396 protein-coding genes, 2 tRNA genes, 6 pseudogenes and 1 riboswitch (2 of these 405 cut by a window edge) are annotated in these 461,373 nt (G+C 61.1%); of the genes and pseudogenes, 205 read left to right on the forward strand and 199 right to left on the reverse strand.

Going from position 1 to position 461,373, the window contains the following annotated elements; genetic code table 11:
• Both GDV60_RS10675 and GDV60_RS10680 read right to left on the reverse strand, forming a co-directional pair.
• Window positions 1-1,903: the 5' portion of a MacB family efflux pump subunit gene (locus GDV60_RS10675; RefSeq protein ID WP_029293127.1), read on the reverse strand. The gene continues 71 nt to the left of window position 1, outside the view; 1,903 of the gene's 1,974 nt are visible here — the first part of the coding sequence; the start codon lies at window positions 1,901-1,903; its stop codon lies off the left edge, out of view.
• On the reverse strand, window positions 1,904-3,076 hold the full coding sequence (locus GDV60_RS10680; RefSeq protein WP_159907098.1) for an efflux RND transporter periplasmic adaptor subunit: 1,173 nt from the start codon (window positions 3,074-3,076) through the stop codon (window positions 1,904-1,906).
• 386 nt (window positions 3,077-3,462) lie between these two features.
• On the opposite strand from GDV60_RS10680, the gene GDV60_RS10685 reads away from it, so the two are divergent.
• The 5 genes from GDV60_RS10685 to GDV60_RS10705 all read left to right on the forward strand — a co-directional run bounded on the left by GDV60_RS10685 (window position 3,463) and on the right by GDV60_RS10705 (window position 11,278).
• Window positions 3,463-4,800, forward strand: a complete 1,338-nt coding sequence (locus tag GDV60_RS10685) for a lysine N(6)-hydroxylase/L-ornithine N(5)-oxygenase family protein (protein WP_159907100.1) — start codon at window positions 3,463-3,465, stop codon at window positions 4,798-4,800.
• Between the two features lie 323 nt (window positions 4,801-5,123).
• The gene (locus GDV60_RS10690; protein ID WP_029293117.1) at window positions 5,124-5,840 is read left to right on the forward strand and encodes an MgtC/SapB family protein; all 717 of its coding nucleotides are present in this window, start codon (window positions 5,124-5,126) and stop codon (window positions 5,838-5,840) included.
• Between the two features lie 617 nt (window positions 5,841-6,457).
• A complete protein-coding gene (locus tag GDV60_RS10695; protein WP_104912069.1) occupies window positions 6,458-7,084 on the forward strand; it encodes a response regulator transcription factor in 627 nt (208 codons plus the stop codon).
• Window position 7,085: 1 nt separating this feature from the next.
• A complete protein-coding gene (locus GDV60_RS10700; protein WP_159907102.1) occupies window positions 7,086-10,724 on the forward strand; it encodes a transporter substrate-binding domain-containing protein in 3,639 nt (1,212 codons plus the stop codon).
• A 119-nt stretch (window positions 10,725-10,843) separates the two neighbouring features.
• Window positions 10,844-11,278 carry a chemotaxis protein CheY gene (locus GDV60_RS10705; protein WP_092235494.1) on the forward strand — a complete coding sequence of 145 codons (435 nt, stop codon included), beginning with the start codon at window positions 10,844-10,846 and terminating at the stop codon, window positions 11,276-11,278.
• Between the two features lies 1 nt (window position 11,279).
• Here GDV60_RS10705 and dkgB read toward each other — a convergent pair whose 3' ends face one another.
• From dkgB to GDV60_RS10725, 4 genes are all read right to left on the reverse strand, one after another.
• Entirely contained in the window at window positions 11,280-12,083 is an 804-nt protein-coding gene (gene dkgB / locus GDV60_RS10710) for a 2,5-didehydrogluconate reductase DkgB (protein WP_029293109.1), read from the reverse strand.
• A 310-nt stretch (window positions 12,084-12,393) separates the two neighbouring features.
• Window positions 12,394-13,308, reverse strand: a complete 915-nt coding sequence (locus GDV60_RS10715) for an ABC transporter substrate-binding protein (RefSeq protein WP_159907104.1) — start codon at window positions 13,306-13,308, stop codon at window positions 12,394-12,396.
• Window positions 13,305-13,664 (reverse strand): ferredoxin, encoded by a 360-nt coding sequence (locus GDV60_RS10720; RefSeq protein ID WP_029293105.1) that lies wholly within the window; start codon window positions 13,662-13,664, stop codon window positions 13,305-13,307. The genes GDV60_RS10715 and GDV60_RS10720 overlap by 4 nt, the downstream gene beginning before the upstream one ends.
• A complete protein-coding gene (locus GDV60_RS10725; RefSeq protein ID WP_159907106.1) occupies window positions 13,664-15,604 on the reverse strand; it encodes a TonB-dependent siderophore receptor in 1,941 nt (646 codons plus the stop codon). Before GDV60_RS10725 ends, GDV60_RS10720 begins: the two co-directional genes overlap by 1 nt.
• 91 nt (window positions 15,605-15,695) lie before the next feature.
• Window positions 15,696-15,901, reverse strand: a riboswitch (cobalamin riboswitch).
• 102 nt (window positions 15,902-16,003) lie between these two features.
• Between GDV60_RS10725 and GDV60_RS10730 the strand changes: the two genes are divergently transcribed.
• Both GDV60_RS10730 and cobF read left to right on the forward strand, forming a co-directional pair.
• Window positions 16,004-16,555 (forward strand): histidine phosphatase family protein, encoded by a 552-nt coding sequence (locus GDV60_RS10730; RefSeq protein WP_159909201.1) that lies wholly within the window; start codon window positions 16,004-16,006, stop codon window positions 16,553-16,555.
• A gap of 47 nt (window positions 16,556-16,602) precedes the next feature.
• Window positions 16,603-17,361 carry a precorrin-6A synthase (deacetylating) gene (cobF, locus tag GDV60_RS10735; RefSeq protein ID WP_029293099.1) on the forward strand — a complete coding sequence of 253 codons (759 nt, stop codon included), beginning with the start codon at window positions 16,603-16,605 and terminating at the stop codon, window positions 17,359-17,361.
• A gap of 134 nt (window positions 17,362-17,495) precedes the next feature.
• On the opposite strand, the gene GDV60_RS10740 is transcribed toward cobF, so the two are convergent.
• Window positions 17,496-18,080 (reverse strand): hypothetical protein, encoded by a 585-nt coding sequence (locus GDV60_RS10740; protein ID WP_092235507.1) that lies wholly within the window; start codon window positions 18,078-18,080, stop codon window positions 17,496-17,498.
• 73 nt (window positions 18,081-18,153) lie between these two features.
• The gene (locus tag GDV60_RS10745) at window positions 18,154-19,962 is read right to left on the reverse strand and encodes a monovalent cation:proton antiporter-2 (CPA2) family protein (RefSeq protein WP_159907108.1); all 1,809 of its coding nucleotides are present in this window, start codon (window positions 19,960-19,962) and stop codon (window positions 18,154-18,156) included.
• Window positions 19,963-20,157: 195 nt separating this feature from the next.
• On the opposite strand from GDV60_RS10745, the gene GDV60_RS10750 reads away from it, so the two are divergent.
• Both GDV60_RS10750 and GDV60_RS10755 read left to right on the forward strand, forming a co-directional pair.
• A complete protein-coding gene (locus GDV60_RS10750; RefSeq protein WP_050492765.1) occupies window positions 20,158-21,732 on the forward strand; it encodes a DUF726 domain-containing protein in 1,575 nt (524 codons plus the stop codon).
• A 102-nt stretch (window positions 21,733-21,834) separates the two neighbouring features.
• Window positions 21,835-23,154 carry an Nramp family divalent metal transporter gene (locus GDV60_RS10755; RefSeq protein WP_159907110.1) on the forward strand — a complete coding sequence of 440 codons (1,320 nt, stop codon included), beginning with the start codon at window positions 21,835-21,837 and terminating at the stop codon, window positions 23,152-23,154.
• A gap of 1 nt (window position 23,155) precedes the next feature.
• Here the strand turns inward: GDV60_RS10755 and GDV60_RS10760 are convergent, their stop codons facing one another.
• Entirely contained in the window at window positions 23,156-24,088 is a 933-nt protein-coding gene (locus GDV60_RS10760; RefSeq protein WP_029293089.1) for a LysR family transcriptional regulator, read from the reverse strand.
• Between the two features lie 116 nt (window positions 24,089-24,204).
• Between GDV60_RS10760 and GDV60_RS10765 the strand changes: the two genes are divergently transcribed.
• From GDV60_RS10765 to GDV60_RS10780, 4 genes are all read left to right on the forward strand, one after another.
• Window positions 24,205-24,696: a DMT family transporter gene (locus GDV60_RS10765; RefSeq protein ID WP_178121282.1), complete on the forward strand. Its 492-nt coding sequence runs from the start codon at window positions 24,205-24,207 to the stop codon at window positions 24,694-24,696.
• Window positions 24,697-24,700: 4 nt separating this feature from the next.
• Window positions 24,701-25,156, forward strand: coding sequence for a DMT family transporter (locus GDV60_RS10770; RefSeq protein ID WP_070995228.1), 456 nt, complete (start codon window positions 24,701-24,703; stop codon window positions 25,154-25,156).
• A gap of 90 nt (window positions 25,157-25,246) precedes the next feature.
• Window positions 25,247-25,417: a metallothionein gene (locus GDV60_RS10775; protein ID WP_029293082.1), complete on the forward strand. Its 171-nt coding sequence runs from the start codon at window positions 25,247-25,249 to the stop codon at window positions 25,415-25,417.
• A gap of 71 nt (window positions 25,418-25,488) precedes the next feature.
• Window positions 25,489-25,905 carry an SRPBCC family protein gene (locus GDV60_RS10780; RefSeq protein WP_159907112.1) on the forward strand — a complete coding sequence of 139 codons (417 nt, stop codon included), beginning with the start codon at window positions 25,489-25,491 and terminating at the stop codon, window positions 25,903-25,905.
• Window positions 25,906-26,061: 156 nt separating this feature from the next.
• Here the strand turns inward: GDV60_RS10780 and GDV60_RS10785 are convergent, their stop codons facing one another.
• A complete protein-coding gene (locus GDV60_RS10785; protein WP_159907114.1) occupies window positions 26,062-27,450 on the reverse strand; it encodes a HAMP domain-containing sensor histidine kinase in 1,389 nt (462 codons plus the stop codon).
• Window positions 27,428-28,111 (reverse strand): response regulator transcription factor, encoded by a 684-nt coding sequence (locus GDV60_RS10790; protein ID WP_029293076.1) that lies wholly within the window; start codon window positions 28,109-28,111, stop codon window positions 27,428-27,430. Before GDV60_RS10790 ends, GDV60_RS10785 begins: the two co-directional genes overlap by 23 nt.
• Before the next feature lie 395 nt (window positions 28,112-28,506).
• On the opposite strand from GDV60_RS10790, the gene GDV60_RS10795 reads away from it, so the two are divergent.
• Window positions 28,507-29,394 carry a hypothetical protein gene (locus GDV60_RS10795; protein ID WP_092235530.1) on the forward strand — a complete coding sequence of 296 codons (888 nt, stop codon included), beginning with the start codon at window positions 28,507-28,509 and terminating at the stop codon, window positions 29,392-29,394.
• Window positions 29,395-29,538: 144 nt separating this feature from the next.
• On the opposite strand, the gene GDV60_RS10800 is transcribed toward GDV60_RS10795, so the two are convergent.
• Window positions 29,539-30,444: a MurR/RpiR family transcriptional regulator gene (locus GDV60_RS10800; protein ID WP_159907116.1), complete on the reverse strand. Its 906-nt coding sequence runs from the start codon at window positions 30,442-30,444 to the stop codon at window positions 29,539-29,541.
• A 241-nt stretch (window positions 30,445-30,685) separates the two neighbouring features.
• On the opposite strand from GDV60_RS10800, the gene iolC reads away from it, so the two are divergent.
• The 13 genes from iolC (at window position 30,686) to GDV60_RS10860 (ending at window position 45,632) form a co-directional block, all read left to right on the forward strand.
• Window positions 30,686-32,623 carry a 5-dehydro-2-deoxygluconokinase gene (gene iolC, locus GDV60_RS10805; protein WP_159907118.1) on the forward strand — a complete coding sequence of 646 codons (1,938 nt, stop codon included), beginning with the start codon at window positions 30,686-30,688 and terminating at the stop codon, window positions 32,621-32,623.
• An 87-nt stretch (window positions 32,624-32,710) separates the two neighbouring features.
• Window positions 32,711-33,604 (forward strand): myo-inosose-2 dehydratase, encoded by an 894-nt coding sequence (iolE, locus tag GDV60_RS10810; protein ID WP_159907120.1) that lies wholly within the window; start codon window positions 32,711-32,713, stop codon window positions 33,602-33,604.
• Window positions 33,601-34,395 carry a 5-deoxy-glucuronate isomerase gene (iolB, locus tag GDV60_RS10815; protein ID WP_092235538.1) on the forward strand — a complete coding sequence of 265 codons (795 nt, stop codon included), beginning with the start codon at window positions 33,601-33,603 and terminating at the stop codon, window positions 34,393-34,395. Before iolE ends, iolB begins: the two co-directional genes overlap by 4 nt.
• A gap of 33 nt (window positions 34,396-34,428) precedes the next feature.
• Window positions 34,429-36,360, forward strand: coding sequence for a 3D-(3,5/4)-trihydroxycyclohexane-1,2-dione acylhydrolase (decyclizing) (iolD, locus tag GDV60_RS10820; protein WP_159907122.1), 1,932 nt, complete (start codon window positions 34,429-34,431; stop codon window positions 36,358-36,360).
• 19 nt (window positions 36,361-36,379) lie between these two features.
• Window positions 36,380-37,390: a Gfo/Idh/MocA family protein gene (locus tag GDV60_RS10825; protein ID WP_159907124.1), complete on the forward strand. Its 1,011-nt coding sequence runs from the start codon at window positions 36,380-36,382 to the stop codon at window positions 37,388-37,390.
• A gap of 136 nt (window positions 37,391-37,526) precedes the next feature.
• Window positions 37,527-38,561, forward strand: coding sequence for a Gfo/Idh/MocA family oxidoreductase (locus GDV60_RS10830; RefSeq protein WP_159907126.1), 1,035 nt, complete (start codon window positions 37,527-37,529; stop codon window positions 38,559-38,561).
• Window positions 38,562-38,717: 156 nt separating this feature from the next.
• A complete protein-coding gene (locus GDV60_RS26550; protein ID WP_166647900.1) occupies window positions 38,718-38,891 on the forward strand; it encodes a hypothetical protein in 174 nt (57 codons plus the stop codon).
• Between the two features lie 48 nt (window positions 38,892-38,939).
• Window positions 38,940-39,875: a sugar ABC transporter substrate-binding protein gene (locus tag GDV60_RS10835; protein ID WP_029293060.1), complete on the forward strand. Its 936-nt coding sequence runs from the start codon at window positions 38,940-38,942 to the stop codon at window positions 39,873-39,875.
• Between the two features lie 62 nt (window positions 39,876-39,937).
• Window positions 39,938-41,476, forward strand: coding sequence for a sugar ABC transporter ATP-binding protein (locus tag GDV60_RS10840; protein ID WP_159907128.1), 1,539 nt, complete (start codon window positions 39,938-39,940; stop codon window positions 41,474-41,476).
• Between the two features lie 21 nt (window positions 41,477-41,497).
• Window positions 41,498-42,535 (forward strand): ABC transporter permease, encoded by a 1,038-nt coding sequence (locus GDV60_RS10845; protein WP_029293056.1) that lies wholly within the window; start codon window positions 41,498-41,500, stop codon window positions 42,533-42,535.
• A 512-nt stretch (window positions 42,536-43,047) separates the two neighbouring features.
• Complete coding sequence (locus GDV60_RS10850; RefSeq protein ID WP_010173153.1) at window positions 43,048-43,452, forward strand: TraR/DksA C4-type zinc finger protein; 405 nt, start codon at window positions 43,048-43,050, stop codon at window positions 43,450-43,452.
• 630 nt (window positions 43,453-44,082) lie between these two features.
• Window positions 44,083-45,303, forward strand: a complete 1,221-nt coding sequence (locus tag GDV60_RS10855; RefSeq protein WP_371128919.1) for a methyl-accepting chemotaxis protein — start codon at window positions 44,083-44,085, stop codon at window positions 45,301-45,303.
• A gap of 125 nt (window positions 45,304-45,428) precedes the next feature.
• Window positions 45,429-45,632, forward strand: coding sequence for a hypothetical protein (locus GDV60_RS10860; protein WP_159907132.1), 204 nt, complete (start codon window positions 45,429-45,431; stop codon window positions 45,630-45,632).
• Window positions 45,633-45,639: 7 nt separating this feature from the next.
• Here GDV60_RS10860 and GDV60_RS10865 read toward each other — a convergent pair whose 3' ends face one another.
• Together GDV60_RS10865 and GDV60_RS10870 are read right to left on the reverse strand one after the other, a co-directional pair.
• A complete protein-coding gene (locus GDV60_RS10865) occupies window positions 45,640-45,876 on the reverse strand; it encodes a DUF2789 domain-containing protein (protein ID WP_159907134.1) in 237 nt (78 codons plus the stop codon).
• Window positions 45,877-45,943: 67 nt separating this feature from the next.
• Window positions 45,944-46,210: a hypothetical protein gene (locus tag GDV60_RS10870; RefSeq protein ID WP_133715746.1), complete on the reverse strand. Its 267-nt coding sequence runs from the start codon at window positions 46,208-46,210 to the stop codon at window positions 45,944-45,946.
• Between the two features lie 388 nt (window positions 46,211-46,598).
• Here GDV60_RS10870 and GDV60_RS10875 point away from each other — a divergent pair, with 388 nt between their 5' ends.
• From GDV60_RS10875 to GDV60_RS10885, 3 genes are all read left to right on the forward strand, one after another.
• A complete protein-coding gene (locus GDV60_RS10875; protein WP_029293046.1) occupies window positions 46,599-47,048 on the forward strand; it encodes a hypothetical protein in 450 nt (149 codons plus the stop codon).
• Window positions 47,048-47,245: a hypothetical protein gene (locus GDV60_RS10880; protein ID WP_029293044.1), complete on the forward strand. Its 198-nt coding sequence runs from the start codon at window positions 47,048-47,050 to the stop codon at window positions 47,243-47,245. Before GDV60_RS10875 ends, GDV60_RS10880 begins: the two co-directional genes overlap by 1 nt.
• A gap of 115 nt (window positions 47,246-47,360) precedes the next feature.
• On the forward strand, window positions 47,361-48,377 hold the full coding sequence (locus tag GDV60_RS10885; protein WP_159907136.1) for an ABC transporter substrate-binding protein: 1,017 nt from the start codon (window positions 47,361-47,363) through the stop codon (window positions 48,375-48,377).
• 131 nt (window positions 48,378-48,508) lie between these two features.
• Here GDV60_RS10885 and GDV60_RS10890 read toward each other — a convergent pair whose 3' ends face one another.
• Together GDV60_RS10890 and GDV60_RS10895 are read right to left on the reverse strand one after the other, a co-directional pair.
• Complete coding sequence (locus tag GDV60_RS10890; RefSeq protein ID WP_159907138.1) at window positions 48,509-50,623, reverse strand: TonB-dependent siderophore receptor; 2,115 nt, start codon at window positions 50,621-50,623, stop codon at window positions 48,509-48,511.
• Window positions 50,624-50,718: 95 nt separating this feature from the next.
• Complete coding sequence (locus tag GDV60_RS10895; RefSeq protein ID WP_070995238.1) at window positions 50,719-51,108, reverse strand: DUF2946 family protein; 390 nt, start codon at window positions 51,106-51,108, stop codon at window positions 50,719-50,721.
• A gap of 90 nt (window positions 51,109-51,198) precedes the next feature.
• Between GDV60_RS10895 and GDV60_RS10900 the strand changes: the two genes are divergently transcribed.
• Window positions 51,199-51,636 carry a DUF3995 domain-containing protein gene (locus tag GDV60_RS10900; RefSeq protein WP_070995239.1) on the forward strand — a complete coding sequence of 146 codons (438 nt, stop codon included), beginning with the start codon at window positions 51,199-51,201 and terminating at the stop codon, window positions 51,634-51,636.
• A gap of 138 nt (window positions 51,637-51,774) precedes the next feature.
• Here the strand turns inward: GDV60_RS10900 and GDV60_RS10905 are convergent, their stop codons facing one another.
• From GDV60_RS10905 to GDV60_RS10935, 7 genes are all read right to left on the reverse strand, one after another.
• Window positions 51,775-52,143, reverse strand: a complete 369-nt coding sequence (locus GDV60_RS10905; protein ID WP_029293034.1) for a Na+/H+ antiporter subunit G — start codon at window positions 52,141-52,143, stop codon at window positions 51,775-51,777.
• On the reverse strand, window positions 52,140-52,418 hold the full coding sequence (locus tag GDV60_RS10910) for a K+/H+ antiporter subunit F (protein ID WP_003211751.1): 279 nt from the start codon (window positions 52,416-52,418) through the stop codon (window positions 52,140-52,142). The genes GDV60_RS10905 and GDV60_RS10910 overlap by 4 nt, the downstream gene beginning before the upstream one ends.
• On the reverse strand, window positions 52,415-52,903 hold the full coding sequence (locus GDV60_RS10915; protein ID WP_070995240.1) for a Na+/H+ antiporter subunit E: 489 nt from the start codon (window positions 52,901-52,903) through the stop codon (window positions 52,415-52,417). The genes GDV60_RS10910 and GDV60_RS10915 overlap by 4 nt, the downstream gene beginning before the upstream one ends.
• Window positions 52,900-54,582: a monovalent cation/H+ antiporter subunit D gene (locus GDV60_RS10920; RefSeq protein WP_029293029.1), complete on the reverse strand. Its 1,683-nt coding sequence runs from the start codon at window positions 54,580-54,582 to the stop codon at window positions 52,900-52,902. The genes GDV60_RS10915 and GDV60_RS10920 overlap by 4 nt, the downstream gene beginning before the upstream one ends.
• The gene (locus tag GDV60_RS10925) at window positions 54,579-54,923 is read right to left on the reverse strand and encodes a Na+/H+ antiporter subunit C (protein ID WP_003202835.1); all 345 of its coding nucleotides are present in this window, start codon (window positions 54,921-54,923) and stop codon (window positions 54,579-54,581) included. The genes GDV60_RS10920 and GDV60_RS10925 overlap by 4 nt, the downstream gene beginning before the upstream one ends.
• On the reverse strand, window positions 54,923-57,850 hold the full coding sequence (locus GDV60_RS10930) for a monovalent cation/H+ antiporter subunit A (RefSeq protein WP_159907140.1): 2,928 nt from the start codon (window positions 57,848-57,850) through the stop codon (window positions 54,923-54,925). Before GDV60_RS10930 ends, GDV60_RS10925 begins: the two co-directional genes overlap by 1 nt.
• 180 nt (window positions 57,851-58,030) lie before the next feature.
• On the reverse strand, window positions 58,031-58,954 hold the full coding sequence (locus GDV60_RS10935) for a DMT family transporter (protein WP_104912094.1): 924 nt from the start codon (window positions 58,952-58,954) through the stop codon (window positions 58,031-58,033).
• A gap of 92 nt (window positions 58,955-59,046) precedes the next feature.
• Here GDV60_RS10935 and GDV60_RS10940 point away from each other — a divergent pair, with 92 nt between their 5' ends.
• Window positions 59,047-59,610 (forward strand): helix-turn-helix domain-containing protein, encoded by a 564-nt coding sequence (locus GDV60_RS10940; protein ID WP_029293015.1) that lies wholly within the window; start codon window positions 59,047-59,049, stop codon window positions 59,608-59,610.
• On the opposite strand, the gene GDV60_RS10945 is transcribed toward GDV60_RS10940, so the two are convergent.
• Entirely contained in the window at window positions 59,607-59,975 is a 369-nt protein-coding gene (locus GDV60_RS10945; RefSeq protein WP_159907142.1) for a cupin domain-containing protein, read from the reverse strand. The genes GDV60_RS10940 and GDV60_RS10945 overlap by 4 nt on opposite strands.
• 179 nt (window positions 59,976-60,154) lie before the next feature.
• Here GDV60_RS10945 and GDV60_RS10950 point away from each other — a divergent pair, with 179 nt between their 5' ends.
• From GDV60_RS10950 to GDV60_RS10985, 8 genes are all read left to right on the forward strand, one after another.
• Complete coding sequence (locus GDV60_RS10950; RefSeq protein WP_081041736.1) at window positions 60,155-62,314, forward strand: TonB-dependent siderophore receptor; 2,160 nt, start codon at window positions 60,155-60,157, stop codon at window positions 62,312-62,314.
• A 4-nt stretch (window positions 62,315-62,318) separates the two neighbouring features.
• Entirely contained in the window at window positions 62,319-63,665 is a 1,347-nt protein-coding gene (locus GDV60_RS10955; RefSeq protein ID WP_029293010.1) for an alanine racemase, read from the forward strand.
• Between the two features lie 30 nt (window positions 63,666-63,695).
• Entirely contained in the window at window positions 63,696-64,700 is a 1,005-nt protein-coding gene (locus GDV60_RS10960; protein ID WP_217695067.1) for a hypothetical protein, read from the forward strand.
• Window positions 64,688-66,079, forward strand: a complete 1,392-nt coding sequence (locus tag GDV60_RS10965; protein WP_159907144.1) for an MATE family efflux transporter — start codon at window positions 64,688-64,690, stop codon at window positions 66,077-66,079. The genes GDV60_RS10960 and GDV60_RS10965 overlap by 13 nt, the downstream gene beginning before the upstream one ends.
• A 14-nt stretch (window positions 66,080-66,093) precedes the next feature.
• Window positions 66,094-67,215 carry a histidinol-phosphate transaminase gene (gene hisC / locus GDV60_RS10970; protein ID WP_159907146.1) on the forward strand — a complete coding sequence of 374 codons (1,122 nt, stop codon included), beginning with the start codon at window positions 66,094-66,096 and terminating at the stop codon, window positions 67,213-67,215.
• A 37-nt stretch (window positions 67,216-67,252) separates the two neighbouring features.
• Entirely contained in the window at window positions 67,253-68,263 is a 1,011-nt protein-coding gene (locus GDV60_RS10975; RefSeq protein ID WP_159907148.1) for a PLP-dependent cysteine synthase family protein, read from the forward strand.
• A 59-nt stretch (window positions 68,264-68,322) separates the two neighbouring features.
• Window positions 68,323-68,829: a GNAT family N-acetyltransferase gene (locus GDV60_RS10980; protein WP_057959217.1), complete on the forward strand. Its 507-nt coding sequence runs from the start codon at window positions 68,323-68,325 to the stop codon at window positions 68,827-68,829.
• A 135-nt stretch (window positions 68,830-68,964) separates the two neighbouring features.
• Entirely contained in the window at window positions 68,965-70,032 is a 1,068-nt protein-coding gene (locus GDV60_RS10985; protein WP_159907150.1) for an NAD(P)-dependent alcohol dehydrogenase, read from the forward strand.
• A gap of 206 nt (window positions 70,033-70,238) precedes the next feature.
• On the opposite strand, the gene GDV60_RS10990 is transcribed toward GDV60_RS10985, so the two are convergent.
• The 9 genes from GDV60_RS10990 to GDV60_RS11030 all read right to left on the reverse strand — a co-directional run bounded on the left by GDV60_RS10990 (window position 70,239) and on the right by GDV60_RS11030 (window position 80,895).
• Window positions 70,239-70,508, reverse strand: coding sequence for a DUF3325 domain-containing protein (locus GDV60_RS10990; RefSeq protein ID WP_104912100.1), 270 nt, complete (start codon window positions 70,506-70,508; stop codon window positions 70,239-70,241).
• Window position 70,509: 1 nt separating this feature from the next.
• Window positions 70,510-72,048, reverse strand: coding sequence for a PepSY domain-containing protein (locus GDV60_RS10995; RefSeq protein ID WP_159907152.1), 1,539 nt, complete (start codon window positions 72,046-72,048; stop codon window positions 70,510-70,512).
• Window positions 72,045-72,332, reverse strand: coding sequence for a DUF3649 domain-containing protein (locus GDV60_RS11000; protein ID WP_070995928.1), 288 nt, complete (start codon window positions 72,330-72,332; stop codon window positions 72,045-72,047). Before GDV60_RS11000 ends, GDV60_RS10995 begins: the two co-directional genes overlap by 4 nt.
• Before the next feature lie 195 nt (window positions 72,333-72,527).
• Window positions 72,528-73,868, reverse strand: coding sequence for a sensor histidine kinase (locus GDV60_RS11005; protein ID WP_159907154.1), 1,341 nt, complete (start codon window positions 73,866-73,868; stop codon window positions 72,528-72,530).
• Complete coding sequence (locus tag GDV60_RS11010) at window positions 73,865-74,584, reverse strand: response regulator transcription factor (RefSeq protein WP_159907156.1); 720 nt, start codon at window positions 74,582-74,584, stop codon at window positions 73,865-73,867. Before GDV60_RS11010 ends, GDV60_RS11005 begins: the two co-directional genes overlap by 4 nt.
• 180 nt (window positions 74,585-74,764) lie before the next feature.
• Entirely contained in the window at window positions 74,765-75,586 is an 822-nt protein-coding gene (locus GDV60_RS11015; RefSeq protein ID WP_159907158.1) for a hypothetical protein, read from the reverse strand.
• Complete coding sequence (locus tag GDV60_RS11020) at window positions 75,583-77,181, reverse strand: hypothetical protein (RefSeq protein ID WP_159907160.1); 1,599 nt, start codon at window positions 77,179-77,181, stop codon at window positions 75,583-75,585. The genes GDV60_RS11015 and GDV60_RS11020 overlap by 4 nt, the downstream gene beginning before the upstream one ends.
• Before the next feature lie 157 nt (window positions 77,182-77,338).
• Window positions 77,339-79,084: a hypothetical protein gene (locus GDV60_RS11025; protein ID WP_159907162.1), complete on the reverse strand. Its 1,746-nt coding sequence runs from the start codon at window positions 79,082-79,084 to the stop codon at window positions 77,339-77,341.
• A complete protein-coding gene (locus GDV60_RS11030; RefSeq protein ID WP_159907164.1) occupies window positions 79,081-80,895 on the reverse strand; it encodes a tyrosinase family protein in 1,815 nt (604 codons plus the stop codon). Before GDV60_RS11030 ends, GDV60_RS11025 begins: the two co-directional genes overlap by 4 nt.
• Window positions 80,896-81,056: 161 nt before the next feature.
• On the opposite strand from GDV60_RS11030, the gene GDV60_RS11035 reads away from it, so the two are divergent.
• Window positions 81,057-81,536, forward strand: coding sequence for an Lrp/AsnC family transcriptional regulator (locus GDV60_RS11035; protein ID WP_029292979.1), 480 nt, complete (start codon window positions 81,057-81,059; stop codon window positions 81,534-81,536).
• Between the two features lie 136 nt (window positions 81,537-81,672).
• Here GDV60_RS11035 and GDV60_RS11040 read toward each other — a convergent pair whose 3' ends face one another.
• The 3 genes from GDV60_RS11040 to GDV60_RS11050 form a co-directional block, all read right to left on the reverse strand.
• Window positions 81,673-82,101, reverse strand: coding sequence for a hypothetical protein (locus tag GDV60_RS11040; protein ID WP_133715760.1), 429 nt, complete (start codon window positions 82,099-82,101; stop codon window positions 81,673-81,675).
• A 96-nt stretch (window positions 82,102-82,197) separates the two neighbouring features.
• Window positions 82,198-82,989, reverse strand: coding sequence for a hypothetical protein (locus tag GDV60_RS11045; RefSeq protein ID WP_104912110.1), 792 nt, complete (start codon window positions 82,987-82,989; stop codon window positions 82,198-82,200).
• 149 nt (window positions 82,990-83,138) lie between these two features.
• On the reverse strand, window positions 83,139-84,038 hold the full coding sequence (locus tag GDV60_RS11050; protein WP_092235633.1) for a LysR substrate-binding domain-containing protein: 900 nt from the start codon (window positions 84,036-84,038) through the stop codon (window positions 83,139-83,141).
• A 206-nt stretch (window positions 84,039-84,244) separates the two neighbouring features.
• On the opposite strand from GDV60_RS11050, the gene GDV60_RS11055 reads away from it, so the two are divergent.
• From GDV60_RS11055 to GDV60_RS11085, 7 genes are all read left to right on the forward strand, one after another.
• The gene (locus GDV60_RS11055) at window positions 84,245-85,192 is read left to right on the forward strand and encodes a branched-chain amino acid ABC transporter permease (RefSeq protein ID WP_029292973.1); all 948 of its coding nucleotides are present in this window, start codon (window positions 84,245-84,247) and stop codon (window positions 85,190-85,192) included.
• Window positions 85,189-86,289: an ABC transporter ATP-binding protein gene (locus GDV60_RS11060; RefSeq protein WP_029292972.1), complete on the forward strand. Its 1,101-nt coding sequence runs from the start codon at window positions 85,189-85,191 to the stop codon at window positions 86,287-86,289. The genes GDV60_RS11055 and GDV60_RS11060 overlap by 4 nt, the downstream gene beginning before the upstream one ends.
• Window positions 86,286-87,059, forward strand: a complete 774-nt coding sequence (locus tag GDV60_RS11065; RefSeq protein ID WP_029292970.1) for an ABC transporter ATP-binding protein — start codon at window positions 86,286-86,288, stop codon at window positions 87,057-87,059. The genes GDV60_RS11060 and GDV60_RS11065 overlap by 4 nt, the downstream gene beginning before the upstream one ends.
• Window positions 87,052-87,768: an ABC transporter ATP-binding protein gene (locus GDV60_RS11070; RefSeq protein WP_029292968.1), complete on the forward strand. Its 717-nt coding sequence runs from the start codon at window positions 87,052-87,054 to the stop codon at window positions 87,766-87,768. The genes GDV60_RS11065 and GDV60_RS11070 overlap by 8 nt, the downstream gene beginning before the upstream one ends.
• A gap of 84 nt (window positions 87,769-87,852) precedes the next feature.
• Complete coding sequence (locus GDV60_RS11075; RefSeq protein ID WP_029292965.1) at window positions 87,853-88,992, forward strand: branched-chain amino acid ABC transporter substrate-binding protein; 1,140 nt, start codon at window positions 87,853-87,855, stop codon at window positions 88,990-88,992.
• A gap of 185 nt (window positions 88,993-89,177) precedes the next feature.
• Window positions 89,178-89,669: an L-2-amino-thiazoline-4-carboxylic acid hydrolase gene (locus GDV60_RS11080; RefSeq protein WP_029292963.1), complete on the forward strand. Its 492-nt coding sequence runs from the start codon at window positions 89,178-89,180 to the stop codon at window positions 89,667-89,669.
• A complete protein-coding gene (locus GDV60_RS11085; RefSeq protein WP_159907166.1) occupies window positions 89,666-90,901 on the forward strand; it encodes a Zn-dependent hydrolase in 1,236 nt (411 codons plus the stop codon). The genes GDV60_RS11080 and GDV60_RS11085 overlap by 4 nt, the downstream gene beginning before the upstream one ends.
• A gap of 271 nt (window positions 90,902-91,172) precedes the next feature.
• Here the strand turns inward: GDV60_RS11085 and GDV60_RS11090 are convergent, their stop codons facing one another.
• Both GDV60_RS11090 and GDV60_RS11095 read right to left on the reverse strand, forming a co-directional pair.
• On the reverse strand, window positions 91,173-92,540 hold the full coding sequence (locus GDV60_RS11090; protein WP_159907168.1) for an amidase: 1,368 nt from the start codon (window positions 92,538-92,540) through the stop codon (window positions 91,173-91,175).
• Window positions 92,541-92,553: 13 nt separating this feature from the next.
• Window positions 92,554-93,885 carry an MFS transporter gene (locus GDV60_RS11095; RefSeq protein ID WP_029292957.1) on the reverse strand — a complete coding sequence of 444 codons (1,332 nt, stop codon included), beginning with the start codon at window positions 93,883-93,885 and terminating at the stop codon, window positions 92,554-92,556.
• 212 nt (window positions 93,886-94,097) lie between these two features.
• Here GDV60_RS11095 and GDV60_RS11100 point away from each other — a divergent pair, with 212 nt between their 5' ends.
• Window positions 94,098-95,126 (forward strand): LacI family DNA-binding transcriptional regulator, encoded by a 1,029-nt coding sequence (locus tag GDV60_RS11100; protein ID WP_159907170.1) that lies wholly within the window; start codon window positions 94,098-94,100, stop codon window positions 95,124-95,126.
• Between the two features lie 154 nt (window positions 95,127-95,280).
• Here the strand turns inward: GDV60_RS11100 and GDV60_RS11105 are convergent, their stop codons facing one another.
• Complete coding sequence (locus tag GDV60_RS11105) at window positions 95,281-96,069, reverse strand: helix-turn-helix domain-containing protein (RefSeq protein WP_029292952.1); 789 nt, start codon at window positions 96,067-96,069, stop codon at window positions 95,281-95,283.
• Between the two features lie 85 nt (window positions 96,070-96,154).
• On the opposite strand from GDV60_RS11105, the gene GDV60_RS11110 reads away from it, so the two are divergent.
• The 3 genes from GDV60_RS11110 to GDV60_RS11120 all read left to right on the forward strand — a co-directional run bounded on the left by GDV60_RS11110 (window position 96,155) and on the right by GDV60_RS11120 (window position 99,852).
• Entirely contained in the window at window positions 96,155-97,153 is a 999-nt protein-coding gene (locus GDV60_RS11110; RefSeq protein ID WP_159907172.1) for a bile acid:sodium symporter family protein, read from the forward strand.
• Window positions 97,154-97,240: 87 nt separating this feature from the next.
• Window positions 97,241-98,422, forward strand: a complete 1,182-nt coding sequence (locus GDV60_RS11115; protein WP_092235649.1) for a sugar transporter — start codon at window positions 97,241-97,243, stop codon at window positions 98,420-98,422.
• Between the two features lie 209 nt (window positions 98,423-98,631).
• Window positions 98,632-99,852, forward strand: coding sequence for a hypothetical protein (locus GDV60_RS11120; protein WP_256679369.1), 1,221 nt, complete (start codon window positions 98,632-98,634; stop codon window positions 99,850-99,852).
• A 440-nt stretch (window positions 99,853-100,292) separates the two neighbouring features.
• Here GDV60_RS11120 and GDV60_RS11125 read toward each other — a convergent pair whose 3' ends face one another.
• The 3 genes from GDV60_RS11125 to GDV60_RS11135 all read right to left on the reverse strand — a co-directional run bounded on the left by GDV60_RS11125 (window position 100,293) and on the right by GDV60_RS11135 (window position 104,301).
• On the reverse strand, window positions 100,293-102,737 hold the full coding sequence (locus GDV60_RS11125; protein ID WP_133715768.1) for a TonB-dependent receptor: 2,445 nt from the start codon (window positions 102,735-102,737) through the stop codon (window positions 100,293-100,295).
• Window positions 102,738-102,838: 101 nt separating this feature from the next.
• On the reverse strand, window positions 102,839-103,798 hold the full coding sequence (locus GDV60_RS11130) for a FecR domain-containing protein (RefSeq protein WP_092235661.1): 960 nt from the start codon (window positions 103,796-103,798) through the stop codon (window positions 102,839-102,841).
• On the reverse strand, window positions 103,795-104,301 hold the full coding sequence (locus GDV60_RS11135) for a sigma-70 family RNA polymerase sigma factor (RefSeq protein ID WP_029292941.1): 507 nt from the start codon (window positions 104,299-104,301) through the stop codon (window positions 103,795-103,797). Before GDV60_RS11135 ends, GDV60_RS11130 begins: the two co-directional genes overlap by 4 nt.
• A gap of 275 nt (window positions 104,302-104,576) precedes the next feature.
• Here GDV60_RS11135 and GDV60_RS11140 point away from each other — a divergent pair, with 275 nt between their 5' ends.
• On the forward strand, window positions 104,577-107,558 hold the full coding sequence (locus GDV60_RS11140; protein ID WP_159907176.1) for an amino acid adenylation domain-containing protein: 2,982 nt from the start codon (window positions 104,577-104,579) through the stop codon (window positions 107,556-107,558).
• Window positions 107,559-107,653: 95 nt separating this feature from the next.
• On the opposite strand, the gene GDV60_RS11145 is transcribed toward GDV60_RS11140, so the two are convergent.
• Together GDV60_RS11145 and GDV60_RS11150 are read right to left on the reverse strand one after the other, a co-directional pair.
• The gene (locus tag GDV60_RS11145) at window positions 107,654-108,898 is read right to left on the reverse strand and encodes a saccharopine dehydrogenase family protein (RefSeq protein WP_029292938.1); all 1,245 of its coding nucleotides are present in this window, start codon (window positions 108,896-108,898) and stop codon (window positions 107,654-107,656) included.
• Between the two features lie 29 nt (window positions 108,899-108,927).
• Entirely contained in the window at window positions 108,928-110,025 is a 1,098-nt protein-coding gene (locus tag GDV60_RS11150) for a carboxynorspermidine decarboxylase (protein WP_070995917.1), read from the reverse strand.
• Between the two features lie 205 nt (window positions 110,026-110,230).
• On the opposite strand from GDV60_RS11150, the gene GDV60_RS11155 reads away from it, so the two are divergent.
• Together GDV60_RS11155 and metE are read left to right on the forward strand one after the other, a co-directional pair.
• Window positions 110,231-111,139 carry a DUF4238 domain-containing protein gene (locus GDV60_RS11155; protein ID WP_159907179.1) on the forward strand — a complete coding sequence of 303 codons (909 nt, stop codon included), beginning with the start codon at window positions 110,231-110,233 and terminating at the stop codon, window positions 111,137-111,139.
• Window positions 111,140-111,260: 121 nt separating this feature from the next.
• Window positions 111,261-113,549, forward strand: a complete 2,289-nt coding sequence (metE, locus tag GDV60_RS11160; protein ID WP_092235679.1) for a 5-methyltetrahydropteroyltriglutamate--homocysteine S-methyltransferase — start codon at window positions 111,261-111,263, stop codon at window positions 113,547-113,549.
• Window positions 113,550-115,383: 1,834 nt separating this feature from the next.
• Here the strand turns inward: metE and GDV60_RS11165 are convergent.
• Window positions 115,384-116,547, reverse strand: coding sequence for a DUF1624 domain-containing protein (locus GDV60_RS11165; RefSeq protein ID WP_133715772.1), 1,164 nt, complete (start codon window positions 116,545-116,547; stop codon window positions 115,384-115,386).
• A 135-nt stretch (window positions 116,548-116,682) separates the two neighbouring features.
• Between GDV60_RS11165 and GDV60_RS11170 the strand changes: the two genes are divergently transcribed.
• Both GDV60_RS11170 and yfcF read left to right on the forward strand, forming a co-directional pair.
• Complete coding sequence (locus tag GDV60_RS11170; RefSeq protein ID WP_159907181.1) at window positions 116,683-117,228, forward strand: DUF924 family protein; 546 nt, start codon at window positions 116,683-116,685, stop codon at window positions 117,226-117,228.
• 124 nt (window positions 117,229-117,352) lie between these two features.
• Window positions 117,353-117,970 carry a glutathione transferase gene (yfcF, locus tag GDV60_RS11175; protein WP_371923823.1) on the forward strand — a complete coding sequence of 206 codons (618 nt, stop codon included), beginning with the start codon at window positions 117,353-117,355 and terminating at the stop codon, window positions 117,968-117,970.
• Here yfcF and GDV60_RS11180 read toward each other — a convergent pair.
• Genes GDV60_RS11180 through GDV60_RS11190 form a run of 3 tightly spaced genes read right to left on the reverse strand, consistent with a single transcriptional unit; the run spans window position 117,945 to window position 119,771 of the window.
• Window positions 117,945-118,220: a hypothetical protein gene (locus tag GDV60_RS11180; RefSeq protein WP_070996374.1), complete on the reverse strand. Its 276-nt coding sequence runs from the start codon at window positions 118,218-118,220 to the stop codon at window positions 117,945-117,947. The two genes, yfcF and GDV60_RS11180, sit on opposite strands and share 26 nt — an antisense overlap.
• A 58-nt stretch (window positions 118,221-118,278) precedes the next feature.
• On the reverse strand, window positions 118,279-119,028 hold the full coding sequence (locus tag GDV60_RS11185; protein ID WP_029292922.1) for a creatininase family protein: 750 nt from the start codon (window positions 119,026-119,028) through the stop codon (window positions 118,279-118,281).
• 44 nt (window positions 119,029-119,072) lie between these two features.
• Window positions 119,073-119,771: a murein L,D-transpeptidase catalytic domain family protein gene (locus GDV60_RS11190; protein WP_029292921.1), complete on the reverse strand. Its 699-nt coding sequence runs from the start codon at window positions 119,769-119,771 to the stop codon at window positions 119,073-119,075.
• A 37-nt stretch (window positions 119,772-119,808) separates the two neighbouring features.
• On the opposite strand from GDV60_RS11190, the gene GDV60_RS11195 reads away from it, so the two are divergent.
• Both GDV60_RS11195 and GDV60_RS11200 read left to right on the forward strand, forming a co-directional pair.
• Entirely contained in the window at window positions 119,809-121,374 is a 1,566-nt protein-coding gene (locus GDV60_RS11195; RefSeq protein WP_133715775.1) for a murein L,D-transpeptidase, read from the forward strand.
• A 147-nt stretch (window positions 121,375-121,521) separates the two neighbouring features.
• Window positions 121,522-121,905 carry a hypothetical protein gene (locus GDV60_RS11200; RefSeq protein ID WP_092235692.1) on the forward strand — a complete coding sequence of 128 codons (384 nt, stop codon included), beginning with the start codon at window positions 121,522-121,524 and terminating at the stop codon, window positions 121,903-121,905.
• Between the two features lie 46 nt (window positions 121,906-121,951).
• Here GDV60_RS11200 and GDV60_RS11205 read toward each other — a convergent pair whose 3' ends face one another.
• From GDV60_RS11205 to GDV60_RS11220, 4 genes are all read right to left on the reverse strand, one after another.
• Window positions 121,952-123,070, reverse strand: coding sequence for an acyl-CoA dehydrogenase family protein (locus GDV60_RS11205; RefSeq protein WP_133715776.1), 1,119 nt, complete (start codon window positions 123,068-123,070; stop codon window positions 121,952-121,954).
• 21 nt (window positions 123,071-123,091) lie between these two features.
• Window positions 123,092-123,880, reverse strand: coding sequence for a GNAT family N-acetyltransferase (locus GDV60_RS11210; RefSeq protein WP_104912125.1), 789 nt, complete (start codon window positions 123,878-123,880; stop codon window positions 123,092-123,094).
• A gap of 221 nt (window positions 123,881-124,101) precedes the next feature.
• Window positions 124,102-125,268: a PAS domain-containing sensor histidine kinase gene (locus GDV60_RS11215; RefSeq protein WP_159907185.1), complete on the reverse strand. Its 1,167-nt coding sequence runs from the start codon at window positions 125,266-125,268 to the stop codon at window positions 124,102-124,104.
• A complete protein-coding gene (locus GDV60_RS11220) occupies window positions 125,258-126,073 on the reverse strand; it encodes an alpha/beta fold hydrolase (protein WP_029292912.1) in 816 nt (271 codons plus the stop codon). The genes GDV60_RS11215 and GDV60_RS11220 overlap by 11 nt, the downstream gene beginning before the upstream one ends.
• A 131-nt stretch (window positions 126,074-126,204) precedes the next feature.
• On the opposite strand from GDV60_RS11220, the gene GDV60_RS11225 reads away from it, so the two are divergent.
• Complete coding sequence (locus GDV60_RS11225; protein ID WP_159907187.1) at window positions 126,205-127,410, forward strand: YgcG family protein; 1,206 nt, start codon at window positions 126,205-126,207, stop codon at window positions 127,408-127,410.
• Window positions 127,411-127,424: 14 nt separating this feature from the next.
• Here the strand turns inward: GDV60_RS11225 and GDV60_RS11230 are convergent, their stop codons facing one another.
• Both GDV60_RS11230 and GDV60_RS11235 read right to left on the reverse strand, forming a co-directional pair.
• Window positions 127,425-127,916, reverse strand: a complete 492-nt coding sequence (locus tag GDV60_RS11230; RefSeq protein WP_159907189.1) for a GNAT family N-acetyltransferase — start codon at window positions 127,914-127,916, stop codon at window positions 127,425-127,427.
• A 217-nt stretch (window positions 127,917-128,133) separates the two neighbouring features.
• Complete coding sequence (locus GDV60_RS11235) at window positions 128,134-128,736, reverse strand: response regulator transcription factor (protein ID WP_029292902.1); 603 nt, start codon at window positions 128,734-128,736, stop codon at window positions 128,134-128,136.
• A gap of 113 nt (window positions 128,737-128,849) precedes the next feature.
• On the opposite strand from GDV60_RS11235, the gene GDV60_RS11240 reads away from it, so the two are divergent.
• The gene (locus tag GDV60_RS11240) at window positions 128,850-130,463 is read left to right on the forward strand and encodes a hybrid sensor histidine kinase/response regulator (RefSeq protein ID WP_159907191.1); all 1,614 of its coding nucleotides are present in this window, start codon (window positions 128,850-128,852) and stop codon (window positions 130,461-130,463) included.
• Here the strand turns inward: GDV60_RS11240 and GDV60_RS11245 are convergent.
• Window positions 130,453-130,788 carry a hypothetical protein gene (locus tag GDV60_RS11245; RefSeq protein WP_029292897.1) on the reverse strand — a complete coding sequence of 112 codons (336 nt, stop codon included), beginning with the start codon at window positions 130,786-130,788 and terminating at the stop codon, window positions 130,453-130,455. The two genes, GDV60_RS11240 and GDV60_RS11245, sit on opposite strands and share 11 nt — an antisense overlap.
• Before the next feature lie 192 nt (window positions 130,789-130,980).
• On the opposite strand from GDV60_RS11245, the gene GDV60_RS11250 reads away from it, so the two are divergent.
• On the forward strand, window positions 130,981-131,451 hold the full coding sequence (locus GDV60_RS11250; RefSeq protein ID WP_159907193.1) for a GNAT family N-acetyltransferase: 471 nt from the start codon (window positions 130,981-130,983) through the stop codon (window positions 131,449-131,451).
• Here the strand turns inward: GDV60_RS11250 and GDV60_RS11255 are convergent.
• The 3 genes from GDV60_RS11255 to GDV60_RS11265 form a co-directional block, all read right to left on the reverse strand.
• Window positions 131,432-131,926, reverse strand: a complete 495-nt coding sequence (locus GDV60_RS11255) for an HIT family protein (protein ID WP_159907195.1) — start codon at window positions 131,924-131,926, stop codon at window positions 131,432-131,434. The two genes, GDV60_RS11250 and GDV60_RS11255, sit on opposite strands and share 20 nt — an antisense overlap.
• A 617-nt stretch (window positions 131,927-132,543) precedes the next feature.
• Entirely contained in the window at window positions 132,544-133,014 is a 471-nt protein-coding gene (locus tag GDV60_RS11260) for a copper chaperone PCu(A)C (RefSeq protein ID WP_029292891.1), read from the reverse strand.
• A complete protein-coding gene (locus GDV60_RS11265) occupies window positions 133,014-133,619 on the reverse strand; it encodes an SCO family protein (RefSeq protein ID WP_029292889.1) in 606 nt (201 codons plus the stop codon). The genes GDV60_RS11260 and GDV60_RS11265 overlap by 1 nt, the downstream gene beginning before the upstream one ends.
• Window positions 133,620-133,939: 320 nt before the next feature.
• On the opposite strand from GDV60_RS11265, the gene GDV60_RS11270 reads away from it, so the two are divergent.
• From GDV60_RS11270 to hemN, 3 genes are all read left to right on the forward strand, one after another.
• Entirely contained in the window at window positions 133,940-134,383 is a 444-nt protein-coding gene (locus GDV60_RS11270; protein ID WP_029292887.1) for a CopD family copper resistance protein, read from the forward strand.
• A gap of 82 nt (window positions 134,384-134,465) precedes the next feature.
• Window positions 134,466-135,791, forward strand: a complete 1,326-nt coding sequence (locus GDV60_RS11275) for a coproporphyrinogen III oxidase (protein WP_139273572.1) — start codon at window positions 134,466-134,468, stop codon at window positions 135,789-135,791.
• Entirely contained in the window at window positions 135,778-137,163 is a 1,386-nt protein-coding gene (gene hemN / locus GDV60_RS11280; RefSeq protein WP_256679370.1) for an oxygen-independent coproporphyrinogen III oxidase, read from the forward strand. The genes GDV60_RS11275 and hemN overlap by 14 nt, the downstream gene beginning before the upstream one ends.
• 368 nt (window positions 137,164-137,531) lie before the next feature.
• On the opposite strand, the gene GDV60_RS11285 is transcribed toward hemN, so the two are convergent.
• Genes GDV60_RS11285 through GDV60_RS11295 form a run of 3 tightly spaced genes read right to left on the reverse strand, consistent with a single transcriptional unit; the run spans window position 137,532 to window position 140,817 of the window.
• Entirely contained in the window at window positions 137,532-138,368 is an 837-nt protein-coding gene (locus tag GDV60_RS11285) for a metal-dependent hydrolase (protein WP_159907199.1), read from the reverse strand.
• Window positions 138,368-139,264, reverse strand: a complete 897-nt coding sequence (locus tag GDV60_RS11290) for an SDR family oxidoreductase (protein WP_159907201.1) — start codon at window positions 139,262-139,264, stop codon at window positions 138,368-138,370. Before GDV60_RS11290 ends, GDV60_RS11285 begins: the two co-directional genes overlap by 1 nt.
• Window positions 139,261-140,817, reverse strand: coding sequence for an NAD(P)/FAD-dependent oxidoreductase (locus tag GDV60_RS11295; protein WP_029292878.1), 1,557 nt, complete (start codon window positions 140,815-140,817; stop codon window positions 139,261-139,263). The genes GDV60_RS11290 and GDV60_RS11295 overlap by 4 nt, the downstream gene beginning before the upstream one ends.
• A gap of 299 nt (window positions 140,818-141,116) precedes the next feature.
• Between GDV60_RS11295 and GDV60_RS11300 the strand changes: the two genes are divergently transcribed.
• From GDV60_RS11300 to GDV60_RS11345, 10 genes are all read left to right on the forward strand, one after another.
• Entirely contained in the window at window positions 141,117-142,115 is a 999-nt protein-coding gene (locus GDV60_RS11300; RefSeq protein ID WP_238353674.1) for an alpha/beta fold hydrolase, read from the forward strand.
• Between the two features lie 326 nt (window positions 142,116-142,441).
• The gene (locus GDV60_RS11305) at window positions 142,442-143,719 is read left to right on the forward strand and encodes an alkane 1-monooxygenase (protein ID WP_070995962.1); all 1,278 of its coding nucleotides are present in this window, start codon (window positions 142,442-142,444) and stop codon (window positions 143,717-143,719) included.
• A gap of 146 nt (window positions 143,720-143,865) precedes the next feature.
• The gene (praA, locus tag GDV60_RS11310) at window positions 143,866-144,360 is read left to right on the forward strand and encodes an alkane oxidation protein activator PraA (protein WP_159907203.1); all 495 of its coding nucleotides are present in this window, start codon (window positions 143,866-143,868) and stop codon (window positions 144,358-144,360) included.
• 129 nt (window positions 144,361-144,489) lie between these two features.
• On the forward strand, window positions 144,490-145,014 hold the full coding sequence (gene praB, locus GDV60_RS11315; RefSeq protein WP_092235723.1) for an alkane oxidation protein activator PraB: 525 nt from the start codon (window positions 144,490-144,492) through the stop codon (window positions 145,012-145,014).
• Window positions 145,015-145,139: 125 nt separating this feature from the next.
• Entirely contained in the window at window positions 145,140-146,579 is a 1,440-nt protein-coding gene (locus GDV60_RS11320; RefSeq protein ID WP_092235726.1) for an outer membrane protein transport protein, read from the forward strand.
• Window positions 146,580-146,876: 297 nt separating this feature from the next.
• A complete protein-coding gene (locus tag GDV60_RS11325; RefSeq protein ID WP_029292868.1) occupies window positions 146,877-149,402 on the forward strand; it encodes an acyl-CoA dehydrogenase in 2,526 nt (841 codons plus the stop codon).
• An 82-nt stretch (window positions 149,403-149,484) separates the two neighbouring features.
• A complete protein-coding gene (locus tag GDV60_RS11330; protein WP_159907205.1) occupies window positions 149,485-150,828 on the forward strand; it encodes a 3-oxoacyl-ACP reductase in 1,344 nt (447 codons plus the stop codon).
• Between the two features lie 2 nt (window positions 150,829-150,830).
• Complete coding sequence (locus GDV60_RS11335) at window positions 150,831-151,733, forward strand: MaoC/PaaZ C-terminal domain-containing protein (RefSeq protein WP_029292860.1); 903 nt, start codon at window positions 150,831-150,833, stop codon at window positions 151,731-151,733.
• Window positions 151,730-153,028, forward strand: coding sequence for an acetyl-CoA C-acetyltransferase (locus GDV60_RS11340; RefSeq protein WP_159907207.1), 1,299 nt, complete (start codon window positions 151,730-151,732; stop codon window positions 153,026-153,028). The genes GDV60_RS11335 and GDV60_RS11340 overlap by 4 nt, the downstream gene beginning before the upstream one ends.
• 30 nt (window positions 153,029-153,058) lie before the next feature.
• The gene (locus GDV60_RS11345) at window positions 153,059-154,762 is read left to right on the forward strand and encodes an AMP-binding protein (RefSeq protein ID WP_154907401.1); all 1,704 of its coding nucleotides are present in this window, start codon (window positions 153,059-153,061) and stop codon (window positions 154,760-154,762) included.
• A 351-nt stretch (window positions 154,763-155,113) separates the two neighbouring features.
• Here the strand turns inward: GDV60_RS11345 and GDV60_RS11350 are convergent, their stop codons facing one another.
• Window positions 155,114-156,229, reverse strand: a complete 1,116-nt coding sequence (locus GDV60_RS11350; protein WP_159907209.1) for a Gfo/Idh/MocA family protein — start codon at window positions 156,227-156,229, stop codon at window positions 155,114-155,116.
• A 430-nt stretch (window positions 156,230-156,659) separates the two neighbouring features.
• On the opposite strand from GDV60_RS11350, the gene GDV60_RS11355 reads away from it, so the two are divergent.
• The gene (locus GDV60_RS11355) at window positions 156,660-157,700 is read left to right on the forward strand and encodes a YCF48-related protein (RefSeq protein ID WP_169877999.1); all 1,041 of its coding nucleotides are present in this window, start codon (window positions 156,660-156,662) and stop codon (window positions 157,698-157,700) included.
• Window positions 157,701-157,715: 15 nt separating this feature from the next.
• Window positions 157,716-160,091, forward strand: coding sequence for an RND family transporter (locus GDV60_RS11360; protein WP_029292848.1), 2,376 nt, complete (start codon window positions 157,716-157,718; stop codon window positions 160,089-160,091).
• Window positions 160,092-160,842: 751 nt separating this feature from the next.
• On the opposite strand, the gene GDV60_RS11365 is transcribed toward GDV60_RS11360, so the two are convergent.
• Window positions 160,843-165,492 carry a hypothetical protein gene (locus tag GDV60_RS11365; protein WP_159907213.1) on the reverse strand — a complete coding sequence of 1,550 codons (4,650 nt, stop codon included), beginning with the start codon at window positions 165,490-165,492 and terminating at the stop codon, window positions 160,843-160,845.
• A 153-nt stretch (window positions 165,493-165,645) separates the two neighbouring features.
• On the opposite strand from GDV60_RS11365, the gene GDV60_RS11370 reads away from it, so the two are divergent.
• From GDV60_RS11370 to GDV60_RS11380, 3 genes are all read left to right on the forward strand, one after another.
• Window positions 165,646-165,933: a DUF5629 family protein gene (locus tag GDV60_RS11370; RefSeq protein ID WP_092235756.1), complete on the forward strand. Its 288-nt coding sequence runs from the start codon at window positions 165,646-165,648 to the stop codon at window positions 165,931-165,933.
• On the forward strand, window positions 165,920-167,083 hold the full coding sequence (locus GDV60_RS11375; RefSeq protein WP_159907215.1) for a lactonase family protein: 1,164 nt from the start codon (window positions 165,920-165,922) through the stop codon (window positions 167,081-167,083). The genes GDV60_RS11370 and GDV60_RS11375 overlap by 14 nt, the downstream gene beginning before the upstream one ends.
• 162 nt (window positions 167,084-167,245) lie before the next feature.
• Window positions 167,246-167,425: a hypothetical protein gene (locus GDV60_RS11380; RefSeq protein ID WP_092235762.1), complete on the forward strand. Its 180-nt coding sequence runs from the start codon at window positions 167,246-167,248 to the stop codon at window positions 167,423-167,425.
• 195 nt (window positions 167,426-167,620) lie between these two features.
• Here GDV60_RS11380 and GDV60_RS11385 read toward each other — a convergent pair whose 3' ends face one another.
• The 4 genes from GDV60_RS11385 to GDV60_RS11400 all read right to left on the reverse strand — a co-directional run bounded on the left by GDV60_RS11385 (window position 167,621) and on the right by GDV60_RS11400 (window position 173,634).
• Window positions 167,621-168,226, reverse strand: a complete 606-nt coding sequence (locus GDV60_RS11385) for a glutathione S-transferase (protein ID WP_133714519.1) — start codon at window positions 168,224-168,226, stop codon at window positions 167,621-167,623.
• Window positions 168,223-171,861, reverse strand: a complete 3,639-nt coding sequence (locus GDV60_RS11390) for an AAA family ATPase (RefSeq protein WP_133714518.1) — start codon at window positions 171,859-171,861, stop codon at window positions 168,223-168,225. The genes GDV60_RS11385 and GDV60_RS11390 overlap by 4 nt, the downstream gene beginning before the upstream one ends.
• Window positions 171,858-173,099 carry an exonuclease SbcCD subunit D C-terminal domain-containing protein gene (locus GDV60_RS11395; RefSeq protein ID WP_159907217.1) on the reverse strand — a complete coding sequence of 414 codons (1,242 nt, stop codon included), beginning with the start codon at window positions 173,097-173,099 and terminating at the stop codon, window positions 171,858-171,860. Before GDV60_RS11395 ends, GDV60_RS11390 begins: the two co-directional genes overlap by 4 nt.
• A 250-nt stretch (window positions 173,100-173,349) precedes the next feature.
• Window positions 173,350-173,634 (reverse strand): hypothetical protein, encoded by a 285-nt coding sequence (locus GDV60_RS11400; protein WP_104912147.1) that lies wholly within the window; start codon window positions 173,632-173,634, stop codon window positions 173,350-173,352.
• A gap of 238 nt (window positions 173,635-173,872) precedes the next feature.
• Here GDV60_RS11400 and GDV60_RS11405 point away from each other — a divergent pair, with 238 nt between their 5' ends.
• Window positions 173,873-175,819 carry a hypothetical protein gene (locus tag GDV60_RS11405; RefSeq protein WP_159907219.1) on the forward strand — a complete coding sequence of 649 codons (1,947 nt, stop codon included), beginning with the start codon at window positions 173,873-173,875 and terminating at the stop codon, window positions 175,817-175,819.
• Between the two features lie 99 nt (window positions 175,820-175,918).
• The gene (locus tag GDV60_RS11410) at window positions 175,919-177,832 is read left to right on the forward strand and encodes a hypothetical protein (RefSeq protein ID WP_159907221.1); all 1,914 of its coding nucleotides are present in this window, start codon (window positions 175,919-175,921) and stop codon (window positions 177,830-177,832) included.
• Between the two features lie 79 nt (window positions 177,833-177,911).
• Here GDV60_RS11410 and GDV60_RS11415 read toward each other — a convergent pair whose 3' ends face one another.
• The 8 genes from GDV60_RS11415 to GDV60_RS11450 all read right to left on the reverse strand — a co-directional run bounded on the left by GDV60_RS11415 (window position 177,912) and on the right by GDV60_RS11450 (window position 189,009).
• Entirely contained in the window at window positions 177,912-180,971 is a 3,060-nt protein-coding gene (locus GDV60_RS11415) for a hypothetical protein (protein ID WP_159907223.1), read from the reverse strand.
• A 594-nt stretch (window positions 180,972-181,565) separates the two neighbouring features.
• A complete protein-coding gene (locus tag GDV60_RS11420) occupies window positions 181,566-183,206 on the reverse strand; it encodes a BatD family protein (protein WP_092235780.1) in 1,641 nt (546 codons plus the stop codon).
• Window positions 183,203-184,939, reverse strand: coding sequence for a VWA domain-containing protein (locus tag GDV60_RS11425; protein ID WP_092235783.1), 1,737 nt, complete (start codon window positions 184,937-184,939; stop codon window positions 183,203-183,205). Before GDV60_RS11425 ends, GDV60_RS11420 begins: the two co-directional genes overlap by 4 nt.
• Window positions 184,936-186,024 carry a VWA domain-containing protein gene (locus tag GDV60_RS11430; RefSeq protein WP_029294785.1) on the reverse strand — a complete coding sequence of 363 codons (1,089 nt, stop codon included), beginning with the start codon at window positions 186,022-186,024 and terminating at the stop codon, window positions 184,936-184,938. Before GDV60_RS11430 ends, GDV60_RS11425 begins: the two co-directional genes overlap by 4 nt.
• On the reverse strand, window positions 186,017-186,511 hold the full coding sequence (locus GDV60_RS11435; RefSeq protein ID WP_029294787.1) for a DUF4381 domain-containing protein: 495 nt from the start codon (window positions 186,509-186,511) through the stop codon (window positions 186,017-186,019). Before GDV60_RS11435 ends, GDV60_RS11430 begins: the two co-directional genes overlap by 8 nt.
• Window positions 186,508-187,440, reverse strand: coding sequence for a DUF58 domain-containing protein (locus GDV60_RS11440; protein ID WP_029294789.1), 933 nt, complete (start codon window positions 187,438-187,440; stop codon window positions 186,508-186,510). Before GDV60_RS11440 ends, GDV60_RS11435 begins: the two co-directional genes overlap by 4 nt.
• A gap of 5 nt (window positions 187,441-187,445) precedes the next feature.
• Window positions 187,446-188,405, reverse strand: coding sequence for a MoxR family ATPase (locus tag GDV60_RS11445; protein WP_003218556.1), 960 nt, complete (start codon window positions 188,403-188,405; stop codon window positions 187,446-187,448).
• A gap of 250 nt (window positions 188,406-188,655) precedes the next feature.
• The gene (locus tag GDV60_RS11450; protein WP_092235787.1) at window positions 188,656-189,009 is read right to left on the reverse strand and encodes a hypothetical protein; all 354 of its coding nucleotides are present in this window, start codon (window positions 189,007-189,009) and stop codon (window positions 188,656-188,658) included.
• A 447-nt stretch (window positions 189,010-189,456) separates the two neighbouring features.
• On the opposite strand from GDV60_RS11450, the gene GDV60_RS11455 reads away from it, so the two are divergent.
• The gene (locus GDV60_RS11455; RefSeq protein ID WP_029294799.1) at window positions 189,457-194,316 is read left to right on the forward strand and encodes an NAD-glutamate dehydrogenase; all 4,860 of its coding nucleotides are present in this window, start codon (window positions 189,457-189,459) and stop codon (window positions 194,314-194,316) included.
• Between the two features lie 609 nt (window positions 194,317-194,925).
• Here the strand turns inward: GDV60_RS11455 and GDV60_RS11460 are convergent.
• The 3 genes from GDV60_RS11460 to GDV60_RS11470 all read right to left on the reverse strand — a co-directional run bounded on the left by GDV60_RS11460 (window position 194,926) and on the right by GDV60_RS11470 (window position 197,781).
• The gene (locus tag GDV60_RS11460; RefSeq protein WP_159907225.1) at window positions 194,926-195,603 is read right to left on the reverse strand and encodes a GntR family transcriptional regulator; all 678 of its coding nucleotides are present in this window, start codon (window positions 195,601-195,603) and stop codon (window positions 194,926-194,928) included.
• 15 nt (window positions 195,604-195,618) lie between these two features.
• Entirely contained in the window at window positions 195,619-196,320 is a 702-nt protein-coding gene (locus tag GDV60_RS11465; protein ID WP_029294803.1) for a FadR/GntR family transcriptional regulator, read from the reverse strand.
• Window positions 196,321-196,470: 150 nt separating this feature from the next.
• On the reverse strand, window positions 196,471-197,781 hold the full coding sequence (locus GDV60_RS11470; protein ID WP_159907227.1) for a C4-dicarboxylate transporter DctA: 1,311 nt from the start codon (window positions 197,779-197,781) through the stop codon (window positions 196,471-196,473).
• Between the two features lie 232 nt (window positions 197,782-198,013).
• On the opposite strand from GDV60_RS11470, the gene GDV60_RS11475 reads away from it, so the two are divergent.
• Window positions 198,014-198,643 (forward strand): DNA-3-methyladenine glycosylase I, encoded by a 630-nt coding sequence (locus tag GDV60_RS11475; RefSeq protein WP_159907229.1) that lies wholly within the window; start codon window positions 198,014-198,016, stop codon window positions 198,641-198,643.
• Window positions 198,644-198,805: 162 nt separating this feature from the next.
• Here GDV60_RS11475 and GDV60_RS11480 read toward each other — a convergent pair whose 3' ends face one another.
• Together GDV60_RS11480 and GDV60_RS11485 are read right to left on the reverse strand one after the other, a co-directional pair.
• Complete coding sequence (locus GDV60_RS11480; protein ID WP_029294808.1) at window positions 198,806-199,213, reverse strand: cupin domain-containing protein; 408 nt, start codon at window positions 199,211-199,213, stop codon at window positions 198,806-198,808.
• Window positions 199,214-199,295: 82 nt separating this feature from the next.
• A complete protein-coding gene (locus tag GDV60_RS11485; protein WP_159907231.1) occupies window positions 199,296-200,729 on the reverse strand; it encodes a PLP-dependent aminotransferase family protein in 1,434 nt (477 codons plus the stop codon).
• A gap of 162 nt (window positions 200,730-200,891) precedes the next feature.
• On the opposite strand from GDV60_RS11485, the gene GDV60_RS11490 reads away from it, so the two are divergent.
• From GDV60_RS11490 to GDV60_RS11500, 3 genes are all read left to right on the forward strand, one after another.
• Entirely contained in the window at window positions 200,892-201,332 is a 441-nt protein-coding gene (locus GDV60_RS11490; RefSeq protein ID WP_159907233.1) for a carboxymuconolactone decarboxylase family protein, read from the forward strand.
• Window positions 201,333-201,450: 118 nt separating this feature from the next.
• Entirely contained in the window at window positions 201,451-204,816 is a 3,366-nt protein-coding gene (locus GDV60_RS11495) for a calcium-binding protein (RefSeq protein ID WP_159907235.1), read from the forward strand.
• 18 nt (window positions 204,817-204,834) lie between these two features.
• On the forward strand, window positions 204,835-206,580 hold the full coding sequence (locus tag GDV60_RS11500; protein ID WP_178121286.1) for a hypothetical protein: 1,746 nt from the start codon (window positions 204,835-204,837) through the stop codon (window positions 206,578-206,580).
• Window positions 206,581-206,812: 232 nt separating this feature from the next.
• Here the strand turns inward: GDV60_RS11500 and GDV60_RS11505 are convergent, their stop codons facing one another.
• From GDV60_RS11505 to GDV60_RS11530, 6 genes are all read right to left on the reverse strand, one after another.
• A complete protein-coding gene (locus GDV60_RS11505; protein WP_104912158.1) occupies window positions 206,813-207,580 on the reverse strand; it encodes an SDR family oxidoreductase in 768 nt (255 codons plus the stop codon).
• A 16-nt stretch (window positions 207,581-207,596) separates the two neighbouring features.
• Complete coding sequence (locus GDV60_RS11510) at window positions 207,597-208,664, reverse strand: phosphotransferase family protein (RefSeq protein ID WP_029294820.1); 1,068 nt, start codon at window positions 208,662-208,664, stop codon at window positions 207,597-207,599.
• 129 nt (window positions 208,665-208,793) lie between these two features.
• On the reverse strand, window positions 208,794-209,747 hold the full coding sequence (locus GDV60_RS11515; protein WP_159907237.1) for a 2-hydroxyacid dehydrogenase: 954 nt from the start codon (window positions 209,745-209,747) through the stop codon (window positions 208,794-208,796).
• Between the two features lie 147 nt (window positions 209,748-209,894).
• Window positions 209,895-210,326 carry a hypothetical protein gene (locus tag GDV60_RS11520; protein ID WP_159907239.1) on the reverse strand — a complete coding sequence of 144 codons (432 nt, stop codon included), beginning with the start codon at window positions 210,324-210,326 and terminating at the stop codon, window positions 209,895-209,897.
• 63 nt (window positions 210,327-210,389) lie between these two features.
• Entirely contained in the window at window positions 210,390-210,884 is a 495-nt protein-coding gene (locus GDV60_RS11525; RefSeq protein WP_133714506.1) for a DUF4822 domain-containing protein, read from the reverse strand.
• A 285-nt stretch (window positions 210,885-211,169) separates the two neighbouring features.
• On the reverse strand, window positions 211,170-211,382 hold the full coding sequence (locus GDV60_RS11530; RefSeq protein WP_159907241.1) for a hypothetical protein: 213 nt from the start codon (window positions 211,380-211,382) through the stop codon (window positions 211,170-211,172).
• A gap of 342 nt (window positions 211,383-211,724) precedes the next feature.
• Between GDV60_RS11530 and GDV60_RS11535 the strand changes: the two genes are divergently transcribed.
• Window positions 211,725-213,002, forward strand: coding sequence for an HAAAP family serine/threonine permease (locus GDV60_RS11535; protein ID WP_029294830.1), 1,278 nt, complete (start codon window positions 211,725-211,727; stop codon window positions 213,000-213,002).
• Between the two features lie 416 nt (window positions 213,003-213,418).
• Here GDV60_RS11535 and acnB read toward each other — a convergent pair whose 3' ends face one another.
• Window positions 213,419-216,028 carry a bifunctional aconitate hydratase 2/2-methylisocitrate dehydratase gene (gene acnB / locus GDV60_RS11540; RefSeq protein ID WP_029294832.1) on the reverse strand — a complete coding sequence of 870 codons (2,610 nt, stop codon included), beginning with the start codon at window positions 216,026-216,028 and terminating at the stop codon, window positions 213,419-213,421.
• A gap of 395 nt (window positions 216,029-216,423) precedes the next feature.
• On the opposite strand from acnB, the gene GDV60_RS11545 reads away from it, so the two are divergent.
• Complete coding sequence (locus GDV60_RS11545; RefSeq protein ID WP_029294834.1) at window positions 216,424-216,894, forward strand: DUF1289 domain-containing protein; 471 nt, start codon at window positions 216,424-216,426, stop codon at window positions 216,892-216,894.
• Window positions 216,895-217,173: 279 nt separating this feature from the next.
• Here GDV60_RS11545 and GDV60_RS11550 read toward each other — a convergent pair whose 3' ends face one another.
• The gene (locus tag GDV60_RS11550; protein WP_133714504.1) at window positions 217,174-218,037 is read right to left on the reverse strand and encodes a universal stress protein; all 864 of its coding nucleotides are present in this window, start codon (window positions 218,035-218,037) and stop codon (window positions 217,174-217,176) included.
• Window positions 218,038-218,194: 157 nt separating this feature from the next.
• Between GDV60_RS11550 and GDV60_RS11555 the strand changes: the two genes are divergently transcribed.
• From GDV60_RS11555 to GDV60_RS11565, 3 genes are all read left to right on the forward strand, one after another.
• Window positions 218,195-218,797 (forward strand): tRNA-(ms[2]io[6]A)-hydroxylase, encoded by a 603-nt coding sequence (locus GDV60_RS11555; protein WP_029294839.1) that lies wholly within the window; start codon window positions 218,195-218,197, stop codon window positions 218,795-218,797.
• A 149-nt stretch (window positions 218,798-218,946) separates the two neighbouring features.
• Window positions 218,947-219,654, forward strand: a complete 708-nt coding sequence (locus tag GDV60_RS11560; RefSeq protein WP_159907243.1) for a winged helix-turn-helix domain-containing protein — start codon at window positions 218,947-218,949, stop codon at window positions 219,652-219,654.
• A 4-nt stretch (window positions 219,655-219,658) separates the two neighbouring features.
• Window positions 219,659-220,942, forward strand: a complete 1,284-nt coding sequence (locus tag GDV60_RS11565) for an ATP-binding protein (RefSeq protein ID WP_159907245.1) — start codon at window positions 219,659-219,661, stop codon at window positions 220,940-220,942.
• Between the two features lie 237 nt (window positions 220,943-221,179).
• Here GDV60_RS11565 and GDV60_RS11570 read toward each other — a convergent pair whose 3' ends face one another.
• Window positions 221,180-221,971 carry a MipA/OmpV family protein gene (locus tag GDV60_RS11570; protein ID WP_133714502.1) on the reverse strand — a complete coding sequence of 264 codons (792 nt, stop codon included), beginning with the start codon at window positions 221,969-221,971 and terminating at the stop codon, window positions 221,180-221,182.
• A gap of 223 nt (window positions 221,972-222,194) precedes the next feature.
• Here GDV60_RS11570 and nosR point away from each other — a divergent pair, with 223 nt between their 5' ends.
• The 6 genes from nosR (at window position 222,195) to GDV60_RS11600 (ending at window position 230,041) form a co-directional block, all read left to right on the forward strand.
• Complete coding sequence (gene nosR / locus GDV60_RS11575; RefSeq protein ID WP_159907247.1) at window positions 222,195-224,375, forward strand: transcriptional regulator NosR; 2,181 nt, start codon at window positions 222,195-222,197, stop codon at window positions 224,373-224,375.
• A gap of 38 nt (window positions 224,376-224,413) precedes the next feature.
• Window positions 224,414-226,336 (forward strand): TAT-dependent nitrous-oxide reductase, encoded by a 1,923-nt coding sequence (nosZ, locus tag GDV60_RS11580; RefSeq protein ID WP_029294848.1) that lies wholly within the window; start codon window positions 224,414-224,416, stop codon window positions 226,334-226,336.
• Window positions 226,337-226,514: 178 nt separating this feature from the next.
• A complete protein-coding gene (locus GDV60_RS11585; RefSeq protein WP_371923824.1) occupies window positions 226,515-227,774 on the forward strand; it encodes a nitrous oxide reductase family maturation protein NosD in 1,260 nt (419 codons plus the stop codon).
• Window positions 227,774-228,685, forward strand: a complete 912-nt coding sequence (locus GDV60_RS11590; protein ID WP_159909207.1) for an ABC transporter ATP-binding protein — start codon at window positions 227,774-227,776, stop codon at window positions 228,683-228,685. The genes GDV60_RS11585 and GDV60_RS11590 overlap by 1 nt, the downstream gene beginning before the upstream one ends.
• The gene (locus tag GDV60_RS11595) at window positions 228,682-229,512 is read left to right on the forward strand and encodes an ABC transporter permease (RefSeq protein WP_159907249.1); all 831 of its coding nucleotides are present in this window, start codon (window positions 228,682-228,684) and stop codon (window positions 229,510-229,512) included. The genes GDV60_RS11590 and GDV60_RS11595 overlap by 4 nt, the downstream gene beginning before the upstream one ends.
• A 25-nt stretch (window positions 229,513-229,537) precedes the next feature.
• Complete coding sequence (locus GDV60_RS11600; RefSeq protein ID WP_240160348.1) at window positions 229,538-230,041, forward strand: nitrous oxide reductase accessory protein NosL; 504 nt, start codon at window positions 229,538-229,540, stop codon at window positions 230,039-230,041.
• A gap of 458 nt (window positions 230,042-230,499) precedes the next feature.
• On the opposite strand, the gene GDV60_RS11605 is transcribed toward GDV60_RS11600, so the two are convergent.
• Window positions 230,500-231,786, reverse strand: coding sequence for an MFS transporter (locus GDV60_RS11605; RefSeq protein WP_029294857.1), 1,287 nt, complete (start codon window positions 231,784-231,786; stop codon window positions 230,500-230,502).
• Between the two features lie 145 nt (window positions 231,787-231,931).
• Between GDV60_RS11605 and ggt the strand changes: the two genes are divergently transcribed.
• The 5 genes and pseudogenes from ggt (at window position 231,932) to GDV60_RS11630 (ending at window position 238,883) form a co-directional block, all read left to right on the forward strand.
• Window positions 231,932-233,656, forward strand: a complete 1,725-nt coding sequence (gene ggt / locus GDV60_RS11610) for a gamma-glutamyltransferase (RefSeq protein WP_104912168.1) — start codon at window positions 231,932-231,934, stop codon at window positions 233,654-233,656.
• Between the two features lie 229 nt (window positions 233,657-233,885).
• Window positions 233,886-233,959 (forward strand) — tRNA-Cys (locus GDV60_RS11615).
• A gap of 442 nt (window positions 233,960-234,401) precedes the next feature.
• Window positions 234,402-236,063 (forward strand): annotated as a pseudogene (locus tag GDV60_RS11620) (ATP-dependent endonuclease).
• Window positions 236,056-237,213 carry a UvrD-helicase domain-containing protein gene (locus GDV60_RS11625; protein ID WP_159907251.1) on the forward strand — a complete coding sequence of 386 codons (1,158 nt, stop codon included), beginning with the start codon at window positions 236,056-236,058 and terminating at the stop codon, window positions 237,211-237,213. The pseudogene GDV60_RS11620 and the gene GDV60_RS11625 overlap by 8 nt, the downstream one beginning before the upstream one ends.
• A gap of 200 nt (window positions 237,214-237,413) precedes the next feature.
• Complete coding sequence (locus GDV60_RS11630; protein ID WP_159907253.1) at window positions 237,414-238,883, forward strand: RNA-binding domain-containing protein; 1,470 nt, start codon at window positions 237,414-237,416, stop codon at window positions 238,881-238,883.
• Between the two features lie 121 nt (window positions 238,884-239,004).
• Here GDV60_RS11630 and GDV60_RS27075 read toward each other — a convergent pair.
• The 3 genes and pseudogenes from GDV60_RS27075 to GDV60_RS11640 form a co-directional block, all read right to left on the reverse strand.
• Window positions 239,005-239,288 (reverse strand): annotated as a pseudogene (locus GDV60_RS27075) (integrase); the annotation flags it as partial.
• A gap of 90 nt (window positions 239,289-239,378) precedes the next feature.
• On the reverse strand, window positions 239,379-239,621 hold the full coding sequence (locus tag GDV60_RS11635; protein WP_029294865.1) for a hypothetical protein: 243 nt from the start codon (window positions 239,619-239,621) through the stop codon (window positions 239,379-239,381).
• Window positions 239,622-239,633: 12 nt separating this feature from the next.
• A pseudogene (locus GDV60_RS11640) lies at window positions 239,634-239,958 on the reverse strand (hypothetical protein).
• Window positions 239,959-240,408: 450 nt separating this feature from the next.
• On the opposite strand from GDV60_RS11640, the gene GDV60_RS11645 reads away from it, so the two are divergent.
• A complete protein-coding gene (locus GDV60_RS11645) occupies window positions 240,409-240,771 on the forward strand; it encodes a DUF2388 domain-containing protein (RefSeq protein ID WP_243733206.1) in 363 nt (120 codons plus the stop codon).
• A 77-nt stretch (window positions 240,772-240,848) separates the two neighbouring features.
• Here GDV60_RS11645 and GDV60_RS27080 read toward each other — a convergent pair whose 3' ends face one another.
• The 6 genes and pseudogenes from GDV60_RS27080 to GDV60_RS11670 form a co-directional block, all read right to left on the reverse strand.
• Entirely contained in the window at window positions 240,849-241,670 is an 822-nt protein-coding gene (locus GDV60_RS27080; RefSeq protein WP_371923825.1) for a methyl-accepting chemotaxis protein, read from the reverse strand.
• A 42-nt stretch (window positions 241,671-241,712) separates the two neighbouring features.
• A pseudogene (locus GDV60_RS27085) lies at window positions 241,713-242,519 on the reverse strand (cache domain-containing protein); the annotation flags it as partial.
• A 59-nt stretch (window positions 242,520-242,578) separates the two neighbouring features.
• Window positions 242,579-243,823 carry an OprD family porin gene (locus tag GDV60_RS11655; RefSeq protein ID WP_159909209.1) on the reverse strand — a complete coding sequence of 415 codons (1,245 nt, stop codon included), beginning with the start codon at window positions 243,821-243,823 and terminating at the stop codon, window positions 242,579-242,581.
• Between the two features lie 95 nt (window positions 243,824-243,918).
• Complete coding sequence (locus tag GDV60_RS11660) at window positions 243,919-245,223, reverse strand: CitMHS family transporter (protein ID WP_104912172.1); 1,305 nt, start codon at window positions 245,221-245,223, stop codon at window positions 243,919-243,921.
• Between the two features lie 133 nt (window positions 245,224-245,356).
• Window positions 245,357-246,670, reverse strand: a complete 1,314-nt coding sequence (locus GDV60_RS11665; RefSeq protein WP_029294877.1) for a dicarboxylate/amino acid:cation symporter — start codon at window positions 246,668-246,670, stop codon at window positions 245,357-245,359.
• Between the two features lie 43 nt (window positions 246,671-246,713).
• Window positions 246,714-247,796 carry a 4-oxalomesaconate tautomerase gene (locus GDV60_RS11670; RefSeq protein ID WP_159907257.1) on the reverse strand — a complete coding sequence of 361 codons (1,083 nt, stop codon included), beginning with the start codon at window positions 247,794-247,796 and terminating at the stop codon, window positions 246,714-246,716.
• Between the two features lie 165 nt (window positions 247,797-247,961).
• Between GDV60_RS11670 and GDV60_RS11675 the strand changes: the two genes are divergently transcribed.
• Entirely contained in the window at window positions 247,962-248,852 is an 891-nt protein-coding gene (locus GDV60_RS11675; protein WP_029294881.1) for a LysR family transcriptional regulator, read from the forward strand.
• Window positions 248,853-248,895: 43 nt separating this feature from the next.
• On the opposite strand, the gene GDV60_RS11680 is transcribed toward GDV60_RS11675, so the two are convergent.
• Together GDV60_RS11680 and GDV60_RS11685 are read right to left on the reverse strand one after the other, a co-directional pair.
• Entirely contained in the window at window positions 248,896-249,414 is a 519-nt protein-coding gene (locus tag GDV60_RS11680) for an AAA family ATPase (RefSeq protein WP_159907259.1), read from the reverse strand.
• Between the two features lie 81 nt (window positions 249,415-249,495).
• Entirely contained in the window at window positions 249,496-250,413 is a 918-nt protein-coding gene (locus GDV60_RS11685; protein WP_159907261.1) for a LysR family transcriptional regulator, read from the reverse strand.
• Window positions 250,414-250,478: 65 nt separating this feature from the next.
• Here GDV60_RS11685 and GDV60_RS11690 point away from each other — a divergent pair, with 65 nt between their 5' ends.
• The 3 genes from GDV60_RS11690 (at window position 250,479) to GDV60_RS11700 (ending at window position 252,474) form a co-directional block, all read left to right on the forward strand.
• Complete coding sequence (locus GDV60_RS11690; protein ID WP_159907263.1) at window positions 250,479-251,096, forward strand: LysE family translocator; 618 nt, start codon at window positions 250,479-250,481, stop codon at window positions 251,094-251,096.
• A 165-nt stretch (window positions 251,097-251,261) separates the two neighbouring features.
• Complete coding sequence (locus GDV60_RS11695) at window positions 251,262-251,927, forward strand: TIGR02466 family protein (RefSeq protein ID WP_159907265.1); 666 nt, start codon at window positions 251,262-251,264, stop codon at window positions 251,925-251,927.
• 145 nt (window positions 251,928-252,072) lie between these two features.
• A complete protein-coding gene (locus GDV60_RS11700; RefSeq protein ID WP_159907267.1) occupies window positions 252,073-252,474 on the forward strand; it encodes a hypothetical protein in 402 nt (133 codons plus the stop codon).
• Between the two features lie 8 nt (window positions 252,475-252,482).
• On the opposite strand, the gene GDV60_RS11705 is transcribed toward GDV60_RS11700, so the two are convergent.
• The gene (locus tag GDV60_RS11705; RefSeq protein ID WP_159907269.1) at window positions 252,483-252,881 is read right to left on the reverse strand and encodes a VOC family protein; all 399 of its coding nucleotides are present in this window, start codon (window positions 252,879-252,881) and stop codon (window positions 252,483-252,485) included.
• Between the two features lie 220 nt (window positions 252,882-253,101).
• Here GDV60_RS11705 and GDV60_RS11710 point away from each other — a divergent pair, with 220 nt between their 5' ends.
• The 3 genes from GDV60_RS11710 (at window position 253,102) to GDV60_RS11720 (ending at window position 255,978) form a co-directional block, all read left to right on the forward strand.
• Window positions 253,102-253,506: a hypothetical protein gene (locus GDV60_RS11710; RefSeq protein ID WP_159907271.1), complete on the forward strand. Its 405-nt coding sequence runs from the start codon at window positions 253,102-253,104 to the stop codon at window positions 253,504-253,506.
• Between the two features lie 279 nt (window positions 253,507-253,785).
• Window positions 253,786-254,379: a hypothetical protein gene (locus tag GDV60_RS11715; RefSeq protein WP_104912179.1), complete on the forward strand. Its 594-nt coding sequence runs from the start codon at window positions 253,786-253,788 to the stop codon at window positions 254,377-254,379.
• A gap of 504 nt (window positions 254,380-254,883) precedes the next feature.
• Window positions 254,884-255,978, forward strand: a complete 1,095-nt coding sequence (locus GDV60_RS11720) for an alkene reductase (protein WP_159907273.1) — start codon at window positions 254,884-254,886, stop codon at window positions 255,976-255,978.
• A gap of 47 nt (window positions 255,979-256,025) precedes the next feature.
• On the opposite strand, the gene GDV60_RS11725 is transcribed toward GDV60_RS11720, so the two are convergent.
• Window positions 256,026-256,910, reverse strand: coding sequence for a LysR family transcriptional regulator (locus GDV60_RS11725; RefSeq protein WP_104912181.1), 885 nt, complete (start codon window positions 256,908-256,910; stop codon window positions 256,026-256,028).
• 73 nt (window positions 256,911-256,983) lie between these two features.
• The gene (locus tag GDV60_RS11730; protein ID WP_159907275.1) at window positions 256,984-258,060 is read right to left on the reverse strand and encodes an SDR family oxidoreductase; all 1,077 of its coding nucleotides are present in this window, start codon (window positions 258,058-258,060) and stop codon (window positions 256,984-256,986) included.
• Window positions 258,061-258,133: 73 nt separating this feature from the next.
• Between GDV60_RS11730 and GDV60_RS11735 the strand changes: the two genes are divergently transcribed.
• The 3 genes from GDV60_RS11735 (at window position 258,134) to GDV60_RS11745 (ending at window position 259,921) form a co-directional block, all read left to right on the forward strand.
• Window positions 258,134-258,529: a MerR family transcriptional regulator gene (locus GDV60_RS11735; RefSeq protein WP_159907277.1), complete on the forward strand. Its 396-nt coding sequence runs from the start codon at window positions 258,134-258,136 to the stop codon at window positions 258,527-258,529.
• 144 nt (window positions 258,530-258,673) lie between these two features.
• Window positions 258,674-259,282, forward strand: a complete 609-nt coding sequence (locus GDV60_RS11740; protein ID WP_104912184.1) for a LysE family translocator — start codon at window positions 258,674-258,676, stop codon at window positions 259,280-259,282.
• A gap of 189 nt (window positions 259,283-259,471) precedes the next feature.
• Entirely contained in the window at window positions 259,472-259,921 is a 450-nt protein-coding gene (locus GDV60_RS11745) for a hypothetical protein (RefSeq protein WP_029294908.1), read from the forward strand.
• A gap of 337 nt (window positions 259,922-260,258) precedes the next feature.
• Here GDV60_RS11745 and GDV60_RS11750 read toward each other — a convergent pair whose 3' ends face one another.
• Both GDV60_RS11750 and GDV60_RS26555 read right to left on the reverse strand, forming a co-directional pair.
• Complete coding sequence (locus tag GDV60_RS11750) at window positions 260,259-260,618, reverse strand: hypothetical protein (RefSeq protein ID WP_224791183.1); 360 nt, start codon at window positions 260,616-260,618, stop codon at window positions 260,259-260,261.
• Entirely contained in the window at window positions 260,605-260,781 is a 177-nt protein-coding gene (locus GDV60_RS26555; RefSeq protein WP_166647853.1) for a hypothetical protein, read from the reverse strand. The genes GDV60_RS11750 and GDV60_RS26555 overlap by 14 nt, the downstream gene beginning before the upstream one ends.
• A gap of 137 nt (window positions 260,782-260,918) precedes the next feature.
• Here GDV60_RS26555 and GDV60_RS11755 point away from each other — a divergent pair, with 137 nt between their 5' ends.
• Together GDV60_RS11755 and GDV60_RS11760 are read left to right on the forward strand one after the other, a co-directional pair.
• On the forward strand, window positions 260,919-261,593 hold the full coding sequence (locus GDV60_RS11755) for a response regulator transcription factor (protein ID WP_029294912.1): 675 nt from the start codon (window positions 260,919-260,921) through the stop codon (window positions 261,591-261,593).
• The gene (locus GDV60_RS11760) at window positions 261,586-262,917 is read left to right on the forward strand and encodes a HAMP domain-containing sensor histidine kinase (protein WP_029294913.1); all 1,332 of its coding nucleotides are present in this window, start codon (window positions 261,586-261,588) and stop codon (window positions 262,915-262,917) included. The genes GDV60_RS11755 and GDV60_RS11760 overlap by 8 nt, the downstream gene beginning before the upstream one ends.
• A 180-nt stretch (window positions 262,918-263,097) precedes the next feature.
• Here the strand turns inward: GDV60_RS11760 and GDV60_RS11765 are convergent, their stop codons facing one another.
• From GDV60_RS11765 to GDV60_RS11770, 3 genes and pseudogenes are all read right to left on the reverse strand, one after another.
• Window positions 263,098-263,877, reverse strand: a complete 780-nt coding sequence (locus GDV60_RS11765; RefSeq protein WP_154907440.1) for a hypothetical protein — start codon at window positions 263,875-263,877, stop codon at window positions 263,098-263,100.
• Between the two features lie 179 nt (window positions 263,878-264,056).
• Window positions 264,057-264,158 (reverse strand): annotated as a pseudogene (locus GDV60_RS26800) (DUF159 family protein); the annotation flags it as partial.
• A 96-nt stretch (window positions 264,159-264,254) separates the two neighbouring features.
• Window positions 264,255-264,341, reverse strand: a tRNA-Leu gene (locus GDV60_RS11770).
• 303 nt (window positions 264,342-264,644) lie between these two features.
• Between GDV60_RS11770 and GDV60_RS11775 the strand changes: the two genes are divergently transcribed.
• Window positions 264,645-264,998: a hypothetical protein gene (locus GDV60_RS11775; RefSeq protein ID WP_029295077.1), complete on the forward strand. Its 354-nt coding sequence runs from the start codon at window positions 264,645-264,647 to the stop codon at window positions 264,996-264,998.
• A gap of 185 nt (window positions 264,999-265,183) precedes the next feature.
• On the opposite strand, the gene GDV60_RS11780 is transcribed toward GDV60_RS11775, so the two are convergent.
• Complete coding sequence (locus tag GDV60_RS11780; protein ID WP_104912186.1) at window positions 265,184-265,795, reverse strand: TetR/AcrR family transcriptional regulator; 612 nt, start codon at window positions 265,793-265,795, stop codon at window positions 265,184-265,186.
• 15 nt (window positions 265,796-265,810) lie between these two features.
• Entirely contained in the window at window positions 265,811-267,031 is a 1,221-nt protein-coding gene (locus tag GDV60_RS11785) for a multidrug effflux MFS transporter (protein ID WP_159907279.1), read from the reverse strand.
• 250 nt (window positions 267,032-267,281) lie between these two features.
• Between GDV60_RS11785 and GDV60_RS11790 the strand changes: the two genes are divergently transcribed.
• The 3 genes from GDV60_RS11790 (at window position 267,282) to GDV60_RS11800 (ending at window position 271,340) form a co-directional block, all read left to right on the forward strand.
• Window positions 267,282-269,342 carry a TonB-dependent receptor gene (locus tag GDV60_RS11790; protein ID WP_159907281.1) on the forward strand — a complete coding sequence of 687 codons (2,061 nt, stop codon included), beginning with the start codon at window positions 267,282-267,284 and terminating at the stop codon, window positions 269,340-269,342.
• A gap of 251 nt (window positions 269,343-269,593) precedes the next feature.
• A complete protein-coding gene (locus tag GDV60_RS11795) occupies window positions 269,594-270,805 on the forward strand; it encodes an EAL domain-containing protein (protein ID WP_159907283.1) in 1,212 nt (403 codons plus the stop codon).
• Between the two features lie 55 nt (window positions 270,806-270,860).
• On the forward strand, window positions 270,861-271,340 hold the full coding sequence (locus GDV60_RS11800; RefSeq protein WP_029295087.1) for a VOC family protein: 480 nt from the start codon (window positions 270,861-270,863) through the stop codon (window positions 271,338-271,340).
• A 157-nt stretch (window positions 271,341-271,497) separates the two neighbouring features.
• Here the strand turns inward: GDV60_RS11800 and GDV60_RS11805 are convergent, their stop codons facing one another.
• Window positions 271,498-271,998: an Lrp/AsnC family transcriptional regulator gene (locus GDV60_RS11805; protein WP_070994957.1), complete on the reverse strand. Its 501-nt coding sequence runs from the start codon at window positions 271,996-271,998 to the stop codon at window positions 271,498-271,500.
• Window positions 271,999-272,118: 120 nt separating this feature from the next.
• Here GDV60_RS11805 and GDV60_RS11810 point away from each other — a divergent pair, with 120 nt between their 5' ends.
• The 3 genes from GDV60_RS11810 (at window position 272,119) to GDV60_RS11820 (ending at window position 275,941) form a co-directional block, all read left to right on the forward strand.
• Window positions 272,119-273,153, forward strand: coding sequence for a histone deacetylase family protein (locus GDV60_RS11810; RefSeq protein WP_092236172.1), 1,035 nt, complete (start codon window positions 272,119-272,121; stop codon window positions 273,151-273,153).
• A 101-nt stretch (window positions 273,154-273,254) separates the two neighbouring features.
• On the forward strand, window positions 273,255-274,655 hold the full coding sequence (locus GDV60_RS11815) for an amino acid permease (protein WP_159907285.1): 1,401 nt from the start codon (window positions 273,255-273,257) through the stop codon (window positions 274,653-274,655).
• A 158-nt stretch (window positions 274,656-274,813) separates the two neighbouring features.
• On the forward strand, window positions 274,814-275,941 hold the full coding sequence (locus GDV60_RS11820; RefSeq protein ID WP_070994955.1) for a diguanylate cyclase: 1,128 nt from the start codon (window positions 274,814-274,816) through the stop codon (window positions 275,939-275,941).
• A 2-nt stretch (window positions 275,942-275,943) separates the two neighbouring features.
• Here GDV60_RS11820 and GDV60_RS11825 read toward each other — a convergent pair whose 3' ends face one another.
• The 6 genes from GDV60_RS11825 to GDV60_RS11850 all read right to left on the reverse strand — a co-directional run bounded on the left by GDV60_RS11825 (window position 275,944) and on the right by GDV60_RS11850 (window position 283,937).
• Window positions 275,944-278,130, reverse strand: coding sequence for a response regulator (locus GDV60_RS11825; RefSeq protein WP_159907287.1), 2,187 nt, complete (start codon window positions 278,128-278,130; stop codon window positions 275,944-275,946).
• A gap of 85 nt (window positions 278,131-278,215) precedes the next feature.
• On the reverse strand, window positions 278,216-279,067 hold the full coding sequence (locus GDV60_RS11830) for a CAP domain-containing protein (protein ID WP_133714469.1): 852 nt from the start codon (window positions 279,065-279,067) through the stop codon (window positions 278,216-278,218).
• A gap of 80 nt (window positions 279,068-279,147) precedes the next feature.
• Window positions 279,148-280,476, reverse strand: coding sequence for an MFS transporter (locus GDV60_RS11835; protein WP_029295104.1), 1,329 nt, complete (start codon window positions 280,474-280,476; stop codon window positions 279,148-279,150).
• A 171-nt stretch (window positions 280,477-280,647) separates the two neighbouring features.
• A complete protein-coding gene (gene lhgO, locus GDV60_RS11840; RefSeq protein ID WP_159907289.1) occupies window positions 280,648-281,841 on the reverse strand; it encodes an L-2-hydroxyglutarate oxidase in 1,194 nt (397 codons plus the stop codon).
• A gap of 110 nt (window positions 281,842-281,951) precedes the next feature.
• The gene (locus GDV60_RS11845) at window positions 281,952-282,662 is read right to left on the reverse strand and encodes a FadR/GntR family transcriptional regulator (protein WP_029295107.1); all 711 of its coding nucleotides are present in this window, start codon (window positions 282,660-282,662) and stop codon (window positions 281,952-281,954) included.
• A gap of 54 nt (window positions 282,663-282,716) precedes the next feature.
• Complete coding sequence (locus GDV60_RS11850; RefSeq protein ID WP_159907291.1) at window positions 282,717-283,937, reverse strand: MFS transporter; 1,221 nt, start codon at window positions 283,935-283,937, stop codon at window positions 282,717-282,719.
• Between the two features lie 119 nt (window positions 283,938-284,056).
• On the opposite strand from GDV60_RS11850, the gene GDV60_RS11855 reads away from it, so the two are divergent.
• Both GDV60_RS11855 and GDV60_RS11860 read left to right on the forward strand, forming a co-directional pair.
• Window positions 284,057-284,962 carry a LysR family transcriptional regulator gene (locus GDV60_RS11855; protein ID WP_159907293.1) on the forward strand — a complete coding sequence of 302 codons (906 nt, stop codon included), beginning with the start codon at window positions 284,057-284,059 and terminating at the stop codon, window positions 284,960-284,962.
• Between the two features lie 28 nt (window positions 284,963-284,990).
• Complete coding sequence (locus GDV60_RS11860) at window positions 284,991-285,671, forward strand: GNAT family N-acetyltransferase (protein WP_104912198.1); 681 nt, start codon at window positions 284,991-284,993, stop codon at window positions 285,669-285,671.
• 964 nt (window positions 285,672-286,635) lie between these two features.
• Here GDV60_RS11860 and GDV60_RS11865 read toward each other — a convergent pair.
• From GDV60_RS11865 to GDV60_RS11890, 6 genes are all read right to left on the reverse strand, one after another.
• Window positions 286,636-287,037 carry a hypothetical protein gene (locus GDV60_RS11865; RefSeq protein WP_092236192.1) on the reverse strand — a complete coding sequence of 134 codons (402 nt, stop codon included), beginning with the start codon at window positions 287,035-287,037 and terminating at the stop codon, window positions 286,636-286,638.
• A 32-nt stretch (window positions 287,038-287,069) separates the two neighbouring features.
• Window positions 287,070-288,326, reverse strand: a complete 1,257-nt coding sequence (gene aroA, locus GDV60_RS11870; protein ID WP_159907295.1) for a 3-phosphoshikimate 1-carboxyvinyltransferase — start codon at window positions 288,324-288,326, stop codon at window positions 287,070-287,072.
• Between the two features lie 102 nt (window positions 288,327-288,428).
• A complete protein-coding gene (locus GDV60_RS11875) occupies window positions 288,429-288,986 on the reverse strand; it encodes a UPF0149 family protein (protein WP_092236199.1) in 558 nt (185 codons plus the stop codon).
• Window positions 288,987-289,070: 84 nt separating this feature from the next.
• Window positions 289,071-289,763, reverse strand: coding sequence for an anti-sigma factor domain-containing protein (locus GDV60_RS11880; RefSeq protein WP_159907297.1), 693 nt, complete (start codon window positions 289,761-289,763; stop codon window positions 289,071-289,073).
• Entirely contained in the window at window positions 289,760-290,299 is a 540-nt protein-coding gene (locus GDV60_RS11885; RefSeq protein WP_159907299.1) for a sigma-70 family RNA polymerase sigma factor, read from the reverse strand. The genes GDV60_RS11880 and GDV60_RS11885 overlap by 4 nt, the downstream gene beginning before the upstream one ends.
• Before the next feature lie 90 nt (window positions 290,300-290,389).
• Complete coding sequence (locus tag GDV60_RS11890) at window positions 290,390-290,911, reverse strand: DUF3455 domain-containing protein (RefSeq protein ID WP_159907301.1); 522 nt, start codon at window positions 290,909-290,911, stop codon at window positions 290,390-290,392.
• Window positions 290,912-291,114: 203 nt separating this feature from the next.
• Between GDV60_RS11890 and GDV60_RS11895 the strand changes: the two genes are divergently transcribed.
• Complete coding sequence (locus GDV60_RS11895) at window positions 291,115-291,900, forward strand: sulfite exporter TauE/SafE family protein (RefSeq protein WP_029295128.1); 786 nt, start codon at window positions 291,115-291,117, stop codon at window positions 291,898-291,900.
• A gap of 124 nt (window positions 291,901-292,024) precedes the next feature.
• Here GDV60_RS11895 and pcsA read toward each other — a convergent pair whose 3' ends face one another.
• Together pcsA and GDV60_RS11905 are read right to left on the reverse strand one after the other, a co-directional pair.
• Window positions 292,025-292,747 (reverse strand): phosphatidylcholine synthase, encoded by a 723-nt coding sequence (pcsA, locus tag GDV60_RS11900; RefSeq protein WP_029295130.1) that lies wholly within the window; start codon window positions 292,745-292,747, stop codon window positions 292,025-292,027.
• Between the two features lie 150 nt (window positions 292,748-292,897).
• Window positions 292,898-293,836, reverse strand: a complete 939-nt coding sequence (locus GDV60_RS11905; RefSeq protein ID WP_159907303.1) for a class I SAM-dependent methyltransferase — start codon at window positions 293,834-293,836, stop codon at window positions 292,898-292,900.
• Window positions 293,837-294,028: 192 nt separating this feature from the next.
• Here GDV60_RS11905 and mdeB point away from each other — a divergent pair, with 192 nt between their 5' ends.
• On the forward strand, window positions 294,029-296,707 hold the full coding sequence (mdeB, locus tag GDV60_RS11910) for an alpha-ketoglutarate dehydrogenase (RefSeq protein WP_159907305.1): 2,679 nt from the start codon (window positions 294,029-294,031) through the stop codon (window positions 296,705-296,707).
• 88 nt (window positions 296,708-296,795) lie between these two features.
• On the opposite strand, the gene GDV60_RS11915 is transcribed toward mdeB, so the two are convergent.
• A complete protein-coding gene (locus GDV60_RS11915) occupies window positions 296,796-297,284 on the reverse strand; it encodes a DUF1289 domain-containing protein (RefSeq protein WP_029295134.1) in 489 nt (162 codons plus the stop codon).
• A 36-nt stretch (window positions 297,285-297,320) separates the two neighbouring features.
• Window positions 297,321-298,211, reverse strand: a complete 891-nt coding sequence (locus tag GDV60_RS11920; protein WP_159907307.1) for a LysR family transcriptional regulator — start codon at window positions 298,209-298,211, stop codon at window positions 297,321-297,323.
• A 112-nt stretch (window positions 298,212-298,323) separates the two neighbouring features.
• On the opposite strand from GDV60_RS11920, the gene GDV60_RS11925 reads away from it, so the two are divergent.
• On the forward strand, window positions 298,324-299,334 hold the full coding sequence (locus GDV60_RS11925; RefSeq protein ID WP_029295136.1) for a zinc-binding alcohol dehydrogenase family protein: 1,011 nt from the start codon (window positions 298,324-298,326) through the stop codon (window positions 299,332-299,334).
• A gap of 83 nt (window positions 299,335-299,417) precedes the next feature.
• On the forward strand, window positions 299,418-299,717 hold the full coding sequence (locus GDV60_RS11930; protein WP_057441906.1) for a putative quinol monooxygenase: 300 nt from the start codon (window positions 299,418-299,420) through the stop codon (window positions 299,715-299,717).
• Window positions 299,718-299,852: 135 nt separating this feature from the next.
• Here GDV60_RS11930 and GDV60_RS11935 read toward each other — a convergent pair whose 3' ends face one another.
• On the reverse strand, window positions 299,853-301,103 hold the full coding sequence (locus GDV60_RS11935; RefSeq protein WP_159907309.1) for a ribonucleotide-diphosphate reductase subunit beta: 1,251 nt from the start codon (window positions 301,101-301,103) through the stop codon (window positions 299,853-299,855).
• 466 nt (window positions 301,104-301,569) lie between these two features.
• Between GDV60_RS11935 and GDV60_RS11940 the strand changes: the two genes are divergently transcribed.
• The 3 genes from GDV60_RS11940 to GDV60_RS11950 all read left to right on the forward strand — a co-directional run bounded on the left by GDV60_RS11940 (window position 301,570) and on the right by GDV60_RS11950 (window position 305,350).
• Window positions 301,570-302,010, forward strand: coding sequence for a cytochrome c (locus GDV60_RS11940; RefSeq protein ID WP_029294425.1), 441 nt, complete (start codon window positions 301,570-301,572; stop codon window positions 302,008-302,010).
• A gap of 3 nt (window positions 302,011-302,013) precedes the next feature.
• On the forward strand, window positions 302,014-303,435 hold the full coding sequence (locus tag GDV60_RS11945) for a cbb3-type cytochrome c oxidase subunit I (RefSeq protein ID WP_070996340.1): 1,422 nt from the start codon (window positions 302,014-302,016) through the stop codon (window positions 303,433-303,435).
• Between the two features lie 73 nt (window positions 303,436-303,508).
• The gene (locus GDV60_RS11950) at window positions 303,509-305,350 is read left to right on the forward strand and encodes a nitric oxide reductase activation protein NorD (protein ID WP_159907311.1); all 1,842 of its coding nucleotides are present in this window, start codon (window positions 303,509-303,511) and stop codon (window positions 305,348-305,350) included.
• Here the strand turns inward: GDV60_RS11950 and GDV60_RS11955 are convergent.
• Window positions 305,344-305,544: a protein DnrP gene (locus tag GDV60_RS11955; protein ID WP_092236226.1), complete on the reverse strand. Its 201-nt coding sequence runs from the start codon at window positions 305,542-305,544 to the stop codon at window positions 305,344-305,346. The genes GDV60_RS11950 and GDV60_RS11955 overlap by 7 nt on opposite strands.
• On the reverse strand, window positions 305,541-306,242 hold the full coding sequence (locus GDV60_RS11960) for a Crp/Fnr family transcriptional regulator (RefSeq protein ID WP_029294499.1): 702 nt from the start codon (window positions 306,240-306,242) through the stop codon (window positions 305,541-305,543). The genes GDV60_RS11955 and GDV60_RS11960 overlap by 4 nt, the downstream gene beginning before the upstream one ends.
• A gap of 514 nt (window positions 306,243-306,756) precedes the next feature.
• Between GDV60_RS11960 and GDV60_RS11965 the strand changes: the two genes are divergently transcribed.
• Window positions 306,757-307,944: an NnrS family protein gene (locus GDV60_RS11965; RefSeq protein WP_133714456.1), complete on the forward strand. Its 1,188-nt coding sequence runs from the start codon at window positions 306,757-306,759 to the stop codon at window positions 307,942-307,944.
• Between the two features lie 10 nt (window positions 307,945-307,954).
• Window positions 307,955-308,386, forward strand: coding sequence for a hypothetical protein (locus GDV60_RS11970; RefSeq protein ID WP_159907313.1), 432 nt, complete (start codon window positions 307,955-307,957; stop codon window positions 308,384-308,386).
• A gap of 52 nt (window positions 308,387-308,438) precedes the next feature.
• On the opposite strand, the pseudogene GDV60_RS11975 reads toward GDV60_RS11970, so the two are convergent.
• Window positions 308,439-308,888: pseudogene (locus GDV60_RS11975) on the reverse strand (hemerythrin domain-containing protein); the annotation flags it as partial.
• Window positions 308,889-309,066: 178 nt separating this feature from the next.
• On the opposite strand from GDV60_RS11975, the gene norR reads away from it, so the two are divergent.
• The 7 genes from norR to GDV60_RS12010 all read left to right on the forward strand — a co-directional run bounded on the left by norR (window position 309,067) and on the right by GDV60_RS12010 (window position 315,626).
• Window positions 309,067-310,584 carry a nitric oxide reductase transcriptional regulator NorR gene (gene norR, locus GDV60_RS11980; RefSeq protein ID WP_159907317.1) on the forward strand — a complete coding sequence of 506 codons (1,518 nt, stop codon included), beginning with the start codon at window positions 309,067-309,069 and terminating at the stop codon, window positions 310,582-310,584.
• Between the two features lie 100 nt (window positions 310,585-310,684).
• On the forward strand, window positions 310,685-311,332 hold the full coding sequence (pdxH, locus tag GDV60_RS11985; protein WP_159907319.1) for a pyridoxamine 5'-phosphate oxidase: 648 nt from the start codon (window positions 310,685-310,687) through the stop codon (window positions 311,330-311,332).
• 92 nt (window positions 311,333-311,424) lie between these two features.
• Window positions 311,425-311,979, forward strand: coding sequence for a molybdenum cofactor biosynthesis protein B (gene moaB / locus GDV60_RS11990; RefSeq protein WP_029294511.1), 555 nt, complete (start codon window positions 311,425-311,427; stop codon window positions 311,977-311,979).
• A complete protein-coding gene (glp, locus tag GDV60_RS11995) occupies window positions 311,976-313,211 on the forward strand; it encodes a gephyrin-like molybdotransferase Glp (RefSeq protein WP_092236240.1) in 1,236 nt (411 codons plus the stop codon). Before moaB ends, glp begins: the two co-directional genes overlap by 4 nt.
• 48 nt (window positions 313,212-313,259) lie before the next feature.
• Window positions 313,260-314,255, forward strand: a complete 996-nt coding sequence (locus GDV60_RS12000; protein WP_029294516.1) for a peptidase U32 family protein — start codon at window positions 313,260-313,262, stop codon at window positions 314,253-314,255.
• Between the two features lie 10 nt (window positions 314,256-314,265).
• Window positions 314,266-315,156, forward strand: coding sequence for a U32 family peptidase (locus GDV60_RS12005; protein ID WP_070996333.1), 891 nt, complete (start codon window positions 314,266-314,268; stop codon window positions 315,154-315,156).
• The gene (locus GDV60_RS12010; protein ID WP_029294520.1) at window positions 315,150-315,626 is read left to right on the forward strand and encodes an SCP2 domain-containing protein; all 477 of its coding nucleotides are present in this window, start codon (window positions 315,150-315,152) and stop codon (window positions 315,624-315,626) included. Before GDV60_RS12005 ends, GDV60_RS12010 begins: the two co-directional genes overlap by 7 nt.
• Before the next feature lie 252 nt (window positions 315,627-315,878).
• Here GDV60_RS12010 and ampC read toward each other — a convergent pair whose 3' ends face one another.
• Window positions 315,879-317,021, reverse strand: coding sequence for a class C beta-lactamase (gene ampC / locus GDV60_RS12015; protein ID WP_159907321.1), 1,143 nt, complete (start codon window positions 317,019-317,021; stop codon window positions 315,879-315,881).
• Window positions 317,022-317,153: 132 nt separating this feature from the next.
• Between ampC and GDV60_RS12020 the strand changes: the two genes are divergently transcribed.
• The gene (locus GDV60_RS12020) at window positions 317,154-318,038 is read left to right on the forward strand and encodes a LysR family transcriptional regulator (RefSeq protein ID WP_029294524.1); all 885 of its coding nucleotides are present in this window, start codon (window positions 317,154-317,156) and stop codon (window positions 318,036-318,038) included.
• Between the two features lie 213 nt (window positions 318,039-318,251).
• On the opposite strand, the gene yghX is transcribed toward GDV60_RS12020, so the two are convergent.
• The 3 genes from yghX to GDV60_RS12035 are packed head-to-tail and all read right to left on the reverse strand — an operon-like array spanning window position 318,252 to window position 320,622.
• A complete protein-coding gene (gene yghX / locus GDV60_RS12025) occupies window positions 318,252-319,139 on the reverse strand; it encodes a YghX family hydrolase (RefSeq protein WP_159907323.1) in 888 nt (295 codons plus the stop codon).
• Window positions 319,140-319,184: 45 nt separating this feature from the next.
• Complete coding sequence (locus GDV60_RS12030) at window positions 319,185-319,679, reverse strand: PaaI family thioesterase (protein WP_029294528.1); 495 nt, start codon at window positions 319,677-319,679, stop codon at window positions 319,185-319,187.
• 52 nt (window positions 319,680-319,731) lie between these two features.
• Window positions 319,732-320,622: a DMT family transporter gene (locus tag GDV60_RS12035; RefSeq protein ID WP_092236252.1), complete on the reverse strand. Its 891-nt coding sequence runs from the start codon at window positions 320,620-320,622 to the stop codon at window positions 319,732-319,734.
• 91 nt (window positions 320,623-320,713) lie between these two features.
• On the opposite strand from GDV60_RS12035, the gene GDV60_RS12040 reads away from it, so the two are divergent.
• Window positions 320,714-322,042, forward strand: coding sequence for a PLP-dependent aminotransferase family protein (locus GDV60_RS12040; RefSeq protein ID WP_159907325.1), 1,329 nt, complete (start codon window positions 320,714-320,716; stop codon window positions 322,040-322,042).
• Window positions 322,043-322,117: 75 nt separating this feature from the next.
• Here the strand turns inward: GDV60_RS12040 and GDV60_RS12045 are convergent, their stop codons facing one another.
• The 4 genes from GDV60_RS12045 to GDV60_RS12060 all read right to left on the reverse strand — a co-directional run bounded on the left by GDV60_RS12045 (window position 322,118) and on the right by GDV60_RS12060 (window position 331,254).
• Window positions 322,118-327,112, reverse strand: a complete 4,995-nt coding sequence (locus tag GDV60_RS12045; protein WP_159907327.1) for a glycosyltransferase family 32 protein — start codon at window positions 327,110-327,112, stop codon at window positions 322,118-322,120.
• Between the two features lie 217 nt (window positions 327,113-327,329).
• Window positions 327,330-329,741, reverse strand: a complete 2,412-nt coding sequence (locus GDV60_RS12050) for a TonB-dependent siderophore receptor (protein ID WP_159907329.1) — start codon at window positions 329,739-329,741, stop codon at window positions 327,330-327,332.
• A gap of 65 nt (window positions 329,742-329,806) precedes the next feature.
• Window positions 329,807-330,754: a FecR domain-containing protein gene (locus GDV60_RS12055; protein WP_256679375.1), complete on the reverse strand. Its 948-nt coding sequence runs from the start codon at window positions 330,752-330,754 to the stop codon at window positions 329,807-329,809.
• Complete coding sequence (locus GDV60_RS12060; protein WP_092236264.1) at window positions 330,739-331,254, reverse strand: sigma-70 family RNA polymerase sigma factor; 516 nt, start codon at window positions 331,252-331,254, stop codon at window positions 330,739-330,741. The genes GDV60_RS12055 and GDV60_RS12060 overlap by 16 nt, the downstream gene beginning before the upstream one ends.
• Window positions 331,255-331,879: 625 nt before the next feature.
• On the opposite strand from GDV60_RS12060, the gene GDV60_RS12065 reads away from it, so the two are divergent.
• Genes GDV60_RS12065 through GDV60_RS12075 form a run of 3 tightly spaced genes read left to right on the forward strand, consistent with a single transcriptional unit; the run spans window position 331,880 to window position 335,955 of the window.
• On the forward strand, window positions 331,880-333,289 hold the full coding sequence (locus GDV60_RS12065; protein ID WP_070996323.1) for an NAD(P)/FAD-dependent oxidoreductase: 1,410 nt from the start codon (window positions 331,880-331,882) through the stop codon (window positions 333,287-333,289).
• Window positions 333,276-334,514, forward strand: a complete 1,239-nt coding sequence (locus GDV60_RS12070) for an NAD(P)/FAD-dependent oxidoreductase (protein ID WP_159907331.1) — start codon at window positions 333,276-333,278, stop codon at window positions 334,512-334,514. The genes GDV60_RS12065 and GDV60_RS12070 overlap by 14 nt, the downstream gene beginning before the upstream one ends.
• Window positions 334,515-334,539: 25 nt before the next feature.
• Entirely contained in the window at window positions 334,540-335,955 is a 1,416-nt protein-coding gene (locus GDV60_RS12075; protein ID WP_104912215.1) for an FGGY family carbohydrate kinase, read from the forward strand.
• A gap of 4 nt (window positions 335,956-335,959) precedes the next feature.
• Here GDV60_RS12075 and GDV60_RS12080 read toward each other — a convergent pair whose 3' ends face one another.
• Window positions 335,960-336,739 (reverse strand): DeoR/GlpR family DNA-binding transcription regulator, encoded by a 780-nt coding sequence (locus GDV60_RS12080; RefSeq protein ID WP_159907333.1) that lies wholly within the window; start codon window positions 336,737-336,739, stop codon window positions 335,960-335,962.
• A gap of 387 nt (window positions 336,740-337,126) precedes the next feature.
• Here GDV60_RS12080 and eutH point away from each other — a divergent pair, with 387 nt between their 5' ends.
• The 8 genes from eutH (at window position 337,127) to GDV60_RS12120 (ending at window position 346,209) form a co-directional block, all read left to right on the forward strand.
• Entirely contained in the window at window positions 337,127-338,371 is a 1,245-nt protein-coding gene (gene eutH, locus GDV60_RS12085) for an ethanolamine utilization protein EutH (protein WP_029294550.1), read from the forward strand.
• A 56-nt stretch (window positions 338,372-338,427) separates the two neighbouring features.
• Entirely contained in the window at window positions 338,428-338,784 is a 357-nt protein-coding gene (locus tag GDV60_RS12090) for a DUF1937 family protein (RefSeq protein WP_104912217.1), read from the forward strand.
• Window positions 338,785-338,964: 180 nt separating this feature from the next.
• A complete protein-coding gene (locus tag GDV60_RS12095) occupies window positions 338,965-339,816 on the forward strand; it encodes a DUF1989 domain-containing protein (RefSeq protein WP_070996318.1) in 852 nt (283 codons plus the stop codon).
• Window positions 339,817-340,045: 229 nt separating this feature from the next.
• The gene (locus tag GDV60_RS12100; protein ID WP_104912218.1) at window positions 340,046-340,681 is read left to right on the forward strand and encodes a glutathione S-transferase family protein; all 636 of its coding nucleotides are present in this window, start codon (window positions 340,046-340,048) and stop codon (window positions 340,679-340,681) included.
• A gap of 23 nt (window positions 340,682-340,704) precedes the next feature.
• Window positions 340,705-341,730 carry an LLM class oxidoreductase gene (locus GDV60_RS12105; protein WP_159907335.1) on the forward strand — a complete coding sequence of 342 codons (1,026 nt, stop codon included), beginning with the start codon at window positions 340,705-340,707 and terminating at the stop codon, window positions 341,728-341,730.
• A 75-nt stretch (window positions 341,731-341,805) separates the two neighbouring features.
• Complete coding sequence (locus GDV60_RS12110) at window positions 341,806-342,312, forward strand: sigma-70 family RNA polymerase sigma factor (protein ID WP_070996315.1); 507 nt, start codon at window positions 341,806-341,808, stop codon at window positions 342,310-342,312.
• The gene (locus GDV60_RS12115; RefSeq protein ID WP_159907337.1) at window positions 342,309-343,274 is read left to right on the forward strand and encodes a FecR domain-containing protein; all 966 of its coding nucleotides are present in this window, start codon (window positions 342,309-342,311) and stop codon (window positions 343,272-343,274) included. The genes GDV60_RS12110 and GDV60_RS12115 overlap by 4 nt, the downstream gene beginning before the upstream one ends.
• A 97-nt stretch (window positions 343,275-343,371) precedes the next feature.
• On the forward strand, window positions 343,372-346,209 hold the full coding sequence (locus tag GDV60_RS12120) for a TonB-dependent receptor (RefSeq protein WP_159907339.1): 2,838 nt from the start codon (window positions 343,372-343,374) through the stop codon (window positions 346,207-346,209).
• Window positions 346,210-346,312: 103 nt separating this feature from the next.
• On the opposite strand, the gene GDV60_RS12125 is transcribed toward GDV60_RS12120, so the two are convergent.
• Window positions 346,313-347,122 (reverse strand): helix-turn-helix domain-containing protein, encoded by an 810-nt coding sequence (locus GDV60_RS12125; RefSeq protein ID WP_159907341.1) that lies wholly within the window; start codon window positions 347,120-347,122, stop codon window positions 346,313-346,315.
• A 295-nt stretch (window positions 347,123-347,417) separates the two neighbouring features.
• Between GDV60_RS12125 and GDV60_RS12130 the strand changes: the two genes are divergently transcribed.
• On the forward strand, window positions 347,418-347,729 hold the full coding sequence (locus GDV60_RS12130; RefSeq protein ID WP_159907343.1) for a DUF2834 domain-containing protein: 312 nt from the start codon (window positions 347,418-347,420) through the stop codon (window positions 347,727-347,729).
• Window positions 347,726-348,157: an MAPEG family protein gene (locus GDV60_RS12135; protein WP_159907345.1), complete on the forward strand. Its 432-nt coding sequence runs from the start codon at window positions 347,726-347,728 to the stop codon at window positions 348,155-348,157. Before GDV60_RS12130 ends, GDV60_RS12135 begins: the two co-directional genes overlap by 4 nt.
• On the opposite strand, the gene GDV60_RS12140 is transcribed toward GDV60_RS12135, so the two are convergent.
• The gene (locus GDV60_RS12140; RefSeq protein ID WP_159907347.1) at window positions 348,147-348,749 is read right to left on the reverse strand and encodes a glutathione S-transferase family protein; all 603 of its coding nucleotides are present in this window, start codon (window positions 348,747-348,749) and stop codon (window positions 348,147-348,149) included. The two genes, GDV60_RS12135 and GDV60_RS12140, sit on opposite strands and share 11 nt — an antisense overlap.
• 107 nt (window positions 348,750-348,856) lie before the next feature.
• On the opposite strand from GDV60_RS12140, the gene GDV60_RS12145 reads away from it, so the two are divergent.
• Window positions 348,857-349,759, forward strand: coding sequence for a LysR substrate-binding domain-containing protein (locus GDV60_RS12145; RefSeq protein WP_159907349.1), 903 nt, complete (start codon window positions 348,857-348,859; stop codon window positions 349,757-349,759).
• 135 nt (window positions 349,760-349,894) lie between these two features.
• Window positions 349,895-350,071: a DUF2188 domain-containing protein gene (locus GDV60_RS12150; RefSeq protein ID WP_081041758.1), complete on the forward strand. Its 177-nt coding sequence runs from the start codon at window positions 349,895-349,897 to the stop codon at window positions 350,069-350,071.
• 97 nt (window positions 350,072-350,168) lie between these two features.
• Here GDV60_RS12150 and GDV60_RS12155 read toward each other — a convergent pair whose 3' ends face one another.
• A complete protein-coding gene (locus GDV60_RS12155) occupies window positions 350,169-350,453 on the reverse strand; it encodes a hypothetical protein (RefSeq protein WP_159907351.1) in 285 nt (94 codons plus the stop codon).
• Window positions 350,454-350,748: 295 nt separating this feature from the next.
• Between GDV60_RS12155 and GDV60_RS12160 the strand changes: the two genes are divergently transcribed.
• The gene (locus GDV60_RS12160; protein ID WP_159907353.1) at window positions 350,749-351,483 is read left to right on the forward strand and encodes a tellurite resistance TerB family protein; all 735 of its coding nucleotides are present in this window, start codon (window positions 350,749-350,751) and stop codon (window positions 351,481-351,483) included.
• Window positions 351,484-351,541: 58 nt separating this feature from the next.
• Here GDV60_RS12160 and GDV60_RS12165 read toward each other — a convergent pair whose 3' ends face one another.
• The 6 genes from GDV60_RS12165 to GDV60_RS12190 all read right to left on the reverse strand — a co-directional run bounded on the left by GDV60_RS12165 (window position 351,542) and on the right by GDV60_RS12190 (window position 358,866).
• Window positions 351,542-352,270, reverse strand: a complete 729-nt coding sequence (locus tag GDV60_RS12165; protein ID WP_159907355.1) for a hypothetical protein — start codon at window positions 352,268-352,270, stop codon at window positions 351,542-351,544.
• Window positions 352,271-352,539: 269 nt separating this feature from the next.
• A complete protein-coding gene (gene mgtA, locus GDV60_RS12170; RefSeq protein WP_159907357.1) occupies window positions 352,540-355,251 on the reverse strand; it encodes a magnesium-translocating P-type ATPase in 2,712 nt (903 codons plus the stop codon).
• A 204-nt stretch (window positions 355,252-355,455) separates the two neighbouring features.
• Window positions 355,456-355,740 carry a hypothetical protein gene (locus tag GDV60_RS12175; RefSeq protein ID WP_159907359.1) on the reverse strand — a complete coding sequence of 95 codons (285 nt, stop codon included), beginning with the start codon at window positions 355,738-355,740 and terminating at the stop codon, window positions 355,456-355,458.
• Window positions 355,741-356,049: 309 nt separating this feature from the next.
• On the reverse strand, window positions 356,050-356,661 hold the full coding sequence (locus GDV60_RS12180; protein WP_159907361.1) for a LysE family translocator: 612 nt from the start codon (window positions 356,659-356,661) through the stop codon (window positions 356,050-356,052).
• Between the two features lie 52 nt (window positions 356,662-356,713).
• On the reverse strand, window positions 356,714-357,541 hold the full coding sequence (locus GDV60_RS12185) for an AraC family transcriptional regulator (RefSeq protein ID WP_070996303.1): 828 nt from the start codon (window positions 357,539-357,541) through the stop codon (window positions 356,714-356,716).
• A 41-nt stretch (window positions 357,542-357,582) separates the two neighbouring features.
• Window positions 357,583-358,866 (reverse strand): arsenic transporter, encoded by a 1,284-nt coding sequence (locus GDV60_RS12190; RefSeq protein ID WP_070996302.1) that lies wholly within the window; start codon window positions 358,864-358,866, stop codon window positions 357,583-357,585.
• Window positions 358,867-359,008: 142 nt separating this feature from the next.
• On the opposite strand from GDV60_RS12190, the gene GDV60_RS12195 reads away from it, so the two are divergent.
• The 4 genes from GDV60_RS12195 (at window position 359,009) to GDV60_RS12210 (ending at window position 360,842) form a co-directional block, all read left to right on the forward strand.
• A complete protein-coding gene (locus GDV60_RS12195; protein WP_003212603.1) occupies window positions 359,009-359,224 on the forward strand; it encodes a hypothetical protein in 216 nt (71 codons plus the stop codon).
• Between the two features lie 191 nt (window positions 359,225-359,415).
• Window positions 359,416-360,111, forward strand: coding sequence for an AzlC family ABC transporter permease (locus GDV60_RS12200; protein WP_070996350.1), 696 nt, complete (start codon window positions 359,416-359,418; stop codon window positions 360,109-360,111).
• Window positions 360,108-360,419, forward strand: coding sequence for an AzlD domain-containing protein (locus GDV60_RS12205; protein WP_029294610.1), 312 nt, complete (start codon window positions 360,108-360,110; stop codon window positions 360,417-360,419). Before GDV60_RS12200 ends, GDV60_RS12205 begins: the two co-directional genes overlap by 4 nt.
• 69 nt (window positions 360,420-360,488) lie before the next feature.
• Window positions 360,489-360,842 carry a hypothetical protein gene (locus tag GDV60_RS12210; RefSeq protein WP_029294612.1) on the forward strand — a complete coding sequence of 118 codons (354 nt, stop codon included), beginning with the start codon at window positions 360,489-360,491 and terminating at the stop codon, window positions 360,840-360,842.
• Between the two features lie 137 nt (window positions 360,843-360,979).
• On the opposite strand, the gene GDV60_RS12215 is transcribed toward GDV60_RS12210, so the two are convergent.
• The 11 genes from GDV60_RS12215 to GDV60_RS12260 all read right to left on the reverse strand — a co-directional run bounded on the left by GDV60_RS12215 (window position 360,980) and on the right by GDV60_RS12260 (window position 371,368).
• On the reverse strand, window positions 360,980-361,684 hold the full coding sequence (locus GDV60_RS12215; protein ID WP_029294615.1) for a YoaK family protein: 705 nt from the start codon (window positions 361,682-361,684) through the stop codon (window positions 360,980-360,982).
• Window positions 361,685-361,764: 80 nt separating this feature from the next.
• A complete protein-coding gene (locus tag GDV60_RS12220; protein WP_159907363.1) occupies window positions 361,765-363,399 on the reverse strand; it encodes an ABC-F family ATP-binding cassette domain-containing protein in 1,635 nt (544 codons plus the stop codon).
• Window positions 363,400-363,688: 289 nt separating this feature from the next.
• A complete protein-coding gene (locus tag GDV60_RS12225; protein WP_070996300.1) occupies window positions 363,689-364,705 on the reverse strand; it encodes a DNA topoisomerase IB in 1,017 nt (338 codons plus the stop codon).
• 66 nt (window positions 364,706-364,771) lie between these two features.
• A complete protein-coding gene (modC, locus tag GDV60_RS12230; RefSeq protein ID WP_256588009.1) occupies window positions 364,772-365,857 on the reverse strand; it encodes a molybdenum ABC transporter ATP-binding protein in 1,086 nt (361 codons plus the stop codon).
• Window positions 365,857-366,537, reverse strand: a complete 681-nt coding sequence (gene modB / locus GDV60_RS12235) for a molybdate ABC transporter permease subunit (protein ID WP_070996299.1) — start codon at window positions 366,535-366,537, stop codon at window positions 365,857-365,859. The genes modC and modB overlap by 1 nt, the downstream gene beginning before the upstream one ends.
• On the reverse strand, window positions 366,538-367,293 hold the full coding sequence (modA, locus tag GDV60_RS12240) for a molybdate ABC transporter substrate-binding protein (protein ID WP_371923826.1): 756 nt from the start codon (window positions 367,291-367,293) through the stop codon (window positions 366,538-366,540).
• Window positions 367,294-367,406: 113 nt separating this feature from the next.
• Window positions 367,407-368,471 carry a nitronate monooxygenase family protein gene (locus GDV60_RS12245; RefSeq protein ID WP_159907365.1) on the reverse strand — a complete coding sequence of 355 codons (1,065 nt, stop codon included), beginning with the start codon at window positions 368,469-368,471 and terminating at the stop codon, window positions 367,407-367,409.
• A gap of 70 nt (window positions 368,472-368,541) precedes the next feature.
• Window positions 368,542-369,618, reverse strand: a complete 1,077-nt coding sequence (gene ada, locus GDV60_RS12250; protein ID WP_159907367.1) for a bifunctional DNA-binding transcriptional regulator/O6-methylguanine-DNA methyltransferase Ada — start codon at window positions 369,616-369,618, stop codon at window positions 368,542-368,544.
• A gap of 552 nt (window positions 369,619-370,170) precedes the next feature.
• Window positions 370,171-370,839: a DNA oxidative demethylase AlkB gene (gene alkB / locus GDV60_RS12255; protein WP_104912233.1), complete on the reverse strand. Its 669-nt coding sequence runs from the start codon at window positions 370,837-370,839 to the stop codon at window positions 370,171-370,173.
• A 32-nt stretch (window positions 370,840-370,871) separates the two neighbouring features.
• Window positions 370,872-371,039, reverse strand: coding sequence for a hypothetical protein (locus GDV60_RS26560; RefSeq protein ID WP_169876211.1), 168 nt, complete (start codon window positions 371,037-371,039; stop codon window positions 370,872-370,874).
• A 26-nt stretch (window positions 371,040-371,065) separates the two neighbouring features.
• Window positions 371,066-371,368 carry a DUF1883 domain-containing protein gene (locus GDV60_RS12260; protein WP_003173824.1) on the reverse strand — a complete coding sequence of 101 codons (303 nt, stop codon included), beginning with the start codon at window positions 371,366-371,368 and terminating at the stop codon, window positions 371,066-371,068.
• A 213-nt stretch (window positions 371,369-371,581) separates the two neighbouring features.
• Here GDV60_RS12260 and GDV60_RS12265 point away from each other — a divergent pair, with 213 nt between their 5' ends.
• The 4 genes from GDV60_RS12265 (at window position 371,582) to GDV60_RS12280 (ending at window position 373,990) form a co-directional block, all read left to right on the forward strand.
• Window positions 371,582-371,932: a hypothetical protein gene (locus GDV60_RS12265; RefSeq protein WP_029294633.1), complete on the forward strand. Its 351-nt coding sequence runs from the start codon at window positions 371,582-371,584 to the stop codon at window positions 371,930-371,932.
• A 182-nt stretch (window positions 371,933-372,114) separates the two neighbouring features.
• Complete coding sequence (locus GDV60_RS12270) at window positions 372,115-372,765, forward strand: cytochrome c (protein ID WP_159907369.1); 651 nt, start codon at window positions 372,115-372,117, stop codon at window positions 372,763-372,765.
• Window positions 372,762-373,685, forward strand: a complete 924-nt coding sequence (locus GDV60_RS12275) for a c-type cytochrome (protein ID WP_159907371.1) — start codon at window positions 372,762-372,764, stop codon at window positions 373,683-373,685. Before GDV60_RS12270 ends, GDV60_RS12275 begins: the two co-directional genes overlap by 4 nt.
• Before the next feature lie 74 nt (window positions 373,686-373,759).
• Window positions 373,760-373,990: a hypothetical protein gene (locus tag GDV60_RS12280; RefSeq protein WP_029294639.1), complete on the forward strand. Its 231-nt coding sequence runs from the start codon at window positions 373,760-373,762 to the stop codon at window positions 373,988-373,990.
• 9 nt (window positions 373,991-373,999) lie between these two features.
• Here the strand turns inward: GDV60_RS12280 and GDV60_RS12285 are convergent, their stop codons facing one another.
• Window positions 374,000-374,281: a hypothetical protein gene (locus GDV60_RS12285; RefSeq protein WP_029294641.1), complete on the reverse strand. Its 282-nt coding sequence runs from the start codon at window positions 374,279-374,281 to the stop codon at window positions 374,000-374,002.
• 145 nt (window positions 374,282-374,426) lie between these two features.
• Window positions 374,427-374,612, reverse strand: coding sequence for a hypothetical protein (locus GDV60_RS12290; RefSeq protein ID WP_029294643.1), 186 nt, complete (start codon window positions 374,610-374,612; stop codon window positions 374,427-374,429).
• A 309-nt stretch (window positions 374,613-374,921) separates the two neighbouring features.
• Here GDV60_RS12290 and galU point away from each other — a divergent pair, with 309 nt between their 5' ends.
• Together galU and gorA are read left to right on the forward strand one after the other, a co-directional pair.
• Window positions 374,922-375,761 (forward strand): UTP--glucose-1-phosphate uridylyltransferase GalU, encoded by an 840-nt coding sequence (galU, locus tag GDV60_RS12295; protein WP_029294645.1) that lies wholly within the window; start codon window positions 374,922-374,924, stop codon window positions 375,759-375,761.
• Window positions 375,762-375,862: 101 nt separating this feature from the next.
• Entirely contained in the window at window positions 375,863-377,221 is a 1,359-nt protein-coding gene (gorA, locus tag GDV60_RS12300) for a glutathione-disulfide reductase (protein WP_159907373.1), read from the forward strand.
• Here the strand turns inward: gorA and GDV60_RS12305 are convergent, their stop codons facing one another.
• Entirely contained in the window at window positions 377,222-378,229 is a 1,008-nt protein-coding gene (locus GDV60_RS12305; protein WP_159907375.1) for a DNA-binding protein, read from the reverse strand. It lies immediately after the preceding gene.
• A gap of 196 nt (window positions 378,230-378,425) precedes the next feature.
• Between GDV60_RS12305 and GDV60_RS12310 the strand changes: the two genes are divergently transcribed.
• The 3 genes from GDV60_RS12310 to ahpF all read left to right on the forward strand — a co-directional run bounded on the left by GDV60_RS12310 (window position 378,426) and on the right by ahpF (window position 381,735).
• Window positions 378,426-379,358: a site-specific integrase gene (locus GDV60_RS12310; RefSeq protein ID WP_159907377.1), complete on the forward strand. Its 933-nt coding sequence runs from the start codon at window positions 378,426-378,428 to the stop codon at window positions 379,356-379,358.
• A 132-nt stretch (window positions 379,359-379,490) separates the two neighbouring features.
• Window positions 379,491-380,054: an alkyl hydroperoxide reductase subunit C gene (gene ahpC, locus GDV60_RS12315; RefSeq protein ID WP_010210361.1), complete on the forward strand. Its 564-nt coding sequence runs from the start codon at window positions 379,491-379,493 to the stop codon at window positions 380,052-380,054.
• A gap of 127 nt (window positions 380,055-380,181) precedes the next feature.
• Window positions 380,182-381,735: an alkyl hydroperoxide reductase subunit F gene (ahpF, locus tag GDV60_RS12320; protein ID WP_070996290.1), complete on the forward strand. Its 1,554-nt coding sequence runs from the start codon at window positions 380,182-380,184 to the stop codon at window positions 381,733-381,735.
• Window positions 381,736-381,855: 120 nt separating this feature from the next.
• Here ahpF and gloA read toward each other — a convergent pair whose 3' ends face one another.
• A complete protein-coding gene (gloA, locus tag GDV60_RS12325; protein ID WP_092236355.1) occupies window positions 381,856-382,377 on the reverse strand; it encodes a lactoylglutathione lyase in 522 nt (173 codons plus the stop codon).
• Window positions 382,378-382,569: 192 nt separating this feature from the next.
• On the opposite strand from gloA, the gene GDV60_RS12330 reads away from it, so the two are divergent.
• Window positions 382,570-383,106, forward strand: coding sequence for a DUF4946 domain-containing protein (locus GDV60_RS12330; protein ID WP_070996288.1), 537 nt, complete (start codon window positions 382,570-382,572; stop codon window positions 383,104-383,106).
• A gap of 198 nt (window positions 383,107-383,304) precedes the next feature.
• Here the strand turns inward: GDV60_RS12330 and GDV60_RS12335 are convergent, their stop codons facing one another.
• The 3 genes from GDV60_RS12335 to GDV60_RS12345 all read right to left on the reverse strand — a co-directional run bounded on the left by GDV60_RS12335 (window position 383,305) and on the right by GDV60_RS12345 (window position 386,512).
• Complete coding sequence (locus tag GDV60_RS12335; RefSeq protein WP_029294664.1) at window positions 383,305-383,670, reverse strand: histone-like nucleoid-structuring protein, MvaT/MvaU family; 366 nt, start codon at window positions 383,668-383,670, stop codon at window positions 383,305-383,307.
• A 198-nt stretch (window positions 383,671-383,868) separates the two neighbouring features.
• Window positions 383,869-385,410 (reverse strand): EAL domain-containing protein, encoded by a 1,542-nt coding sequence (locus tag GDV60_RS12340; protein ID WP_159907379.1) that lies wholly within the window; start codon window positions 385,408-385,410, stop codon window positions 383,869-383,871.
• 214 nt (window positions 385,411-385,624) lie between these two features.
• Window positions 385,625-386,512: a LysR family transcriptional regulator gene (locus tag GDV60_RS12345; protein ID WP_159907381.1), complete on the reverse strand. Its 888-nt coding sequence runs from the start codon at window positions 386,510-386,512 to the stop codon at window positions 385,625-385,627.
• Window positions 386,513-386,590: 78 nt separating this feature from the next.
• Here GDV60_RS12345 and GDV60_RS12350 point away from each other — a divergent pair, with 78 nt between their 5' ends.
• Both GDV60_RS12350 and hppD read left to right on the forward strand, forming a co-directional pair.
• Window positions 386,591-387,520 carry a DMT family transporter gene (locus GDV60_RS12350; RefSeq protein ID WP_159907383.1) on the forward strand — a complete coding sequence of 310 codons (930 nt, stop codon included), beginning with the start codon at window positions 386,591-386,593 and terminating at the stop codon, window positions 387,518-387,520.
• 269 nt (window positions 387,521-387,789) lie between these two features.
• A complete protein-coding gene (hppD, locus tag GDV60_RS12355; RefSeq protein ID WP_029294672.1) occupies window positions 387,790-388,866 on the forward strand; it encodes a 4-hydroxyphenylpyruvate dioxygenase in 1,077 nt (358 codons plus the stop codon).
• A gap of 47 nt (window positions 388,867-388,913) precedes the next feature.
• On the opposite strand, the gene rarD is transcribed toward hppD, so the two are convergent.
• Complete coding sequence (gene rarD / locus GDV60_RS12360) at window positions 388,914-389,795, reverse strand: EamA family transporter RarD (protein WP_029294674.1); 882 nt, start codon at window positions 389,793-389,795, stop codon at window positions 388,914-388,916.
• Between the two features lie 133 nt (window positions 389,796-389,928).
• On the opposite strand from rarD, the gene GDV60_RS12365 reads away from it, so the two are divergent.
• Both GDV60_RS12365 and GDV60_RS12370 read left to right on the forward strand, forming a co-directional pair.
• On the forward strand, window positions 389,929-390,405 hold the full coding sequence (locus GDV60_RS12365) for an Lrp/AsnC family transcriptional regulator (protein ID WP_133714419.1): 477 nt from the start codon (window positions 389,929-389,931) through the stop codon (window positions 390,403-390,405).
• A 146-nt stretch (window positions 390,406-390,551) separates the two neighbouring features.
• Complete coding sequence (locus tag GDV60_RS12370; protein WP_159907385.1) at window positions 390,552-393,326, forward strand: hypothetical protein; 2,775 nt, start codon at window positions 390,552-390,554, stop codon at window positions 393,324-393,326.
• Between the two features lie 64 nt (window positions 393,327-393,390).
• Here GDV60_RS12370 and GDV60_RS12375 read toward each other — a convergent pair whose 3' ends face one another.
• From GDV60_RS12375 to GDV60_RS12420, 10 genes are all read right to left on the reverse strand, one after another.
• Entirely contained in the window at window positions 393,391-394,401 is a 1,011-nt protein-coding gene (locus tag GDV60_RS12375; RefSeq protein ID WP_092236378.1) for an aldo/keto reductase, read from the reverse strand.
• Between the two features lie 54 nt (window positions 394,402-394,455).
• Window positions 394,456-395,628 carry an acyl-CoA dehydrogenase family protein gene (locus GDV60_RS12380; protein ID WP_133714417.1) on the reverse strand — a complete coding sequence of 391 codons (1,173 nt, stop codon included), beginning with the start codon at window positions 395,626-395,628 and terminating at the stop codon, window positions 394,456-394,458.
• A gap of 8 nt (window positions 395,629-395,636) precedes the next feature.
• Window positions 395,637-397,277, reverse strand: coding sequence for an ABC transporter ATP-binding protein (locus tag GDV60_RS12385; RefSeq protein ID WP_029294685.1), 1,641 nt, complete (start codon window positions 397,275-397,277; stop codon window positions 395,637-395,639).
• Window positions 397,274-398,041 (reverse strand): ABC transporter permease, encoded by a 768-nt coding sequence (locus tag GDV60_RS12390; protein ID WP_240160289.1) that lies wholly within the window; start codon window positions 398,039-398,041, stop codon window positions 397,274-397,276. The genes GDV60_RS12385 and GDV60_RS12390 overlap by 4 nt, the downstream gene beginning before the upstream one ends.
• Window positions 398,042-398,216: 175 nt before the next feature.
• Window positions 398,217-399,554 (reverse strand): LLM class flavin-dependent oxidoreductase, encoded by a 1,338-nt coding sequence (locus GDV60_RS12395; RefSeq protein ID WP_159907387.1) that lies wholly within the window; start codon window positions 399,552-399,554, stop codon window positions 398,217-398,219.
• A gap of 14 nt (window positions 399,555-399,568) precedes the next feature.
• Window positions 399,569-400,810, reverse strand: coding sequence for an acyl-CoA dehydrogenase family protein (locus tag GDV60_RS12400; RefSeq protein ID WP_159907389.1), 1,242 nt, complete (start codon window positions 400,808-400,810; stop codon window positions 399,569-399,571).
• Window positions 400,811-400,994: 184 nt separating this feature from the next.
• A complete protein-coding gene (locus tag GDV60_RS12405) occupies window positions 400,995-401,918 on the reverse strand; it encodes an ABC transporter permease (RefSeq protein WP_029294693.1) in 924 nt (307 codons plus the stop codon).
• Window positions 401,915-403,627 (reverse strand): ABC transporter substrate-binding protein, encoded by a 1,713-nt coding sequence (locus GDV60_RS12410; RefSeq protein WP_029294696.1) that lies wholly within the window; start codon window positions 403,625-403,627, stop codon window positions 401,915-401,917. The genes GDV60_RS12405 and GDV60_RS12410 overlap by 4 nt, the downstream gene beginning before the upstream one ends.
• Window positions 403,628-403,643: 16 nt before the next feature.
• A complete protein-coding gene (locus GDV60_RS12415) occupies window positions 403,644-405,773 on the reverse strand; it encodes a TonB-dependent receptor domain-containing protein (RefSeq protein ID WP_238353709.1) in 2,130 nt (709 codons plus the stop codon).
• 426 nt (window positions 405,774-406,199) lie between these two features.
• The gene (locus GDV60_RS12420; RefSeq protein ID WP_029294704.1) at window positions 406,200-407,510 is read right to left on the reverse strand and encodes an MFS transporter; all 1,311 of its coding nucleotides are present in this window, start codon (window positions 407,508-407,510) and stop codon (window positions 406,200-406,202) included.
• A 170-nt stretch (window positions 407,511-407,680) separates the two neighbouring features.
• Here GDV60_RS12420 and GDV60_RS12425 point away from each other — a divergent pair, with 170 nt between their 5' ends.
• The 3 genes from GDV60_RS12425 (at window position 407,681) to GDV60_RS12435 (ending at window position 410,857) form a co-directional block, all read left to right on the forward strand.
• Window positions 407,681-408,787 (forward strand): sugar diacid recognition domain-containing protein, encoded by a 1,107-nt coding sequence (locus GDV60_RS12425; RefSeq protein WP_159907391.1) that lies wholly within the window; start codon window positions 407,681-407,683, stop codon window positions 408,785-408,787.
• Window positions 408,788-409,135: 348 nt separating this feature from the next.
• Window positions 409,136-410,284, forward strand: coding sequence for a glycerate kinase (locus GDV60_RS12430; RefSeq protein WP_159907393.1), 1,149 nt, complete (start codon window positions 409,136-409,138; stop codon window positions 410,282-410,284).
• Window positions 410,285-410,344: 60 nt separating this feature from the next.
• Complete coding sequence (locus tag GDV60_RS12435) at window positions 410,345-410,857, forward strand: GNAT family N-acetyltransferase (protein WP_159907395.1); 513 nt, start codon at window positions 410,345-410,347, stop codon at window positions 410,855-410,857.
• On the opposite strand, the gene GDV60_RS12440 is transcribed toward GDV60_RS12435, so the two are convergent.
• Window positions 410,845-411,546, reverse strand: a complete 702-nt coding sequence (locus GDV60_RS12440) for an aspartate/glutamate racemase family protein (protein ID WP_159907397.1) — start codon at window positions 411,544-411,546, stop codon at window positions 410,845-410,847. The two genes, GDV60_RS12435 and GDV60_RS12440, sit on opposite strands and share 13 nt — an antisense overlap.
• A gap of 119 nt (window positions 411,547-411,665) precedes the next feature.
• Between GDV60_RS12440 and GDV60_RS12445 the strand changes: the two genes are divergently transcribed.
• Entirely contained in the window at window positions 411,666-412,160 is a 495-nt protein-coding gene (locus tag GDV60_RS12445; protein WP_029294714.1) for a hypothetical protein, read from the forward strand.
• Window positions 412,161-412,325: 165 nt separating this feature from the next.
• On the opposite strand, the gene GDV60_RS12450 is transcribed toward GDV60_RS12445, so the two are convergent.
• Window positions 412,326-412,547 (reverse strand): hypothetical protein, encoded by a 222-nt coding sequence (locus GDV60_RS12450; protein ID WP_029294716.1) that lies wholly within the window; start codon window positions 412,545-412,547, stop codon window positions 412,326-412,328.
• Complete coding sequence (ccoN, locus tag GDV60_RS12455) at window positions 412,547-413,974, reverse strand: cytochrome-c oxidase, cbb3-type subunit I (protein ID WP_029294717.1); 1,428 nt, start codon at window positions 413,972-413,974, stop codon at window positions 412,547-412,549. The genes GDV60_RS12450 and ccoN overlap by 1 nt, the downstream gene beginning before the upstream one ends.
• A 239-nt stretch (window positions 413,975-414,213) precedes the next feature.
• Between ccoN and GDV60_RS12460 the strand changes: the two genes are divergently transcribed.
• From GDV60_RS12460 to GDV60_RS12470, 3 genes are all read left to right on the forward strand, one after another.
• Window positions 414,214-415,884 carry a nitrite/sulfite reductase gene (locus tag GDV60_RS12460; protein ID WP_029294719.1) on the forward strand — a complete coding sequence of 557 codons (1,671 nt, stop codon included), beginning with the start codon at window positions 414,214-414,216 and terminating at the stop codon, window positions 415,882-415,884.
• On the forward strand, window positions 415,881-416,375 hold the full coding sequence (locus tag GDV60_RS12465; protein WP_104912251.1) for a DUF934 domain-containing protein: 495 nt from the start codon (window positions 415,881-415,883) through the stop codon (window positions 416,373-416,375). The genes GDV60_RS12460 and GDV60_RS12465 overlap by 4 nt, the downstream gene beginning before the upstream one ends.
• A 141-nt stretch (window positions 416,376-416,516) precedes the next feature.
• Window positions 416,517-417,188 (forward strand): DUF3313 domain-containing protein, encoded by a 672-nt coding sequence (locus tag GDV60_RS12470; protein WP_104912252.1) that lies wholly within the window; start codon window positions 416,517-416,519, stop codon window positions 417,186-417,188.
• 34 nt (window positions 417,189-417,222) lie between these two features.
• Here GDV60_RS12470 and GDV60_RS12475 read toward each other — a convergent pair whose 3' ends face one another.
• The gene (locus GDV60_RS12475; RefSeq protein ID WP_070996270.1) at window positions 417,223-417,588 is read right to left on the reverse strand and encodes a response regulator; all 366 of its coding nucleotides are present in this window, start codon (window positions 417,586-417,588) and stop codon (window positions 417,223-417,225) included.
• Window positions 417,589-417,811: 223 nt separating this feature from the next.
• On the opposite strand from GDV60_RS12475, the gene GDV60_RS12480 reads away from it, so the two are divergent.
• From GDV60_RS12480 to GDV60_RS12500, 5 genes are all read left to right on the forward strand, one after another.
• Window positions 417,812-421,312 carry a response regulator gene (locus tag GDV60_RS12480; RefSeq protein ID WP_159907399.1) on the forward strand — a complete coding sequence of 1,167 codons (3,501 nt, stop codon included), beginning with the start codon at window positions 417,812-417,814 and terminating at the stop codon, window positions 421,310-421,312.
• Entirely contained in the window at window positions 421,313-422,128 is an 816-nt protein-coding gene (locus GDV60_RS12485; RefSeq protein ID WP_029290490.1) for a protein-glutamate O-methyltransferase CheR, read from the forward strand. It abuts the gene before it with no gap.
• Window positions 422,125-422,730: a chemotaxis protein CheB gene (locus GDV60_RS12490; RefSeq protein WP_029290492.1), complete on the forward strand. Its 606-nt coding sequence runs from the start codon at window positions 422,125-422,127 to the stop codon at window positions 422,728-422,730. Before GDV60_RS12485 ends, GDV60_RS12490 begins: the two co-directional genes overlap by 4 nt.
• Window positions 422,724-423,917: a hybrid sensor histidine kinase/response regulator gene (locus GDV60_RS12495; RefSeq protein ID WP_029290494.1), complete on the forward strand. Its 1,194-nt coding sequence runs from the start codon at window positions 422,724-422,726 to the stop codon at window positions 423,915-423,917. Before GDV60_RS12490 ends, GDV60_RS12495 begins: the two co-directional genes overlap by 7 nt.
• 78 nt (window positions 423,918-423,995) lie before the next feature.
• Entirely contained in the window at window positions 423,996-424,373 is a 378-nt protein-coding gene (locus GDV60_RS12500; RefSeq protein WP_029290496.1) for a response regulator, read from the forward strand.
• 57 nt (window positions 424,374-424,430) lie between these two features.
• On the opposite strand, the gene GDV60_RS12505 is transcribed toward GDV60_RS12500, so the two are convergent.
• From GDV60_RS12505 to GDV60_RS12520, 4 genes are all read right to left on the reverse strand, one after another.
• Window positions 424,431-426,104 (reverse strand): response regulator, encoded by a 1,674-nt coding sequence (locus GDV60_RS12505; RefSeq protein ID WP_256679376.1) that lies wholly within the window; start codon window positions 426,102-426,104, stop codon window positions 424,431-424,433.
• Window positions 426,101-427,603: an ATPase domain-containing protein gene (locus tag GDV60_RS12510; RefSeq protein ID WP_104912256.1), complete on the reverse strand. Its 1,503-nt coding sequence runs from the start codon at window positions 427,601-427,603 to the stop codon at window positions 426,101-426,103. The genes GDV60_RS12505 and GDV60_RS12510 overlap by 4 nt, the downstream gene beginning before the upstream one ends.
• Before the next feature lie 133 nt (window positions 427,604-427,736).
• Window positions 427,737-428,795 (reverse strand): tetratricopeptide repeat protein, encoded by a 1,059-nt coding sequence (locus tag GDV60_RS12515; protein ID WP_029290502.1) that lies wholly within the window; start codon window positions 428,793-428,795, stop codon window positions 427,737-427,739.
• Window positions 428,796-428,870: 75 nt separating this feature from the next.
• A complete protein-coding gene (locus GDV60_RS12520; protein WP_133714407.1) occupies window positions 428,871-429,764 on the reverse strand; it encodes a bestrophin family protein in 894 nt (297 codons plus the stop codon).
• Between the two features lie 415 nt (window positions 429,765-430,179).
• Between GDV60_RS12520 and GDV60_RS12525 the strand changes: the two genes are divergently transcribed.
• The 6 genes from GDV60_RS12525 to GDV60_RS12550 all read left to right on the forward strand — a co-directional run bounded on the left by GDV60_RS12525 (window position 430,180) and on the right by GDV60_RS12550 (window position 436,236).
• A complete protein-coding gene (locus GDV60_RS12525; RefSeq protein WP_070996347.1) occupies window positions 430,180-431,832 on the forward strand; it encodes an AMP-binding protein in 1,653 nt (550 codons plus the stop codon).
• A gap of 21 nt (window positions 431,833-431,853) precedes the next feature.
• The gene (locus tag GDV60_RS12530; protein ID WP_029290508.1) at window positions 431,854-432,621 is read left to right on the forward strand and encodes an SDR family NAD(P)-dependent oxidoreductase; all 768 of its coding nucleotides are present in this window, start codon (window positions 431,854-431,856) and stop codon (window positions 432,619-432,621) included.
• A gap of 12 nt (window positions 432,622-432,633) precedes the next feature.
• The gene (locus GDV60_RS12535) at window positions 432,634-433,827 is read left to right on the forward strand and encodes an acetyl-CoA C-acyltransferase (protein WP_159907401.1); all 1,194 of its coding nucleotides are present in this window, start codon (window positions 432,634-432,636) and stop codon (window positions 433,825-433,827) included.
• 9 nt (window positions 433,828-433,836) lie between these two features.
• Window positions 433,837-434,964 carry an acyl-CoA dehydrogenase gene (locus tag GDV60_RS12540; RefSeq protein WP_092236434.1) on the forward strand — a complete coding sequence of 376 codons (1,128 nt, stop codon included), beginning with the start codon at window positions 433,837-433,839 and terminating at the stop codon, window positions 434,962-434,964.
• A gap of 14 nt (window positions 434,965-434,978) precedes the next feature.
• Entirely contained in the window at window positions 434,979-435,752 is a 774-nt protein-coding gene (locus GDV60_RS12545) for an enoyl-CoA hydratase (RefSeq protein ID WP_029290513.1), read from the forward strand.
• Window positions 435,753-436,041: 289 nt separating this feature from the next.
• Window positions 436,042-436,236 (forward strand): hypothetical protein, encoded by a 195-nt coding sequence (locus tag GDV60_RS12550; RefSeq protein WP_029290515.1) that lies wholly within the window; start codon window positions 436,042-436,044, stop codon window positions 436,234-436,236.
• On the opposite strand, the gene GDV60_RS12555 is transcribed toward GDV60_RS12550, so the two are convergent.
• Window positions 436,226-436,618 (reverse strand): fe2+ zn2+ uptake regulation protein, encoded by a 393-nt coding sequence (locus GDV60_RS12555; protein ID WP_029290517.1) that lies wholly within the window; start codon window positions 436,616-436,618, stop codon window positions 436,226-436,228. The genes GDV60_RS12550 and GDV60_RS12555 overlap by 11 nt on opposite strands.
• A gap of 252 nt (window positions 436,619-436,870) precedes the next feature.
• Between GDV60_RS12555 and GDV60_RS12560 the strand changes: the two genes are divergently transcribed.
• Window positions 436,871-439,177: an acylase gene (locus GDV60_RS12560; RefSeq protein ID WP_159907403.1), complete on the forward strand. Its 2,307-nt coding sequence runs from the start codon at window positions 436,871-436,873 to the stop codon at window positions 439,175-439,177.
• Between the two features lie 37 nt (window positions 439,178-439,214).
• On the opposite strand, the gene GDV60_RS12565 is transcribed toward GDV60_RS12560, so the two are convergent.
• The 3 genes from GDV60_RS12565 to GDV60_RS12575 all read right to left on the reverse strand — a co-directional run bounded on the left by GDV60_RS12565 (window position 439,215) and on the right by GDV60_RS12575 (window position 442,316).
• Window positions 439,215-439,742, reverse strand: coding sequence for an AAA family ATPase (locus GDV60_RS12565; RefSeq protein WP_070996260.1), 528 nt, complete (start codon window positions 439,740-439,742; stop codon window positions 439,215-439,217).
• Window positions 439,739-440,302, reverse strand: coding sequence for a nicotinamide riboside transporter PnuC (pnuC, locus tag GDV60_RS12570; protein WP_029290523.1), 564 nt, complete (start codon window positions 440,300-440,302; stop codon window positions 439,739-439,741). Before pnuC ends, GDV60_RS12565 begins: the two co-directional genes overlap by 4 nt.
• A 379-nt stretch (window positions 440,303-440,681) precedes the next feature.
• Window positions 440,682-442,316 (reverse strand): methyl-accepting chemotaxis protein, encoded by a 1,635-nt coding sequence (locus tag GDV60_RS12575; RefSeq protein ID WP_029290525.1) that lies wholly within the window; start codon window positions 442,314-442,316, stop codon window positions 440,682-440,684.
• 250 nt (window positions 442,317-442,566) lie between these two features.
• Between GDV60_RS12575 and GDV60_RS12580 the strand changes: the two genes are divergently transcribed.
• Entirely contained in the window at window positions 442,567-443,397 is an 831-nt protein-coding gene (locus GDV60_RS12580) for an undecaprenyl-diphosphate phosphatase (RefSeq protein WP_029290527.1), read from the forward strand.
• Entirely contained in the window at window positions 443,397-443,780 is a 384-nt protein-coding gene (locus tag GDV60_RS12585) for a DUF1294 domain-containing protein (protein ID WP_154905836.1), read from the forward strand. The genes GDV60_RS12580 and GDV60_RS12585 overlap by 1 nt, the downstream gene beginning before the upstream one ends.
• A gap of 315 nt (window positions 443,781-444,095) precedes the next feature.
• Here GDV60_RS12585 and GDV60_RS12590 read toward each other — a convergent pair whose 3' ends face one another.
• Both GDV60_RS12590 and GDV60_RS12595 read right to left on the reverse strand, forming a co-directional pair.
• Window positions 444,096-444,443, reverse strand: a complete 348-nt coding sequence (locus tag GDV60_RS12590) for an MmcQ/YjbR family DNA-binding protein (RefSeq protein ID WP_032866318.1) — start codon at window positions 444,441-444,443, stop codon at window positions 444,096-444,098.
• Window positions 444,444-444,454: 11 nt separating this feature from the next.
• Window positions 444,455-445,363 carry a LysR substrate-binding domain-containing protein gene (locus GDV60_RS12595; RefSeq protein WP_029290534.1) on the reverse strand — a complete coding sequence of 303 codons (909 nt, stop codon included), beginning with the start codon at window positions 445,361-445,363 and terminating at the stop codon, window positions 444,455-444,457.
• A 126-nt stretch (window positions 445,364-445,489) separates the two neighbouring features.
• On the opposite strand from GDV60_RS12595, the gene GDV60_RS12600 reads away from it, so the two are divergent.
• Window positions 445,490-446,101, forward strand: coding sequence for an FMN-dependent NADH-azoreductase (locus GDV60_RS12600; RefSeq protein ID WP_159907405.1), 612 nt, complete (start codon window positions 445,490-445,492; stop codon window positions 446,099-446,101).
• Between the two features lie 201 nt (window positions 446,102-446,302).
• Entirely contained in the window at window positions 446,303-447,340 is a 1,038-nt protein-coding gene (locus GDV60_RS12605; RefSeq protein WP_159907407.1) for a dienelactone hydrolase, read from the forward strand.
• Here GDV60_RS12605 and GDV60_RS12610 read toward each other — a convergent pair.
• Together GDV60_RS12610 and GDV60_RS12615 are read right to left on the reverse strand one after the other, a co-directional pair.
• The gene (locus GDV60_RS12610; RefSeq protein WP_029290538.1) at window positions 447,334-448,506 is read right to left on the reverse strand and encodes an MFS transporter; all 1,173 of its coding nucleotides are present in this window, start codon (window positions 448,504-448,506) and stop codon (window positions 447,334-447,336) included. The two genes, GDV60_RS12605 and GDV60_RS12610, sit on opposite strands and share 7 nt — an antisense overlap.
• Before the next feature lie 355 nt (window positions 448,507-448,861).
• On the reverse strand, window positions 448,862-450,448 hold the full coding sequence (locus tag GDV60_RS12615) for an ABC-F family ATPase (RefSeq protein ID WP_071610063.1): 1,587 nt from the start codon (window positions 450,446-450,448) through the stop codon (window positions 448,862-448,864).
• Window positions 450,449-450,915: 467 nt separating this feature from the next.
• Here GDV60_RS12615 and GDV60_RS12620 point away from each other — a divergent pair, with 467 nt between their 5' ends.
• Window positions 450,916-451,728 (forward strand): bifunctional 2-polyprenyl-6-hydroxyphenol methylase/3-demethylubiquinol 3-O-methyltransferase UbiG, encoded by an 813-nt coding sequence (locus GDV60_RS12620; RefSeq protein ID WP_133714404.1) that lies wholly within the window; start codon window positions 450,916-450,918, stop codon window positions 451,726-451,728.
• Between the two features lie 126 nt (window positions 451,729-451,854).
• On the opposite strand, the gene GDV60_RS12625 is transcribed toward GDV60_RS12620, so the two are convergent.
• The gene (locus tag GDV60_RS12625) at window positions 451,855-452,265 is read right to left on the reverse strand and encodes a TIGR03067 domain-containing protein (RefSeq protein WP_159907409.1); all 411 of its coding nucleotides are present in this window, start codon (window positions 452,263-452,265) and stop codon (window positions 451,855-451,857) included.
• 400 nt (window positions 452,266-452,665) lie between these two features.
• On the opposite strand from GDV60_RS12625, the gene GDV60_RS12630 reads away from it, so the two are divergent.
• Entirely contained in the window at window positions 452,666-454,009 is a 1,344-nt protein-coding gene (locus tag GDV60_RS12630; RefSeq protein WP_070996256.1) for a Wzz/FepE/Etk N-terminal domain-containing protein, read from the forward strand.
• Window positions 454,010-454,288: 279 nt separating this feature from the next.
• Window positions 454,289-455,188 carry a lipid A hydroxylase LpxO gene (gene lpxO / locus GDV60_RS12635; protein ID WP_029290547.1) on the forward strand — a complete coding sequence of 300 codons (900 nt, stop codon included), beginning with the start codon at window positions 454,289-454,291 and terminating at the stop codon, window positions 455,186-455,188.
• A gap of 1,172 nt (window positions 455,189-456,360) precedes the next feature.
• On the opposite strand, the gene ligD is transcribed toward lpxO, so the two are convergent.
• Together ligD and GDV60_RS12645 are read right to left on the reverse strand one after the other, a co-directional pair.
• Window positions 456,361-458,778 carry a DNA ligase D gene (gene ligD / locus GDV60_RS12640; protein WP_159907411.1) on the reverse strand — a complete coding sequence of 806 codons (2,418 nt, stop codon included), beginning with the start codon at window positions 458,776-458,778 and terminating at the stop codon, window positions 456,361-456,363.
• A gap of 24 nt (window positions 458,779-458,802) precedes the next feature.
• Window positions 458,803-459,627, reverse strand: a complete 825-nt coding sequence (locus GDV60_RS12645) for a Ku protein (RefSeq protein ID WP_029290551.1) — start codon at window positions 459,625-459,627, stop codon at window positions 458,803-458,805.
• A 197-nt stretch (window positions 459,628-459,824) separates the two neighbouring features.
• Between GDV60_RS12645 and GDV60_RS12650 the strand changes: the two genes are divergently transcribed.
• Together GDV60_RS12650 and GDV60_RS12655 are read left to right on the forward strand one after the other, a co-directional pair.
• Complete coding sequence (locus tag GDV60_RS12650; protein ID WP_029290554.1) at window positions 459,825-460,142, forward strand: hypothetical protein; 318 nt, start codon at window positions 459,825-459,827, stop codon at window positions 460,140-460,142.
• Window positions 460,143-460,161: 19 nt separating this feature from the next.
• Window positions 460,162-461,319, forward strand: coding sequence for a PQQ-dependent sugar dehydrogenase (locus GDV60_RS12655; protein WP_070996252.1), 1,158 nt, complete (start codon window positions 460,162-460,164; stop codon window positions 461,317-461,319).
• Window positions 461,320-461,349: 30 nt separating this feature from the next.
• Here the strand turns inward: GDV60_RS12655 and GDV60_RS12660 are convergent, their stop codons facing one another.
• On the reverse strand, window positions 461,350-461,373 hold the end of the coding sequence (locus GDV60_RS12660) for a nuclear transport factor 2 family protein (protein WP_070996251.1). Its footprint extends 456 nt past the window's final position; the window shows 24 of its 480 coding nt (coding positions 457-480); the start codon falls outside the window, past its right edge; the stop codon is at window positions 461,350-461,352.

Consider the following 461,373-nt stretch of genomic DNA (forward strand, 5'->3'; position numbering starts at 1 on the left):
CGCCGGTGACCAGGGCGCAGGCGAAGGCGCCCAAGGCGGCAGGCAGCGAGAAGGCGACGGCCACGCTGCTGAGGATCAGCGCGCCACCCACCAGCAGGGCCAGGCCGATCCCGGCCACCCCGCCAACCACCGTGAGCATCACCGCTTCGGTGAGGAACTGGCGCAGGATGTCCCGCTGACGGGCGCCGGTGGCCATGCGGATACCGATTTCCCGGGTACGCTCGCGGACGGTCATCAGCATGATGTTCATCACCCCGATGCCGCCCACCAGCAGCGAGATGGCGGCAATCGAGCCGAGCATCAGCGACAGGGTGTTCTGGGTCCGGGCCTCGGCCTGGATCATCGCGGCGTTGTTGGTCAGTTCGAAATCGCGCTTGCCGTTGTGCAGGCGCAGCAGCAACTGGTCGATGGCTTTTTCTGCCTCATGCACTTTGCGCGCGTCGGCGGCGGCAATCACCACGTATTCCGGGTTGTAGCTGCCGAACAGGCGGATACTCGCGGCGGAGTAGGGGATGGCGATACGATCGTCGCTGTCCTTGTCGCCGGAACTGGCGCCTTTTTCGGCGAGCACGCCGATCACCTGGAACGGCACGTTTTCGATCAGGATGTATTGGCCGATAGGGCTGGGCAGGTCCTTGAACAGCTTGTCGCGTACCCGCTTGCCAATGACCGCAACGGTCGCGGCGGCGCGTTCGTCAGCCTCGGTGAAGTAGCTGCCCTCGACCACCGGCCAGTTGAAGATCGCCGGGAAGTTGGTGTCGTTGCCACCCACGTAGGCCATGTGGTCGACGTTGCCGAAACGCACTCCGGCCTCCGCGCCATTGACCGGCATGATGCGCTTGACCTGCGGAAGCGCGGCCATCGCGGCGACGTCGTTCATGGTGATGATGCCGGGCGGTGTGCGCGGGTTGGGCGCCGAGCCGCTGACATAAAGGATATTGGAGCCAAAGGCGCCCATTTGCGCCATGACCTGGCGTTTGCTGCCTTCACCCACCGCAAGCATCACCACCACCGAGGCTACGCCGATAATAATCCCCAATAGGGTCAGGGCCGTGCGGAAGCGGTTGATCCACATCACCCGCCAGGCCGCCTGCACCGCATCCAGCAGTTCGGCTTTCCACGCACCGTTGTGCTCGGCGCCATCGGCCAGGCGTTGGCGCAGGTCCACCGCTTGCAGGGCCTTGGGGTTGGGCTCGGCGGCAGGTTGGTCGTGGGTGTTGGGGGTGTCGCTGATGATCAGGCCGTCGCGGATTTCGATGATGCGCTTGGCCCGGGCCGCCACTTCGCGGTCATGGGTAATCAGGATCACCACGTGACCCTGGCTGGCCAGCTCGTCGAGCAGGGTCATGACCTCGGCGCCACTATGGCTGTCGAGGGCGCCGGTGGGTTCGTCGGCGAGGATGATATGGCCGCCGTTCATCAAGGCCCGGGCAATCGACACCCGTTGCTGCTGGCCGCCGGACAGTTGGTGCGGGCGGTTGCCGGTGCGCCCGGCCAGCCCCAGGCGGGTCAGCAGGGCGGCGGCGCGGGCGTGGCGCTCGGCGGCGGGCGTGCCGGCATAGATCGCCGGCATCTCGACGTTTTCCTGGGCTGAGCCGGAGGGGATCAGGTGGTAGCCCTGGAATACAAAGCCAAAGGCCTCGCGGCGCAGCCAGGCCAGTTCGTCGGTGTCTAGTTGAGCAACATTTTCCCCGGCGAACAGGTACTGGCCGACGGTGGGGCGGTCGAGGCAGCCGAGGATGTTCATCAAGGTGGACTTGCCGGAGCCCGAGGCACCGACAATCGCCACGAATTCCCCGGCATGGATCGACAGGTCGATCCCGCGCAGCACGTCGACCTGAGGCGCATCACCGCCACCGTAGGATTTGCGGATGTCCCGAAGTTCGATCAGCGGCGTCAACATTCAGCCTCCGCTGCTTTGGGCGGGGTCGATCAGCAGGTGATCGCCTTCGTTGAGGCCATCGAGGATCTGGATGCGCAGGCGATCACTGATACCGACCCGCACCTCGCGGTCTTCGATGCTGCCGTCCTTGGCCACCACGCGGGCCAGTTGCATGTCGGGGCGGGTGCCGCCTTGCAGGGCTGCAACCGGCGCAGTCAGCGCATTGGTGACGCGGCTGGCGACGAAAAACACCTGGGCGGTCATTTCCGCCATCAAAGCGTTATCGGCATTGTCGACATCCAGCAGCACGGTATAGAGCACCACGCGGCCGCTGCCACTTTTGCTTGAACTGCTGGGGCTGCCACCGCCCTGGCTGGTTTCGTTCAGGGGCTTGGGGGGGACCGGCAGGATCTGGCGCACGGTGCTGGTCCAGCGCCGGTTGCCACCGCTCAGGGTTGTGAAATAGGCCTGCATGCCAGGTTTGACATGGCCGATATCAGCTTCCGAAACTTCCGCCCAGACGGTCATGGGCGACAGGTTGGCGATCCGCAGGATCAGCGGCGTCTGCTGCTGGCTGTTGAGGGTCTGGCCTTCGCGGGCATCCACGGCGACTACCGTGCCGGAGATCGGCGCGTAGATGCGCGTGTAGCCCAGCTCGGCCTGGTCGACCCGCAGCGTGGCCTGGGCCTGGCTGATCTGGGCCTTGAACATGTTGATGCGTGCCTGGGTGGCGTCCAGTTCGGCCTGGGCAGTCTGCACGTCTTCATCGCGGGTGGCGCCACCTGCGGCCAGACGTTGCTGTCGCTGGAACTTCTGCTGCGCCAGGCGGTTTTGCGCGTGCTGCTCCTGCAGTTGGGCTTGCAGATTGGCGATGGAGTAGCGAGTGGCGTCGAGCTTGGCTTGTTGGGTGGCGGGATCGATCTCGACCAGCAGGTCGCCTTCCTTGACCTGGGCGCCGGCTTCGACGTGAATCCGGCGGATCTGCCCCGACGCCTGCGCGCCGACATCGACGTAGCGCCGCGGCTGCAGGGTGCCGAGGGCGGTCACGCTGCTTTCGATATCGCCCCGGTGTACTTGCAGGGTGGCAAATTTATCCCGACCGGGCGGGATCAGTTGCCAGGCGGCGAAGGCGGCCACGGGGATCAGGCAAAGTGCTGCCAGCAGAGCGCGCCGGGTGTGTCGGGGACGGTTCATGCACGGGTTCCAGCCAGGAAAGTTCGGACCGCAACTCAATCGCCCGCAAGGGCAGAGACAGGCGCGGGAAGCTGTCAGGTAAACGAGGTATTTGCTCTGAAATTTAACTGCTTACATACGCCGTTACAGCTGGGCGAAACGCCAGTATTGGACGGCGAGGGTGAGGCAATTCAAATCTAGATGAGAATTACTATAAATTAGAAGAGCCCAAACTGCCATCACTGTGCGGCCACGGCAGCTACCTTCGTGGCTGCTGGAGTGAATCAGGTGCGGGCCTTAAATTTTTTTTCATTGTCCTCGTTTCCTATCAACACATGGCCTGTTGTTCAGCAGGTCGCCCAGGCTTTCCGCCCCACCGCCACGGGGCTTATCCAGAGGACACTGGAATGACACAGGCAATTGCATCGCCCGCGGTTCACGACCTGATCGGTATTGGTTTCGGTCCTTCGAACCTGGCGCTGGCCATCGCCCTGCAAGAGCGCGAGAAAGCCCAGGGCAAGCTCGATGTACTGTTTCTCGACAAGCAGGCCGACTACCGCTGGCACGGCAACACCCTGGTGAGCCAGAGCGAGTTGCAGATTTCCTTCCTCAAGGACCTGGTGACCCTGCGCAACCCCACCAGCCCCTATTCCTTCGTCAATTACCTCAAGGCCCACGGGCGCCTGGTGGACTTTATCAACCTGGGCACGTTCTACCCGTGCCGCATGGAGTACAACGACTATCTGCGCTGGGTCGCCGGGCAATTTACCGAGCAGAGCCGCTATGGCGAAGAAGTGCTGGCCATCGAGCCGATCCTGCATCAGCAGCAGGTCGAGGCGCTGCGGGTGATCTCCCGCGATGCTCACGGCGAGCAACTGGTGCGCACCGCGCGCTCGGTGGTGGTCAGTGCCGGTGGCACGCCACGTATCCCCGAGGCGTTCAAGGCGCTCAAGGATGACGGGCGGGTGTTCCACCATTCCCAGTACCTGGCGCGCATGGCCCAGCAGCCCTGTGTCGAGGGCAAGCCAATGCGCATTGCGATCATCGGCGGCGGGCAGAGCGCGGCGGAGGCGTTTATCGATCTGAACGACAGCTTCCCTTCGGTGCAGGTGGATGTCATCCTGCGCGGCTCGGCCCTCAAGCCTGCCGATGACAGCCCGTTCGTCAACGAAGTGTTCTCCCCGGAGTTCACCGACCTGGTGTTCCAGCAGCCCAGCAGCGAGCGCGAACGCCTGGTCAACGAGTACCACAACACCAACTATTCGGTGGTGGACCTGGACCTGATCGAGCGCATCTACGGGATTTTCTATCGGCAGAAAGTCTCGGGCATCGCCCGTCACGCCTTCCGTACCCTGACCACCGTGGAAAAAGCCAGTGCCGGGCCACTGGGCATCGAGTTGGTGGTGCGTCACAACGCTACCGGCGAGACCGTGATCAATCACTACGATGCGGTGGTCCTGGCCACAGGTTATGAGCGGCAGATGCATCGCCAGTTGCTGGCGCCGCTCGAAGCCTACATGGGTGAGTTTGAAGTGAGCCGCGACTACCGCGTGGTCACCGACGAGCGCTGCAAGGCCGGTATCTACATGCAGGGTTTCAGCCAGGCCAGCCATGGCTTGAGCGATACCTTGCTGTCGATCCTGCCGATTCGTGCCGATGAGATTGCCGCGTCGCTGCATCAACATGATCGGCACCTGGGCCAGGGGCGTTCGGTGCGTGACGTGCTGCTGGCCACCGCGAGCTGACAGCCTGGAGGGTCGTTCCGGTGCCCGCGGGAGCGACCCTTGCCTGAACCCTTGCTGAAGAACCCGCCGATTCGCCGCACTGTCACTTTGCTCGCGCAGACTGCAGGCGTAAGCTGCGCCGGTTTTCAACCATAGCGCAGACTTTCGTGAACAGACTTTCGAGTGACAGTTGTCGACCAGGCTTGGCCAGCTGACGCGCATCTTCGTGCCGTTGCCTCGCCGTTAAAGCGAGAAGCGGTATTTCGGTGGCGAACCTCCCTGGTTCCTGCCTTATCCCCCTTTTTTCGACGCTGATTCTGCGGGCAATCAAAGGGAGATTCATCATGCAAGCCCTCAACAACATCAATCTGGATTCCCTGATCGACACCGTGGTCAGCCTTAGTGCCGCCTTTATTCTGGGCGGGCTGATCGGCTTTGAGCGCCAGTTCCGCCAGCGCACGGCGGGGCTGCGCACCAACGTACTGGTGGCGGTGGGGGCGGCAATCTTTGTCGACATGGCCAACCGCCTGGCCGGGGCCGAAGGCGCCGTGCGAGTGGTGGCGTATGTGGTGTCGGGTATTGGCTTTCTTGGCGCCGGGGTGATCATGCGCGAGGAGGGCAACGTGCGCGGGCTCAATACCGCAGCCACGCTGTGGACGTCCGCCGCCGTGGGCGCCTGCGCCGGTGCAGACCTGATCCTCGAGGCGTTCCTGGGCACGATGTTTGTGCTGGCGGCCAACACGCTGCTGCGCCCGATCGTCAATAACATCAACCGCCAGCCGCTGGACGTGGTGTCTGCCGAGGTCACCAACATCCTCTACGTGATCGCCCGGCGTACCCAGCAGCAAGCGGTGATGGCGTTGCTGGAGTCGGAACTGGCGCGCTGTAACTACCCGGCCAGTGATGTTGACGTAAGGCCCTTTGGCAGTGATGAGGTAGAGATCGAGGCCACCCTGGCGGCCAACTCGGTGGATGGCGACGAACTGGATGCCCTGGTCACGCGGATCTCACAGTCGACCCTGGTGGTGCAAGCGTTCTGGAGCCCCAGCACCACGGACTGACGGCAAAGGCTTACAGCGCCTGCCTGGGGCTGTGGCGAGTGGGCTTGTTGTGGCGAGCGGGCTTGCCCCGCGCTGGGCTGCGTAGCAGCCCCAATAAGGCCCATCCATTTTTATCAGATACACCGAGGTGGCTGGTTTTGGGGCTGCTGCGCAGCCCAGCGCGGGGCAAGCCCGCTCGCCACAACAAGCCCGCCTTCCACAATAAGCCTGCTCTCCACAACAAGCCCGTCCTCCACAACAAGCCCGCTCCCCACAACTCGGCGGTTGCCCCCAACTGATCGGAACTAGTCAAAACCGGTTTCTCAAACACCTTGAAAGGGATGCTCCTTAGAGGGGGGAGGCGGCTTTTTGCGTATATTTGACTACGCTTTAGTGAGGATTAGTCCTACATGTCGGTCGGATTTTCCCTTCGGCTAAGGCATCGTTGCGTTGTTAATGTTGCGCCGTTGCACCTAGCCAGGTTCCGTTGAAACGTTCTGTGTAGACAGTGCCGCTGGTCGGAACTGGTACTTTTCACAGGTACAGGGGTTTCGTGTGATGTGTAAGGGTATTGGCGCCGCAAGAATGGCAAGGCGCCAGTAATGCAACTAATCGATGGTGTCTTCCCAGGGAGTCGCATGAGCAAAGCATTAATCGTGGATGATCATCCGTTCATTCGTGCAACCGTCAAGTACCTGTTGCGCCAGGAAGGCTTTGACAAGATTTTCGAGGCTGGCAACGGCGCTGATGCCTTACAGATTGCCAGGGAGCAGCGGCCTGACCTGCTTATTCTGGACTTGGCGATGCCCAAGTTGGGCGGGCTGGAGGTGATAAGCCGGGTCAAGACCTTGGGCCTGCCCTGCAAGATTCTGGTACTGACCTCGTATCTGGCGGTATTTTTCTCGGCTCGTTGCATGCGCGCCGGGGCGATGGGATTTGTCGCGAAAACCGGTGAATTGGATGAGTTGCAAAAGGCCATCAAGGCGGTCATGTCCAACTACAGCTGTTTCCCCAGCCTGCCGACCAGTTCCGTGCGCAAGGACGACTTGCAGACCACGGAACTGCAACTGGTAAAAGGGCTTTCTGACCGGGAGCTGACGGTCCTGCAGAAACTGGCGTTGGGCCTGGGCAACAAGGAGATCGCCGAAGACATGCTGTTGAGTCACAAGACCATCAGCACTTACAAAACACGGTTGAAGGAGAAATTGCGCATGTCTTCGGTGGTTCATCTGTCCAAGTTCGCTCAGCGTAACCACCTGATCTGACATGTCGACGTCTCTTGGCAAGTGGCTCGCGGTACTCTGGCTGGCGAGCCTGTCACTCATTATCAACGTGGCGCTGGGCGCGCCACAGCAACTGCACCTGTTGGGGCACTCGAGTTTCGACGCCCCGCAGCTGCACCTCAAAGAGCCGGACTGGCGTTGGCTGCGCGAGCGCCGCACGCTGGTCATGGGGGTGTCCGCCCCGGACTATGCGCCTTTCGATCTGACGAACAACAACGACGAACTGGAGGGGATCACCGCCGATTACGCGGCATTGATCGCGCAGATGTTGAACGTGACCATCCAGGTCCAGCGCTACGAGCAGCGGGACGACGTCATCGCGGCTCTCAAGCGTGGTGAGGTGGACTTCCTGGGCACAGCCAATGGCTACGAGGCGGCGGATCGGCAATTGAAGCTTTCGCGCTCGTACGCCAACGACCAGCCGACCCTGGTGACGCGTGTCGGTGACAGCCAGGCCCTGAGCGCCGAGCTTGAGGGCAAGCGCCTGGCCATGCTCTATCACTACATGCAGCCTGAGGTAGTGGCCGCCTATTACGCCAACGCCTCCCTGCAGCTTTACCCCTCGACCTTCGAGGCCATTGGTGCCGTCGCCTTCGGCCAGGCGGACGTTTATCTGGGCGATGCCATCAGCACCAATTATCTGATCAACAAAAACCATCTCAATAACGTGCGCATGGCTGATTTTTCCAGCCTGGAGGTCAACCCCTTCGCGTTCGCGGTCGACGGCGACAATCTGCGTCTGCTGCGCATCGTCAATGCGGCGCTGGAGATGATTCCGGTCAGTGAGCAGATGGAAATCCTGCGGCGCTGGAGCTCTGGCAACCTGGGGGTGGTTGGCCGCGAGCGCCTGCGCCTGAGCGCCAGTGAGCAGCGTTGGTTGGACAAGCACCCACGGGTCAAGGTGACGGCGCTCGACAAGTTCCAGCCGTTGTCTTTTTTCAATGAACACGGGCAACTGCAAGGCTTGAGCGCCGAAGTGCTGGCCCAGATCAGCTTGCGCACCGGCCTGAAGTTCGATGTGGTGCGTGGTGATTCACTGCCCCGTCAAGTCAGCCAAGTCAGCGAGGGCAGCGCGGACATGATCGCGTTCATCACCCCGAGCATGGCCCGTGAGGACCTGATCCGCTTTACTCGCCCGTACCTGAGCAACCCGTTTGTGCTGATCTCGCGCGACGATGGCAGCCGTCCGATCACCATCGAGGACATGGCGGGCAAGCGCCTGGCGGTCATCCGCGGCAGCGTCCAGCGCGAGATCATCAGCCGCGAATATCCCGATATCCACTTGGTGGACGCCGAGGATTCCGCGCAGGCCATGGAGTTGGTCGTCAGTGGCACGGCGGACGCGACGGTCAACGCGCTGATCATTGCGCGCTACATCATCGCCCAGCACTACCGTGATCGCCTGCGCATCACCAGCACGGTCGGCTCGCAGCCCGCGCGAGTGGCCTTTGGTGTGGGGCGCGGCCAGTTGGAGTTGTACTCGATCCTGGACAAGGCGCTCTTGAGTATCACGCCCCAGGAGATGGATGAGCTGACCAATCATTGGCGTAGCGAAGTGGTGATTGATGACAGTTACTGGCTACGTCACCGCAACACGATTATCCAGGGGTTCGCAGTGGCCGCGCTGCTGTTGACCATCACCCTCGGTTGGGCGATTTACCTGCGCAGCCTGATTCGCAAGCGCGGCCAGGCCGAGCGCGCGCTGAGCGACCAGATGCGTTTTATGAGCGTGCTGATCGACGGCACGCCGCACCCGATTTATGTGCGTGACCGCCTGGGCCGGTTGATGGCGTGCAACAGTGCCTACCTCAATGTGTTCGGCTTCCGGCTCGAAGATGTGATCGGCAAGACCGTGGTCGAGACTGACACCGGCAACCACCCCCAGGCCCAGTCCTACCACGAAGACTACTTGCGCCTGATGGAGCGCGGAGAGCCGCAGATCCACGACCGTGTGCTCAAGGTACCGGGCGGGGCGACCCTGACCATTTATCACTGGATGCTGCCTTACCGCGACGGTGACGAAAAGGTCGTGGGCATGATTGCCGGCTGGGTGGACGTCAGTGAGCGCCAGCGTTTGCTGGGGCAACTGCAGGAGGCCAAGGAGGGGGCAGACGCCGCCAATCGGGCCAAGACCACGTTCTTGGCGACCATGAGCCACGAGATCCGCACGCCGATGAACGCGGTGATCGGCATGATCGAGTTGGCGCTGAAAAACGCCGAGCAGGGCCGTATCGACCACGATGCCCTGGCAGTGGCCTCTGATGCTTCGCGGGGCATGCTGGAGTTGATCGGCGACATTCTCGACATTGCCCGGATCGAGTCCGGCCACTTGTCCCTGACCCTGGAACCGTCGAACCCGCGCGAACTGCTGGCCTCGGTGGCCCGCATCTTCGAAGGGCTGGCACGGACCAAGGGCCTGATGCTCAAGGTTGATTTGGACCCGCTGGTGGACCGTTACGTGATGATCGATCCGTTGCGCTTCAAGCAGGTGGTCTCCAATTTGTTGAGCAATGCCATCAAGTTTACTGCCAAGGGCCATGTGCATCTGTGCGCCAGAGGCTCGCCGGCAGTCGCCAATGGCTACGTGAGCCTGCGGCTGGTGGTGGAAGACAGCGGGGTAGGTATCAGCGTCGAGGACCAGGCGCGGCTGTTCAATCCGTTTGTCCAGGGGCGCAACACCGACCAGTCGGCGCGCAGTGGCTCCGGCCTGGGCCTGGTGATTAGCCGCAGCCTGTGTGAAATGATGGGCGGCCAACTGAAATTGAGCAGCCGGCTGGGGCAGGGGACCCGCGTAGAAGTCACGCTGTCCCTGGCGGTGGCGTCCAGCACCAGCGCCGAGCATGAGTCGGTTGCACTGGACGCGTCGCCAGCGCACATGTTGAACATCCTGGTGGTGGATGATTACCCCGCCAACCGCCAATTGCTGACCCGGCAACTGAGCTTCCTGGGGCACCGCATCACCACCGCCAACGATGGTGTACAAGGCCTGGAGCGCTGGCAGGCCGAGCGTTTCGACGGGGTGATCACGGACTGCAATATGCCGCTGAAAAATGGCTATGACCTGGCGCGGGAAATCCGTGCCGATGAGCGAGCCCGGGGATTGGCGCCTTGCCTGTTGCTGGGGTTTACCGCCAATGCCCAGCCCGAAGAAACCGAGCGTTGCCTGGCGGCAGGGATGGATGGTTGCCTGTTCAAACCCACGGGGCTGGAGGACTTGCATGCCGCGCTTGCGTCACGTACCGCCAAGCCGTCGGTCCAGGCCGAAGTGCAGGCTGATGTCATGCCGGATATGGATTTGAGTCGGTTGCTGGCGTTGACCGGCTCCGACGTGGACGCCGTCAAGGAGTTGCTGGCCCCCCTGCTCGACAGCCTTGCCGCCGACCGTACGCTACTGCAGGCGTTGGCCAATAAACACGACTATGCCCAGTTGCATGACCTGGCTCATCGCACCAAGGGCGGGGCGCGCCTGGTCTCGGCCCAGGTATTGGTCAGCCACTGTGAGGCGCTGGAAGCCGCCTGTGAACAGCGCGACCCTCAGGCATTGGCCGCTGCGGTGGCGGGCGTGCAGCAAGCCATTGACCAGTTGCATCAGGCCCTGACGGACTACTGCGATCATGCTTAAAGGTAGGATTTGGGAGAAATCCTACGCTCTGGGGGAACTCCGCTGATTTTGTAGACCATTTATGTCTGGAACAGTAGCGCTCCTTCCGGCCACGAGCGCGACCTGCTCAGGGACTTGCCATGCCCACCAAAGCACTGACCATCCTGATCGCTGATGAACAGCACCTGCAACGGCTGCACATCGAAAAAATGCTTAACCAGTTGGGCTATTACCGGATCGTCCCGGTGCAGACTGTCGAGGAAGTACTGATCCTCACCGACATCCCGGCCGAGCCCTTCGATGTGCTGGTCATCCATGCGGGCCTGGCCGCCAGCGCCGGCGGGGAGTGGGTGCTGCGCCAGCAACATCCGCAGGTGCGCCATGTGCTGGTCTATGCCGACCAGGACCTGGAGCCAGCGGTCTCTCTTGCGCCCCTGGTCCTGATGCGTTTGCCAGGCGCGCTCGACAGTGTCGCCCTGGAACACTTCATGGGCATCATCGACCCGCCGTCACCGGTCAGCGGCTTGCGGGTCTTGCCATGGCTGCGGGAACTGGCGCGCAGCCCGGCGGTTTAGCTCAGTCCCATTGCGGCGCAATGCCCTTGGGGCTGGTCAGGCGATGGCCACGCTCAAGGCCGTTGATCTGCGCCATGTCGGCTTCGCTCAAGGTCAGTTGCACGGCCTTGAGGTTGCTCTGCAGGTTGGCGCGTTGGGTCGAGGACGGAATCACCGCATACCCCGACTGCATGGCCCAGGCCAGGGTGACCTGTGCGGGCGTGGCCTGGTTGCGCTGGGCAATCGCCTGGATCAGCGGGTCTTTGAGCACTTCGCCGTAGGCCAGGGTCATGTACGACGTAATCTGGATACCGTGGCGCGTGGCGAAATCCACCACGGTGCGGTTTTGCAAGTACGGGTGCAGTTCGATCTGGTTGGTGGCGATGTTCTCGGCACCGACGGCGGCGATGGCTTCTTTCATCAGCGCCACGGTGAAGTTGGAAACACCGATCTGCCGGGTCAGGCCCAGGCGCTTGGCTTCCAGCAACTGCCCCATGAACTCGGCGACGGGCACCTGGTTTTGCGGTGATGGCCAATGGATCAGAGTCAGGTCCAGATAGTCGGTCTTGAGCTTGCGCAGACTTTCCTTGAGGCTGGGTATCAGTTGGCCTTCGGCAAAATTGGCGATCCAGATCTTGCTGGTAATAAACAATTCATCGCGGGGGATACCCTTGTCGGCGATCGCTTGGCCGACATCGGCCTCGTTCTCATAGATCTGTGCGGTATCGATGGCCCGGTAGCCCAAGTCCAGGCCGGTACTGACCGAATCGATGACCACCTGGCCTTGCAGGCGGAAAGTGCCAAGACCGAATGCGGGAATAGACATGAATGACTCCTGTTGTGGCATGAACAATGGCGTTGAGTATCAGCCGCACGCTCCAGCGCAAACACCCACGATTGTTCAAATCACTCTTGACCAGAAGTCATGAGTCCCATTGCGGTGATAAGACGAGCTTGCAGGGACAGAGGGCTACCCACCACTGGCCTTTCTTGTGGCGAGTGGGCTTGCCCCGCGCTGGGCGGCAAAGCCGCCCCAACAGCCTCACCACGTTCTACCAGATACACCGAGGTGGCTGGTTTTGGGGCTGCTGCGCAGCCCAGCGGGGCACAAGCCCCCTCGCCACAACTGTCGGTTTCTACAGAGCTTTGAGTTGGCGGGCCAGGTCCAGCACCACTTTGCCGCTGCCGACATTGGGCACCAGGTGGGTAAACGGGATATCGATCATGCGGTTTTCCCGCACGGCCCGCAGGCGCGACAGCACCGGGTCGCGGGTCAGCAGCTGGCGTTTACGGCTGGCCGGGGACCATACGGCATCGGCCAGCAGAATCACGTCCGGGTCGCTCATCAATAACGTCTCACTGCTGACCGTGACCCGGTATTGATTGATTCCGGCCAACAGGTTGCGAGCCCCGGCCGCAGCCAGCAGGGCGCTGACGAAACCTTGCCGGCCCTCGCTGTCCAGGCCGTTGACTTCACTGTCGAGATAAAACACCGACAAGGGTTTTGCCGGCTTGGCCAGTGCCTGGGCGCTGGCCAGGTCGGCGTCCAGGGCCTCGATCAGGTCGCGGGCCCGCTGCGGTTTGTGCAGCAAGTTGCCCAGGGTCTGCAGGTCGGTGCGAATGTGGCCGAAGTAATCCAGGGAGCGCCCGGCACACGCCGACTCCAGCAGATACGAGCCCACGCCATTACCGGCCAGCCCGGTACGCGAGGTGATGCCGTTGCCAAAGGCCGTGGCAAAACCGCCCACCACCAGGTCCGGCCGTTGCCCATATAACACCTCGCTGGCCGGATAGCGCGGGGCAATCACCGGCACACCGAAGTACCTGCCCTGTTTATGCGCGGCACCGTTGTCATCCAGGTACGCCACGCTTACCAGCGCCGGGCCGGCGCCCAGGGCCAGCAGCATATCGGCGGCGTGCTGGTTCAGGGCGACGATGCGCGACGGCGGCGCATGGGGCAGTTGCCAATCCTGCTGGCAATTGCGATAGCCGTCCGCCAGGGCCGATGCACTGCACAACAGGGCGATGGCCAACCCGCCCAGGCGTCTCATGGGCGCTCCCGGATCAACAGCTCTTCGACCACTTCACCGCCCACCAGGTGCATATCCACCAGGCGCACGGCGTCGGCCTTGCTGTGTATCCCATACCAGCAGCGCTCCGGGTATACCGTGAGCACCGGCCCCAGGTTGCACGGGAACTGGCAATGGGTCCGCGTGAGCAGTACACCACCGGGCACTTCGATGCGCTGGTGTTCCAAGAGGCGCCGACGCAGGGTTTTCCATAGTTGCAAGGCGCCCCGCTGGGTGCAGCGCGGGCCGGTGCACAGCAGCACATGGCGGGCATGCTCGGGGATGCGGGACCAGTCGGGGTGGGTGTCCACCCCGTCGATTTGGGTGATCTCAGTCATCAGAAGCGATACGTGTAACGCACCTCAGAGGTGAATGGCCGGCCCAGGTTGTCGACATTGCTGGAGCGGCTGGTGACGTAGTCGCGGTCGAACAGGTTTTCTACCAGCAGGCTCACGCGGTGCTGGTGGGCGTTGTCGAGGTAGCGATAGGCGTCGGCGTCCACCACCGAATAGTGGCCGTATTCGACTCTTTTCGAGCTGGTCACATCGTGGATATAGCGGATGGCCGCGCCGACGCCCCACAGGCGATTCTGCGATTCGAACCCCACCCGCGAGCGGGCGAAGAAGCTCGGCACATCGTTGATGGTGACCCCGGTGCGCGACTCGGTCAGGTTGCGGGTCATGTCCGCCTGCAGGCTCCACTGATCGTTGAGCGCCAACTTGGCATCGGCTTCGAAGCCGCGCACCTGGATCTGGCCCTGGCCGTTGACCCACTGGATGTCGTCGAGGGTGATCAGGTCGGTGATCTTGCGCTTGAACAGGGTCACGCTGGTGCTGAACTCGCGGTCGGCCAGCAGGCCCTTGTAGTCCAGGCCCAGCTCGGCGTTGCGGCTTTTCTCCGGCTTGAGGTTGCGGTTGCCGATCTCGTCGCCGGGTTCGTTGACGAACAGTTGCTCGGCATTCGGCAGCTTGTAGGCCGTACCGTACTGGCCGCGCAGGGCCCAGTTGGCGTTGAGGTCGTAGAGCGAGGTGAGCATGCCGACCGTGGCGCTGTCGCCGCCGCTCATGGTTTCGTGGCGCACGCCGAGGCTCGGATGCCAGTCGGGCAGGGCGTCGATCTGCGGGCGCAACTGGGTGTAAACGGCGTGGGCTTCGGCCTTGTTATTGTCGATGACCAGCACATCGTCCTGGCCCTTGAACCACTGGTTATCGGTACCGAATACCAGCATATGGCCGCCTGCAAGCTCGGCCTTGCCCTCGGCCTGCACGCCCCAGTCGGTAAAACCCCAGTAGTCGTTGTGATTGCGCATCACGGTGCCGCCGTTGGCGGTGTTGTTGACCCGTGAGTAGCGGGTATCCCAGTCGTTGATATGGCCCTTGACGAAGTAGCTCAGCCGCTCGTTGATGCTCTGTTCGAAGGTCGCCGTGGCAATCTGCTGCACGCGGTCGTTGGTGGTCTTGCGGTTGTTGGTGGCGCCGGCGAAGTCCAGGTTGGCATCGGTGTACTGGTAAAACAGCTCCAGGCGCGAGTCATCGCCAAAAGACTGGATGGCCTTGGCGCCGAGTGTGGTGACTTCGTAGGAGCGTTTCTTGTCGGTGACGTTGCTCATGTCGCGGTTACGAAAGGGCTGGTAGCCCTCGGACACGTTATGGCTGACATAGGCCAGCAAACCCAGGTCGCCCAGGCCATTGCTGAAAATCCGCTCGGCCCGGGCATCGCCGGTGGTGCCGCCAAAGGTATCGACGCCCAGGTTGGTTTCGCCGGATACGTCGCGCGTCTGCGGGCTGCGGGTGACGATGTTGATGACCCCCGCCACGGCCTGGGTGCCGAACAACAGGCTCTGGCCGCCCTTGAGCACTTCGATGCGTTCCACGGCGTTGGCCGGCAAGGTATCCAGGTACAGGCCACCGTACAGGCGGTTGTTCAGGCGTACGCCGTCGAGCAGGATCAGGGTGTCGTCATTGCGCCCGCCCAACAGGGAATAGGTGCCGTAGTCGAACGGGCCGTTTTTCGGGGCCACGTAGAAACCGGGGATGAACATCTGCATCGCCCGCGTGATATCTGCGCTGGGGCCGGCGCGTTCGATCTGTTGGCGGGTGACAATTTCGACCTTGCTGCCGTACTGGGCCATGTCGGCCACGGTGGTGGATTCCACCGATGGCGCGGAAACGGTCTGTGCCTTGAGTTCCAGGGCACTATTGTCAGCGAGTAGCAGGGGACTGAACAGACAACCCAACAGCAAGGTTGGGCCAGAAGTGACGCCGCGTTGAAAAATCATAGTCTTCTCGAAAAGTATCTTCGCAGAAGCACGCAGGAGAAGGTATCGAGCACACGCCAATACCGGCCCATGCCCGCCCACCGCAGGATTTTGCCAAACAGAAATTCCAGGCCGGTCTCCGGGCTCACGCGTATCGAACCCTTCACCTTCCCATGGCGTTCTGGCCACAGTGGTGTGTCGAAGGGGTCACGCGTATACCGTTGCGGGGGCAGCACCGGACTTGCTCGATCGAGCGTACCGGTTTCCCGTTTCACCCCATGCACGGCGGCATGAGGCACCTGAAACAGGCCGGCATCTGAACATTCCCGCGACCGTTGGTCAACTTATCCAGTGGTCGAACCGGTGGGTCTGGATCGTTGTAATATGTTTGCTTCGCTTGATCACCAGAGCCGCACGTCCATGCAGAGCACCCGATTGACGCTGATTTGCCATGGTGCGACCCGCGCGCAAAAGCTTGGGCATTTCGCCCTTGATGAAGCCCTGGAAACGCCGCCGTCGCCCTTGAGGCTGGCCGCACGTTTCAAAAAAGCGCCACGCCTGTTATGCGGGCCTGAGACCAGGGCCCGGCAAACGGCGACGCTGTTCGGTCAGCACGCCACGATTGATGACGGGTTGCGCGATATGGACGTGGGCCATTGGCGCGGTCGGGATATCAATGACATCGACCGCGACGAACTGACGACCTGGCTGACCGACAGCACCAGCGCGCCTCACCGTGGTGAGTCCGTGACGCAGTTGTGCGAGCGCGTCAGCCAGTGGCTGCAACGCGTCGCAGAGCAGCCCGGCCATGTGATGGCGGTTACGCATCCGGCGGTGGTTCGTGCCGCTTTGCTTCATGTCATGCAGGCACCCATCGCTATGTTTTACCTGATTGATGTGGAGCCGCTGTCTTCTACCGAGCTGCGTTTCAACAACGTCTGGCGTCTGCGCCTGGAAACGCACGAGACCTGAGTGGCGCGAACATGGCAAAATCCCGGCCCCGCACTGAGAACACCTTCATGAAAAAGATCCTGATCATCGGCATTGGCGCCGGCAACCCCGACTACATCACGATGCAGGCGGTGAAGGCGCTTAACCGTACCGACGTGTTTTTCCTGATGGACAAGGGCCAGAGCAAGGACAAACTGATCGACCTGCGCCGGGAGATCTGCCAGACCTACATCGACGCCGGGCATGCCTACCGCTTTGTCGAAGCCGACTGCCCCGAGCGTGTGCGTGGCGAGATCGACTACACCACGGCTGTGCAGGATCTGAACCGCGACAAGCAACAGACCTTCGAGCGGATGATCAACGAACAAATGGCCGACGGCGAAGTGGGGGCCTTCCTGGCCTGGGGCGACCCGGCGTTGTACGACAGCACCATCCGCATCCTGCAGGCGATTCTGGCCAGTGGCAGCTGTACGTTTGAGTTCGAGGTCATCCCCGGGATCACCAGCGTCCAGGCCCTGGCGGCCCAGCATAAAGTGCCGCTGAACCGCATCGGCCGTTCCATCGAGATCACCACCGGGCGTCGGCTTGCGGCGGGGCAGGTCGGTGATGCCGATACGCTGGTGGTGATGCTGGACGCCGAGGACTCCTACCGGAGCGTCGCGGATCAGCAAATGGACATCTACTGGGGCGCGTACCTGGGCACCCCGGATGAAATCCTGATCAGCGGCAAGGTGGCCGAAGTGGCCGACGAAATCGAGCGCGTGCGCAAGGCGGCGCGCCAGGCCAATGGCTGGATCATGGATACCTACCTGCTGCGCAAGCCGTAGGGAGGAATGCAGTCAAACCTGTGGGAGCGGGCTTGCCCGCGATAGCGGTGTGTCAGTAGACATCTAACTAACTGACCCACCGCAATCGCGGGCAAGCCCGCTCCCACATTGGATTTGTGGTGCTTAGGAGGATGTCACTTGCCGCTGGTAATCTGCCTGACCAGCAACTCATGCCCCGTCACATCTTCAGCCCGGGAGATGGCCTGGATCACCAGCAACCGGTTGCCAGAACCCGCGAGAAACATCGAGTTCAAGGTCTTGCCGCCGCCCATGCTGGCGGTGCCATCAACCTGGCGCAGGCCCACGCCCTTGACCAGCAGTTTCTTCTGCGCCAGTTTCTTGTAGTCCGGCAGGCTGGTGCCTATCTCCTTGAGGAAACCTTTAACCGCGCTATCGAGAAACAGCGGTTCGTCGTCCTTCAGGTCGATGCCATCGTTGCGCAGGGTCTGGGCCACGACCACCACGCTTTTTGACGCCTTGTTGATATACATCGTGCTGTTGGCGCCCGCAGTGCCTTGGGCTTGTACGCCGGCGGGCAAGGCCTCGGCGACGTAGCCCTTGGGCAGGGTGAAGGTGAACTTGCCGTCCAGGGTCGAGACGATCTGGAATTCATCCGGCGGCACCGGGGCCGGCTTGGCGGCCGCGAACAGTGGGCTGGCGCCCAGGCTGACGGTCAGCGCCAGGGCCAGGCGGGCTGCGGTTTTGCTGAGGCTGAGCATGAGGTCTTCCAATGGATGAACGAAATTGCGTCATATTCTGTCAGAAAATTCGCAACTTCGTTCTGATCCATCCTCAGACCTTCCCGGACTCTTCCTCAAGGCGGTCCATTTCAAACAAACGGGCCAACTCCGCACGGGACTCCTGGGCCGACTGCATCACCTTGGCCGCATCGTCATACACCGCGTGCTGGGCGGTCAGCAGTTGCAGGTCGTGGTGCTTGAAGCGGTTGATCCGCGCATCGGCCTGGGTCTCGCTCAGTCCCAGGCCGACCAGGGTGCGGCGGCTCATTTCCAGGCTGGAATAGAAGGTTTCGCGCACCGGAGACGCATCCAGGTCCACCAGGCGATGCACGTGCTGACGGTTGCGGGCACGGGCGATGATTTTCATGTGCGGGTAGAGGTTGCGCACCAGTTCGGCGGTCTTGATGTTGATTTGTGGATCATCCATCGCGATCACAAAGTACTCGGCCTGGTCGACCTTCGCTGCATGCAGGATTTCCGGGCGCTGGGGGTCACCGTAAAACACCGGCATGCCACCGAAACTGCGGGTCAGCTCGATGGTTTCCACTGAGGTGTCGAGGGCGATAAACGAAATGTTCTGCGCCCGCAGGATCCGCGCCACGATCTGCCCCATACGGCCCATGCCCGCGATCACCACCCGTGGCGCGTCGCTCTCGATGGCGCGGTACTCTTCTGGCACTTCCACCGGTTTGGTCTTGGGTCGAAACAGCTTGGGGCACAGCAGCAACAGCAGCGGGGTGAGGGCCATCGACAGGGTGATGGTCAGGACTAACACGTCGTACAGATGCGGAGCGAACAGGCCCTGGTCGCGACCGATCTTGAACACCACGAAGGCAAACTCACCACCGGCCGCCAGCACCACACCCAGGCGCACTGCGCTCTCGCGGTTGAGTTCGCCGACCATCTGCCCGACCGCGTACAGCAGCGGCAACTTGATAGCGATCAGCAGCAGGGTCAGCCCCAGCACCACAAAGGGCGTGCTGAACAACAGGCCGATATTGGCGCCCATGCCCACGCTGATAAAGAACAGCCCCAGCAACAGGCCTTTGAACGGCTCGATTTGCGACTCCAACTCGTGGCGGTATTCCGAGTCGGCCAGCAGCAGGCCGGCGAGGAATGCGCCGAGGGCCATGGACACGCCCACCAACTCCATCAGCCAGGCGGTGCCGATCACTACCAGCAGCGCGGTGGCGGTGGACACTTCGCGCAGGCCGGTCTTGGCGACGATGCGAAACACCGGGCGCAGCAAGTAGCGACCGCCGATGATCACCACGGCGATGCTGCCCAATACCTGCAAACCGTGGTTCAGGTCCTGGGCGGCGGTGGTGGTGTGGTCACTGCCGGCCAGCAGCGGCACCATAGCGATCAGCGGGATCGCCGCGATGTCCTGGAACAGCAGGATCGCAAAGGCCAGGCGCCCGTGGGGGCTGTTCAGCTCCTTGCGTTCGGCCAGGCTTTGCAGGCCGAAGGCCGTGGAGGACAGCGCCAGCCCCAGGCCCAGCACAATCGCGCTGTTCCATGACTGGCCAAACGCCCAGAGCGCCACTGCGCCCATCACCATGGCAGTCAACAACACTTGCGCCAGACCCACGCCAAACACCGCCTTGCGCATCACCCACAGGCGTTTGGGTGACAGTTCCAGGCCGATGATGAACAGCAATAACACCACCCCCAGTTCGGAGAACTGCGCGACGCTTTGCGGGTTGCCCACCAGGCCCAGTACCGAGGGGCCGATAATCACACCGGCGAACAGATAGCCCAGCACCGCCCCCAGTTTCAGGTGCTTGGCCAGGGGCACGGTGAGCACCGCGGCCAACAGGAACACCACGGCCGCTTGTAACAGGTTGCCTTCATGGGGCATCGCTTACTCCAGGATCTTTGAGGCGAATCGACAGGGCGCTATTAGAACGCGGTTTGGCGTTTTTGAATCTGAATTTTTACTAAAACCTTGGCCACGCGAGTGGCTCTGTCATCAGTAGATTGCTGTCTATCGCCATCCATGCAGGGCGGGTTCTTGCTACTATCGCCCTCCGTCGTCACCAGGAGCCAGCGCCTCATGCAACACCAGTGGGATGAAATGCACCGCACCCGCAAGCCTTCGTTCGTGCTGTGCGGCGAGCCCCAGGGGCAGGTGCTCAATCTCTATGTCCATGGCTATTCTGCGTTTTTCAACCAGCAACAGTTGGCCAGTTTCCAGGCGCAACTGGCGGGGATCGAGGGCTCGACCAACCTGATGCTGTTCTGGCCCGCCGGGCATTTCCTGGAAAACCTGTTCGCGCCCTTCAAGGACATCATCACCTCGATGCTCGGCGGCGGCACCCTGGGTGCGGCCACCGTGGGCCTGGGCAAGGCGGTGGGCTATTTTCTCGATCACTACAAAAGTGTCGAGGCGCGGGTGGACGAAGTGGCCAGGACGCTGTTGGAGGAACTGGCCAACTACCTGCACGCCGAGTCGATCGACGTGCGCCAGATCAACCTGATCGGCCATTCCCTGGGCGCTCGCCTGCTGGTCAAGAGCCTGCTGGCCAACCCGGAACTGGCCCGGGAGCTGCCGCTCAATCACCTGTTGTTGATGGGCGGCGCGATTTGCACGTCCAGCCCCTGGGAACAGGTGTCGGCGCCGCTCAAGGGGCGGGTGATCAACTGCCATTCCAGCAAGGACTGGGCCCTGGCGCTCAAACCGGATGCCGAGCGCTGCATTGGCCGTTACGCCATCCCCCTGACGCCATCCCTCAAGGGCAAAGTGACCAATGTGCATCTGGTCACCTTCGACCACGCTGCCTACTGGCCGCAGTTGAAAACCGTGGTGCAGTACACCGACTTGCTGCACGAGCGCCGCGGCATGATCCGTGCGGACCAGCGCAGTGCCGAGGTGCGTTTTGCCGAGGAAGACGTGGACCTGTTGCCGGTGCTGCGTCAGGCACGGGCGCCAGAGCTGCAGTTTCTCGCCGAGCTGATGGCCGCCAAGCGCAGCGCGACCATCGATGCCCAGGTGCGCGACCCATTGCAACTGGCCATCGAGTTGCAGCGCATGGGCGGTGACAGCTTTATGAACCTGGCCCGTGGGCATGGGGTGAGTTATCGCCAATTGGCCCAGGACGTGGCCCTGCGCGTTGGGCTCAAGTTTGACCAGCCCCTCGACAGTGTGGCCCTGGTGAGCCTGGAAGAGCGGGTCGCCGAGACTCTGATCGAGCAGTACAAAGACAAACTCAGCCTGGCCGACCGCGCGGTGTTCGAGGCCGAACTCCGGGCGGCGGCGCAAAAGGAGCAGGGTTTTTTCAACCGATTCGATGTCGGCCGTTCGGCCACCACTGCCTTGAGCGGCACGGCGCTGGCCGGGCTGACCGGGTTTATCCTGCGCCGAGGTGCGGCCACGGCGATTCCGGTGGTGGGGCAGGCGCTGGCGGCGGCTATGCTGCTGGTGAGCGGGGTGCGGGCGTTTTCCGGGCCGGCGTATTCCATCACTACCCTGGCGGTGTTGGTGCTGGGGGTGATTCGCCAGCGTATGGAACGTGAGGCGCTGAATCAGGAAATGGACCTGGTAGCGCAGGTAGTCGAGGCGCTTGATCTCCGTGGCGAGGGGGCTTGTCCCCCGTTGGGCTGCGCAGCAGCCCCAGTAAGCCTCACCTAGATACCGGGATAGCCGGTTTTGGGGCTGCTGCGCAGCCCAGCGGGGGACAAGCCCCCTCGCCACCGGTAACACCGATACCCATATATTTGTCTGGTACCCAACGTGAAATTCAGCCTGCCGAAAATTGCCACTGCCCCGTTCTGCCCCCCGGAAGTGGCGGGCACCATCCCCGTTGATCCGCGCGCGTCGTTTTTCAAACGGGTGCTGCAGTTTGCCGGCCCTGGCCTGCTGATCTCCATCGGCTACATGGACCCCGGCAACTGGGCCACGGCCATCGAGGCCGGCTCGCGCTACGGCTACAACCTGCTGTTCGTGGTTTTGCTCGCGAGCCTGGCGGGGATGGCGGTGCAGTGCCTGTGTTCGCGGCTGGGCATCGCCACTGGCAAGGACCTGGCGCAATTGTGCCGCGAACGCTACAGCCAGCGTTCAGCGCGCACGCAATGGGTGCTGGCGGAAATCTCGATCATCGCCACCGACCTGGCCGAGGTCCTTGGCTGCGCCCTGGCGTTTCACCTGCTGCTGGGGGTTTCGCTGACGACCGGCATTGTCATCACGGCCTTTGACACGCTGCTGATCCTGGCCCTGCAAAACCGTGGCTTCCGGCGCCTGGAGGCGATCATGCTGGCGCTGGTGGCGACCATCGGCGTGTGTTTCTTCGTCGAACTGGTGTTGATCAAGCCTTATTGGCCGGACGTCATGCGCGGTTTCACGCCGTCCCTCTCGGCGATCAGTGACGCCGCGCCGCTGTACCTGGCCATCGGTATCCTCGGGGCTACGGTGATGCCCCATAACCTGTACCTGCACACGTCCATCGTGCAAACCCGCCTGTTCGGCAAGGACCTGGCCAGCCGCCAGGACGCGGTCAAGCTGGCGCGCATCGATACCATCGGCTCCCTGGCCCTGGCCCTGCTGGTCAACTCGGCGATCCTGGTGCTGGCGGCTGCGGCGTTCCACCAGACCGGCCATACCGAGGTGGTAGAAATCCAGGACGCCTACCACCTGCTGGACCCGCTGGTGGGCGGTGCCTTTGCCAGTATCCTGTTCGGCATTGCCTTGCTGGCGTCCGGGCAAAGCTCGACCTTCACGGGCACCATCGCCGGCCAGGTGATCATGGAGGGCTACCTCAACCTGCGGATTCCCTGCTGGCAACGCCGCCTGATCACCCGTGGCCTGGCGCTGATCCCGGCGTTCCTCGGGGTGTGGTTGATGGGCGACGATGCCATCGGCAAGTTGCTGGTCCTCAGCCAGGTGGTCCTCAGCCTGCAGTTGCCCTTTGCCTTGTACCCGCTGATCCGCATGACCAGCGACCGCCAATTGATGGGGCCGTTCGTCAATCGCCTGCCCACCCGGATCCTGGCCTGGAGCCTGTTCAGCGTGATCAGTGGCGCCAACGCCTGGTTGATCGGCCAGTGGCTGTTCTGATTCAGCGGTCCCAGTAGGGCACGCTGCCGAAGCGTTCGACAAAAAAGTCGATGACCGTGCGGACCTTCACCGACAACCGCCGGCTGCCGGGCCACAGGGCGGCAATCTGCTGCGGCTCCAGGGTGGTTGCCACTTCGTAGTCGGTCAGTACCGCCTGCAAGCGCCCGGCGCGCAGGCTGTCGCCGATCAGCCAGGAAGGAAACACCACGAACCCCAGGCCTTGTTCGGCAGCGCGTGCCAGAGTGTCGGCGTGGTTGCCGGTGATCGGGCCCTTGACCGTGTAGGGCGTCCAGTCGCCCTGTTCGCGGCGAAAGTACCAACGCTGCTGGCCGTTCACGCCCTTGTACGCCAGGCATTGGTGATTGATCAGCTCATCGGGATGGCGCGGCGTGCCGCAGCGCGCCAGGTACTCGGGGCTGGCGGCGATGCGGTAGCGCTGGGGCGCAAAAATGCGCGCCTGCATCCCGGAGTCGTTGAGCACACCGATTCGGAACAACAGGTCGGCGCCTTCCTGCAAGGGGTCGACGTAGGTGTCGGTCTGCTGGATATCCAGTTGCAGCTTGGGGTATCGCTGGCACAACTCGGCCAGCCAGGGCGACAGGTGCCGTTGGCCGAAGACCATGGGCGCATTGATCCGCACCAGGCCGCTGGGTTCGCTTTCCTGTTCTTGCAGGGCCTGCCCGGCCTCTTCCAGCTGTTGCAGCATCAGGCGCGCATGATGCCCGAGCAAGCGCCCGGCTTCCGTGGGGCTGACCGCACGGGTATGCCGATAGAGCAATTGCTGGCTCAGGGCCTGTTCCATCAACTGGATCTGCCGGGAAATGGAGGAGGGCGCCAGGCCTTCGCGGCGTGCGACTTCGGAGAAGCTGCCGTGGTCCAGCACCGCCACAAACAGGCGCAGCGCCTTGAAACTCAACTCGTTGAAGCCCTGCATGGTCACTCCGTTCTGTGCGTGCTGCGCAAAGGTGTTGTCTGCATGCTCCCATTTATCGCACAGCAGGGCCACCGGATAATGCGCGCCATTGTTCTTCTCTGACGTGTAGGTGGTGTATGCAAACTTCTTCTCTCGAGGCCGCGACCCAGACGCCGGCCCGCCCCAAGCACCGGCTGGGCCTGCTGCTATTGCCGCTGGTGATCCTGGCGGGCATGGGCCTGTCGGTGGAAGCTGGCCTGTTGGGCCCGTTGGGCGCCCAGGTGGGGCACCTATGGGCGACCTTGAGCATCTTCGGGGTGGGCACGGCAATCCTGCTGCTGCTCCTGCTGTTCAGCGGCCCGCAAAAAGGCCCGGCCCTCAATGAACTGCCGCGCTGGCAACTGATCGGTGGCTTTCTGGGGCCGATGTATGTGGTGGTGCTGACCCTGGCCACGCCCCATATCGGGATTGCCATGACCATGATTGCGATCCTCTCCGGCCAGGTCGGCAAGAGCGTGCTGATCGACCACTTTGGCTGGTTTGGCACCGCCCGCAAGCGGGTCAATGGCGAACGCTGGATTGCGCTGCTGTTGATTGTGATAGCGCTTGTTTTGATTGCACGGGGTTAAGGCGATGAATCTGATTCTATTGTTGGTGCTGGTGGTTGCCGCAGGCGCGGTGTTGAGTGTGCAAGCGGCGATCAATGGGCGCCTGGGGCAAACCGTCGGCGTGCTGCGCAGCAGCCTGGTGACGTTCTCGGTGGGCACGCTGGTGACCGGCCTGTTGATTCTGTTCTTCGAACCGGCCCAGGCGGTGAGCCTGCTCGAGGTGCCCAAGTGGCAATTGACCGGGGCGTTGTTCGGCGTGGTGTACATGATGGTGATGGTCGGCGCGGTACCCATCGTGGGCACGGCGGTGGCGACGGTGGCGGTCATCGTCGGCCAATTGGCCATGGGCATGCTGATCGACAACTTCGGCTGGATGGGCAACACGGCCATCGAACTGTCCACTAGCCGGGTGTTGGCGATGCTGTGCCTGGCATTGGCGTTGGTGTTCATGTATCGCAGCAGTACACGCCAGGCTGATTAACGGCGCTGAACCTTGGGTGTCGGCCGGCAGTCACTGCTTAAGGTGCCGGCATTCGCTGCACCGGGACGACCATGAAAAAGGAGTCTGATCATGCCAGATCCAACCTGTGCCTGCCCTCATTGCAAATGTGTACTGGGGCAGAACGCTGTGACCAAAGACGGTAAGGGCTATTGCTGCCAGGGTTGTGCCGAGCATCATGCCCATGGTGAGCCGTGCGAGTCGGCCACCGGGTGCGAGTGTGCCAAGTCGGCCCACGGCTGACCGGCCAATAGCGCCAACACCGCCAGGCAGCGTAAGCTGCCTGACTTTTCCCCCTATCGTGGAGTCTTATCGTGGCCAAAGCAGCTGCTGTCATTGAAATCCCGGTCTCGGCCGATCAAGTCTGGCAACTGGTGGGCGGGTTCAACTCGTTGCCCGATTGGTTGCCGCTGATTGCCAAGAGCGAGCCGGGCGAAGGCGGGCGTGTGCGTCACTTGAAGACCGTGGATGGCGCTGTGGTGGTCGAGCATTTGCAGACCTTTGATAACGCGGCGCGCACCTATAGCTACACCATCAGTGAGTCGCCGTTCCCGGTCAGTGCGTATCTGGCGACATTGCAGGTTCAAGCGCTGGGCGAGCACTCGGCCAAAGTCACCTGGTCGGGTGTGTTCACCCCGATTGCCGGTGTGACCGATGCAGAGGTTGAAGAGCTGTTCAGCGGCGTTTACACCGGCGGCGTTGAGGCGCTGCGCAAAAACTTCCCGGCCTGATTGCCGTGGCGAGGGGGCTCGTCCCCCGTTGGGCTGCGCAGCAGCCCCAAAACCGGCGCCCTCGAATGAACAGACACACCTCGGCGGTCTTATTGGGGCTGCTGCGCAGCCCAACGGGGGACTAGCCCCCTCACCACAGGGGGGGCTCTAGGGCTTCTACAGAGGGGTTTGTGCGCGGCAGTGCAGGGTCAATCGCGCGCCGCCGCGCTCGCTGCTGCCGACTTCCAGCCCAAAGTCATGCAGGTTGACGATCGCCGCCACAATCGACAGGCCCAGGCCAAAGCTGCCCTGTTGCTGACCGTCACCAACCCGGTAGAAACGCTGGAACACGGCCACCCGTTCCGCTTCGGGAATCCCTGGGCCGGTGTCCATTACCTCGATGCATGTGCTGCCGGCATCATTGATGCCGCGCAGCAGCACCTCGCCGCCCGGCGGGGTGAACTTGATTGAATTGCTCAGCAGGTTGGCCAGGGCCTCGAACAGCAGCGCCCGGTCGCCGGTAACCGAGGGCAATGCTTCGGGGGCTTGCAACAGCAGTTCCAGCTGACCTTCTTCCGCCAACGGCAGGTAGAAGTCATGGAGTTCCTGGAGCAAGGGCAAAGGATCGAACACCTGGAAGCCGGAGCGGCGTTGACGGTCTTCCAATTCGGAGATGCGCAGCAAACCGCGAAAGCGCGCCATCAACGTGTCGGTCTCGCTGATCACCTCATCGAGCTGCAAAGCCTGGGGCGAGCCGTCGGCGGTCTGCTGCTTGATCCGATACAACTGCGCACGCAAGCGGGTCAGTGGGGTGCGCAGGTCGTGGGCAATGTTGTCGCATACGCCCTTGACCTCGTTCATCAGCTTTTCGATGCGCTCAAGCATGGCGTTGACGATGGCCGCCAGCATGTCCAGTTCGTCGCGGCGGTTGGACAGCGGCAGGCGATGGGTCAGGTCGCCGGCGACGATGGCTTCGGCGCTGGCCTGGATCCCGCGAATCCGCCGCAAGGGGCGCCGGCGTAGCAGGTGCCAGCCGGCGACGCCGGGGATGATGGTCAGCGAGATTGCCCAGAGCAGAGCCTGCAGAATGATCCGGGTCACGCCCAGCAACGAGCCGTTATCGCGCACCAGCACCAGCCAGCGGCCATCCTGGGTGTGGGTCGCCACCGCATCGCAACTGCCCCGGGGCAGTTTCGGGTCGTCCGATTCGGTGCAGTTGGCCAGGGCATGGATGTGCCCGTCGAGGGGCAAGTCTGCCGGGATCTGCTGGATCGGGCCGCTAAGGGGCCGTTGTTGCCCATCGAACAGGCCATAGGCGTCAATGCCCTTCATATCGAAGGTCATGCTGGTGGCCAGGGCTTCATCCAGTTGCGCGCCCTCGAAGCGCTGGAACAGGTGTTGGCGTTGCATCAGCGAATGGCGCGAGAGGTCGCCCAGGTAACCCGAGACTTCGTAATAGAGCACCCCCATGAGGATGCAACTCCAGGCCACGAACAGCGAGCTGTACAGGGCCAGCAAGCGGCTGCTGGAGGAGCGCCAGCCGTTAGACGGGTTCAGCAATGACATAGCCCGAACCTCGTACCGTGCGGATCAGCGGCGTCAGGCCCGGCGGGTCGATTTTCTTGCGCAGGCGGCCAATGTGCACGTCGATCAGGTTGGTGCCCGGGTCGAAGTGATAGCCCCAGACTTCCTCGAAGATCATCATCCGCGAGAGGATCTGCCCGGTGTTGCGCATCAGGAATTCCAGCAATTTGTACTCGGTGGGCAGCAGGCTCAGTGGCTGGTCGGCGCGACTGGCTTCGCGGCTGATCAGGTTCAGTTCCAGGTCGGCCACGCGCAATGCGGTTTGCGCGGTCTTGAGCGCATTGTTGCGCCGCAGCAGCACCTCGACCCGGGCCGCCATCTCGTCGGAGGCAAAGGGTTTGGTCAGGTAGTCATCGCCCCCGGCGCGCAGCCCGCGCACCCGCTCATCCACGTCGGAGAGGGCGCTGATCATCAGGATCGGCGTCGCCACCCCGAGGGTGCGCAAGGTGGTGACGATGGCCAGGCCATCGAGCTCCGGGAGCATGCGGTCGAGGGTGATCAGGTCGTAATCGCCACTCACCGCCCGCGACAGGCCCTCGCGGCCGTTGTCGACCCAATCCACGTCCAGTCCATGACTGCTCAACTCGGCGACGATCTCGCGGGCCGTCACGGCGTCGTCTTCGATGGTCAAAATGCGCGTCATAAGGGTTACCTGGTCACACGGGAATGGGGGGCATTTTGCCAAGAAATGATCGCGAGGTTTCTAAAAGAAAATTCATGTAGGCAGTTCTTAAGGCTACCTCGGTCAACAGGTGGGAGCGGGCTTGCTCGCGAAAGCGGTGTATCAGTACATGCACCCGGTGCTGATACACCGCTTTCGCGAGCAAGCCCGCTCCCACAGGGGTTGGCGGATGGCTTGGGAATGCATAACGCCCGCCACTTACGCGGCGTTCTTGCAAGTTGCATGATCCTAGGAAGTTCAACTTACTTATCTCATTGAAATTAAAAGGTTTTTATTTTTGTGGCTACTGGCACGGCGCCTGCACTGTCCCTTTTGACAGATGTAACACCATTTTTCATGCCTGGAGCACAACAACAATGATGACATCCTCATCCACTTTGCAAGAGTCGAGCACGCTCTCCGGGGTCTCCTGGGGGGCGATCTTTGCCGGGGCCGCAGCTGCCGCTGCATTGTCCCTGGTCCTGGTGTTGCTGGGCTTCGGCCTGGGCTTTTCGGCGGTGTCGCCGTGGGCCGACAGCGGCATCAGCGCCAAGGGCCTGGGCATTTCCACGATTGTCTGGCTGGCCTTCACCCAGATTGTCGCGGCGGGGCTGGGCGGTTATATCGCCGGCCGGCTGCGGGTCAAGTGGGCCAATATGCATGGCGATGAGGTGTACTTTCGCGACACCGCCCACGGCTTTCTCGCCTGGGCCGTGGCCACGCTGGTGACCGCAACCCTGGTGGTCGGCTCGGTCAGCAGTATTGTCGGTGGTGGTGTACAGGCAGGTGCCAGCGTGGCCTCGGGCGCCGCCAGCGGCTTGACCCAGGCGGCCGGCAACGCGGCCAATGGCGATGACTTCGGCTATTACGTCGACAGCCTGTTCCGCGATGATCGCCCGGCAGCGGCCAGCGATGACGCAGTGCATGGCGTGGTGGCGCGGATCTTCGCCCGCACCCTGGGCAACGATGGCCAACTGGCCCCGCAAGACCGCGCCTACCTGGCGCAGTTGATCAGCCAGCGCACCAACCTCAGCCAGGCCGATGCCGAACGGCGTGTCGACCAGGTCTACGGTGATGCCCGCAAAGCCCTGGAAGATGCCAAGTTGAAGGCCAAGCAGGCCGCCGATACCGCCAGCAAGATCGCCGCCGTGACCTCGCTGTGGACCTTCGTCGCGCTGTTGCTCGGTGCCTTCTTTGCCAGCTTCGCCGCAACCTTCGGCGGTCGCCGCCGGGATGCCGTGGTGTACCTGGAAACCATTCGTTAATTAAAGGAGAACGTCATGCGCTCATTACTGCTGTGGTTCCTCGGTGTGCCTATCCCGGTCATTATCCTGATCGCGATCTTTATGCACTGATCCACTGAGGTGCTTGATCAAGGCCGCTCCTGTATCGCAGGGGCGGCCTTTTTTTTAATCGTCAAACCCCACCTGCTCGTGAATCTCATCGACCTTCAGCTCCAGCCGGTACGCCACGGCAATAAACAGCGCCTGGCACAGGCACAGCGTGGCACTCAGCGAGCGGAACGCAAACGACGACCCTTCATTGACCAGCAACACCGTGTTGGCACGCTTGGCCAACGGTGACAGGTTGCTGTCGGTGATGATCAGCGTCTTGGCCTGGTGATGCTGGGCGATGCGCAGGCAGTGCTGGGTTTCCTTGCCGTAGGGGGTAAAGCTGATGGCGATCACCAGGTCATTGGCACGCACGCTGCGCATCTGTTCGCGGTAGCTGCCGCCCAGCCCCGAGACCAGGTGGATGCGCTTGTTGGTGTGTTGCAGGTTGTAGACCAGGTAGTCGGCCACTGCAAAAGACCGGCGCACCCCGACCACGTAGATATTGTCGGCGTTGACCACCAGGTCCACGGCTTTCTCGAAGGCGGCGTCGTCCAACTCCAGGCCCAGGCGCTCGATACCAGACAGCGTGGCATTCACGCATTCACGGGCCAGATCGCCGCCGCTGGCTTTCTGCGACTTGTTGGCGATCATGCTGCGAATGCGCTGCTGGTAGTTCTGCACCGGCGTGGTCTTGTGGGTATACGCCTCGCGAAACAGCGCCTGCATTTCACTGAAACCGCTGAAACCAAAGCGCTGGGAAAAGCGCACGATGGCCGATGGGTGGACTTCGCACTCCCGGGCGATATCGCTGATGCGATCGACCATGATCCGATCGCTCTGCTGGCTCATGTAGCTGGCGATGCGCTTGAGCTGGCGGGGCAGGCTTTCGTATTCATCGGTGATCAGCTGCAACAGACGCTCGGCATTGATCGGAGGGCTGGCGAGCGTCTCGGTGGGAGCCTGCTGATCGGTGCGGGACATGGGCAATCCTTTTGGCTTGTTCTTACAGGGCAGGTGAGCGGCACCTTGCCCCTGACAATAGGTCGATGGGCGCAAGTCTACAGGGAAGGCGGCAAAAAATATCTTAATGGAATATATATTCCACATAAAATATTTATGGAATAAATATTGATTGATGGCGTGGGACGTCCTAGTCTGCATCCACCAAGAGCGTCGCCATCACGATGGCCGGCGCGGGCTGATAAAAATAACAGGAGCCAGCATGGGCCAGACTCGTTTTGCCAGTGGGCGTCAATTGGATCTGATTTGTCTTGGGCGCCTGGGCGTCGATCTGTATGCGCAGCAAGTCGGAGCGCGGCTGGAAGATGTCACCAGTTTCGCCAAATACCTGGGCGGTTCCTCCGCCAACATCGCTTTTGGCACCGCGCGGTTGGGGCTCAAGTCGGCGATGTTGAGCCGGGTCGGCGACGATCATATGGGGCGCTTCCTGGTGGAGTCGTTGGTGCGTGAGGGCTGCGATGTCAGCGGTATCACCGTCGACCCGCAGCGCCTGACGGCCATGGTCCTGCTGGGCCTCAAGGACCGCGAAACCTTCCCCCTGGTGTTCTACCGCGAAAACTGCGCCGACATGGCCCTGTGCGCCGCGGATATCCGCGAACCCTTGATTGCCAGCAGCAAGGCGCTGTTGATCACCGGCACCCATTTTTCTACCGATGGCGTGTACCAGGCCAGCCTCCAGGCCCTGGACTACGCCGAGCGGCACGGCGTCAAGCGCGTGCTGGATATCGACTACCGCCCGGTGCTCTGGGGCCTGGCGGGCAAGGCTGACGGCGAGACGCGTTTTGTTGCCGACCAGAACGTCAGCCAGCACCTGCAAGGCATCCTGCCGCGCTTTGACCTGATTGTCGGCACCGAGGAAGAGTTCCTGATTGCCGGCGCCAGCCAAGACCTGCTCAGCGCCTTGCGCACGGTGCGTCAACTGACGACCGCCACGCTGGTGGTCAAGCTCGGCCCGCAAGGCTGCACGGTGATCCATGGGCCCATCCCGGCGCGCCTGGAAGACGGCGCGATCTACCCCGGTGTGCGGGTCGAAGTGCTTAACGTGCTGGGTGCCGGCGATGCGTTTATGGCGGGCTTTCTCAGCGGCTGGTTGAACGACGCCGATGACGCGCGCTGCTGCCAACTGGCCAATGCCTGCGGTGGGTTGGTGGTGTCACGCCATGCCTGCGCGCCGGCGATGCCGACCCCGGCCGAGCTTGAGTACCTGTTCAGCAGCCCGGTGCCGATCACCCGGCCGGACCAGGACCCGGTGTTGCAGCGCCTGCATCAGGTCAGTGTGCCGCGCAAGGCCTGGAAGCAGCTGTTTGTGTTCGCTTTCGATCATCGCTGGCAACTGCTGGAGCTGGCGCAAAAAGGCGGCCAGGACCCGGCGCGGATCACTGCGATCAAGCAGCTGTTTATCCAGGCGGTCGAACGCGTGGAGGGCAAGCTGCGTGAGCAGGGCGTCGAGGCCGATGTGGGCATTTTGGCCGACCAGCGTTTTGGCCAGGATGCGCTGAACGCCGCCAGTGGCCGTGGCTGGTGGGTCGCGCGCCCGGTGGAGGTCCAGGGCTCGCGGCCGCTGGCGTTCGAACACGGCCGCTCGATCGGCAGCAACCTGATCGCCTGGCCCCAGGAGCAAATCATCAAGTGCCTGGTGCAGTTTCACCCCGACGACGAGCCGCTGCTGCGCCTGGAGCAGGAAGCGCAGCTCAAGGCCCTGTATCAAGCGGCGCAAACCAGTGGCCATGAACTGCTGTTGGAAGTAGTGCCACCCAAGGATCATCCCTCGACCTACCCGGATGTGCTCTATCGCAGCCTCAAGCGTTTGTACAACCTGGGCATCTACCCGGCGTGGTGGAAGATCGAGGCGCAGACGGCCGAGCAGTGGCGCAAGCTCGATGAGCTGATCGAAGAGCGCGATCCCTATTGCCGGGGCGTGGTATTGCTGGGCCTCAATGCCCCGGCAGATTCTTTGGCCGAGGGCTTCCAGCAGGCCAGCCAGAGCCGGACCTGCCGTGGGTTTGCCGTGGGCCGGACGATCTTCCAGGAGCCGAGCAGGGCATGGATGGCGGGTGAAATTGACGACGAAACGCTGATCCAGCAGGTGCAGCAGACCTTCGAACAACTGATCCAGGCCTGGCGCAGCGCGAGAACTTAAACACGCTCAACTGTAGGCGCTGGCAAGCCAGTTCCCACAGAAGCAGATTTCAGCAGCCTCAAGGTTAAAACAATAAAAGGTGCAGCCATGCCCGCAATCCGTATTGGCATCAACCCCATCTCGTGGAGCAACGACGACCTGCCGGCCCTGGGCGGCGAGACGCCCTTGAGCACCGCGCTCAGCGAAGGCAAGGCCATTGGCTACGCAGGTTTCGAGCTCAACGGCAAATTCCCCAAGGACGCCAAGGGCGTGGGTGATGTGTTGCGTCCCTACGACCTGGCGCTGGTCTCCGGCTGGTACTCCAGCCGCCTGGCCCGGCGCTCGGTGGCTGAAGAAATCGACGCTATCGCCAGCCATGTGCAACTGCTGCGCGACAATGGCGCCACGGTGCTGGTCTACGGCGAGGTGGCCGACTCGATCCAGGGCGCGCCGATCCGCCTGCTCGAACGCCCGCGCTTTCACAGCGAACAGGCATGGCAGAGCTATGCCGACAAGCTCACCGAACTGGCGCGCTTTACCCTGTCCCAGGGCGTGCGCCTGGCCTATCACCACCACATGGGCGCCTATGTCGAATCCCCGGAAGACATCGACACCCTGATGCGCCTCACTGGCCCCGAGGTTGGCCTGCTGTTCGATTCGGGGCACTGCTATATGGGGGGCGGCGAACCGGTGGAGGTGCTGCGCAAGCACCTGGACCGTATCTGCCATGTGCATTTCAAGGACGTGCGCAAACCGGTGGTGCAACTGGCGCGCAACCAGATGTGGAGCTTCCCCGACTGCATCGTCAACGGCACCTTCACCGTGCCCGGCGATGGCGATATCGACTTTGCCGAGTTGCTGGACGTGCTGCTGGGCGTCGGCTACAGCGGCTGGTTGGTGGTGGAGGCCGAGCAGGATCCGGCTGTGGCGCCCAGCTATATCTATGCGAAAAAAGGCTTCGATACCTTGCGCGCGCTGTTGGATGCGAGGGCCGGACAATGAGCCTGTTGGTCAAAAGCACGCCCCGTGGGCAAACCCTGGTCGCGCTGCCGGCCGGCGGCCTGGAGTATGTGGGGTTTAGCGCTTACCGCCTGGGCCTGGGGCAAACGCTGGCGGTCAGTGCCGACGACAAAGAGCTGTGCCTGGTGCTGCTCAGTGGCCGGGTGACGATCGACGGCGAAGGTTTCAGTTGGCAGAACCTCGGGGATCGCCGGTCGGTGTTCGAGGATAAATCGCCGTTCGCAGCCTACCTGCCGCCAAACACGGTTGCCCAGGTGACGGCCCTGAGCGATGTGCAGATCGCCGTGTGCGCTGCGCCGGGCTCTGCTGCCGCCGGTCTTGCGCCCCGGCTGATCCGCCCCGAGCACTGCAAGCGCAGCGTGCGCGGCAAGGGCGCCAACACCCGCTATGTCTGCGACATCCTGCCCGATAGCGAACCGGCTCACTCGCTGCTGGTGGTGGAGGTGCGCACGCCGTCCGGGCATTCCTCCAGCTACCCGCCACACAAGCACGATACCGATGACCTGCCGCACCAGAGCTTTCTGGAAGAGACCTACTACCACCAGGTCAACCCGCCCCAGGGCTTTGTGTTCCAGCGGGTGTACACCGACGACCGCAGCATCGACCAGGCCATGGCCGTGGAAAACCACGACCTGGTGGTGGTGCCCAAGGGCTATCACCCGGTCAGCGTGCCGTATGGCTACGAATCGTATTACTTGAACGTGATGGCCGGGCCCAAGCGCGCCTGGCACTTTCACAACGACCCGCAGCACAGTTGGTTGCTGGATCTCTAACGACGCCAAATCCAAAAGACACGGGTGCTAAACATGACCACAACCCGATTGACCATGGCCCAGGCCCTGGTGAAGTTCCTCGATAACCAGTACATCGAAGTCGATGGCGTGCAGAGCAAGTTCGTCGCCGGGGTGTTCACCATTTTTGGCCACGGCAATGTATTGGGCCTGGGCCAGGCCCTGGAGCAGGACAGTGGCGACCTGGTGGTGCATCAGGGCCGCAACGAGCAGGGCATGGCCCATGCCGCGATTGGTTTTGCCAAGCAGCACCTGCGGCGCAAGATCTACGCCTGTACGGCGTCGGTCGGCCCCGGCGCGGCGAATATGCTCACCGCTGCCGCGACCGCCACGGCCAATCGCATCCCGCTGTTGCTGCTGCCGGGCGATGTGTATGCCTGTCGCCAGCCGGACCCGGTGTTGCAGCAGATCGAACAATTCCATGACCTGAGTATCAGCACCAACGACGCGTTTCGCGCCGTGAGCAAATACTGGGACCGCATCAACCGCCCCGAGCAGTTGATGAGTGCGGCGATCCACGCCATGCGCGTGTTGACCGACCCGGCCGAAACCGGCGCCGTGACCCTGGCCTTGCCCCAGGACGTGCAGGCCGAGGCGTGGGATTACCCCGATTACTTCCTGCAAAAACGTGTGCACCGCCTGGACCGCCGCCCGGCCACCGACGCGATGCTGCAAGATGCCGCCGCGCTGCTCAAGTCCAAGCGCAAGCCGCTGATTATCTGCGGTGGCGGGGTCAAGTACTCCGGCGCGAATGCCGCGCTGCAAGCGTTTGCCGAGCGCTTTCAGATCCCCTTTGCCGAGACCCAGGCCGGCAAGAGCGCCATCGTCTCCAGCCACCCCTTGAATGTCGGCGGCATCGGTGAAACCGGGTGTTTGGCCGCCAACCTGCTGGCCCGGGACGCCGACCTGATCATCGGCATTGGCACGCGCTACAGCGATTTCACCACCTCCTCAAAATCGCTGTTCCAACACCCCGAGGTGCAGTTTCTCAACCTCAATATCAGCCCCGGCGATGTGCTGAAACTCGACGGGGTCCAGGTGTTGGCCGATGCCAGGGTCGGGCTGCTGGCACTGGCCGACGCGCTGGGCGATTACACCGCGCAATGGGGCGAGCAGCCACGCCTGGCCCGTGCGCAAGGGGATGCCGAGGTCGACCGGGTCTATCAGGCGCGCTACACCGACGCCGACTTCACCCCCGAGATCAATGACCACATGGACCCGGCGGTGCTGCGCGAATTTATCGAGCTGACCGGCTCCTGCCTGACCCAGAGCCAGGTACTGGGTGTGCTCAACCAGACCCTGGCCGACGACGCGGTGATTGTCGCCGCCGCCGGCAGCCTGCCGGGGGATTTGCAGCGCAGTTGGCGCAGCAAGGGGGTTAACACCTATCACGTGGAGTACGGCTATTCGTGCATGGGCTACGAGATTAATGCGGCCCTGGGCGTGAAGCTGGCGGAGCCTGCGCGCGAGGTCTACGCCCTGGTCGGCGATGGCTCCTACATGATGCTGCATTCGGAGCTGGCGACCTCGATCCAGGAGCGGCGCAAGATCAACGTGGTGCTGCTGGACAACATGGCCTTCGGGTGCATCAACAACCTGCAGATGGGCAACGGCATGGACAGCTTCGGCACCGAGTTCCGCTTCCGCAACCCTGACAGCGGCAAGCTCGATGGCGGCCTGGTGCCGGTGGATTTCGCCATGAGCGCAGCGGCCTATGGCTGCAAGACCTACAAGGTCACAACCCTTGCGCAACTGCACGCCGCGTTGGCCGATGCGCGCGGGCAAAGCGTGTCGACGCTGATCGACATCAAGGTTTTGCCCAAGACCATGATCCACGGCTACCTGTCGTGGTGGCGGGTCGGTGTGGCCCAGGTGTCCACCAGCGAGCGCACCAACGCCTGCGCCAAACAACTCAATGAACGCCTGGCCAAGGCCCGGCAGTACTGACAATAAGAGGAGTGTTGCCATGTCTTTGAAGCTGGGTGTGATCGGTACGGGCGCGATCGGCCGGGACCATATCCGCCGTTGCAGCCAGACCTTGCTCAACAGCCAGGTGGTGGCGGTCACCGATATCAACCTTGAACAGGCGGCCCAGGTGGTGGCGGACCTGCAACTTAGTGCCGAGGTGTACGCCGATGGTCATGCGCTGATCCAGTCGGCGCAGGTCGAGGCGGTGCTGGTCACGTCCTGGGGGCCGAGCCACGAGGAGTTTGTACTGGCGGCGATTGCTGCGGGCAAACCGGTGTTCTGCGAAAAGCCCCTGGCGGTCACGGCTCGGGGCTGTCGCAACATCGTCGAGGCCGAGGTAGCCCACGGCAAGCGCCTGGTCCAGGTCGGTTTCATGCGCCCGTACGATCAGGGTTATCAGGCCCTCAAGGCGGTCATCGACAGCGGCCAGATCGGTGAGCCGCTGATGCTGCACTGCGCCCACCGCAACCCGACGGTGGGCGAGAACTACAACACCGGCATGGCTATTACCGACACCTTGATCCACGAACTGGACGTGCTGCGCTGGTTGCTGGCCGATGACTATGTGTCGGTGCAGGTGGTGTTCCCGCGTAAAACCAGCAAGGCCCTGAGCCATTTGCGCGACCCGCAGATCGTGCTACTGGAAACCGCCAGGGGCACGCGGATCGATGTGGAAGTGTTTGTGAACTGCCAGTACGGCTACGACATCCAGTGTGAAGTGGTGGGGGAGACCGGGATTGCCAAATTGCCGGAGCCGTCCCAGGTGCAATTGCGCAGCGGCGCCAAGCTGTCGAATGCGATTTTGATGGATTGGAAAGACCGCTTTATCGCAGCCTATGACGTCGAGCTGCAGGCCTTTATCGATGGCGTGCGTGCCGGCCAGGTGGGTGGGCCATCGGCCTGGGATGGGTTTGCCGCGGCGGTGGCGGCGGATGCGTGTATCGAGGCCCAGGGCAGTGGGCAGATCGTCAAGGTCAGCTTGCCGGATCGCCCGGCGTTCTACGGCTAGCGCGGTCAATGTAGGAGCTGGCTTGCCTGCGATGACCGTGGATCAGTCAAGTATTTCTAACCTGATCCACCGCTATCGCAGGCAAGCCAGCTCCTACATTTTGATTGGGTTTGCAGATCACGAGAGGAGTTGAACCATGCGCATCGGACTGGTTGGGTACGGCCACGGTGGCCGTTTTTTTCATGCCCCGCTGATTGCCACATTGCCCGGGGCGACGTTTGTTGGCGTGGTGACACGCTCCCCCGAGCGGCGCCAGCAACTGGCGACGGAGCATCCCGGATTGCCCGCCTTCGACAGCATTGGGCAGATCGTCGAGGCCGGGGTGGATGTGCTGGTGATTTCCACCACCCTCAAGGGCCGCCCGGCGCTGGTGCTGGAGGCTATCGAATACGGTGTGGCGGTGGTCAGCGACAAACCTTTTGCCAGCAATGCCGAGCAGGCCCGCGCGCTGATTACCGCCGCCGAGCGCGAAGGGGTGAAGCTCAGCGTCTACCAGAACCGGCGTTGGGACTCCGATTACCTCACCTTGCGCAAGCTGATCGACGCTGGCGCCCTGGGCACCATCACCCGCTTTGAGTCCCGTGTGGAACGCTACACCCCACACGCGCTGGGCAATGCCAGTGGCGGCGGGTTCCTGCGGGACCTGGGCAGCCATCTGGTGGACCAGGCCTTGCAACTGTTCGGCCCGGTGGAGCGGGTGTTTGCGCAATTGCAGTACAGCGCCGAACACCCCACGCTCGATCATGGCTTCTTCGTCTGCCTGACCCACGTCAACGGGGTGATATCCCACCTGTGGGGCAGCGCCCTGCAAAACTGCCCGGCCCCGCGCTTGCGGGTCAATGGCACGGCGGGTTGCTATACCGTCGAAGGCCTGGACGGCCAGGAGGAGGCGCTGTTGGCCGGCAAGAATCCAAAGACCGAGGGCGAACACTGGGGCGCCGAAGAACACCGACGCTGGGGCTGGTTTGAACAGGGCGCGGAACGCGAGCGTATCCCCTCGGAAAAGGGCGCCTGGAACCAGTTCTATCGCCAGTTGCAAAGCGCCGTCCAAGGCCAGGGCGAGTTACCGGTGCAGGCCAGGGATGCCTGGGAAACCACCCATGTACTGGATGCCGCCAGGCTCAGCGCCGAGCGCCGGCAGGTGGTGGAGATGGCGACGCTGGAAGGCTGAGAGTGGAAATAGAATAAAATTCTAAAATCAGTTGATATGGAAATTATTTTCCAATAAAGTCATTTCCAGGTTGCCGAAAGTCCGTCTCGACCTTCCTTTATAAAGAAGGCGCGGGGACTCAACAAAAACAAGATCAAAACAACCAGGTACCGTCAGATGAAAATCTTCAACGCTGTACTGCGCGTGTTACGTACTGCCTTCCCGCCCCGCACACGACCCTTCTATTTTTCTTTTCTCAATGTCCTTTGCGTCGAAAGCAAGGGCGCCCTGGTGTGCTGCATTCCGGGCGCGCCGGTGGTACGGCTGCCTGCCGCAAACTCATCGCTCTGATAGACGCTACTTCCAGAAAACCAACAAGAAAGTGGAGACAGACCGTTCATGAAGACCCAGATCCGTTTCGCCTCGCTGGCCTTGTCGATGATGCTCGCCAGTGGCGTGGCCGCGGCCGCCGATATCAAGATTGGCGTCAGCATGTCGCAGTTCGACGACACCTTTCTCACTTACCTGCGTGAAGATATGGACAAGCAGGCCAAGTCCTACCCCAAGGGCGATGGTGTGCAATTGCAGTTCGAAGATGCCCGCGCCGACGTGGTCAAGCAACTGAGCCAGGTCGAGAACTTTATCAGCCAGAAAGTCGATGCCATGGTGGTCAACCCGGTGGACACGGCCTCTACCGCGCGCATCACCAAAGCCGCCGTGGCAGCCGGTATCCCGCTGGTGTACGTCAACCGCCGCCCGGACCAGACCGACCTGCCCAAAGGGGTGGTGACGGTGACGTCCAATGACGTCGAGGCCGGCAAGCTGCAAATGCAGTACCTGGCCGAGAAGATGGGCGGCAAAGGCAAAATCGTGATTCTGCTGGGCGACCTGGCCAACAACTCGACGACCAATCGCACCAAGGGCGTCAAGGAGATCCTGGGTAAGTATCCGGATATCAAGATTGAGCAGGAGCAGACCGGGATCTGGTTGCGGGACAAGGGCATGACCCTGGTGAACGATTGGCTGACCCAGGGCCGTGAGTTCAATGCGGTGGTCGCCAACAACGACGAAATGGCGATTGGCGCGGCCATGGCGTTGAAAACCGCCGGCGTCAAACCGGGCAGCGTATTGATTGGTGGGGTTGATGGCACGCCCGACGGGTTGAATGCGATTACCAAGGGTGAGATGGCGCTCTCGGTGTTCCAGGATGCCAAGGGGCAGGCGGTCGGTTCGGTGGAGGCGGCAGTGAAAATGGCCAGGGGCGAGGCGGTCGAGCCAAACGTCGTGGTGCCTTTCCAACTGATCACCCCGGACAATGTCGCGTCATTCAAATAGCGTTCAATCACAACAATAAGCCAGCAGGGTGGTCACGATCGCCCTGCCGATGGAGCCCCGATATGCTCGCTCAAGCGACTGCTTTGCAGCCCACAGGCCTGGAACAACCCTACCTGCTGGAAATCGCCCATATCAGCAAAGGCTTTCCCGGCGTCGTGGCCCTGGACGATGTGCAACTGCGGGTGCGCCCCGGCTCGGTCCTGGCGCTGATGGGGGAGAACGGCGCCGGCAAGTCGACGCTGATGAAAATCATCGCCGGCATTTACCAGCCAGACGCCGGCGAAATCCGCCTGCGGGGCAAGCCGGTGGTGTTTGAGACGCCCCTGGCCGCCTTGCAGTCGGGTATCGCGATGATCCACCAGGAACTCAACCTGATGCCCCATATGAGCATCGCCGAGAATATCTGGATCGGCCGCGAGCAGCTCAATGGCCTGCGCCTGGTCAACCACCGGGCCATGCACCGCTGCACGGCCGAGTTGCTGGCGCGGCTGCGGATCAACCTCGACCCCGAGGAGCTGGTCGGCAACCTGAGCATTGCCGAGCGGCAGATGGTGGAGATTGCCAAGGCGGTGTCCTACGACTCCGACATCCTGATCATGGATGAGCCGACGTCGGCGATTACCGACAAGGAAGTGGCCCATCTGTTTTCGATCATTGCCGACCTCAAGGCCCAGGGCAAAGGCATCATCTACATCACCCATAAAATGAATGAAGTGTTTGCGATCGCCGATGAAGTGGCGGTGTTTCGCGACGGCGCCTATATCGGCCTGCAACGGGCCGACAGCATGGACAGCGACAGCTTGATCTCGATGATGGTCGGGCGTGAATTGAGCCAGCTGTTCCCGGTGCGCGACACACCCATTGGCGAGTTGCTGCTGTCGGTGCGCGACCTGCGTCTGGATGGGGTGTTCCAGGGCGTGTCCTTCGACCTGCATGCCGGTGAAATCCTCGGCATTGCCGGGCTCATGGGGTCGGGCCGTACCAATGTGGCGGAAACGATCTTCGGCATTACCCCAAGCGACGGCGGCGAAATCCGCCTCGACGGCCAGGTGCTGCGCATCAGCGACCCGCACATGGCTATCAAGCAGGGCTTTGCGCTGTTGACCGAGGATCGCAAGCTCACCGGCCTGTTCCCGTGCCTGTCAGTCCTGGAAAACATGGAAATGGCGGTGCTGCCCCATTACTCGGGCAATGGCTTCCTCCAGCAAAAAGCCTTGCGGGCCTTGTGCGAAGAAATGTGCAAGAAGCTGCGGGTAAAAACCCCCTCCCTTGAGCAGTGCATCGACACCCTGTCTGGCGGCAATCAGCAAAAGGCCCTATTGGCCCGCTGGCTGATGACCAAGCCACGGCTGTTGATCCTCGATGAACCGACCCGTGGCATCGACGTCGGCGCCAAGGCGGAGATCTATCGCTTGATCGCCTTCCTGGCCAGCGAGGGCATGGCGGTGATCATGATTTCTTCGGAACTGTCGGAAGTGCTGGGCATGAGCGACCGGGTGATGGTGATGCACGAAGGCGATTTGATGGGCACCCTGGACCGGGCCGAGGCCACCCAGGAAAAAGTCATGCAGTTGGCTTCCGGTATGACGGCAGTCCACTAACCAATAAAAAGGTGACGGGTAATGAACGCAATACTGGAAAGCAAACCCGAGGAAAAGAAGCCCGCCACGGCACCGGTAAAGAGTCGGCGGCGGTTTCCGACCGAGTTGAGCATTTTCCTGGTGCTGATCGGTATCGGCCTGGTGTTTGAAGTGTTTGGCTGGATCGTGCGGGACCAGAGCTTTTTGATGAACTCCCAGCGCCTGGTGCTGATGATCCTGCAGGTGTCGATCATCGGCTTGCTGGCGATTGGCGTGACCCAGGTGATCATAACCACGGGGATCGACCTGTCCTCGGGCTCGGTGCTGGCGCTGTCGGCGATGATTGCCGCGAGCCTGGCGCAAACTTCGGATTTTTCCCGCGCGGTGTTTCCATCGCTGACGGACTTGCCGGTGTGGATCCCGGTGGTGGCCGGGCTGGGCGTGGGCCTGCTGGCGGGGGCGATCAACGGCAGCATCATCGCCATTACCGGGATCCCGCCGTTTATCGCGACCCTTGGCATGATGGTGTCGGCCCGCGGCCTGGCGCGCTATTACACCGAGGGCCAGCCGGTGAGCATGCTGTCGGATTCCTACACGGCCATCGGCCATGGCGCGATGCCGGTGATCATTTTCCTGGTGGTGGCGGTGATCTTCCACATTGCCCTGCGCTACACCAAGTACGGCAAGTACACCTACGCCATCGGCGGCAATATGCAGGCGGCGCGTACCTCGGGAATCAACGTCAAGCGGCATTTGATCATCGTCTACAGCATCGCCGGGCTGCTGGCGGGGCTGGCCGGTGTGGTGGCCTCGGCCCGTGCGGCGACCGGGCAGGCCGGGATGGGCATGTCTTATGAGCTGGACGCGATTGCCGCTGCGGTGATCGGCGGTACCAGCCTGGCGGGCGGGGTAGGGCGCATCACCGGCACGGTGATTGGCGCGCTGATCCTCGGGGTGATGGCCAGCGGGTTTACCTTCGTGGGGGTGGATGCCTACATCCAGGACATCATCAAGGGCCTGATCATCGTGGTGGCAGTGGTGATCGACCAGTACCGCAACAAGCGCAAGCTCAAGCGCTAACCAATCCAGACAGATAGCGCAGTAGTGGCGAGCGGGCTTGCCCCGCGCTGGGCTGCGAAGCAGCCCCAATAAGCCCGCCGCGTTTCTTCAGATAAACCACGATGGCCGGGTTTAGGGCTGCTTCGCCGCCCAGCGCGGGCGATGCGGCGTTCCGACAAGCCCGCTCGCCACGGGAGAGGTTGCGTAGGTACCTCGGCCGCTCCTACATTTGTCCACCGGTAGCCGTTCGCTAACCGTTTGTCTTCTATATAGCTCCACAACACTGAATTTCTTGCTATAAACGCACTCCGATAACCGCCTGCCGAGCCCGTCCTGGTGCCTTTTGGGGGAATGTCGGACAAATTGCCTGTCATTTCAGTTGCTGCGCCCTCAAGTCAGCCGTAGACTGCCGCCCCTCGTAAATTGAGTGCCGGGTGGCGCTTGGAATGGACGGCGTCTTTCCCCGATCTGCAGAGGTTGGCCGGAACGCTCCCTTATTCGCCTTAATGCACGTATTTTTTATAGAGAAATCAATGACAAAGGAAAAGTTGCTGGCCATGCCGGCGGATGACTACATGAATGCCGAGCAGCACGCTTTTTTCGAGCAGTTGTTGCAAGACATGAAAGTCGAGCACCACGAGCGCATTGAGCAGAACCGCATCGCCATTGAAAGCCTGGATACCCCGGCTGACCCGGCTGATGCAGCTTCGGTAGAAGAAGAGCGCACCTGGTTGGTCAATGCCATCGACCGTGACCAGCGCATGCTGCCGCAACTTGAGCAGGCCCTGGGCCGGATCAAGGAAGATTCCTTTGGCTGGTGTGACGACAGCGGCGAGCCTATCGGCCTCAAGCGCCTGCTGATCAGCCCGACCACCAAATACTGCATCGAAGCGCAAGAGCGCCACGAGCAAATCGACAAGCATCAGCGCCAAGCCTGATCTGTCCGCCCCTGTAGGAGCGAGCTTGCTCGCGAAAGTCGTCAACGATTACACGTGTATTCTGGATAAACGTGTTGTCCCTGAGTTCTTCGCGAGCAAGTTCGCTCCTACATCAGGTGAGCGTCAGCAACCTCATCCCCCAGTCTATTGATCTGCTGCAAGCCCTAACACCAAAGGCCCATAGATAATGGCTAATTAGTGGCGTTTAATGCAGAGACAATAATGACAAGCAGTGGGGTGACAAGCATGGCCGGGGATGGATCTCTGATGGGCGCCGCCGTGGCGCCGCACGCGGTGAGCCGCCAACTGCCTGGCTGGGTAACACCGCTCCTGCAAAGCATCGCCCTGGTGCTGGTCCTGTTGGGCCTGGCGTTTGTCGACCTGTCGCTCTACCTCTGCGTACCCGTCGCCCTGCTGCTGGTCTGGCTGCCGCGCCTGAAAAAACCGCCGCGCAGCCTCGCGCCTGATGTGGCCGAGGATGCCATGGGCGCGTTGACTCGCGATTTGTCCTACACCACCAGCCATAATGCGTTGTCAGCCGCTGGCGTGGCCTATTCGGTCAAGCAACTGGCGGCCCGGGTGCAATCGCAATTGGGCGCCGCCCAGCAAATTGTCAGCAGTGCCGAAGTGATGATTGGCACTGAGCAGCTGACATCCCAACTCAGTCGTGAAGCCCTCGGCGCGGCGGGCCAGGCCCATCAGCGCAGCACCGAGGGGCGCGCGGTGCTGGGGGAGTCCATCAGCCGCATGCATCAACTCAGCCAGCGCGCCAGTGATAGCCGGCAATTGATCGAGGCCCTGAGTCAGCGCAGCGAAGAGATCCAGCGCGTGACCCTGGTGATTCAGTCCATCGCCAGCCAGACCAACCTGTTGGCCTTGAATGCCGCCATTGAAGCCGCCCGTGCCGGCGAGCATGGGCGCGGGTTCGCCGTGGTGGCCGATGAAGTGCGTGGGCTGGCGGGTCGTACGGCGACCGCCACCGATGAAGTGGGGGTGATGGTGGCTGATATCCAGCAGCGTACCGCGCAGGTGGTAGAGCAAATCCGCCAACTGTCCGTGGATCTGCAGGCTGGTGTCGAGCAGGTGGAGCACGCCGGCGAGCAACTGGAGAGCATTGCCACCTTGGCGGCGGGCGTGGAAGGCCAGGTCAACGCCATTGCCCAGGGCACGGAGACCAATCGGGTGCAACTCGACAGCCTGTTCCACGCGGTGGAGCAGATGCGTAGCGACTTGACCGTCAGCGACCAGCAGACCCAGCAGTTGGCCGAGGCCGCGGTGCAAATGGAAGGGCAGGCCGAAACGATCAGCGAGCGTCTGGCCGAAGTCGGGCTGGACGACTATCACCAACGAATCTACGACCTGGCCCGCGAAGGCGCGAGCCGCATCGGCGCGCAGTTCGAGGCGGATGTCCAACAGAACCGCATCAGCCTCGATGACTTGTTCAATCGCAGCTACACCCCGATTGCCAACAGCCACCCAACCAAATACCACAGCCGTTTCGACGGCTACACCGACCAGGTGTTGCCGGCTATCCAGGAAGCCTTGCTGCCCCGTCACGAAGGTTTGGTGTTCGCCATTGCCTGCACGCCACAGGGCTATGTGCCGACGCACAACAAGGCGTTTTCCCAGGCGCTGACCGGCGATGCTGCGGTGGACGCCGTGAACAATCGCACCAAGCGCAAATTTGAAGACCGCACCGGGATTCGCTGCGGCAGTCACCAGCAGGCGGTGCTGTTGCAAACCTATACCCGCGATACCGGGGAGCTGATGCACGATCTGTCGGTGCCGATCATGGTCAATGGCCGACATTGGGGTGGCTTGCGCCTGGGCTACAAACCCGAAGGGCGCTAGGCCCAGGCACCGATTGTTGCGCGTTATGCAAGGAAGCTTTTACGCCGATAGCTTTTTCCAGCGAAAGGAACCGCTTAAGATGCTGCACATTGTTAGCTAGCTAACTAATCCTGCGGAGAACTTCCATGCAAAGCAAAGTCGATGTGGCGGTGATGATTGGCAGTGGTGTGCCACAGACCCTGCGTGCGCTGGGCCTGAAGGCCTGTTGGGTGGTGTTGCTCAATGGTGAACAGCGCGGCACGGCCTTCGCCAGCCGTGACGAAGCCCAGGAATGCCGTGCCGCCTGGCAGGCACTGCTGGACCTGGAGCAATCCGACCGCCTGCATTGAGTGGCGGTTAAACGTTTTGGTGCAGGCGCTGGTTGAGTTCATCCACGGCAATCGCCCAGTCCGCATCTTCGCGTAGTTCTTCCTTGAGGAACTGCGCCTGTTGCGGGCTCCAGAAGGGGGCGTCGATCAGCTTCACATCTTCTGCCAGGGGATGTTGATCGATAAAACCATCGATTGCCGCCGGCGAGGCTTCCAGCCCCAATTGTTCGAACAGGTCGTGCAGGGTATGGGTGGGCGCGTCCATTTCATTCTCCAAAAGAGTGAGTCTCTACGGGTATGGGAGGCGCACCAGCGCGCATAGTTCGATTTGTTCAAGCCGCGCCTTGACGGGACGTCTTGCCCAGAAGCGCTTCCAACTCCTTGGCCAAGGCACAGGCCTTGTTGTGATCGCTGCGAAAGCCTTTGATCCTGCCGCTGGGCACTTCCAGGATATGGAAAAAATTCCTCCCGGCCGGGACGACCCGGTACAGTGCAAAACCTGCGCACACGCCATGGGCGTACACGCTGTAGAATAGCGCGCTATCCTTGCAGGGCAGGGTGCCGGAAGTCTGTGTCGGTTGGCGTTGAACTCGTTGCATGGCCAGCTCCTGTCGATCTGTTGACCTGCTTGCAGCATTTCGGGTGGTTTTAAGCCGTGTTGCTGTTCTAATATTGTTGTTGGCAGCCCACGTTCGGTTCCATCCAACGTTTTTCCGTTGTTTTTGGCTGTCGGAAACCACTCTTTCAAATGGGGTATTCTCTGAAGTGGGGCGTCCAGTGTTCTCTGGCCGATAAACCTGTGATTTCCTGCACTGCCTGACGACTTGTACAAGGCCTGTCAGGCCAGGCTGTACGAGTCTGGCGGGAATCAACTTCAGTATGTTTTTTCAATGTGTCGTGCCGTATCGGCCTTTTTTGTGCTGTCTGCCTGGCGGGCAGCGCTTTTTTTGATGTGGGGGCGTTTCCTTGGCAGTCAGTAATCTGGATATGCACGCATTGTTCGTGCTGGGTGATTTGCGCGCGAAGTTGGTTAAACAGTTTCAGTCGCGGTTTGTTTACATCACTGAACAAACCCCTGAAGGCATTTACATTGCCGAAATCGATACCGAAACAGCGCTAGTGGTAGATGACAAACCCCGTTTGGAACTCAAGGTCGGCGATCATTTTCGCGCGGCGGTACTGCCCAGTCGTGAAGGTGGCAAGTTCGAACTGAAGTTTCGCGACATCAAGTTGACGGTCTATGGCCTGGGGGACTACGCGTTTGTTTCCACGGCGCAGGGCGAAGGCATTGTGTTCAAGGAAGGCCACAGCGTGATGCTGGTGTTCGCGGCCAATGAACAATTGCAGGAAGGCCTGAGCAAAACCCTCAAGGCCGTGACCGGCAAGGCCGCCAAGTGGCGCAAGGGTGAGCTGGTGAGCTTCAAGGCCAGCGAATAATGAGTGAAGGCCGGGCCCTGTTTCACCAGCAACACCAAGCGCAGGCCCAAGCCAAGGCCGCCGAACTGCTTGCCCGCAAAGATGATCTGCAGGGCGCCTGGTTGAACTGGGTCGCCAGTCAACTCTATGCACTGCGGCCCGCCGAGTACGCCAGCATGGTGCGCCGGGAGCTGCAGCGTTTGCACCAACAGCCCTGAATACCTGCAACCCTTTGAACCTCTACTACAGTTCTGTGGACTTAATTGTTCAGGGCTTTGGCGGTGTGAAAGCAAAGCCATCCGCCATGGCTGTGTAAACGCGAGGTTCAAAGGCATGAAAGCAATTCGAGCGCTGTTGGCAGCGTCCCTTACCACCCTGGGCCTGTCGATGGCGGCCGCACCGGTAACGGCTGCCCAGGCGCCCATTCACTTTGCCGACCTGAATTGGGAAAGTGGCAGCCTGATCACTGAAGTTCTGCGGTTTATCGTCGAAAAGGGCTATGACCTGCCCACCGATACGCTGCCTGGCACCACCATCACCCTGGAAACCGCCCTGGCCAAAAATGATATCCAGGTGATCGGCGAGGAATGGGCGGGACGCAGCCCGGTTTGGGTCAAGGCGGAATCTGAAGGCAAGGTGGTCGGCCTGGGCGATATCGTCAAGGGCGCGACCGAAGGCTGGTGGGTGCCTGAATACGTGGTCAAGGGCGACCCGGCCAAGGGCATCGCTGCGTCGGCGCCTGAGCTGCGCAGCGTCACGGACCTGGCGCGCTACAAGGACGTGTTCAAGGACCCGGAAGCGCCGGGCAAGGGGCGCTTTCTCAACAGCCCTATCGGCTGGACCTCGGAAGTGGTCAATAAGCAGAAGCTCAAGGCTTACGGCCTGGACGAGAGCTACGTCAACTTTCGCAGCGGTTCTGGCGCGGCGCTGGACGCCGAGATCGCCTCGTCGATCCGCCGTGGCAAGCCGATCCTGTTCTATTACTGGTCGCCGACGCCACTGATGGGGCGCTACAAGCTGATCCAGCTGGAGGAGCCACCGTTCGACGCCGAGGCCTGGAAGACCCTGACCGACGCCGACAACCCCAACCCCAAGCCAACGCGCTCGTTGGCGTCCAAGCTGAGCATTGGCGTGTCTACGCCGTTCCAGCAGCAGTATCCGCAGATTGCGCAATTCTTTGAGAAGGTCGATTTCCCGATTGAACCGCTCAACCAGGCCCTGGCGAAAATGAGCGAAAAACACACCCCGCCCCGTGAAGTGGCGCAGGCGTTTCTCAAGGAACATCCGCAGGTATGGAAGGCCTGGCTGACAGAGGACGTGGCCGCCAAGGTCGAAGCCAGCCTCAAATAACCTTTGATATGAAGGTCCAAATGTGGGAGCGGGCTTGCTCGCGAATGCGCAGTGTCAGTCACCAGATGTATAGACTGACCCACCGCATTCGCGAGCAAGCCCGCTCCCACAGGTTTAACCGCATTCCAGCCTTAGAACTTGGTCTGCACTGCCAATTCAAAGGTGCGCGGCGATCCCAGGTAATACGCTGGCGACACATGGGCAAACTGCGCATACACCTCATTGGTCAGGTTGCGCACCCGGCCTGTCACCGAGGTGTGTTGATCGACCTTGTAGGTCAGGAACGTGCCGAACAGGGTGTATGCCGGCACGGTCAGGGTGTTGGCATTGTCGGCGTACACCTGCGCCACGTACCGCGCGTCCACGCCACCTTGCCAGGCCGGGGTGATGTCATAGGTCAGCCACAGGTTGCCCACTCGTTTCGGCACGTTGGTCGGGGTATTGCCCTTGCGCGACACCACCGCACCGCTGGCGATTTTCTCGTTGAAGTCATCGTATTGCGCGTCGACCCAGGCGAAGTTGCCCTCTGCCAACAGCTTGGGAGTGATGCGCAACGAACTGGCCAACTCGATGCCCTTGGACGACTGCGCGCCCACCGCAAGGCTGCGGGTAGGGTCTTGTGGGTCGGTCACCGCAAAGTCCTTGCGTTCGATGTGGTAGGCCGCAACGGTGGCTGAGCCGCTCCCGTCCAGGTAATCGAACTTGCTGCCCACCTCCCATTGCTTGCCAGTGGAGACATCAAACACCTGGGTGGTGCTGGTGGGCTGTTCGGCAGCGGTGCTGTATTGCACATAGACATTGGCCGCAGGGATGAACTGGTAGGTCAAGCCCACGCGCCCGGTAACCGGCTCCCAACGGCGTTTGACGTTAGGCTGATTGTCGCGATGGCTGGTCACGTCCAGGTCGATGGCGTCATAACGCAGGCCGGTCAGCAGCGACAGCTGGTCGGTCAGGCCCAGGCGGTTTTCGACGAACAGCGCCTTGGTCGTCACTTCGGTGGTCTTGTCCTTGATAAAGCCTGGTTTGGTGCCAGGAAGGTCGTAGAAATGCCCAGGGTCGTAGTGGTTCGGGTCCACTGCGTTCTTGCCGGGCACATTCAGCGGGCTGGCGGTGGTGCTGTTGACCTTGTATTCGAAACCGCCAGACCAGGTGGTGGCCAGGCCGAACACGCTACTGTCATGGCGCAGCTCGAACTGGTTGCCGTTCTGCTCGCCCTGATGGCGCACCTGATAGGCCGTCGAACGGTTCACCACGCTGTTGTCGGGGCTGTACTGGTAGGTCTCCAGGTTGCGGTAGTCGCGCTGGCTGTCGAGGTGATAGAGGGTGTTGCGCAGGGTGGTGCTGTCGTTGATCCGGTAGTCGATGATCGAGCGGGCCCAGATCGTGCGTTGCTCGTAGCGGCCATCGGCGACGTTGTAGTTGTTGAAACGGTTGTGCTTGTCGATCTTCAGCTCGCCGGCCTTGGGGTTGAGCACTGGGGTGCCCCAGTAGGGGCTGTCCTCGTGTTCATCCTGATACTCCAGGGCCAGGGTGTGGGACAGGTTGGGCGTCAAGTCACTGAGCAAGGAGAAGGCCACGCTCCAGGCATCGCGTTGCTGGCGGTCGATATGCGTGTGGTTGGTGTTGCGGCTGACGTCCAGGCGCGCGTAGTGCTGCACCTCGGCGCCGGGGTCGGTCAGGGCGTGGTTCAGGCCCAGGGCGATGCCGGTGGTGTCGTAGCTGCCGTAGTTGAGCTGGCCTTCGACGGCCTGTTCTTCGCGGGTGGCGAGCTTGGTCACGTAGTTCAGCGAGCCGCCCACGGAGCCGGCGCCGTTGATCAGCGAGGAAGGGCCGCCCACCAGTTCGACCCGGTCATAAATCCATGCATCCACAGGGCGTGCCAGGCCACCGGCGACGTTGATGCCATTGAACATCTGGGTGATCTGGCTGCTGGTAAATCCCCGATAGGAGATAAACCCGCCGAACCCTGGCGGCGCACTGGCGTTGACCCCGGGCAAGGTGTTGGCCGCATCCTGGAAGGTCTTGGCGCCACGCCGCTCGATATCGTCGCGGTCGGCGATGCTGATTGAGGCCGGGGTTTCCCGCACGCTCAGGCCCAGGCGCGAGGCCATGCCGCTGGATTGGTCCAGGGCCAGGCCCGGCTCGTTGGCGGCGGCGCCGTCAATGGTGGTGGGCGCCAACTCAAGGGCCCAGGCGCAAAAAGGCAGGCAGCCGAACAGGCCCGCCAATAGTGGTAAATGTTTCATCGATAAATCCTGAAAAGCATGGCTTGCAAGCAGCGCACAGCCTTGCGCGCTTCCCTGGGGAAACAGCAACGTGTGCGGATCAAAAAGCGCAGGGATCAGGCGTAGGCGGGTGGGGCGCGCGGATTAGCCGCAGGCCAGGTAAAACGGGCGGGAATGTCTGCGGTGAGCACCACCGCCGGTGGTGGTGCGTGGGGTTGAGGCAGCACCGCAACGTTAAGGCTGGAGTTGAGCGCCGGGCCCATGCCGCCGGTGGAACACAGCGGGCAACCGAAGGCCTTGGACAGTGTGGGCAGGGACTCATCGCCCGTGTTTACGGGGGCTGGCGCCTGGGTGCGAGGGTCTACGGTACAGAACTGGCCGCCAATGCCGTTGAGCTGCATGCCGACCATTTGCCCATGACCAATACTGCAGGCGAACACGTTGAACAGGACGCAGCCATAGAGCATCCAGGCAATCAACGAGCGGTCGGCACGGGCGAGTTTCATGGGGTGGCACTTTATCACCAGACGACTAAATGCCTGCAAAAAATCTGAAAAGGACTATCCTCTTTCGGACTTTTTAAGGGGTATCCAGCCATGAGCTTTGTTATTGCGAGATGGGTCGTCGGGGTATTTGCATTTATCAGCATGGTCCATGTGTACTGGGCCGCGGGTGGCAAGCTAGGCAGTACGGCGGCGATCCCGCAACTGCCCGGCGAGTTCGCCAGCGGGCCACGCCCGGCGTTCAAACCGTCGGCGTTGGGCACCTTCCTGGTAGCGGTGGGGCTGGTGCTGATTGCATTGCTGGTGTGCCTGCGGGCGGGGCTGTTTTTCCAGCCGGTGGGGCATCAGGCTTTGCAGTGGGGGATCAGCGCGATTGCCCTGATCATGTTTGCACGGGCAATTGGTGATTCGGAGCTGGTGGGCTTTTTCAAGAAGGTCGGTGGGTCGCGGTTTGCCCGGCTGGATACGTTTTTCTACTCGCCGCTGTGCCTGGTGTTGGGGACGGGGCTGTTGGTCGTCGCCTGGACCTGACTGACGGTATGCAGGGCCAAATGTGGGAGCGGGCTTGCTCGCGAAGGCGGTGGATCAGTTGGTAAATATTTGACTGACCCACCGCCTTCGCGAGCAAGCCCGCTCCCACATTTTTTTACCGCGTATATTCCACAGGGATCAGCTACCGCTGTCAGTCCTGCGGCTGCTGACCTCGGCCGGTACATTTTCCCCCGCCATGCGCTTGCGAAACAGCGACGTGCGCGCCAGCAACAGGGTGGTCACCGGTACGGTGATCGCCAGCAGGATCGGAATCAGCCAGCCGTGCAGCACCGGGCCGGACTTGAGGGTCGAAAAGTAGATAATCGACGCCAGGGCCACGCACCAGGCGCCAAGGGTCGAAGCCAGCGCCGGTGGGTGCATGCGCTGGAAAAAATCCTTCATCCGCAACAGCCCGATCGCGCCAATCAGCGCAAACAGGCTGCTGAGCAGCAGCAGGATCGCCACGAGGATCTCCACCCACAGTGGCAGTTCACTGACATTGATCATTCGATCACCTCACCACGCAGCAGGAATTTGGCCAAGGCAAACGAGCCGACAAAGCCGAACAGCGCAATCAGCAGCGCCGCTTCGAAGTAGGTATCACTGGCATAGCGAATGCCCAGCACCAGCATCATCAGCATGGCCAGGATATACAGGTAGTCCAGGGCCAAAACCCGGTCCTGGGCCGAGGGGCCCTTGAACAGCCGCACCAGGGTCAGGACCATGGCCAGGGAAAACAGGAACAGGCTGAACAGGATCGCATTGGAGAGCAGGGCACTCATTCGAAGATCTCCATCAGGGGCCGTTCGTAGGCCTGCTTGAAGTGCTCGATAAACTGCGCGTCGTCATCCAGGTCGAACACGTGCAGCAGCAGGATGCTGCGGTCCAGGGCCAGTTCCGACCAGATGGTGCCGGGGACCACTGTGGTAATCATCGACAGCGCCGCCAGGCCGTTGGCGTCGCGCAGGTCCAGGGGGATCTTGACGAAGCGCGAGCGCGGCGGGCGTGAGCCGCAGGTCAGCACGCCCCACGCCACCAGCAGGTTGGAGACGATCACGTCGCGACCCACCAGGAAAAACAGGCGAATGATTACCCAAGGCCGGCGAATCCGGATCGGCAACGGGCGCAGCGGCGCCATCATCAGCGGTGCGAGAACGCCCAGGATCGCCCCCAGCAGCAGGTGGCCGGGGCTGATCGACAGGTTCAATACCAGCCACAGTATCCACAATGCCAATGACAGCCACGGGGCAGGGAACAGGCGTTTCATGGCTGCACCTCCACGGCGGCGGCCTGGGCTTGCGGGCCGGGCACCGGGCGGGTGGCCATGACGGCCATCACGTAGTGCTCGGGGTTATTGAGGCTGGTGGCGGTGTCCTGGGTAAAGCGCATGAGCATTTCTGCCTTGAAGGTCAGGCCGATCGCCAGGCCCAGCAAGATAAAAATCGGCACGCACTCAAAGCGGCGCAGCAGCGGCGACGGCCGCTCTTCCGGGGTCCAGAAGCGCTGGATGCCCAGGCGCGCAAAGGCGATCAACGAGGCCAGGCCCGAGAAGATCAACAGCGCCACCAGGCCCCAGGCTGCCGGGCGGATCGGCTCACTCACCGCATGGCCCAGGCCCAGCGGGTTGATCAGGGCACTGAGCAGGCTGAGCTTGCCGATGAACCCCGACAGCGGCGGCATGCCGATGATCAGCAGGGCGCAGGCTATAAAGCTCAGGCCGAGGAAAGCCATGGTCCAGGGGATGACTTGGCCGACCACGGCCTTTTGCTCATCATCGAGGTTGGTGCCCTTGGGCGGGTGCAGGGACTCCACCGGCCGTGGCAACACTTCGATTTCATCGTCCAGGGGCAGTTCATTGGCCGAGCGCGAGCGTTCGATCAGTTCGGCGAGCAAGAACAGCGCGCTCAAGGCCAGGGTCGAACTGACCAGGTAAAACAGCGCACCGGCGGTCAGGCTGGGCTGGGCAAAGCCCACTGCCGACAGCAGGATCCCGGCTGACACGAGGATGCTCAGGCTGGCCATGCGCTCCAGGCGCTGGGCGGCGAGCATGGCCAGGGCTGCGCAGAGGATGGTGGCCATGCCGCCGTACACCAGCCAGTCACCGCCAAACAGTGCCGAGGCGCCGGCCTGCCCGGAAAACAGCAGGGTCCACAGGCGCAACACGGTGTACACGCCGACCTTGGTCATGATCGCAAACATCGCCGCCACCGGGGCGCTGGCCGAGGAGTAGGCCGGTGCCAGCCAGAAGTTCAGCGGCCACATGCCGGCCTTGGCCAGGAAGGCGGTGGCGAGGATCGCCGCGCCGGCATGCAGCAGGCCGCGATCGGCTTCCGGCACCAGCGGGATCTTCAGTGCCAGGTCAGCAAAGTTCAGGGTGCCGGTGACCCCGTAGATCAGTGCCGCGCCAATCAGAAACAGCGACGAAGCCAGCAGGTTGATCGAGATGTAATGCAGCCCCGACGACACCCGCGCCCGGCCCGAGCCGTGGAGCATCAGGCCGTAGGACGCGGCCAGCAGCACCTCGAAGAACACGAACAGGTTGAACAGATCTGCGGTGAGGAAGGCGCCGTAGAGGCCCATCAACTGGATCTGGAACAGCGCATGGAAACTGGTGCCGGCGCGGTCCCAGCGAGCCATGGCGAACAGCAGGGCGCTGACGCCGATGATCCCGGTGAGCACCAGCATCAGGGCCGACAGTTGATCCACCACCAGCACGATGCCGAATGGCACCTGCCAATTGCCTGGCAGGTAAACGCCGATGGAGGCCGGGCCGCCTTTTTGCGTCCAATACAGCATCAGCATCGCGATGCCCAGGCCGGTCATGCTCGACAGCAGGTTGATCTTGGCCTTGAGCGGGCGGTGTTTCTCGCCCAGCATCATCATCAACGCGGCAGTCAGCAACGGCAGCAGGATCGGCGCGATGATCAGTTGGTTCATCCAGCTCATTCCTTGGGCTCCCGGCCGTCCACATGGTCAGTGCCGGTCAGGCCCCGGGAGGCCAGCAGCACCACCAGGAACAGCGCTGTCATGGCGAAGCTGATCACGATCGCCGTCAGCACCAGGGCCTGGGGCAGGGGATCGGTGTAATGGAGCAGGTCCTGAGGCACGCCGTCCTTAATGATCGGCTCCTTGCCGATAAACAGGCTGCCCATGCTGAAGATGAACAGGTTCACCCCATACGACAACAGGCACAGGCCCATCACCACCTGGAACGTCCGTGGCCGCAGCACCAGCCAGACGCCGGAGGCCGCCAGGACCCCAATGGCAATTGCGATGACTTCTTCCATCAGGCGGCAGCTCCTTGTGCGGGTGTGGCGGCGGCTTTCGCCTGGTTGCCGGGTTTATGGGCCCGCACCGATTGGTGACCGAGGGCGGTGAGCATCAGCAGAGTCGAGCCGACCACCATGGCGTACACGCCGACGTCGAAGAACAGCGCGCTGGCGATATGAATATCGCCCAGCACCGGCAGGCTCAGGTGCAGGGTGCTGGTGGTGAGGAACGGATAGCCGAAGAACAGCGCGCCAAGCCCGGTCAAGGTTGCCGACAGCAGGCCGAACCCCATCCAGCGCATCGGCCGCAGGTTCATCTGGGCCTCGACCCACTGGGTGCCGGCGACCATGTATTGCAGGATAAACGCCACCGACATCACCAGGCCGGCGACAAACCCTCCACCCGGCTGGTTGTGGCCGCGCATAAACAGGTAGAACGACACCACCAGGGCAATCGGCAGCAGCAGGCGCACCAGCACCGCGGGCACCATCATGAAGCCCAGGGCGGTGTCGCTGGCCTGGCGCGGGTTGACCAGGTCGGTGTCCACATCCGGTGCCAACAGGCGCTGTTGCGCGGGCAACTGCTCGCTTTCCTTGGGCGGACGGAAACGGCGTAGCAGCGCGTACACCGTCAAGGCCACGGCGCCCAGCACGGTGATCTCGCCCAGGGTATCGAAGCCCCGGAAGTCGACGAGCATCACATTCACCACATTGCTGCCGCCGCCTTCAGGCAGGGCGCGGCTGAGGTAGAACGAGGAAATGTCGTTGGGGGTCTGGCGGGTCAGCATTGCATAGGACAACAGCGCCATGCCGCCACCGACCACCGTGGACAGCAGCAAGTCGCGCAGCCGGCGAATGCGTGCCTTGCGCAACGAACTGGGGAGTGGCGAGACCTCTTCGATCCGTCGTGGCAACCAACGCAGGCCCAGCAGGATCAGGACCGTGGTTACCACCTCGACCACCAGTTGCGTCAACGCCAGGTCTGGCGCGGAGAACCACACAAAGGTCACGCAGGTCATCAGGCCGCAGACGCTGACCATGGTCAGGGCCGCCAGCCGGTGATACTTGGCTTGCCAGGCGGCGCCCAGGGCGCAGGCAATCGCCAGCAGCCACAGGGTGACGAACACGATGGAGCCCGGGATTTTCGGCCGGTCGCCCCAGCTCAGGCTGTTGCCCAGCATGGGGATCATCCCGGCGATCACCGCCACCAGCACCAGCAGGAACAACTGGGTCTGCAGGCGCTTGGTGCTGATGCGTTTCTCGATCTTGCGTACGCCGCGCATCATCACCACCAGGCAGCGTTCGAACATGCGCTTGCCATTGAAGTAGCTGATGATCGGCGGGTACTTGAAGCGCCCGCGCTTGAGTTGCTTGCGCAGCAGCAGGTACAGGACCACCCCACCGGTCATGGCCACCAGGCTCATGATCATCGGTGCGTTCCAGCCGTGCCAGATCGCCAGGCTGTACTCGGGCAATACGCCGCCGACCACCGGCAGGGCGGCAGCGGCGAGGATCGAGCCCACCACCTGGGCCGGGAAGATCCCCACCAGCAGGCAGGTAAACACCAGCAATTCCACCGGTGCACGCATCCAGCGCGGCGGTTCGTGGGGCGTGTGTGGCAGGTCGGTGGCGGCCGGGCCGAAGAACACATCCACGGTGAAGCGCAGGGCATAGGCCACGCTGAAGGTGCCGGCGATGGTTGCGATCACCGGCAGGGCGATTTCCACCCATTGGGTGGAGGAGATAAACACGGTTTCGGCGAAGAACATTTCCTTGGACAGGAAGCCATTGAGCAATGGCACCCCGGCCATGGAGGCGCTGGCGACCATGGCCAGGGTCGCGGTAAACGGGATCAGGCGTACCAGGCCGCTGAGCTTGCGGATATCCCGGGTGCCGCTTTCGTGGTCGATGATGCCCGCAGCCATGAACAGCGAGGCCTTGAATGTGGCGTGGTTGAGGATATGGAACACTGCCGCGACGGCGGCCAGCGGGCTGTTGAGGCCCAGCAGCAGGGTGATCAGGCCCAGGTGGCTGATGGTGGAGTAGGCCAGCAGGCCCTTGAGGTCGTTCTGGAACATCGCGCAGTACGCGCCGAGCAACAGGGTCAGGGCGCCGGCGCCACCGACTATCCAGAACCACTCTTCGCTGCCCGACAACGAAGGCCACAGGCGGGCCAGCAGGAACACGCCGGCCTTCACCATCGTGGCCGAGTGCAGGTAGGCCGACACGGGAGTCGGTGCGGCCATGGCGTGGGGGAGCCAGAAGTGGAAGGGGAATTGCGCGCTTTTGCTCAGGGCGCCGATCAGGATCAGCGCCAGCAGAATGGGGTAGAGGGAGTGGGCACGGATCTGGTCACCGGCGGCAAGCACCTGGTCCAGGTCGTAACTGCCGACGACATGGCCGAGCAGCATCACCCCCGCGAGCAGGCACAACCCACCCGCACCGGTCACCATCAGCGCCATGTAGGCGCCACGGCGGGCATCGGAACGGTGGTGCCAATAGCCGATCAACAGGAACGAGAACAGGCTGGTCAGTTCCCAGAAAAACACGATCTGGATCAGGTTGCCGGAGATCACCAACCCGAGCATCGCGCCCATGAACGCCAGGAAAAACGCGAAGAAACGCGGCACCGGGTCATCCGGCGACATGTAATAACGGGCGTACAAAGACACCAGGCTGCCGATACCCAATACCAGCATCGAGAACAGCCAGGCAAAGCCATCGATGCGCAACACGAAGTTCATGCCCAGGCTGGGCAGCCAGGAGAACTCTTCGCGGATCACGCCACCGTCGGCGATCTGGGGGTAGAGCAGGGCGACTTGTACAGTACCGACCAGGGCCACAAGGCCGGCCAGCAGGGATTCAGTGTTACGTGCGTTGTGCGGCAGCAAGGCCGCCAGACAACTGCCGATGAAAGGCAGAAGCAGTAGAACTATCAGGGACATAGGCTTCTAATCTGCGGTGGTTTGGGATGCATCATACGTGCCGGAAACCGGATTACCAAACGGCAACCTGTGGCAGGATCCTACAAGATGGACCGAAAACGCCCATCTGTCCCTGTAGGAACGAGCTTGCTCGCGAAAAACCTGAGAGCGCTGCGGGCCATCAGGTTACCCGCGTCATCGTTAACGCTCTTCGCGAGCAAGCTCGCTCCTACCATTGGATTTCTGTTGCCGGGTTTTCATCTCGCTGACAATCACCGCCGCCACAATCAACACCGCCCCGAGCATTGCAATTGGCGGGAAGCGCTCACCGGCGATCCGCCCGATCACCCCGGCCCATACCGGTTCACCGGCATAGATCAGAGTGGCGCGGGTCGGCGAGACGCTTTTCTGCGCCCAGTTCATCGCCAGTTGAATCACCGCACTGGTCAGGCCCAGGCCCACCGCGCTGAACAGCAGTACCCAGGAAAAGTCCGGCAATGCCTCGCCCGTCGGTACTACCAGCAGGAACGAAAGAAGCGACGCAGTGGCCAGTTGCACCACCGTCACCCGGCGCACATCCACCTGGCCGGCATAGGCGCTGATCAGGATGATTTCGGCGGCAATCGCAATGGCGCCGATCAGGGTGGCAATTTCGCCGGGGCTGAAATTCAGCGATGCGCCGGCCGGCCCCGTCAGCAGCATCAAGCCGGCGAAGGCCAGCATAATGCCAATACTCGGCATCAACCCCGGACGGCGTCCCAGCACCAGCCATTGCAGCAGTGGCACAAACGGCACGTAGAGCGCGGTGATAAACGCTGACTGGCTGCTGAGGATGGTCTGCAGGCCAATGGTTTGCAGGCCATAGCCAAACATGATCGCCGTGCCGATGAACGCGCCGGCCTTGAGCTCGAATCGCGTCAGGCCACGCAGGTTGCGCAGGGAAAACAGGCCGACCACCAGCGCCGCCGCGGCAAAACGCAGGCCGACGAAGAACATCGGCCCGCTGACGGTCATGGCGTGTTGCACGAGGATAAAGGTGCCGCCCCAGATCATAGTGATCAGCACGAGCACGCATTCGGCTTTGCTGAAGCGGGAAAACAGCGGGGAGGCGGTCGAGGTGGTCATGGCGGCTCTGGTCTTGCACAGGAAGGGCGCGGAACGCACAATGCGCCGCAGCTGGGCAGTATACTGCGCAAACCCACCGAGTGAGCAATATAGTGCACAAAGAAAATTCGCAACGGGCTTCGGTTCTGCAGCACGTCAGCCAGAATGTTCGTCGCCTGCGTCACGCCGCCGAACTGAGCCAGACCGCCCTGGCGGAAAAATCCGGGGTCAGCCGGCGCATGTTGGTGGCCATCGAGGCGGGTGAAAAGAACGTCAGCCTGTCCACCCTCGACCGCGTGGCCGAAGCCCTGGACGTGGCCTTCAGCGACCTGATCCAGGCGCCCGACGCCCGTGACCACAGCCGCATCAACGAACTGGCCTGGGCCGGCGAAATCGAGGGCAGCAAGGCCGTATTACTGGCCAAGGCCACCGCCCGGCGCGAGGTCGAGTTGTGGGAGTGGCGCCTGGAACCGGGCGACCGCTATTGCCCGGATCCCGACCTGGAGGGTTGGAGCGAACAGTTGTTCGTGTTCGAAGGCAGCCTGACCCTGGTGGTGGACGACGTCGAAACCATCATCGCCGCCGGTGAGTTCTTCATGTTTCCCAGCCACCAGCCCCATGCCTATCGCAATGAGGGGCCTGTGGCGGTGCGGTTTATCCGCAATGTGGTGATCTAGACCCACACATCATTGAGCATGGTCCGCTCGCCGCCCTGATCGCCGGTATTCAACACCCCACAGGGCTCGACCAGCAGTAAATTCACCTCGCCCTCGGCATACGGCTTGTGTTCCACGCCCTTGGGCACCACGAACATCTCGCCGGCGCCGATCTGTACCGCGCCATCGCGAAAATCAATACGCAGCACGCCATCGAGGACGATAAACGTCTCATCGGTATCCGCGTGGCTGTGCCAGACAAAATCCCCCTCGATCTTTACCACCTTGAATTGGTAGTCGTTCATCTGTGCGACGACCTTGGGCGTCCATTGCTCGCTGAACAGGCTGTATTTGTGCGCAAAGTTGATGGCGGTGTAGGCGGGCATGGCAGTCATCTCCGTTGATTCGGGAAAGGCCTGACCTTAAGTGCAACGCGAAAACCGGTATTGAATGATCGTGCGATTGTCAGCTCAATAGAAACGTTATATTGTATCTATCAATAACGATTCTCATGTGCCGCCAAGCCTGAGGTCGGCTTGTTTATTTTCGGCTCAAGGGATTGCAGATGAACCAGTTGCACGGGATAGCTCCGCGGTTTTCAACATTGTTGGTGGCGGGCGTGCTGTCCTCGCTTCCCGGCGTGCCCGTAGCGGCGCAGGAACGCGAAGAGTCAGTCACCGAACTTGAAGCCACCCAAGTCAGCGCGCCGCTGAACAAGGCGCTGGAGGTCAATGCCGGTGGTTTCGGCGCCAAGGACGCCATGGAAATCCCCCTGGCCATCCAGAGCTATTCCAGCAAGACCATCGCCGACAGCTCCGCGCGCACCGCCGTGGATGTGCTGAGCCTCGACCCTTCGGTGCTCAGCTCGTCTGGCGGCAGCGGCTTTGACAACTTCCGCCTGCGCGGCTTTGCCATGGATAACTTCAACACCATCCGCCGCGACGGCCTGACCCTGGCCCCGCACCACGATGTGCCCCTGGAAAACGTCGAGCGCATCGATGTGCTCAAGGGCCCGTCGGGTTTCCTCTACGGCTTCAACTCGCCGGGCGGCACCATCAACTACATCCTCAAGCGCCCGACCCTGGAGCCGCTGCTCAATGTCAGCGTACAGGGCTCGTCATTGCTCGGCCGCTACGTGGCGATTGATACCAGCGACTCATTCAACGACGGCGCCTTTGGCTATCGCCTGAATGCCGGCTACGAAAAAAACGGTGACTTCGATCACGCCCGCGACATGGAGCGCAAGTTTATCGGCCTGGCCACCGACTTTCGCTTGAGCGACCGTGCGCTGTTGCAACTGAACGCCGACTGGTCACGCAAGTCCACGGTCTCCGACCCGTTGCTGCGTGCCGACCAGAGTGGCCGGGCCAACCCGCTGGACCCCTCCAGCTATGTACTGCCGCCCAAGGTCAATCGCCGGGATCTGCTGACTGGCTCCTGGTTCCGTCACCAGACCGAGGGCGCCAACCTTGACGCCAAGTTCGAGTACGAACTGGATGACAACTGGACCTCCGTGACCCAGGGCAACTACTCGCGGGTCGAGCGCCATGGCGGCTACAACGATCTGTTCGGGATCAAGCCCAACGGGGACATTGGCTCGGCCGACTTTTACGTGTCCCGTGGTGAAGTGTTCAGCACCTGGTCGCTGCAGTCTTACCTGGCCGGCAAGTTCGCCACCGGCAACATCTATCACGACGTGTTCTTTGGCACCGGCTACAAACAGTTCAAGGATGTCAGCCCATTCTGGGATTCGGTGGACAGCGGCACTGCGGGCATTGGCATCGGCGACGTCTCGGTAGGCAACATCCTGCACCCGGTCAACCCGCCCAAGTGGCATTTCGGCCCCGAGCGGCCCACCGACTTTGTGTCCTCCATCAAGGAAACCTCGGTCTTTGCCAGCGACCTGATTTCCCTCACCGAACAATTCCAGGTGATGCTCGGCGGGCGTTATATCTGGTACCGCGCCGATGAACTGTCGGCCATCGCGCCCTCGCAAAGCCATAACGTGTTCGTGCCCAGTGCCGCGCTGATCTACCGGCCGTGGGACAGCCTGATGACGTACGTCAGCTACTCCAAAGGCTTTGAAAAGGGTGACTACGCCCCCTACAACGCGAGCAACGCCAACCAGCCCACCGATGCCATCGAGTCCAAGCAGTACGAGGTGGGCCTGAAGCTGGACCTCAATGAGCGCCTGAACCTGGGCCTGGCGGTGTTCGATATCCGGCGCCGGGCCAGTTACCTGAACACCAGCAACACCTATGTCAGCAACGGCGAATACCATCACCGTGGCGCCGAGTTGACCCTGTCCAACCGCGTCACCGATGCCCTGACCCTCACCGCCAATGCGGCTTACCTGTCCACGCGCATGGAAGATGTCGATGACGTCACGGTAGAAGGCAAGCGCACCGAAAGCGTGCCCAAGTGGAAAGGCGCGGTCGGTGCCCTGTATAGGGTGGCCGCCGTGCCCGGCCTATCGTTGGACAGCACCGTCAGCTATGTCGGCAGCCGCCCGGTGGATGCGCAGAACAGCGGCTACATCCCCAGCTATACCTTGCTCGACGCCGGTGTCAGCTACCGCTCGAAACTGGCGGATACCCCCGTGACCTACCGCCTGCACGGCAAGAACCTGACCAACAAGTACTACTACGCCAGTGCCTACTATCAAGGCGGGCTGGATGTAGGGCGTGAGCGCGAAGTATTCCTCTCGGCCAAGTTCGAGTTCTAGAACCATGACTTATTCCAGCTCATTACCCGGCCTGCGCCACCTGTGGGTCGAGCGCTTGCTTGAGCAGCATCCGGGCACGTTGACCGAGCTGGTTGACGGTCTCGGCTCGCCGCTGCATCTGCTGTGCCCGCAGGTATTCCACGCCAATGTCGAAGCCTTCCAGCACAGCTTTACCCAGGCCCAGACGCGCGGCAGCTTGTTGTTTGCGAAGAAGGCCAATAAGGCCAACTGCTTTATCCAGGCCTGCGCCCAGTGTGCGATTGGCGTGGATGTAGCCAGCGTCGGTGAGCTGCAAAAGGCCCTGGCGGGCGGGGTCGCCGGCAGTGATATCGGCGTGTCCGGCCCGCGCAAGAGCGATCAATTGCTGGGGCTGAGCCTGAGCCATCAATGCCTGTTGGCGGTGGACTCCCTGGAGGAACTGCTGCGTATCCAACAGCTGGCCCAATCCCTGCGACAACGGGCGCATCTGTTGCTGCGTTATTGCCCCAGCAACCAGCCCCACAGCCGTTTCGGCCTCAATGCGCGGGAGTGCGACCAGGCCTTGATGTTCTGCCGCCAACATGCGGCGAACCTGGACCTGCAAGGCTTTTCTTTTCACCTGGGCGGCTACGACACCGAACAGCGTGCGCAAGTCGCCAGCCACCTGGTCGACCTGTGCCTGGCCAGTGAGTTGGATAATTGCCGCACCGTCAACCTGGGCGGTGGTTTTGCCGTGCGCTATGTCGACCCGGCGCAATGGCAGGCCTTTATGGCCGAGGACTGCGCCGAGCGCTATCACAGCGACAAGGGCTTCGCCGGTTTCTACCCCTATGGTGCGCCGCGCGCCGGCGCCGAGGCCCTCGACGACATCCTCGCCACACCCGTCAGCCCCGGCCTGAGCCTGGCGCAAAAAGTCATCGAATACGGCGTGCGGCTGCTCATCGAACCCGGCCGCGCCTTGCTCGACCAGGCCGGCATCAGCGTGTTCCGCGTGCAGGGCGTCAAGGACCGCAGCGCCAGCGACGGCTATGCACTGGTCACTGTGCAGGGCAGCAGCTTCAACCTCTCCGAGCAGTGGTTCAACAGCGAATTTTTGCCCGACCCACTGTTGCTGCCGGCCACACCGCGGGCGCGGTCGCCCTTTGTCGCCTGCATCGGCGGGGCCACCTGCCTGGAGTCAGACATGCTGACCTGGCGCAAGGTCGCCTTCGATTACCCGATCCAGGCGGGTGACTTGCTTATCTACCTCAATACCGCCGGCTATCAGATGGACTCCAACGAGTCGCCCTTTCACGAAGCCCCCTTGCCACACAAAGTGGTGCTGGAGCTGCGTAACCGACACCTGCGCTGGAAGCTGGACAGCCTGGCTTGAGCGTGCAAACCCTTCCACAAGGAGTCTTGAGTGAACAGTTTGAAAAAAGCCGCGGCCCCCGCCGATCTATGGGTGCTCCCCCAGGCCGCGCTCGAAGACCTGGGCGTGAGTTACCGCGAAGTCCTGCAGGTGGTCGAGCAGGCGTACAAAGCCTTGCGCAGCGGCGATTCGCAGAACCCGCTCAAGACCATTGTCGAGCCGGCTGACCGCCGCTCCATCAGCTACTCGATGGTCGGCCGCGATGGCGCCAGCCACACGGTGGGCTTCAAGGTGGTGTACGAACACGATCCGCAACGCACCCGCGATGCCTATCAGTTCCACTCGTTTATCTTCCTGTGTGATGACCGCACCGGCCACCCGATTGCCCTGATGGACGTGGTCAAGCTCGGTCCGCTGCGCACCTCGGCGACCTCGGCACTGATGGCCAGGGCTGCGTGCCCGGATGCTCGCACGGCGCTGGTGGTGGGTACCGGTGTGCAAGGCCAGATCGCCTTGCCGATGTTGCTGGCGGCCATGCCTGACCTGGAGCGCTTGTATGTCTACGGGCACTACGCCGAGGGCTTGCGTGCGGTGCGCGAAAACCTGCACAAACACTACCCGCTGCGCGATGTGATCGTGGTCGATGACCTGCAGGCTGCGGCGGGCGAGGCCGATATCATCCTCGGCGTGGCCGGGCTTTCGGCGCGCCAGCAAGTACAGCGTGCCTGGCTCAAGCCTGGCGCGGTGGCGGTGCTGGTGGGCTATGGCATCGATGCCGACGTGCTACACGGCGCCGACTACCGCATCGCCACCGATACCGCGCAAATGCAGGTCACCAGCGCCGACCTGGCGGCCGCCGATGGCAGCCTGCCTGAGGTGGACGCCGAACTGCCGGATATCCTCCTGGGCCGGGCGCCCGCACGGCGCCATCCCGATGATGTGGTGTTTGCCTACAACAGCGGCATGGTGGTGACCGATGTCGCCCTCGGCCGCTTGATGGCCGATCGCGCGCTGGCGCAGAACCGTGGGCAGAGGGTCCAGCTATGGTCGGCCTGAATCCCGCACAACCTGGCGCCTGGCGCGCCGACAGCCGGGCGCTGCTGTTGCTGGCACTGCCGCTGATCCTGACCAACCTGGCGTATGTGGCCCTGACCACCATCGATATCGTGGTGCTCGGCACCCTGGGCGCCAAGGAGTTGGCCGCCGGTGGCCTGGCGCTCGCACTGTTCAACCAGTTGCGCACCACCGGCACCGGGCTGGTCACGGGCGTCAGCAATCTGGTGGCGCAAGCCAACGCAAGGGGCGATGAGGCTCAAGTGCGTGCGCTGCTGGTGGCGGGCCTGTTCTGGGCCACCGTCAGTGGCCTGGTGTTTATGGGCGTATTGTTGGCGTTGCGCCAACCACTGACATGGCTCGGCCAGGACGCCAGCGTAGTGGCCGGTGCCATGGACTTCCTATTGATTATTGCCCCTGGCCTGTTGCCGTGCCTGTGGTTCCAGGCGCTGCGCCACTTCACGGTCGGCCTCAAATTCCCCGGCCCGTTGCTGGCGATCACCTTGGTGTCGATCGTTCTCACGGCGGCCCTGAACTACGTGCTGGTGTTCGGCAAACTGGGCCTGCCGGCCTATGGGCTGGCGGGGGTGGCGATCACCAGCGCGGTGGTGTTCTTGCTGTCGTTCCTGATGTTCCTCGCGGTAGTACTGACCCATCGGCGCCTGGCCGGTTACTTCACGCTTGCGCACTTGCGCTTTTCGCCGGACGCGCTCAAGGCGGTGTGGAAGCTCGGCCTGCCGATTGCCGGGACCTACGCCAGCGAGGCTGGGTTCTTCAGCGTGCTGACCTTGCTGATCGGCACCCTGGGCATGGAAGCGCTGGCGGCGCAGACGGTGCTCAACCAGATCATCTACATCGTGTTCATGTTCTCGGCGGGGATCTCCCATGCCGCTTCCATCCATATCAGCGAGGCCTGCGGCACCGGGCAGTATCAGCGCGCCCGGCAACTGGGGCGCCTGGGGCTGGGCCTCGGGGTGCTGGTGATGCTGCTGTTTGCGATTCCCTACGCGCTGCTGCCCGAACAGGTGATCGGCCTGTTTATCAGCACCGAACACGCCAACAACCTGGATGCCGTGCGCCTGGCGACCACCGGTTTGTTGATCGCCATCGTCCTGCAGGTGTTCGACGCCAGCCAGAACATCGGCAACGGCATCCTGCGCGGCATTGGCGATACGGCGGGGCCGCTGCGGATTTCACTGTTCGGCTACTGGCTGGTGGGCCTGCCCGCTGCCTGGTTACTGGGCATTGTCAGCCCTTACGGGATCTTTGGCGTATGGGCCGGTTTGGCGATTGGCCTGGCGGCCACGGCGTTGCTGCTGATCATCTCGTTTGAACGGCAACTCAAGGCGCTGGACCGCGCGGGCGCCATCGCACTGTCATAACAAGGAGGTGTTCCATGCATCAAGACAACCCCGCACAGCGCATTGAGGCGCTGGTGCGGCCCAGTGTGCGGCGCTTGCCCCTGTATGATCCGGGCGCCGATCCACGTCAGTTGGGTACGCCCACGGTGACCAAACTGTCCAACTGCGAAAACCCGCTGGGCATGTCGCCGGCAGCCGCGGCAATGCTTGCGCAACAGGGCGGGGCAGGGCTTGCGCGCTACCCCGACCCCACAGGCCGTGCGCTGCGGCAACTGATCGGCGGGCATTTGGATGTGGATCCCGCCAGGCTGATCCTCGGCAATGGCTCAGAAAACATCCTCGAACTGTTGTGCCTGGCGCTGCTTGATCCCCAGGACCGGGTAGTCACCCAGCAACCCTGTTTCAGCCTGCATGAAAGCCTGCCGCTGATGATGGGGGCGACGGTGGACAAGGTGCCGCTCAACCCAGACTTCAGCGTCAACCTGCACGCCTGGAGCACGGCGCTCAAGCAACCGGCCAAGCTGTTGATGCTCAGCACCCCCTGCAATCCGGTGGGCACGGCGCTGTCCAGTGCCGAGCTGACGGCCCTGATTGCCGCCGCCCATCCCGACACCTTGCTGGTGATCGACGAGGCGTACTTCGAATTCGTCGAGGACGGCGCCGATGCGCTGGCGATCCTCGGCGCACAGTCGCGGCCGTGGATCATCCTGCGCACGTTCTCCAAGGCCTATGGGTTGGCGGGGCTGCGGATCGGTTATGGCATCGCTTCGCACCCCAGCCTCATCCATGCGCTGCACCGGGTGCGCACACCGTACAACGTCAATCAAGCGGCCCAAGAGGCGGCCAAGGCCGCTTGGCTCGATCCGCACCATGTGAAGCGCAGCCGCGAGTTTGTCGCCAGCGAGCGCCGACGCCTGACTGAAGGGTTGCAGGCTGCGGGGTTTCGCGTGGCGCCGTCCCAGGCCAATTTCCTGTTTATCGATACCGCCTGCAACGCCCTGGAAGTGGTCGACGAACTGCTCAAGGACGGGATCATCGTCAAGGCCTGGCGTGAGTCTGGGTACAGCGGTTTCATCCGCGTGTCCTTGGGCCTGGCCCACGAAAACCAGGCGTTTCTCGCCAGCCTGCAACGCGCCGTCACGGCCCTGGCCGGATAAGCGCCGCGCCGGTTTTTCATACTGCCCAGAGGTTGCCATGATCAACACTTGCCTGTCCGAGCTGATCGGCGATACGCCGCTGCTCAAATTGTGCGTCACCGAAAACGGCAGCTGCGTGCTGCTTAAACTGGAGCAATTCAACCCCACCGGCACCGCCAAGATCCGCATGGCCCGGCAGATGCTCGACGAGGCGCAGGCCTCGGGGCAGCTCAAGCCGGGTGGGCGGATTGTCGAGTCGACCTCGGGCAACACCGGGTTGGGCCTGGCGTTGCTGGCTGCCGAGCGTGGCTACCGCTTCACTGCGGTGGTCGACGAACACGCCAGCCCCGACAAACTGCTTGCGATGCAAGCCTTTGGTGCGCAACTGGTGCGGGTCGGCGACCCCGGTGGCGGGCTGGCCACCGCCGACCGCGATGCCACGGCCGAGCGCATCGCCAATGAGCAGGGCGCCTACTGGACCCGCCAGCATCACAACCCGGCCAATGCCAACGGCTACACGCAACTGGCCGAGGAACTGCGCGCGGTGCTTGGCGATGAAATCCACTACCTGGTGGGCGCCGTGGGCACCGGTGGCTCGCTGTGCGGCACTGCGCGCGCCTTGAAACGCCATGCCCACAGCCTGCAAGTGATCGGTGTCGAACCCTGCGGCTCGGTGATCTTCGGCGGCCCCGGTGCGCCGTATCACCAGTCCGGCACCGGCACCCCACAAGGCGCAGAAATCGGTGCCGTGGTCGACTACGCACTGATCGACAAAGGTCTTACCGTCAGTGATGCCCAGGCCTTTGAAACCGCGCGCTACCTGGCCCGGCATTACGGCCTGCTGCTGGGCGGTTCGGCAGGCGGAGTTATCTACCAGGCCCTGCGCGAGGCACGGCACGCGCCGGCCCACAGCGTGATCGTGGCGCTGGTGTGCGATGGCGGCGAAAAGTACCTCGATACGGTGTTCAACGACCAATGGATGGCAGAACGGCAGTTGCTGGCGCCCCAGGTGCATCGCGAACTGGAGCAGTGGTTGGGCGCGCTGCCCCAGCTCAAGCAGCAAGCCTAGCGGCTTGCCTGGGGCGCCGGCCTTCGCTACTGTGGCGCCCCGCCCGCGTGAGCCCCGCCATGAGTGACACCACTGTCGAACTGATCCAAACCGGCCCGGAACAGGCCGAACTGATCTGCAACCTCTACCAGTTTTATGCCTATGAATCCTCGGATTGGGAACAGGAAGATGTCGAGCAGGACGGCCGCTTCTACATCCATGAAGAACACCTGGCGCGCTACTGGCAAGAGCCGCAGTGGAGCGCCAACCTGCTGTTGGTGGACGGCTACATCGCCGGATTCCTGCTGATCGAGCGCAGCGAGCTGCCGGGGATCAACGCCCTGGAGCTGGCCGACCTGTTTATCCTCAAACGCTACCGACGCAAGGGCATAGGCCGTGCCCTGGCCACCCAGGTACTGACCAGCGGCGAGGCTGACTGGCTGGTGCGTTTCTACGACCAGGACGAAGCCTCCCAGGCGTTCTGGCGCAGTGTGCTGGACAACCTGCCGCGCCCGGTGCAGGCCATTGAGCTGGATGACGAACCGCAGTTGTTGAGCTTCTTGGTAACCCGGGCGGTGGTTCACTGACCTGTGGGAGCGGGCAAGCCCGCTCCCACAGAGGGTAGGTGTTTGTCTGGATTACCGCCGATTGACTTCGGTTGAACGGTGGGGCGGCTATGCTGGTCAACTGACCTTCAATGTCGATGCAAACAGGTGACCGCAATGGCCAAGACTTACAGCTACGCCGCCCGTGACGCCAAGGATGCCCTCAAACCCTTTACCTTCGAGCGCCGTGCCCCCGGTGCTGACGATGTACAGATCGATATCCTCTATTGCGGGGTGTGCCACTCCGACTTGCACACGGTACGCAACGAGTGGAACAACACCCTCTATCCGTCGGTGCCGGGCCATGAAATTGTTGGCCGGGTGACAGCGGTGGGGGCCAATGTCAGCCGCTTCAAGGTCGGCGACCTGGCTGGCGTCGGTTGTATGGTCGACAGCTGCCAGCACTGCGAATCCTGCGCCGAGGGCGAGGAGCAGTACTGCGAGAGCGGCTTTACCGGCACCTACAACGGTCCGGTGTTTGGTGGCGAGAACACCTTTGGCGGCTACTCGGACAACATCGTGGTCAAGGAGAAGTTCGTCCTGCGCATCTCCCACGACGAGGCGCAACTGGCGGCCGTGGCGCCGCTGTTGTGTGCCGGCATCACCACCTATTCGCCGCTGCACCACTGGAAGGTCGGGCCTGGGCAGAAGGTCGGCGTGGTCGGCCTCGGTGGCCTGGGGCATATGGCGGTGAAAATCGCCCATGCCATGGGCGCCCACGTGGTGTTGTTCACCACCTCGCCGAACAAGCGCGAAGACGGCCTGCGCCTCGGGGCCGACGAAGTGGTGGTGTCGAAAAACCCGGACGAAATGGCCAAGGTCGCCAACAGCCTGGACTTCATCCTCAATACCGTGGCCGCGCCCCATGACCTGGACGCGTTCCTCAACCTGCTCAAGCGCGACGGCACCATGACCCTGGTGGGCGCACCGGACAGCCCGCACCCATCGCCCACGGTATTCAACCTGATCTTCAAGCGCCGCAGCCTGGCCGGCTCATTGATAGGTGGCATCCAGGAGACCCAGGACATGCTGGACTTCTGCGCCCGGCACGGCATCGTCTCGCAGATTGAGATGATTGATATCCAGGGCATCAACGAATCCTATGAGCGCATGCTCAAAGGCGATGTGAAATACCGCTTCGTGATCGATATGGACAGCCTCAAGCGCGAGATCCAGGGGGCCTGACAGCCCTCGCCAGGAACCTCATTGTGACGATGGGGCCTCTGTCGTGGCGAGGGGGCTTGTCCCCCGTTGGGCTGCGCAGCAGCCCCAGAACCTGCTATTTCGGTCTATCTGATAGACCTAGGTGAGACTTACTGGGGCTGCTGCGCAGCCCAACGGGGGACAAGCCCCCTCGCCACATATGACTACAACAACCGGCCAGCCGCCACTCAGCGGGCGCTATAGGGCAACAGAAACGCCACGCTAAGCCCCGCCAGCGAAATCAAGCCAAACCACGCCACTGGCCCCATGGCCCAGCCCCACACCTGCACACTCACGGCAAAGCTGGCCGCCAGCAGCACCCAGCCCATCCCCCGCAAGCCACGCCGCAGCATGGGCGAGGGCAGGCGGTGCCAGAGCTGTTTGTAGTGCCGTTCCAAACCTAGGCATAAGCCCAGCATTCCACCGCAGGCCAGCAACAAGGCGGCTATCAATGCCATCTCAGTTGACCTGCGCTACAGGTTGCTTGCCCACGCGCCGTGGGGCGCGCTCCTTGGGCGCCTGGTACAGCTTCCAGCACGGCCAGGCCAGCAGCAGGCCGAGGGCGACGCTGGTCAATTCCAGGTAGAGGTAATCACCCAGGCTTTCCCCCAGCAGGCTCAGGGCCGGCAGGCTGATACACAGGGCGGCGGCCAGGCCCAGTTGCTCGCGCCAGGCACTGCGCCAGGGGCGGATGATCGCGTGGCCCAGGCTCAGCAACCACACCAGGAAAAACACCCGCACCTCCCAGCCACCGCGCTGGGCCAGTTCCACCGGCAGCAAGCGGTTGGCCCACAGGAAGGCCACGCACGCCACCATCAACCCGGCCACCACCGCCACATTCAGGCGTTCGGCGATGTGGTAGAGCAGGGCGCCCACAGCCCCTTCGCCATCGTGGCGCCGACGGCGCTTGACGGTAAACAGCACCACCCCGGTCGCGAGCATCGCGCAACTGGCCAGGCCGCAGACAAAGTACAACCAGCGCATGGAGTAGCCACCAAACTGGGCAAAGTGCAGGCCGGCCATGACTTTTTGGGTCAGCAGGCTTGGCCGGCTGACGGCGGGTTGGCGCAGGACTTCACCGCTGACCCCGTCAAACAGCATGCTCTGGCCCTTGGTCAGTTCGATGCGATTACCCAGCACCGGGCGCGCCTCGATCCGCGCGTTGCTGCGTCCTGGGTTGTGGATCGACAGGCTGGACACCGGCCCCATGGCTCGCTCGGCCTCGGCCAGCAGGGGCTCAAGCGCGGTCAACTCGGCCGCCTCGCTGCGCGTGGGGCGTTCGCCGCGCACCTGCTGTTCGGCGGGCGCACCCCGCAGGGCGCGGCCCAGGTTGTCGCGATCGCCATCGAACAGCGCATCCACCGCCGCCGGCATGTAGATCAGGTAGAAAATCACCAGCCCGGTATAGGTGATCATCAGGTGAAAGGGCAGTACCAGCACTGCCGTCGCATTATGCGCATCCAGCCACGAACGCTGGCCTTTGGCCGGGCGGAAGGTGAAGAAATCCTTGAAGAATTTCTTGTGAATCACAATCCCGCTGATCAGCGCCACCAGCATCGCCATGGCGGCCAGTCCGACGGTCCAGATCCCCAGGTCACGGGGCAGGTTGAGGGTGAAGTGGAAGCGGAAGAAGAACCCGCCACCGGCCGTTTCGCGCACGGCCAGGGGCTCGCCGGTGCGCGGGTCGAGCGCGGTGCCGCCGCCACGGCGTTGTTCGCCGGCCGATACCGTCAGGGTGTCGGAACGCTCGCCAGGCAAGCCGATGTTCCAGGTCTTCGCCTCGGGATGCTGGCGCGCCAGATAACCGAGGGCCTGTTGCGCGGCGGCGCTTTGCGACAGGCTGGTGGCGGGGATTTCCGGGCGCATCCAGCCGTCGATTTCCTTGTCGAACACCGCCAGGGTGCCGGTCAGGAAGATCGCAAACAGCAACCAGCCAAAAATCAGCCCGCTCCAGGTGTGCAGCCAGGCCATGGATTGGGTCAGGGTCTTGTGTTTCATCCCAGCACCTCGCGCCATTGTGGCCAGAAACCGATGGCGGCCAATGGCAGCGCCAGGGCCATCCCGGCCCAGGCGCGCCAGGCGTTGCGACAGGCGAAGGCCCAGAGAATCGCCAGGGTATAGATCAGGAAGGAGGGCAGGCTGGCGACCACTAGCGCGTCGACCTTGTCCATGGGCAACAGGCGCGCCAGGGCGGCGGTAAACGCATAGGTAAACAGGTAACCGCCGATCAGCGCGGCGACAATCCGCGAGAGAGTCGGCCAGGCAGGGGATTTGCTTTTCATAGAGGGCTCATCAGCGTTAGACCTGTGGGAGCTGGCTTGCCTGCGATGCAGACGCCTCGGTCTATCAGGTAATTTTGAGGTGATGCCATCGCAGGCAAGCCAGCTCCCACACAAGCCAATCCCACCTAGATTGAGTGGGTCACAAGTAATCCAGGGCTCGAATGCTAGTGATTCTCATATGGGAGTAAACGCAATTTACAACTTATACACTTTGAGGCGCAGATGCAGGCTCAGCCCGGGCGTGGTGTTCTGCGCCCATAACTGACCGCCTTGCAACTGCACGATGCTGCGCGCAATCGACAAGCCCAGGCCATAACCGTCACCGCCCGGGCGGGCGGCATTGAGGCGGGTGAACGGCAGGAAGATCTGCTCCAGCTTGTCGGGCTCGATGCCCGGGCCTTGGTCCTGGATGCACAGGTGCCAGAAGTCGCCCTCAAGCTTACCGGTCAAGCGCACCACGCCCTGTTCGGGGGAGTGGCGGATGGCATTGCGCAGGATATTTTCCAGGGCCTGGGCCAGGCCATTGAGGTTGCCCAGCACCCAGACGCCTGCGGGCAGCTCGCAGGGCAGGCGCTCGCTTGACCAGCCGCTTTCAAAGCAGGCGTCTTCGCGCAACAGGTCCCACAACGGCTCCATCTCCACCGCTTCCACCGGCATGGATGGGCGTTCGGTATCCAGCCAGACCAGCTCCAGGGTGTTGCCGATCAAGCGTTCCATGCCTTGCACTTCACGCTCCAGGCGCTGGCGCAGGGCGCCGGGATCGGGCTCGCGCTCGCCGGCCACCCGCAGCCGGCTCAAGGGCGTGCGCAGCTCGTGGGACAAGTCCCGCAGCAAGCGCCGTTGCAGCACCACCGTGCTTTCCAGGCGCTCGGCCATATGATCGAAGGCCCGGGCCAATTCACCCAACTCATCGCGACGGCGCGTCACCTGGGCCCCGACCCGTGACGCCAGGTCCCCGGCGCTCAGGGCATTGGCCTGGCGCTGCAGGATCACCAGCGGCGAAATCAGCACCCGGTACAACAGCACGCCGAACAACAGCGCCAGTGAGGCCGGCAGGACGTGTTGCAGGAGGATGTTCCAGCGGCCATTGTCCTTGCGCGGGTCCAGGTGCAAGGGCAACTCCATCACCAGCCGCGATTGGCCATCGCTGAACGGGATATAAAACGTCGGCCGGCCACCGGGGCGCCCCACCGGCCAGTCGATCCGGCGCACGAAATCCAACTTGCGCCGCTCAAGCGTGGTCAGCGCCTGGGAAGACAGCGAATGGTGGTCATCCACCACCACCGCCCACACCTGCTCCCGGGCGCGCAAGGTGTTCAGGAACTCGTCGACGCCTGCCGCGCCGCGCTCACGCCAGGCGGCTTCGGCCTGCTGCGCATAATCGGTAAGAATCTGCCGGGTGGGCGCGGGCAAGCGCGCAGTGGCTTCCTGGATACGCTGGCTGACATCCACCTGCAGGCTGACCACCAACAGGCACAGCACCGCCAGCAGGCCGATCAGTTTCCACAACAGCGAATGACGGTTGGGCAGCCTCATGGCGCCAGCCGGGTCAGGATGTAGCCGGTACTCCTGACCGTCTCCACGCGCCCGGCGGTGTAGCCGATGGCCTGCAACTTGCGGCGGATGCGGCTGACATGCATGTCCAGGCTGCGATCATGCCGGGAATAGGCCCGGTGCATCACCTGCTGGTACAGGAACGCCTTGGTCAGCACCTCATCGACATGGGCCACCAGGGTTTCCAGCACCCGATACTCGGTGGTGGTCAGGTCGGCCCACTGCTCATTGAGGCTGACATCGGTGCGCTGTTCGTCGAATGTCAGTTGCGGGTCTTCATTGCGCGCCGTGCCCGGCACCTCGTGTTCATAGGCCACGCGGCGCAGGATCGCATCGATGCGCACATCCATTTCCAGCATGCTGAACGGCTTGGGCAGGTAATCGTCGGCACCCTGGCTGAAACCGGTGATGCGGTCCTGCTCGGCGCCAAGGGCCGACATCAGGATCACCGGCACCCGTTGATGCCGGCGCAGTTGCGCCAGCACCTCCAGGCCGCTGCTGCCTGGCAGCATGATATCCATCAGGATCAGGTCGAAAGGTTGGGCGCGCACCAGCTCGACGATTTCACCCCCGTTCTGGCGCAACGTGACATCGAAGCCGCGTTGGCCCAGGTGGCTGTCCAGATGGGCGGCAAGCACCGGGTCATCCTCGACGGCGAGGATGCGACGCGCTGCGGGGAGCGAAGAGTGGGCGTGCATGGGAATTTCCTGCGAATGCGAATGTTTCTAAGTTGCGCATTCTGGCAAATCTTCCGGCACATTCCTATTGATTGCGGTTTATTGCTGCATTTGCCGGATGATCCGACAGAACACCGGATCATCCAGATACGCCACATGGAGCCGGCTCCTACATGGAGCCGCACCCGCTTTAGACCTATCCTAGCGCTGGCAAGGATCGTTCTTGTTCAACAGATTCCCCGTCGAATACCACACGCGTTGCGCCGCCGGCCCCAGGTCCAGCGCCACCGGCGCATCGGCGCGCCCCTCCAGCAACGTCGGATAAACCCCAGGCTTGAGCGGCGACTGGCAGACAATCGGCAGTGACTGCACGGTGGTGAAGTTCAAATCCACCGTAGACACCAGTTGCGCCGCCGAAAACGGCGCCGGCGGGCCGGGCAGGGTGATGATTTCCTGGAAGTCCGGATCCTGAGCGATGTAGTGCGTCAAGTGCGCCTCAGTGCCCCGGCCAAACAGGGTGTAGACCAGCTGTTTCGGTCGGTCGATGCCCAGGTTGAACGGCCGGTAGATCACCACCGCCTCGACCGTCACGGGTACGTTGTCAAACAGCACCGGCCCCGGTGTGCCGCCGCCCTCGTTGGAGTAGCCGTCAAAGATCGTCGCCTTGAACGAAGTCACTTCACCGGCCTTGAGCTGAGGCAGGGTGAACGTGTCGTCGTCGACGTTGATCAGGTTATACGGCTTGCTCGGATTGGCCGCGCGCAGGGCCTGGTACTTGGCCATTACGTCTGCGGGCAGGCTGGCCTGGAGCACGATCTGGTACATGTGCTTTTCCGTGGTGAACATTGGCATGTGCACCAGGAACAGGGTCTGCGAGCCGACCATGAACATGCCGTGGTTGCCCGGCGCATCGGCATCGGCGCCGTTGCTGACCGCGTGCAGTTCATGGGGGGAATGGGCAACGGCCAGCGGGGCGAGGGCCATCGATAGCGCAAGCAGCAGGGTTGCAAGGGAGCGTTTCATGGTGGGCCATCCTTGAGGGTTTCGAAGGCATTTACGCGTTTGATCAGGCTTTTTTGCTTGGCCGAATCGGCGTTGTTGAACAGGAACGAGAAGTCCGAGGCCAGGCTGCTGCTGCCGGCAATCGTCGCCTGTTGGTGGCAGGCATTGCAGTCCATGCTCTGGACGTAGGTCTCCATGGTGGTATTGGCCACCGGTACGTTGCTATCGCTGATAAAGGCGCCATAGGACAGGGGCACCTTCGCACCCGCGCCCGGCTCCGGGTCCGGTGCGGTCGGGGCGGTGATCCACAGCACATTGACTAGCTTGTAGTACTGGAACACCGACTGGCCGTTGGTCTGCTGGGCGAAGCTGGCCTGCACGGCGCCGTTGAGGGCCTGCATGTCCGAAGGCAGGGGGTGTTCGCGAGTGGTCTGGACCGGTTGGTTGCGTGGATAGGGCTCGGTGCATTCGCGATCAGGGTGGTGCTGCTGGCACTGGATACGGGCCACGTTGGGCGTGCACACGTCAGGGCCACCGGTGCAGTTGGGGTTGTAGAAGGTATAGCCGTCGGGCGGTGTCTGTTGCGCAGGTACTTGGCCTGGCTCTTGTACGTTGTCTACTTGCTCGAAGGTGGTCCAGATGAAGTTCGGTGAACTCTGGGTCTTGTTGATGATATGCAGGCCCACCAGGCCCACCACTTGTTGGGTGCATTGCAGGGTGGCGGGGTTCTTGAGCCAGGCCACGGTGGTCAGGTAGCGCCCGTAGAGCTGGGGCTTGCCGGTGAGGATACGCCAGGCGGCCTTGAGTTCCAGGGCGCCCAGTTGTTCCTGGGGCAGGGGCTGTGCCGGCATCGAGCGCATCAGCTCGCCGGCGGGCAGGGACAGCCCGGCCGGATGATTGCCATCGCTGTTTTGTGCAACGACCATTTGATTGGCGGCATCGTACAGCCCGTACTTGACGATATAGTCAAACTCGGCCTTGCCCACCTTGCGCTCGAAATACACCAGGTTGCCGGTCTGGTCCGTCAGCCAGCCGCCGGCGGCTTCCATGATCGGGTCGGGAATCGAAGCCAGGGTGCCGCTGGACAAGTGGAAGCGATGCTTGGCGTTGGTCGCGCTTTCCGAGGTGGCGTTCATGAACTTGCGCGCGCCTACCGACAACGCTTTGAGGCTGCCCTCGCTGCTGCAATTGGACGGCACCAATGTCTGCACGCCCCAGCCTGTGGGCGGTCGGGCGCCGGGCAGGAATATATCGTTAGCGTCTTTAAAGCTTGCCCACACCGGCGCGGTGGTCATGGGTTGCCCGGCGACCTGGGGCACGCCAAATTGCGCCATGCTGATCTTGCGGTTCGGCTCGCCCGCGAGGGCTGCATTGGCTGGCCATCCGGGATCCACGGGCCAGTTCAGGGCAATAAACAGCTGCCAGCCAAAACAGTTCATGAAGCTCTGGCCAGTGGTGTTGAAATTGTTGACGGGTAGAAAACCGCCGCTGTTGGGGTCGAACACCAACTGCTGCTGGACGCAGGTATCGGCATCCGATGCCTGGGCCGTGGGCAGGAGAAACAGCGACAGCAGCGTGCTGACCAGCAGCAGACCACGTAAGCGAAATCTGTACATCATCGCGCTCCTTGCATGAAGGTGAAGCCTCTAGCCGTTGTGTAGGAGCCGGCTTGCCGGCGAAAAACCTGAGAGCACCGCTGGGCGCCAGGTACCCCGCGTTATCGTTGGGGATTTTCGCTGGCAAGCCAGCTCCTACAGAGGTCGGTGTTGGCCCTTAAGTGGATGGCACCAGCGCCAGCCCGGACTCCCAAGGGTGGTCCGCCGCGCTGACGTTATCCGCCTCGCCCGGATTGAGCGCGCGCACTGTCACCAGCCCCGGCGCCGCGTCTTTTGCGACGGTGATGGTCATGATGTAACCCTGGGTACCGCCCGCATTGGTCTGGCCGGGAATGGCCGAGGCGTCGGGCAGGAACTCCGTGACCTGCGCCGTGACCCCGGGGTTGTTGAACTGGATCCGTGCGGTGGCGGCGGTGGTCTTGAGGTCCGCGCCTTGTACCACCAGCGCGAATTGCCCGCTGGTACCTGGGGCCAGCCAGGCCGGCAGGTCGGTGGGCGACTGGCCGTAGAACAGGTCCAGCGGCAACAACTGCACCGGCCAGGGCTGCAGGCCATTGACCCGATCCTGCACGCAAGGCGATTGCTGCTGCGCGGTGCTCGGCATGGTGGTGACACTCAGGCCCACCAGCAATTGCTGGGCAATCACCCACACATAGTTCACCGCCTGGCCATTGATGGTGATGTCGTTGATCGAGAACCCGGCACTTTCCGGTACCTCGAACACCGCCTGCAGGATCTGGTCGGAGCCGTTGATCGCCGATTTGGCGGTACCGCGGGTGATGCGCCAGTACTGGCTCACATCCTGGCCTTGGGGGCCTTTCCAGGCATTGAAGTTGGTCGGCTGTTGCAGGTACAGGGCGATGGGGTTGGTCAGGGAAATCCGGCTGGGGGTGGCCCCATCATTCGTCGCCCCGTTGGCTGCAAAGCCGATATGCGGGTCGGAGTTGCGATAGTTCTGCCCATATTGCGCGCAGCAGATCAGCGCCTGGGCGCTCTGGCTGCTTTTCAGGGGCCGCATGATCGTGGCCGCCGCCGCCAGGTACACCTCGGCGCTGAGGGTGTTGGGCCCAGAGGTCAGGTGCATCGCGCCGCCGAACTGGCCGGGGGTGCAGGCGGTGCCGGCGTTCCACTTGTTGACGGTGTCGTAGGCCGGCAGGCCAGTGGTCGGGTCAATCACCGGGTCACCGGCCTTGCCGGTCTTGCAGTCGGCGGTGTAGCGCAGATAGAGATCTTGCAGTTGTACATTCGGGTCGATGTAGTCGCGATACAAGCCCAGCACGGCATTCGGATCGATGCGCCACATGGCCAGGAAGTACGCCGGGTTTTCACTGGTAAAGGTGATCTTGCGCATGTTGCCGTTGGTATCGCGCACGATCGACCACTCGCAGTATTCGTCCAGCCAGCCACGCGGCCCCGAGGGCGAGAAGTCTTTGTATTTGCCGCTCCAGTCGATAGTCGGGCAGCGGGTTACGGGCAGTTGCAGCAGGGTGCCTTTCTTGTCCGGGTCGTACAGGGTGTACAGGGTGCCGTTGATGGTGATCTGGCCGTTGTCGGTCAGCTCCATGACCTGTTGCAGGGTCATGGCCTTGTTGCCCAGTTGTGGAATCACCGCAGTGCCGTTGTTGTAGAAAAAGGTCCACAGCCGGTTGGGAAAGGGTTGCCAGGTAATCGCCGGCAGGGTGGTGTCGCCATAGCCTTCGACCAGCGGGTTGTAATAGGCCGAGCGGGGCGCGTCATACAGGCCCGACCAGGGGTTGCCGATGATCGCCGCTTCGGTCCAGCCGGTTATGTCGTTGTTCCAGTCGGTTTCGAATTGTGGCAACTGGTCTTCCAGGCCCAGCTTGTTGTAGTCCTTTGGCGCTTGCCCAGCGGGGGAGGTGAATTGCTTGAAGGGCGTGCTCATGACAAATCTCCATGGGGGGTAGAAATGCTGCAGCAACCGGCACTCGGGGGAGGGTCGGCGACGGTCTGGCGCGGGTCATCCCACACCAGTTGGGCGATAAAGCCGGGCAGCGGCGCGTACTCTTGCGGCGCCAATACCCGGCCACTATCGAGATGGGTAACCAGCAGGCTCAACTGCACGGCGTCCGTGGGGCCGAGGTGCAGTGCCGAGGCACTGCGCGCGGCATTGAGCGCGCGGCAGACGCCGTGGGTAATGCAGCGCCCCTTGTCATCCACCAGCCCCATGCCGATGCGGCTGAAGCGCCCGACGTAGTGCGGGTTATCAGCGTTGACCTGTTGGGGCGTGGCGTCGGGCTGGTTGAGGAAAACGTCGATCAGGTAGGTATCGTGGGTGCAGCGCACATGGTCGAACACCACCCACGGGCCGCCGGCCTGCGCCGGATCCTGGGCAGGCGCGGCACTGTGCGGGCAGCAGGCTTTTGCGCTGGCGCTTCGTGCGCCAAACGGCGGCGCGACAGGCATGCCGTAGTCATAGCCGATATGCCGGCTGTCCTGGGCCATATCGCCCAGGGTGGTATAGCGCCAGGCATCGGCACTGGTGAACGTGACGGTCTCGGCCTGGCTGCCGGCAAACGGCTGGAGCAGGCATTGGGTGGTGTACTGCGCCGCCGGGTTGGCGCGGATCCAGATCTCCAGTACGCGATCGATATTGGCGTGGTAGGAGCAGAACACCGGGTCAAACGCGGTGTAGGCGTTATCGGCCATATCACCGCCGATCCAGCCGTGATAGTTGTCGTGGGGCTGTTCAAACAGGCCATCGAAATTCAGCGTGCGGTTGGGGTACAGCTCGTCCTTTTGCGGTGGATCGAACACGGTGATATTGGCCCAGGGATACCCCGGCACGCCCTGGGGCTGGCTGAAGGTCTTGAATTCCAAGGCATCCACCACCTGCTGCTGGAAAATCCGGCTCATGCCATACAACTGGGTGCGCTTGACGCTCTGCTGGTCGCCCTGGGTATAGAACAACGGGTTGCGCTGCACGAAGCGGCAGTCCAGGCCCTCGACATTGCCCGAGGCACAGACTTTCGAGCGGCCATCCTTGGCCGCCGCATAGCGCAATGGGTTTCGCCGCACTTCGCCGCTGTGCGGGTGCACATAGGTTTCATCGAGAAAGGCCTGGGGTAGGCCGGCCTGCGGGCTGCCATCGATACTGGCGTCCTCGGCCATCCAGTCCCAATAGGGGATCGGGCAGTCGATCAAGGCTTCCAGGTACAGCAGGTAGGCGCGATGCCACAAGGCAAAGGCTTCCTGGTAATGCAGGCACCAGTTGGTATGGATATAGGCATAGCGCTGCCAGGGCGAGCCACTGTCCGGGTTGCCGATCTGCATCACGTCGTCGAGCCGCGCACGGTACAGGTCCAGTTGCGCCTGGCTCAGCGCGCGGATGTCCTGGCGCACGCGCTTGACCGGGTGCGGCAGGTCTGGAGGCGGGATGCGCTCGGCGATATCGAATGGCGAAAAGCTGTTCAGGCGCCAGCCCTGGTTGACCCACTGCCGGAAGGTTTCCAGGGCGTCGATGGGCCAGAATTGCCGGTCGTCCAGGGTCAACGGCATGTTGCGCGACGCCAGGTGCTGGTAGATAGTTTCGGACCAGGCCTTGACCGAGTCGGGGTCTTCCAGGAACACATCGTAGGCGTTCATGCAGCGCACCCACGAGCCTGCGACGTTGGCGCGATCTGCCGTTGGTATCCAGTAAGGCGCGGTGAAAAGCCCTTGGATATCAGCGGCCCATGTCGGTTTCGCGACTATCATAAGATCCCTCTCATGCGGCCCCAATGCTGGATTTTCCGGGGCTGCTAAGCTGGAGTTGATAGTAACGGGCCACTGTGCAGTGATTTGTGCAAATTGGCCGGCCTTTACGGCGGATTCATTGCAGTTTTCTCAAGGAAGAAGTGGAAATAATGACAGACGCCATGGATTTGAAAATTCTCGGCAAGTTGCAGAAGGACTGCACCCAGAGCCTGGACCTGCTCAGCGACAGCGTGGGGCTGTCCTCGACCAGTTGTTACCGGCGCATCCGGCGCCTGGAGAGCGTGGGCATCATCAAGGCCAAAGTCGCAGTGCTGGATGAAAAAAAGCTGGGGATCCAGGTCACGGCGTTCTTTTTGATCAAGCTTGATAAAGACAGCAACGACATTGATCGCAAGATGCAGCACATCCTGGCCAACCACCCGGAGATTCAGGACTGCTACCTGATGACCGGGGAGTTTGATTTTGTGATGGTGGCCAAGTTTCGCGATGCCACGGAGTACACCGAATACATCTATCGGTTTCTTGATACTTACCGGGATATTCCGATCCGCACGTATTCGTCGACGTTGGTGGTGCGCACGGTGAAGAAGTCCTATGAACTGCCGCTGCAAGGCGTGCAGCACCTTCCTCCAGACCTGTAGACGCCGGCTTGTGTAGGAGCGGGCTTGCCCGCGATTACGGTAGATCAGTCAGCACCTGTCTTGGCTGACCCACCGCCATCGCGGGCAAGCCCGCTCCCACAGGATTATGCGTTCGCCGTAATGATCCGGTTGTCTATCAGGCCGCCACAGCCTGAAGCTGCAAGCCACCTTCGACATCCTTGACCAACCCGCTGGCCAGCAGCAACGGCAGCAAACGCTTGTGCAACTGCGGCTCGACAAACTCCTTGACCGTCTCCAGCGCCAAGTCGCCACTGCCCGGCAGGTCGGCCTTGGTATAGGACAGCCAGGCCTTTTTCAGCATCTGTAACACATCGCTGCCAGCGGTCAACGCAAAGCGGCGGTGGGTAATCTGGCCCAGGAAGTTGAAGCTGTGCTGATACTCGTAACCTTTCTCGTCACCTGCGCTGGCAACGCAGCGCACGCAGGTGCAAGGGCCATCGCCAAAGGCAGCCTGCAGGTAGCTATTGAAGTCCACCACGGGCTTGAGCGACAGGCGCTTGTCCACTTCGAACAGGTCGCCGGTCATTTTTGCGTCGTTACTCAAGGTGTATTTCCTCGCAGGTCTGCAGCTGGTTTTTCAAAGCGCGGCATCATACCAGCCGACAGCGAGGCGGGTGGCTACCAACTCGCGATTATTGAATTAAACACCCTCGTTCTGTCGGTCAATAACTCGTTGGGGATCCAGCTTGTCGAGGATGCTGTCATAAAATTTCCCCAGGGGGGCTTGGTTGTCATCATCTGACATTCTCGATATCTCTTTGCGGACAGCCTCCCAAGTATCGGAGTGCCTGTTCACATTTTCAGGAATGAAGTTCAGGAGATACTCCGGCGCAGAGTTCCACAACAGTGCATAGGTTGCGGCCTCTGCTAATTCAGGTGTTGCTCGACCTGTAGCTATCAGATGTGTTTTAAGCCGAGAGAACATATTGGCCGCCATTTCATCCCAGGAGCTTGTTCCTGACGAGTCGAAGTCAAACCCGGCGATTTCACCCGGATCGCCATGTTTTCCTTGAGTTAACAGGGCGGTGATACCTAGGCTCGCCCAAGACAGATCAGACCTGCCAGGGAAAAAATCTTCAAACTGCTCTTTGAGCTTACGACCTAGCTCTTGCGCCATGGGTGTTTGAAGCAGCAAAGACAGGCCATAACTTCGTCCTAGCTCTCGGAATGGTTTGCTTCGGTCAAGTGAAGCGTTCCATTTGTCATCGGGTACTTGGGCTCGCATAGCCTCAAGAGTGGGTGGCGGTTTCATCTGTTGAATGGTGTTGTACATGTTCAAATATGTTTCGTCGTACATCTTGGCGGAGCGGTGCGCTGCCGGAGCACTCGGTTCGGGACGGGCGGAGTTTGTTGTCTTGGTTTCATGACGATCTGTGATGTGGGAGTGATTCGCTAGCGGGGCGGCCAGTGGTTGGTTATTAATAGATGTCATGTGTTTATCCTTCAGAAAAATGGAAAGGCGTGATAGCGACCGTTTACTGTTGACGGTCACTAACCGCTATTTTTCTGTGGCGCGAAAATCTATTCAGGTTCCCGCACCTGTATTTCCACATGGGAAAGTTAGATGCGCAATGTTGCGTCTCACCCTTGGCCCAGCCGCTCCTTGATCCAGTCATACAGGTTATTGCCCTCGCTCGACAGTTCGCTGCTGGCCCGGCGGCACAGGTAATACTGGCGTCCGTCATCCACCGGCAAGTCGAACAGTTGCACCAATTCACCCCGGGCCACCAGCGGCGCCACCAACGGCGCACGCAGCAGCGAGCAGCCGAGGCCGGTGAGGGTGGCGACCAGGGTCAATTGGCCGTCCTCCAGCAACAGACCATTGTGCGTGTTGCTGTGACTGGCCTCGGCGACATCGAACCATTGCCCCCAGGTGCCGCGTTCTTCGTCGTGCAGCAGCGGCAGTTCGCTGAGCGCCTGCGGTGTGGCGATAGGCCCGTGGCGCTGCAGGAATTCGCGGCTGCAAAACGGCGTGACCGCGCCGCTGATCAGCGGTTCGCTGTGATACCCCGGCCAGTGCCCGGTACCGAAACGGATCGACAGGTCGGCAGCATCGCTGGGGTAGCTGCGGTGGTTGGCGTAGGTGATGTTGATATCCAGCGCCGGGTTGGCGCTCAAAAACTGCGGCAGGCTCGGGATGAACAGGTTGGTGGCGAACATCGGGATCAGGCTGATGGTGACCTGGCGCGTCGCGCTCTTTTCCCGCACGTGCTCGGTGGCGCTGCGCAGTACCGCGAATGCCGAGCGAATCGCCCGGTAGTACTCGCGGCCTTCTTCGGTCAGGCCCAGGTTGCGGCCTTGGCGCATCGTCAGCGGCTGTTGTAGGAAGCTCTCCAGCAAGTGCAGTTGATGACTGACCGCCGAGGGCGACACCCCTAGTTCGCGCGCGGCGGCATTCACGCCCCCATGGCGGGCAAAAGCCTCGAAGGTGCGCACGGCACGTAAAGGTGGATCGTTGGCTAACTGTTCTAAATTATTCATGTGTTGAATTAAATACTAAGTAAAAAGATAAATAAAGCGGCTTTAGCCTGGAAAAAACGCCGTAAATAGGGCGTTTTTTATTTGGCATAAACATATTCCTTTCAGATATTTGATAAAAACAGAATAAATAACTAGTGTTCCGCGCTCGGGCTTTTAGTCGGTGCGCCCTGGCACCGACGTTTTTGTGTATGGAGTTGATGGTTCTCATGGATGCGTTTATCCAGCAACTGCTCAACGGCTTGCTGTCGGGCAGTCTCTACGCGCTAGTGGCCTTGGGTTACACCATGGTCTACGGCATTTTGCGGATCATCAACTTTGCCCATGGCGATGTGTTGATGATTGGCGCGCTGGTGGGCCTGTCGGTGATCCGTGTGCTGCAGGCGGCCTTCCCGCAGATGCCGCCGGTGTTGTTGCTGCTGGCAGCGGCGATGATTGCCATGGCCTTTTGTGCGGTGCTGGCGGTGGTGATCGAGCGTGTCGCCTATCGGCGCTTGCGCAACGCCCCGCGCCTGGCGCCGTTGATCAGTGGTATCGGCGTGTCGCTGTTGTTGCAGACCGTCGCCATGCTGGTCTGGACCCGCAACCCACAGATGTTCCCGCAATTGCTGCCCCTGGAACCCATCGAAGTGCTGGCCGGCGATGCCACCCATGCCGCCGTGACCAATGCCACCGCGCTGACCACCATTGGCGTGGCGCTGAGCCTGATGGTCGGGCTGTTGCTGCTGGTCGAGCGCACGCGCTTTGGCCGGGCCATGCGCGCCGTGGCCGAGAACCCGCAAGTGGCGAGCCTGATGGGCATCAACCCTAACCGCATCATCGTCATGACCTTCGCCATCGGCGGCGCCCTGGCCGCGCTGGCAGGCATCATGATGGCCAGCAACTATGGCAGCGCGCATTTCTATATGGGCTTCCTGCCCGGCATCAAGGCCTTTACCGCGGCAGTGCTGGGCGGCATCGGCAACCTCAAGGGCGCCATGCTCGGCGGCCTGCTGCTGGGGCTGATCGAAGCCCTGGGCACCGGCTACCTGGGGGCTGCCACCAACGGCGTGTTCGGCAGCAACTACCAGGATGTGTTCGCCTTTATCGTGTTGATCGCGGTGCTGGTGTTCCGTCCCCAAGGGCTGTTGGGCGAACGATTGGCGACCCGCGCATGAGCCTGGCAACCGCTGTGAGCCCTTCGAGCAAACGCGCCAGCCTGGGCCTGGTACTGTTCGCCCTGGCCCTGGTGTTGGCCCCATGGATTGTCGGGCATGCCGGCGGCAATACCTGGGTGCGCACCCTGGACTTTGCCCTGCTGTACATCATGTTGGCCCTGGGCCTGAACATCGTGGTGGGTTATGCCGGCCTGCTGGACATGGGCTTTATCGCCTTCTACGCGGTGGGCGCCTACCTGGCGGCATTGCTCTCGTCGCCCCATCTGATGCAACAGTTCCCGGCCTTGCTGGCGCTGATGCCAGAGGGCATGCACACCTCGATCTGGCTGATTCTGCCGCTGGCGGCGCTGTTGGCGGCCGGGTTCGGGGTGATCCTTGGGGCGCCGACCCTGCGTTTGCGCGGCGACTACCTGGCCATCGTCACCCTGGGCTTTGGCGAGATCATCCGCATATTGCTGCGTAACCTGGACCGCCCGGTGAACCTCACCAACGGCCCCAAAGGCATCGCCCAGGTTGATCCGGTGACGCTGCTGGGGGTCAACCTGGGGCGCACCCAGGAACTGTTCGGCCTGCGCTTGCCCTCGGTCTACCTCTATTACTACCTGTTCGCCGCACTGGTGGTGCTGATCCTGTTTGCCTGCATCCGCCTCGAGCGCTCGCGCATCGGCCGCGCGTGGATGGCGATCCGCGAAGACGAAGAGGCGGCCCAGGCCATGGGCCTCAATACCCTTCGCCTGAAGCTGCTGGCATTTGCCATTGGTGCGGCGTTCGGCGGTATCAGTGGGGCGCTGTTTGCCTCGTTCCAAGGCTTTGTTTCACCCGAATCCTTCACCCTCAATGAGTCCATCGCCGTGCTGGCCATGGTGGTGCTCGGCGGCATGGGGCATATCCCCGGGGTGATTCTGGGCTGCGTGTTGCTCGCGGCCCTGCCCGAAGCGTTGCGCGCCAGCATGGGCCCCTTGCAGCAGGCGCTGTTTGGCCAAGTGCTGGTGGACCCGGAAATTATCCGCCAGCTGTTCTACGGCCTGGCGCTGATTCTGGCGATGCTGTATCGACCCGCCGGCCTCTGGCCGAGCCGCACAGGAGGTGCACCTTGAACCATCCGTTATTACAGATCGAGAAGGTCAATAAACAGTTTGGCGGCGTGGCCGCGCTCGATGACGTGAGCTTGAGTATCGAGGCCGGGGAAATCTACGGCCTGATCGGGCCCAATGGCGCCGGCAAGACCACCTTCTTTAATGTGATGACGGGGTTATACACCCCGGACTCCGGGCGCTTTCAACTCGACGGCCAGGAGTACCAGCCCACGGCGGTGCACCAGGTGGCCCGCGCTGGCATCGCGCGCACGTTCCAGAATATCCGCCTGTTCAACGCCATGAGCGCCCTGGAAAACGTCATGGTCGGGCGCCATGTGCGCACCCATAACGGCGTGTGGGCGGCCTTGAGCGGGCATTCGCGCGGGCGCGAGGAAGAAGCGCAGACCCGCGCCCACGCCCATCGCCTGCTGGCCTATGTCGGCCTGGCCGGGTTTGCCCACTACCGTGCCGACAGCCTGTCCTACGGCCACCAGCGGCGCCTGGAAATTGCCCGCGCCCTGGCCACCGAACCGCGCCTGCTGGCCCTCGACGAGCCGGCCGCCGGCATGAATGCCAGCGAGAAAGTGCAACTGCGCAGCCTGCTGGAAAAAATCCGCGACGACGGCCACACCCTGTTGCTGATCGAACACGACGTGAAGCTGGTGATGGGCGTGTGTGACCGCATCAGCGTGCTGGACTACGGACGCGTGATCGCCGTGGGCGCGCCTGCCGAAGTGCGCCGCCACCCGCAAGTGATCCAGGCCTATCTGGGAGCCGGCGCCCATGTCTGAAGCGTTGTTGCAGATTGCCGGCCTGAAGGTGCGCTACGGCGCCATCGAGGCGGTCAAGTCCCTGGACCTGCATATAGATGAAGGCGAACGGGTCACGTTGATCGGCGCCAATGGCGCCGGCAAAAGCTCCAGCCTCAAGGCCCTGACCGGGTTGCTGCCGGCCGCTGCGGGGCAGATCCGCTTTGCTGGCCGCTCGATCCTCAACCTGGCGCCCCATGAGCGCCTGACCCTGGGCATCGCCATGGTGCCGGAAGGGCGTGGCATTTTTGCGCGCATGAGCGTGCTGGAAAACCTCCAGGCCGGCGCGTTCCTGCGCCGCGACCCACAGCAAGTCAACCTGGAAATCCGCCAGTTGTTCGAACACTTCCCGCGCCTGGAGGAACGCTTGCAGCAGTCGGCCGGCTTGCTCTCCGGTGGCGAGCAGCAGATGCTCGCCCTGGCCCGTGCGCTGCTGTCCAAGCCCCGCCTGCTGGTGCTCGATGAGCCGTCCATGGGCCTGGCGCCGATCATGGTCGAAAAGCTGTTCCAGGTGATCGATGATGTGTGCCGCCAGGGCATGACCCTGCTGCTGGTGGAGCAGAACGCGCGCCTTGCGCTGCAAGTGACTGACCGCGCCTATGTGATGGACACCGGGCGTATCAGCCTCAGCGGTGCCAGTGACCAATTGCTCGACCACCCCGAGGTGCGCAGTGCCTACCTCGGTGAATAACCCCATAACAAACGCCACCGGACGCCCGGCGTGTTTCGTCAACCCCACAGGCCATGAGGGCCTGCTGAGAAACAGGAAAAAACCATGAACAAGACTGCCCCCTTCAAACGCGTACTGTTGTTGAGCCTGGCCATGAGCGGCGTGGCCCAGGCCGACCAGACGGTACTGATTGGCCTGGCCGGACCCTTGACCGGTCCGTCGGCGCGGATCGGCAAAGACCTGGAAAACGGCGCGCAACTGGCCATTGACCAGGCCAACGCCAAGCACCTGAAAATCAATGGCGAGGCCGTGACGTTCAAGCTGGTTTCCGAGGATGACCAGTCCGATCCACGCACCGCCGTCACCGTGGCCCAGCGCCTGGTGGACGAAGGCGTAGTTGGCGTGGTCGGCCATTGGAACACCGGCACCAGCATTCCGGCAGCGCGGGTCTACCATGACGCCGGGATTGCCCAGGTCGCACCGGTGGCCACTGGTCACGCCTACACCCAGCAAGGTTTCGACACCAGCTTGCGGATCATGGGCCACGACGATGACGGCGGCCAGGTCGCCGGTGACTACGCACTCAAGACCCTCAAGGCGCAGCGCATCGCCGTGATCGACGACCGCACCGCGTTCGGCCAGGGCCTGGCGGACCAGTTCGTCAAATCCATCGAGGCCGGTGGCGCCAAGGTGGTTGCGCGCGAATACGTGGACGACAAGACCATCGACTTCAGTGCGGTGCTGACCAACATCCGTGGGCAAAACCCGGACCTGATCTTCTTTGGCGGCGTCGACTCCCAGGCTGCACCGCTGGCCCGGCGCATCAAGCAGTTGGGGATCAAGGCCCCATTGATGGGCGCCGGCGGCTTTGTCAGCCAGACCTTCCTGCAACTGGCACAGAACGAAGGCGAGGGCGTGATCGCCCTGGAGCCGGGCCTGGCCGTGGCGCAGATGCCAGGCGGCAAAGCATTTGAAGAGGCCTACAAGGCGCGCTTCAAGAGCAACATCGAGCTGCACGCACCCTTTGCCTATGACGGTGTGGGCGTGTTGATCGCCGCCATCGAGCAGGCCAACTCCACCGATCCGCAGAAGTACCTGCCGGTACTGCGCGCCATCAGCTATCCGGGCGTGACCGGGACCATCGCATTCGATGCCCAGGGCAATCTGCAGAACCCGTCGTTCACCGTTTACCAGGTCAAGGCCAATCAATGGCAACCGGTGAGCGTGGCTGGCGGCAAAAAGTAACGCGCTGGATTTAAGTGTAGGCGCAGTTCATGTAGGAGCTGTCTCGCCCGGCGAGGCTGCGATGGGATCACCGCGGTGTATCTGCGACACCGTGGTGTCTGCATCGCAGCCTCGCCGGGCGAGACAGCTCCCACATTTGGCAGCACCCACATTGGATCTTCGCAAGCATTTAGATGAGGCACACCATGAGCAAACTTGAAGGTGAACTGGGCATCCTGGCCCGCCGGCGCATCGAGGCCGAGATCATCAAGCCGATCTACGAAATCCTCGTGCGCGAGCAGGGCAAGGCCTTTGCCGCCGCGGTGATTGGCGAAGCGGTGGGCAACGCCGCGATCCAGGCCGGCAAGCACTTTGCCGCCCAGGAAGAGCAGGGCGCCGACCTCAAGAGCTTCGTTGAGCTGCAAGTGCTGTGGGAAAAGGACGACGCGCTGAAAGTCGAAATCATCGCCAGCGATGCCGAGCACTACGATTACGACGTCAAGCGTTGCCGCTATGCCGAGATGTACCACGAAATGGGCCTGGGCGAGATCGGCCACCTGTTGTCGTGCAACCGCGACGAGCTGTTTATCGTCGGCTACAACCCGAATATCGAATTGACGCGCACCCAGACCATCATGGGCGGCGCGCCAAGCTGTGACTTCCGCTACCACGCCAAGCCCCAGGAGCCGCGCTCGTGAGCGCCCTGGCGCGGGTCAACGGTGAGCGCCTGTGGGACTCGCTGATGGAAATGGCGCAGATCGGCGGCACGCCCAAGGGCGGTGTCTCGCGCCTGGCGCTGACCGACGAAGACCGGCGCGGGCGTGACCTGTTCGTGGCCTGGTGCACGGCGGCCGGGTGCAGCATTCGTGTGGACGCCATGGGCAACATCTTCGCCCGTCGCGCCGGTCGCCTCGACCATCTGGCCCCGGTGCTGACCGGCTCCCACGGCGACTCGCAGCCAGCGGGCGGCAAGTTCGATGGCATCTACGGCGTGCTGGCCGGCCTGGAAGTGCTGCGCACCTTGAACGACCTGGGCATCGAAACCGATCGACCGATCGAGGTGGTCAACTGGACCAACGAAGAAGGCTCGCGTTTTGCCCCGGCGATGATTTCTTCAGGGGTGTATGCCGGGGTGTTCGACCTGGAATACGGTTTGTCCCGCGAAGACAAGGCCGGCGTGACCATCGGCCAGGCGTTGCAACAGATCGGCTACGCCGGCCCGCATCCGGTGGGAGGGCAGGCGGTGCATGCGGCGTATGAACTGCATATCGAGCAAGGCCCGATCCTTGAAGCCCAGGACCTGACCATCGGCGTGGTCACCGGGGCCCAGGGCCAGCGTTGGTATGAAGTCGAACTGAGCGGCCGCAGCGCCCATGCCGGCACCACGCCAATGGATCACCGCCTGGATGCACTGCTGGGCTTTGCCCGGGTGGTGGAGGCGGTCAACCAGATCGGCCTGGCCCAAGGCGCCGAAGGGCGGGCGACGGTGGGCATGGCCAACATCTTCCCCAACTCGCGCAATGTGGTGCCGGGGCGGGTGTTTTTCAGTGTTGAGTTCCGCCATCCCGATGAGACGGTGCTGGGTGTGCAGGACCAGCAACTGCACGAAGCCGTGGCGCGGATTGCCGAGGGGATTGGCCTGCAGGCCAGCGTCAAGCAGATCTTCCAGTACGCGCCGATTGCCTTCGACAAGGATTGCGTAGACGTGGTGCAGACCGCGGCCGCAGCGCTGGGCTATAGCCATCGGCGGATGATTTCCGGCGCGGGGCATGACGCCTGCTACCTGAACCAGGTCGCGCCGACGGCAATGATCTTTGTACCTTGTGTGGATGGCTTGAGTCATAACGAGGCGGAAGAGATCCACCCGCACTGGTCCACGGCCGGGGCGGATGTGTTGTTGCAGGCGATTCTGGCTTCGTCGCGTGAGTGATGGATGGAAGCGGGCTTGCCCGCGAAAGCCATAGGTATCTACACACCTTTCAGAAACTGACGAACTCCCCTGTGGCGAGCGGGCTTGCCCCGCGCTGGGCTGCGGAGCAGCCCCAAAACCAGCCGCTGCGGTGTATCTGGTACAACTCATTCGGCTTATTGGGGCTGCTCCGCAGCCCAGCGCGGGGCAAGCCCGCTCGCCACAAGCCAGCTCCCACCTTCGTTCTGCAGCGCCCCCCTGTGGGAGCGGGCTTGCCCGCGAAAGCGGTAGTTCAGTCACCACCTGTAATCGGCACAATCAGCTGGCTCATCACCTGCAACAAGTGATCATCCGCGCCAGCCGCGCCTATCACTTGCAACCCCACCGGCATGCCCCTCACGTGCCCCACTGGCAGGCTGATCGAGGGCAGGCCGGTGAGGTTCCAGGCGCTGGTATGGCTGAGTACGGCGGCGCGTACGTCAATGTCCTGTTCGCCCACGCGCACTTGGCGTGCGTTTACCTGTGTGGCGGTAATCGGCACAGTGGGTGAAACCAGCAAGTCATAGTCTTCGAACAACCGCGCCATGGCCGCTTTGTACTGCGCCTGGCTGGCCTGTGCGCGAATGTACTGCCAGCCTCTGACCTCGCTCGACACCTCAAGGCGCTCGCGTACCTCCTGGTCAAATTTGTGCGGTGCATCGCGCATGCGTTCGGCATGTACTGCAAAGGCTTCGGCACGTTGCAAGGTCTGCAAGGTGTCCTTCATGCCCGCCGCGATTTTTTGCAGTGCGTCAGTCTCTTGCAGCGCTTCGCCAAACAGCTGTTGCGCCGCCTGGTAGACCTGCTGATGCAGCTCGGCATCCACCGGGCCGAAGCTGGCGCACGTGATCCAGCCCACGCGCAACGCTCGAGGCGTGGCCGCCGGCTGGCAAGCGCGTCCTGCCAGCACTTCGAACAACAGGCGTGCATCTTCAACGTGGTTGGCGATGGGGCCGACGTGGTCGAGGCTGGACGCGAGCGGGAACACCCCGTCCAACGGCACGCTGGCAAACGAGGGCTTGAAGCCGACCGTGCCGCACAAGGCCGCCGGAATCCGGATCGAGCCGCCTGTGTCGGTACCCAGCGCCAGCGGCACCATGCCGCTGGCCACCGCCGCGGCACTGCCGGCGCTGGAACCGCCGGTGATGCAGCGCGCATCCCACGGGTTGCGCGCCGCGCCTTGCAGTGAGCGGTCGCCAGTCGGGCCGTAGGCGAACTCATGGGTCAAGGTCTTGCCGATAATCACCGCCCCGGCCTCGCGTACGCGTTGCACGCACAGCGCATCGTGGCTGGGTTTGAAACGGTCGAAGTGCGCTGAACCGTAGGTGGTGATGTAGTCGAACGTGTCGATGTTGTCTTTGACCGCTATCGGCATGCCCTGCAGCGGGCCGAGGTCCTGGCCTTGGGCAAACAGCGCGTCGGCCTTGCGGGCCTGGGCCAGTGCCACGGCGGCATCAACATGAACGAACGCATTCAACACCGGGTTCAAGCGTTCGATGCTGTCCAGCGCGGCCTGCGTCAACTCGACACTGGTCACGCTGCCGGCACGCAGGCGCGCGGCCAGCGTGATGATCGACTGACCAAAAAAGTATCCAGCGTGGGTAGGCTTCACCAGGCTCATAAATGCAACTCCATCAAACAGCAGCGGGTTGAGAGGACGGGGCAACCTGACGCCCGCCCGGGCGCACCATCAGCATTGCGCTCATGCCCAGCGCGGTGGCCACGGCAGCGGCCACGAACATCGATGAATAGCCGTAACGCACGGTCAGGTAGCCGGTCAGCATGGGGGCGATAAACGACGCGGTGTTGGCGATAAAGTGCGTCATGCCGCTGTAGGCACCCACCCGATTGGACGGCGCGGTGTCGATGACCACCGCCCAGTACACGGAGTTGGGCAGGGCATTAAGCGCATTGGCCAACGTCATCAGGGCAATCACGCCCCAGACGGTCTGGGCTTGGGAAACCATGATGAAACACAAGGTTGTCAGCAGCAGGCAGGTCGCGGCCAGCCAGCTGCGGGCGACTTTCAGGTTGCCGGTGCGGCGCAGCAGCAAGTCCGAAATCTTGCCGCCCAGCAGCACGGTGAAGCAGGCGCCGGTCCACGGGATCATGCCCATGTACCACAGCGACGACAGGTTGTAGTGGAACTCGTCCTGCAGGTATTTGGGGGTCCAGGTCAGCAGCAGGAATGTCACGTACACAAACGAGAAGTAACCGACGGCGTTGAACAGCAGGTCCTTGTTCTTGAAGAAGTGCCAGAGCGGCGCAACGCTGGTAGTGGGCGTCGACGCATTGGCGGCCTCGGCGCGCTCTTTGCGCAGGAAGTCGAGTTCGGCTTTGGACACGCGCGGGTTTTCATCCGGGGTGTTGGTGAAGCGCGTCATGAAAAACACCAGCAGCGCCAGGCTGACCACGCCCAACACCACGAACATGCTGCGCCAGCTGCCGGTCAGGGTTTGCAGGCCCACAGCCACAGGCGCGGTGAGCAATGCGCCCAATGGGGTGCTCAAGAGGCCGACCGCGACCACAAAACCGCGCTCCTTGGGCGTGGCCCAGTTGGCCACGCTCTTGTTGATCACCGAGTAGGCCGGACCTTCGGCAAAGCCGAACATCACGCGGATCGTGGCGAAACCGGCCATGGCCGAGCCGCCGAGAAACGCCAGGCCGAAGTCGCCGGCAAATGCCGTGGCGATTTCGAAGACCGACCAAGTGCCACCGGCGATCAGCCAGATGCGCTTGGCACCAAAGCGGTCGGCCAGAATGCCGCCGACCAATGCCCCAAGGATGTAGCCGTAACCGAAGTAGCCCAGGACGTTGCCCCAGTCGGCTTTGTCGAAACCGTACTCGGGAAGAATGCTCGCCGACGCATAGGCAATCGCGCCACGGTCGATGTAGTTGAGCAGGGCCATGAGCATGATCAGGAAGAAAATCTGGTAGCGGAAGGACGGGATAGCGGGGCTGTTCATAGGGATCTGACTCTTCAAAATGATGGCAGAAGTCAAAAAGTCGGCCGCGTCCGGCGTATTTTTATTGGTTGCCCAAACGTTTGGGTAGGCGAAATGTAAGGTGCGGAAAAATTTTAGTCAAACGTTTGGGTAAAGATTTATCTGCGGCTGCGGTACGCCCGTTCGGGTAGAATCTGCGCGCTAAATATCAGACAGTCGGAAGCCCCTCAGACATGCCGAGCCCATCTCGTCCAGCCACCTTGAAGTCCATGGCGACCGCACTTGGCGTGCATGTATCCACGGTGTCCCGGGTACTCAATGGCGACCCGGCCGGGGTCGAGCGCGCGGCGTCTGCCGAAGTGGTGGCGCGTATCCGGGAGTTGGCAAAAGAGCTGGATTATCGGCCGAACACGCAGGCATCTAGCCTGAAACTGCGCAAAAGCAAGGAAATCTGTGTGCTGATGCCGCGCCTCACCGACCTGGTGATGGCGACCATTTACGACAGCATCGACAGTGCGGCCGAACAGGCCGGCTACCTGACCTTCGTTTCCAATACCGACGACCAGCAACCCCGCCAGATGGCCCGTGCCGAACATGCCTTGCGCCGCTCGGTGGCCGGGCTGATCGTCGGCGACTCACATGTCGGCGAAAGCCAGCCACTGTTGGAACTGCTGGCGCGCAAGCACATTCCCTACGTACTGGTCAGTCGCCAGATTGCCGGGCATCTGGCGGCGTGCAGCGACGATGAACGTGGCGGCTGGTTGGCGGCCGAGCACTTGTACCAGTTGGGCTGTCGCGATGTGGCCATTCTGGCGGGCGAACGGCATGCCTCCACCGGGGCTGATCGCACGCGCGGGTTTACCCGTTATTACCGGGAGCAAGGCATTACGCTGCGCCCGGAATGGACGCTCAATGGTCCTTTTGACAGCCTTACCGGGCACCGCCAGGGCGAGTACCTGTTGGGGCTCAGCCCACGGCCACAGGCGTTTTTCGCGGTCAATGACTTCCTGGCCATCGGCTTGATGGGGGCCGCACGTGACAAGGGCCTGATGCCGGGCAAGGACATTGCCGTGGTGGGCTTCAACGACATACCACTGGCCAATGAACTGATGGTGCCCCTGACCAGCGTGCGCCTGCCCCTGGCAGACATGGGCCGGCATGCGGTTGAGCTGCTGCTCAAGCGCATCGAGGGCGAGGCGTGCGAGTCGATCATGGTGGCGCCGCAGTTGCAGGTACGGGCGAGTTCGTCTTTGTTGCACTGACTGAGGGCTGGCCATCGGCGGTAGAAAATGTGGGAGCGGGCTTGCCCGCGATAGCGGTGGTTCAGCCACTGAATTTATCAAATGACACACCCTCATTGCGGGCAAGCCCGCTCCCACAGGGGATTGTGCGAGGCCAACCCTCGGGTCAATCCAGTCAGCGAAAAAACTCCCCGGGTGTCGTATCAAACTGTTGTCGAAACGCGGCGATAAACGCCGAAACCGACTCATACCCACACCCCAGCGCCACGTCCGTCACCCGCTCGCCGCGTTCCAGGTCGGGGAGGGCGCCGAGCAGCCTCAGCCGCTGGCGCCAGGCGCGATAGGTCAGGCCGGTATCGCTCACAAACAACCGGCTCAGGGTTTTTTCGCTGACCCCCAGGCGCTGGCTCCACTGTCCCAGCGTGGTCGCCTGTTCCGGGTGCAGGCTCAGGCTGCGATAGATCTGGCGCAACCGGCTGTCCAGAGGCAGCGGCAGCATCAGGTCCACCTGTGGCGCGGCGGCGAGTTGGTCGAGCAGGACTTGGGCCAGGCGCCCATCGGGGCCGTCTTCGGCATATTCCACCGGCAGTTCGCTGAAGCGGCGGATCAACTCGCGCAACAGGTCACTCACCGCCAGCACCTGGCAGCGCTCCGCCGCCCAGGCGGTCACGCTGCAGTCGAGGTACAGGCTGCGCATTTCGGTGTGCGGCGAGCTGAACACCCGATGTGGCATACCCGCCGGGATCCAGACCGCCCGTTGCGGCGGCGCCACGAAGCGCCCGGCACTGGTCTGGATCTCCAGCACTCCGGAGATTGCATACGACAACTGCACCCACGGGTGGCTATGGCGGCGGGTCAGGGCGCGATTGGGCAGCGATTCGGTACGGCCATACACCGGGCGTGGCAGGCTGGAGAGCCCGGGAATGCTACGGCGAACGGCCTTGTCGTGTCCTTTTGGCGGCATTTACTGGCTCATTGGCGTTAGTCGGTAACAAGCCGTTACGTTAGAGTCGGCACGACGCCCTGGCAACCCCTGGAAAGAACAGCCCATGACCCGCCCCCGGTTTTTACCCGATAACTTCACCCTGACCTTGATTGCCACGGTGGCCCTGGCCTCTTTGCTGCCCGTCAGCGGCCAGGCTGCCGTGGCATTTGGCTGGGTGACCAACCTGGCCATCGCGCTGTTGTTTTTCCTGCATGGTGCCAAGCTGTCACGCCAGGCCATCGTTGCCGGTGCCGGGCACTGGCGTTTGCACCTGTTGGTGTTCAGCCTGACCTTCGTGCTGTTCCCGCTGCTGGGCCTGGCCCTCAAGCCGTTGCTGTCGCCGATGATTGGCAAAGATTTGTACATGGGCATGCTTTATCTGTGTGCGCTGCCGGCCACGGTGCAGTCGGCGATTGCCTTTACGTCGCTGGCGCGGGGCAATATCCCGGCGGCGATTTGCAGCGCGGCGGCGTCCAGCCTGTTCGGGATTTTCCTTACGCCGTTGCTGGTGACGCTGCTGCTCAATGTGCATGGCGACGGCGGCTCCACCGTGGATGCGATTCTCAAGATCAGCGTGCAACTGCTGCTGCCGTTTATCGCCGGGCAGATCGCCCGACGCTGGATCGGCGAGTGGGTGGGGCGTAACAAGAACTGGCTGAAGTTCGTCGATCAGGGGTCGATCCTGCTGGTGGTCTACGGTGCGTTCAGCGAAGCGGTCAATGAGGGCATCTGGCATCAGATCCCGTTGTGGGAATTGGCTGGTCTGCTGGTGGCCTGCTGCGTCTTGCTGGCACTGGTGCTGGTGGCGTCCGCGCTGTTGGGCAAGGTCTTTGGGTTCAATCAGGAAGATCGCATCACTATCCTGTTCTGCGGCTCGAAAAAGAGCCTGGCCACGGGCGTGCCGATGGCGCAGGTACTGTTTGCCGGCAGCACCATGGGCGTGTTGATCCTGCCGCTGATGCTGTTCCACCAGATCCAGTTGATGGTCTGTGCGGTGCTGGCCCAGCGTTACGCCAATCGCCCGGAGTCCATTCCCGAGATCATGGCGCAAGTCGATCCCTGAACCATCGTGTTACTATTTTTCCGCGCTGCTCAAGGGCTGGCATCGGGCCGTCAGGATCAGCGCGCAACAGAGTAAAACGACCTGTCGATGAGTACTAGCACCGCTACCCCCGCCGCCAACTGGCAACCGGTCATCGCCCTGGCGCTGGCCGCCTTTGTGTTCAACACCACTGAATTCGTCCCGGTCGGTTTGCTCAGCGCCATTGGCGCCAGCTTCGACATGCCGATCCCCAAGGTCGGTCTGATGCTGACCATCTATGCCTGGGTGGTGTCATTGACGTCGCTGCCGGTGATGTTGCTGACGCGCAACGTCGAGCGGCGCAAGTTGCTGATTGTGCTGTTCGGCCTGTTTATCGCCAGCCATCTTCTTTCCAGTATGGCCAACAGTTTTGGCTTGTTGATGGTCAGCCGTATCGGCATTGCCTTGTCCCATGCGCTGTTCTGGTCGATCACCGCGTCGCTGGCGGTGCGTCTGGCGCCGCCGGGCAAGCAGGTCCAGGCCTTGGGGCTGTTGGCCACGGGTACTTCGTTGGCAATGGTCCTGGGGATTCCCCTGGGGCGCCTGCTGGGCGAAGCCATGGGCTGGCGCACCACATTCATAGTGATTGCCGGGTTTGCCGCCGCGCTGGTGTTCTGGCTGGCGCGCACCTTGCCGTTGTTGCCGAGCCAGAACTCCGGTTCCCTGCGTAGCCTGCCGCTGCTGTTCAAGCGCCCGGCGCTGGTGGCGTTGTATGTGTTGACGGCGATGGTGGTCACCGCGCAGTTCACCGCCTACAGCTATATCGAGCCCTTCGTGGAGCGCGTCGCCGGCCTGGGCGGCAATGCCGTGACCCTGGTGCTGTTGGTGTTTGGCGGGGCGGGGATCATTGGCTCGTTGCTGTTCAGTGTGCTGCACCGCTTCAATCCTTACCGCTTTCTGCTGGTGGCGGTGGCGGTATTGGCCCTGTGCCTGGGGCTGCTTCTGCCGTTGAGTGGCGATGTGTCGTACCTGGTGGTGTTGAGCGTGTTCTGGGGCATGGCGATCATGGCCTTTGGCTTGGCGTTGCAGTCCAAAGTGCTGGTACTGGCGCCGGATGCAACCGACGTGGCGATGGCCATGTTCTCCGGGATCTACAACATCGGGATTGGTGGCGGGGCGTTGCTCGGCAGTTGGGTCGGCGGGCACTTCGGCTTTGCCTGGATCGGCGCGGCCGGGGGCTTGCTGGCGGTGGCGGCGCTGGGGCTGTATTGCCTGTCGATTTATCGGTTCGGCCAGGGTGGCGTGAGTTGATTGGCAGACGCGACTAAAAACCTCTCTTTATGGACCTCTTCTTGTAGTTTTTAAACCTGTCAGATCTGACAGTTGTCGGCACGGCTTTCCAGGTTTTTACTGCCTCACGGACCCAGCGCATAACCAGTGTCATGCGTTGGACTGAAGGACGGTAACTTTCCAGGGACGGACCGATCATGCAGAACTTATTCAAACGCGCGATCCTGCCAATGATGGTGAGCGGCGGGGCTTTGTTGTGGGGCGCGAGCGCGGCGGTCAATGCGGCGACTTTTGTCAATTTGGGCAACGCGGCGGGCGCGCAATGTGCGACTACCGGGGTCAACGACAGTGGTCAGAGTGTGGGTAATTGCTCGCAGGATGACCCTAGCGCCAATGGCGAGCCCTGGTATGCAGCCTCTACCGCCGGGCCGCAGCAGATCTTGCCTTCGTTGGCGGCCAATCAGCCTTGTGCGGTGGGGGCCATTGCCAACAACGGATCGCTGCTGGGCAGTTGCGCCGATGCGAGCGGTCGTAATTTTGCCGTGACCTGGAGTGCCGGCACGCCCAGTGGCGCGCCGACCAAGCTGACCCCATTGCCGGCAACATTCCTGATCCCCCTGTTACGTCCTGCCGATGTGCAGACCGCCGCAACCGCGCAGAACCAGCAAGGGGCGGTGCTTGGCCTGAGTATCAGCGGTGCGGGCGCGGTCACTGTCGTTTTATATATGCCAGGCATTGCGACGCCGTTGCGTATTTCAGGTTGGGGCGACATGTGCCGCGGTGCCGTTGTGAACAACACTGCAATCAACGGTTATCCCAGCCTCCTGCTGAACTGTCCGGTCAATGGCAAACCAGTGGCGCGAGTCGCTACGCGGGGGGCGAGCGCGTACTCGATCACTGACTTGCCTCTGGCAAGCGGGGCAACTGCATGCTGGGGCGTGGGTATGAACGATCTGAACCAAGTCGTGGGCACCTGTACTTTTCCCACCACGCCTCACCAAAGCAGTAAAGCCGCGTTTTGGCCTTCACCCACCAGCGCGCCTCGGCTGCTGACATTACCGTTGGGCGCCAACAACAGCGGGGTTGCGGTGAACAACGCCGGGCGTGTATTGGCGCGAGGTATGGCACCGACGGGCTTTACCACGGATTTCTTTTGGGCGGACACCACCACCAGTTTTGGTGTGCGGCCTATCGCGTTTTTGCCGGGTAGCGTCAGTACCCGTGCTTTCAGCCTTGCGGAAAACGACACCGTGGCGATGGACTGCACCAATAGCAATGAATACGCCACCGCCTGCACCTGGGATCCTATCAACGCTACCGTGCCCATCCCCCCTGTGAGCGGTGGACTGCAGAGCACCCTGAGCAGTATCTCCTTCAGCGGAACCTATGTTGCGGGTGTGGCCAATGATGGTGCACAAGACGATATTGCCGTGGTGGCGCAGTTGCCCTGAACGTTCACAAGGTGCTGGTTATGCGGTTGAGGAGGTTGAGATGAAAAGGACAGCGGTTTTTTTTGCACTGTTGATGGGCGTTCAGATACTTGGGTCTTCATTGGTATACGCAGGGGGGATGAAAGGCGGACGCTATTATTCAGGAGGCGAAGTGGGTGAAGAGGGCGTCGCTTTTTTCGCTCCGCTCGACCGAATATTCAGTTTCTTATTTCCACACGAGAAGGTAGCCCTGGCGCCCAGAGTGGGCCCGATTGGCGGGAAGGAGGCCAATGCGCCCAACCCGTTTGTGTGCCGTGGCAAAGGCGTCAAGTTCGTACAAGAGGGCTCGACAGTCAGAACGGTTTACTGCGATTGACCTGATGGCTAACAAAGCCTTATTGCCAGGGTAGACCCGCTTGCAACAGCAACCGGGCCTACCCCAACGGGCTGGCGTCAGCCACTCAGAACTGCGGTGTGTATTTGACGCTGAACATCACATTGCGCGGATCACCATAGAAGTTGTTGCCGTTGAGCTGGTTGTACCCGGACGCGTAGTAGGTCTTGTCGAACAGGTTGTTGGCATTCATCGCCAGCCCTACCTCCGGCGTCAGCTGATAGGCCAGGCGCGCATTCCACACCGTGTAGCCCGCCACGTCATAGGTGTATTCGTAGCCCAGGGTATGGCTCTGGGTGGTGAAGCCCAACCCGGCGCTGACCTTGCTCCAGTCGCCGCTGAACTGGTAGTCGCTCCAGACCCGCAACATGTGCTTGGGTGTCCATTGGCTGAACACTCGGCCTTTGTTGTCGCGATCTTCGAGGTACTTGGTGGTGTTGTAGGTATAGCCGGCAAACAGTTGCAGGCCGCTCAGCACTTCGCCGCTGATTTCCGCTTCCAGGCCCTGGCTGCGCACCTTGCCGGAACTCGTTGCGCAGTAAGTGCCGCCGCAGATTTCGCCCAGGGAGTAGTCGGTGATCGCGCGGTTTTCCTGGTCATAGCGGAACAACGCCAGGGAGGTGTTGACCCGACCATCCATCAACTCGCCCTTGAGGCCGATTTCGTAGTTGCTGCCAATCACTGGCTTGACCACCGCACCGCTGAGGTCGCGCGGGGTCTGTGGCTCGAACACGTCGGTGTAGCTGGCGTACACCGCCCACTCGCGGCTCAGGTCGTAGACGATCCCGGCGTAGGGCGTGACTTCGCCGGTTTCGTTGGTGGTGCTGGGTTTGTTGACGCTGGTGGCGTGGGTCACCGCCGTGATGCCCGAGGAGGTGTAGCTGTAGTCATACCAACTGACACGGGCGCCAAGTACCAGGGTCAACGGGTCGATCGGCTTGACGCGCCAGCTGCCATACAGGCCTTTTTGGCGGATGTCGTACTTGCTCGGTGTTGCGCGGCCGCCAGGGGTGTTCATCAGGCTTTCGTAGGTGACTTCGGGGCGGTGGTTATTGATGTCGAAGATGTTATCGGTGCTGTCATTGAACGTCCGGGCGATGACGTCGTTGGTGGTGTACTTGGAGTAGTTGCCGCCCAGAGTGATTTCCTGCGCCATGGACAGCGCCTCGAAACGCCCGGTGAGGTGGGTATCGAGGCCGATCTTGGTGCCATCGAAATCGGTGTACCAGTCGGCGTATGACACGCCGCTGCCGTCGGCTTCGATGCCTTCGTTGTTGGTCTGTACGCGCTGGTGGGTGGAGGTGTTTTCTTCATGCATGCGTACCGCGCCGACTTTGAGCTTCCAGTCGTCGTTGAAGCGGTGCTCCACGTCGGCATACAGGGTGGTGACGTCGATCTGCGAGTGGTTCCAGCGTGAACCGGTGAAGGTCGAACGTGACAGGTCGATCGACTTGCCGGTGGCATAGCGTGGCAGGCCGCGCAGCATCGGACGCGACTCGGCATTGGTGCGGCTGACGGCCAGCCCCAGGGTGGTGTCTTCCTGCAGGTCGAAGTCCAGGGCGCCGTACAACGAGTGGGTCTTGCTCCATTCGTAGTCGATGAAGGAGTCGCTCTGGTCTTCGTCCGCCACCATCCGCCCACGGACCGTGCCGCTCTGGTTCAGCGGGCCGCCGGCGTCCAGCTGCAGGCCGTAGTGGTCCCAACTGCCGGCCTTGGCGGTGAGGGCGACGGTGGGTGCCGCTTGCCCGCGCTTGCGCACCAGGTTGATTGCGCCACCCGGGCTGCCGGTGCCCTGTAGCAGGCCGGAGGCGCCGCGCAGCACTTCCAGGCGGTCGAAGAAGATCAGGTCCTGGGTGGCCCAGTTGCCCAGGGCATAGGTATTGCGTGGGATCGGCACGCCGTCGTACTGCCAGTCGTCGATCTGGAAGCCGCGGGAGGTGATGATCATGCCTTTGCCTACGCCTTGCACACCCACCAGGCCAGTGGTCTGGTTGACGGCGTCCTTGAGGTCGACCAGGCCCTGGTCATCCATTTGTTTGCGGGTCATCACCGTGATCGACTGGGGGATTTCCTTGAGGGTGTGGGTGCCCTTGCCGATAGTCACGGCCCGTGCGGCGTAGGAGCCGGAATCTTCAGTGATGGTGGGGTCGATGCTGTGGGCGGCAATGGATGTCACGCCCAGTTGCAGCGCGGCGCCGCTGTCGGCGGCAGGCTCGACGCTGAAATTGCCTTGCCCGGTCACCCGCAACTGCAAGCCGCTGCCCGCCAACGCACGGTCCATGGCCTGTTCGGCCGGCATCTGGCCGATCACCGCCTGGGCCTGCTTGCCCTGCACCAACACCGGGTCCAGGGACACAATCCGCCCGCTCTGGCTGGCAATGGCGTTCAGCGTTTGGGCCAGCGGGCCGGCCGGCAAATTGAAAGACAGGCTTTGGGCCTGTACCAGGGCAGGGCTCGCCAGGGTTGCCAGGGCAACGGCGACGGAAAGGGCATGGGGCCAAGGGTTGAGCACAGCATTCTCCTGAAGGTGTGGACGTGTCAGGAGATAGGTGGGCCGAGAAATGAAAACCGGACACAAATAAGAGTGATTTGCATAAAAAAGTTTTGCCCGGGTTACCTGGCACGAATCAGGGTCAGCCACGGGCTGTAGTGATCCACCCGGATCGGCAGGGTTTCGGCCAGCGCATCGAAGGCCCTGTGTGGGTCGTTGAGGGGGAATACACCCTGCACGCGCAGCTCGCGTACTTGCGGGTCGACGCGCACAAAACCACGGCTGTAGGGGCGCAGGGCGCTAACCACCTGTTCCAGGGAGTCGTCCAGCACGTTCAGGTGCCCGGCGAGCCAGTCGGCGCGGTAGCTCTGGTTGCCGGCCAGCGGTTCGATGCGGTTGGCGTGGAGCAGCACCGATTGGCCTTGCTGCACGGTGTGCTGGATGCCGTTGTGCAGCGTCGTCTGGACCGAATGCTCCAGCACCACCACCCGCGTGGCGTCTGGCTCTTGGGACACGAGGAAGCGCGTGCCCAACGCTTGGACACTGCCCTGGGCGCTGCGCACGCGCAGCGGCCGCTGGGGGTCGGCCGCCACCTGAATCACCAGTTCGCCGTGCCGCAGGATGATCAAGCGCTGGTTCTGGTCGAATTGCAGGTCGATGGCGCTGCCTGCGTTCAGGGTCAGGCGGCTGCCGTCCAGCAGGGTGAAGGTCTGGCGCTGACCGCGCGCGGTGTGCAGGTCGGCCAGCAGGTCGTCACCCAGCGGGCTGCGCGCCGCCAGCCACAGGCCGCCACCCAGCAGGCCCAGGCCCGTGATGGCGCGCAGCACTTCGCGGCGTGAACCCTGGGGTTGCAACAGCACTTGCCGGGCTTCGCCGGGCAGGCGTTTATCGAGGCTGCGCAAGGTGTTCCACGATCCGCCCAAGCGCTCCTGCAAGCGGGCCCAGGCCTGGGCGTGGGCCGGGTCCAGGCCCAACCAGGCGTTGAACCGTTCCTGCAGCAACGCATCTGGTTTGCCCGCGCGCAGGCGCACCATCCAGTCAATGGCCTGCTCGCTGATCGGGTCCAGGCGGGCCTTGCTCATGGGGCCATCTCGGCCAGGTAGCATTGGCGCAGGGCTTGTTTCATATAGCGGCTCACGGTGCGCTCAGACAATTGCAGCTTGCGCGCAATCGCCACGTAGCTCATGCCGTCGAGTTGGCTATAAAGAAAGGTGGCCTTGACGATCAGCGGCAGGCCATCGAGGGCGCGGTCAATTGCCACCAGGGCCTGGATCAGTTGCAGTTGGTCTTCGGGGGAGGGCGCCAGCGCCTCGGGCGTCGCGGCGAGCCGCTCCAGATAGGCGGTTTCCAGGCGACTGCGGCGGTAACGATCAAAGATCAGCCGACGCGCAATGGTCGAGAGATAGGCCCGGGGTTGCTCGATGCTGTCGGGATCGACCCGCGCGGCGAGCATCTGGCAGAACGTATCGGCGGCGGTGTCTTCGGCATCGGCGTGATTACGCACGCGATGCTGGATATGTTGCAGCAACCACCGGTGATGGTCATTGAAAAAGAAGCCCAGCTTGCGGATTGGAGGTGACTGCACGGGTCGACTTTCTCAAGGGTGGTATTGTGAATCGTTCTCAATATTACCTTTTGCGTGAGGGCGCTTGCAATAACCGGGAAGACGGGCAGACGCGTGGCTGCCGAACACGCGAGTAGAAATTAAGGACTTATTCTTTATGTGGCTCAGAGGGCCTGCAGATAGTTTGATTTTTTATAAAAAACTGTGATTTTTGACAGTTACCGAGGTTGGCCTTGCTCAGGCAATCTCTCGGTTGAGGGAGGGAATCAGTTAACGCTGGACAAGGAGGTTTGATCATGTCGCTGGATACGGTGGTGAGTTTGTTCGAGCGCCAGGTGCGGGCTGATCCGCAACGGCTGGCGATCGTCGGTTTGCAAGAGCGCATTACCTACACCGAACTGGATCGTCGAAGCGCAAAAGTGGCCGCTTGGTTGCACTCACGCAATGTCGGTGCTGGCGATCGGGTGCTGATCCGGGCAGAGCGGTCCATCGAGTTGGTGGTAGCAATGCTGGGTGTATTAAAAGCCGGCGCTGCGTTTGTACCCCTGGATCGGCAGTTGCCACACTCCCGCCAAGAGTACATTGGTGCCCAATGTCTGGCGTCCTATGTGCTGTGTACCAGCAATGAAGACGATGGGCCATTAATGGGGTGCGAGGTGATAACGGTCGAGCATCTGCTTGATGCGCCAGTCAGTCCCGCTAGCCACGTCACTGTTGATCCCGGCGATGCGATGTACGTGATTTTTACTTCCGGGACTACGGGCAATCCCAAGGGCGTGGTGATTGAGCATCACAGTGTCGCGGCGTTGTTGCTTCAACATAATCTTGATCTGCACATTGATTCGTCCAGCCGCCAAACAATGATGGCGGCGGTTGGCTTTGATCTTTGCCAGGCAGAAATCTGGTCGGCACTGATTGCCGGTGCCTGTCTTTACTTACTGGACCAGCAGTCACTGCTCAATAGTCAGGCGTTTTTAGATTTTTGCGTGATTAACGCTATCACTCACGCCTTTGTCCCGACGTTGAAGGTGTATGACGTAGTGAATGCTGCGCAACCTGAAGGGTTGAGTCTTAAATACATTTACACCTGCGGCGAGAAGCTGCACCCGGTGGACGTCGAGCATCTTTCCTATGGTTTGATCGATTGTTACGGGCCAACGGAAGCCACCATTTTTGTGACCTCAAAGGTGGTGGAAACTCAACGTTTGAGTAAACCTCCCTCCATCGGCTTTCCCATCGGCCAATCCCGGATCTACATCCTTGACGATAACCTTGACGAACTGCCGGCAGGCGAAGTCGGTGAGTTGTGTATCGCAGGACCGTGCCTGGCCCGCGAGTATCTGCGGGCGCCGCAGTTGACGGCCGAGCGATTTATGTATGTAGAACAGTTGGGCTGTCGCATTTACCGCAGCGGTGATCAGGCCTTGCGTCTGGACGACGGCAGTCTGCAGTTTCTGGGGCGCAAGGATGGTCAGGTGAAAATTCGTGGTTACCGCGTGGAGGTGGGTGAAATTGAAGCCCGCTTACTCAAGGAGCCGCGAGTCAATTCGGTGGCAGTGGTCGTTCAGGATTCAGGGTCGCAGGCGCAAAAGCGGCTGGTGGCGTTTGTTGTCAAGCTGTACCCGCACGAGCATTCAGAACAATTGATTGCCAGCCTGCGGCGCAGCCTGGAAGTGGACTTGCCGGATTACATGCTTCCCGAAAAATACTATTGCCTTGATACGTTACCCGCGAACAGCAATGGCAAAACAGACAAGCAGGCGCTGCTCGCATTTTTGGCTGCCCAGCCGGCGGCATCGTTTGACGGCACACGCTTTAATGATGAGCTGGAGCGGGCGTTAGGGCAGGTTTGGTATGAGCTGCTTGAACACGATGACTTTCAGCCACACCACAGCTTTTTCGAGGTTGGAGGGCATTCATTGCGCGCAGCCGCATTGGCGCGCAAGTTGACAGATACCTTTCTGATAAAGGTGTCGGTTCAAGATGTTTACCAGCACTTGGTGTTCGCCGAGCAAGCTGGCGAAATACGTCGGCGCATGTGCAACGCGTCATCGGGCGTCGAGATCGCCACCGCAAACAGCTTTGAGGATGACGTCTGGCTGTTGCCCGGTAGCCAATTACCTGCAGATATTGATCCGATTCAACTGATCGAGCCACGCCACATGCTGTTGACGGGGGCCACCGGTTTCGTAGGGATTCATCTGCTTGAGCAATTGCTGTGCACCAGCACCGCCATTGTTCATTGCCTCATTCGCTGTGAGAGTCCCAGCGCTGGCCGTGTGCGGTTACAGCACATCGCCGAGCGTTATCAAATCGTTATCGACGATCAGGATTGGTCGCGAGTGCGCGTTTACGTCAGTGATTTATCGCAATTGATGTTGGGGATGGCGCAAGAAGACTATGCAGCCTTGGCTGAAGAAGTCGATCTGGTTTACCACTCGGCCAGTGCCGTCAATTTCATCATGCCCTACGACTCTATGAAGAAAGATAACGTGCAGAGCATGCGTCACGTCATACAGTTTTGCAGCGTTAGCAAAATCAAGCCGTTGATGCTGATGTCGACCATTTCCATTTACAGCTGGGGCCATCGTTTTACCGGTCGAACCCTGGCCTATGAGCAAGACGATATTGACCAGAACCTGGGCGCGATTCGCAAGGATCTGGGGTATGTGCAGAGTAAGTGGGTGATGGAAAAACTCGCCGATCTTGCTGGCGCCCAAGGCCTTCCTGTCGTGACGTTTCGCCTCGGCTACGCCACCTGCCACAGTCGCACGGGAGTCTGTGCCAACTATCAGTGGTGGGGGCGTTTCATTCAAACGTGCCTGGCGCATAACGCAGTACCCGACCTGCACAATATGCGCGAAGGATTGACCACCGTTGACTACATGGTGGCTGCCATCGCGCATATCTCCCGAAAACCTGAAGCGCTGGGTAAGAAACTTAATCTTTGCCAAACGGCTCGCACCAACCTTGATCTCAAGGAATTTTGCCGACGGGTAGGGCGCTACTACGGTCGCGACCTTCCGGTGGTGGCGTTTAAAGAGTGGGTTGGATTGTGGGAAGGCAATCAGAGAGAGCCACTGTATCCCTTGCTTGGCCTGTTCAAGGATGACATGCACGCGGGGGAGACAATTCTGGAGCTTTATCAAGACAACTACGATTGGGATCGGAGCCAAGTGCAGGAATTGCTGGAGGGGAGTGATATCCGAGAGTCGGAGTTCAGTGGTGAAGTGCTGGCCATTTACCTTAATCGGTTAGGCGGGCAGAGCAAGGTATAGGGCCCGTTTCACTGTAGGTTCCTGTGCATAACCACGTGCGGCAGGCCGAGATCACTCCCACAGGATGTGGGAGTGATCTTGGGAACAAGACGCTATCAGGCGATAGCATCCCAGGCGCGGTCGCCTTTCTCGTCCTTGATACGGGTCGGCAGGCCCATCACGTCCAGCGCCTTGAGGAACGGCTCGGCTGGCAGTTCTTCGACGTTGGCCATGCGTTGCACGTCCCACTCGCCACGGGCTACCAGCAGCGCTGCGGCTACAGGCGGCACGCCGGCGGTGTAGGAAATGCCCTGGCTGTCGGTTTCGGCATAGGCTTCTTCGTGGCAGGCCACGTTATAGATGAACAGCTCGCGCGGCTGGCCATCCTTGGTGCCCTTGACCAGGTCGCCAATGCAGGTCTTGCCGGTGTAGCCCGGTGCCAGGGAAGACGGATCAGGCAGCACGGCCTTGACCAGTTTCAATGGCACCACTTCCAGGCCTTCGGCGGTGGTGACCGGCTTCTCGGAGAGCAGGCCGAGGTTTTTCAGCACGGTGAACACATTGATGTAGTGTTCGCCGAAGCTCATCCAGAACCGCACGTTGGGCACGTCGAGGTTTTTCGACAACGAGTGCACTTCATCGTGGCCGGTCAGGTACAGGTTCTGCGAACCGACTACCGGCAGGTCGTCGGTACGTTTGACTTCGAACATGGTGTTGCTGGTCCACTGGCTGTTCTGCCAGCTCCACACCTGTCCGGTGAATTCGCGGAAGTTGATTTCCGGGTCGAAATTGGTGGCGAAATATTTGCCGTGGCTGCCGGCATTGACGTCGAGAATATCGATCGAATCAATGCGGTCAAAATGCTGTTGTTGTGCCAGCGCCGCATAGGCGTTGACCACACCTGGGTCAAAACCCACGCCGAGGATCGCAGTGATGTTCTTCTGCTTGCATTCCTCCAGGTGGTTCCACTCGTAGTTGCCGTACCACGGCGGGGTCTCGCAGACCTTGCCCGGCTCTTCGTGGATGGCGGTGTCCAGGTAAGCCACGCCGGTATCGATGCAGGCACGCAGTACCGACATGTTGAGGAAGGCGGAGCCGACGTTGATGACGATCTGCGATTGGGTTTCGCGGATCAGTGCCTTGGTCGCTTCCACGTCCAAAGCGTTCAGCGCAAAGGCCTGGATCTGGGCGGGTACCTTTAGGCTACCCTTGGCCTTGACGCTGTCGATGATGGCCTGGCATTTGGAGATGTTGCGCGACGCGATAGCAATCCGACCGAGTTCGTCGTTGTGCTGCGCGCACTTGTGGGCCACCACCTTGGCGACACCTCCTGCACCAATGATAAGAACGTTCTTTTTCAATTGCTTTATCTCTCCTTTATCTGTCCGCTTTACGAAAGGCTGGACAGGTAGTCGTCGTAACCAAATTCACGAACCACTTCGACTGTACCGTCGAGTTGTTTCACTACGATGGACGGCATTTTCAGGCCGTTGAACCAGTTTTTCTTGACCATGGTGTAGCCTGCCGTGTCGATGAACGACAGTCGATCGCCGATGGCCAGCGGCTGATCAAATTGGTATTCGCCGAAGATGTCCCCGGCCAGGCACGACTTGCCGCACACCATGTACGTGTGCTCGCCGGTGCTTGGCGCCAGCTTGGCGTTGAGGCGATAGATCAGCAGGTCCAGCAAGTGGGCTTCGATGGAGCTGTCGACCACGGCGAGGTTCTTGCCGTTGTAGAGGGTGTCGAGCACGGTGACTTCCAGGGAAGCGCTGTTGGTGATCGCCGCTTCGCCGGGTTCCAGGTACACCTGCACGTCGTACTTCTGCGAGAACGCCTTGAGGCGTTGGCAGAATGCATCGATTGCGTAGCCTTCACCGGTAAAGTGGATGCCACCGCCGAGGCTGACCCAGTTGACCTTGTGCAGCAGCGCGCCGAAGCGTTCTTCGATGGTGCCCAGCATCTTGTCAAACAGCTCGAAGTCACCGTTCTCACAGTTGTTGTGGAACATGAAGCCCGAGATCTGCTCGATCACGCCTTCGATCTTCACCGGGTCCCACTCGCCCAGGCGGCTGAAGGGGCGCGCCGGGTCGGCCAGCAGGTAGTCGGAGCTGCTCACTTGCGGGTTGACGCGCAGGCCACGGGTCTTGCCCTCGCTGCGCTCGGCAAAGCGCTGCAGCTGGCTGATGGAGTTGAAGATGATCTTGTCGCAGTTATCGAGCATCTCCTCGATCTCGTCGTCGGCCCAGGCCACGCTATAGGCGTGGGCTTCGCCTTCGAACTTCTGGCGACCGAGCTTGAGCTCGTACAGCGACGAGGACGTGGTGCCGTCCATGTATTCCTGCATCAGATCGAACACCGACCAGGTGGCAAAGCACTTGAGTGCCAGCAGCGCCTTGGCGCCGGACTGCTCGCGCACGTAGGCGATCTTCTGCATGTTGGTCAGAAGTTTCTGTTTGTCGATGAGGTAATACGGGGTTTTGATCATTTTTCAGAGCCTGTGGCGGAGCCTGCCAAAAAAGGACAGGCATTGTGCCCGCACTTGGGGCAGATCGAAAGGTTCGTCAGCGGATTTTGCAGGGTAGTGGCCACTGTAGTCTGTCACTATGACTGTTCTACGTTGACGTGGCGCGCTCGGGAGGATGATCCATTCGGCGTGCCCAATATTTACCGTGCGATCAAAGGAATGTTTCATGGCAAAGAAAAAGGGTGTTACGACCAACCTGGCGGGCAAATCGGCCAAGCATAAAAACCACACAGTACCCAAGGGGTTACTCAAGCGTTGGCTGGCAGAAAACGAAGGCAAAAAAGGCTACTGGGTGTTGGATTGCAACTCAGGCACAGTCCAGTTCCGTAAAGGTGAAAACGCCAGTTTTGCGATCAAGGAATTTCGGTATGTGCCGGTACGTTATACGAAGGAGGGGACAGCCTATCGGGACGAATGGCTGGAGGATTGGTTCTCACAGGGCGAAAGCGACCTAGCTGCGGTCACGGACCAAATATTGAAAGGTCAATACGACGCTATAAAAGATAAAGCGCGGGATAGTTTTATCGGGGCAGCGATCATGCTGGGCTTTCGTAGTGCCTACGAGTTCAGTTGTCTTGAAACGCTGATCAGAGAGGAAAACCCGGACTGTTCGGACGAGTCTATTGGTCGGCAGGTTGTCGACCATTTTAGAAGTCTGCATGCGACAAAAATTCAGCAGTTTGAAAGCTGGAGCTTTACTCTTCATGGCCCCACGAAAGAGCCGCTATTGATCGGTGATCGTCCGCTGTTCGACATGACACTGACTGCTAGCAATCAGCAGGGAGTCTATATCCCGTTAACACCAGAAATTTTGTTGGTGGGGCGTCCGTCCAATGATCCGAACTTTAGTAAAAATAAGAGGATCACAAGCATTGAAAGTGTCTCTCAAGAGTTAACCCCTATTGCCAACAATATGACGGTAGAGCGTGCCCGCCAGTTTATTGTGGGTAAGAAAGAGCAACTATTGGCATTGCGACCCCGTTTCATCCAACAGACATTTGCTGAGCGGAAGTCCCAAGACTCCTTTGTTGTACTTTCCAATGGCGAGCAATCGGGTCGGGGGTTGCTGGTGTAGCTCAGCGGTTATAGGGATCTTCATGAGGATATTTCGTGATCATCTAGAATAATATGAGTTTGCCTCACTATGACCACCTGCCGACAATAGCTCCCCTATCAACACATTGGAGTTTTTTGTCATGGCAGTCGCTCATTCCCTCGGATTTCCGCGCATTGGACGCGATCGTGAACTGAAAAAAGCGCAGGAAGCGTTTTGGAAGGGCGAACTGGACGAAGCCGGCCTGCGCGCTGTCGGCCGTGAGTTGCGCAAGAGCCACTGGGACCTGCAGAAACAGGCCGGCATCGAGTTGTTGCCCGCCGGCGATTTTGCCTGGTACGACCAGGTGCTGACGCACTCACTGATGTTCGGGGTGATCCCCGAGCGTTTTCGCCCGGCCGACGGCCATGCCACCTTGCATACCCTGTTTGCCATGGCCCGTGGTGTCAGCGACAGTTGCTGCGGCGGGGCCCACGCCCAGGAAATGACCAAGTGGTTCGATACCAACTACCACTACCTGGTGCCCGAATTCAGCGCTGACCAGCAGTTCCATCTGGGCTGGGATCAACTGTTCGACGAAGTCAAAGAAGCCCGCGACCTGGGGCACACCGTCAAGCCGGTAGTGATCGGGCCGCTGACTTACCTGTGGCTGGGCAAGGCCAAGGGCGCGGACTTCGACAAGCTCGACCTGCTCGACCGCTTGCTGCCGCTGTACGGCCAGATCTTCCAGCGCCTGGCGGACCTGGGCGTGGAGTGGGTGCAGATTGATGAGCCGATCCTGGTGCTCGATTTGCCCCAGGACTGGAAAAATGCGTTTGAGCGCGCCTACAACCTGATCCAGCGTGACCCCCTGAAGAAACTGGTGGCCACTTACTTTGGCGGCCTGGAAGAAAACCTCGGCCTGGCGGCCAACTTGCCGGTCGATGGCCTGCACATTGACCTGGTGCGTGCACCTGAACAGTACCCGACGATTCTCGATCGCCTGCCAGCTTATAAGGTGCTGTCCCTAGGCGTAGTCAACGGGCGTAACGTCTGGCGCTGCGACCTGGAAAATGCCCTGGCCACCTTGCGGCATGCCCATGAACGCCTGGGTGACCGCTTGTGGGTCGCGCCGTCCTGCTCGTTGCTGCATAGCCCGGTTGACCTGGGGCGTGAAGACAAGCTTGATGCCGAGCTGAAGAGCTGGCTGGCCTTCGCCGTGCAGAAGTGCGCAGAAGTGGCCGTGCTGGCCCAGGCTATCAACCAGCCAGAAGCCGCGAACGTCGTGGCGGCCTTGGCCCAAAGCCGTGCCGTGCAGGCAGCGCGTGCGGCTTCGCCACGGATCCACAAACCGGCTGTACAAGCGCGTGTTGCGGCCATCACCGCCCAAGACAGCCAACGCCAGTCGCTGTTTGCCCAGCGTATCGCCAAGCAGCGCGCCGGCCTCGACCTGCCGTTGTTTCCGACCACTACCATCGGTTCGTTCCCGCAGACCGCGTCGATCCGCCTGGCGCGCCAGTCGTTCAAGGCCGGCAAGTTGAGCGAGGCTGAATATGTCGAAGCGATGCACAGCGAGATCAAGCACGCCGTTGAAGTGCAGGAAAACCTCGGCCTGGACGTGCTGGTGCACGGTGAGGCCGAGCGTAACGACATGGTGGAATATTTTGCCGAGCAACTGGATGGCTATGTGTTCACCCGCTTTGGCTGGGTGCAGAGCTACGGTTCGCGCTGTGTGAAACCGGCGGTGATCTTCGGCGACCTGAGCCGTCCGAAAGCCATGACGGTGGAGTGGATCCGCTACGCCCAAGGCCTGACCGACAAGGTGATGAAAGGCATGCTGACTGGCCCTGTGACCATGCTGATGTGGTCATTCCCGCGGGAGGACGTGAGCCGCGAAGTGCAGGCCCGGCAACTGGCGTTGGCGATTCGTGACGAAGTGCTGGACCTGGAAGCGGCGGGTATCAAGATCGTTCAGATTGATGAAGCGGCGTTCCGCGAAGGTTTGCCCCTGCGCCGGGCGCAGTGGCAACACTACCTGGACTGGGCGACCGAAGTCTTCCGCCTGTGCGCCTCTGGAGTACGGGATGAAACCCAGATCCACACCCATATGTGCTACAGCGAATTCAACGACGTGATCGAGTCCATCGCGGCGATGGATGCCGATGTGATTACCATCGAGACTTCGCGTTCGGATATGGAATTGTTGGACGCGTTCGAAGCCTTCGCTTACCCGAATGACATTGGCCCGGGCGTCTACGACATCCACTCGCCACGGGTACCGGACGCCTCGGAAATGGCCAACCTGCTGCGCAAGGCTGCCCAGCGCATCCCGGCCGAACGACTGTGGGTCAACCCCGACTGCGGCCTGAAGACCCGCGCCTGGCCAGAGACGGAGGCGGCGCTGATTCATATGGTCGCCGCTGCACGGCAACTGCGCGCCGAACTGGCATAGCAGCACCTAACCCCAAGCCCTCTGTGGGAGCGGGCTTGCCCGCGAAAGCGGTGGTTCAGTCACCCTCGTTGGTGGCAGTTGCACCGCCATCGCAGGCAAGCCCGCTCCCACCTTTGTTTTGCCGCGTATGCAAAATTCCCTGCCGTCCCGAGATCCCCTGTGGGAGCGGGCTTGCCCGCGAAAGCGGTGGTTCAGTCACTCTCGTTGGTGGCAGTTGCACCGCCATCGCAGGCAAGCCAGCTCCCACTTTTGATGGTGGTGTGGCACAAAAATCTATGCCCAACAAAGCCCTCCTGTGGGAGCGGGCTTGCTCGCGAAAGCGGTGGTTCAGTCACCCTCGTTGGTGGCAGTTGCACCGCCATCGCAGGCAAGCCAGCTCCCACTTTTGTTTTGCAGCGTATGCAAAATTCCCTGCCGTCCCGAGATCCCTGGTGGGAGCGGGCTTGCCCGCGAAAGCGGTGGTTCAGTCACTCTCGTTGGTGGCAGTTGCACCGCCATCGCAGGCACGCCAGCTCCCACTTTTGTTTTGCAGCGTATGCAAAATTCCCTGCCGTCCCGAGATCCCTGGTGGGAGCGGGCTTGCCCGCGAAAACGGTGGTTCAGTCACTCTCGTAGGTGGCAGTTGCACCGCCATCGCAGGCAAGCCAGCTCCCACCTTATGTTTTGCAGCGTATGCAAAATTCCCTGCCGTCCCGAGATCCCTGGTGGGAGCGGGCTTGCTCGCGAAAGCGGTGGTTCAGTCACCCTCGTTGGTGGCAGTTGCACCGCCATCGCAGGCAAGCCAGCTCCCACTTTTGTTCTGCAGCGTATGCAAAATTCCCTGCCGTCCCGAGATCCCCTGTGGGAGCGGGCTTGCCCGCGAAAGCGGTGGTTCAGTCACTCTTGTTGGTGGCAGTTGCACCGCCATCGCAGGCAAGCCAGCTCCCACTTTTGTTTTGCAGCGTATGCAAAATTCCCTGCCGTCCCGAGATCCCTGGTGGGAGCGGGCTTGCCCGCGAAAGCGGTGGTTCAGTCACTCTCGTTGGTGGCAGTTGCACCGCCATCGCAGGCACGCCAGCTCCCACTTTTGTTTTGCAGCGTATGCAAAATTCCCTGCCGTCCCGAGATCCCTGGTGGGAGCGGGCTTGCCCGCGAAAACGGTGGTTCAGTCACTCTCGTTGGTGCACCGCCATCGCAGGCAAGCCAGCTCCCACTTTTGATGATGGTGTGGCACAAAAATCTATGCCCAACAAAGCCCTCCTGTGGGAGCGGGCTTGCCCGCGAAAGCGGTGGTTCAGTCACTCTTGTTGGTGGCAGTTGCACCGCCATCGCAGGCAAGCCAGCTCCCACTTTTGTTCTGCAGCGTATGCAAAATTCCCTGCCGTCCCGAGATCCTTGGTGGGAGCGGGCTTGCTCGCGAAAGCGGTGGTTCAGTCACCCTTTTTGGTGGGAGATGCACCGCCATCGCAGGCAAGCCAGCTCCCACCTTTGTTTTGCAGCGTATGCAAAATTCCCTGCCGCCCCGAGATCCCCTGTGGGAGCGGGCTTGCTCGCGAAAGCGGTGGTTCAGTCACCCTCGTTGGTGGCAGTTGCACCGCCATCGCAGGCAAGCCAGCTCCCACCTTTGTTTTGCAGCGTATGCAAAATTCCCTGCCGTCCCGAGATCCCCTGTGGGAGCGGGCTTGCCCGCGAAAGCGGTGGTTCAGTCACCCTTTTTGGTGGCAGATGTACCGCTATCGCAGGCAAGCCAGCTCCCACATTTGATGGTGGTGTGGCACAAAACTCTATGCCCAACAAAGCCCCCCTGTGGGAGCGGGCTTGCCCGCGAAAGCGGTAGTTCAGTCACCATCTTTGGTCACAGGTACTTGAGCCACGCAATATCCCGCCGCCGGGCTTTGAGCCTGGCAAACCAGCGCACTGGCAGGTACAACGCCAGGGGCAGCAGCAACGCCACCAGCCACACCGATGCCACGTTGTCGAAGCCAAAGTGCGTCCCCTGGTTCAGGCCAAACAAGGCCACGCCCATCACATACAGCACTTTCAACACATACAAATGCAGCAGATAAAAGAACATCGGTGCCGCGCCGAACACTGCCAGGGTGCCGATCCAGCGACGTTGCCCGGCGCGTTCGAAGCCCAGCAGCAACAACAGCCCCACACCCAATGTCAGCGCGAGGAACAGCAGTGAAGGTGGGTATTTGGTGATGTTGAAGAAACTCATCAGCGTCTGTACCTGGCTGTCGTACATCTGCCATGGCGCCTCACCATAGCCATTGATCAGGCGCAACACCCCAAAGCCTACCAGCGCGCCAACGCCGGCCAGTAACAGATAACGCTGACGTCGCGCCGCCGCCATCGAGCCGCAAAACCACGGGCCGATGCCATAACCCAGGGCAATCACCCCGATCCACGGCAGCACCGGGTACGTCGTGCGCAAGCGCAGCGTGTCGCTCACTTCGATCCAGCTACGTTCATGCAAGATCGCCCAGGGAATGTGCAACGCCGAACCCACTGCGAAATGCACGCCGTCGAGCAGGTTATGCCCGCCAATGATCACCAGTGCCAGGCCGATCAGCAGCGGGCGTGGCAACCACACCAGTACCGCGAGGGCGATCATGCTCACGCCGATGGCCCAGATCACCTGCATATAGATGACGCTGGGAGGCAGTTGGAAGGTCCAGGCGAAGTTCACCAGGGTGAATTCCAGCACCACCAGAAACAGCCCGCGCTTGAACAAAAACGCCGAGACGTCACCGCGGCCCTGGTATTTTTCGCCGTACAGAAACGCTGACAGGCCCGTGAGCAACACAAACACCGGCGCACACAAGTGGGCCAGGGTACGGCTGATAAACAACGCCGGCTCCGTAGTGTCGATGTTCATCGGGTCGCTGACTTGCCGATGCAGCAGAAACGTTTCGCGCACGTGATCAAGCAACATGAACAGGATCACCAGACCGCGCAGGGCGTCGATGGAAAGCAGGCGTTGGCGTGAGTTGGCAGCGGGAACAGCGTCAGTCATGGTGCAAGGTCGCCGGTGGGAAGGAAAAAGGTTGGTTATCTTATAACATTGGAGGCCGTCGTGGCGTTCTGAGTCGGAATCGCCCCCTGCGAATGCTAGGGTAGGGCATAGACCTTGACGACCCTGGAGTCATTTATGAGCGCCCCGATTGATTTCAAAGCTGTCGTGCAATTCTGGATGGCGGCGGGCCCGGCACGCTGGTTCAAGAAAGATGCACAGTTCGATGCCGAGTTCGGCGCACGCTTCCATGAGGCCCATTTCCAGGCGGCCAGGGGTGAACTGGAGCATTGGGTGAACGAACCCGAAGGCGCGCTGGCGTTGCTGATCCTGCTCGATCAATACCCGCGCAATACCTTCCGGGGCACCGCCCATATGTTTGCCACCGATCCACTGGCCAGGGTGTACGCCGCACGTATGATCGACGCGGGGATGGACCGGCTGATCGACCCGACATTGCGCGCGTTCTGCTACTTGCCCTTCGAGCATTCAGAACAACCCGATGACCAGCAGCGTTCCCTGGCATTGAATAAACAACTCGATGCCAATACCTACCACTGGGCCAAGGAACATGCCGACATCATCGAGCGATTCGGCCGGTTCCCCCATCGCAATGCAGCGTTGGGCCGGGTGACGACTGAGGAAGAGGAGGCGTTTCTTCAGGGCGGTGGGTTTTCCGGATAGGGTGTAGGAACCGGTCGTATTCCGCCGAGGAATGCCCCCATAAAAAAGCTGCATTGTATTTGTCGCCGCACATCTCGTAGCGTGGCTGTCCACCCAAGGAGATGCCGCCGTGACGAACCTGCCGATGCGCTTGTATGTCGATGCCCAGTTCACTAGCCCGTATGCGATGTCGGTGTTTGTGACCCTGCAGGAAAAAGGCTTGTCGTTCGAGGTGCACACCCTCGACCTTGATGCGCTGGAGCAGCAGGCCCCGGCGTTTGCCGGGTTGTCCGTGACCCAGCGTGTGCCGACCCTGGAGCAGGGCGGGTTTGCCTTGTCCGAATCGTCGGCAATTACCGAGTACCTGGACGAGGTGTTCCCCCAGGTGCCGGTTTACCCCACGGAGCCACGTCAACGCGCGCGGGCGCGGCAGATCCAGGCGTGGTTGCGCAGTGACTTGCTGCCGATCCGCCAGGAGCGCTCCACGCTGGTGGTGTTTTGCGGGATCAAGTACGGCCCGTTATCCACCCAGGCCCAGGTGGCGGCTGACAAGCTGATTGCGGCTGCGCAGCACTGGCTGGCCGCCGGGGATGACTATCTGTTTGGCCAGTGGTCGATTGCCGATGTGGACCTGGCCGTGATGCTCAACCGGCTGATCCTCAACGGCGATCCAGTGCCCGCGCCGTTGGTGGCGTACGCCCAGCGTCAGTGGCAGCGCCCTTCGGTGCAGGCGTGGGTCAATCAGGCACGCCCGGCGCTGTAGTGCCCAGCGGCCATTCCTGCGCGACGCGGCGGTCGAGGTCTTCCCAGTCTTCCATGCCCAGCACCCGGGTGGTGTTCAAACCGCGCAGATAACCGCGCAGCTGCTGGGCGGCGGCGCAGGCCTGAAGGGTATCGACAGCGGGGGCCTGGAGGACGGTTTCGTACTCCACCAAATAGTCGGCAACGCGCTCGCGAAACTCCGGCAGGACAGCGTTGCGGATGCGATCAAAAGTCTTCTGATGGGGCTTCATGGACAGGTCCTTCTTATAGATTTTGTTGTATGTACGCCGGCTCCTACAGGGGATGGCGTCAGTCAGGCATGGCTTCGCCGCTGAATGCATGCACCGCCGCTACCAAGCCCTTGGCAGCCAGGGCCACCAGTTCACCGCCTTTTTCTGGTGTTGCCAGAGCCGGGTCGGAACCCATGCGCCCATCCGGGTGGCGGGCGCGAAAGTCCTGGGCCTCGCGGATCGGGCCGGCGGGGGCAATCCGGGGCGAGTAGTCTGCCGTCTTGATCGAGTCCGGGTAGGCCCACTGGGTAATCGCGATTTCCGAAGGCGTGGCATGGGTGCCATGTCCGGTCGGGAACTGCGCGCGTGCCAGTTCGCCAACGCCTTCCAAGTCCCACCAGTTGCACAGTTTCAAGGCGAAGCCGGCGGGGCGGCGGGCGAAGCTGGCCTCGGCGTATAGCTCGGAAAAGGCGGCTTCGATGGTGGCGATATTGCCGCCATGGCCATTGAGAAACAGGATTTTCTCGAAGCCATGGGCCGCCAGGGAGCGGGTCCAGTCGCCAATGGCGGCGATAAACGTCGACGGCCGCAGGGAGATGGTGCCGGGGAACCCGAGGTGATGCTGGGCCATGCCGATATTGAATGTCGGGCCGATCAGAATATCGGCGTCTTTTTGTGCTTGATGGGCAATGATTTCCGGGCACATCCAATCGGTGCCCAGCAGGCCCGTGGGGCCATGTTGTTCGTTGGAACCAATGGGGATCACCACGGTGCGGCTGCGGTCGAGAAATTGGCCAATCTCGATCCACGTTGACTGGTGCAAAAGCATTTCAGGTCCTCTCTCTGGTCAGGCTCGGCCTTCCAGATACTACCTCAACCGGCGCTGGCGATCTGGCGCGGTTTGCAATTGAGGTAGGCCGAGGACTTGAGCCAGCGCTGGTCGGGGTACCAGGAGAACATGAACTGCCCATCCTTGAGCTTGTCCACCACCTGGCGCGCCACTTGCGGGCGCACGGCGGGGCAGCCCTGGCTGCGGCCGATGCGGCCTTCACGCTTGCTCCACAACGGGCTGACATAGTCGGCGGCATGGATCACGATGGCGCGGTCGCGGGCCAGGTCATTGAAGCCCGGCTCCAGGCCGTCCATGCGCAGCGAGTAGCCGTGGGCGCCTTGGTAGCTTTCCTGGGTGCGGAACAGGCCAAGGCTGGATTGATGGCTGCCTTCACTGTTGGAGAATTGGGTGGCGAAGTTTTCCCCGGATTTTTGCCCGTGGGCCACCAGGTCGCGCAGTACCAGCTTTTTTTGGCGCAGATCGAAAATCCACAGGCGACGGGCGGTCGAAGGTTGCGAATAGTCGATCACTGCCAGGCGTTCGGAGCGTTCCTGGCCATTATTGACGGCACACTGCATGGCGCTGAGGGCGCTTTTGAGGACTGCGGGATTGAGTTCTGGAGCCGAGCGCGCCAGGCTGCTATACAAGGTATGAGGTTTGGCATTCTCTGCGAAGGCACCCGTACAAAACGCGGCCAGGGCGGCGGCGATCAGGCCGAGTCGGCAGTCAATATTCAGCATTTATCGAGCATCTCCGCCGTAGATTGGAGCTAAGCCATTGTTCAAAAAAACTGCATGTTACTTGAGCCTTTGCTTGCTCGTAGCACCATTGGTCGCCACGGCCGATGAAGCGCTGCTCGAGCCGTCAAACCCAGTACAGCTGGCACTTGGGCAGTTGTCGAGCGTCTGCCCCGGTTTAGCCACTCAGTTGGATACGCCAGCCGAGCTGCGGCTACAGGCTTTTTACCAGCAACAAGGCAATACGCCCCTCTGGAGGGTGGATGGTCGCCGGCAGGCGTTGCAGGAGCAGTTGCTGTTGCTGGCCGACGACGGCCTTGACCCGGCGCATTACCGGCTGCCCGACACGACAAGCACTGGCAATGTGCTGTGTACCGACTTCGAAACCACCCAGCACTATCTGCAAGCCCTGCATGACTTGCATTACGGCCGTTTGCAGCAGGCCCATTACGAGCCGCTGTGGCATTCCCAGCCGCCGAGCGAGGACCCGGCCCTTGCCGTGCTGGCACTGGCCAGCGCCGGGCTTGCCGACATGCCCGCGGCGTTTGACCAGGCCAGGCCCAGCGCCCAGTTGTACCGCAGCCTGCGCGCAGCCTACGCCACCCAGCGCCTGCAACCCTTGGCGCAATGGGGCGTGATCGCAGACGGCCCGTTGTTGCGCCCTGGCCGGGACGACCCACGGGTGCCGGCATTGGCCACACGCCTGGTCAGTGGCGGCTACCTGGCGAGCGTGCCCAAGGGCAATCAATACACCAATGAGTTGGTCGAGGGAGTGAAGCGCTTCCAGGCCAGCCATTCGCTGCAAGCCGATGGTGTGATCGGCCCGGGGACGGTGGCCGAGCTCAACGTCAGCCCGGCGGTGCGGCGCGAGCAACTGCGGGTCAACCTCGAACGCTTCCGCTGGTTGGCCCAGGACCTGGAGCCAGACGGCATTCTGGTCAACGTCGCGGCTGCGCAGTTGAGCGTCTACCAGGGCGGCGTCCCGGTGTGGCAGACGCGCTTGCAGGTGGGCCGCGCCGAACGGCAAACGCCGCTGCTTAAATCGCGCATCACGCGGTTGACCCTCAACCCGACCTGGACGATCCCGCCGACCATCATGCGCGAGGACAAGCTGCCAGCCATTCGCCTTAACCCGGAGTACTTGCGCCAGCAGAACCTCAAGGTGCTCGACAGTGAAGGTCGCGCACTCTCGCCCGAAGAAGTGGACTGGTCGCACCCCGGCAATATCCTCCTGCGCCAGGACGCCGGCCCGCGTAACCCGCTGGGCAAGATTGTCATGCGGTTCCCCAACCCGTTCTCCGTGTACCTGCACGATACGCCCAGCCAGCCGTTGTTCAGCAAGGGGCCACGGGCGTTCAGCTCGGGGTGTGTGCGGGTGGAGCAACCGATGTTGCTGCGTGATTTGCTGGTGAACCCGGCGGAAAAGGCGCGTACCGAGGAGTTGCTGGCCACCGGGGTGACCCATGAGTTCCGCCTGGCCACGCCGGTGCCCGTATTGCTGGGCTACTGGACAGTGCAAGTGGATAGCCAGGGTGCGTTGCTGTACGCGCCGGATATCTATAGCCGCGATGGGGTGTTGTTGAAGGCGCTGGGCGCGGTCCTGTAGGCGGTCCCACCTAAAAGCCGCCGGGTATCTGCGCAATATGAGACCCGGTTGGCATCCTTGAGAAAATAACCATCAGGTATTTCTCAATTGCTCAAGAAACTGACCAGGCCTGCCGACGTGATGGGTACATACCCAGGAGCGTTCACTATGAGCAGTCAAGGTTTGGCAGTTGGTATCAGCCTGTTTTTCGCGCTCGTCAGCGGCAGTGGCCAAGCAGCAACCACCGTGGCCCAAGGTGTCATCCAGTTTCATGGCAGCATCGTCGAGGCAACGTGCAGTACGGGCGGGGGAGTTGGCTCGACATTGGCATTGAGTGGCTGCCCGATGTTTGCACCGGGAGGTGATATCAGCGCCCATATCGTCGAACCGGTTCGCACGGTCAGCGCTGTGGACCACTCGCCAGTGAAGGTCAAGCTGGTGACTGAAACCACAGGCGATGGCCGTTACTTCGATCGGCAATACCGCTTGAACGATGCGGCGGGCAAACCGTTGCGCTCAGGGGCCTACCTGGTGACGGTGAGTTACCCATAAGACCAGTCGAGGGCTTGCCGCAGGCCCGGCTCTGGCAGGCGGCTCCTTAGCTCAGTTGTTCACACAGGAACGCGGTGCTGGCAAGCCTGGAGGTCGGGTGGAATGCCAGCAAGCGCGTGGCAACCAGCAGGTACGCGATCTCTTCTGAAGACATGAAAGCCATTCCTCCCAGGATTTCGAAAGCGTGCGTGCTAATGCGGTTTACGGCCTCCTGTATGGCAAACCGGGTTGCCTGTGCGTGCGCCAAATCACGGCGCAAGAATCGATTGTCGTCAATCGACGCCGCCAGACCGCGCAAGGCCATGGTGGCGCCCTGCAGGTCGATGAGCAGCATCGCCCGATTCTCCTGCGACCCTTTGTTACCAGCCAATGCACGTGATGCCAGCGCAGATGCCATTCCCAGGTAGGACGCGCTGACCAGCAGTTGAAACCAGATGGCGAACCAATGGTTGCCCGTTCCTTGTTGAGCATCATCGAGTTGATCATCGATGGTGGCGCTGAAACACATCATGGCTTCGGGAACCATCAAGTTATTGAAAATAACTTCATGGCTGTCTGCCGCCTGCAAATGCGGTACAGCCCAGAAGTTCTTGCGCTCAATGCTTGGATCACCGGCAAATCCCACACCGATGCCGATTTGGGCGTGGCCTTCAGGATCAAGGCAACTGACGCCAAACGTTATGACGTCGAAGTGATGGGTCATCGTGCACGGTTTCTTGCTTCCGTTGACAAGGTAGCCGCCGAGGGTTTTTTCGACGGTCATTGTTGATTCCAAGATAGGCGCATTCGTGCGTCCTTCGGCAAACCCGGAGGCAACTAATAAGTTGTCGCGTGCAATCAAGCCCAACAACCCCTGAATATCAGGAAAGAACTGCCTGGCGGCCATCATTCCGGCAACGGTGTGGTGATGCATGGTCATCATGATTGCCAGGGACGGGCAATGCGCGCCGACCCACGTATGCAGTTTCGCGACGCTTGATGCGCTGGCACCTGCGCCACCCAGTTCTTTGGCAATGGTAAGTGCGGGGTGGCCGAATGTTCGAAACATGTTGGCCAGTTGCTGAGGGTTGCCACGTTCCAGATCAAGAAGTGAGGCAGTTTCAAGAGCGGCTGCCATCTCCGGCATCCACTCGAAGGCAGTGTTTCTTTCTTCGTGTAAAAACATATCGGTTGGTTTCTTTAAGGTTTAGGAGGGGGTTGTTGGGTTATCTGCTTTTAAGTAATGGCGCGCATAACGGCCGTCCAACTTCGATAGCGGCAACAACATAAAGAAATCAGCTGTATTGAAGTCCGGATCCCGGGCCGGCTCACCACCTACCCAAGCACCGCAGCGCAAATAGCCTTTTAGCAGCGGCGGCATCTGTGGAACATGTCCGGTTGCAGGGACATGCACGGGAAATGGGTTGTAAGGCGTCACCCGATAGTCGGTTGGGGCAAAACTTTGTGCAGTGAACGCCTGATACAGCGCCGCAGCATTGTGGCCGCCATCCGCCAGGCTCACGCTGGCGCACCCCACCAGATAATCGCAGTGTTCACGCTGCATATACATGGCCAAACCCTTCCACAACAGCATGATGACGCTGCCGCTACGGTAATCCGGGTGGACGCAGGCATGTCCCGCTTCGGCAATGCGCGGTCGTAAATGATTTAGACGACTCAGGTCAAATTCCTGTTCGCAATAGTATCGTCCCATGCGTTGCGCGACTGTCGGGCTCATCAAACGATAGGCGCCCACTACACACGATGTCTGGGCGTCGCGCACAATCAAGTGGTCACAATAGTCATCAAACTCATCGATGTTAAGTTCGTGGCAGCTGACCCGTTCGGAAAGCTGGAAAGTCTCAGTGAAAACTCTATGGCGTAGACGTTGTGCCTCACGTATTTCTTGCGGTGTGCCGGCAAGACTCACGGTCAACTTGGCATGGATTTTATTTGCACTGGGGTTGCTGTCACTGGATGTTGTTATTGATCGCATGTGACTTCCGTTTTAGATTTATTTAACCGCTGCCTGATAGCGGTAAAAAAATACTAATGTGCCCCGTTGATCGGCGGCATAAGGAAAGTCCGAAGTGTTTGGGAGATATGCGCTGTTAATAAGGCGGGGCACACAGGCGGATTTTGAAATTTACAGCAAAGCGTATTGTTTCAATATGCAGCGGCAGTTGAAGCGAATTCAGTGGGTGGCTATTCGAAGCGTCAATGCTGCGCCTGGAAGCAAGCCGTAAACATCGTGCCACTCCCCACCTGGGAACTGACGACGACATCCCCGCCATGGGCCTTGGCAATTTCCCGCACGATAAACAGCCCCAGCCCGACACTGCGCACATCGGTGTGCTTATCGGTGCCTCGGGTCATGGGCTCAAACAGCACGCTCATCAACGCATCGGCAATCACCGGCCCATGGTTATGCACCGAAAGGCTGGCCCCGTCGTGGCCCAAGCGTGAGGTTATGGTGATGGGGTGTTGCAGGTCGCCGTAGGCCACGCTATTGGCCACCAGGTTGCCGATGATTTGCTGCAGGCGGTCGCCATCCAGGCAAGTATCGGCAGGGCCCACGGTGTGATGCACCAGGGTGGCGCGGGGAAAGGCCACCCGCAGCTCGTCCACGGCGCGCCGGGTTACGTCATGCAGGTCCAGCGCAGCGGGGGTGACAGCGATGCCCACGCCGACCCGTGCCTGGGTGAAGTCCAGCAGGTCGGCGATCATCCGTTGGGCGCGCTCCGATGACTGACCGATATGGCCAATCAATTGGGTTTCCTTGGCGGTGCGCTCACCACGGGCGAGGAAATCGGAGGCCATCTTGATCGCGGTCAGCGGGTTTTTCAGGTCGTGACTGACGATGGCGACCATTTGCTCGGCAAACAGCGCCCGGCGCTTTGCCTTGATATAGGCCTCGTTGAGTTCGGCTTGGGCTTGCTGGAGCGCGGTCTCGGCGGCGGTTTTTTCCAGCAGCAGGGCTTCGGCCAACTTGCGTGCGTTGAGCAGCTCGCGTTCGTACTTGTCGCGGTCGGTGGTGCCGAACAGTGCCAGTTCGTGCCGCACGCCGTCGGGGTGGTCGCGCTTGATGGCATTGAGCAGGACGGTCACGGTGTGGCCGTCACGATGGCGCAGGTCGAGCTTGACCTCGGTGACACGGCCCTGTACCTGCATCAACGGGGCAAGATGGGTTTGATGAAAAATGCGCCCGCCCATGGTCAGCAGGTCCTGGAAACGTCGCCCGTGCAGTTCATCCGCCGTCATGCCCACCCAGTCACTGAAACACTGGTTTACCCGCAGGAGCGTGCCGTCTTCGGCGCTGACGGCCAGCGCACAGGCCGCGCCGTCGAATAGCGCCAGGGTATCGGGCAATGTGTCACTGGTCATGGGCAGCGGTCCATGGCATCAGGAAGCTATCCATCGCGGCCGCGCAGGCCGCTGCTGCGCTCATATGCGGGCAATGGCCCACATTGTCGATCAGGCAATAGCGGCTGTGGGGCAGCACACGGTGCAGGTACTCGCCCACGCAGACCGGGGCGATCAGGTCATCGGTCGATTGCAGGATCAGTGTGGGGGTGGTGAGGCCACCGATATCGGCGCGGTTATCCGACAAGAACGTCACCCGCGCAAACTGCTTGGCGATCTCGGGCTCGGTGCGGCAGAAGCTGTTGGTCAGTTCTTCACTGAGGGCCGGTTGCCCTGGCGCGCCCATGATCACCGGAGCCATGGTGCTGGACCAACCCAGGTAGTTGCTGTCGAGGGTGTCGAGCAGCGACTGGATATCTTCGGGCTTGAACCCACCCACGTAGTCGTCGGCATCGATATAGCAGGGGGAAGGGCCAATCATCACATGGGCGGCGATGCGCCCGGGGGCGGCGCGGTCGGCGAGGGTGCCGATCATGGCGCTGACCGAATGGCCCACCAGGATCACCGGGCCGCTGGCGAACCCATCGATGATCTCATTCAGATCCGCGGCGTACCCATCCAGGGTGGCGTATTTTGCCTTGTCGTAGGCCGCCGGGTCAGACAGGCCGGCCCCTACCAGGTCATACAGCACCACGCGAAAGCGTTCGACGAAATGGGGCAGCAGGTAATTCCACATGGCCTGGTTACAGCCAAAACCATGGGAAAACACCAGTGTGGAGGAACCATTGCCCACTACGTTGACGTTGTTGCGATGTCGAAGGTCCATGGGCGCGCTCGTAGTGGCGTGTTGCTATGAAGTTTTGCCGTCAGTTTAGAGAGTCATCCGCATGGGGTCACTAGGTATAGCGTTGATAGGGTAAAGTCGGCGCTTTCAGGACGAAACGTCAGGTATCCAGTATGGCGCGGTTTTTACGGCAATCGGCCTTGGGCCTGCTGGTCATGGTGTTGGCTGCGCTGGCTTTGGCGCAAACGGCGCCGCCGCCATGGGCGAGCGTGGCGCTGAACCAGCGGGTGATCGACCTGACCCACACCCTGGACAGCTCGACCCAGCAGCGCCTGACCGACCAGCTTGCGGACCTCGAACAGCGCAAGGGCGCGCAGATCGCCGTGATGTTGCTGCCGACTACGGCGCACGCCGACCTTGAAACGTTCACCACCGAGCTGTTCCGCGCCTGGAAACTGGGGCGCAAGGGCATCGACGACGGTATTTTGCTGCTGGTGATCAAAGACGACCGCAAGGTGCGGATCGAAGTCGGATATGGCCTGGAAGGGCTGGTCACGGACCTGTTGAGCCACCGGATTATCGAGGAACAAATGACCCCGGCGTTTCGCCAGGGCGATTACGCCGCCGGTGTGCAACACGCCGTGGATGCCCTGAGCGTGTTGGTCGAGGGCGGCGACCTGCCCGCAGTGGACGAGACCCGGGAGACGGTGGATGAGGCCGCAGTCTTGCTGGCCCTGATCCTCGGCGCCGTCGGCGGGGTGTTGCTGGCCTCGGGCAAGCTGCATTGGCGACGCGGCCTGATCGGCGTCCTGGCAGTGACCGTGCTGCTGACGGCGCTGGCCGCGATCAATGGCAAGTCCTGGCCGATCTATATCGTGGCGCTGCCCTTTTGCATGTCGATCAGCGCGGCCATATTCGGCGCGTTGTGGCAGGCCAAGGTGGTGTTTTATTGCGTATTGGCGCTGATGGCCTACAGCATCGGCCTGGGACTGGTGGATCACTACCTGACCGAAGTGTCCTTTATGAACTGGCTGGGCTGGCCGATGGCTGTGCTGGTGGTGCTGGGCCTGTACTTGATCCTGTTCGCGGTAATGAAGGCCGCCTGGAAAAACAGCCGGGTGGGGTTTTGCCTACAGTCGGTGGTGGTGCTGGGGGTGTATGGCGCGGCCGGGTATCTGCTGGAGATGGGGCTTGATGGCTGGATGTTCGCCTTGCCCATCAGTTCGTTTGCGGCGCTGTTCATCTATGGCCAGGGTACGGGCGGGTCGAGCGGCGGTTCCAGCGACCGCTCAAGTTCCAGTTCCAGCTCCAGTTCCGGTGGTGGGTTTTCCGGTGGCGGCGGCTCCAGCGGTGGCGGCGGGGCTTCGGGGAGTTGGTGAAGCCCGTTGCGGTTTCAGAGCGTCATGACCATTTCATGCCAAGCCATCCCACCGTGATCTGACGCCGAGGGCTGCACATACTGGTAGCCCATGCGTGTGTACAGCGGCACATGCTGTTCCTTGCACATCAGGTGGATGGTCTGCTTGCCCATCCCGCGCATGCGCTGCACAAAGGCCGTCATCAATTGCGTGGCGTAGCCCTTGCCCTGGTGCGCAGGGTCCACCACTACCGACATGATCACAACATTTGGCGCATCTGCCGCGTGCCCTACCAATTCCTTGAAGGCTTCATCCGACATCACCACGTCATGGGCGCAACCGCCGTTGATAAAGCCCACCACCTGACCGTCCACTTCCAGGATCAGGAAACCTTGCGGGTACAGGGCGATGCGCGTGGTGATCTTCTCCAGGGTCGCGGCTTCGTCACCTTCGTAGGCGCTGATTTCGATCTCATAGCAGCGAGTGGTATCTGCCGGGGTGGCGTTGCGTAGGGTGAGGGCGGGCATGGCGGTTCCTGGGCGGTTGAGCGAGGGGCAGCATGATAGCGGGGTAGGGCCGCTGACGAAAATCCCACAAACAAAACCCACCCCTGTAGGAGCCGGCTTGCCGGCAATGGGCATAGACCTCTACACAATTTTCAGAACTCACGAAGCCCGCTCGCCACAACAGCCTTATCTGCTTGGATTTTGTAGATACCTATGCCCATCGCCGGCAAGCCGGCTCCTACAAGGGCGAGGTGTATTTGACGGCTGCCGCTGCCCGCGATGGCACGTTAAGGCTTCTCAGCAACCCGGACACATGGATGCGCACGGTAAACGGCGAAATATCCAGGGCCTTGGCGATTTCCTTGTTGGTCTTGCCTTGAGCGATCAGCCGCAACACTTCCTGCTGGCGTGCAGTCAGGGTGTTGGTGTCCAGGGGCAACAGCCCCGAAGGTGCGAACTTGACCAGCACCTCGCCCTGGCGGATGGCGAGCAGGGCTTGGCCGATCTCTTCGGGGGCGATGTTCTTCCCGATAAAGCCATCGGCCCCCATCGCCATCACCTGTTCGATCAACAGCGGGTCATCGACCATCGACACCACGATCAATGTGGTGCGCCGCAGTTGCTGGCGCAGTTCGCCCAACTGGCTGATGCAGGTCAGGCCGGGGAAGCGCAGGTCGAGGATCAGCGTGTCGACGTCGCTGCCGCTCTTGAGCATGTGCAGCACCGTGTCCAGGTCGCCGGCCTGTTCTACACAGGCCTCGGGCAGCAGGCGTTGCACCGTGCGCAGCATGCCTTCGCGAAACATTGGATGATCGTCGGCGATGATGATGCGGCATGTCATGGGGTGCTCCTCCCTGGGGCCAGGTCGTCCTGTGGCGTGGTACTTTAACACTCTGCTCGGCGCCTGCCTGCCGGGCGCGCCGATATGACGATGACCGTACAAGGACGTTGCCCATGAAGTTCGTGAAAGACGCCGAACTGGATCAAGCCAACCTGCGTATTGTGGTAGCCGCCTGCGCCATGGTGTACATCGGCCTGCTGGGTTTTTTGCCGGGGCAGTCGGTGGCGCATTATGTGCCGGTGATGATCTATATCGGCCTGTTCCTGCTGGCCTCGATTGTGCTGCGCCAGGTGATCGCGCGCTGGCCCGGGCATTACCCGGCGCGGCGGATTTTCGGGATGATCCACGACTACACCGGCACCTCGTTCGGCCTGGTGATCGGCGGTGAGGCGGCGTTGCCGCTGTATGCGGTGATGGTCTGGGTCAACCTGGGCAACGGCATGCGCTATGGCTCGCGCTACCTGGCGATTGCCACGGGCCTGGCGTTGCTGGCGCTGCTGATCGTGTATTGGCTGACACCGTTGTGGCAGGCGCAACCCTTTATGGTGCTGATGCTGATGATCACCAGTACGGTAATCCCGGTCTACGCCCACCTGCTGCTGGAGCGCACGCGCAAGGCGTCCGAAGAAGCCATCGCCGCCAACCTGGAAAAGTCGCGCTTCCTGGCCCAGGCCAGCCATGATTTGCGCCAACCCATTCACTCCATCGGCCTGTTCACCGCGTGCCTGCGTGAAGCACGGCTGGGCGATGAAGAACGGCGGCTGGTGGATAATATCGACCGTTCGCTGCTTAACGTCTCGCAATTGTTCCGCTCCATTCTCGATCTCTACACCCTGGACAACGGCCGCTTGCTCCCCAAGTACCAGGTTGTTCACCTGGGCGAGTGGCTGGCCGAGTTGCTACGCCAGAACGCCGAAGCCGCCCGTTGGGCCGGGGTAGAACTGCGCCTGCGTCCTTGCGCCCATTGGGTGCGGGTTGATCCGGCATTGTTGGCCACCATGGTGCAGAACGTGCTCTCCAATTGCTTCAAGTACGGCGGCCAGCGCCCGGTGCTGGTCGGCGTGCGCCGGCGCGGCGGGGGGCTGATGGTGGAGATTCACGACCAGGGGCGGGGGATTGCGCAGGAGCATCTGCCCCGGGTGTTCGAGGAGTTCTACCGCGTCCGCCACCTGCGCGACAAAGACGTTGAAGGCGTCGGCCTGGGTTTGTCCATCGTCAAGCGCCTGGGGCTGTTGATGGACATGGACGTAGGGCTGCGCTCACGGGTGGGCCGTGGCACCTCGGTCAGCCTGCGCGGCCTGCCCCTGGCGACCGCGCCCCGGCAACCCGTGGTGCGCGACGATGCACGCCAGGCGGGGCTGCTGACCGGTTTGAAAGTGTGCCTGGTGGAAGATGACCATAACGTGCTGCTGGCCACCCAGGCATTGCTGGAACGGTGGGGCTGCGAGGTGCAGGCGGAGTCGAGCGGGCATAACCTGGTCAGCGATTGCGACATCATCGTCGCCGACTATGACCTGGGCAACCACGCTACCGGTATCGAGTGCATCGACCAGTTGCGTGCACAGCGCGGCGTGGCGGTGCCGGCGCTGATTCTGACCGGGCATGATGTGGAGAGGATCCAGGCAGCCCTGCACGACCGGCAAATCGCCATTTTGTCCAAGCCAGTGCGCCCCGCTGAACTACGGGGCACCCTGCGCGAGCTCAGCCAGGGGCCGGTTACTGGTTAAACGGCGTCAACCCGTTACCCCGGGCGCCCTTGGGTTGGCAGTAGGCAGCCGGTTTCATCATGCCGAAGCTGGCCACGGCAAACATCCCGCCGCTGGCACCGCTGGGCACCGAGCAGTTGTAGTCACCGGAAGCGGTGCTGGCGATGTAATAGGTGGTCATGGAGTCACTGCGTACATTGGAAACACGCTTGACCGGCTCACCCAGATTGGTTTCCGAGAGCGTCTTGAGATGGTCTTCGGTGGGTTTGATATTGCTGCAACCGGCAACGCCGATCAGCAGGGCGCCCAGCAGGGCAAGGCGGGTAACAGGGGAGTGGAGTTTCATGGCGCTTCTTCCTTGGGGTTGTTTTGGTTTTTTACACGCACAACGATCCCTTGCACGGCGAGTTCGACGTGCTGGCGGGGAGCATTGGGGTGCCGGCGAATATAGCGCCGGGCGCCTGCGGGGTCGATTAGCACAAGTGTGCTAATGGCACCTTGAGGTCACGGTAAACAGGGTTAATTCAGGGAGATTCGAGTGCTACAAATCAGACGCGCCACCGACGACGACGGCCCCATCGCCTTCGAGATCCGCCTGCAAGCGATCCGCAGCCAATGCATCGGCGCCTACACCGCCGAACAGATGCTGACCTGGACCCGTGGCGCGGCCGAGGACGGCTATACCGCGCTGATGGCCAAGCCGTTCTACCTGGGGTGCGTCGAGGGTGAGCCGGTCGCCACCGGCATGCTCGACCCGGACCATCGGGAAGTCGGTGCGCTGTTTGTACTGCCCGGTTTTATCGGGCGCGGGATTGGCGGGCAGATGCTGGAGCACCTGGAGCAAGTGGCGTTGGCGTTGGGGATTGAGGAGGTGGTGCTGGATGCGACGCTAAATGCCGCTGATTTCTACCGCAGCCGTGGTTATGAAGGCAGCGAGCAGTCCATCTATCATTCGCCTACGGGGCTGGACCTGGCGTGTATCCCGATGGTCAAGCGCCTGCCTGTTTGAACGCCGCACGCAGGCGTTCGATCACGGTCGGCACCGAAAGCCCGGCAGTGGCGGGGGGCGTCGGGTTCTCACCGAATTCGCGCCAGATAAACAGCGTGAGTTCGGCCCCATCCGTCAACGCCTGCGTGTTGCTGCCGGCGCCAAAATCTTGCAGTACCCGGTAGCGCTCATCCTGCCAGAACAGCGTTTCGACCCAGTCATAGACCGGGATCAAATGAAAGTGCAACGGGAAACCGGGCATATGCCCAAAGCGGCTGATGTACAGCCACTTGGGCTGGAGCTGTACTTCCATCACCCGCTGGATTTTCGCCAGTAGGCCCCCCATTTCCGCCAGGGCCGCTTCCGGCAGGTCAGCCAGTGAGTTGATCGGCATCTTGGCCCCCAGCATCAAATAACCGGGCAGGGCCGAGGCCAAGTGATGATTGAGCAGCCAGTGTTCGGTTTCGTGGAGGACATGGGACGGAGCAATGCGCATGGTCGGGCACCTGGTGGGTCGCGCCGGCAGGATACCAAAGGCAACCCCCTGTATCCCAGAAATGGGCGCGATCTGTGTCTTTCGACGGGCAGGTCTTGTGGGTACCGTTATGCCCTTTGCTCTAGCGCTGAGGCGCAGCTGCCCTGCCATTGTTGATAGGTGGTATGGCCACAATTCCCAGCTTCGCTGATACCCCCCTGTGGGAGCGGCGGTGCGACGATTCGACTTGCCCGCGAAAGCGGTGGTTCAGTCACTTCTTGGCTGACAGGTGTACCGCTATCGCAGCATAGGTATCTACACAACTTTCAGAAACTGACGAACTCTCCTGTGGCGAGCGGGCTTGTCGGAACGCCGCATCGCCCGCGCTGGGCTGCGAAGCAGCCCCAAAACCAGCCGCTGCGGTGTATCTGGTACAACGCATTCGGCTTATTGGGGCTGCTTCGCAGCCCAGCGCGGGGCAAGCCCGCTCGCCACAACTGCGCTATCTGCCTGGATTTAGGCGTTGCGGCAAAGTTGTGTAGATACCTATGGCTATCGCAGGCAAGCCAGCTCCCACAGTTGATAGGTGGTATGGCCACAATTCCCAGCTTCGCTGATATCCCCTTGTGGGAGCAGGATCAATGGTTCATGTGATGGCCGTCAGCACTGCCCAGGCTGCGGGCCGGGGCCTGGATCTGGATGTCCTGCTTCTGGCCCTTGGCATCTTCCACGGTCAGGGTCAGCGGCACCTGGTCGCCTTCCTTGATCTGCCCCGTCAGGCCCATCAGCATTACGTGATAACCCTCGGGATCGAGCTTCACCGCCTGGCCGGCGGGCAGTGCCACGGAGTCCACCGGGCCCATGCGCATGACGTCGTCCTTCATGCTCATCTCATGAATCTGCACATCCTTGGCCACCGGCGACTTGACGCTGAGCAGCTTGCTGTCGCTGTCGGCGGTGAGGGTCATGAACGCACCGCTCGAATGCTGCCCGGCCACGGTGGCGCGGGACCAGGCGTCGCTGACTTGGACCTCGGCGCTGGCGTGGGCGGCGAGGCCCAGCAGGGAAAGACCGAGGGCGATGCGCTTGAGGGTATGGACAGCAGTCATTAGCAGACCTCCATGACGGTGAGCAGGTCTTCTGCGCACTCTTTGGCGTTAAGGGATGCCGACAGGCCCAGGCGCAGGTTGCCGCGGGTGTCGAACACAAAACTGGTGGCGGTGTGGGACAGGGTGTAGGTATCACCGGCGGGGATTTTTTCATAAAAAATCCCGAATTCCTTGGCGGCCACGGCGACTTCTTCCGGGGTGCCATAGAGCGCTTCGAAGCTGGGGTCGAAGGCCTTGACGTAGGCGTCGAGCACCTGAGGTGTGTCGCGCTCCGGGTCCAGGGTGATAAAGATCACCTGCATGATTTCGCCATCGCGCCCCATCAGCTTCTTGGCCTGGGCCATGCGTGCCAGGGTCGTGGGGCACACCGCTGGGCATTGGGTGAAACCGAAGAACACCACCGGCATCAAGCCGCGGAACGAACTCAGGGTGACGGTTTCACCGGCCGTGTTCTTGAGCTTGAACGTGCGGCCCATGATCTTGTCGCTCAAGTCCTTGCCGTACTTGAAGTTCAGCTTGGGGCCGGTGTCGCAGCCGCTCAGCAGACCCAGGCCCAGCAGGCCCATACCGGTGAGGACCTTGCGGCGGGTGAATAACGTACTCATGAAATGGGCGTCCCGTGAAGCGCCTGACGGCTGCGCATAACAGGTCAGTCAGGCTTTGAAAAGCGGTGAACAGGAAGGCTGGGTAGTCTACCGACCTTGATCGCGCTGGATAATCTGCGACGTTCTGCCACAGGGGCGGTCGCCACCTTATCAGCCAGGGCGTTGATTGAGTCTGTGGCACACTGTCGCAGACACGGCCCAAGGCCCGCCGCACAAGGCTTTGGGCAAATGTTTCAACGATTATCAGGGCCCTTGACCCGCATCAAGGCAGCGCGCGCCCACTGTGGGCACAGTCACGGTACAAGCACCGTGAGGTTCTGATGCTCTATCTCCTATTCCTGCTGGCCCATCTATTCGCCGCGCTGATATTTATCGGCACGGTGTTCTTTGAAGTGTTGATCCTCGCCAGTGTGCACAAGCAACTGCCGGCCCGCGTCATGCTGCTGGTGGAGCAGGGCATCGGCCGCCGTGCCAGGGCCTTGATGCCGTGGGTGCTACTGGTGCTGTTTGGCGCCGGCATCGGCATGGTCTGGTTGCGCTATCTGCCGGTGCTGGCGACGCCGTCGAGTTCGGCATTCGGCGCGTTGCTGACCCTCAAGCTGATCCTTGCCGCCAGCGTGCTGATGCATTTTTTGCTGACCGTGTGGTTGATGCGCCGTGGGCGGGTCAGCGCGGCTTATCTGCGCTTCGTCCATCTGAGCCTGTTTTGCCATATGGTCGCCATTGTGTTGTTGGCCAAGAGCATGTTCTACATCACCTGGTAAACGTCGGCGCTTGATGCATATCAAGGTGCGCTGTCCGGTCGCACCGCACAATGACCCACCGTAGCCAGACCCGGAGGCCGTCATGCTCACTGTCATTCATCCCGCCCGCGAGTGGCGCCTGCGCCGTGACCAAAGCGTGCTGGACCAGGGCCAGGTCGACATCGGTAAATTTCATACGGGCATCGGCTCCCTTGATTTACTGCGCGCCTTGCGCAGCAGCCGCCAGCGGCAACGGCCCCTGGCGCTGAACCTGCAGTGGCCGGCAGGCCTGGTGGCGGATGCCTACCTCGGCGCGCTGGAACAGGAGATTCACCTGGTCGGTTGCCACGTGGGCGGTCGGCAACCGGTGGACCAATTCCATCTGGGCGGCGCCACCCCGGCCATTGCCGACCTGCAACGCGTGATGGCGCACCTACGCAGTCGCCTGCACTTTCTTGATCACGACCAGGGCGACTACAGCCTCGACCTCGACCCGTTGCACACAGACTGGGCAACCATGGGCCTGTTGCGCGACCTGGGGTTCAACCACATTAATATCGGCGTGCCGGATGCCAGTGCCGAGGCCACGCCGTCAGTGGCCGGATATCAAGACCCGGCGCCGATCCAGTCGCTGATCGACGCAGCGCGTACCTTCGGCTTTCGTTCGGTGAATGTCGACCTGGGTTATGGCCACGCCTGGCAGACCTGCGAGAGCTTTGAAACCAAGCTGGCCAGCCTGATCGCCCTTGAGCCGGACCGCCTGCAAGTCTTCGATTATGCCCGGGCTCCCCGGCGCTACCAGCAGCAGCCACGGCGTGCGCTGTCGTCGAATGCCGACAAATGTGGCATGCGCCGCATCGCTTTCCAGCGCCTGGAAGATGCCGGTTATCACTACATCGGCCTGGGCCAGTTCGTGCGCCCCGACGACGACCTGGCGCTGGCCCAGGAGCGCGGGCACCTGAGCCGCAATTGCCAGGGTTTTACCCGTCACGGCTACTGCGACCATATCGGTTTTGGCCTGGGCGCCATCAGCCAGCTCGACACCCTGTATGCGCAAAACACCGACGACCTGGCGCTCTATTGCCAGCAGTTGGGCAGCGACCTGTTGCCCACCGCCCGCGGTTGGCGCTGCGAGGCCGGCGACCAGATCCGCCAGCACGTCATGGAGCGCCTGGCCTGTGACCTGGAGTTGGATATCCTGGCCCTGGAGCGCCGCTATGGGGTGATTTTTTCCCGCTATTTCTCGGCGATCTGGCCGCTGCTGGAGCATTTGCACCAAGACGGCCTGATCGATCTGTCCGAGCGTTTCCTCTGTGTACTGCCAGCAGGCCGGCACCGGGTCGAAGCCCTCTGTGCGCTGTTTGACCGGGCAGGCAGCGCCGTCCCCCCTTGCTCCAACGATGAGACCATCGACCATGAAAGCGTTTGAGTTCAACCGGGCCCTGGTGCAGAAATACGACCGCCCGGGGCCACGCTACACCTCGTACCCGACGGCGCCGCAGTTTCACGCAGCCTTCGCCCTGGACGATTACCAGCAGGCAGTCGCGGCCAGCAACCACGCGCTGACGCCCAAGGCGTTGTCGGTGTACATCCACATCCCGTTTTGCCAGAGCCTTTGCTACTACTGCGGTTGCCACAAGATCATCACGCGCAAGACCCACCGCGCCGTGGAGTACCTGAGCTACCTCAAGCGCGAAATCCAGATGCAGGCGGCGTTGTTCGACCGCGCGCGACCGCTGACCCAGTTGCATTTGGGGGGCGGTACGCCGACCTATCTTGACGATGGGCAACTGGCCGACTTGATGGACTGCCTGGCCCAGGGCTTCAGCCTCGATACCAGTGACCGCCATGAGTTTTCCATTGAGGTGGACCCGCGCACCACCAGCGTCGAACGGATCCACAACCTGCGCGGGCTGGGTTTCAATCGCCTGAGTTTTGGCGTGCAGGACTTTGATACCGATGTGCAGGCAGCGGTCAATCGCGTGCAGAGCGAAGAGCAGATCGTGCAATTGGTCTCGGCAGCGCGTGAGGCGCAGTTCAAGTCGATCAGTGTGGATCTAATCTACGGCCTGCCGTTGCAGACCGTGGCCAGTTTCGGCGTGACCCTGGGCAAGCTGATTGCCCTGCGTCCGGACCGCGTGGCGGCGTACAGCTATGCGCACCTGCCGACACAAATCCGCGCCCAGCGCATGATCCGCCCCGAAGACATGCCACCCCCCGAGCGCAAGCTGGAACTGCTGGAGTTGACCATCCGTCGGCTGACCGAGGCGGGGTATGTGTACATCGGCATGGATCACTTTGCCTTGCCCGACGATGAACTGGCCCTGGCCCGGGCCAATGGCACCTTGCAGCGAAATTTCCAGGGCTATTCGACCCATGCCGATTGCGACCTGATCGGGCTGGGCGTCTCGGCCATCGGCAAGGTGGGTGACAGCTACAGCCAGAGCGTCAAGGAGTTGTCCCAGTACTACGCACGTATCGATGCCGGGTTGTTGCCGGTGCAGCGCGGCTACCGCCTGAACGCCGATGACGTGCTGCGCCGCGACGTGATCAACGGCCTGATGTGCCATGGGCGCATTGACTTTGCCGGGGTCGAGGCCGGCCATGCGATCCGCTTTACCGAATACTTCGCCCAGGCGTTGTCGCGGTTGGATGAGCAAGTGGCGGATGGCTTGCTGCATATCCAGGATGACGGCGTGCAGTTGCTGCCCCAGGGGCAATTGATGGTGCGCAGCGTAGCGATGGCATTTGATGCGTACTTGGGCGGGCAGCAGAAGGGGCAGTTTTCTCGTACGGTCTGACCGCACGCCTGCTGACCGAAGAGGCTTGTTTGGTGCCTTCTGTGGCGAGGGGGCTTGTCCCCCGCTGGGCTGCGCAGCAGCCCCAATAAGACCGCCGCTTTTTATCAGGCAGACCGCAGCGCCTGGGTTCAGGGCTGCTGCGCAGCCCAGCGGGGGACGAGCCCCCTAGCCACAAGAAACTTGCCGCACCCCCGGACTTACTGTGGACCACCGTCTTTATGTGGCGAGCGGGCTTGCCCCGCGCTGGGTGGCAAAGCCACCCCAACCCCCTCACCATGCTCCACCAGACACCCCGAGGTGGCAGGATTTGGGGCTGCTGCGCACCCAGCGGGGGTGCCCCCTCGCCACAAAAGCCCCTTCACCACAGGTCAGGTATAGGCGCTGTTAGTGCGCTCTATCTCTTCGACCAGCTTATCGATCCCTTCCAACCGCGCGCGGTTGTCGTGATCCCAGGGATGAAACCCCGGCTTGAAGTAATGCAGCCAAGGCCTCGCCATGCGCGGGAATACGCCCCTGGCGCCGTAGAGAAATTTCAACATCCGCCAGAACCCTTTCAGATGGCCACCCGCGCGGCGGTCGGCGATCAGTAGGCGCAGGTGGAAATCAAACACCACCAACCAGAAAAACACCGTGGTGAACAGCATGGTCCCGGTGCGCAGCAGGTAACGCTTGGGCCCCGGCTTAATCACGCGGTTCCACACATCAAAGGCCACGGCCTTGTGTTCCGTTTCCTCAAGGGCGTGCCAATACCACATCTGCTGGTAGCCCTTGAGCGAATCCCCAAAGCGCGTGGGGTCGCTGAGGAGGATTTCCGCGAGCATCGCCGTGTAATGCTCCAGGGCGATGGTCACTGCCAGGTTGAAGGACGGCGGCAAGTGCTTCTTTTGCAGGTCGAGGATGAATTTCAACCGCCGGTCAAGCAGGTGGGCGGGCAACCCCGCGGCTTGCAGCAGCTCGTTGTAGGCCACGTGCTCACGGCTGTGCATGGCTTCCTGGCCGATAAAACCCTGGATTTCCTTCTTTAACACCGGGTCGTCGATGCGCTGGCGATAGTGGCGCACGCTGTCCATGAAGAACAGCTCGCCCTGGGGAAACAGCAGCGACAGGGCATTGAAGAAATGCGTGATGAAAGGGCCTTGCTCGTGCCAATCCTTGATGCGTTCGGCGGGCAGGGCAAAGTGCAGGTCGCGGCGAATGGGCAACATTATGGCGACTCCTGTTCTGTGATGGGGTTGGGCAGCGGTGCCTTGCGCTTTTTCGGTGCCATGCGCCGGCTGGCGAACACCACCAACGCCTGATAAGCCGCCGGCAACCAGCGTGCAAGCAAGTCCAGGGCGTAGGCGTCGCGGCCGATCAGCACGCGGCGCTTGTTTTTGCGCACGCCTTGCAGGATCACCTTGGCGGCCTGGTCGGCGTCGGTGATAAACAGCTTCTCGAAGTCGGCGCGGGCCTGTTGTTCGCTATGGATCAAGAACCCGGTCATGTTCGCGTCGATCCGGCTGCTGCGGCAGATATCGGTACGGATCCCGCCAGGATGCACGCAGGTGGCCGAGACGCCGCAGCGTTGCAAATCCAACTCCTGGCGCAACGATTCGGTGAAGCCGCGCACCGCGAACTTGGTGGCGTTGTAGCCGCTCATGCCCGGCTGGGCGAACAGGCCGAAGACGCTGGACGTGTTGACCACATGCCCGTCGCCGCTGGCCTTGAGGTACGGCAGGAACGCCTTGGTGCCGTAGACCACACCCCAGAAGTTGATGCCGACGATCCACTCAAGGTCGGCGTAGTCCACACCTTCCACGGTACTCGACAGGGCCACCCCGGCATTGTTGAAAATCAAATTGACCTGGCCGTGATCGGCCGCACAACTGGCGGCCCAATCCTCCATGGCCTGGCGGTCGGCAACATCCACCTCCCGCGCGGTCACGCGGATCGGCGCCAGGCTGCTGCGCTGGATCAGCTCCACGGTTTGCTGCAGGCCGGCCTGGTTTTTGTCTGCCAGGGCCAAGTGGCACCCCTCGCGCGCCAGGGCTAGGGCCAAGGCGCGGCCCATGCCGGACGCGGCACCGGTGATGGCCGCCACGCGACCATTGAATGACTTCATGACAGGCTTCCTTCTGCGGTGGCATGGGGTTGCGCGAGGGGGCGCTGCGCAGTGCCAGTCACCAGTGGCGTGACTTGATAGTCGCCCAGGGCAAACTGGCGGGTGACCTGCTTGAAGCGCCAGGTCGAACCGGGCCACAGCGTGGTGTTTTTGCCGGTGCGCGGGTCGAGGTACCAACTGCGGCAGCCACCGGTGTTCCAGATGGTGCCCTGGAGCTTTTCCTGGATTTTCAGGTTGTAGGCGCGTTCCACCGCCGGCTTGACGTCCACCGTGGCAATTTGCTGGCGGCGCATCTGTTGCAGGGCATCGAGGATGTAGGTGACTTGCGCCTCGATCATCAGAATCATCGAGTTGTGGCCCAGCCCGGTGTTGGGCCCGACGATCAGGAACAGGTTCGGATAACCCGGCACGGTAGTGCCCTTGTACGCATGGGCGCCATCGCGCCAGGTGTCCATCAGGTCGATACCATCGCGCCCGATGATGCAGTCGCGGGGCAGGGGATCGCTGGCCTGGAACCCGGTGCCGAAGATCAGGCAGTCAGCCGGGTGCTTGATGCCATCGGCGGTGACGACCCCGTCGGCTTCGATCCGCAGCACGTTGTCGGTGACCACCTGGACATTGCTGCGCGACAGCGCCGGGTAGTAGTCATTGGAAATCAGCACGCGCTTGCAGCCAATGGTGTAGTCCGGCCGCAGGATCTTGCGCAGGGAAGGGCGCGCCACTTGTTTGTGCAGATGGCGCAGGGCGATTTTCTGCACCATTTTCATCAGCCTCGGGTGCAGCGCAAACCCAACCACCCGACCTTCCAAGGCCCAGTAAAAGGCCCCGCGCACCAGGCGTTGGGTAAACGGCAAGTGTTTGAAAGCCCAGCGTTCGACCCGTGAAATGGGGCGGTCGGGCTTGGGCATGATCCACGGCGGGGTGCGCTGGAACAGGTCCAGGTGCGCCACCTGCGGGGCGATCTGCGGCACGAACTGGATGGCGCTGGCGCCCGTGCCAATAACGGCCACGCGCTTGCCCTTCAACGAATAGTCGTGGTCCCACTGCTGGGAGTGAAAGCGCTTGCCCTTGAAGCTGTCCAGCCCCGCGATATCCGGCAGCGCCGGGCGCGACAGGCCGCCCATCCCCGACACCAGCACCCGCGCACTGACGTGGCGGCCATTGCTGAACTGCAATTGCCAGCGTTGCAGTTGTTCATCGAACACCGCCCGTGTAAGACCCATGCCAAAACGCAGGTACGGCGCCAGCTCGAAGCGCTGTGCACAGTGTTCCAGGTAGGCGCGGATTTCCGCCTGGGGGGCGAACTGGCGGGTCCAGTCGGGGTTGGGCGCAAACGAAAACGAGTAGACATGGGATTGCACATCGCAGGCGCAACCCGGGTAGTGGTTGTCGCGCCAGGTGCCGCCCAGGGAATCGGCCTGTTCGGCAATGAAGAAGTCGTCGAGCCCGGCTTGCTTGAGTTTGATCGCCATGCACAGGCCGGCAAAGCCTGAGCCAATGATCGCGATATCCACACAATCTGCCGGGCCGCCCGGCTGGGTAGAGGCATTCATAGGGTGTCCCTCGTGGGCTGTGGGCGCCTTACGGGTTTTGACATCGGATGTGCTCCTTTTTTGTTTTTGGCTTTTAGATAGAACACCATTGCAAAGAAAAATTGAATTTATTATTTTAAAAAAGATTTTAAATAATCTACCTGAAAATATCGCCTACGCTAGAACCTTGTCCTTTATGTGCGATTTGTCCGACGGACGAGCCTTTGCGCACGCAGTTGAAGTCCAGGGTGTGGACGATGGCTGAGGTCTTGACCAATACCGGTCGGATCGCCAGCAGCAGGGAAGCCGAGGACCGAGCTATGGCTGTCGAATGGGTTGTCGCTGCGGGTGTGTTTATAGCTGCGAGTGCGGCGTTATGGGGCTTGAGTGCCTGGATGACGCGCCGTATCGAAGTGGCTGTTCCAAGTAACGGGCGCTTTCTGGAGGTCGATGGCGAGCGCTTTCATTATGTAGAGGAGGGCAAGGGGCCGCCGCTGGTGATGATCCATGGCCTGATGGGCAGCAGTCGCAACCTGACTTATGCCTTGTCTGCCCAATTGCGCGAGCACTTTCGGGTGATCACCCTGGACCGCCCCGGCTCAGGCTATTCCACCCGGCATAAAGGCACCGGTGCCGACCTGCAAAGCCAGGCCCGGCAAGTGGCGACCTTTATCCAGACCCTGGACCTGGGCCAGCCCCTGGTGCTGGGGCATTCCTTGGGCGGGGCGATTTCCCTGGCATTGGCCCTGGACCATCCCCATGCGGTGTCCGGGCTGGTGCTGGTGGCGCCATTGACCCACCCCCAACGCATGATCCCCCTGGTGTTTCTCTCTCTGGCCGTGCGCCCGGCCTGGCTGCGGCGCTGGGTGTCGCGCACGCTGACGGTGCCCATCGGCATGCTCACCAGCGGCGCAGTGGTCAAGGCAGTGTTCGCCCCCGACCCGGCACCGGCCGACTTCGCCACCCGTGGCGGCGGGATGCTGGGGATGCGCCCTGACAACTTCTATGCCGCCTCCACCGAAATCGGCCTGGTCAATGATTACCTGCCAGATATGGTCAAGCGCTACCCCCAGCTACGCCTGCCCATCGGCCTGATCTATGGTTCGCGGGACAAGGTGCTGGACTTTCGCAAACACGGCCAGGCCCTGGCAGACAAGGTGCCGGGGCTCAAAATGCAGGTGATCGAAGGCCGCGGCCACATGCTGCCAATCACCGCCACCGAGCGCGTGGCGGCCCTGGTGGAGCAGGTGGCCAAGCGCAGCAAGCCGGTAGAAAGCGCCACCGTCCTGCACCCGCCATTTGCACTGGCGAGCAAATAATCGTGCACCCCACGGCGTGGTCGAGAGTCGGTAACGCTTGCCCTAGACACCTGACCGAATGGATGAAAAAGAGACTGCCCGGTCACGTAGAAAAGGCTTCGAAAAAGTAGTTGACGACCTAACGGTTCCGCGCTATTTATTTAAAAAAATATTTCAATATTTATTTTGAAATGATTTTTGAAATGCCTAAGAGCGAATAAAATAATGAAAAAAACGCCTTTTATCGCATGGTTGATTTCAAGTGGCTTTCAGTGCCGCCTGAATCTGTTGTCTGCCCCTTTTGCTTCGCTCTCCCTCCCTGCCGCGCAGTGCGCCCGGAGGCTGCCATGAATCAGACCCTGGCAGCCCCGCACGTCTGGACCGACGGTAAGCGCCACCTGTGGTGGCTCGGCATCATGCCTTTGGCAACCCCGCTATTGTCCGGCGCGCTGGCCATCACCACCGGTGTACAAGAACTGTGGTGGGTGGGTGTGCTGGTGATTTTCGGCCTGATTCCGCTGATTGACGGCCTGCTCGGCGAAGACGTCAGCAACCCGCCGGAATCTGCGGTCAGCGGCCTTGAATCGCAGAAGTACTACCGCTGGATCGTCTACACCGGCGTGTTGCTTGTTATCTCCTCCCTGGTGATTACCGGTTGGCTGGCTGTCAGCGGCATCGACTGGATGATCAACGGTGGGCTGCTGCAACTCACGGCGTCCATGGACCCATCGAGCTGGATGGCGCAAACCGCCAGCTTCCTGACTGCCCGGGTGCAACTGCACGGTGATGTCAGTTGGTTCACCTACCTGGGCATGGCCATGTCCACCGGCGCCGCCACCGGCATCGCGATCAACACTGCCCATGAACTGGGGCACAAGCCGCGCCTGCTGGAGATCGTGCTGGCCAAGATCACCCTGGCGCCAACCTTCTACGGGCACTTCTATACCGAACACAACCGTGGCCATCACGTACGCGTCGCCACCCCGGAAGACCCGGCCAGCTCCCGGCTGGGGGAGAGCTTCTGGGCGTTCCTGCCGCGCTCGGTGTGGTTCAGCGCGCGCTCGGCCTGGAACCTGGAACGCGAACGCCTGCGCAAGCTCGGCCTGCCGGCCTGGCACTGGAAGAACGGCGTGCTCAGCGCCTGGATGTACAGCGTGGTGTTGTGGGGCGCAATGATCGCCTGGCTGGGTGTGGCCGTGATTCCCTTTTTGGTGATACAGGGCATCTACGGCTTCTCGTTGCTGGAAGTAGTGAACTATGTCGAACACTACGGCCTTAAACGCCAGAAGTTGCCCAATGGTCGTTATGAGCGGTGTTCGCCGCGCCACTCCTGGAACAGTAACCGTATTGTCACCAATATCTTTCTGTTCCAGTTGCAGCGCCACTCCGATCACCATGCCAACCCGACCCGCAGTTATCAGTCGCTGCGCCACTTTGATGAATCGCCGCAACTGCCCTACGGCTACGCCAGCATGATTGTCTGGGCCTACATCCCTTACTTGTGGCGCCGGCGCATGGATCATCGGGTACTGCGGCACTACTCGGGGGATGTCACCCTGGCCAATATCCAGCCATCCAAACGCTTGAAGATACTGGAGAAGTACGGCAAGACCAGCACCTTCTAATGTGAATCAACTGTTGTAAGGCGCACTCGGGATCTGTGTGTCGCGCAGGGTTTCATCGCCCACGGTTTACCGGTTTCGAGTGCTGCTTAGTTGCAAGAAAGTTGTTTGACCCTAACAAAAATAAAATCAAGGGAAGGACGTACACCATGCAAAAATCTGCCAAGTTCACTACGCATATCGTGCTCGCCGCACTGGGCCTTATCGCCTATCACCAGGCCCAGGCGGCACGCATCGAACCCGCCGGCAGCGCCTTCACTGCCCAGGGCCCCATCAGCTTTTCCAAGGGCGCGCTGATCAGCGCCGATTGCACCATCAAAGTGGCCGGCAAGGTTGCGGCCGATGGTTCGCAAGTCAATGTCGACAAGGTCGAATTCGACGGCGGCCTCAAGTGCAGCCGCGTCGAAGCCATCAACTTGCCGTGGATCCTGGTGGCCAAGGACACCACCAGCGGCTCTATGTCGAAGATCAGCGTCGACGTGCACGCCTTTGGCCTGGGCGGCAAGTGCGGCCCATCCACCGCCGAAGGCACCTGGGATAACGCCACCGGCAAGTTGGAGGCGGCCAATGTGCCGATTGGCGAAGACTGCAAGATCAAGAGCGTGTCGATCAAGATGCCGCCGACTTTCAAAGTCGTCGAGTAATCACCCGAAGTTGTAGCGGTAATTGCATTGAAATTTGGCTGGAAAGGGAAGTTCTGCTGTTTCTCCGTGACCTCTCGATCATGGCCATTACCCCGGCGAAATGACTCGCCATACATGTGAGGAAAAATAATGAAAAGTTTCAAAACCCTCGTTTGTGTAAGTTCGTTTGCTCTGTGCTTTGGCGCGGCTTCGATGGCCAGTGCGGCATCTTTTAGTCCAGTTGGAGCGACGTTCGTTACAGGGGCTACTGGGAGTATTGAGGTTAAGTCTCCTTCTTCGTTCCAGAACTCGGTGACCTGTAAGGCTGTTTTCGAAGGCAAGGTCCGTGCAGATGGCAAGGCGGATATCACCAAGGTCACCATCTCTCAAGGCACCAGTTCTTTGTGCGATCTGCCTCAGATCACCGGATTGCCTTGGTTGCTGGAGCCTCTCACCGCGACGACTGGCAAGGCTCACAACGTTGGCTACAAGATCGTCACTCCGGGCTTCCCGCCGCCAACCAACTGTGGCCCTTCCTCCATTGACGTGCTGTTGTCATCGACTCCGGCACCGTCGCCAAGCATCACATTGACTGCGAATAATCAACCGCTGTCTGGTAGTTGCACCGTCGTGAAGCTGAATGTTGGTGCTACCGGGGTCACTATCGTTCCTTGATGCAGGAACTGCTCCAAAAGGGCTGATCACCCAGAAAAAGGCAGGCGCCTCGTTAGAGGCGCCTGTTGAAGCAAGTCCGACCGGTTTGACCGGTCGAGACGGATAAAAACAATAAGGAGTGGGGCATGAATAATAAGAAACAACAGGCGCAAGCGTTTCTCGGCCTGGCATTGTTGAGTGGGCTGATGGCGACTGCAGGCTCGGTCCAGGCAGGCGGCTTCATGACTCCTACCGCTAACACTGCTGGTTGGGGCCGGGCATTCGGTGGTGGTTCGATGTTCAAGAACGACCCTTCAGCGGCCTACAACAACCCTGCTGCAATGGCCTTTATTGACAAGACCATCTCGCAGTTCACCATCAACTACGCAAATATCGATATCAAATACAAAGGATCGGCCTACGACTATTCTGGCCGTCCGATGTCCGACACGACCCTTGACGAAAACTACAGTCCGATTTACCACGATCGTACCGGTAACGGTGGTCAGGCGGGTTTCGAGGCTTGGGTGCCTACGGGTTTTATGGTGATCCCGATCAATGACCGTTTTGCCTTTGGTCTGAGCCAGGTGGTGCCGATGGGTGCCCGCACCACGTACGACCAGGATTGGAAAGGCCGCGACTTTGCGGTGGACACTCGCATCGAAACCGTGGGCCTTACCGGCTCGCTGTCGTTCAAGGTCAATGATGAGTTTTCCATCGGTGGCGGTGCGATTCTCCAGCACACCAAAGGTTTTGTGAGTCAGAACGTCGACCTCTATGCCGCTGCTGCGCAGTCGCCGGACTTTGGGATGATTCCGTTCCCGGCCGGCCAAGGTTTCGCCTTGATGCGTGTCAAGGTTGACAATAACTCCCTGGGTTGGTTTGCGGGGATGACCTGGAAGCCCACGGCGCAAGACACCCTGGGTTTGAACTACCACGCCAAGATCAAGAACAAGCTGGAGGGCAAATACAATATGCACGCCGATCCAGGGTCGGTAGCACTGATGACCACTCCGATGGTCGATGGTAAAACCCTGGTTGAGATGGCTTACCCTGGGCTGCAGTTGTTTCCCGGCGGCGCCAAGGCCTCCACGCAACTGGACATTCCTGCCAACGCGTCCCTGGACTGGGTGCACGACTTCTCTGACCGCCTGACCCTGGGCGCCAGCGTGACCTGGACCCAATGGTCGTCCTTCGAGGCGCTGACCTTGAAGTCCAATGGCAGCACCATCGTGTCGATCCCGTACAAGTACAAGAACACCTGGATGTATTCCTTCGGTGGCGACTACAAGCTCACGGATGATTTTACCGTGCGCGCCGGTGTGGCCTTCGACCAGACCCCAACCCGCAACTCCACCCGTGACCCACGCATCCCGGATGGTGATCGCACCTTCGCCTCCCTGGGCTTTGGCTACAACATCCGCGCCATTCCTGGCCTGAGCATCGACGGCGCGTATTCCCGCCAGTTTGTCGAAACCGTCAAGCTCAAGACCAAGAACGTTGATCGGCTTGGCGCAGGTTCGCTGGATGGCAAATCCGAGGCCAAGGGTGAAGTGGTCAGCCTGTCGGCCACGTACGCCTTTTAACGTGTCTGCGTAGTACCGAGGTAAACCCACAGTCAGCGCATCTTTCTGTGGGGTTTACCTCAGGGTGCACCAATGGGGCGCCCACGCGACCCCTGGTGATTTCCTTGCATTTCGACATTTCGGCTGACGCGTTCGGCCATGAATTTTTTCGCGAACCGATTAAATAAAAATTTCAAAACAAAATTTGAATTTAGCTTTTCAAGTTTGTAGTGTGGTGATCAGTCGCAGGCCATACCGGCTTGCTGACCTGCATGCCGTGCCCTGAATAAGTTGCCCTGAATAAGTAGAGGTATCTCCATGGTTATCTGGTTACTGGCGGGACTCGCTGCGGCGACTGCCCTGGCGTATCGACAAGCGGCAGCCACTTTGTGGCTGGGGGCTGGCCTGGTCTGGTTGGCCGGTGGCTATCTGTTCAATGGGGTCGCAGGGTTTGGCCTGAGCGTTGCGGCGCTGCTGGTGGTGTTGCCGGCGCTGCTGCTGAGCATCAAGCCCCTGCGCCGGGCGCTGTTGACCAGCAAGGCCCTGGGCCTGTTTCGCACGATCATGCCGGCCATGTCCGACACTGAGCGCGCCGCTATCGAGTCCGGCACCGTGTGGTGGGATGCTGAGTTGTTCAGCGGCAAACCCAACTGGCAGCGCCTGCTGCAAGCCGCGCCGGCACGCTTGAGCGCCGAAGAGCAGGCGTTCCTCGACAACGAAGTGGAAACCCTCTGCGACATGGCCAACGACTGGGAAACCACCCAGGTCTGGCAGGACCTGTCGCCCGAAGGCTGGCAGTACACCAAGGACGCCGGTTTCCTCGGCATGATTATTCCCAAGCAATATGGCGGCAAGGGCTTCTCCCACTATGCCCATTCGCAGGTGGTGATGAAGCTGTCGACCCGTTGCTCGGCGGCGGCGATTTCGGTGATGGTTCCCAACTCCCTGGGCCCCGCCGAACTGTTGCTGCATTACGGCACCGATGCCCAGCGCAATTACTACCTGCCGCGCCTGGCCCGTGGCGAAGACATTCCGTGCTTTGCCTTGACCAGCCCCTATGCCGGCTCCGACGCCGGGGCCATTCCCGACTTGGGCATCGTCTGCAAGGGCATGCATGAAGGCCAGGAAGTGCTGGGTTTCAGCGTGACCTGGGACAAGCGCTATATCACCCTCGGCCCCATCGCCACGGTGCTGGGCCTGGCCTTTCGCGCCGAAGACCCGGACGGGCTGCTGGGCCAGCCCGGCTCGCTGGGTATCACCTGCGCGTTGATCCCTACATCCCATCCCGGGGTGAACAGTGGCCGCCGCCATTGGCCCCTCAATGCGGTATTCCAGAACGGCCCGACCACCGGCAAAGACGTGTTTATCCCCCTGGAGTGGGTGATCGGCGGCCGTGAGCAAGTGGGCAACGGCTGGCGCATGTTGATGGAATGCCTGGCGGCCGGGCGGGCGATTTCCCTGCCATCGGCCAACGTCGGCCTGGGCAAGGTGGCGGTACGCGGCACCACGGCCTATGCGGCGATGCGCAAGCAGTTCGGCCTGCCGATCGGCAAGTTCGAAGGGGTGCAGGCACCATTGGCGCGCATGGCCGGGCACTTGTATGCCTGCGATGCAGTGCGCAAGGTATCGGTGGCGTCGTTGGATGCTGGCGAGAAACCTTCGGTGATTTCGGCGATTGCCAAATACCACGTCACCGAGCGTGCGCGAATCATCGTCAACGATGGCATGGACATCGTCGCCGGCAAGGGCATCTGCATGGGGCCCAACAACTTCCTGGCCCGTGCCTATCAGCAAAGCCCTATCGCGATCACCGTGGAAGGGGCAAACATCATGACCCGCTGCCTGATCATCTATGGCCAGGGCTTGATCCGTTGCCATCCTTACGTGTTCCGTGAGATGGAAGCGGCACGCAACACCGATCATCGCCAGGCGTTGCTGGCGTTCGACAGCGCCATGTTCGGTCACCTGAGCTTTGTGCTGGCCAATACCGTACGGGCGGCAGTGCATTCCCTGACAGGCGGGCGCCTGATTGCCGTGCCGGCCAAGACCGACCCGGCGCTGGCGCCTTACTACCGCCAGGCCAATCGGCTGTCGGTGGTGCTGGCGTTGATTTCCGATATCTCCATGGGCGTGCTGGGCGGTGCGCTCAAGCGCAAAGAAAGCATCACCGGGCGCCTGGGCGATATTCTGTCCCAACTCTACATCCTGTCCTGCGTGCTCAAGCGCTTTGAGGATGATGGCCGGCCCCAGGCCGATCTGCCGCTGGTGCATTGGTCGGCCCAGGACGCACTGTTGCGGGCCCATGAGGCCCTGGCCGAGGTGCTCGACAATTACCCCTCCAAGCCCGCTGCGGCAGTGATTCGTGGCTTGAGCTTCCCGTTTGGCATTCCCCAGCGCAAACCATCAGATCGCTTGCTGGCCCAGGTGGCCGAACTGGTGCAGACCCCCGGCGAAAGCCGCGACCGCTTACTGGCCAATTCCTACATCCCACGTCCGGAAATCGACAAGTTGGCCTACGGCGAATTGGCGTTCCGCCTGTTGCCCCAGGTGGAGTTGATCGAAGGGCGGCTCAAGGCGGCGGTCAAGCAAGGCACCCTCGAACCGATGCCGATCAGCACCACCGCCTTCACCGCCTGGCGCATCAAGGCCCGCGCCCTGGACCTGATCAGCGCCGATGAAGACGCCTTGCTGGCGCGCTATGTGGAGTACGCCGACCACGGCATCCAGGTGGATGACTTCCCGCAGGACTTTGGCTTGCTGGAGGCATTGCAAAAGCGCCAGCAAACCTTGGAACAAGCAGCCAAGCCCAGCACCAGAAAGCGTGAAAACGCCCCGGTGAACTAAACACCAACACGCGCCCTGTAGGAGCTGGCTTGCCTGCTCCCACAGGAGATTGGGTTTGCAGGTCAGGAAAACGGATCGATTTATGAGCGACAGCTATCTCTCTTTTGTTAATTCCCCCTGGGGCCGTCGCCTGGCCCAGACCATTGGCCTGCCACAGCCCTTGCCCCTGCAGCGCCACCGCAGCGGCCAACAGGGCTTGGCCAACCCGGTGATCATCGCCGGGGCTGGGCGCCTGGCGGAGGAAGTGCGGCGCATCTTCAAGGCCACCGACACCGTGCCGGCCCAGGCCGCCACGCTCAAGGCGCCGTCCACGGTCAAAGTCCAGGGCGCGGTGTTCGACGCCAGCGCCGTGGTCGACCTCAAGCAACTGGACGAACTCTACGAGTTCTTCCACGCCAACGCCCGGCGCCTGGGGCAACACGCACGGGTGGTGGTGCTGGGCACCGCGCCCGAACACTGCCAGGACTTGCCCCAGGCGATCGCCCAGCGCGCCCTGGAGGGTTTGGTGCGGTCCCTGGCCAAGGAACTGCGCCGGGCGATCACCGTGCAGTTGATCTATGTCGTGCCGGGGGCCGAGCAGGCCCTGGAAAGCAGCCTGCGGTTCTTCCTGTCGCGGCGTTCGGCCTACGTCTCGGGGCAGGTGGTGCGCCTGGAACAAGCGGTGGATACCGCGCCTGCCATCAACTGGGACAAACCCTTGAGCGGCCGCCGCGCCCTGGTCACCGGCGCCTCCCGCGGCATCGGCCTGGCCATCGCCCAGGTCCTGGCCCGTGATGGCGCGCAGGTGGTCTGCGTGGATGTGCCGCAAGCGTTGTCATCCCTGGAGCAGGCGGCCAGCAGTGTCGACGGCCACGCCTGGGCGCTGGATATCACCGCCGCCGATGCGGTGCAGCAGTTGCAGGCTTATGTCGCCGAGCACGGCGCATTTGATGTGGTGGTGCACAACGCCGGGATCACCCGCGACAAGACCATCGCCAAGATGACCGAAGCGGCCTGGCGCAGTGTGCTGGCGGTCAACCTCCAGGCACCGTTGCACTTGAGTGACGCCTTGCTGCAAGGGCAGGGGCTCAATGCCGGTGGGCGGATTGTCTGTGTGTCGTCGATCTCCGGGATCGCTGGCAACCTGGGGCAAAGCAACTACGCCACGTCCAAGGCCGGGGTGATTGGCCTGGTGCAGGGCCTGGCACCGGTGGCGGCGGCGCGGCAGGTCACGGTCAATGCCGTGGCACCGGGTTTTATCGAGACCCAGATGACCGCGAAAATCCCGCTGATGATTCGCGAAGCGGGGCGGCGCATGAACTCCCTGTCCCAGGGCGGGCAACCCATCGACGTCGCCGAAACCATCGCCTGGCTGGCGCACCCGGCCTCGGGCGGGGTCAACGGCCAAGTGGTGCGGGTGTGCGGCCAAAGCCTGTTGGGAGCCTGAACATGGACTACGTGACGCAGATTATCGACCCGCCACCGTCGCGCAATCGCCTGCTGCTCGACGGCCTGCTGGCGCTGCGCAAGCCTACGCTTGAAGGCGTGCCGAGCTTGCCCAAGGAGCGCCTGGTGCGCTCGGCGGTGCCATTGTGCGCCAATGAGATGGCCGCCTATGGCCGGGCCTGTGGCTTTCGGCGTGAGCAGGGCGTGCCGCTGTCCTATCCCCATGTGCTGGCGTTCCCCTTGCACTTGATGCTGCTGACGCGCCCGAGCTTCCCGTACCCGGCCAGCGGCATGGTGCATCTGGCCAATCGCATTCGTCAGCATCGGCGCCTGCAGGAAGGCCAGGCCCTGCGCCTGGAGGTGTTTGCCGAACGCTGGGTGGCCCATGCCAAAGGCCAGGCGTTGAGCATCGCCACCCATGCCTACAGCGCTGGCGAGTTGGTGTGGCAAAGCGACAGCCTGTACCTGCGCCGGGATGTGGCCAATCCGGTGGGCGAGCCTTGGGGCGACAGCCTGGCCTTGCCCGAAGAAGCCTTGCGGCGCACTCAACGCTGGGTGCTGCCGGCGGATCTGGGGCGACGTTTTGCCAAGGTGTCGGGGGATTTCAACCCGATCCACACCTCGCTGATCGGTGCGCGCCTGTTCGGCTTTCGCCGGGCCATCGCCCATGGCATGTGGACCTTGGGCCGCGCCCTGGCCGCGCAACAACCTCCAGGCGGGCTGGACGTGGCCGAGGCCCATTGCGAGTTCAAGCTGCCGATCTTCCTGCCCGGCCAGGTCGCCCTGTGGAATGCCCCGGCAGACGGCCCCCACCGTGCATTCGAGGTGCGCAACCCGGCCGGCGACAAACCCCATATGCGCGGCCTGTTTATCTGGCATCCACGTTTTGATGAGAGTCGTCCATGAGTGACTACAGCTTCAGCCCCGCCCCGACGCGCCGGGTGGCGATTGTCGGCGGCAACCGCATTCCGTTTGCCCGTTCCAACACGGTGTATGCCCACGACAGCAACCAGGATTTGCTGGTGGCCGCGCTGCAAGGCCTGGTGGACCGCTACAACCTCCACGGCCTGCGCCTGGGCGAGTTCGCCGCCGGTGCGGTGATCAAGCACTCGCGGGATTTCAACCTGGCCCGCGAGTCGCTGTTGTCCACCACCCTGTCTGCCGAGACCCCGGCCTACGACCTGCAACAAGCCTGCGGCACCGGCCTGGAAGCGGCGTTGCTGGTGGCCAATAAAATCGCCCTCGGCCAGATTGAAGTGGGGGTTGCCGGGGGCGCCGACACGACCTCCGACGCGCCCATCGGCATCAACGAATCCCTGCGTCGTACGCTGCTGGCGGCGAACCGCGCCAAGGGCACGGGCAACAAATTGCGCAGCCTGTTGCAGGTGCGCCCGTCGATGTTTTTCAAGCCGCTGCTGCCGCGCAATGGCGAGCCGCGTACTGGCTTGTCCATGGGCGAGCACTGCGAAGAAATGGCCAAGCGCTGGCAGATCAAACGCCTGGCCCAGGACGAATTGACCCTCAGCAGTCACCAGCGCCTCGACGCGGCGTATAAAAACGGCTTTTTCGACGACCTGATCAGCCCCTATCGCGGCCTGGCCCGCGACAACAACCTGCGCGCCGATGCCAGCCTGGAGAAGCTCGCCAGCCTGGCCCCAGCCTACGACCGGCAGAACGGCACCCTCACGGCCGGTAACTCCACCCCCCTGACCGATGGCGCCTCGGTGGTGCTGCTGGCCAGTGAGGAATGGGCCGCCGCCCGCGGCCTGCCGGTGTTGGCGTACCTGCGCACCGGTGAGACCGCCGCGGTGAATTTCGTCGACGGCAGCGAAGGCCTGCTGATGGCGCCAGCCTATGCGGTGCCCCGCATGCTGGCGCGTGAGGGCCTGAGCTTTGCCGACTTTGATTTCTTCGAGATTCACGAAGCCTTCGCCGCCCAGGTGCTGTGCACCCTCAAGGCCTGGGAAGACCCTGATTACTGCCGTGAGCGCCTGGGACTGGATGCGCCGCTGGGCCCCATCGACCGCGACAAAATGAACGTCAACGGCGGCTCCCTGGGCTGCGGTCATCCATTCGCCGCCACCGGTGGTCGTCAGCTGGCGGCGCTGGCCAAGGCCATCCACCAGCGTGGTGGCGGGCGCGGGCTGATTTCCATCTGTGCCGCCGGCGGCCTGGGCATTACCGCCATCGTTGAAAAGTAGCCGTACAAAAACAACAACAAGGAGACTGCCATGAACGCTGTGAGCCAGGAACAAACCGAACGGATCTGGTTGAACGCCTACCTGCCCGGGGTGCCCACGGACATTGAGGCCGGCATCGAGGACTACCCGTCGTTGCGCGAGGTCTTCCTGGAGCACCTGCACAAGTACCGTGACCGTGTGGCCTACGTCAGCATCGGCACCGAAATGACCTACGCCACCTGGCAGGCCCAGGGCATTGCCTTTGCCGCCTGGCTGCAGGCCCAGGGTGTGCGCAAGGGCGACCGCGTGGCGTTGATGATGCCTAACTGCCTGCAGTACCCGATCTGCTTGCTGGGCACCATCCTCGCCGGTGCAGTGGTGGTCAACGTCAACCCGTTGTACACCTCCCACGAACTCAAGCACCTGCTCAAGGACAGCGGCGCCGAGACCGTGGTGATCTTCGAAAACTTCGCCCACACCCTGGAAAAAGTCGTGGCCGGCAGCACCGTCAAACGGGTGGTCATTGCCGCTATCGGCGACCTGCTCGGCACCTTCAAGGGCGCGGCGATGAACTTCATCCTGCGTCGCGTGCAAAAGCAGGTGCCGGCCTTCAACCTGCCAGGCGCGGTGCGCTTCAACACCGCCCTCAAGCAGGGCCGGGGCCTGACGCACACGCCGGTGCCGCTGGCGCGCGAGGAACTGGCATTTCTGCAATACACCGGTGGCACCACCGGGGATGCCAAGGGCGTGATGCTCAGCCACCGCAATATCATCGCCAACCTGTTGCAGGCCAAGGCGTGGGTCGGCGATCAACTGGATCAGAACCAGCAAGAAACCAACGTCACCCTGTTGCCGCTCTATCACATCTTTTCCCTGACGGTGAATTGCCTGATGTTCATGTGCCTGGGCGGGCGCAACATCCTGATCGCCAACCCACGGGACGTGAAGCGCGTGCAGATGATCCTGCGCAAGGAGCGCTTCAACGGGATTGCCGGGGTCAACACATTGTTCAACGGCTTGCTGGAGAACGCCGAGTTCCGTGCGCGGGACTTTTCCGACCTGCGCCTGGTGATCGCTGGCGGCATGGCCACCCACACGGCGGTGGCCAAGCGCTGGAAAGAAGTCACTGGCCTGCCGATCATCGAGGGTTACGGCCTGACGGAGTGCTCGCCGGTGGTGAGCATCAGCCCCATCGATATCTCACGCATGCGCGACATGGAATTTACCGGCAGCATCGGCGTGCCATTGCCGTCGACCTGGGTGCGCTTCATCCGCGAGGACGGCGCATTGGCTGACATTGGCGAGCAGGGCGAACTGCAGGTGCGCGGCCCGCAGGTGATGCAGGGCTACTGGCAACGCCCCAAGGAAACCGCCGAGGTGCTGGATGCCGAGGGCTGGCTGTCGACTGGGGATATCGGGGTGATGAATGCACAGGGCTTCATCCGCCTGGTGGATCGCAAGAAGGACATGATCCTCGTGTCGGGCTTCAACGTTTACCCCAATGAGATCGAGGATGTGGTGGCCTTGCACCCGGGCGTGGCGGAAGTGGCGGCGATTGGTGTGGAAGATGGCGTGACCGGGGAGAAGGTGAAAATTGTGGTAGTGCGCCGCGACCCGAACCTGACCCAGGAGCAACTGTTGGCCCATTGCCGGGAGTACCTGACGGGCTACAAGGTGCCCAAGTTTGTCGAGTTCCGCACCGAGGAACTGCCCAAGACCACCGTGGGCAAGGTCCTGCGCCGGGCACTGCGCTAACTGTAGGAGCCGGCTTGCAGGCGATAGCCATAGGCATCTACACAACTTTCAGAAACTGATGATCTTCCCTGTGGCGAGCGGGCTTGCCCCGCGCTGGGCTGCGAAGCAGCCCCAAAACCAGCCGCTGCGGTGTATCTGGTACAACGCATTCGGCTTATTGGGGCTGCTTCGCAGCCCAGCGCGGGGCAAGCCCGCTCGCCACAACTGCGCTATCTGCCTGGATTTAGGTGTTGCGGCAAAGTTGTGTAGATACCGATGCTGCGATAGCGGTACATCGGCCACCCAAGCAGTGACTGAACCAGCGCTTTCGCGGGCAAGTCGCACCGCCGCTCCCACAGGGGGTATGCAGATTCAGACCTGGTTCACGTTGACCCAGCGCTCTTCCCGCGCAGCGAGGCGAATGGCTGTCGCCAGCCGTTCCACTGCCCACGCCTCCTCGAAATCAGTACCCGTCGCGCCTTGCCCAGCCAGTGCCATGATCAACTCCTGCACCTCCAGGGTCTTCAACTCGTTGTACCCCAACTGATGCCCCGCCGCCGGGCTGAACGCGGCATAGCCGGGCAGGGCGGGGCCGGCCAGTAAACGCTGGAAACTGTCTGCGCCAGCCCGGCATACCCGCAGTTCATTCAAGCGCTCCTGGTCGAAGGCCAGCGTGCCTTGGGTGCCACTGATCTCGAAACTCAAATGGTTCTTGTAGCCACGCTTTAGCCAACTGCTGCTGACGGTCCCGCGCGCGCCGTTGGCAAAGCGCAGCAAGGCATGCACCTGGTCGTCGATCTCGATCGGCCGCCTCTCGCTACTGCCAGGGCTGGCAGGTCGTTGACCGTGGACCGTCTGGCTGTCGGCACAAACGTGCGTGATATCGCCCACCAGATACCGCGCCATCGCCAGCAGATGACTACCGAGGTCCGCCAGGGCGCCGCCAGCATGTCCCACTTCACAGCGCCATGACCACGGCGAGGCCGGGTCGGCCATGAAGTCTTCACTGAACTCGCCCTGGAAACTGATGATCTGCCCCAATTCGCCCGCTTCAATCATCTGCCGCGCCAGGACGATCATCGGGTTGTGCTGGTAGTTGTAGCCGACCCGCGTCACCACCCCGGCCTCACGGGCGGCGCAGCGCATGGCGTCGGCCTGTTCCAGGCTCACGGCCAGGGGCTTTTCGCAATACACCGCCTTGCCCGCCGCCAGTGCAGCCATGGCCATGGGGTAGTGCAGGTGATTGGGGGTGGTGATGGCCACCAGGTCCACTTGCGGGTCATCGATCAGTTGTTGCCAGTCGCCATGGGCCTTGGCGAACCCCCAGGCGCTGGCGCAGCGTTGCGCGCGCTCGGTGTCGGCATCGGCCAGGGCCGCCAGCGTCAGGTTGAAGGGCAAATCAAATACCGTACGGGCGTTATTGAACGCCAGTGCGTGGGCACGGCCCATGAAGCCTGTACCGATCAGGCCGATTCCAAGTGCGCGCATGGCGATGGTCCTTTTGATTGTTATTTTCAGGAAGGCAATTAATAGAATAAAAATTCTTAATCATCAATATGTGGAATATAAATATTATCACCATGTAGGAGCGAGCTTGCTCGCGAAGGTCGCCAACGATGACGCGGGGCTCCAGGCCCCCCGAGGTGCCCTGAGGGTTTTCGCGAGCAAGCTCGCTCCTACAGAGAAATGTACGAAGTCATCATTTCGGCGAATGCGGCTATATTCAGCCAGCAGGCAAAAGGCCTTCAGTTAACAAAAGATAACGTAGCGCCGATTGTCAGACGATTCGAAAGCCCGATAGGATGGCCCCTGCTTCCTCAAGGGGCTCTAGATTGCAGGTTTGCGCACTGCGAACACCCTGGAAGGTGTTACGACCTAACAATAATAAATGGGAGAAAGGTCTATGAGTGAGCCTGTCATGGGTGTGGGTTTTTGCCGCCCGCTCGCATCGCGCAAGGTCGCGGTGCTGGCTACAGCGCTCTCGCTGCTGGGGGTTGTCGCGTTGTCGACGGCTGCCCAGGCTGCAACCGAAGCCGCAGAACCTGCGGTATTTGCCATTGAATCGCCAAGGGCCGAAAAAGGCCTGATGATCGACGTCGTGCACGCCGGCAAACGCCTGGTGGCGGTCGGTGATCGCGGGCATATCCTTTATTCCGATGATCAGGGCGCCACCTGGGTGCAAGCCAAGGTGCCGACCCGGCAACTGCTCACGGCCGTGTTTTTTATCGACGAGCAGCACGGTTGGGCGGTGGGGCATGACGCCAAGATCCTCGCCAGCACCGATGCCGGGGCCACCTGGACTGAGCAGTTCAAAGACCTCAGCCGTGAAGCGCCGCTGCTGGACGTACTCTTCAACGACCCCAACCACGGCTTTGCGGTGGGCGCCTACGGTGCGCTGATCGAGACCACCGACGCGGGCAAGACCTGGACCGATGTCAGCGACCGCCTCGACAACGAAGACCAGTACCACCTCAACGCCATCGCCCAGGTCAAGGATGCCGGCCTGTTCATCGTCGGTGAGCAGGGCAGCATGTTCCGCTCCAGCGACGAGGGGCAGACCTGGGAAAAACTCGAAGGCCCCTACGAGGGTTCGCTGTTTGGCGTGATCGGCACCGCGCAGCCCAAGACCCTGCTGGCCTACGGCTTGCGCGGCAACCTGTTCCGCTCCACCGATTTTGGTGACACCTGGATGCCGGTGGAGCTCAAGGCCGCCCGTGGCACCCTGGAATTTGGCCTGTCGGGCGCGACCCTGCTCGACGACGGCACCCTGGTGGTGGTCGGCAACGGTGGCAGCGTGGTGGTCAGCCACGACGATGGCCTGACGTTCAGCGTATTCAACCGCCCGGACCGTATTTCACTGTCGGCGGTGACGGCGGCGGGCAACGGCGACTTGATTCTGGTGGGGCAGGGTGGCGTACGCGTCGCCGAGCCAACTGGCGCCGAACGCAAAAAACAATAAGAAGGCGGGGATAGAATGAGCAGTCATCACAACGATAAAGCGACCTTTCTTGAGCGCCTGATCTTCAACAACCGCCCGGCAGTGATCGTGATCTGCCTGCTGGTGAGCATTTTCCTGTTCTGGCAGGCCACCTTGATCCGGCCTTCCACCAGCTTCGAAAAAATGATCCCGCTGCAGCACCCCTTCATCGAAAAGATGATGGAACACCGCAACGACCTGGCAAACCTGGGCAACACCGTGCGTATCTCGGTGGAAGCCAAGGACGGTGACATCTTCAGCAAGGAGTACATGGAGACCCTGCGCCAGATCAACGACGAGGTGTTCTACATCTCCGGCGTTGACCGCTCCGGCCTCAAGTCCCTGTGGAGCCCCAGCGTGCGCTGGACTGAAGTGACCGAAGAAGGCTTTGCCGGCGGTGAAGTGATCCCGCAGAGCTACAACGGCTCGCCGGAAAGCCTCGACCAGTTGCGCAACAACGTGCTCAAGTCCGGCCAGGTCGGGCGCCTGGTGGCCAACGACTTCAAGTCGAGCATCGTCGATATCCCGTTGCTGGAGTCCTACCCGGACCCGCAGGACCAGGGCAAGTTGCTGGCCTTGGACTACCAGAAGTTTTCCCACGAACTGGAAGACAAGATCCGCACCAAGTTCCAGGAGCAGAACCCCAACGTCCAGATCCATATCGTTGGCTTTGCCAAGAAAGTCGGTGACCTGATCGACGGCCTGATCATGGTGGTGCTGTTCTTCGGTATCGCGTTCGTGATTACCCTGGTGCTGCTGCTGTGGTTCACCAACTGCCTGCGCAGCACGGTCGCGGTGTTGATCACGACGCTGGTGGCCGTGGTCTGGCAACTGGGGTTGATGCACTTCTTCGGGTTCGGCCTGGATCCGTATTCCATGCTGGTGCCGTTCCTGATCTTCGCCATCGGCATTTCCCACGGCGTACAGAAGATCAACGGCATCGCCCTGCAATCCAGCGAGGCCGACAACGCCCTGACAGCGGCGCGGCGCACGTTCCGGCAACTGTTCCTGCCGGGGATGATCGCGATTCTCGCGGATGCGGTGGGCTTCATCACCCTGCTGATCATCGATATCGGCGTGATCCGTGAATTGGCCATCGGCGCTTCCATCGGTGTGGCGGTGATCGTGTTCACCAACCTGATCCTGCTGCCGGTAGCGATTTCCTATGTGGGCATCAGCAAGCGTGCGATCGCCAAGAGCAAGAAAGACGCCAACCGCGACCATCCGTTCTGGCGCCTGTTGTCGAACTTCGCCAGCCCCAAAGTTGCACCCATCTCCATTGCCCTGGCCCTGGTCGCCTTCGGTGGCGGCCTGTGGTACAGCCAGAACCTGAAGATCGGCGACCTTGACCAGGGTGCCCCGGAACTGCGTCCGGACTCGCGCTACAACAAAGACAACAACTTCATCATCAACAACTACTCCACCAGCTCCGATGTGCTGGTGGTGATGGTCAAGACCAAGGCTGAAGGCTGTTCGCGCTACGAAGCCATGGCGCCCATCGACCAGTTGATGTGGAAGATGCAGAACACCGAGGGCGTGCAGTCGGCGATCTCCCTGGTGACCGTGTCCAAGCAGATGATCAAGGGTATGAACGAGGGCAACCTGAAATGGGAAACCCTGTCGCGCAACCCGGATGTGCTGAACAACTCCATCGCCCGTGCAGACGGCCTGTACAACAACAATTGCTCCCTGGCGCCGGTGCTGGTGTTCCTCAACGACCACAAGGCCGAGACCCTCGACCGCGCGGTGCATGCGGTGCAGGAGTTTGCCAAGGAAAACAACAAGGACGGCCTGGAGTTTATCCTCGCCGCGGGTAACGCCGGGATCGAAGCGGCCACCAACGAGGTGATCAAGGAAGCCGAGCTGACCATCCTGATCCTGGTCTACCTGTGCGTGGCGACCATGTGCATGATCACCTTCCGCTCCTGGGCGGCGACCTTGTGCATCGTGCTGCCGCTGGTGCTGACCTCGGTGCTGGGCAACGCGCTGATGGCGTTCATGGGCATCGGCGTCAAGGTCGCGACCTTGCCGGTGGTGGCGCTGGGCGTGGGGATTGGTGTGGACTACGGCATCTATATCTACAGCCGCCTGGAAAGTTTCCTGCGTGCCGGCCTACCGTTGCAGGAAGCCTACTACCAGACGCTCAAGTCCACCGGTAAAGCCGTGTTGTTCACCGGCCTGTGCCTGGCAATCGGCGTGTGCACCTGGATCTTCTCGGCGATCAAGTTCCAGGCTGACATGGGCCTGATGCTGACCTTCATGCTGCTGTGGAACATGTTTGGCGCACTGTGGCTGTTGCCGGCACTGGCGCGGTTCCTGATCAAACCCGAGAAACTCGCGGGCCAGAAGGGTAACTCGTTGTTTGCCCACTGATCAGCAGCCCCGTGGGTCCCATAAACTGTGGCGAGCGGGCTTGCCCCGCGCTGGGCTGCGCAGCAGCCCTAAAACCCAGCGCTACGGTGTATCTGTCATACCGCATTTGACCTACTGGGGCTGCTGCGCAGCCCAGCGCGGGACAAGCCCGCTCGCCACGGCGGCCCTATGCGACCACAAAGCCAGGGTTTATCGCTCGAACGACAGAAACCAACGCTCAGCCAACGCCTTGCCAATCAACCCGCGGGGTATATCTACCACCGCCTGGGTGCCTTGCGCCTTGTCCAGCAGCTCAATGCACAAAAACTGTGGCGAGCGGGCTTGCCCCGCGCTGGGCTGCGCAGCAGCCCTAAAACCCAGCGCTGCGGTGTATCTGTCATACCGCATTTGACCTACTGGGGCTGCTTTGCAGCCCAGCGCGGGGCAAGCCCGCTCGCCACAGCAGCTCTGTGCGACCGCATAGCCAGGGTTTATCGCTCGAACGACAGAAACCAACGCTCAGCCAACGCCTTGCCAATCAACCCGCGGTGTATGTCTACCACCGCCTGGGTGCCTTGCGCCTTGTCCAGCAGCTCAATGCACAAAAACTGTGGCGAGCGGGCTTGCCCCGCGCTGGGCTGCGCAGCAGCCCTAAAACCCAGCGCTGCGGTGTATCTGTCATACCGCATTTGACCTACTGGGGCTGCTTTGCAGCCCAGCGCGGGGCAAGCCCGCTCGCCACGGCGGCCCTATGCGACTGCATAGCCAGGGTTTATCGCTCGAACGACAGAAACCAACGCTCAGCCAACGCCTTGCCAATCAACCCACGGTGTATGTCTACCACCGCCTGGGTGCCTTGCGCTTTGTCCAGCAGGGTGTAGTAGTTTTGCCGGCGTTGCTCGCGGGTTTTCAAGTGCGCGGTGCTGTACTCGGTCTTGGGGGTAGTCGCGGCGGGGTAGTGAAAGTGCGCGTACCACACCGGGTAACCTGCATTGTCGTTGATCGCGTATTCCTGGATGAAGTCCCGTCGCTCACCGCTCAATTGAAGACGCTCGCCCAGTTTCGCCACGCTGACCTGGCCTTGCGTGATCAGGTACTCCAGGTTGCCGTGGTTCGGCGGCAGTTCCAGGCATAATTGGCGGCGCAGCGCCTGGCCTCGGGTGCTCAAGCGCGCTGACGCCAGGTGCAGGTCGCTGGCCAGCTTCTGGTCGGCGGCGATGCGCGCGCTTTCGGCCTGGGCCTGGATCGCCCGGTCCAGCTCGCTGGCCAGTTTGTCGTAGCGCGAAGCCTCGTACTGCAGCACCTCTTCCACCTCTTGCGGATGCCGGGAGATTTTCCGGTAGTCCTCGGCCCGGCGCAGGTGGTCGTCCAGCATTTTCAGTAACTTGCGCGCCTCGCCCTTGACGACGCTGACGGCACGGGTGGTAAGGGCCGGCGCCGGCGGTGGGGCCTCGATAAACTCGACCCATTCGTCGCCACGCTGCGAGTACATGCCCAGCAACTGGTTGCTGACCTCGTCTCGTACCTCCACCACTTCCAGGCTGCCGACGGAGCTGACCTGGCCGATAAACGTGCCTTTTCTCTGGGTTTTTATGACCCTTTTCACCGGCCTTCCGGCGCTGACGGGGGGACGCTTGGGTGGGCGCCTTGCAGGTTGCGCAATGGGTTTGACTTCGTTGGCCAGGCGCTGGGCGGCGTTCTGGTAAAGCGCCTCGATCACCCCGATGAGCTTGCCGGTGTACATCGGGTCGAGCACTTCGGCATCGACAATGTTCAACCCCCGCAGGCCGTCCAATGCGCTGCCGTAGTGCTCCATCAGGCTCTCCAGCACACTCAGGCGATCGCCCGCTGAAAGCTCCAGGCTGTTGAGCTCACCGTGGGTGCGTACATGTTGCTGCAAGGGCGAGACGATACTGTCCAGGGCGTTGAACAACGGGTGGGCAAAGTCCTTGACGATCATGCGCTTCAAACCGCGGATCTGCAGGTCCTTGACGGCCAGGGCGGTGATTTCGTTCGGCCGGCCCTCGGTCAGGCGCTCGTACACGGCAGCGCCACTGGTGCCCAGGCCGAATAATTGCTCCAGCAAACGCTCCTGCAGTTCGAGCCAATGGATGGTGCGCTCGTTGATCTCCAGCAAGTGCACGAGGAACTGCTGATAGCCCGCTTGATCGCGCAGCACCGCCAGCGACAACGCGGGGCCCTCGATGCCAAAACGCTGATAGGTGCGGTACAGCGCCAGCCGATCCTTTTCCGCGATGATCACGTGTTTACGGCTATTTTTGATGGTGTTTTCCAGGAGCACCAGGGTGTCTTTGAGCGGTGGCGAGATGCGCAGCTCCTCCCGTTCCTTGAGGCTATCGAGGATCTGTTGATACTCGGTGGTTTCCTCGTTGAGTGTGGCGTCGAAATGCCGGCGGGCATTGGCCAATTGCACCTCGTTGGGCCGGGGCAGTTGTTCCAGGTTCAGCATGGCCTGCTGCGCCTGGTCCGTGGCGGCGATCAAGGCCCGCTGGCGCAACTGCATGCGCTGATAAGCAGCGGTCAGCGCCTCGATGCGCTGCGCCTTGCGCTGGCGTTCGGCAGCGATGCGTTTGGGCGGCATGCCGCCGCGCAGGCGCAACCGCGTATCGACTGTCCAGGCCCCACGTTCATCGACCCACAGATAAGGGCCGCGCCGCGAGCTGTCGGCAGCATCGACAAGCACCACGCTGGCATCATCCTCCAGGCTGACCCGATACAGGTCGCCATTGACCACGGCGTACCAGCGGTCCTCGACCGTATACAAGCCTTTGTATGGCCCGCTCGATTGCGGCGCCGGCAGTTTGGGAGGCGCGTCAACTTTGAAGGCCTGCAGGCGTGACAGCTGGTTGGGGGTGAGGCGATGACGGGCCTGGGTGAAGCTGAAATCCAGCGCGGCATTGTCGCCGCGTGCCATTTCCCCCGGCAGTCCTACCGTGCCCTGGCGCACCTGCGCTGCAGGCGGCACGGGCCATGCGTCACTTTCACGGCGCCGCAGCGATGTGCTCAGGGCTTGCTGCCTGAGCGTCAGATCGAGGCTTGACCAAGCCTTTGCCGGCGCAAAGTCCAGCAGCAACATCGCGACGTTGAGCAACAGATCGATCGTTGCCTGCTCCTTGGCGCTGGTGTCGCCGCTGACGATGGTCTGGATGGCCTGGGTGAAGCTGGCAGTCATCGTCAGCAACCAACCCACGAGCATCGCCGGGCCGCGCAAGCCTTGCAGCAGGCTGCCGAACAACAGGCTGGCGCCCTCCATCAACACTTGCCAACGGCTCTCACGGTTGGAGGTCGATTCACGTTCGGCCTGGTCGACCAGGGCGCGGCTATGCTCGCTGAACAGGTACTGCATCAGCCGCCCGGTCACCAGGCACTGTTGCAACTCGTCATTGATCCCATCGCTGCCCAGGGTTGCCGGTGGCGGCGTGCGTACCGGAGCGAACTCGCTGCCCAGGCCAAACCGCAGATAGTGGGGCTCGCGGAACCCTCCGTGATCGTAGATCGGTCGCGCACTGTCCGACAGCCACGTCAGCACACTGGCCTGCAATGCGCCGGGCTGCGCCATGGCCTCGAACAGCGCCGCGCGGCTGGGGTATTGCTGCAAGGACGTGGCGTAGAGCGGCCGGTACAGCAACAGCGGGCCTGGGGAAATGTCCTGGTATTCGATCAGGTACATGTTCTCGACTTTGTCTGCTGCCGCATTGGGACTGCGCAGCAGGGCCAGGTGCCGGATCACCACGGGGCGCTGGTCGACGTGCTGGTTGCTGGGGTCGGGCTGCATCAGCGCGGCGACCATGCGTGCGCCTTCTGCGCTGATGCCGAGCTCGTGCTTGAGGCTCAGCTCCAAGGCCAGCAGCGGCAATTGCAGCACCTGATGCTCGCTGAACAGCCGTTCGCGCCGCAGCGCCTCGGGGCTGTCGCTCAGCAGTGCGTCCTTGAGCAGCAGGGGATAGTGCTTGCCAATGTCGACCCGCTCGATCAGGCCATCACTGCCCATCACCGCATCGGTGGTCAGCCAGGCCGGCAGGGTGTGTGCCAGGCGGTGAGTGAGCGCCACCTGGCCGCTGGGGCGTGCGGCGAGGTTGCGGATCGCCAGGTCTGTAAGGCTGATGGGCAGCCGTTCGACAATGCCGGCCCCACCGGGATAGCCCGCGGCGACGGTAAAGGTCAGCATCACCTCATCGGGGTGGGGCAGGGTGGTCAAGGGGGCCTGCGCCTGGGCGGCCACTCGCCGTAACTCACGCTGCAAGGCGTTGACCGTATAGGTGCGCAGGTCGTCGATGCCGCTCAGGTAAGTTTCATCGCCGGCGCGCTGCTGCGCGCTGGCCAGCTCCAGGCTTAATTGCCTATAGCGGTAACGCTCCGAGGGCGTGGCGCGGCGCAAAGGCTCCGGTACGTGCGCGCGCAGGCTGTCCAGGTGGGCGTAGGGGGTTTGGTCGGCATCAAGGAAGTAAAGCGCCGGCTCCGTGAGTTCGGTGTACAGGGTTTGCAGGCTGCGCCAGTCCTTGCCCAGGGGCAGCTTGAGGGCGGCGAGGTGTTCCAGTTGTTGATTGAGCAGCAGGCTGGCCTGATGCTCGAAGATCGAACCCTGCGGCTCGTAGCGGTGGGTGGTGAGGGTCTGCGCCACAAAGCGTGCATCCAGGCGCTGGCTCCAGGCGGTATTGAACTCGCCCATGGAGGCAAAGCACTCGACATGCCCGTTGGGCGCACACAGCAGCACCGGGGCCCGGCCATTGATGGGGCGCGTCAGGAGCAGATACTCCGACAACAGGCGGGTGGTTTGCCCGTTGTGTTCCACCACCGTCTCCAGGCTGTAGGCAATCACCGCCTGCTCACCGTGGCGGGCGATGCGCTGGGCGCGTTCGGGAAAACTCACGAGCTGGTCGAGGGTTTGCCGCGAGGCCGCGTCCAGTCCCGACTGCTTCAGGCCGCTGGTGCGCAGGGTGTTCATCAGCCAATCGCCGAGCCAGCGCCAGCGAGTGACGCCACTGGGGCCACTGGCATTCCAGTCATCGACCAGCGCGTCTTGCAAGGCGATGGGCAGCAGGGCGGGCAGCTCGCGGATCAGCCCTTCGATCACCTGCATGTCGATGTTCTGATTGAGTTCGGGCAGCTTCAAGCGCTTGGGTGGCGTCTGCGAGAGGTAAGGCAACAGCCCGTGACGTTCGCTGAAGTCCAGGTCCGCGCCACGGCCCAAATAGTCCTGAACCACGCTCATCAGTGGCTTGAACTGCCAGCTGCGGCTGGGTTGTGGCTCGGCAAGTTGGATTTGCTGCAGATCAAAGACCAGGTTGGGGTAACGCTCGCTGAGGTTGCGCTGCAACAGTGCCTGGACGGCGGTGGCGAGCGGCTGACGGCTGGCAAATTGCTGGCTGACAGCCTGGGCGGCCAGGGAAACAGGGGGCATGGCAGATTCCGTTCTGTGGGGTTGATAGACCCCAACAGTGGCGGTTGTCGTCGGGGCAGAGGTGGTAGCGGGCTACCCCAACCCCACGTGGAACGAGAAAGAAGCCAGGGATTGGCCTATCATCTGTTTTTTTCCAACAGATGACTGATTGTGATGACTGCCGTTAACCTGCCCACCGCCCTTGAAACCTGCAACATGCTCGAAATCGATGGCCTGTATACCTTTGATTTCAAGCTGGAAGGGTGCTTGCACATTGAGTGCATAGATGGCCGGGACAAGAAGCACTGGCGCTTTACTCCAGAACAGGTATTGGCCGCCGTCTTCGATGAAACCTTGCAAAGCTGGACCCTCACTAGCGACTCGGGCCAGCACCGCCTGGTGTGCATGAGTGGGATCAGTGGCAGCAACCACGACGAGGATGAAGACGATGCTGATGCGTAAATTCTGGCCTTTGCTGATGGCCGGCAGTGTGGGGGCGATGTCAGTCCAGGCCGCGCCGGCCCAGACCCACGAACTGCTGGTGGGTAGCTACACCGCAGGTGCCAGCGAAGGTATCTATCGGGTGCAGTTCGACAGCCGCACCGGGCACTTCGCCGGCCCTGCGGTGCTGGCCGCGAAGACGCAAAACCCGTCGTGGCTGACGGTGTCCAGCGACCGCAAGCGCCTGTTCGTGGTCAATGAAAACGGCCCCGGCCAGCAGGACACGGTCGGGCGCGTGAGCAGCTACCGCATCGACCCGGACAGCCGCCAGTTGCACCTTATCAATCAGGTGCAGAGCCTGGGCAACGAACCGACTCACTCCAGCCTGGCAGCCGATGGCCGGTTTCTGTTCGTGGCCAACTACAGCGTGCTGGAAGATCCGGGTGGCAGCCTGGCGATCCTGCCCGTAGATGCCGAGGGCAGGCTGGCGGCACCGGTGCAACTGAGTGCCCATCCCGCCAGTGGGGTCAACCCCGAGCGCCAGGCGTCCAACCATGTGCATTCAGTGGTGTCTTCGCCCGATGGCAAGTATGTGTTTGCCAATGATCTGGGGGCCGACAAGACCTTTGTCTATCGCTATGACCCCAAGGCCAATCCCGAGCGCCCACTGGTGCCGGCGGCCGTGGTAGAGCTGCCGGCGGGCAGCGGTCCACGTCACCTGCTGTTCAGCGCCGACGGCAAACACGCCTGGCTGACCATGGAGATGAGCGCGCAGATTGCCGTCTTCGACTATCAGGACGGCCAACTGACCCGAACCCAACTGGTGGACATGGCTGCCGGGCAACCGACGTCGGACAAGGCCGGCGCGGCGTTGCATGCCTCTGCCGACGGCAAGTTCCTGTATGTCAGCAACCGGGGCACGGCCAACACGTTGCTGGTCTACAGCATCGACCCGGCGACAGCCCGGTTGAAGGAAATCCAGCGCCGCTCCGTGGAAGGCGATCACCCCCGTGAATTCAGCCTCGATCCAAGCGGCAGGTTCCTGTTGGTCGCCAACCAGAAAAGCAACCAGATCGTGGTAATCGAACGCGATACCCAGACCGGCCTGTTGGGTAAAACCGTGCAGAAACTGGCGATCGATGCGCCCAGCGACCTCAAGTTCCTGATGTGACAATCCGCCACAGGCTCCGTGGTTCGGGGCCTGTGGTGTTGTATTAATCGTGGTGATAACAGCTACTGTTTCAAAGCATTTCTGCGTTCAACCCCCTCGGCGTAAGTTGGGTTCCAAGGCCTCCACGGGCCACCTGACCAACCGAACACAAGGGTTACCGCCATGAACTTCAATCTCTTCTCGATCATCGCCGCTTCCGCCGTTTCCGCCACCGTTGCCTTGCCAGCCAGCGCCAGCGTGGAAATCAGCAGCAAAAAATCCAGCACCAGCGCCTACACCCAGAAATACCTGCAGCAAAGTGCCAACTTCTATGCGGCTCTGGACCACAAGGTCCAGTCCTGAGTTGTGGCGAGGGGGCTTTTTGTGGCGAGGGGGCTTGTCCCCCGCTGGGCTGCGCAGCAGCCCCAGTAAGGACTGCCGAGTAGTATCAGGCACACCGAGGGGGCTGGTTTTGGGGCTGCTTTGCAGCCCAGCGGGGGACAAGCCCCCTCGCCACAAAAGGCCCCATCACCACAAAAAGCTCTCCTGACCACAGGCTCAGCCCTTGGCCATGACCCCGGTAAACAGTGCCGACGCCAAAAACCGCTCCAGCCACTGTTGTAAACGCGGATAAGGCGCGCCAGCAAACCACTCCCGATCCACATGGGCAAACTGCCGCACAAACGGTGCCAGCGCCACATCGGCCAGGCTCAGGTGATCGGCCAGCAAGTAGTCGCGCTGCGCCAGCAACGCCTCCAGCCTGCGCAAAAATACTTCGCCCTCGGCGCGATAGTGTTCCATCGGCTGCGCTGGATAACGTTCGGCGTATTTATAGCGATTCAAGTGCACCTTGAAGACCAGGTCATTTTCTTCAATCAACCCTGCCATCAGCCCCTGCGCCGCGGGATCATCCTTGAGCAACCAGTCCTCGGGGTCGTTCTGCGCCAGCGCCCAGCGCATGATCGCCAGGCTCTCGTCGATCACCTGGCCGCCCACATTCAACACCGGCACCGTGCCCTTGGGTGAGAGCGCCAACATTTCGGCCGGCTTGGCCTTGAGGCTGACCTCGACAATCTCTACCGCCACCGCGCAATAGCGCAGCGCCATGCGTGCGCGCATGGCGTACGGGCAGCGGCGAAACGAATACAGCAGTGCCTCGCTCACTTCACCTCCAGGGTGCTCAAGCCATTGCCTTGGCGCTTGACCTGGATCTGCACGGGGATGCGCTCGTGCATTTCCTGCACGTGGGAGATCACCGCCACCTTGCGCCCCTGGGCCTGCAGGCCGTCAAGGGCGTCCATCGCCAGTTGCAAGGATTCGGGATCCAGGCTGCCGAAGCCTTCGTCGATAAACAACGACTCGATCTTCAAGGTGCTGGAGGCCATCGACGCCAACCCCAGCGCCAGGGCCAGGGAGACCAGGAACGTCTCGCCACCGGACAGCGAGTGCACCGAGCGCAGTTCATCGCCCATCTCTGTGTCCAGCACCAGCAGGCCCAGCATGCTGCCGCCGCGCTTGAGGCGGTAGCGGCGCACCAGTTGACGCAGTTGCACGTTGGCGTGGTGCACCAGCAGGTCGAGGTTGTAGGCCTGGGCAAACTTGCGGAATTTGTCGCCGGTGGCCGAACCGATCAGCGCATCGAGCCGGGCCCAGCGCTGCCACTCTTCATAGGCCTTGGCGGTGGTGAGCGCCAGTGTCTGGTTGGCGTCCTGGCGTCGCTGGTCTTCGGCTTGTTGGGCGCGCAGTTCGGCGCAGTGTTTTTCACCGCTGTCCAATTGCTGGTTGAGATCGGCCAGGGCACTGTCCAGCTGTTCGGCATCGAGGTTGCCATTGTGCAAGGCCTGGTGGTCCTTGAGGCGTTGCTCGCGTTCCTGCAGGAGGACCTTGGCCTGTTCGATGGCCTTTTCGCTGTGCTGCACCTGTTGGCGCAGCTGGTTGACGCCGGCCTCGTCGAAGGCCAACAGATGGGCCAGGCCTGTGTCGTCCAACTCCGGATGCTGAGCACGCCAGTCGCTGATACGCCCTTGCAGCGCCTGCAGTTCGGTGTCCAGGGCTTGCTGGCGTTCCTGGCGGGACTTGAGGTCGGCGGCCAGTTGGATCAGCTCGTTGCGGGTTTCCTGCAACTGTTGATTGGCCTGGGTCTCACTGTGGCGGGCCTGTTCCACGGCCTGCTCGAGTTGCTGCTGCCAGTGCTCGGCGCTGCTATGTGCGCCCAGCAGCGCGCTGAGTTTTTCCTGGGCGGCCTGCTGTTGGCGGGTCAGCTCGGTCAACTGCTGCTGCAGCACGGCCAACTGTTGCTGGCGATGTTGCTGGCGGTCCTGGTCTTTTTCGATGGCTTGCTGGCGTTGTTGTTGCTCGGCCAGTTCATCCTTCTGGTAGCCAAGCTGCTCCAGGCGCTGGCTGATCTGCTGGTCCAGGAGCATGAACGTTGCCGCTGGCTCCGTGCGCAGGCCGGCCAGGGTCTCGGCCGGTAGCAGGCTGGTGAAGGCATTGAGTTCTTCGTCCAGGCGTTCGCGGTCGCTGGCCAGTTCCCGTTGCTGGTCGATCAGTTGTTGGCGGGCTTGCTGGCTGGCGTCCTGGGCGGCTTGCAACTGCTGCTGCAGGCGCCCGGCATTTTGTTGCAGGTTGAGCAGGGCGCCCTGGCGCTGTTCGTCCTGGGTGATGCTCTGGTTGAGCTGGCCCAGTTGCTGCGCCAGCCAGACGCTGCGTTTGCCGCTGTCCTGGTTGAACAGGGCGGCGCTCAACGGATGGGCTTCGAGGCTCGGCGCCAGGGCCTGGAGCTGGCTCGTCAGTTGTTCCTGTTGTTGCAGGAACTCCTTTTGCTGGGCGATCAAACCGCCGACTTCACCGCGCAGTTCGGTGAGCTTTTCCTTGAGGCTATCGACGGCTTGCTGCGCACGGGCTTCTTCGTTTTCATCATGGCGCGTGAGGCTGTGCAGCAGGGCTTCGGGCTGGTGATACGGATGCTCGACGCTGCCGCACACCGGGCAGGGCTGCTCATCCTGCAATTGCCCACGCAACTCTTCGACACTGGCACTGCGCGCCAGGCGCTGGCGTTCCAGCAACTGCTTGGTCACGCTCAGGGTCTGCTCGGCCACCGCCAGCTCGGCCTTGGCTTGCAGGCCGGTCTGGTTCAGTTGCTCGCGCTGTTGTTGGGCGGTGGCTTGCTTGCGGGCCAGTTCCTGCTGTTGCTGGTCCAATTGCTGCTGGCTGTCCCAGAGCCGCGTCAATTCCTCGAAGGCCCGTTGTTGCTTGCGATTGTCCTTGAGCAGGCTGTCGAGCAATTGGATCTGCTCGGCCACGGCCTGGGGTTCGGCGCCGGCCTCCTGGTACAGCAGGTCCAGAGCAGTGCGCTGTTGGGTCCATTGCTCGCTGGCGCGGTTGGCCCGTTCCTCAAGCTGCGGCAGTTCGGCCTGGCCTTTGTTCAGGCGATTGCCGATCAGCATCAGTTGCTGCAGGCGGTCGCGGTAGGCGTTCCAGGCATCACTCAAGGGCGCGAGGGCGGCGCTGCGTTCAAGTTGTGCGGCCAGTTGTTGCAGGCGGCTGGCAACCTGCTGTTGCTGGGTGTGCAGGGCATCCAGGCTGGCCTGGCCCTCGGTGCAGGCGGTTTGCCCTAGCTGCAGTTGCTCGCTGCTTTGGGCCAGCTCGCGGGTCAGGCGGGCGAGGGTGCTGTGTTCCTCGAAGGCCTGGCGCAGCAACGGCGCAGCCTCGGTCTGTTGCTGCAGGGCCACGGCCAAGGCGCCGTGCGCGCTGGCTTGTTGCTGCTGCAGTTGTTCCTGACGCGCGTGCAGGGCTGTCTGCTGCTCTAGGTGCTGGCGGATCTGCGCGGCCAGGGGCTCCAACTGGCCGGTCAACTCGCTGTGCCGCGCAAAATGATGACGCTGCGGCGCCAGTTGCTCCAGGCGGCTCAAGTCCAGGCGTTGCGGGCCCTGGCTGTGCCACGCCTGTTCGGCCTGTTGCAGTTGCTCGATCGCACTGTGCTGGCGCTCTTGCCACTCGCGCAGTTCCTTGAGCCAGGTGTGTTGCTGTTCCAACTGCTTGAGCTGGGTCTGCTGGGTCTTGAGCTGTTGCTGAGCCGCGCTCAACTGCTGATCCAGCTCGGCGCGGGCCTCCGCCGGCAGCGGCGTGACACCTGTGGCCTGGTCCTGCAGCAGCTTGTGGGCGTCCTTGGCCTCCCGGGCCTTGACGAACGCGCGCTGCCCCAGCTGGGTGTAGAGCGCGGTGTCGGTGAGTTTTTCCAGCAGTTCGCTGCGCTCGTTGTCGTTGGCCTTGAGAAACGCGCTGAACTCACTTTGCGCCAGCAGCACAGCCCGGGTGAACTGCTCGAAATTCAGGCCCAGGGCCAGTTCCAGCTGGGTCTTGTATTCGGTTTTCTGGCTGGCCAGCAGTTGTTCGCTGTCCAGGTCGATCAGGCTCTGGCGGCTGTGTTGCAGCTTGCCGCTGGCCTTGTCCCGGGCGCGGTTGGCTTCCCAGCGCGCACGGTAGCGGCGCCCGTTGACGCCGATAAAGTCGACCTCGGCATAACCTCCACCGGTGCCACGCCGGATCAGGGTGCGTGGGTCGCCGATGGAGATATCGGTATCGGCATCGGGCATTTTCGCCTGGCCGGTATCGCCCAGGCGTGGCACGGCGCCAAACAGCGCCAGGCAGAGGGCGTCGAGCAAGGTGCTTTTACCGGCGCCGGTGGGTCCGGTAATCGCAAACAACCCGGCGCTGGCCAGGGGCTCGGCGGTAAAGTCGATCTCGAATGGCCCGGCCAGCGAGGCGAGGTTTTTCAGGCGGATGGCGAGGATCTTCATGGCTGTTCGCCCTCCTGTTGCACGTCCTGGAGCAGCACGGCGAAATCCTTCAGGGTCTGTTCATCCACTTCACTGCCATAGCTGTCTTGCCAGGCGCGGCTGAACAGTTCCTGGGGGGTGAGCTGGTCGAGTTCGATCAGGGTGTCTTCGTCACTGCCGTCGCTGCCGCGTTGGCCGGCGTACTCGGCGGCGATGCGCACCAGGCGCACCGCCTTGCCCAGCAGGGCCGTTTCGATTTGCTGGCGCAGGTCCGGTTGCGGCTCGTCGAGGCGCACCCGCACTTCGAGCCAAGGGTGGCGCTGGGTTTCGGCGAGCAGGTCGATATCCGGCAGATCGGCCAGGGCCTTGAGGATATCGGCCAAAGGCGCGGCTTCCAGGCGTTGCAGGTTGACCGCGCGGGGAATCAGGAGGGGTTCGACGCTGACCAGCATTTGGCCCTGGAATGTCACGTCGAGAATCTGGTGCTTGTAGCCGATTTCGGAGAACGACAGCGGGATCGGTGAGCCGCTGTAGCGAATCCGCTCTTCGCCATTCACCTTTTGCGGCTTGTGCAAATGGCCGAGGGCAACATAGCCGACACTCTTGTCGAACAGGTTGGCCGGCAGCGCCTCGGCATTGCCGATGATCAGGCTGCGCTCGGAGTCTTCCGATACCGAACCACCGGCCATATGCGCATGGCTGATGGCAATCAGCGCCTGGCCTTTTTTGCGTTTGGCGTTGGCAGCGGCAATCAGCCATTCATGGACCTGGCCGATGCCGCGCAGGTAGTCGTCACCCAGGTGCGCACCGGTCACTTCTGCCGGGCGCAAGAACGGTAATGCCAGGCACCACGCGGCGATCTTGCCTTTGGCATCCGGCAACGGGATCAGCAGGCGCTCGGCATCCAATTGCCCATCGTCCAGCCACAACACGCGGCCCAGCGCATGGGTACGCAAACGGCGCATCAACGGCGCAGGCAGTTCGATGCGCGAGCCGGAATCGTGGTTGCCGGCGATCATCACGATGGTCAGCGTCGGGTTTTGTTCATGGGCGCTGATGATGAAGTCATACAGGCGCTCCTGAGCCTTGAGCGGCGGGTTGACCGTGTCGAAGATGTCGCCGGCGATCAGCAGCGCATCGGGGCCATGCAGTTTCAGTTGGCCCAGCAGCCAATCGAGGAAACAGGCGTGCTCGAAGTCGCGTTCCTGGCCGTGGAGGTTTTGGCCAAGGTGCCAGTCGGAGGTGTGGAACAGACGCAAGGCGAACTCCGTGGGGAAGAGGTAAAGAGGGGAGGAGTTTACCTGTGTAGGCGCTGGCGTGCCTGAGAAGGCGGTGGGTCAGTTGAAAAAACTGCCAGCTGACACACCGCCTTGTCTTCAGGGCTACACAAAGCAAATGTGGGAGGCCCCACTACTTCTTCGAAGTAGTGCCGTCGCGCATCAAACTGGATACCCTGAGGCGAGCGGGCTTGTCGGAACGCCGCATCGCCCGCTCGCCACAGGGAGTTCGTCAGTGCCTGAAAGTTGTGTAGATACCGATGCTGCGATGGCGGCGTGTCAGTCGAATTTTGGTGTGTCTAATGAAGTGAAAACGGGACAGGTCTTTTAAATAGATCTGTCCCGTTTTTTTGACGTTGGCGGCGGCAATGAACCATTCATGTGCCTGGCCGATACCACGCAGGTAGTCGTCACTCAGGCGTGCTTGAAGTCGCGTCCCTGGCCGTGGAGGATTTGGCCCAGGTGCCAGTCCTATCTTTTTATAGGCACAGTGCGGCGTTTTTTCGAATGCGCTCATTTATTGAAGACTCCGATTATCAGACGAGTGGTCGACTTACCTGTCAGATATGACAGTAGACAGTGATTTTTCGGCAGCGCTTACTGTTAGTACTTGCCTACACCACGACGTGATTTAGCTTCATTACGAATGGAGCGGGCAAAGGCTAGTTCTTGAGCGTTGATACTAGCTATTTATTCACGCGACCACTGAGTCCGGTTGCTGATTGTAGATATTCTAATGTCTGGAGGTCTATCTTATGTCAATTCCTGTGGCAACTCATGTAACGATTATCGGTGAGGCCGTTGCGGGTGCAGTGGTCCGCGGTAGTTACTTTTACGTTAATGATATTCCCGAGCAGAACTCTATATATAGATGGTATATAGATGGAGCTTCCTTTATAGAGGCTAAAAGCCTTGACTTTCAAATACAGGCATCCCTCAGTGGAGCAAAAATCAGGTTTTCGGTAACACCAATGGATGAGAGTGGTGACATTGGTATAGAAACCTTCTCGCCGGAGATAGAGATCTCTGATGGTTATCAGAATATTACCGACGAAGAGCATCGTAATAGCTTTGTTTCCCAGCGGGGTCATTGTTCTTATTATGTGCCAGATCCTAAAGATAGAGTGTTTGTCGCTAGCGCACAGGCCTTTTCACTGACTGACGGGAAAACGCAAAGTGTTCATATCAGAGGGCGTGCTGATCATGCGGGTGATCCCCCGCAAGAAATACGCCAATACCTGAAAAATAATCCAGCCACGCGTATGTTTTCGACCGAGCGAGACTTTGGTGCACTGGTACCCGTGTTGGGCAGTACTAAGCGCCTGTTGTTGTGGGGGACTAATATGGCTAATATTCCCCCGCAGCTGGACTTGAATAATATTAAGTATGTGTATAGCAATCGTACGGCGGTCGCCTTTATTTATGACAATCCGGCGCCTGGAAAAAATACGATCGGCGCATTTGGCAATGCCGCGAACGGCGGAGTGGTCCCAGATGATATTCAGAGGAATCTGCTGTTCGATCCGCCTAAGGCAATCTATGCGACGGAAACCGCGTTTGCGGTATTGACTTACAGGGGAACTGTCTATGCTTGGGGTCAGGCTGCGGGCGGAGGAGTTATTTCTTTAAATGCTCAGAATTACTTAAGGACGATGAAGGTTGAGCGGATTATCAGCACAGCCGGTGCGTTTTGCGCGATTGGTCCGCAAGTCATCAATGACCCTGAAATCAAGCACGTCGTGACTTGGGGCGACGCGGCTAACGGCGGGGAAATTTCTGCCCAGGACTTGACTTACATTCTTGATCAGGATGGTGTTGAACAGGTCGTTGCCAATCGCAATGCTTTCTGCGCTGTGACGAAATTGCGCAGAAGAGCGATAAGTTGGGGGGCGGCAAGCTACGGAGGAACCATGACCGAAGCTGCACGAAGACTCGCTGCCGGAGGCAATATTCTTTTATGCCAAGGCTCTGCGTGGGCCTTTACCATGTTCAATAACTCCGGGCTGTCTGAATCTTGGGGCGCATCGGGTTATGGTGGACTTTCCGGTCACGAGTGTTCTGACGACGAAAACGACGCTGGGAAAGTATTTGAAAAAAGCGTTGAAAAGAATCGCATTGAAGCACTCTTCAAAGATATGCGGATCAATGATTGGTATCAACAACAACGGTCACCGACGCGCCACAGAGCAGAATGTGATCCAAGTGCTACCCCTGGTGCCAATTTAGGTGAAATTGTCACACCTAATGGCATCATCAGTCTTTACTCTAATGACTCCAGCTTTTTCATGGTTGCGAAGGAGTCCGATGGGCGAACCAAGGACCTGTTTTCTTGGGGCCAAACCCTAGGAGGTGGAGCTATTCCACCGGCTACCCGGCAAGTCCTGATGGCCAGTCAAATAACGGATGTGCGCTGCACGAATGGGGCCTATGGCGTAATTAGCACACAAGGTTTTGTTGGTGGGGTGGTTTCCGTATTTGGTGGTGGTAATGCTTATCTGGATGCAGGGGAAGTTCCGGAAGCGCTTCAGGAATATTTGAGAGGTGATGTGAGTGGACTTTACGCTCTGAAGTTTATGCCGCCCTATTATCCTACCGGCTCAAGATCGCCCTCAGCATTTGCAGCCAGGCGAACAAATGGAACGTATGTTGTCTGGGGCGGCGGAGCGAATGTAACAGATGAGTTGTATGACCCGGCCGGTTAAGGGGGTGTATGTTTTGGACGGCGCTCTACGGCTTCCGTTATTTGGAGCCGTTGTAGAGAGTTGCCAACAGTTTGGATTGCTGTGATTGGAGAATTCAACATGAGCAATGTTAAGGAAAAGGCTGTTATTCGTGCTATCCCCAGTGCAAGTGACGTGGAAATTGTGGGGGATATATTTGTAGGCGCCACTGTGCACGGCCTATATAAGTATGATGCTAATGGTGCCAGCCACGAAGGATTGTCACGCTTCTATTGGCATCTCAATGGTGAACGTTTATCTGATGAAGGGCAGTTGGATTTAAAACTCAGGCCTTCAGATGACGGTAAGTTTTTGCAGTTTTCGGTTGTGCCGGTGGACTCGGCAGGGACAACAGGTAGTGAGTATTTCTCACAGTTTTACGAGGTTCGCTCAGGTTTTCAGGGCATATCTGACGAGGAAAACGAGTGGTGTTATCTAAAACAGCGCGGTAATTTTTCATTCCACGTCCCGGAGCCCTCAGATAGAATATTCGTTTCCTCAGGCGGGGCATTTGCGTTGCTTGAGCCAACCAGTGGCGACGTTCATTTGGAAGGGCAGACCGGCTGGGGGTTACCCGTACCTCCTGAGATAGTTAACTTTCTAAAGAATAACAAGGCGATAAAATTATTTTCGGCAGAGTTTAGTTTTGCCGCGTTGGTGAATGTCGGTAGTACCAATCAATTGTTATGCTGGGGTAATACAATTCCATCCACTGCGCCTATTCTTCAAGGGGTAAAGTCGGTTTACAGCACTCGAAGTGCGTTTGCCGTCATTCTCGACAATCCTGCTCCCGGCGCAGACAGTATTCGTGCGATTGGCCCTGTTAATAATCCGGTCTCCACGGTTCCTGCGGAGATCCAGCGAGAATTGTGGTTCGATCCTCCCAAGGCCATTTATGCCGCAGATGATGCATTTGCTGTTTTAACTCAAAACGGCAGGGTTTACGCATGGGGGCAACCCAACAATGGCGGCAACATACCGCCAGACGTGCGGGCGCATTTGAATTCGATGTTTGTTACTCGGATAGTTGCATCGGCGATTTCCTTCTGCGCTATAGGGAGAGATGGCGACATTGCTGTCTGGGGGGCCGCTACCGGTGGCGGAAGCATTCCCACAGACCGATTGACGAGTATTCTGGACGATGGTGGCGTGCAATCCGTCATTGCCGCGACGGCGTCGTTCTGCGCCATCACGCGAAATAGGCGTAGAGCGGTCAGTTGGGGCAGGGCAGCTGAAGGGGGCGATATGAGCGCCAGTGCCGCTCAACTTGCCGCGCGCGGTAATATCATTTTGTGTCGGTCCGCCCGGTGGGCGTTTCTGATGGCTAACAGTAGCGGTCAGGCGGAGGCTTGGGGAGCCCCTCAATATGGTGGGGCTCCCTTGACTGTTCAAGAGAAGCGTCAATTCAGGCAGGTGTTGAAGGGGGCGAAAGCTGTACCGGGCTATGCCAGCCGGCGCGGCGAAAGCAGTCAGTCGCCAAGACTGCGCAGGAATGTTTCGTCCTCAGCCATTATTGTCGACGGGAATCTCAGCTTGTATGCCAACGATGTCAGCTTCTTTTTGCTGAGCCGTCATGATGACGGACGGACCAATGCAATCGTGTTGACAGGGTTGAACACTCATGGCGGCACGATGAATCCGGCGTTGCGGCAGACTCTGATGGCTAGCCTGATTCGTGACGTTTACTGTACAAATGGTGCGTACGGTGTAATCACTACGCAGGGCGGCACGGATGGGGCGGTATCAGTTTGGGGGGCCACACTGGCGATGGAAGATGCCGGTGAGATTCCTCCGGAGTTGGCTGAGTACCTGCGCAGCAACGTAACGGAGTTGTACTCGATCAAGCGTTTTCCCTACGTGGTCCTTCCACCGCCGCCGCCTCCCATCCCACCGCATACTGACCCTTCCTTTGCGGCACGTCGCACCGATGGCACTTACGTATTATGGGGTGGCAATGTAAGGAACCAGTATTTTGATCCGAGGGCAGCACAATAGCTGTGCTCTTCACCTAACAGTTATATAAACAACCCGCGGATGTCGCGGGTTGTTTATGTTCGTCAGTTGAGCATTTCACCTAGTTGGCAGGTTGCACAAATTGCATGCGGGGCATTTCCCGTATTTGGATCTGGTCGAGGGAAAAGGTGCTTGTCGCATTGATCGAGAAAGTTATTCTTACCTGGTGAGCTTGTGTGGGTGGTGTTGCAGGCGTTGTAAAGGTATGGCTTAACCTATCCCAATTTCGGTCCGGGGCCACAGCCCTGGTAACCGTCGTGTTGCCAAAGCTGATTTTGGCTGTCGTTTGTGAGGTACTACCGGTGGTTTTGCAGTAGAAGCTGACCTCGTATTGAGTGTTTGCCTTCAAATCGACGAAGGTTTTCTGCACGCCGGGTTCTATGGCCTCGAAGCTGTTTTTGGTTGCTTGCCAAATGACGTTTTCGGCGCCTTCAATCGTCAGGGCACCTTTGCCGTTAACGCTGTTCACCCATCCGTTCCAGTTGAAATTGTAGAAGTCGGTTAGGTCCCGGAAGTAATCGACACGTACGTTGTAGGTTCTCGTCGGAAAGGCTACGGCCAATGCTTTACTCAAGCTTTGACCGAAGCCTACCCACAGCTGAATGGTCAGTGTTGAACCGTCCATGAGCCGCTGGAGAGACTCAATGGGTGTGGGTGGCTGTAGTCCTCCGATAGCGTCAACCTCACCCAGGCGGTGAGAGATGTAGGTCATCTCATGATAGGCGTCGCCGTTGTTATAGATTCCCTGATATTCCATCCAGACACGGCTGTCGGGATGAATGAACGGCCAGACTGGTGTCAGGGTGCGAGCCCCTATTACCAACTGCGAGAGTGTCAGGTCTGCGGCGTCTCCTACGCCTTGGATAAATGGGGTGGGTAAGCCGGTAAGGGGCAGCAGTTCCAGATCTACGATTTCCGATGCATAGGGGAACGTGCCGCGGGTGAAGTGATATTGCACGCTGATACGGTTGCCCCCTTCGCGAATGCCCTTGGCAATAATCTCCGGCGAAATGAAGGCGCGCACTTCATGGGTGTCGGGATTACCCTGTACTTGGATGGCATCGCTGCCAATCCCGTCGCTGCTCAACCACTCGAGCAGACTCTTATCGGTCGCGAGCATGGGCCGGAACTTAATAGTGACCCAGGTGCCCGCCAAGGCGGCCAGGGGATTGAGCCGATCCGGGTGCAGGGACGCACCTTCGATGATGGGCCGATCCAGCGTCACACCCTTGCCGACGGTGAGCGCCAGAACTTCTGAACGCAGCACCACCCGTGGTGGCCCGGGGCGCTCCAGGCTGTAGGAGATGCGCAGGCTACCGTTGTTGTTCTTATCGAGAATGTCACGGCTGACGGGATAGGGCAGTTCCTTGCCCTGCGTTGCGCCGTTGATCTCCAGGCTGCCGCTGGCGGAACCGCCAGGGCCGGAACCAATGCACGACCAATGCAGCGTATCGCCAGCGACAGTGTTGAGGAAAGTAAAGGTGACCAACACCTCGTTGCCGGGCACGTCAGTGGGGTCGACGTTGTTACCGATAGCCCCCTGCAGCCGTGGCTCCGGCATGTCCACCGTCCGCTCCCCGATCTGGACACCCAGCATCGCCGATTGACGGATCGCCAGCGCATTGCCGCCCAACAAATGAACGGCGCCATCGTTGGTTTCGTAATGAATCGTCGTGTGGCCCTTGCCGGTGAACGGCGCGAGCTCGGCCGCGGTGACTGTGTATGTGCCGCCCTGGGCACCGGCCAATTGCTCCTTGCGGTAGATAATGGCCTCGCCCCCACCCGCAGGAACGTGGGTGATTTTCAGCTCTTCCAGCCAGCCCGGATTATGCGGCTCGTAAACCGGAATGGTGACGGTGATGTTCTGACCTGCCGGAATCAAGCCAAGCTCAATAGGGCTGACGCTGGGGGGCGGCATCAGAACCGGGGTACCGACCACGGTAATCGTGATACTGCCGGATTGCCCGAGGAATACCCCGGCGTCAGTTTCCCAGCGGAATGACACCCGGAATGAACCACCGACCAATTGGCTAATGATGCTGGCATCGATGGAAATATAGGTAAATCCCAAGTTCTTGTCGGTCTCAGGCGCCTGCACGAAGGTCTGAGGAGTACCGTCGGCTAGTGTGCCGAACAGGGTAACGATGATCTTATGCCTGGGGTTGGGTGTCGGAACCGACCGCGCTGTATAGGCGATGACTTCGAAGATCGCGCCACTTTGGGTGTCGAAGTCGATTTGTCGCGATTCGAGTACGGCGCCATCCACCAGGAAAGTCGGAGCCTCCAACAGACTGGGGTCCAACTCGGCCTTCAGCAAATACGGCTTGGAGTACTGGTATTTTTCTCCGGAGAAGTTTTCTACCACATCCCGCACGCGAAAACGCAAGGTCAACTCGCCCTGTTGTCCGCCCTTATCGATGACCGACTTGGGTACAAAAACCCGTATCGGTCCCGTCCCTGCGGCTTCGGCAGGGCTCACGGTATGCAATATGAAAATGCCATCCCAGGACAATTCGATCACATCGTTTTGGCGAATGTACTGGTACAAGTAAATCAGGCACCACACGCCGGCAGCGACATCGCCTGCGCCAATGGTCGACCCGTATGCAAACCCTTCGACAGCCATGACCAGCCCGGTATGCCATTCGTTGCCAGGATCGGTATCGATTCCGCCAGGCCGGTTGATCTTGATCAGATAGCGTTCAGGTGGAGAGGTACTTTCGTTACCGCTGCCGGCCCGTCGCACGAGGCCGCTGCCCAGCACCTCGCCTATAGGCACTTTCTCCTCGGGTATTGCCAGGTTATGACGGGGCTGAGTCAGGTCGGTGACTACACCGTCGAATAACTTGTCTCCAAGAAAAAGGGCGTAATAATCGTTGATGTTCTGACTGGCCCAATTTTCAAACGCGAACAGCGCGTAGGGACGCACATGGCGAATGCCAAGGCCATGGATAGCGTTTTCAGGATGTGCGGTAAACTGCAGTGGCACCGAAGGATAGACGGAATAAGGTCGGTCCAGGTCTTCCAGCCGTTGCGGCTCGGGGGTGGGGGGCGGTGGCCCGTCCGTTGTGCAGACGGCGGGACGCGAATGACCGGTAGGAAACCTTGAATGCTTGGGCATGATGAGCTCTCCTGGCTGAGGGGGAACGCGCCCTGGCTGGACGCGTTGGTGGCGAGGAAGATCAAACACCCGGAGGATAGGGATGGGTAACTGTCAGAAATGACAGTGACGACGAATGGTCACTGGTAGTGGCCTCCCTGGGGGTAGAGCGGTGGCACGTTAGTAGTGTGGCGGCGAATGGTTCGTCTATGGAGAAGAGGAAAAGGATCGGCGTTTACCTGTATTGCAGAACATTCTGCCCCAGATGATGCAGGTCCTATGTGGAAAGAGGCGTGCGTGCGATAGCGGTGGTCAGTCTGTTGACCCACTATTATCGGGGACAAGCCCCCTCCCGAAGGGCTTAAGCGGTGTGCGGTCGAGGATTTTGCGGCCATCGTGGTTTAGCGGGATGAGTGAGGTCAACATCAAAAGCTAGGAGTCCTGACCGCCGACCTGACTTTTGAAGCCTGTGCATACCCCTGTAGGAGCAAGCTTGAACTCGCGAACAAACGTCAACGATAACGCGTGGCTTCTGGATGCACGCGGCGTTCTTGCTGACACCATCGCCGGCAAGCCAGCGCCCATAGGGGTTGTAGTGTTGGCACAAAATTGTGGTTACTTCGGATACAGCGGCGGCAAGCTGGTGCTGTCTGCCACCGGCGCCTGTTCGCGTTCGGCCATGGGGATGGCCTTGACCGCGCGCCATAACTCTTCGCCCTGCCAATACTGGCCGCTTTCGCTGTAGAGCGCGCCATTCAACCCATCCAGCGCATCGGACAAGGGCACGAACCGCGCCGCCATGTCCGCCAGGGTTTCCGGTTGCTGGCGGGCCCAGGCATCCAGGGCCTGGCGCGTGGCCTGGGGGTCGTTGGCCTGGCTGGCGCGCTTGAGGTCGTCGAGCAAAGTCCGAGGGCTAGGGCCGGTCTGGGCGGCGCGCAGGATCGCCGGCCGTGAGCGGGCCCGCCACCACAGGCCGAAGCCGAGCAGGGTGGTGCAGGCGAAGAGCAGGCTGGTGAGCTGCCAGATCCACAGGCGGCCATCATCCGGTGCCGTGATGACCGTAGGAGTGGCCGGTGTGTCGACCACCAGGCTGGGGTTGACCGCCACTTGCAGGGTGCGGGCCGGCAGGCTGGTGCGTTCCAGATGGTCTTCGTGGGTGTTCCACCACACCACTTCCACGGCGGGCAATTCCAGGGCGCCGGCGCGGTTGGGCACCAGGGCCTCGCGGTCTTCGCGGCTGCCGATCACTCCGCGTTCGCTGTTCTGGTTGCTCAGTACCGGCTGGTCGGGGTAACGCCGCAGGCCGGCGATTTCGGTGCTCGGCAGCGCCGGCAACTGGGCGCTGGCCAGGCCTTCGGCCTTGAGGGTAAGGATGCGGGTCAGGGAGTCGCCGACCTGTACGTTCGCAGGTTCCGGGTTCCAGCTTTCCCCCAGGCTCAGGCTGCGGGCCGGCAGCCAGGGCGCGTCCGCTGGATACAGGGCCGGCTTGGGCTTGACCGTCAGGGGGATCTCGGTGGAATTGACATGCAGCAGCTTGCCAGGCCTTGGTGCCTGGGGCGCAGTGCCCTGGGCCGGGCGCGGTTCGACCATGGTGGCGCTGAACATCTGTGCGGGGATCAGCAATTGCCCGCTGTGTTGCGGGTAAATCCCGTAGCGCATTTCGATCACGCCATGGCGCACGCCGTTGATGACTTTCTCATAGGTGCGTGAATCGCCCACTTGCTCGACCCGGGCATCGGCCAACTGCAAAGGGGCCAGGCTGCTGTCGTCATACAGCGCCACCGAATGGTAGATGCGCACGGTCAACAGGGCCTGGGCCTGCACGTAGACCGTGTCCTGGTCGAGGCTGGCTTCGATGAACACCGGTTGCAGTTGGTTGTCGCTGTCCTGGCCCAGGGTTTCGTCCACTTGCAGGCTGATCGCCTGGGTCTTGAGTTCGCCCAGTTGCAGCGGTGGGATCACCACCGTGCCGGTGCTCTTGGGTTGCAAGGTGATGATCCAGCGGGTCGTCGCGTGGTTGCTACCGTCGAGGGTGGTGAGCTGGTTGATCTGGCGGGTGCCGCGTACGTCGAACAGCGGATCCAGGGGTGACAGGTCCGGCTTGCCGAACTGGGTGACGTCGTTGGACTCGATGGTCAGCTCCACCGTTTCCCCGGAATTGACGCGGCTGCGGTCGATACTGGCGGCCAGGTCGGCCGCCTGGGCGTGAGCGGCCCACAGCGCTAGCAATAAGACAAATGGGGTGCAGCGGCTCATCGAGTCTTGTCCTGATGTTGTTGCTGTTCGTACCAGAATTTGCGTCGCAACAACTCGCCGGGGTTGTCCGGGATCTGTCGCAGCCATTGTTCCAGGGCCTGGCGGTGCTCCTCGTCGAGGCTGTCGTTCGTCGGGCGCAGAGGGGGCGTGGTGGTCTGTTCATCGCCCAGTTCGCTGCCGGGTACTTCGTTATTGCCCGCAGGCGGCGGGGTGCCGGGCTGTTTTTCGCCGGTGCCCGCCTGGCCCGCGCCCTGGGGCGATTGCTCGCCGCCGCTGGTTTGCTGGCCATCGTCGCCTGGTTGCGCAGTTTGGCCGGGTTGGGTGGATTCGTCATCCTCGTTTTTTTCGGGGGCTGGAGGCTCGGGTTCCGGTTCTTCCAGCAACAGGCTTTCGACGAGGGCTTTGTTTTTAAGGGCCGGCTGCAAGTCCGGCTGGGCCTCCAGGGACTGTTCATACGCGTCTATCGCCGCTTCCAGCTCGCCAGCGCGGGCGAGGGCATTGCCCCGATTGTAGTGGGAGTAGGCATCACTGCCTTCGGCAAAGCGCCGGGCGGCCTCGGCGTAGTTGCCCGCTTCATACAGGGCCACACCTTGCCATTGCGGGTTCTCGAAGTGTTCGGCGGCTTCGGCCGGGCGTTTGTGCTTGAGCAGGTATTGGCCCTGTTGGTCGGGGCGCAGCCACAGGTCATCAAAGCTGAACGCGTAGCTGGGTTGCGGTGCGGCCAGCAGCAGTAGCGGCAGGCAGAACAGCCAGCCCCGGCGACCGGCGCAGGCGGCGAGCAGCAGCAGGGGCAGCAATAGCCAGTAGCCTTGGTCGGCCCAGGTGTCCAGCTGCAGGCGCTGGCCGTCGTCGCGCAGGGTTTGCGGGCCGTCCAGCAGGCCAAGGTTGCGCAAGTCTTTGTCGTCCAGGCGCGCCTGGCGATAGCGGCCGCCCATTTCACTGGCGAAGGCCTTGAGCGTCGGGCTGTCCAGGCGCGGGATCAGGATCGCGCCTTGCTCATCCTTGAGGAACTCGCCGCTTTCCTGGGTGACCGGCGTGCCTTCACGGCTACCAATGCCGAGGATCGACAGGCTCGGCGCCTGGCCTTGGAGCAGCAGGCGAATGCCCTGGCGCTCCTGCTTGGACAGCGACGAGCCAATCAACAGCAAGCGGCCTTGGCCGAGGCCGCCGTGCTTGAGCAGGTCCAGGGCTTTTTCCACCGCCAGGTCGGCACGATGGCCGGCCTGCGGCATGATCGAGGGACGCAGGGCATCCAACAGGTTGCGGCTGGTGGCCAGGTCATCGGAGAGCGGCACCAGCGTATGAGCGCTCCCGGCATACACGACGATGGCGGTCTGCGCATCGCTGCGCGCCTGCAGCAGATCCACCAGCTTGCGCCGCGCCTGCTCCAGGCGGTTGGGTGGGCTGTCGGTGGCGAGCATCTCGGGGGTCAGTTCCAGCAGTACCACCAGCGGGTCGGCGGGTTTCTGGCTGATCTGTTCAACCCGTTGCCAGCCGGGGCCGAGCAAGGCCAGCACGGCCAGCAACCAGGCCAGGCCCAGCAACAACCACGGCGACTTGCTTTCCCGACCATTGCCGCCACTGAGCAGGGCGGCATGGAAGGCGGGTGGCAGGATCATCTGCCAGCGCCCGGCGCGCTTTTGTCGATGCCACAGTTGCCATAGCAACCAGCCAAGCACGGGCAGCAGCAACAGCCACCAGGGACGAAACCAGTGCGGCCATAAAGCGATCATCGACGCCTCCGCAAGCGCAGGCGTTGAAGGCGTTGGCGCCATTGTGGGTGCTGTTGCAGGAAGTGGCCCTTGGTCGACAGTTTATTGAGCAGGCGTTGCAGGGCGTTGTCCGGCCAGCGCTCCTGGATCACCAGCAACAGGCTCAGAAACAGCGCCAGGGCCAGTGGCCCGCTGTACAGTGCCTGGGTCGGGCGGGCCTGGGTCGGTTGTTGCGCCACCGGCTCCAACTGGTCAAGGGTTTCCTTGATCGCTTGCAGCTCTGCACCGTCGTGGGCGCGGAAATACTGCCCACCGGTGGTTTGGGCGATGGCCTTGAGCGCCGGCTCATCCAGATCCAGGCTGGGGTTGAGGCCGAGCATGCCCAGGGTGCCGGTCTGCTCCGGGTTGGCGCCGATGCCGATGGGGTAGATCTTCACGCCTTCTTCGGCGGCCAGGCGCGCGGCAGTCAGCGGGTCGATTTCGCCGCCATTGTTGGCACCGTCGGTCACCAGGATCAGCACCCGGCTTTGTGCCGGGCGCTGCCGCAGGCGCTTGAGGGCCAGGCCGATGGCATCGCCAATCGCCGTGTTTTTACCGGCAATGCCGATGCGCGCCTCATCCAGCCAGGTGCGCACGGTGCGCCGGTCGAAGGTCAGCGGCGCCTGCAGGTAGGCCTGGCTGCCAAACAGGATCAGGCCGACGCGATCACCCTCGCGGCTCTCCAGAAAGTCCCCCAGCAGGTGTTTGACCAGGCTCAGGCGGCTGACGTCTTCGTCCTGCCACTGCATATCGGGGAAGTCCATGGAACCTGACACATCCACCGCCACCAGCAGGTCGCGGCCGCTGGCGGCAATGGGCAGCGGCTCGCCGAGCCATTCCGGGCGCGCGGCGGCGGTCAGCAGCAACAGCCACAGGACCACGAACGGTGCTTGTTGGCGCCAACCCGGCAGGTTGATGCGCGCGCGGCGCCGGGCCAGGCCTTCGAGGTCGCCGAGGAAGCTGACCTTCAAGGCCGGCTCGCCACTGTCGGCTACCGGCAGGATCAGGCGCATCACCCACGGCAGGGGCAACAGGGCAAAGATCCACGGCCAGGCGAACTCAAACATGCTTGCGAATCCACGTGTCGACGGCTTGCGTCAGGCCGGCGATGGCCTTGTCGTCGAGTTTGCATTCGGGTTTGTAGGTGCCTTCCACCAGCACCATCCACCGCGTCAGGCCGGCCGCCGGGCAGCGGTTGTCGAGAAACGCCAGCCATTTGCGCCCATTGAGGGTGTGGCTCTGGCTGTAGGGGTAGTCGTTGCGGCACAGGCGCTTGAGCAGGCCGTTGAGCTGCTGCAGCCAGGCGCCGGCCGGCGCGCCATCGTAGGGTTTGGGCATCAGCGCCAGTTCCGCGAGGGCGGCGATGCGCACGGGGTCCAGGGGTTGTTCGGCCCGGGCCAGCGGGCGTTTGCCCGGCAGAAAACGGCGCAGCCACCACAGGCCCCAACCCAGCAGGGGGATCAACCCCAGCAACAGCCACCAGCCGGGCGCCGGAGGCCAGAACCCAATGGCCGGCGGGGCAATCAGCGGTTGCAGTTGGTCCAGGCTGCTCATGGCTTTTTCACCGGGCGTTGCGGGTTGAGGTATTCGCGCAGTTGCTCGACCATTTCGCTCTGGGTGCTCAAGGGCATCAGCAATACCCGTAGCTTTTGCGCGAGCAGTTCCCAGCGGGCGATGCGCGCTTCGGCCTGGGCCTTGTAGGCTTGGCGCAGCTCGAAGTTCAAGGTGTCGATTTCCAGTTGTGCGCCCCGTTCGGCAAAGCGCAGCAGGCCGGCGGCGGGCAGGGCGTGGTCCAACGGGTCCGAGACGGGCAGCAGCAACAGGTCGCAATGGCGCGACAACAAACTCAGTTGTTGTTCAGCACCTTCGGTCAGGGCACGTTCATCGCAGATCACAATCACCAGGCTGCCGGGGCGCAGTACTTCGCGGCCACGGCGCAGGGCCATGCCCAGGGCATCGGCTTCGGGCCGGCTCTCGGTGTCGAGGCTCTGGTTGACCCGTACCAGGCGGTTGAGCAGTTGCAGCAGGCTTTGTTTGCTGCGTCGTGGCTTGATTTCATAGTGCTCGTTATCACCGAACACCAGGCCGCCGACCCGGTCGTTGTGCCCCAGCGCGGCCCAGCCGATCAGGCTGGCGGCTTGCGCTGCGAGAACCGACTTGAACATCAGCCCGGAGCCGAAGAACAGCCGGCAGCTTTGTTCGACCATGATAAAGATCGGCCGCTCGCGCTCTTCATGGAACAGCTTGGTGTGGGGCTCCTGGGTACGCGCCGTGACCCGCCAGTCGATGGTGCGCACATCGTCACCCGCCTGGTACACCCGCACCTGATCGAAGTCGACCCCGCGCCCGCGCAGCTTGGAGTGGTGCAGGCCGATCAACGGGCTGCGCTGGCTCGGCGTCGAAAACAGCTGCACCTCCCGCACGCGATGACGCATCTCGATCAACTCGCTGAGGGAAATACGGATTCCATCGCCGGCGTTCATGGGGCTCAAGCGACGGCAACGACGTCGAGAATGCGTTGCACCACACGGTCCTGGTCGATACCGGCCGCTTCGGCTTCAAAGGACAGGATGATGCGGTGGCGCAACACGTCGAACAGCACCGCCTGGATATCTTCGGGGCTGACAAAGTCGCGCCCGGCCAGCCAGGCGTGGGCCCGGGCGCAGCGGTCGAGGGCGATCGAGCCCCGAGGGCTGGCGCCGTAGGCGATCCACTCGGCCATCTCCGGGTCGAACTTGGCCGGGGTGCGGGTGGCCATGACCAGTTGCACCAGGTATTCCTCCACGGCATCGGCCATGTACAGGCCGAGGATTTCCTTGCGCGCGGCAAAAATCGCCTGCTGGCTGACCCGCCGCTCGGGCTTGGTCTCGCCATTGAGGGCTTCGCCACGGGCCTGTTGCAGGATGCGGCGCTCCACGGCAGCGTCGGGGAAGCCGATCTTGACGTGCATCAGGAAGCGGTCGAGCTGGGCTTCAGGCAGGGGGTAGGTGCCTTCCTGCTCGATGGGGTTTTGCGTGGCCATCACCAAAAACAGCGGCGACAGTTCGTAGGTACTGCGCCCGACGCTGACCTGGCGCTCGGCCATGGCTTCGAGCAGGGCCGATTGCACTTTGGCCGGGGCACGGTTGATCTCGTCCGCCAGCACCAGGTTGTGGAAGATCGGCCCTTGCTGGAACACGAAGCTGCCGGTTTCCGGGCGATAGATTTCGGTGCCGGTGATGTCGGCGGGCAACAGGTCGGGGGTGAACTGGATGCGATGGAACTGTGCTTCGATGCCTTCGGCGAGCTCTTTGATGGCCTTGGTCTTGGCCAGGCCGGGAGCGCCTTCTACCAGCATATGGCCGTCGGCGAGCAGGGCAATGAGCAGGCGCTCGATGAGTTTTTCCTGGCCGAGAATCTGCGTAGAAAGAAAGGTTCGCAGCGCGAGCAGCGCTTCACGATGTTCCATCGATGACGGTTCCTGGAAAGATGAGCCTGGGGCGTGTGAAAAATGCCAGGGCCTGGGGGGCTTACTTTAATGCATTGGAGGGGCTGGCGACTAACGAACCGGGGGGTATTTTTGGGGTTTGTGGGAAAGGTCTGAGGTTTTTGGCGTCGATGAGGGCCTCATCGCGGGTAAGCCCGCTCCCACATTTGGATTGTGGCGCGTTCAAATGTGGGAGTGGGCTTGCCCGCGATGGCGATTTTGCAGCCGCCAATCAAGGCGTGCGGATGTAAGTGCCGGTGCCCTTGAGAATGTTCTGCAAGGTTTCTTCTACCTCGGCCAGGTCCGATTCCGGCGTGCTGTGCTTGATCTGCAGGTGATCGCTGCCGCCCAGTGCGTCCTTGTCTGCCGCGCCAATCTCTACCAGCAAGGTGGTCGCGCCCAGGGTGATCTTCAAACCGTCCAGGGTCGAAGGTTCGTAGTCCCAGGTCAGCTCCACCTCGTCCTCATCCGGATAACGGGACAGCATGAACATCTCGCCATTGGTGCCGTGGCAGCAGAGCATGGCCATGTTGTCTTCTTCGTCATCGCACGGGGTGGCGAGCAGGTGGGCGGTGGTCAGTTGCATGGGGAATCCTGTGTGGGAGAGGGCGCAGCGTGGCAATTGTGCCATTGCGGCCGATTTTGTGCTGCATGCTGTTATGACCTCAGGGGTCGGATCAGTCATTTCTGGCACTCGCGGGCTGGAAAATAGCCTGTTTTGCAACCGGTTATTTCAGGTTGCACAAATTGCAACCGGTGCGCTGCGTGCTGATGACCGAATATGTCGCAGCATCGCAAGCAGGCCGCTTCCCACACTCGTTAAGCTGCGCAACGTATGTGCCTGCAGCGTGACGCTGACCTGCCCGTTGTACCGTCATCCGCCAGCGGCATGTGACCTCATTGTCTTGTCCAGCTTCACCCACCTGTCACCCTGATTCGTTTATGGTTACCGACGAACAGAAATGACGGTCTCCCCGCAAGGGGATAACACGCGACGCTTCCATCAATAACAAGCCCAAGCGGAGTACCACAGATGGCGTTCTTCACCGCAGCCAGCAAAGCCGACTTCCAGCATCAACTGCAAGCGGCACTGGCGCAGCACATCAGTGAACAGGCACTGCCACAAGTGGCGCTGTTCGCTGAACAATTCTTCGGCATCATTTCCCTGGACGAGTTGACCCAGCGTCGCATGTCCGACCTGGCCGGTTGCTCCCTGTCTGCCTGGCGCCTGCTTGAGCGCTTTGATCACACCCAGCCGCAAGTGCGCGTCTACAACCCCGATTACGAACGCCACGGCTGGCAGTCGACCCACACCGCGGTCGAGGTCTTGCACCATGACCTGCCGTTCCTCGTCGATTCGGTACGCACCGAACTGAACCGCCGCGGCTACAGCATCCACACCCTGCAAACCACCGTACTCAGCGTGCGCCGTGGCAAGAAGGGCGAGCTGCTGGAAATCCTGCCCAAAGGCACCCAGGGCGAAGACGTCCTGCAAGAATCGCTGATGTACCTGGAGATCGACCGCTGCGCCAATGCCGCCGAGCTGAACGTGCTGAGCACGGAGCTTCAGCAGGTATTGGGCGAAGTACGCGTGGCCGTGGCTGATTTCGAGCCGATGAAGGCCAAGGTCCAGGAACTGCTGGACGGTATCGACAACAGCCAGTTCGCCATCGAGGGCGAAGAAAAGGCCGAGATCAAGAGCTTCCTGGAATGGCTGGTGGGCAACCACTTCACCTTCCTGGGCTATGAAGAATTTGTGGTACGCGACGAGCAGGACGGCGGTCATCTGGAGTATGACGCCGATTCCTTCCTCGGCCTGACCAAGCTGCTGCGCGCCGGCCTCACTGCCGAAGACCTGCGCATCGAAGACTACGCCGTGGCCTACCTGCGCGAACCGACAGTATTGTCGTTCGCCAAGGCTGCGCACCCAAGCCGTGTACACCGTCCGGCTTACCCCGACTACGTGTCGATCCGCCAGATCGATGCCAGCGGCAAGGTCATCAAGGAATGCCGTTTCATGGGCCTCTACACCTCCTCGGTGTACGGCGAAAGCGTGCGGGTGATTCCGTATATCCGCCGCAAGGTCGCGGAGATCGAACGCCGTTCGGGCTTCCAGGCCAAGGCGCACCTGGGCAAGGAACTGGCCCAGGTGGTCGAAGTACTGCCCCGCGACGATCTGTTCCAGACCCCGGTGGACGAGCTGTTCAGCACCGTGATGTCGATCGTGCAGATCCAGGAACGCAACAAGATCCGCGTGTTCCTGCGCAAAGACCCATACGGCCGCTTCTGCTACTGCCTGGCCTACGTGCCGCGTGATATCTACTCCACCGAAGTGCGCCAGAAGATCCAGCAAGTGCTGATGGATCGCCTGAAGGCCTCGGACTGCGAATTCTGGACCTTCTTCTCCGAATCCGTGCTGGCCCGTGTACAGCTGATCCTGCGGGTTGACCCGAAGAATCGCCTGGATATCGACCCGCTGCTGCTGGAAAAAGAAGTGGTGCAGGCCTGCCGCAGCTGGCAGGACGACTACGCGAGCCTGGTGGTCGAAAGCTTCGGCGAAGCCCACGGCACCAACGTGCTGGCGGACTTCCCCAAGGGCTTCCCCGCCGGCTACCGCGAGCGCTTTGCCGCGCACTCGGCCGTGGTCGACATGCAGCACCTGTTGAACCTGACCGAAGCCAAGCCGCTGGTCATGAGCTTCTATCAGCCGCTGGGCCATGTGACCGGCCAGCAGGAACTGCACTGCAAGCTGTATCACGCCGATACCCCGCTGGCGCTGTCCGACGTGCTGCCGATCCTGGAAAACCTCGGCCTGCGCGTGCTGGGTGAGTTCCCGTACCGCCTGCGCCACGCCAATGGCCGCGAGTTCTGGATCCACGATTTTGCGTTCACCGCCGCCGAAGGCCTGAACCTCGATATCCAACAGCTCAACGACACCCTGCAGGACGCGTTCGTGCATATCGTCAACGGCGATGCCGAGAACGATGCGTTCAACCGCCTGGTACTGACCGCCGGCCTGCCATGGCGTGACGTGGCGCTGCTGCGTGCCTACGCCCGTTACCTCAAGCAGATCCGCCTGGGCTTTGACTTGGGCTATATCGCCAGCACCCTGAACAACCACACCGACATCGCTCGCGAGTTGACCCGGTTGTTCAAGACCCGCTTCTACCTGGCGCGCAAGCTCACCGCCGACGACCTGGAAGACAAGCAGCAACGCCTGGAACAAGCGATCCTCACCGCCCTGGATGACGTTCAGGTGCTCAATGAAGACCGGATCCTGCGGCGCTACCTGGACCTGATCAAGGCCACCCTGCGTACCAACTTCTACCAGGCTGACGCCAACGGCCAGAACAAGTCGTACTTCAGCTTCAAGTTCAACCCGCACGCCATTCCCGAGTTGCCCAAGCCAGTGCCGAAGTTTGAAATCTTCGTCTACTCGCCGCGCGTCGAAGGCGTGCACCTGCGCTTTGGCAACGTCGCCCGTGGCGGCCTGCGCTGGTCCGACCGTGAAGAAGACTTCCGTACCGAAGTGCTGGGCCTGGTAAAAGCCCAGCAGGTGAAGAACTCGGTGATCGTGCCGGTCGGCGCCAAGGGCGGCTTCCTGCCGCGTCGCCTGCCATTGGGCGGCAGCCGGGACGAGATCGCGGCCGAGGGCATTGCCTGCTACCGCATCTTCATTTCCGGCCTGTTGGACATTACCGACAACCTGAAAGACGGCGCCCTGGTGCCTCCGTTGAACGTGGTGCGCCACGACAACGATGACCCGTACCTGGTAGTGGCGGCCGACAAAGGCACCGCGACCTTCTCCGATATCGCCAACGGCATCGCCATCGACTACGGCTTCTGGCTGGGCGATGCGTTTGCTTCCGGCGGTTCGGCCGGTTACGACCACAAGAAGATGGGCATCACCGCCAAGGGCGCGTGGGTCGGTGTGCAGCGACACTTCCGTGAGCGCGGCATCAACGTGCAGGAAGACAGCATCACGGTGGTGGGCGTCGGTGATATGGCCGGTGACGTGTTCGGCAACGGCTTGCTCATGTCCGACAAGCTGCAACTGGTCGCCGCCTTCAACCATCTGCATATCTTCATCGATCCAAACCCGAACCCGGCCACCAGCTTCGTCGAGCGCCAGCGCATGTTCGAGCTGCCGCGTTCGGCCTGGAGCGACTACGACACCAGCATCATGTCTGAAGGCGGCGGGATCTTCTCACGCAGTGCCAAAAGCATCGCCATCTCGCCACAGATGAAAGAACGCTTCGACATCCAGGCCGACAAACTGACCCCGACCGAACTGCTGAACGCCTTGCTCAAGGCCCCGGTGGACCTGTTGTGGAACGGCGGGATCGGCACCTACGTCAAGGCCAGCACCGAGAGTCACGCCGATGTGGGCGACAAGGCCAACGACGCGCTGCGCGTCAACGGCAACGAGCTGCGCTGCAAGGTCGTGGGCGAGGGCGGTAACCTGGGCATGACCCAACTGGGTCGTGTGGAGTTCGGCCTCAATGGCGGCGGCTCCAACACCGACTTCATCGACAACGCCGGTGGCGTGGACTGCTCCGACCACGAAGTGAACATCAAGATCCTGCTCAACGAAGTGGTGCAGGCTGGCGACATGACCGACAAGCAACGCAACCAGTTGCTGGCGAGCATGACCGATGAAGTCGGCAACCTGGTGTTGGGCAACAACTACAAGCAGACCCAGGCCCTGTCCCTGGCCGCACGCAAAGCCTACGAGCGTGCTGCCGAGTACAAGCGCCTGATGAGCGACCTGGAAGGCCGTGGCAAGCTGGACCGCGCCATCGAGTACCTGCCGACCGAGGAGCAGCTCGTTGAGCGCGCCACCACCGGCAAAGGCCTGACCCGTCCAGAGCTGTCGGTGCTGATCTCGTACAGCAAGATCGACCTCAAGGAAGCGCTGCTCAAGTCCCTGGTACCGGATGACGACTACCTGACCCGTGACATGGAGACCGCGTTCCCGCCGAGCCTGGTGGCCAAGTTCTCCGAGGCCATGCGTCGCCATCGCCTCAAGCGCGAGATCGTCAGCACCCAGATCGCCAACGACTTGGTCAACCACATGGGCATCACTTTCGTGCAGCGGCTCAAAGAGTCGACTGGCATGAGCCCGGCCAACGTGGCCGGCGCCTATGTGATCGTGCGTGACATCTTCCACCTCCCGCACTGGTTCCGTCAGATCGAAGCCCTGGACCACCAGGTGTCGGCTGAAGTGCAACTGGCGTTGATGGATGAGCTGATGCGCCTGGGTCGCCGTGCCACGCGCTGGTTCCTGCGCAGCCGTCGCAATGAGCAGGATGCGGCGCGTGATGTGGCGCACTTCGGCCCACATCTGGCAGCGTTGGGCCTCAAGCTTGACGAACTGCTGGAAGGCCCGACCCGCGAAGGCTGGCAGAACCGTTACCAGGCGTATGTTCAAGCCGGTGTCCCGGAGTTGCTGGCGCGCATGGTGGCAGGTACCACGCACCTGTACACCCTGCTGCCGATCATCGAGGCCGCCGACGTGACCGGCCAGAGCGCCGCCGATGTGGCCAAGGCCTACTTCGCCGTGGGCAGCGCCCTGGACTTGCCATGGTACCTGCAGCAGATCAGCGATCTGCCGGTGGGCAACAACTGGCAGGCCCAGGCCCGCGAAGCCTTCCGCGATGACGTGGACTGGCAGCAACGGGCGATCACCATCAAGGTTCTGCAAATGGCCGACGCGCCAGAAGACATGGAAGCCCGCGTGGCCCTGTGGCTTGAGCAGAATGCGAGCATGGTCGAACGCTGGCGCGCGATGATGGTGGAAATCCGTGCTGCGGTGGGTACGGACTACGCCATGTACGCGGTAGCCAACCGTGAACTGCTGGACCTGGCAATGAGCGGTCAGGCGGTGCTGTAATCAGCCGCTAGAGCGCTAAAAACAAAAGCCCGTATCGCGAGATACGGGGCTTTTTGTTTTCACCCGGTTCAATGTAGGAACCCAAAATGTGGGAGCGGGCTTGCTCGCGATAGCGTCCGTTCAGGCAGAGATGTATCAACTGACCCACCGCCATCGTTGGCAAGCCAACTCCCACCTTTGCTCTGTGGTGCGACCAAAATACTCTGCCCGACAAAGCCCCCCTGTGGGAGCGGGCTTGCCCGCGAAGGCGTCCGTTCAGGCAGAGATGTATCAACTGACCCACCGCCATCGCTGGCAAGCCAGCTCCCACCTTTGATTTGTGGTGTGGCAAAAATACTCTGCCCGACAAAGACCCCCTGTGGGAGCGGGCTTGCCCGCGATGGCGTCCGTTCAGGCAGAGATGTATCAAATGACCCACCGCCATCGCAGCGGTGCGGCGATCCGACAAGCCAGCTCCCACATTTGCTCTGTGGTGCGACCAAAATACTCTGCCCGACAAAGACCCCCTGTGGGAGCGGGCTTGCTCGCGAAGGCGGTAGTCCAGCCACATATGCATCGACTGACCCACCGCTATCGCAGGCCAGTTCCCACATGTTGATCGTCACGGGCTTACGAGAGCTTCGACTCCAGGTGATCCAGATACCGGCTCATCAATCCTGCAGCCGTGCCCGCATCCCTGCGCTCCACCGCTTCGACAATCTCTGTCTGCTCACGCCAGGTGCCGGAGAACGCCCCTTGCCGGGCAATGACCAGCGAGGTCAATGGCACCAGGCTATTAAGGAACTGCGCCAATGGCCGGTTCCCCGCAATGGCCGCCAGCGACAGGTGAAACTCCCCACACAGGCGGATGGCCGGGCCTTGTTGGCCTTGCTCGACGTACGTCCGCTGGCGGGCCACCAGTTCGCGTAGGCGCCGCACTTGCCCTGGGTTGGCCTGCGCGCACGCCAGTTGCACCACGGTCACTTCCATCAAGCGCCGCGCTTCAAGAATATGTTTCACCTGCTCGGCATCCGGCGCCGCCACCTGGGCGCGCAGGTTGGGGCGCAGGATGATCACTTGTTGTTCTGCCAGGCGTGCCAGGACCCGGCGCAGTACGCTGCGGCTGACACCAAATTCCTGGGCCAGGCCTTCTTCGGTAAAGCGGCTGGTGGGTACGATGCGCTGTTCCAGGATGGCATCGAACAGGCGCGGGTAGAGGTCTTCCACCGACGGCCGCTTGCCGGGCACCAGGCGCATGGCGGGCGGGGCGGTGACAACGATGTTGCGTTGCAAGGCGCGAGCGCTCATGGCCTATCTCCAAAGTCAGCTGCCGAGATGATCGTCGGGAATGTTCAGGGCGGTGCCCATGCGCTGGCCCTCGTTGAGGATGTGGCGGCGCATTTCGGCGCTGGCCAGGGCGCTGTTCTTGTTGCGGATGGCGCGCACCACCGCTTCGTTTTCCTGCAGGCGCTCGGCCAGGTGTTCGGGGGAGTTGCGCAACACCTGGGCGCTTTGCTTGAGGGCGTTGCTGGTCTGTTGCACCACGTTCTGGAAGATGGGGTTGGAGGTCAGGGCGAACAGCTCTTCGTGGAAGGCAATGTAGGCGTTCATCCCCGCCTCACTGTCGTTGGCTTCCAGGGCTTCGCGCATGTCCATCAAGGTCAGGCGCAGTTGCCCGATTTCCTTGCTGGTGATGGACTGGGCCACCAGGCCGACGATAAACGGCTCCAGGGTGTAGCGCAGTTGCAGGATATCGGCGAGGCTGGCATCGGCCACCGCGTCATGGGCCTGGGGGTCGTTGACACTGGTTTCCAGTACGACCACGCCTTTGCCGGGCATCGAGCGTACCAGGCCGAGGGTTTCCAGCACGATCACTGCCTCGCGCAGGCTAGGGCGGCTGATGCCCAGTTGTTCGGCCAATTCGCGCTGGCCGGGCAGCATCTCCCCGCGCCGCCACTGGCCGCGGGCCAGGGCAGCGCGCAGTTTTTCTACGACTGAATTGACGACGGTTGAGGTGCTGATCACGTCGTGGGCTCCTTGAATTTAAATAACCCTTCAACGGTAGGAGCGAGCTTGCTCGCGAAGACCGTCAACGATAACGCGGGCAGACTGGGTGCGCGCGGTGCCTTGAAGTTTTTCGCGAACAAGCTCGCTCCTACAGTGTGTGGGGAATGTTCAGAACTCCTGATGAACCGGCAGCACCGGTTTCTTGGCCTGGAACGCATACCCTTGCTGCCCATCGAGCACCTTGTTGGCCCGTTGGATATCGATGTCCTTTTCCCAGCGGGCAATGGCGACGGTGGCCACGCAGTTGCCGATCAGGTTGGTCAGCGCCCGGCCGATCCCCATGAACCAGTCCACCGCCAACACCAGCACCAGGCCCACCACCGGGATGGCGGGGATGGCAGTGAGGGTTGCCGCCAGAATCACCAGGGCCGAGCCCGGTATGCCGTGGGCGCCCTTGGAGGTAATCAGCGATACCAGCAGGATGGTCAGCAGGTCGGTCATCGACAACGGCGTACCGGTGGCGTTGGCGATAAACACGATGGCCAGGGTCAGGTAGATCGAAAAACCATCGAGGTTGAACGAGTAACCGGTGGGGATCACCAGGCCGACGGTGGAACTGCCAATGCCCAGGTGCTCCAGTTTACGCATGATCTGTGGCAGCACGGCGTCGGACGAGGCGGTGCCCATCACGATCAGCAGTTCTTCGCGCAGGTATTTGAGCAGCGGCAACATCCGCAGGCCCGAAAACCGCATCACGGCGCCGAGGATTATGGCGACGAAGGCCATGCACGTGAGGTAGAACAAACCCACCAGGCTGCCCAGGTGTTGCAGCGAGTCCAGGCCGTAAGTGCTGGTGGTAAAGGCGATGGCACCAAATACACCAATCGGCGCCAGGCGCACGATCATGCCCATGATGCGGAAGATCACATGGCTCAACTCATTGATCAGTCGCGAAATGCCCGAGGCCGCTTCACCCACCAGGTTCAGCGCGCTGCCAAACAGCACCGAGAACAACAGCACCTGCAACACGTTGTTGTCGGCAAAGGCGCCGATCACCGAGTTGGGGATCAGGTCCATCAGGAACTGGCTGGTGCCCTTGATATGCTGGCCGCGATCCGCCAATTCATTGAGGCCGGCAGATGACAGCTGTTCCAGGTGGATATTGGCCCCGCTGCCGATCCCGGTACTGAAGGCCAGCATCAGGCCAAGCACCAGGGCGATGGTGGTGAGGATTTCAAAGTAGATCACCGACTTGAGGCCGATGCGCCCGACCTTCTTCAGGTCGCCGGCCCCGGAGATGCCGCTGACCACCACACAGAACACGATCAGGCCGATCAGCATCTTGATCAGCTTGATAAAGCCGTCACCCAGGGGTTTGAGTTGTGAGGAGAATTCGGGAAGGGCCAGGCCACAAGCGATGCCGAGCATCAGGCCTATGACGACTTGCAGGAAAATCGAACGCGAGCACCATCTGAGCATGGGAAGGATCTCTATTCGGTGCCCTGGTGGGTCCAGGGCTTAATTGTTGTGGTCTGACCGGTAAGTCCAGTGCGTGGCCAGTCTACGCCCGGTTTTTTGCAAACTACAAGGGGGAAGTGGGGTGTTTGGGATGTCCGGTCTTACCAGTTGCTCGGTAAGCGTGATGCTTGAGCGGTTGGCGGCGTGGAATTTTTTTCGCTTATCATGCGGCGCTTGGCCGTTGAGGTGATAAATGGATAAGCCAGGACTGACGACGGATGAAACGGGGCTGACCCGTTGTACATGGCGCACGGCCGCCGCCCAATACCCCGATTATCACGATCACGAGTGGGGCGTGCCGGTTGCCGATGACATTGCGTTGTACGAGAAGATCTGCCTGGAAGGCTTCCAGGCCGGCTTGGCGTGGATCACCATCCTGCGCAAACGCGAGCACTTTCGCCGGGCGTTCGAGGGTTTTGATTTTCGCCAGGTGGCGCAATACACCGAGCGCGATGTCGAGCGCTTGATGGCTGACCCGGGCATCGTGCGCAACCGCGCCAAGATCGCCTCGGCCATCAACAACGCACGCCGGGCGTGTGAGTTGGTGGCGCAAAGCGGGTCGCTGGCGGCCTGGTTATGGGCCTTTGAACCGACTGCCGATGAGCGGCCAGCGGTGGTGGACCTGGCTTATTGGACGGGCAATCCCACCTCGCCGGCTTCGGTGCGCTTGTCCAAGGCCTTGAAGAAACGCGGCTGGACATTCGTGGGGCCGACGACGATGTACGCGTTCATGCAGGCCATGGGAATGGTCAATGACCACCTGGAAGGCTGCGCCTGCCGGCAGCCGATCGAAGACCTGCGGCGCCAGTTCAAGCGCCCCTGACAAGCCCCAGTGGCGAGCGGGCTTGCCCCGCGCTGGGCTGCAAAGCAGCCCCAAAACCAGCCGCTACGGACTATCTGATACACCACATTCGGCTTACTGGGGCTGCTTCGCCGCCCAGCGCGGGGCAAGCCCGCTCGCCACAGGGGCTCTGGGGTCTAGCATTCAGTTCTGCGCTGGCAGGGGCGTCAGCACATCAGCCTTGTCATCCATAACCATCACCACCAGCAACCTGGCCGGCTGGGTCTGGCTGGCATTGCTGGATTCGAAGTGGCGCGAGCCGGCCGGTTCGTAGAATGATTGCCCGGCCTTGTAGGTAATGGCCGGTTCATCGTTGACCCGCGAGGTGATTTCACCTTCCAGCACATAAGCCACCGCCGTGCCGGTGTGGCTGTGGGGGACGGTGGCCTGGCCCGGTGCGTAGTCCACGGTGAGCATGATGGTTTTTTTGCCAGGCACGTTACTCAAGGCATGCTCTTGCAGGACCTTGATCGATTCCTGGTTGTAGACCGGCTCATGGGCAAAGGCGCTTAGCGAAGCCAGCAGGAGGGTGGTGCCGAGCAGTATTTTCATGGTGCAGTTCTCTAGATTGCAGACCCCATCACCCTACGCCCGGCACCGTGGCGCACCTATAGCCAATCCTCTGGAAAACCCCTTAGCCAATCTGCTGGAGGATATCGCGCACCTTGTCCAGCGATGGGTCGATATCCAGGGTCTCGATGGCCCCAAAGCCGATAATCAGGCCGCACCGCACCGGTGCTTCATGAAAAAACACGTCCAGTGGGTACAGTCCGACTTCCACTTGGCGCGCCAGTTCGATCAGCAAGGGAATGTTTACTGCCCCCTTGCACAGCGCCGCCAGGTGGAACCCGGCCACGCTGGGCACGGCTTCGAACCAGGGAGACAAGTCGCCGGCCAGGCGGCTGAGGATGCGCTCGCGGCGGGTAGCGTAGACGGTGTGACAGCGCCGAATGTGCTTGAGCAGGTAGCCTTCGCTGATGAACTTGGCGAGTGCCCATTGCGGCAGTGTCGAGGTGTGCTGGTCGGTCAGTTGCTTGGCCTTGACCACCGCGCCATGGATCGCCGGGGGCAGTACCGCATAACCCAGGCGCAGGTCCGGCAGCAGGGTTTTGGAGAAGGTCCCGACGTAGGCCACAATGCCGCGCTCGTCCATGCTTTGCAGGGAGTGAGTGGGCCGGCCTTCGTAGCGGAAATCACTGTCGTAGTCGTCTTCGATGATGATCGCGCCCAATTCCAGCGCGCGTGCCAGCAGCGCCGCGCGGCGTGCCTGGCTCATGGGCATGCCGAGGGGGAACTGGTGGGAAGGCGTCACGTAGATCAGCCGTGTGCCCTGGGGAATCTGCGTGACCTGGATACCTTCGGCATCCACCGGCACGCTGGCCACCGTTGCCCCTACGGCCTCGAACATCAAGCGGGCGGGGGTGTAGCCGGGGTCTTCCATGGCCACCAGGCTGCCCGGTTCAAGTACCACCCGGGCGATCAGGTCCAAGGCTTGCTGGGCGCCATTGCACACCACAATGTCGGTGTCGCGGCAGTTGACCCCCCGGGAAAATGCGATGTGCCCGGCGATCGCGCTACGCAGGGCCGGCAGGCCTTCGGGTTGGCTATAGAACCCGCTGTTCTGGGCGGTGCGGCGCAAGGCGTCGAGGGTGCAGCGCCGCCATTCGTCCTGGGGGAACAGGCTGCGGGTGGTGGCGCCGCCGATGAACTCGCACCGCAAGGTGCCGTCGCGGGTCGGGTGGCGCATGGGCGAGGGCAGCGCCTGCCATTTGGCCAAGTGCGCGGCGCAGGCCAGGTCGGCAGCGTCCTGGCGCCGGGCAGGGCGGTTTGCCTGACTGTTGACGAAGGTGCCACGGCCAATCTTCCCCACCAGCAGCCCTTCATAGGTCAGCAGCGCATAGGTGTCGGAGACGGTCTTGCGCGACACCCCCAACTGCTCGGCCAGCAGGCGGCTGGGCGGCAGCTGCGCACCCGAGGCCAGGCGCCCGGACTGGATGGCCGCGAGCAATTGCCGATACAGCTGTTCGGCCAGATCCTTGCGGCCATTGATGACGACGTGCAGTTCCATGGAGCATCCCGAGGCGGTCAGACTGCGCCCAGATTACCCGCAACCGTGGGGCGCGCCTACGGCCAAGGCGGTCTAGGCATAAAGCGCCACTTTGGCTATAGGGCACAGGCCGGCGCGGTCTTAAGCTGGCGGCCATCGTCTTTGCCCATCGAGGCCGCCCCTATGCAACCGCGTCTGGATTACTACACGGCTTCGCCCCAAGCGCTTAAAGGCATGATGGTGCTTGAGGCAACGTTGTTCGAGCTGGCCATCGACAGGCCTTTGCTTGACCTGATAAGGATCCGCGTCTCGCAACTGAACCACTGTGGGTTTTGCAGTGACATGCATGCCATGGCGGCGTTGGCGCGGGGCGAAAGCACGCGGCGTCTTTTGGCGTTGTGCGTATGGCGTGATTCGCCGCTGTTCACTCGCCGCGAACAACTTGCCCTGGCGTGGAGCGAGGCCACGGCGTTGCTGGCGTGTGCAGGCGTGCCGGATGCGCTGTTCGCCGCCGCCCGTGCCGAGTTCGGCGAGCAGGCCCTGGTGGACCTGACCATGGCGGTTACGACCATCAGCGGCTGGAACCGCCTGGCCGTCGCCTTTGGCCAGTTGCCGCCAGAATAAGCCCACCCGGATAAAGATCTACCGCTGCGGCGCTTGTGACCCGTAGCACCATCGCCCTATGCCTGGCACTGGTTGCCGGCAAACCATGTGACCCACGTCATGGCATAGGGAACGACTCATGACTCAACCTGATACACCCGCAGTGGACGCACCTTTGGCGCTGGCCGATCTGGATGCCCGGCTGGGGGATCTGCTGGTCGGTGTTTTACCGGTTCGCCGTACCGTGCTGGCTCAAATGGGCGCGCAGATAAACGGCAAGCCCATCAACGTGCACCACCTGGCTGGGCGCGAGGCCGACCAGACGCTGCTCGATTCGATCCGCTTTGCGGCGCCGCAGCTCAAGGCATTCCTGGGCACGGACGCCACCGTCAGTGACAGCAGCGCCAGCCTGCTGTTCGAGTTCGCCGCATTACGCTCAACCCCGGCCAAGCCGCTGCTTGAGGGGGCGTCGAGGCTGGACAGCGGTGACACGATGACCCGGCTCGATGACTTGCTGCGCGCCGTGCAGAACACCAACTTCAACCAGGCCCTGCAACGTGAAGGCTTGCCCGCCTGGGTCGACACTCCCCGAAGCCGAACCCTGGAAGCGATGGGGACTGGCTTGCAGGTCTATGGCTATTACAGCGCGATCAACGCCTTGGCCCAGGCCATCAAGACCGGTGATATTCGCCAGACCCTGGCCGCCGGTGCCGAATTGCTCGCCGAGCTGACATCCAGCGCCCTGGAGTTGGCCCTGGAGCGTCTGGGCAAGCGCATGCTGGAGAACGGCGGGCGTGTGTTCAAGGGGTTCTGTGCGAGCAGCGTAGGCCAGTTGTTGCGGCGCGGCGCGGGCCTGTTTGCCCAGGTGTTGACCCTGCCGTTCGACATCTTCAGTGCAGTGCAGTCACTCAAAGACGCGGCGAAGGCCCAGGGCAAGGAGGCGATGGACCACTACGTCAATGCCGGTTTCAGCCTGGCCAGTGCAGCCCTGGGCGTGGTGCTGGGGATCGCCGCCCTGGCGGGTTTCAGCTATGCCGGGCCATTGGGGATTGCCGCGGCTGTGGTGCTGATTCTCGGGGCGCAGATCTACAGCGCAGTGCGTCAGGTGGATGACATTGACGATTACATCGAACTGACCGTGTCCGAGCGCTTGAGGGCCGGCTGGCTGTCGTTTGCAGGCCGGGAGCTGGACAAGGATGTGCGCGACCGCTACCTGGTGGCGAAGATGGAAAAGCAGCACGCAACCTACCTTACCGGCGTGGCCGAAAAGTGGCTGCGCGGTGCGCTCAAGAACACCGTACACGCGGTGGTCAATGGGCGGTTCGAAGTGCGCATGATCCCCGTGCGGGAGTGGAAGCACCGTTGGGACGAAGCGGCGGGAGAGCAGCCCTACCGCGATACCACTGGGCCGGCCATCCATGATGGTGATGATGTGGTCGATGCCTCCCATGCCGGCGTCAGCCAACTGCCCGGGGTGGTGCTGGGCAAGCCGTTTACCCACGCTGCGATCCTCTGGCGCCTGGGCGATGGTAACGACAACGTCCAGGGCCAGTTGGAGATGCGCAATGTCTTTCAGTTCGGGGCGGGGCACAAACGACTCACGGGTGGCATCCGCGATGACCAGTTCATATTTGAGCTGCCACCAGATACGTTTGAGGTCGTTGCCACCCCGGGCGCGGCAAGTGAGCTGCACGGTGGCAGCGGCAGCGATACGCTGCATTTTGGCTACCGCTCCCCTTACGTCGAGGGCATTGAGGGGCTTGCCATCGATCTGCAGGCCGGCAGCGTCACACGGCGCAAGGATGCCGGCCGCAGCGGGCTGTCGAACCAGATAACCCTGGACTCGATCGAGAACGTCGCGACGCCTGCGGGCGTAGCCAGTCACGTCAAGGGTACGGCGCAGGCCAATATCCTGATTGCCGAAGGCAACAACGACCGGATCGAGGCCGGGGCCGGCAATGACACGATCTTCGTCAACGGTACCGATGCCTGGGTCGACGGTGGAACGGGTAGCGATCGCTATGTCATTGCCAACAACCGGGGCACCGTCACGCTGCACGAGCAGCACTGGCAGGAAGACACGCTGATTGAGCTGGGGTGGGAGCTGTCCAGCATTGCTGACTGGGTGATCCAGGAATGTGCGTTGGTGATCCGCTCCCTGCGCGGCCTCGACGGCGAGTTGCCGGAGCGCTTGGTCAGGATTGAAAACCTCTACCTGCATGAATCCGGCGAGCGGCGCCTGGCCGGTCATAATCTGCGTTTGCTGACGGCGGACGGTTACATGTTGGAGCCGGTTCTTCCGCCGTTGCTGAGTGCGCAAGGCGACCAGCCGATCAAGGTGGCTGCCCGCTCGATGAGCCCTGTGCCGGCGTTTCAGCGCGTGTTGGCGGGCGGCGAATGGGTGCTGCCATTCGGCCTGTCGACCCGCTGCTTTATCGAGCGCGGCGTGACCGAAAAGCGTGTGCGGGTTCGAATCGCGGGCGGCGCCACGGCCTGTACCCTGTACCTGGACTACCGCACCGAGGAACTGATCGATGTGGTGGCCGGGTATCGCGTGACCCTGCGCAGCCAAGGCCCGGTCGACACGCTGACTTACAGCGATGTGACCTTGACCCTGACTTTCGCGGACGGCGGCCGCCTGGTCCTGGCCGAGTTCGCCAGCGACCGTGGTGCGCTGCGCGCCGATGTCGCCGCCAATATCCGGGCGGCCAGCCTGAAGCCCGACTGCGAGTGTGTGCTGGTCTTCAACGATGGCATGTCTTATCGGGTTCAACCGTTGCAGCAATCCTACCTGCAAGACCGTGCCCAGCCGGGCTTCAGAGTCTTTGACGGCCGTTCGGCACTGTTGGCGCGGGTTGGCAGCCATGGGTTTTTCCGGCCGCTGAGTGCCAAGGGCGTGTGGTTGCAGGCGCTGCCGCAGACCCTGCGGATCCCGGCTGGGCCCCATCGTCAGACCTATGCGCTGGTGGGGCGCGGGTCGGTGTATGAGGTGCACCCCAGCAGCGGCGCCACCATTGCCCTGTCTACCCCAGGAGCGCTGGCCAAGACCTCGGATGCCTCCACCTGGCAGATCAACACCAGCGGCCTGGATGAGCCCATCGACCACAAGCAGATCATTCTGGCCGAGCACCGGCTCAAGGTGGGCAGCGTGACGCTGATCCTGCCCATCGTCACAGACCCGCAGGTGCCGCTGGAGCAACTGTACGTGCAGACCCTTGAAGGTGACCGATACGAGATCCGCCTCGATCTGGGCAGCGTTTACCTGGTGCAACTGGATGCCTCGCGTTACCTGACCATAGCCGAGGTCTGGCAGCAATTGCGCCGCATGCGTCAGCACTCAAGGTTGATGGCGCGCCGCTTGCGGGTGCTCGGTGTGCAGTTGGCGGATGGCACTGACAGCGCGATTGATTACGACGCGCTGCTCGATCGGTGGGTCGCCCACGGTGACCCCGCGCGCAGCGTGGCCTCGGCAGACCTGATGCGCGTAAACGTGTCACTCAACTAATACTGGAAAGGGATTTCTATGCAACAGACACCTCATTCACCCAGGCCCGGGCCCTCCAGGCCTGCCCCTCGCGTCGAGGCAGGGATCGCTGGCGGCCTGGTCAGGGATTTTGGTCCTCAGGGCCGCAGCCCTTTTGCCGAGCGTCAGGCGAGCCGCCCGCTGGTACGCGGCCACGATGCGTCGCTTACAGTGCCGCAAATCAGTGACCTGGACGTGCCGGGACCCATGCCGCCGATGGCTGTGCTGGTCACCAGATCGCTGCTGCCGGCGCCGAGCGCCGAGGGCGTGTATACCCACAACGGTCGCACTTATCTGGACCTGGAAACCGGTGAGACGGTACTGGTAGTGCGTGACCCGCACACCGGTGAGTGGCGCGAACGCGCGCCTCATCAATTGGCCGCCACGGGCGCGCCGGTGCAGCGGGTTGCGGGCAGTTCGTTGTGGGCCAGGCGCACCGCTGCGGCGCAGGCCCCGGTCTCGTTGCCGACAGCGGTCCCGGCCAGAGGGCGCTTGGACCCGGTGTGGGACCTGCAGCGGTATGACGTCAGCCAAGCGAGCAATGTGCCGCTGTTTCCGCTGGCGGGAATGAACGACTTTGTGGTCCAGGGCACGCGTTACTACGTGAATGCGCAGTTCAACTTGAAGGCCTTCAGGATCAAGGAAAGCCATATCCAGCAGCGCGGGCCACACGGCAACTTGCGCCCCAGTGGCTCGTTTGCCGAGGACGGGATTATCCGGCTTTCAGGGCGCGAGCCCCTGACCTATCTGCATGTCGGGGGGGTTACCAGCCGTATCGAGCTCGATAACGTGCGCCAGAAATGGCGGCTGCTCGGCAATGGGGTCGAGGCGATTTACCTGGATACGGGCGGCCATTTGAGTTCCTGGGTGCCGCAGCTTCGATTGCGCGATATCGGCGATATTATTTCGCAGGCGCGCAGGGTGTTGGGCTACACCGGCGTCAGCAGCGACATGAGCCAGGGAGTCATGTCGACCATGGACAAGAACACCTATGTCTATATGCAGCAATATGCCCGGCAACTGATCGGGTTCGACACGACGGCCATACGCCAGGCGCCGGTACGGGATCGGGATCGCATGATTGACGAGCATATCTGGCGCCATGGTTATCCCTATGACCGTTTGCGCCAGGCGATCAGTGCCCAGGCGGATGGTCGCGCCTTGCCGGTGGGCATCGCGCAGTTTGATCCGCTCCAGGGTATGGCAACCGTCAGCGCGCGTGAGGGCGGCAGCTTCAACGTTCAAAGCGTCAGCAGCAACGCCCAGCTTCATTACCCCAGGCGGCGCCGAAGTGATGAACACCAAAGGTTGTTCGTGCGATGGGGTTCTATTGACAGCCACGCCACCAGTCAGCGTGGTGAGGCCAATGAGCGTATGTATCGTCAGATGTTGGTCGATGATGGCTACCAGATTATTCCTGGAGGCACCTATGGTATGGGGCTGCACGGCTTTGATTTGGTGTTCCGAGGGCCTACGGGTGCGGTTTATCTGCTGGAAATCAAACATATCCCACCGAGTAACACTCACCGTTTGTCCAGTGTCAGCATGGCGAAGGGGTTGGGGTACTGGCAGATGGAAGACCGCTGGGTAAGCGCGGTATTGGCCCATTCCGAGGCTGCGAATTCACTGGCCGGGGTTGCTGTGGGACAGGCGTTGAGCAGTGGACAGTTATTCAAGCTGATCGGCGCCACGGCACCCGATGGCACTCAGTATGTGTTCAAGATTGATATGAGCCCGGTGCGTTAGAGGGGAGGTGGTGGTGGGGAGAGCGCTGTTGTGGCAAAGGCGGCTATGGAGAAGGGGGGGGCTTGCTGTGGCGAGGGGGCTTGTCCCCCGCTGGGCTGCGCAGCAGCCCCAAAACCTGCACCCTCGGTTGGTCTGACACGTTGCGGTGATCCTATTGGGGCTGCTGCGCAGCCCAGCAGGGCACAAGCCCCCTTGCCACATAAGCTCCACCTCGCCGCACGAGCCGCCGGTGTCAGGACAGGAAGCCGCCATCGACGTTCAGCGACACACCGGTGGTGTAGGTCGAGGCGTCGCTGGCCAGGTAGAGCACGGCGCCGGCCATTTCGCTTGGGTCGGCCACGCGCTTGAGTGGGATCTGTGCCAGGGCCATGTTGAGGATCGATTCGTTCTTGACCAGTGCCGAGGCAAATTTGGTGTCGGTCAGGCCCGGCAGCAGGGCATTGCAGCGAATACCGAACTGCGCACATTCCTTGGCGAAGACCTTGGTCATATTGATCACGGCGGCCTTGGTCACCGAGTAGATACCCTGGAAATGCCCGGGGGAAATGCCGTTGATCGAGGCCACGTTGATGATGCTGCCACCCCCGTTTTCACGCATCAGCTTGCCGGCTTCCACCGACATGAAGAAATAACCACGGATGTTCACGTCGACGGTTTTCTGGAAGGCGCCCAGGTCGGTGTCCAGTACGTTGCAGAACTGCGGGTTGGTCGCGGCATTGTTGACCAGGATGTCCAAGCGCCCGAATTGCTCGCGGATGCCGGCAAACACCTGGGTGATCTGCTCCATCTCACCGATGTGGCAGGCAATGGCCGTAGCCTTGCCACCGGCGGCGATGATCGCGTCGGCCACGTGTTGGCAGCCATCGATCTTGCGGCTCGACACAATCACATGGGCGCCTTGCTGGGCCAGCAACTTGGCAATGGCCTCACCGATGCCACGGCTGGCGCCGGAGACAAAAGCAATCTTGCCGTCGAGGTCGAACAGGTGGGTCTTGGACATGGTGGTTCCTTGTCGGTCAAAGCGTGGATTTGTGGATGACGTTCAGGCTCATCTGCTCCAGCAGCTTGTTCATCTGGATGAACTGCGCAAAGCGTTTGTCCTGGGTCTGGCCATGGAAGAAGCGGTAGTAGATCTGCTGCACGATGCCGGCCAGGCGAAACAGGCCGTAGGTGTAGTAGAAGTCGAAATTGTCGATCTGGATGCCGGCGCGCTCGGCGTAATAATCGACAAACTGGCGGCGGGTGAGCATGCCGGGCGCGTTGCTCGGCTGGCGGCGCATCAGTTGCACGGGCGCAGGGTCGGCGGCTTCGATCCAATAGGCGAGGCTGTTGCCCAGGTCCATCAGCGGATCACCGAGGGTGGTCAGTTCCCAGTCCAGCACGCCGATGATCTGCATCGGGTTGTTGGGGTCGAGGATCACGTTGTCGAAGCGATAGTCGTTGTGCACGATGCTGGAGGTCGGATGATCAGCCGGCATCTTGTCGTTGAGCCAGGCGCGCACGGCTTCCCATTTCGGGGCGTCGGGGGTCAGGGCTTTTTCGTAGCGATCGCTCCACCCGCTGATCTGGCGTGCCACATAACCTTCGGGTTTGCCCAGGTCGGCCAGGCCGCAGGCGTGATAGTCGACTTGGTGCAGTTCGACGAACTTGTCGATGAAGCTTTTGCACAGGGCTTCGGTGCGCCCGGCGTCCAGACCCAGCTCCGGCGGCAGGTCCGAGCGCAGGATGATGCCCTTGACCCGCTCCATCACATAGAACTCGGCGCCGATCACCGATTCGTCGGTGCAGTGCAGGTAGGCCTTGGGGCAGTAGGGGAAACCGTCCTTGAGTTGGTTCAGGATGCGGAATTCGCGGCCCATGTCATGGGCGGACTTGGCCTTGTGGCCAAAGGGCGGGCGACGCAGGACGAACTCCTGATCAGGGTACTCAAGCAGGTAGGTCAGGTTGGAGGCGCCCCCCGGAAACTGGCTGACTTTTGCGCTGCCGGTCAGGCCTGGGATATGGGCCTTGAGGTAGGGGTCGATGAGGCTGGCATCCAGTTCTTCGCCAGGGCGAATCTGGGTGGATTGGTCATTGAGCGCCATGCTTATCCCTTCTGCTTATTCTTGAGGCCTTGGACTATTGGCTAATCTAATGCGCACAGCCGACCCGCCACAAGGCTGGCACGGCTTAATAGGTTAGCGTGTTGGATGATAATCAGCGTGCCTGATCGGTCACTTTTCGGGCGCCGGCAAGGCGACTGGCGTGAGTACCGGGCGCCCGGCGAAGTACTCCACCAGATTGTCCGCCACCCGTTGCACGGTGTCATGGGCCGCTTCCGGCGACAGCCCGGCCACATGCGGGGTGAGGACTGTGTTGTTGAGGCGCTTGAGGCCGTCCGGCACGTTGGGCTCGTCATCGAACACATCCAGCGCCGCGCCGCCGATGCGTCGTTGTTCCAGGGCGTTGATGAGGTCGGCGGTGACAATCACGCTGCCGCGGGCAATGTTCACCAAAAAACCGTGGGGCCCGAGGGCGTCCAGCGCTTGGCGGTCGATCAAGTGACGGGTGCCCGGCCCGCCGGGCGTGGCAATCACCAGGAAGTCCGAGTTGCGCGCCAGTTCTACCGGTGTGGCGCAGTAGGTGTAGTCCACATCGCTGCGGGGCTGGCGGCTGTGGTAACTGATCTGCATGTCAAAACCCAGCGCCGCGCGCTGGGCGATCGCCATGCCGACCGCGCCCAGGCCCAGGATCCCCAGTTGCTTGCCCGAAAGGGACGGGCGCATGACCTTCGGCCATTCACTGCGCCGTACCGCTGCGTCGGCGCGAGGGATGTCACGTACCATTGACAGCAGCAGCGCCATGGTGTGGTCCGCCACCGAAGGGGCGTTCACGCCGGCACCGTTGGTGACGACGATGCCCCGGTTGCTCGCAGCCTGCAGGTCGACCTGCTCATAGCCAGCGCCGATCACGCAAATGATTTCCAGCAGCGGCAGGACGGCGATTTCCTCGGCATGCAACCCCAAAGGGCCACGGGTCAGCACAGCCTTGATCTGCGTGCCATGGGCCTTGATGGCCTGGGCGCGTTCGGCGGGCGTCGGCGCGAGGATCACATGAAAGTCATTGCTCTCGATGATGTGCAGGTATTCGTTGATGGTTTCAACCAGGACCAGAACAGTGGCGGACATGGGGCAGCTCTTGTTGTGGGGTTTGAGACCGGGATTATGCGGCATTTTTTAAGTACGAAATGCCAGCGGGTGGAAGATCTTTATTTGATGGGAGCTCTTGAGATGGGGGATGACAGCGCCTGAAGACGCTGTGCATCGATTCCGGTGCTACTGGGCTTGCCTCACCTTGTTCTGTTCCGCCTGGGCGATGGCCTTGAAATCATAGGTAGGGAAAAACTCGGTCCGGTAGGGGCCCCATGCGGTGTTTTCCAATGCCAGGTTGACCGCCGACAGGCGAGAGGCGGGCAGGCGCAGGACGATGACTTGTCCGATACCCATGGTGATGTTCCAACTGACGACCTCTACCCCCTCCGGTGGGAAGACTTTATAGAACTCCTGCTTGGCGAGTTGCGCTCTTAGTTCGCTTAATGGTCGCGATTGATCATGCTTTAGAAATACCGTCAGCATGATTGCATTGTCTTTTGTAGCGGCAGGTGCGCTTGCGGCCGGGGTGGCTGTGGGTTGTGCATTGGCGCAGCCGATAAGTAGAGCGCAAACCCCTACTGTGGATATTAAGAGTGACTTGAGTTGGGTTTTCATAAATGGGGTCTTTTTGTTGTTTTCGGAAGTTGTTGGAAAGTGCATTCAATGGGTGAAGAGTGTTCAGTGGGATGTGGTGGTTTTTATGGGGCCTTTGTAAGGCGCGTGAACCACATAGATGCGGACTTTCTCGTTGCTCTCGACCATGTCGCGCGGCACCTCCCGCGAATAGGTGAACTCTTCGTTATTCAGGGCCTCGAGTCGCCTGACCACTGTTCTGGTCGGGCCTTTGTCAGGGATCAGGATATGAGTCTTTTTGTCGCCCGTAACAAGGAAGTACCCGCCACCGCCATTATCATATTTTGACAACCCGGTGTCGGCGTAGAAGAACTCGTAGCGATTGCGCTCGGGGTCCCACATGGATATGCCTACTACGCCTGGGTACTTGTCCTTGACGTCAACCTGGGGGGTGCCTTCTATATAAACTTTGGTGGTCAGCCACTGAGGGGACGAAGCGAATGCGCGGATATCGGCGTTTGTCGGTTGCGCTTGGCTGGCGAGTGGGGTGAGCAGGGTCACAAGAAAAAGCCCGGTAAATATACAATTGTATTTTTTCATTGAATTATTCCTGTATGGAGTTGAGGGTGCTGCCGGCGATGCACTGCTTGGAAGCAGTAGTGGAGGAATATAGGTCTGCTGAGAATGTCTATCAATACTTAAGTATATGTTTGTAACAAATTCAGCGATGTTAAAAAGTTGATGTTTGGTTTGTTGCTTAGTTGTGTGTAGGAGATCTCCTAAAATTAAGTTGTCGTTTCCTGGGATTTGGCTTTTTAATATGACTTATGTTTAAGCCGGGAAGTGCGCCGCGGGCTGACGCGCCGCGACGTCACTTGATGAGACTCAGCCTATTCTTGGAAAGGGAATCAGGGAGTTGCGTGGTTTGTGCGCCTGAAACTCGGCCCCATTGAAGCTGAAGGTGTTGGGGGCAGTTTGTGGGTGCTCGGGCTTGGGCTGTTGGTCGGGTTGGTGTAATGCGACGAATTGGCTGATGGTGTCCGTCAGCAGGCCAGCATCGAAGAAGAAGTTCTGATTGATTGAAGCAATTGAAGTCATTTTGAGTTCTCCAATTAAGAGGGAAGGTTGTGGACGTGACACGCCTTTTATAGCGCTCAGCGTTGTGTGGCGGTGCTGGTGCATCGCGTTCCCGAAAGAACAAACCGAGACATACAAATACGCATCGGTAGCAGTCTTCAGGCGGGCTGCATATGGGGGCGGGAGGGGCCGCATCTGAGGCTGAAGTTGACGGCGCGATTTTTTTGCAGGCTCTGCATTCGTCAGCTAAGTCTTTGCTTATGCAGGCGAATCCCGGACAATCGCGCCCCTGTTACGGTCGTGGCGCTGCCTGTCAGGTTTTTCTGACTCGTCGCGATCGTATGAAAGCGGAGAACCGAGCGGATGAATGATCAGGCCAATAGCGTCGATGAACGCTACGCAACGACACCTGTAACCCTCACGGGCTGGAGCCGCCAGGACACGACCTGGATGCTTGGCCTGTTCGGCACGGCGATTGGCGCCGGTACTTTGTTTCTACCCATCAACGCTGGCCTGGGCGGCTTCTGGCCGTTGCTGATCCTCGCGCTGCTGGCGTTCCCGATGACTTATTACGCGCACCGTGGCCTGACGCGCTTTGTATTGTCGGGCCGTGCAGGCTCGGATATCACCGAGGTGGTTGAAGAACACTTCGGCATCAAGGCCGGGGCGTTGATCACCTTGCTGTACTTCTTCGCGATCTTCCCGATCCTGCTGATCTACAGCGTGGCGTTGACCAATACGGTTGGCAGCTTCATGTCGCACCAACTGCACATTGAGCCGCCGCCACGGGCGCTGTTGTCGTTTGTGTTGATCCTGGGCCTGCTGGGCGTGGTGCGTTGCGGCGAACAGGTGATCGTCAAGGCCATGAGCCTGATGGTGTATCCGTTTATTGTCGCCTTGCTGTTTCTGGCGGTGTACCTGGTGCCGCACTGGAACGGCGGCATCCTCAGCACCGCCAGCACTGTGCCGGCACCGTCGGCGCTGCTGCATACGATGTGGCTGGCGATTCCGGTGATGGTGTTCTCGTTCAACCACTCGCCGATCATCTCGGCCTTCGCCGTTGACCAGAAACGCCAGTACGGCGCCCACGCCGAAGAGCGCAGCTCGCAGATCCTGTCCCGCGCCCACCTGTTGATGGTGGCGATGGTGATGTTCTTCGTATTCAGCTGCGTGCTGACCTTGTCGCCAGGCCAACTGGCCGAAGCCAAGGCGCAGAACCTGTCGATCCTGTCCTACCTGGCCAACCACTTCGATAACCCGACCATCGCCTTTGCGGCGCCATTGATTGCGTTCGTGGCAATTGCCAAGTCGTTCCTGGGCCACTACATCGGTGCCAGCGAAGGCCTCAAGGGCCTGATCGTCAAGAGCGGCCGCCGCCCGGGTGCCAAGGCCCTGGACCGCATGACTGCGGGCTTCATGCTGGTGGTGTGCTGGATCGTGGCCACCCTGAACCCAAGCATCCTGGGAATGATCGAGGCCCTGGGTGGGCCGATCATCGCCTCGATCCTGTTCCTGATGCCGATGTACGCGATTCGCAAGGTACCAGCCATGGCCAAATACCGTGGGCAGGCGTCCAATGTGTTTGTTACGGCGGTAGGTCTGGTGGCGATCACAGCGGTGGTTTACTCGCTGTTGGCCTAAGGCCCAAGGCGGTACAGCGCTAAAAGGTGGTTTTGTGTGGGAGCGGGCTTGCCCGCGATAGCGCTGGGTCAGCTAGACGTATAGGTGATTGACCCACCGCTATCGCAGGCAAGCCAGCTCCCACATTCGTTTTGTGGCATGTCCAAAATTCCCTGCCTCGCCGCGATCCCCTGTGGGAGCGGGCTTGCCCGCGATAGCGGTGGGTCAGCTAGACGCATAGGTGACTGACCCACCGCTATCGCAGGCAAGCCAGCTCCCACATTCGTTTTGTGGCATGTCCAAAATTCCCTGCCTCGCCGAGACCCCCTGTGGGAGCGGGCTTGCCCGCGATGAGGCCACAACAGCCCCACATTTCTCCAGGCATAAAAAAACGCCGCGTACCTTGCGATACGCGGCGTTTTTTGTGTCAGCAGACCTTAGGCTTGAACCACCGGAATGTTGGCACTTGCAGCGATTTTACGGAACTCGGCGATCTGGTCGAAGTTCAGGTAGCGGTAGACATCACTGGCCATGGTGTCCAGTTTGGCCGCGTAGCCCATGTACTCTTCGACGGTCGGCAGGCGACCCAGCGTGGAAGCGACTGCCGCCAGCTCAGCCGAGGCCAGGTAGACGTTCGCGCCATCACCCAGACGGTTCGGGAAGTTACGGGTCGAAGTCGACACTACGGTGGAGTTCGGCTCTACACGTGCCTGGTTACCCATGCACAGCGAGCAGCCTGGCATTTCCATGCGCGCGCCAGCCTTGCCGTAGATGCCGTAGTAGCCTTCTTCGGTCAGTTGGTGAGCGTCCATCTTGGTCGGCGGCGACAGCCACAGACGGGTTGGCAGCTGGCCCTTGACCTGCTCCAGCAACTTGCCGGCAGCGCGGAAGTGACCGATGTTGGTCATGCACGAACCGATGAACACTTCGTCGATCTTCTCGCCAGCAACGCTGGACAGCAGACGGGCGTCATCCGGGTCGTTCGGCGCGCAGAGGATTGGCTCGTTGATTTCGGCCAGGTCGATCTCGATGACTTCGGCGTATTCGGCGTCGGCATCGGCTTCCATCAGCTCAGGGTTGGCAACCCAGGCTTCCATCGCTTGGGCACGACGTTCCAGGGTACGCGCATCACCGTAGCCTTCACCGATCATCCAGCGCAGCAGGGTGATGTTGGAGTTCAGGTACTCGGTGACGGAGTCTTTCGACAGCTTGATGGTGCAACCGGCAGCCGAACGTTCGGCCGAGGCGTCGGACAGCTCGAAAGCCTGCTCCAGCGTCAGGTCGTTCAGGCCTTCGATTTCCAGGATGCGACCAGAGAAGGCGTTTTTCTTGCCTTTTTTCTCAACGGTCAGCAGGCCGGACTGGATCGCGTAGTAAGGAATGGCATGAACCAGGTCACGCAGGGTGATGCCAGGTTTCATTTTGCCTTTGAAGCGCACCAGGATCGATTCCGGCATGTCCAGTGGCATTACGCCAGTGGCTGCGGCGAACGCGACCAGGCCAGAACCGGCCGGGAACGAGATGCCCATCGGGAAACGGGTGTGGGAGTCACCACCGGTACCTACGGTGTCCGGCAGCAGCATGCGGTTCAGCCAGCTGTGGATGATGCCGTCGCCTGGACGCAGCGATACACCGCCACGGGTCATGATGAAGTCAGGCAGGGTGTGGTGGGTGGTCACGTCGATCGGCTTTGGATAGGCCGCGGTGTGGCAGAAGGACTGCATCACCAGATCAGTGGAGAAGCCCAGGCACGCCAGGTCTTTGAGTTCGTCACGGGTCATAGGACCGGTGGTGTCCTGGGAACCGACGGTGGTCATCTTCGGTTCGCAGTACGTACCTGGACGAACGCCTTTGCCTTCTGGCAGGCCACAGGCCTTGCCGACCATCTTCTGGGCCAGGGTGAAACCCTTGCCAGTGTCGACAGGTGCTTCAGGCAGCTTGAACAGGTCGGTAGGGCCCAGGCCCAGCTCGGCGCGGGCCTTGTCGGTCAGGCCACGGCCGATGATCAGTGGGATACGGCCGCCGGCACGTACTTCGTCCAACAGGACCGGGGTCTTCATTTCGAAGGTGGTCAGGACTTCATCGGTGCCGTGTTTGCAGACTTTGCCAGCATGCGGGTACAGGTCGATCACGTCGCCCATGTGCATGTTGGTAACGTCGAATTCGATTGGCAGTGCGCCAGCATCTTCCATGGTGTTGTAGAAGATTGGAGCGATCTTGCTACCGAAGCAGAAGCCGCCAGCGCGCTTGTTAGGCACGTAGGGAACGTCGTCGCCGAAGAACCACAGTACCGAGTTGGTTGCCGACTTACGGGACGAACCGGTACCGACTACGTCACCGACGTAGGCGATCGGGAAGCCCTGGCCGCGCATTTCTTCGATCTGCTTCATCGGGCCGGTCTTGCCTTGCTCGTCCGGCACGATGCCTTCACGGGCCATTTTCAGCATGGCCAGGGCGTGCAGCGGGATGTCAGGACGGGACCAGGCATCGGGAGCAGGGGACAGGTCGTCGGTGTTGGTTTCGCCGGTAACCTTGAATACACGCAGGCTGATCTTGTCGGCCAGGGTCGGGCGGTTCTTGAACCACTCGCCGTCGGCCCAGGACTGGATCACTTCCTTGGCGTGCTGGTTGCCGTTCTTGGCTTTTTCCGCGACGTCGTGGAAAGCATCGAACATCAGCAGGGTGTGCTTGAGCTGGGCAGCTGCAACGGCGGCCAGTTCGGCGTCGTCCAACAGCTCGACCAGCGTCACGATGTTGTAGCCGCCTTGCATGGTGCCGAGCAGTTCAACAGCGCGCTTTTTGTCGATCAGGGGAGAAGAAACTTCGCCCTTGGCCAGGGCAGACAGGAAACCGGCCTTGACGTAGGCAGCTTCGTCAACGCCTGGTGGAATGCGGTTGGTGATCAGGTCAACGAGGAACTCTTCTTCGCCAGCCGGGGGATTTTTCAGCAGCTCGACCAGGCCTGCGGTTTGTTCGGCGTTTAGCGGCTGGGGAACGATACCCAGGGCTGCACGCTCTTCGATATGTTTGCGGTAGGCTTCAAGCACAGTTATTACCCTCATCAGTGGTCCCACGGGACGCTCATCCAGACATGCACGGCACGCATGCGCTCGAGGGCTTTTTGGGCCGTAGAGCCAGCGCTGCCGGCATTTCTCACAGAAGCTGCTTTCAAAGTTTTACGCCTGCAGAACGGAGCTGATGAGGGTTGGTGCTGGTTATTTAAAGGTTAAACAACCAGCGCCAACACCGTTCTGAAGGAACGACTGTGCTCGTGACGCTTTGAAAACAGCTTCCAACGGATTATTTGGCGCCTTACAAGGCCGGATGATTCTACGGCAAAAATTTTCTAAAGGTAAGTTGCCGCAGCAAGTTTGCAGGGTGATGAACCTTAGACAAAGGGCTAACATGGGCCACTGTTTCGCTGATTTGTGCGCTGCCACCCATGTCCAACCAAACCATCAAGACCCCTTGCATCGGCCTGTGCTCCACGGTTTACGGCGATCTCGTGTGCCGGGGCTGCAAGCGTTTCCACCACGAAGTGATCCAGTGGAACGGCTACGGCGAGGAAGAAAAACGTGCCGTGTGGCTGCGGCTTGAGCAACTGCTGGTGCAGGTGATGGCGGGCAAACTGGAGGTTTTCGATCCCAAACAGCTACGTTGGCAGTTGGAGCAGCGCAAAATCCGCTTTGTGCCGCACCAATCCGAATACTGCTGGGCCTACCAGTTGATCGCCCGGGGGGCGCGGGTGATCAACAATCTGGAAGCCTATGGGATGGTGCTGATGCCGGAGTTTCGCGACTGGAACCTGCCAGAACTGCGCGATGCCATTGATCGGGAATTTTTTATCCTGTCCGAGGCACATTACCAGCGCTACATCGCCCCTGGGTTCCTCAAGGATGCACTTTCTGGCTGACGATACCGATCAAAATGTGGGAGCGGGCTTGCCCGCGATGGCGCCCGTTCAGGCAGAGATGTATCAACTGACTGCCATCGCAGGCAAGCCAGCTCCCACATTTGATTTGTGGTGCGACCAAAATACTCTGCCCGACAAAGATCCCCTGTGGGAGCGGGCTTGCCCGCGATGGCGCCCGTTCAGGCAGAGATGTATCAACTGACCCACCGCCATCGCAGCGGTGCGGCGATCCGACAAGCCAGCCCCTACAATTGATTTTCATTGGCCGCGGGATGGGTATCAGCGCTTGTTGGCCGGTTTATCCAGGTGATCGATGATGCTCTGGGGGTTGAGTACCAGCACATCGCTCTCCAGCGCATCCAGCACCACTTCCGCCGTGTTGCCGATCAGCGCCCCGGAAATCCCGGTACGCGCCACGGTGCCAATGATTGTGACCGCCGCGCGCAATTTATGGGCGGCATGGGGAATCAGTACATCGGCCGGGCCTTCTTCGATATGCATGTGGCTGTCGTCGATGTCGAATTTGGCCTGGAACGCCTTGCACTGCTCGCGATAGCGGGCTTCGATGGTTTCTTTGAGTTGGAACACCGGATCAGCGGCCGACAGCATGGGCGACGGATGGGCGCTGATCACATGCAATTGGCCCTTGGCCAGGCTGGCAATGTCAAAACCATGACCGACAATGGCGGCGTGCAGGGCGTTATGCTCGTTGTCTTGGTTGCCCACGTCGACGGCCGCCAGGATCACCCCGTCGGTCCACGGGGTCGCGGTCTTGACCAGCAGCACTGCCGCCGGGCACAAGCGCAGCAGCTTCCAGTCATCCGGCGTCAGCAGGGCCCTTTTCAACGGGCTGTCGGGGTAGTGCTGCTTGATCACCAGTGCGCACCCTTCGGCTTGCTGAACGGCGATGATGGTTTCGTGCCGATTGTTGTTCCAGGCCTGCTCGGTGCTGACGCTGTAGCCGTCTGCCAACAGTTGTTCCTTCAGCAGGCTCAACAATGCCGAATGCTCATGTTTTTTATCGCATACCAGCAAATGCAGGTGTGCGCCGGTCGTCTTGGCGACCAGCTTGGCGCGCTTGAGGGCCAGGCTCTCCGAGTGTTCGGGCTCGATGATCACGAGGATTCTGCCAATATCGTTCATGAGCGGGATCTCCAAGGGTGGAAAGGACAGGGCGTGGAACAACTATAGTTGTTGCCCGCCGTACGGCATGTTGATGCACATCAAGGCCCGTGACTGGTGGTCTGCAGCGGGGTCGGTATAATCGGCGGCCTTTTGTGATCCTTTGCCCGTGAGCCCGATGAACCTGCCCGAAATCCATGAATTCCTCGGTTGCCGCACCCCCGATGCCTGGGTCCAGGCCGCACTGGCCGACCAGGAAACCCTGCTGATCGACCACAAGAACTGCGAGTTCAAGGCCGCCAGCACCGCCCTGAGCCTGATTGCCAAGTACCACTCCCATGTCGACCTGATCAACATGATGTCGCGCCTGGCCCGCGAAGAACTGGTGCACCATGAGCAAGTCATGCGCCTGATGAAAAAGCGCAAGATCGAGCTGCGCCAGTTGCATGCCAGCCGCTATGCCTCGGGTCTACGCAAGGTGGTGCGCAGTCACGAACCGGTCAAGCTGGTGGACACCCTGGTGGTGGGCGCTTTTATCGAAGCGCGCAGTTGCGAGCGTTTCGAAGCACTGGTGCCACATTTGGACGAAGAACTCGGCAAGTTCTACTTTGGCTTGCTGAAAAGCGAGGCGCGGCATTTCCAGGGTTATCTGAAGCTGGCTTATCAGTATGGTGATGCCAAGGACGTTGCCCAGGTGATCGAGCGGGTCCGCGCCGCCGAGCAGGAGTTGATCGAATCGCCGGACGTCGAGTTCCGTTTCCACAGCGGCGTACCGGCCTGATCGTGAAAGACTGCGGGCTATTTGTAAAAAACTCTTAAAAACATGAAGTTTGCGTCGAAGCCCCGCAGTAAGGGGCTTTGCATGCGCTTGTGGAGTGCGGTTGCCCACTATAATGCGCGCACTTCAATCGGCGCGCGCAGTGGAAACTTATGGAAAACTTGGGTCTGGGCAAGGTCTTGCTCGTTGAGGACGATGAGAAGCTGGCAGGGCTGATCGAGCATTTCCTGGCACAGCATGGCTTTGACGTGCGCGTGGTGCACCGGGGCGATGAAGCCTTGGCGGCGTTCCTGGCCTTCAAGCCGAGGATCGTCGTGCTCGACCTGATGCTGCCGGGCCAGAGCGGCCTGCATGTGTGCCGCGAGATCCGCAATGTGTCCGACACACCCATCGTGATCCTCACCGCCAAGGAGGATGACCTGGACCATATCCTCGGCCTGGAATCCGGCGCCGATGACTACGTGATCAAACCGATCAAGCCGCCGGTACTGCTGGCACGCCTCCGCGCCTTGCAGCGCCGTCATCTGCCGGAGCCGACGGTGCGCGGCTCGCTGGCGTTCGGCCAACTGGCGATTGACCGCAGTTGCCGGGGCGTGAGCCTGGGTGATGAGAAGATCGACCTGACCACCATGGAGTTCGAGCTGCTGTGGTTGCTGGCCAGCAGTGCGGGGAAGATCCTCTCGCGCGACGATATCCTTAACCGTATGCGCGGGATTGCCTTTGATGGGCTCAACCGCAGTGTCGATGTGTATATCAGCAAGCTGCGCAGCAAACTCAACGACAACCCCCGAGAACCCGTGTGCATCAAGACCATCTGGGGCAAGGGCTATTTGTTCAATCCGTTTGCCTGGGAGGTCTAGCCAGATGCTGCGCCTGTTTCTGCGCCTGTACATCATCCTGGCCCTGGGGTTGGCGGGGGCGATCTGGCTGGTGAACTACACCTTCGACGAATTGCTGCCCGAAGCCAACGAAACCTACAACCGTGAAGCCATGCGCGGCCCGGCCTACGGCCTGGTGGAGCAGTTGCGCCCGTTGCCGCCCGGGCCGGCCCGCGAGGCGCGGCTGGCCGAGCTGCAAAAGCACTATGGCTTGCGCCTGGGGTTTATTGACCGCGACGCAGCCGGCCTTGACCCCCGTGAGCAACAGTTGCTGGCTGATGGCAAGTTGGTGGTGCGCGGCGACTTCATGGAGTTCATCACTGAAATCGACGGCGGCGCGCAGTTGCTTGAGGTCAAGCTGCCGGTGGAACCACGCTGGCTGTATCTGTGGGCCTACAGCTTGTTGGGCTTGTGCCTGGCCATCGTCCTGTATTTCTGGGTGCGCCCGCACTGGCGTGATCTTGAGCACATCCGCCTGGCGGCCCAGCGTTTTGGTGACAATGACCTGGGCTCGCGCATCCTGTTGCCGCGTCGCTCCACCGTGCGTGAGTTGGCCGGGCACTTCAACCAGATGGCCGAGCGCATCGAGCACTTGATCGCCAACCAGCGTGAGCTGACCAACGCGGTGTCCCATGAATTGCGCACACCGATTGCGCGCTTGTCGTTTGAGCTCGATCAACTCAAGCAGGAAGCGGACCCGCGCCAGAGCCGCGCGCTGATTGGCGACATGTACGCCGACCTTGGCGAGCTGGAAGACATGGTTTCCGAGCTGTTGACCTACGCCAGCCTGGAGCGTGGTGCCACCCAAGTCACCCGCGAGAACATCGAGGCCCAAAGCTGGCTCGACAGTGTGATCGGCAGCGTCGCCCTGGAAGCGGAAGCGGAAGGCGTGCAGTTGTCACTGCGTACCTGTGAAGTGGCGTTCATCCAGATCGAGCCACGGTTTATGGCGCGCGCCGTGATCAACCTGCTGCGCAATGCCATTCGTTACGCCGAGCATCGGGTGGAGGTGTCGTTGGTCAAATTCGGCAGCGGCTATGAGGTACGCGTCTGCGATGACGGCCCCGGCGTACCCGAGGACGGCCGCGAGAGAATCTTCCAGCCGTTTACGCGCCTGGACGCCAGCCGCGACCGCCGCACCGGCGGCTTTGGCCTGGGCCTGGCGTTGGTCCAGCGGGTCAGCCAGTGGCATGGCGGGCAGGTGCAGGTGCTGGACTCGCAGTGGGGCGGGGCGTCGTTTCGCATGACTTGGGCCTACGCCGATCTGTAGATGCCGAAACTCTTCGTCCTGTAGTGGCAAGCGGGCGGTTATGGCAAGCGGGCCGTTGTGGCAAGCGGGCCGTTGTGGCGAGCGGGCTTGCCCCGCGCTGGGCTGCGGAGCAGCCCCAAACCCAGCCACCACGGCATACCTGAAGAAACGCGGCGGGCTTATTGGGGCTGCTCCGCAGCCCAGCGCGGGGCAAGCCCGCTCGCCACAACTGCGCACTCTCCCCAGCCATCCGCTCCGTCAAAAGGTGTAGTTCAGCACGCCCATCACCGAAGTCTGCATCCTGCGCTCCACAATCGGGCTTTTACCCGCATCACCCGACAAGTACTGCACATCCAGCAAGGTCGAGAATGTGGTGTGCTCGCCAAGGGGCACGCTCCAATCGAGGTTCAGCCCCCGGCTGACCATCCCACCCTTGGCGTCATACGCGCGAAAGCGGCTGTGCTGGGCTTGGCCGCTGGTCACGCCATACCACGTCTGTACATAGTTGCTATCGCCAAAGCGGCTGTTGAGGCTGGCGTCCACGGTGCCGTAGTCGCCGTCATACAGGTTGGTGCCGATGCTCAACTCCAATGAGGTGAAGGCCTTGCCGCTGTCTTTTTTATCGTCTTGCGCCAAGGCATGTTCCAGGGTTGCGCCCAGGATCGCGCTGCCCAGGGTATAGCTGGCACTCACCCCAAACTGTGGCCGCGACTTGATGTCGCCCATGCCCTTGAGTCGGTCGGAACCCAGGTGGGTGCTTTTCTTCTGGTCCTTGCGCGCGGTACTGGCGCCGACATAGGCGCTGAAGCTCAGTTGGTCATCCTCATAACCCCAGCCCAACCCCTTGTTGGTATCGAGAAAAATCCCCCATGGGCTGACGACATTTACGCCCAGCAGGGGCGCGGTCATCCGTTCATTGCTGCCGCTGTAGCGCGGCAGGTTGGCCGCCCCGGCTTGCAGGCTGTATTGCCAGTCGGTGGCGACTGACAGTTGGGTGCAGGTGAGCATGCACACAGAGGTGGCAGCGAGGTAGATCGTTCTTGAACGCATGATGGCCTTCGTCGTTCCATGGGAGGCTCGAATCCTAGGGACGGCGTGGGCAGGGGTCTTTGACAGCTTTGTCGGGAAACTGTCAAAGACTGTTAAACCCTTGGGCTGCCTGCCCAGCGCCCAAACGCCGCACCACCCCCAGACTTGATTTCAATCAAGGGCTCACTGGCCACCTGCCACCTACCATCGGCTGCATATTCCGGCCGTTGAAGTCAGTGAGCCCATGAACCGCACCAAGCCCTCGACCCTCGCTACCTTGGCGGCAAGTCCCGTCACCTGGTTGGTTGTCCTGGTTTTACTGTTCAGCCTGGCCGGCCCGGCCCAGGCCAAGTCCTACGGCGCGATTGAACAGCAACGCATCGACAAGATCTTCCCCCAGGCAGACGCCATTTCCGCCCCCGAAGGCAAGTTCAAGGTGCGCACGCTGTCGGCCAAAGGTGCGGTGATCGGCTACGTGTTCCAGAGCCTGGATGTGGTGGATATCCCGGCGTATTCCGGCAAACCGATCAACACCCAAGTGATCCTCGACCCGGCCGGGGTGATCCGTGATGCCTATGTGCTGGAGCACCACGAGCCGATCCTGCTGATTGGCATTCCCGAGGCCAAGTTGCATGACTTCACGGCACGCTACAGTGGGATCAACGTCAGGCAGCGGGTGGTGGTGGGGCACTCCAGTGACAGCCAGGCGGTGACTGTGGATGCGGTGGCCGGTGCCACCGTTACGGCCATGGTGGTCAATGAAGTGATCATGCGTGCCGCCCATGAAGTGGCGGTGTCGCTCAAATTGATCGAGGACAAGGCTAGCACCGCGCAGAAAGTCGCGCTGGTGCGCCCTGATCTGTTCGAGCCCGCCAACTGGGCGCAATTGACCGGCAATGGCGCAGTGCGCCGCCTGCACCTGACACGCGGCCAGGTGGACGATGCCTTCAAGGGCACCGAGGCCGAAGGTGTGGAAGTGGCGGGGCCGGGGCAGGCCGACGAGACATTTATCGACTTGTATGTGGCGGATCTCAATGCGCCGACCATCGGTCGCAACCTGTTGGGCGAGGCGCAGTACCGGGTGCTGATGCAGGGCCTCAAGCCTGGCGAACAGGCCATTGCGGTGCTGGGGCGCGGGGTTTTTTCGTTCAAGGGCTCGGGCTACGTGCGCGGCGGGATTTTTGATCGGGTGCAGTTGCGCCAGTTCGGCAACGTCATCAGCTTTCGCGATATGGACCACCAGCGCCTGTATGACGTATTCGCCGAGGGCATGCCCGAGTTCGAGGAAATGTCGGTGTTTATCGTGCGCCCCCAGGCCGCGTTCGACCCAGGCTCAGCGTGGACCCTGGAGTTGCTGGTGCGGCGCCAGACCGGCCCGGTCAGCGGCACCTTCACCAGCTTTGAACTGCCTTACCAGATGCCCGAGGCCTACCTGGAACGGCCCCTGCCGACCGCCGCGGAACAGGCCGCCATCGACGAAGCCAACCGGCCGATGTGGCTGACGATCTGGTACCAGAAACAGGTGCAGGTCCTGGTGCTGGGCGCCGCCCTGGTGCTGTTGACGGTGATTCTGTTCTTGCAGGACAGCCTGGCCCGGCGCCCGCGTCTGCTGCACTGGGTGCGTCGCGGTTACCTGCTGTTTACCGTGGTGTTTATCGGCTGGTACGCCCTGGGCCAGTTGTCGGTGGTCAATGTGCTGACCTTCGTGCATGCGCTGTTCCAGCAGTTCCGCTGGGAGCTGTTCCTCACCGACCCGCTGATCTTCATGCTCTGGGTATTCACCGCCGCCAGCATCCTGCTGTGGGGGCGTGGGGTGTTCTGTGGTTGGTTGTGTCCGTTCGGGGCGCTGCAGGAGTTGATCAACGAGGCGGCGCGCAAGCTCAAGGTGCGCCAGTTCGAACTGCCGTTTGCCGTGCATGAGCGGCTGTGGGCGATCAAGTACCTGATCCTGCTGGGGCTGTTTGGCCTGTCCCTGGAGTCGATGGCCACTGCCGAACGGTTTGCCGAAGTGGAACCGTTCAAGACCGCCATCACCCTGCATTTCGACCGCCAGTGGTGGTTCGTCGCCTATGCCTTGGTGCTGCTGGTGATCAACATTTTCACGCGCAAGGTCTATTGCCGCTATCTCTGCCCGCTGGGCGCGGCGCTGGCAATCCCGAGCAAGTTCCGCCTGTTCGATTGGCTCAAACGGCGCAAGGAATGTGGCGATCCGTGCCAGTTGTGCGCCAAGGAATGCGAGATCCAGGCGATCCACCCCGATGGCCATATCAACGCCAATGAATGCCACTACTGCCTCGATTGCCAGATGACCTGGCACAACGACCACAAATGCCCGCCACTGATCAACAAACGCAAGAAACGCAACAAGGCCGCACCCACCCCTGGGCAATTGATCCCGGTGGTGCAGGTGGCGGTGCCTGAATGACGGCCTTGGGCACCCACTTTTCCCATCTGGAGCACATCATGAACGACAGCGAATCGAAAAAAACCGGGGCCACACCGCAACCCGAAGGCATGAGCCGGCGTGGCTTCCTCGGCACCGGCGCCGTGACCGGCGCGGTGCTGGCAGGCGCCTCGGCCATCGGCGGTACGGTGTTTACCCGCGAGTCCTTTGCGGCGGCGGCCAAGGAAGCGAAGTCGAAGATCCATGTGGGCCCGGGTGAGCTGGACCAATACTACGGTTTCTGGAGCGGCGGCCACCAAGGCGAAGTGCGGGTGCTGGGTGTGCCGTCGATGCGCGAGCTGATGCGTATCCCGGTATTCAACGTCGATTCGGCCACCGGCTGGGGCCTGACCAACGAGAGCAAGCGCATCCTCGGCGAGGGCGCCAAGTACCAGAACGGTGATTGCCATCACCCGCACTTGTCTACTACCGATGGCCGCTACGACGGCAAATACCTGTTTATCAACGACAAGGCCAACACCCGCGTTGCGCGGATCCGCCTGGACATCATGAAGTGCGACAAGATCGTCACCGTGCCCAACGCCCAGGCGATCCACGGTCTGCGCCTGCAAAAGGTGCCGTACACCAAGTACGTGTTCTGCAACGCCGAGTTCATCATCCCGCACCCCAACGACGGCCACACCTTCGACCTGCAAGACAAAAACAGCTTCACCATGTTCAACGCCATCGACGCGGAAAAAATGGAAATGGCCTTCCAGGTCATCGTCGATGGCAACCTCGACAACGCCGACATGGACTACACCGGCAAATACGCCGCGGCTACCTGCTACAACTCTGAGAAGGCCTCCGACCTGGGCGGCATGATGCGCAACGAGCGCGACTGGGTGGTGGTGTTCAACATCCCGCGCATCGAGGCGGCGATCAAGGCCGGCAAGTTCATCAACCTCGACGGGGTCAAGGTGCCGGTGGTGGACGGGCGCAAGGGCGACGATGGCAAGGACAGTGAATTCACCCGCTATATCCCGGTGCCGAAGAACCCCCATGGCTGCAACACCTCGCCGGACGGCAAGTACTTTATCGCCAACGGCAAGCTGTCGCCGACCTGCACCATCATCGCCATCGACAAGCTCGATGACCTGTTCAGCGACAAGATCAAAGACCCGCGCGGCGTGGTCGTCGGCGAGCCGGAGCTGGGCCTGGGCCCGTTGCACACCACCTACGATGGCCGGGGTTTTGCCTACACCACGCTGTTTATCGACAGCCAGGTGGTGAAGTGGAACATCGCCGAAGCCATCCGCGCCTATGGCGGCGAGAAGGTCAACTACATCAAGCAGAAGCTCGATGTGCACTACCAACCGGGCCACAACCACGCCTCGCTCACCGAAACCCGGGACGCCGACGGCCAATGGCTGGTGGTGCTCAGCAAATTCTCCAAGGACCGCTTCCTGCCCACCGGCCCGTTGCACCCGGAAAACGATCAGTTGATCGATATCTCGGGCGATGAAATGAAACTGGTCCACGACGGCCCGACCTTCGCCGAACCCCATGACTGCGTGATGGCGCGGCGTGACCAGATCAAGACCAAGAAAATCTGGGAGCGCAACGACCCGTTCTTTGCCGAAACCGTGGCCATCGCCGCCAAGGACGGGATCAAGCTGGAGACCGATAACAAGGTGATCCGCGACGGCAAGAAAGTGCGGGTGTACATGACCTCCATGGCGCCGACCTATGGCCTGACCGAGTTCACCGTCAAGCAGGGCGATGAGGTCACGGTGACCATTACCAACATCGACCAGATCGAGGACGTGACCCACGGCTTTGTCATGACCAATCATGGCGTGAGCATGGAAATCAGCCCGCAGCAAACATCATCCATTACCTTCATCGCCGACAAGCCGGGGCTGCATTGGTACTACTGCAGCTGGTTCTGCCATGCGCTGCATATGGAGATGGTAGGGCGCATGTTGGTCGAGCGCGCTTAACGGCGAGCACCAACCAATGTGGGAGCGGGCTTGCCCGCGATAGCGGCGGTTCAGCCACTATTTTTGGCGGCTGGTATACCGCCATCGCAGGCAAGCCAGCTCTCACACTAGATCTGTGTTGCTCCACAGATTGGGTTTTGATCAAAAGGAATGCTCCGTGGCTCGACCCCGCACGTTATTGATCGGGTGTGTGTGGCTGCTATTTTCGGCCACCGCCAGCGCCGTTTTACTGCCCATCACCGACTTGCCGTTGGTAGCCGCAGGCCCGCAGCACTGGCGCCTGCCCGCCGGCGACTACCAGGGCTCCTTCAGCATCGACCAACCCCTGCAACTCACCTGCGAACCCGGTGCGGTGATCCACAGCCAGGGCTTGGGCAATGGCTTGCTGATCAGCGCCGCCGACGTCACCGTCGAGGGCTGCACCTTCCTCGACTGGGGCCATGACCTCACCGCGATGAACGCGGCGATCTTCATCCAACCCAAGGCCCACGGCACCTTGATCAAGGGCAACCATATGCGCGGCCAGGGTTTTGGCGTGTGGGTCGATGGCACGGCGGACGTGAGCGTGATCGACAACCAGATCCAGGGCGACCCCACCCTGCGCTCCCAGGACCGGGGCAATGGCATCCACCTGTACGCGGTCAAGGGCGCGCGAGTGATCGGCAACCACGTGCGCGACGCCCGCGACGGCATCTACATCGACACCTCCAACGGCAACCTGCTGCAAGGCAACACCCTGGAAGACCTGCGCTATGGCATCCACTACATGTTCGCCAACGACAACCAGGTGCTCGACAACATCACCCGCCGCACCCGTACCGGCTACGCCTTGATGCAAAGCCGCAAGCTGACGGTGATCGGTAATCGCTCCGAAGAGGATCAGAACTACGGGATCCTGATGAACTACATCACCTATTCCACCCTGCGCGACAACGTGGTCAACGATGTGCGCGACGGCACCACGGGCGACACCATGATCACCGGTGCCGAAGGCAAGGCACTGTTTATCTACAACTCGCTGTTCAACAGCATCGAACACAACCACTTCGGGCGCAGTGCGGTGGGCATTCACCTCACGGCCGGCTCCGAAGACAACCGGATTGCCGGCAACGCCTTTGTCGGCAACCAGCGCCAGGTCAAGTACGTGGCCACACGTTTGCAGGAGTGGTCGGCGGATGGCCGGGGCAATTACTGGAGCGACTACCTGGGCTGGGACCGCAACAGCGATGGCCTGGGGGATGTGGCCTACGAGCCCAACGATAACGTCGACCGCCTGCTGTGGCTGTACCCCCAAGTGCGCCTGTTGATGAACAGCCCCGGCATCGAGTTGCTGCGCTGGGTGCAGCGGGCGTTTCCGGTGATCAAGTCGCCGGGGGTGATGGACAGCCATCCGCTGATGAAAGACCCCACGCTTTCCCTGCTCAAGGAGCCCGCATGATGCCTGTCGTCGAAATCCAAGGCGTGACCCAGCGTTATGGGCACGCCACTGTGCTGCATGACCTGAACCTGAGCCTGGCGCCCGGGGAGGTGCTGGGCTTGTTCGGCCATAACGGCGCGGGCAAGACCACCAGCATGAAGCTGATCCTCGGTCTGTTGCAGGCAAGCAGCGGCCAGGTGCGGGTGTTCGGCCGGGCGCCCAGCGACCCCCAGGTACGGCAGATGCTCGGGTACCTGCCGGAAAACGTGACCTTCTACCCACAACTCAGCGGCCTGGAGACCTTGCAGCATTTTGCCCGGCTCAAGGGCGCGCCGATGAGCCAGGTCGCGACGCTGCTGGAAGACGTCGGCCTGACCGCGGCGGCGCGGCGGCGGGTCAAGACCTATTCCAAGGGCATGCGCCAGCGCCTCGGCCTGGCCCAGGCCCTGCTTGGCGAGCCGCGCCTGCTGCTGCTCGACGAGCCCACCGTAGGCCTCGACCCGATCGCCACCCAGGATTTGTATCGCTTGCTCGACCGCCTGCGCGGGCAGGGCACCAGCATCATCCTTTGCTCCCATGTGCTGCCGGGGGTGGAAGCCCATATCAACCGCGCTGCGATCCTCACCCAGGGCCGCCTGCTGGCCCTCGGCACCCTGGCGGCGTTGCGCGAAGAAGCCGGGCTGCCGACCCTGATCCGCAGCAGTGGCCTGCAACGCGCGGCGCTCTTGCAAAAACGCTGGAGCGAGGCCGGCCATGTGACCCGGCGCTGGGGCGCGGAGGGTCTGCAGGTGGCTGCGTTCAATGGCAACAAGCTGGACCTGTTGCGTCAGTTGCTCGACCAGGAAAACCCCAGCGATGTGGAAATCGTCGTGCCGTCCCTGGAGGACCTGTACCGCCATTACATGGAAAGCCCTGCGGAGCGTGCCCTATGACGCCGATCTGGAACATGGCCCGCAAGGAATTCAGCGATGGCCTGCGCAATCGCTGGTTGTTAGCGATCAGCCTGTTGTTCGCGGTACTGGCCATCGGCATTGCCTGGCTCGGTGCGGCGGCGTCCGGGCAACTGGGCTTCACCTCGATTCCGGCGACCATCGCCAGCCTGGCGAGCCTGGCGACTTTCCTGATGCCGTTGATTGCGCTGTTGCTGGCCTATGACGCGATTGTCGGCGAGGACGAAAGCGGCACCTTGCTGCTGTTGCTCACTTATCCCCTGGGGCGCGGGCAGATCCTGCTGGGCAAGTTCGTGGGGCATGGGTTGATCCTGGCCCTGGCGACCTTTATTGGATTTGGTTGCGCCATGCTCGCCATTGCGCTGCTGGTGGATGACGTCGAGTTCAGCCTGCTGCTGTGGGCGTTTGGTCGATTCATGATGACGTCGACCTTGCTCGGTTGGGGCTTTCTGGGGCTGGCGTATGTGTTGAGCGCCGTCTCGGCAGAGAAGTCCACGGCGGCCGGGCTGGCCCTGGGCGTGTGGTTCTTTTTTGTCCTGGTGTTCGACCTGGCGTTATTGGCGCTGCTGGTCATCAGCGAGGGCCAGTTCAGCCCGACGCTGCTGCCCTGGTTGTTGCTGTTCAACCCGGCGGATGTGTACCGGCTGATCAACCTGTCGGGTTTCGATACCGGGCCGGCATCGGTGGGCGTGATGGCGTTGGCGGGCGACCTGGCAGTGCCGACGGCGGTGTTGTGGCTATGCCTGGCTTTATGGGTCGTAGGGCCACTGGCCTGGGCGTATTGGCTGTTTGGGCGGCGCGCAGCCTGAGTTTTTATTAGTGGAGCGGATGAGCATGAAAATCGGGTTGGTATTGCTGTTGAGCCTGCTGTTGGTCGGGTGTGACAAACCGGTGGCGGCGGGCGTGGGTGATGGGCCGGTGGCGTTTCATCCGGCCGATGAGTGCCATGTGTGCGGCATGGTGATCAGCGAATTCCCGGGGCCCAAGGGCGAGGTGGTGGAGCAGGGCGCGGCGAAGAAGTTTTGCTCGACCGCAGAAATGCTCGGCTGGTGGTTACAGCCGGAAAACCATCATGCCCAGTCAAAGCTGTATGTGCATGACATGGGACGCAGTCATTGGGACACCCCGGATGATGCCCATCTGATCGACGCCAAGACGGCGTACTACGTGCTGGGCACCGGGCTCAAGGGCGCCATGGGCGTGGTGCTGGCCTCGTTTGCCGAGCAGGCGGTGGCACAGAAAGTCGCGGCGGACACCGGCGGGCGGGTGTTGCGTTTCGAGGAGATTGACCTGGCGCTGCTACAACAGCCGGCAGGTATGTCCCATAGCGGCCATTGATAACCCAAGCAAATACCGCTGTCGTGGCGAGCGGGCTTGTCGGAACGCCGCATCGCCCGCGCTGGGCTGCGAAGCAGCCCTAAAAACGGCCATCGCGGATTATCTGGAGAAACGCAGCGGGCTTATTGGGGCTGCTGCGCAGCCCAGCGCGGGGCAAGCCCGCTCGCCACAGGGGGAGTCGTGCGGTACGGCCTTTAACGGTTGACCAACATCGCCGGTAAGTTTGATGGCCAGACCCATCAACGAGTTACTGAACAAACCGGCGATATCAAGCAGACACGGCTGTTGTGGCGAGCGGGCTTGTCGGAACGCCGCATCGCCCGCGCTGGGCTGCGAAGCAGCCCTAAACCTGGCCATCGCGGTTTATCTGTAGAAACGCGGCGGGCTTATTGGGGCTGCTTTGCAGCCCAGCGCGGGACAAGCCCGCTCGCCACAGGGGGAGTTGTGCGGTACTGCCCTTAACGGTTGACCAACTTCGCCGGCAAGGCGATCACCAGCAAACAACTGAGCACCAGGCTCCCGGCAAAGAACCACATCGCCCCGGCGCTGCTGCCGGTCAGGTCGATGGCCAGGCCCATCAGCGAGTTGCTGACCAAGCCGGCGATGTTCGCCAGGGAACAGGCCAGGGCAAAGCCAGTGGCTGCCGCGGTGCCGGTGAGGAAGGTCGCTGGCAGGCTGAAAAACACCGGCACTGCGCCAAGGATCGCCGCCGAAGCCACGGCAAACAGGGCCACGGTGGCGACCACGTTATGGGTGAAGAAGGTGCTGCTGGCCATGGCCACGGCGCCCACCAGAAAGGGCACGATAATGTGCCAGCGGCGCTCACGGTATTTGTCGGAGCTGGCGCCGATCAGCAGCATGCCGGCCAGCGCGGCGACGCTGGGTAGGGCGGTGAGCAGGCCGATATGGAAGGTGTCGCTGATCCCCGCGTTGCGGATCAGGGTCGGCATCCAGAAACCCATGGCATAGGCGCTGAGCAGGATCGAAAAATCGATCCCGCCGAGCATCCACACCTTAATGTTGAAGAACCCATCACGAAAGCGCCGCGGGCTGTGGCTGGCCTGGCTGGCGTCGGCGTGCAATTGCTGTTGCAGCAGGGCCTTTTCGTCGGCAGACAACCATTTGGCCTGGTGATAGGTATTGGGCAGCGCCCAGAACGCCAGCACCCCCAACAGCACGCTGGGCAATGCTTCAAGCAGGAACAGCCATTGCCAACCGCGCAGGCCGGCCAGTTGGTCGAAGTGGCTCATGATCCAGCCGGACAACGGCCCACCAATCACACTGGACAGCGGCAGGCCGATCATGAACAGCGCAATCACCCGCCCTCGGCGATGGGTGGGGAACCAGGTGGTCAGGTAGTACAACACCCCCGGCAGGAACCCCGCCTCGGCGACGCCGAGCAAAAAGCGCAGGACATAGAACTGGGTGGTGGAGGTGACCAGCAGCGTGCAGGCCGAGAGCAGGCCCCAGGTGATCATGATGCGAGCAATCCAGATCCGCGCGCCGACCCGCTCCAGGATCAGGTTGCTCGGCACTTCAAACAGGATATAGCCGACAAAAAACAGGCCGGCGCCCAGGCCGAACGCGGTTTCGCTGAACTGCAACTGGTCTTGCATCTGCAGCTTGGCAAAACCGATGTTGATCCGGTCCAGATAGGCGGCCAGGTAGCAGAAACACAGGAAGGGAATCAGCTTCCAGGTGATCTTGTGGTACAGCGCATGGATCGGGTCGGCGACCGTGGGCATCGGTGAGTCTCATGGGCAAGGAGTGGGGCGGGGCGAATATAGCATTCCGACACCGACAAGCTCTGTCTGAAACGCGCCACCTGACTGGGGTTGGCGTGCGAAAGCAGCTACGTTTAATGCTTCTAATAAAACAGAGTATCCACGGATGAACTACCAACCCTTTACCCGAACCTTGATCGCGACGGCCCTGGTCCTGACATTCAGCGGTGTGCAGGCGGCCTCCCAGGCCCCGGTGGCCGGTGAAAACGGCATGGTGGTGACGGCCCAGCATTTGGCGACCCATGTGGGTGTCGATGTGTTGAAGGCCGGCGGCAACGCCGTGGATGCGGCTGTCGCCGTGGGTTACGCCCTGGCGGTGGTTTATCCGGCGGCGGGTAACCTTGGGGGCGGTGGGTTCATGACCGTGCAACTGGCGGACGGGCGCAAGACCTTCCTCGACTTCCGCGAAAAAGCCCCATTGGCGGCCACCGCCGACATGTACCTGGACAAGGACGGCAACGTCGTCCCCGGCCTCAGCGCCAAGGGCCACCTGGCCGTCGGCGTGCCCGGCACCGTCTCCGGCATGGAGCTGGCCCTGAGCAAATACGGCACCCTCAAGCGCGCCCAAGTCATCGCGCCGGCAATCAAGCTCGCAGAAAACGGCTTCGCCCTCGATCAGGGCGATATCGACATGCTGCACAGCGCCACCGAAGAGTTCAAAAAAGACCAGGACCTGCGCGGCATCTTCCTCAACAAGGGTGAGCCACTGCAGGTCGGGCAGAAACTGGTGCAAAAAGACCTGGCCCGCACCCTGCGGGAAATCTCCGCCAAGGGCACCGATGGCTTCTACAAAGGCTGGGTGGCCAAGGCCATTGTCGATTCCAGTCAGGCCGGTAAGGGCATCATCGCCCAGGCCGACCTGGACAAATACCAGACCCGCGAACTGGCGCCCATCGAGTGCGATTATCGCGGCTACCACGTAGTCTCGGCGCCACCACCCAGCTCGGGCGGCCTGGTGATCTGCCAGATCATGAACATCCTCGAAGGCTACCCCATGGCCGAACTGGGCTACGGCTCGGCCCAGGGCACCCATTACCAGATCGAAGCCATGCGCCACGCCTACGTCGACCGCAACAGCTACCTGGGCGACCCGGACTTTGTACAGAACCCGGTGGAGCACCTGCTGGACAAGAACTACGCCGCCAAACTGCGCGCCGCCATCGAGCCGCAAAAGGCTGGCGACTCCACGGCCATCAAGCCCGGCGTCGCGCCCCATGAAGGCAGCAACACCACCCATTACTCCATCGTCGACAAATGGGGCAACGCAGTCTCGGTGACCTACACCCTCAACGACTGGTTCGGCGCCGGCGTCATGGCCAGCAAGACCGGGGTGATCTTGAACGACGAGATGGACGACTTCACCGTCAAGGTCGGCGTGCCCAACATGTACGGCCTGGTCCAGGGCGAAGCCAACGCCATTGCCCCAGGCAAGGCGCCACTGTCGTCTATGAGCCCGACTATCGTCACCAAGGACGGCAAGGCCGTAATGGTCATCGGCACACCGGGCGGCAGCCGCATCATCACCGCCACCTTGCTGACCATCCTCAACGTCATCGACTACAAGATGAACATCCAGGAAGCCGTCAACGCCCCGCGCTTCCACCAACAGTGGATGCCCGACAGCACCAACCTCGAAACCTTCGCCCTGAGCCCCGACACCCAGAAAATCCTCGAAAGCTGGGGCCACAAATTCGCCGGCCCCCAAGACGCCAACCACCTGGCCGCCATCCTCGTCGGCGCCCCATCCCTGGACGGCAAACCCGTGGGCAACAACCGCTTCTACGGCGCCAACGACCCACGGCGCAACACCGGGCTGTCATTGGGCTACTAACCCCAGGCAGGGCAGGGGCCAGCCGCCCTTGCTCTGCCTCACAGAAGAATATTTTTTGAAATCAAGGGGTTGCCAGTCCCGGCAAATCAGTACATAATTGCCGCCATCGAACGCACTGAGGCATAAAAAACTTCAATGTTTTCAATGAGATAGAGTAGAGGTAAGCTTCACATAGCCCACTCAAGTTTATATGCGGTGAATGTCGGTGGTTTTGGCATTGATCGTTTGAGGCCGAGTAGCAAAATGGTTATGCAGTGGATTGCAAATCCACCTACGCCGGTTCGATTCCGACCTCGGCCTCCACTCTTGAAAGCCCCGTAGATCAATGGTCTACGGGGTTTTTTATTGCCTGCGATTTGGTCATCGCTTCCGCAATTTTTCGGATCGCTTCCGCAGCCCTACCTTTTTCGGGAAGTTTAAGACGCCGTTATCGGTATGCCTCTCCTCGATTGGACGTGGGATTGTGCCCGAGACTAAGGAGGCTGAGCGTCCACTAACGGCCAAAAGCGGCCCGTTGACAGCCGGAGCAGCTTAAGGAGCTGCTCTTGGTCATTCATTGCTTGTTGTTGCCGAAAGCGTGACGGGCAAGTCCTATGCAACCGGTGGTCTGAACGAATGCAAATGACTGGTCAGGGCGCCGTCGCTACTTCGTCTTCTTGGTAGACAGGAGGCCCAGGTCCCTATAGCGTGAACCGCAATGGCCTTACGCCACGCTGGTCGCCGCTACTTCATAAGGATTTGAAACGTGCTCATAGAATCGCTGCGCCTGATCAACTTCAAAAAATTCAAGGATCAGACTTTTGACTTCAACGAAGATGTGAATATCTTCGTGGGTGATAATAATGCAGGCAAAAGCACGATTTTGGAGGCTTTGGAGATCGTGCTCAATTTTCAGTATCGCGGTCGGCCATTCAATAGCGAGTTTTCCCCGGATCTTTTCAACGCAGAGACAGTTGCCGCTTTCTGCGCCTCACCAAAATCGCCTGCAGACTTACCGATCCTCGTGATCGAGGCGTATATGAAGAACGTGCCTGACTATCGCGGTGCGAACAACAGCCTGAAGAAAGATGCTTAGGGAGTTCAGATCAAAGTCAGTTTTGATCCAGATTTTACTGATGCCTATAACGATTACTTGGCCTCCGGTGCCGCGGTAACCAGCATCCCAGTGGAGTTCTACCAAGTCGAATGGATGGATTTTGCTTGGAATGTTATCAAGCCGATGACCAAGCAATTCAGAGCACTCTACATCGACCCCACTCGTATTCATCCCACCTTCGGCAAAAATCAGTACATCTCGAATGTACTGAGTACCGCACTCAGAAAGGACGAAGAGTACCGCCTGAGCTTGCACTACCGTGAAACCCTTCAATCCTTTAACAACACTGATGAGGTCACTACCGTCAACAAGGATTTGGACTCCGATAACAGGATCACGGAAAAGAAGCTGACCATCGCCGCCAACACCATGCCCGCTGGTGCTATCCAGAACGGTCTGCAACTTGAAGTAAACGCCGTGCCGTTCCACATGATTGGTAAGGGGGAGCAGAGTAAGGTGCAAATCAAGCTGGCCCTGCACAACAAGTCAAAAGATATCGACTTGGTAATGATGGAGGAACCGGAAAATCACCTGTCGCATGTTGAGCTAAGCAAGTTGGTGCAAGACATTGAGGACCAGCGAGACGGCAAGCAGCTATTCCTGACCACTCACAGCTCTTATGTGTTGAACAAACTGAGCATTGATAAAATTTGCCTTTTGCATGACACATATAAGCGACTACACCTCTTGGACAAGGCGGTGGTAAAGACGCTGAAGCGACTGCCAGGCTACGACACGCTGCGTGTCGCGCTCTCTAGGAAGGTAGTGTTGGTAGAAGGCCCCTCTGATGAGTTGATTCTCAAAAAGATCTACAAAGACACCCACAATGAGCGTCTGCCGGAGCAAGACGGAATCGACATCATTGTGGTGCGCGGCGTCGGGTTCAAGACGTTCATTGCGATAGGCAAAGAAATCGGCACCGCGATTAATGTCTTGCGAGATAACGATGGCAATTACGAAAATAACGTCGTTAAAGCACGTGAGGATTACACAGATTTCCCAAACATAAAGCTGATCTCTTCAACGAACAACAATGAGTTTTCATTGGAGCCAGCGATGATTCTGGCCAATGCGGAATCGGACAAAGAGTTGCAAGCATTTGCAAAAATTGCCCTCTCAAGCAAAACCTTCAAGCTGTTCACTACCAGACCTACGTTTCCTGAAAAGCTCGAATTTGTCGTTGAGTGGTTCAGAAGCGGTGACGGCGACGGCAAAGGCAAGAAGAAGGTCGACACCGCGATTCGAATTTTCGAAACTGTTGAGCCGTTCAAATATCCAGCCTTCCTCGCTGAGGTGCTGAATTTTGCCTAATAAACTCTGCATGGCGGGTGCCGGTTCAGGCAAAACTCACAAGGTTATTACCGAATCAATCGCCGAAATCGAGCGTGGAGGGAAGGTTCTGGTAGTGACCTATACGACCAGTAATCAGCAGGAACTGAGACGTAGATTTCTGGAGATCTTTGGTACGCATAGTGATCGGTTCGTGGTCAAAGGCCTGTTTTCATTTTACCTGGAAGACATGGTGAGGCCGTATCAGCAGGCATTGTTCCCGCGGCGGATCGATGGCATCTGTTTCAACCAGCGCAATCCTCATATGAAGCCAGATTCAACGTTTATGCTCCCGGGGTGTGCGGAGCAGCTGGACGATAAGAGCTACAACCCCAAACATTTTTTGACTTCATGCAAGACCAAGGCTCATACCGGCTTTCTCGCAAAACTGGCGACCCGGATCATGAAGGCTACGAAAAACTCTCCTGCTGCACGGCTAGGGGAGATTTATACCCAGGTGTTCTTTGATGAGGTTCAAGATCTGGTCGGGTGGGACTACGAAGTGCTCAAGCTGCTGAACAAAGTGATGCCAGCATCCATCACTTGTGTGGGAGATTTCCGGCAGACGGTGTACGAGACGACGTTTGGCCAAAAAGCGCCTAAAACGGCCGCTGAGAAGATCGCAGCGTTCAGGTCCATGGGCTTTGTGGATCAGTCACTGACGCTTAATCGGCGTTGCATTCAACCGATTTGTGACGTCGCCGATGCTGTACACAAAGGTGCCTATGAAGCGACGGAGTCGGCGGTGAAGAGGGTTCCACCTGAATTTGTCCATCACCTTGGCACATTCGTCGTCAAGGAGTCTGACGTCGCCGAATACGTCAAGGTGTTTGACCCTATGGTGCTGCGCTGGAGCGTAACGTCAGGAGCGAAGCTTCTTCCCGTCGAGGCGCGCTGCTACAATTTTGGCGGTAGCAAAGGGCTGGGTTTTGATCGGGTGTTGGTGCTCCCCACAGAAAACCAGTTGCATTTCGTTTTGGATGGCCGAAAGCCGTTTCCCGCGAAAGACGAAACCGCTCAGAACAAGCTGTACGTCGCCATTACTCGCGCGCGATACAGTCTGGGATTCATCGTGCCAGACAAGAAGGCTGCTGGCTTACGGTTCCCAATCTGGGCAAAAGCTTCTGCTTGATGGAAACTAGATAACCAGGCAATGATGCTTTCAACGAGAGAGCGTTTCTGATCGGCGCCGAAAAATTTGGGTAGGGTACAAAGCGCGCTATTACAACGTGGATTCGTGGCGGTCAGCTTTGGCCGGTTTCTATCTGTCACGAAGCAAGAAGTCGGTAAGCGTCCGGCCAACTCACCTTTCTGACCCCACAGGATTATTTAATGGCAACTGAGAGCGAAGTGAGTATTGGCGGGTCGTATCTTGGAGGCACTGCAAAATATGTCGGAGACCAACAGGCAATGCTATTTAATGCCTCCGACTTGGTTGCAAGGGGCAACATTGTAGATGGCTCAATGTTTCGTGCTTACCAAATTTCTGTTCGAGAACTACGTCGCAGGTTAGAAGCATTGGGGTATTCACTCACTCATGTACGTGAACAAATCATAAGCACCTTACAAAAAGGATATAAAGAGTTAAAACAAAATGAGCGGCCTCAATGCCGATCCTTTCTTGACTACGGGTGCAAAATCACGGTCGAGCAGCTCATTGACTTGGTAAGGCAATGGAAAGAGGAGGGCAAGAAAAATTATAACTATATGGCGCAATTTGACCTGAGTGACTTTCCAAGCACCATGCTGGACTTTATCCAAGGCTGCAGTTCCGAATTTTTGCTGCCCTCTCAAAATATTTGGATTCATGGATATCACTTTGAGCGTCTGCTTTGTGAGGTATATTCTGATGAAGAGATATTCCAAATAGATTTTACACAGCTTATTAAAGCTGGATACTACGAGCCAGATGATCAACCCTTCACAAATGAATTTGATAGATTGCTTTCACATTTCAATCCGCTATCGCTCAGGCTAATGGAGAAGCTCAAAGAAGAAGAGTCGGAAATGCTTGAGTTCAAGACCGTTGTATCAAGCAACCCCACCAAAACAATCGCCCAACAACTACCAAAATATTTGATTGGTTTTTTGAATGGTAAAGGTGGGCGAATTCTCTTCGGAGTTACCGATGCCGGCATCGTCGAAGGTGTCATGTTAAATAGAGAAGAACGCGACCAATTGCAAAGAAATGTGGGTGCCGTTGTTTCGTCAATCACTCCGAACTTTCCACAAGCAGCAGTTGAAATAAATCTTCGGCCACTGATCAGTATTGGAGCGGAGATCGAAGATAAATTCGTCATAGAAATAAGTATACCAAGCGGTAAAGCTAATGAAATGTATTTCTACAGTGGTGGTGACACTTGGGTTCGTCACGGAACGTCAACATGTGCACTGAAAGGGCATCAATTATTTGTACATATTTGCACTCGTTACAGTTCCGCTGACGACCTACTTAGAGTCGTAGGACAAAGAGCCCATGTTGCGATGGAAGAAATTCGAAGATTAGAGCAGGATGGCGAACGCTCTAAAGAAGCGCTAGCCACGAAGCAAAGCGAATTGCTGGCATTGAGGAAAAGCGTGTCCTCCGCGTGGGAGCTGCTTAAAGAAACCGACCTCATCTGCCCAATGTGCGATTCACCGCTCGCGATCAGACATTCTTTCACGGACACTATCTCTATCGGCGGTAAGGATATTGATGCGGATCTAGAATACATTCAGTACGAATGCGGGTATGCCACCCGAGATGACCGTGATCAACCAATGTCGCTGTGCTCCAAACAATCTCAGGTGACAACCAAATAAGCAGACGCACTTCCAAAACCTCGACAGACGTCAACAGCTACTGTCCACTTCTGGCCAGGAGGTGCTGCTTTCAAACGTCCGCTTTTGGCCGTTTTCTGCCTATCGTACAAGTAGCAACGGGTCATTTCGTAGGCTTCACAATTTCACCAATTCGCCGATATGCCTTCTTGGTCATTTCCTCTGTGGAATGACCTAGTAGGCGGCTCGCGTGCGTCAGCTCGATCTCGCTAACAGCTTTGGGACGGATAACCTTGAATGAAACTGACGAATGCTCGTTGCCAGGGCGGGATCACCGTCAGCTGACGCTTTGATTGCTGCCTTCTCTTGTGCGTCGTCCCACCGATTACGCAACATCTGCGGGCTCATCCGAAGTCCAGGCGCATTTGTGATCAAAGTTGACGAACGGAAAAGGGGACGGATCTATTTTCAAAATAAATCCGCCCCCTTTTTACTGCAGAGCGCTGAAGCGCCAATCAGCGAATACTCCTGCCACCTTCAACCCACCTGCTCGAACCGCCGCCGCTTCAGGAACAACCCCACCCCCAGTGCAACGGCAAAGATCGACAATAACCCCAGGTCAAACCCAAACAAGCGGGTTTGGCTCGCTGCAACGCAGCCGACTGCACCTATCGCTATCAGCAGTACCCCTAACCATTTGCGAAGGGGGTACGGCTTAACAAATCGGTCGAGCAGGAAGAACAGCACCAGCGCAACGACCAGTTGGGTAATGTCAGACATGTGTTTCTCCCGTCAGGTCTTGATGATCAGTGTCGAGGCGCTGCGTTGCGGGCCGATGCCGCCATTCACCTGCGCCTCAATGCTCACCAGTACGTCGCCTGCATGATAGGTGGGCAGCAAGGTTGGCGATTTTGGTGCGTTGGGTGTTGAGAACATCGCCCTGTTGCCGGGTCAGTGGCTTGGAGATGCCGATCATCATCAGGCACGGCAGGTTGTTGGCCAGCATCTTGTCGTACACCTCGACGACCTTGCGGTTGACCTCGTAGTGAGCGCTTTTCGCTTCGCCAAAATGCAGCTCGCGCAGGCGTCCGCGTTCGCTGCCGGTGAGCATAAGTATCTACACAACTTTCAGAAACTGACGAACTCCCCTGTGGCGAGCGGGCTCGCCCCGCGCTGGGGTGCGAAGCAGCCCCAAAACCAGCCGCTGCGGTGTATCTGGTACAACGCATTCGGCTTATTGGGGCTGCTTCGCACCCCAGCGCGGGGCAAGCCCGCTCGCCACAACTGCGCTATCTGCCTGGATCTAGGCGTTGCGGCAAAGTTGTGTAGATACCTATGGTCGGTGAGGGTGACCTGCGAGACGTTGAACACGATCCCGTGATTGCCCATGTATTGGAAAGTCCCTTCGAACTTCATCGCACGCATCCTTTCGAGCCAAAGGCGGGGATTGTCTAGAAAGCACGCGCTGGATTCAAATCATTTCACCTGGCCGATCAGCCTGGATGCCCGGCCAGGAACACGTTAGATTCAGCCTCTAAAGGATGACTCACCCCCGTGGAGTAGAATTTTGCGCAAACTGATTGTGGTGCTCATGCTCGGGTTCCCGTGCAGTTTTCCGGTAATCGCGGGTGATGGCAGGGCGGTGGAAGTCTCGGCCTTTGGGGCGGTTGTTTCGTCGAGTCTTGCGGTGACTCTTTTCCCCGTCACGCTGACTGAAGACAGTCAAGGAAGTAGCCGCAATAGCTCAAAGGGAGGCGATTCCAAGATAGTTGCCGCTCGCAATGATGCTGCCGCTTTCGTCGCGAGTGATGGGGTTATTCGAGGCGCGAGCCTGGAGGCGGCGTTCGAGGTTTTGCGGATTGGGCATGAGCCGGCCACAGCCAGCGACATGATGCTGGCTGAAGCCGTTTTGGTTTACGAATCGCGCTAGCGAAATAGGGCCTCGACCACTTTTAGCCAGTCTGCCCACTGGGTTTGTGCGTCCTGCAGTCCCGTGGTGCCGTGGGGTTAAATCTTGAATTGCTTCAACAGACCTTCAAGGCGATGACCTATGGCGTATAGCTCATCGACGGTTTGCACGCCGTTTTGGGTCTGGTCGGCGACGCTTTCAATCGCGCGGGCTATTTGATGGACGCTTCGGTTGATTTCCTCGGCCACTGATGTCTGCTCCTGCGCGGCACTGGCGATGTGTGCGTTCATCGCATTGATGGTAACGATCAGTTCGACCGCTTTGCCCAGCGACTGGCCAGCCTGTTCTGCGTGCAGGCTGGCGCCATTGCCCGCTTCGCCGGAGTGGCTCATCGCGGTCACGACCTTGGTGGTGGCCTGGTTGAGCCGCTCGATCATGGCTTGGATCTCCTGGGTGCTGAGTTGCGTCCGGCTGGCCAATGCGCGTACTTCATCGGCCACCACGGCAAACCCGCGCCCGGCGTCGCCGGCCCGTGCCGCTTCGATCGCGGCATTGAGTGCCAGCAGGTTGGTTTGCTCGGCGATCGAGCGGATGACATCCAGCACGCTGACAATGCCTTCTACATCGCCTTGCAGGCTTTGCAGCGATACGCCGCCCGTGGACAGGTCTGCGGTCAGCGTGCCCAAGCGGGCGATGCTTTCATTGACGACCTGCCTGGCATGCTGGGCCTGCAGATCGGTTTCGGCGGCTGCATCTGAAGCGCTCTGGGCACTTACGGCCACCTCATGCGCAGCGGATGACATTTGATTGATCGCTGCGGCGACCTGATCGGTTTCCTGACGTTGCTGCTCCATGACGTGGTCGATGCATTTGCTCTGTTCGGCCACTTGGGTGACGGACTCATTCAGCTCTCGGGCCATGCTGACGATCTGGCTGACCAGCCCATGAATCTTGTCGCAAAAGGCATTGAACGACACGGCTACCTGTCCGAACTCATCGTGGCTGGTGGGTAGGCGCCGCGTCAGATCGCCTTCGCCAGCGGCGATTTCATCGAGGTGCTCGCGAATCCGTGACAGGGGGCGCAGGCTGTTTTTCACCAATACCCAGCCCAGCCCGCCGATGATGCCCAGTGCAATCAAGGCGATGAGGGTTATCCCATAGACGAGGCTGCGCACCCGTTGATGGATTTCGGCGCGCACCTGGGCGACCTGGCTTTCGATGCTGTCGAGGTTGATCGCGGTGACTACCACCATGTCCCAGGCGGGCAGGTAAAAACTGTAGGCCAGTTTCGCAACCACATTGTCGGTATTGATCAAGGCCCCTGAATACGTGACGAAGTGGCTACCGTTCTTCGCGGCGGCGACCATTTCCCGGTTCAGGTAAACCCCGTTCTTGTCTTTGCGGTCACTCATGTTGGTGCCGACGCCTTCGCTGCTGTCGCCACGAAACAGGCGCACGACCTGGCTGTCGTAACCGATAAAATAGCCGTCGTCGCCGTACTTCATCTTGGACAGTCGTGCGATCGCCAGCGCACGTGTGGCCTTTTCGCTCGTCTGGGCCTGCGCATAAAGGTCCGCCACCGAGGTTTGTGCAAGGGAGGCGTAGTCCTTCAGGCGGTCCCGACTTTCATCGAGCAAACGCTCGCGGGTCACCGTGACTTCCTGCTCGGCGCTCGCCAGCAGGTTGGCGCTTGTTGTCAGGGCCAGCACCGTGGACAACAGCACCACGGGGGCCAGCACCAGGATCAGTACTTTGTTCTTGAACAGCATGTGGGGATGTCCTTACCTGAACCTGTGGGAAAGCGGCCGCAAGGGCCGCGATCGTCGACTTACCAGAGGGCAATGTCATAGGTGAGGTAGAGGCGGTTGCTGTCGCGCCCGCGGGAAAACTCAGAGCGGTAGACATAGTTGCGCATGCGCACACCCAGGCCCTTGAACGTGCCGGTCTGCACCACGTAGGCCAGTTCGGTATCGCGCTCCCACTCCTTGACCGTACTGGTGGACTTGCCGTCATTGCCGCTCAGGTAGCGCGCAGCGAAGGTCAGGCCGGGCACGCCGACGGCGGCAAAGTTGAAGCCGTAGTTGAGCATCCAGGTCTTTTCGTCTTCCTCGATGAACTTGCCAATGCCGGCGTTGCTGAACGAGTACACGGTGGCGCCGCTGATGTAGGGCAAGCCGGCATCGCCGCGCAGGGTCTGGTAGCCCCCGCCGACGGTATGCCCGGCGATCGCGTAGGACAGTTGCCCGCTGAGCATGTCGTTATCGATTTTGCCTGCGTAGGCCGAGCCGCTGTCTACGCTGTTGAAGTAGCGCAGGTCGCCGGTCAGCACGCCACCGGCCAACGGCAGGTCGTGCTGGATGCCGGCGAAGTTCTGCCGGTAAAAGTTCTCCAGCTCCCCGTAGTAGTAGTTCAAGCGGGTGTTTTTCCCCCATTTGTACTCGGCCCCGGCATAGTTGAAGTCTCCCGATTTTCCCCCGCTGTAGCCGTCAGGCACGATGGGTACGCTGTCGGTGGAGTCGCGTAATTTGAAACGGTCCAGGTGCCCGCCAGTGATGGTCAGGTTTTCAATGTCGTTGCTGCTGATCTGAGTGCCCTGGTAGGTCTGGGGCAACAAGCGTGCGTCGTTGTAAATCAGCACCGGCGTTTTGGGCAGCAGGGTGCCGTACTTGACGGTGGTGTTGGCGAACCTCGCTTTTGCGGTGGCGCCCGCGCTGGCAAATTCGCCGGCTGCGCGGCCGTCGTCATGCACCGGCATCAGCCCGGTGCCGCTGCGACCGCGTCCTGAGTCAAGCTTCACGCCGTAGAGCCCCAGGGCATCTACGCCGAAGCCAAGAGTGCCGGCGGTGAACCCGGACTGATAGTCGAGCAGCAATCCCTGGGCCCACTCGGTGCGCTCGCTTTTTGCCGTTCTCGCGGCGCGTGCGCTCATGCCGTGTTCGTCGCGAAAGTTCTCGTTGAAATACACATTGCGCAGTTGCAGCTTGAGTTTGCTGTCATCAATAAAGCCTTGGGCATTGGCACCGGCGATGGGTACCAGGCTGAACGCGCAAAAAAGGGCCCGACGGGTATACATAGGGTTCATGGCAAACGTCTCGTTGTTGTTATTGGGCGTGCAGGGCAGCACGCGCCCCGTGAGCGAGGCGCGTTGGAACGCAGCAGGAAGATGAATCAGGTAAACAGGCTGATAGCCCCGGTCAGCAGGGCCAGCGCGGTAACGACCAGGGAGGTCAGCACCGCCCATTTGACGGTGGCTTTCTGGAAGTCGCCGATGTCACGGTCGACCATGCCCACCAGCAACAGGGTCGAGGCCACCAGTGGGCTCATCAGGTGCACCGGTTGCCCGAGGATCGAGGCTCGGGCGATTTCCACTGGATCAATGCCGTAGGCCGCGGCGGCATTGGCCAGGATCGGCACCACACCGAAGTAGTAGGCGTCATTGGACAGCACGAAGGTCAACGGCATGCTGGTGACCGCAACCACCAGTGGGAACAGATGGCCCCAAGACGGCGGGATCCAGTCGACCAGGGTCTGCGCCAGGGCGTCGACCATCTTGGTGCCGGAAAAAATCCCGGCAAAAATCCCTGCGGCGAACACCAGCAGCACGACCGTCATAGCGTTGCCCGAGTGCGCCAGGATGCGTTCTTTCTGAATGTCCAATTGCGGGTAGTTGATCATCAGCGCGAGCACAAAGCCGATCAGGAACAGGATCGCCGAGTGCATCAGGCCCATCACCAGGGCGATCAATACCGCAATCACCAGCACCAGGTTGACGTAGGCCAGCTTTGGACGTTTGTGTGGGGTGTCTTCAAGAATCGCGTTGATGTAGCAATCTCCGCCACCGCTTTGCAGTTGCACGTTGCCAATCCGCTTGCGCTCGGCACGCCCCAGTATGAAGGCGGTGAAGACCACCCACAGGGCGCCGCCGATCATGGTTGGCAGCAACGGCACAAAGTATTCGCCGGCATCCAGGCCCAGTGCGGCGATGGCCCGTGTCGCGGGGCCGCCCCAAGGGGTCATGCCGCTCATGATGCTCAACGACAGCATGGAGATAGTCGCCAGGATCATCGGGTTCATGCCGATGCGCTTATACAGCGGCAACATTGCGGCGCAGGTAATCATGTAGGTGGTGGTGCCGTCGCCGTCGAGGGCGACCAGCAATGACAGCAGGGCGGTGCCGACCGCGATTTTCATCGGGTCGCCATTGACGCGCTTGAGGATCTTGCGGATCAGCGGGTCGAACAACCCCGCGTCGATCATCAGGCCAAAGAACAGGATGGCAAACAGCAGCAAGGCGGCAGACGGTGCGACCATTTTCAGGCCGTCGAGCATCATTTTGCCGGTGGTGCCGCCGAAGCCGCCAATAACCGCGAAGACGATAGGCACCACGGTGAGTGCGACGATCGGTGACAAGCGCTTGGTCATAATGAGGAAGGTGAATACGACCACCATGGCCAAGCCAAGGAAAGCGAGCATAGGACGATTCTCTTGTTGTTATCGTAAGAATGGCTGACGCCGAGGCGCACGAGCCCTGACCCGCCGGGCGGCACAATGGCGCCTGGCGGGGAAGGGGTTCAGTCAAGTCAGGGGTAGGTGTTTGTGGTTTGCGCTAGACGCGGCTGGCGACCTTCTGGTCTTCCCAGGCTTGTGCCTGTGCCGCACCGGGTTTTGCGTCGAGCATCCGCGCCAGCGTTTCGCGGTGGCAGGCATTTTCGGACATCGAAATCACCACCGTCGCGACCGCGTTACTGGCCAGGCTGGTCAGCGCCCGCGCTTCCGACATGAAGCGGTCAACGCCGATCAGCAGCGCGAGGCCGGCCAACGGGATGTCGTGAATGACCGTCAGGGTCGAGGCCAGTGCCACGAACCCGCTGCCGGTCACGCCGGCCGCACCTTTGGAGGACAGCAGCATGATCGCCAGCATGGTGATGATTTGCGTCAGGCTCAGGTCAATGTTGCAGGCCTGGGCAATGAAAATCGCCGCCAACGACAGGTAGATGGCCGTGCCGTCCAGGTTGAACGAGTAGCCGGTGGGCAAGACCAGGCCCACGACGCCTTTTTTGCAGCCCAGCGCTTCGAGTTTTTCCAGCATGCGCGGCATGACCGGTTCCGTGGAGGAGGTGCCGAGCACCACCAGGAACTCTTCGCGAAAGTAGCGCAGCAGTTTCCACAGGCTGAAACCGTTGGCGCGGCAAATGCTGCCCAAGACGACGAACACGAAGAAGCCGCAGGCGATGTACAAGGTCATGATCAGTTTCGCCAGCGAGCCCAGCGAGGTGATGCCGTACTGGCCGACCGTGAACGCCAGGGCCCCGAAAGCGCCGATCGGTGCAAAACGCATCAGGTACGCGAAGATCTTGAACACCATGTGCGAGGCGGATTCGAGTACATCGAGCACCGGCTTGCCACGTTCGCCCAGGGATGACAAGGCGAAGCCGGACAACACCGCGATAAACAGGACCGGCAGCACTTCCCCTTTACTGAAGGCACCGATAAAGGTGTCCGGGATGATGTGCATGAAAAACTCCACAACCCCAAGCTTCGCCGCCGACTCGGTGTACTGGGCCAGGCCTTTGGTGCTCAGTTGGGTGGGGTCGATGTTCATCCCGGCACCCGGCTGGAACACGTACACCGCCACCAGGCCAATCACCAGGCTGATCACCGTGAGGCCGAAAAACAGCAGCATGGTTTTGCTGAGCAGGCGGCCGAGCGAGCGTTTGTCGCTCATCCCGGCGATGCCGGTGACGATGGTGCAGAACACCACGGGAGCAATCATCATCTTGATGAGCTTGATGAACGCATCGCCCAGCGGCTTGAGTGCAACGGCCTGCTGGGCCCAGAAGTGCCCGACCACGATGCCCAGCACCACGGCGCATAGAATCTGGAAGTAGAGCGATTTTACAACTTTCATGGCATCACCCATTTTTAGTATTGTGCGGATGCAAAAATGCCAACGACCGCCGGAATTATCCGGCGAGGCGCTGAGAGTCCGTGGCATAGACGTAGCCGGAAAAAAGCCTGCGCGCGGTGCGAACGACCGAGGCCTGAATTGTCTCACCCTTGACGCCGGTGTAGGACAATACGACATCAATTCCTCCGCTTGGGTGCTCGATACGCACCGCTTCAAGGCGCGGCGTACTGATCCCGCCGAGCATCTGCGCGATGATGCTGCCTTCAACTACGCACGCGGTGGCCAACCCAATCGAGCCGGTAATGGCCAGCGCGCGGTGGCAGTTATGTGGCATGAAATAGCGAACCTGGATCGTACCGCCGGCTTTGGCGGGCGAGACCAGCACCGGCTTTGGAATCACTTTGTCGCTGACGTCACCCAGGCCCATGGCCCGGCCGGCCTGAAGTCGCAATGACTCAAGGCGTCGCAGGAAGTCTTTGTCGGCGTCCAGTTCGGCCGGGCTTTCATCGCCACGCTTGCCCAGTTGGCTGGCCTCGATCAGCACCATGGGCATTGCCATATCGATGCAGGTCACCGCAATACCGTCGATCACGTCTTGTGTATTGCCGGTCGGGAAGAGTTTGCCGGTCTTGCTGCCGGCCGCATCGAGGAATGTCAGTTGTACCGGCGCGGCGGTACCTGGCACGCCATCGATCGCGGTGTCGCCCTCGTAACTGACCTTGGCATCCGGTGTGTACACGTCGGAGTTGATGAAGGTCCCTGTGTTTACGTTGCGGATGCGGACCCGGGTGCGGCCCGGCGTGCCTTTGACCAGGCCCTGTTCGATGGCGAACGGGCCGACGGCGCACAGCATGTTGCCGCAGTTGGGCGCGCTGTCGACCCGACGTTGCGAAACCATCACTTGCACGAACAGGTAGTCAACGTCGGCGTCCGGGTGCAGCGATGGGCTGACAATCGCAACCTTACTGGTTTGTGGGCTGCCACCGCCGATTCCGTCGATCTCCAGTTCGTGGCCGGAGCCCATCAGGTTGAGCAGCAGTTCGTCACGGGCCTCAATGGCTGTCGGCAAATCCCAGTCGAGAAAGACTGGGCCTTTGGAGGTGCCACCGCGCATCAGCACACAGGGAATTCTTTGCATGATACTGACTCTTGTTGATCAATCGACGTAATTGATGTTCTTGGAGCAAGAGTCTCAAGCTTTAAAAAATGTATCAAATGCAAAAATTGAAGAGATTATTGCGTTTTACGAATGATGAATTTACGCTGAGCCTTCTTCTGGCGCCTGCTGCTGATGAGATAAGACATGGACTATGAGCTGAACGATATTCGATCTTTCGTTAAAATCGCCGAACTTGGCAGCTTTCACGAAGCAGCTGATGCCTTGCATCTGTCCCAGCCTGCACTCAGTCGCCGGATAAAAAAACTGGAAGAGGGGTTGGGCACCTCTTTGCTTGATCGCACCACACGTAAGGTCAGCCTCACGAGTGTCGGGCGTGACTTTCTCCCCAAGGCGCGTCGTTTGTTGGATGACTTCGATGAGTCGATTCTCAATATCCGTGAACTGGCCGAACGCCAGATTGGCCGGGTAACGCTGGCATGTATCCCCACTGCCGCCTTCTATTTCTTGCCTTCAGTTATTCGCCTGTATAACGAACGCTACCCAAAAATCCGCATCCGACTGCTGGACTTGAGCGCCAATGAGGGGCTTGAAGCGGTACTGCGGGGGGAAGCCGATTTCGGTATCAACATGATGAGTGGGCAGCACCCGGACATTGAGTTCGTGCCATTGGTCAGCGAACCTTTTGTATTGGCGTGCCGGCGTGATCATGAACTGGCAGGGCGCAGTTCGGTCACCTGGTCTGAATTGAGCGATTACCGGCTGATCGGGGTAGGGCGGCTGAGCGGCAACCGCATGTTGCTCGACCACGCCTTGTCGGGCTTGAGTTGGCGGCCGCAATGGTTCTACGAAGTCCAGCACCTCTCTACTTCGTTGGGCCTGGTGGAGGCTGGTTTAGGGGTTTCGGCGATGCCGAGCTTGGCCATGCCGGCTGAAGATCATCCCACCTTGGTCAGCGTCCCTTTGATTGAGCCGGTTGTGAACCGCTCTTTGGGCTTGGTCTACCGCCGCGGCTCATCGCTTTCGCCAGCGGCGGAAAAATTCGTCTCGATACTGCTTGAGCAATGGCCGCAGTGAGCCAGGGCTTATCGAGCACAAAGGGGCAGACTTATTTATCTCGTTAATTACCTTGGGCTTGCATGGGCAGTAAACGGTCGGTGATCATCAAGGCGGCTTGCGCGGGTGAAATCAAAGCCGTGTCTATGCAAAACGCAGCCTCGTCCCACGCTTCATATTCATGCGCCAGCACAGACTGCCAGGTGGGTGGCATCAGCCCCGGAATATCCCCCGTCCTGGTTTCTACGCGCCGCTGATGTTCGTGTTTATCAGAGCAGATCACTTGAACATTGACTAACCGTACACCCGCTGTTGAAGCAACTTCGCTCCACGCCATTCGGCTTTCGCTCACCGGGTTTACCCCATCAACGATGACTGTGTGCCCAAGGCGAAGATTGCTCAGGGCAAGTTCATTGGCGACTAGGTAGCCGCTGCGCCCCACATCTTGAGCCAGAGCGCCGGAGTTTCGCAGCGCTTGCTCAATCGTATCGATCCTCAGGTAGACGGCGCCTGTTGTTGCAACGAGATCCTTGGCGATAGTGGTTTTGCCGGTGCCGGGGAGGCCGCTGAATACGATAAGCACGGTATGTCCTTTGATTAGTGAGGATTTGCGCGTTCGGCAAACTGGCGAGTTCGCCGGGGTGTAACTGAATCACCAAAAAACTCATCCCACCGCCTGTAACCATTCAAGCAGTTCCATTTCCACACTACCCGGCCTGAGCGCCGTGGGCGACAGCAGGCAGTACCGCGAACCATCTTCAACAAAGCCCAATGGTGCGGCCAGCACGCCGCTTTGGATATCGTCGCGCACCAGGTGCCAGGGGCCGATGGCTACGCCAAGGCCAGCAACGGCTGCCTGGATGCTGAAATAGAAGTGTTCGAACGTTTGCATTTCCTTATCGGGAGTGGGCAGTCCCTTTGCGCAAGCCCATTCCTGCCATGCCGTAGGCCGGCTGGCTGTCTGCAGCAGCGGGGCAGAAGCGAGCAGGTTTTTGCCGTTTTTGGCAAACCACTGACTTGCCTTTTCTGGCCGGCAAACGGGGCCGACCTTCTCTGGGAATAGCGTCTCGGTATGGTAGCCGGGAGGGCAGGGGAAATCGTCGCGCCGGATGGCCAGGTCGATACCCTGGTTGAATGAGAACGGGCCACCGCCTGCAACCAAGTGAATATCCAGCCCTTTGTGATGGGTTTGGAAGTCGCTCCAACGAGGGATCAGCCAGCGCATCAGCAGCGTTGGCTCGCAGGACAAGACAAGCTGGCGAGCTCGGCGGGCATCGCTGCGTATCTCGCGAACGGCGTGGCTCATCAACCCCAGCCCGTCACTCACGGCTTTTGCCAGGCGTCTTCCGGCATCGTTCAAAAACACTTTTCGGCTACGCCGCTCGAACAACTCAACGCCCAAATCCTCTTCAAGCAGGCGCACTGCGCGGCTAATGGCGCTGGGTGTCAGATGCAGCTCGTCAGCCGCCCGGGCGAAATTTTCCAGGCGTGCGGCAGATTCGAAACAGCGCAAGCCAAGCAGCGATGGCAGGCGAGCCTCAGAAATCAGTGATTTATAGTCACTATTTTCTTCAGGAATCATCGTTATTACCCAAGCAAAGGATCTGTAAACATGGCCTATGCGACCGATAATTCAAAGGGTACAACATGAGCGAATGGATAGCAGTAATCACCATCACACTACTGGCGTGCATCAGTCCAGGGCCGGATTTCGCCATGGTCTCGCGCAACGGCTTGCTCCTGTCCCGAAGGGCTGGCGTGCTCACCGCTGTGGGAATCGGCCTAGGGGTGCTGGTTCACGTCTGCTACACGCTGCTTGGCTTGGGGTTGGTGCTGCAACAGACGCCTGGGTTGTTCAATGTCTTGAAGTTGGCTGGAGCGGCCTATCTTGTGTACTTGGGGATCAAGATGCTGCGCTCCAAGCTGGCAGTTGAACGGTCGGACGCGCCACCGCCCGCCATGTCTGATGTGCAAGCGCTGCGTACGGGATTTTTAACGAATGCGTTGAATCCTAAGACATCGATCTTCATCGTCAGCCTGTTTATGGGCGTCGTAAGGCCGGACACTGGTTGGTCCGTACAAATCGGTTATGGGCTATTTATCGCCGGGGCACATGTAGTGTGGTTCAGCCTTATCGCGCTGTGTTTCTCCGCTGGGGCAGTGCGTGAGAGATTATTGGCCGCGCGACAATGGATTGACCGGCTTTTCGGCGCCTTGCTTGTGGGTTTTGGGATATTCCTGGCAATCGCTCAGCATTCCAACTGAGCGTGTTGGTGGCGTGCAGATGTTGAGCGAGGTTGAATTTCAGTCTTCGATAATTTGATAAGTAGTGGTTAACTAATGTCCATTAAATTTTAACAAAGGTTTACATCTGTGACTGGGTTCGTTCGGTAAGGTTAGTTGTAACTAGCACAACTTGGTCACTACTCAATGCAAGCAAGTAATAAATCGGTAAATCCTGAACTAATAAACATCAGGCGACTGTTTGCAACTCCCTTGGCCAGTCTGCAGTACCCCGATGCAGTAAGACTCAATGCTGAGCTTAAAACCTTGATCAGCTGTCGCATGGCGGATGATCAGGGCGGCGCGCGGCGCAGTAATGACGGCGGCTGGCAATCGGCGGGCGATTTTGCGCAATGGGGCGGGGAGGCTTGTGATGCGTTGGTGGAGTTCGCTACGCAATTCGCCACCCAACTGACGGCGGTGCATAGTGATCAATATGGCTTAACCGAGCCCGGTTTTGCATGGAAGCTCAATGCCTGGGCAAATGTGAACGAAGCGGGTCACAGCAATGCATTGCATGGTCACCCGGGCGCCTTCTGGTCGGGGGTGTATTGGGTGGATGCGGGAGGCCGTGAGGAGGATCCCGCTGTGGGTGGCGACCTGGAGTTCATTGACCCGCGCGGCATGGTTGCGTCGACCTACAACCCGGCGCTGCGCATGAGGGTCGAAGATTGCGTTACGGCTGGCTTTAGTACGACTTATGCGGCTACCAGTGGAACATTCATTATGTTCCCGTCTTGGCTAATGCATTCAGTAAGACGTTTTGAAGGGGGGCGGCCACGAATCTCTATTGCGTTTAACTTTGGTGCTTGAGTCAGCGCTCCAAGTGATCATGGCGTCATATGGCTAGAGGCCCTTATTGGCATTGGATTTGGCGTGACTGTCACTGTTTCCACGCTGGATGCCTGGTTAGCAGAGCGCTAAAGTTCAGGCAAAAATGCCAACAAGGAGGTTCCGGATGATCGCCAAGTTGTTAGTGAGCGTGGGTATCGTGTTTTACGCAGTGGTAGTGCCGGTACTGGAGGTGAACGGCAGCCATGTTTTCAACTCAGCATGGGCGCCTCATGCCAGGTTGCATGAGGTGTGGCAGTTGTTTACCAATACGGCCATCGGCCTGTATAGCGTTTGGCTGGTGTGGGGTAGAGGCAATCTCAAGCTGGCGAGCTTGCTTACGTTGTTTGTCACCGGTGGTTTTTTACTGGCCTATTGGCTGCGGGATGGGTACGGCGGGTCGATGGTTCTTTCTGATGGGTCAGAAAAATTGATCATGGGGATCAATATGGGGTTGTTTGCCTACGTCCTGGCGCTGGTGCTGGCGGGGGTTGCCATCATGATCGATCAGCGACAGCACAGCGCCTAGTCCCCAGCCTACATATCGCCGCGATGCACGATATGCACTTTGTTGCCGTCCGGATCGCGCAGGTAGGCGCCGTAGTAACCGTCGCCGTAATGTGGGCGCGGGCCGGGCTCACCGTCGTCGACTCCGCCAGCCAAAACACCCGCGGCATAGGCCACATCGACGGCGTCTGGCGAGGGAGCAGAAAAAGCCAGCATGCTGCCATTGCCCCCTGTGGCGGCCTGGCGGTCGTAGGGGGCGTAGACGTAGAAGCGCGGCAATGGCCTGCCTGGGGTGATCCAACATGCGGAAGACGGCCCACCATCCGGGGTCACATGGCGCCGGCACAGACCCAGTGGGAACAGTATGGCGTCGTAGAACCGGGCGGCGTTGTCCAGATCGTTGGTTCCGACAGTGACATGGCTGAACATACCTACTCCTTGTGGGCTGTTGTGCAACAGCCGGGTTTTCAGATGACCGTACCCTAGCAGAGTAGGCGGTGACGCATTGCATCTTCGGTAGTAATCCCATTTACCCAAGCCCATTCTCTTTGGTATCCCGCGACCTGCTTAAGTTGGACACCGGTATGCCCGGCTGCAATTCTTGGGCTCTACCCTCAAGGGGTTATTCTCAAGGATAAGGAATCGCCTGATGCTCGGTTACTACGCGCAATACAGCCAGTACTACATCACTACGCTGATGATCGTCACCACCCTGTTTTTTGCCTTGCCGATCTTTATCGCGCCGATTGCCTGGGCCCGCGCGATGCGCTGGACGATCCCCGAACATCAGCATCTGGCAATCTATTTTGGGCGCTGTTTGGGGGCGTTCATTCTGGTGGTGGAAGTAGCGATGTTGCGCTCTGCAACCACGGGCACCAGCTTTAGTTATGCCTTCGATATGCTGTTCGTGGTTTTCTTGTTGATGTTTGTGGTGCATGTGTACGGCGCGTTGAAACGTATCCAGCCTATTACTGAAACCCTGGAGATCGGCTTCTGGATGATTCTGTTTGTGCTCAATATGCTCTTTTATCCTGCGACGGTAATTACCCTTTGAGAAGCACGCCTTGCAAAGCTCCCGTGCGCCTTGTAAGTGCTGTCGAGCCTACCTTTTTTCATCTGGAGTACTACGCTTATCGCAGCATAGGTATCTACACAACGTTCAGAAACTAACGAAAGTACCTGTGGCGAGCCCGCTCGCCACAACATCTCGATCTACTTGGATGTATGCGTTGCGGCAAAATTGTGTGGATGCCGATGCTCAACGCAGGACGACTCTGACTAGCTGTTCGACGTGATGCCGTCTGCTTATTCACTTGTCTCAAGGAGTTGTCCAATGAAACTCAAATACTTGGCGTGGTGTGGCCTCTGTCTCGCTTCGCTTGATGCTTATGCTGATATTGCCTTGCACACTGAAAAGCTGGACTCCGAGCAGTATGCGGTTGAAATCGTCTTGGGAAATACCTGTTCGAGCGCTGGCGGCAGGACGGTTTTGCTCCAGCCGGCGCAGGGATCCAAAGATAATGGCAGCGTGATCGTCTGCGAGGTGAAACATACTTCTGTGGGTAAAAGTCGTAGCTTTCTGCCTTTTTCTGTAAATGCCAAGGATGCCCCTCAACCATTAGGGTGTTCCATATCTAATGGGTCAAGGTCAGAAAACCAGGTTATTTGGCAACATAAGGGCAGTTATCGACCTGACGATCCGAAAAAACCTGAAGACACGCTCGTCAGACAGCTCTCAGGACATAACACGGCAATCATAAGTAACTACAATAAATTCAAATCGGTATGGATCAAGTACGACTATAACGGCCAAGTCCGTCAGGAGTTGATCGTACCTGAAGGGCGGCTGACTACAGGGCAGAGCGCGAAAATCCTGCAGGTCTGGTACCCCCATCCCTATGGTGATTTTGACTGCAGGGAGATGTAGGAAAAGGCGACTCTACGTCGCACGGCCAAAAACCTTTGGTTGCCCGTGAACAGGGCAGCCCTAGGTTGGCAGGCGCTCATGGCGTTAAGATGGCCCTTTGCAATCATGGAGGGCTTTTTCTTGGGGATACTTCTCGTCACCTTAGTGATGGTTGGGGTCAGCTACTTCTTCCTTCATTGGATAGGTAAGGTTTGCCCACCACTTGGCAACTTCATATTCAAGTACAGCAAGCTCATCGGGCCGCTTCTTGTGGCCTGTTGGTTGTATTACATGTTGCATAAGGACACCAACGGGTCTGCCATGCTGATGTTGGCCGTAGGTATCGTTTTGACGTTGATGCCCAATAAGAAGAGGTTTGCCTGACACCCTTACGAGTAGACAAATAGCACTGCGCATTATCCGGATTCACCGGAATATGTTTCCCGGATCGGGGCGATTATCAAAAAATCCCTGGTAGATATCCTGTGGTCATCGAAACCACTGACTCTCTACGAGGCGACACTGATGTCCAGACTTTTCACCCCAGGTATTGTTGGCCAACTGAACACGCCCAACCGCGTGGTCATGGCGCCCATGACCCGATCCCGCAGTACCCAACCTGGCGATGTGCCGAACGCCATGAACGCGGTCTACTACGCACAGCGGGCTTCGGCCGCTTTCATTGTGACTGAAGCCACGCAGATTTCGCCTCAGGGCAAGGGCTATTCCTTTACCCCAGGGATTTACAGTGACGAACAGGTCGCCGGCTGGCGCCTGGTGACCGATGCGGTGCATGCCGCGGGAGGGCGAATTTTCCTGCAGCTGTGGCACGTAGGGCGTATGTCGCACCCTGACTTCCACAATGGTGATTTACCTGTCGCGCCGTCTGCGATCCCTTTCGATGGCAGCATCTGGAAAGTGGATGCCCAATCCGGTGTCGGCAGCATGGCCCCATGCCCGACACCACGGGCACTGGAGCGCGACGAAATCCGCGCGATTGTCGACGACTACCGGACGGCTGCGCGTAATGCCATGACGGCGGGTTTCGACGGTGTTGAGGTGCATGGGGCCAACGGCTACCTGATTGACCAGTTCCTGCGTACCACCTCTAACGTTCGTACGGATGAGTACGGCGGGTCGCGTGAGAACCGTCTGCGCTTTCTCAAGGAAGTCATGGACGTGGTGATTGATGAAGTGGGCGCCGACCGTACGGCGATCCGTGTGGCGCCGTTTCTCACAGCGCGTGGCATGGCGTGCCCGGACATTCTGCCCACTTTGTTGGAAGCGACCAGCTATCTGCAGGGCAAGGGCATTGCCTACCTGCACCTGGTGGAAGCGGACTGGGATGATGCCCCCAAGTTTCCCGAGGATTTCCGCCAAGCCGTGCGCGAGCGCTTTCGCAATGCGATTGTGGTGGCCGGCAAGTACGACGTGGAGCTTGCAGAATGGGTCCTGGAAAAAGGCTACGCCGACTTTGTGGCATTCGGACGTAAGTTTGTAGCCAATCCGGATCTGCCGCTGCGCCTGGAGAAGGGGTATCCATTGGCCGGCCTGGAAGGTGCCGAGTTGTTTGGTGGTACCGAGCGCGGTTACTCGGATTTTTCTGCCTGGGCCCAGTAGGGCGCAAACCTATAAGCCATAGCCAGGAACATCTCCTTGAAGCGTACTCAGGTCGCCAGCTTCAAGGAGATTTCGTCCATCAGCAGTTTGACCCGACGCGGCACCGCGTGGCCTGAAGGGTAGACAATCTGCAAATCCACGCCCTGCAACGAGTAGCTTTGCAGCACCTCGACCAGCCGACCTGCCTGCAAATCATCGCGTACATCAATGTAGGACTTGATACAAATGCCATGCCCGTCCAGGCACCACTGGCGCACCTGCTCGCCATCATTGGCAATACGCCTGCCCGATACCAGAACCTTGAACGTACGGCCATCGGCACGGAACTGCCATTCCCGGTGGATGTTGCTGCCAAAGCGCATCAGGATGCACTGCTGTTGTGCCAGGTCGGATGGATGCCGGGGCGTCCCGTGGGCGGCAATGTAGGCGGGGGATGCGCATACGACCCTACGGCCCTCGCTGAGTTTTCTGACGCGCAGGGTGCTGTCGGACAAGGCGCCGTATCGAATAGCGAAATCAATCCCTTGCCCCGCGAGGTCCAGGTAGCCATCGGTCAGGTTCAGGTCGAGGCTTACGTTGGGATGTTCTTGCAGGAAATCGTCGAGGATTGGCACCACACGGTTGCGGCCCAGGTCTACGGGGGCGCTCAGGCGTATCAGGCCTGAAATGCGTTCGGTGCCCAGCTTGATATTGCTCTCGATATCTTCCGCTTCTGCCAGCAGGCGCCGTGCGCCGTCCATCAGCATCCGCCCTTCATCCGTCAAACTGATCGAGCGTGTGGTACGGGTCAGTAAGGTTGCCCCGTAATGCCTTTCCAAGGCCCCGAGCCGTTCCGACACAGACGTAGGCGAAAGCCCGACCTCGCGGCCTGCGGCCGACAATCCGCCTTTTTCGACAATCAGTAGAAACAACGCGAGGTTCTCGAAAAGCATTGTCCGGATTTCCATGAATATGGCTGGGCTTTTAGCAGGATTCTACGTCAGTACTGGATAGCGCTCATGGCATTTATGGTGCAGGCGAAACCATCAGTGCGCGCCTGACGAATTGCGCGGTTTTCTCCAGGGTTATTTCCAGGTCGGGATGCTTGAGCTGATATCGGCTCTCCAGCTCCCGGCTCTGAGACATATCGAATCGCGCAGTCTGGATGAAGTTCAGGGACTCCGCGCTGGTGCCCAAGTGCGTTGCCACCCCCGGTATTTTCAGTAGCCATCTGAGCAGGCCCAAGGGCAGATGGTGGCGGGGCGCTTGCACTTGCAGGGTGCCGGCGATATGCGTGAGCAGGCCTTGCAGGTTCGGGGTGCGCTCGTCCAGTGCCAAGGCTTGTTGGTTTGCCATTGCCGGATCGAAGGCTGCTGCGACCATCAACGCAACCAAGTAGTCGACACTGACCAAGGGCAGCCAGTGGCGTGGCGACCCTGGAATCGCTGTCAATTTGCCTGTCGCCAGGCCGCGAATCAGCTCGGTTACCGGCTGGCCCGCGAGGATATGCCCGCTTTCGCTATGCCCGCACACCGTTGCAGGGTGCACGATGGTGCAGTCGGCCTGCTGCGCCTGCATGTCGCGGATGACCGCAAAGTGTGCCTCCAGCTTGCTCGCCTCGTAGCCACCCACGCGCTGGTACACGGCGGGCCAATCGGTGGTTTCGGGGCGTTGGTGGTCAATGCCAATACTGTTCAGGTGGGCGATGTTCTGCAGCATATAGCCGCCGACCATCAACAGCCGGCTACGCTGGCTTGCGGCCAATCGGGCGACCGCCAGGGCACCGTCCACGTTGACCGCGCGGGCTTGGTCCAAAGGCAGGCCCCAGGCGAATTGTGCGGCGAGGTGAAATACCACGCTGGCCGCGGCGATGCGCTGGCGGTCGGCCGCATTGAGCCCCAGTTCCTGCTGGTTAAGGTCGCCCTGAACGGCATGAATACGCGAAGGTTCTCCCCCCAGTTGCCGCACCTGTTCCCTGAGCGTCTTAAGGTTTGAAGCGTGGCGCATCAGCACCCAGACCTTGTGCCCCGAAAAGGTCAGGCGAGCCAGCAAGTGTTGCCCGATAAATCCGCTGCCGCCGGTGACAAAACATTCCACGCTCATAGCGCACTCCTTGGTTGAATAAGGGGTGCAGGCTAAACTGTAGAGCTACCTCTACAGTCAAGGAGAATTTACCGTGAAAGTCGCAGAGCTGGAGCGTAGGAGCGGCCTCGGACGCCATACCTTGCGCTACTACGAGGAGCTGGGGTTGATCGCTGTACAACGGGGCGCCAATAACTATCGCGCTTACAGCGAACAGACGGCACAGGATCTGGAGTTTATTCAGATGGCGCAGAAGATGGGATTTTCCCTGGCCGAAATCGGCGAGATCCTGGAGGCCAAACGGCAAAGTACGATTGACTGCGCCCAGGGTGCCGCGTTGGTGGCCGATAAAATGGCTGAGATTGAACTCAAGATCAGCCATCTCAAGGTATTGCATGGCTTTCTGGATAAGGAGCGTCAGCGGCTTGAGGCCAGTGCCCTGGCCCTGGGGCAGACCGTTACCTACCGTCAGGCTCCAATGCCGGTTTAAGTGCCAGTCCTTTCAGCGCTTCCCTACAGGTACAACTGACTTTGATCGTAAATTGTATCTCTCGATCTACCTCTAGCTGTACGGGGCGGCGCGTCACAGAACCCTCTACTGTCAGGGCGACAATAACTCGCCGGATGACGCACCATGTTTATGTCCACCAGCCTGCTTTCAGCCTTTGCGCTGTTTGCCTTCGTGTCTTCGATTACCCCAGGCCCCAATAACACCATGCTGTTGGCATCGGGCGTGAACTTCGGTTTTCGCCGCTCGATTCCCCATGCCTTGGGGATTAGCGTGGGCTTTATGGTGTTAGTGATTTCGGTTGGCCTGGGCCTGGGGGAAGTGTTCAAGGCGTTACCTTGGGCATACACCGCGCTGCGTTACATCGGCGCGGCGTACTTGTTGTACCTGGCGTGGAAAATTGCGACTTCCAGCGCGATGTCAGACGATACCGGCCGCAAGAGCAAGCCCATGACCTTTTTTGCCGCCGCGGTGTTCCAGTGGGTCAACCCCAAGGCCTGGGTCATGGCGTTGGGGGCGATCACCACCTACACACCGGCGCAAGGTTACTTCACTAACGTGCTGGTGATTGCCGTGGTGTTTGCCGTGGTCAACCTGCCAAGTGTGTGCGTGTGGGCCGGGTGTGGCACCGCTTTGCGCAATGTCTTGCGTGAGCCGCGCTGGTTGAAGCTATTCAACTGGTCGATGGCGGCGCTCTTGGTGCTTTCGTTGTACCCGATGTTTTTTCTCGGGTGAGAGGTTCGGGATATAAACCCCCGGACCTATAGTGAAACACTCTAATGAACTGTGAAAATTGACAGTATCGGACAGTAAAGTGCTTGCGCACTATTAACCGCTGCTCACGGTTTTCGGGCCTTCCAAAAAATGCTGTTTTATTCGGGGCATCGCTAAACCATCAATCTTGAGTCAATGGAGTGTCACCCCATGTCAAAGGAATTAATCAACCCGCCAGGCACACAAGCGTTGCAAACCAATCCTGAAGTCGGAGGTGCTGCTGAGGCGTTGAAAGCCGCACCCTCTCAGTTGGCCTACCTCAAGGACAACTCCGTTAACCCGCCCAGATATTTGATGATGTCTAACGGATACGTCATTACCACCAAGGATGTTAACCAGGCCTCGAAATTCCTGGTTATCAGTTACGGCGACGGGAATTGGTACATCATGACCGTCGATACCGCAGAGTATCTGTCGTTTACCGATCGCAGCTATCTCTATGCCTATTCGGCGTGGAGCAATGCCAGGTACGTGACCCTTGATCCGGTGAGTTTTAAAAAATACCCCGGGCTCTACCTGCATGATGGCTACGTCTGTTGCAATGGGATGAAGGACAAGCCAGACAGCCTGATGAGCGTCCATCTCGAATTGATCCGTTAACGCCTTGAAAGACGCCAAACCGTGCGCTGGGTAACGCAATATCAGAAGTACCATTGTGCATCACGCGCACCTTGCCCCACCTCCCGGTATCAGACCGGTGAAATCGTGGCCAGCAGGCCGATTCCAACGGTCAGTGCCAGAAACCCTAAAAGAAAAAATGCCATCTTAGCCATGGGACCTCCAAAAGGCGCAAGGGCGGCAGGAGAGTTCCTGCCGATAAGCCATTGTCGGGGCTATGGTCTGTTCGGTACAGATGCAGGTAGTAAAGAAAAAAGCGTATCAGATGCAGCTTGCAGGCTGGTATGACGGGGTTAGGGCTGGCGCCTGGAGGTACTGATCAGACTGTACGCGGCACCTTCGGCGCTCTTGGGGCTGGCTCAACTGCGGGCAGTACATATTTGAGCCATTCTGTTCGGGGTGAGCCGGGCAGGGCGGGTATCGGGTCGGCGGCTGTCGATTCAGCTTCATCGATCGGGTAGCAGTTGTCGCTGCTGCGCCTGCCGTCTGGGTAGACGATGAAGCCGCCGCGACCGGTTTCACATTCGTGCAGATACACCGGCGACAGTTCCCGCTGCTTATCAATGCGCGCATTCAGATGGACGATATAGGTCCCCATGGCAATCGACACCCCCATAATCAGGCCCAGGCACACCAGTAACTGCCAGGTGTAACTGGCGCCCGCGTTATCGCAACGCACTGGCGACACAGCACGCAGCTGCCTGCTCGATACTCTGGCCCACCAGGAACCGACTGCCGCCTCCCAGGTTTACCAATTGCCCGCGAGACGGCAGGATGCTGGCCATCAGGCCGAAGAGAATCAAGGCCAGCAGGACTCTTTTGACCATCGCGTAAAGGTTCATGAGGGTGATGACCTCTGGATATGAGAGCCCCAGCTTAGAGAGTGCCGGGTTAACGCCAGGTAAACATCGGCGGGAAATTGCTCGACTTCCGTTATCCTTCAGACCTCTGCGCAACACCTGTCCGAGGGGACTTTTCCGTGCATATTCACCTGCTGCTGGTAGAGGACAACCTCGACCTGGCCACCACCGTCATCGAGTACCTGGAGATCAGCGGCATGGTCTGCGACCACGTCAGCAATGGCCAGGCCGGCCTCAACCTGGCACTCGACCAGCATTACGACGTCATTCTCCTGGACATCATGCTGCCGCGCCTCGACGGCCAGCAATTGTGCGCGCGGCTACGCCAGCAAGGCAGCCAGACACCGATCTTGATGCTCACTTCACTGGATGCCCTTTCGGACAAGCTCGCAAGCTTTGCCGCGGGTGCTGACGACTACCTGGTCAAGCCATTCGAACTGGCCGAACTGGTGGCCAGGATTCGTGCCCTGAGCATGCGTCGCAGCAGCCAGAGCAGCCGCCTGCAGGTGGACGACCTGGTGATGGAACTGACCACCCGCAAAGTCAGCCGTGCCGGGCAGGAGCTGCACCTGTCGCCGATCTGCTGGACCCTGCTGGAATACCTGATGCGCGCCAGCCCTGAACCCGTCCCTCGGGAGCGCCTGGAAACCACCATCTGGGGCGACGAGCCACCAGACAGCAACACCCTCAAAGTCCACATGCACCGGCTGCGCAAGGCCGTAGACAAACCCTTCAGCCGGCCGCTGATCCACACCCTGCCCGGGGTCGGTATACAGGTGAAGTCGCATGCGTAATGGCCTGAGCCTGAAGTGGGTGATCAGCGGCAGCTTCCTGTTGCTGATTGCTGTGGTGTTACTGATCTACAGCCAGCTGCTGCCGGTTTACACCGTACGCGGCCTGCTCTACACCGCCAGCGCGATGATGGAAGAAGAGGCCCAGTACTTCGTCAGGCACTACAAGAAGGATCCGACCACGCCACCCCCTCATAACTACTTCTTCGAAGCGGTCATCGGCAAGGAAGCCCTGCCGCCAAGCGTGCGACAGATGCTGGAGGCCCCGCCGAGCATGTCCTTCGGTGCCGTTCAGGTGTTCGGTGATACAGACTCCGATGACGAAGACGCTGAAGTCCGGGCGGTCCTCTCCCAGCCGCTGGGCGACGGCAAGACCCTTTACATGTATGACATCGACCATGACCACGAAGAGGGCGGCGAGGTCGAGACGCCGCTGTCCGATGCCTACTTTGACCGGGTGCTGCAGGGCGTTGCGTTCATCAGCCTGGCGGTGTTCGTGCCGGCGCTGATCATCATCGCCCTGTTGGTCTGGTGGTTGGTGCGGCCATTGGGGCGCCTGGCGCAATGGTCCAGCACCCTGCAAAACCCGGATGCCATGGCCAGTGAGCGGCCTGATTTCAGCTTCAAGGAGTTCAACATGCTGGCCGATGCCCTGGCCCAGAGTGTGGAGCAGGTGCAGGCCGCCAGCCAGCGTGAAGGTCGCCTGTTGCGCTACACCAGTCATGAGCTGCGCACCCCGCTGGCAGTGCTCAAGGCCAATATCGAACTGCTGACCCTGCAGGCCGGCGGTGTCCTGCCGTCCTCCCTGCAGCGCATCGAACGTTCGGTGCTGAACATGCAGCTTATCGCCGAGACCTTGCTGTGGATGAGCCGCGAGCGTCCCGAACCGTTGCCTGAGGAAGACATTGACCTGAGCGAACTGGTGGGCGAGCTGATTGACAAACATCGCTACCTGATCGGCAACCGGGATATCGAACTGCTTGTCGACATCCACAACCAACCTTGCCGACTGCCCCCCACTGCGTGCCGCATCGTGATCGGCAACTTCCTGCGCAACGCGCTGCAATATGCCGAAGAAGGCCAGGTGGAAATCAGCTTCAAATATCCCCGGCTACTGATTGCCAACCACATCAGGGAAGCCAAGCCGCGGGAGGATTCCAGCGATTTTGGTTACGGCCTGGGGCTGCAGTTGATGCGCCAGTTATGCGCGAAATTGGGCTGGCAGATTGACGTGATTCTTGAGCAGCAGCGTTTTACGGTGGTTCTTGAGTTTACGAGTTTGCGGGACGTCGAGAGTCTGGGGGCGGGGGAATTGCGCAACAGCTAGAACGTTGCGGCGCACAAAAGACAAGGACGCCCCTTTCGAGCAAAGCCTCGCGTATCACGTTTTTTTCATGGATGTGCCGTGATGACGCCCGTGCAGAAACTGGCCGGGCGTCTGTCAGGGAGGTGTCTCGGTAATTTAAGTTTTTTTTGAAAATTGCCATAATTTTCCGAGTCAACGTTCTTAGGGTGAGACGGAAGCATTATCTATTTTCTGCTTGATCGATTTTAAAATTACGTCAACAGTGTGTGCCTCGGTAGTTCCGCCATCACTTTTTTCTATAATTGATTTTGAACGCTCAGTATCGCCATAAAGTTTGTAGATAGCAGCTAGGAAACCTTCAGCGTCACCAAATGGTGTTGCTTCATAAGATTTTTCCGCAAATGAAATAACCATGGGTTTTACTTTTTGTGGCTCTTGGCGGGTCAGGAGGTCAGAGGCTTTAAGTCTATAAATGGTAGATATTAAATTCTTGTCCGCAAAAACTTGGAAATCTGATTTTTTTTCCTCGGTAAGCTCATTGTTTATCTTGTCTAATAGTTTATCCATGATGCGTAATGCTTTTTCGTGCTCTCCTTTGAAATAGATGGTCATGGCCCCAAGAAAAATATAGGGGGTGCTGTTTTCTTTATAGCATTTTTGAAATAAGTTGGCATATTTTGCTCCCTCTTCTTTGTTGTCGCTTATTGATGCCAAGCCTAGCATTGAGCTGTATATGGAGCATAGTTTTCCAATATCGGTGATGGTTTTTTCTTCTCTTAGTAGTATGGTCTTTGCCTCGTTATACTTTCCCTGGTCGATTAGATTTTTGGCGTCATACATGTCGAGATTTTCATCATCAAAAGATGTGCTGGAGTTCGCAAAAACAAAACCACTTATAAATAAGGCTAAAAGGCCTGCTAAATGGTTTTTTGGCTTTGAGGTTGTTTTGATAATTGGCATGCTACGATATGAGTTATACATTATCACTTCTCCACTTCAATCGCAGTAGGGCTGTTTTTTGGATGACGGCCACTGCCCCTAATCATTTGCACACTATCGCCATAGACAGTCGAAAACTCGAAAATAAAAGCGGGTGTGTCGAGAAGATATCATGAAAGGTGATGTTGCCTGCTCGGACCTAATCCCATTATTTGGGTTGCGAAAGTCTCGGCCGGTTCGCCCTGGTGCAACACCATCTGCTCGGCACGCTCCTTGGGCGTGGCCGGGTCCAGCCATTCCCTGACCAGTTCGATCGGCAGGACGCCGTGAGGAGTGGAATTGCGGGGCAGAGTCTAAAATTGCGGAGCAGAAAAGATAAGGGCCTGCGTGAAGTATCTCACGCAAGCCCTTGATATCTATGGTGCCCGAACCCGGAATCGAACCGGGACGCCCTTACGAGCGGGGGATTTTAAGTCCCATGCGTCTACCAGTTTCGCCATTCGGGCGGCAGCGCGATGAAGCAACTCAGTGGGGCTTTGCCTGGCAAAGCGCTTGAGCGGTGCAGCAGGCTAGGGAATATATAGATCAAGGCACCTTGGCGCAAGTTTGCGTGCGGTCTTTTTCTGCTTGATCGTGTGTGCAGGCTTTGAAAAAAAGCTCGCTATATCAGTGATCTACATTTGCGGGTGAGGGCGGGCGACTCGCCGGCTCGTCCACCAGCCTGGTACCTGGCTGGTCCGGTAGCCGCAGTTTAATGCATGGCAATGTGCGATCATTCACGTTTATAGCACTCGAATAGGAAAAGTGGCATGCGCGTCATCACGGTGAGGACTAAAACGGAACTTGAATCTGCCAAAAATGCCGGGTACGAGCAGATCACGGTAGAAGGTGAGCTAGCGAACAAGCTCAAATCGTCCAAGAAGATCGCGGTAGCGGGGACGATCACGGTTGGGCTGTTGGCCACTGCATTGGCGGCTGTGCCCTTTACGGGTGGTCTTTCGATGGCAGCGGCTGTGCCTATCGCCACGCTGACTGGGCTTGAAGTCGCGGCCATTATTACAGCCGCGTCATTGGGGCTCGGGCTGATCATTGCCCTGTTCAAGGGGTATGAGGAGATCTCTTTCGAGGCCGGAAAAATGGTCCTGAAAAAGAAACAGTCATGAGCGGTTTTGTCGACAGGCCGCCCTATTTTTTCCGCTGCAAGAAGTGCGAGCATCGCTTCACGCGTAGGGTGCGGCTGGGGCTGTTGTGCCCCCAGTGTCATTCGATACGCATTGAAAGAGATCGGCGGGTGAGCAAGTAAAGCGAGAGGGCTTGTGCGAGATGTTCGCCAAGCCCAGCCCGGCATTTACCCGTGTAATCGCCGAATAATCTCCTCGTACCCGACCGCCCGCGACAGCCGCTGCAGTGCATCCAGGCGGCGGGAATAGGCTTTTGCGTCACCATAGGTCAGCTCGACATGCAAGCTGTCGATCGTCACCAGATAGGCCTCTGCCAGCACTTCACTGGCCTGGTCCTCTACGCCTGGATGGGCTTTAAGTAACCCTTTCTGGAAGTGACTGCGGATCGTGGCCATGTAGTCATTGAACCCGGACATGACCACGTGCCTCAGTGGCGTCGGTGGGTAAAAGGCGGCCCTGAGCAAAAAGCGCAGGGATTCATGCTGGTTGTACCGGCGTTGCAGGTTGTCGATGTAGACCTCGCCGGGGGCCTTGATCGATCGAGAGTTTTTCGCAAATTGGCTTTGCACGTAGTCCAGTTCGGCGCGCAGTGCGAGTTCGAGTGCGACCACGTACAGCGCATCCTTGCTCGCAAAATGTGCGTACAGCGAGGCCTTTTTGATGCCTGCGCGCACGGCGATATCATTCAGCGAAGCGGCGTCGTAGCCGTGCTCGGCAAATTGGTCCAGTGCCAGATACGCGATGCGTTCGGCAGCCGAGGTCAGGATGGTGGCTGTCATGTGGTTCTTCCTTAATCAGTGCCCGGCCAGGTCAAAGGTTTCGCCCGCTCCTCGGGGGAGGCTGATTGTCGTCAGCAGGCAGGTCAGCAATGCACTGGCCAGCAGCAGTGCGGTCCAAGCCACCGGTCCATAGGTCAGCGCCAATGCCGACAGTGGCGTTGCGCTGGCGGAAACGGACAGTTGGAATGCGCCCAGCAGTGCAGCGGTGGAGCCCAGTGCGCGCTTTTGCGAGGACATCACCAGTGACATCAGCGTGGACTCGGCGATGCCCAGGCCAAACAGGGCAAGTGCCATGCCCGCCACTATACCGGGCAGACCCACGTAGGTCAGGGTGGATGCCACCGCGATTGCCGAGCCTGCGGCCATGCAACACACGCCGATCAGTGACAGGCGGCCCAAGCCAAGCCGGCTGACCAGTTTCCCGGCGCTCATTGCCCCGATCAGGATGGCTACCCCGGTGACGCCGAACAGCATGCCAAAGGCTTGCGGGCTGAGGCCGTAGGTCTGCTGGTAGACCAGGGTCGCACCGCCGATGTAGGCAAACAGAAAGAAGAAAACTGCGGCCACGGCCAGGGTCGGACGCAAGAAGTGTCGGTCTCTGGCGATCGTCAGGTACGTGCGGCAGGCGGCGCCCAGGCGCAACGGCTCGCGTTGGCTGGCGGGCAGGGTTTCTGGCAGCGACAGCCAGCTGTTGCCCAGCACCGCCAGGCCAAATGCAGCGAGCACCAGCATCACCGCACGCCAGCCGTAGTGAGTGTCGATAACCCCGCCCAGTGCCGGGGCGAAGATGGGCGCGACGCCTTCGATGGTCATCAGCAATGCGAAGAGCTTTGTCGCCGCCACGCCTTCGCTGACGTCCCGCACCATGCTCATGATCACCACCAGCGTCAGGGCGCTGCCAAGCCCCTGCACGAAGCGCAGCGCGATCAGCGTTTCAAGTGTCGGCGCCCATGCGGCGCCCAATGAGCACAAGGTAAACACCACAAGGCCGGCCAGCAGGGGCCGGCGGCGCCCGTAGGCGTCGACGATGGGCCCGAAGATCAACTGGCCGGCACCCATGGCCAGGAGGAAGAACGTCAGGGTCAACTGCACGCTGGCGAAGCTGCTCTGATATTCGCGGGCAATTTCGGGAAGGCTCGACAGGTACATATCGACAGCCGAAGGGCCAAGGGCGCCGATCAGTCCCAGGCCAATAGCCAGCCTCATGGCGACCCTGTGGGTGGGTTGCGAATTCATAGAGTCTCCAACGAAAAAAAACAGCCTACCGGTCGGTAGGTTTGCGCATAATAGCGACACCTCTTAAATCGGTCAACGCCCCAATTCTCGGGAGGATTTGCACATGCACAGTGCAATCAGAGCGAGCGAATGAGAGTTGTTATCAATTATGTTTCTTTAGTTTTTTGATTGAATTAGACTCCCGCCAGCTGTGCACGAGCAGCGTTCTGGGCATTAGCACAAACAAAAAAAACGGCGTAGGGAGCAGGACGTGAATTTCAAGAAAACCACAATGGCAGTGGCTGTTGGCTCGGCGATCTACCTGTGCAACGGTGCGTGGGCCGCAGAGCCTGCGAGCGCGCTGGAGATTGCACCGATCACCGTCACCGGTGAAAAGATCAACCGCAGCCTGGAGCAGACCCAGTCGAGCGTGGTGGTGGTCACCGACCAGCAACTGCGTGAAAAGCAGGACCGTGACCTGGTGGACGTATTCGCGCGTACGCCAGGTGTGTACAACCAGTCCGGCAACGAAAACTGGGGTATTCGCGGCGTGCCCGTGTCCGGTTTCGACGACCAGGGGCCCGCCACGCTCAACGGTGCGGTTTCAGTATTTGTCGACGGCGCCGTGCAACCCAACCGCGCCCTGACCCTCAGCCCGATGCCGCTGTGGGACGTCGACCAGGTCGAAGTGTTCCTCGGCCCGCAATCCACCACCCAGGGCCGTAACTCCCTGGCCGGTGCGGTGGTGATCCAGACCCGCAACCCCACCTTTGAGCCGAGTTTTTCCGCACGCACCAACATGGGCAGCTATGGCGAGCGCGGTGCGGCAGTGGCCGGTGGCGGGGCGTTGGTCGATGACAAGATCGCCGGGCGTATTGCCGTGGATTACCAAGAGGGTGACGGCTATATCGACAACGTCGCCCTGCATGACGACGCCAACCCCACACGCACCGGCAATGCCCGGGGCAAGCTGTTGATCCTGCCCAACGATGACCTGGATGTGCTGCTGACTTACGCCCACAGTGAAAGCCGCAAGGGCGATAACTCGGCGATGCGCCAGAACGACAAGATCCGTTATTACAAGATGACCTCCAACACCAAGGCCTATGACAAGCTTGAGCAGGACACGCTCAGCGCCAAGGTGGACTATCGCCTGGACGACAACTGGTCGCTGACCAGCCTGACCGCCAATACCCGCTCGGACTACGACGCGCGCCTGGATTTCGACCAGTCGGCCGACGCCAACCAAGTGGTATTGCGCAAACAGGACGGCGACCTGTTCAGCCAGGAACTGCGCCTGAACTACAGCGGCGATACGGTGAAGAGTTTTGTCGGTGCCTACTACGGCCACAACACCAACAACTTCCACGACCGCCTGTTGTTTAACAACCTTCTGTTCGGTACCGCCAAGGGCGATACGACCATTGAAAGCAAGGCCGTGTTTGGTGAAATCAACTGGACATTCGCCCCGCGCTGGACCTTGATCACCGGCCTGCGCTACGACCACGAAACCAACGACACCGATATCAAGCAAGACGATTTCTCCAGCCCCGGCAAGCTCAGCAAGTCGTTTGATGCGCTCCTGCCGAAACTGGGCCTGGACTATGAACTGGCCGCCAACCAGTACCTGGGCGTGATGGTGCAGAAGGGCTATCGCGGAGGCGGCGTCAACGTACGTGCCGGTGGCGGCCACGAAGGTTATGACCCGGAATACACCACCAACTACGAGCTGTCCTACCGTGGTTCGTTCTTCGACAAGACCCTGCGCACCCGCGCCAACCTGTACTACACCGACTGGAAAGACCAGCAGGTCAGCGCGCTCGAGCGCAACACCGACTTCGTCCAGGTGTTCAACGCCGGCAGCAGCGATATCAAGGGCCTGGAAGTATTTGTCGAAAAAGACCTCGGCGAGCAGTTGACCCTGACGGCGGGTGGCTCTATCACCGCGGGCAAGTACAAGGACTTTGTGACAGGTGATGGTCGCGATATGAGCGGCGAGGAGTTCCTCTATTCACCCAAGTACAAACTGTCCCTGGGTGGCATCTACCGTTGGAATGACCGCCTGACCCTGAACACCGACCTGGTGTACCAGAGCACCGCGCCCTCGGAGTATGAGTTCGATACCGCAGGCCAGGTCACGGGCGAGCGCCGGAGCGACAGCTACTGGCTGGTCAACTTCAACACCGAGTACAAAGTCACCAAGAATGTTGCGGTTTCCGGCTTCGTGAAAAACGCTTTTGACAAGGAGTACATCACCAACAACCGCAGCGGCAATATCGTCGATGTAGGGGCGCCACGCACGGTTGGGCTGGTGTTGCGCTACGACATGTAGGGCAACGATTCGTAGACTGAGGCTGGTGAGCGGGCGATGCGGCGTTCCGACAAGCCCGCTCGCCACAACAGCCTTTTCTGCTTGGACTCAAGGGTTACAGCGACGGTCCGTGCCGGCAAACCAGGTCCTGCCGTTGTTTGGCGGCGTTTTCAAACCGTGGAATTTTCGATTTCTATTTGGGAGTTTTCCTAAATACGCCGGTACGAGGTGTCGTGAGAATGAGCGCACTTCTATCTCATCTGTGATGTGTCATGTCCTTTCTACCGATTCGTGTCCTGGTTGTCGAAGATCACCCCTTCAAACAACTCGTTGCCACTCAAGCCTTCCGGGAGGCCGGGTGTGACAGTGTGCTTGGCGTGGCGGATGTGAACACTGCCCTGCAGCTGCTGGACCGGACAGGGCCGGTGGATATCGTGCTCTGTGCCCTTAAGGAGGAGGGCATGCAGGGGCTGACGACGCTTGAACTACTTAGCCGTAGCCAGCGGGTCAAGTCGCTCATCATTTGCAGCGTTCTTGCCCCAGACCTGCAGGACGCCATCGATCGTATGGTCGGCATGCTTGGGGTCTGCGTCCTGGGGTATGTCGATGTGCCGGTGCGCGCTGGCTCAATCACGCCGCTGTTAAGCCGGTATCTGGAAACCACTGTTGCCCCTGGGCATGCCTCTCAGAACGCTCGCTACACGACTGTCAGCCAGGCTGGCCTGGAACAGGCCATTGCAGGGCATGAACTCAAGGCATTTTTTCAACCCAAGTTCAATTTGGCGACCGGTGAAGTCGGCAGCCTTGAAGTGCTCGCGCGCTGGGCGCATCCGCAGTACGGCGTGCTGTGCCCGGCAGATTTCCTGCCGCAGGTCAGCCAGTTCGGTTTGATGGATGAGCTGTTTTTTGCCCTGCTGGACCAGGCCTTGGCCTTCCTGCAAACGGCGCAGGCGCAGGGGCATGTGTTGTCCCTGGCGTTTAATCTGGAGGCGCAGCAACTGTCCAGCGAGTCACTGCTGGCGCATCTAGGCTCGGCGCTGGAGCGCTACGCCATACCGGCGTCGTGCCTGACGTTCGAGATCACCGAAAGCGGCCTGCTGGAAGTCTCTCCCCGAGTGCTCGAAACCTTGATCCGCCTGCGGATGATGGGTGCCGGCCTGTCTATCGATGATTTTGGTATTGGCTACTCGTCGTTGGAGCGCCTGTGCCTGTTGCCATTCACCGAGATCAAGCTCGATGCCCGCTTCGTGCGCGACCTTGATCGCAGCCCGCGTAACCGTGCAGTGATCAGCAGCACCCTGGCACTGGCTGAAGCACTGGATATGGCGGTCGTGGTAGAGGGCATAGAGCACGAAAGCCAGCGCCAGCACCTGCTCAAGCTGGGCTGCCAGCAGGGCCAGGGCTATCTCTGCGCACGCCCCATGGACGCAACGCGCACGCTCTCGTGGCTGGCAATGAAGTTGGCATCACGCAGCACGCTCTGATGTTGCAAAACAGGGGCTAGACTCAAGGCTCACTTGCCTTTCCTGGAGACTCCAGATGCCCCACAAAAACACCATCTGCCTCTGGTTCGACGGCACAGCTCTGGAGGCTGCCAGATTCTACGCCGCCACCTTCCCGGACAGCACCGTAGATGCCGTGCACACAGCGCCGGGCGATTATCCCGCGGGCAAGCAAGGCGATGTCCTGACCGTGGAATTCACCGTCATGGGCATCCCGTGCCTGGGCCTCAATGGCGGGCCGGGTACCCAGCACAACCAGGCGTTCTCATTCCAGGTGGCCACTGACGACCAGGCCGAAACGGATCGCCTGTGGCAAGCGATTGTCGGCAACGGCGGCGAGGAGGTTGCCTGTGGCTGGTGCCGTGACAAGTGGGGCCTGTCCTGGCAAATCACCCCGCGCGTGCTCACGGCAGCGATCATCCATCCCGACCCCGCGGCGGCCAAGCGCGCATTCAATGCAATGATGGGCATGGTGAAAATCGACATCGCCGGCATTGAGGCGGCGCTCAAGGGTTGATCAGACCCAGGTACAACCTGGGTTTTCAACACGCGGTAACGGCAAGGAAATACATATTGTTGATAGTCCTCGCCGCCCGGTTTGAAGCTCTCGATTTCGATTCATTCCACGGGCCGTAGGCAACGAAAGCCGGACTAAAAGCAACGGCCAACCGCCCTCACTTATCCCGACGCCCTGGAATCGCCACCCGGCTGGTGGTCTTCACCTCGCGCAGCGCCAGGCTCGACTGGATCGAGGCAATCCCCAACTGGCGCCGCAGCACGCTTTCGACAAAGTCGCTGTAGCTATCCAGATCTTCGGCCAATACCTGCAACAGATAATCGGCATCGCCGGTGATCTTGTGGCAGGCCTGCACCTGCGGCAGTTGCTTGATCACGGCCTCGAAGGCCTCGGGCGTGTGGTCGGTATGGGTGGAGAAGCGGATGTGGACAAATGCCATGATATCAAGCCCCAGCTTGCGACGGTCCAGGTTGGCCTGGTAATCCTTGATCACGCCTTCTTCCTCCAGACGTTTGCGTCGGCGCCAGCACGGCGTGAGGCTCAAGGACAGGCGTTCGCTCAATTCAGCGTTGGAAATGCTCGCGTCTTCTTGCAGCAGCGCGAGGATGGCCAGGTCGGTGTCGTCAAGCGTGGGGCGGTTGGATAGATTTTTCTTCATTGTCTTTTTTTTGAGGAAATATTCCCGATAAAGCTAGCATTGCGAGAAGTAAAAGCAAAGAAAGCCCCTCAAGCCCCGAACAAAATAGACGCCTGAACCTCATTAGGCGGATATCTTCCCATGTTGACTGTTTTCAGCGATTCCCACCGTTTGCACCATGGCACCGAACTGAAAGATGGTGTCCTCAAGCCGTCCTTCGAACAGCCGAGCCGGGCCGATACCGTGCGTGATCGGGTCAGGCATGTCGGCTTGGGCGATATCATCGTGCCGCGCACGTTTGATCGTGCCTGCTACGTCAACGCCCACAGCGAGCGCTACGTATCCTTCCTTGAAACCGCCTGGGCACAGTGGACAGCCGTAGGCCGCAGCCATGACGCTTTACCCCTGGTCTGGCCGGTACGCGACTTGGCCAATCAACAGGTGCCGGACTTTATCGATGGCAAGCTCGGCTTTTTTGCCATGGACGCCGGTTCGCCGATCACCGCCAACACCTGGGACGCGGTGAAGACCAGCGCCGATATTGCGCTTACAGGCCTGGCCTTGATCGATGAAGGCCACGACAGCGCCTTCGCCCTGTGCCGCCCACCTGGACATCATGCTGCGCGCGAATACATGGGCGGTTATTGCTACCTCAACAACGCCGCCATCGCCGCGCAACAGGCAATTACCCAGGGCGCGGAGCGGGTGGCAGTGCTGGATGTGGACTTTCACCATGGCAATGGCACACAGAACATCTTCTATGACCGCCCGGATGTGATGTTTATCTCCCTGCACGGCGAGCCTTCGGTGTCTTATCCGTACTTCTCAGGTTTCCATACGGAGCAGGGCACGGGTGCCGGTGAAGGGTTCAACCTGAACTATCCATTGCCCAAGAACACCAGTTGGCAGGCCTACAAAAGTGCGTTGCTCGATGCCTGTAAAAAACTGCGCGACTTTGCCCCGCAAGTATTGGTGATCTCCCTGGGTGTCGACACGTTCAAGGACGATCCCATCAGCCATTTCCTGTTGGAAAGCCATGACTTTCTAGGCATGGGCGAGATCATCGCCAGCGTCGGCGTGCCCACGCTGTTTGTGATGGAGGGTGGCTATATGGTCGACGAGATCGGCATCAATGCGGTCAATGTGCTGCACGGCTACGAGAGCCAACGCGCCTGAGGATTCAACGCCCAAAGTCCGAACCACGTTGACCCCAACAATAAAAAACCTTCGATATTTTTCTGCCAAAACTCAAAAACATAAGAGCAAGAGGTTTTGTGATGAAAACATCTGCACCCGGGCTGGAAAAGCCAGCGCTTCAACGCACCCTCAGTAATCGTCATATTCAACTGATGGCCATGGGCGGCGCGATTGGTACGGGCCTGTTCATGGGCTCGGGAAAGATCATTGCCTTGTCTGGCACCTCGATCATCCTGATCTACATGATCATCGGCCTGTTCGTGTATTTCGTCATGCGGGCCATGGGCGAGTTGCTGTTATCCAACCTGAACTTCAAGAGCTTCGCGGACTTTGCCGGTGCATACCTGGGGCCGCGCGCGGCGTTTTTTCTTGGCTGGTCCTACTGGTTGAGCTGGAGTGTGGCGGTGGTCGGGGACGCGGTGGTAGTGGGCGGGTTCTTCCAGTACTGGTTCCCCAATGTGCCGGCCTGGCTGCCGGCCATAGGCATGATGCTGACGCTGTTTGCCTTGAACGTGCTGACCGTAAAGTTGTTCGGTGAGGTTGAGTTCTGGTTTGCGATCATCAAGCTCATCGCGGTTGTGACGCTGATCGGTGTGAGTGTGTTGCTGATCGGCAGTTCATTTGTCTCGCCCACGGGCGTAACGGCGTCGCTGGGCAACCTCCTGGATAAACAGGCGGTGTTTCCCAACGGCTTGCTCGGGTTCTTCGCCGGCTTCCAGATGGCGATCTTTTCTTTTGCCGGCACCGAGCTGATTGGCACAGCGGCAGCGGAAACGCGCTCGCCGGAAAAAACCTTGCCCAAGGCCATCAACTCGATTCCGCTGCGCATCATCCTGTTTTATGTGCTGGCCCTGGCGTGCATTATCGCGGTCACCTCGTGGCAGGCGGTGTCACCGACCAAGAGCCCGTTTGTGGAGTTGTTCCTGATCGCCGGCTTTCCGGCAGCCGCCGGTATCGTCAACTTTGTGGTGCTGACCTCGGCGGCGTCCTCGGCCAATAGTGGGGTGTTTTCCGCCAGCCGCATGCTGTTCGGCCTGGCGGACCTGGGCAGCGCGCCAGGGGTGTTCAAGCGATTGTCGAAAAATAGCGTTCCGTTTGTCAGTCTGGCGTTTACCACCTTCCTGATGCTGCTGGGCGTATTGCTGCTGTTCATCGTCCCGGAGGTCATGACAGCGTTTACCATCGTTTCCACCGTGTCCGCGATTCTGGTGATTTTTACCTGGTCGACCATCCTGGCGTCCTACATCGCCTACCGTAAGAAACGCCCTGACCTGCATGCGTCGTCACACTACAAGATGCCGGGTGGCGTGCCGATGGCGTGGTTTTCCCTGGCGTTCCTTGGGTTCGTCCTGTGCCTGCTGGCGCTGCGTCCTGATACCCGATTGGCACTGTGTGTCATGCCGGGGTGGTTTATCTGGCTGGCGATTGCCTATCAGCTCTCGACGTTCAAAAAACGCTGGTCCTTGTCGCACTCCTTGTAAGGACCTGCTGCAGCGATCGCCAGCAAGCCGCCTCCTGCGGTAGCCCGATGGCTTTAACTCGGGCTTTTACCGCGTACCTGCAACGAATTTCGCTGTCCTGAGTGCTGGCAGGGTGCCACAATGCCATTTTGTCGCAGCACTAGGATCAGGCGAACCAAATGAATGGCCTTGGGCGTGAGCAGGACCAGGATTTTTTCATCGAAGAGCAGGTACGCACTGATCGCCTGCGTCAGCTGTTTAGCCAATCATTCTCTGCGGTTTTTGGCAGTTATCTGGCCGCGGGCATGCTGTGCTGGCTGTGTTGGGACCGGCTTGATCCCCGCCTGATGATCGGTTGGCTGGTATTGCTGGCAGGCTCGTCGCTCCTGCGTGTGTCGATGTTCCTGCAGTATTTTCGCAGCCCCCGCAGCGAGCGCACGCCCCAGCGCTGGGAGCGTCATTACTGGATCACCCTGGTGCTGTCGGCCGGGATCTGGGGGGCAGGGGCCTTTGCCGTGATGCCCGCCGATGACCGGCTGACCCAGGCCCTGGTCATGCTCTTTGCCGTGGGCATGTCGGTCAGCGCGGTGTCGTGCTACTCGGCCTACCGTTACATGACCATAGTGTCCATGGCCCTGGTGCTGTTGCCGTGCACCCTGTGGCTCTTGTTTCAACCTTCCAAGATGCAGATGGGCATGGCTGTTGCTGTGCTGGTGTTCTCGTCATTTGTCGTGGGGGCTTCGCGTAAATTGTCCGAGGCCCTGGAGACGGCGTTTCGCCTGACCCGCGAAATAGAGCGCGCCCACAGTATTTCAACGCGCGCCGCCCAGACCGATGAACTCACCGGTTTGATGAACCGCCGCGCGTTCTTCGAAAATGCCCAGGTGCTCTATGACCAATGCAAGCGCACTCACCAGCCGCTATGCGCGTTGATGCTGGACATGGATCATTTCAAGGCGATCAACGACACCTACGGCCACCAGGCCGGCGATCAGGTGTTGCGCCAGATTGGCCAGGTGATCAGAGCGTCCTTTCGCCAGTCGGATATCTACGGTCGCCTGGGGGGCGAGGAGTTTGCGGTGCTGCTACCCAATACCACCCTGGAAGTGGCACAGGACATCGGCGAACAGTTGATCCGCGCCATTGCGCGCTTGACCATCGACCCGGTACAGGGATTGAGTGCGAGCCTGGGCGTAGCCCCGAACTATGCTGCGGGTGACGACTTGCAGCACTTGATGAATGCCGCCGACAAAGCCCTGTACCGCGCCAAGGCCATGGGGCGCAACCAGGTGGCGGTTGCGTCCTAGCCTCAATCCTTGCCCATGATCTTGGCCAGCACCCGGCAGATCTGGTCGGCGGAGTAGGGCTTGGCCAGGAACTCAAAGCCGTCGTAGCCACAATTGGCCAGCTCCTCGCTGTAGCCAGACGTCAGGATCACCGGCAGGTCGGGCCGGCGTCGGCGCAGCTCACGGGCCAGCGCCACGCCACCCATGCCCGGCATCACCACGTCGGAAAACACCCCGTCGAACGCCCGGGCATCCGGGCCGATCATCTCCAGGGCTTCTTCGGCATGGGTGGCCCAGACGGTCTGGTAACCCAGGTCCTGCAGGATCTGGTTGGCGAAGCGGCCTACTTCCAGATTGTCTTCCACGATCAGGATGCGCCGCCGCGCGGCGTCCGGATCCAGTTCCAGTGGTGCCTGGACCGTGTTGTCGAGGATCGACTCGGGCTCCACTTGTGGCAGGTACAACGTAAACACGGTGCCCTGGCCGAGCACACTGGCCACATCCACGTTGCCCCCCGATTGCTTGGCGAACCCGAACACCTGCGACAGCCCCAGCCCGGTGCCCTTGCCGACCTCCTTGGTGGTAAAGAACGGCTCGAAGATGCGTTCAAAGGTCGCCTGGGCAATCCCGCTGCCGGTGTCGGTCAGGGAGATTGCCACGAAGGGTTTGCCTGAGCCGCCATGCCCGCGTATGCACGGCAGCGGCTGGTCCCGTTCCAGGCGCAGCACCAGCGTGCCCTGGCCGTTCATCGCATCCCGGGCATTGAGGGCCATGTTGATCAGGGCCGTTTCAAATTGGCTGGAGTCCGCGCAGACGTAACAGGCCAGTTCCGGCAATTGAACGCTGACATGGATCCGCGCGCCGGTGACCGTCTCCAGCATGTCGCCGATGTTCTGTACGCGCTGGCCCACATTGAACACTTGCGGGTTCAGCGGTTGGCGCCGGGCGAAGGCGAGCAACTGGCTGGTCAGCTTGCTGGCCCGCTCTACGGTATCGGTCACGGCGCTCATATAGCGCTGACGGCGCTCTTCAGGCAGGTTGGGCATGCGCAGGAAGTCGACTGACGAGCGGATGATCGTCAGCAGGTTGTTGAAGTCGTGGGCCACGCCACCGGTCAACTGGCCGATGGCTTCAAGCTTCTGCGACTGGCGCAACGCCGCTTCGGTCTGGTTGAGCAGGGTGGTGCGTTCCACGACCCGCTGTTCCAGGGTCGCATTCAAATCGGCCAGTGCCGACAAGCCCTCGCGGACGATGGCATCGGCGCGCACCCGTTCGATATGCGCCCAGGAGCGCTCCGTGACCTCGCCCAGCAGCGCCAGGTCGTAGGAAGACCAGCGGCGCGGCACGCGGTCGTGAATGGCCATCAGCGCGGTCAAGCGTCCGGACTTGATCAGCGGCATGCAAATCGTCGCCGTCACACCCAGAGCCTGGAAGGTCGCGGCTTCCTCGGGCGTCAGTTCCGTCAGGTTGTCATTAATGATCAACGGCTCACCGGCCTGCAGGCGCTCGACCGCCAATTGGCCGAAGTCGGCCAGGCGGTAGTGCCCGACAATGCTGGGCGAACCTTCTGCAGCCCAGTTGCCGCGAATGGTAAAGCCGTCTTCATCGGCCTCCATGTCGGCATAGGCGCAGTTGGACAGGTTCAGGTGGGTCGCCAGTATCTGTGTGGTGGCCGCCATGATCGCTGCAGGATCGGTGGCATTGGCTACACCGTTGCTGATCGCATCCAGCACGGCGAGGCGGCGGGCCATGAACACCGAGCCGGTAGTTTCGGTGACGGTATCGAGAATGCCCACGACGTTGCCGCAGGCATCGCGGATCGGGCTGTAGCAAAACGTGAAATAGGCCTGGTCCGGCGCATCACCACGCTCGACGATCAATGGGAAGTCTTCGATAAACGTTGCGTGGCCTGCAAATGCGGCTTCGGCGATCGGGCTGATCTGGCTCCAGGCTTCCTGCCAGATGGTACTGAAGGGCTGGCCGAGTGCATCGGGTTTGCTACCAAGGATCGGGACGAAGGCGTCGTTGTACAGGGTGGTCAACTCGGGGCCCCACACCACCGCCTGGGGAAAGTGGGAGGCCAGGCTCAAGGACACGGTGGTCTTGAGCACATCCGGCCATTGGTCCATCGGCCCCAGGGGCGTGTTGGTCCAGTCGTGGTGGCGAACCCGTTCGGCCATTTCACCGCAGCCTTGTAGCCAGTCTGTCATCTACTCAACACCTAGTTCGTCCCACGTTGCGATATGGCACCGCAATATCAAACAACAGACCCGGGCAATGTCCGGCAGTTCAGCGCTACTGCACGCCCAGAAGTGCCGTCCAGTAAATCCCGGCGTCGCTTTTCGGGTCCAGCCCGTAGGCGGCACCCAATTCGCGAAACTGCGGGTTCATCAAGTTGGCGCAGTGCCCGGGGCTGGCGAGCCAGCCATCGACCACTTTGCGCGGCGTATCCAGGCCCGCTGCAATATTTTCACCGACCTGCTGGGCCACGTAGCCAGCCAGCTCCGCGCGGTCGCCCGGGGTGCGGCCGTCGCGGTCCAGATGGTCGAAGAAGTTGTGGTTGGCCATGTTGCGTGCATGACTGTCGGCGGCGCTTGCCAGTTGCGCGTTCCAGGCCAGTGGCGTGGTGGCGGCGAAAGCCTGCTCGCCACATTGGCGCGGTTGCTTGCGGGCGGCGTTGACCATCTCCAGCAGTTGCGGGCCGGCCTCCTGGGAACTGGCCAGGCCGCGGCTCAGCAGCGGACGGGCGAGGACAATGCGCCAGTCCTGGCCATTGTTGCTGACGCCGATATCGACGAACTGCGGGTCCAGCACCACGCGGCAGAAACTCTCGCGCACCGCTTTCATCGCCGATTGTGCGTCGCGAGGTCCGGACAGGCTGATCGCCTGGACATTCACCATCGGGTAGGCCGCCTGGGCCAGGGCCTGCTGCAAATCGCCGGCATTATTGACCGGCAATACCAGGCGTGGGTCGACCGCCAGCGGTGGCAACTCCTGGGAACCCTGGTCGCCACAGCGTTGCAGTTGGCTGCGGTACTGGTTGATTGAGTCGATCAATTGACTCTCTTCGCTCGCCGACGCCGTGGCGCAAAACACCAGGCTGGCGGCCAGCGTCGTAACACCCATCATCAATGACAGAACGCGCATGGACGTTTCTCTTGAGCATGAAAGTGCCCATGATGCGCGATCAAGGGGCGCAGATGCACCCCTTGGGCAACATTTTGCCCTCAGTTCTTGAATGCCGAGTGCTTGCGGCCCTGGTCACACAGGGCAAACACCACCACCAGCACCGAGGCGATAGCGAGGATGATCACCACACCGTCCGTCGAGTGTGTGGTCGAAGCGGCCACCATCGACAAGGCACCCAGCGGCGCCAAGCCACCGGCGATGGCCGTACCGATTTCACGCCCGGTACCAAAGCCCGAAGAGCGAGTCTGGGTCGGGAACTGACGGCTGAGGAACGAACCTTGGGGGGCGAACATCATCGGCGCGAGGATCCCGGTGCCGATCCCGATGGCCAGGTAGATCATCAGGCTTTCACCGGTGTTCAGCAGCGCCAGGAACGGGTAGGCGAACAGCAGCGACAGCACGCCGCCCAGCACCAGTACCGATTTGCTGCTCCATTTGTCGCACAGCCAGCCGAAGCACGGCACGGCGACAATGGCGACCAGGCTGGCAATGGTCACCGACAGCGACGTGACATGCACGTCCACACCCTTGAACTGGGTGAGGTAGGCCAGGGAAAAGGTCTTGAAGATGTAGCTCAGGGCGTTGTAGCCAATAGCCACGAAGAACACCACGGCCAGGCCCTTGAGGTCATTCTTGAACAGGGCCTTGAGCGGCGAGACCTTGGCCTTGGCCGGCTCCTGGCTCAACTCCTTGAACTCCGGGGTTTCCGGAATGCTGTTACGCACCCACAGGCCCACACCCACCAGGGCGATGCTGCAGATAAACGGGATCCGCCAGCCGCCGGCCAGCAGGAACTCATTGCCATTGATGGTCAGCAGGTACACGGTCAGCGATGACAGCAGCAGGCCGAGGTTCAAGCCCAGCGCCGGCCAGGCACCCTGGCTGCCGCGCTTGCCTTCTGAAGCATGCTCGTAGGAAGTGACCGCCGCGCCCGACAACTCGGCGCCGGCGCCCAGGCCCTGGATGATGCGGATAAACACCAGAATGATCGGCGCCCAGATGCCAATCGAGGCGTAGCTGGGGATCAGGCCGATCAGCGTGGTGCACACGCCCATCATGCAGAAGGTCAGCACCAGCACATGTTTACGACCGAACTTGTCGCCCAGGTAGCCGAACAGAATGCCGCCGAAGGGGCGGGCGATAAAACCGATGGCGAAGGTGGAAAACGCCATCAGGGTCGCGGTCTTCGGGTCACTGTTATCAAAGAAGATTTTCGAAAAGACAATCGCCGCCATGGTTGCGTAGAGGTAGAAGTCATACCACTCCAGCATCGAGCCGAAGATGGTGGCGGCAGCGACCTTGCGCAGGCGTTTCTTGGTTTGTGCCGGGGTTTCCACCGTGGCGGGGTTATGGGCTTTTGCCGTCATGCTGTACTTCCTTCTCAGTCATTATATTTATTAGGGTGTTGCGAACGCGTTCAACTGTGGGAGCTGTCGAGCCTTGGCGAGGCTGCGATAGCGGTGGGTCAGGCGATATTTTTCTTGCCTGTGCCGCCGTCATCGCAGCCTCGCGGGGCGAGACAGCTCCTACAGGGGTATTTAGTTGGGGGTGAACATGCGGTCGGCGATCATTTCGCCAATCGGAATGGCAGAGGTGGCCGCTGGTGATGGCGCGTTGCACACGTGCAACATGCGCGGCGTCTGGGCGAACAGAAAGTCGTGTACCAAAGTGCCGTCGCGCATCACCGCCTGGGCGCGGATCCCGGCTTCATAAGGCAGCAGATCGTCGAGTTCCAGGGATGGGCAATACTTGCGGCATTGCTCCAGGTAGCCGGACTTGAACAATGAGTTCTTCATTTCCACACTGCCGGAGCCGAGGTTCTGCCAGATGGTTTTCCAGAAGCCGGGGAAGCGCGCGTACTCGGCCACATCCTTCCAGTTGATGGAAAATTTCTTGTAGTTTTCCCGACCCAGGCCCAGTACGGCATTAGGGCCGACGGTGACGCTGCCATCGATCATGCGGGTCAGGTGCACCCCCAGGAACGGCAGCTCAGGGTCGGGGATCGGGTAGATCAAGTGGTTGACGATGTTGTTCTTCGACGCCGGCAAGCGGAAATACTCGCCACGGAACGGGATGATCTGGTGGTCGATATCAATCCCGGCCAGGGTCGCCAGGCGGTCCGATTGCAGGCCGGCGCACACCACCAGGTGCCGTGCCTGCCAGGCGCCATCGAGGGTGCTGACGGTGACTTTGTCGGTGTCTTCGGCAATCGCGGTGACGGTTTTTTCCAGGCAGATCTCACCGCCGTTACGGCGTATCACTTCGGCCATGGTTTCGCAGACCTGGCGGTAGTCGACGATCCCGGTGGCATCGAGGAACAACCCGCCCAGGCCGACGATATTCGGCTCGCGGGCGCGCAGTTGCTCGGCGTCCAGACGTTCGACTTTCATCCCGTTGAGTTGCGAGCGCGCATAGAGCGCCTCCATGCGTTGAACTTCCAGGGCCGTGGAGGCCACCAGCAATTTGCCGCACACCTCGAACTTGATCCCATGTTCGCGGCAGAACTGTTTGGTGGCCTCGGCGCCGCGCTTGCACAGGTCGGCCTTGAGGCTGCCGGGTGCGTAGTAGATGCCGGCATGGATCACGCCGCTGTTATGGCCGGTCTGGTGCTTGGCCAGCACCGGTTCCTTTTCCAGGATCACCAGTGATGCGTTGGGCTGGCGCTTGAGCAGCTCCATCGCGGTGGCCAGGCCGACAATGCCGCCGCCGATGATGCAAAAGTCATAAATCATGTGGGGGCTACCTAAATCAATACATTTCAGTCTGCTTATCAGGTTGTCAGACTAATGTTTTTGTTAAAAAAACGGCGCGCCCGCAGGCACGCTTTATCGGTATGGGGCGATCAGTGGGTCGCGGGCAGCTCCAGTTGCAGGCGTTTGGCAGCAGCCCGCAAATGCGCTTCGGCGGCAGCGGCGGCGCCTTGTGGGTCGGCGTCGACAATGGCCTGGTACAGCGCCTGGTGTTCCTGGGTGGCATCGGCCGAGCCGCTGGCAAAGCGCGAGGCCGAGTTTTCCCAGGCGGTCTTGCGCGCGCTGGCCAACTGGCTGCGCAAAAAGTCGTGGAAGGCGACGAAGTATTCGTTTTTGCTGGCGTCGGCGATGGCGCGGTGAAACTCCACGTCGGCGAGGGCAGCGGCTTCAAAGTCTGCGCGCTTGTCGTGCATTTCCTGCAGGGCCCGCTTCATGCGCTGCAGGTCGCCCGCGTCACGGCGTTGGGCGGCAATGGAGGCTGCCTGGGTTTCGATCCACAAGCGCACTTCGAACATTTGCGCGAGGTCAGGGCGCCGGCCGTTCTTTTCTGGAAAGCGGAACACCGTACCGGCCGGGGTCTGCGAAATAAACGAGCCCAGGCCACGCCGGGCGGTCAGTACGCCATCGGCCTTGAGCTGGGCAATCGCCTCGCGCACCACCGAACGGCTGACATTCAACTGTTCGGCCAGTTGCTGCTCGGTCGGCAGGCGCGACTCGGGCGCCAGTTGTCCGGAGTCAATCTCGGCCCGTATGGCGCTGACTACGCGCACGACGAGGGAATCTGGACGCTGGAGCTCAAGCATGGCAAAACCTAGGTGATCAGGTTGTCAGACAATAGCTGTTACGATTTTCCCTTGTCAAGGCGCTGTGCTGGCCTGCAGCGTTTTTACCCGGCGCGCGCAGGCCAGCAGTAGAGCCAGTGCGACCAGCCCCGAGGCGACCCAGAACGCTAGGCGAAACCCTCGGCCAACCGCTGCGGGCAGCGCCGCATGGACATCGCCCATGCCCCAGGCAAACACCGCTCCCAGCGCCCACGCGCCGACAATCAAGCCCAGGTTGCGCGACAGGTTCAGCCAGCCGGCAATCGTCCCGCGTCGATCCGCCGGCACATTGCCCATTACCGCCGTGTTGTTGGCCGCCTGGAATTGCGCGTAGCCCAAGGTGAGGATCCCCAGCGCGCCGATGTAACCCGTGACGCCCAGAGGCATCAACGCCAGCACCAGGCAGCCGGCCAGCATGCACAGCAGGCCGCCCAGCGTGGTGGCGTAGCTGCCGCAGCAGTCGGTCAGGCGCCCGGCCGGTATGCCCGCCAGCGCCGCGATACACGGACCTACCGCCATCGCCAGGCCCATCTGCGCGGGATCGAGTCCTATGCCATGGCTCAAGTAAAACGGCCCGGCGACCAGGGTGGTCATCATCACCGCGGCCACCAGCGTACTCATGCCCAGCCCGGCGCCCAGGGCCCGGTCATGGAGTGTCGCGAAGACACTCAAGCGGCCCGCACCCGCTGGTTGCGGATCTCTATCAGCCTGTGTGCGTTGCACCAGCACAAAGGCGAGGGCGGCCAACGGCAGCATCACCAGAAACAGCGCACGCCAGCCAGACGCCGCAATCAGTGCGCCGCCGATGGCCGGCCCCAGGCCAGTGCCCACCGCCGACAGCGTCCCCAGCAAACCCATGACGCGACCGGTCTGCGCTTTGGGGACGGTGGCCGCGACCAGTGCCATGGTCATTGCCAGCATGATCGCCGCGCCAAACCCTTGCAGCGCCCGCGCCGCGACCAGCACGCCAAGGGAGGGCGCGGCACTGCACAGGGCACAGGCCACCGCGAAGACCAGCACGCCGGCCAACAGCAGGCGGCGATGGCCGAAGCGATCCCCCAGGCGACCGACACTCACCAGCACAGCGGTGATTGCCAGCAAATAGCTCAGCACCACCCACTGCACCGCCGCAAAGCCTGCCGCAAAGGCCTCGGCCATTTGCGGCAGGCCGACATTGGCAATGCTGGTGCCCAGCGAAGCCAGGAGCATGCACAGCGACAAACCGGCGAGCACGCCGCGTGGGGGAGGGGATGTCATGGGGTTTCCTTGCTCTGCACCGTGGTCGTTGCCCGCACTCTAGGCTGTCGCCTAACATGGCGGAAGACGCATCAGTTGCACTCTATATGTGCGTCAAACGCCTGATAAGGATTGCCGCCGTGTCGCTGCCTGACTTCAACCTGCTGATCACCCTGGACGTGCTGTTGGCCGAAGGCAGTGTCGCCCGTGCCGCCCAACGCCTGGGCCTGAGCCCCTCAGCCATGAGCCGTGCGTTGGCGCGGCTGCGCGAGACCACCGGCGATCCGCTGCTGGTGCGTGCCGGACGCGGCCTGGTGCCGACCCCCCGGGCCCTGGAACTGCGCGAACGGGTCGGCCAACTGGTGCAGGAGGCCGAAGCGCTGCTGCGTCCGCTGCAGGTCCTGGACCTCAAGGGCCTGGTGCGGACCTTCGTGCTGCGCACCAGCGAAGGGTTCGTCGAAAGTTTCGGTCCTGCGCTGATCGCCCATGTGGCCGAGCAGGCACCCGGCGTGCGCCTGCACTTTGTGCATAAGCCCGGTGCGCCGCTGCGCGACAGCAGCGTGGACCTGGAAACCGGCGTCGTCGATAGCAGCGCCCACCCCGAAGTCCTCACCCAGTTGCTGTTTCGCGACCGCTTTATCGGTGTGGTGCGCGCCGGCCACCCGTTAAGCCAAGGTCCCATCACCACCGCGCGCTACGCAGCCGGCCGGCATATCTACGTGTCTCGGCGCGGGCGCGAACGTGGGCAGATCGACCACGCACTTGAGGCCTTGGACCTGACGCGAGACGTGGCAACCATCGTCACCGGGTTCTCTACGGCCGTGGCCCTGGCGCAACGGACCGACCTGATCGCCAGCGTTCCCGAGCGCTATACCAGCGGTCTGCGTGAGGGCCTGTTCAGCTTTGCCCTGCCGGTCGAGGTGCCGCCGTTCAGCGTGGCGATGCTCTGGCATCCACGGCTGGATGCCGACCTCGCGCATCGTTGGTTGCGCGGCTGTTTGCGCCGGGTATGTGGCGCAGAACAGGTACAATCCCCGCTGCCTTGATTGCGAAATACCAGGAAACAGGAATTCGATGTTCACCCTTACCCACTACACCAGCCCATGCCCCGAGCCCGTCAACAGCCAGATCTTGCAGATGGTGGTCGACTACCTGACCGACATCAGCTCGGTCGCCTTACCGCCGAGCAACCTGCTGTACAACATCTACCAGTATGCAATCGGCTACGAAGTGCACCTGTACCTGGAGGCGCTGGGTGGGGCCAAGGGCATTGCGGTCGAGCTGATTGTGGCGACGGATGAGCAGGATCCGGCCAAGGTCATCGGCTTCTTGCTGTACCTGCCGGTCAAGGACGATCCCGAGGCCTGCGGCGTGGCCTATATGGCCGTGCATGCCAGCCACCGCCGCCAGGGCGTGGCGCGGGCGATGATGGATGAGATGCTCAGCCGTTACCCCCATGGCGAATTGACCTGCACCGTGGAAAAAGTCCCGGCCTTTGAATCCATGGGCTTCCAGGTGCGCGGCGTGCGCGGGACTCAGGTCTTGATGAATACACGCGACTACAGCACCGATGGCCTGATGGGCGTGTTGGATGTGGCATCGATCTATAGCTCGCTGGAAGTGCGGCAAATCCACACCTACCTGCTACAGAAACACGGCAAGCGCGCGATGATCGATGCCGAGAAACAGCGCGACCGGCATTTCGACCAGATGACCCGCAAGGCCCGGCTATTCGTACAGAGCCGCTTGGCCTGACTGGGCTTCGAACTTACTGTGGACCGCTGGCTTTATGTGGCGAGCGGGCTTGCCCCGCGCTGGGTGGCGAAGCCACCCCAACAGCCTCACCATGCTCCGTCAGACACACCGAGGTGGTAGGTTTTGGGGCTGCTGCGCAGCCCAACGGGGGACAAGCCCCCTCGCCACAGGGGGCTTGCAGCCCCCTCAAGCCTACTGTGTGACTACTGGCTTTATGTGGCGAGCGGGCTTGCCCCGCGCTGGGTGGCGAAGCCACCCCAACCGCCTCACCATGCTCCGCCAGACACACCGAGATGGCAGGTTTTGGGGCTGCTGCGCAGCCCAACGGGGGCAAGCCCCCTCGCCACAGGGAACTTGCAGCCCCTCAAGCCTACTGTGTGACTACTGGCTTTATGTGGCGAGCGGGCTTGCCCCGCGCTGGGTGGCGAAGCCACCCCAACAGCCTCACCCCGTTCCGCCAGACACACCGAGATGGCAGGTTTTGGGGCTGCTGCGCAGCCCAACGGGGCAAGCCCCCTCGCCACAGGGAACTTGCAGCCCCTCAAGCCTACTGTGTGACTACTGGCTTTATGTGGCGAGCGGGCTTGCCCCGCGCTGGGTGGCGAAGCCACCCCCAACCGCCTCACCATGCTCCGTCAGACACACCGAGGTGGTAGGTTTTGGGGCTGCTGCGCAGCCCAACGGGGGCGATACGGCGTTCCGGCAAGCCCCCTCGCCACAGGGAACTTGCAGCCCCTCAAGCCTACTGTGTGACTACTGGCTTTATGTGGCGAACGGGCTTGCCCCGCGCTGGGTGGCAAAGCCACCCCCAACCGCCTCACCATGCTCCGCCAGACACACCGAGGTGGCAGGTTTTGGGGCTGCTGCGCAGCCCAACGGGGGCGATACGGCGTTCCGGCAAGCCCCCTCGCCACGACCGTGTCCATAACCACAATTGCCCCCATGGCCAGATAAAACCGGTCGGTCACAACAAAGGCGGGCTGTCGCGGAAAAGGTCATGGGCATCGAGCAACCGGTACGCAATCTCCGGCCGTTTCTCCAGCCCTTTGCGAATCGCTGCCGGAATCGACTGCCGCGTCTTGCGGCACAGCCCCGGCAGTTCATCGATCACGATCTGGATCCCGCGCATGCTTTTGACTTCGGTATGCCCTGGGGCGATGTGCACGCGGATGCCCAATTGCTGGTGCATCAAGTGTTGCATGCGTTCCAGGTCTGCCAGGCTTTGCAGGTTTTCCAGGCGTTCGAGCAGTTTTTTTTCTTCCTGGCGGGTCAATTGCAGGATGCGCTGGTCGGTACCGGGCGCATCGAGCAATTGCTCGCGCGCGCAATCACACACAGCAGGTGGGCAGGGTTGGCGAATTGTCATGATCACTCCCTCCCCACGCTGGTGCTGACGGCTCAGTAGGTCAGTTGCACGCCCAGGCTGCCCAGGGCGTTCCAGTACTCAGGATAGGTCTTGCCCACGCAGTCCGGGTCCTGGATCCGGATGCCCGAGACTTTCAGGCCCGCCAGGGCAAAGCACATGGCGATGCGGTGGTCGGCGTGGGTGTCGATCAGCGCGGTGCAGGCCGTGCCCGCCAACGCTGGATCGCTGGCCACCAGCAAGTCATCACCGATAATGGTCGCCAGGCCCGGGCGGATCTCGTTGAGGCCGTCATGCAGGGCCTGGACGCGGTCGCATTCCTTGACGCGCAGGTTGGCCAGCTCGGTGAAGCGCACCGGGGTGTTGTTGAACGCCGCCAGCACCGCCAGGGTCGGGATGGCGTCCTGCATCTGCGAGCCGACCACCGTGGCCGGCATCTGCGGGAATTGCGCGATCACGGCCTGGGCCTTGGCATCGGGCTGGGTGAAATCCTGTGCGGCGACGCCCAGGTCGATGCTGCCGCCGGTCAGCACTTCGGCAGCCCACAAGTAGGTGGCGGCAGACGCGTCGGGTTCGATCAGGTAATCATTGGCGGTGTAGCCGGTAGGGGCCACGCGCCAGGTGCTGTCGTTGACCACGTCCACCTGGGCGCCAAAGGCGCGCATGCAATCCAGGGTCAGGTCGACGTAACCACGGGCACCGATGTCTTTGCCGGTCAACGCTACTTCGATCGGCGCTTCGCCACAGGCGGCAAGCATCAGCAGTGCCGAGACGTATTGGCTGGACAGGCCGCCATCGATCTCGAAGCGCTTGGCCTGCACGCGGCCAGTGCCGTGCACGGTCACAGGCGGGCAGCCGGTGGGGCTTTCAACCTTGATGCCATTGTGGTTCAGGGTCGCCAGTAGCGGGCCGATGGGGCGCTTTTGCATGTACTCGTCGCCGTCCAGTACCACGGTGCCTTCCACGGTCGCCACGGCGGCTGTGAGAAAGCGCATCGCGGTGCCGGCGTTGCCGAGGAACAGCGGTTGCGCCGGCAACTGCAGCTTGCCATGGCCGGTGACAACAAAGGTCACGTCATCCGGCTCATCGATGGTCACGCCCATCTGGCGCAAGGCCACGGACATATGCCGGGTGTCATCGCTTTTCAGCGCGCCGCTCAGGCGGCTGGTGCCCTTGGCCAGGGCTGCCAGCAGCAGGGCGCGATTGGTAATGGATTTGGAGCCGGGAGGCGCTACCTTGCCGTGCAATGGAAAGTTGGGCGGTGTCACGGTCACGGTTTTCTGCGAACTCAAGGTACAAGGCTCCTGATTCAAGGCGCGGTGGCTGGGAGTGGCCGGCTGGCGGAGACGAATAATCGACCATCCGGCACGCTAGGGTCAAATCATGGCGCAGGTTTAACCGCGCAGGCTCAACCAATAGGCATGCAAGGCCCTGGCCGCCGGTTCGATGCGGGCCACCTGTTGTTGATGGGCGGCCACATCCAGGTCGGCCGGCAATTGGAAGTTGTCCTGCTCGGCGCACCAGGAGATGGTTTCCAACTGCGCTGCCTGCTCGGCCGGCAGGGCTGGCCATTGGCTGATCGCGGCGCCACGGATATAGCCAAAGCACCATTCCTCGGCGAGGGTCAGCGGCAGGCCCTGGTGTTCGGTTTGTTCGAAGCGCGCCTGAAAGCCCTGGGCATCACTGGCCAACTGCTGGGCGATGCCAGTGAGATGACGTGTGCACAGGTCGATGAACTGCTCCAGTTCGGCCTTGCTTTCCCATGCCGGGATCTGGTCGCCCCAGATGGCCGGGAACCAGATGGCAACATCCACCGGCGCCGGGCCGGACACCAGGGCGGTGAAGTAGCCATCGAACTCGGCCAGGTTCAGTACCGAGTTGTCGTCGCCGTACTTGAGCAGAATGTCTTCGATGAACTCGAAATCGGCAGGGGCGAGGGCTGGGTCGTGCATGAAAATATCCTTTGAGCGTCAAGCGCCGCAGATAAGGCGGCGTAAAACGCGGAGGATGGCGCGAGTCGGCGTTTTAATCCAGTGCTAGATCACCTTCACCGCCCGCCCAATCGCCTGGATCGGCCCGGTTGGCTTACCGGTCGGCGAGCCATTGGGGCCTTCCAGGGTCATCTCGAACAGTTGGTTTGGCGCCAGCGGCGGCAGCTTGTCCAGGGGGATCGACAGGCTCTGCCCCGGCTTGACCAACCCGAGGGAAACCGGGCCTTGCCAGTCATCACCCTTGGTCCAGAACTCCAGTGCCTTGTCCGCCGGTATCTGCATGACGCCCAGGGGGATCAACTGGATTTGCTGATCGTTGCTGGCCTGGATTACCCAGCCTGGGGCCTGGCTTTGTGGCGCCGTCAGCACCACCACGTAGGCCGTCGGGTTGATGGCGGCGGGGCGGGTCAGCAGCAGCGATGTCAGCACCAAACTGGCCAGCAAGCCGGCACCGGCTAGGCCACGCCACAGCGCGAGCAGGTTCCACCAGGGCACCGGCGGCGTGTCGCCCACGGCGTGATGGCCCAGGCTGCGTTCAATGCGCCGCCACAGGTAGGGTGAAGGCGCCACTGGCTCGGCCAGCTCGGTCAGCGGCAACAAGCGCTGTTCCCAGGCCTCCACCGCCGCGCGCAAGGGCGCATCGTGTTCCAGGCGTTGCTGCACGTGCAGGCGTTGCTCGGCCGCCAGGGTGCCCAGTACGTATTCGCCGGCCAGGTCGTTCAATTCTTCGGGGGTCATGCCATGCACTCACGCAATGCCGCGAGGCTGCGTTTGATCCAGGCTTTGACAGTCCCCAGCGGGGTGCCCAGTTTCTGTGCGATTTCACTGTGGGACAGGCCGTCGACATACGCATGCAGGATGCAACTGCGACGCGCCGGTTCCAGGTGTTCCAGGCACTGGTAAACCTTGCCGCTACGGGCACGGTATTCGAAATGCTCGGTGCTGGGGTCAGCCGCCAAGGTCTGTTCATGCTCATCACTGAGCGCAACTTCGCGGCCCTTTTTGCGCATGACGTTGAGCGCCATATGCCGGGTCACGCTATACACCCAGCCACGAGCCGAACCCCGGCGTGGGTCGAAACCGCTGGCGCCGTTCCAGATATTGATAAACGCCTCATGCACGATGTCCTCCGCCAGGGCCGTATCCCGCGCAATGCGCTTGGCCACGCCGAGCAGCCGGGCGCAATCCTGTTCGTACAACTGACGCAAGGCTTGCTGTTCGCCGCGGGCGCAGGCCAACAGGCAGGCTTCATAGTCAAAGAGAGGTTCGGGCAAGGATTGTGGCCGCCTTTGAGGGTCAGGCCCCGGCCGCGATTGGCCGGGGTGCTAGCGCAGCAGCTTAGACGACTTTTTTTGCCAGGCGCATCATTTGGCCGTCCAGAAGATGTAATCCGCCTGGTACTTCACCACTTCTTGCTGGCCTTTATTGGCGGTACTGCATTCGGCACTTGGCGCCACGCCACCCTTGAGCGCGACGCGCTGGATATAGCTGACACCGCTCATTGCACCCTTGCCTTCGGCCGGGTTGGCCTTGACCAGTTGATAGGGCAGGTTGCCCGCGCTGGACGGCGCCACGGCCAATTGCGTGCCGGTGACTTTCGAACCGTCCTGGGCCTGCCAGGTGGCGGGCGGGCCGAAGTAGGTGCCGACCTGCTTGCCGCTGCGATCATTGAGCACTGCCTTGGGGCCGACGAAGACCCATTCGGTCTGGCCGGCAGCGTTGGCCTTGTCGCGGCACTCGTAGGTGATTTCGCCGACACCGGTGGTTTCCATGGTCACCTTGTGGCCGTCCGGCACCTTGATGCTGTCGGGCAGGCTGGTCTGGGCAAAGGCCGCGGGCGCCGCGAGCAGCAGGCAGGTCAGGCAGAGCAGGGGTTTAGTGTTCATCGGTGTCTCTCCGTAGGGGTGAACAGCAGAGCAGCGTTATGGCTACTACCTGTACTACTCACGGCACGGCTGACTGGATGCACGGCGCGACAAATAAATCCATGAGACGTAAAAGGAATAAAGTCAGATCGTATTGATATAAGTCGTTATAAGAAAAATCGCTATGCTGCCGCCAGAATTTTATAAGGCCGCAGGTAGTTGTAATGGATGTGGGTAATTTTGGTTTTGTAGTGGCAGGCCTGATCGTTGGATTTATCGTCGGCATGACCGGCGTGGGTGGCGGGTCGCTCATGACCCCGATCCTGTTGTGGTTCGGCATCAACCCCGCCACGGCGGTGGGCACCGACTTGCTGTATGCGGCCATCACCAAGTCCGGTGGGGTGCTGGTGCATGGCAAGAACAAGAACATCGACTGGACCATCACCGGCTGGCTGACCCTGGGCAGCGTGCCGGCAGTATTGTTGACGCTGTGGTTCCTCAAGAGTCTGCACACCGACCCTAGCGCGATGAACGAGGTGATCAAGCAGGCCCTGGGCGTGGTACTGCTGCTCACGGCCCTGGCGATTCTGTTCAAGAAAAAACTGTTGGCCTTTGCCCAGCACCATGCGGGCGACAACTACCATATGAGCCCGCGCAACCTCAACGGCCTGACAGTTTTCACCGGCGCGATCCTCGGCACCATGGTCGCCCTGACCTCCATCGGTGCCGGCGCGCTGGGCACCGTGGCGTTGTTTATCCTGTACCCGTTCCTGGCCACCAAGCGCCTGGTGGGCACCGAAATCGCCCACGCCGTACCGCTGACCCTGGTCGCAGGCCTAGGGCATGCGAGCATGGGTAACATGGACTGGCATTTGTTGGGGTTCTTGCTGATGGGGTCGCTGCCGGGGATCTACGTTGGCAGCCATATGTCAGGCCGGGTGCCGGATGAACTGCTGCGCCCGTGCCTGGCGGTGATGCTGGGGTTGATTGGTTTCAAGCTGGCGTTCTGACTGCGGTATGTTGTGGCAGTGGTGCTTTTGTGGAGAGGGGGCTGCTGCGCAGCCCAGCGCGGGGCAAGCCGGCTCGCCACAACAAACCCGCTTCCCACAACAAGTCCGCTTGCCACGATAAGCCTTATGCCTTACGCGATTTATCCAACCACTCCACCGCTGTGCGCCAGATACAAATCCCCAGGAAGTACGCCGACATCAACAACCACAGGCCCATGGTCAGCTTGTTGGTATACGGCTGGTCGATCACCAGCAACAGGCTGCACAGCAGCCACACCGTGGTCACCGCAATGTTGATCGGCATAAAGCGCTTGACCCGGAATGGGTGCAGGAACTTCATCGGGGTCACTGTCAGCAGCGCCAGGCCAATCACCGTGGCCAGGGTGATCCAGGCGTCCGGGTCAATGATGTAGACACACAGCGCCACCACGTTCCAGGCCGCGGGGAAGCCCTGGAAGTAGTTGTCCTTGCTCTTCATGTTGACGTTGCAGAAGCAGAACAGCGACGACACCAGGATCACCGAGACGGTGAACAGGTGGGTGAAGTCCGGCAGGTCGATATAGCGGTAGATAAACAGCGCCGGGATAAACACATACGTCAGGTAGTCGATCACCAGGTCCAGCACCGAGCCATCAAAGCTTGGCAGCACGGTCTGCACATTGACCCGTCGCGCCAGCGACCCATCCACGCCATCTACAATCAATGCCAGGCCCAGCCACAGCAGGCAGGCCTTGGGTTGGTTCTCCAGCAGCGCCAGCGTCGCGAGGAAGGCCAGCACCACGCCGGTGGCGGTAAAACCATGGGCGCCCCAGGCTTTGAGTCTGGCTACATGCAGGGTCGATATCACAGGGGCGTTCTCCAAAAGGTGAAACACGGCAGCCGACGGCGATTGAGCGTCGAATCTGGCCAAGGGATGCAGGTATCGACCGGAAAGGTGGGGATAAGGTTCACCACCACGGCGTTAGGTTTAGCGTAGCAAGCGTTGACGGATTCGGCATCAGCCCTGACGGAACACCAGGGCCTTCAAGCCGCTTTGCGGGTCGATATCGGGAAATTCCGGCGGGTTTGCCAGGCGCTGCTCAAAGCGCAGCCCCGGCGCTTCGCGGGTCACGCCTTCGATCAGGAAGTCTTCGCCAAACGCCGGGTCGTTCATGCAGGCCAATACTGTGCCCTGGGGCGTCAGCAAATCTGGCAGGCGGCGCAGTACGCGCTGATAGTCCTTGGTCAGCAGGAAGCTGCCTTTCTGGAAGGACGGCGGATCGATGATCACTAAGTCATAGGGACCGTTGCCGGTGACCTTGGCCCAGGACTTGAACAAGTCGTGCCCCAGAAAACTCACCTTGCCCAGGTCATGGCCATTGAGCCGGTGATTGTCGCGGCCCCGGCTCAGGGCGCCACGGGCCATATCCAGGTTGACCACATGCTCGGCCCCGCCCTCGATGGCGGCCACGGAAAACCCGCAGGTATAGGCAAACAGGTTCAGCACCCGCAGGCCACTGGCGTGTTCGCGTACCCAATTGCGGCCGTAGCGCATATCCAAAAACAGCCCACTGTTCTGTTTTTTGCCCAGGTCGATGCGATACAGCAGGCCGCCTTCGGTGATGGTCAGCTCCTCGACCATCTGCCCCCACAACCATTCGGTGGTGCTTTGCGGCAGATAGCGATGTTGCAACGCCAGGGTGTGGGCGCCGGCCTGCTGCCATTCGTCGCTGGTGCAGAGGTTGCGCAGCAATTGCTGCAAGGCATCCAGTTCCACCGCTTCGGGCTCCTTGAACAAAGCAACCAGCACCACGCCTTGCAGCCAATCCACAGTCAGTTGTTCCAGGCCCGGCCAGCAGCGGCCCCGGCCGTGGAACAGGCGCCGGGTTTCTGCAGGTACGTCGCGCAGGGCGGCGAGCAAATGGGTGTGGAGCAGGGCGAGGGCGTCAGGGGTCATCGGGCAGCGTCGATCATTAAACGGGCGGCATTTTAAACACAATTGCGGTGTTTCAGGTGGTTGAAGCACAACGTGCTTTTAATTGGCTGTGTTTAAGCATTTTGTGCTGCAAATCGCCCGGCAACCTATCCAGAACAGTCAAAAAATCCTTTTGGGCAGACATAAACTGGAAAAAACAGCTCGGAGGTGCCCATGAACGGTTTCGTAAAGACAGTCAATCAAACAGCCATTGACCAGCAGGAGCTCACCGAGTGGCGCGACGCCCTGGCATCCCTGGTACGCCACGCCGGCCCTGAGCGCGCGCGGGAGATCCTCGATATGCTGGCCGACGTCGGCAACACCCCGGCCATAGGCTGGAAGCCGCGCCATGGCACGCCGTACATCAACAGTATCGACGTGGATCAACAGCCCCACTTTCCCGGCGACCTGGCCACCGAAGAACGCCTGGCCTCGCTGGTTCGCTGGAATGCCCTGGCCATGGTGGTGCGGGCCAACCAGGCCTATGGCGAACTGGGTGGCCATATCGCCAGCTATGCCAGCGCGGCGGACTTGTTCGAAGTGGGTTTCAACCATTTCTTCCGTGCGCGCCACAACAATGAGGGCGGCGACCTGGTGTTCTACCAGCCCCATTCCGCGCCCGGCATCTATGCGCGTGCGTTTCTTGAAGGCCGCTTGAGCGAGCAGGACCTGGCCCATTACCGCCAGGAGCTGGGCGCCGTCAAGGCGGGCGCCCGTGGCCTGTCCAGCTATCCGCACCCGTGGTTGATGCCGGACTTCTGGCAGTTCCCCACCGGCTCCATGGGCATCGGCCCGATCAGCTCGATTTTCCAGGCGCGCTTTATGCGCTACCTGCACCATCGCGGCTTGCAGGACACCACCGACCGGCACGTCTGGGGCGTGTTCGGCGACGGCGAGATGGACGAGCCGGAAAGCATGTCGGCCCTGACCCTGGCCGCTCGCGAAGGCCTGGACAACCTGACCTGGGTGGTCAACTGCAACCTGCAACGCCTCGATGGACCGGTGCGCGGCAACGGGCGAATCATCGACGAACTGGAAGCATTGTTTGCCGGTGCCGGCTGGAACGTGATCAAGCTGGTCTGGGGTTCGGACTGGGACGCCTTGCTGGCCAAGGATGAAGACGGTGCGTTGGTGCGCACCTTGTCCCAGACCGTGGACGGGCAGTTCCAGACCTTTGCCGCCAAGGACGGTGCCTACAACCGTGAGCATTTCTTCGGCCAGAGTGAATCCCTGGCCAAGCTGGCGGCGGGCATGAGTGATGAGCAGATCGACCGCCTCAAGCGCGGCGGCCACGACATGCTGAAAATCCATGCCGCCTACCATGCTGCGCGGCGGGTCAAGGGGCGCCCCACGGTGATCCTGGCCCAGACCAAGAAAGGCTTCGGCATGGGCGAGGCCGGCCAGGGCAAGATGACCACCCACCAGCAGAAAAAACTCGACCGCGAGGCGTTGATCGGCTTTCGCAACCGCTTCCAGTTGCCCTTGACCGACGAGCAGACCGAATCCCTGAGCTTCTACAAACCCGCCGCCGACAGCCTGGAGATGCGCTACCTGCACCAGCGCCGCGCCGCCCTTGGCGGCTATGTGCCCAGCCGCAGCCAGAGCGCCGAGCCGGTACCCGTTCCGCCCGTGAGTGGCTACGCCGGTTTCGCCACCCAGGCCGAAGGCAAGGAAATGTCCACCACCATGGCCTTTGTGCGCATGCTCAGCAACCTGCTCAAGGACAAGGCCCTGGGGCCGCGGATCGTACCGATTGTCGCCGACGAGGCGCGCACGTTTGGTATGGCCAACCTGTTCAAGCAGATCGGTATTTATTCCAGCGTCGGCCAGCGCTACGAGCCGGAAGATATCGGTTCGATCCTCAGCTATCGCGAAGCCACCGACGGGCAAATTCTGGAAGAAGGCATCAGCGAGGCCAGCGCGATCAGCTCCTGGGTCGCGGCGGCCACCAGTTATTCGGTGCATGGCTTGCGCATGCTGCCGTTCTACATCTACTACTCGATGTTCGGTTTCCAGCGCGTGGGCGACCTGATCTGGGCCGCCGCCGACCAGCGCGCCCGCGGCTTTCTGCTCGGTGCCACGGCGGGGCGTACCACCTTGGGCGGCGAGGGCTTGCAGCACCAGGACGGCAGCAGCCACCTGATGGCCGCGACCGTGCCCAACTGCCGCGCCTACGACCCGGCATTCGCCGGCGAGTTTGCGGTGATTCTCGACCACGGCATGCGCCAGATGCTTGAGCACGATGTCGACGAGTTCTACTACGTGACCCTGATGAACGAAAACTACCCGCAGCCGAGCCTGCCGGCGGGTGTCGAAGCCGCGATCATCAAGGGCATGTACCGCCTCGACGGCAGTGCCGGCGCCAAGGTGCGCCTGCTCGGCTCGGGCACCCTGGTGCGCGAGGCCCAGGCTGCCGCGCAGTTACTGGCTGACGATTGGCAGATCGACAGCGAGGTGTTCAGCGTGACCAGCTTCAGCGAACTGGCCCGCGAAGCGCGGGAGGTGGAGCGCTACAATCGCCTGCATCCGCTGCAAAGCCCACGGCACAGCCACCTGGCGACCTGCCTGCCACCAGGCGCGCCAGTGGTTGCGGTGTCGGACTACGTGCGCGCAGTGCCACAGATGATCGGCTCGTACCTGGGGTCGAGCTATACCGTGCTGGGGACTGATGGGTTCGGGCGTAGCGACACCCGTGCGGCGTTACGCGACTTCTTTGAGGTAGACCGCCACCACATCGTCCTTGCCGCGCTGGCGGCCCTGGTGGAACAAGGCAGCCTGCAGGCGCAGGTGTGCCAGCAGGCTATCGACCGCTACGGCCTGCACACCGAGCGCGGGGCGTCCTGGACCCACTGACGAGGACTCACAGTAGGAGCGGGCTTGTGTGGGAGCAGGCAAGCCAGCTCCCACACAAGCCCGCTCCCACAGGGTTTTTCGGTGTGTTCTAGAGCGTGGCAATCAACGCCGGCCCAAATGCCTCATGCAAAAACTGCGGCGCGATGTAGCGCTGGTAATGCGCCTCCGATAAAAGGAAAAACTCCCGATCAATCGCATCACGCAAATCCGCCAGGTGCCGCTCACGAAACTCCGGCAGCAGCGCCAGGCCATAGGCATCGAGCCTAGAAATCACCCGCGCACCGCGGGCAATCAACTGATAGGCCCAGCAGTAAGGTGACTGGTGCGGCATAAAGCGGATCTTGCGCGCTTCCAACTGCTGGCGCAGGCGCGGGGCATCCAGCACTTGCAGCTTGCTGGCCATGACCTGCACCAGCAACTGTTCGAGGCGTAGCCAGACCGCTTGTTTTTCCTCGGCGCTATAACCGTTCCACTGAATGACTTCATGGTGATAACGCTTGCAGCCACGGCACACCAGGTCGCCATACACGGTGGAGCACAGGCCGACGCACGGCGTCTTGATGGTTTGATTTGGCATAAAAACCGCGTCTTTCCTAATCCACGACAAAAGGGTTCATCGGCGCTCCAGGGCGCTGAACTGCTGGTTCAACCACTGATACAACTGGGTGACTGCCCGTGACATCTGCCCACGGTGGGGGCAGGCGAAACTCAAGGGGTACACATCACCGGGAACCTCGGGCAACAGCACCACCAAACGCTCGGCCTGCACATCGGCGTACACGTCCAGCCAGCATTTGTAGGCGATGCCTTCACCCGCCACCGCCCAGCGCCGCACCACGTCGGCGTCGTCACTGAACAAGGGGCCGGCAACCTGCACGGTCTGCTCACCCAGTTCCCAGCGGTCATGCAGACGGCCGTTTTGCAGGTACAGCAGGCACGGGTGGCGGGTCAGGTCGTTGACCGATGCGGGGGCACCGTGGCGCGTCACGTAATCGGGCGATGCCACCAGCACCCGGCGATTCCAGGGCGCCAAGGGCAGGGCGATGTAGTTGGCATCCTCGTTCCAGCCATAGCGCAGGGCCACGTCCACCGGGTCGCGAAACAGGTTGGTGACCTGATCCGATACCAGCAAGCGCAAGGTCAGCTCAGGGTGTAGGCGGCGGAACTCGGTGAGCATCGGCAGCAGGATATTGCGCCCCAGGTCCGAAGGCGCGGCGACCTGCAATGTGCCCTGCAGCGGCGCGTCATCGCCGCGCAAGCGTTCGCGGCCCAGGGCCAACTGCTCCAGCACGCCACGGGCGGTGGGCAGGTACTGTTCGCCCTCGGCACTCAACCGCAGGCTGCGGGTGGTGCGGGTAAACAGGCGCACCTGCAGTTCCCGCTCCAGGCGCTTGATGGCCGCGGCGACTTGCCCCGGCAACAGATTGGCCTCAACCGCGGCGGCGGTGAAGCTGCCCAAGGCAGCGCTGCGCAGGAACAGCCCAAGATCATCGATGCGGATCATTTTCACTCCAGGGATGAAAGTGTTGCTGCATTTTGTCGATTTTTCTTCGCGCTGGGAACGGTAAAGATATAAGCCATCGAGGGCCATCGCCCCTCATCAACCGTGAGTTCCCATGAAAGCAATCTCCTTTACCCAACATGGCCTGCCCATTGACGACCCGCGCTCGCTGATCGACGTGAACATCGATGCTCCCCAGCCAGGCCCCCGGGACCTGCTGGTAGAAGTGCAGGCCGTGGCAGTCAACCCGGTCGATACCAAGGTGCGCGCCGGCACTTTCGCCAAGGAGCCGAAAATCCTCGGTTGGGATGCGGCGGGCATCGTGCGCCAGGTGGGCGCCGACGTCACCCTGTTCAAACCGGGCGACGCGGTGTACTACGCAGGCTCCTTGATCCGTTCCGGCAGCTACAGCGAGTTCCAGGTGGTTGATGAACGCATCGTCGGTCACCGGCCGCGCACAGTGGATGCGGCCCACGCCGCCGCCTTGCCGCTGACTTCGATCACTGCCTGGGAGTTGCTGTTCGATCGCCTTGGCGTGACCGAAGGCGGCGGTGAGGGCGAGGTGCTGTTGGTGGTCGGTGCCGCTGGTGGGGTGGGTTCGATCCTGGTGCAACTGGCCCGCCAACTCACCCGCATGACCGTGATCGGCACCGCCTCGCGGCCCGAGACCATCGAGTGGGTCCAGCGCATGGGAGCCCATCACGTGATCGACCATCGCCGGCCCATGCTCGCCCAGCTCAAGGCACTGGGGGTTGATGGGGTCAGCCATGTCGCCAGCCTCACCCATACCGAGGAGTACCTGCCGCAACTGGTAGAAGTGCTGCGCCCCCAAGGGCGGCTGGGGTTGATCGACGATCCGGCCAGCCTGGATGTCATGCCACTCAAGCTCAAATCCCTGTCCTTGCACTGGGAACTGATGTTCACCCGCTCGCTGTTTGAAACGGCGGACATGATCCAGCAACACCATCTGCTCAACCGCGTGGCCCAACTGATTGACCAGGGGGTGTTGCACACCACCCTCGGCGCGCATTTTGGTGCGATCAACGCGGCCAACATGCGCAGCGCCCATGCCCTGGTGGAAAGCGGCAAGGCGCGGGGCAAGATTGTGCTTGAAGATTTCCAATGAACACCCTGATCAAAGCCCTGGGCTTATCGCTGTGCGTAATGCTTGCCGGCTGCGCCAGCCAACCTACCAATGGAGTCGCCAGCATGACCAAACCGTTGATATCCATCGCCGTACTCAAGGCCAAACCGGGCCAGGAACAAGCGCTCAAGGCCGGCCTGCTGGCCTTGGTCGAACCGACCCGCACCGAGCCAGGCAACCTGGACTACGTGCTGTTCGAACTGCGTGACGAGCCCGGCACGTTCTATATGCGTGAAGCGTTCAAGAACCAGGCGGCCCTCGATGCGCATTTTGCGATGCCGTACTTCCAGCGCTTTGCCGCCACGGCAGACGACTTGCTCCAGGAACCGCTCAAACTGATCTTCCTTGAGCAAGTGTCCAACTGAGGCCGTACACCGCAACTGATTGTAGGAGCGAGCTTGCTCGCGAAAAACGCCTAGGCGCCGCGTTTATCCGGGGTGCCTGGGTTATCGTTGACGATCTTCGCGAGCAAGCTCGCTCCTACAGGAGGTGTGGGGCGATCAATCCCAGCTCAACGCCCCGCCAGTCTGATACTCGATCACGCGGGTCTCGAAGAAGTTCTTCTCTTTCTTCAAGTCCATGATCTCGCTCATCCACGGGAACGGGTTGGTGGTGCCTGGGTATTCTTCCTTCAAGCCGATTTGCGACAGACGACGGTTGGCGATGAACTTGAGGTAGTCCTCCATCATCGCTGCGTTCATGCCCAGCACGCCGCGCGGCATGGTGTCGCGTGCGTATTCGATCTCCAGCTGGGTCCCTTGCAGGATCATCTGGGTCGCTTCTTCCTTCATCTCGGTATCCCACAGGTGTGGGTTTTCGATTTTGATCTGGTTGATCACATCGATGCCGAAGTTCAGGTGCATCGACTCATCGCGCAGGATGTACTGGAACTGCTCGGCCACGCCGGTCATTTTGTTGCGACGGCCCATGGACAGGATCTGGGTGAAGCCGCAATAGAAGAAGATGCCTTCCAGCACGCAGTAGTAGGCGACCAGGTTGCGCAGCAGTTCCTTGTCGGTGTCGACGGTGCCGGTTTCGAACTTCGGATCGGAGATCGAACGGGTGTACTTCAGGCCCCAGGCGGCTTTTTTAGCGACCGATGGGATCTCGTGGTACATGTTGAAGATCTCGCCTTCATCCATGGCCAGCGATTCGATGCAGTACTGGTAGGCGTGGGTGTGGATCGCCTCTTCGAAGGCCTGGCGCAGGATGTACTGGCGGCACTCCGGGTTGGTGATCAGGCGGTACACGGCCAGGACCAGGTTGTTGGCCACCAGGGAATCGGCGGTGGAGAAGAAGCCCAGGTTGCGCATGACGATGCGACGTTCGTCGTCGGTCAGGCCTTCGGGGTTTTTCCACAGGGCGATGTCGGCGGTCATGTTGACCTCTTGCGGCATCCAGTGGTTGGCGCAGCCGTCGAGGTACTTCTGCCAGGCCCAGTCGTACTTGAACGGCACGAGTTGGTTGAGGTCGGCGCGGCAGTTGATCATGCGCTTTTCGTCAACGGCGACACGGGCGCAAGCGCCTTCAAGCTCGGCCAGGCCTTCGGCGATGTCGAGTTTGTCCAAGGCAGCCTTGGCCCGCACGATGGCGGCGTAGTCATTGGCGGTCACGGCGCGGGCTTCGATGGCAGCGGCAGCGCCGGCACCGTCGAGGCGGTCCATGTTGGCTTCGGTGGCGTGGCCGGCGTTGGCGCCGCGGACTACTGCCGCACCGGTGTCTTCGTTGTCGACTTCATCCCAACTCAGCATGAAATACTCCTTCCTGGTCTGTTCTGACGGTGATGAGGCCGTCCAGAAAACTCGATAATTACCGGCGTCGCACACTATGTAGTGGTCGGCTGCCTGGGTTGGCACACTATATGGTGTGTAGGAAATATGGTCAACGCACAAGATATGCGGTTTTCGGTCACTGCCTGGCGTAGGTTCAGCCATAACACCTGGGTGGCTGGATGGGGCGCCTAAGGTCAATGTGGGAGCTGGCTTGCCTGCGATAGCGGTTCACCAGCCTCCGGAGATGGCTGACTGAACCACCGCTTTCGCGAGCAAGCCCGCACACAGGGGGGGCGTAGGCTTGAGCGATCATGCAGAAAACCATCTGTAGCCAACCGCCGACCCAATACCCGACCAAAACCATCGGCATTTCTTGATCGCCATCAAGCAGCTTTTACCCCCTCACTTCCTATCATGGTCCCCGCCAAGCAATGAGGAAGCGACCATGTCAGAGACCTTCACCAAGGGCATGGCCAGGAATATCTACTTCGGAGGAAGCGTGTTCTTCTTCCTGATATTCCTGGCCCTGACCTACCACACCGAACAAACCTTTCCCTCTCGCAGCAATCAAGAGCTACTCACCGAATCCGTGGTGCGCGGCAAGGGCGTCTGGGAGCGCAACAACTGTGTCGGCTGCCACACCCTGCTGGGCGAGGGCGCGTACTTTGCGCCGGAACTGGGCAACGTGTTCAACCGCCGTGGCGGCGAGGAAGCGTTCAAGCCGTTCCTGCATGCCTGGATGAAGATGCAACCGTTGGGCGTTCCCGGCCGGCGCGCGATGCCGCAATTCAACCTCAGCGACCAAGAGGTGGACGATATGGCCGAGTTCCTCAAGTGGAGCTCGAAGATCAACACCAACGGCTGGCCGCCAAACAAGGAGGGCTGAGGGATGCGTACCGTCAATCCATATCTGAAATTCCAATCCCAGGCCGTGGCCAAACCCTACTTTGTGTTCGCCCTGATCCTGTTCCTGGGCCAGGTGCTGTTCGGTTTGATCATGGGCCTGCAATACGTGGTCGGCGACTTTCTGTTCCCGTTGATCCCCTTCAACGTGGCCCGCATGGTCCACACCAACCTGCTGATCGTCTGGCTGCTGTTCGGCTTCATGGGCGCCGCTTACTACCTGGTGCCGGAAGAAGCCGACCGCGAGTTGCACAGCCCCAAGCTGGCCATCCTGCTGTTCTGGGTGTTTGCCGTGGCCGGGGTGTTGACCATCCTCGGCTACTTGCTGGTGCCCTATGCGGCCCTGGCCAAGCTGACCCACAACGAACTGCTGCCGACCATGGGCCGTGAGTTCCTGGAACAGCCGACCATCACCAAGATGGGGATCGTGGTGGTGTGCCTGGGCTTTTTGTACAACATCGGCATGACCCTGCTCAAAGGTCGCAAGACCACCGTGAGCATGGTGATGATGACCGGGCTGATCGGCCTGGCGGTGTTCTTCCTGTTCTCGTTCTACAACCCCGGCAACCTGGCACGGGACAAGTTCTACTGGTGGTGGGTGGTGCATCTTTGGGTCGAAGGCGTGTGGGAGCTGATCATGGGCTCGATGCTGGCTTTCGTACTGATCAAAGTCACCGGTGTCGACCGTGAGGTCGTGGAGAAATGGCTGTACGTGATCATCGCCATGGCCCTGATCACCGGGATCATTGGCACCGGTCACCACTTCTTCTGGATCGGCGCGCCCGAGGTGTGGTTGTGGGTCGGCTCGATCTTCTCGGCCCTGGAGCCGCTGCCATTCCTGGCGATGGTGATGTTTGCCTTCACCATGGTCAAACAGCGCCGGCGCCAGCACCCGAACCGGGCGGCCACGTTGTGGGCCAAGGGCACCACGGTCACGGCGTTCTTCGGCGCCGGGGTCTGGGGCTTCCTGCACACCCTGGCACCGGTCAACTTCTACACCCACGGCACCCAATTGACCGCCGCCCACGGCCACCTGGCGTTCTTCGGCGCCTACGCCATGATCGTCATGACCCTGATCAGCTACGCCATGCCCCGCCTGCGTGGTATCGGTGAAGCGCCGGATGCACGCTCGCAGACCTTGGAGATCTGGGGCTTCTGGATGATGGTTCTGTCGATGGTGATGATCACCCTGTTCCTGACGGCGGCCGGTGCCGTGCAAGTCTGGTTGCAGCGTTGGCAGGTAGACGGTGTGGCACTGCCGTTCATGGCCACCATGGACCACCTGACCGTATTGTTCTGGGCCCGACTGGCCAGTGGCGTGGTGTTCCTGCTGGGCCTGCTCTGCTACCTGTGGAGCTTCCGGCAGCGGGGCAAGGGCTTGGACTCTGCCGTCCCCGTGACGGCGTGAGCGGTCAACGTTAATCCCCAAGAGGGCGGCCCGGCAGGTAGTGCGGGCCGTTTTTATGTCTGGAGCACTTCACATGGCCTTTACCCTTGAGTTGGAAGAGTGGGTCGGCAGTGTCTGGCACCGCTTTATCACCCGCCGCGCCAGTGCGGACTTCCCCGAGGCGCGGGTCGACCTGGTCGACCGCCAGCGCAGCCTGGCCCTGCTGTTCCGCGCCCTGGGCGGCGCCCACGGGATTGCCCTGGAGGCCGCCAGCGAGCGCGACCTGCTGCTGCGGCGCAACCTGTTGATGCGCATCGCCGGCACCTGCCGGCAAGCCCCCCTGGCCTCATGCGATGGCCATCGCCTGCGCCTGCCGGCAAGCCTGGCGGTGTTTCCTTCGGCCGCCCTGAACCTGGAGTTGTACCGCTGGCTGGCGCTCCTGGCTGCACACGCCGGGCCGATGACCCACTGGGCCCGCGACAACCAACGCTGGACCTGGCTGCTGTTGCAGCGTTACCCGGCCATGCTCCCCAGCTATCAGCGCCTGGTGGACGCCCATCTGCAATTGCGCCCGGATCCCGCCAGCCTCAACCCATCTGAAGCTGCCGTGGAAAAGGCCTTGCGCAAGGCCCTGCGCGAACCCGGCAGCATCCGCCAGTTACCCCGCAGCGAGCGCGCCGCCTGGCCGCTGCCCCTGTGGCTGTATCCACCCTTGCACCTGCACAGCCCGCAGGCCGGCGATCTGGATGACGAGGGCGATGACCTGGCGACCCGCCCCGGCGAACAACAGGGCGCGCCCAAACAAGCCAACCGGGTAGATGACAACAGCCGCGACGGCGGCCTGTTGGTGGTGCGCCTGGAAAACCTGTTCAGTTGGACCGAACACGTCGACCTCGACCGCTGGGCCGATGACTCCGAGGACGAAGATGCTGCCCGCGTTGCCGAAGACCTCGACCAGTTGAGCCTGTCACGCCAGCGCGTGCGCAAGAGTGGCGGCTTGAAGCTGCACCTGGATCTGCCACCGGCCGATGTCGACGACATTCCCCTGGGCGAAGGCATCAAGTTGCCGGAGTGGGATTACCGCCAACAATGCCTGCAAGCCAACTTCGTCAACCTGCAACTGATGCAACCGCGCGACAGCACGCCCCAGCCGCTGCCGGCACGCCTGCTGCCCCAGGCTGCGCGGTTGCGCCGCCAGTTCCAGCAGCTGCGTACCGATCGTCAATGGCTGCGTCAACAGCCCCAGGGCGCGGAACTGGACCTGCAGGCGTGGCTGGATTTTCATGTCGAGCGCCAGCACGGCGCGTGCGCCGAGCGCGGTCTGTTCAAGGAGCAGCGCCGCACCCGGCGTGACCTGGCCTGTTTGCTGCTGGCCGATTTGTCGATGTCCACCGACGCCCACCTCAACGATACGCAAAAGGTCATCGATGTGATCCGCGACAGCCTGTTGCTGTTTGGCGAGAGCCTGGCGGGCCTGGGTGATGCGTTTGCCCTGTATGGGTTTTCATCCTTGCGCCGCCAGCAGGTGCGCCTGCAACAGCTCAAGTCGTTCCAGCAACCCTATGACGACCACACCCGCGGCTGCATCCAGGGCCTCAAGCCGGGTTATTACACCCGGATGGGCGCGGCTATCCGCCACGCCACCCAGACCCTTGGCGCGTGTAAGCAACGGCGCAAACTGCTGTTGATTGTGACCGATGGCAAGCCCAACGACCTGGACTTGTATGAGGGACGTTATGGCGTGGAGGACACCCGCCAGGCCGTGATGCAAGCGCGGCGCCAGGGCCTGGTGCCGTTCTGCATCACTATCGACAAACAGGCCGGGGATTACCTGCCGTACATGTTCGGCGCCCACGGCTACACCTTGATCCGCCAGCCGGAGCAGCTGCCGCTACGCTTGCCGCTGCTGTACCGGCAGTTGACCGAAGATCAGTAAAAGTCCCGGGGCAGCCAGAAGAACATGGTGATGCAGAACACGGCCAGCCCCAGGCAGAACCATTGGAAACGTTTGAGTCGCCGGGCCTCAAGGCTGGCGGTGGAGGCGGGCAGGGGCATGGCGCAGCGTGCGCAGGCTGGCTGCGTTGGCGGGTTGGCATGTTGGCAATACAGGCACACACACGCGGCGCTCATTCAAATTGCTCCAGGCGCAGGCGATCAAGAATGGCGATCTGCCGACCGTCCTGGGTGATGATTTTTTCATCGATCAGCCGGCGAATGATCCGCGAGAACGTCTCTGGCTGGATCGACAGGTGCCCGGCGATCAACTGCTTGGCCATGGGCAATTCGAACGAACTGTCGGCGCTGTGCAGGCGCACCAGTTGCGTCAGCAGGTAGCGCACCACGCGGTGGGTGGCGTTTTTCAGGGACAGGGTCTCGATCTCGTTGACCCGCTGGTGCAGGCGCACACACAACTTGCCCAGCAGGGCGAAGGTCAGGCGGCTGTTGCTGTGGAGCAGGCGCATATAGGTGGCGTTGGACAGGCGATACAACTGCGTCGGGCACACCGCCTCGGCGCAGGCCACGTAGTTGGGGGTGTCCATCAGCATCATCGCCTCGGCGAAGGTCTGCCGCTCGCCGATCACTTCAAAGACTTTCTCCTGGCCGTCCGGGGTCAGGCGGTAGATCTTCACCGCGCCGGCAATCACGAAGTAAAACCCCTCGGCCGGCTCGCCCTGGCGGAACAATGGTTCGCCCTTGTCGACACTCAGCAATTGACTGCTGGCCATCAACTCATCCATCTGCTCTTCGTTGAGCGGCTCGAACAGGTGATGGCTGCGCAGGATCTGATGATGCACGCGGTGCAGGACCCTCGGTGCGTCGGTGATCATACAAGCCACAACGACAGGCCACTGGCCGCCGCCATCATCGAACCGAGGATCACGAACCAGGCGAGGGGCTGGATGACTTTTTTCATGGGGACTCCGTGGGGCAGGGTAATGACGGGATAACCGGGTAGAGCAAGAGCTGGGCCAAGGCGCGGGCCGCGTAGAATCAGAGCTGTAGCACCTAAAGGGTTTAAATGACCCTGTCATTGAGGGTTGTTTTAACCCTCTAATGGTCATTTAAACCCTCATTATCAACGCCGATCCCATGTGGGAGCTGGCTTGCCTGCGATGCAGGCACCTCGGTCTCCCAGTAAAACCGCAGCGATGCCATCGCAGGCAAGCCAGCTCCCACCCGTGATTGCGGTGGGCATAAGGAGCCGGCCCGGCCCTTGCAACGCCAATCCCGCGACGGCCCCCAGGATATTGCGCCGCCTCGAAGCCCTGCTTGATCTGCGACAAGGGCCGGGCGCGGGCAATCCCGGATGATCGGGCCGGCAATGACTTGAGGAGTGGTGGTATGCAAGTGCTGGATCGACGCAAGGCCATGTCGATAACCCCGTTGTTTCGCCTGGCTTTCCGGCCATTTTTCCTCGGTGGCTGCCTATTGGCGTTGCTGGCGATTCCCCTGTGGTTGCTGGCCCTGGCCGGCGACGCAGGCTGGCAGCCGGCGGGTGGCTGGCTGGCGTGGCATCGCCATGAACTGCTGTTTGGTTTCGCCCTGGCGATCATTGGCGGGTTTCTGTTGACGGCGGTGCAGACCTGGACCGGTCGCCCCGGCATCAGCGGTACGCCGCTGGCGATGTTGGCCGGGGTGTGGCTGGCCGCACGCCTGGCCTGGCTGTTCAACCTGCCATGGCCGCTGTTGGCCGTGCTGGAACTGACCTTTCCCCTGGCCGTCGCCGGCTTGATGGGCTGGACCTTGTGGAAAGTGCGGCAACAGCGCAACTACCCGATTGTGCTGGTGTTGCTGCTGTTGACCCTGGCCGACGCCCTGTCCCTGTATGGCTTGCTGCGCGGTGACGAAGGCTGGCAGCGCCAGGCGGTGTTGACCGGGCTGTGGCTGGTGGCGGCGATGATGGGCTTGATCGGCGGTCGGGTAATTCCATTCTTCACCCAGCGTGGCCTGGGGCGCACTGAAGCGGTGAAGCCCTGGCCGTGGCTGGATTACCTGCTGTTGGCAGGCTCGGCGTTGGTCGCTCTGTTGTATGCCAGCGGTGTCGCGCTGATGCCCAGCCTCTGGGTTGGTTTAGTGTTTGCCCTGTTGGGGATCGGCCACCTGGTGCGCCTGGTGCGCTGGCACGACCGTGGCCTGTGGCGCGTGCCGCTGCTGTGGTCGCTGCACCTGGCCTATGCCTGGTTGGCCGTGGCGTGCCTGGGCATGGCGCTGTGGCACTTGGGTGTCCCATTGAACCCGAGCCTGGCGGTGCATGCGCTGACGGTAGGGGCGATGGGCGGCTTGATCCTGGCGATGATCGCCAGGGTCAGCCTCGGTCATACCGGCCGGCCACTGACGCCACCCAAGGGCATGACCCTGGCGTTCACCCTGTTGAACCTGGCCTGCCTGAGCCGGGTGCTGCTGGTACTGATCTGGCCGTACGCCGCGCTGTGGCTGGCGGGCCTGTGCTGGACCCTGGGCCTGGGCGTGTATCTATGGCGCTATGCCCCAATGCTGTGGCATGCGCGGGTTGACGGCCATCCGGGCTAGGAGAACGGGAATGCTGTATTCGTGGCTATTGATTGTGCATCTGCTGGCGGCCATTGCCTTTATCGGCACGCTGTTCTTCGAGGTTTTCATCTGGCACCGCGCCCGCGAAGAGTTGGCGTGGTCGGCGCAGTTCACCAGCGACCAAGCCATTGCCCGGCGTTCGCGGCAGGTGCTGCATGGCGTGGTGGTGCTGCTGTATGGCGCGGGCATCGGCCTGGCCTGGCATTACCGTGGTGTGCTGGGCGCGCCATGGGCCAGCCATTTTTCGGCGATGTTGAGCCTCAAAATCGTGTTGGCGCTGAGCATCATCGGGCACTACCTGCTGCTCGCGTACTGGTTGACGCAAAAGCGCCTGAGCCCGCTGCGGGCGGTATGGATCCGGCGCAGTATCCTTGGGCATATGGTGCTGATCGTGATCCTGGCCAAACTGATGCTGCGTTAAGACACCTTGAGCCCTTCCTGTAGGAGCGAGCAAGCTCGCTCCTACAGGTCGGTCAGGCCTTTAGTGCGCGGACAAACAGCACGTCGTTTTCCAGATGAATATGCTCCAGCAAATCCCCATGAAACACCTCCAGCCCGTGATACAAGGCCCGCCAGGTATTGCACGCATCGCTGGGCGGTTGTATGTGGTTGGTCAGCGCCTGCAACTGTTCCAGGGCCTGGCCATGTTGTTCGTGTTCAAGGCGCATGACCTGGATCGGCGGCGCAGCCTGGGGCCCCAGGCCCATTTGCAGCATTGGGAACAGCACTTGTTCTTCCTTGAGCATATGGCCCTCCAGTTCCTGCTCGATGTCACGCAGCAAGTCGGCCAGGCCATTGGGGCAGGCCAGGTGGTGACCGTGGACCTGCTCGACGCGGCTGGCCAGGCGAATCAGTTCCGGCAGTTGTTCGCGGTGGCGGGCGTGGTAGCGCTCCAGCAAATGGTCGATCAGTTGCGCCTGGGGCAGGGTGTCCGGGGCGATGGTGTTCATGGGGTTTCCTCATCAAGTGAACAGATGAAGCGGTGATTGCATGCCGTGTGCCATTGCCAACTTATTGAAAAATAGAAATTAATTTTTTGTAGTGGTCAGGATCACCCTGATGCTGCACGGTAGAACCGACCATACAAGGGTAGTAATGACCATGCTGCGTGAAAGTCTGTCGGCCGACCTGATTGTCGAATTGCCCAACGCGGTGCGCCTGCAACGCCTGGTGCAGACCCTGCGCGAATATTTCCATAGCGGCGCCGTGGGCCTGTTGCGCCTGGATGGCGACGACAGCCTGCGCCCCGTGGCCACCGTGGGCCTGGTGCATGAGGCCCTTGGCCGGCGCTTTGTGATTGCCCAACACCCGCGCCTGGCAGCGATCATGGCCTCCCGCGAGCCGACCTGGTTCGAACCCGACAGCCGCCTGCCGGACCCGTACGACGGGCTTCTAGACAGCCAGGTCGGCGAACCGCTGCCCGTGCATGACTGTATGGGCGTGAGCCTGTTCGTCGAAGGCCGGCCCTGGGGCGCGATTACCCTGGATGCGCTGCATGCCGGAACCTTCGATGCCAATGCCCGCGAGCAACTCAAGCGCTGCACCCTGCAAATCGAGGCGGCGGTGCGCGTCACGCGCCTGGAGCAGGAAAACCGCAGCCTGCGCCTGTCGCGCAGCGAACCGGTGGCGGGTTCGCCCAGCGTCGAAGACGGCGAGATCCTCGGCCAGAGCCCGGTCCTGCATCAACTGCTCAACGAGCTGGATGTGCTCGCCGACTCGGATTTGCCGGTGCTGTTGCTCGGCGAAACGGGGGTGGGCAAGGAGCTGTTCGCGCGGCGCCTGCATCGCCTGTCGCGGCGCAGCAAAAAGCCGCTGATCCAGGTCAACTGCGCGGCGCTGCCGGAATCTTTGGCCGAGAGCGAGCTGTTCGGCCACGTCAAAGGCGCGTTTTCCGGGGCTACCAGTGACCGTGCCGGGCGTTTTGATGCGGCCAACGGCGGCACGCTGTTCCTCGATGAAGTGGGCGAGCTGCCGCTGAGCGTGCAGGCCAAGCTATTGCGCACTTTGCAGAATGGTGAGATCCAGCGCCTGGGCGCCGACAAGCCGTTGCACGTGGATGTGCGGATCATCGCCGCCACCAACCGCCACCTGCCCGAGAGCATTCGTGAAGGGCTGTTCCGCGCCGATCTGTACCACCGGCTGTCGGTGTACCCGGTGCCGATCCCGGCGTTGCGTGAGCGCGGTCACGATGTGCTGCTGCTGGCCGGGCATTTCCTTGAACTCAACCGTGCGCGGCTGGGCTTGCGCGGTTTGCGCCTGTCTCCGGCGGCCGAGCAGACCCTGCTGGCCTATGCCTGGCCGGGCAATGTGCGCGAGCTGGAACATGTGATCAGCCGCGCCGCCTTGAAGCAGTTGAGCCGTGGCGGCAATCGCAACCAGATCATGACCCTGGAAGCCGAATTGCTGGACCTGGACAGCGCCACCTTGGCGCAGGCCCCTGTCGTTCAAGCCCCGGTGCAGGCGTTCCAGACCTTGAGCGACGCGGTGGACGACTGCCAGCGCCAGAAGGTGCGCCAGGCGTTGAGCCTGTCGGGCGAAAACTGGGCGAGCGCCGCGCGGATGCTCGGCCTGGACTCCAGCAACCTGCACAAATTGGCGCGGCGCCTGGGCCTCAAGTAGCAACGCTGCGACGCCATGCCGCGGCGCGCAGTTGATCGCGGTCAAGGTGCCGGGCGCCTCGGCTGATCAGACTGTGGCGAACTGACCGGAGGTTCGCCCCATGCCCCTTTCCCTGGCGCAGATGCGCCGCAACTACACCTTGTACGGTTTGCGGGATGACCTGGTACAGGACGATCCCCTCGTGTTGTTCGGCCAGTGGCTGGAGCAGGCGCGCAAGACCGAAGTGGCGCCTGTGGAGGCCAACAGCATGGCCCTGGCCACGGTCGATGCCGAGGGCCGCGCCCATTGTCGGATTCTCTTGCTCAAGGGCTTCAGTGCCGAGGGCTTCACCTTTTTCGGTCACTACCAGAGCGCCAAGGGTCGGGAACTGGCGAGCAACCCCAGCGCGGCCATGACCTTTTTCTGGCCGGGCCTGGAGCGCCAGGTGCGCATCGAAGGCACCGTCGCACGCCTGGCGCCGCAGCTGTCCGACGACTACTTCCATTCGCGGCCGCTGGCCAGCCAGGTGGGCGCCTGGGCGTCGCCGCAAAGCCAGCCCTTGGCCCATCGCGCCGAGCTGGAAGGGCGCCTGCGCGACGTCACCCAACGCTTTGCCGGCCAACAACCGCCGCGCCCGGCAGAGTGGGGCGGCTATTGCTTGCAACCTGAGCGCGTGGAGTTCTGGCAAGGCCGCCCCGACCGCCTGCACGACCGCCTCGATTACCGTCGCCACGACGGCACCTGGCAGCGCAGCCGCCTGGCCCCCTGAATCCGCCTAGAGGTACCTCCTCGGAGGAATAGGCCCGCAGGCCTTTGCGGTGCAGGCTTGGGCCATTGCTCATTTATCCCGGGATTTTCACCATGGCACACCTGACTCAACGCAATTTTGTCTCACTGAACATCGCCGTCCTGACCATCAGCGACACACGCAACTTTGACAACGACACCTCCGGGCAGACCCTGTGCGACCGGGTGCAGGCGGCCGGGCACGAGTTGATCGACCGGGCGCTGGTGGTGGACGACATCTACCAGATCCGCGCACGTATTTCGCAGTGGATCGCCGACCCACAGGTGCAGGTGATCCTGACCACCGGCGGCACCGGCTTCACTGCGCGGGACAACACCCCACAAGCGGTGCTGCCGTTGCTGGACAAGCATGTCGAAGGCTTTGGCGAGCTGTTTCGCCAGGTGTCCGTGCCAGAGATTGGCATGTCGACCCTGCAATCGCGCGCCCTGGCCGGCATGAGCAACGGCGTGCTGGTGTGCTGCATGCCCGGTTCCCCCGGCGCGTGCCGTACCGGTTGGGACAAGATTCTGCTGGGGCAACTGGACAGCCGCACCGGGCCGTGCAATTTCGCCCCACACCTCAAGCCCCAGGCCGCGCAAGCGCTGGAACCCTGCGAGGCGCGGTCATGAGCACATCGGTGTGTGAAAGCGGTGAATTGATCCCGGTGGACGAGGCCATCGAACGCCTGTTGGCCCAGGCACCACCCCCACCGTCCACCCAGCAGGTGAAAACCGCCCAGGCCTTGGGCCGGGTGCTGGCTGGCGATATTTTTTCCCCGGTCAACCTGCCGGCCTGGGACAACAGTGCCATGGACGGCTACGCGCTGTGCGCCGCAGACCTGCCGGCCGAGGGCGGCTACCTGCGCCTGGCCGGGCGGATTGCCGCTGGCGACGCCGCCGCGACGGCGTTGAGCAGTGGGCAGACCATGCGCATTTTTACCGGTGCTCCCTTGCCGTCCGGGGCCGACACCGTGGTGCCCCAGGAGCGTTGCCGGGTCTATGGCCAGCGTATCTGGTGCCCACCCATGCGCACCGGCGAACACGTGCGCAAGCAGGGTGAAGAGGTGACCCAGGGCGCCTTGCTGCTGCCGGCCGGCAAGCGCCTGCGCGCCCAGGAGTTGGGATTGCTCGCGGCGGCCGGGCTGGCTCAGGTCAAGGTCTACCGGCCGCTGCGGGTCTGCCTGTTGAGCAGTGGCGATGAGTTGCGCGAACCGGGCGATCACCTGGCGCCGGGGCAGATCTACAACAGCAATCGCCACTGCCTGGCGGCACTGCTGCAAGGCTGGGGCGTGGAAGTGCATGACTATGGCGTGATGGCCGACGAACTGGCCGTCAGCCGCGATGCGTTGACCCTGGCCTCCTCGGAATGCGACCTGCTGCTGACCTCTGGCGGGGTGTCGGTGGGCGAGGAAGATCACCTCAAGCAGGCGATCGAGGAACTGGGTCGCGTGGACTTCTGGCGCCTGGCGATCCAGCCGGGCAAACCCCTGGCCTTTGGCGATGTGGCGGGCAAACCGTGGATCGGCTTGCCCGGCAACCCTTCGGCGGCGCTGATTACCGCGTTGGTGGTGGTGCGCCCGTTTCTGTTGCGCGCCCAGGGTGTGACTGACGTCACCTTGGTGCCGATGCTGCTGCCTGCCGAATTTACCTGGACCCAGCGCAACCGCCGCCGCCAATACCTGCGGGCACGCCTGGCGCCGGGCATCGACGGCCAGGCGCGCATCACCCTGCACCCACGGCAAAGCTCGGCGATGTTGAGCGCGGCGTGCTGGGCCGATGGCCTGGCGATTGTGGAGCGTGAGCAGTGGGTGGAAAAGGGCGGCCTGGTGCGGTTCGTGTCCTTCGCCGAACTGATGCAGTAACTGCCTGCAGCGACACAAGTGCGATAGTTTTTTTGATGAGGATCAACCATGCAACTGGTCTGCCCGGCAGGGAACCTGCCTGCGCTCAAAGCCGCCGTGCGCCAAGGTGCCGATGCGGTGTACGTGGGGTTTCGCGACGACACCAACGCCCGGCATTTTGCCGGGCTGAACATGGACGACAAGCAGTTCGACGGCGCCGTCGCCCATATCCGCCAGCACCAGCGCAAGCTGTATGTGGCGGTCAACACCTACCCGCAGCCCAAAGGCTGGGAGCGCTGGCAACGGGCAGTGGATCGCGCCGCCGACCATGGCGTGGATGCGCTGATTGCCGGTGACCCGGGCGTGCTGCAGTACGCCAGTAGCCGCCATCCGCAGATGGCCTTGCACCTCTCGGTACAGGGTTCGGCGACCCATGCGGCGGCGCTGCAGTTCTACGCCGAGCGCTATGGCATCCGCCGTGCGGTGCTGCCACGGGTGCTGTCGCTGGCCCAGGTCAAGCACGTGGCTGCCAGCAGCTCGGTACCGATCGAGGTCTTCGGTTTCGGCAGCCTGTGCATTATGGCTGAGGGCCGGTGCCACCTGTCTTCGTACATCACCGGCGAATCCCCGAACCTGTGCGGCGTGTGCTCGCCGGCCAAGGCCGTGCGCTGGAGCGAAGACGCCGACGGCCTGAGCGCGCGCCTGAGCGAAGTGTTGATCGACCGCTATACCCCGGACGAACCGGCGGGCTATCCGACCCTGTGCAAGGGCCGTTTCATGGTCGATGGCAAGCGCTTCCACGCCCTCGAAGAACCCACCAGCCTCGATACCCTGGACCTGATCCCCGAGTTGATCGCCATGGGTGTGGAAGCGGTAAAAATCGAAGGCCGCCAGCGCAGCCCGGCGTATGTCGAGCAAGTCACCGGGGTCTGGCGCGCGGCGCTGGACGCCCACCGCAGTGCGCCGGAACGCTTTGTGGTCAAGGACCAGTGGCGCAGCGTGCTGGCCGGTCTATCCGAAGGCAGCCAGACCACCCTGGGCGCCTACCATCGTTCGTGGCAATGAGGAACCGCACATGAAACTCAGCCTGGGACCGGTGCTGTTTTATTGGGATAAGCAACAACTGGGGCAGTTCTACTCCGAGATGGCCAGCTTGCCGCTGGATGTGATCTACCTGGGGGAAACCGTGTGCTCCAAGCGTCGCGCGTTCAACCTCGATCAATGGTTGGGCCTGGGCCGCGAATTGCACTCGGCGGGCAACGCGCAAATCGTGCTGTCGAGCCTGACCCTGATCGAGGCCGCATCGGAGCTGTCGAGCCTGCGCCGCCTGTGTGACAACGGCGAGGTGCTGGTCGAGGCCAATGACATGGGCGCCGTGCAACTGCTTGCCGAGCGCAAGCTGCCCTTTGTCGGTGGGCCGGCGTTGAATTTGTACAACGGCCACGCCCTCGTGCAACTGCTGGACGCCGGGATGATGCGTTGGGTGCCGCCGGTAGAGTGCTCGGCCGCGCTGATTGGTGATGTGTTGGAGCAGGTGCGTGAACTGGGCCGGCCGTTGCCGGAGGTGGAAGTCTTTGCCTATGGGCATTTGCCCCTGGCCTACTCGGCGCGTTGCTTCACGGCCCGAGCGGAAAACCGGCCCAAGGATGACTGCCAGTTCTGTTGCCTGAATTACCCCGATGGCATGGCCTTGACCAGCCAGGAAGGGCAGGCGTTGTTTACGTTGAATGGCATCCAGACTATGTCGGCGGATGTCACCAACCTGCTGGCCGACTATCCAGGGCTGGTGAGTTGCGGCGCCGACCTGCTGCGCCTGAGCCCAAGGGCGCAAGGCATGGTGGGCATCGTCGAAGCCTTTGATCGGGTGCGCCAGGGCGCCACGCCGCCGGTGTTTGTCGAGGGCTGCAATGGCTACTGGCATGGCCAGGCCGGGATGTTGCGGGTCGAGGAGGTGGGGCTGTGTTGAATCGTAAGCAATGGCTGCTCAAGGGCGCCGACCGCTTATTGCCGCTGATGCGCAAGGTGCCCTTTGTGGTGCAGCGCCTGGCGTTGCAACAGGCGTTGAACCGCTGCCTGGCCGAACCCTTGCGCGATGGCGGCTTTGAACTGCTGCGCGGGCGCTGGATGTGCCTGCGTATTCCCGACCTGGGCTTGCGCTGGTACCTGACCCTGGGCCGCGACGGGCTGCGCATCGCCGAGCGGGCCGAGGCCCAGGTGACCATCAGCGGCAACTGGCGCGAGTTCCTGCTGTTGGCCAGCCGCCAGGAAGACCCGGACACCTTGTTCTTCCGCCGACGGCTGGTGATTGAGGGGGATACGGAGTTGGGGTTGGGCCTGAAGAACCTGATCGACAGCCTCGACCCGGACGTGTTGCCGCCCTGGTTATGGCGCAATCTGGAACGGGCCGGTAAAGGCCTGGCGACAGGAGCTGCCTGATACCCCTGTGGCTAGAGGGCTGGCTGTGGATAGGGGGCTTGCTTGTGGCGAGCGGGCTTGTCCCGCGCTGGGCTGCGAAGCAGACCCAACAAGATCGCTGAGTTGTATCAGAGAGACCGAGGGCGCAGGGTTTGGGGCTGCTGCGCAGCCCAGCGCGGGACAAGCCCGCTCGCCACAGCAAGCCCGCTCGCCACAGCAAGCCCCCTATCCATAGCCAGCCCCCTAGCCACAAGCAAGCGCGGTGCTACCGCTTCAGTGGTCCATGGCCTGCAAGATTGCATGGGCCGCTTTCACCCGCTCGGCATTGGGGTAGTTCTTGTTCGCCAGGATCACCACACCGATGCCTCTGCTCGGCACATAAGCGATATAGGCGCCAAAGCCGCCGGTCGAGCCGGTCTTGTTTACCAGGGTATTGGCGCGCAGCGGCTGGGCGGGTGTCAGCCACTTGACCGGATGCGGCTCCATGGCCATCGGCGTCGAGTTGCCTTCGACCAGGGCGTCGACGCTCAGCGGGTAAGGGTACATCTCCCATCCGAGCCCCTGGGTAGTGTTGCCCACGGTGTAATAACCCGTGTGCGAAGCGGCAATCGCCTGTTGTAGCGGCTGCTCCAGCGACGCCGGGTGCATGTTCAGCGCCATGTAGCGAGCCAGGTCGGCGGGGCTGGTCTTCACCCCGTAGGCTTCGCTGTCCAGTGCACCGGGGCTGACGCGCACCGGCTTGCCGGCCTTGTCATAGCCCTGCGCGTACAGGCCCATTTGCGCCTTGGGCACCGTGAGATAGGTGTGCTTGAGACCGAGCTTGGGCAGTAGGGTCTGTTCCATCGCCACGTCGAAGGGTTGCTGCAGGCTTTGCGCCGCCAGATAGCCGAACAGGCCCAGGCTGGGGTTGGAGTACTGGCGCTGGGTGCCGGGGGCGAAAGCGGCTTTCCAGTGCTGGAAGTAGCCGATCATCTGCTGGGCATTGTCCGCCTCGCTGGGGAACTGCAACGGCAACCCGCCTGCGGTGTAGGTCCCCAGTTGAAGCACGCTGATGTGGTCGAACAGGCTGCCGCGCAAGGCTGGCAAATAGTCGCTGGCGGGGGCAGAGAGCTTGAGCTTGCCGGTGGCCTGGGCATAACCGGCCAGGGTGGCGGCGAAGGTCTTGCTCACCGAGCCGATCTCGAACAGGGTGTTTTCGCTGATAGGCTGTTGGCTGTCCTTGGCGGCGATACCGTAGTTAAAGTATCGGGCCTTGCCGTCTTGCACGATGGCGACTGCCAGGCCGGGAATTGCCTGTTGCTGCATCAGGGGCTTGACGGTGGCGTCCACCACCTGGCGCAGATTGTCGGCGGCCATGCAGTTGCCCGCGCCGAGCAATAGGCTGAGAATCGTGACGTTGCGCACGTGTTGGTACATGATGAGGTCGCTTCCATGAGGATGATCGGGGGTATCACAGCCTGCGCAGGCGTGGCCAAGATAGGCAGTTTCAGGGCCCTGGACAACCGATGATATCTCGCACCAGTCATTAGAAAAATTTGGGTTTAAACCATGTTGCGTTCCCATCTGCCCCTCAACGCACTGCGTGCGTTCGAAGCCTCCGCCAGGCATTTGAGCTTTACCCGGGCGGCCATCGAGCTGTGCGTGACCCAGGCGGCGGTCAGCCATCAGGTCAAGAGCCTGGAGGCACAGCTCAACGTCACGCTGTTCAAGCGCCTGCCCCGTGGCCTGATGCTGACCCGCGAAGGGGAGACGTTGTTACCGGTATTGCGCGAGTCCTTCGACCGTATCGCCCAGACCCTGGGCCAGTTCCAGGCCGGTCACTACCGCGAAGTGCTGACGGTGGGCGCAGTGGGCACGTTTGCGGTGGGCTGGCTGCTGCCGCGCCTGGCGGATTTCCAGGCGCGCTACCCGTTTATCGATCTGCGCCTGTCGACCCATAACAACCGCGTGGATGTGGCCGCCGAAGGCCTGGATTACGCGATCCGGTTTGGCGCCGGCGCATGGCACGGCACCCACGCCTGTGAGTTGCTGGCGGCGCCGCTGACGGTATTGTGTGTGCCAGCGATTGCCCGCCAGTTGCACGGCCCTGGCGATGTGCTCAAGCACACGTTGTTGCGCTCTTATCGGGCCGATGAATGGAGCCTCTGGTTCCAGGCCGCCGGGTTGCCCGCCGACACCCTGGTGCCGCGCAGTATCGTGTTCGACTCGTCCTTGGCGATGATGGAAGCGGCGCTGCAGGGCAATGGCGTGGCCCTGGCGCCGGCAATGATGTTCTCGCGGCAGTTGGCCCAGGATGTGATCCGCCAGCCGTTCGACGTGGGGATCACCACGGGTAGCTATTGGCTGACGCGCTTGCAGTCGCGGGCAGAAACCCCGGCCATGCTGGCGTTCCGGCAATGGCTGGAGGAGGTGACGGCGATTGAGATGGCTTGAGCGGCCTTGTTGTGGTGGCGAGCAGGCTTACTGTGGCGAGCGGGCTTGCCCGCGCTGGGCTGCGAAGCAGCCCCAAACCCTGCGCCCTCGGTCTCTCTGATACAACTCAGCGATCTTGTTGGGGCTGCTACGCAGCCCAGCGCGGGCGATGCGGCGTTCCGACAAGCCCGCTCGCCACAACCGCAACCGCAACCGCAAGACCAACATTACTGATCAGGCAAGGTACTTGCGGAACCAGCCCAACGTGCGCTCCCACGCCAGGTTCGCTGCCGCTTCGTCGTAACGTGGGGTCGAGTCGTTGTGGAAGCCGTGGTTGGCGCCCTTGTAGATATACGCTTCATAGGTTGTGCCGGCGGCCTTCAAGGCGCTTTCATAGGCCGGCCAGCCTTCGTTGATTCGTGTGTCCAGCTCGCCAAAATGCAACAGGATCGGCGCCTTGATCTTCGGCACGTCCTTGGCGTCGGGTTGGCGTCCGTAGAACGACACCGCCGCGCCCAGTTCCGGGTAGGCCACCGCCGCTGCATTGGTCACGCCACCGCCGTAGCAGAAGCCGGTGATTCCCACTTTGCCGGTGCTGGCCTCGTGGTGCATCAGCCATTCGATGGCGGCGAAGAAATCATTCATCAGCTTGGTCGGGTCGACGGTCTGTTGCAGTGCCACGCCTTTTTCGTCATTGCCGGGGTAACCGCCCACCGAGCTGAGGCCATCGGGGGCCAGGGCCATGAACCCGGCTTTGGCCAGGCGTCGGGCCACGTCTTCGATGTAGGGGTTGAGCCCGCGGTTTTCATGGACCACCACCACCGCCGGGCATTTGCCCTCGACCTTGGCCGGGCGTACCAGGTACCCACGCACTTGGCCGGTGCCATTGGGCGAAGGGTAGGTGATGTAGTCGGCCACGATGTCCGGGTCGGTGAACTTCACCTGCTCGGCCAGGGCGTAGTTGGGGCTCAGGGACGCCAGCAACGCCGATGCGGTCAGCCCGCCAAAGGTGAACAGGGCTGCGCGGTCGAGAAACTCGCGGCGGTTGATCTTGCCGTGGGCGTAGCCGTCGTAGAGTTCCAGCAGTTCAGGGGCGAAGTCTTTGGCGGTCAGGCGAGGCATCGGCAGGCTCCTATAGCGGCGTGTGGCGTTGAATGTAGACCATTGTCAGGCTTGCCGGCCATGGGCGGTGTCCGCCAGGCGCCCGGTATCGACCCGCACGAAGATCGAATCGCCAATCGCCGTCAGCACACCATCGGCGTACACCTCGCACACCACGCGGCTTTTGCGCCCGACCTCACCCTCGACCCTGGCGCGCAAGGCCAGTGGCACACCCATTGGGGTCGGCTTGATAAATTTGATGCCCAGGTTGCCAGTCACGCAGTCGATGCGCGGCAACTCGCCCGGTTCGCGCTGTTCGGCACGGTAGTGATAGGCCATGGCGGTCCAGTTGGAATGGCAATCCACCAACATGGCGATCAGCCCACCGTAGACCAGGTCCGGCCAGCCGCAGTATTGGGCCTCGGGCAGGTGCTCGGCGACGATATGGATGCCGTCCTCAGCCCAACGGCTCTTGATGTGCAGCCCATGGGCATTGCGCGGTCCGCAGCCGTAACAGACGCCGTCCGGCGCGGTGGTGTCTTGCAGGGAAGGGGTGTGCATCGTCGATCCTTATTGTTCTTTGGCCAATCCCTGAGCCTAAAGGCGCACGCCCCTAACGTGCAAACTTCTTCGCCCCGGCCACGCAGGCAATCACCGCGACGGTCACGGCCAGCATGCCCAGGCTTACCTGTTCATGCAGCAGGCTGGCGGCCAGCGCCAGGCCGAAGAACGGTTGCAGCAGCTGCAACTGGCCGACGGCGGCGATACCGCCCTGGGCCAGTCCGCGGTACCAGAACACGAAGCCGATCAACATGCTGAACAACGCGACGTAGCCCAGGCTGAACCAGGCCGGCAGGCTGATCCCGACGAAGGAGGAGGGCGCCAGGAGTAACGTCAGCGGCGCCACCACCGGCAGCGCCACCACCAGCGCCCAACAGATCACCTGCCAACCGCCGAGGGTGCGCGACAGCTTGCCTCCTTCGGCGTAACCCAGCCCGCAGGCCAGCACGGCCAACAGCATCAGCAGGTCGGCGATGGGCGCGGCGTTCAAGCCCTGGGCCAGGGCATAACCCATGACCAGCAGGCTGCCGAGGATCGAAAACAACCAGAACACCGGCCGCGGCCGCTCGCCGCCGCGCAGTACGCCGAACACCGCAGTGGCCAGGGGCAGCAAGCCGATAAACACGATGGAATGGGCGGACGTCACAGACTGCAAGGCCAGCGCGGTCAGGAGCGGGAAACCGAGCACCACGCCGAGGGCGACAATCAGCAACGGTGCCCATTGCTCGCGCGTCGGCCGCCTGGCCTTGAGCAGCCACAGCAGGCACAGGCCCGCCATGGCGGCGAGAGTGGCCCTGGCCACGGTGAGAAACACCGGGTCGAACTCCAGCACCGCGACCCGCGTGGCCGGTAGCGAGCCGCTGAATATCAGCACGCCAAGCAAGCCATTGATCCAGCCGCTGCGGCTGTGTTGGGCAGTGATAATCCGGGAAGTCTGTTCCATGAAGGGCGTGCTCGATAAGTGAGGGTTGCGTGACCGGCATCCTAGGACTGAAGATTGGGGCAATCAAAAAATTGTCATGGATACATCGCCCATGCCCCGTGCCCGTTACAAAACCTTGGTGGACGCCTTTGCGCGGGATATCCGTGCTGGCACCCTGGTGCCCGGCACCCGCCTGCCGACCCACCGCCAATTGGCGGCCAGCCACGGCCTGGCGCTGGTCACGGCCAGCCGGGTGTACAGCGAACTGGAGGCCATGGGCCTGGTCAGCGGCGAGACCGGACGCGGTACGTTTGTACGTGAGATCGCCCTGGCGCCGGGCCAGGGCGTTGGGCAGGTTGCCGTGGCGGCGGGCATGGTTGACCTGAACTTCAATTATCCGTCCTTGCCGGGCCAGGCTGACCTGCTGCGCACTGCGCTCCGCCAGTTGGCGTTGTCGGGCGATCTGCAAGCGCTGTTGCGCTACCAGCCCCAAGCCGGGCGCTTGCACGAACGGGCGGCGATGGCGCGGCATCTGCTGCACCGCGGTTTAAGCGTCGCGGCCGAGCAGGTGTTGGTGGTCAGCGGCGCGCAGCATGGGTTGGCGGTCAGCATGATGGCCAAGCTCAAGCCGGGCGATGTGGTGGCGGTGGACGCACTGACCTATTCGGGGTTCAAGGTGCTGGCCGAGACGCTGCACCTGGAGATCGTCGCGATCCCGGTCACGCCCACTGGTCCTGATCTTGCTGCGCTTGAACAGGTCTGTCGGCGGCGCCCCGTGCGGGCGCTGTATTGCATGCCGACATTGCACAATCCCCTGGGGTGGGTCCTGGACCTTCAAACGCGCCAGCAACTGGTGCGCATCGCCCGTGAGCATGGGCTGATTCTATTGGAGGACGCGGCCTACGCCTTCCTCGCCGAACACGCGCCGCCACCGCTGGCGCAGTTGGCGCCGGAGCGCACGCTGTACATCGGTGGCTTGTCCAAGAGCGTTGCCACGGGCCTGCGCGTCGGGTTCGTGGCGGCGCCACTTGAGTGGGTGCCGGCCCTGGAGCGCACGATCATGGCCACCGTGTGGAACGCGCCTGGGGTGATGACGGCCATTGCGGCGGGCTGGATCGACGATGGCACGGTGCTGCAACTGGAAGCGCAAAAGCGCCAGGACGCACAGGCCCGGCAGGCATTGGCGGCCCAGGTGCTGGCGGGGCTGGACTACATTGCCCATCCCGCGTCGTATTTTTTATGGTTGCCGCTGGGGGAAGACGCGCGGGCCGATCAGATCACCATGGCGCTGGCACGGGAGAATATTTCGGTGTCTGGCGCAGAGCCCTTTGCGGTGTCCGAGCATGTGCCCCATGCGATTCGCCTGGCGCTGGGGTCGGTGGACAAAAACGCGCTGCGTGCAGCGTTGCTGAGGGTGCGATGGGTGGTGGCGGGTTATTGAGATTGGCCGAGGGGCGTAAAGCCCGTTCGACCCTCGCTCGCCGTGGCGAGGGTCGAACGGTGCACGGTTCGGCCGTTAGGCATTGATCCAGGAGTGTTCAGCGCCAATCTTGACTTTGAACTGGTGGTACAGCGGCATGTAATGCTCCTTGGCCCTTAGCACCTGTAGGCCGAGCAGGTCGGGTGGGGTAATGCCTTTGCTTTGGTAGTAATTGCGAGCGTTGGCTTCGATGTTGACGATTGGCCCGGATGAGACGAGCTGCCCGTCGACGAGCTTTGATTCTTTGGTGATGCCATCAAAGCCCAGGTCGTACATGTCCGGTCGTTTCGATTTGAGGGTGTCATTGAACAGGTTGGGGCCCACCGTATCGAAAATCTTGCGCTCATAGGCAGCGAATTCCGGGGTGTATTGCACCTGACCATCGGCCCCTCTGGAAACCGTGGGCCGGTTAGCGGCGAAATAGGCCTTGTTCTCGGCAAATCGTTTGTCCATATCGGCGATCACCTGGCTAATCACCGGGTTGCCAGGTTGCGTAGCAAAGTTGCTGGTGTTGTAGAACGGTTTGTAGTCCGTAAGGCTATGGGCAACAGGCCGATTAAGGAGGACGTCATTCGCTCCGGCATTCAATACGGTACTGCCGATATTGGCTTGGATCACATCATCGGTATCGAGATAAATGCCGCCGTATTTGTTCATGATCGGATAGCGCGCGACATCCGAGGCCGCCGCCAGGTTTTTGCCTTGTCCTTGGCGAAAGTAGTTGTACATCTCACCATTTTTCAGTTGCTTGAACACCTCATCGTCATTGAGATTCATCACGGTCAGGCCAGGGGCTTTGCGCTCCAGGTCAGCTTTTATTTTTTGAAAGATGGCGGGGTTGTCGGCATCCACGTGCAGGATGGATTTGTACCCCGGGGCCTTGGCTGCATTGTTGGCCATGTTTTCCACCAGGTTTGGCGGGATATCCTGCCCGGCCCAAAAATAGTGCAGCTGTTGGGGCAGGGGCTTTATATCTTTGGGGATGGAAACCGTTGTCGGCGCGGCAACATCTACAAACTTGAAGTGATGGGCGTCAGTCTGCTTGGCCTTTTTCAACTCACTGAACGGCCCCCGCTGCCATTTGCCTTTGCCACTTCTCCAGAAATACGTAGCGCTATGCGCCTCAATGCCGGTCGAGACGTTGGTGGCTTTCCATGCACCGGCTGAACTGTCGAAGGTGACGCTATGGTCCACGCCCTTGTAGTTGAGCGAGTAGGGGGAAGATGGATTATTGGTGACTTTGATGTCGTCTATCGGCACGACATAAGTGCTGTCGCCAAGCTTCCAGGGCGTGGGCGCATTTCCCGCACCGCCGAGCAGACGCTGGCTGCGTGAGGTGGGTTCCCATCCGCCGGCACCCAGGTCCCGCACGGGGATATCCGGGCCTGCGCCGCCCGCGTGACGGATCACGCGCTGGCCTTCGCTCAAACGCGACTCATACAACTGCCCATCGACTTTTACATATTCCTTGCGGCTGCGGCCCACATAGATATTGCTCTGTGGACCCTTGAGCTGGAGCTCGTCTAGCGCGATATGTTTGGCTTCATAACCCAATAAGTCGGTGTTGAGCGATCGCACCTCGCCATTGGCGGCCACCTGATTGGCTTTGAAGTCTTTTAGCGGTGGGCCGAAGGCGCGTTTTTTCAGCGTGTCGTATTGATGCCAGTTGCCTTGGAACATCACCACCGGGCCCTCAACCGTTTCTTGCCCAACCTTGAACGTGCCGGTGGCCGCCAAACCATGCTCTTGGCTTGCCGCTTGGGCGCCATCCTGGCTGCCGATAGCACGCAGGCTGTTGGGGTCATTTGCCTTGGGGGTATCCACCGTAAATTTTTCCAGGGCTTTGCCGTAGGCCTGTTTTGTACGTGGGTCAAAGGCGTACCACTTGTGGGTCACCTCATCGAATTTAGCCAGGGTTCTGCTTTCAGCGGCGCCATTGAGCGCCTTGTAAGTGCCTTCGGCCAGGTCGGGTTTTTTGGCCAGTTCAAGCAGATTGATGCTGCGGTAAGAACCGCGCAGGGATTTAACTCCCTTGTGAGCGGTACGCCCCAGGCTCACCACGCCGCGGGCCAAGTCATCCACACCGCCCAATGGGTTGAGCGCGCCGATTGCCGCCCGGCCAAGGATCTTGCCGGTGTTGGCAACTTTTGAAAGGGTCGAGGCCCCGACAGCCAGGGCTTTCGCGCCTTTGGCCGCAGCCCCCAGGCCCACGGCGAAACCGAAGATATCAAAGGCCAGGTCGACAATGCCGTTACCGACTTTTCCGTCGATAAAGTTCTTTATCGCGGAGCGGAACGGGATCAGATTCAACGCCACTTCTTCAAGGATTTTGTACGCCGGTACTTCTGTCTGAAAGGTTGTTGCGCCTTTGGCGTAGGCCTCGACCGCCGGCAGTTCCATATCGGTGATTATCGCATCGGCAATGTACTGGGTCCTGGGACTACTGAAACTGTTGGGTGCGCTGTGTGCCGCTGGCTGTTCACCTGTTATTGCGGGCGAAGATTGCCCCGTCGGTGTGACCGTATCAAAGCGTTTACCTTCCGGGGAGAGCACAACGCCGCTGCGGGGCTGGAACTCCTTGTAGGCCTGGTCTGGCCGTCGAGTCACCGTGCCTTTCAACCGGTCGATGGCGTAGGTCATGACCTTGCCATTGCGTTCGGTCTTGACCAGCAAAACACCTGGTTCCACACGAATCGGTTGATTGACGTGGTAGTAGCGTATTTCCTTGCGGATGGATATTTTGCCGAACTCCAGGTTCTCCCGATCTTCCAGCGGCAGTTTCGAGATAAGCAGCTTTATCTGCGCCGACGTAGTTTTTTTGACGGTGTGGGCGTAATCAGCAAATGTCTTTTTGAAGATTTCCAGCGGGCGCGGCAGGTCTTTGAGCTTGGGTAAAACCTTGTTGAAGTCGACCGCACTCGAGGATGAGACCCAGGCCGCCGGTCGGCCGTCACCGGGAATCTTGACTTGGTCAAGTGTCACAACCTTCACAACATCCCGGCCAAATTCGCCCCAGTTATCGGCCGAAACCGGCGCGCCAAGCAGTGCGCGGCCATCGATATACAGATCCAGTATCGAGTAGGGGCCGGGAAAGAACCTGCTGGATGGCTGCGAGTCGATGCATTTTTTTTCGAACAGTGCCGGGTCCATGTCCGGCAGCGCTTTCTTCAACTGCTCCAGGGCTATGGCCTTGGTCGTAGGCATCTCTGAGGGGGGCGATTCGGCGGCTTCGCGTAGCTCGCGAACCTGCGCATTGAAGGCCTCGCGCACGGCATCGACTTCGGCTTTGGTCACGGGGTAACGCATGCCGTTGGCGACTCCCCAGTCTTTGATCGCTTCGTTCTGCGCGGCATATTCAACCTGGCGCTCTTCATCGGTGATCGGCGCTGTCTCGGCTTCGAGCATGACTTGCGCGTAGGTCATGGTTGCCGTTGCCCCTGGCGCTTTTGCTTCAATGCGCGCGGTCGCTGTGACGAAGCTGACCCAACTGTGGGTGCCCACCACCACCTGTTTGGGAATGTCCTTGACCAGGAAGGCGGGCGCCCGGTTGGCCAGTAACAAGTGCGCCTGGACCAGGGCCTTCTCCGGCGACGACGCTCGGTCGACGTCGAGCAGGTGGGCAGTCAATTCCTCGATGATGGTGGCGGGCGACTTGCCGGTATTGGCCGGCGAGATCAGTCGGTAACCCTGGATCTCGCTGGGCGGTTTACCCGTGCCGCTGTCCAGCTCCACGTTCATCGCCGCCAGGGTCCAGTCGTTGGCAGTGCCTTTGATGCTGCGCGCCTCGAATGTGGATGCGATGGCGTTCCCCAGTTGCTGGCCCCTGGGCGAATTGATCAAGTTGGCAATCAACAGGCGTGGATTGCGCAGCTCTTTAGGGGTGATCGGTCGGTTGTTCAGCAGATAGTCGAGCACGCTCCTGAAGGGCGATAACGAGACATTGCCGAACTTGCCGGCGCTTATGTCCGTGCGCAGTTGTGCCTGGCTGTCTTGGTCAAGAGGGGCGGGCCAGGCCAGCGCACCGCCCAGGTTGCCATGGGGGGCAGCCTGGGGAGGCGGGGTGCCAAGGGCAGTTGCCAGGTTTTCCAGTTGTTGGTGGGTGGTGGGGATATCCCAGCCGTGATCCTGCAGCAATTGCAGCAGGCTGATCTCATTCCAGGTGCCGCGATTGGCGGGCTGATAGCTGCCGTCGAATGACAGGCTGACGGTCCTGTTCTTCAATTCATCTTCGATTTGCCCGGCACTGTAGGCGCCGTCTTTTACGGTGGTCGCCAGGTGACGCAGTTGGTTGCTGGCCTGGCTGCGGTTGTAGACGTCGCCCAGGTAGGCCTTCTGGACCTGGAGCGCGTTGTCGCTGCGCGCTTGAATCAACGTGCCTGCGGTTGCCGGATCAAGTTGCTTGAACCCTTGGGCCCGGTCTATCTCTTCTGCACGCCGGCGCATGGACGGCCCGGTCAGGTTCTGCGGCTCATTGTAAAAATTGCCCACGAGCGAATAGGGAACCGGCTGGTCAACGTCGCTTAGCGGGGGGGTGAAGGTGGTATCGCCGTGGCCGGCATCAATCACCCGTGCGGCCTGCAGGATTGGCCCGCTGATCGCGGCCCAGTGCCTGTCGTCTTGCCCAAGGGTGTGACGCTTTTGTTCGGGATCAAGATGACGTCGGCGCGTGAAAGAAATTTCGCCGGTATTCAGATTGAGGGTGATGGAGTCCGGGCTGATGCCTTTTTCGTCCATCCACTGACGCACGTCGGGGGATTTGAAGGTGTCTCGCAAATGCGCCCACCACTGGCCGAAGGTGGAGTCTGGCGCAATGGTGTTGATCGTGACATTTTTCTCGCGATTGGCGGCCAGGATCAGCGCCGAGTGGTACTCCATGGCCAATGCGCGATCACCTTCAGCGCGCGCACTTTGGGGCGATTGCGCCGGCGGTGGGGCATCACGCTTGGGTCGAGCGAGCGTCAGCGCCTGGGCAGGATTGGCTAAGGCGAGCGGGTTGGAGTGTGCGGGGAGGCGATTAGAAACAGTGGTCATAAGGTCTGCTGCCTGAAGGTACGAGAAGGGGCTACGGCGGTTGTGGTCTCAACCGTGTGTAGCGATTTCCCGCAGGTTGATTCCCTCGCTCGGCCAACAGACCATTTGCCTTATGTTTCATGGGATTGTTCTGAAGCAAAAAAAACCTGGTTTTCAACCGCTGCAATCGAGCGTTGAAAACCAGGGATCTACGCGACACCTAAACCCTGCGTGTGGCTCAGAAGCTCCAGCGCGTGGTGAGCATCACGTTGCGCGGGTCACCGTAATAAGCGGTGTTATAGAAGCCGATGTTGGTGTAGTACTTCTTGTCGAAGGCGTTGTTCAGGTTCAGGGTCGCCGATAGATTCTCGGTCACCTGATAACGCGCCATCACGTCCACCAGCCAGTAGGCTTCCTGGGCAAACTCTTCATTTTTGCTTTTGTAGCGGTTGTACAGCTCTTGCCAGCTGCGACTCTGCCAGCGCGCACCACCGCCTACGGTCAGGCGGTCCAGGGGGCCCTTGAGTTTGTACGTGGTGTAGAAACTGAGCTGGTCCTGTGGCTCCCAGGTCGAGACTTTCTTGCCGCTTTGGTCGCGGATGATCTTGTGGGTGTAACCGGCCTGGGCCTGCCAGCCGGGCGCCAGTTCCCCGGACATTTCTGCTTCAAAACCCTTGGTCTTGGCTTCGATGCCCTTGGAGGCATAACCCACGGACGGGTTGGTCGGCGCGGCGTTGTATTCGGCGTCGGGTTCTGCACGGTGGCTCTGGTGTACTTCAAAATAGGCCAGGCTGGTATTGAGTCGGCCGTTGAAGAATTCACCCTTGATGCCGCCCTCGTAGTTCTTGCCTTCGGAGGGCTCCAGCAGCTTGTTGTTACGGTCGCGGTTGTAGCTTTCCGGCATGAAGATGTCGGTGTAGCTGGCGTAGGCGGTGAAGTTTTCGTTCAGGTCATAGGTCACCCCGGCGTAGGGCACCAACCGCCCGGTTTCCGTGGAGTCGTCGGTGCCGCGCAGTTTGTAGTTGGCGACGCGGCCGCCAAGGAACAGGTTCAGCGGGTCGGCCAGGCTGAAGCGCGAGGTCATGTAGCCCGCGCTTTGGCGGGTGGTCAGGTCGTTGATGTAGGTGGGCGCGCCCCAGTCAGGTTCGGCAAAATTGCCATCGAAGTTCCAGAAGTCCACCACTTTGCCATTGGCGTGTGTGGGGCTGCCGTAGTCCTTGCCTTTCCAGTGGGAGTTGGAGGCCGAGGCGCCCACGACCAGTTCATGCTCACGGCCCAGCAGGCTGAACGGGCCGCTGAGGTATACATCGGCGGAATTGGCGCGGGTCAGGCCGGTGAATTTGTTGGCATACACCGTCGACAGGCCAGTGTCGGGGCTCGGCGCACTCTGGATCGAACCCAGGGGCGCGTCGTAGCCGCTGAGTTGGTGGGTCACTTGCGCCTTGGCTACCCAGCCGTTGGCGAAGCTGCGCTCCAGGGTGGCGAAGGCACCCCGGTTGTACTGTTCCCAGCGGCTCCACTTGGCGCCGTTGTTGTACGAGCGCTTGACGTCGATGCGGTCGCCGTTGGTGTTGAACAACGGTCGGCTGCCGGACCAGCCCGAGCTTTGCGGATCGTTGTTCTGATAGTCAAAGCCCACGGTCAGCAAGGTGTCGTCGTCGAGGTCCGCTTCCAGCGAGCCGAAGTAGACGCTGGTCTTGCGCTGGTAGCGTTCCATGAACGAATGCTTGTCCTGATAGGCCGCCACGGCGCGCCCACGGATATTGCCGCTGTCGGTGAGTGGGCCGCTGACGTCGACTTGGGAGCGGTAGTTGTCCCAGCTGCCGGCACCCAGTTCGATACTGGCCTTGAAGTCGCGGGTGGGCTTTTTGCGGATCAGGTTGAGGGTCGCGCCCGGCGCCCCGGCACCGGTCAGCAGGCCGGTGGCGCCCTTGAGAATCTCCACGCGGTCGTAGATCGCCATGTCGGTCAGGGTCTGCCCCGACGAGTAGGCCGAGTTGCGCAGGGTGGGGATGCCGTCGTACTGGAAGTTTTCGATGGAAAACCCACGGGCAAAATAGTTGGTGCGCTCGCTGTCATAGGTCGACACGGTGATGCCGGGGGTGTGGCGCATCACATCGTCAATGGCGTTGAGGCCGAAGTCGTCCATGTGCTGGCGGGTGATCACGGTGATCGACTGTGGGGTCTCCTTGGGCGTCAGGACCATGCGCGTGGCGGTGGCGATGGTGCCCGGGGTGTAGGACCCGGTGCCCTCGGTGACGGTGCCCAATTGGTTGGAGGTGATTTCGGTGGCAGCCAGTGCCAGGGTGCCATTGGCTTGGGGCAGTGCCTGCAACTGGTAGCCATCGGCACTGGCCTGCGCGGCGAAGCCGGTGCCTTCCAGGACCTTGGCAAAGCCATCCTCCACGTTGTAGCTGCCGCGCACGCCAGCACTGTTCACGCCAGCCACCTGTTGCGACTGGAACGCAATCGGTGCGCCGGCAGCCTGGGCGTAACGGCTCAGGACTTCACTGAGGGGGCCAGGGGCTATATCGAAGGCCTGGACCTGTTGCTGCGCGTAGGCAAAGGCCGGCAGTGCCAGTGGCAGGCAGCCAAGCAGCAAGCGGCTGGCCAGCAGCAGGCTGCCACGGGTGGAGGGGTTGGAAGACATGTAATCGGTGCTCCTTTGGATGTTGGCCAAGGAAAGGACGCGGCAAAACCGAAAACACGCAGACTTTATTGAGAATTGTTCGCGCTGTTTTTCAACGACACGCGAGTGACCCATGGGGTGTAGCTGCTGACCTCGATCGGCAGCGTGCGCTGGAGCAGGCGCAAGGCGCGCGCCGGGTCGTCGAATGGCAGCATTACCGTGACCCGCAGGCCTTGCAGGGCCTGGCGATCGAACAACAACAAACCGCTGCGATGGCGGCCCAGGCGCTCCAGCACATCCGCCAGGGGCTCGTCGTTGGCCAGCAACTGATGGGTGTTCCAGGCAGCTTCGTGGGCGCGGGCATCGAATTTTTCTACGTTGCCCGGGCCTTGTGCATCGAGTCGTACGCGCTGGCCGGGGTTGAGGGTCAATTGCTGGGTGGCGCTGTCGATGCGCGTAGACGATTCGAGCATCCTGACCACCGTTGCCTCGCCACTGCGTTCGACGATAAAGCGCGTGCCCAGGGCGCGAATGCTGCCTTGCGGGGTATCGACATAAAACGGGCGCTGGGCATCCTTGGCCACGTCCACCAGTAATTCACCGTGCAGCAGGCGCACCCGGCGTTGGTTGGCGTCAAAGTCCAGGTCCACCGCCGAACCGCCATCCAGTTGCAGGGTGCTGCCATCGGCCAGGCGTTGTTGCTGCCATTGGCCGCTGGCGGTGCTGAGGTCGGCGAACAGATAGCCGCGCTGGCTGTACTGATAGGCCGGCAGGGCGAGCAGGCCAATCAACAGGCTCAGGGCCATGCCCTTGATCGCTTTCGGTTGGCGTGCCCGGCGCAATGCCGCGCGGGCCGGAGCCTGCTTGAGGGGCGACAGGTGGCCTTGCAGGCGCGCGATAGCCAGTGGATGTTGTGGGTCGGCGGCGAGCCAGGCATGGAAGGCCTGCTGGCTGGCGGCGTCGGCCTGATGGTCGAGGCGCACCAGCCATTGGGCAGCCTCGCGCAGGATGGCCGCATTCACGGCTGGGCGCACGCGTCGCAGGCCAGCAGGGCGTGCACCAGGTCCTGTTGCACGGTGCGTAACGAAACCCCCAGACGTTCGGCGATCTGGGCCTGATCCAGGCCATCGAGGTGGCGCAGGATAAAGGTCTCGCGGATCCGCGGCTTCATGCGCGCCAGGGCCCGGTCAATCGTTTCGAGCACTTGCACTGCCTGCAGGATCTGCTCGGGCGAGGGCGCCTGCTCAAGGTACTGGGCGCAGCGCTCCAGTTCGTCCTGGTAGGCCCGCTCCAGGCGCCGCCGGCGATTGCGGTCCATCAACAGACGGCGGGCCACGGTGGCGAGGTAGGCCTGCGGCTCGCGGGGCGCCACGTAGGGCCCGGCCGATAGCAGGCGGATAAATGTGTCGTGTGCCACATCGGCGGCGTGATGGGAGCAATCCACACGGCGGCGCAGCCAGCTCAACAGCCAGCCGTGGTAGCCGCGGTACAGGGCTTCAAGCGTCGCGGCTTCGGCGGGCTGGGCTGGTTTCATGCGAAAAATTCGTAAGTGGGAATTAATCTTATTCTAGTTGTTTCTGGCGGAGAGCTGCAATGGGCGAGGCAAGCTTGGTCTCAGGAACGGTCCTTTCGACGTCTTTATAGAGTTAGCCAAAAAACTTCTGGAGGCGGCATTGGTTAATACCTCGGATTCTATGTGGTTAGTGGTTGTAAATCGGTCAATATTATTTGGATTGAGTGACTGAACAGTCGCAATGGCTGGCGATATTGAGCCAGTTAACGCTCGAAAACCCCTTTACGCCAGCTCTGTAAATTGCAATCTAGGCAGGTTTGGTGTGAGAAAGTAGCAATGCTTGATGTTGGCGGGTAGTCGGGTAGCACTTTTTTGGCGTATTGACCGAATCCACAGTAACGTCGTTTTGACCGAGCCGGGGTTATGCGCAACGAATCGGTCAGTTTTTCCTCGTTGCGTTTAAAGCGCCGGCATCAATAAACACTCGGTGTTTACCTGGCAGGTTGGGCGCGACCGACGACGCAGCCGCTGGGCTGTGAATGAACCGCCTTGGCCAATCGGTCATTCCAACCTGGGTTCAGTCAGTGGCATATGCCCTGCACCTATCCCGAGCACATCCTGCGCTCACTTCACCATAGGCTTGATCATGACCAAACCCTTCCCGAATCAGAGTGGTATCTACGACGTCATCGTTGTTGGCGGTGGCGTTGTGGGATGCGCGATGGTCCGGCGCTTTACCCTGGAAGGGGCGCGGGTGCTGTTGCTGGAAAAAAGCCCGGACATCCTGTCTGGAGCGAGCAAAGGCAATAGCGCGATTTTGCACACTGGCTTCGATGCGCCAACCGGCAGCCTGGAGCTGCAATGCATGAAGGACGGCTACCAGGAATACCTGCAGATCCACCAGAAGATGTCGCTGCCGCTGCTCAAGACCGGCGCGATGGTGGTGGCCTGGAACGAGGAGGACCTGGGCAAGCTGCAAGGCATCGTCGAGCAGGCGCACGCCAATGGGATTGCCGATGTCCGCCTGATCGGCCGCGAGCGGGTGCGCGCCCTGGAGCCGAACCTGGCACACAATGCCCTGGGGGCGGTCGAGGTGCCCGGTGAGTTTCTGATCGACCCGTGGTCGGCGCCCCTGGGGTATCTGCTCCAGGCGATGATCCATGGGGCACAGGTGCGCTTCAATACCGAGGTCAATGGCGGTTATTTCGACGGCGAACTCTGGGCCCTGGAGACCACCAACGGGTTTATCCGCGGGCGCACGATCATCAACTGCGCCGGGTTGTTTGGCGATGTGCTCGAGCAACAGTTGCTGGGCGCATCGAGCTTTTCCATTCACCCGCGCAAAGGTCAGTTCGTGGTGTTCGACAAGGCCGCCGCGCGCTATCTGGGCAACATCATCCTGCCGGTGCCCAATGAACGCACCAAAGGCATCGTGTTGACCCGTACGGTCTACGGCAACCTGCTGGTGGGGCCGACCGCCGAAGAACAGGAAGACCGCGTGCACGCCGGCCTCGACGGCGATGTGCTGCGCCAATTGGTGGACGCCGCCGTCGAGCGGATTCCGGCGCTCGAAGGCATGCCGGTCACCGCCACGTATGCCGCGCTGCGCCCCGCCACGGAAAAGAAGGAGTACCGGGTGCAGCGGGTCGAAGGCAAGAACTGGATCAGCGTCGGCGGCATCCGCTCCACCGGCCTGACCGCGGCGCTGGGCATTGCCCGGCACGTGTTCAGCCTTTATCAACGCGAGCACACACCGGTCCCTGCGCAAATCCTGCAATGGCCGACATTGCCCAACCTTGCCGAACATTTGCCGCGCGATTATCAGCGCCCGGGCTACGGCGAAATCGTCTGCCACTGTGAAATGGTGACGCTGCGGGAAATCGAGAATGCCTTGGCCAGTGCGCTGCCGCCCGGTGACCTGGGTGGTTTGAAGCGCCGCACGCGGGCCTGTATGGGGCGCTGCCAGGGCTTTTATTGTGGCGCGCGAGTGGCGCAGTTGAGCGCTGGCCATCTGGCCGTTCCCCTTGCAACAGGTGTTTGTCATGCAGCCCATTGAAGTCGAAAACATTGATGTCGCGATTATCGGTGGCGGCCCGTCGGGGCTGTCGGCGGCGATCACCCTGCGCAAGCTGGGCGTCGACAAGGTCGTGGTGCTGGAGCGTGAGCCCGAGGCGGGTGGTATCCCGCGCCATTGTGGGCATCCGCCTTTTGGCCTGCGTGAATACGGCAGGCTCTACACGGGGCCGGCCTATGCGCGCAAAAATGTCGCGCAGGCGTTGAAGGCGGGGGTGCAGATCCGCGTCAAGCACTCGGTGACGCAGATGGGCGAGGGCGGGCGCCTGGAACTGGTCAGCCCGGAGGGCGCCAGGGTTATCCAGGCACGCCGGGTGTTGATCGCCACCGGGGCCCGGGAAACGCCGCGCTCGGCGCGCCTGCTGGGCGGCGACCGCCCGCTGGGGGTCATCAATACCGGTGCGTTTCAGTCCTATCTGTACCTGGAACACCTCAAGCCCTTTGAGCGCCCGTTGATTGTCGGTACCGAGTTGGTCAGCCTGTCGGCGGTCATGAGCTGCCGACGTGCCGGGATCCAGCCGGTGGCGATGATCGAGGCCAATCAGCGGGCCACGGCGCGCTGGCCGTTGTCGCTGTTTCCGCGGTTGTGCGGGGTGCCGATGCATTTCGGCGCGCAACTGCTGCAGATCCATGGCACCGGGCGCGTGGAGGGTGCGACCGTGCGCCTGGCTGACGGCCAGACCACCACCTTTGACTGTGACGGCGTGCTGCTCACCGGCCAGTTCACCCCCGAATCCAGCCTGGTGCGCTTGAGCGAGCTGCGGCTTGACCCGAAAAGCGGTGGCCCGCACATCGATCAATACGGGCGCTGCAGTGATCCGGCGTACTTTGCCGCAGGCAATCTGCTGCGTCCTGTCGAGACGGCAGGCTGGTCGTTTCGCGAAGGCCATAAGATCGCTACGATGATCGCCCGCGACTTGCAGGGGCATTTGCCGGCTGGCGCGCCGAGCATCGAGATCGCCTGCCAGGGCGACTTGAAACTCTGCGTGCCGCAACGCTTGAGCCCGTCTGCCGTGGCGGGTATGCAGCACCTGCAACTGCGGGTCAGCCGTGAGGTGAAAGGGCGCCTGGTGGTACGGGCCGATGGCACGCAAATCTGGTCGCGTGCCGGCAGCTGGTTGCCGGAGCGGCGGATCCTGATCCCCATCGCCCGCCTGAACCTGCCCCAGGGCGTACAGCAACTCGAAGTCGACTTTGTCGGCCACTAACAAGACCTGCCGAGGAGTCTTTAACATGCGGATTGCCGCGCTCGATCAAGGCACCACCAGCACCCGTGTGCTGGTGGTGAGTGACAATGGGTCTGCTGATATCCAGCTCTCGTTGCGCCATCAGCAACACCATCCCCACCCCGGTTGGGTGGAGCATGACCCACTGGAGTTGCTCAATAACCTGCAGCGTTGCCTGGAGGCCACCGGCCAGGTGGATGCCATCGGTATTGCCAACCAGGGTGAAAGTTGCCTGGCGTGGGATGCCAAGACCGGCGAGCCGTTATCCCCGGTGATCGTCTGGCAGGACAATCGCACCTCGGCCGAGATCGCCCAGTTGCGCGGCGACGGGGGCGAAGCCCTGACCCTGGAGCGTGCGGGGTTGCCGTTGGATCCGTATTTTTCGGCGAGCAAGCTGGCCTGGATCGTACGCAACCTGCCGGCCGCGCAAAGCGCCTTGAAAGCCGGGCGGCTGCGCCTGGGCACCACCGATGCGTACTTTCTCGATCGCCTGACCGGGGTCTTTGCCACCGACGTCACGACCGCCTCGCGCACTTCGCTGATGAACCTTTCGACCGGGCAGTGGGACAGCCAGCTCTGCGAGCTGTTTGGCGTGCCCATGGAAACGTTGCCGCAGATCCGCGACACCGTCGGCCACTTTGGCGAGATCGGCGCCACCCCGGTCACCGCCTCGATTGTCGACCAGCAAGCCTCACTGTATGGCCATGGTTGCCGCAACGAGGGCGACGCCAAGATCACCTACGGTACGGGGGCGTTCGCCCTGACCTTGACGGGCGAGCAGATCATCCGAGCGCCGGACAAAGGCCTGCTGGCAACCATCGCCTGGCAGATCGACGGCAAGCCCACGTATGCCATGGACGGTGGTGTCTACGATGCCAGCGCCGCCGTGGAGTGGGCCGGGCGGCTTGGCTTGTTCAGCGATTTTTCAGAGCTGGCGGCCTTCGACGAGCCGCCGGCCATTGGTCGCCAACTCGCGTTTGTGCCGGCGTTGTCCGGGCTCGCTTGCCCCCACTGGGACCGCAGCGCGGCAGCCCTGTGGGTGGGCATGAATGGCAGCACCACGCGCCAGGATATGTGCCAGGCCGTGCTGGAAGGCGTGGCGTTGCGCAGTGTTGAAGTGATCACGGCCATGGACGGTTTTCTCAGTGTCACCGATCACCTGTCCATCGATGGCGGCCTGGCGCGCAGTCCATATTTTGCGCAGTTCCTTGCTGATGCCTTGCAGCGTTGCATCGTCACCCAGCGCTTCGATGAGCTGACGGCGTTCGGATGCGCAGCGCTGGCAGCCAAAGGCCTTGGCGTGGCCCTCAAGCCGCCGCGTAACACCAGCACCAGCTTTCACCCGAAAGTCAGTGCCGCGCAAGCCCAGCAGTGGCGTGCCACGTTCAGCGATGCGGTGACCCGTTGCCGCGACTGGCGCTGACGGCTTACCACTCCGGCCGGGTCAGGGCAGGGGCCTCCAGGACTTCCACCTGGGCCTCGGCCAGGGCCTTGGCCAGTTCACCCAAGGGTTTGCGCTCGATGATCAGGCGGTCGATCCGTTCCAGGGGGAATACCTGGAACAACGCGCGCTTGCCCATCTTCGAGGAATCGGCAATGACCGTGAGGTAGCGCGTGCGGGCGATCATGGCGCGGGTGATTTCCGCTTCTTCAATGGAGAAGTCGAAGGCGCCGTCGGTGTTCAAGGCGCCAATGGTGACCACCGCATGCTCTGCGTTGAAGCGCGCGATCTGCTCCATGGCCAGGGCGCCGATATTCTGTTCCGATTCGGGGCGGTATTCGCCACCGATCATGAATACGCGATTACCACTGGCGCCAATGGCGGAGGCGATCAACAAGGAGTTGGTAATGACCGTGATGCGGTTGAGCTTTGCCAGTTCACGGGCAAAGAACAGGGTGGTGGTACCGGTATCGATCAGCAGGCTGTCGCCCGGCGCATAGAGCCCGGCGGCAAACCGCGCCACCGCACGTTTCTCCTGGGAAAATTCATTCATCCGGGTCTGGAAGGCGTTCTCATGTTCGCCGCTGGGTGGCAGCGAGGCACCACCGTGGAACTTGGTGACCTGGCCATCGTCGGCCAGGGCCGTGAGGTCGCGGCGAATGGTCTCTTGCGAAGTGCTGAGGGTGCGCGCCAACTCATCGACTGAAATGCGTTCACGCTGGCGTAGCAGCTCAAGGATATGTTGGCGTCTTTCATTGGGGCGCATGGGGATCGATCCTCTTGATGCTACGTGAGTGCGCCAGCGGTGCGCAGCGCTGTTACCGAGGCACTCAAATGATGCCGCAGCAGCGTGTGTTGGGGCGCTTGAGCGCCAGCGCGGATTGCGTGAACTTGGTATTGGCGTTTGCCGTTCACGGGCTTAGAGTCCGCTGCCTTGAAAGGTATGAGCAGAGATTACGCAATAGAATTGACCGATTCCAGTGTGTTTAACCCGCAAAACCACAAGAAACACACGATTGGCATGGGAAGTGGTTAGTTATAGGGTGTGAAAGCGCAACAAATGGGGCTGTAAAACGCGTTTGGCCAATGGAGCGACCGAACTGGGGCGTACTCCTACAAAAACAATTGATTCAGTACAGATGGAGCGAAAGCAATGGCGGAATTCGGCAACTACGTTATTTACCTGATCATGATCGGCGCGGTGGTGGGCGCGTTTGCGTCCGTGATCAAGCCCGACAGTGGCCTGGGCAAGGAGTTTGTCAACGGCATCCACTCCATCGGCCCGGTGTTCCTGGCGCAGGCGGGCATCATGGTGGCGATCCCGTACCTGTCCAAGTTCATCGAGGTGGCCTTGGGGCCGTACTTTGGTGCGATGGGTTCCGACGTGTCCATTGCGGCACTGTCGATCATCGCCGTGGACATGGGTGGCTACCAGCTTGCGGATGCCCTGGCGGCGAACCGCGACATGTGGATCACCGCCATGATCGTCGGCTACACCTCCGGCGCGACCATCGTCTACCTGATCCCGGTCGGCCTGATGATGCTTGAGCGCAAGGACCACAAGTACCTGGCGCTGGGGGCCATGGCCGGGCTGATCAGCATCCCGTTTGCGGTGCTTGCGTCGCTGATGATGATCACGGCCTTCAACCTGCCGGTGCGTGACATCGTCTCCACCACCTCGCCGGCCCTGCATTACCTGAGCCTGGGTTTTGTCGACTGCGTGCGCTTGCTCGCGCCCTTGTTTGTGTTCTGTTTCCTGCTGGCTGCCGGCCTGCGGTATCGGGCGTCGTGGATGGTGGCCGGGTTTTTGGTGTTCGGTAAGTTGATGGACGCGTTTATCAAGATCGTCCTGGCGCTGGCCATCGTCGAGCACTTCACTGGCTTCTTCATGAAAAACTTCGGCGTGTGGGGTTTCGACCCGATGTTCGCCGACGAGAAGGAATTGTTCCGTGCCATCGAGATTGCCGGCTATATCGGCATCATGCTCGCCGGTACTTTCCCCATCTGCTACCTGTTCAATCGCTACTGCAAGAAACCCATGCAAGTGCTGGGCAAGCACATCGGGCTGTCGGCCGATGGCGCGGCGGCGTTTGTCATGGTGTTTGCCAATATCATCGCGGTGTATCACCTGTTCAAAAAGATGAATGCCCGGGACAAGGTCCTGTGCGTGGCCCTGGGTGTCTGCGCGCAAGCGACCATTGGTGATCACCTGGCCTTTACCGCCAACTTCCAGCCGACGCTGATCATGCCGATCCTGCTGGCCAAGCTGTTTGGTGGCCTGCTCGCCGTGGCAATCGCGATCAAGATCTCCGTGCCCGCCGCCCAGCGCTACGAAGCTCAGGAACGCGAGCGCGAAGAGGCCGACGCAGCGGGTGTGCCAGTCGCCCAGCCGGTATGACGCCAACCGTTTAATCACCGCAAGGGTGCGAGCCCTTGCCTTGCCCTGAGGTAACAATGAGAAAGATTTTTCTGGCCTGCCCCTACAGCCATGCCGATGCGTCGGTCACCCATGAGCGCTTTATCCAGTGCAACAAGGTGGCGGCTTCGATCATCGAGTCGGGCCACGGGGTGTTCAGCCAGGTGTCGATGTCGCACCCGATCAACCTGGCGTTTGAAGGCAAGGACAGCGCCACCATCGGCAAGCTGTGGGCACCGGTGGATGCGCTGTTCATGGACATGATGCAAGAGCTGATCATCCTCGACCTGCCGGGCTGGGACCTGAGCTCGGGGATCAAGCGCGAAATCGAGTTCTTCAAGAATCGTGGGCAGAAGGTCAGCCTGTGGTCGGACGTTTCTAACGAGTTCATCTGACAACGCGCCGCCCTTGTGGGAGCGGGCTTGCCCGCGATAGCAGTGTGTCAGTCAAGTATTTCTAACCTGACCCACCGCTATCGCGGGCAAGCCCGCTCCCACATTGGTTTGTGTGTGCTCTTCAAGTCACGCCCGCCCCGTTGTATGGTTTTGCCAAACCCTGCCAACGAGGATCCCACCATGTACAAGGACTATCCCGCCGCCTACCAAGTCAGCAAGGGTGCAGCCTTGCAGGTCGACAAGGCGTTTTACGACCGTGTGCGCGAGTGCGGGGCAGGGCGCACCCTGGTCGAGCAGTTCGACGTGCCGATCCGCACCGGTCGCGCCTGGAAGGTGCCGGCCGGCCATGTGTTCCGCGTGACCACCCCGGTCGGGCCGCAGGTCGGCGATTTCAATGTGTGGAATGCCAATGACCCGCGCGAGCGCATGTGGGCTGCGCGCACCCGCCAACTGCAAGGCGCCCATGTCAGCACCTACGACCGCCTGTGGTCGAACCTGCCGTTCCTGCGGCCGATGGTCACCATCACCGATGACAGCCTGGCCGGCTACGGCATCGACGAGCACGGCGGGCGCCTGCACGATCTGCTGGGCACGCGTTGCGATCCCTACGTGAACAAGATGCTCACCGGCGAAGACTTCCATCACCATTGCCATTCCAACCTGACCCGCGCCGTGTTGCCCCATGGCCTGACCGAGTTTGATGTGCACGACGTGTTGAATATCTTCCAGTGCACCGGCCTGAATCACGACGACATGTACTTCATGAAGGCATGCCCGGCCAAACAAGGCGATTACCTGGAGTTCTTTGCCGAGATTGACTTGTTGTGTGCGCTGTCCACCTGCCCGGGCGGTGACCTGTCGCTGCCGATGTGGGGCCCGGATGCCCAGGACCCGCTGACGGTGTGCCGGCCGCTGGGGGTGGAAGTCTACCGGCTCGACGACGGGTTGCTGGAGGGTTGGAAGTCGCCTGAGCGCGCCGCGTACAACGGCAATCACGGCTTGTTGATTCCCAAGGCCGCGTGGGAAAAATAATCGAGTGAGTAAGGAACGCGCTGTTGCTTTATGTGGGAGCGGGCTTGCTCGCGAATGCGGTGTGTCATTCAACACATCCAGCGACTGATCTACCGCTTTCGCGAGCAAGCCCGCTCCCACAGGGTGGGTTTAGAAAATCTAAAGCAGTGGTTAAGAACGTATCGTTTCCACGCCCGTTTTTACCTCCTTAGTATGGCGCTCAAGCAATTTCGCCTGAGGTAAACCGGCCATGCACAGCCCTGATCTGGTGCTCTACACCGACAGCTCGCCCAATGGTTTCAAGATCACCATCGCCCTCGAAGAAATGGGCCTGGCCTACACCCTGCGTCATGTCCAGATCGATCACGACGAGCATCGTCATCCGGATTTTCTGGCGCTCAATCCCCATGGGCGTATTCCGGTACTGGTTGACCGCGGCGCTGGCATCACCCTGTTTGAGTCCGCCGCGATCCTGCTGTACCTGGCGCAAAAGAGCGGGCAACTGTTGCCCCCTGCCGGCCCGGCGCATTGGGCGGCGATTACCTGGTTGATGTTCCACAGTTCAAGCGTGGGGCCGTTGTTGGGCCAGCGCGTGCATTTCGAACTGTTCGATGAGAGCGCCAACGCCACGGCAATCCAGCGTTATCGGCAACTGACCGAAGCGGCCTTTGCCACCCTTGACCAACAATTGGCCGCCAACCCCTGGTTGGCAGGGCAGGCCTATTCCATCGCAGATATCGCGACCTTTGGCTGGATGCACATTGCCCGGGTGATTGCCTTCGATTTCAGTCAGTACCGGCACCTGAGCGCGTGGTATGAGCGGGTCAACCTGCGCCCGGCCGTGCAACGCGGTATCCGCCTGCCTGCCCCTGCCACCGGCCCATGAGTGGCCCATTCCGAGGACCCTGTATGAACTCCACCGCCACCTGTGGCGCCAGCGCGTCGGCCTTTGCCAACCACCCCGGCTACCGGCGCATGTTCGCGCCGGATCAACTGACCCTGGGGATCTTCCTGCCGCTGCGTTTCTATGAGGGCGACATGGCAGTCCTCGCCGGCCAGGCCCAATGGGTCAGCGAGATCGATCGCCTGGGCTTTGCCGCAGTCTGGGTGCGCGACGTGCCCTTGTTCGACCCTTCGTTTGGCGATGCGGGCCAAGTGTTCGATCCGTTTACCTATCTGGGCTACCTGGCCGCCCATAGCCGGCAGATTGCCCTGGTGACCGGCAGTGCAGTGTTCTCGTTGCGTCATCCGATTGACTTGGCCAAGGCCGCCGCGACGATTGATCGATTGTCCGGTGGCAGGCTGGTGATGGGCATCGCCTCGGGCGACCGTACCGTGGAGTTTCCGGCCTATGGCCTGGAGCACGGTGCGCGTGCCGAGCGTTTTGCGCAGTCGGTGGACTACTTCCGGCAATTACTGACGGCCACGGCGCCCACTATTGAGTCACCCCTTGGGCAGTTGAGCGATGCGTACTTGTTGCCCAAGCCGGTAACGGGGCGCATTCCCCTGGTTGTCACCGGGTCGTCGCGCCAGTCGATGCAGTGGCTGGGGGAGCAGGCCGATGGCTGGCTGACCTACCCGGACAGCACCCATAACGTGATGGGGCCAAGGCGCCTGGCGGAAAAAATCCGCGCCTGGCGCGATGGGATTCCAGGGGGTGGCTTCCGCCCGCATATGACCAATGAATGGATCGACCTGGCCGATGACCCGGACTTCCCGCGGACGCCCATGCAAGGTGGCTATGTGCTCAAGACCGGGCGCAAGGGCCTGATCGACCTGCTTGGCGAGTGGCGTGAAGCGGGCGTCAATCATGCCGCCCTCGGGATCCAGATGGCCCAGCGCCCGGTGGCCGAGATCATTGAGGAACTGGCGCAAGAGGTGTTGCCGCTGTTTCCGGCACTGGCTGGCCCCGAACCCCATCTGCAACAGTGGTAGCAGCGGGCGCTGTACAAGCGTCAGGTCCAGACACTAAAATGAGAAGTATTATCATTACCGCTCATTGGACCTGACATGTACGACGACAGTCTCGTCTCGCCCGTCGAACAACTCTATACCCGTCATCACTCCTGGCTGCGCGGCTGGTTGCAGCGTCGCCTGGGGCACAGTGCCGATGCCGAAGACCTGGCGCACGACACCTTCATCCGCGTGTTGCGCACGCAGCAGGATGTGCGTGAGTTGCGCCAGCCCATGGCATTTCTTGCCGCGATCGCCAATGGCTTGCTGATCAACCGCTGGCGCCGCCAGGCCATTGAACGGGCCTACCTCGAGGCACTCGCCGCGCGCCCCGAAGCTGAGGAACCGTCGCCCGAAACGCGTTACCTGATGATCGAAACCCTGCTGCAACTCGACTCGCTGCTGGTGGGCTTGTCGATGCAGGTGCGCAAGATCTTCTTTTTGTCCCAGCTCGATGGCCTGACGTACCCGCAGATCGCTACGCAATTGAGCTTGAGCGTGGCCCAGGTACAGCGGGCGATGGGCAAGGCTTTCAGCGTGTGCTACGCGAGTCGTTTTGAATGACGGGCATTGCGGTTGCACCGAAAATCCGCGAAACGGCCATCGATTGGATCGTCAGGTTTGAGTCCGGAATGATGAGCCCGGCCGATCACCAGGCGTTGCAGCAATGGCGGCTGGCGAGCGCCGAGCACGAATACGCCTGGCAACGCGTCACCAGCTTGCCCCTGACGCTGCAGCCCGGTGCCCACCTGTTGGCGGATGCCACCGCGCGGCGGGCATTGGAATCTGCCGGGGCTGATCCGCTACGGCGCCGGCAGGTGCTCAAGTGCTTGCTGGGGCTGGGGCTGCTGGGTGGCCTGTCGTGGCAGGGCGCCGATTCGACGCTGGTGCGCGCAGCCTTTGCCACGTACCGCACGGCGACCGGTGAGCGCCATCGCTGGACCCTGCCCGATGGCAGTTCACTGTGGCTGAACACCGCCAGTGCCGTCAGCCTGGACTTCAGCGCCTACCTGCGCAGTGTGCAGTTGATCGAGGGCGAGGTGGCGCTGGATGCACAGGTCGAGTCACGCCCGCTGCAACTGGTCACGCCGGATGCGCTACTGAGCAGTCGGGAGGCCAATCTGCTGGTGCGCCACGATCAGCAGGGCACGTGGATTACCGTATTGCGCGGCTGGGTCGACGTGAGTTCGCCGCGCAACCCGTCACCGGTCGCGGTGGCGGCGGGGTGGCAGACTCGGGTGGATCGCCAGGGTGTGGGCGCGCCACGCCAGAGCGATGGGTTTCTGGCCCAGGCCTGGTTGCGCGGGATTCTGCCTGCCGAGCGTATGCGCCTGGATGTGCTGCTCGCCGAACTTTCCCGTTACCGGCCGGGCGTCTTGCGCTGCAGCGAGCAGGTGGCGGGGTTGCGCGTGACCGGGAGCTTCCAGCTGGACGACACCGATGCTGCGCTGGCGTTGGTGGCCCATGCGTTGCCGGTGCGCATCGAGCGTCGTACCCGTTATTGGGTGACTGTGGTGCCGGTCTGAAAATTTTTTTACGTTCCCCCCGCAGTTTTTCAAAGCTCGCTTGGCCTATAGGAATAACCCACCGAGACAGGTGGGCCTTCACCTCTAGGAGCCCTGCATGATTTCTCCCGCAAGTGTCTTGCGCACCCGCACATTGGGTCTGTTGTTACTCAGCCTGCAACCGCTGTACAGCACCGCGGTTTTCGCCCAGGCCGAGCGTCAGCCCTATAGCATCGACGCCGGTCCCTTGGACCAGGCGCTCTCGCGCTTCGGCGTGCAGGCGGGCATCAGCATGGCGGGCAGTTCGACGCTGACGGCGGGCAAGCGCAGCAACGGCCTGCACGGCAACTTCAGCACCGAAGCCGGCCTGGCGCAGCTGCTGGCGGGCACCGGCCTGAGTTTTCAGCGTCAGGCCGATGGCAGCGTTCAATTGCACCCGGCGACCAGCGCGGTGGTGCTGCCGTCGCAGAAAGTCACCGGCGAAGACCTGCAGAAGAAAGCCGTCTACTCCGCGCCACGTTCGTCCGTTTACATCTCCCCGGAAGAAGTGCAGCGCTTTGCCGTGATCTCCCCCGGCGATTTGCTCAAGGGCCAGCCTGGGGTGCAGGTGGGTGACAGCCGCAATGGCGGCGGCCTGGATGTGAATATCCGCGGGGTCCAGGGGCAAAGCCGGGTCGCGGTCACGGTTGATGGTTCGCAACAGGCGCTGGATGTCTATCGCGGTTATGCAGGCACGCAACAACGTAGCTACATCGACCCCGACCTGGTCAGTGACGTGGCCATCGACAAGGGCCCCAGCCTGACCTCCAGCGCCATCGGCGGCACGGTGGCGATCCGTACCCTGGGTGTCGATGACATCCTGCGTGATGGCAAGAATGTTGGCCTGCGCCTCAAGGGCGACGTGTGGAACAACGGCGTGGAACCTGCCTCGCGCAACAGCCACTCGGCCACCGAAAGCCTGTATTCCGAACCGCACCAGCACCGTGGCGGCCTGTTCGGTTCCGATTCGGAGTCGGGCAGTGCGGCGTTTGCCTACACCCACGAGCTGTTCGACGTGGTGGCGGCCTACGCCCATCGCAACCAGGGCAACTACTTCTCCGGCAAGCACGGCCAGGACCGCTACCGCACCTATGACCGCTATGGCCGCGAAAACATGACGGTGGCCACCACCTACAACCCCGGTGAAGAGGTGCTCAACTCCTCGGCAGAGACCGAATCGATCCTGCTCAAGACCACCCTGCGCCCGGCCGACGACCACACCTTCGACTTCGGCTACATCCGTTACGATGGGCGCATAGGCGAGATCATGCCGTCGGACATCTTCCGTTTCGGCACCGGTGGCATCTACCAGTACCCGCGCGGCCGCACCCAGATCGATACCTACACCGCCCGTTATCACTACCTGCCCACGGGCAATATGCTGGTGGACCTGACGACCAACCTATGGATGACCGACGCCCAGACCAGTCAGTTGACCTCGGTGCTGGCGCCCAAATCCCAGGCCTATCGCTCGGACCGCAACTGGACCCGCCAGGCCGATCGGCGCATCGGCGGGGACCTGGCCAATACTTCGCGTTTTGAAACGCAATACGGCGATTTCAAGTTGGACCTGGGGGGCTCGTTCCAGCTCGAGGAGCTGCAGCCGCAAAAGGGCGTGGTCACCACGCAGAACGATATCAACGCCAACCGCAGCCTGCGTGACGGTTCGCGCAAGGAGTTCAGCCTCAACGGTAAGTTGGAGTACCAGCCGATTGAAGAACTGACGTTGTGGGGCGGCGGGCGCTACACCTACTACCGCACCAAGGACCATGTGCCGCACGCCACCGCCCAGCGCGAGGAGCGTGAGTTGCGCTACGTGAATGTGATCAAACCGGGCAGCTACGGCAACATGCTGTGGTTCCCCGACGAAAACGGCCAATACACCGACGCCACCGACCCGCGCCTGAACAACGGGATTGTCTTCAGCGACACCAACAATCCATTCGACGGCCCGCGCTACAACGACTACGGGGGCATTGGCACGCGGGTCTATCCGTCACAGGTGGGCGAGGTGGTCACCGGCTACACCTATTCGGGCAAGCAGAGCGACAGCAAGGGCGCCTTTTCACCGGCCATCGGCATCAACTATGAGATCGCGCCGGATACCTTTATCTACGCCTCCTACACCCAGGGCTTGCGCATGCCCTCGCTGTTCGAAACCAGCCAGGGCACCTTGCAGACCATGCCTGGCAAGGGCCTGAAACCGGAGCGTTCGAGCAACTGGGAAATCGGTGCGAGCACCCTGCAAAAAGGCCTGCTGACGGACAACGACACGGCGGCGATCAAGCTGGCGTACTTCAACAACACCATCAAGAACTACGTGACCCGTTACTACGACCCAAGCCCTGGGCTGATGGGCCTGATGAACTTCAGCAACACCGACAGCTTCAAGACCAGCGGCCTGGAGTTGCAATCGAAATACGACGCCGGCTGGGTATTTGCCGACCTGTCGTCGACCTACTACCTGAAGACCGAAACCTGCGACTCGGCCTTCGCCGCGCGCTTGCGGGCCAGTTCCACCCGCTGGCAGAAGCTTGACGACACCCCCAACTGCACGCCGGGCAGCTTCATGGGCTCGTACACCAACACCCAGAACCCGCCACGGGTCGCCGGCAACCTGACCTCGGGCCTGCGCTTCTTCGAACAGACCCTGACCGTTGGCGGGCGCTTGACCTACACCTCGGGCCCGACCGTCACCGCAGACAAATCCTGGCAGACTGGGGCCACCACCCCGCAACTGGTCTACCGCGAAGTGGCGCTGGTGGATCTGTTCCTCAACTACAAATGGCAGGACCACACCAATCTCAATGTGTCGCTGGATAACCTGACCAATCGTTACTACCTGGACCCGCTCGCCCAGAGCTTCATGCCGGCGCCGGGGCGCACGTTGCGTATGGGGCTGGTGACCAAGTTCTGATGGCGTGGCGCAAATTCTGCGCCCGGCAGAGGTCCTGCGTGGGAGCGGGCTTGCTCGCGAAAGCGCTGTATCAGCAGCGGATGCCCGTCCTGAAACACCGCTCCTACAAGGTTAGAGAATGTTCGTAGGCGGCAGTCATGACGTGCCAGGTGTGGGGGTTGGCCGGGATCAGGTGCTCGATCCGCAATGAGGTAACGGTGATGTCCTGGGGCATGCCGAAGGTGGTGAAAGTGGACATGAAGTCCAGCTGCCCATGCCGCGAATTGATGCGCGTCAGCACCAGTGGCGGCAGTTCATTGGTCAGTGTTGACGAGCCCTGTGGCACCGGCAGGCTTTCCAGCAGCGTGGCCAGGGCCGGGTTGCCCAATGCTTCCCGGGCCGCCCGTTGCCAGGCGAGGTTGCGGATTTCGTCGGCATTGAGCAAATGGTCGCCCAGGCCACCCGGTTGCAGCAGGGTCGTCAACAGGTTCAGGCCTTGTGCCGCGTCGGGCGCCAGGCCCACCAGGTCAAACAGGACCTGGGTGCTGGCGTTGGCGGCGAGTACTTCCCAGTGGCTGCCCAGCACGATGGCCGGTGCTGGGTTGTTGGCCTTCAGCACATGGTTGATGGCCTCCCGAATGGCATCCATCGCCGGCGCAGCCAGCGGCGTAGCCTCATAGCGTGGGGCGTAGCCGGCCGCGAGGAACAGGCTGTTGCAGCGTTCTAGCGGCACGTCGAGAGCCCCGAGCAGGTTGTGCAAGGTGCCAGGGCTGGCCTTGGCCCGGCCGGTTTCGATACAGCTCAAATGGCGCTGGGAAATACCGCTGATCAGCGCCAACTCCAATTGACTCAATTTCGCCTCGCGGCGCAACTGCCGCAGTTGCGTGCCGGCATTGGTATCGGGCGTGGCTCGGGGGAAAGGTGGGCGGCTCATGGGTTGACTCTGGCAGGGCGGGGCGGTTGGCGTCCATGACCTCACAGGTCATTGAGAGGGTGGCGACGTTATCACTAATGTGCGGCTTATTGGGGCCCTCGCTACGGTGAGAGGCTCTTTTGTGGCGAGGGGGCTCGTCCCCCGCTGGGCTGCGAAGCAGCCCCAATAAGCCTTACCGAGATTCATCAGATACACCTAGGTCGCTGGTTTTGGGGCTGCTTCGCAGCCCAGCGGGGGACGAGCCCCCTCGCCACAACTGCTTCACTCACCTTTACCTATCTAGAGGAAGGACCCTATGCACAGACCCTACATCGCCCTTGCCAGCCTGTTGGCGTTTTCCTTGTACACCCTGGGCACCTTGCTCTGGGCCGAGCAGTCTCTGCTGGCGTTCGGCCTGGAGTTGCTATCCAGGCCCGACACCGCCCAGGTGGTGATCGACCTGTACCTGATGGCGGCCCTGGCCTGTGTGTGGATGTACCGTGATGCCCGCACCCGGGGCCGGTCGCTGGCCAGTGTGTTGCCGTACTGGCTGCTGACGGCGGTGTTCGTCTCGGTTGGGCCGCTGCTGTATATCGTGGTCAACGGTTTTGCCAGGGGCCGGCGATGAACAGTCCCCAGCATCTGTTTGCCCTGTGTGTGCTGGTGCTGTTTATCAAGATGCTGGCGATTTCCTGTTACCAGGGTTTTTTCCGCCTCAGGCACCGTGCATTCACCAATCCTGAGGATGCCGGTTTCTTCCAGCGCCCGGCCAATGTCCAGGAGCTGCTGCCGGTCAGCCGGGCGGCGAAAGCCTGGGCCAACGACCTGGAAAACATTCCGCTGTTTTTCGTTCTCGGCGGGCTGTGCCTGGCGCTGGACGCCCCGGCAGTCGCGACGGCCTGGCTGTTTGGCCTGTTCACCGTCGCGCGCGTAATGCATACCCTGATGTACCTGGGTGGCCGCCAGCCCTGGCGCACCCTGGCCTATGGCGTTGGCCTGGCGTGCCTGCTGGGGCTGGCGGGGTTGGTTGGCGCGGCGTTGCTGCCTATTCGATAGGGTATTTGCCGAACGCCGGGTGTTGCTCGGCCCATTGGGCGTGGCGCTGCAAGTTGGGAAAGTCCTCGGCTTTGACCACCGAGGGCACGGCGTACCTTGAAAACGACCAGGCCACCGCGGCGCTCAGCGACGCTAGGTTCAAAGGCTGGCCAGGAGCGTTGGCCAGCAGTTTTTCCAGGCCTCCGTAGGCTGCCAGCAGTTGCCCGGTTACTCGCTCGAGCCACGGCTCATGAAGTTTTTCTGTGGGCCGCAGATTGTGCTCGTAGTAGATCTGTACGCTCTTGTCACAGGCAGCCAAGGCCAGGCCGATCACTTGCAGGTCCCGCGCACGGGCGGCTGCGGGCTGGGGCAGGAGCTTTTTATCGGCCGGCGCCAGGCTTTCGAAATAGTCCAGGATCAGGCTGGAGTCCATCAGCACCGTGCCGTCGTCGAGCACCAGTGTCGGCGCCTTGACCACCGGGTTGATCCTGGCAAATTCAGCGAAGGTGCTGAACACCGACAGCGACTGCTGCTCAAAATCGACCCCGTACAGGTCCAGGGCAATCGCTACGCGGCGCACATAAGGTGAGTCGAGCATGCCAACCAGTTTCATGAAGCCTCCATTCTTGATGGTGTGATTGTTAATTGCGGATTACTTTATAGCGGCCAAAGTCCTTTCAATATCTATATTTTTTACCTTAGAAGGTTAGTCAAGCTTACATGAGTGCTTTTCCGCCCCTGACCTCCCTGCGCAGTTTCGAAGCCACCGCCAGGCTTGGTAGCGTCACCCTGGCGGCCAAGGAGTTGCATGTCACCCATTCGGCCATCAGTCAGCAGATCAAGGTGCTGGAGCAAATCGTCGGCCTCACGCTGTTCGTGCGTGAAGGGCGCGGCTTGCGCATCAGTGAAGATGGCCGGCTGTACGCGTTGCAGATCCGCCAGGCCCTGGGCGATATCGCCGACGCGACGCGCTTGATCCAGGCCCAGCCCAAGCGGGACGAGTTGGTGGTGGCGGTGTTGCCCTCATTTGGACGCTCCTGGCTGCTGCCGCGACTGCCAGCGTTCCAGCGGCTTTACCCGCACATCAGCATTCGCTTGCAAGCCACCCTGGCCATTACCAACTTGCATCAAGAGTCGGTAGACATGGCGATCCGCATGGGCAAGGGCGAATGGGAAGGAGTGGAGCAGAAACTGCTGTTTCATGACGAAGTGGTGGTGGTCGCCGCGCCCCATTTCAACGGCGGGCAATTGCCCCGAACCCCCGAGCAAATCGTGCACAGCCCGATTATCTACAGCAATGAATCCTGGCAGCCGTGGTGCCAGGCCGCTGGCATTGAAATGAGCACCGAACGCAAAGGCCTGTGCAGTAATGACTCCAACCTGGTACTGGAAGCGGTCCGGCTGGGCCAGGGCATCGCCCTGGAGCGGCGTAGCCTGGTGCATGACGCCATTGTGCGCGGGGAGCTGGTGCAACTGTGCGATATCAGCGCGCCGTATGCCTACCCGTATTGGTTGGCCTGGCCACCTCGGGAAAGCTCGGAAAGCAAACAGCGGGTGTTTTCCGAGTGGCTGCATGGGCAAGTGCAGTGCTACATGGCGCAATTGGCGAGCATCGAGCCCTGATTGCAGCGACCACAAAATATCGTGTCACAGGAGCGGTCGCTGCAGTCTGCGACGTTCGGTAGGCGACAGTGCCTGGATCGAGCGTATGGTGGATCGGGCAACCCGTGGATTATCTCTGGAATAGGAGAGGTGACTATGAGCGTTCCCCTGTTGAACAAGATGCATCTCAATGGCTATGACATTGTCCGGGTCAACAGCGGCCCGTGGCGCGTGTGCACCAAGGATGATCGATTGGCTTCCTTTGGCTCCCGTGAGCAGGCAATGGCCTATGCCGCGACGCTACCGGGCTACAAGGTGCGTGCACGACCTTGAGCCTGCCGGCTTGCCCGCGATGGTGTCGGTTCGGGCAGCACTGCTGCGCCACACAGGCCGCCATCGCCGGCAAGCCGGGGCCTACAAATGGGCCGATCTAGACGAAAGGCTGGCCGCTGAACCCACGTGGCAAGCGCTGCAGGCCGGGTAGGGCAGTCAGGCGTTGGGTCCAGGCGCTGCGCCAGTCATTGCTGGCATGGCCCGAGCGGGCCTTGCGTGCCGCGCGGCGCGATGCATTGCGCTGGTTGCGGCGGGCTTCCTTGTAGGCATCGGTGTTGCGGCAGGTACGGCATTTGACCCGGTTCAATTCGACCGTGGATGTGAGGTTATTGCCGTGATGGCCGCAAGCGAGGTGCCCGGCGACCTTGAAGTGAGTGACCATGTCAGCGTCTCCTTCTGTGAGGGTACGCGGCACCGCAAATCTGTTGATGCTCGCGCTCAAGGCCAGGCCGGTTGAGGCTGTGCCCTTATATTTCCGACACCAGGTGCGGGCCTGCGTTCACCGCGCGCCTGGGTGCGTCGAATCTGAACAATTCTCTCGGGCGTTACAGGTCAGCGGCGGATTTGCTGGGGTACAGGCCGGTCGGCAAAACCACGCGTGCTGGCCGATCTTGGCGTTATAGGCAGCAGGGACTATTGTTGGTTGTCTGGCGCACAGCCCATAGGAGGGCGATACCATGAACACCAGTGCTCTACTGGAACAACTGCTACGGGCAGGTCAAGCCTCGATGTCGCAGCAAGGCGGTTCGGCGGCTCCCCAGGGCGGCGCGGGAGGTCTCGGCGGGTTGGGTGGCCTGCTCGGTGGTTTGCTCCGGGGTGGCGGCTCTGCACCCTCTGCGTCTGGTGGTGGCGGCCTGGGCGATCTGCTGGGTGGCCTGGGTGGTATGTTGGGCGCAACCCCGGCGGGCGGTTCGACCCAGGCGCGCAGCGGTGGTACCAACTACGCGGCCCTGGCGTCATTGGGGATGATGGCATTCCAGGCGTATCAAGCCTGGCAGCGCCAGCAGGCTTCGGCACCGCAACAGGCCTTGCAGACGGTTGATCAACTCTCCGGCTCCGACGTCGAGGCCCATAGCCATGCAGTGCTGCGTGCATTGATCGCGGCGGCCAAGGCGGATGGACGGATTGATGAGAAAGAAGAACTGTTGATCTCAACGGAGATCAAGCGCCACACCGACGACCCCGACCTGCGGCAATGGCTCGATGCCCAAGTCGCCAAACCCTTGGATGCGCGGGATTTTGCCGAATATGCCGGTGACCCGGCCGTAGCCGCCGAGGTCTACCTGGCCAGCGTGATGTTGGTGGATGACCAGCAGGACGCCGAGCGCAACTACCTGGATGAACTGGCGGGAGCGCTGGGCATCGAGCCTGAGTTGCAGCTGCACCTCGAACAGCAAGCCAAACCGGCCTGATACCCGATACCCATGTAGACGCTGCCTCGCGCAGCGAAACAGCGTCTACATCAGTCCTTCAGAATCGCAGGGTCGCCCCCGTGGTCAGCCAGCGGTCGCGATCCCCCGTCAGGTTGCGCCCGACCACCAGGTCTACATCCACCTGCTTTCCCAGATGCACCCGCGGCCCAGCCTGCCAGGCCTGGTCGCCGTGCTGCTGGCCGTAGCGCTCCGCCAGCAGCGTCAGAGAGTCCGCCACGCGATATTCCAGGCCGGTGCCCCAGGTCAGCCGCTGGTTTTGTTCGCCATCGTCATAGGCGTGGCTCCAGCCGGCATTGAGGTTCAGGCGCAGTGTCTCAAACGCTTGCCAGGTCAGCGGTACGCCCAGGTCTGCGCCGTCGAATGGGTGCCGACGGTCCACAGCGATATGCGCCGCTGCCGCCCAGGCGATCTCCACGCCCGCATCCTGCCAGGCCCACAGAGACCCCTTGAGTTGCGGGCTGAGTTGGCTCAGCCCAGGCTCATCCTCGATGGCGGCACCCCATTGCAGATTAGGCAGCGCCCCCGATGTACAGGCTGCGGAGAGGGTGGTGCGCTGTGTTGAACGGGTGTAGCCAGCGTCGACATTGCATTCGCCCGGGGCGTTGATCGCGCCATCGTCCACCACGTAGCTACCGCCTGCGGCAAAGGCCTTGGACAGCAGGCCCACGGCCAGGGTGGCGCCGATAAAGATCAGGTTGCGGCGCAGCGCCCGTTGCCGCGACGCCGGCAGCCAGGTGAAGGCCGAAAAGAGGGAGTGTTTGTGCATGGGCTCATGCTCCAATTGAACGAGTTGTCTGTAGTGATTGGGCGTGGCGAGCGTTTTTTTGTGGCAGATGGGCTTGGTGTGGCGAGCGGGCTTGCCCCGCGCTGGGCTGCGAAGCAGCCCCAAAACCTGCCACCTTGGGCTATCTGATAGAACTCAGTGACTCTATTAGGGCTGCTTCGCAGCCCAGCGCGGGGCAAGCCCGCTCGCCACACCAAGCCCATCTGCCACAAAAAATAGCCGCCACATCCAGCCCGCTTAGCGCCGCAAACTCAGTACCACTGCTTGAACCGGCGGATGTAGAGGGTCTTCATCAGTTGCGCCACGCAGCAGTAGGCCAGCAGGGTGCCGACCAGCCATGGGAAGTACGCCCAAGGCAACGGTTGCAGACCCACGAGGGTGCCCAGGGGTGAGAAGGGCACATAGATCCCCAGCGCGATCACCAGGCTGGTCATCAGCAACACCGGCCAGGCCGCCGTGCTCTGGAAGAACGGGATCTTGCGGGTGCGCAGCATGTGCACCACCAGGGTCTGGGAGAGCAGCCCTTCGACGAACCAGCCGGACTGGAACAGGGTCTGCATTTCTACGCTGTTGGCCGAGAACACGTACCACATCAGGGCAAAGGTGGTGATGTCGAAGATCGACGAGGTCGGCCCGATCCAGATCATGAAGCGCCCGATATTCTGCGCGTCCCACTTGCGTGGCTTGGCCAGGTACTCCTTGTCCATCTTGTCCCACGGCAGGGCCAACTGGGAGATGTCGTACATCAGGTTTTGCAGGAGCAGGTGGATCGCCAGCATCGGCATGAAGGGAATGAACGCACTGGCCACCAGCACCGAGAACACGTTGCCGAAGTTGGAACTGGCCGTCATGTTCAGGTACTTCATGATATTGCCGAAGGTCTCGCGGCCTTTAAGCACACCTTCCTCGAGGACCATCAGGCTCTTTTCCAGGAGGATGATATCGGCCGATTCCTTGGCAATATCGGTTGCGCTGTCTACCGAGATACCGACGTCGGCATCGCGCAGGGCTGGCGCATCATTGATCCCGTCGCCGAGGAACCCCACGGTGTGACCGTTGGCCTGCAAGGCCTTGAGCACCCGGGACTTTTGCAGCGGGGTCAGCTTGGCGAACACCGTGCGTTGTTCGACCTGCTGCTTGAGGGTGGCATCGTCCATGGCCTCGATGTCCACGCCCAGCAGCGGCTCGCCGGGCTCCAGGCCGACCTGGCGGCAGATGGTGCGGGTGACCACGGCGTTATCGCCGGTCAGCACTTTGACGGCGACACCGATCTCTTGCAGCGCGGCAATGGCCGGGCCGGCGGTTTCTTTTGGCGGATCGAGGAACGTCAGGAAGCCGTGGATCACCAGGTTGCGTTCATCGGCCGGGGTATATTGCTGGCGCGCCAGGGCCTTGGGGATGTTGCGGGTGGCGACCACCAGCACCCGGAAGCCGTCCTCGTTGAACTCGCTGGCGGTGTGTAGCAATTCCTGGCGACGCCGCTCATCCAGGGCCACGGCGCTGGCGCCTTCCATCACATGGGTGGCGATATCGAGCATTTCTTCCACGGCCCCCTTGCACACCAACAGGTGATCGCCGTGGGCGTCCTTGACCACAATCGACAGGCGGCGACGGACAAAGTCGAAGGGCAGTTCATCGACCTTGCTGTAGGCAAACGGCACCTGGAACTTGGGGTTGTGCTGGGAGAACGCCAACACCGCCTGGTCCATCAGGTTCTTCATGCCGCTTTGGTGGTGGCTGTTGAGCCAGGCCAGGGACAGCACCTGGTCGTCCCGCTGGCCGAAGGCGTTGACGTGGTGCTCGAGGATGATTTTGTCCTGGGTCAGGGTGCCGGTCTTGTCGGTGCACAGCACGTCCATCGAACCGAAGTTCTGGATCGCATTCAGGCGCTTGACCACCACTTTGCGCTTGGCCATGGCGTTTGCGCCCTTGGCCAGGTTGGCGCTGACGATCATCGGCAGCATTTCCGGGGTCAGGCCCACGGCCACCGCCAAGGCAAACAGGAAGGCGTCGCCCCAGTCGCCCTTGGAAAACCCATTGAGGAAAAACACGATGGGTACCATCACCAGCATGAAGCGGATCAACAGCCAACTGACGCTGTTCACCCCACGGTCGAAGGCGGTCTGGACCCGGGAGCCGACGATGGCCTTGGCCAGCGAGCCAAAATAGGTGCGTGGCCCCGTCGCAACCACCACCGCCTGGGCGCGGCCGCTGACAACGTTGGTACCCATGAAGCAAATATTGGGCAGGTCCAGCAGGTTGCTCTGGTCCGTGGCGCTCGGGGTGGCGGACTTTTGCGTGACATCGCCCAGGGTGTCGTACTTCTCCACTGGCAGGGCTTCACCGGTCAGCACGGCCTGGCTGATAAACAGGTCGCGGGACTCGATCAGGCGGATATCGGCCGGGATCATGTCGCCGGCCGACAACTGCACGATATCCCCGGCCACCAGGTCGCGCATCGGCACTTCGCGCAGGGTGGGTTTGGCGCCGACCTGCTCACGGCGTAGCACCGTGGCAGTGGTGCGCACCATGGCCTTGAGGGCTTCGGCGGATTTGGCCGAACGGTGTTCCTGCCAGAAGCGCAGCAGGCTGCTCAGGGCGACCATGGTCATGATGATGATGACCTTGGTCAGGTCCACTTCTTCACCGGCGCGCAGCGGCAGCCAGTAGTCGGTGACAAAACTGATCACCGCGAGGGTCAGCAGCACGTAGATGAAGGGGTTGTTCAGGGCCTGGAGGAACTGCACCACCGCATGGGGCGGCTTGTCGTGGGCCACCTCGTTATAGCCTTCGCGTTGCAGACGGGCGTTGGCGTCCAGTTCGGTCAGGCCGTCTTTGGTTGCCCGGACGTTGGCCAGGGTGGCCGCCAGGCCGTTTTGCGCTTCGCGGGCGGCGCGCATCGACAGTTTGCTGGCATTGGCGGTGTTGTTGTCTGGACGTTGTTTAGTGTTTACGGCGCTCATGGTTTTTACTCCTGTCGACATACCCGTTACTTGCCTGGCAGGCGAGCGCAAGTATGCCGATTCGCAATGTTTGCGATCAGTTCCAATAACTTTAAAGAGGCGAGTTAATTAACGGGCGCGCAGAAAACTACGGCTGGCTTAGTTCGCAAGGAACGCCAGTTAATTAATTAACCAATAATCAGGAAGTTGCTGTTTCCAGTCGGCTTATGCCGCGCGGGCGCTGAGCATCAGGCGCGCTTGGGCAAGCAGGCTGGAAACGCTCCGTCTCTGCGGATCTTGAGGGTCGGCGTGGTCCCATTGCTGAACCAGGTGGCCGGTGGTGGGGCACAGGCGCCAGTGCGCCTGCAGGTGTGCCTGGCTGATACGCGGGGAAGGGCAGGCAAAGGCCGTGCGCACTGGGGAAACACCCACGAAAGTACGGCACAGCTTGGCACGCAGGGCTGAGGCCAGCGTGCGTACATCAGGTAGAACAAGGGTTTGGAAATTCATAACACACCTCGGGACCGGACTGGCGCCGGCGCAAGGCAGTTACGTTGGAGCATCAAGCTCTAGCGCAGCTTACCCGGCCTTGAAGGCGAGTCCCGTCATTACACTGGGTTTGGCGCCCGACCCCCGCATTCGCAGGTGAAGGACAGCAACTAGATACTGTGTCCATTGGCTTCTTTTGTGAGGTTGAAAAAAGGCCCGAGTTGCAGGCACGGGCAATCTACTCAGGCAGGCAGTGGATGTCAATCAATAATCAACCTGTTTGTGGGTCGTTCAGACTTCATTCAGATTGGTGTTATTCAATATATAAGTTCAAAGGCTGTAGGCGGCCAATAACGCCAGATAGATCAATACCAACCCACAGGCGCCATGACTGATTCGTTGCCAAGTTGGCGAGGCGTTCTTTCGCAAGACATTCACCAACCCTGCGATCAAAAAGCACGACAGGATCGAGGCCAGCATAAAACCTGCGAAGAACATCAAGGTCTGGCCGTGGCTCGGGGTGGCGCCAACGATGCCTGACAGGGCACTGCCCAAGGCACCCCAGTACACGATGTTCTTCGGGTTGGCCAAAGAGATGGCGGCCCCGACCATCAGCGCATTGCGCCTGCTGCTGGCCGGGGCGCTGTCGGGTTGCGGCAGGCGCCAGGCATCCAGCAGGCTGCGCAGGCCGAGCCAGGCCAGGTAAAGCGCGCAAACAGCCGTCAACGGTACGCGCACCGCCTCGTGCTGGATCAACAGGGCCATGCCGGTGAGGCCGATCACCGCCCACGTCGCGTCGCCCACCAGCGAGCCTATCTGCACCAGCAGCGCTGGCGTGAACCCATGCAACAGGCCCCGGCGTAGCGTCTCTGCGAGCACGGCGCCGGGGGACAGGCAAAACACAAAGCCAAATACCAGCGCAGAAAAAAAGATCGTCAACATCACCACCCCCAAAATTAACCGGTAACTCTTGTAGGAGCCGGCAAGCCGGCTCCTACAGGTCAGTTTGAGGGCGGGGCAGGTGTGCTGTCTTGGACCGGATTGCGCTTTGATAGCGGCCAGGGGTAATGCCATAGGCCGCACGGAAGTGCCGATTGAGATGGCTCTGGTCGGCAAAACCCAGGTCATGGGCAACCTCGGCGGCGCCCAGGCCACTGCGCAACAAGCCTTGTGCGCGGCGGGTGCGTAGTTGCATGGCCCATTGGCGGGGGCTCAGGCCGGTTTCTTTCTGGAAGGTGCGCAAGACGTGGAATTTGGACAGGCCCAACTCGTCGCCCAAGGCCTCCAGGGCCACGCCCTGATGCAACTGCGCGGCGAGCAGTTCCTGGGCCTGGGCGACTAGCTTTGACCCCGCACTGGCACCTGCCGGCAGGCGCACACCACTGAGCCTGACCACCTCGGCCAGCAGCAACACCAGCGCCTCTTCGTTGAGCCCGCGTACCAGCGGGTCGACGCTTAATGCCCCCTTGGCGGCCTGCGCCAGTTGCGCCGCCAAAGCGGGAGCAAAACACAGCGCGCGGTCGAACTCCAGGTGCGCCAGCCCGAGGTCGCTGGCCAGGCGGTCGGCACCGGCGTACAGGCTGACAAAGTGCCAGGGCGCGCCCTGGGCCGCGCCGCCACCCTGGATCTGGCCGGGGTTGTACAGGGTGATACTGCCGGGCCCGGCCTCAAAGGTGCGGCGGTCCAGCCAGACCTGTTCCTCACCGATCAGGTTGACGCCAATCACGCACTCGTCGTGGCTATGGCGGGCAAACGTCAGGCCGCTACAGGTGGTGCTGCTGATTTCGTAGTGGCCCAGCCAGGCGTGGTGCGAGGAACTCATCGGGTGGGCTCGGTGGCGGCAAGTGGCCAAAGCATACCTTTTTAGACACTCAGTCGCAGGGCCAGCGCGGCCAGGGTGATCAGCAGCACCGGCAGGGTCAGCACGATACCCACCTTGAAGTAATAGCCCCAGGTGATGCGGATGCCCTTGCGCGCCAGAATATGCAGCCAGAGCAGGGTCGCCAGGCTGCCGATAGGCGTGATTTTCGGGCCCAGGTCGCTGCCGATCACATTGGCGTAGATCATCGCTTCCTTGACCACGCCCACGGCATGGCTGGCTTCGATGGACAGCGCACCGATCAGCACGGTCGGCAGGTTGTTCATCACCGAAGACAGCAGCGCCGTCAGCAACCCGGTGCCCAGCGCCGCGCCCCACACGCCGTAATCGGCGAAGGTGTTGAGCCAGGTGGCCAGGTAAGTGGTCAGGCCGGCGTTGCGCAGGCCGTACACCACCAGGTACATCCCGAGGGAGAAAATCACGATCTGCCAGGGGGCTTCCTTGAGCACCTTGCGCGTGGATATCTTGTGGCCTTTGGCGGCGATCACCAGCAGCAACAAAGCGCAGGCGGCCGAGATGGCACTGATGGGAATGCCCAGCGGTTCCAGGGCAAAACAGCCGACGAGTAGAATGCCCAGCACCCACCAGGCGGCGTGGAAAGTCGCCGGGTCATGAATGGCGCTGGCCGGTTCGGGCAGGTCGGCGGGGTCATAACTTTGCGGGATATCACGGCGGAAGAACCACAGCAGCACCGCCAGGGTCGCGGCGACACTGACCAGGTTGACCGGCACCATGATCGCCGCATATTCGTTGAAACCAATCTTGAAGTAGTCTGCCGAGACGATGTTCACCAGGTTGGACACCACCAGCGGCAGGCTGGCGGTGTCGGCGATAAACCCTGCGCCCATCACGAACGCCAGGGTCGCCGCGGGTGAGAAGCGCAGCGCCAGGAGCATCGACATGACAATCGGCGTGAGGATCAGGGCCGCACCGTCATTGGCGAACAACGCCGAGACCAGCGCGCCCAGCAGCACCATGTAAGCGAACAGCCGCCGGCCTCGACCACGGCCCCAGCGTGCGACGTGCAACGCGGCCCAGGCGAAAAAACCGGCCTCGTCGAGGATCAGGCTGATGATAATCAGGGCGACGAAGGTACCGGTGGCATTCCAGATGATCTGCCACACCACCGGGATGTCTGCCAGGCTGATCACGCCACAGGCCAGGGCGAGGATCGCCCCCATTGACGCACTCCAGCCTACCCCAAGGCCTTTGGGTTGCCAGATGACCAGCACAATGGTGAACAGGAAGATGGCGACGGCAGCAAGCATCAAGGACATTCTCCGCGGGGTGGGGATTCGACATTTGATTGACCTGTGACAAGGTACTGGGATTGCGTGGCAAGTGCTTGAAATTAAAATGAAACACAACTGTCCTAAAGTGCCCGCCATTGGTGATAAAGGAAGTAACTGTGTGACCCGTGCCACTCGTAACCTGCGCAAGACCCTCGATTCTGTCGCGGACAACAACGAAACCGCGGCTTTCGACTTGATGCGCGCGGTCGAAAAACTCAGCGATGAAGTGCTGCGTCAGCGCCTGCTCAACACCATCCACCGCCTTAACCAGGATGCCCACGAATTGCGGGAGGCCAGGGATGCGGTGGAGCGGGTGTCGGTCAAGCTGGCCTGATAATGGCACGTGCCTCCAGGGCCGGTGAAGTGGCGGCATTTATTGATAAGGCTGCCACGGCCCTGCAGCAATAGTTCTGCTGGGCAACCCTCCGTCCCTGCGCCGGGGCGTTGCCTGCTGCAAGATCGTTCAAGACAATCCTGATTGGCGCTGCCATGCTTATCGACTGTCTGTCGATGAGCCTGTTGTCCATGCCTACTGCCTTGCCGCATTACGCTTTCGCCCGCGGCGCGATTGCGATCATTCCTCTTTCATTGGCTTGCGCCCCTTGGGGCCTGTTGGCCGGCTCCCTGGCGATTGACGCCCAGTTCACCCCGCTGGAAAGCCAGGGCCTGTCGGCCATTGTGTTCGCCGGTGCCGCGCAGTTGGTGGCGATTGGCATGGTCAAGAGCGGCGCCAGTCTGATTGCCATTTTGCTCACCACGTTGCTGCTGACCTCCCAGCACTTGCTGTATGGCATGCATATGCGCGCCACCCTGTCGCCTTTGCCGGCGCGGTGGCGCATGAGCCTGGGCTTTTTGCTCACGGATGAGTTCTTCGCGTTGGTCAGCCAATATGACCGCCAGACCTTCAACCGCTGGTATGCCCTGGGTGTGGGCCTGACGTTCTATGTGGCCTGGAACCTGTTCACCCTGGCCGGCATCGTGCTCGGCAAGAGCATCCCCAACCTCGATCAACTGGGCCTGGAGTTCTCCATCGCCGCAACCTTTATCGCCTTGATCACCCCGGTGGTGCGTGATGTGCCGACGGTGGTGTGCGTGGCGGTGGCCTTGCTGTTTTCGGTGCTGCTCAGTTACTGGCACTGGGAGTCGGCGGTGGTGGTGTCGGGGTTGCTGGGGATGTGTGCAGGGTATGCCTGCAAACGCTTGGGAGTGGGGCAGCAATGATTTTTGTGATGATTATCGGCATGGGCCTGGCGGTGTTTTTCAACCGTTACCTGTTTCTTGAGCCGCGCTTGCCGGTGCGCCTGAATCGCGGCGCGCGGGAGTTTCTCGGGTTCGCGGTGCCCGGCATGTTGACGGCCATTTGCGGGCCGATCATTTTCCTCGCCGAGCACAAGCTCAACCTGAGCCCCACCAACCCTTACTTGTTGGCCGGGGTCTGCGCGGTGGCCTTGATGTTCTGGACCCGCAGCGTGTTGACCACGGTGCTGCTGAGCATGGCGCTGTTCTATCTGTTCCGCTGGTTGCTTTAAGTGTTCCTGTGACGGCTATCGCCACGAGGTTTCAATGGTAAAGTCGCGTTTTTTCAAGGAAGCGATGGCATGCGGAAGGTAGTGATAGGTGCGTTGGTCCTGGCGGCGCTGGCCGGTTGCGCAGGTTCGAAGATGAAAGACGCACGCTCTGGCGCGCCCTATAAAACCCTGGCCTCAGACAAGGCCGCATTGGTCGTCGCCCAGTGCATCCAGTTCGGCTGGCAGGACGAGGCGGTGTTCGGTGTGGATGCCGGCGGCTTTATGGAGCCGGCGCAAGGCGGGGGCCATACGGTCTACACCACGGGCGGTGACTACTTTGTCGACGTGCGCAGTGTCGGCAGCAGCACTACCGTCAGTTACTACGCAGCCGAAGATAATTTCGCGGCCAAGCGCCGCCTGGCCGCTGCTGCGACCTGTCTGTAAGTTGCTTCCTTAGAATTCTTCAGAAATGCCCGGCGGACACCCCGCCGGCTTTGCCTTAAAATGCCCGCGCTTGCCCGACATGATGGCTCTTTACCAGTACATGGATGTCGAGGCCTAAATGTCGGGCAAGCACCTTTTCAGCGTGGCATATAGCCCAGGTGCCAGCGCCGCGGAATCTTCAGCGACACCAGCCCCAGCAGCGCCGACAACAGGCCGCTGACCAGCAGGGCCTTGATCCCCAACTGATGTTCGAGCAAGGCGCCAATCACCGCGCCGACAAACATCCCGGCCCACGGGATCAACTGCACGCGCCAGCCATTACGGCGCTCCCCCAACATCCAGCGGCCCAGCCCGCGACCGAAACGCGACAACGCGCCGGTCACGTAAGTCAGCCCCACGGGCAGGCCATTGACCTGTTCCACCGCCGCATTAAGCATGCCCATGGCAATGATCGCGGCCAGCACCGCGGGTAATTGCTCGGCCATCGGCCACGCGGCGGCGCCGCACAGCAGCGTGGCGATACACAGCAACAGCGGCAACGCGTGGCGCTTGCTGATGCGGCTGATGATCACCCCCAGCGCATTGCCCAGGATAAACGTCGCCACCAGCAGGGTGAGGCGCCCGGTCAGCCCCAGGTCGCCTTCACTGATCGCCACCGCCAGCCGCGTGGTGTTGCCACTCATGAACGAGACAAAATCCCCACTGGCCATAAAGCCGATGGCGTCGGTCATGCCGGCCAGCACCGAGAGGCTGGCCACCAGTGTCAGGCCGATGCGCCCCCGCCATTTGTGCTGGTGCTGCAGGGCGGTATTGATCAGGGGTTTAGGGGAGGAGGGCAGCACGGCGAGAGGTTCCTCAATGAGATTATCCGGCCACTAACGTAGGACGCTTTCGGGTTCACTGCAATGACTTGGCACATCCTTCAGTGCACCTCCAGGCGCCAGCCCATGGCGTCCCAGGTCAGGACATGGGTCGGTTTGAGTGCGTTGAGAAACGCCGCGTCATGGGAGACCGCAATCAGCGCGCCGGCAAACCCCTGTAAAGCCTGCTCGAAGGCCATCACCGACTCCAGGTCCAGGTGGTTGGTGGGCTCGTCCAGGAGCAGCAGTTGCGCGGGGATCTTGCGCCATAAAGCAATCGCCATCGCCGCCTTCAAGCGCTCACCCCCGCTGAGTTGGCCGATGGGTTGGGTGACGCGCAACGCGTCCAGTTGCAACAGCGCCAGGCGAGTGCGCAGTTGGGCTTCGGCCAGGGGCGTGTCCATCAATTTGAGTTGTTCGACGATCGATTGCCCATCGTCGAGCAGGGTCAACTGTTGGTCGAGATAGGCACAGGGCACATGAACCGTGCATTGGCCGCGGATGGGTTGCCATTGACCCGCCAGCAGTTTGAGCAGGGTGGACTTGCCGCAGCCATTGGGCCCATGGACCGCGACCCGCACCGGCCCGCTCAGGCTCGCGTTGATAAAGGTGCTTGGCGCGCGCGGATCGAGCCAGGGCAACTGGCAGTCGGCCAGGGTCAGCACTTGGCGACCTGCGGGCAGGGGCGTGCCGGGCAAGGCGAGGAAGGTCGGCGTTTCGTCCACCACCCGTTCGTGGGCGGTGCGTACGCGTTCATTCAACGCCTGCTTTTGCTGCACATGGGCGCTGCGCACGTTACTGACGATTTCGTTGGCGGCGCCTTTCCACCTGGATTTGGTGAAGGCGTCGACATTGGCGGTCTCTGCATATTTACGGGCGCTGGCGGCGTGGCGCTGGAAGCTGTCGATATCCTTTTTCAAGCGTTGATGCTCACGCCGCCGATCCAGCCGGGCGTGTTCCAGGGCCGCCTGGGCGGCGTGCTGTTCGGCATCACGCTGCGCACGATAGTCGTCGTAGTTGCCGCCATAGAGCCGGGCCCCGAGGGGTGACAGCTCGATGATCCGCCCCAGGCTATTGAGCAGGCGCCGGTCATGGCTGACCACCACCAGGCCACCGCGCCAGGCGCTGAGGGTCGCCAACAGCCAGTCGCGGCCGGCGCTGTCGAGATGGTTGGTGGGTTCGTCGAGAATCAGCAACTGCGGCGCACGCAACAGGGCGCCAATCAGGGCGATCCTGGCCAATTGGCCGCCGCTCAGTTGTGCGGCGAGCTGAGCGGGACTGATCTGCGCCAGGCCGGCCCCGTCGAGCGCCTGGCGCAGGCGCTCGGCCAGGTCCCAGCGATCGTCGATCAGTTCCAGGTCGTCAGCTTGCGCTTGACCCTTTGCCAGGCGGTCAAGGGCGGCCAGGATCTGCGCACAACCGCTGACCTGGGCCACGGTCTGCCCTGGCAGCAGCTCAATGCTTTGTGGGACATAGGCGATACGGGCCGAGGACTTGATAACGCCATGCGATGGCTCAAGCACGCCGGCCAACAGACGGGCCAACACACTCTTGCCCATGCCGTTACGGCCGACAATCCCGGTGGGGGTGTGATCGATAGAGAAGTTGAGGTCTTCCAACAGCGTCTCGCCATTGGCGAATTGGAAACCCACGTGATGCAAGGAAACAAGTACAGGCAGCCGGTTGACGTCAGTCATCAGCACCTCCAGAACAATGTGGCACAAGCCAACAAGCGCGCCAGGCGGCTCGTTGCGTTTACATGTTGGAAGGCTTAGTTGTTCACGTCGGCGGTCGTCCTGCGGTAGGAAAGGTCCGCTAGCCTAGCGCATGTCGTGGCGAGGGGGCTAGTCCCCCGCTGGGTTGCGCAGCAGCCCCAGAACCATCCCCCTAGGTCTGCCTGACACTACTTGGTGGTTGGTGGCCATTATTGGGGCTGCTGCGCAGCCCAGCGGGGGACTAGCCCCCTCGCCACAACAGTCCTCGCTCCTACAGTTGTTCGAGAAACATCGCCAGCCCGACTTCTTCGGCCTTCAAGCCCTTGCGCACTCTGGGCCTGGGCAGCTTCGCCAGCGCGCCCAGGCTGAAGTGCTCCAGCACGGCCGGGTGGATGTAGCACTTGCGGCACACCGCCGGGGTATTGCCCAACTGCCGGGCGACATTCTTGACCATCTGCACCACATGCCTTTTGGCATCCGATTCCGGTTGCCACGCCAGTTCGCGCAAGACTGCCAGGGCCTGGGCGCTGCCGGCCCAGGTGCGATAGTCCTTGGCGGTAAAGTCGGCCCCAGTGAGGCTGTGCAGGTACGCGTTGACGTCAGTGGAGCTGACGGTATGCCGCTCGCCGTCTGCGTCCAGGTACTGGAACAGGTTCTGCCCCGGTAACTCCAGGCAGCGTTTGAGCACGCTCGCCAGGCGCCGATCCTTGATGCTGACTTGGTGCTCGACACCGCTTTTGCCACGGAACTGGAACTGGATTTCGCTGCCCTTGATATCCACGTGACGGGTGCGCAACGTGGTCAGGCCATAGGAGCGGTTATCGCGGGCGTATTGGCTGTTGCCGACGCGGATCAACGTGGCATCGAGCAATAGCACCACGGTAGCCAGGACCTTCTCCCGATTGAACCCCGGCGCCTCGACCTGTGCTTGCAGTTGCTTGCGCAGTTTGGGCAGCGCATTGCCGAACGCCTGCAGCCGTGAGTACTTGTCGCTGTCGCGCACTTCGCGCCAGCGTGGGTGATAGCGGTATTGCTTGCGGCCCCGGGCGTCACGACCAGTGGCCTGCAGGTGCCCCTTGGGATCGGCGCAGATCCATACGTCGGTATAGGCCGGCGGGATAGCGAGGGCGTTGATCCGCTGGATTTCGGCGGCGTCGGTCAGGCGTTGGCCGTGACTATCAAAATACTGGAACTTGCCCCGCAGTTTGCGGCGGCTCAAGCCTGGTTGAGTGTCGTCAACATAGTGCAGGTCACGGGGCAGGTCCACGGGCAGGCTGGAGTCGGGCATGGGGCAGAGTCCTTGGCAACAAATCAGGCCGGTATGGCTGATTGACCGCAGCCCTGTGCCGTCCGTTCAAGCCAGTACCGCAACCGCCTTGATCTGTGCCCACAGCGCCTGGCCGGGATGCACCTGCAGTTGGTCCCGCGAGTAACGGGTGATCCGCGCCAGCAGCGGTGTGCCCGCCGCGTCGAGCCGCACCAGCACATGGGCGCTGTTGTCGGCGGGGATCTCCTGGGTCACGGTCACGGGCAAGCAGTTGAGGATGCTGCTGTGCTCCCCGGGTTGCAGGCTGAGGCTGACATCCCGGGCCTGGACCTTGAACCGCAGGTGCTTGCCCAGGTCGAGCGGGGCATGGGCCACGCGCATTTGCAGCGGGCTGTCGGGCAGTTGCAGGGTCAGCAGTTGGTAGTGGGCGTCATGGCTGCTGACGGTTCCATTGATAACCACGCCGGCATCGTCGCCACGGGCCAGCGGCAGGTCGAGCCGCGCCAGGGTTTCGCCGATCGGGCCGCTGGCCAGGGCCTTGCCCTCATTGAGCAGGACAATGTGATCGGCCAGGCGCGCCACTTCATCCTGGGCATGGCTGACGTACAACACCGGGATTTCCAGTTGGTCGTGCAGGCGCTCCAGGTAAGGCAGGATTTCGCCTTTGCGCTGGCTGTCGAGGGCGGCCAGGGGTTCGTCCATCAGCAATAGCTGCGGGCTGGTGAGCAGGGCGCGGGCGATGCCGACGCGTTGGCGCTCGCCGCCGGACAAATGCTGCGGATGGCGATCGAGCAGGTGGCCGATGCCCAGCAATTGCGTGGCCTGGGCCAGGTCTACGCGGCGCTGGCCCTTGGGGATGCGCTTGAGGCCGAACTCCAGGTTGGCCAGCACCGACAGGTGGGGAAACAGGCTCGCCTCTTGAAACACATAGCCGAGGGCACGCTTGTGCGGTGGCACAAATACACCGTTGCGGCTGTCTTGCCAGACCTGATCGTTGATCTGCACAAAACCATCGCCGGCCCGCTCCAGCCCGGCAATGCAGCGCAGGCACGTGGTTTTGCCCGAGCCCGAATGCCCGTAGAGCGCGGTGACGCCGCGCCCCGGCAGCTTCAGGTCAACATCCAGGGCAAACCCGGAATAGTTCAGTTGCAGGCGCACTTCAATCATCGACATCAGCTCCAGCCTGCCTTGGTTTTACGGCTGGAGTAGAGCGCCAGCAACACCAGGAAAGAAAACACCACCATGGCCCCGGCCAACCAGTGGGCCTGGGCGTACTCCATGGCTTCGACATGGTCGTAGATCTGCACCGAGACCACGCGGGTCTTGTCGGGGATATTGCCACCGATCATCAGCACCACGCCGAACTCGCCCACGGTATGGGCAAAGCCAAGGATCGACGCGGTGATAAATCCGGGGCGGGCCAGCGGCAGGATCACGCTGAAAAACGTATCCCAGGGATTGGCTCGCAGGGTGGCAGCGACTTCCAGGGGCCGGCTGCCAATGGCCGAGAACGCGTTTTGCAACGGTTGCACCACAAACGGCATGGAGTAGATCACCGAGCCAATCACCAGGCCGGCAAAGCTGAAGGTCAAGGTGCCCAGCCCCAGCCATTGGGTGAACTGCCCGAGGTAACCGTGGGGCCCCATGGTCAGTAGCAGGTAGAAACCAATCACCGTCGGCGGCAGCACCAGCGGCAGGGCGACCACCGCGCCTATCGGCCCGCGCCACCAGGAGCGCGTGTGCGACAGCCATAGGGCGATGGGAGTGCCGATGATCAGCAGAATCACGGTGGTCAGCGACGCTAGTTTCAGGGTCAGCCAGATCGCGGAAAAATCGGCACTCGATAGCGGCATTTACAGTTGATAACCGTAGGATTTGATAACGGCAGCGGCTTTAGGCCCCTTGAGGTAGTCAACCAATGCCTTGGCGGCCGGGTTGTCCTTGCCTTTGTTGAGGATCACCGCGTCCTGTTTGATCGGGTCATGCATCTCGCCAGGGACGATCCACGCCGAGCCGCTGCTGACTTTGCCGTCTTTGTAGATCTGCGACAAGGCCACAAAACCCAATTCGGCATTGCCGGTGGACACGAACTGATAGGCCTGGGTGATGTTCTGCCCTTCGACGAGCTTGCTCTTGACCTGTTCGGTCAGGCCCAGTTTGGCCAGCACCTGGGTGGCAGCGAGGCCGTAGGGTGCAGCTTTCGGGTTGGCAATGGACAGGTGCTGGTACTCATTTTTCTTCAGCACTGCGCCCTTGGCATCCACATAACCTTCCTTGGCCGACCACAGCGCCAGGGTGCCCACCGCGTAGGTGAAGCGCGAACCCTTGACGGTGTCGCCTTCGCTTTCGAGTTTTTGCGGGGTGGTGTCATCAGCGCTGAGGAACACTTCAAACGGCGCGCCGTTCTTGATCTGGGTATAGAACTGCCCGGTCGCCCCGTAGGCGGCGACCAACGTGTGGCCAGTGTCCTTTTCGAAGTCAGCGGCGATGGCCTGGATCGGTGCGGTGAAGTTGGCGGCGACCGCCACCTGGACTTCGTCGGCCTGGGCCGAGCCCAAGGTAAAGAGGGCGATCAGGGCGGTAGGGGCCAGGCGTGAGGCGCGGATCATCATGAAGCAGCTCCTTGGAGTGCCGACGTGGCGGCTTGTTAGGGTTAATCGCTATGTACGTGAATATATAGCGGTTCGCCATCGTCGGTACAGTGCAAAGTTGCCTCAGGGGTCTAGCCCTTGTTGAGTTGTGCCAGCGCCTGGCGGGCCAGCCTCAGGGTCAGCTCGCGTGTTGGCAGGTCCTGGCCCAGGCGCAACGCCTGGCCGGCCCACAGGCTGCTGAAGTCGGCTTCATCCAGGGCGCGCAACGGCATCAACGCACCACCGGCCAAGGGAAACGCCGGCGCTGTGGGGTTAATTGGCCCCAGTTCGCGCATCACCCGATTGACGATCCCTCGCGCCGGGCGGCCGGTGAACAGGTTGGTCAGTGCCGTTTCGCTGGCCGGGGCGCTATGCAGCGCCTGATGGTGGGAGGGCGTGATAGTGGCCTCGGGCGTGAACAGGTAGGCCGTGCCGATCTGCACGGCCGAGGCGCCAAGGGCGAAGGCGGCGACGATCCCTCGCGCATCACCGATCCCGCCGGCGGCGATCACCGGTACGTTGACCGCATCCACCACCTGGGGCACCAGGGCCATGGTGCCAATCTGGCTGGTCAGGCGGTCGTTGAGGAACATCCCGCGATGCCCGCCGGCCTCATAGCCCATGGCGATGATTGCATCGCAGCCATGCTGTTCCAGCCATATTGCTTCTTCAACCGTGGTCGCGGACGACAGCACTTTTGCACCGGTGGCCTTGACCCGATCGAGCAGAGACTTTTCCGGCAGGCCGAAGTGGAAACTGACGACTTGCGGGCGAAACTCTTCCACCACTTCACAGGCGGCATTATCGAACGGTGCGCGATTGGAGATGGGTGTCGGCGCATCAAAATCGGCGCCCAATTCCCGGTAATACGGCTCCAGGATCTGCTTCCACTGGTGATCGCGCTCGGAGTCGGGGACCGGCGGCTGATGGCAGAAGAAATTGACATTCAGCGGGCGCTCGCTGGCCTGGCGAATGGTGGTCAGGGCCTGGCGCAGTTGATCGATGCTCAAGGTGGCGGCAGGCATGGAGCCCAAGGCGCCGGCCTGGCTTGCGGCGATCACCATCTGCGGGCTGGTGCTGCCGGCCATGGGCGCCTGGATGATCGGCAGTTCAATGCCCAGCAGGTCAAGAATCCGCGTGTCTGGCCAGGTGCTCATGGGGTGCTTCTCCAGTGGATTAACGGTCTGGCCCTTTTAACAGGGGCGGCCCAGGCAAGGCCAGTCTGTATTATTCACTGGACGTCGACGATTGTTCATGCAGGGTGTTGTGTTCGCGCTGGAGCAACTGCTGCTTGCGCTCCACGCCCCACCGGTAACCCGAAAGATGGCCATCGCTGCGTACCACGCGGTGACAGGGAATCGCCACGGCCAGGCAATTGGCGCCGCAGGCCTGGGCCACGGCGCGAAATGCGGTGGGTGCGCCGATGCGCTGGGCGATCTCGGCATAGCTGGCGGTGCTGCCCACGGGTATCTCTCGCAGTGCCTGCCAGACCCGCTCCTGGAAGGCGGTGCCGCGCAGGTCCAGGGGCAGGTTCAGGCCCAGGGCGGGTGCTTCGATAAACCCCACCACCTGGGCAATCAACTGTTCAAAGTCGGGGTCGGCGCCAATCACATTGGCCTGGGGGAACTGGTCTTGCAGGTCGCGCGCCAGTTGATCCGGATCATCGCCCAGCAAGATGGCACACACGCCACGATTGCTCTGGGCCACCAGAATTGCGCCCAGCGAACACTCGCCGACAGCGAAGTGAATGTCGTTATGGGTGCCACCGGCCTTGTAGTCGCTGGGCTTCATGCCAAGCAACTGGTTGGCTGACGCGTAGAAGCGGCTGTTGGAGTTGAAGCCTGCATCGTACAGCGCGTCGGTTACCGACTGGTCGTCCTGCAAATGCGCCCTGAGCTTGCGTGAGCGATGGGCGCGGGCGTAGCCCCTTGGTGTCAACCCGGTCAGGGTCTTGAACACCCGATGGAAATGGAACGGGCTCAGGCCGGCGCCTTGGGCCAGGTCCTCCAGGGAGGGCAGCGCCTCGGCCCGCTCGATCTGCCGGCAGGCCGCAGCGACCAGGTGCGCATGGCGCTGCGCGACCTGGGTCTGATCGGCTGAGGTGCGTTTATTGGGGCGGTAGCCGGCTGCTTCGGCCTGCTGCGGGGTGTCGAAAAACTCGACGTTCTTGCGCAGTGGCTGACGTGCGCTGCTGCTGGGGCGGCAATACACGCCGGTGGTCTTGACCCCGTAGACGAACGTCAGGTCCGCTGTGGCATCGCGGGCGACAATCGCGGCCCAGCGCAGGTCATCTTTAGTGGTCATGGCAATGGCTCGACAGCGCAACAGTGGCACCCAGAATAACCGCTGAGGTGGAGTTGGACACTCCGTTACTTGCGGTTGAATTCACCGTGGCAATGACGCTTGCCGTAGCGCGCTCAACGAGGCGAGCGGGCTTGCCCCGCGCTGGGTGGCGAAGCCGCCCCAATAGCCTCACCATGTTCTGCCAGCTACACCGAGGTGGCTGGTTTTAGGGCTGCTGCCGCAGCCCAACGGGGGCGATACGGCGTTCCGGCAAGCCCCCTCGCCACAGGGTTGCAACTTACGGTGGATCGCAGGCTTCCTGTGGCGAGCGGGCTTGCCCCGCGCTGGGTGGCGAAGCCGCCCCAATAGCCTCACCATGTTCTGTCAGCTACACCGAGGTCGCTGGTTTTGGGGCTGCTGCCGCAGCCCAACGGGGGCGATACGGCGTTCCGGCAAGCCCCCTCGCCACAGGGTTGCAACTTACTGTGGATCGCAGGCTTTCTGTGGCGAGCGGGCTTGCCCCGCGCTGGGCTGCGCAGCAGCCCCAAGAGCCCCGCCAAGTTCTACCAAGGGTCAGCCTGCCTTGCGAAACGTCAGGTTGATCCGTTGTGGGCCCATGCGCGGGTGTACGCCGTGTTTGATCGGCAGCACGCCATGAAAGCGCAGGCGGTCGACGCCGCCCCAGACCACCACATCGCCATGGAACAGGGAAGTTTTCTGGGTCTTGTCACTGCGCTGATGCCCACCAAACAGAAACACCGCCGGAAGCCCCAGGGAGAGCGAGACCACAGGTGCGCTGAAGTCGCGCTCGTTTTTGTCTTGGTGCAGCGACATCCTTGCGCCTGGAACGTAGCGGTTGATCAGGCAGGCGTCCGGGGCAAAGCCCTCGAACCCCGCAGCGGCCGCTGCCGTTGTCGCCAACTCGCGCAGTACGTTCGGCAATGCCGGCCAGGGCTGTTGGCGCTCGGGGTCGATGGGGCTGTACCGATAGCCTTGGCGGTCAGTGGTCCAGCCCAGGTCACCGCAACTGCTCAGCGCGGCCGACATGGTAAAGCCACCGGGGGTGACCATTTGCCGGAACGGTGACTGGGCCAGTACCGCACGCAACTCCGGTAACAAGCGCTCAAGCCAGGGCAGGGCATAGCCCCTGAGGACGTAAGACTGTTCGCCAATCTGCTCGCGACGGGCCGGCTGCTGCAAGGCCTCGTCGCTGAACAGATCACCGGTGGAATGAGGGTCCATGTTGCACAATCACTCCGTTGCTGGTGAGGATTTTACAGGGCCTTGCTCACAGTGATTTCAGTGATTTGGTCACTGGTATCGTGAATCTTGGCCAAGGCCTGTTGGGCTTCTTCGATGCTCGCCGCGTGTAACTGGGCAAATTCGAAGCGGCGCTCGCCGTTGAGTTTGTACTTGATGACGTATTTGGTGGTTTGAGTCACGGTCGTTCCTGTGGCGTGGGGCGCAATCAGCTGAGTTTGGTGCTGGTGCGGCGAACAATGCGGATTTTATGGGACAACGCCGGCTTGCGCGTAACGCTGATGGCACGGCGCGTTACCACGTCCAGGGTAATGTTCCAGAACCCGGTGCTCGGCGCGGTGATCTTGGCCGGGAACTTGTCGAATGCACCGCCGTGATAAGTGTGGCGACCGCCGTTTTTAAAGCTGCGAAAATTCGCATCGCTCATCAGACGGATATTGCAGGTCTGCGAGCATTCAATGACGACAATATCCCCTTCGTTCAAGTGTTCGCGCTGGTGGATGAATTTCATGGGGGGTGTCTCCAGAAGGGCTTTTTCTGAAAAATCAGAACGATACGTAGGTTAAGATGGAGTTTATCAGCCCCAGCACGTTTATTATCGGGTCGTCGTCGACGTCTTCGACAATTTAAAACAGTTATTTACCGATATATCAGGGATAAATCCTACGTGGGCGGGAGAAAAATACCATCCCCGCTGTCGTAGGGTCTTTATCGGAGGTTTTGTATGAAGTGGAGTGTATTGGTTCTGGCCCTGGCAATAGGTGGATGTGCTTCGGTTTCAGACATCAAGCAGACACCGCCGACACTGGCGGTTATCTCCGGGAAAAAACCGCAGGAATACGCAGCGTGTGTGGTGCAAAAACTGTCGTCGACCCGTCGTCCGTCGCAGATCGAACCTCACAAGGAAGGTGTGCGGGTGATTGTGCCGCAGAAGTTTTCGGCAGACCCTTCGGCCATTTTTGAAATCGAAGACCGCTCCAGCGGTAGCAGCATCAAGCTCTACGAGAGCATGTCCAATGTGCCGATTCGTCCGGGTGACGTGAAAAAAGCTGCGGAAGACTGCATTTCCGGCTGAGTTCACGGCGCCGCTCATACGCGATCAACTCCGATCAAGAAGCCCGGCCTGCGGTTGCAGTGCCGGGCTTTTTATTGTCCGCAATTTCTTACGCTGCGGTTGTGACTGTCAGCTCATTACCTTACCATTTGTAGGCTTATGCATTGTAGGTCTAAGCATATAACTATAAAAATGGAGTCGTGATGATGTCTGTGGAGAGAGTGTTGATGGGTGGCGCCTTGCTACTCATGCTCGGCAGCGCGCAAGCGCTGGAGGGCAAAAAGGTATTCAGTGAAGGTGGCGCGCAGCCTGGCGCTGCCGCGTGCATGGCGTGCCACGGGGCGGATGGCCTGGGGTTGGCTGCAGCGGGGTTTCCCAGGCTGGCGGGATTGTCGGCGGCTTATCTGACCAAGCAACTGCATGATTTCAAGAGTGGGACGCGTAGCAACCCGGTGATGACGTCGCTGGCCAAGGCGCTTACCGAGGAAGAAATCGCTGCGGTGAGCCAGACACTGGCGGCGATGCCGGCGCCGGTTGTGCCAGCCGGCCCACGCAGCGCTACCCCCACCAATCCTGCCGAAAAACTGGCGTTGCAAGGCGCCTGGGAGCGGCAGATCCCCGCGTGTGTCAGTTGCCATGGCCCGTCGGGTATGGGGGTGGGCGAGGCGTTCCCGCCGTTGTCAGGGCAGTCTGCGGCTTATCTGGCTGCTCAGCTCAATGCCTGGCGCAGTGGCACCCGGCACAATGATCCCAACGACTTGATGGGGCATGTGGCCAAATCCCTGACTGATGACGAAGTGCAGGGGATCGCAAACTATTTCGCCTCCTTGCCTGGCCAGGAGGTCAAACCATGAAGAAGCTGTCATTTGCCCCCGTGTTTGCCGCGTTGATCAGTGCGCCTGCCTGGGCGGCACCGATTGCCATGGAAGATCAGTCGCAACTGAAGGTGCCCGCTGCGGTGCCTGCCGCCACGGCGTTCCAGCCGCCTCAGGAAAGCGAATTGCCCGACAACGCCTACGGCAAGCTGGTGATGCAGGGCTATGCGTTGTTCGTCGATACCAAGCGCCTGGCGCCACAGTTCGTCGGCAACGGCCTTAACTGCAGCAACTGCCACCTGGATCAGGGGCGTCTGGCCAATTCGGCGCCGCTGTGGGGCGCCTACCCGATGTACCCCGCGTACCGAAAAAAGAACGACAAGGTCAACACGTTCGCCGAACGTCTGCAGGGCTGTTTCCAGTTCAGCATGAACGGCGGCAAGCCTCCGGCAGCCGACAGTCACGAGATTACCGCGCTGTCGACGTATGCCTACTGGCTGGCGAGCAAGGCACCCTTGGGCGTGGAGCTGCCGGGGCGCGGCTATCCCGAGGTGCCACAGCCGGCCAAAGGCTACAACCTGGCGCAAGGTGCCGAGGTGTACAAGGCGCAGTGTGCGGTGTGCCATGGCGCCGAGGGGCAGGGGCAGAAGGTGGGTGACAACTACGTGATGCCACCGTTGTGGGGTAAGGATTCCTACAACTGGGGTGCCGGTATGCATCGGATCAATACGGCGGCTTCTTTTATCAAGCACAACATGCCGCTGGGCAAGGGCGGAAGCTTGACCGACCAGCAGGCCTGGGACGTGGCAGCCTACGTCAATCGCCATGAGCGCCCGCAGGACCCGCGACTGGTGGACGGCTCCGTGGAGAAAACCCGCGTCAAGTTTCACGCCAATGATGGGGTAAACCTGTACGGGCAAACGGTCGATGGCGTGCTGATTGGCCAAGGCATCCGTTAAACTACTGCCTGAACACAAAAAATGCCGCTCAAACCCCGGGGTTTGAGCGGCATTGTCATTCTGGAAAACCAATTATGAAGCGTGAACGTGTCAAAGAGCGGCATGCAGAGGGTCACATCTCTGCGACCCATGTGATTCAAAATCCGGCCAATTCAGGGGAGTGGATCGTGTTTTTCAAGAAAAGCGGCGGGCGCAGCTTTTTCCTGGTGGATGATCATGATGAGGTCGAATCCTTTGAGAAGCTGGATGACCTGATCGACACTATCCGCGGCCTTGGTATCAAGTTCGCCGAGATTCACATGTAAGCGCCCGGTTTACTTGCAGACCACTACCACACTGCGGCCCTTGAAGTTGCCCACATCGGCACCCAGGGTCTTGTCGCTGTCCTTCAAGGCTGGCGTGCCTTCGGTGCCGACGATACGGTATCCGGTACCCGCGCAAGAGGCGTCGGCCTTCTCGTAGCAGCTGGCCCAGGAGTTGGCCTCGCCTGAACAATCAATGGTCAGGCCTTGTTCGCCGTTTTTCAGGTAAATGTCGGAAGTGGTGGTGCAGCCGGCGAGCGCCAGTACCGAGATCAGTGCCAGAATCTTGTTCATGTAAGGTTCGTCGTTGAGAAATGTTAAGGGGCGCGCAGACACTGTCGTGGGGCGTTTTCAGCGAGATTATAGCCAACGGCCATCAAGGTACAGACAATCACAAAAAAGCCCCGTTCACCGGGGCTTTTTGCGCAATCGCAAGGGCTTATTTGCCCTTTGGTCGCTTGCTCGACGCGTGGCCGGCCTCATCCACAAACACTTCGGCTACTGCAATCGCCTGGCTTTCGGTAGCGAATGCCCCGGCAACGCTGTCGCCATGAAAATTGATCAGGTGCCAGCCGTCTGCTCGCTTGGTGATCAGGTAGCCGTTTACGCCTTTTGGTTCTGACATCTATTAACAATCTCGTGGTCTGGTTCAAGCGAGCAATGATAGCGCCAAATGCCATGGGGGCGCGCAAGTTGTTGCAGGTCAGTGCCGAACCCCCTAAAGCGTGCTAAAAAGAATACGGCCCTTTGAAATCGGGGGGGCGGGATGTTTTTCCGCCGCCATTGGGTTCGCTTGTTTGCACACGGGCGGAACTAACGCCGACATTTTTTCTCTATGTTGACATCGCAACGCCAGCAGCGCCCATTGTAAGGTCGCTGCGGCCTGATTAGACTGCGCCGAATTTCGTACGCACAGCCCTTATTAAGGACTTATATGATCAAGAAATGCTTGTTCCCAGCAGCCGGTTACGGCACTCGCTTCCTGCCAGCGACCAAGGCCATGCCTAAAGAAATGCTGCCGGTGGTAAACAAGCCACTGATCCAGTACGGCGTCGAAGAGGCACTGGATGCCGGCCTGAACGAAATCTCCATCGTTACCGGTCGTGGCAAGCGCGCCCTGGAAGACCACTTCGACATCAGCTATGAGCTGGAAAACCAGATCAAGGGCACCGACAAGGAAAAATACCTGGTTGGTATCCGCAAGCTACTCGACGAGTGTTCGTTCTCCTACACTCGCCAAACCCAGATGAAAGGCCTGGGTCACGCCATCCTTACTGGTCGCCCACTGATCGGTGACGAGCCGTTTGCTGTAGTCCTGGCGGACGACCTGTGCGTCAACCTGGAAGGCGACGGCGTCTTGACCCAGATGGTCAAGCTGTACCAGAAATACCGCTGCACCATCGTTGCGGTGCAGGAAGTCGATCCTTCGGAAACCAACAAGTACGGCGTGATCGCTGGCGACGACATTGGCGATGGCCTGATCCGTGTACGCGACATGGTCGAGAAGCCGGCGCCGGAAGATGCCCCGTCGAACCTGGCGATCATCGGTCGCTACATCCTGACCCCGGATATCTTCAAGCTGATCGAAGAAACCGAGCCAGGCAAGGGCGGCGAAATCCAGATCACCGACGCCTTGTTGAAGCAGGCGAAGGACGGTTGCGTGATTGCCTACAAGTTCAAGGGCCGTCGTTTTGACTGCGGTGGCGCTGAAGGCTACATCGAGGCGACCAACTTCTGCTACGAGCACTTCTACAAGACTGGCAAGGCTTACTGATTTAAGCATTGCCTGTTGAACCTCAAGAAAGCCACCTTCGGGTGGCTTTCTGGTTTTTTGGGCGCAAGCGGGTATCCTGATGCCCTGCCGAGGAGAGTGAAATGGCCTACGATTTTGATCTGTATGTAATTGGCGCCGGTTCCGGCGGTGTGCGAGCGGCGCGGTTTGCCGCCGGGTTTGGCGCAAAGGTGGCCGTGGCGGAAAGCCGCTACCTGGGCGGGACTTGCGTCAACGTAGGCTGCGTGCCGAAAAAGCTGCTGGTCTACGGTGCGCACTATGCCGAAGACTTCGAACAGGCCAGCGGCTTTGGCTGGTCCCTGGGCGAGGCGAGCTTTGATTGGGCGACACTGATCGCCAACAAGGATCGCGAAATCAATCGCCTCAACGGCATCTACCGTAACCTGCTGGTCAACAGTGGTGTGACCCTGCACGAAGGCCATGCGCGCCTGACCGGGCCCAACGAGGTCGAGATCAACGGCCAGCGTTTCACTGCCAAAAACATCCTGATCGCCACCGGCGGCTGGCCGCAGATTCCCGAAATTCCAGGGCATGAGCACGCCATTGGCTCCAACGAAGCGTTTTTCCTTAAAGAGCTGCCCAAGCGAGTGCTGGTAGTAGGCGGTGGTTACATCGCGGTGGAGTTCGCCGGGATTTTCCATGGCTTGGGCGCACAGACGTCGCTGCTGTATCGCGGTGATCTGTTCCTGCGAGGGTTTGATGGTGCGGTGCGCAAGCACTTGCAGGAAGAACTGACCAAACGCGGCCTGGACCTGCAATTCAACGCCGATATCGCGCGTATCGACAAGCAGGCCGATGGCAGCCTCAAGGCCACCTTGAAAGACGGTCGTGTGCTGGAGGCTGATTGTGTGTTCTACGCCACTGGTCGGCGCCCGATGCTGGATAATCTGGGCCTGGAGCACACAGGGGTCAAACTGGACAAGCGTGGTTTTGTCGAGGTCGACGAGTTGTACCAGTCTGCCGAGCCTTCGATCCTGGCCATTGGTGACGTGATTGGTCGCGTGCAATTGACCCCGGTGGCACTGGCCGAAGGCATGGCCGTGGCGCGTCGCCTGTTCAAGCCTGAGCAATATCGCCCGGTGGACTACGCGATGATTCCTACGGCGGTGTTCAGCCTGCCGAATATCGGCACCGTGGGCCTGAGCGAAGAACAAGCCCGGGCCGATGGGCATAACGTGCAGATCTTCGAAAGCCGCTTCCGGCCAATGAAGTTGACACTGACCGAATGCCAGGAGCGCACGCTGATGAAGCTAGTGGTGGACGCCGACACCGACAAGGTGCTGGGCTGCCACATGGTCGGGCCGGATGCGGGCGAGATCGTCCAGGGCCTGGCGATCGCCCTCAAGGCGGGGGCGACCAAGCAGCATTTCGACGAGACCATCGGCGTGCATCCTACGGCGGCGGAAGAATTCGTCACCATGCGCACACCAGTGGCTGACTGATCAGCTTTCGGTTGCTGCCTCTGGCGCCGTTGCAACGACGGTGGCCAGGCGCAGCGCCTCGATGGTGGCCTGGGCCTTGATCAGGTCCAGTTCCAGGGTTTTGTGAGTGTGTTGTTGTTCGGTAAGTGCCTCCTGGCGTGACTGACTGTCCAGCACGGCTACCCGCAGACGCTCCTGGAGCAGGGTGCGTTCGCTATCAATCATGCTCACCTGTTCGCTTAACTTGAGCTGCTGGGCCTGATCTTTGCGGCTTTGTTCCTGCAAGGCGGTCAATTCCTTGGCCGTGACTCGGTGTTCGATCAATAGCCGCTCATTATCACGATGCAATTGGGTGATTTCATCCTGGCGCACCATGGCGCTCTGCTGTGCCTGGCGCAACTCGGCCTGGAGCTGCTGCAACTGGCCTTCGTGGCGGCGTTGTTCCTGCTCGCGCTGGTCTTTGATCGCGTTGCGGTAGTGCTCAAGGGCATCGCGCGCGTGCAGGTGTTTTTCTTCCAGCGAACGAATCTGTTCGTCCTTATCCGAAATCCGCAGCTCGTAATCGCTGCACGCCTGGCTTAGCCCGGCGTTACGGGTTTGCTCGGTCTGCAAACTGGTGCTGGCGGTTTGCAGGGCGGCGCTTTCTTCGGCGAGGGCGGCGGCCTGGATATCGAATTGCTGCTGGAGTTGGCTGCGCGCCGCTTCAAGCGCTTCTACCTGGGCGAGCAGGGCGCTTTTGTGCTGTTCGAACTGCGCCAGCGCCAGGTCGATGGGCTCCTGGGCTTTTTCTTTGAGGCGCTGGGCCAGGCGTGCGACCAGCTCACCAAGCTCATCGTCGATGGGCGCTTCGGTGATGGTGAGGCGGGTTTCGCTCTCGTCCAGCTCCTTCAAATAGCGGTGGATGGTGGTTTTCGAGCCGGTATTGCCCATCTCGATGCGTACGGCGTCGATGCTGGGGTTTTCGCCGCGGGCGAGGATTGCCAGGCGTGCCGTTTGAACTACTGCTTTATTGATGCCGCCGCGAGCCATGGGGTCTCCGTCGATTTGATACTGTGGTATGTACTATGTAGATACATACCATATCACAAATTAAAATACGTTTGAATTCATGATTATACACATGGGATATTGGCGTATTATCCCTTGTCAGCGGTTGCCGGCCCCCATCCGAGCCCAGCACCCGTACACCAACCCTTGTAGGAGCCGGCTTGCCGGCGATAGCGGTATGAGTGATCTAGATCGTTACCTGAACGCCGCCACCCGCGATAACACCCGTCGCAGCTATCGCGCTGCCATCGAACACTTTGAAGTGAGTTGGGACGGCTTCCTGCCGGCCACCAGCGACAGTGTGGCGCGATACCTGGTGGCCCATGCCGGGGTGCTCGCGGTCAACACGTTGAAGCTGCGGCTTTCGGCGCTGGCGCAATGGCACACCAGCCAGGGCTTTGCAGACCCCACTAAGGCGCCGGTGGTGCGCAAAGTGCTCAAGGGCATCCGCGCTTTGCATCCCGCCCAGGAAAAACAGGCCGAACCCTTGCAGCTCCAGCATCTGGAGCAGGTGGTCAGTTACCTGGCGGGTGAAGCTGAGCAGGCGCGGGCAGAGAACGACCGACCGCGCTGGCTGCGCGCCAAGCGCGATGGGGCATTGATCCTGCTGGGCTTTTGGCGCGGCTTTCGCAGTGATGAGTTGTGTCGGCTGCAGATCGAACACGTGCAGGCGGTGCCGGGCGCGGGCATCACCTTGTACTTGCCACGCAGCAAGAGTGATCGCGAAAACCTCGGTAAGACCTATCAAGCCCCGGCGCTGCTGCGCCTGTGCCCGGTGCAGGCCTATAGCGAATGGCTGAGCGCCTCGGCCCTGGTGCGCGGTCCAGTGTTTCGCGGGATCGATCGCTGGGGCAACCTGGGCGAGGAGGGGTTGCATGCCAATAGCGTGATCCCATTGCTGCGCCAGGCCCTTGAGCGAGCAGGCATTGCCGCCGAGCAGTACACCAGCCACTCCCTGCGCCGTGGCTTTGCCACCTGGGCCCATCGCAGCGGCTGGGATTTGAAGTCGTTGATGACGTATGTCGGCTGGAAGGACATGAAGTCAGCCATGCGCTATGTTGAAGCGACGCCCTTTCTTGGCATGACGTTGGCCCGCGATCCGCTGCTTTAAGATTTCTTCTATTAATACAGTTGGTTGATAGCCAAAACCAATCGGCAGCATCAGGTTTGCCAATGAGCCATCGGCAATGAGACTGGGTAGGATTCACCCATCAACTTACTAACCCCTGACGGAGAGTCAACGATGCCTATCATCAACAGCCAAGTAAAACCGTTCAAAGCGACCGCTTACAAAAACGGCAACTTCGTAGACGTGTCGGACGCTGACCTGAAAGGCAAGTGGTCTGTCGTGTTCTTCTACCCAGCCGACTTCACTTTCGTCTGCCCAACCGAACTGGAAGACCTGGCTGACAACTACGCCGAATTCCAGAAACTGGGCGTCGAGATCTACAGCGTTTCCACCGACACCCACTTTGCCCACGCTGCCTGGCATAACACCTCGCCAGCCATCGGCAAGATCCAGTACACCATGATCGGCGACCCGACCCTGACCATCTCCCGCAACTTCGACGTGCTGATCGAAGAAGCTGGCCTGGCAGACCGCGGCACTTTCGTGATCAACCCGGAAGGCCAGATCAAGATCGTTGAACTGAACGACGGCGGTGTTGGCCGTGACGCTTCCGAGCTGTTGCGCAAAATCAAGGCTGCCCAGTACGTCGCTGCCCACCCAGGCGAAGTGTGCCCAGCCAAGTGGAAAGAAGGCGAGGCCACCCTGGCTCCGTCCCTGGACCTGGTCGGCAAGATCTAAGTCTGTGATGTATCAAGGGCGGGTTACCGCACCTAAGTAAGCTGCATCCGCCCTCAAAACGCCCGGGCGAGATTCGCTCGGGCGTTTTTTTGTCCGCAATAAACCGAATTAATAGGAAATCGCCCGTATGTTGGACGCCAATCTTAAAGCTCAGTTGAAGTCATACCTGGAACGGGTCACCCAGCCGATCGAGATCGTCGCCTCCCTCGACGACGGTGCGAAATCCCAGGAAATGCTTGCCCTTTTGCAGGACGTAACCAGCCTCACTACGCTGATTACCCTGAACACCGATGGTAATGACGGGCGCAAGCCATCGTTCTCCATCAACCGCCCGGGTGCCGATATCAGCCTGCGTTTTGCCGGCATCCCCATGGGCCATGAATTCACTTCGTTGGTGCTGGCCCTGTTGCAAGTCGGTGGCCACCCTTCGAAGGCCAGTGTCGAAGTGATTGAGCAGATTCGTAGCCTTAAAGGTGAGTTCAACTTCGAGACTTACTTCTCGCTGTCCTGCCAGAACTGCCCGGACGTGGTCCAGGCGCTGAACCTGATGGCCGTACTCAACCCGAACATCCGCCACGTTGCCATCGACGGCGCGTTGTTCCAGGCTGAAGTCGACGAGCGTCAGGTCATGGCGGTCCCTAGCGTCTACCTTAACGGTGTGAACTTCGGCCAGGGTCGCATGGGCCTGGAAGAAATCCTCGCTAAGCTCGACACCAGCGGTATCGAAAAAGCAGCCGAGAAAATCAGCGCCAAAGACGCTTTTGATGTGTTGGTCGTTGGTGGTGGCCCAGCCGGTTCAGCGGCGGCCATCTACGCTGCGCGTAAAGGCATCCGTACCGGTGTAGCCGCCGAGCGTTTTGGTGGGCAGGTGCTGGACACCATGTCCATCGAGAACTTTATCTCGGTGCAGGAAACCGAAGGCCCGAAACTGGCCAGCGCCCTGGAAGCCCACGTGCGTCAGTACGACGTGGATATCATGAACCTGCAGCGTGCCAGCAGCTTGATCCCGGCGAAAAATCCCGGCGAACTGCACGAAATTCGCTTTGAAAGTGGCGCGACTCTCAAGTCCAAGACCGTGATCCTGGCGACCGGTGCGCGCTGGCGCGAAATGGGTGTGCCGGGCGAGCAGGAATACAAGGCCAAGGGCGTGTGCTTCTGCCCGCACTGCGATGGTCCGCTGTTCAAGGGCAAGCGTGTGGCGGTGATTGGCGGCGGTAACTCTGGCGTTGAAGCGGCCATCGACTTGGCCGGTATTGTCAGCCACGTGACCTTGCTCGAGTTCGACAGCAAGTTGCGCGCCGACGCCGTGTTGCAGCGCAAGCTCTACAGCCTGCCGAACGTTGACGTGATCACCAGTGCGTTGACCAGTGAGGTCAAGGGTGATGGCCAGAAAGTCACCGGCCTGGCCTACAAGGATCGCGATACCGGCGAGTTCAAGACCATCGACCTGGAAGGCATCTTTGTGCAGATCGGTTTGCTGCCCAACACCGATTGGCTCAAGGGCACCGTGGAGCTGTCGCCCCGTGGTGAGATCATTGTCGATGCCCGTGGCGAGACTTCACTGCCAGGCGTATTTGCCGCCGGTGACGTAACGACCGTGCCGTACAAGCAGATCGTGATTGCCGTGGGTGAGGGCGCCAAGGCTTCCCTGAGTGCTTTTGATCACCTGATCCGAGCGTAAGGCCTGAAACTAAAAAACCCATGAGCGATCATGGGTTTTTTTTGGGTGTTGCTTTTGTGGGAGCTGGTTGGCCTGAGATGCAATCGCCGGCAAGCCTGCTCCTACAGGGTATGCGCCCGTTTACAGCGGTGCTGGCTGGATGATCTCGACCCAGTAAGCATCCGGGTCCTTGATAAACGCCAGGCTTTTCATGCGGCCATCGGTCAGGCGTTTCTGGAAATCACAGCCCAACGCTTCAAACCGCTCACAGGCCGCAACGATATCCGGCACCGAAATGCAGATATGGCCAAAGCCACGTGGGTCGGTGTTGCCATTGTGGTAGGAGAAATCGGCATCGTTTTCGGTGCCGTGGTTGTGGGTCAGTTCCAGGATGCCTGGGATAGACTTCATCCACTGGGTGCGCGCGGCGGCATCGGCCGGGATTTGCGCCTTGTCGACCAGGGCGAGGAAGTACAGGCTGAATTCGGCTTCCGGGAAGTCGCGTTTCTCAACCAGGGAGAAACCCAGGACGCGGGTATAGAAGTCCAGCGACTTGGTGATGTCCTTGACCCGCAGCATGGTGTGGTTGAACACGAAGTTCGAAGTGGCGGTGTCGGGTTGGGCGGTGACGCCCGGGAAGGTGTTCAATTCGTGCAGGCTCATGGGCCCTCCAGAAAAAATGGGGCAGGCGCAGCTCGTGGATTGAGCGGCCCTTTGGCTTGCGGCAGATCTGTGCAGCGAAACCATGATACGCAAGCTGCGCCGGCCGCGCCAAATGAAAAACTCACGCGGGCCTTGCGAGCGGCCCATGCTCAGGCTCAAACTTTGCGGCTTGAACTTCGAGTGTTTTTTGCAATGAGCCGATTGAGCAAACCATTGTTGACCACCTTTTGCCTGATCTTCGGTTGTACCTCTGTATTGGCGGCCGAGCCCGAAATTCATTGGCCCAGCGGCTGGCAGGTGGAGGAGGTTGTCGCGGATGCCGATACGCCGGCCAAGCCGTCAACGGTTTCCCGTCAGCGCGCGATAAAGAACGATGAAAATGGCGAGACGCTGATGGTCATGGAGCTGACGGGCACGCCGATCGAGCCAGGGCATGTGGTCAATCTGCAAGGTGTATTGCTGGAGATGCGCAAGTCCATCCAGAAGGACTTTGCCCGCAGTGGTTATCAAAGTGTCTGCAACAAGATGCACGCGACCACCTTAAGTCATCTTGAAGCGCTGGAAACTACCTGCGTGATTACCGAGAACGGTCGGCATGTGCTCTCGCAAACACTGGTGGGCGCTATTGATACGAATAAGGCCTATGTTTTTTCATACGCTGGACAAGCGCAGGCTTATGAGTCGAGCAAAGACGAAGTCAGCGCGGTGCGTGCAAGCCTGAAACTTTGATCGGCGATGGCTAGATGGCTGACATGGTTGCGTGAGAAAAAACACATAACTATGGGGCCGTAGCGTAGAGCCACGGGTCGCTGAATGTGTACGAAGTGGAATGTATTTAGAAGTTCACTTGCGAAAGCGGCAGGTCGTGAAAATCGCAGCGCACAAAAAAAGCCCCGCATCTGCGGGGCTTTTATTAGTGCGTCGGTATTAGCCGCGCAACCAGGAATCTACAGTGGCTGCGCCGTACTGTTCTTTCCAGGCCTTCAAGCCGCGGTGGTTGCCGCCCTTGGTTTCAATCAGTTCGCCAGTGTGTGGGTTGTGATACACCTTGACTACACGTGCGCGACGGGTTTTAGGGGCTGCGGCCACCTGAATCCCCGATTTGCCCGGGTTTGGATCAAGGATGGAAATGATGTCGCGCAGGCTCTTGCCGTAGGTTTTCATCAGCCCTTGAAGCTTTTCTTCAAATTCGATTTCTTTCTTCAAGCCAGCGTCGTTCTTCAGGGATTCCAGCTGGGCGAGCTGTTCTTGAAGGGCTTTTTCTGCTGCGCGAAATTCGGCGAGTCTGGACAAAATCTTTACTCCAATAGTGTATTTGGCTGATACCAACTGTAAACAAAGCTATAAGCCAAGAGCCTCAGCATGACTCGGTAAATGTGGCTCTCCTGCCAATTCAGCGCAGGCAGGAAAAATTGTAGTAGTTAATGAGTCACGAGTAAATCATGTCTTTTGTATAAATAACAATATTTCACAATGATGCTAGATCGATATTCAAGCGCCACGCAAAGATTGAATGAATGCGTCAAACGGCACTGGGCGGCCAAACAGGTAACCCTGCAAAAAGTCCACGCCTTGTGCCGCCAGATAATCGCACTGCTCTTGGGTTTCCACGCCTTCGGCGACGATGCCCAAGTCAAGCTTGCCCGATAACTCGATGATGCTGTCGAGTATATGCCGCGATAAAGCATCGGCTCCGATCATCGCCACGAAGCTTTGATCAATCTTCAAGTAGTCAACATTGAAGTTGCGCAAGTAACCGAGGCTGGAGTGCCCAGTGCCGAAGTCATCAATGGCAATCATCACCCCCAGTTCGTGCAAGGCCTGGAACAACTGGCGGGTGACGTCGGTGGGTTCGATCAGTTCGCGCTCGGTCAGCTCCAGGGTCAGCAGGACCTGGCCCGGCTTGAAGGCTGCGAGGAACTCCCGGCAATCCTGCACCAACTCCAGGTCCTGGCAATGCCGGGCGGTGATATTGATGCCCACGTGGAAGTTCTCGCCCAGTCGGTCGGCATGGGGCGCCAGTTGTGTGGCAACCTGGCGCATCAGCGCGCGGGTCATGGGCACGATCAGCCCGGAGTGCTCGGCCAGGGGGATAAACAGGTCCGGGCGTACCAGGCCTTCCTTTGGATGCTGCCAGCGCATCAGCACTTCACAGCCGGCCCATTGCAGGCTGTCGCCGTGAACCACTGGTTGGTAGTACGGCACGAATTCATTGGCGCCCAGCGCCCGCTGCAGTTCATGGGTGGGGGCCGAAGAGCGCTTTTGCAGCCAGTGCGCGAGCGCGCCTGCCAGCACCCCGAAAAACACCACCAGGCTGAACAATGCCGGGTAGCGCGCCTCCATGTAACGCCACACTTCACCTTCGGGCATCCCGGCTTCCACGCTGTAGGCATAACGCTGGGAACCGAGTTGGTGATGGGCCACGGCAAAGACCGGCGGCGCGCTGGTGCGGACTTGGCCGTCGCTGCCCAACCAATTGGGCCCCACCTGCAACACGAGGTCGGCGTAACGGCTGATCAGGCGCAGGGCATTAGTCAGGTGATAGCCGTCAATCGAGGCAAACGCCGCCTTGTCACCTTCCACCAGGCGGTACACCAGCAGCGCGGTATTGGGCGTGACCGGGTTGCCATTCATCAGCCACAGGCGGCCATTGACGTAGTCGTCGGGGTTGACCGCCGAGACACGGTCGCCGCCAAACAACGAGGTGCAATAAATAGTTTTTTGCCAGGACAACGTGGTTGCGCGCACGAACGGGCGCCGCGTGACTTGCTCGCGCAGCGCCAGTTGCGCTGCGTTGTCACAGTCCTTGCCGGCCAGTGGCAGCAGTTCCTGGGCGGCGAGGGCGGTGTTATCGAGCATCAGGTCGAATTGACGCACGGCCTCAATGGCTGTCTGCTCGGTGCTTTGCTCCAGGGTGCGTTGTGCCTGCACATACAGGATGAGCACACCCAGCAGAATCGGCAGCAGGCCGCACAGTACGGAGATCGAGTAACGGGCAGCGCGTTTGCGCGGGCCTTTGAGGGTAAGTGGCATGTATGCAGCCTGTAGCGGAATGAGGGAGACGCCTGGTAACGGCTACAGGCAATACGTCGGATATCTGGAGGATAGTTGGCCTCTGGAAATTAGCATCTGCCGCACGTTGATCTAGCCACTTGACTCGCTGTGCGTGTGGGTAGCTTTGCCAAACCTTGCAACACATTTTGACGGTGAAAGGCTGTCTGGTCTATTGCGTCACTGCTTGGATGAGTCACCGCCCTGACAAAAAATCAGCGGTCACGCTCTGCGCCATCTGGATAAATGCCAGGGTTGCCGGAGACGACTGGCGCCGGTCCAGCACCGCCAAGCCGATTTGCCGCGCCACCCTGGGCGCTAATGGCCGCTGCACGTAGCGTGGCTGATCGTCCTGTGGCAGCGAGGCCTGGGCCACTACGCTCACGCCCGCGCCCCGGCTGACGGTGTCCAGGGTGCTGAGCAGCTGCGAACAGCGGTAGCGCACGTTGGGTTTGAGCCGGGCACTGTGGAATAAGCGCTCTACCAACTCTGAAGAGCCGGCCTCGGTCAGGACAAACGGGTCGTGACACAAGTCCTTGAGCTTCACGCTGGCCTGGTGGGCGAGGGCATGCCCTACGGGCAGCAGGGCGACCATCTGGTCTTCGAACAGCGCAAAGGTGTCCAGGCGCTCCTGTTCCAACACCACAAAACCCACGTCGATGCGTCGCTCTTCCAGCCATTGCAGCACTTGACGGTCGGGGCCCTCATCCACATGCACCTCGATTCCCGGGTGCGCCTGGCGAAAGTGTTCAAGGATCCTGGGCAGCAGGTGAATGGACGCGGTTGGCCCGAAGGAGCCGATGCGCAGCGTCCCGCTTTTCATGCCTCGAGCATCGGCTGCTTCCTGTTGCAAGGTACTGGCCAGCCCCAGCATCGCCCGCGCCCTCAACAGCAATTGCTGGCCGATATCGCTGAGTTCGACCCGTGACTGCTGGCGACGGAACAGTTCCACCCCCAGTTCCTGCTCCAAAGACTTGATGGCATGGGACACCGCCGACTGGCTGATGCCCAACCGATGGGCGGCGCTGGTGAAACCCTGCAGTTGTGCCACCAGCGAGAAAATTTCCAATTGTGTGAGGGTCATGAGGTTTTGCTCATTTTACGATGACTTGGCATTAGGAAAAGAATACGCCAATCAGCCTGCCAGATACCCAGGATCCTTATGCTCAGTTCAACCTTTGTGCTTGCTGGCGACCGTCTGACCTACGCCAAGCTCGCGGCCGTCACCATGATCTGGGGCGGCACTTTTGTTGCCGGCCGATTTCTCGCCGCGGATCTGGATCCGCTGCTGACGGCCAGCCTGCGCTTTATCCTGGCCAGCCTGGCGTTACTGCTGTTCATGGCCTTTGCCCGGATCCCCCTGGCGTGCCCTGCGCCTGCGCAAATGGTGCGGTTGGTGCTGTTGGGCTTTTTCGGGATCTTCTTCTACAACCTATGTTTCTTCTATGGCCTGCATTTTATCAATGCCTCGCGCGCCTCCTTGATTGTGGCCCTCAACCCGGCGGTGATTGGCCTGGCGTCATGCTGGTGGTTCAAGGAGCGGTTGGGGCGCCGCCAAGTGCTAGGCATCGCGCTGTGCCTGGGGGGCGCCGCGTGTGTGATTGTCAGCCGCAACCCATTGCTGTTGCAGGGCAGGGCAGATGCGTGGATCGGCGACCTGTTGATTTTTGGCTGTGTGCTGAGTTGGGGCGTGTATTCCCTGGGTTCACGCACGCTGAACCATAGCCTTGGCCCCTTGCAGACGGTGACCTGGTCGGTGCTGCTGGGCACCTTGATGCTGTGCCTCGCCACCCTGGTGACTGGCCGATTGACCGTGCAAGCGCTGGATGCCATCCATTGGCCGCATCTGTTGGGCCTGCTTTACCTCGGCGTATTGGGTTCGGCCCTGGCCTACATCGGTTATTACGACGGTATCCGGCGTATCGGGGCGACCCGCGCCGGTGTGTTTATCGCCCTCAACCCGCTGACGGCCGTGGTGTGTGGCGCGTTGCTGCTCGACGAGCAACTGAGCACTGCGATGTGCTTCGGTGGGGCGTTGATCCTGCTGGGCATCTACCTGGGCAATAAACCCCTTGCGCCCGCCAGGGCATAGGGATTTGATAAGGAATACGGACAAAGCTGTTTACGCTGTGTAGAATCGGTTTACGCATACAAGAATAAGCGCCTGTTTCCATGCAGGCCTCGTCCGTCAGAGACGCCCGTAAGAGAATGATCCAACCATGAAGCTACTCGGGTTCCAACTCATCTACGGTGACTTCCTCGCCCGCAGCGTGCGGGGCATTTCCTGTGCGCCACCTACCTACCTCATCCTTGCTGGCAATTAATTTACTTAATTCTAAAAAGATGATGAGGCGCCAAATCATGGCAGATCTATACGAAAACCCAATGGGCCTGATGGGCTTTGAATTCATTGAATTCGCATCGCCGACCCCGGGCACCCTGGAACCGATCTTCGAGATCATGGGTTTCACCAAGGTTGCGACCCACCGCTCGAAAAACGTGCACCTGTACCGCCAGGGCGCGATCAACCTGATCCTCAACAACGAGCCCAACAGCATCGCTTCCTACTTTGCCGCCGAGCATGGTCCGTCGGTGTGTGGCATGGCGTTCCGCGTCAAGGACTCGCAACAGGCTTACACCCGCGCCCTGGAACTTGGCGCCCAGCCGATCCATATCGAAACCGGCCCGATGGAACTGAACCTGCCGGCCATCAAGGGCATCGGCGGCGCGCCGCTGTACCTGATCGACCGTTTCGGCGAAGGCAGCTCGATCTACGATATCGACTTCGTGTTTATCGACGGTGTGGACCGCAACCCGGTGGGCGCAGGCCTGAAGGTTATCGACCACCTGACCCACAACGTCTATCGCGGGCGCATGGTCTACTGGGCCAACTTCTACGAGAAGCTGTTCAACTTCCGTGAAGCGCGCTACTTCGACATCAAGGGTGAATACACCGGCCTGACCTCCAAGGCCATGAGCGCCCCGGATGGCATGATCCGCATCCCGTTGAACGAAGAGTCGTCCAAGGGCGCAGGCCAGATCGAAGAGTTCCTGATGCAGTTCAACGGCGAAGGCATCCAGCACGTAGCCTTCCTCACTGAAGACCTGGTCAAGACCTGGGACGCGTTGAAGAAGATCGGCATGCGCTTCATGACCGCGCCGCCAGACACCTACTACGAAATGCTCGAAGGCCGCCTGCCAAACCACGGCGAACCGGTAGACCAATTGCAGGCCCGGGGTATTTTGCTGGACGGCTCGTCCGTGGCCGGCGACAAGCGCCTGCTGCTGCAGATCTTCTCGGAAACCTTGATGGGCCCGGTGTTCTTCGAGTTCATCCAGCGCAAAGGGGATGACGGCTTTGGCGAAGGCAACTTCAAGGCCCTGTTCGAATCCATCGAACGTGACCAGGTTCGTCGCGGCGTACTGACCACCGACTGACAGGGCTTTTTGTAGGAGCGAGCAAGCTCGCTCCTACAGTTATTGGGTCAGGCTCTACGCTGCCGCATCAGGTGCTTGAACCCTTCAAACACCAACACCATCACTGCCAGCCAGATCGGGATATAGGTCAACCACTCACCCGGCCCGATACTTTCCCCCAGTAGCAGCGCCACCCCCAGCAACAGTACCGGCTCCACATAGCTGAGCAGGCCGAACAGGCTGAACGCCAACAGCCGGCTGGCGATGATGTAGCACACCAGCGCCGAAGCACTGATCAGCCCGAGCATCGGGATCAACCCATACAAGCCTTTGTGTGCATCCAGCACGGCGAAGCCCTGCTCGCCACTTTGGACAAACCACAGCGCCACCGGCAGCATCAGCGCCATATCCAGCCACAGGCCGCCCAAGTGGTCGGTCGCCAAGCGTTTGCGCAGCACGAAGTAGATCGGATAACCGATGATCACCAGCAGCGTCGCCCAGGAGAAGCCGCCCACCTGGTACAACTCGTTAAGCACGCCAATCGCCGCCAACACCACCGCGATCAGTTGCAGCCGCGAGAGCTTTTCGCCATACACCAGGCGCCCGGTGAGGACCATGGTCAGTGGCAGCAAGAAGTAGCCCAGGGAGACATCCAGGCTGCGGCCATTGAGCGGTGCCCACATAAACAGCCACAGCTGCACCCCCAGCAGCACCGACGACAGCACAATCCCACCGATCAGCTGTGGTTTGCCCGCAAGCAAACGCAGCAACTCCCACACGTGGCGCCACTCACCGCTGACCACCATGAACACCGTCATGCACGGCACGGTCAGCAACATGCGCCAACCGAAAATCTCCAGGCCACTCAAGGGCGTGAGCAGTGATGTGAAGTAATACATCACGGCAAACAGCACCGAGGCCGCTACCGATAAAACAACGCCTTTAGACACGCAGTCCTCGCCAAACCGATTCAAACAAAAGAGGGGGTAATTTCAGGTGGGAATATATTGCTTTTGAGGTGAGACGTTTGCTCTGTTTTACGGCATCTTATGGGAAATTTTCTCACGTCCAAGGTTCGCCAGCATGCCCGTCAGCCCTCCACCGCCCCTGGATGATTTCGACCGCGCGATTCTCAAGCACCTGCAACGGGACAACACCACCGCGCTGCGGGTGATTGGCGAGCAGGTCAACCTGTCGACCGCAGCGGTACAGCGGCGCATCAAACGCATGGAACAGAGCGGGGCGATCAGCGCGAATACGGCGGTGGTCAATCAGGATGCGGTGGGCAAGCCGATCACGATCCTGGTGGAAGTGCACGCCGAGCGCACCCATATCGAAGACCTCGACGTGCTCAAGGCGCAGATGTCGATCCCCGAGGTGCAGCAGTGCTATTACGTCACCGGCGATGCGGACTTTATGCTGGTGGTCGTGGTGGAAACCATGAAGGCCTACGAAACCCTGGCGCGCACGCTGTTTTACGAGAACCGTAATATCAAATGGTTTCGCAGCATCGTGGTGATGGACCGGGTCAAGGTCAGCATGGATGTGCCGCTGGGCTAAGCGGTTCATCGGGCCCCGTGAAAACTTGGTAACACTTTGTCATCCATCATCTGGAACAAATTTGTAGGCAACATTCACATACATCGGTAATCCAGGCTGTGCGTCTCACGTGAGCCAGGGAAAACTCCGTCAAAAGAAGATGACTGATGATGAAAACCGATGTGAATAGCTTGCCATCTACGCGGTATCCAACTCTTCCTCCTGAGGATACGCGTGCAGTTCAAGACGGGGGGAGGTGCGACCTGCGTTCTGTCGGCTCGTCGGCATCGGCGGTGGGCCCGGCAGGACAGCCTCAAGCGGCGAGCGAAGATGCTGGGGATGGGTTAGCCAAAACCTCCGCAGGTTGGGTGAATTACCAGCACGGTATCAATCTTGCCGAAATGATTGAACCGGGGTCTTCCAAGCGGATGACTCGGGAGCAGTTGATCGCTTATCCCGGCAAAATGAGTGCTGAGGCTACGACGCCAGGGCAGGAGGCGCTGATTGCGTCGACAAGAATTGCTCCTGCGTTGGATTGGGCCGTGGCCAATGGCATTCTTGCGAAAAAAAACGACTACTCAAAAGATGATATTCACAAAGCAGCGTCGGCGCTCGATTTACATCTGGAGGAGATGGCAAAGTCCATTACCAGTCTTACGACTCCAATGCCTATGCGCAAAAATTACTTTACCGGGACGCAGTGGGTGTCGCCCATCGCTGGGCACAACGATCCGGATAATAAGAAGTACCCAACCGCCCTCTATGACGACAAGAGGTTTGCTGACGACTTCAAGGCTGATCTTGCAAACAAAAAAAAGGCTTACGGTGTTCTTATAAAACAACTGATTTCGACGTTGAGCCCGGAAGACCGGATCGCCATAGAGCATGGTGCGGTAAGCACTTATGCGCTGAAGCCCCCCGGGGACAAAGATGACCTGGAACGTGGAAGTTTTTTTATTAAAGCAGTGTATAAGGGAAAAACAACGGTCTATGAAATTGACCCTGCGCGCGGCATTGCACGCAAGCATAATAATTATGCTGGCGTTTTCAATGGGAGTAGTGCGATTGGGCAAAAAAAACTTGAAGACGGCAGTTATTCCAAAGAGTTTTCTGTGTGGGACAAGCCAAGTCTACAGGGCGCTCAGTATCAACCTAGGGTTGATAGCCAGTCCGATCTTCGGCCGAATAACGAGGTTTTTCGTGCGAAGCTCTATACGTTAGAGCCTCTTGGCAAGTTTTCCGATGCCGAGCCCAGTTCAGGCGAACAAGCCACGCCGCAAACCTTATCCTCCAAGCGATCCAATGACATTGCAAATAATATCTCGGAGAAGTTGTTTTATGCTAAAGATCTGGATCTGCTGTATATGGCAGAAGAGGATCCCGAACGTGTAACCCAGGCCGAAAAAGACGATAGGAAAAATTATAAGGAACTCAGTGCGTCCAGGGGTAAGCGTCGAGAGTTCCTGAAGGGATTTGTTCCCCTCTGGCACGGCATCGAGGCCATCATTGCAGGCCGCCCCATAGAGGGCGTTGCCAAGATATGGGTAGACCTGCTTTCTTTCACGTTGCCTGTCGGAGAAGTGGCGTCCAGTTTGAGCAAAGGGGCTGTTCGGGCCGTGAAATCGGCGTTTCCTCCGCTTTCCACCTTTACAAAAAAGATTCTTGGTTTTACTCGCAGTCCTGGCGTTTCGGGAGTCAAATGGGAGGGCGGTGTGCAGGGGATTAAATGGGCGGGGAACGCGGCAGATGATATTGGCAAGGGAGTCAAGCAGTTCAGACTCAATACGGCTCCGTTATCCAGGAGTGGCGCGGGGATACGTGAGATAGAGTTTAATGGCAGCAAATATTTTGCTGCTGATAAACCGGATGCTGGGGACGGGACGCACTACCTGCTGCGGGTGCCAGACCCAAAAGATCCATCGAAACTGGTAAGCAGCAGCACTGTCGCTAAGCCTAATGAAGCCGGTGTCTGGGAAGCAAGAGTTGGCTCGTCTTCTACACCTTCCAGTCAGAACAGAATTGACGGTTTGAAAGAATATTTCTTCGGAGAAAGCTCGCAGCCCGTAGATCCATTTATTAACGACAAGTTCAGAGTTAAAATGGACAATGCAAAATACGGTCCTGATAGTGCGAGTTATGAGCGAGGTTACAATAGCGGAAGCCCGGACAGTATCAATGGCTACTATAAAGGCATGAAAAGTTATCAGATCAAAGAGCTCGCGTTGAAGCCCGAGCGAACCTCCGAACAAATAGGTGTCTTGGTCAGGGTTCTGGAAAAACGTAAGGCGGGTAAAAGTCTTGAGGATTTTTTACATTTTAAAAATGAGGTCGAGGCTGCAGGCGGTACCGCTAAGGGAATGCCACAAAATCTTTACCTGTCAGAAGTTGATGTGTTAAGTAATGGTGAATGTGCTGCCCTCTCGAATAGCATGGCCCTGGCTATATCTCAGGGGAAAGAAGATGTGCTGATTGCTAACTTATATAAGGCTACAGCTGCGTCAAAAGATCCCAAGATCCTGAATTTCAGAAAGAATCTTAGTTCGCTGCATGATAATGTCGCTTACAGTTTTCATGGCAGTCAACCGGTTAAGAGGATGACCTACAAGGATATTATCGGAGAGCTGGGCAATGCCACGGTGACCACCACATTTAAAATAAGTGATAAGGGACATGGCGTTATTGCCGGGGTGATTGTAGAAAATAATAATAAAAGTTTCTTTTTTTACGATCCGAATTTCGGGCTGGCCAAGTTTCCAACTCAGCAGGCTATGGAGAAAGCATTAGAGAGCCTGCTCAACAGCGGAAAAGTGGGGAGTACATTCAAACCTTTTGGTGCCGATCGCGCGATGCCTGAGTATGACGTCAGTGTCTTTAGTGACTCGGACTTCTATGTGCAGAGCGGGAGCATCAACCCAAACAGCTTTTTCGACCAGCCCCTATAGCGCTCGACTGTCAGTCACGTTTAATGCGGGGGAAGCTCTTCCCCCGTTTTACTCAGATCATCCGTCAAGGCCGTACAGCTCGCCCCGAGACAAAGTGCCCCACATCATTGAACCCCGGTGTCGACGCATGCCCCGGCGTCACCAGCGAATCAATAAACGCCTCGTCCTCAGCACTGATCTTCACCTCGAGCGCCCCGGTATAGGCGTCCCACTGCGCCTCGGTACGCGGCCCGACAATCGCCGAGCTGACGGCCTGGTTGTTCAGGACCCAGGCAATCGCAAACTCGACAATCCCCACGCCACGCCCTTGGGTGTATTGCTGGATCTGCTGGGCGATGCGCAGCGATTCCACGCGCCATTCGGTTTCCAGGATGCGTTTGTCCTGGCGGGCGGCGCGGCTGCCGGCTTCGGGGGTGATGTCCGGTGCGTACTTGCCACTGAGCACGCCACGGGCCAGCGGGCTGTAGGGCACCACGCCCAGGCCATAGGCCGCCGCTGCAGTGATCTGTTCCACCTCGGCCTGGCGGTTGACGATGTTGTACAACGGCTGGCTGATGATCGGCCGGTCTACCCCCAGGCGTTCGGCCACGCGTACCACTTCGGCGATGCGCCAGCCCCGGTAGTTGGAAAGTCCCCAATAACGGATCTTGCCCTGGCGGATCAGATCGCCAATCGCCGAAATCGTGACCTCCAATGGGGTGGCGTGGTCTTCGCGGTGCAGGTAGTAGATGTCCAGGTAGTCAGTGTCGAGGCGGGTGAGGCTGGCCTCCAGTGCGTTGAAAATGCGCTTGCGGCTCAGGCCGCTGCGGTTGGGCAGGCCGTCCGGCGGGCCGAAGCCGACTTTGGAGGCCACGACCCAATCGTCGCGATGCCGGCTGATGGCTTCGCCGACAATTTCTTCCGAGCGCCCGCCGGTGTAGACGTCGGCGGTGTCGATGAAGTTAATGCCCTGGTCCCAGGCCTTGTCGATGATGCGCAGCGAGTCTTCGGTGTTGGTCTGTTCGCCAAACATCATGGTGCCCAGGGTCAGTGGGCTGACCTTGAGCCCGGATTGGCCCAGTGTGCGGTAAATCATGGTGAACTCCTCAAAAGCGCAGACAGTTGCTATGCAATACCAGAGAGCAAGGCTCTAGAACAAGCCCGACGTCGGTGGCTCGGTGTCCTTGAGCCGATAGGCGCCGACCACCGCGGCCTTCCAGTGCCGCGGATTGTGGTTGGCCACGGTGCGCGCATTGCGCCAGTGCCGGTCGAGGTTATGGCTGCGCCCGGTAGTGGAGGCGCCGCCCACGTCGAACAGCAGTTCAGCGGCCTTGAGTGCCGACTCGGCGGCGATGTATTGCGCCTGGGCCACGTCAATGGCTGCGCGGGTCACCGACTGGTGATCCAGTGCATTGGCCCACGCGGCGTCGATGCGGTCAGCCGCACGCAACACCACGGCTTCAGCGGCAAACGCGCGTGCCGAGATCTCACCCACGGAAAACTCCACATAGGGATCGTCCACCGAGCGGCTGGCGCTGCTGTGCTTGATCGGCCGCGCATGTTCCTTGGCAAAGGCCACCGCATCGTTCAAGGCATTGCGCGCGATGCCGGCCTGCACCGCGCCGAGGAACAGTTGCAGGAACGGCGTGATGATCGAACGCTGGCCTTCCTCCACCACCCGTGTGCGAATTTCTTCGCGGCGCACCAGCACGTTGTTCAGGCGCGTGGTGCCGCTGGCCGTCAGGCGCTGGCCCATGGCGTCGAAATCATCCACCAGTTCCAGGCCTTCGCGGTCGCGGGGCACCACGAATGACACCGGCTCCTCGTTTTCATCCAGGGCTACTGCGCTGACCCAATCGGCATACAGCGCGCCAGTGCTGTAGTACTTGCTGCCATTGGCGCGAAAGTGTTCGCCCTCCGGCACGATCCGCGCGCTGACCTGGCCGTTGGCGCCACCGATTTCCCAGCCGGCGTTGCCGAACACCTCGCCTTGCAGGTAGTGGGCAAACCATAACTGGCGCTCGGCTTCGGACTTTTGCACCAGCAAGCTCTCGATAAAGGCAAAGCTGGGGCGCAGGGACTGGGCGATATTGGAATCTACCGCCGCCAGGTCGATCACCAACTGCACCACCTCGCGCACACTGGACTCGCTGCCGCCATAGCGCTGGGGAATCCGCAGGGTCAGCAGGCGCGCTGCGGCCAGCTGGCGGATCTGCTCATGGGGCAGTTGCCGGGTGCGCTCGCGTTCGGCGGCGCCCTCGGCGATCTGCGGCAATAACACAGCGGCACGCTGCAACAGCTCTGGCACGGACAAAAAGCTCATGACAATCCTTATATGGCAATGGCATAGGTAATGAAGTGGTGCTCGGGCACCGGAGCCGGCCGGTCGATCTGCGGGATGGCGTCGAGCAGGGCGCGGGTGTAGGCATGTTGGGGGTGGTCAAATACGTCGCGCACTGTGCCGCTTTCCACGACTTCGCCGTCCTTCATCACCAGCACCCGTTCGCTGACCTGGTTGATCACGCCCAGGTCGTGGGAGATGAACAGGCAGGCCAGTTTCAGGCGTGACTTGAGGTCGGCCAGCAGCGCGAGGATCTGCGCCTGCACCGACACATCCAGGGCCGACACCGGTTCGTCGCACACCAGCACTTGGGGGTTGGGCGCCAGCGCCCGGGCAATGGCGATACGTTGCCGCTGGCCGCCGGAAAGCTCCAAGGGGCGGCGGTCGAGCACGCTGGCATCCAGGCGCACCAACTCCAGCAGCTCCAGGGTGCGTGCCGGCCATTCGCGGCGTGGCAGGCCCGCCACTTGCAGCGCCTCGTTCAGCACCCGGGCCACGGTGTAGCGCGGGTCAAACGAGCTTTGCGGGTCCTGGAACACCACCTGGATGCGCTGGCGCAGTTGGCGGCGTTGCTGATCGTTGAGTGCGCTCCAGGGCCGCCCGTTAAGCCACACATCGCCGGCGTCCGGGCGTTCCAGCCCTAGCAGCATGCGGGTGAGGGTGGTCTTGCCACTGCCGGACTCGCCGACAATCCCCAGGGTTTCCCCAGCCCGCAGGCTGAAGCTGGCGTTGTGTACCGCGACATGGGGCTGGCCGTCGGGGCCGATAAAGGTTTTTTGCAGGTTGCGCGCCTCGATCAACGGCAGGTCGAAACGCTCGACACTCGCCACCTTCGGCGCCGCCCGGTTCGGTCGTTGGAAATGCACGGCGCGCCCAGCCCGCAGCAGCGATTGGGTGTAAGGGTGCTGCGGATCATGCAGGATCGCCTCCACCGGGCCCTGCTCGACAATCACCCCGTGATGCATCACCGCCACCCGGTCCGCCAGGCGCGACACCACCGCCAGGTCGTGGCTGACCACCAGCATCGCCATGGCCTGGGAACGCAGGGATTCCAGCAGCGCCAGGACTTGCGCCTGTACCGTGGCGTCCAGCGCCGTGGTCGGCTCATCGGCAATCAACAGCCGCGGGCCTGCGGCAATCGCCGAGGCGATCAGGGCCCGTTGGCGCAGCCCGCCCGACAGTTGATGGGGGTACTGCAACGCGCGTAGTTCCGGTTGTGGGACACCCACCGAACGTAGCAACTCGATGACCCGCGCCTGGCGCGCATCGCGATCCAGTTGCGTGTGCAAGCGCAACGGTTCGGCAATTTCCTTGCCCACCGGGCGCAGGGGGTCGAGGGAGCCGAGGGCGTCTTGCATCACAAAGCCGATCTGCGCACCGCGCAGGGTCTGCCAGGCACGGTCGTCCAACTGGCGCAGGTCGATGTCGGCAAACGCCAGGCGTTCGGCCTGTACCCGTGAGCCGGCGCCGCTCAGGCCGCTCAGGGTGCGTGAGGTGACGGTTTTGCCCGAGCCAGACTCGCCCACCAGCGCCAGGCATTCACCGGCGGCCAGGCTGAACGATATGCCCTTGATAATCGGTGTGTGGCCAAACTGCACCCGCAGGTCTTGCACTTGAACTAACGTACTCATCGGGATTTACCCTCACTGCGTGCCAGCCAGTCACGGCCAATGGCGGTGATCGACACCACCGTCAGGATGATTGCCACGCTCGGCCAGGCCACCAACCACCAGGCATTGGCCAGGTAATTGCGGCCCATGGCGAGCATCGAACCCCATTCCGGCGCGGGCGGCGAGGCGCCAAAGCCTAAGAAACTCAAGGCCGCGCCGGTGATGATGTTGTGCCCGATACCAATGGTGGCGAGGATCAGGATCGGCTTGATCGCATTGGGCAGCACATGCCGCAACACCACGGCTGCACGATGTCGGCCGAGGGTGGTGGCGGCTTCGACGTAGGGCGCATCGCGCACTACCAGGGTCTGCGCACGCACCATTCGCGCAAAGCGCGGGATGCTCGCCACGCCCACCGCGATCAGCGTGATCCACAGGCCCTGGCCCCAGAACGTGATGATCACCAGGGCCAACAGCAGGTCGGGAAACGCCAGCAACACATCGATCAAACGCATGATTGCGCCATCCACCAGGCGCGGGCCAAGTCCCGCCGCCAAGCCGAGGATGATCCCGACGCCGAGGCCGATGGCTGTGGACACCAGGCCCATCAACAGCGAAGGACGCACCCCGTGGATCAAGCGGGCGAGTACATCGCGCCCGTTTTCATCGGTGCCCAGCCAGTGGCTGCTGCTGGGGGGCAGGTAGGCGTTGCGGGCGGCGGCGGCCAGTGGGTCGACGCCGGTCAGCCAATGGGGGGCAATGGCGGCGAGGATAAGCGCGATCAAAAACAGCCAGGCCAGGGCCAACCCAGGCCTGACAGTGGCGCGCCCCCTTGTGGCGAGTGGGCTTGCCCGCGTTGGGCGGCGAAGCAGCCCCAACATAGCGCGCAGAACGGGGTTGCCCGATAGAGGGCCGGGAGGGCTGCGCAGCCCCGCGCGGGCAAGCCCGCTCGCCACAGGGTTAGTGGGTTTCATGGCGGCTCCTTGCATACTGGCTTTGCGGGTACGGCAAGCCCAAATGCTCACGCAACGTGCTACCGCTGTATTCATGGCGGAACACCCCGCGCTTGCGCAGCAGCGGCACCACCTCATCGACAAACACCTCGACCCCCGAGGGAAACATGTCCGGCATGATGTTGAAGCCATCGGCCGCGCCCGCGAGGAACCAGTGTTCGAGGGTGTCGGCCACCTGTTCCGGGGTGCCCACCAGCAGCCGATGGCCGACCAGGATGCGCCGGGACAGTTCACGCACCGTCAGGCCTTCGCGGCGGGCCAGGTTGAGCTGGGCTTCGAGAAACCCCTGGGAGCCTTGCTCATAAGTGCCCACTTCACCGATCCGCGCCCACGGCAGCGGCGCATCCAGCTCCAGCTCCTCGGCCGGGATGCCGATCCGCGCGGCCACCTGCTGGATCAGGCCATGTTCGCCGTGGTAGGCATTGAGTTGATCAAAGCGCGCATGGGCTTCGGCCTCGCTGCTGCCGATCACCGTGGACAGGCCCGGCATGATTTTCAGGTGCTCGGGGTTGCGCCCCCAGTGCGCGGCGCGTTGCTTCATGTCGCGGTAGAAGTGCAGGCCATCTTCCAGGCTGGTCTGGGTGGTGAAAATGGCATCGGCATACCGCGAGCCCAGGGCCTTGCCGCCTTCCGACGAGCCTGCCTGCACCAGCACCGGACGGCCCTGGGGTGAGCGGGGCAGGTTCAGCGGGCCCTTGATGGAGAAGTGCTGGCCGACAAAGTCCTGGCTGTGGATCTTGTCGGGGTGTGCGTAGCGCCCGCTGCCGGCATCGCCGATGATCGCGTCGTCCTCCCAGCTGTCCCAGAGCTTGCACGCGATGTCGATAAACTCCTCGGCGCGGGCATAGCGCTGCGCGTGCTGCAGCTGGTTGGCCAGGCCAAAATTCTGTGCGGCGGCATCGGTGGCGTTGGTCACCACATTCCAGGCCGCGCGGCCCGCGCTGATATGGTCCAGGGAGGCAAAGCGCCGGGCCAGGTTGTAGGGATCGTTATAGGTGCTGGAGGCGGTGGCGATCACGCCGATGTGTTGCGTGGCCAGGGCCACGGCAGTCAACAGGATGGTCGGTTCCAGGCGGCCCACCGGCTGCGTGGCCACATCGCCCACCAACGCCGGGCCGTCGGCCAGGAAGATTGCATCCAGGCAGCCGCGCTCGGCAATACGCGCGATATTGCGGTAGTACTCCACATCCAGGTAGGCATCCGCCGGCACTTCGCCGACCCGCCAGGCCGCCGCGTGCGCGCCGAAACCGAGGATGTTCATGCCAATGCTCATGTGCTTTTTCATGCAGGTTCCTGGGGTTAGACGGCGCTGGCTTCATCGCGCGCGCTGGCATGCTCGGGGTTGTCGGCCACGGCTTGTTCCTGGGCGGCGCGCCAGGCGGCAGCGGGGCTGACGTCGTTGAGGTAGAAATCGCCCAGGGCCCGTTCGCGGTAGATCGCCGGGTTGTGCGAGGCCAGGGTGCGGGCATTGCGCCAATGCCGGTCAAGGCGCCGCACTTGGCTGGTAGCCGAGGCGCCGCCGACTTCGAACAGCAGGCTGGTGGCTTCCAGCACCAGCGGCAGGATCACTTGCTGTGCCTGGTAGGTACGCACATCGGCGTCGACGTAGTGCGCTTCGCTGATGGAGCCGTCGAGCACGGCCTCATGGGTGGTTTGCAGCACCTGCGCGGTGGCCTGTACCAGGCTGTCGGCGGCATAGGACAGGCTCGACAGCTTGCCGATCACCCGTTGCACCAGCGGGTCCAGGCGCGGGCTGGATTGCCCGGGGATGCCAAAGGCGCGGGTGCGGCCCTGGACAAACTCCACGGCATCGCGCAGCGCGGCCCGGGCGATCCCGGCCAGGGTCGCCAGGTGGAACAACTGGTAGAACGCCGAGATATACGACTCGGCCCGCAATTCGCCGGGCTTGAAGCGCCGCAGTACCTGATGCTCGGGCACCGCCACCTGGTCGAAGCGCGTGGTGCCGCTGCCGCTCAGGCGCTGGCCAAACCCGTCCCAGTCATCCACGCGGGTCACGCCGGGCGCATCGGTGGGCACCACCACGCTGATAAAGTCGGCACCGTCGGCGGCGGCCACGGCGATCCAGTCGGCATACAAGGTGCCGGTGCAGTAGTACTTTTGCCCGTCCAGTTGCCAGCCTGCGGCGGTGGGTTTGAGCGTCACCGAGTTGGTGGTGGTGTCACTGCGCTCGGCCATGGCTGCGCCCCACAATTGCCCTTCGACTACCTTGGGGAACCAGTACGCCTGGGATTCACTGTCCTGGCTCACCAGCCGGCCTTCGACGAAGCCAAAATGCGCGCGCACGATCTGCGGCAGGTTCGAGTCGGCACTGCCCAACTCGGTGAGCAAGGCGAACAACTCGGGCAGGCTGGCGCCCAGGCCGCCCTGGCTACGCGGTACGCGCAAGGCACCGAAGCCGGCGTGTTTCAACCAGCCGACGGCGTCGAAGGCCAGGGTCCGCTCCTGTTCACGTTGCACCGCGCCCTGGGCAATGCGCTGGAAAACCGGGGCGAAGCGTTCGTGCAGTTGGGTGTTGCTCATGTTCGGTTCCTAATCTGAAATTAAGTCATTCAAAGCTGACGACGATCCAATGTGGGAGCGGGCTTTTGTGGGAGCGGGCTTGCTCGCGAAGGCGTTGGATCAGTCAACCTATGTATTGACTGAAACGCCGCCTTCGCGGGCAAGCCCGCTCCCACACAAGCCCGCCCCCACATAAAACCGGTGTTCATCGCGGTTTAACCCGAGGGTCAATCAACCCGTTGAGCACATCCACCAACAGGTTCACCACCACATAAACCAGCGCTGCCAGCAACGTGATCCCCAGCACCACCGGCGCATCCTTGGCCACGGCGGCATCGAGCATCATTCGCCCGATACCCTGGCGGGCGAACAGCATTTCGGTGACCACCGCTCCCCCCAGCAGGCTGGCGAAGATGAACCCGGACAGGGTCACCAGCGGCACCAGGGCATGGCGCAGTGCATGGCGCAGGCGCACCGCGGTCTGCGACAGGCCGCGCGCGCGGGCCATGGCGATAAAGGGTTGTTCGAGGATGTCTTCCAGTTCCTGGCGCAGCACCTGGCTGAGCATCCCGGCAATCGGCAGGGCCAGGGCGATGGTCGGCAGGATCAGGGTTTGCCAGCCGTTGGAGCCTGCCGGCGGCAATACCGGCCACTGGAACGAAAACACCAGCAACAGCAAAATCCCCAGCACGAACGACGGCGATGACGACAGCACCAGCTCGCTGGCCGACGCCACGCGGCGTACCCAGGGGTTGCGCTTGGCGGTGAGCACCGCGCTGGCCAGCGCCAGGCCGATGGCCAACAGTGCAGCGCTCAGGGCCAGTTGCAACGTGGCGCCGATCTGCTTGCCGATGGCTTCGGTCACGGGAATGCGCAGGCGGTACGACTCGCCAAAATCACCCTGGGCAATGCGGCCCACGTAGCGTCCGTATTGCACCCACAGTGGCTGGTCGAAGCCGTATTCCTCGCGGACCTGAGCCAGTTGCTGCGGGGTGGGAATGGCATCCGGCCCGCCGAGAATCGCCAGCACCGGGTCGCCGGCACTGAAGTGAATAGCGACGAAGGTCAGGGTGGCCGCGCCCCACAGCACGCCCACGCCGGCCAGTAGTCGAGCGGCAAGCCGTTTCATGGTGCCTCCTGGTCCAGCCATACGCTGGTAAAGAATGGGGTGTTGTGCACGGTGTCGAAGATCAGCCCCTTGACCGCCGTGCGATAGGCAATCAGCACCTGGCTCTCGAAGTCCGGCACCGCTGGCACCACTTCGGTCAGGCGTTGTTGCGCGGCGCTGTAGAGGGCCTGCAGTTCTCGCGGGTCATGGGAACGGCGGGCGGCGCTGAGCAGTTGGTCCAGGCGCGGGTCGCTGAGGTTGCTGAGGTTGTTGCCGCTTTTGGTGGGCGAGGCCCGTGAGTCGCTGTGGTAGAGGATGTACAGGCCGTCGGGGGTATTGGTGTGCCAATAGCCACCGCCGATGGCGTCGTAGTTGCCCGCAGTGCGGCGGTCGGTGAGCTGGGCCAGGGGCATCATTTCAATGATGAATTGCATGCCGACTTTTTTCGCATCCGCCTGCACCGCCACCGCGACGCTGCTGGGGAACGGCGGGCTTTCAAAACCCAGCAAGTGCGCCGACAGGCGCCGTCCATTCTTGACCCGATAGCCCTCGGCATCGCGGGCGGTCCAGCCGGCCTCGTCCAGTTGGCGGTTGGCGGCGTCGACGTCGTACTTCAGTACATCGCGGTAGGCCGGATCGTAGAACGGCGTGTTCACCGCCAGGTAATCGCTCTTGGGCAGGAACTCACCGAACCCGGCGATCCAGGCCAGGCCGTCACGGTCGATGGCCTGGGCGACGGCTTTGCGCACCCGTACATCGTCGAACGGGAAGCGCAGGGTGTTGAACGTGAGGCTGCGGTAAGGGCTGGCCATGCGAATCCGGTTGCGTACCACCAGGTTCTGCGAGGCGCGCATTGCCGCCGTATTCTGCGCCGGGGCATCCAGGGTGAAGTCCGAACGCTTGGATTGCAGGGTGCTGTAGCGGGTCATGGCCTCGGGGATGATGCTCAGCTCGATACGGTCCAGGTAGGCCGGGCCGATGTGCCGGGTGACCGGTGGGGCCCAGTGGTAGTCGGCGCGCCTGGTAAAGGTCGCCCCTTGTTCGCGGGTATAGCTTTGCAGCACGAACGGCCCGGAGCCGATAGGGTGCTCGGCGATACTCTTGGGTGCTTCTCGGATCTGTTTGGGCGAGACCATGCTCAGCCAGGACTGCGCCAGCACATACAGGAACGGCGAGTAGGGTTCGCGCAGGTGCGCTTCGAAGGTGTAGTCGTCGATGATCCGGCCGTCGACGTAGGGCGCGATATACGCGGCGGCCAGCGGTGATTTGGTGGCCGGGTCGCGCATATGCTCCAGGTTGACCCGCAACGCCTCGGCATTGAACTTTTCGCCGTCGCTGAAGGTCACGTCGTCACGCAGGTGGAAGGTGTAGGTCTTGCCATCCGGCGAGACGTCCCAGGACTTGGCGAGCCAGGGCGAAATCTTGCCGTTCTCGTCCTGATACAGCAGGCAGTCGTAGACGATGCGCGCCAGCCATTGCACGTTGCCGTGGTAACTGGAATGCACATCGAAGGTGCCGGTATCCAACGCCGCTGACACGCGCAAGGTGCCGCCCGGCGTGCCCTGGCGGGTTTCGTGGTAGTCGCTGGGGTCATAGCTGAGCAGGCCCTGGGCGTCCAGGTGCCCGTCCACCCGCTGCACCGAGCTGGGCGGTGGGGCGTCCGGCGAGCAGGCGCTCACCAGCAGCAACCCCAGGAGCAGGCCGAACCTGCTCCAGTGATTGATCGGCATCGTGAAAGCTCCCACCTTAGAAGTTGAACGCCACACCGGTGAAGGCACCAAAGCCGTCCCCTGGATACAGCGCGGCAACGTCCTTGCCCTGGGCGTCGTAGATCGGCTGGATGGCGGTAACGTAGTTCTGGTCGGTGAGGTTTTTCACGTCCAGGTACACCTGCCATTTCTTGCTCGGGGCTTCGTACCCCAGCTTGGCGCCGAAGATCGTGTAGGAGGGCGCATACAGGGTGTTGGCGTAGTCCACGGCGGTACTCGATACCGAGCGCACATTGACCCCGGCATAGAACCCATCGGGATGGCGGTATTGCAGCTCGGCCTGGTACACGTGCTTGGGCAGCCCCGGCAGCTCGTTGGAGCCAAAGCGTGCGTCGTTGCGGTAGTAGAAGTCATTGAGGGTGTAGGCCTGGCGCAGGCTGACTGTTTCGCCGCGCGCGCTGTGCCACAGCTCGGTATCCAGGCCGGCTTCGACGCCCTGGTGGATGGTCGGGCTGGCGTTGGAGGTGGAGTTGACCGCCGCGGTGGTGTTGGTGGCCGGAATCACCTCGACGGTGAGCAGTTCATCCTTGATCCACGAGCGGTACACCGCCAGGCTGCCGTCGAAAATCCCGGCTTTGCCGCGCACGCCAAACTCAACGGTATTGGCCTTCTGCTCGGTGAGGGTCTTGGCGTAGTTGCTGGCCACCCCAGAGCCTGAAGACGACCAACTGCTGGGCGGGTCGATGGAGCGGCTGACGTTGCCGAACACCTGGAAGTTGGGCGTGATTTCATAGCGCAAGCCCAGGCGCGGCGCGACGTTCCAACTGTCGTAGTCGTAGTGGTCAGGGTAGGGCGACGTATTGGCGCGGTCCGAGTAAAGCACTTCGATATCGCGCTTGATCTGGCTCAGCGACAGCCCGGTGGACAACCACAGGCGATCGGTCAGTTGCAGGTCGTTGCCGGCGGCAAACACGCGGTCGAACGAGCCGGTGTAGCGCGCCTGTTTCTGCAGGGCGCCGTAGGTGCTGGAGGCGGGGTTGCCATTGTAGGTCTTGACCCCGGCCTGCAGGTGCTGGGTGCTGGTCAGGCTCAGGGACGTATTGCTGGTATGGCCCTGGATCTGGTCGCTGCGGTTGTAGGTCAGCGACAGGTTCAGGTCGCGCCAGTCCCAGTAGTTGGGGTTGACCGTGCTCTTGCGGTACAGCACCTGCGGATAGTTGTGATAGACCAGGCCAAAATCCAGGGTCGCGTCATCGTCGAAGGTATAGGTGGTCTTGCTGCCGACCCAGGTCGACCCGCGCTTGGTCGAATCATCGCGGCTGGCCAGGGCCACCGGGTTGGTTCGCGACGAGTTGTGCTTGAGCTGGGCCTTGGTCAGGGTGCCGGAGCTTTCGTGGTATTCCTCGCGGTAGCGTACGAACAGCCGGGTTTCCAGCTTGGGGTTGAAGCGGTAGCCGAAGTTGGTGACCACGCCCTTGGCCTTGGTGAAGGTCCAGTCCTGGTAACCGTCGCGTTCGGAGTTGCTCAGGCTGACGTAGTAGTCACCATTGCCCACCACGCCGCCGGTGCTCAGTTGCTGCTTGCGCCAGCCAAAGCTGCCGGCCTCCAAGCGTGCGTGATTGCCCGGTGCAGTCAGGCCAGAGTGGGTCACCATATTGATCGCGCCACCCAGCGACAGCGCGCCGTACTGGAAGGCATTGGCCCCGCGCAGTACTTCGGTGTAGTCCAGGCCCTGGGTTTCCAGCAGCTCATAAGGCGTGCCGCCGGAGCCGGTCAGGGCCAGGCCGTCGAACAGGAACTTGGTGCCTTCGCGAAAATATCCAGGGGAGGTATTGGCCCCGGAGCCGCGTATGGAAATCTTGATGGCATCGTTGCCGCCCGCCGACTGCGCGTACACACCGGGCTGATAGGCGAGGGTGTCTTCCAGGGTCGCCGAGCGGCCGCGTTCGACATCGGCGGCCTTGACCAGGCTGACGCCGCCGGCCACCTCGTCGAGCTTGAGCTGGGCTTCTTCGCTGGCGGTGACCTTGCTCGCCTGCACCGTTACGGTCTGCAGGCGCGAATCCTCGGCGTGGGCCCATTGGGAGGCGAGGATCAAGGTCAGGGCACTGACGGTTTTAAACGAGCTGGAGGAGAGTTGAGGCAGAGGCCTTGAGATCAACTTCAATTGTGCATTCCCTGTGATTGGCTACGAGTGGAGGCGAGTTTCTATTCGTATAGTCAATCTCTGGCAGGGATAGAGCAGAAAGCATGCCAAGAGCCAAAGCGGGTTTTTGTGGGGTATTTGGTTTTAATCAGCGGTTCGCTTATGCCAAAAAACGACACCTGTGTTGAACCACTGTTCGATTTTGAACAGTACTGAGGAGCCCGTACTAGAGCGGTTTTGGTTATGAGGTTAGATCATTCGCCGAGCAACTCGGCACAGATATCACCGGCCTCGACAGCGGCGGCCTGCTGTAAACACCGAACCAAATGTGGGAGCGGGCTTGCTCGCGAAAGCGGTGTCTCAGTCAATACATAGGTTGACTGATCCACCGCCTTCGCGAGCAAGCCCGCTCCCACAAAAAGCGGCTCCTACATGTTTTTGAGCGTGTCAGGCCTTCAGGGTACGGGTCATGCGCAACGCCAGCACGCTACCCGCGACAATCACCGCTGCCAGCAAGTACAACGCCAGGTCGGTTGATCCGGTGGCATCCTTCACAAAACCCACCACATACGGGCTCAGGAAGCCCGCCATCTGGCCCATGGAGTTGATCAACGCCAGGCCTCCCGCTGCTGCGCCGGCGCTGAGCATGGCGGTGGGCACCGGCCAGAACATCGGCAGGCCGGTGAGGGCGCCCATGGTGGCGATGGTCAGGCCGAGGATGGCAATGGCCGGGGTGGTGGCGAAGTTTACTGCGATGATCAGGCCGACAGCGCCCATCAGCATCGGCACCACCAAATGCCAACGTCGCTCCTTGCGCAGGTCGGCAGAGCGGCCCACTACCAGCATGAACACCGCCGCCAGCAGGTAGGGAATCGCACTGAGCCAGCCAATTACCAGGTTATCGCTAAAGCCCATGTTCTTGATGATCGACGGCAGCCAGAAGTTGATGGCGTACACGCCGCTCTGAATGCAGAAGTAGATCAGGCCAAACGCCCAGATCGCCGGGTTCTTGAACACTTCCAGCAGCGAATCTGTGGTGGTCTTGGGCTTGTTGGCCAGGTCGGTGGCCTGGTCGGCCTCGAGCACCGCGCGCTCATGGGCGGTCAGCCACTTGGCATTGGCAAAACTGTCGCTGAGCAGGAAGTAGGCGAGGGCACCGAGGATGACCGTCGGCACACCTTGCAGCAGGAACATCCACTGCCAGCCCGCGAGGCCACCCTGGCCGGCCGCGAAGTGGTTGAGGATCCAGCCGGAGAACGGGCTGCCGAGCAGGCCCGACACCGGGATCGCCGACATGAACAGTGCCATGATCCGCCCACGGCGGAAGGTCGGGAACCACTGCGAGAGGTACAGCACCACCCCCGGGAAGAAGCCCGCTTCGGCGGCACCGGTAAACAGGCGCAAGGTGTAGAAGTGCGTCGGTGTGGTGACAAACAACAGGCAGGTGGACAGGGTGCCCCAGGTGATCATCATCAGCGCAATCCAGCGCCGTGGCCCGAACTTGGTCAGCGCCAGGTTGCTGGGTACGCCGCACAGCACGTAGCCGATAAAGAAAATCCCGGCACCGAGGCCGTACACGGTCTCGCTGAACTTCAAGGCGTCGAGCATCTGCAGCTTGGCAAAGCCGACGTTGACGCGGTCAAGGTAGTTGAACAGATAGCAGATGAAAATGAAGGGGATCAGGCGCAGGGTGATGCGCTTGTAGACGGCGTTTTTGTCGTCATCGTTGGCCTGGGTAGCGGCGGCGCTCTGTGACATGGCGTTCTCTCTTTATTATGATTTTTCGCGATGCGAGGGTAACGTTGATCGCCCCAAGAGTCTCGGTCACGGGACGGTGCCGTGTCTTTGTGCCCCCGCACAGCGATCGATCCATTGCGCTGTGCCTTTGAACAATCGCTTAATGCAGCGCTTTCAAGGAATTTAGCCCCATGTTCGAACTCGATCATGACCTGGCGCAGGATATCGTCAATCGCACGATGGCCATTTTGCCCTATAACGTCAACGTCATGGACAGCCAGGGCCTGATCCTCGGCAGCGGCGAGCCGGAGCGGATCAATACCCGCCATGAAGGCGCGCAATTGGTGTTGGCCAACGGTCGCGTGGTGGAAATCGACAGCCAGACCGCCAAGCATCTCAAGGGCGTGGCGCCGGGGATCAACCTGCCGTTGCTGCATGACCAGCGCCTGATCGGAGTGCTGGGCATCAGTGGTGAACCGCAGCTGCTGCGCACCTATGCGGAGCTGGTGCGCATGACCGCCGAAATGCTGGTCAGCCAACGCCATCAACAGGCCGAGCAACAGTGGCGGCGCCAACGCTGTGATGATCTGCTGGCGTTGCTGCTGGCCGACAGTGGCGAATCACCGCGCCTGGTGGATGAGGCCCAGCAACTGGGGCTCAAGCCGCAGTTGCCGCGCACCCCCTATCTGTTTGAACTGGGCCCCGGCCAGAGCGCCGAAACCCTGGCGGCCTGGCTGGCATCGCGTTACCCGGACAGCTGGTGCGTCAGCTCCGCGCAGTTTTCGTTGCTGTGGTGTCGCCCTGCGACGGTGCCGATCGACAACCCGCGCCTGCTGGAAAAGCTCGATGCCTCGGGCTGGAACGTCTTGCGGGTAGCCGTGGGTGGTCAGGCCGATGGATTGACGGGCTTGCGCCGCTGTTATCGTCGCGTGGCGGACTTGCTCGCCTATGGCCGCGACGTGCTACCCCAGTCGCGCCTGCTGACCCTCAATCGCTACCGGTTGCCAGTGATGCTCTGGCGTCATCGCAACGACGATGCGCTGGACGAGTTACTCAACCCGTTGCGCAAGGTCCTGGCCAAGGACAGCAACGGCCAGTTGCAGGCCACGCTGCGCAGTTGGTGCGAGCACGACGGACAAAGCCAGGCCTGCGCCGACGCCTTGGGCATCCACCGCAACAGCCTGCGCTACCGCATGGAACGCATTGCCGAGTTGAGTGGTGTCGACCCCTTGACCCTGGATGGCATGCTTGCACTGTACCTTGGGGTGCAACTGCTGCCCCAAGGCCCGCACCTCTGATCCTGGGCTGCGGCTATGGATATGGCTATGGATATGGCTGTGGCTTGTCTGTGGCGAGCGGGCTTGCCCCGCGCTGGGCTGCGCAGCAGCCCCAAACCCTGCACCCTCGGACTACCTGGTAAAACTCGGTGGGCTTATTGGGGCTGCTACGCAGCCCAGCGCGGGGCAAGCCCGCTCGCCACAAGCAAGCCCCCTGGCCACAGGTAAGCTTACTGGCCAAAGGTTAGCCATGGTTTGTGCAGGTTTTGTCCAAATGAACAATAAACCCCAGCCACGCTTGTGCATCGGACAGGCGTCATTGCCGGTGCCAGCTGGCAGCATGGGTGTCATAAAAACCGGAGAAAGCCCATGAAAGTCATCATCGCCCCCGACTCGTTCAAGGACAGCCTGAGTGCCGAAGGCGTAGCCCAGGCCATTGCCCAAGGGTTGGCCCAGGTCTGGCCCGATGCCGAGCTGATCAAGTGCCCGATGGCGGACGGTGGTGAGGGCACGGTGGAGTCGGTACTCGCCGCCTGCCATGGCCAATTGCGCAGTTGCACCGTGCAAGGCCCGTTGGGCGGGACCGTTGAGGCCCGCTGGGGCTGGTTGGCCGAGAGTGCCACGGCAATCATCGAGATGGCTGAAGCCAGCGGCTTGCAACTGGTCCCGCCGGGGCAGCGCGATGCCTGTTCCAGCAGCACCTTCGGCACTGGTGAGCTGATCCGCGCCGCCCTGGATGCCGGGGCCCAGCGGATCATCCTGGCGATTGGCGGCAGCGCCACCAATGACGGCGGCGCCGGTGCCATGCAGGCCCTTGGCGTGCAACTGCTCGACGCCCAAGGCGCAACGCTGGCGCGCGGCGGCCTGGCCCTGGCGCAGTTGGCTCGCATCAATCTTGAATCGATGGATTCGCGGCTGGCCCAGGTGCGCTTCGAGATCGCCGCTGACGTCAACAACCCCTTGTGCGGCCCCCACGGCGCCTCGGCGATTTTCGGCCCGCAAAAAGGCGCCACTGCACGCCATGTCGAGCAACTGGACCAGGCCCTGGGACACTTCGCCGACCACTGCGCCGAGGTGTTGCCCCGGGACGTGCGCGAAGAGCCGGGCAGCGGTGCCGCGGGGGGGCTGGGCTTTGCTGCCAAAGCCTTCCTCGGTGCGCAGTTTCGCGCAGGTGTGGACGTGGTCGCCGAATTGGTGGGCCTGGAAGATGCGGTACGCGGCGCCGACCTGGTCATCACCGGCGAAGGCCGCTTCGACGCCCAGACCCTGCGCGGCAAAACCCCGTTTGGCGTGGCACGGGTGGCCAAGCAGCACGGCGTTCCCGTGATTGTGATCGCCGGGACGCTGGGCGAGGGCTACGAGCAGATGTACGCCCATGGCGTCGACGCCGCGTTCGCCTTGCCAGGTGGGCCGATGAGCCTGGAGCAGGCCTGCAGCGAAGCGCCGAGGCTGTTGCGTGAACGGGCGGCGGATATTGCACGGGTGTGGCGGCTGGGTGCACAACGCAGTCGCGGATGACAGCGCTTGTCGCTGCCCCCTACACTGATCGGCCACTTGTCTTTCAAAGGATGAAACACAATGCCTGTACCTGACAGCAAGATCGTGATCCAGCGCTTTGCCGAAAGCCATCTCGAAGGCATGCACGCGCTCTACAACGACCCGGCCGTGTGCCGTCAGGTGCTGCAGATGCCTTTCCAGTCACTGGAAATCTGGCGCAAGCGCCTGGCCGATACCAATGAGCGACTGCTCAGGCTGGTGGCGGTGCACGCAGGCGAGGTGATTGGCAGTTGCACCCTGGAGCAATATGCGCGCAGTCGCCAGAGCCATGTCGGCAGCATCGGCATGGGGGTGGCAGTGGCCTGGCAGGGCCAGGGGGTGGGCAGCCAGTTATTGGGTGCGGCGCTGGAGGTGGCTGACAACTGGATGAACCTGCACCGGGTGGAGCTGACGGTGTATGTCGACAATGAGCCGGCCCAGGCGCTGTACCGCAAGTTCGGTTTCGAGACCGAAGGCCGTTTGCGCGATTACGCCGTGCGTGACGGCGTATGGGTCGATGCCCTGAGCATGGCCCGCTTGCGTCAAACCGCCTGATCCTCCAGGGCAAACGCCACCGCAGCCTGCGCATGCAGCTCGGTGGTGTCGAGCAAGGGCAGGTCGCTGTGCTCGGGCTTGATCAACAGGCCAATCTCGGTACACCCCAGGATAATTGCCTGGGCGCCACGGGCCGCGAGGTTCCCGATGGCCTGTTGGTAAACCTGGCGTGACGCCTCGCTGATGACCCCGACGCACAACTCTTCGTAGATGATCCGGTGCACGGCGCGGCGTTCTTGCGCGTCGGGCACCAGTACGTTCAAGCCCTGGGCCGCCAGGCGCGCCTTGAGAAAGTCCTGTTCCATGGTAAACGCCGTGCCCAGCAGGCCGACGGTCAGGGTATTGGCCTTGACCGCCGCCGCGCCCGCCGCATCGGCGATGTGCAGGAACGGCACCGACACGGCCGCTTCGATTTGCGGTGCGACCAAATGCATGGTGTTGGTACACAGCACGATGCAGTCGGCGCCACCCGCTTGCAGGCGACGTGCGGCGTCTTGCAGGATTAGCGCGGCGTTATCCCAGCGCCCGGCGTGCTGGGCTTGTTCCACCGGACCGAAGTCGACGCTGTACAGCAGCATTTGTGCCGAGCGCAATGGCCCCAATCGGTCGCGGACCTGCTGGTTGATGATCCGGTAGTACTCGGCGCTGGACTCCCAGCTCATGCCGCCGATAAGGCCGATGGTGCGCATGCGAAACTCTCCAAGTTGTTGGGCGAAAGCCACACCTTACTCAACCCGCGAGCGTTAGTCATACGCGCGGTGGCTGCATCTGCCATGATCGTTGTTTGCAGTCCCCGAGGAACACCGCAATGGACGATGTACAGCAACTGGGCGAGATGCTTCGTCATTACGCCGACAGCGAAGCGCACAAGCGCCAACAGTTCGAGGTGCAGTCAGCCCACTGGACCCAGAAAATCACCGAGCTGTACGGTCATATCGAGCAATGGCTGGCGCCGGTCAAGAGCGACGGTTTACTGCAGGTGCAGCGTGAGGCCTATGTGGCGTCCGGGCCGAGCGTGCCGGTGGAGACTTCGACGTTCAAGACTGAGAAGTTGACCATTCATATTGCTGGCAAGCCGGTGGAGTTCGTACCGGATGTGATGGGGGCGGGTGGCTTGATTTCGTTGTCGGTCATTGGGCTGACGGCGGCCCGCTACGGCAGCATTTCCCTCGTGCTGCTGCCGGGGTCTGACGACTGGCTATGGAAAAAAACCAATGGCTTGAAAGACCCGGATACGTTCACCTTCGATGCCAATTTCCTGGCCTTGCAGTTGCAGAGCCTGATTCCTCGCGAACGCGGCTGATCCCAAGTAAATCTGGACGCTGGGGAGGGGCTTTATGTGGGAGCGGGCTTGCCCGCGAAGGCGGTGTGTCAGGTTAGGAATACTTGACTGACACACCGTCATCGCGGGCAAGCCCGCTCCCACACAAGCCCGCTCCCACACAAAGCTCAACAGGCCTTCAGGCCTTCAGACCTCTACGTTGCCCCAACCCGGCTTGGCCTCTTCAGGCGCCACCGCCTTGACCTGCTTGCCCGTCGCCAATTCCACCCGGCGTGCCACTTCCGGGTCGTCGGCAAACGGAATCAGACTGGCCTCATCCAAGGCTTCCCCCGACTGGTCCCGAAGGCAATATTCCACGGTGCCATATAGGCAGATGACCGCCGCCAGGTTGAGGATGATCTCCCACATCAGGCGATCTGCGCATCACGGTGCGCCACCTTCAAGTCCGCGACGCGCACGGTGCGCCAGGTGTTGTAGGCCATCAGCAACATGCCGCCGAGGAAGAACACGCCCCCGGCAAACCGTACGACAAACCCCGGGTGGCTGGCCTGCAACGCTTCGACGAAGGAGTAGGTGAGGGTGCCATCGTCGTTGACCGCCCGCCACATCAGGCCTTGAGTGATGCCGTTGACCCACATCGAGGCGATGTACAGCACCGTGCCGATGGTGGCCAGCCAGAAGTGCAGGTTGATCAGCGGCACGCTGTACATCTGCTCGCGGCCGAAGACTTTGGGGATCATGTGGTACAGCGAGCCAAAGGTGATCATCGCCACCCAGCCCAGGGCGCCGGCGTGTACGTGGCCGATGGTCCAGTCGGTGTAGTGGGACAGGGCGTTGACCGTCTTGATCGCCATCATCGGCCCTTCGAAGGTCGACATGCCGTAGAACGCCAGCGACAACACCAAGAACCGCAGGATCGGGTCGGTGCGCAATTTATGCCACGCGCCCGAGAGGGTCATCATGCCGTTGATCATCCCGCCCCAGCTGGGTGCCAGCAGGATCAGCGACATGGCCATGCCCAGCGACTGCGCCCAGTCTGGCAGCGCGGTGTAGTGCAGGTGGTGGGGGCCGGCCCAGATATACAGGGTGATCAACGCCCAGAAGTGCACGATGGACAGGCGATAGGAATACACCGGCCGCCCGACCTGCTTGGGCACGAAGTAATACATCATCCCCAGGAACCCGGTGGTCAGGAAGAACCCTACCGCGTTATGCCCGTACCACCACTGCACCATGGCGTCGGTGGCGCCGGAATACACCGGATAGGACTTGAACCAGTCCACCGGGATCGACAGGTGGTTGACCACGTGCAGCATGGCGATCACCACGATAAACGCGCCGAAGAACCAGTTGCCGACATAGATATGCTGGGTCTTGCGCTGTACCACGGTGGTGAAGAACACAATCGCATAGGCCACCCACACCACGGTCATCCACACCGCACCGGAGAACTCGATCTCGGCGTATTCCTTGGTGGTGGTGTAGCCCAGGGGCAGGGTGACCAGCATGATCACAATCACCGACTGCCAACCCCAGAACGTGAAGGCGGCGAGCCAATCGGAGTACAGGCGCACCTGGCAGGTGCGCTGTACCGCGTAGTAACTGGCGGCAAATTGCGCGCTGCCGGCAAAGCCGAAAATCACCAGGCTGGTGTGCAGCGGTCGCAACCGGCCGAACGTGGTCCAGGGCAGGTCCAGGTTCATGTCCGGCCACACCAGTTGCGAGGCGATCCACACCCCCATGGCCATGCCGATAACGCCCCATACCACGGTAGCGATGACGAATTGACGGACAACCTTATAGTTATAGGCCTGCCCGGTTGATGCTGTGCTCATGGTCAGTCTTCCACGGTTTCAAGTCCCGGGCACTGTAGGAAATCCATGAAAAACAAAACAGGCTCAGAAAAACTACATTAATACGGATCAGAATCCATCCCTGAAAACATGGGGTATTCCATGGCTGATATGGTTTTTTAGTTTTTAGCTGAATCTGTGACGTCTTGAGCTGTAGGTGCATAGTCGCCCCCATAGAAGCCGCTGCCGTCGAGCGCGGTCAGCCATGATGAGGTAGCGAGATGTATCGGTACGATGAGTACGACCGGGCGCTGGTATTCGAGCGTGTGGCGCAATTCCGTGATCAGGTCGAACGGTTTATCGCTGGCGACTTGAGCGAAGAAGAGTTCCTGCCGCTGCGCCTGCAAAACGGCCTGTACCTGCAAAAACATGCGTACATGCTGCGTGTGGCGATTCCCTACGGCACCCTCGGTGCACAGCAGCTGCGCACCCTGGCGAGCATTGCCCGGGATTACGATCGCGGCTACGGCCACTTCACCACGCGCCAGAACATGCAGTTCAACTGGATCGAGCTACAGCAGGTGCCCGACATCCTGCAGCGCCTGGCCGAAGTCGACATGCATGCGATCCAGACTTCCGGCAATTGCGTGCGCAACATCACCACCGAAGCCTTTGCCGGGGTGGCCGCCGACGAGCTGCTGGACCCGCGCCCGCTCGCGGAAATCCTGCGGCAATGGTCGACCATCAACCCCGAATTCCTGTTCTTGCCGCGCAAGTTCAAGATCGCCATCTGTTCGGCACACCAGGACCGGGCGGCGATCATGATGCATGACATCGGTCTCTATCTTTATCCGGATACCGACGGCCAGATGCTGTTGCGCGTGCTGGTAGGCGGTGGCCTTGGGCGCACGCCGATCCTCGGGTTGCAGATTCGCGATGGCTTGCCCTGGCAGCACCTGCTGTCTTATGTCGAGGCGGTGCTGCGGGTGTATAACCGCCATGGCCGACGCGATAACAAGTACAAGGCGCGGATCAAGATCCTGGTCAAGGCCCTGGGCATCGAGGCGTTTTCCCGGGAAGTGGAAGAGGAGTGGCAGCACCTGCGCGACGGCCCGGCGCAACTGACCACGCACGAGTACCAGCGCGTGGCCGCAGCCTTTGTGCCACCGCCCTATCAGGCACTGCCCGATACCGACCTGGACTATGGCACGCAGATGGCTGACAGCCCGGCGTTCGCACGTTGGGTGACGCGTAATGTGCAGCCCCACAAAGTGCCGGGCTATAGCAGTGTGGTGCTGTCCACCAAACCTGGAATTGCCGCGCCGCCTGGCGACGTGACCGCCGCGCAGATGGATGCGGTGGCCCAGTGGGCCGAGCAGTTCGGCTTTGGCGAAATCCGCATCGCCCATGAACAGAATATCGTGCTGCCGGATGTGCCCAAGGCGCGGCTGCATGCCTTGTGGTCCCTGGCCTGTGCGCAGGGTTTGGGCAGTGCCAATGTCGGCTTGCTGACCGATATCATCGCCTGCCCTGGGGGCGACTTCTGTGCGTTGGCCAATGCCAAGTCGATCCCCATCGCCCAGGCGATCCAGCAGCGCTTCGACAACCTTGACTACCTGCATGACCTGGGTGATATCAGCCTGAATATCTCCGGCTGCATCAATGCCTGCGGGCATCACCACATCGGCAATATCGGCATTCTGGGTGTCGATAAAAATGGCAGCGAGTGGTACCAGATCACCCTGGGGGGCGCCCAGGGCAAGGCCAGCGCGTTGGGCAAGGTGATAGGTCCAGCGTTCAGCGCTGCACAAGTGCCTGATGTGATTTCACGCCTGATCGCCACCTACGTTCGCTACCGGGAAAGCGACGAACCCTTTATCGACACTGTGCAACGTATCGGCCTGGAACCGTTCAAGGAGCGGGTGTATGGCGCCATGGTGCAACCGGCATGAACAATCTGTTGAGCCTGGAACAGGGGGTGGCCGCAATCAAACTCGATGACCCCTGGACGTTGGTGCGCGACGCCGAAGCACCGCTGCCCGAGGGCGCCCTGATCCTGCCATTGGCCCTGTGGCTGAGCCGGCGCATTGCACCAGACCCGCCGCACGACGCAGTGTGGCTCGGCCCGGATGATGAAGTGGAACACTTGCAGCCGTGGTTGGAGGTATTGCCGCTGATTGCCCTGGATTTCCCCAGCTTTCGCGATGGTCGCGCCTACAGCCAGGCCTACCTGCTGCGCACGCGCATGGGCTGGCACGGCGAGTTGCGGGCGGTGGGGGATGTGCTGCGCGATCAGCTCAGCCATATGCGCCAGTGCGGGTTTGATGGGTTTGCCGTGCGTGAGGACAAATCGGCGGCTGACGCGCTCAAGGGGCTGGCGGGCATGAGTGTGAGCTATGGCCGCTCGGTGATTGAGCCGCGGCCGCTGTTTCGCCGGCGTTGATGTTGAGCAGGAGCGCCCAACTGCGGGGCAAATCGAAGCTGCGAACTAACCCGCACTTGGGGGCTGAAGGCAGGTTATTTTCCAAGAGTTGGCTATACCTGTAACTTCACGTTTCGACGATAAACACCAAGGAGTCGCACCATGAAGCTAGGGCTAATGATCAGCACACTATGTATTGCCTCACTCGGGGTGACCGGGTGTGCGAGTAAAGTCCCCCAGCCGGACGAATACTCGGGCTTTCTCTCGGACTACAGCCAATTGCGCGAAGCCAAGTCGCCGTCTGGCGCAGAGGTGATGCGCTGGGTCGATCCCAAGTTGAATCTGAACCGCTATACCTCGGTGTATATCGAGCCCACTCAATTCTTCCCCAAGCCCCAGGCCACGGCGCAAATCCCCGACGCCACGTTGCGCAGCATCAACGAGTATTACAACCAGGCACTCAAGCGTGAGCTGGTCAAGTCACTGCCACTGGCCAACGGCCCGGGCCCTGGGGTGATTGTGGTGCGGGCGGCGATCACGGCGGTCAGTCGCAAGACTGAAGGCCTCAAGCCCTACGAATTCATTCCGGTGGCCCTGGTGGCGGCAGCGGTCAGCACCGGCACCGGGATTCGCGACCAGGAAACCACCCTGGGCACCGAGGCACAGTTTCTCGATGGCGACAGTGGCCGTGTGATTGCCCAGGTCGTGCGCAAAGGCACCGGCAAACCCCTGGAAAACGACACCCAAGTCATGACCGCAGCGGATGTGAAGGGTGTGATGGATGGCTGGGCGGCGGACTTGCATCAGTCGTACGTCAAGCTCAAAAACAAATAACCCATCCCACATGTAGGAGCTGGCACGCCAGTTCCTACAAAGGGGTAGCTAACATGCCTTTGACTTTATCGCGCAGTTGATCGATGGAGAACGGCTTGGCAATCATCTGCACGCCCGGGGGCAACTCGATGTTTTCGGCATAGCCGCTGGCAAGCAAGATGGGCAGGGCCGGGCGCAATGTGCGGGTCTGTTGCGCCAGTTCCTTGCCAGTTATGCCCGGCAAGCCAAAGTCGGTCATCATCAGGTCGATCACATTGGCGCCATCTTCTATAAGTCCCAGCGCCGTTTCGCCGTCTTCAGCCTCAAGCACCTTGAACTCCAGTTCTTCGAGTACATCGACGATCAGCATGCGCACGATGGCGTCGTCTTCGACTACAAGGATGGTAGAGGCAGCGGTCATAGTGAGGGTTCCCAGATGGTTGAGGTGCAGGTCTTGAACAGTTGAACGACCATCTTCTAATGAGTCGCGGCGATCCCGGCAAGTTCCCCAGACGGGGCGCGCATTGTGCCGATAATCAGGCTTGATGTCCTGGGTGTGTCGTTGAAATACGGCATAAACATAGCCGTCGTCGTCGAGTTTGGGGCAAACTTCCGGTTTTTCCGCACTTGGCCAAGGCACGCCCATGACTCCCGCTTCGTCAGTCGATGAAAACAGCTTCCGCAAACTCCTGAGCCGCAACGTGGCATTGCCACTGGGTGTGGGGGTTCTCAGTGCGGTGTTCTTTGTGTGCCTGATCACTTATCTGTTGTCGGTGATCCAGTGGGTGGAGCACACGGACCGGGTGATCAACAACCTCAATGAAACCGCCAAACTGACGGTCGACCAGGAAACCGGCATGCGCGGTTTCCTGATTACCGGCGACGAGCATTTCCTCGACCCCTACGAAGTGGCCAAGCCCCGGATCATTTCCGACCTGCGCAATCTGCAGGTCCTGGTCGCCGATAACCCCCAGCAAGTGGACCGACTCAAGCGCCTGGAGTCGCTGCAACTGGAGTGGAACAACTACGCCCAGACGATGATTGAGATGCAACGGCAAGAGGGCGATTACCGCGGCGCGGTGAAGGCCGGGCGTGGCAAGCGCCTGACCGACGAAATTCGCAAGGAGTACGAGGCCGCGATTGCCATGGAGCAGCAGTTCCGCCTTGATCGCAACGCAGAAGTGACCCGCACCACGGTGTTTAGCGTGGTGATCTACTTGCTGTTCGTGCTGGGCCTGAGCGGCTTTTTGGCGTATGTCGGGAGGAAGAATCTATTAGCCCTTTCAGACAGTTACAGCGCCAACCTGGCCTCGCAACTGAAGATTGCCAAACGCCTGGAACAGCAAGCGTGGCTGCGCAACGGCCAGACTGAACTGGCTGAACAGGTGTTGGGCCAACTGACGTTGAACCTGCTGGGGCGCAATATTCTGCAATTCTGCGCCCAATACATGGGCTCGGTGGTGGCTGCACTGTATGTGCGGGAGGAACACGGCGGCCTCAAGCGCGTGGCTGCGTATGGCTTCTCGCGGGAGCAGGAGCAGCAGGAGCAGGCGATTTACCGTGACGAGGGCATTGTCGGCCAGGCCGCCCAGCAACACCGTTTGATTCGCCTGGACGATGTGTCGGTGGACTACTTCAAGGTCAGCTCCGGCCTGGGTGATGGTGCACCGCGCAGCGTGCTGGTGGTGCCGACCAGCGATGATGATCGGGTCAACGGGGTCATCGAACTGGGCTTCCTGCGTCCTCTGGAAGAGCGCGATGTGGAGCTGCTGGAGCTGATCGCCGGCAATATCGGCACTTCTATCGAAGCGGCGCGCTACCGCCAGCGTTTGCAGGAAGTGCTGGCCGAGACCCAGCAGCTCAATGAAGAGCTGCAAGTGCAGCAGGAAGAACTCAAGACCGCCAACGAGGAGCTGGAAGAGCAGTCGCGCATCCTCAAGGAGTCCCAGGCCCACCTGGAGACCCAGCAGGCCGAGTTGGAGCAGACCAACGAGCAATTGGCCGAGCAGAGCCAGATCCTCGCCGACCAGCGCGATGCCATGGACCGCAAGAACATCGAGCTCAATCGCGTGCAGGTCGAGTTGGAGGATCGTGCCGATGAGTTGGAGCGCTCCAGCAAGTACAAGTCCGAGTTCCTCGCCAACATGTCCCACGAGTTGCGCACGCCCCTCAACAGCTCGCTGATCCTGGCCAAGCTGCTGGCAGAAAACTCCGAGGAAAACCTCAGCGCCGAACAGGTCAAGTTCGCCGAGTCGATCTACTCGGCAGGCAACGATCTGCTCAACCTGATCAATGACATCCTGGACATTGCCAAGGTCGAGGCCGGCAAGCTCGATATGCGTCCCGAGAACACCAGTGTGGCGCGCCTGGCAGAGGGCCTGCGCGGCATGTTCGAGCCGTTGGCCAGTGACCGCAAGCTGGGCTTCCAGATAGAGGTGCAGCCCGGTGCGCCGCTGATGTTGTTCACCGACCGCCAGCGTCTGGAGCAGATCCTCAAGAACCTGCTGTCCAATGCCGTCAAGTTCACCGAGAAAGGCCAGGTCAGCCTGACCATTTCCCGTCAGCCGGGGGAGGGCATTGCCTTTACCGTGCGTGACTCGGGGATCGGTATTGCCCCGGACCAGCAGCAAAGCATCTTCGAAGCCTTCCGCCAGGCCGATGGCACCACCAACCGCCGTTACGGCGGTACCGGTCTGGGGCTGTCCATTTCCCGCGACCTGGCCACCCTGCTGGGGGGCTATATCAATGTCACCAGTGAGCCGGGCCAGGGCAGTATCTTTACCCTGGTGCTGCCGGAACAGTACGTTGAACGCGATGAAGACGCGCCCGCCATCGAGCGCCCACAGGTCGCGATGATTGCCCCGGCACCCGTAGCGCCCATCAAGGTGTCGCCGTTGCGCATGGCCGACGAAGCGTTGATCCCGCGCTTTGCCGACGACCGCGAGCAAGCCCCGTTTACCACCCGCTGCATCCTGGTGGTGGAAGACGAGCCGAACTTTGCACGGATCCTCTTCGACCTGGCCCACGAACTGGGCTATCACTGCCTGGTGGCCCATGGCGCGGACGAGGGCTACACCTTGGCCGAACAGTACCTGCCCGACGCGATCCTGCTGGATATGCGCCTGCCGGACCACTCCGGGCTCACCGTGCTGCAGCGCCTCAAGGAGCACGCCGAGACCCGGCATATCCCGGTGCATGTGATTTCTGTCGAAGACCGCGTCGAAGCCGCCATGCACATGGGCGCCATCGGCTATGCCGTCAAACCCACCACCCGCGAAGAGCTCAAGGACGTGTTTGCGCGCCTGGAGGCCAAGCTGACGCAGAAGGTCAAGCGCATCCTGCTGGTGGAAGACGATGACTTGCAGCGCGACAGCATTGCCCGCCTGATCGGCGACGAAGACATCGAAATCACCGCCGTCGGTTTCGCCCAGGAGGCCCTGGACCTGCTGCGCAGCACGGTATATGACTGCATGATCATCGATCTCAAGTTGCCGGACATGCTTGGCAACGAGTTGCTCAAGCGCATGGCCACCGAGGATATCTGTTCGTTCCCGCCAGTGATTGTCTACACCGGGCGCAACCTCACCCGGGATGAAGAGGCGGAACTGCGCAAGTATTCGCGCTCGATCATCATCAAGGGTGCCCGCTCACCTGAACGGTTGCTGGACGAAGTGACACTCTTTTTGCACAAAGTCGAATCCCAGTTGTCCCAGGAACGGCAGAAGATGCTCAAGACCGCCCGCAGCCGCGACAAGGTCTTCGAAGGGCGCAAGGTGTTGCTGGTGGATGACGATGTACGCAACATCTTTGCCCTTACCAGTGCCCTGGAGCACAAGGGGGCGGTTGTGGTGATTGGCCGTAACGGCCGTGAAGCCATCGAGAAACTCAATGAGGTCGAGGACATCGACCTGGTACTGATGGACGTGATGATGCCGGAGATGGATGGCTACGAGGCCACTGCGTTGATCCGCCAGGATCCGCGCTGGCGCAAGCTGCCGATCATTGCGGTGACGGCCAAGGCCATGAAGGACGACCAGGAGCGCTGTCTTGCGGCCGGGTCCAACGATTATCTGGCCAAGCCCATTGACTTGGATCGGTTGTTTTCGCTGATCCGTGTTTGGCTGCCGAAGATGGAACGCATTTAAGTGGATCGAAGTACTGATATTGAACTGCGCTTGTTGATCGAGGCGATCTACCTCAAGTACAGCTATGACTTTCGTGATTACTCCGGGGCTTCGGTCAAGCGGCGTGTGGCGCATGCGTTGCGCCAGTTCGACTGCAAGACGATCTCGGCCTTGCAGGAGCGGGTGCTTCACGATCCCACGGCGTTCATGCAATTGCTGCAGTTCCTGACCATCCCGGTCAGCGAGATGTTTCGCGACCCCTCGCACTTTCTGGCGATACGCCAGGAAGTGGTGCCGCTGCTCAAGACCTACCCGTCGATCAAGATCTGGATCGCCGGGTGCAGCACTGGGGAGGAGGTGTATTCCATGGCCATCCTCCTGCGCGAGGAGGGTTTGCTCGAACGCACGATCATCTATGCCACGGATATCAACCCCAACTCCCTGGAAAAGGCCAAGCAAGGGATCTTTTCCCTGGAGAGCGTGCGTGCCTACACCCACAATTACCAGCAGGCCGGTGGCACTCAATCGTTTGCCGACTACTACACGGCGGCCTACGATTACGCGATCTTTGACAAGACGCTGCGGGAAAACGTGACGTTTGCCGACCATAGCCTGGCGACCGACAGTGTGTTCTCCGAAACACAATTGATTTCATGTCGTAACGTTCTGATTTATTTCAATAAAAAGTTGCAAGACCGGGCGTTTGGATTGTTTCATGAGTCGCTGTGCCATCGCGGCTTCCTGGTGCTGGGCAGCAAGGAAACCCTGGATTTTTCCGCCTACAGCAAGCAGTTCGAACCCTTGGTCAAGCAAGAACGGATCTACCGCAAATCATGAATGAAGCTGCTGCCAGCCCGGCGTCTGTGTCGGGCGTCCAAGCCATTGTCGTCGGCGCATCCGCGGGTGGGGTCGAGGCGTTGTTGAGCATTTTTGCTGCCTTGGCGCCGGGGTTCAGCCTGCCGATCATCGCTGTGCTGCACCTGCCGGATGAGCGCCGCAGCCAGTTGGCCGAAGTGTTTGACCGGCGCCTGCACATACCGGTGGTAGAGGCGCGGGACAAGGAAATGATCCAGCCCGGCACCCTGTATTTTGCCGGGCCTGGCTATCATTTGTCGGTGGAGCATGACCGCAGCCTGTCATTGAGCCAGGAGGACCGCGTCCATCACTCGCGCCCGGCCATTGATTTTCTGTTTGAATCGGCTGCTGACGCCTATGGCCCGAATTTGCTGGCGATCCTGCTGACCGGCGCCAACCAGGATGGCGGGCGCGGCTTGGCCCAGGTCAAGCAGCTGGGCGGCATCACGGTTGTCCAGGACCCTTTGGAGGCGCGGGTGGACGTGATGCCCAAGGCGGCCCTGGCGCTGCATACACCTGACTATATTCTCACCTTGAGCCGCATTGGCGATTTGCTGGCTTCCCTGGAATCTTCCCCATGTTAACTACTGTCCAGGCCAAACTGCTGATCGTCGACGATCTGCCGGAAAACCTGCTGGCCCTTGAAGCGCTGATCAAGCGCGAGGACCGCCAGGTCTACAAGGCCTTGAGTGCCGACGAGGCCTTGTCGCTGCTGCTTGAGCACGAGTTCGCCATGGCTATTCTCGATGTGCAGATGCCCGGTATGAACGGCTTCGAGCTGGCCGAGATGATGCGCGGCACGGAAAAAACCAAGAACATTCCCATTGTGTTTGTCAGCGCCGCCGGGCGTGAGCTCAACTACGCCTTCAAGGGCTACGAGAGCGGCGCAGTGGATTTCCTGCACAAGCCGCTGGATATTCACGCGGTCAAGAGCAAGGTCAACGTGTTCGTCGAGCTGTATCGCCAGAGCAAGGCCATGAAGCTGCAGGTCGAAGCCCTGGAGCACAGCCGCCGCGAACAGGAAGCCCTGCTGACGCGCTTGCAGGCCACCCAGGAGCAATTGGAGCAGGCGGTGCGGATGCGCGATGACTTCATGTCTATCGTGGCCCACGAAGTGCGTACGCCCCTCAATGGCCTGATTCTGGAAACCCAACTGCGCAAGATGCATCTGGCGCGCAACAACGCCAGTGCGTTCACCCTGGACAAGATGCATGCCATGGTCGACCGCGACGAACGGCAGATCCAGAGCCTGATCCGCCTGATCGAAGACATGCTCGATGTCTCACGCATTCGCACCGGCAAGTTGTCGATTCGCCCGGCGCGGTTTGACCTGACGCAACTGGTGCGCAACCTCCTGGAAAACTTCGCCCCACAGGTGGCAGCGGCCGACTCTTCGATCCAACTGCACGCCGAGCAACCGGTGGAGGGCCACTGGGACGAGTTCAGGATCGAACAGGTGGTGTCGAACCTGCTGACCAACGCCTTGCGCTACGGGGCCAAGAGCCCGGTGGATGTGCGGGTGTACGCCGAGCATGGCGAGGCGCGGGTGGAGGTGCGCGATCGTGGAATCGGCATCAGTGAGGACAACCAGAAGCGCATTTTCCAGCAGTTCGAGCGCGTCACCGACAAACATGCCGTGGCCGGGCTGGGCCTGGGGCTGTTTATTTCCGAGCAGATTGTCGCCGCCCATGGCGGTACTATTGAGGTCGAAAGCCGGATAGGCGAGGGTGCCTTGTTCCGGGTGTGCCTGCCGATGGGGCTGGAGGCATGAAATCATTCAGCAATCCAACGCAACCTCTGCGTGACCCCATGGTCGTAACTGCAGCAACTGACCGAGCAAAGGCTTCCCATGAGTGAAGATGCACAAGATGTCGTACTGATCGTTGAAGACGACGAATCAATTATGTTTGTGCTGGGTGAATACCTGGCAGGCCTGGGGTATCGGGTTTTAAAGGCGATAGATGGCGAACAGGCCTTCGAAATCCTTGCCAGCAAACCCCACCTGGACCTGATGGTCACCGATTACCGGCTGCCTGGGGGCATTTCCGGGGTGCAAATCGCCGAGCCCGCGATCAAGTTGCGACCGGAACTCAAGGTGATCTTCATCAGTGGCTATCCCCAGGAAATTCTCGACTGCAACAGCCCGATCACGCGCAATGCGCCGATCCTGGCCAAACCGTTCGATCTGGATACGTTGCACGAACATATCCAGCGTTTGTTGGCCTGAAAGGGGTTACAGAGTCGAAACCTGACACTTCGTTATGTGTGTACCGAGCCCGCGCAGTCAGGTGGCGCGAATCATCTCCCGCACCGTCTGCGTCAATAATTCAAAGGTGAACGGCTTGGTAATCATCTGCATACCCGGGTCGAGAAACCCGCCGCGTACCGCGGCATGTTCGGCATAGCCGGTGATAAACAGAACTTTGAGCCCTGGCCGCAGTTGGCGGCCAATTTCCGCTAATTGCCGACCGTTCATACCGGGCAGTCCAACGTCACTGATCAACAGATCAATCCGCTGCTCAGACTCGATGATCGGCAACGCGCTGTTGGCATCACCCGCTTCGACAAAGGCATAGCCCAATTCGCTCAATACCGCGCTGACCAGCACCCGCACGGCCGGATCGTCCTCGACAATCAATACGGTTTCGCCGGCGTTGGCAAATGGCAGCTGCGGCGGGTTGAGGGGTTCCTCAGCGATTATTTCACCCGCAAAGCGTGGCAGGAACAGGCTGACCGTGGTGCCCTGGCCAACCACGCTGTGAATGGTCACATGGCCGTGGGATTGGCGGGCGAAGCCATAGATCATCGACAGGCCCAGCCCCGTACCCTGGCCGATGGGTTTGGTGGTGAAGAAAGGGTCGAAGGCGCGGCTGACAACCGTGTCGGGCATGCCGCAACCGGTGTCGCTGACGCTCAACTCGACATAGTCGCCAGGATCGAGTGTGCCGTAGGCTGCGGTGAATACGCTGTCGAGATGGCGGTTGCTGGTTTCCACCACCAACTGCCCGCCGTTGGGCATGGCGTCGCGTGCATTGAGCGCCAGGTTGAGCAGGGCACTTTCCAACTGATTGGGGTCGGCTTCGGCGATCCACAGTTTTTCCTCAACCCGAACATCCAGGGCGATGCTCTCGTTGAGACTGCGCCGTAGCAACTCGCTCATGGACGTCACCAGGTGGTTGATCTCCACTGGTTTGGAGTCCAGCGACTGGCGACGGGAAAACGCCAGCAGGCGGTGGGTCAGGCCGGCGGCGCGGTTGGCCGAGGTGACACCCAGGTCGATCAGGCTGTCGAGGTCTTCGGTGCGGCCCCGGGCAACCCGCCTTCGCAGTAACTCCAGGCTGCCGATGATCCCGGTGAGCATGTTGTTGAAGTCGTGGGCGATACCTCCCGTCAACTGACCGACGGCTTCCATTTTCTGCGCCTGGCGCAGTGCTTCTTCGTTGGCGCGCAACTGCGCCGTACGTTCCTCGACCTGTTGCTCCAGGGTTTCCAGGGTGCTTTGCAGGCGCTGTTCACTTTGGCTGAGGTCGATCATTCGGTCGCGGGCCTCGTACTGGCGCCGGCGGCCGCGCAAGGCAGTGGTGACCAGGCTGATCAAGGTGACCGGGTGGAACGGGCGCTCCAGCAAGGTGATGTTGCCTAGCAGTGCGCTCAGGTGTGAGGACGCGTTCTGTTCGCTACCGCCGTGGTGGGTGAGCAGCACGATCGGCAAGTCGGACCAGGCGGGCTGCTGTTGCAGGTAGGTCAGCAACGGTTCGAGATCGGCGCCGCGCAAGGCTTCTGCAGCAATAATCAGCAGGCCGGCACCGTCCTCCAGGGCCTCGCACAGCAAAGGCAGGCTGCTCGCAGTCACGGCGCCAAATCCCGCCTCGTTGAGCATCATTGTTGCCAGCGAGCTGTCGCGCCCCAGGGGCGCCAGAATAATTGCACGCTCGAATGTCTCGGCCCGCGCCGTCACGAACTCTCATCCTTGAGCAGCGGCTTGCCGGCACCCATGTACGTGGGCACGCCGCGCAACACGCCCTGGAACGCCTCGAGGGGTTCGCCGATGGTCATCCCGGTGCCGCTGATGCGGTACTCACGGATGGTCGACTCATGCCTGCCGGTGCGTTTCTTGATGATCGAAATGGCGCGGCGCACCTTGCCCAAGGCTTCGAAGTAACGCAGCAGAATAACTGTGTCGGCCAGGTAGGTAATGTCCACTGGCGCCTGCATGTCACCCACCAGGCCGTGTTGGGCTACGGTCATAAAGGTCGCCGCGCCGCGTCGGTTGAGGTACAGCAACAGTTCGTGCATGTGCAGCACCAGGGCGTTTTCTTCGGGCATCGCCGCCTGATAGCCGTTGATACTGTCGATGACCACGGTCTTGATCTGGCGTTCGTCGACGCAGCGCCGTACGCGATGGGAGAACTCTCCGGGCGACAGTTCGGCGGCGTCCACCTGTTCGATCAGCAGGTTGCCGGTGGCTTGCAGCGCCTCCAGGTCGATCCCCATGTTTTTCATGCGCTCAAACAATAGGCCCAGCTCTTCATCGAAGATAAACAGTGCGGCCTTTTCCCCGCGGGCCACCGCCGAGGCAGCAAAAATCATCGAAATCAACGATTTGCCCGTACCGGCAGGGCCAAGGATCAGCGTGCTGGAGCCGGTCTCGATACCGCCGCCGAGCAGGGCATCCATCTCGCTTATGCCACTGGTCAAGGTCTGGCGGTTGTAGCCGCCGCGATGCTCGGCGGCCACCAGGCGGGGGAATACATGCACACCGTCGCCCATGATGGTGAAGTCGTGAAAACCGCCCCGGTATTTCTGCCCGCGGTACTTCACCACGCGCACCCGGCGACGTTCGGCGCCGTAGTTGGGGGTCAGTTCTTCCAGGCGAATCACCCCGTGGGCCACGCTGTGTACGGTTTTGTCCAGGGCTTCGGTGGTCAGGTCATCGAGCAGCAAGACCGTGGCTTCATAGCGCACAAAGTAATGTTTGATGGCCAGGATCTGGCGGCGGTAACGCAACGAGCTTTGCGCCAGCAGACGGATTTCCGAAAGGCTGTCGAGCACCACACGGGTCGGCTTGACGCGCTCCACGGCTTCGAAAATCTGCCGGGTGGCTTCGCCCAGCTCCAGGTCCGAGGAGTACAGCAGGCTTTGCTGATGTTCGGCGTTCAGCAGGCTTTCGGGGGGTGTCAGTTCAAAAATATGGATGTTGTCGTCCAAGTCCCAGCCATGGGATGCAGCGCCCTGGCGTAATTCGCGCTCGGTTTCAGACAGGGTGATATACAGCGAGCGTTCGCCATTTTTTGCCCCCGCCTGAAGGAAATGCAGGGCCACCGTAGTCTTGCCCGTACCTGGCTCGCCTTCGAGCAGGAACAGGTGGCTGCGTGACAGGCCACCGTCAAGAATGTCATCAAGACCTTCGATACCGGTCGCCGCCTTTGCTGTGAACAGCTCTTTGGATGTAGACAAGAAGTGCCCTCGGATCACTTATCAAGTAGAGGGCGCGTGCCTGAGCAAACGCGCCATATTTACTTGACCGTGGTGCCGATTGGCGGTTCAACGTTTTGTTAAATATGTCGGGTGCCGGCAACGGGCACCGTCCTCACAGGCCCTGTTGCAGGGCTGGATCATCAGGGTTTTGCTGCTCCAGCTGCGCCAGCAGTACTTGAACGTTCTGCAGTTGGCCGCTTTCTTTCCAATAGTTGACCAGCAATACCCGAGCCTTGCGGTTGGCCGGGTGGCGCTGGATGATTTCTTCCAGCTGGCGCTGCGCGGCCTCCAGTTCGTCCTGGTCGTGCAGGGTGGTTGCCAGGTCGTAGCGGTAATCCTGATTGTCTGGCTCAAGCTCCACCGCCTTGGACAGCCCGAGCAGGGCGTACGCGCGTTCACCATGGTGCAGCAACCACATGCCCAGGGCGTGCTGCAGGTAGGCCGAATCGGGATGAGCCTGCAACTGCGTGGCCAGAACCTGGCGGGAATCATCGACCTTGCCCTGTTTATCCAGCAGTTCGATGCGTGCAACCACCGCCGGCAGGTTATCCGGGTCCAGGCGCAATGCCTGTTCCAGGGCATGTTGCGCTTCGGGCAGCAGGGCGCTGTGGATGTACAGGCGTGCCAGCTGAATCCAGCCTTCGGCGCTTTCGGGCTGGGCCTTGAGGTACTTTGCATACTCATCCAGCACTTGCTGCAAGGGGCCGAAATACAGACCCAGGGTGTCGGGTGACAGGCCCAGCAAGGCGTTGGCAGCGGCAAACCGCACGCTTTGTTGTTCATCCTCGAGCAACGGCCCGAGCAACAGGGTGCGCTGCCCGCTGGGCACCAGGCCGACGATGCTGGCAATGGCTGCCTGGCGCACCAGGGGGGATTCGTGGCTCAGGTCCTTGTCCGCCAGTTTCAATGCCTGGGGGCTTGGATAGTTGTGCAATTCGTTGTGCAGGGCGGCGCGGCGCACGTCCGACAGATCTGGCCGGCCCAATTGCTGATACAGCACCCGTGCGGCGCCGGGTTCGCCGTTATGCGCCTGTTTCAGGGCCTTGGAGTATCCGTGGGCAATGGCCGGCGGTACGGACACGCTGGGCGTGCGGGTGAAATACCAGAACAGCAGTGCGACAAACAACAGGGCGCTCAGGCCGATGATCGAGTAACGGCGTGACTTTGACATGCAGGCGTCCGAAAGCTGGGCAGCTAGTGCAAAGTGGTCAGCTTCGGTCAGACACCGACGAGTGTCAAACCTGGCTCACGTCAGCACATAGTCCACGGGCTCCAAGGGCGGCGGTAGGGTGGTTTCGCCCAGGGCGGCGAGGATCTCGCGTTCCAGGGTGCGCACGATGGCATTGCACGGCAGGTCGTTCTCGTCGAAGCCGAAGGGGTCCTCCAGATCGTCACCGATTTCGTCCAGGCCAAAGAAGGTGTAGCTGACGATGGCGGTGAAAATCGGCGTCAGCCAGCCCAGGGGCTCGGCCATGGCAAATGGTAGCAGGATGCAGAACAGATAGATGGTGCGGTGCAGCAGCAGGGTGTAGGGGAAGGGCAGCGGCGTGCTTTTGATCCGTTCGCAAGCGGCCTGTACCTGACTGAGCCCCACCAGGCGGGTTTCCAGTTGGGTGTAGCGCCAATCGCTGATCCGTCCCTGTTGCGCGGCGTCCGAGCATTGGGCACCGAGGGTTTGCAGGATGCGATCAGGCAGGTTCGGGTGGTGGGACTCCACGCTGCTCCAAGGCTTTATGGCATGGGCCTCGTCTTCCAGGCGCAGGCGCGCGACCAGGCCGTGGGCAAAGCCGCACAGGCCGCGCAACAGGCTTTCGCGCTCGCCAGGCCGGGTAAAAACCTGGCTTTCGCGGATCAGCGAGCGGATCTCAATGACCATCTGCCCCAATTGCTTGCGGCCCTCCCACCAGCGGTCGTAGCAGGCGTTGTTGCGAAAGCTCATGAAGATCGACAGCGACAGCCCCAGCAGGGTGAACGGGGTCGCGTTGACCTTGGAAAAATAGGCTGGGTGCAGGGTTTCCACCAGTACGATCACCGAGGCCAGCAGCGTGACCAGCAGGCTGCGCAGGGCAATACGTTTGGCAATCGAACCCTTGAGGGAGAACAGGATGCCGAACAGGTTGGGTTTGGGGCGGACAATCATCGAGGGCTTCTTCGGTGGCGCAGGCCCTCAGATTAGAAGCTGGCGGGCAGGGCGTCCAATCGCTTGCGTTGACTGGCCGATTGTCGGGCTCTATGGGCATGGCATCTAAACAACTGAATACCCCCTGTGGCGAGCGGGCTTGCCCGCGCTGGGCTGCGAAGCAGCCCCAATAAGCCGAATGCGGTGTATCAGATTCTCCGTAGCGGCTGGTTTTGGGGCTGCTCCGCAGCCCAGCGCGGGCAAGCCCGCTCGCCACAGACGGCAGCTCAACACGTCGTATCATTGGCCAAACCAGTCAGCCACATTGAAAGCTTTGACCATTGTCCGTGCGCCGCTCTGGCGCCACTATTTGCGCAGCGTCACCCCGCAAAAGCACGCCCCCCAAAAACAACAAAAGACACAGGGATTTGCCACGATGCGCGATTATTTGGCTGCGACTACCGAGTTCAACTACCAGCAAACCGTCGAGGCCGCACTGGCCGGCCACTTGCAAGGGCTCAATGCCTGCGTTGAATGCTGCGACCGGCATGCACTGCCGGGGCGGATTGCCTTGTTCTGGGAGGGCAAGGATGGCCGCAGCGCCACCTCGACCTTCATTGAATTGCAGGATCAGGCGGCGCGTTTCGCCAATTTTCTCCTGGCCCAGGGCGTCAAGCGTGGCGACAAGGTCGCTGGCCTGCTGCCGCGCACCGCCGAACTGCTGGTGACGGTGCTGGCCACCTGGCGCATCGGTGCGGTCTATCAACCCTTGTTCACCGCGTTCGGCCCCAAGGCCATCGAACACCGCCTGAACAGCTCCGGCGCGGCGCTGGTGGTGACCGACGCGGTCAACCGCAGCAAACTGGCGGAAGTTGCCGATTGCCCGACCATCGTCACGGTGGCCGGCGCCAAGGGCGAAGGCATTGTGCGCGGTGATTTCAGCTTCTGGGCCGAGTTGCCCAACTATTCCAATGTCTGCGAACCGGTATTGCTGGGCGCCGATGATCCGTTCCTGCTGATGTTCACCTCTGGCACCACCGGCCCGTCAAAGGCCCTGGCCGTACCGCTCAAGGCGCTGGTCGCGTTCCAGAGCTACACCCGCGATGCCGTGGACCTGCGCCCTGAAGATGCGTTCTGGAACGTCGCCGATCCGGGCTGGGCCTACGGTATCTACTTTGGCGTGACCGGACCGTTGTCCATGGGCCATCCGATCACCTTCTACGATGGCCCGTTCACCCTGGAAAGCACCTGCCGGGTCATCAATAAGTACGGGATCACCAACCTCACGGGTTCGCCTACGGCCTACCGCCTGCTGATTGCCGGTGGCGAGCAGTTCGCGCGCTCGATCAAGGGCCGGCTGCGCATCGTCAGCAGCGCCGGCGAGCCGCTCAACCCGGAAGTGATCCGTTGGTTCGCCGACAACCTGGGTGTGACTATCCACGACCACTACGGCCAGACCGAGCTAGGCATGGTGCTGTGCAATCACCATGGCCTGGAGCACCCGGTGCATGTCGGGTCTGCTGGTTTTGCCTCGCCGGGGCACCGCATCGTGGTGCTGGATGACAACCACCAGGAATTGCCCGCCGGCCAGCCCGGCATCCTCGCTATCGACCGCGAGCAGTCGCCGATGTGCTGGTTCGCCGGCTACGACGGGGTCAAGACCAAGGCTTTCGTCGGCAAGTATTACTTGAGCGGCGACACCGTGGAGCTCAATCCCGATGGCAGCATCAGTTTTGTCGGGCGCAGTGATGATGTGATCACCACATCCGGCTACCGCGTGGGGCCATTCGACGTGGAAAGCGCCTTGGTCGAGCACCCTGCCGTGATCGAAGCCGCCGTGGTCGGCAAACCGGACGCGGAGCGCACCGAGCTGGTCAAGGCCTTTGTGGTGATCAACAGCCAGTACCGCGCCGATGCCGCGCTGGCCGAGGAGCTGCGCCAGCACGTGCGCAAGCGCTTGGCGGCCCACGCCTACCCACGGGAAATCGAATTTGTCAGCGACTTGCCCAAGACCCCGAGCGGCAAGCTGCAACGGTTTATTTTGCGTAACCAGGAAATCGCCAAGGTCCAGGCAGCGACCACGGCTTGATCCCTCTTCAAGGAAACAATGATGCAGATCGAGAACAAGGTATTTATGGTCAGCGGCGGCGCTTCGGGGCTCGGCGCGGCCACCGCCGAAATGTTGGTGGCGGCGGGTGCCAAGGTGATGCTGGTGGACCTGAATGCCGATGCCGTGGCGGCCCAGGCGGTTAAGTTGGGCGCACAGGCGCGCAGTGTGGTGGCGGATATCAGCCAGGAAGCGGCTGCCGAAGCGGCAGTACAGGCGACCGTCGCGGCATTTGGCGCCCTGCATGGGCTGGTCAACTGCGCAGGCGTGGTGCGTGGCGAGAAAATCCTCGGCAAGAACGGGCCCCATGCCTTGGCAAGCTTTGCCCAGGTGATCAACGTCAACCTGATCGGCAGCTTCAACCTGCTGCGCCTGGCGGCGGCCGCTATCGCGGAATCCGAGGCCGATGCCGACGGTGAGCGTGGCGTGATCATCAACACCGCGTCAGTGGCCGCTTTTGACGGCCAGGTCGGCCAGGCCGCCTACGCGGCATCCAAGGGCGCGATTGCCAGCCTGACCCTGCCGGCTGCGCGCGAGCTGGCGCGCTTCGGTATCCGCGTGATGACCATCGCCCCAGGCATCTTTGAAACACCGATGATGGCCGGCATGACCCCGCAAGTACGCGACTCCCTGGCGGCCGGCGTGCCGTTCCCGCCACGCCTGGGCAAGCCGGTCGAGTACGCTGCGCTGGCGCGGCATATCATTGAAAACAGCATGCTCAATGGCGAGGTGATCCGTCTTGACGGCGCCTTGCGCATGGCGGCCAAGTAAGGAGGTTTTTGCATGACTCAGCTCCACGATCCGATTGTTATTGTCAGCGCCGTACGCACGCCCATGGGCGGGTTCCAGGGCGACCTCAAGGGTTTGACCGCGCCGCAATTGGGCGCCGCCGCGATTCGTGCCGCCGTCGAGCGAGCAGGTATCGCCCACGACGCAGTAGACGAAGTGTTGTTCGGTTGCGTACTGCCCGCAGGTCTCGGCCAGGCCCCGGCACGCCAGGCCGCCCTGGGCGCTGGCCTGGACAAGTCGACGCGTTGCACCACGCTCAACAAGATGTGTGGCTCGGGCATGGAAGCGGCCATTCTGGCCCATGACTCGCTGCTGGCCGGTAGCGCGCAGGTGGTGATCGCCGGGGGCATGGAGAGCATGTCCAACGCCCCGTACCTGCTGGATCGGGCGCGTAGCGGCTACCGCATGGGCCATGGCCGAGTGCTTGACCATATGTTCCTCGATGGCCTGGAAGACGCCTATGACAAGGGCCGCCTCATGGGCACTTTTGCCGAGGACTGCGCCGAAGCCAACGGTTTTACTCGTGAGGCCCAGGATGCCTTTGCCATCGCCTCGCTGACCCGTGCCCAGCAGGCAATCACTGCCGGTAGCTTCAGTGCCGAGATCGTCCCGGTGCAGGTCACCGTGGGCAAGGAACAAAAGACCATCACTGACGACGAGCAGCCGCCCAAGGCGCGCCTGGACAAGATCGCCACCTTGAAGCCGGCGTTTCGCGAAGGCGGCACGGTGACTGCGGCCAACTCCAGTTCAATTTCCGACGGTGCGGCGGCCTTGCTGATGATGCGCCAGAGCGAAGCGCAAAAACGCGGGCTCAAGCCCCTGGCAGTGATCCATGGTCATGCCGCGTTTGCCGATGAGCCGGGCCTGTTCCCGGTGGCGCCGGTGGGGGCTATCCGCAAGTTGCTGAGCAAGACCGGCTGGAATCTGGGGGATGTGGATCTGTTCGAGATCAACGAAGCCTTTGCGGTGGTCAGCCTGGTGACCATGAGCAAGCTGGAAATTCCCCACGACAAGGTCAACGTCCACGGCGGCGCGTGCGCCCTGGGGCACCCGATTGGCGCATCTGGTGCGCGCATCCTTGTGACCCTGCTTTCGGCCCTGCGCCAGAAAGGGCTCAAGCGTGGTGTCGCGGCCATCTGCATCGGTGGCGGTGAAGCCACGGCCATGGCCGTCGAGTGCCTGGATTAAGGAATCTATATGTTGCCCAACGACGAACAACTGCAAATCAGCGAAGCAGCCCGGCAATTTGCCCAGGAGCGGCTCAAGCCGTTCGCTGCCGAGTGGGACCGCGAGCATCGCTTCCCCAAGGAAGCCATCGGCGAAATGGCCGAGCTGGGCTTTTTCGGCATGCTGGTGCCCGAGCAATGGGGCGGTTGCGACACCGGTTACCTGGCCTACGCCATGGCCCTGGAAGAAGTCGCGGCCGGGGATGGGGCCTGCTCGACCATCATGAGCGTGCACAACTCGGTGGGTTGCGTGCCCATCCTCAAGTTCGGCAATGATCAGCAGAAAGAACAGTTCCTCAAGCCCCTGGCCAGCGGCGCGATGCTCGGCGCGTTTGCCCTGACCGAGCCCCAGGCCGGTTCCGATGCCAGCAGCCTCAAAACCCGTGCCCGCCTTGAAGGCGATCACTATGTACTCAATGGCTGCAAGCAGTTCATCACCTCAGGGCAGAACGCCGGGGTGGTGATTGTCTTTGCCGTGACTGACCCGGCGGCCGGCAAGCGTGGGATCAGCGCGTTTATTGTGCCCACGGATTCGCCCGGCTATAAGGTGGCGCGGGTCGAGGACAAACTCGGCCAGCATGCGTCCGATACCTGCCAGATTCTGTTTGAGGATGTGCGGGTACCTGTGGCTAACCGCCTGGGCGAGGAGGGTGAAGGTTATCGGATTGCCCTGGCCAACCTGGAAGGTGGCCGCGTGGGAATTGCCTCGCAATCGGTGGGGATGGCCCGGGCTGCGTTTGAAGCCGCGCGGGACTACGCACGCGAGCGCGAGAGTTTTGGCAAGGCCCTGATCGAACATCAGGCCGTGGCGTTTCGCCTGGCCGACATGGCCACCCAGATCGCCGTGGCCCGGCAGATGGTGCATTACGCCGCCGCCCTGCGCGACAGTGGCAAACCTGCGCTGGTGGAGGCGTCCATGGCCAAGCTGTTCGCTTCGGAAATGGCCGAGAAAGTCTGTTCTGCCGCCTTGCAAACCCTGGGCGGATACGGTTACCTGAGCGACTTCCCGCTGGAGCGGATCTACCGTGATGTGCGGGTCTGCCAGATTTATGAAGGCACCAGTGATATTCAGCGCATGGTCATTTCGCGCAATCTTTGAAGAGGTACGGATCGATGAGTTACCAAACCATTTTGCTTGAAGTCCAAGGCCGCGTCGGGCTGATTACCCTCAATCGCCCCGAGGCGCTGAACGCCTTGAACGCGCAACTGGTCAGCGAAGTGAATCAGGCCCTCGACAGCCTGGAAGCCAATCCCGAGATCGGCTGCATTGTGTTGACCGGCTCGAAAAAAGCCTTTGCCGCCGGTGCCGATATCAAGGAAATGGCCGAGCTGACCTACCCGCAGATCTACCTCGACGACTTGTTCAGCGACAGCGACCGTGTAGCCAACCGCCGTAAGCCGATCATTGCCGCGGTCAACGGTTTTGCCCTGGGCGGCGGTTGCGAGCTGGCGTTGATGTGCGACTTCATCCTGGCCGGCGACAACGCCAAGTTTGGCCAGCCGGAAGTCAACCTTGGCGTGCTGCCGGGCATGGGCGGCACCCAGCGCCTGACCCGTGCGGTAGGCAAGGCCAAGGCCATGGAAATGTGCCTGACCGGGCGTTTTATCGATGCGGTGGAAGCAGAACGTTGCGGCATCGTTGCGCGCATCGTGCCGTCGGACGAACTGCTGGCAGAGGCGCTCAAGGTGGCGGCGCTGATCGCCAGCAAATCGGTGCCCATCAGCATGATGGTCAAGGAAAGCGTCAACCGCGCCTTTGAAGTCAGCCTGTCGGAAGGCGTGCGCTTTGAACGCCGGGTATTCCACGCAGCCTTTGCCACTCAGGACCAGAAGGAAGGCATGGCGGCGTTCGTGGCCAAGCGCGCTCCCGAATTCAAGGACAAGTAAAGCAACAGGCCCGCTCATGGGCCTGGCCGACCAAAGCAATCCACTTCTCGCCACCGCGGGTGGCCTTGATGGTTTGTGCCGCGTAATAGTTCAATCGTGCCAGGCGCTCTTTTACCTCTGCCAAATCCAGGGTTTGGCTAGAGGTAACGGGTGCCTGCTGAATCGGGCAGAAGACAAGCCAAAGCGACTCATCGTCTGTAATATGAGGTCCCGTTTCAGCCGACCCATCGCAGTCAGCCCGGCTGGCGTTACAGCGCGGATACAATTTTTCAGGTTTCAGGAACCCGTCATGACCCAGAAGCAACGCTTGATTTACTCGATTCTGATTTCCCTGGTCGTCCTCGGCACGATGTTTGGCCTGTCCTATCTGCAGAACACCGGCGCCATCAGTGAGAAGACGTTCCAGTACATCGCCATTGCTGTGGCGGTGATCGTGGTAGTGATCAACGGCATCATGCGCCGCAAGGTCAAGCCTAACCGTTGAGACCCGCGCCGGCGGCGAGGACTTTGGCAGCCTCTTCATGGAGGCTGTAGCTTTTATCGCTGTTGAGCGTGATCACACCTTCGCTGCACAGGCGCTTGAGCACCTCGCGCACACTCAGAAACGAGAGCGGGATGCCCAGTTCCAGCAAATGACTGTGCACACCCCGAACCCCCAGCGTACGGCCGTTGTCGGCGGCGGTGAGCAGGGCGTCGATTACTTTCAGCCGGATCAGGCTGGTGCGTAGTCCAAAACATTTGAGCAGGTGCCGGATGCGTTGGTTGCCTTGTTGCTCGGGCGCCTTGGCGAAGGCCTGGTTGACCGAGCCAAAAGCGGCGTCGTGGGCCATAGAATGTCCGTCCGTGGGCAGTTGCGGGTTGTACATGCAAAAACTCCTTATCAGAGCCTGATCAGGAAAATGATGGTGCTCATAGTTAGTAAGACGTATGAGGCGCGTAAATCATGAAGTCCAACCTGTATAAATTTTGTCAGTAACACGTCTGTCACATTCCTGGCGCCGGTAAATAAGCCGCGTGCAGCCTAAATTTCTGCGCGTTTCTACGTCTTAATCCATGGGCTGGCTTTGGCGAGTCGGCCCCGCCTTGGGCGTTCAATTTGGCTTGACGATGGGGTCTGCGTGATTATTTCCAACGGGTTGTCCAGGGTTTGCGTGGCAGGTGTGTTGCTGGGGGTAAGCTTGTGTGCGACGGCCCGCCAGGTGAGTGAGGTGCAGGCAGGTGTGATGAGTGCCGATATCCGCCGCACCGGTTTTGGTATCCCGCATATCCGCGCCAGCGATGAGCGCGGCCTGGGCTATGGCATTGGCTATGCCTACGCGCAAGACAACCTGTGCCTGCTGGCCAACGAAGTGGTGACCGTCAACGGTCAGCGTGCCCGCTATTTCGGCGCCGAGCAGGCAACCCTCGAAGAACGCAACAACCTCACCAGTGATGTGTTCTTTACCTGGCTCAATACACCCCAGGACGTGGCGGCCTTCTGGAAGGCGCAGACCCCGCAGGTGCAGCAGCTTCTTGAAGGGTATGTGGCGGGGTACAACCGTTATCTGCAGGAGCGCGGCGCACAGGGCCGACCGATGCAGTGCCAGGGCGCGTGGGTGCGGCCGATCAACACCGCCGACCTGGTCAAGCTGACCCGGCGTCTGCTGGTGGAAGGTGGCGTGGGCCAATTTGCCGAAGCCTTGGTGGGGGCGACACCGCCCCAGCCAGGCGTGGCGGTGCGGCACAGTGCGCGGGCGTTTGAACTCGCCACCTTGAATCAGCAGCGCTTTGCCCTGGATCGCGGCAGCAACGCCGTGGCGGTGGGCGGCGAGCGCTCGTTCAACGGGCGCGGCATGCTGTTGGCCAATCCTCATTTCCCGTGGGTTGGCGGCATGCGCTTTTATCAGATGCACCTGACCATCCCTGGGCAGTTGGATGTGATGGGCGCCGCCTTGCCGGGCCTGCCGGTGGTCAATATTGGCTTCAACCAGCATGTGGCGTGGACTCACACGGTCGATACCTCCAAGCACTTCACGCTGTATCGCTTGACGCTTGATCCGAAAGACGCGACCCGTTACCTGCTGGACGGCAAATCGATCCCAATGCAGAAAACCCAGGTGACGGTGCAGGTCAGGGGCGCCGACGGTAGCCTCAAGGACCAATCCCAAACGGTCTACAGTTCGCAGTTCGGGCCGGTGGTGCAATGGCCGGGCAAGCTCGACTGGAATGGGCAATACGCTTTCAGCCTGCGCGATGCCAACCTGGGCAACGACCGGGTGCTGCACCAGTGGTACGCAATGAACCAAGCCCGCAGCCTCAAGGATTTGCAGGCCTCGGTGCACACCCTGCAGGGCATTCCGTGGGTCAATACGTTGGCGGCCGATGACCAGGGGCAAAGCCTGTACATGAACCTGTCGGTGGTTCCTAACGTCAGTGCGAAAAAACTCGAGCAATGCAGCGATCCACGGGCTGGCCTGGAGTTGATTGTGCTCGACGGCGCCCATAGTGCCTGCGCCTGGGACATTGATCCGCGGGCGGCGCAGCCGGGGATTTTTGCGGCCGACCAACTGCCGCAACTGGCGCGCAAGGACTATGTGCAGCACTCCAACGACTCGGCCTGGATGGCCAACCCCAAGGCGCCGTTGAGCGGTTTTTCGCCGGTGGTCAGCCAGGATCACATTGCCTTGGGCGCACGTTCACGCTTTGCCTTGCAGCGCTTGCAGGACCTGGACAAGCAGCCCATCACCCGCACCGACCTGCAGCATATGGTGCTGGACAACCGGGTGTACCTGGCCGGCCAGGTGATGCCGGACCTGCTCAAGTTCTGCGCGCAACAGCCCGATGCAACCCTGAAAACCCTGTGCACCCGCCTCAAGGACTGGGACCAGAAAGCCAACCTCGATAGCGGCCTGGGCCTGGTGCATTTCATCCACGTAATGGAGCACATGCAGCAAATGCCGGATGTGTGGCGCGTGGCGTTTGACCCGAGCCACCCGCAAACCACACCGCGTGGGCTGGCCATCGAGCGGCCGCCAGTGGTCAAGGCGCTACGCGAGGCGATGCAGGCGTCAGTGGCGCAGGTAAGCGAGTTGGGCTTGAAGGAGGGCGCACGCTGGGGTGATATCCAGGTCTCGGGCAACACCCCGATGCATGGCGGGCCGCAGGCACTTGGTATCTACAACGCCATGCAGAGCGTGCCGAGGGCAGATGGCAAGCGTGAGGTGGTCAGCGGCAGCAGTTACTTGCAGATCGTGACCTTTGACGATCAGGGGCCGAAGGCGGAAGGGGTGTTGGCGTTTTCGTTGTCCAGCGATCCGGCGTCGCCTCACTTCAAGGACCAGACCCAGGCGTTCTCCGCGAAAAAGCTCAGCCCGTTGCCGTTTACCGAACAGCAGATCAAGGCGGATCCGCAGTATCAGGTGCAGTTGATCAGCGAGAAGCGCTAACGCCCTGCAGGAGCCGGCAAGCCGGCTCCTGCAGGGTTTAGTGGTTGCTGAGCAGTTGGGTAACGGCGGCAAACGCCTGGTCATGCCGCGCTTGCCAATCCCCGCCCAGCACCTGGTAAGGCTGGTGATGCTGCTCCAGCCAGTCGCGGCTGGCCTGGAAGAAGGCTTGGCGGTCAGCCAGGTCTGGCTGGCAGCGCTGGCCATCGGCGGTCCAGCCAATGCCTTCGGGCGACAGCAGCAGGTGCAGGTCGTAGTGGCGAGCCAGCAGCGCCTCGTCGAGCCAGGCCGGGGCATCGCCAAATAGGGTCAGGCTCCAGAGCTTGTTGGTCAGCAGGTGGGTATCGAGAATCAACAGTTCGGGCTGGCGGGCGCGGCCGGCATCTTCCCAGGCCAGTTGGCCGCGGGCGATATCCGGGATATCGGCCAGGGTCGTATCGCGCTGATAGTGGTCAATGAAATAGCGCACGTATTCCCCCACCAGCACTGCACCGAAATGCGCCTGCAACTGCTCGGCCAGCCAGCTTTTACCGCTGGACTCGGGGCCTGCCATTACCAGCACCTTCATGTGCGCAACGCCGGGTCGGCGCGCCATTCCCGCCAGCCCTGCACGGCAATCACGGTGAACAGGGCGTAGAGCGCGGCTGTCAGGTAAAGCCCTTTGTAGATAAACAGGCCGACAAAAATCACATCGACCACGATCCACAGCGCCCAGCATTGCACGCGTTTTTGTGCCATCCACATCTGCGCCACCAGGCTGAAGCCAGTCAGCGCGGCATCCAGCCAGGGTTGCGCGGCATCGGTCCAGTGCGCCATGGCCGCGCCCAGCAGCAGGCTGCCCGTTGCGCCAATGGCCAGGCTCAGGAGGATGGACTGGGTGCCCAGGCTGGTGACTTGCCGACCTTGCTTGACCTCGCCCGCGCGGGTCCATTGCCACCAACCATAGACTTGCAGGCCGGCGTAGACCACTTGCAGCAGCATGTCGGAATACAGCTTCACCTCAAAGAACACCCAGGTGTACAGCAGCACCATGACCAGGCCGATCGGCCAGCACCACGGGTTCTGCTTGACCGTCAGCCAGACGGCAATCACCCCCAGCACGGCGGCAAACAGTTCAAGCCCGGACATGGGATTCCTTGGGAGAGTCGAAGAGGAGGGCGATTGTACCCAACCGACGGGGCAAAATCTTGCCGGTTGCACTGCTTATGGTGGCAGCCTCACGACGCACACCGAGGTGGTCGGTTTGGGGCCGCTGCGCAGCCCAACGGGGGCGATACGGCGTTCCGGCAAGCCCCCTCGCCACAGGGGGATTGCCGCAGTCTACAGGCCGCTGACTCTTCCGTGGCGAGCGGGCTTGTCGGAACGCCGCATCGCCCGCGCTGGGTGGCGAAGCCGCCCCAACAGCCTCACCAGGATCCGGCAGGCACACCGAGGTGCCTGGTTTTAGGGCCGCTGCGCAGTCCAACGGGGGACTTGCCGCACCACAGGAACCCCACAGTCCCGCTGTCTAGACCTTGAACTGACGCAACAAGCCGTTGAGTTCTTCGCTCAAATCCTTCAGGTGCACGCTGGCTACGCTCGATTGCTGGGCCGCCAGTGCCGTGCTGTGGGACAGGCCGGCCGCTTGCGTCACGTTCTGGTTGATGTCTTCCACCACGTGGGCCTGTTGCAGGGTTGCGCTGGCAATCGAGGCGTTCAGGCCGTTGAGGTTGCGCAGGGCCTGGCCGATGGCGGTGAGGCTGGCGCCCGCCTGGCCGGCTTGTTCGATGGTCAGTTGCGAGGCCTGGTGGCTGTCGCTGATGACCTTGACCGCCGCTTCGGAATGCCCCTGCAGGCGTTCGATCATGCTCTGGATCTCGGCGGTGGATTTTTGCGTGCGCTGGGCCAGCAGGCGCACTTCGTCGGCCACCACGGCAAAGCCACGGCCCTGTTCGCCGGCGCGGGCTGCCTCGATGGCAGCATTGAGGGCCAGCAGGTTGGTCTGGTCGGCAATCGAACGGATGACCTCCAGCACCCCGCCAATCTGCGTGCTTTCCGAGGACAGGGTACGGATCACTTCCACCGCCTGGCTGATAGTCCCGGACAGCGCATCGATCTGCTGCAGGCTGCCGTCGATGTTCACCTGGCCCTGTTCGGCCTGGGTTTGTGCGTCGCGCATTTCACTGGCGGCGTGTTCGGCATTCTTGGCCACGTCCTGCACGCCGTAGGTCACTTCATTGATGGCGGTGGCCACCAACTCCATTTGCTGGGACTGCTGCTGGCTGCGGTCATGGGCCTGGCTGGCATTGTTGCCCAGCTCGGCGGACGACTGGCCCAGGGCATTGGCGCAGACCTGCAACTGGCTGACCACCTGGCGCAGTTTGGCGGTGAATGTATTGAAGTGCCGGGACAGCTGCGTGACTTCGTCCTGGCCATGGGTGTCGAGGCTGCGGGTCAGGTCGCTTTCGCCGCTGGCGATATTGGCCATGGCGTGTACCGCTTCCTGCAGCGGGCGCACGATGCTGCGGGCGATGAGCACCACCAGCAGGGTCATGATCAGTGCAATGCCCAGGCCGACGAGGGACGCCTGCCACACCTGGCCACGGAACTGCGCTTGCACATCATCCACGTAGACGCCGGAGCCGATGATCCAACCCCAGGGCTCGAACAATTGGATATAGGAGGTCTTGGCCACCGGCGCATCCGCCCCCGGCTTGGGCCAGCGGTAATCGACCATGCCGGCGCCCTTGGCCTTGGCCAGGGTGACAAACTCATTGAAGATCGCAAAGCCGTCCGGGTCGCGGATGGCCGAGAGGTTCTGGCCGTCAAGCTTGGGGTTGGCCGGGTGCATGATCATCACCGGCGTCAGGTCATTGATCCAGAAATAGTCATCCTGGTCATAGCGCAGGCCGCGCACCACGCTCAGGGCTTGCTTCTGCGCGGCTTCGCGGGTCAGCACGCCGGTGGTTTCGAGGCCGTGATAAAAATTCAGAATCCCGCTGGCGGTCTGCACCACATGCTGGGTCTGCTGGCTCTTGGCCTGGTAGAGATCGTCATGGATCTGCTTGAGCATCAGCAAACCCAGGGTCAACAGCATCAACACGGCGACTATCAGGATCATCCAGAGGCGCCGGCTGATCGACATATTGCGCAAACTGTTCATAGTCTTGTCACTCCGCGTTCTTATAATTTTCGGTGCTGCGTTGATCGGCCAGTGATAACGCGAAGCGAAATTCGGGCTTGTCTGATAGGCTTTCGGCCCGGAATCAAAAAACCTGAGTCCTGCCTGATTTTTCACAGAATTTTTGCAGTTCAGCCTTGATCCTGCGCGCGGCCTTGCAGCGTGCTCATCGTTAGTGAACACCTAGAAAATATCAACGAGGCATGCAGTCGCATGACCTTTTGGGGGAATAATGGATCTTTGGACCGCCTTTCAGGCATTGATACTTGGCATTGTCGAAGGGCTGACGGAGTTCTTGCCGATCTCCAGTACCGGGCACCAGATCATCGTCGCCGATTTGCTCGACTTCGGTGGCGAGCGGGCCATGGCGTTCAACATCATCATTCAATTGGGCGCCATCCTGGCCGTAGTCTGGGAGTTCCGGCGCAAGATCCTCGACGTGGTCACCGGCCTGCCGACCCAGCGCAACGCCCAGCGCTTCACGATCAACCTGCTGATCGCTTTCCTGCCGGCGGTGGTGCTGGGGGTGATATTTGCCGACCTGATCCACGAATACCTGTTCAACCCGATCACTGTGGCCACCGCGCTGGTGATCGGCGGGGTGATCATGTTGTGGGCCGAGCGCCGCGAGCATGCGATCCATGCCGAAACCGTCGATGACATCACTTGGAAAGATGCCCTGAAAGTGGGCTTTGCCCAGTGCCTGGCAATGATCCCGGGCACCTCGCGTTCCGGCTCGACCATTATCGGTGGCCTGCTGTTCGGCCTGTCGCGCAAGACGGCGACCGAGTTTTCGTTCTTCCTGGCGATGCCAACCATGGTCGGTGCGGCGGTGTATTCGGGCTACAAGTACCGTGACCTGTTCCAGCCTGCGGACCTGCCGGTGTTTGCCGTCGGTTTCGTGGTCTCGTTCATCTTCGCGATGATTGCGGTGCGCGGCCTGCTCAAGTTCATCGCCAGCCACAGCTATGCAGTGTTTGCCTGGTACCGCATTGCATTCGGTTTGCTGATCCTGGCCACGTGGCAGTTCGGTTGGATTGACTGGGCGGCGGCCAAGGCGTGATGAGCATTCAGCATCTGCGCTTGAAGGCCCTGGTGTTTGTGCTGCTGTGTGCCGTGCCGCTGTTTGGCGCGGCACTGCTGGCGTACCGCGGGGTGTCGCTGATCCCGCTGGCGGCCTACGGGCTGGTCAGCGTGGTGACGTTTTGCTTGTACTGGAGCGACAAGCGCAAGGCCCAGAACGACAGTTGGCGTACCCCGGAAAAGATCCTGCATGCCATGGAACTGGCCGGTGGCTGGCCGGGCGCCTTGGTCGCGCAGCAGGTGTTTCGCCACAAGACACGCAAGGTGTCGTATCAGGTGGTGTTCTGGCTGATCGTGTTGTTGCACCAGGTGTTCTGGATCGATCAGTTGTTTCTTGGCGGGACGCTGCTGTCAGTCTTCTAGATAGCCAACCTTGGAGCTGGCTTGCCTGCGATGGCATCCTGATACACCGAGGTGCCGCCATCGCAGCATAGGTGTCTACACAACTTTCAGAAACTGACGAACTCTCCTGTGGCGAGCGGGCTTGCCCGCGCTGGGCTGCGAAGCAGCCCAAAAAGCCCTCCACGTTTCTTCAGATAAACCGCGATGGCCGGGTTTAGGGCTGCTTCGCAGCCCAGCGCGGGCAAGCCCGCTCGCCACAACTGCGCTATCTGCCTGGATTTAGGCGTTGCGGCAAAGTTGTGTAGATACCTATGGCCATCGCAGGCAAGCCCGCTCCTACACCAGCCTGAGCCCGATCTGCGTGCGCTTGGGCAGTTTGCTCACCACCAACTGGTGGGAGCGCTGCAACAAACCGCGCAGTTCCTCGCCGCCCAGGGGGTAGGGCACTTGCATGATGATCCACTGCGCCCGCGCCAGGTACGGCGCCGGGTGGATGCCCGGGCGGTCCACGTGGCCGAGGAACAGCTCCTTGTCGACCTTGAATGCCAGGGAGTCACCCCGCAGGTTCTGCAGGGCAAACATCTTGTTGCCGGCAATCGAGAACACCCGCACACCGCCCCATTTGTAATCCTCCCGTGCTCCGGGCAAGCCCAGGCAGAACTGGGCGACGTCGTTTTCGCTCATGATGCGGGTACTCATAGCAGGCGATCTCCACAATTGTTGAAAGCATGGGCCAGAAAGTCGATCCAGGCGCGCACCGCCGGGGATACACCGCGTCGATGCGGGTACACCGCTTGCAGCCAACCACCGGGCAATGACCATTCGGGCAGCAATTGCACCAGTTGGCCGGTTTCCAGTTCTTGCTCGCAATACATCATCGGCAGCACGGTGAAACCCAGGCCGGCTAGGGCGCTGGCTTTGCGTACCAGAAAATCATCGATGCCCAGGCGTGCCTCCATGGCCAGGTCGGTGGCGTTGCCGGCCGGGTCGAGCATGCGCAGGTGCACCAGGCGATCGGCTTCCAGGGCGCCCAATACCGGCAGGTGTTTGAGGTCGGCCGGGGTGTTGATCTGGTGGCCACGCACAAACTCGGGGCTGGCAACCATGGCGGTTTGTGCCTGGCGCAGACGGCGGGTCACCAGCAATGGGTCTTCATCCCCCAGTTCACGCACGCGCAAGGCCACGTCTACGCCTTCGGCCACCAGGTCGACGCGGCGATTGATCAGCATCATTTCCAACTGCACCAATGGGTGTGCCGCGAGAAATTGCGCTACTACGGTCGGCAGAATTTCGTGGGCCAGGCCCACCGGGCAACTGACCCGCAGGCGCCCCCGGGGCTCGCTGGACATGTTGGCTACCGCTTCGTCGGCCATTTCGGCTTCCAGCAACATCGCCTGGCAATGCCCCAGGTAGCGCTCACCCACGGCCGTCAGGGTCAGTTGCCGGGTGGTGCGCTGCAACAGGCGGGCGCCGAGGCGTTCTTCCAGTTCGGCAATGCGCCGCGACAGCCGCGACTTGGGGATCCCCAGCAGCCGGCCAGCCGCCGCGAAGCCACCGGCTTCCACCACCTTGGCGAAATAGTAGAGGTCATTGAGGTCTTGCATGTTGGGCCTATTGTCCTGTCAGTGGGACGAACTATCGCATTTTACCTGGCTAATCGGCTATTGGATTGATCTGTAGGATTCTCTCCATCAGATCGCCCAGTGGCGGTCCTCACTTGGAGATCCCACATGAAACTCTTGCATATTGATTCCAGCATCCTCGGTGACAACTCGGTATCCCGTCAGTTGAGCCGCGAAGTGGTCAAGGCCTGGCAAGCGGCCGAGCCAGGTGTGGAAGTCACCTACCGCGACCTGGCCAGTGAAGGCATCAACCACTTTTCCGGGATTACCCTGGGTGCCCTGGGCACTGCCGCCGAACTGCGTGATGCGGTGCAAAAGCACGAAGCCGACCTGAGCGCCTCGACCCTGGCCGAGTTCCTGGCCGCTGACGCGGTGGTCATCGCCGCGCCGATGTATAACTTCACCATCCCCACCCAGCTCAAGGCCTGGATCGACCGCATTGCCGTCGCCGGCCAGACTTTCCGCTACACCGAAGCCGGCCCGGAAGGCCTGTGCGGCAACAAGAAAGTCATCGTGGTTTCTACCGCCGGTGGTTTGCATGTGGGTCAGCCTACCGGCGTGGGGCACGAGGACTACTTGAAAGTACTGTTGGGCTTCTTCGGCATCACCGACATCGAGTTCGTCCGTGCCCATGGCCTGGCCTACGGTGGCGAAGCGCGCAGCAAGGCGCTGAACGACGCCAATGCACTGATCAGCGAGCAGTTGTTCGTCGCTGCGTAAGGCCTGTGTAAATTTCACCGCGGCTCGCTATCAATCTGATTCGAGGCGCCTAAACTCTGTATTCTGTTGGCCTGAAAACCAGCGGGATACGGAGTTTTTTGTTTTGGGCGGGCGAATCTGGCGCAGCTTATGCAGTACAGGGTCAAACCGCCCGAGCCTGAACCGACTCGCAGGCGTCACACAGCACAGGTGGACATCCCCATGATGCGTCTTTGTGCAGTCTTGCTGGTTTCCCTGCTCGGCGGCCTCGTTTCAGTGCACGCCGCGGTGGCCCCGCACCCCCATTGGAGCGTGGGCTATCACCGGATGAGCTTTCCCGACCCGCTGGATGCGCAGCCGATGAAAGCCATCGCGTTCTATCCGTCCACGGGCCGCGAACATATCAGCCAGGTGGGCGCGTATCGCGTCGCCGCCACCGAAGATGCCAAGGTCGCCATTGGTCGCTTCCCGCTGCTGATGCTGTCCCATGGCAACACCGGCACACCCCTAGCCTTGCACGACCTGGCGACGTCGCTGGCGCGCAAAGGGTTTGTGGTGGTGGCGGTGCTACATCCCGGTGATAACTACAAGGACCACAGCCGCTTGGGCACCTTGAGCAACCTGTATGGCCGGCCGATCCAGATTTCTGCAGCGATTACCGCGACCCTTGGCGACCCGATGCTGTCGCCGTTCGTTAATGTGCGGCAAGTGGGCGTAATCGGCTATTCGGCGGGCGGCGAGACGGCGCTGATCCTGGCCGGGGCCAAGCCGGATTTCGAGCGTTTGCGCCGTTATTGCCAGGAACGCCCCGAAGACCGTGATGCCTGTACGACAAAGGGTGAGTTGGTGGTCGACCGCGATGACCTGCAACCCCAGGCGGACTCGCGGATCCACGCATTGATGCTGATGGCGCCGCTGAGCCTTATGTTTGGCCGGCACACCCTGGGTGACGTGCATGTGCCGGTGCTGCTGTATAGCGGCGATGGCGACAAGCTAGTGGCCGTGGATAAAAACGCTGCCGCCCTGGCGCGCAAACTGCCGCAGCCACCGGACTTCAAACTGTTGGCCGGGGCTGGGCACTTTATCTTCATGGCCCCGTGCGATGACGAGCAACTGGCGCTGATGCCGGCGCTGTGTACGGACGCCGATGGCGTGGACCGGGAGGGCATTCACCGTGACCTGATTTCCGAGGCCGGGCGCTTTTTCGGGCGCACCCTCGGCCAGCATTCGCGGGCCGGCATGCAGACCGCCGATCAGTAGGCCCGGCGCATCAGCAGCAAGGTCAGGCCCAGGCCTGTGACGGACAGTAGCGCTGCACAGAAGAATATCCACGAATACCCCAGGTTCAACGCCACTGCGCCCATCAAAGGCCCGGCAATCGCCAGCGCCAAGTCAAAAAATACGGCATAGGCACTCAACCCGGCCCCTCGGCTGCTGTTGGGCACTTGTTTGATGGCCTCGACGCCCAATGCCGGGTACACCAGGGACAGGCCAAAACCAGTGAGGCCGGCGCCGATCAGGGCAATGGCGGGAGAGGGCGCGAGCCACAGCAGGGCCAGGCCGACGGTTTCCAGGGTCATGCAGGCAATTGCCGCACGGAATCCGCCAAAGCGGGTGATGCTGGAGATAAACAGTAGGCGCGAGAGGATAAAGCAGATGCCAAACACCGTCAGGCACCAGGCGGCGCCGATCCAGCCGCGGCTCAGATAAAACAGGGTAATGAAGGTGGTCAGGGTGCCGTAGCCGATCGAGGCCAGGCACAGGCTGGCGCCAAACGGCGCGATGCGTCCGAACACTGCCCAGAACGGCAGGCGTTCGCCGCGTACCACGGGTACCGAGGGCTTTTTGCGGATCAGCACCAGGCCAAGCCCTGCCAGCACCGCCAGCGCGATACCCAGGCTGTTGTAGCCGTATTGCGCAACCATCACCACGCCCAGTGGTGCGCCAATGGCGATGGCACCGTAGGAGGCGATGCCGTTCCAGGAGATCGAGCGTGCGGTGTGTTCGGCGCCCACCTGGCCCATGCACCAACTGATGGTACCGACGCCGATCAGGCCTTGAGCCACGCCCAGCAACACGCGACCGACAATCAGAATTCCCAGGCTCAAGTTGGGCAGGCTCTGCAGCAGGGTAGCGATAAACGTCAACACCCCGCTAAGCAGGATGCCGCTCAAACCGAGCACGATCGCGCGCTTGGTGCCGACGTTGTCCGACATGCGCCCGGCCATGGGACGGCTGAGGAGAGTGGCCAGGTATTGCGAACCGATGGTCACGCCAGCAACCACCGCGCTGAAGCCCAGTTGTTCGTGGACGTAGCCGGGAATCACCGCAATCGGCAGACCGATGCAGATGAAGGCGATAAAGGTATAGAACACGATGGAGACGATCTGCAGGGTGATCGACAGGGAACTGGGAGCGGTAGGCATGGAGGCTCATTCGCGGCAGGGCGGTGAACGCATCATGGCAAGGGCTTGGCGAAAAAGGAAGCAGGCTAACGATTGTCGCCGGCGCCTGGTTTTGATGAGTATGGCTGTGGTTGTGGTTCTGGTTGTGGTTGTGGCGAGCGGGCTTGCCCCGCGCTGGGCTGCGTAGCAGCCCCCATCACTAATCCCCCCGCATTTCATCAGATACACCGCGGGTGCAGGTTTTGGGGCTGCTACGCAGCCCAGCGCGGGCGATGCGGCGTTCCGACAAGCCCGCTCGCCACAACAAGCCTGCTAGCCATAACAAATCTGCTTGTCACAGCAAGCCCGCTTGCCACTTTTTGCTGTGTTGCTGGGCTTAGAACACCACGCCCTGGCTACGCAGGTAGTCGTCATAGGTGCCGCTGAAATCGATCACGCCGCTTGGGCTCAACTCGATGATGCGGGTGGCCAGGGACGATACGAACTCACGGTCGTGGCTGACGAAGATCAGCGTGCCCGGATAGTTCTCCAGCGCCAGGTTCAGCGCTTCGATGGATTCCATGTCCAAGTGGTTGGTCGGTTCGTCCATGACCAGGACGTTGGGCTTTTGCAGGATCAGCTTGCCGAACAGCATGCGACCTTGCTCACCACCGGAGATGACCTTGACCGACTTGAGGATCTCGTCGTTGGAGAACAGCATGCGGCCGAGGGTGCCGCGGATCACTTGTTCGCCCTGGGCCCACTGGCCCATCCAGTCGAACAGCGTGACGTCGTCTTCGAAGTCATGGGCGTGGTCCTGGGCGTAGTAGCCCAGCTCAGCCGCGTCGGTCCATTTCACGCTGCCGGCGTCCGGGGTCAGTTCGTTGACCAGGGTGCGCAGCAGGGTGGTCTTGCCGATACCGTTCGGGCCGATGATTGCCACGCGCTCGCCCGCTTCAACCTGGAAGCTGAAATCCTTGAACAGGGTCTTGCCGTCGAAGCCCTTGGCCATACGCTCGACGATGACCGCCTGGCGGTGCAGCTTCTTGGTCTGTTCGAAGCGGATGAACGGGCTCACACGGCTCGAAGGCTTGACCTCGGCCAGTTGGATCTTGTCGATCGCCTTGGCACGGGATGTAGCCTGCTTGGCTTTCGAGGCGTTGGCCGAGAAGCGGCTGACGAACGATTGCAGTTCGGAGATCTGCGCCTTTTTCTTGGCGTTGTCCGACAGCAACTGCTCGCGGGATTGGGTCGCCACGGTCATGTATTCATCGTAGTTGCCGGGGAACAGGCGCAGCTCGCCGTAATCCAGGTCAGCCATGTGGGTGCACACGCTGTTCAGGAAGTGACGGTCGTGAGAGATGATGATCATCAGGCTGTTACGCTGGGTCAGGATGTTTTCCAGCCAGCGAATGGTGTTGATGTCCAGGTGGTTGGTTGGCTCGTCGAGTAGCAACACTTCCGGATCCGAGAACAGCGCCTGGGCCAGCAATACGCGCAGCTTCCAGCCTGGGGAAACTTCGCTCATCGGGCCGAAGTGCTGCTCGATGCCGATACCCAGGCCCAGCAGCAATTCACCGGCGCGGGATTCGGCGGTGTAGCCGTCCATTTCAGCGAACTCGGTTTCCAGCTCGGCCACGGCCATGCCGTCTTCTTCGCTCATTTCCGGCAGCGAGTAGATGCGATCGCGCTCTGCCTTGACCTTCCACAGCTCTTCGTGACCCATGATCACGGTGTCGATCACGTTGAATTCTTCGTAGGCGAACTGATCCTGGCGCAACTTACCCAGGCGCACGTTCGGCTCCAGCATCACCTGGCCGCCGGACGGATCGAGGTCGCCACCGAGGATTTTCATGAAGGTCGACTTGCCGCAACCGTTGGCACCGATCAAACCATAACGGTTTCCGGCGCCGAACTTGACCGAGACGTTCTCAAACAGCGGCTTGGCGCCGAACTGCATGGTGATGTTAGCTGTGGAGATCAATTACTTTACCTATCAATAGCTTGGAGTGCGCTTATTTGGGCCGGGACCCATTCGGAGCCCGGGCCAACGGGCATGCGTCAACAGCGACATGAAGGCGTGAAGCCCAGTCGCCGAGCAGAAATATGGGGTGCATGTTGGAATTTGGCGCGCATTGTCGCATATGTCAGGCGCGAGTTATATGACAGGACGGCGTGTGAGGCGCCGAGAAGTGCCGGGATTGCCTGCTTTGAGTAAAAACTCCACAAAAAACATCGATTTGTATCGAAGTTGTATCCATTGTCGGTTCTGTAATTGATAACAGTTGAACATCCAATGGCCGTGGATTAAGTTCCCTCCGTTCGCCCTGCAGTGATGGCTCTTTACCGGTTCAAGGATGGCGAGGCTATCGGTGCGGGGCGAACCCCTTCTTTATTTTTGACGGCGCTCATTGCCATCCTGTTGCGCACGCTCAATGGTTTGGAGACGCAATGGACACGCTGTCTGCTCAACAGGCTATCGCCAGCAATAAGGCCGCCTGGAACGAATCCGCCGCGTACCATAAAGCTGGCGCCCCCTGGCAAAAGCTGCTCGCCGCCGTCGCCGAGCGCGGTTTCAACTGCCTGGATCCCACGCTGACCGCCTTGTTGCAGCAGGTCGGAATCTCGGGCCGGGATGCCGTGCAATTGGGCTGCAATAACGGCCGTGAGAGCCTTTCGCTATATGGCCTTGGCGCCAATCGCGTGGTGGGGGTCGACCAATCCGACGCGTTTCTTGCGCAGGCGGCGGAGCTGGCCAGTCGTTCACCTCACAACCCTGAGTTTATCGAAACCGATATTCATCATTTGCCCGAGCATCTGCTGGGTCGTTTTGACGTAGCCCTGATCACCATCGGCGTGCTCAATTGGATGCCGGATATCGCGCTGTTCATGCGGCATGTCGCTAGCACCCTCAAGGAGGGGGGAACGTTGGTGATCTACGAGACCCATCCGTTCCTGGAGGTGTTTGATCCGGAAGCGGCCAACCCGATGTTGCCGGTCACCTCATACTTTCGCCGCGAACCTTTTGTACAGCACGAGGCGATTGTCTATGAAGGCACGAGCGACGACGCAACCGCTGCGTCGTACTGGTTCGTACACACCTTTGGGGAGGTTGTCAGCGCGGCCATTGCCGCAGGACTACAGATCAGCCACTTGCAGGAGTACCCGCACTCCAACCGTGAAGAACTCTACGACCGCTATGAGAACCAGTCGGCGCAATTGCCGATGTGCTACACACTGACCGCCGTCAAACGCTCTGCCTGAAGGCAAAAAAAGGCCCGCTGGGGCGGCGGGCCAAGGGATTCATCTGAGGAGTTGGGTTTAACCTAGCGCGTCAAACGTGAAGGGTTTGTGAAAAAACTGTCGTAAAAACGAATGCCTCTCATCTGTTCAAGACTTGCGCATGAACGTGCGCATTGTCTGCCCCGGTGTCGTACTGAATCGGGTTGGCCGGGGCATGCCTTCATCCGCGGCGATAAAAACGAAGCTCTCGCCATCCAGGGTGTAGCTGGCGGGTAGGCGTTTTCCTGCGTCAGCCCCGATGGCGTCGATCCAAGTGATGCTCTTGGGTGTGGTGCTGGCATCCAGGGTAAAACAGCCTTGCAGTAATACCTCACCCTCCTGGGTCGTGACCCGGAACTGATCCCCCTCAATCGTAGTCAGCGCGCCAGGCGCACTGTGTTCATCCGGCGGGTTGGCGATGCCGCTGTCTTCCAGGGCGATTTGCTCCCAAGTGCCTTGCAGGGCTTGCCTGTCCAGTTCGCTTGGGCATGGGATCGCGTGGGCCGAGGGTGATGACATGCACAACTCCTTTTTGACCAGGCATAAATGAAGCTCTGCCTACATCAAGAAATATTTCCTATCAAGATTGATTAAAAGGTTTGCAGGAAATTTCCCAAAGTTGTGCTCTGGTCGGGTTTTTTCCTTTACCAGCAGATATTTAAAACTATTTTGACATACCGTGAGAGCGGTGTTTCTCGATATGTCGTCTACGCTGAGCAATGTCTATATGACATTACTGTTTCTGAAGGAAAACAATCTCAATGCTGTAGGGATTTTTTCCGTAGCTCAAGGGTCGGATAAGCGTTGCCTTATGTCGTATTAGCCATATCCAGGGCGTTGTCCCTGCTTTTTCAGTTGGTTATTCAGATCTATCGTGTAGTGGACAGCCAGCGTCCACTTTTTGAAGGGTGTCCCCATTTTGAATAGAACTCCCCAGGTTCAAGCCCCCGTGGCGTCTGATGAAATTGATTTATTTGAGCTGTTTCACTCGATTTGGCGGCAGAAGAAACTGGTAATCGGCTGCACTCTTTTTGCGGGCCTGATTGGAGTGGGTTACGCGCTGCTGGCTCCCCGTGAGTATCAGGTCAGCAGTGTGCTCCGCCCGGCAGCGATCAATGAGCTGGATGCACTCAATCGCTCGGAGGTCTACAAGTTGCCGCCGGCGGATGCCCTGGCCAAAGTCGGCGCGCAACTGGACTCGTACGATGCGCGGCTGAACTTCTTCAAGGCCAACCCTGCCTTGTTCGAAGCGTTCCAGAAACCGGGGCGCAGCCTGGAGCAGAGTTTCGAGGCGTTCAACCGCAACTCGATCAACCTGATTCTGCCCGACCCGAAGAAAGCGGACTCGTTGAGCAGCTATATCCGCCTTGAGCTGCAATACCCCACCGATATCGATGGCGTCGCGATTCTCAATGGCTTTGTCGACTATGCCATCGCCGCCGAGCGTGAGCAGGTGGGCGCCGATCTCAAAGTGATCGTCAACAACCGCCTCACCGAGCTCAAAGGCAAGATTGATGCGGCGCGCTCCAATTACGAAACCGACAAAGAATCGAAAATCGCCAAGCTGCTCGAAGGCGACAAGCTCAAGCGCGCACAGTTGGAAGATGAACTCAGTGCCCTACGCCTGCAGATGAAAATGCAGCGCTCCAACCGCCTGGCAGAGTTGAGTGAAGCCATCTCGATTGCCAAGTCCATGGGCATCAAGAATCCGACCACTCCGTCGTCGATGGCCGACGCCGGGCGCAGCGGCTCCAGCCAAGTGATGCGCACCGAGGTCAACAACCAGCAGATCCCTTTGTACTTCCTTGGCACCGATGCCCTGGAAGCCGAGCGTACGGCCCTGCAACAGCGAACCAACGATGACTTCACCAACAGCCGCGTCGCGGAAATTGGCAAGGAGTTGCAGTTGCTGGAGGTCAATCGCCAGGTCGAGGTCATGAAGCGGCGGGGCAATGAAGACATTTTCTTGCAGGATGTCGAACCGTTGCGTGCTGAAGTGGCGCGTCTGCGTGGCCTGAATATCGACATGAGCGCCTTGAAACTGGTGACAATTGACCGGCGTGCCCAAGAGCCGCTGAGCCCGATCAAACCGAAGAAAGTCCTGGTGATTGCGTTGAGCCTGGTGGTTGGCTTGCTGTTGGGGATGCTCATCGCACTGGTCCGCCATCTGGTCCTCACACGTGGCAAGCCAGTGGCCTATTCGCCCTTGGACGACGACCGTTTTACCCGGCGCGAACGCAAGGATGACCAGCCGCTGGGCTGAGTCAGCGCGCACCTTTCCCGGGCTGCATCGCAGCCCGGCACACCCGCCATCGTGTTTTCGAGGTGGCGCGGCTATACAGTTGGAAGACACCTTTTCACAATTCTTAGTTAACCTTTGGTTACAATCTAGGGCTAAAATAACTGCCATTGGCCACTATCCGAACTGTCTCCAAGACACTCCAGGGCCTGTTAATGAATTGTGATTTCAGGTGCTGCATTTTTCCTCTCGGGCCCGGCCTGAAGGAGCAGCCTGTACTCTTCTGACATGTGACGAATTCCCGTGAAACTCATCATTGTTGCTCTCTACGTTGTCTCCATCGCGTATGTCCACCTGCGTGGCAGGGTTCGACATAAGCTGGGCCGTCAATTAAGCGACCACTCGACCTTCCTGGCGCCGATCAATTGTTTCCTCTACCTGTTCTCCAGGCTGCCTGGCCGCCCGTACCTTTCGCCCAGCGACTTCCCTGACCTGAGCCCACTCCAGGAACATTGGCAGGAGATTCGCGAGGAAGGCCAGAACCTCATGCGCGCTGGCGAGATCAAGCGCTCGGACCAATACAACGACGTGGGTTTCAACTCGTTTTTCAAGTCGGGCTGGAAGCGCTTCTACCTCAAGTGGTACGGCGACAGTCATCCTTCGGCCATGAAGCTGTGCCCGCGCACCACCGAGCTGGTGCAAAGCATCGGTTCGATCAAGGCCGCGATGTTTGCCGAACTGCCACCTGGTTCGAAGTTGGTGCGCCATCGCGATCCTTATGCCGGCTCCTACCGCTATCACCTGGGGTTGGATACACCCAACGATCCAGGCTGCTACATCAATGTGGACGGTGAGAACTACTACTGGCGTGACGGCGAGGCGGTGATGTTCGATGAGACTTACATCCACTACGCCGAAAACACCACGGCGCAGAACCGCATCATTTTGTTCTGTGACATTGAGCGCCCGATGAAATATCGCTGGGCGGCGGCGTTCAATCGCTGGTTCAGCCGCAACGTCATGGCCGCCGCCGGCTCGCCCAACGATGCCGGGGACAAGACTGGTGGGTTGAACCGCGCGTTTACCCGCCTGTACAAGATTCGCCTGCGGGGCAAGGAGCTGAAAAAGCGCAACCGCACCCGTTACTACCTGGAAAAGTGGGCGATCTTTGCCGGCCTGGCGGCGATTTTCATACTGATCTGATCGTCATCCCCTCGCGTCAAACAGACCTCCCAGCCGCCTGAAACCGACTATCAGCCGCTGGCTTTGCGTGGCGAGCGGGCTTGCCCCGCGCTGGGCGGCGAAGCCGCCCCAATAGCCTCACTACGTTGTGCCAGGCACACCGAGGTGGCCGGTTTTAGGGCCGCTTCGCAGCCCAACGGGGGACAAGCCCCCTCGCCACAGGGGGCGTTGCGGCAGCTTGGAACTTACTGTGGATCGCAGGTTTCTGTGGCGAGCGGGCTTGCCCCGCGCTGGGTGGCGAAGCCGCCCCAATAGCCCGCCGAGTTCTACCAGGCACACCGAGGTCGCCAGTTTTAGGGCCGCTTCGCAGCCCAACGGGACAAGCCCCCTCGCCACAGGGGCCGTTGCGGCAGCTTGGAACTTACTGTGGATCGCAGATTTTCTGTGGCGAGCGGGCTTGCCCCGCGCTGGGCGGCGAAGCCGCCCCAAGAGCCCCGCCGAGTTCTACCAGACACACCGATGTAGCCGGTTTTGGGGCTGCCCACAGGGGGCCGTTGCGGCAGCTTGGAACTTACTGTGGATCGCAGGTTTCTGTGGCGAGCGGGCTTGCCCCGCGCTGGGTGGCGAAGCCGCCCCAAGAGCCTCACCACGTCGCACCAGACACACCGATGTAGCCGGTTTGGGGGCTGCCCACAGGGGGCGTTGCGGCAGCTTGGAACTTACTGTGGATCGCAGGTTTTCTGTGGCGAGCGGGCTTGCCCCGCGCTGGGTGGCGAAGCCGCCCCAACAGCCTCACCACGTCGCACCAGGCACTCCGATGTAGCCGGTTTTGGGGCTGCCCACAGGGGGCCGTTGCGGCAGCTTGGAACTTACTGTGGATCGCAGGTTTTCTGTGGCGAGCGGGCTTGCCCCGCGCTGGGCGGCGAAGCCGCCCCAATAGCCTCACCACGTCGCACCAGACACACCGATGTAGCCGGTTTTGGGGCTGCCCACAGGGGGCCGTTGCGGCAGCTTGGAACTTACTGTGGATCGCAGGTTTTCTGTGGCGAGCGGGCTTGCCCCGCGCTGGGTGGCGAAGCCGCCCCAAGAGCCTCACTACGTTGTGCCAGGTACGCCGAGGTGGCCGGTTTTGGGGCTGCTGCCGCAGCCCAAAGGGGGACAAGCCCCCTCGCCACAGGAGTCTGTAGGCTTGTTTAGGGCGAGGGCGGCTGCGCTCCGAGTTTCTGCCACATCTTCTTGCTGATTCGCTGGCGGTTGGCATAACCCGCCCAGGGATCGGCTTTCAGGCCATGCAAGCGTTCCTCTAGGTTAGCCACGTTCCACTGCTGGGCGCTGCGTAGGCTGGCGAGTTCCTGTCTGCCGATCGGCACCGAAACCGGCAACCCCGGGCGGGCGCGTACCGAATAGGCGGCGACGGTGCTGGCGCCACGACCATTGCGCAGGTAATCGATAAAGATCTTGCCGATGCGGTTCCCGGGGCCGCTGGTGGCAGTAAAACGCTCGGGCAATTGCTGGGTCATGAACACCGCGATGGCCTTGGCGAAGGCTTTCACTGTCTCCCAGCCATCCCGGCGCGCCAATGGCACGATCAGGTGTAGCCCTTTGCCTCCGCTGGTCTTGATATAGGCGGCCAGGCCCAACTCATCCAGCACCGACAGCACCAGTTGTGCGGCTTCGAGCATGCTTTTCCAGGGCAGCGCCGGGTCGGGGTCCAGGTCGAGTACAAACAGGTCCGGAGTCTGGATCTTGTCAACCGTTGCCCCCCAGGTGTGCAGCTCAATGGTGCCCATCTGTACGGCGCCGACCAGTGCCGCCACGGTGTGGATTTCCATCAGGCGCGCGTGGCCGGGGTCCAGGCTCGGGTCCAATTGAGTGATATGGGGGATGGCCAGGCGCTCGCTGTGTTTTTGGAAAAACTGCTCGCCTTCGATCCCTTCAGGCGCCCGCAGTAACGCGACGGGGCGGTGCCGCAGGTGGGGCAGGATCCAATTGCTGATGCTCTGGTAGAACTGCGCCAGTTGCGCTTTTTGTGTGCCGCTGGCCGGATCAATGATTCTCTCGGGGTGGCTAATGCTGATCTTCGACGCACGGTTTTGGGGGAGTACTTGCTCGCGCACGATCTGCTCCGGGGGTTTATCGCTGCGCAGGCCCACAAAGGCCGCCTGGCGCACCAGGCCTTCGCGGGTCCACTCGGCAAATTGCACTTCGGCCACCAGTTGCGGCCTTATCCACCGCACGCCGCGCGCCTGGCTACCGCTCAAGGGGTTGGCCAACGGTGAGGATTGCCGCGAAAGGGGCTGCATTTTTTTATACAGCGCTTGCAGGGTGGCCTGGTCGAAGCCAGTTCCCACGCGCCCGGCATATAGCAAGGTGTTGTCAACATTGACGGCCAGCAACAACGCCCCGAAGCCGCCGCGCGCTCCCTGGGGCGGGGTGTAGCCGACGATCACGAACTCCTGGCGCTGGCGGCATTTGAGTTTTATCCAGTCGGCGCTGCGCACCCCGCTGTAGGGGCTGCCGGCGCGCTTGCCGATCACACCTTCGAGCCCCAGGCTACAGGCGCTCTGGAGGATATCGCGATGATCCGCCGCGAAAGCCTCGGAAAAGCGCAGCAACGGGCTCTTGTTGCCATCCAGTACCGCCTTGAGCGCTGCCCGCCGATCCTGCAGCGCTGTGCCGCGTTGGTCATGGCCGTGCAAAAACGGTGCGTCGAACAGGTAGTAGACGAGGTCCTGGCTGTGACCGCTGTCAAAGGCCTGCTGCACCCCCTGGAAATCCGGCAGTCCATCGTGACTGAGGCTGATCACCTCGCCATCGAGCCAGCAGTCCTTGAGTTTCAGCGCCTCGATTGCCTTGACCTGGCGGGGCAGGCGATCGCTCCAGTCGTGGCCGTTGCGGGTCAACAGGTGCACGCGGCCTGCGCGTACCCGCGCCAACATCCGGTAGCCGTCGAATTTGATTTCGTAGTGCCAGTCGCCCGCCGGCGCACGGTCCGCCAGAGTCGCCAGTTGCGGCGTCAGTTGGTCGGGCAGGGCGGTTTTTGCCTGGCCTAGCGCCGCACCGCCCAAAACGCTCTTGGGCTGGGCCTGGACAATGTCGTAATCGCTGATCGAACGTGCCTGTTGATCATTCTCCTTGATCAGCAGCCATTGCTCCTTGTCGCCGCTGCCCTTGAGCCGAGTACGCACCAAGGCCCAATCCCCAGCGAGCTTCTCGCCGACCAAGGTGAACTTCAGTTTGCCGGCGGTGTAGGCCTTGTGCGGGTCCTCATGGGGTTGCCAGATGCCACGGTCCCAGACAATCACATCGCCTGCGCCGTACTGCCCGGCGGGGATACTGCCCTCAAAGCCTGCGTAGCTCAACGGATGATCTTCCACATGCACCGCCAGGCGCTTTTGGCTGGGATCCAGGCTCGGCCCTTTGGGTACGGCCCAGCTTTTAAGGACACCATCGAGTTCGAGGCGAAAGTCATAGTGCAGGTTGCGGGCAGCGTGTTTCTGCACCACAAACGCCAATGCGGACGGCGCGCGCCGGCCAGGACTCGACGATGATGGCTCCGAAGTGACCGCGAAGTCGCGCTTGCGTTGGTACTCACTCAGTGGCTTGGCCATTGCGCGTTCCTCTGGGCTGCCGGCTCAGGAGGCCTTGGTGGTTTTTTTGCGCGCAGCGGGTTTACCGGCCAGGCTGCGCTTGAGCAGTTCCGTGAGGTCGAGCACGTCTGCCGATTTGCGCTCGTCTGCGCCGTCTTGTGCCTCAACGGTTTCAATCTTGCCGGCCTTGGCCTTCTTCTTGACCAGGGCCATGATCTTGTCCTGGAAACTGTCGCGGTAGTTCTCCGGTTGCCAGTCGGCACTCATGTCTTCTACCAGGCGCCTGGCCATGTCCCGTTCGCCCTTGGCCAGGGTTGGCTTGGTCACGTCCTCGCCCAACTCCAGTTCGTCGAGGTCGCGTACTTCGGCGGGCCAGCGCAGCATCACGAGCACCAGCGCCGATTCCAGGGGCATCAGCGCGGCCAGGTGTTGCTTGGTATGCAGCACCACGTTGGCCAGGGCAACCTTGGCGGTCTTGTGCAGGGTTTCCCGTAGGAGGGCGTAGACCTTGCCGCCACGTTTGTCCGGGGCCAGGTAGTAGGGCGTGTCGATGTTCTGCAGGGGGATCTGGTCGCTGTCGATAAACGCGATGATCTCTATGGTTTGCGTGGCCTTGGGATGGGCGGCGCGAATTTCGTCTTCGCTGAGCACCACGTAGCGGCCTTTCTCATAGGCCACGCCCTTGACGATATTGTCTTTGGTGACCTCCTTGCCGGTGGTCTTGTTGATGCGCTTGTAGCCCACCGGGTCCATGCTGCGCTTGTCCAGCCAGTCGAAATCCACGCCCTGGGCAGACGTGGCCGACACCAGCGACACGGGGATGTGAACCAAGCCGAAGCTGATTGCGCCTTTCCAGATTGCCCGTGGCATAGGAGTGCTTCCTGATGGGGAATGGTCTTCAGGTGACCCGCAGCGGCTGGCAAAAGTTTCGGTGGTCGGCTGGCTGGAAGCGCGGCGTTGGAAAAGCCGTGTTACACCTGCCCGGAAAGTATTTAGTTACCAAACCCGAACCCTGCGCGTAGCGTGCTATCGAATGCAGGTATTCCTCGCCCCAGAGAGGCTTTGTCATGAACAGCCGTACGCGCAGCCTTGTGGTGTTGGTCCTGGGCCTTGCCTTGAGTGGCGGGGTGCAGGCCCAGAACCTGCCCGGCAACAACAACCCGTATAACAGCCCGATCAAGCGGGCCAACCCCAACAGCATGCAGGGCACCCAGCCCAATACACCGGCGACGCGTGGCACCTATACCGCGCCGGTGCCTCGCCCGCCGACCCTGGAAAACGGCGGCATCGGCAATCGTTATCCGCAGCGTGATGCCGCTCCCGCACGTCCTGCCACCCAGCCCTCAGCCCCGACGCAAGATGCCAATGGCAATCGCCGGCCCTGAATAAAAGGAACCCCACGGTATGTTTCTACGCACAACCCTTTTAGCGACCTGTTGCGCCAGCGCCCTGGCCACCGCGCTTCCGGCGCTTGCCGGCGATACCCGGCAGTTTCCCAGTGAGCAAGGCAGTGTCACCGCGACGGCCATCGTCAAAGGCCTGGACCACCCATGGGCGGTGGCGTTTTTGCCAGACCAGCAAGGCTTCCTGGTCACCGAACGGCCGGGTGCGCTGCGCTTTGTCAGCCGTGACGGCAAATTGTCTGCGCCGCTCAGCGGCGTGCCGCAAGTGTGGGCCAAGGGGCAGGGCGGTTTGCTGGATGTGGTGCTGTCACCGGATTTCAAGGAGGACCGGTTGGTCTACCTGTCCTACGCCGAAGGTGGCGGCCAGGGCGGCACGGCCGGTACGGCGGTCGGGCGTGGCCGTTTGAGCGATGACCTGAGCAGCTTGAAGGACTTCCAGGTAATCCTGCGTCAGGCACCCAAGCTTTCGACGGGCAATCACTTTGGCTCGCGCCTGGTGTTTGACCGCGATGGCTACCTGTTTGTGACCCTGGGCGAGAATAATGATCGCCCCACGGCCCAGGACCTGGACAAGCTGCAAGGCAAGGTCGTGCGGATCTACCCGGACGGTCGTGTACCGGATGACAACCCGTTTGTCGGCCAACCCGGGGCCAGGCCGGAGATCTGGTCCTATGGCCAGCGCAACCCCCAGGGCGCGGCGCTGAATCCCTGGACCGGCACCCTCTGGGAAAACGAACACGGCCCGCGCGGCGGTGATGAAATCAATATCATCGAGCGTGGCAAGAACTACGGCTGGCCCCTGGCGACCCATGGCATCAACTATTCGTTGTTGCCGATTCCCGAAGCCAAGGGCAAGACTGCCGAAGGCACGGTCGCCCCCCATCATGTGTGGGAAAAGTCGCCGGCCATCAGTGGCATGGCGTTCTACGATGCCGACCGTTTCAAGGCTTGGCAGCACAACCTGTTTATAGGCGCCTTGGCCAGCCAGGAGCTGATCCGCCTGCAGTTCGATGGCGACAGGGTGGTCCACGAAGAACGCCTGCTGGGTGAGTTGAAGGCGCGCATCCGCGATGTACGCCAGGGCCCGGATGGTTTCCTGTACGTACTCACGGATGAGGCTGATGGCGTGTTGTACCAGGTGGGGTTGAAGCAGGATTGACTGGCACTGCAGGGGCCGGCAAGCCGGCTCCTACAGCCCCAGCTCGGACAGCCC

This window comes from Pseudomonas sp. DTU12.1 (assembly GCF_009873475.1).
GTDB classification, from domain to species: Bacteria; Pseudomonadota; Gammaproteobacteria; order Pseudomonadales; family Pseudomonadaceae; genus Aquipseudomonas; species Aquipseudomonas proteolytica.

Coding starts and splice junctions, on each gene's coding strand:
- GDV60_RS10680 (WP_159907098.1), bottom strand. CDS start 3,076: ATGAACCGTCCCCGACACACCCGGCGCGCTCTGCTGGCAGCACTTTGC.
- GDV60_RS10685 (WP_159907100.1), top strand. CDS start 3,463: ATGACACAGGCAATTGCATCGCCCGCGGTTCACGACCTGATCGGTATT.
- GDV60_RS10690 (WP_029293117.1), top strand. CDS start 5,124: ATGCAAGCCCTCAACAACATCAATCTGGATTCCCTGATCGACACCGTG.
- GDV60_RS10695 (WP_104912069.1), top strand. CDS start 6,458: ATGAGCAAAGCATTAATCGTGGATGATCATCCGTTCATTCGTGCAACC.
- GDV60_RS10700 (WP_159907102.1), top strand. CDS start 7,086: ATGTCGACGTCTCTTGGCAAGTGGCTCGCGGTACTCTGGCTGGCGAGC.
- GDV60_RS10705 (WP_092235494.1), top strand. CDS start 10,844: ATGCCCACCAAAGCACTGACCATCCTGATCGCTGATGAACAGCACCTG.
- dkgB (WP_029293109.1), bottom strand. CDS start 12,083: ATGTCTATTCCCGCATTCGGTCTTGGCACTTTCCGCCTGCAAGGCCAG.
- GDV60_RS10715 (WP_159907104.1), bottom strand. CDS start 13,308: ATGAGACGCCTGGGCGGGTTGGCCATCGCCCTGTTGTGCAGTGCATCG.
- GDV60_RS10720 (WP_029293105.1), bottom strand. CDS start 13,664: ATGACTGAGATCACCCAAATCGACGGGGTGGACACCCACCCCGACTGG.
- GDV60_RS10725 (WP_159907106.1), bottom strand. CDS start 15,604: ATGATTTTTCAACGCGGCGTCACTTCTGGCCCAACCTTGCTGTTGGGT.
- GDV60_RS10730 (WP_159909201.1), top strand. CDS start 16,004: ATGCAGAGCACCCGATTGACGCTGATTTGCCATGGTGCGACCCGCGCG.
- cobF (WP_029293099.1), top strand. CDS start 16,603: ATGAAAAAGATCCTGATCATCGGCATTGGCGCCGGCAACCCCGACTAC.
- GDV60_RS10740 (WP_092235507.1), bottom strand. CDS start 18,080: ATGCTCAGCCTCAGCAAAACCGCAGCCCGCCTGGCCCTGGCGCTGACC.
- GDV60_RS10745 (WP_159907108.1), bottom strand. CDS start 19,962: ATGCCCCATGAAGGCAACCTGTTACAAGCGGCCGTGGTGTTCCTGTTG.
- GDV60_RS10750 (WP_050492765.1), top strand. CDS start 20,158: ATGCAACACCAGTGGGATGAAATGCACCGCACCCGCAAGCCTTCGTTC.
- GDV60_RS10760 (WP_029293089.1), bottom strand. CDS start 24,088: ATGCAGGGCTTCAACGAGTTGAGTTTCAAGGCGCTGCGCCTGTTTGTG.
- GDV60_RS10765 (WP_178121282.1), top strand. CDS start 24,205: ATGCAAACTTCTTCTCTCGAGGCCGCGACCCAGACGCCGGCCCGCCCC.
- GDV60_RS10770 (WP_070995228.1), top strand. CDS start 24,701: ATGAATCTGATTCTATTGTTGGTGCTGGTGGTTGCCGCAGGCGCGGTG.
- GDV60_RS10775 (WP_029293082.1), top strand. CDS start 25,247: ATGCCAGATCCAACCTGTGCCTGCCCTCATTGCAAATGTGTACTGGGG.
- GDV60_RS10785 (WP_159907114.1), bottom strand. CDS start 27,450: ATGTCATTGCTGAACCCGTCTAACGGCTGGCGCTCCTCCAGCAGCCGC.
- GDV60_RS10790 (WP_029293076.1), bottom strand. CDS start 28,111: ATGACGCGCATTTTGACCATCGAAGACGACGCCGTGACGGCCCGCGAG.
- GDV60_RS10795 (WP_092235530.1), top strand. CDS start 28,507: ATGATGACATCCTCATCCACTTTGCAAGAGTCGAGCACGCTCTCCGGG.
- GDV60_RS10800 (WP_159907116.1), bottom strand. CDS start 30,444: ATGTCCCGCACCGATCAGCAGGCTCCCACCGAGACGCTCGCCAGCCCT.
- iolC (WP_159907118.1), top strand. CDS start 30,686: ATGGGCCAGACTCGTTTTGCCAGTGGGCGTCAATTGGATCTGATTTGT.
- iolE (WP_159907120.1), top strand. CDS start 32,711: ATGCCCGCAATCCGTATTGGCATCAACCCCATCTCGTGGAGCAACGAC.
- iolB (WP_092235538.1), top strand. CDS start 33,601: ATGAGCCTGTTGGTCAAAAGCACGCCCCGTGGGCAAACCCTGGTCGCG.
- iolD (WP_159907122.1), top strand. CDS start 34,429: ATGACCACAACCCGATTGACCATGGCCCAGGCCCTGGTGAAGTTCCTC.
- GDV60_RS10825 (WP_159907124.1), top strand. CDS start 36,380: ATGTCTTTGAAGCTGGGTGTGATCGGTACGGGCGCGATCGGCCGGGAC.
- GDV60_RS10830 (WP_159907126.1), top strand. CDS start 37,527: ATGCGCATCGGACTGGTTGGGTACGGCCACGGTGGCCGTTTTTTTCAT.
- GDV60_RS26550 (WP_166647900.1), top strand. CDS start 38,718: ATGAAAATCTTCAACGCTGTACTGCGCGTGTTACGTACTGCCTTCCCG.
- GDV60_RS10835 (WP_029293060.1), top strand. CDS start 38,940: ATGAAGACCCAGATCCGTTTCGCCTCGCTGGCCTTGTCGATGATGCTC.
- GDV60_RS10840 (WP_159907128.1), top strand. CDS start 39,938: ATGCTCGCTCAAGCGACTGCTTTGCAGCCCACAGGCCTGGAACAACCC.
- GDV60_RS10845 (WP_029293056.1), top strand. CDS start 41,498: ATGAACGCAATACTGGAAAGCAAACCCGAGGAAAAGAAGCCCGCCACG.
- GDV60_RS10850 (WP_010173153.1), top strand. CDS start 43,048: ATGACAAAGGAAAAGTTGCTGGCCATGCCGGCGGATGACTACATGAAT.
- GDV60_RS10855 (WP_371128919.1), top strand. CDS start 44,083: ATGATTGGCACTGAGCAGCTGACATCCCAACTCAGTCGTGAAGCCCTC.
- GDV60_RS10860 (WP_159907132.1), top strand. CDS start 45,429: ATGCAAAGCAAAGTCGATGTGGCGGTGATGATTGGCAGTGGTGTGCCA.
- GDV60_RS10865 (WP_159907134.1), bottom strand. CDS start 45,876: ATGGACGCGCCCACCCATACCCTGCACGACCTGTTCGAACAATTGGGG.
- GDV60_RS10870 (WP_133715746.1), bottom strand. CDS start 46,210: ATGCAACGAGTTCAACGCCAACCGACACAGACTTCCGGCACCCTGCCC.
- GDV60_RS10875 (WP_029293046.1), top strand. CDS start 46,599: ATGCACGCATTGTTCGTGCTGGGTGATTTGCGCGCGAAGTTGGTTAAA.
- GDV60_RS10880 (WP_029293044.1), top strand. CDS start 47,048: ATGAGTGAAGGCCGGGCCCTGTTTCACCAGCAACACCAAGCGCAGGCC.
- GDV60_RS10885 (WP_159907136.1), top strand. CDS start 47,361: ATGAAAGCAATTCGAGCGCTGTTGGCAGCGTCCCTTACCACCCTGGGC.
- GDV60_RS10890 (WP_159907138.1), bottom strand. CDS start 50,623: ATGAAACATTTACCACTATTGGCGGGCCTGTTCGGCTGCCTGCCTTTT.
- GDV60_RS10895 (WP_070995238.1), bottom strand. CDS start 51,108: ATGAAACTCGCCCGTGCCGACCGCTCGTTGATTGCCTGGATGCTCTAT.
- GDV60_RS10900 (WP_070995239.1), top strand. CDS start 51,199: ATGAGCTTTGTTATTGCGAGATGGGTCGTCGGGGTATTTGCATTTATC.
- GDV60_RS10905 (WP_029293034.1), bottom strand. CDS start 52,143: ATGATCAATGTCAGTGAACTGCCACTGTGGGTGGAGATCCTCGTGGCG.
- GDV60_RS10910 (WP_003211751.1), bottom strand. CDS start 52,418: ATGAGTGCCCTGCTCTCCAATGCGATCCTGTTCAGCCTGTTCCTGTTT.
- GDV60_RS10915 (WP_070995240.1), bottom strand. CDS start 52,903: ATGAAACGCCTGTTCCCTGCCCCGTGGCTGTCATTGGCATTGTGGATA.
- GDV60_RS10920 (WP_029293029.1), bottom strand. CDS start 54,582: ATGAGCTGGATGAACCAACTGATCATCGCGCCGATCCTGCTGCCGTTG.
- GDV60_RS10925 (WP_003202835.1), bottom strand. CDS start 54,923: ATGGAAGAAGTCATCGCAATTGCCATTGGGGTCCTGGCGGCCTCCGGC.
- GDV60_RS10930 (WP_159907140.1), bottom strand. CDS start 57,850: ATGTCCCTGATAGTTCTACTGCTTCTGCCTTTCATCGGCAGTTGTCTG.
- GDV60_RS10935 (WP_104912094.1), bottom strand. CDS start 58,954: ATGACCACCTCGACCGCCTCCCCGCTGTTTTCCCGCTTCAGCAAAGCC.
- GDV60_RS10945 (WP_159907142.1), bottom strand. CDS start 59,975: ATGCCCGCCTACACCGCCATCAACTTTGCGCACAAATACAGCCTGTTC.
- GDV60_RS10950 (WP_081041736.1), top strand. CDS start 60,155: ATGAACCAGTTGCACGGGATAGCTCCGCGGTTTTCAACATTGTTGGTG.
- GDV60_RS10955 (WP_029293010.1), top strand. CDS start 62,319: ATGACTTATTCCAGCTCATTACCCGGCCTGCGCCACCTGTGGGTCGAG.
- GDV60_RS10965 (WP_159907144.1), top strand. CDS start 64,688: ATGGTCGGCCTGAATCCCGCACAACCTGGCGCCTGGCGCGCCGACAGC.
- hisC (WP_159907146.1), top strand. CDS start 66,094: ATGCATCAAGACAACCCCGCACAGCGCATTGAGGCGCTGGTGCGGCCC.
- GDV60_RS10975 (WP_159907148.1), top strand. CDS start 67,253: ATGATCAACACTTGCCTGTCCGAGCTGATCGGCGATACGCCGCTGCTC.
- GDV60_RS10980 (WP_057959217.1), top strand. CDS start 68,323: ATGAGTGACACCACTGTCGAACTGATCCAAACCGGCCCGGAACAGGCC.
- GDV60_RS10985 (WP_159907150.1), top strand. CDS start 68,965: ATGGCCAAGACTTACAGCTACGCCGCCCGTGACGCCAAGGATGCCCTC.
- GDV60_RS10990 (WP_104912100.1), bottom strand. CDS start 70,508: ATGGCATTGATAGCCGCCTTGTTGCTGGCCTGCGGTGGAATGCTGGGC.
- GDV60_RS10995 (WP_159907152.1), bottom strand. CDS start 72,048: ATGAAACACAAGACCCTGACCCAATCCATGGCCTGGCTGCACACCTGG.
- GDV60_RS11000 (WP_070995928.1), bottom strand. CDS start 72,332: ATGAAAAGCAAATCCCCTGCCTGGCCGACTCTCTCGCGGATTGTCGCC.
- GDV60_RS11005 (WP_159907154.1), bottom strand. CDS start 73,868: ATGAGGCTGCCCAACCGTCATTCGCTGTTGTGGAAACTGATCGGCCTG.
- GDV60_RS11010 (WP_159907156.1), bottom strand. CDS start 74,584: ATGCACGCCCACTCTTCGCTCCCCGCAGCGCGTCGCATCCTCGCCGTC.
- GDV60_RS11015 (WP_159907158.1), bottom strand. CDS start 75,586: ATGAAACGCTCCCTTGCAACCCTGCTGCTTGCGCTATCGATGGCCCTC.
- GDV60_RS11020 (WP_159907160.1), bottom strand. CDS start 77,181: ATGTACAGATTTCGCTTACGTGGTCTGCTGCTGGTCAGCACGCTGCTG.
- GDV60_RS11025 (WP_159907162.1), bottom strand. CDS start 79,084: ATGAGCACGCCCTTCAAGCAATTCACCTCCCCCGCTGGGCAAGCGCCA.
- GDV60_RS11030 (WP_159907164.1), bottom strand. CDS start 80,895: ATGATAGTCGCGAAACCGACATGGGCCGCTGATATCCAAGGGCTTTTC.
- GDV60_RS11035 (WP_029292979.1), top strand. CDS start 81,057: ATGGATTTGAAAATTCTCGGCAAGTTGCAGAAGGACTGCACCCAGAGC.
- GDV60_RS11045 (WP_104912110.1), bottom strand. CDS start 82,989: ATGACATCTATTAATAACCAACCACTGGCCGCCCCGCTAGCGAATCAC.
- GDV60_RS11050 (WP_092235633.1), bottom strand. CDS start 84,038: ATGAATAATTTAGAACAGTTAGCCAACGATCCACCTTTACGTGCCGTG.
- GDV60_RS11055 (WP_029292973.1), top strand. CDS start 84,245: ATGGATGCGTTTATCCAGCAACTGCTCAACGGCTTGCTGTCGGGCAGT.
- GDV60_RS11060 (WP_029292972.1), top strand. CDS start 85,189: ATGAGCCTGGCAACCGCTGTGAGCCCTTCGAGCAAACGCGCCAGCCTG.
- GDV60_RS11070 (WP_029292968.1), top strand. CDS start 87,052: ATGTCTGAAGCGTTGTTGCAGATTGCCGGCCTGAAGGTGCGCTACGGC.
- GDV60_RS11075 (WP_029292965.1), top strand. CDS start 87,853: ATGAACAAGACTGCCCCCTTCAAACGCGTACTGTTGTTGAGCCTGGCC.
- GDV60_RS11080 (WP_029292963.1), top strand. CDS start 89,178: ATGAGCAAACTTGAAGGTGAACTGGGCATCCTGGCCCGCCGGCGCATC.
- GDV60_RS11090 (WP_159907168.1), bottom strand. CDS start 92,540: ATGAGCCTGGTGAAGCCTACCCACGCTGGATACTTTTTTGGTCAGTCG.
- GDV60_RS11095 (WP_029292957.1), bottom strand. CDS start 93,885: ATGAACAGCCCCGCTATCCCGTCCTTCCGCTACCAGATTTTCTTCCTG.
- GDV60_RS11100 (WP_159907170.1), top strand. CDS start 94,098: ATGCCGAGCCCATCTCGTCCAGCCACCTTGAAGTCCATGGCGACCGCA.
- GDV60_RS11105 (WP_029292952.1), bottom strand. CDS start 96,069: ATGCCGCCAAAAGGACACGACAAGGCCGTTCGCCGTAGCATTCCCGGG.
- GDV60_RS11110 (WP_159907172.1), top strand. CDS start 96,155: ATGACCCGCCCCCGGTTTTTACCCGATAACTTCACCCTGACCTTGATT.
- GDV60_RS11115 (WP_092235649.1), top strand. CDS start 97,241: ATGAGTACTAGCACCGCTACCCCCGCCGCCAACTGGCAACCGGTCATC.
- GDV60_RS11120 (WP_256679369.1), top strand. CDS start 98,632: ATGATGGTGAGCGGCGGGGCTTTGTTGTGGGGCGCGAGCGCGGCGGTC.
- GDV60_RS11130 (WP_092235661.1), bottom strand. CDS start 103,798: ATGAGCAAGGCCCGCCTGGACCCGATCAGCGAGCAGGCCATTGACTGG.
- GDV60_RS11140 (WP_159907176.1), top strand. CDS start 104,577: ATGTCGCTGGATACGGTGGTGAGTTTGTTCGAGCGCCAGGTGCGGGCT.
- GDV60_RS11150 (WP_070995917.1), bottom strand. CDS start 110,025: ATGATCAAAACCCCGTATTACCTCATCGACAAACAGAAACTTCTGACC.
- GDV60_RS11155 (WP_159907179.1), top strand. CDS start 110,231: ATGGCAAAGAAAAAGGGTGTTACGACCAACCTGGCGGGCAAATCGGCC.
- metE (WP_092235679.1), top strand. CDS start 111,261: ATGGCAGTCGCTCATTCCCTCGGATTTCCGCGCATTGGACGCGATCGT.
- GDV60_RS11165 (WP_133715772.1), bottom strand. CDS start 116,547: ATGACTGACGCTGTTCCCGCTGCCAACTCACGCCAACGCCTGCTTTCC.
- GDV60_RS11170 (WP_159907181.1), top strand. CDS start 116,683: ATGAGCGCCCCGATTGATTTCAAAGCTGTCGTGCAATTCTGGATGGCG.
- yfcF (WP_371923823.1), top strand. CDS start 117,353: ATGCGCTTGTATGTCGATGCCCAGTTCACTAGCCCGTATGCGATGTCG.
- GDV60_RS11180 (WP_070996374.1), bottom strand. CDS start 118,220: ATGAAGCCCCATCAGAAGACTTTTGATCGCATCCGCAACGCTGTCCTG.
- GDV60_RS11185 (WP_029292922.1), bottom strand. CDS start 119,028: ATGCTTTTGCACCAGTCAACGTGGATCGAGATTGGCCAATTTCTCGAC.
- GDV60_RS11190 (WP_029292921.1), bottom strand. CDS start 119,771: ATGCTGAATATTGACTGCCGACTCGGCCTGATCGCCGCCGCCCTGGCC.
- GDV60_RS11200 (WP_092235692.1), top strand. CDS start 121,522: ATGAGCAGTCAAGGTTTGGCAGTTGGTATCAGCCTGTTTTTCGCGCTC.
- GDV60_RS11205 (WP_133715776.1), bottom strand. CDS start 123,070: ATGTTTTTACACGAAGAAAGAAACACTGCCTTCGAGTGGATGCCGGAG.
- GDV60_RS11210 (WP_104912125.1), bottom strand. CDS start 123,880: ATGCGATCAATAACAACATCCAGTGACAGCAACCCCAGTGCAAATAAA.
- GDV60_RS11215 (WP_159907185.1), bottom strand. CDS start 125,268: ATGACCAGTGACACATTGCCCGATACCCTGGCGCTATTCGACGGCGCG.
- GDV60_RS11220 (WP_029292912.1), bottom strand. CDS start 126,073: ATGGACCTTCGACATCGCAACAACGTCAACGTAGTGGGCAATGGTTCC.
- GDV60_RS11225 (WP_159907187.1), top strand. CDS start 126,205: ATGGCGCGGTTTTTACGGCAATCGGCCTTGGGCCTGCTGGTCATGGTG.
- GDV60_RS11230 (WP_159907189.1), bottom strand. CDS start 127,916: ATGCCCGCCCTCACCCTACGCAACGCCACCCCGGCAGATACCACTCGC.
- GDV60_RS11235 (WP_029292902.1), bottom strand. CDS start 128,736: ATGACATGCCGCATCATCATCGCCGACGATCATCCAATGTTTCGCGAA.
- GDV60_RS11240 (WP_159907191.1), top strand. CDS start 128,850: ATGAAGTTCGTGAAAGACGCCGAACTGGATCAAGCCAACCTGCGTATT.
- GDV60_RS11245 (WP_029292897.1), bottom strand. CDS start 130,788: ATGAAACTCCACTCCCCTGTTACCCGCCTTGCCCTGCTGGGCGCCCTG.
- GDV60_RS11255 (WP_159907195.1), bottom strand. CDS start 131,926: ATGCGCATTGCTCCGTCCCATGTCCTCCACGAAACCGAACACTGGCTG.
- GDV60_RS11260 (WP_029292891.1), bottom strand. CDS start 133,014: ATGACTGCTGTCCATACCCTCAAGCGCATCGCCCTCGGTCTTTCCCTG.
- GDV60_RS11265 (WP_029292889.1), bottom strand. CDS start 133,619: ATGAGTACGTTATTCACCCGCCGCAAGGTCCTCACCGGTATGGGCCTG.
- GDV60_RS11270 (WP_029292887.1), top strand. CDS start 133,940: ATGCTCTATCTCCTATTCCTGCTGGCCCATCTATTCGCCGCGCTGATA.
- GDV60_RS11275 (WP_139273572.1), top strand. CDS start 134,466: ATGCTCACTGTCATTCATCCCGCCCGCGAGTGGCGCCTGCGCCGTGAC.
- hemN (WP_256679370.1), top strand. CDS start 135,778: ATGAAAGCGTTTGAGTTCAACCGGGCCCTGGTGCAGAAATACGACCGC.
- GDV60_RS11285 (WP_159907199.1), bottom strand. CDS start 138,368: ATGTTGCCCATTCGCCGCGACCTGCACTTTGCCCTGCCCGCCGAACGC.
- GDV60_RS11290 (WP_159907201.1), bottom strand. CDS start 139,264: ATGAAGTCATTCAATGGTCGCGTGGCGGCCATCACCGGTGCCGCGTCC.
- GDV60_RS11295 (WP_029292878.1), bottom strand. CDS start 140,817: ATGAATGCCTCTACCCAGCCGGGCGGCCCGGCAGATTGTGTGGATATC.
- GDV60_RS11300 (WP_238353674.1), top strand. CDS start 141,117: ATGGCTGTCGAATGGGTTGTCGCTGCGGGTGTGTTTATAGCTGCGAGT.
- GDV60_RS11305 (WP_070995962.1), top strand. CDS start 142,442: ATGAATCAGACCCTGGCAGCCCCGCACGTCTGGACCGACGGTAAGCGC.
- praA (WP_159907203.1), top strand. CDS start 143,866: ATGCAAAAATCTGCCAAGTTCACTACGCATATCGTGCTCGCCGCACTG.
- praB (WP_092235723.1), top strand. CDS start 144,490: ATGAAAAGTTTCAAAACCCTCGTTTGTGTAAGTTCGTTTGCTCTGTGC.
- GDV60_RS11320 (WP_092235726.1), top strand. CDS start 145,140: ATGAATAATAAGAAACAACAGGCGCAAGCGTTTCTCGGCCTGGCATTG.
- GDV60_RS11325 (WP_029292868.1), top strand. CDS start 146,877: ATGGTTATCTGGTTACTGGCGGGACTCGCTGCGGCGACTGCCCTGGCG.
- GDV60_RS11330 (WP_159907205.1), top strand. CDS start 149,485: ATGAGCGACAGCTATCTCTCTTTTGTTAATTCCCCCTGGGGCCGTCGC.
- GDV60_RS11335 (WP_029292860.1), top strand. CDS start 150,831: ATGGACTACGTGACGCAGATTATCGACCCGCCACCGTCGCGCAATCGC.
- GDV60_RS11340 (WP_159907207.1), top strand. CDS start 151,730: ATGAGTGACTACAGCTTCAGCCCCGCCCCGACGCGCCGGGTGGCGATT.
- GDV60_RS11345 (WP_154907401.1), top strand. CDS start 153,059: ATGAACGCTGTGAGCCAGGAACAAACCGAACGGATCTGGTTGAACGCC.
- GDV60_RS11350 (WP_159907209.1), bottom strand. CDS start 156,229: ATGCGCGCACTTGGAATCGGCCTGATCGGTACAGGCTTCATGGGCCGT.
- GDV60_RS11355 (WP_169877999.1), top strand. CDS start 156,660: ATGGGTGTGGGTTTTTGCCGCCCGCTCGCATCGCGCAAGGTCGCGGTG.
- GDV60_RS11360 (WP_029292848.1), top strand. CDS start 157,716: ATGAGCAGTCATCACAACGATAAAGCGACCTTTCTTGAGCGCCTGATC.
- GDV60_RS11365 (WP_159907213.1), bottom strand. CDS start 165,492: ATGCCCCCTGTTTCCCTGGCCGCCCAGGCTGTCAGCCAGCAATTTGCC.
- GDV60_RS11370 (WP_092235756.1), top strand. CDS start 165,646: ATGACTGCCGTTAACCTGCCCACCGCCCTTGAAACCTGCAACATGCTC.
- GDV60_RS11375 (WP_159907215.1), top strand. CDS start 165,920: ATGCTGATGCGTAAATTCTGGCCTTTGCTGATGGCCGGCAGTGTGGGG.
- GDV60_RS11380 (WP_092235762.1), top strand. CDS start 167,246: ATGAACTTCAATCTCTTCTCGATCATCGCCGCTTCCGCCGTTTCCGCC.
- GDV60_RS11390 (WP_133714518.1), bottom strand. CDS start 171,861: ATGAAGATCCTCGCCATCCGCCTGAAAAACCTCGCCTCGCTGGCCGGG.
- GDV60_RS11400 (WP_104912147.1), bottom strand. CDS start 173,634: ATGAGCGCATTCGAAAAAACGCCGCACTGTGCCTATAAAAAGATAGGA.
- GDV60_RS11405 (WP_159907219.1), top strand. CDS start 173,873: ATGTCAATTCCTGTGGCAACTCATGTAACGATTATCGGTGAGGCCGTT.
- GDV60_RS11410 (WP_159907221.1), top strand. CDS start 175,919: ATGAGCAATGTTAAGGAAAAGGCTGTTATTCGTGCTATCCCCAGTGCA.
- GDV60_RS11415 (WP_159907223.1), bottom strand. CDS start 180,971: ATGCCCAAGCATTCAAGGTTTCCTACCGGTCATTCGCGTCCCGCCGTC.
- GDV60_RS11420 (WP_092235780.1), bottom strand. CDS start 183,206: ATGAGCCGCTGCACCCCATTTGTCTTATTGCTAGCGCTGTGGGCCGCT.
- GDV60_RS11425 (WP_092235783.1), bottom strand. CDS start 184,939: ATGATCGCTTTATGGCCGCACTGGTTTCGTCCCTGGTGGCTGTTGCTG.
- GDV60_RS11430 (WP_029294785.1), bottom strand. CDS start 186,024: ATGTTTGAGTTCGCCTGGCCGTGGATCTTTGCCCTGTTGCCCCTGCCG.
- GDV60_RS11435 (WP_029294787.1), bottom strand. CDS start 186,511: ATGAGCAGCCTGGACCAACTGCAACCGCTGATTGCCCCGCCGGCCATT.
- GDV60_RS11440 (WP_029294789.1), bottom strand. CDS start 187,440: ATGAACGCCGGCGATGGAATCCGTATTTCCCTCAGCGAGTTGATCGAG.
- GDV60_RS11445 (WP_003218556.1), bottom strand. CDS start 188,405: ATGGAACATCGTGAAGCGCTGCTCGCGCTGCGAACCTTTCTTTCTACG.
- GDV60_RS11450 (WP_092235787.1), bottom strand. CDS start 189,009: ATGCAACTGACCACCGCCCACCTGCTCGCCACCCCGTGCGATGACGAA.
- GDV60_RS11455 (WP_029294799.1), top strand. CDS start 189,457: ATGGCGTTCTTCACCGCAGCCAGCAAAGCCGACTTCCAGCATCAACTG.
- GDV60_RS11460 (WP_159907225.1), bottom strand. CDS start 195,603: ATGAGCGCTCGCGCCTTGCAACGCAACATCGTTGTCACCGCCCCGCCC.
- GDV60_RS11470 (WP_159907227.1), bottom strand. CDS start 197,781: ATGCTCAGATGGTGCTCGCGTTCGATTTTCCTGCAAGTCGTCATAGGC.
- GDV60_RS11475 (WP_159907229.1), top strand. CDS start 198,014: ATGGATAAGCCAGGACTGACGACGGATGAAACGGGGCTGACCCGTTGT.
- GDV60_RS11480 (WP_029294808.1), bottom strand. CDS start 199,213: ATGAAAATACTGCTCGGCACCACCCTCCTGCTGGCTTCGCTAAGCGCC.
- GDV60_RS11485 (WP_159907231.1), bottom strand. CDS start 200,729: ATGGAACTGCACGTCGTCATCAATGGCCGCAAGGATCTGGCCGAACAG.
- GDV60_RS11490 (WP_159907233.1), top strand. CDS start 200,892: ATGCAACCGCGTCTGGATTACTACACGGCTTCGCCCCAAGCGCTTAAA.
- GDV60_RS11495 (WP_159907235.1), top strand. CDS start 201,451: ATGACTCAACCTGATACACCCGCAGTGGACGCACCTTTGGCGCTGGCC.
- GDV60_RS11500 (WP_178121286.1), top strand. CDS start 204,835: ATGCAACAGACACCTCATTCACCCAGGCCCGGGCCCTCCAGGCCTGCC.
- GDV60_RS11505 (WP_104912158.1), bottom strand. CDS start 207,580: ATGTCCAAGACCCACCTGTTCGACCTCGACGGCAAGATTGCTTTTGTC.
- GDV60_RS11510 (WP_029294820.1), bottom strand. CDS start 208,664: ATGGCGCTCAATGACCAATCCACCCAGATTCGCCCTGGCGAAGAACTG.
- GDV60_RS11515 (WP_159907237.1), bottom strand. CDS start 209,747: ATGTCCGCCACTGTTCTGGTCCTGGTTGAAACCATCAACGAATACCTG.
- GDV60_RS11520 (WP_159907239.1), bottom strand. CDS start 210,326: ATGAAAACCCAACTCAAGTCACTCTTAATATCCACAGTAGGGGTTTGC.
- GDV60_RS11525 (WP_133714506.1), bottom strand. CDS start 210,884: ATGAAAAAATACAATTGTATATTTACCGGGCTTTTTCTTGTGACCCTG.
- GDV60_RS11530 (WP_159907241.1), bottom strand. CDS start 211,382: ATGACTTCAATTGCTTCAATCAATCAGAACTTCTTCTTCGATGCTGGC.
- GDV60_RS11535 (WP_029294830.1), top strand. CDS start 211,725: ATGAATGATCAGGCCAATAGCGTCGATGAACGCTACGCAACGACACCT.
- GDV60_RS11545 (WP_029294834.1), top strand. CDS start 216,424: ATGTCCAACCAAACCATCAAGACCCCTTGCATCGGCCTGTGCTCCACG.
- GDV60_RS11550 (WP_133714504.1), bottom strand. CDS start 218,037: ATGAACGATATTGGCAGAATCCTCGTGATCATCGAGCCCGAACACTCG.
- GDV60_RS11555 (WP_029294839.1), top strand. CDS start 218,195: ATGAACCTGCCCGAAATCCATGAATTCCTCGGTTGCCGCACCCCCGAT.
- GDV60_RS11560 (WP_159907243.1), top strand. CDS start 218,947: ATGGAAAACTTGGGTCTGGGCAAGGTCTTGCTCGTTGAGGACGATGAG.
- GDV60_RS11565 (WP_159907245.1), top strand. CDS start 219,659: ATGCTGCGCCTGTTTCTGCGCCTGTACATCATCCTGGCCCTGGGGTTG.
- GDV60_RS11570 (WP_133714502.1), bottom strand. CDS start 221,971: ATGCGTTCAAGAACGATCTACCTCGCTGCCACCTCTGTGTGCATGCTC.
- nosR (WP_159907247.1), top strand. CDS start 222,195: ATGAACCGCACCAAGCCCTCGACCCTCGCTACCTTGGCGGCAAGTCCC.
- nosZ (WP_029294848.1), top strand. CDS start 224,414: ATGAACGACAGCGAATCGAAAAAAACCGGGGCCACACCGCAACCCGAA.
- GDV60_RS11590 (WP_159909207.1), top strand. CDS start 227,774: ATGCCTGTCGTCGAAATCCAAGGCGTGACCCAGCGTTATGGGCACGCC.
- GDV60_RS11595 (WP_159907249.1), top strand. CDS start 228,682: ATGACGCCGATCTGGAACATGGCCCGCAAGGAATTCAGCGATGGCCTG.
- GDV60_RS11600 (WP_240160348.1), top strand. CDS start 229,538: ATGAAAATCGGGTTGGTATTGCTGTTGAGCCTGCTGTTGGTCGGGTGT.
- GDV60_RS11605 (WP_029294857.1), bottom strand. CDS start 231,786: ATGCCCACGGTCGCCGACCCGATCCATGCGCTGTACCACAAGATCACC.
- ggt (WP_104912168.1), top strand. CDS start 231,932: ATGAACTACCAACCCTTTACCCGAACCTTGATCGCGACGGCCCTGGTC.
- GDV60_RS11630 (WP_159907253.1), top strand. CDS start 237,414: ATGGCAACTGAGAGCGAAGTGAGTATTGGCGGGTCGTATCTTGGAGGC.
- GDV60_RS11635 (WP_029294865.1), bottom strand. CDS start 239,621: ATGTCTGACATTACCCAACTGGTCGTTGCGCTGGTGCTGTTCTTCCTG.
- GDV60_RS27080 (WP_371923825.1), bottom strand. CDS start 241,670: ATGGCCCGAGAGCTGAATGAGTCCGTCACCCAAGTGGCCGAACAGAGC.
- GDV60_RS11655 (WP_159909209.1), bottom strand. CDS start 243,823: ATGTATACCCGTCGGGCCCTTTTTTGCGCGTTCAGCCTGGTACCCATC.
- GDV60_RS11660 (WP_104912172.1), bottom strand. CDS start 245,223: ATGCTCGCTTTCCTTGGCTTGGCCATGGTGGTCGTATTCACCTTCCTC.
- GDV60_RS11665 (WP_029294877.1), bottom strand. CDS start 246,670: ATGGGTGATGCCATGAAAGTTGTAAAATCGCTCTACTTCCAGATTCTA.
- GDV60_RS11670 (WP_159907257.1), bottom strand. CDS start 247,796: ATGCAAAGAATTCCCTGTGTGCTGATGCGCGGTGGCACCTCCAAAGGC.
- GDV60_RS11675 (WP_029294881.1), top strand. CDS start 247,962: ATGGACTATGAGCTGAACGATATTCGATCTTTCGTTAAAATCGCCGAA.
- GDV60_RS11685 (WP_159907261.1), bottom strand. CDS start 250,413: ATGATTCCTGAAGAAAATAGTGACTATAAATCACTGATTTCTGAGGCT.
- GDV60_RS11690 (WP_159907263.1), top strand. CDS start 250,479: ATGAGCGAATGGATAGCAGTAATCACCATCACACTACTGGCGTGCATC.
- GDV60_RS11695 (WP_159907265.1), top strand. CDS start 251,262: ATGCAAGCAAGTAATAAATCGGTAAATCCTGAACTAATAAACATCAGG.
- GDV60_RS11700 (WP_159907267.1), top strand. CDS start 252,073: ATGATCGCCAAGTTGTTAGTGAGCGTGGGTATCGTGTTTTACGCAGTG.
- GDV60_RS11705 (WP_159907269.1), bottom strand. CDS start 252,881: ATGTTCAGCCATGTCACTGTCGGAACCAACGATCTGGACAACGCCGCC.
- GDV60_RS11710 (WP_159907271.1), top strand. CDS start 253,102: ATGCTCGGTTACTACGCGCAATACAGCCAGTACTACATCACTACGCTG.
- GDV60_RS11715 (WP_104912179.1), top strand. CDS start 253,786: ATGAAACTCAAATACTTGGCGTGGTGTGGCCTCTGTCTCGCTTCGCTT.
- GDV60_RS11720 (WP_159907273.1), top strand. CDS start 254,884: ATGTCCAGACTTTTCACCCCAGGTATTGTTGGCCAACTGAACACGCCC.
- GDV60_RS11725 (WP_104912181.1), bottom strand. CDS start 256,910: ATGCTTTTCGAGAACCTCGCGTTGTTTCTACTGATTGTCGAAAAAGGC.
- GDV60_RS11730 (WP_159907275.1), bottom strand. CDS start 258,060: ATGAGCGTGGAATGTTTTGTCACCGGCGGCAGCGGATTTATCGGGCAA.
- GDV60_RS11740 (WP_104912184.1), top strand. CDS start 258,674: ATGTTTATGTCCACCAGCCTGCTTTCAGCCTTTGCGCTGTTTGCCTTC.
- GDV60_RS11745 (WP_029294908.1), top strand. CDS start 259,472: ATGTCAAAGGAATTAATCAACCCGCCAGGCACACAAGCGTTGCAAACC.
- GDV60_RS26555 (WP_166647853.1), bottom strand. CDS start 260,781: ATGAACCTTTACGCGATGGTCAAAAGAGTCCTGCTGGCCTTGATTCTC.
- GDV60_RS11760 (WP_029294913.1), top strand. CDS start 261,586: ATGCGTAATGGCCTGAGCCTGAAGTGGGTGATCAGCGGCAGCTTCCTG.
- GDV60_RS11765 (WP_154907440.1), bottom strand. CDS start 263,877: ATGTATAACTCATATCGTAGCATGCCAATTATCAAAACAACCTCAAAG.
- GDV60_RS11775 (WP_029295077.1), top strand. CDS start 264,645: ATGCGCGTCATCACGGTGAGGACTAAAACGGAACTTGAATCTGCCAAA.
- GDV60_RS11780 (WP_104912186.1), bottom strand. CDS start 265,795: ATGACAGCCACCATCCTGACCTCGGCTGCCGAACGCATCGCGTATCTG.
- GDV60_RS11785 (WP_159907279.1), bottom strand. CDS start 267,031: ATGAATTCGCAACCCACCCACAGGGTCGCCATGAGGCTGGCTATTGGC.
- GDV60_RS11795 (WP_159907283.1), top strand. CDS start 269,594: ATGTCCTTTCTACCGATTCGTGTCCTGGTTGTCGAAGATCACCCCTTC.
- GDV60_RS11800 (WP_029295087.1), top strand. CDS start 270,861: ATGCCCCACAAAAACACCATCTGCCTCTGGTTCGACGGCACAGCTCTG.
- GDV60_RS11805 (WP_070994957.1), bottom strand. CDS start 271,998: ATGAAGAAAAATCTATCCAACCGCCCCACGCTTGACGACACCGACCTG.
- GDV60_RS11810 (WP_092236172.1), top strand. CDS start 272,119: ATGTTGACTGTTTTCAGCGATTCCCACCGTTTGCACCATGGCACCGAA.
- GDV60_RS11815 (WP_159907285.1), top strand. CDS start 273,255: ATGAAAACATCTGCACCCGGGCTGGAAAAGCCAGCGCTTCAACGCACC.
- GDV60_RS11820 (WP_070994955.1), top strand. CDS start 274,814: ATGAATGGCCTTGGGCGTGAGCAGGACCAGGATTTTTTCATCGAAGAG.
- GDV60_RS11825 (WP_159907287.1), bottom strand. CDS start 278,130: ATGACAGACTGGCTACAAGGCTGCGGTGAAATGGCCGAACGGGTTCGC.
- GDV60_RS11830 (WP_133714469.1), bottom strand. CDS start 279,067: ATGCGCGTTCTGTCATTGATGATGGGTGTTACGACGCTGGCCGCCAGC.
- GDV60_RS11835 (WP_029295104.1), bottom strand. CDS start 280,476: ATGACGGCAAAAGCCCATAACCCCGCCACGGTGGAAACCCCGGCACAA.
- lhgO (WP_159907289.1), bottom strand. CDS start 281,841: ATGATTTATGACTTTTGCATCATCGGCGGCGGCATTGTCGGCCTGGCC.
- GDV60_RS11845 (WP_029295107.1), bottom strand. CDS start 282,662: ATGCTTGAGCTCCAGCGTCCAGATTCCCTCGTCGTGCGCGTAGTCAGC.
- GDV60_RS11850 (WP_159907291.1), bottom strand. CDS start 283,937: ATGACATCCCCTCCCCCACGCGGCGTGCTCGCCGGTTTGTCGCTGTGC.
- GDV60_RS11860 (WP_104912198.1), top strand. CDS start 284,991: ATGTTCACCCTTACCCACTACACCAGCCCATGCCCCGAGCCCGTCAAC.
- GDV60_RS11865 (WP_092236192.1), bottom strand. CDS start 287,037: ATGACAATTCGCCAACCCTGCCCACCTGCTGTGTGTGATTGCGCGCGC.
- GDV60_RS11875 (WP_092236199.1), bottom strand. CDS start 288,986: ATGCACGACCCAGCCCTCGCCCCTGCCGATTTCGAGTTCATCGAAGAC.
- GDV60_RS11880 (WP_159907297.1), bottom strand. CDS start 289,763: ATGACCCCCGAAGAATTGAACGACCTGGCCGGCGAATACGTACTGGGC.
- GDV60_RS11890 (WP_159907301.1), bottom strand. CDS start 290,911: ATGAACACTAAACCCCTGCTCTGCCTGACCTGCCTGCTGCTCGCGGCG.
- GDV60_RS11895 (WP_029295128.1), top strand. CDS start 291,115: ATGGATGTGGGTAATTTTGGTTTTGTAGTGGCAGGCCTGATCGTTGGA.
- GDV60_RS11905 (WP_159907303.1), bottom strand. CDS start 293,836: ATGACCCCTGACGCCCTCGCCCTGCTCCACACCCATTTGCTCGCCGCC.
- mdeB (WP_159907305.1), top strand. CDS start 294,029: ATGAACGGTTTCGTAAAGACAGTCAATCAAACAGCCATTGACCAGCAG.
- GDV60_RS11915 (WP_029295134.1), bottom strand. CDS start 297,284: ATGCCAAATCAAACCATCAAGACGCCGTGCGTCGGCCTGTGCTCCACC.
- GDV60_RS11920 (WP_159907307.1), bottom strand. CDS start 298,211: ATGATCCGCATCGATGATCTTGGGCTGTTCCTGCGCAGCGCTGCCTTG.
- GDV60_RS11925 (WP_029295136.1), top strand. CDS start 298,324: ATGAAAGCAATCTCCTTTACCCAACATGGCCTGCCCATTGACGACCCG.
- GDV60_RS11930 (WP_057441906.1), top strand. CDS start 299,418: ATGACCAAACCGTTGATATCCATCGCCGTACTCAAGGCCAAACCGGGC.
- GDV60_RS11935 (WP_159907309.1), bottom strand. CDS start 301,103: ATGCTGAGTTGGGATGAAGTCGACAACGAAGACACCGGTGCGGCAGTA.
- GDV60_RS11940 (WP_029294425.1), top strand. CDS start 301,570: ATGTCAGAGACCTTCACCAAGGGCATGGCCAGGAATATCTACTTCGGA.
- GDV60_RS11945 (WP_070996340.1), top strand. CDS start 302,014: ATGCGTACCGTCAATCCATATCTGAAATTCCAATCCCAGGCCGTGGCC.
- GDV60_RS11950 (WP_159907311.1), top strand. CDS start 303,509: ATGGCCTTTACCCTTGAGTTGGAAGAGTGGGTCGGCAGTGTCTGGCAC.
- GDV60_RS11955 (WP_092236226.1), bottom strand. CDS start 305,544: ATGAGCGCCGCGTGTGTGTGCCTGTATTGCCAACATGCCAACCCGCCA.
- GDV60_RS11960 (WP_029294499.1), bottom strand. CDS start 306,242: ATGATCACCGACGCACCGAGGGTCCTGCACCGCGTGCATCATCAGATC.
- GDV60_RS11965 (WP_133714456.1), top strand. CDS start 306,757: ATGCAAGTGCTGGATCGACGCAAGGCCATGTCGATAACCCCGTTGTTT.
- GDV60_RS11970 (WP_159907313.1), top strand. CDS start 307,955: ATGCTGTATTCGTGGCTATTGATTGTGCATCTGCTGGCGGCCATTGCC.
- norR (WP_159907317.1), top strand. CDS start 309,067: ATGCTGCGTGAAAGTCTGTCGGCCGACCTGATTGTCGAATTGCCCAAC.
- pdxH (WP_159907319.1), top strand. CDS start 310,685: ATGCCCCTTTCCCTGGCGCAGATGCGCCGCAACTACACCTTGTACGGT.
- moaB (WP_029294511.1), top strand. CDS start 311,425: ATGGCACACCTGACTCAACGCAATTTTGTCTCACTGAACATCGCCGTC.
- glp (WP_092236240.1), top strand. CDS start 311,976: ATGAGCACATCGGTGTGTGAAAGCGGTGAATTGATCCCGGTGGACGAG.
- GDV60_RS12000 (WP_029294516.1), top strand. CDS start 313,260: ATGCAACTGGTCTGCCCGGCAGGGAACCTGCCTGCGCTCAAAGCCGCC.
- GDV60_RS12005 (WP_070996333.1), top strand. CDS start 314,266: ATGAAACTCAGCCTGGGACCGGTGCTGTTTTATTGGGATAAGCAACAA.
- ampC (WP_159907321.1), bottom strand. CDS start 317,021: ATGTACCAACACGTGCGCAACGTCACGATTCTCAGCCTATTGCTCGGC.
- GDV60_RS12020 (WP_029294524.1), top strand. CDS start 317,154: ATGTTGCGTTCCCATCTGCCCCTCAACGCACTGCGTGCGTTCGAAGCC.
- yghX (WP_159907323.1), bottom strand. CDS start 319,139: ATGCCTCGCCTGACCGCCAAAGACTTCGCCCCTGAACTGCTGGAACTC.
- GDV60_RS12030 (WP_029294528.1), bottom strand. CDS start 319,679: ATGCACACCCCTTCCCTGCAAGACACCACCGCGCCGGACGGCGTCTGT.
- GDV60_RS12035 (WP_092236252.1), bottom strand. CDS start 320,622: ATGGAACAGACTTCCCGGATTATCACTGCCCAACACAGCCGCAGCGGC.
- GDV60_RS12040 (WP_159907325.1), top strand. CDS start 320,714: ATGCCCCGTGCCCGTTACAAAACCTTGGTGGACGCCTTTGCGCGGGAT.
- GDV60_RS12045 (WP_159907327.1), bottom strand. CDS start 327,112: ATGACCACTGTTTCTAATCGCCTCCCCGCACACTCCAACCCGCTCGCC.
- GDV60_RS12050 (WP_159907329.1), bottom strand. CDS start 329,741: ATGTCTTCCAACCCCTCCACCCGTGGCAGCCTGCTGCTGGCCAGCCGC.
- GDV60_RS12060 (WP_092236264.1), bottom strand. CDS start 331,254: ATGAAACCAGCCCAGCCCGCCGAAGCCGCGACGCTTGAAGCCCTGTAC.
- GDV60_RS12065 (WP_070996323.1), top strand. CDS start 331,880: ATGACCAAACCCTTCCCGAATCAGAGTGGTATCTACGACGTCATCGTT.
- GDV60_RS12070 (WP_159907331.1), top strand. CDS start 333,276: ATGCAGCCCATTGAAGTCGAAAACATTGATGTCGCGATTATCGGTGGC.
- GDV60_RS12075 (WP_104912215.1), top strand. CDS start 334,540: ATGCGGATTGCCGCGCTCGATCAAGGCACCACCAGCACCCGTGTGCTG.
- GDV60_RS12080 (WP_159907333.1), bottom strand. CDS start 336,739: ATGCGCCCCAATGAAAGACGCCAACATATCCTTGAGCTGCTACGCCAG.
- eutH (WP_029294550.1), top strand. CDS start 337,127: ATGGCGGAATTCGGCAACTACGTTATTTACCTGATCATGATCGGCGCG.
- GDV60_RS12090 (WP_104912217.1), top strand. CDS start 338,428: ATGAGAAAGATTTTTCTGGCCTGCCCCTACAGCCATGCCGATGCGTCG.
- GDV60_RS12095 (WP_070996318.1), top strand. CDS start 338,965: ATGTACAAGGACTATCCCGCCGCCTACCAAGTCAGCAAGGGTGCAGCC.
- GDV60_RS12100 (WP_104912218.1), top strand. CDS start 340,046: ATGCACAGCCCTGATCTGGTGCTCTACACCGACAGCTCGCCCAATGGT.
- GDV60_RS12105 (WP_159907335.1), top strand. CDS start 340,705: ATGAACTCCACCGCCACCTGTGGCGCCAGCGCGTCGGCCTTTGCCAAC.
- GDV60_RS12110 (WP_070996315.1), top strand. CDS start 341,806: ATGTACGACGACAGTCTCGTCTCGCCCGTCGAACAACTCTATACCCGT.
- GDV60_RS12115 (WP_159907337.1), top strand. CDS start 342,309: ATGACGGGCATTGCGGTTGCACCGAAAATCCGCGAAACGGCCATCGAT.
- GDV60_RS12120 (WP_159907339.1), top strand. CDS start 343,372: ATGATTTCTCCCGCAAGTGTCTTGCGCACCCGCACATTGGGTCTGTTG.
- GDV60_RS12125 (WP_159907341.1), bottom strand. CDS start 347,122: ATGAGCCGCCCACCTTTCCCCCGAGCCACGCCCGATACCAATGCCGGC.
- GDV60_RS12130 (WP_159907343.1), top strand. CDS start 347,418: ATGCACAGACCCTACATCGCCCTTGCCAGCCTGTTGGCGTTTTCCTTG.
- GDV60_RS12135 (WP_159907345.1), top strand. CDS start 347,726: ATGAACAGTCCCCAGCATCTGTTTGCCCTGTGTGTGCTGGTGCTGTTT.
- GDV60_RS12140 (WP_159907347.1), bottom strand. CDS start 348,749: ATGAAACTGGTTGGCATGCTCGACTCACCTTATGTGCGCCGCGTAGCG.
- GDV60_RS12145 (WP_159907349.1), top strand. CDS start 348,857: ATGAGTGCTTTTCCGCCCCTGACCTCCCTGCGCAGTTTCGAAGCCACC.
- GDV60_RS12150 (WP_081041758.1), top strand. CDS start 349,895: ATGAGCGTTCCCCTGTTGAACAAGATGCATCTCAATGGCTATGACATT.
- GDV60_RS12155 (WP_159907351.1), bottom strand. CDS start 350,453: ATGGTCACTCACTTCAAGGTCGCCGGGCACCTCGCTTGCGGCCATCAC.
- GDV60_RS12160 (WP_159907353.1), top strand. CDS start 350,749: ATGAACACCAGTGCTCTACTGGAACAACTGCTACGGGCAGGTCAAGCC.
- GDV60_RS12165 (WP_159907355.1), bottom strand. CDS start 352,270: ATGCACAAACACTCCCTCTTTTCGGCCTTCACCTGGCTGCCGGCGTCG.
- mgtA (WP_159907357.1), bottom strand. CDS start 355,251: ATGAGCGCCGTAAACACTAAACAACGTCCAGACAACAACACCGCCAAT.
- GDV60_RS12175 (WP_159907359.1), bottom strand. CDS start 355,740: ATGAATTTCCAAACCCTTGTTCTACCTGATGTACGCACGCTGGCCTCA.
- GDV60_RS12180 (WP_159907361.1), bottom strand. CDS start 356,661: ATGTTGACGATCTTTTTTTCTGCGCTGGTATTTGGCTTTGTGTTTTGC.
- GDV60_RS12185 (WP_070996303.1), bottom strand. CDS start 357,541: ATGAGTTCCTCGCACCACGCCTGGCTGGGCCACTACGAAATCAGCAGC.
- GDV60_RS12190 (WP_070996302.1), bottom strand. CDS start 358,866: ATGCTTGCTGCCGTCGCCATCTTCCTGTTCACCATTGTGCTGGTCATC.
- GDV60_RS12200 (WP_070996350.1), top strand. CDS start 359,416: ATGCCTACTGCCTTGCCGCATTACGCTTTCGCCCGCGGCGCGATTGCG.
- GDV60_RS12205 (WP_029294610.1), top strand. CDS start 360,108: ATGATTTTTGTGATGATTATCGGCATGGGCCTGGCGGTGTTTTTCAAC.
- GDV60_RS12210 (WP_029294612.1), top strand. CDS start 360,489: ATGCGGAAGGTAGTGATAGGTGCGTTGGTCCTGGCGGCGCTGGCCGGT.
- GDV60_RS12220 (WP_159907363.1), bottom strand. CDS start 363,399: ATGACTGACGTCAACCGGCTGCCTGTACTTGTTTCCTTGCATCACGTG.
- GDV60_RS12225 (WP_070996300.1), bottom strand. CDS start 364,705: ATGCCCGACTCCAGCCTGCCCGTGGACCTGCCCCGTGACCTGCACTAT.
- modC (WP_256588009.1), bottom strand. CDS start 365,857: ATGTCGATGATTGAAGTGCGCCTGCAACTGAACTATTCCGGGTTTGCC.
- modB (WP_070996299.1), bottom strand. CDS start 366,537: ATGCCGCTATCGAGTGCCGATTTTTCCGCGATCTGGCTGACCCTGAAA.
- modA (WP_371923826.1), bottom strand. CDS start 367,293: ATGATCCGCGCCTCACGCCTGGCCCCTACCGCCCTGATCGCCCTCTTT.
- GDV60_RS12245 (WP_159907365.1), bottom strand. CDS start 368,471: ATGAGCACCTGGCCAGACACGCGGATTCTTGACCTGCTGGGCATTGAA.
- ada (WP_159907367.1), bottom strand. CDS start 369,618: ATGACCACTAAAGATGACCTGCGCTGGGCCGCGATTGTCGCCCGCGAT.
- alkB (WP_104912233.1), bottom strand. CDS start 370,839: ATGGACCCTCATTCCACCGGTGATCTGTTCAGCGACGAGGCCTTGCAG.
- GDV60_RS12260 (WP_003173824.1), bottom strand. CDS start 371,368: ATGAAATTCATCCACCAGCGCGAACACTTGAACGAAGGGGATATTGTC.
- GDV60_RS12265 (WP_029294633.1), top strand. CDS start 371,582: ATGAAGTGGAGTGTATTGGTTCTGGCCCTGGCAATAGGTGGATGTGCT.
- GDV60_RS12270 (WP_159907369.1), top strand. CDS start 372,115: ATGATGTCTGTGGAGAGAGTGTTGATGGGTGGCGCCTTGCTACTCATG.
- GDV60_RS12275 (WP_159907371.1), top strand. CDS start 372,762: ATGAAGAAGCTGTCATTTGCCCCCGTGTTTGCCGCGTTGATCAGTGCG.
- GDV60_RS12280 (WP_029294639.1), top strand. CDS start 373,760: ATGAAGCGTGAACGTGTCAAAGAGCGGCATGCAGAGGGTCACATCTCT.
- GDV60_RS12285 (WP_029294641.1), bottom strand. CDS start 374,281: ATGAACAAGATTCTGGCACTGATCTCGGTACTGGCGCTCGCCGGCTGC.
- GDV60_RS12290 (WP_029294643.1), bottom strand. CDS start 374,612: ATGTCAGAACCAAAAGGCGTAAACGGCTACCTGATCACCAAGCGAGCA.
- galU (WP_029294645.1), top strand. CDS start 374,922: ATGATCAAGAAATGCTTGTTCCCAGCAGCCGGTTACGGCACTCGCTTC.
- gorA (WP_159907373.1), top strand. CDS start 375,863: ATGGCCTACGATTTTGATCTGTATGTAATTGGCGCCGGTTCCGGCGGT.
- GDV60_RS12305 (WP_159907375.1), bottom strand. CDS start 378,229: ATGGCTCGCGGCGGCATCAATAAAGCAGTAGTTCAAACGGCACGCCTG.
- GDV60_RS12310 (WP_159907377.1), top strand. CDS start 378,426: ATGAGTGATCTAGATCGTTACCTGAACGCCGCCACCCGCGATAACACC.
- ahpC (WP_010210361.1), top strand. CDS start 379,491: ATGCCTATCATCAACAGCCAAGTAAAACCGTTCAAAGCGACCGCTTAC.
- ahpF (WP_070996290.1), top strand. CDS start 380,182: ATGTTGGACGCCAATCTTAAAGCTCAGTTGAAGTCATACCTGGAACGG.
- gloA (WP_092236355.1), bottom strand. CDS start 382,377: ATGAGCCTGCACGAATTGAACACCTTCCCGGGCGTCACCGCCCAACCC.
- GDV60_RS12330 (WP_070996288.1), top strand. CDS start 382,570: ATGAGCCGATTGAGCAAACCATTGTTGACCACCTTTTGCCTGATCTTC.
- GDV60_RS12340 (WP_159907379.1), bottom strand. CDS start 385,410: ATGCCACTTACCCTCAAAGGCCCGCGCAAACGCGCTGCCCGTTACTCG.
- GDV60_RS12345 (WP_159907381.1), bottom strand. CDS start 386,512: ATGACCCTCACACAATTGGAAATTTTCTCGCTGGTGGCACAACTGCAG.
- GDV60_RS12350 (WP_159907383.1), top strand. CDS start 386,591: ATGCTCAGTTCAACCTTTGTGCTTGCTGGCGACCGTCTGACCTACGCC.
- hppD (WP_029294672.1), top strand. CDS start 387,790: ATGGCAGATCTATACGAAAACCCAATGGGCCTGATGGGCTTTGAATTC.
- GDV60_RS12365 (WP_133714419.1), top strand. CDS start 389,929: ATGCCCGTCAGCCCTCCACCGCCCCTGGATGATTTCGACCGCGCGATT.
- GDV60_RS12370 (WP_159907385.1), top strand. CDS start 390,552: ATGATGAAAACCGATGTGAATAGCTTGCCATCTACGCGGTATCCAACT.
- GDV60_RS12375 (WP_092236378.1), bottom strand. CDS start 394,401: ATGATTTACCGCACACTGGGCCAATCCGGGCTCAAGGTCAGCCCACTG.
- GDV60_RS12380 (WP_133714417.1), bottom strand. CDS start 395,628: ATGAGCTTTTTGTCCGTGCCAGAGCTGTTGCAGCGTGCCGCTGTGTTA.
- GDV60_RS12385 (WP_029294685.1), bottom strand. CDS start 397,277: ATGAGTACGTTAGTTCAAGTGCAAGACCTGCGGGTGCAGTTTGGCCAC.
- GDV60_RS12395 (WP_159907387.1), bottom strand. CDS start 399,554: ATGAAAAAGCACATGAGCATTGGCATGAACATCCTCGGTTTCGGCGCG.
- GDV60_RS12400 (WP_159907389.1), bottom strand. CDS start 400,810: ATGAGCAACACCCAACTGCACGAACGCTTCGCCCCGGTTTTCCAGCGC.
- GDV60_RS12405 (WP_029294693.1), bottom strand. CDS start 401,918: ATGAAACGGCTTGCCGCTCGACTACTGGCCGGCGTGGGCGTGCTGTGG.
- GDV60_RS12410 (WP_029294696.1), bottom strand. CDS start 403,627: ATGCCGATCAATCACTGGAGCAGGTTCGGCCTGCTCCTGGGGTTGCTG.
- GDV60_RS12420 (WP_029294704.1), bottom strand. CDS start 407,510: ATGTCACAGAGCGCCGCCGCTACCCAGGCCAACGATGACGACAAAAAC.
- GDV60_RS12425 (WP_159907391.1), top strand. CDS start 407,681: ATGTTCGAACTCGATCATGACCTGGCGCAGGATATCGTCAATCGCACG.
- GDV60_RS12430 (WP_159907393.1), top strand. CDS start 409,136: ATGAAAGTCATCATCGCCCCCGACTCGTTCAAGGACAGCCTGAGTGCC.
- GDV60_RS12435 (WP_159907395.1), top strand. CDS start 410,345: ATGCCTGTACCTGACAGCAAGATCGTGATCCAGCGCTTTGCCGAAAGC.
- GDV60_RS12440 (WP_159907397.1), bottom strand. CDS start 411,546: ATGCGCACCATCGGCCTTATCGGCGGCATGAGCTGGGAGTCCAGCGCC.
- GDV60_RS12445 (WP_029294714.1), top strand. CDS start 411,666: ATGGACGATGTACAGCAACTGGGCGAGATGCTTCGTCATTACGCCGAC.
- GDV60_RS12450 (WP_029294716.1), bottom strand. CDS start 412,547: ATGTGGGAGATCATCCTCAACCTGGCGGCGGTCATCTGCCTATATGGC.
- ccoN (WP_029294717.1), bottom strand. CDS start 413,974: ATGAGCACAGCATCAACCGGGCAGGCCTATAACTATAAGGTTGTCCGT.
- GDV60_RS12460 (WP_029294719.1), top strand. CDS start 414,214: ATGTATCGGTACGATGAGTACGACCGGGCGCTGGTATTCGAGCGTGTG.
- GDV60_RS12465 (WP_104912251.1), top strand. CDS start 415,881: ATGAACAATCTGTTGAGCCTGGAACAGGGGGTGGCCGCAATCAAACTC.
- GDV60_RS12470 (WP_104912252.1), top strand. CDS start 416,517: ATGAAGCTAGGGCTAATGATCAGCACACTATGTATTGCCTCACTCGGG.
- GDV60_RS12475 (WP_070996270.1), bottom strand. CDS start 417,588: ATGACCGCTGCCTCTACCATCCTTGTAGTCGAAGACGACGCCATCGTG.
- GDV60_RS12480 (WP_159907399.1), top strand. CDS start 417,812: ATGACTCCCGCTTCGTCAGTCGATGAAAACAGCTTCCGCAAACTCCTG.
- GDV60_RS12490 (WP_029290492.1), top strand. CDS start 422,125: ATGAATGAAGCTGCTGCCAGCCCGGCGTCTGTGTCGGGCGTCCAAGCC.
- GDV60_RS12495 (WP_029290494.1), top strand. CDS start 422,724: ATGTTAACTACTGTCCAGGCCAAACTGCTGATCGTCGACGATCTGCCG.
- GDV60_RS12500 (WP_029290496.1), top strand. CDS start 423,996: ATGAGTGAAGATGCACAAGATGTCGTACTGATCGTTGAAGACGACGAA.
- GDV60_RS12515 (WP_029290502.1), bottom strand. CDS start 428,795: ATGTCAAAGTCACGCCGTTACTCGATCATCGGCCTGAGCGCCCTGTTG.
- GDV60_RS12520 (WP_133714407.1), bottom strand. CDS start 429,764: ATGATTGTCCGCCCCAAACCCAACCTGTTCGGCATCCTGTTCTCCCTC.
- GDV60_RS12525 (WP_070996347.1), top strand. CDS start 430,180: ATGCGCGATTATTTGGCTGCGACTACCGAGTTCAACTACCAGCAAACC.
- GDV60_RS12530 (WP_029290508.1), top strand. CDS start 431,854: ATGCAGATCGAGAACAAGGTATTTATGGTCAGCGGCGGCGCTTCGGGG.
- GDV60_RS12535 (WP_159907401.1), top strand. CDS start 432,634: ATGACTCAGCTCCACGATCCGATTGTTATTGTCAGCGCCGTACGCACG.
- GDV60_RS12540 (WP_092236434.1), top strand. CDS start 433,837: ATGTTGCCCAACGACGAACAACTGCAAATCAGCGAAGCAGCCCGGCAA.
- GDV60_RS12545 (WP_029290513.1), top strand. CDS start 434,979: ATGAGTTACCAAACCATTTTGCTTGAAGTCCAAGGCCGCGTCGGGCTG.
- GDV60_RS12550 (WP_029290515.1), top strand. CDS start 436,042: ATGACCCAGAAGCAACGCTTGATTTACTCGATTCTGATTTCCCTGGTC.
- GDV60_RS12555 (WP_029290517.1), bottom strand. CDS start 436,618: ATGTACAACCCGCAACTGCCCACGGACGGACATTCTATGGCCCACGAC.
- GDV60_RS12565 (WP_070996260.1), bottom strand. CDS start 439,742: ATGAAGGTGCTGGTAATGGCAGGCCCCGAGTCCAGCGGTAAAAGCTGG.
- pnuC (WP_029290523.1), bottom strand. CDS start 440,302: ATGTCCGGGCTTGAACTGTTTGCCGCCGTGCTGGGGGTGATTGCCGTC.
- GDV60_RS12575 (WP_029290525.1), bottom strand. CDS start 442,316: ATGAACAGTTTGCGCAATATGTCGATCAGCCGGCGCCTCTGGATGATC.
- GDV60_RS12580 (WP_029290527.1), top strand. CDS start 442,567: ATGGATCTTTGGACCGCCTTTCAGGCATTGATACTTGGCATTGTCGAA.
- GDV60_RS12585 (WP_154905836.1), top strand. CDS start 443,397: ATGAGCATTCAGCATCTGCGCTTGAAGGCCCTGGTGTTTGTGCTGCTG.
- GDV60_RS12590 (WP_032866318.1), bottom strand. CDS start 444,443: ATGAGCGAAAACGACGTCGCCCAGTTCTGCCTGGGCTTGCCCGGAGCA.
- GDV60_RS12595 (WP_029290534.1), bottom strand. CDS start 445,363: ATGCAAGACCTCAATGACCTCTACTATTTCGCCAAGGTGGTGGAAGCC.
- GDV60_RS12600 (WP_159907405.1), top strand. CDS start 445,490: ATGAAACTCTTGCATATTGATTCCAGCATCCTCGGTGACAACTCGGTA.
- GDV60_RS12605 (WP_159907407.1), top strand. CDS start 446,303: ATGATGCGTCTTTGTGCAGTCTTGCTGGTTTCCCTGCTCGGCGGCCTC.
- GDV60_RS12610 (WP_029290538.1), bottom strand. CDS start 448,506: ATGCCTACCGCTCCCAGTTCCCTGTCGATCACCCTGCAGATCGTCTCC.
- GDV60_RS12620 (WP_133714404.1), top strand. CDS start 450,916: ATGGACACGCTGTCTGCTCAACAGGCTATCGCCAGCAATAAGGCCGCC.
- GDV60_RS12625 (WP_159907409.1), bottom strand. CDS start 452,265: ATGTCATCACCCTCGGCCCACGCGATCCCATGCCCAAGCGAACTGGAC.
- ligD (WP_159907411.1), bottom strand. CDS start 458,778: ATGGCCAAGCCACTGAGTGAGTACCAACGCAAGCGCGACTTCGCGGTC.
- GDV60_RS12645 (WP_029290551.1), bottom strand. CDS start 459,627: ATGCCACGGGCAATCTGGAAAGGCGCAATCAGCTTCGGCTTGGTTCAC.
- GDV60_RS12650 (WP_029290554.1), top strand. CDS start 459,825: ATGAACAGCCGTACGCGCAGCCTTGTGGTGTTGGTCCTGGGCCTTGCC.
- GDV60_RS12655 (WP_070996252.1), top strand. CDS start 460,162: ATGTTTCTACGCACAACCCTTTTAGCGACCTGTTGCGCCAGCGCCCTG.